This is a genomic window from Streptomyces sp. CA-243310, assembly GCF_050936775.1.
In the GTDB taxonomy this organism is placed as follows: Bacteria; Actinomycetota; Actinomycetes; order Streptomycetales; family Streptomycetaceae; genus Streptomyces.
In genome coordinates, this window is the sequence record NZ_JBNJMF010000003.1 from 228,759 (window position 1) to 690,131 (window position 461,373).

Consider the following 461,373-nt stretch of genomic DNA (forward strand, 5'->3'; position numbering starts at 1 on the left):
TGGCCAGGGCCTGGAGGATGACCCGCTCCTGGGAGGGGCCGTTCGGCGCGGTCAGGCCGTTGGACGCGCCGTCCTGGTTGACGGCGGTGCCGCGGATCACCGCGAGCACGGTGTGCCCGTTGCGCCGCGCGTCGGAGAGCCGCTCCACGAGCAGCAGGCCCACGCCCTCGGCCCAGCCGGTGCCGTCAGCGTGCTCCGAGAAGGACTTGCAACGGCCGTCGGCGGACAGACCGCGCAGCCGGGAGAACTCGATGAAGGCGGTGGGCGTCGACATCACGGCCGCGCCGCCGGCGAGCGCGAGGTCGCACTCGCCGGAGCGCAGCGCGTTCGCCGCCATGTGCATGGCCACCAGGGAGGAGGAGCAGGCCGTGTCGACGGTGACCGTCGGTCCCTCCAACCCGAAGGTGTAGGCCAGCCGGCCCGAGGCGATGCTGCCCGCGCTCCCGCTGAACAGGTACCCCTCGTTGCCCTCGGCGGGCAGCCCGGCGCGGGAGCCGTAGTCGTTGTACATCAGGCCCGTGAACACGCCCGTACGGCTGCCCCGCAGCGAGGCCGGATCGATCCCGGCCCGCTCGAAGGCCTCCCAGGTGGTCTCCAGCAGCAGCCGCTGCTGGGGGTCCACGGCGAGCGCCTCGCGCGGGGACATCCCGAAGAACTCGGGGTCGAACCGGTCGGCCTCGTGCAGGAACCCGCCCTCGGCGGTGTACGAGGTGCCCGCCGCGTCGGGGTCGGTGTCGTACAACCCCTCCAGGTCCCAGCCGCGGTTGACGGGGAACCCGCCCACCGCGTCGACCCCGTCGGTGACCAGCTTCCAGAGGTCATCGGGGGTGGCGACCCCGCCGGGGTACCGGCACGCCATCCCGACGATCGCGATGGGCTCCTGCGCCTTGTCCTCCACCTCGCGCAGACGCTTCTTCGCGTCCCGGGCATCGGCGATGGCCCGCTTGAGGTAGTCCCGGAGTTCTTGCTCGTTCGCCACGTGATCTCAGCTCCCCGACGTGATGTGGCTGGGTGATGAAGTTCGGGCCCGCACGGTGTTCCGACGCGTGCCGACCGGTCGTCTGCCGCTCCGTGTCGCTCAGTCCATGTCGTCGAGGAGCGCGAAGAGTTCCTCGTCGCTCGCCCCGTCCAGGTCCTGGTGATCGGCCTCGTCCGGCTTGCCGCCGCCCGCCGAGTCGGCGATGTCCAGCAGCTCCCGCAGCCGGCCGGTGATCTGGTCGAACGCCTCCCGGTCCGAGGACGCGGCGTGGATGGCGGACTTCAACCGGTCGAGGTCCGACAGCACCGGAGTGGCCGCCGACACCTCCTCGACGGTGATCTGCCGGCGGAGGTACGCGGCCAGGGCCGCCGGGTTCGGGTAGTCGAAGACGAGGGTGCTGGGCAGGCGCAGACCCGTCGCCGTGTTGAGCTGGTTGCGCAGTTCCACCGCGGTCAGCGAGTCGAAGCCCAGTTCCTGGAAGGCGCGGTCGGCGTCGATGCCGGTGTGGTCGGTGTGCCCGAGCACCCCGGCGACCTGACCGCGCACGAGATCCGTCAGCGTCGCGAGCCGCTCCTCCTCCGGCAGGGCGCCCAGGCGCTCCGCCAGCGACGGACCGTCGGTACCCGCCCCGGACCCGGAACCCGCGACCGCGCGGCGCGGTCCGGCCGGAGCCAGGTCCCGCAGCAGCGGCAGCAGGCGGTCGCCCTGCTTGCGCAGGGCCTCCACCGCGAGCCGGGTGACGGCCAGGACCGCCTCGCCGGTGCCGGGGGCCGCGTCGAAGAGGTCCATGGCGTCCGCCGAGGACAGCGGCAACAGGCCGAGCCGGGCGAGGCGACGCAGGTCGGCCTCTTCGAGGGAGCCGCTGAGGGTGGAGGCCTGGGCCCACAGGCCCCAGGCCAGTGAGGTGGCCGGGAGGCCGTTGGCCTGCCGGTACTGGGCGAGGGCGTCGAGGAAGGTGTTGCCGGCGGCGTAGTTGGCCTGGCCGGCGTTGCCGATCAGACCGGCGACGGAGGAGTAGAGGACGAAGGCCGACAGGTCCAGGTCCTTGGTGAGGTCGTGGAGGTTCCAGGCCGCGTCGACCTTCGGCGCGAGGACCTTCTCCAGCCGCTCCGGCGTCAGGTCCGACAGGACGGTGTCGTCCAGCACACCGGCCGTGTGGATCACCCCGGTGAGCGGCTGCTCGGCGGGGATCGCCGCCAACACCCCGGCCAGCGAATCCCGATCGGTGACGTCACAGGCGGCCACGGTGACCTCGGCCCCCAGCCCGGTCAGCTCCGTACGCAGCTCCTCGGCGCCGGGGGCGTCGATGCCGCGTCGGCTGAGGAGCAGCAGGTGTCGCGCGCCGTGTTCGGTGACCAGGTGCCGGGCCAGTACGCCGCCCAGCGCGCCCGTCGCGCCGGTGATCAGGGTCGTTCCCCGGTCCCAACGCGGCGTCACCGCCCGCGCGTCCTGGCTCGTACGGGCCAGACGCGGCACGAACAGCCGCTCGCCGCGCACCGCGATCTGCGGCTCGCCCGAGGCCAGGGCCGAGGCGGGCAGGGTGTCGCCGTCCAGGTCCACCAGGACGATCCGCCCCGGGTTCTCCGTCTGCGCCACGCGCAGCAGACCCCACACGCCCGCGTGCGTCAGATCGGTGACGGGCTCGCCCGCCGTGGCGACGGCGCCCCGGGTGACCACCACCAGCGTGGAACTCTCGAACCGCTCGTCGCCCAGCCAGAACTGTGCCGAGGACAGCGTCTCGCGCAACGCGGCCCGCGCGGCCTCGGCCGGCTCGCCCTCGACGGCGCCCGGAACGAGCACCACCGTGGCGGGCACCGGTCCGGCCGCCGCCACCGCCTCCAGATCGGCGTACGGGAGACCACCGGGCACGGCGAGGTCACCGACCACGGCCCAGCCCGCCGAGGTGCCCGCGACCGGATCGGAGACCGGCAGGGCGTTCCACGCGACGCGGAACAATCCGTCCCGGGCCGTCGACGCGGCCTCGCGCAGCGCCTCCTTCGACACCGGCCGCAGCAGCAGCGATTCGACGGTCGCCACCGGGGCGCCCGTCCCGTCGGCCACCGCCAGCGAGGCGGCCAGCGTGTCGCTGTCGCGCCCGGACAGCGTCAGGCGTACCCGCAGCACCGACGCTCCCACGGCGTGGACGCTCACCCCGGACCAGGAGAACGGCAGCCGTGCCTGCCCCGATGCGAAGGCGACTCCGGGCAGCAGCGGGTGCAGCGCCGCGTCCAGCAGCGCCGGGTGCAGCAGGAACCGTCCCGCGTCCGCCCGACCGGCGTCCGGCAGCCGCACCTCGGCGTACACCTCGTCGCCCGCGGTCCACAGCCGCGTCAACCCCTGGAAGGCGGGGCCGTACGCGTACCCCAGCGCGTCGAGCCGCTCGTACACACCGTCGAGGGGGACCTCGGTCGCGCCGGCCGGCGGCCAGGCCGTCAGCGGCTCACCGGCGGGGGCGCCGGCCGACGGGGCCAGCACCCCGTTCGCGTTGAGCGTCCACGGCCGGTCGGCGGCCAGGTCGCCGTCGTCGGTCCGGGAGAAGACCTCCACGGTGCGGCGGCCCGTCCCGTCGGCCTCGCCGACCACGACCTGGACCTGCGTACCGCCCTGCTCGGGCAGCACCAGCGGCGCCGACAGCATCAGCTCCTCGACCCGGTCGACCCCGAGCTGCTCGCCCGCCCGGGCCGCCAGTTCCACCAGCCCGGTACCGGGGACCAGCACCGTCCCGTACACCGCGTGCTCGGTCAGCCAGGCGTGGGTGCGGCGCGAGAGTCGCCCGGTGAACAGGTACTCGTCGCGGTGCGCCGACCCGACGGCCGCGCCCAGCAGCGGGTGACCGGTGGCCGCAAGCCCCAGCCCGGCCGCGTCGGCCGGGGTCTCGGGGGCGTCCAGCCAGTACCGCTCGTGCTGGAAGGCGTACGTCGGCAGGGCGACGGTCCGCGCGCCCGGGAACAGCCTCGACCAGTCCGGCTTCGCCCCCCGCATCCGCAACAGGGCCATCGCCGCGACGACGGTCTCCGTCTCGGGCCGGTCCCGGCGCAGCGCCGGGGCCAATGCCCCGGCCTCCTGCTCCAGGGAACCCTGCGCGAGCGCCGTCAGCACCCCGTCGGGGCCCAACTCCAGGAAGTCGGTGACGCCCTGGGCCTCCAGGTACCGGATGCCGTCGGCGAACCGCACGGCCTCCCGGATGTGGGTGGACCAGTACTCCGGGGAGGTCAGTTGTTCGGCCGTGGCGAGGGTGCCGGTGACGTTGGAGACGACCGGGATGCGCGGCGCGTGGAACGTCAGCCCGCCGGCGACCTCGCGGAACTCCTCCAGCACCTCGTCCATGTGCGGGGAGTGGAAGGCGTGCGAGACCGGCAGCCGCTTGGTGCGGGCGCCCTTCGCCCGCCAGGCGTCGCAGATCTCGTCGACGACCGTCGAGTCACCGGAGATCACCATCGAGTCGGGGCCGTTGACCCCGGCGATGGCGACCGCGTTGCCGTACGGGGCGATCGAGGCGCGCACCGCCTCCTCGCCGGCCTGGATCGCGGCCATCGCACCGCCCTCACGGGCGGCCTGCATCAGCCGGCCGCGCTCGGCGACCAGGCAGCAGGCGTCGCCCAGTTCGAGGACCCCCGCGAGGTGGGCGGCGGTCACCTCTCCGATGGAGTGGCCGAGCAGGAAGTCGGGGGTGAACCCGTGGTGCTCGAACAGCCGGTACAGGGCCACCTCGATGGCGAACAGCGCGGCCTGGGTGAAGGAGGTCTGGTCGATCAGCGCCGAGTCCGCCGAGTGCTCCGGAGCGAACAGCACGTCCTTGATCGGGCGGGCCAGCTCCGCGTCGAACCGGGCACACACCTCGTCCAGCGCCTTCGCGAAGACCGGGTTCGCGGCGTACAGCTCGCGGCCCATGCCGAGCCGCTGGCTGCCCTGGCCGGTGAGGAGGAACGCGGTCTTGCCGGGCCGGGCCGAGCGGCCCCGCACGACGTTCGACGCGGACTCCCCGTGCGCCAGCGAGGACAGACCCCGGATCAGGGTCTCCCGGTCCGCGCCGACGACGGCCGCGCTGTGCTCCAGCACGGCGCGCCCGGTGGCCAGCGAGAAGCCGATGTCGGCGGGGGACAGCTCCGGGTGGTCGAGGACGAAGCGGTGCAGCCGCGCCGCCTGCGCCGCGACGGCCTTCTCGTCCTTGCCGGACACCAGCCACGGCAGCACACCGGCCGCCTCCGGCTCCGGGGCGGGCCCGCGGCGGGCGGGCGCCGCCGGCGGCTGCTCGATGATGACGTGCGCGTTGGTGCCGCTGATGCCGAAGGAGGACACGCCCGCGCGGCGCGGGCGGCCCGCCTCGGGCCAGGGGGTCTCCTCGGTCAGCAGCGCCAGCGAGCCCGCCTCCCAGTCCACGTGCGGGGACGGCTCGTCGACGTGCAGGGTCCGGGGCAGCACCCCGTGCCGCATCGCCTCGATCATCTTGATGACACCGCCGACGCCGGCCGCGGCCTGGCTGTGCCCGATGTTCGACTTCAACGAGCCGAGGTACAGCGGCCGGTCCTCCGGCCGGTCCTGGCCGTACGTCGCCAGCAGGGCCTGCGCCTCGATCGGGTCGCCCAGGGTGGTGCCGGTGCCGTGCGCCTCCACGGCGTCCACGTCGGCCGAGGCCAGACCCGCGTTGGCCAGGGCCCGGCGGATGACCCGCTCCTGCGCCGGACCGTTGGGGGCGGTCAGGCCGTTGGACGCGCCGTCCTGGTTGACGGCGGTGCCGCGGATCACCGCGAGCACGGTGTGCCCGTTGCGCCGCGCGTCGGAGAGCCGCTCCACGAGCAGCAGACCGACGCCCTCGCTCCAGCCGGTGCCGTCGGCGCCCGCCGCGAAGGACTTGCAGCGCCCGTCGGGCGACAGGCCCCGCTGGCGGGAGAACTCCACGAACGTGTTCGGGCCGTTCATCACGGTCACGCCGCCCGCCAGCGCCAGATCGCATTCACCGGAGCGCAGCGCGTTCGCCGCGAGGTGCATGGCCACCAGCGAGGAGGAGCAGGCCGTGTCCACGGTGACCGCCGGACCCTCCAGCCCGTACGTGTAGGACAGCCGGCCGGAGATGACGCTGGAGAGGTTGCCCGCGAGCAGGAAGCCCTCGAACTCCTCCGGCACCGACGGCAGCCGCGAGGCGTAGTCGTCGTACATGGCGCCGGTGAAGACACCGGTGTGGGAACCGCGCAGCAGCGCCGGGTCGATGCCCGCGCTCTCGAAGGTCTCCCACGCCGTCTCCAGCAGCAGCCGCTGCTGGGGGTCGGTCGCGGTCGCCTCGCGCGGGGAGATCCCGAAGAACTCCCGGTCGAAGAGGTCCGCCTCGTGCAGGAAGCCGCCCTCACGGACGTACGAGGTGCCCGTCCGCTCGGGGTCCGGGTCGTACAGGCCCTCCAGGTCCCAGCCGCGGTTCACCGGGAACGGGCTGACCGCGTCCACCCCGTCGGCGACGAGCCGCCACAGGTCCTGCGGGGAGCGCACCCCGCCCGGGAAGCGGCACGCCATCCCGACGACGGCGATCGGCTCGTCCGAGGCGCCCCTGGCGCGGGCCCTGACGGTCTTCGCCGGCGCGTCGTCCGCCGAGACCTTCGACAGCAGGTACGCGGCCAGCGCGCCCGGCGTCGGATGGTCGAACACCGCCGTCGCCGGGAGACGCAGGCCGGTGGCCGACCCGAGCCGGTTGCGCAGGTCCACGCCGGCCATCGAGTCGAAGCCGATCTCGCTGAAGGCCCGCTCGGGGTCGATGGAGGCGGCGCCCGCGTGCCCGAGGACCGAGGCGACCGTGGACCGTACGAGATCCCGTACCGCCTCCGCCCGCTTGTCCTCGGGAAGGCCGGCGATCTGCCCGGCCCAGCCCGACGCGACGTCCGTGCCCGCGCCGGCCTGTCCGGCGCGCCGGGTCCGGGTGCGCACCAGCCCCCGGTACAGGGCGGGCGGCGTCTCGGAACCGGTGCGCAGCCGGGCCGGGTTCAGCGCGACGGGCACCAGCAGCGGTGCGGTGGAGTTCAGCGCCGTGTCGAACAGGGCCAGACCCTGCGCGGGGGTGAGCGGGGTCATGCCCGCCCGGTCCCAGCGGGCCAGGTCTGCGTCGGTGAGCCCGGCGCCCATGCCATGACTGGAGTCCCACAGGCCCCAGGCCAGCGAGGTCGCGGCCAGACCGGCGGAGCGGCGGTGCGCGGCGAGGGCGTCCAGCCAGGTGTTGGCCGCCGCGTAGTTGCCCTGACCGGCGGTGCCGGTGACACCCGACACCGAGGAGAACAGGACGAACGCCGCCAGGTCCAGGTCCTTCGTCAACTCGTGCAGGTTCCAGGCCGCGTCCACCTTGGGCCGCAGCACCGAGGACACCTGCTCCGGGGTGAGGGACTCGATCGTCGCGTCGTCCAGCACACCGGCCGTGTGCACCACGGCCGACAGCGGGTGCTCCGGATCCACGGCCGTGAGCAGCGCGGCCACCGAGGCGCGGTCGGCGGCGTCCGCCGCGACCACCTTCACCTCGGCGCCGAGCGCGCCCAGTTCGGCCGCCAGCTCCCGCGCGCCCGGGGTGGCCGGGCCGCGCCGGCTGCTGAGCAGCAGGTGCCGGACCCCGTGCCCGGTGACGAGGTGACGGGCGAAGAGCGCGCCGAGGCCGCCGGTGCCGCCGGTGACCAGGACGGTTCCCCCGGCCCCCAGGACGGGCACCTCGGGGGTGGTGATCGCCGCCGCGCGGGCCAGCCGGGGGGCGAACGACTCACCCGAGCGGAGAGCGAGTTGGGGTTCCCCGGTGGCGAGGGCCGCGGCGAGCGTCGCGTCGTCCGTCGCGCCGTCGGTGTCGACGAGCACGAGGCGGTCCGGGTGCTCGGACTGCGCGGAGCGGATCAGCCCCCACAGCGGGGCGGCGTCCAGGTCGGTGACGTCCTCGCCGGGCAGCGCGGCGACCGCGCCGCTGGTGACGAACACCAGCCGGGAGTCGGCGAACCGCTCGTCGGCCAGCCACTCCTTGACCAGCGCCAGCGCCCGCAGGGTGGCCAGGTGCGCGCCCTCGGCGCCCTCGGCGCCGGAGCCCGTGTGCCGGACCAGCACGGTCGTCGCACCCGCGGCCGGCGCCAGGTCGCCGCCCACCTCGGTCCAGTCGACCGACGCCCGGGCGGCGGTCACCGGCTGCCAGTGCACCTCGTACAACGAGTCGTTCGCGCCGCCCGCGACCGAGGTCAGGGCGTCCTTGGCGACGGGGCGCAACGTCAGCGCGTCCACCTCCGCGACGGGCGCGCCCGCCCCGTCCGCCAGCGTCAGACGGTACGTGTCGGTGCCGGCGGGGGAGATCCGCACCCGCAGTTCGGCGGCGCCCGCCGCGTGCGGGGAGATCCCCGACCAGGCGAACGGCAGCCGGATCCGGTCGCTCTCGCCCTCCACGGCAGCGTCCAGCACCAGCGGGTGCAGCACCGAGTCGAACAGCGCCGGGTGCACGCCGAACCGGCCGGCGCTCTCCCGGTGCTCCCCGGGCAGCCGCACCTCGGCGTACAGGTCCTCGCCGGCGCGCCAGAGCGCCGTCAGGCCCTGGAAGGCGGGGCCGTACGCGTACCCCAGCGCGGCGAGCCGCTCGTACACGCCGTCCAGCGGCTCGGCGCTCGCGCCGGCCGGCGGCCACGCGGACAGGTCCGCGTCCTCGGCCGGTGCGACGGCCTCCGCGAGGGCGCCCGTCGCGTGCCGGGTCCACGGCCGGGCCGCGCCCTCGCCGCCGTCGGGGCGGGCGTGGACGGAGAAGGGCCGCACCCCGGACGCGTCCGGGGCGCCCACCGCGACCTGTACCCGCACGGCCTCGCGTCCGACGAGCGGCAGCGGGGCCTCCAGGGTCAGTTCCTCGACGCGGGTGACGCCGAGGTGGTCGCCGGCCGCGACGGCCAGCTCCAGGAACGCCGTCGCGGGCACCAGCACGGTCGTGCCGATCGCGTGGTCCGCGAGCCACGGGTGGGAGCCCACCGAGAGCCGCCCGGTGAACAGGGCGTCCTCGCGGTCCGCGAACTCCACGCTCGTGGAGAGCAACGGGTGCTCCGAGGCGTCCAGCCCCAGGCTGCGCGCGTCGGTGGAGGCGGTCGGCGCGAGCCAGTACCGCTCGCGCTGGAAGGCGTACGTCGGCAGCGGGGCCGGCGTCGCGCCCGGGAAGAAGGTCCCCGCGGCGAAGGTGCCACCGGCGGTCCACACCCGGGCCAGGCCGGCCGTGAGCGTGTCGGCCTCGGGGCGGCCCGCGCGCAGCAGCGGCACGGCCACGGCCCCGGTGCCCTCCAGCGCGCCCTGCGCCAGGGCGGTCAGCACGGCGTCCGGGCCGACCTCGACGAACAGGGTCGTGCCCTGCGCGGCCAGCTCGCGGACGGCGTCCAGGAACCGGACGGCGGCGCGGATCTGTCCGGCCCAGTAGTCGGGGGAGGTCAGTTCGGCCTCGGTGGCGACCGCGCCGGTGACGGTGGACACGATCGGGATGGTCGGCGCCGCGAGGGCGACGTCGGCCGCGACCGCGCGGAACTCCTCCAGGACCGCGTCCATGTGCGGGGAGTGGAAGGCGTGCGAGACGGTCAGGCGCTTCGTCTTGCGGCCCTGCTCCCGCCACCGCGCGGCGACGTCCTCGGCGACGTCCTCGTCACCGGAGATCACCACGGAGGACGGGCCGTTGACGGCGGCGACGGACACCGCGTCCTCGTGGCCCGCGAGGGAGGCGACGATCTCCGCCTCCGTGCCCTGGACGGCGATCATGGCGCCGCCGGGACGGGCCGACTGCATCAACCGGCCGCGGGCGGCCACCAGCCTCGCGGCGTCCGCCAGGGTCAGCACCCCGGCGGCGTGCGCGGCGGACAGCTCGCCGATCGAGTGCCCGGCCAGCAGCGCGGGCACCACCCCGTGGTGCTCCAGCAGCCGGAACAGGGCCGTCTCCACCGCGAACAGGGCGGGCTGGGTGTAGGTGGTCTCGTCCAGCAGCGCGGCGTCGGAACCGCCCTCCGCCGCGAAGAGCACCTCGCGCAACGGCCGCTCCAGCAGCCCCTCGAAGGCGGCGAACACCGCGTCGAGGGCGCGGGCGAAGACGGGGTGGCGGGCGTACAGGTCACGGCCCATGCCGAGCCGCTGGGCGCCCTGGCCGGTGAAGAGGAAGGCGGTCCGGCCGGCGCTCGGGGCAGAGCCGGTGACGACGGCGGGCGCGTCGGAGCCCGCGATCAGCGCGTCGAGGCCGGCGAGCAGGGCGTCGCGGTCCTCGGCGAGGACGACGGCGCGCTGCTCGAAGGCGGTACGGCCGGCCGCGAGCGCCAGCCCGACGTCCGCGAGGTCCGTGTCGGGAGCGGCGGCGTGGGCGCGCAGCCGCTCGGCCTGGGCGCGCAGCGCCTTCGGGTCGCGGGCCGACAGCAGCCAGGGCGCGGGCAGTTCCGGCGCCGCCGGGGCCTCGACGGAGGCCGCGGGCGCGGTCTCGGGGGCCTGCTCGATGACGACGTGGGCATTGGTCCCGCTGATCCCGAAGGAGGAGACGGCCGCGCGGCGCGGCCGACCGGTCTCGGGCCACGCCCGTTCCCCGGTGAGCAGCTCCACGGCGCCCGCCGACCAGTCCACGTGCGGGGACGGCGCGTCCACGTGCAGGGTCCTGGGCAGCACGCCGTGGCGGATCGCCTGGACCATCTTGATGACGCCGCCGACGCCGGCCGCCGCCTGCGCGTGGCCGATGTTCGACTTCAGCGAGCCGAGGAACACCGGGGCCAGGCCCTCGCGGTCGCTGCCGTAGGTGGCCATGACGGCCTCGGCCTCGATCGGGTCGCCGAGCCTGGTGCCGGTGCCGTGCGCCTCCACGGCGTCCACGTCCGAGCCGGTGAGACCCGAGTCGGCCAGGGCCTGGCGGATGACCCGCTGCTGCGCGAGACCGCTGGGGGCGGTCAGGCCGTTGGAGGCGCCGTCCTGGTTGATGGCGGAGCCGCGCAGCACCGCGAGGACGGTGTGTCCGTTGCGTTCGGCGTCGGAGAGCCGCTCGACGAGCAGCAGACCCACGCCCTCGGACCAGCCGGTGCCGTCGGCGCCGGCGGCGAAGGACTTGCAGCGGCCGTCGGGTGCGAGCCCGCGCTGACGGGAGAACTCCACGAACATGCCGGGGGACGACATGACCGTCGCGCCGCCCGCCAGGGCCAGGTTGGTCTCGCCCGACCGCAGCGAACGGATCGCGAGGTGCAGGGCGACCAGCGAGGAGGAGCAGGCGGTGTCGGTGGTCACCGCCGGGCCGAGCAGCCCCAACTGGTAGGCGATCCGGCCCGACATCACGCTGGTGGTGCTGCCGGTCAGCACCGAACCCCGGACGCTCTCGGGAGCCTCGTACATCCGGGGGCCGTACTCCAGCGCCGTCGCGCCGACGAACACACCGGTGCGCGAGCCGTGCAGGGACTCCGGGCGGATCCCGGAGCGCTCGACGGCCTCCCAGGCGGTCTCCAGCAGCAGCCGCTGCTGCGGGTCCATCGCGAGCGCCTCGCGCGGCGAGATGCCGAAGAAGCCCGCGTCGAACTCGGCAGCGTCGTGCAGGAAGCCGCCGCGCCGCACCGCGCTCTTGCCCGGGCGGTCGGGGTCGGCGTCGTACAGGTCCTCGTCCCAGCCCCGGTCGACGGGGAACCCGGAGACGGCGTCGCCGCCCTCCGCGACCAGCTTCCACAGCTCGTCGGGGGAGGAGATCCCGCCCGGGAACCGGCAGGCCATGCCGACGATCGCGATGGGCTCGTCGGCGTCGGCGGGACGGGTGAACTCCTCCGCCGACACCGCCGCGCCGGCCAGCTCGGCCCCGATGAACGCGGTGAGCGCCAACGGCGTCGGGTGGTCGAACAGTAGCCCGCCGGGCAGCCGCAGGCCGGTGGCCTCGGCCAGCGCCTTGCGCAGCTCCGTGGTCATCATCGAGCTGAAGCCGAGCTTCTGGAACGGGGTCCGCGACTCCAGCACCTCGTCCGGCCCGTACTCCAGGATCGCGGTGACGTGCGAGGTGACCAGCTCGGAGACGGCGCGGTCCCGCTCCGCCTCGGACAACCGGGCGAGCCGAGCACCCAGCTCGCCGCGCGGGCCGGCGGCCCGCTCCTCGGCGGTGTCGGCCCCCGGGAGGGGCAGCGGGGCCGTCGTGCGGGCGGTGGCGTCGAACCAGTGCCGGCGGCGCTGGAACGCGTACGTGGGCAGGGAGACCCGGCGGGCGCCGGTCCCCGCGTACAGCACGCCCCAATCGACGTCGGCGCCGTGCGTGAACGCGGTCGCGACGGCCGTCAGCAGCGTCTGCACCTCGGGACGCCCCGCACGGAGTGCCGGGGTGCCCTCGGCGAGGGCGCTGAGGACGGCGTCGGGGCCGATTTCCAGGAAGGAGTCGGCGCCCAGCGACCGCAGAGCGGCGACCGCGTCCGCGAACCGGACGGCGCCGCGGACCTGGTCGGTCCAGTAGCAGGGGGTGCGCAGGTCGTCCCCGGAGGCGAGTTCGCCGGTGAGGGTGGAGACGACGGGGATCCGCGGCTCGTTGTAGGTGAGGCCCTTCGCCACCTTGTGGAAGGGCTTGAGCATCGCGTCCATGTGGGGCGAGTGGAAGGCGTGCGAGACCGTCAGGCGCTTGGTCTTGCGGCCCAGTTCGGCGAGTTCCCCCGCGACCTTGAGGGCGGCCTCCTCGTCGCCGGAGACGACGACGGAGGTCGGGCCGTTGACGGCGGCGATGGACAGCCGGTCCGCCAGGCCGTCGAGGAGCGGCAGCACCTCCGCCTCCGTGGCCTGCACGGCGATCATGGCGCCGCCCGCGGGCAGCGCCTGCATGAGCGTCGCCCGGGCGGCGACGAGCTTCGCCGCGTCCGGCAGGGACAGGATCCCCGCCACGTGCGCGGCGGCCAGTTCCCCGACGGAGTGGCCCGCGACATGGGACGGGGTCAGACCCCAGGACTCCACGAGCCGGTAGAGGGCCACCTCCACCGCGAACAGCGCGGGCTGGGTGTTGCCCGTCTCGTCGAGCGCCTCACCGGAGGCGATGACCTCGCGGATCGAACGCTTCAGCAGCGGGTCCAGCGCCCCGGCGACCGCGTCGAAGGCCTCCGCGAACACCGGGAAGGCCGCGTACAGTTCCTCGCCCATCCCCGGACGCTGCGCGCCCTGGCCGGTGAAGAGGAACGCCGTCGTGCCCGCGGCCGGCGCGCCCCGGACCACCCCGGCGCCCGGCTGTCCCCCTGCCAGCGCCCGCAGCCCCTCCACCAGCGCCGACCGGTCGGTGCCGACCACGACCGCGCGCTCCTCGAACGCCGTGCGGGTGGTCGCCAGCGAGAAGGCGGTGTCCACCAGGTCGGGGGCGCCGTCGGCGGCGGCGAACGCGGCCAGCCGGCCGGCCTGCGCGCGCAGCGCCTCGTCCGACCGGGCCGACAGCACCCACGGCAGCGCCTCGGTGGCCGCCTCGGTCGGTTCCTGCGGCGCGGGAACGGCGGGCCCCTCGGTGACCACGACGTGTGCGTTCGTGCCGCCCATGCCGAAGGAGCTGACGCCCGCCGCCAACGGGCGTTCCGGGTGCGGCCAGGCGGAGTGCTCGCGCTGCACCGCCAGCCCCAGCGCGTCCAGCGGGATCCCCGGGTTCGGGCTCGCGAAGTTCAGGCTGGCGGGCAGCTCGCGGTGGGTGATGCTCAGCAGCGTCTTGATCAGGCCCGCGATGCCCGCGGCGCCCTCCAGGTGCCCGATGTTGGTCTTGACGGAACCGACGTGCAGCGGGTCCCCGGGCTCCCGGTCCGCGCCGAGCGCGGCGCCGAGCGCGGCGGCCTCGATCGGGTCGCCGACGGGCGTGCCGGTGCCGTGCAGTTCGACGTACTGGACCTGCTCGCCGGCGCCGAGCGCGGCCCGCTCGTGCGCCAGGCGCACCACCTGCTCCTGCGCGTCCGCGCTCGGCACGGTCAGACCGCCGGGCGTGGCGCCGTCGTTGTTGACGGCGCTCGCGCGGATCACGCCGTGGACGTGGTCGCCGTCCGCGAGGGCGAGCGAGAGCGGCTTGAGGACCAGGACCCCGCCGCCCTCGCCGGGCACGAAGCCGTTCGCGCGGGAGTCGAAGGTGTACGTGACCCCGTCGGGCGAGAGCGCGCCGAATCGTTCCTCCGTGGTGGCGTTCTCCGTCAGCAGGTTCAGGTTCACACCCGCCGCGAGCGCGAGCACCGACTCCCCGGCCCGCAGGCTCTCGCAGGCGAGGTGCACCGCGACGAGCGAGGAGGACTGCGCGGAGTCCACGGTGAGGCTGGGACCCCGGAGACCCAGGTGGTAGGAGACCCGGTTCGCGATGACACCGCGGTTCACCCCGGTCATCGTGTGCGGGGTGATCGCCTCGGTGCCGTACTGGTACAGCAGGTTCGTGTAGTCGTCGCGCAGGGTGCCGACGAACACCGAGGTACGGCTGCCGCGCAGCGCCTCGGGCACGATGCCCGCGTCCTCCAACGCCTCCCAGGCCAACTCCAGCACCAGCCGCTGCTGCGGGTCCATCGCCGCGGCCTCGCGCGGCGAGATCCCGAAGAAGCGGGCGTCGAACCGGTCGACCCCGTCCAGGAACGCGCCGCGCTGCCGACCGTCACCGGGAGCCGCGTCCTCGGGTACCCCCCAACGGCCCGGCGGCACCTCGTCGACGGCACCTCGTCCGCTCCGCAGGAGCTCCCAGAACGCGGCCGGGCCGTCGGCTCCGGGGAGCCGGCAGGACAGCCCCACGACAGCGATCTGCTCCACCTGCTCGGTGTGCGCCCCGGCTGCTACAGGATTCCGCTCACTGGTCACCACGCTCGGCTGCCCCTTCTTGGATTCAACGCGCCCGGAGGAAATACGCCCGGAGGAAATGCGCCCGGATCGAATGCGCCCGGATTCACGTGCCGGATCAACGCCCCGGCCTCACACGCCCCCGGCTCCACATGCCCGGATTCGATGCGCCGGAATTTCGACGTTCCCCGATTCGACGTGCCCGGAGAAATACGCCCCGGTTCGATGCGCCTGGGTTCACAGGCTAGTGAAAGCGACCTCGTGGACAGTCATGGCCTGGTAACCAGGGCCGCCGGAACGGCTGGTGACCTGGCCATTGCCACACAGTGAGCGGCCGGTGGAACGCACCTGGCTACCGTGAATGCGGGCTCACGCGCTTCATTCGGACGCATTCGATCCGGTGAGCTCCAGCTGCGCTGTAGTGACGTGCGAATTCAAGGAGAGCTGATCGCTGTGAGTGCTGCATCTTCCCAAGGGGCCAACCCCGGATCCGCCGAAAACGCACGCGGAGGTCGCGCGGTCGTCCTCGGCGGGAGCATGGCGGGACTCTTCTCCGCCCGCGCCCTCTCCGAGAACTTCGCGGAGGTGCTCGTCGTGGACCGCGACGAGCTGACGGGACCGAACGAACTCCGCCGGGGCCTGCCGCAGGGCCACCACCTGCACGGTCTGCTCGCGCGCGGCCAGCAGATCGTCGAGGAGTACTTCCCCGGCATCACCGAGGACATGAAGGCTGCCGGCGCGCAGCTCGGCGACGTGGCCGACGACGTCCGCTGGATCATCAACGGCAAGCGCCTGCGGCAGGTCCACTCCGGCCTGTTCGCCCTCACCTCCAGCCGTCCCTTCCTGGAGCGCCACATACGCGAACGCGTGCTCGCGCTCCCCGAGGTGACCTTCCTGGAGCAGGCCGACATCCTCCGCCTGGTCACCGGCGAGGACCGCCGCGAGGTCACCGGGGTCGTCGTGCGCCGCGACGGCGTCGAGGAGGTGGTGGAGGCCGACCTGGTCGTGGACGCCACGGGTCGCGGTTCGCGCACCTCCGTCTGGCTCCAGGAGTTCGGCTTCGACGCCGTCGAGGAGGAGAAGCACAAGATCGGCCTCGGCTACACCACCCGCTACTACCGGGTCCCGGACGAGGCGTTCGAGGGCAACATCTCCATCAACACCGTCGCCTCCGCCGGCGTCCCGCGCGGCGCGATCTGCCAGAAGATCGACGGCGGCCGTTCCATCGTCACCGCCTACGGCATCCTCGGCGACCACCCGGCCACCACCCCCGAGGGCTTCCACGCCTTCATCGAGTCGCTGGCCGCGCCCGACATCCACGAGGTGCTCAAGGTCTCCGAGCCGCTGGACGAGCCCGTCGCGTACAAGTTCCCGACCAACCTGCGCCGCCACTACCAGCGCCTGACCGACTTCCCGGCCGGCCTGCTGGTCATCGGCGACGCCGTCTGCAGCTTCAACCCCAGCTACGCGCAGGGCATGACCGTCTCCGCGCTCGGCTCGCTCGTGCTGCGCCGGCACACCGCCGAGTCCCGGCGACCCGACCCGATCGCGTACTTCAAGGACCTCGCCGCCGACGCCGTCGACGGCTGCTGGGAGATGGCCGTCGGCGCCGACCTCAGCTTCCCCGAGGTCGAGGGCGAGCGGACCGAGGAGGTCCAGCTGGCGCACGCCTTCATCGCCCAGGTCCAGGAGGCCGCGTCCCGCGACGACGCCGTGGCCCGCGCGTACTCCCGGGTCATCGGCCTCGTCGACTCCCCGGCCGTCCTGCACGACCCGGAGATCGAAGCCGCCATCGCCGCGGTCCAGGAGCAGCCGTGAGGATCACCCTGAACGACCTGACCTTCGACGTGGCCGTCGACGGCCCCGCCGACGGCGAACCCGTCCTGCTGCTCCACGGCTTCCCCCACAACAAGGAGTCCTGGACCGAGACCGCACCCCTGCTGCACGCCGCCGGGCTGCGCACCATCGCTCCCGACCAGCGGGGCTACTCCGACGGCGCGCGCCCGACCGGCATCGACGCGTACCGCCTCGAACACCTCGCCGCCGACGCCCTCGGCATCCTCGACGCGCTCGGCGTCGCCGACGCCCACGTCGTCGGTCACGACTGGGGCGCGGCCGTGGCCTGGTACCTGGCGGCGCGCCGGCCCGACCGGGTGCGCACGCTCACCGCGCTCGCCATCCCGCACCTCGACGCGTACCAGCACGCCTACCGGGTGGACGAGGAGCAGCAACACAGCTCCCAGTACGTGGAGTTCCTCGTCTCCGCCGGCGCCGCCGACCACTTCCTGGCCAACGACGCCGTCGAACTGCACGGCTGGTTCAACCAGGTCGGCGAGGGCGTCCTGACCGACGCCCAGATCGCCCGGTACGTCACCACCCACACCGCTCCCGGCGTACTCGACGCGGCCCTGAACTGGTACCGCGCCAACAACCTGCTCGGCGAGGACCTCGCCTTCGGCCCGGTCGCCGTCCCGACGACCTTCGTCTACAGCCGCACCGACACGGCCGTCAGCGAACTCGCCGTCGAGCGGACCGCGGAGCACGTCACCGGCCCCTACCGGCTGGTGACGCTGGAGAAGACCTCGCACTGGCAGCCGCAACAGGACCCCGACACGGTCGCCGCCGAGATCATCCGGCGGGTCCGCACGGTCCCCCCGGCAACACCGACTGAAAACTGATGAAGGGACAACCATGACTTCGAACACCGCCGCCCCCGCGGTGGAGTTGCGGGCCGGGCCGCGGGAGTGGCTCGGACTGCTGGTCCTGCTGCTGCCGGTGACACTGATGACGGCCGACCTGGGCGTGCTCTGGCTGGCCACCCCCTACGTGACGGCCGACCTGCGGCCCACCAGCTCGCAACTGCTGTGGACCACGGATATCTACGGGTTCCTGACCTGCGGATTCCTTGTCGTCATGGGAACCCTCGGTGACCGGATCGGTCGCCGCAAGCTCCTGATCCTGGGCTCGCTCGGCGTGATCGTCTCCTCGCTGCTCGCGGCGTACGCGACCAGCCCGGAGATGCTGATCGTGGCGCGCGCGCTGCTCGGCGTGGCCGGCGCCGCCGTGCTCCCGTCGACGCTCTCGCTGATCATCCACATGTTCAAGGACGACCGGCAGCGGGCCACCGCCATCGCCACCTGGGTCACCGCGCTCTCCGTCGGCATCGCCGTCGGCCCCGTCATCGGCGGCGTCCTGCTCGACTCCTGGTGGTGGGGGTCCGTCTTCCTGATGGGCGTCCCCGTCATGCTCGTTCCCCTGCTGCTCGCGCCGGCGCTGCTGCCCGAGTACAAGGACCCGAACGCCGGCCGGATCGACCTCGCCAGCGTGGTGCTGTTCCTGGCGGCGATCCTGCCGATCGTCTACGCCGTCAAGAAGTTCGCCGAGATCGGCTGGAGCCTGGCCAACCTGGCCGCCCTGCTCATCGGCGCCGTCTTCACCGTGCTCTTCGTCCGCCGGCAGAACGCGCTGGAGGCCCCGCTGCTGGACATGCGGCTGTTCCGGACCCGCGCCTTCACCGGGGCGCTGCTCACCCTGCTGTTCGGCATGATGGCGCTCAACGGCGTCGAGTACCTCGTCCCGCAGTACCTGCTGGTCGCCGGTGAACTCAGCCCGCTGGCCGCCGGCGTCTGGCTGCTCCCCGGAGCCGCCGGCCTGATCCTGGGCTCGCAGCTCACCCCGGTGTTCGCCAAGCGGATCCGGCCCGCCTTCGTCATCACCGCGGGCCTGGTCGTCACCCTGGTCGGCTTCTGGCTGACCGGGATCGCGGGCCCCGACAAGGACGGCATCGTGCCCGCCGCCCTCGGCCTCGCCGTGATCATGTTCGGTGTCGCCCCGATCAGCGTCCTCGGCACCTCCCTGGCCGCCGGCGCGGCCCCGCCGGAGAAGGCCGGTTCGGCCGCCGCCACCGGGCAGACCGCGTACGACCTCGGGCTCGCCCTGGGCATCGCGGTGACCGGGTCCATCGCCGTGGCCGTCTACCGCGGCGCGGTCGACGACAACACCCCGGCCGGGATCCCGGCCGAGGCCGCCGAGGCCGCCCGGGACACCGTCGGCGGCGCCACCGACGCCGCCGCCTCCCTCCCCGCCGACCTCGGCGCCCAGTTGGTGGCCGCCGCGCGCGACGCGTTCACCTCCGGATTCCAGGCCACCGCCTGGGTCAGTGCCGCACTGGCCGTCGTCACGGGCGTCATCGTCCTCGCCCTGCTGCGCCACATCCCCGCGATCGGCGCGCCCACCGCCGAGGCCCCGGCCGAGCCGGAGCGGGCCGGGACCGCGGAGCCGGAGCCCGGTGCGCAGCCGGCCGCCGCGGTCCGCGAAGAGTCCACCACCCGTGCCTGAAGGGGATGACATGACCGCCGAACCCACCACGGCCACGACCGAGTACGCGGAACCCTTCCTGCTGGGGGTGCTCGCCTCCGGAGGCCTGGACGCCGAGTACGTGCGCGGCGAGGGCAACACCCTCCACCTGCGCGACGAGGACGGCCGGGAGATCCCCGTCCTGGACTACGTCGGCGGCTACGGCTCGCTGATGCTGGGGCACAACCACCCCGGGATCAACGCGTACGCCAAGGAACTGCTGGACGCGCAGACGCCCGTCCACGCGCAGTTCTCCCGGCACCCGTACGCCAACGACGTCGCCGAGGTCCTCAACCGGATCATCCAGCGCGAACGCGGTGACGACGAGCAGTACTACGCCATCTTCGCCAACAGCGGGGCGGAGGCCGTCGAGGCCGCCATCAAGCACGCGGAACTCGACCGGGGCCTGCGTCTGACGGCGCTCTCCGACGAGATCGCCGCCCACCTGGCCGACGTGCGCGGACAGGTCGAGGCCGGCGCCGCGAGCGTCCCGGGCGCCGTCGCCGAGTCCTTCGAGGACCTGGTCGCCGACGTCCTCGCCCGCAACGAGGCGCAGCGCGGGCGCAGCCCGCTCTTCCTCGTCCCCGAGGGCGGCTTCCACGGCAAGCTCGCCGGCAGCGTGCAGCTCACCCACAACGAGGGCTACCGGCTGCCGTTCAAGGCGCTGGCCGCGCAGTCCCGATTCGTGCCGCGCGACCGGCCCGGCACGATCCGCAAGATCATCGACGAGGAGCGCGCCCACCTGCTCGACCTCGTCGTCGAGGGCGGTCAGGTCCAGGTCGTGGAGCGGGCCTTCCCGCTCTTCGTGGCCTTCGTCCTGGAGCCCGTCCTGGGCGAGGGCGGCATCCACGAGCTGAGTCGGGAGTTCGCCGACGAGATCCAGGAGGTCTGCGCGGAGACCGGGATCCCGATCGTCATCGACGAGGTGCAGACCGGCATGGGTCGCACGGGCAGCTTCCTCGCGGCCACCCACCTCGGGCTGCGGGGAGACTACTACACCCTCGCCAAGAGCCTGGGCGGCGGCATCGCCAAGGCCGCCGTCATGCTCGTGCGCAAGCCGCTCTACCGCGGCCAGTTCGAGCTGGCGCACAGCTCCACGTTCGCCAAGGACAGCTTCTCCTGTCTGATCGCCCTCAAGGTGCTCGAACTGATGGAGGCCGACGACGGCGAGGTCTACCGGCGCGCGGCCGAGCGCGGCGAGCGGCTGCTCGCCATGCTCCGCTCCGTCCGGGACGACTTCCCCGAGACGGTCAAGGACGTGCGCGGTCGCGGCCTCATGCTGGGGCTGGAGTTCCACGACCAGTCGGGTTCCGCGGCCGAGCCGCTCAAGGCGGTCGCCCAGAGCGGGTTCTTCGGGTACTTCGTCGCCGGGCACATGCTCCGCGCGCACCGGATCCGGACGTTCCCCACCTCCAGCGCCGTGAACACCCTGCGGTTCGAGCCGTCGGTGTACCTGACGGACGAGGAGATCGGCCGGCTGGAAGCGGCGCTCCGCGACGTGTGCGTGATCATCCGGGACACGGATGGCGCGAGCCTCGCACCGATCGCCTGATCAATATCAGACCGCTCGTGCTGTTTAGGGGTCGAGATTCAGTCGCGAACCCCTTGAGTGGCCGATGAGCAATCCTCCCGTGTGGCGACCGACCCCCCGTGGTCGCCACACCGCCAGAGGGCCCGGGATCCCCCCTCCCGGGCCCTCTGGCCTTTTGTTTTACCGAAGTTGACGGCTCTCGATCGGGCGTCGGAATCACCCTTCTCGACCTTCCGATGTGCTCATCTAACCTTTTGACAAACCGGCGTGTTGGTTTGTAATCTTCCGGTCGAGTGAGCATGAGCTATCAGCCGCAGGACCGGGGGAGATATGCGCTTTCGGATGTTGGGTCCGCTGGAAGTGATGTCCGCTGACCAGCCGGTACCGCTCGGTGGCACCAAGCCGCGCGCCACACTGGGATACCTGCTGTTGCAGGCCAATCAGGTCGTTCCCACCAGCCAACTGCTGGCCGCGCTCTGGAGCACCGACAATGCTCCGGTCACGGCGCGGAAGATCCTTCAGAACGCCGTGTGGGGACTGCGCGGCATGTTGAACCAGTGCGACCCCGGCTTCGACGGGGCGCCCGCCGAGCTCGTCACCCGGGCGCCCGGCTACATGATCCGCGTCGATCCCGACCACGTGGACCTCCACCTCTTCCGCCGGCGCGTGCGCCAGGGCCGCGCCCTGCTGTCCGGCGGCTCCCCGCACGAGGCCGCCAACCGGTTCTGCGAGGCACTGGAGTTGTGGCGCGGCCCGGTCCTGTCGGACCTGGTCGAGACCGGCACCATGTGGCCGGAACTCACGGCCGTGCAGAACACCCGCCTCGACGTCCTGGAGGACTACTTCGAGGCCAAGCTGCGCTGCGGCCAGCACTACACCGTCCTCGGCGAGTTGGAGACCACCGTCGAGGCGGAACCGCTGCGCGAGCGCGCCTCCGGACAGCTGATGCTGGCGCTCTACCGCTGCGGGCGGCAGGCCGACGCGCTCGGCGTCTACAACCGCATCCGGGTCACGCTCGTGGAGGACCTCGGCCTCGAACCGGGCCACGAACTGCGCCGCCTCCAGCAGGCGATCCTGGCCCACGACCCGACGTTGAACCTCGCCCCCGCGGCGGTCGTCCTCGGCGGCTCGGCCCCGGTCGGCGTCCCCGGGGGACAGGTGCGCCGGCGCGAGGACATCCGGGAGACCCGCCCGGCCGGCCGCGGGACGGCCCCCGGGGAGGAGCGCCACGAGCAGCGGCACGAGGACCGGGAGCACCGCGAGGACCGCCGTGACGACCGGTCCCGGAGCCCGCGCGAGGACCGGCACGAGGATCTCCGCGAGGACCGCGACGACGACCTGCGCGAGGACCGCCGCGTCGACCATCGTGACGACCTGCGCGAGGAGTCGTACGAGGAGCGGTACGAGCAGCGGTACGCGGACCCGCGCGAGGACCGGCGGCGGACGCTGGCCGCCGTGCCCACCCACCCCCGCGGCCTGCTGCTGGCCGAGCGACCGGGTTCGCCGCGCGCCGGGTCGGTCAGACGGTCGCAGCCCGCCCCCCAGCCCCTGTCCCGGTCCGTGGTCACCGAGCGCCGGCGCATCAGCGTGCTTCTCGTGCAGACCCGGATCACCGCGGAACGACCCGGCGCCGCACCCGAGTTCATGGACGAGGTGTTCGAGAGCGTCAACGCCGTCGCCCGCCGCCGCATCGAGCGTTTCGGCGGCGACGCCGTCACCTCGATCGGCGCCGTCTCCCTCGGCCTCTTCCGCGCGGGCGGCGACGAGGACAGCGCCCTGCGGGCGGTCCGCGCGGCGGCGGCCATCCGCGACCGGCTCACCGATCCGGCCACCGACGGCGCCCTGAACCCCTCGCCCTGGTACGGGTTGACCCTGCACGCCGCCGTCGCGACCGGCAACGCGCTGGTCCGCTTCCGTCCCGACGACCCCTCCGCCGCGCCTTCCGTCAACGGCGCGCTGCTGGACACCTGCCAGTGCCTGCTGGAACTCTCGCCCGCCGGCGAGATCCAGCTCTGCGAGGCCACCCGCGAGGCACTGGAGGTCCCGCTCGGCGGGTCGCTCGGGGTCCTGCGCGAACGCGGGCCGGCCCCCACCGGGGTCTGGGCGGTCTGACGCCGTCCGACCCCGGATCCGGGGCGCGGGATTCCCGCATTTTCGATGCCCTTACCAATTGAATCGGACCTCCACAAGCGGAATTGGCCACGGATTACTTCACGATGGAATCTGGCCGATAATCTGCGTTTCAAAGGGATTGACGGCCATTGACTCCACCCCGCCTCCAGCCGGTGTGCGGCGTGATGTCGAGTTCCGTGACTCCAGAACCATTTCTTCGTGGAGGTACACGCTGATGACCGGAGTTTCCCGCCGGGTGTTCATGAGACACACTGCGGCCGCCGGCGGCGCAGCCCTGGCTCTGCCCGCACTGGGTGGCTGGGCGGGTGAGGCGTTCGCCGCCGAGCCGACGGCCGCCGCCGGCATCGCCACGACCTCCCTGGTCACGGTGGCGCCGTCCGACCCGCGCTACGCGAGCCTGGTCGCGGGGGCCAACGGCCGCTGGGTCGGCACCCCCGACTACGTGCTGGTCGCGAGCACGGCGGACCAGGTGGTCCAGGCGGTGCAGGAGACCCTCGACCGCGGGGTCCGGTTCGCCGTCCGCAGCGGCGGCCACTGCTACGAGGACTTCACGAGCAACGCCAACATCCGCGTCCTCATCGACATCTCGGCGATGACCGGCGTGGCCCACGACGCGAGCCGTCGCGCCGTCGCGGTCGAGGCGGGCGCCCAGCTCGGCAGCGTGTACGAGACCCTCTACAACACCTGGGGCGTCACCATCCCCGGGGGCACCTGCCCGACGGTCTCCGTCGGCGGTCACATACCGGGCGGCGGGTACGGTCCGCTGGCGCGCTCCCACGGAGTCACCGTCGACCACCTGTACGCCGTCGAGGTCGTGCACGTGGACAGCGCGGGCGTCGCCCGCAAGGTCGTCGCCACCCGTGACGCGAACGACCCGAACCGCGAACTGTGGTGGGCGCATACCGGCGCGGGCGGCGGCAACTACGGCATCGTCACCCGCTACTGGTTCCGCAGCCCCAACACCACCTCCACCGACCCGGCCCTGTTCCTGCCCAAGGCGCCGCGCGAGCTGATCATCTCCGAGGTCGCCTTCTCCTGGACCGGCATGACCGAGGTCGCGTTCACCCGGCTGCTGCACAACTTCACGAAGTGGCACGAGGACAACTCCTCGGCCACCTCCCCGTACGCCAAGCTCTTCAGCGCGATCAAGCCGCGGCACAAGCTGGCCGGCGAGTTCCTGATGAGCTCGCAGATCGACTCGGCCCTGCCCAACGCCGACCAGCTCCTCGACGACTACCTCGCCGCGATCGTCGCCGGCACGGGCCTGACGTACCGGGTGGACACCCGCCGGCGCGTCGACTGGCTGTACAACGTCCTGCACTGGCCGGGTCTCGGCGGCTCCGGCTTCGAGGGCAAGGGCCGCTTCAAGGCCAAGTCCTCCTACCTGCGCAAGACCATGCCGGCCGCGCAGATCAAGGCGTTCTACAAGCACCTCACGCGCAACGACTACACCAACTCCGCGGCGCTCGTGGAGATCGCCGGCTACGGCGCCGCGGCCAACGTGCCGGCCGGCTCGGCGACGGCCACCGCACAGCGCGACTCGATCATCAAGATGCTGTTCGTCAACCTCTGGGCCACCCCGGCCGAGGACGCCGCGAATCTCGCCTGGATCCGGGAGTTCTACCGCGACGTCCACGCCGCGACCGGCGGCGTCCCCCGCCCGGGCGTGGTCAACGACGGGGCGTTCATCAACTACGCCGACGCCGACCTGGCCGACTCGACCCTCAACACCTCGGGGATCGCCTGGCACCACCTGTACTTCAAGGACGGCTACTGCCGCCTCCAGGCGGCGAAGAACCAGTGGGACCCGCGGAACGTGTTCCGCCACACCCTGTCGATCAGACTGCCCTGATCCGCGGGCAGACCTGCCCCGACCCACGGGGCCGGCGCACCGACCGGGCCCCCGGTCCGAGGGAGAACCCCTCGGGCCGGGGGCCTTCGACGCGTGACCGAGACCGCGTGACCGAGTCCGCGACCGCGCGACCGCGACCGCGCCGGCGGAACCGGAGCGCACGACGGACGCCGCCGCCCCCCTGTGCGGTGGAGGCGGCGGCGTCCGGGTTTCCGTGTGCGGACGGAGGACCGATCGGCGTGGGGGCCGAAACACGACGTCGAACACGCGACGTCGGGTGTGGGGTGGCTCAGATGCCGAGGCCGGATCCGCCGCTGACGTCGATGTTCTGGCCGGTGATCCAGCGGGCGTCGTCGGTGGCGAGGAAGGAGACGACGTCGGCGACGTCGTCGGGTTGTCCGACGCGGTTGAAGACGGAGAAGGCGGCGGCCTGTGCCTTGGCTTCGGGGATGGCCATCCAGGGGTGGATGTCGGTTTCGATGGTGCCGGGGGAGACGGCGTTGACGGTGATCTGGCGGCTGCCGAGGGTCTGGGCGAGGGTGAGGGTGAGGACCTCGATGGCGCCCTTGCTGGCGGCGTAGGAGGTCATGCCGGGGAAGGCGACCTTGGTGACGCCGGAGGAGATGTTGATGATGCGGCCGCCGTCGCGGAGGCGCTCCAGGCCCTTTTGGATGATGAAGAAGGGGGCTTTGGCGTTGATGGCGAAGACCTGGTCGTAGTCGGCCTCGGAGACCTCGTGGATCAGACCCGGGCCCGCGATCCCCGCGTTGTTCACCAGAATGTCCAGGCCCGCGGTGTCGGAGTGCGCGCCGATCTGCTCGTCGAAGGCGGCCCACAGGGCGTCGGCGTCACCGGGGACACCGAGGGCGGAGCGGAAGGCGAAGGCACGGCCGCCCGCGGCCTCGATCGAGTTCACCGTCTCCTTCGCGGCGGCCTCGTCGCTCGAGTAGGTGAGCGCGACGAGCGCACCCTCCTTGCCCAGGCGCTGGGCGATGGCGCGGCCGATGCCCCGGCTGCCACCGGTGACCAGAGCAGTCTTGTTCGTGAGGGCAGTCATTCGGATACTCCCAATTCTTTTGTCCAGGCGCGGCCGCTGCAGATGAGGTCGCAAGTGTGATGCTGCCCGGACCCACTCATCGGGCGTTCACCGGCGGGTCATCGTCCGGTGTCGGAAACGAATCCACGAATTACCATCGGCCCATGACTCAGAATTCGGTTCAGAATCCCGTACCCGATCCCGTACTCGTCATCGGCGGCACCGGAAAGACCGGCCGTCGGGTGGTGCGCCGACTCACGGAAAGCGGAGTCCCGGTCAGGTCGGCCTCGCGCTCCGGCGAAACCCGCTTCGACTGGCTCGACGAGACCACCTGGGGCCCGGCCCTCGACGGTGTGTCTGGCGTCTACATCGTCCAGAACGACAGCGAACCGCGCACCCGGGAGCTCGCCCGGCGCGCCGCCGACGCCGGCGTCCGCCGCCTCGTACTGCTCTCCGCCCGCGGGGTCGACACCCCCGGCTACTACGGCGAGGACCCCTCCACCAGCGACGCGTTCCTCGCCGGCGAGGCGGCCGTCCGTGAATCCGGCCTCGCCTGGACGGTGCTGCGCCCGGGCTGGTTCGCCCAGAACTTCGACGAGGGATTCTTCAACGAGGGTGTCCTGTCAGGCGAGTTGCGGCTGCCGGCCGGCGACGGCGCCGCGACCTGGATCGACGTCGAGGACATCGCCGCCGTGGCCGTCGCCGCCCTGACCGAGGACGGCCACGACGGCCAGACGTACGAACTCTCGGGCCCCCGCGCGGTGTCCCTGCCCGAGGTGCTCGACCTGATCGGGGCGGCGACCGGCCGCAAGGCCACGTACACGCCGCTCTCCACCCCGGACTTCGTCGCGGAGCTCGGCGCACAGGGCGTCCCGGCCGCCGACGCCGCGATCTGGGCCGCGGCCCTGTACCCGGTCCAGCAGGGCTTCGAGGCGAAGGTCTCCGACGGGGTGCGGCGCGCCCTGGGCCGCGAGCCGCGCGACTTCGCCGACTACGTCGCGGCGGCCGCCGAGTCCGGCGCTTGGCGCGCTTGAGTGGTTGTGTAGTCGCATTGGCCAGTCTGTAGGGGTCTACCACGTTTTGTCAGGAACGACGAGACGCCTATCGGATCTGGAAAGGATCAAGCATGAGCATCGTCGAGGAAGCGCCGACCGGCCCTCCGCCGGCCGCGACCATGGGGTCGAGGGTGGCGGAGCTGGCCGAACTCCGCGAGTCGGTCATCGCCGGCCCCAGCGAGAAGGCGACCGAGGCGCAGCGGAGGAAGGGCAAGCTGACCGTCCGCGACCGCCTGGAACTCCTCTTCGACAAGGGCACGTTCACCGAGGTGGAAGCCTTTCGGCGGCACCGTGCGACCGGGTTCGGCCTGGAGGACAGGAAGCCGCACAGCGACGGCGTCGTCACGGGCTACGGCCAGGTGAACGGCCGGCCCGTGTTCGCGTACGCCCACGACTTCCGCATCTTCGGCGGCGCCCTCGGCGAGGCACACGCCCAGAAGATCCACAAACTGATGGACCTCGCCGAGAAGGCCGGTGCACCCATCATCGGCCTGTGCGACGGCGCGGGCGCCCGCATCCAGGAGGGCGTCACCGCCCTCGCCGGGTACGGCGGCATCTTCCAGCGCAACGTCCGCAACTCCGGCGTGATCCCGCAGATCAGCGTGATCATGGGCCCGTGCGCGGGAGGTGCCGCGTACTCGCCGGCCCTCACCGACTTCGTCTTCATGGTGCGCGGCACCTCGCAGATGTTCATCACCGGCCCCGACGTGGTCGCCGCGGTCACCGGTGAGCAGATCACCCAGGACGCCCTGGGCGGCGCCGACGTGCACTCCTCCGTCTCGGGCGTGGCGCACTTCGCGTACGACGACGAGGAGCACTGCCTGGAGGACGTCCGGCACCTGCTCTCCTACCTGCCCTCCAACAACCGGGAACTGCCCCCGGCGGAAGTCGCCGACGACCCGGCCGACCGCCGCACGGAGGCCCTGCTGGACCTGGTGCCGGCCGACCCCAACCGGGCGTACGACATGCACAAGGTCATCGAGGAGATAGCCGACCACGGCGAGTTCTTCGAGGTCCACGAGCGGTGGGCGCCGAACATCATCTGCGCGCTGACCCGCCTCGGCGGCCAGGTCGTCGGCATCGTCGCCAACCAGCCGCAGAACATGGCCGGCGTCCTCGACATCCAGTCGTCCGAGAAGGCCGCCCGGTTCGTCCAACTCTGCGACGCCTTCAACATCCCGCTGGTCAGCCTGGTCGACGTACCCGGCTTCCTGCCGGGCGTCGACCAGGAACACAACGGCGTCATCCGACACGGCGCGAAGCTGCTGTACGCGTACTGCAACGCGACCGTCCCGCGGATCTCGCTCGTCCTGCGCAAGGCCTACGGCGGCGCGTACATCGTCATGGACTCCCGCTCGATCGGCACCGACATCGCGCTCGCCTGGCCGATCAACGAGATCGCCGTGATGGGCGCCGAAGGCGCGGCCAACGTGGTGTTCCGCCGCGAGATCGCCGCCTCCGACGACCCCGAGGCCACCCGCTCGGCGCGCATCGACGAGTACCGCGAGGAACTGATGCACCCGTACTACGCCGCCGAGCGCGGCCTGGTCGACGACGTCATCGACCCGGCCGACACCCGGGCCGCGCTGATCGGCGCCCTCGGGGTACTGCGCGGCAAGCACGCCCCCCTGCCCAGCCGCAAGCACGGCAACCAGCCCCAGTAGAGGGAGAGACCCGATGGCGGTACGAGCGGTCCCCACCGAGCCGGACATGTCGAAGTTCCTCTCCGCCCAGGCCTGGCGCATCACCAACGGCTCACCGGCCGCCGAGGAGGTCGCCGCGCTCGCGGTGGCCCTGTCGGCGGTCATGCGGGCCCGGGCGGCCGAGGCGATCCGGCTGGCCGAGGAGGAACAGGAGCAGGCAGCGGCCCGCTGGACGCCCTCCGCGGCCCGCCGCCGCGCGGCCACGTCCTGGGCCGCGGGCGCCCAGCCCACCTGGGCCAACACGGCCTGAGCGGCGCATGATCGACCCCCGCACGGCCCGAGGCCCCGCCCCACCACACGGTGGGACGGGGCCTCGGGCCTGTCCGGCCGGCGGCCGGGACCGCACGGGCCGTACCCCGCGGTCAGGCGCGCGCCGAGTCCGGCAGGCGCTCCGCCGGAGCCTCGACGCGTGCCTCCTTCGACTCCCTCGCCTCCCGGTCCTCCGGCACCGCGCCGGACGACTCGCGAGCGGACCGCAGTGCGCTGCGCCGCGCCCACGCCAGGGCCGGCACGGTCACCCCGATCAGCACCAGTGCCACGTACGACATGGCGTCCACCGGCGAGGCGGGCGGGTTGACCCACCCGTTGAGGTACACCCAGGCCATCGCCGCCGCCCCGAGCACCGCCGTCAGGTACGACAGCGGCCTCACCGCCCGCTCGCGCACCAGCAGCACCACGTGGGCCGCGCAGATCAGCACGTACGGGAACACCCACAGGTAGACGATCAGCGTGGCCAACGCCGAGTACACCGACAGCAACGAGTCCGGGTAGGCGAGCACCGCGACCGCCAGCACCGCGAAACCGATCACCGCCAGGACGGTCACCGCGACGGTCGGGGACCCGTGCTCGGGGTGCGCGCGCCCCACCCGGCGCGGCAACAGGCCGTCGTCCGAGAGCGTCGCCACGAACCGCGACCCGAAGTTCACGAACCCGATGAGACCCGCGAACGTCGCCACCGCCAGCACCAGGTCGGTGGCGCTCGCGAAGGTCTCGCCCAGTCCCGCGTTCAACGCCAACGCCGCCGCGGGCGACATGCCCGCCGCCAGGTCGTCCGCCGCCGCGAACAGCCCCGGGACCTGGAGCACCGTCGCCACCAGGTACACGACACCGAGCAGCACCGGAATGCCCAGCACCGCGAACGGCACGTCCCGCTTGGGGTCCTTCGTCTCCCGCGCCAACGCGGCGCAGCTCTCGAAGCCCATCAGGAACGTCGCCCCGGCCGCCATGCCCTGGAAGACCCCGCTGAAGGAGAACCCGCCCTCGAAGGACAACTGCTCCGCGAGGTGCAGCCCGGTCGTGGCCGCGCCGGCCACCACGACCACGCCGACCACCGGGATCGCCACGGCCATCAACACCACCGCCGCCTTCACCGACAGGTCGACGCCGCGCCGCGCGAACAACACCGCGATCAGCAGCGCCACCGCGTACACGGCGAGCTGCGCCGGCACCTCCAGGCCGGCGGCGAACCCCCGGGACAGCAGGAAGCTGCCGACGTACACCCCGATCACCATCGTGATGCCCGCGATCATCGCCGCGTAGCCCAGCAGCAGCGCGGCGGCCGCCACCAGTCGGGCCCACGGGCCGAAGACGAGCGAAAGGTAGGAGTACAGCGAGCCGTTGGCGACGTGCCGGCGCGCGAAGGTGACGACCGACAGGCCGACGAACGTGGTCACCGCGGCCGACAGCAGGGCGGACAGCCAACTGCCGTTCCCGGCCGAGACGAACATCAGGGCCGGCACCGCGGCCAGACCCACCGCGGGAATCATGCTGGCGACGGCCAGACCGACGATCTGGCCCCGGGACAGTTGCCGGGGTTCCGTTTCCGTGCTGGACATGGGGCGCGCCTCCAAGGCGGGAGCGGGGGAGAGGAGAGCGGAAAGGGAACCGCTCAGGGCTCGGGGGGAGTTCGGTGGGGAGTGGCGAGAAACGGATCGAAGTCTCGCCACGCCGTCTCACGGCGCGGTAACCCACGGCCCACCGCCCGCTCGGGCACGACGTTCGCCCAGGCTGTGGGGGTGCCTGTAGTGCCCGTCCAAGGCCTCTCGACCGGCGGTCCACCGCCTCGACCGACCCTGGAAGTCGACTCGACAGGATGTTGAAGGAGAGAAGACATGGCCAATGACTGGTTCCGGCGGTTCGGCCCCGCGTCCGACAGCGACACGCGCCTGTTCTGCTTTCCGCACGCCGGCGGCGCGGCCAGCGCCTACCTCGCACTGTCACAGGAGCTGACCCCCGAGTTCGACGTCCTGTCCGTGCAGTACCCCGGCCGTCAGGACCGCCGGATGGAACCCGCCGTAGACGACATCGGCCGGCTCGTCACCGCGCTCGCCGACGAACTCGCCGCCACCTCTACCCTCGGGCCCGGCCGCCGGGGCGACGATCGCCCGTACGCTTTCTTCGGGCACAGCATGGGCGCCGTGCTCGCGTACGAGCTGACCCGCGAACTCGACCGGCGCGGACTGCCCGCCCCCGAGCGGCTGTTCCTGTCCGGCCGGTTCGCCCCGACCCCGTTCGGCAGCGCCAGCGACCGGCTGGACACCGACGAGAAGGTGATCGCCATGATCCGCACGCTCGGCGGGACGGTCGGGAAGGTCTTCGACGACCCCGACCTGCTGGAGATGGTCATGCCGCCCCTGCGCGCCGACTACAAGGCCATCGGGTCCTACGCCTGGCAGCCCGGCCGCCCCCTCGACGTGCCCTTCACCGTGCTCGTCGGCGACCGCGACCCCGTCGTCCCCGTCGAGGACGCAGCCGCCTGGCGGGTGCACACCAACGCGGGCAGCGACGTGCGGATCCTGCCCGGCGGGCACTTCTACCTCGACCACAGCGTTCCGCAGGTGGCCGCGGTCATCCGCGCCGCACTCCGCCGACGCGGCGCGAGCGCGTTGGGGGCCGCCTGATGCCGACCGGCCCCGGCAGGCTGCTGGCCATCAGCGACCTGCACGTCCGCCACGACGAGAACAAGAAGGTCGTCGACGGCCTGCGACCGGAGACGGAACACGACTGGCTGTTGCTCGCCGGGGACGTCAGCGAGTCCACCGTCGACTTCGAGGAGACCCTCCGGCTGCTGAGTGACCGCTTCGCCAAGGTGATCTGGGCGCCGGGCAACCACGAACTGTGGACCACCGCCGCCGACCCGGTCCAACTGCGCGGCCAGGCCCGCTACGACCACCTCGTCGAGATCTGTCGCCGCCTGGGCGTCGTCACCCCCGAGGACCCGTACCCCGTGTGGGAGGGCGCCGGCGGCCCCGTCGCCGTCGCCCCGCTCTTCCTGCTGTACGACTACACGTTCCGGCCCGCCGGAGCCCGTACCCGGCAGGAGGCCATGGACATCGCCGAGCGGGCCGGAGTCGTCTGCACGGACGAGTTCTACCTGCACCCCGACCCCTACCCCAGCCGCCAGGCGTGGTCCCGGGCACGCGTCGCGCACACCGCCGCGCGGCTCGCCGAGATCCCGGACCACCTGCCGACCGTGCTGGTCAACCACTATCCGCTGGTCCGCGAACCCACCCGCGTCCTGCGGTTCCCCGAGTTCGCCCTGTGGTGCGGAACAGAGGCCACCGAGGACTGGCCCGTCCGCTTCCGGGCGGCGGCCGTGGTGTACGGACACCTGCACATCCCGCGCCTGATCCACCAGGACGGGATCCCCCACCACGAGGTCTCCCTGGGCTACCCCAGGGAGTGGAAGCAACGCGCCACCGCCCCGGCGGGCGCCGTACGGATCCTCGCGGAGCGCACATGATCGAGGAACTGCTGGTCCCGGGCACGGCCGCCGTGGAGTCCTTCGCGGACGACCCCGGAGCCCTGGCCGACCTCCACCCCGAGGAGGAACTCCTCGTCGCGGGCGCCGAGGACGGACGCCGACGGGAGTTCGCGACCGTACGGCGCTGCGCGCGCGAGGCCCTCGGCAAGCTCGGCGTCGCCCCCGCGCCGATCCTGCGCGACCCGAAGGGAGCGCCCCGGTGGCCCGCCGGATTCGTCGGCGCGATGACCCACTGCCAGGGCTACCGGGCAGCCGTCGTGGCGCCCGCCGGGAGGGTGGCCGCGCTGGGCATCGACGCCGAACCCAACCTGCCGCTGCGCAGCCGGGGCGTCGCGAACCTGGTGACCGTCGCCGGGGAACGCGCCTGGCTGCCCGAACTCGCCGCCCGCCGACCCGAGGTGGAGTGGGAGCGGCTGCTCTTCAGCGCCAAGGAGAGCGTGTACAAGGCCTGGTACCCGCTGACCGGACGCTGGCTGGACTTCCAGGACGCGGAGATCACCGTCGACCCGGCCTGGTCCACCTTCCACGCGAGGCTGTTGGTGCCCGGCCCCGAGATCGACGGGGTCCGACTCGACTCCTTCGACGGGGGCTGGCTGGTCCGGGACGGCCTCATCGTCACCGCGATCACGGTGCCCCGGGCCGGAGCCCCCGGAGCGTGAGGCTCCGCGCCCGCCCGACCCTCCTCGAAGCCTCGGGGACCTACTCCTCGACGAAGGCGGCCTCCACGCGACCCGGCCGGTCGGTCCACCAGTGCAGCAACGCCTCGTTCGCGGTGAACAGCCCGTCGCAGGAGAAGTCACCGCGGTCGTAGTGGAACTCCAGTTGCCAGAAGTCCGTCATCCGCTTCCACCACAGCCGACGCACGGCGTCCACCAGGGCGGCTGCCTCCAGCGGGAGCACGGACCGGTAGCCGCGCACGAACGCCGACACCCGCGCCAGGTCGAACACCCCGTCCACGCCGAACTGCACCTGGGCGGTCCGTACGACCTCCTCGGCGTACGGGCGGACACCGACGCGGTCCCAGTCGAGAACGGCGGTCAACTCGCCGTCCTCCCACAGCAGGTTCCGGTACTGGACGTCACCGTGCGTCCATCCGTGGCCGCCCACCGGGACCGCGTCCCGTGGCCGGCCGTCGGCGTGCCTGCCGATCAGCACCCGCCGTCGCTCCAGGGCGGCCAGGGCCGCCTGGTCGAAGGCACTGCCGGTGCCCTTGTCCTCCGCCGCACGCGACAGCCGCTCCGACGTCCCCACCGCCCGCTCCGGCGTCGTCACGTCGGCGGTCACCCTCTCGGGCACCGCGGGGAGCAGTCCCGCACGGCAGGCGCGCCCCAGACTCTCGTGGAGCCGTCCCAGGTGCGCCCCCAGAGAGCGGGCCCGGGCGAGGCTGAGGTCGACACCGCGGACGTGGGCGCCGGCCGCCCACGGGAACAGGCACCAGACACCTCCTCCGACCTCGGCCACCAGTGCACCGGAGCCGGTCGCCACGGGAGCGCCTACCGGAACGCCGTCGGCGGCCAGGGACGCCAACACCCCGAGGTTGCGGACCAGCCGGTCGAGCGACACGTCGGTGACCCGCTTGAGCGCGAACACCCCGGCCGAGGTGTCCACCTTCCAGTTCGTGTTCATCAGCCCGTCGGCGAGGTATCGCTGCCCTCGCACCGCTCCGAGGCCGAACGCGCCGGTCAGCTCGGCGAGGACGCCACCGGGGATCTCAGTCCTGTCCGTCACGGTCGCCTCATTCACACGACGGACATTACGCGGACGGGGTGCCGCTCGGCACGAGGTTCGCGGCACGCCTGACCGGGACGGGCCGAGCCGTCGCCGCGGGCACGCATGCCGGACACGGCATGTCGGATCAGCGGATGATCACACTTGGTGAACTCGGTGACGTGTTGTCAGTGGCAAGTGCTTTCATGGGCCGGTCGCGCCGGGAGGCGCATCACGACCACCGAGGGGATGCGGCTGTGCCCTGGATCAACGCGTATGTGAAGTCGGACGGCACCAGAGTCAGTGGCCACCTCCGGCTGCCACCGGGGGCCCGCCGGGAGACCGCCCTGTTGGGCCTGATCGTGGCCGGGGTGTTCATCCTGGGCAACAGCCCGACCACGGTCGGGGCGGACGCGGAGCCACGGCAGGGGTTACCCGGCCCACAACCGCAATCGCAACCCCGATCGCAATCGACGTCCGTCCGGCCGGTCTATCCGATCAAGTGGCCGGCGTGGGAGAACCGGCCGGCACCTCGGCCGGAGCCGTCGGTCTCGTATCCGATCGTCTTCCCCGACACGGCGAGCGGTCGGTGACCCGTCGCCCGCCCGCGAGGCGGCGCAGGCGCGGTGGCGGCGCACGGCGTCGCAAGGCCGGCCGCGCGGAGGAGCTGTGGCTGCTCGGCCTGGCGGCGGTGGTGGCCTTCAGCCTGGTCATGGCACTCCTGTCCTGGCTGGCCGCCCACCCGTGGGTCCTGATCCTGATCCTGGTGACAACGCTCTGCGCGGGATGGCTCTGGCTGCGACGGCGCCAGGAGGCGGCGCGATGGGAACAAGCCCGGGTCCGGGGGCTGCGCCACGCCGTCGAGCATCTCGACGGCCTCCACTACAACGACTTCGAGTTCGCCGTACGGGACCTCATGCACCGCGACGGCTGCGCCGACGCGCAGAAGGTCGGCGGACGGGGCGACAACGGCGCGGACGTGAAGGCCACCGACCCCTACGGCCGCCGCTGGGTGATCCAGTGCAAGCACCGCAAGGCCGGCTGGTCCGGCTCCGCGGTCGGCACCCCGGACCTCCAGGTCCTCAACGGCACCGGCCGTCAGGTCCACGGCGGGGACGTCCTGGTCATGCTCACCAACGGTCGCTTCTCCGGACCCGCCCTCGCCTTCGCCAAGTCCCAGCACCTCCACCTCGTCGACCGCCACCTGCTCGCCCGATGGGCCGGCGGCTCCCGCCCCCTGTGGGAACTCCTGGGATCCGTCCCACCACCCAGGAAGCCCAGCGCGCTCTCCTGACGGGGTGGCCCGACCCGCGGTCATCGGCATGTTCTGGACCGTCAAAAAGCGTGGATATCAAGGGAGTCGAGTGCCAGGATCTGCTTCCATGACACTGAATCCGGCCGGCGCGACACGTGCGTCCACGGCTCTTCTCGCGCTCTCGACCGTGCTCGTGGGCCTGATGGCCGGCTTGTTCCTCGCCTTCGACGTTTCCGTGATGCCCGGCCTCGCGGCCGGCGACGACCGTACGTACGTGAGCGCCATGCGCTCCTTCAACACGGCGATCGACGGCAGCGGCCTCTTCGTCACCGTGTTCCTGCTCGCCCTGGTGGCCGCCGTGGCCTCCGCGATCGTCGAGTTCCGCGCCGGCCGGCGCGGCACCGCCCTGTGGGTCGCCTCGGCAGCCGTCGCCTATCTCGTCGTCCTGGTCATCACCTTCGCGGTGAACATCCCGCTGAACAACGATCTGGCCGCCGGCGGCGACGTGGCCCAACTGACCGACTTCTCGATCGTGGACGAGTTCAAGGGCACCTGGGTCACCACGAACATCATCCGCACCCTGCTGTGCACGGCCGCGCTCACCGCGCTCACCCGCGCGCTGATCCTCTACGGCCGGGCCACCACGACCCGCTGAACCGGCGGCCGGTGACCGGCGCCCCTTCGCGCCGGGCGCCCGGACGTCAGGCGCTCGACGATCGCTCGTCAGGCGCCGGCGCCCGGCCGTCAGGCGCCCTGGACGAGCAGCGCCCAGGCCAGGAACCCGGCGCTCGCCGTGCAGAGCAGCGTGCGCCACACGTTGGCCCGTACCCACGGGCCCTCGAACGCGCGGCGAACGGCGGCCGGGTCGGCGATCCGGTCGACCGGGCCGGCCTTCTCCAACGCGTTGTTCAGCGGAATGTTCACCACACCCGTCACGACCATCGCCAGGACGTAGCAGACGAACGCCGCGATCAGCGGCACCAGCGCGCCATCGGGGCCGTCCACCACGTGCAGGCCCAGCGCGAGCCCGGTGAAGACCAGGGCGCCGAGGTAACCCAGCAGGAACCAGCCGTTGAGGATGGCGACGTTGACGCGTTGCATGACCTCGACGACGATCCGATCGTCGCTGCGCCCGAGGGCCGGCATGACGGACACGGAGAACCCGTAGAACAGGCCGCTCATCAGCCCCACCGTGATCGTCGCCGCAATCAGTGACGCGTACCGTACCGCTTCCACGCAGGCCCCCGGTCGTGTGGCTCGTCCGATGTGCGGCCGATCATACGGTCCGGTCACACGGTGCCCCAGGGAGTTCCCGCGATCCCGAGGACTTGTCCGATCAGCTCAAGCCCCGCCTGACCTCGTCCGGACGCGGGGTACGCTCCGGCTCCCGGCCCCGCACGGCCACCTGCGACTCCCGAGAGGATCACTTTCGTGAAGGACCACAAGGACAGGCTGGACGCGCTCCGGGCCGACATCGAGCGCCGCAACCCGGCCCAGCCCGAGTTCCACCAGGCCGTACGCGAAGTACTGGACACCCTGGCCCCGGTGTTCGCCGCCCGGCCCGAGTACGCCGACCCGGCGGTGGCTCTGGTCGAGCGGCTGACCGAGCCCGAGCGGCAGATCCTCTTCCGCGTGCCGTGGCAGGACGACCGGGGCCGCGTCCACGTCAACCGCGGCTTCCGGGTGGAGTTCAACAGCGCGCTGGGCCCGTACAAGGGCGGCCTGCGCTTCCACCCGTCGGTGGACATCGGCGTGGTGAAGTTCCTCGGCTTCGAGCAGGTCTTCAAGAACGCCCTGACCGGTCTCGGCATCGGCGGCGGCAAGGGCGGCAGCGACTTCGACCCGCACGGCAAGTCCGACGCCGAGGTCATGCGCTTCTGCCAGTCCTTCATGACCGAACTGCACCGCCACATCGGCGAGCACACCGACGTCCCCGCGGGTGACATCGGCGTCGGCGGCCGCGAGATCGGCTTCCTGTTCGGCCAGTACCGGCGCATCACCAACCGCTGGGAAGCCGGCGTGCTCACCGGCAAGGGCAAGGGCTGGGGCGGCTCCCTGATCCGCCCCGAGGCCACCGGATACGGCAGCGTGCTGTTCGCCGCCGAGATGCTCGCCGTGAAGGGCGCCTCCCTGGACGGCCTGACCGCCGTGGTCTCCGGCTCCGGCAACGTCGCCCTGTACACGATCGAGAAGCTCCGGCAGCTCGGCGCCAACCCCGTCACCGCCTCCGACTCGCAGGGCTACGTCGTCGACGAGAAGGGCATCGACCTGGAGCTGCTGCGCCGGATCAAGGAGGTCGAACGCGGCCGGGTCAGCGAGTACGCCCAGCGACGCGGCGCCTCGGCCCGCTTCGTACCCGGCGGCCGGGTCTGGGAGGTCCCGGCGGACGTCGCCTTCCCGTCGGCCACCCAGAACGAACTGACGGAAGCGGACGCGCTGACCCTGGTGCGCGGCGGCGTCCAGGCGGTCTCCGAGGGCGCCAACATGCCCACCACCCCGGAGGGCGTGCGCGTCCTCCAGCAGGCGGGCGTGGCCTTCGGTCCCGGCAAGGCGGCGAACGCGGGCGGAGTCGCGGTGAGCGCCCTGGAGATGGCGCAGAACGCCGGCCGGGTGTCCTGGAGCGCGGAGCGCGTCGAGAACGAACTGGCGGGCATCATGCGGTCGATCCACGCCGTCGCCCACGAGACGGCCGAGCGGTACGGCGCCCCCGGTGACTACGTGACGGGTGCGAACATTGCCGGCTTCGAGCGCGTCGCCGACGCGATGCTGGCCCAGGGCGTGATCTGAGCCCACCCGCGGCGTGCCGCACCGCGCCGTCGCGGCTCCCTCGGGGCCGCGACGGCGCGGTCCGCCCACGCACGCAACCCCTCGCCACCGAACGGCGATCGGACCCGTAGCCTGACCCTGCCACCATCCATCGGATCACCAGGGAGCTGCCGCGTGCTCACCGCACTGGACGGCGTGTACGGAGACCGTCCCGACGCCCTCACCGTCGCCGGCCGCGCCACCTCCTACGAGGAACTGCTCGGCGCGGCCTCCGCCGTGGCCCGCGACATCCGCGCCGGCGGCGCACCGGCCGTCGCCGTGACGGCCACCGCCTCCCTGGAGACCGTCGCCGCCACCGTGGGCGCGCTGCTCGCCGGGGTGCCCCTCGTACCGCTGCCCCCCGACGCCGGCCCCGCCGAACGCGAGCACATCCTCGGGGACTCCGGCGCCGCGCTCCTCGACGTGGACTACACCCGCCGCGCCGACGCCCCCGCCACGCCCGCGGCCGGGCCGACCGACCCCGCCCTGATCCTCTACACGTCCGGGACCACCGGTCCCCCCAAGGGCGTGGTCCTCACGGCCGCCGCCATCGCCGCCGACCTCGACGCCCTCGCCGAGGCCTGGCAGTGGACCGCCGAGGACACCCTCGTGCACGGCCTGCCCCTCTTCCACGTACACGGACTCGTCCTCGGGGTCCTGGGCGCCCTGCGCACCGGCAGCCGGCTCGTGCACACCGGCCGCCCCACCCCCGAGGCCTACGCGCAGGCCGCCGGCAGCCTGTACTTCGGTGTCCCCACCGTCTGGTCCCGGATCGCCGGCTCCCCGGCCGAGGCCGCCGCGCTCTCCCGTGCCCGGCTCCTCGTCTCCGGCAGCGCCGCCCTGCCCGCACCGGTCTTCCGCGACCTGGAGGCCTTGACCGGCCTGCGCCCGGTGGAGCGCTACGGAATGACCGAGACCCTGATCACCGTCAGCGGCCGGGCCGGCGGAGACGTCCGACCCGGCACGGTCGGCACCCCGCTGCGCGGCGTCCTCACCCGCATCGCCGCCGAACCGGGTGCCGAGATCGGGGAACTCCAGCTCACCGGGCCGACGCTGTTCTCCGGCTACCTGGGCCGCCCCGAGGCGACGGCCGCCGCGTACACCGAGGACGGGTGGTTCCGCACCGGCGACATCGCCGCCGTCGACGAGACCGACGGGGTCCACCGCATCGTGGGCCGGGCCTCCGTCGACCTGATCAAATCCGGCGGGTACCGCATCGGCGCGGGCGAGATCGAGAACGCCCTCCTCGACCATCCCCGGGTCAGCGAGGCGGCCGTCGTCGGGCTGCCGGACGCGGACCTCGGTCAACGGATCGTGGCCTTCGTCGTCGCGCAGGGCGTCACCGGCACGGAACTCACCGACTTCGTCGCCGCGCACCTGTCGGTGCACAAACGCCCCCGCGAGGTCCGGTTCGTGACCGCCATCCCGCGCAACGCCATGGGCAAACCGCAGAAGAAGCTGCTGCTGACGAACGACGCGGAGGACCGGCGATGACGACTCCGACTCCCCCGCACACTTCCGTTCCCGCGTCTGGTCCTTTTCCCCTGTCCGGCCCTGTTCCCGCGGCCGGTCCTGTATCCGCGTCTGGCCCTGTTTCCTTGTCGGGTCCTGTTCCCCTGTCGGGTCCCGTTCCCGAGCCTGGTCCCGTCCCCGCGCTCGCTCCGGATGTGGTCGTCGCTCCCGTCTTCGACCGCAGGACCGGTTCGCCGTGGCTGCGCCGTTTCCACCCCGAGCCGTCTTCCGGTTCCGCGCCGACCCTCGTGTTCCTTCCGCACGCGGGCGGCGGCGCGGCCTACTACCACCCGTTCTCCGCGGCCCTGGCCCCGTGTGCCGAGGTGCTCGTCGCCCAGTACCCCGGGCGCCAGGAGCGCATCGGCGAGCCGGTCACGGGCAGCATCGACGCGATGGTCGACGGGCTGCTGGAGGCCCTGAAGCCGTGGTGGGACCGGCCGTTGGTGCTGTTCGGACACAGCATGGGCGCCCTCGTCGCCTACGAGTTGACGCGCCGCCTGGAGCAGGCGGGCACGGCCCCCCGCGGTGTGATCCTGTCCGGACGCCGCTCGCCGCTGATCGAGCGCTCCGAGGGGGTCGACCCGCGGGACGACGACGCGCTGATCGCCCTGGTGAGCGAACTCGCGGGCACCGACGCCAGACTCCTGGCCAATCCGGACTTCCGCGAGCTGATCCTGCCGGCACTGCGCGGCGACTACCACGCCGTGGAGACCCATCGACACGTGCCGGGACCGGTGTTGCGCACCCCGATGAGCGTGTTGACCGGTGAGTCCGATCCCCGGGTGGGCGTGCCCGAGGCCATGGCCTGGCGGGAGTTGACCACGGGGGCCTTCACCTTCCGCGGCTTCCCCGGCGGGCACTTCTACCTGAACGAGCAGCGGGACGCGGTGTCCCGGGCCGTCGCCGAGGACCTGGCGGCGTTCGCGGCCCTGGCGGGGCGGTCCGGCCCGGCAGGGTGAGGTGAGGTCGACGGGGTGAGGTGCGCGGCGAGGTCGACGGGGTGAGGTGCGCCGGCGCGGGGGCGTGAGGCACCGCCGGTCGCATCCTCAGGGGCGTACCAGATGGCGGGCCAGTACCTCCAGGGCCTCGGTGACCGTCGGCAGCCGTTCCGCCTCCGCCTCGCCGAGCGCCCGGGCGAGGGCTTCCTCGACCTTGGAGGCGCCGACGGCCCGCACGGCGGCCACGCGCGCGGAGACCTCGGGGGACTGGCGTACGAGCGTGCGCCGACGGTCGGCCGGATCGGGCGCGGTCTCCACCGATCCCACCTCGCGCAACCGGGCCACGGCACCCGACACCTGGCTCTGCGGCAGGCCCGTGCGCAGCGCGGTCTCGCCGACGGTGGTGTCCGGATGCGCGGCGATGTCCCCTGCCACGATCACCACCGAGCGGGTGTTGCCGGCGTACTGACCGGATCCGCCCGGGGGCTCGGGCAGGGCCTCCTCGCCGAGCTTCATCAAGGCCCGGCCCAGCAGGAACAGTTCGATTCCATCCACCGGTCCACGGTACATCACGGTCGATGCATCGAGAAGGATGCATCTCTCTTGATGTATCTGTTTCGATGAATTAGGCTGATCGCAGAGCAGCGGACGAACGGTCCGTGTCGATCAATCGATGCAGAGGAGTCACCATGTCCACCCTGAACGCCACCCTCGCAGTACCCGGCTGCACCCTTCACTACCAACTCCGCGGCTCCGGACCGCTGTTGTTGATCTCCCAGAGCGGTGAGGGGGACGCCGACCGCACCGTGGACCTGGTGTCGCACCTCGATGACGCCTTCACCGTCCTGACCTACGACCGCCGGGGCCTCTCCCGCAGCCGACTCGACGAACCCGGCCGCACGACGACCCTGGCCGAGCACGCCGAGGACGTACACCGGCTGCTGTCCGCCGTCAGCGACGAACCCGCCCTGATGCTGGGGTGCAGCCTCGGTGCGACCATCGGCCTCCACCTGGCCGCCCGACACCCGGGCCGCGTGGGCACCCTCATCGCCCACGAGCCGGTCGCCCCGCGTCTGCTGCCGGCCGCCGACCGGGCCGATCACGAGGCGGAGTTGGCAGGGTTACAGGAGGTCTACCGCTCATCCGGACTCGGCGTCGCGCTCCCCGAGATCGCCCGGGTCCTGGGCATCGACCCGACCCGCCAGGAAGTCGAACCGGATGTGACCCCCGAGCCTCTGGACGACCGCCGCCGCGCCAACTTCGACTACTTCGTCGAGCACGACTTCTCGGCGATCATCGAGGACACCCTCGACCTCGCCGCGCTCGCCCGCACCACGACCCGGATCGTCCCGGCCATCGGCGCGACCACCTCGGCATCGGTCTTCGACCACCGGTGCGCGACGGCCCTCGCGGACCTTCTCGACACCGCGATATGCACCTTCCCCGGAGGCCACAACGGCAACACGGCCCGCCCCCGTGCCTACGCGGCCCGCCTGCGGAGCCTGCTCACCGCCCCCGCCCACCGTTCCTGAGGGGGAGCGGGCGGAGCCCCCGCCGCAAGCCCCGGAAATGGCCTGGGCAGTGTCCCCGACCCGTCGGTAGTTTGCTCGCATGGACCACACGGCCGGGGATACCGGACCAGATCATCGAGCTCTCGTCGCGGCAGGAATCACCGTCGTGCTCTGGGCGTCCGCATTCGTCTCCATCCGCGCGTCAGCCGAGCACTTCGGACCCGGGGCACTGGCCCTCGGGCGGCTTCTCACCGCCTCGATCGCGCTCGGCCTCGTACTGATCGTCAAACGGGTGCCGGCACCGCCGAGCCAGGCCTGGCCCGGGATCGTGGGATCCGGAGTGCTGTGGTTCGGGCTGTACATGGTCGCGCTGAACTGGGGCGAACAGGGCGTCGACGCCGGCACCGCCGCGATGATCGTGAACATCGGCCCGATCGTGATCGCCCTGCTCAGCGGTTGGATGCTGAAGGAAGGGTTCCCCCCGATGCTGTTGGCGGGCATGGCCGTCTCCTTCGTGGGCGCGGTCGTGGTGGGAGTGTCCACCTCCCACGGCGGCTCCTCCTCCCTCACCGGCGTACTGCTCTGCCTGCTCGCCGCCCTCACCTACGGGGCCGGAGTGGTCCTGCAGAAGCCCGCCCTGGCCCACGCGACCCCGCTCCAGGTGACGACGTACGGCTGCTTCATCGGTACCGCCGTGACCCTGCCGTTCATCCGACAGCTCGTCGACCAACTGCCCGACGCCCCGCTCACCGCCACCCTCAACATGGTCTACCTGGGGCTCTTCCCGACCGCGCTGGCCTTCACCACGTGGACGTACGCCCTGTCGCGGACCACCGCCGGGAAGATGGGCGCGACCACCTACGCGGTGCCGGCCGTCGTGGTGTTCATCGCCTGGATCGCCCTGGACGAGGTCCCCGGTTGGCTGACCCTGCTGGGCGGCGCGATCTGCCTGGCCGGCGTGGCCGTGTCCCGCAGGCGGCGCGTCGACCGGCTCCCCGGGGGCGCGCCCTCGACGAAGTGAGAACTTGTCTCGCGAGACCTGTCACACCGGCGGCACGCGGCGGGTCAAGGGGGTGAGGTCGCCGCAGGGGCGACCACCTGAGAAGGAGCTTCCCGATGAACACCGCCGCCACCATCGTCGCCGTCCTCGCCGCCGCCATGTCGGGCTTCTCGGGCTATTCGCTGCTCTCGCGGGCCAAGTGGGTCGTCGAAGCCATGAACGAGTACCACGTGTCCCAGGCCTGGTGGACGCCCCTCGGCGCGGCCAAGGCCCTGGGCGCGATCGGCCTCGTCGTCGGCATCTTCCTCCCCGTGGTCGGCATCGCGGCCGGCGTCGGCCTGGTGCTGTACTACCTCGGCGCCGTCATCACCGTGATCAAGGCCCGTTCGTACGCGCACATCCCCTTCCCGGTCCTCTACATGGCCCCGGTCGTCGGCGCCTTCGCCCTCGGCTTCGCGCTCTGAGCGACGCGCGGGAGCGATCCGCAGAACAACTCATCGGCGAGGTGGGTACGTTGGACGGATCCGACCACCGGACGACGGACACCCAGTGAGGACTCATGAACCGCACCACCGCAGCCGCCCGACACGCGCGCGCCGTCGCCTTCCGGGATCTGCACGCCGCCGACCGGCCGTTCGTCGTCCCCAATCCCTGGGACGCGGGCAGCGCACGCATCCTGGCGGGCCTCGGCTTCGCGGCACTCGCCACCACCGGCGCCGGCCTGGCCCACAGCCTCGGCCGCCCCGACGGCACGAACCAGGTCAGCCGCACCGAACTCCTCGCCAACGCGGACCTGATCGTCGAAGCCAGTGGCCTGCCGGTCACCGCCGACCTGGAGAGCGGCTTCGGGGAGCGGCCCGAGGACGTCGCCGAGACCATCCGCCTCGCCGCGGCCGCCGGGCTCGTCGGCGGCTCCATCGAGGACTCCACGGGCCGCGACGAGGACCCCGTGCGACCCCTCGACGAGGCGGTGGAACGGGTGGCGGCCGCCGTGGAGGCGGCAAGGGAACTGGACTTCCCCTTCACCGTCACCGCCCGCGCCGAGAACTTCTTCCAGGGGCGCCCCGACCTCGACGACACGATCCGTCGCCTCCGGGCGTACGAGGCCGCCGGCGCCCACGTCCTCTACGCCCCGGCCCTGCCCGACGCCGAAGCGATCCGTGCCGTCTGCTCCGCCGTGGACCGGCCCGTGAACGTCCTCATGGGTGGCGCCCTCAGGCTGTCCGTCGCCGAACTCGGCGCCCTCGGAGTCCGCCGGATCAGCACCGGTTCCGCCCTGTCCCGAGCGGCCCTCGGCGCGTTCACCCGGGCCGCCCGGGAGATCGCCGAGTCCGGCACCTTCGACTTCGGAGCGGACGCCATCCCGTACGCCGAGGCCAACGCACTCCTGACCCCGGCCGCCACACCCGCGCCCCCCGGCGCCCCGTCTCCCGCCGCCCCGACGTCTCCTGTCACGCCCGGCCGGGGGGCGTGAGGTGAACGCCACCACGCAGATCGACGGGGTCCGACTGCCGGACCCCTACCCGTACTGAAAGCGGTGGTGGCCGACGCGCCGGCCCGGGCCGACACCGCGTACGCGGTCCGACTGGCCGCCCGGTTCACCCGGGAGGCACTGGAAGTCGGCGGCGAAGTTCCCTGGGGCGTACTGTTGTTCAAGGTCCCGGCCCGGGTCGTGGGCCGCGCCGGCCGGCCTGAACGAACGGCGCGGACCGGGAGGCGGCCCGCTCGATCGCCGACTTCGTCCAGTGCATACCGGATTCCGCGACCCCCGCACAACAGCGGGCCGCCGCCGCGGCGGCCGATCGGGTCCGCGAACTACTGCGGCCCGGCCTTTGTCGGCGAGAACGACGGGCTCCTCGGGGAACTGGTTCGCGCCGCCGACCGGGCGTCCTGGCCGCACCTGGCGCCCCTGCTGTCCGACGCCGTCGGATTCCTGTCCCAGACCTACGACGCCACCGCCGGACTGGTGGGCAACACCATGGTGGCGCTGGCCCGGGGAGCGGACGGCTCCGACATCGGGGCCCTGGTGCGGGAGGTGGCCCGGTACGACGCGCCGATCCAGAACACCCGCCGTTTCGCCGCCGCGCCCTTCGTCCACGACGGCCGTGCGGTGGAGAGCGGGCAGCAGATCCTGGTCCTCCTCGCCGCCGCGAACCGTGACCCGGCCGTCAACCCGAATCCACACGCGCTATCACCCGGACGAGTGAATTCGATGATCTTCACCTTCGGTGCGTCGTCCCACCGCTGCCCGGGAGAAGCCCTGGCCTCGGCCCTCGCCGCCGCCATCGTGACGGAACTCCGCACGGCAGGCTTGTCGTCCACGGACACCCCGACCTACCGCCCCCTGGCCAATGCCCGCATCCCGCACCTCTGACCCGCTCACGGGGCCCGCCCCGGATCCCGCACCTCGAACACCGAATCGGCCGGGGCCGACTCGCCGGCGGGGACGGATCCGACCGGGTGGCGCGTCACGGGCACCGCAGGCCGGGCCGGGACGGGGGGCAGCCGGGCACCGGAGACACCAGTGACAGCGGTGACGCCGGCGCCACCGGTGGGGACCGTACCGCCCGACACGCACCACCGCCGGGCGTCTGCCAACCACACGCCCCCAGACAGGAATGACCCCTCATGTCGAAGACCCCGCACCTCTGGATGCGGCACGAGTCCCGCCCCACCGAGCGCCGCGCCCCCCTCACCCCCTCCGACGCCGGGCAACTCGTCCGGGCCGGCCTCCGGATCACCGTCGAGGCCTCGGACCAGCGCGTGTTCCCCCTCGCCGACTACGCCGCGGCCGGTTGCGACACCGCACCCACCGACTCCTGGCTCACGGCCCCCGACGACGCCCACGTCCTCGGCCTGAAGGAACTCCCCGCCGGCCCCGGCGCCCCCGTCCTGCGCCACCGGCACATCTACTTCGGCCACGCCTACAAGGGCCAGGCCGGCGCGGCCGAGTTGCTCGCCCGCTTCACCGCCGGCGGCGGCGCCCTGCTCGACATGGAGTACCTCGTCGACGAGGCCGGCCGCCGTGTCGCGGCGTTCGGCTACTGGGCCGGATACGTCGGAGCGGCCCTCGCCGTCCTGCACCGCCGCGGGCAGCTCACCGCACCCCTGCGACCGACCGACCGCCCCGCCCTCGACGCGCTGCTGGCCTCCGGCGCGGGAGCCGCCGGTACCGGCGCGGACGGCACCGCACTCGTGATCGGTGCGCTCGGCCGCAGCGGACGCGGCGCCTGCGACGCGTTGACCACCGCCGGCATCGAGCCGACCCGCTGGGACCTCGCCGAGACCCGCGAGATCGACCGTGCCGCGCTCCTCGGCCACGACCTGATGGTCAACACCGTCCTCACCACCACTCCCGTCCCGCCGTTCCTCACCAAGGGCGACCTGGACGACCCGGGCCGTCGCCTCTCCCTCGTCTCCGACGTCACCTGCGACGTCACCTCCGACTGCAACGTGCTGCCGGTGTACGACGAGACCACCACCTGGGAGGAGCCGGTACGCGCCCTCACCGCGGGCGGCGCCCCCCTCGACCTGATCGCCATCGACAACCTGCCCTCGCTCCTGCCCCGCGAGGCCACCATCGCCTTCTCCGCCGAACTCGCTCCGCAACTGGCGCGCCTGGCGGATTGGGACGGGGTCTGGGCCCGCGCCCTGACCACCTTCGAGACGGCGGTCGGCACCCAGGACGCCCTTCTCGCCCGCTGACGTGTCCCGCCGGCGTGCCCCGAGGCCGGGGCACGCCGGCGGGTCATCCACCTCGGCCCGGGACCGGCCGCCCCACCGCCACCGCGTGCCATGGCCGGAACACGACCGCAACACCACCCGAACCGAACCCGAAGCGCCGCGTCGCACAGTGCTCGCATGACGTCCACCACGCGGCTCCCCCAGGATTCCGAGTCCCTCCCGAAGAAGGCGGGCCCACGCCAATGGCTGGGCCTGGCGGTCCTGCTCCTCCCCGTCACCCTGATGACGGCCGACCTCGGCGTGCTGTGGCTGGCCACCCCCTACCTGACCGCCGACCTGCACCCTTCCAGCAGCCAACTGCTCTGGACCACCGACATGTACGGCTTCATGACCGCCGGCTTCCTGGTGATCATGGGCACCCTGGGTGACAGCATCGGCCGCCGCAAGCTTCTCCTCGCCGGATCGGTCGGGGTGATCGCCGCCTCGCTGCTCGCCGCGTACGCCGGCGGCCCGCAGACGCTGATCATCGCCAGGGCCCTGCTGGGCGTCGCCGGCGCCGCCGTGCTCCCGTCCACCCTCGCGCTGATCACCCACATGTTCACCGATGCCCGTCAGCGGGCCACCGCCATCGCCATGTGGGTCTCCGCCCTCTCCGTCGGCATCGCGATCGGACCGGTGATCGGCGGTGTACTGCTCGACAGCTTCTGGTGGGGTTCGGTGTTCCTGCTCGGCGTGCCGGTCATGATTCCGGTCGTACTCCTGGCACCCCTGCTGCTCCCCGAGTACCGCGACCCGTCCGCCGGCCGCATCGACCTGCTCAGCGCCGCGCTGTTCCTCCTGGCCGTCCTTCCCGCGGTGTACGGGGTCAAGAAGCTCGCGGAGTTCGGCCCCCAGCTCGGCCACCTCACCGCGATCACGATCGGCGCCGGCTTCGCCCTCCTCTTCGTCCACCGCCAGCGCCGCCTCGACAACCCCCTCCTCGACCTCCGGCTCTTCTCCCACCGAGCCTTCACCGGCGCCCTGTTGACCCTGCTGCTCGGCATGATGGCGCTGAACGGCATCGAGTACCTGGTCCCGCAGTACCTGCTGGCCATCGGCGGACTCTCCCCGCTCGTGGCGGGCCTGTGGCTGCTGCCCGGAGCCGCCGGGCTGGTCATCGGCTCCCAACTGACCCCCGTCCTGGCCCGTCGGGCACGCCCCGCCACCGTCATCCTGGCGGGCCTCGCGGTCACCCTCGTCGGCTTCCGGCTGGCCACGTGGGACGGCGTACCGATCGTCTCCGCGGCCCTGGCCCTGGTGATGTTCGGCATCGCCCCGATCAGCGTGCTCGGTACGGCGCTCGCGGTCGGCTCGGCCCCGGCCGAGAAGGCCGGTTCGGCCGCGGCCACCGGGCAGACCGCGTACGACCTCGGACTCGCCCTCGGCATCGCGGGCACCGGCAGCGTCGCCGTCGCCGTCTACCGAAACGACGTGGCCTCGGCCGCGCCGGCCGGCCTGCCCGACGACGCCCTGACGGCCGCCCGGGACACCCTCGGCGGAGCCACCGACGCCGCCGCCCATCTGCCCGAAGCCCTGGCCGCCGACCTGCTGACCGCCGCCCGGGACGCCTTCACCGCGGGATTCCACACGGCCGCCCTGGTCAGCGGGCTCCTGGCGCTCGCCACGGCCGTCACCGTCATCACCCTCCTGCGCCACGTACGGCCGATCGGCAGCGACACGTAACGACTCGGTCCGCGATTGAGGTTGGGGCGTGCCGGCCACTCGGGCCGGCTGGTGGGTGACCAGCAGCCGGTCGGTGAAGACCAGGTCATGCTTGGGCCCGGCACCGGCCTCGCGCTGCCGCTCGACACCACGCCGCTCGCGCCCACTTCTTGGTCACACCCGAAGAACCCGTGCGGCCACCGTCATGTCACGGTCGCTGTGACTGAGCGGCGCAGCCGGTCAGATGAGCGCCCTTGTCCACGAGGGCGGGCTCAGCCCCTGCGGTCCTCGACCGTCCAGTCGTCGCCCAGTTCGCGGCGCAGTGCCTCCAGCGCCATGTCGGCCCCGCTTTTGAACGATTCCTGCTGGTCCCGGGTCCAGGGCGAGGGGCCGGCCGGGTGATCCCAGTCGAGGGAGGACTGGTACAGGTCGGCAAGTCTCGTGAGTTCGTTCCGGGTGGCCGGGGTGATGGGTAGCTCTTCCGGGGCGCAGGGGTATCCGTAGGGGCTGTCGAGGTCGGGATCGCCAGAAGACCCTGGCCACAACGGGGTGTCGACGCCGTACTCGAAGAAGAACCGCAAGCGACAGGACATGCCCCAGCCTTTCACACACCGAGCACACGAGCGGCCGGCTGAAACGCGCAGCGGCCAACTCGACGCCCAGCCACAAGCGCTCGCCGGTCAACAATGGCGGACGGCGTCGTAAGCCCGCGGGAACGCGGCGAGGAACATCCGTGGGGGAGGTCGGCGAGGAAGGTCGGCGAAAGGAATCCCGGCGGACCGGTCACATCCGTCCGGCGCGACCCGTCAGAGCAGTGACGGCAGCGTGAAGGACCCGAAAGGAACCCGCCCATGGAAGTGGCCCACCGAGGAAGGGGAACAAGCCCGCGTCAATCTCGCGCGCCACGCGCATCGTTGCCCTCGTGGAGGGTGGCGCGGATCGCCGGGCCTGGTGTCCGACCGCCTGGGTTCGCCGGGGCGGCGGTCGTAGCGGTTGGAGGTGCGGTGACATCCGATCCGACCGCCGGAGGCGCGGTGGCCGAGCCCGTCTGGCCGTGGCGCTGGTCGGCCCGGTGCGCCCGGCCTCGATGTGAACGTGACTCAGGTGGCGTTCTCCGATGACGGTTCGGGCTTCGTGTGGAGGACCGCGCGGGCCTGGTCCGCGGCGCGGGCGATGCTCTCGGAGATGAAGTCGACGAAGCGGGCGATGTTCTCGAGGCGGGCCGCGGCCGGGGTGCCGGGGCCGAGGACGCCGACGCCCTGCCGGGCGACATCGCCGAGATGGGCGGTGGCGCGGGCGCTGGCCATCGTCGACTGGTAGAGGACGTCGTCGTCGACGACGTAGCGCTCGCGGCGCCGCTCGTCGCGTTCCCGGCGGATGAGGCCCTGGCTGTCGAGGAACGCGATGGCCTTGGAGACGGTCGCCGGGCTGACCTGGAGGCGCCCGGCGAGTTCGGAGGCGCCGAGGCTGCCGGCGTCGGTGGTGTAGAGGGCGGCCAGCACCCGGGCCGTCATCTTGGGCAGGCCCGATTGCATGAAGACGGTGCCGAACACCTCCTCGTACTCGCGGACGGCCTCGGTATCGCGGCCGTGCGCCTGCGGTGACGTGCCGGGGTCCCGGGGTGTGGCGCGCTTGCGTCGGTGGGCGCGCTGTTCGGTGGCGCGGTGGGCCAGGTCGGCGCGGTAGGCGGCGGGGCCGCCGTTGCGCATCACCTCACGCGTGATCGTCGAGGTCGGACGATCGAGGCTTCTGGCGATCTCCGCGTAGGCGAGCCCATCGGCCACCCCCTGGGCGATCTGCCGACGTTCCTGCTGGGTGAGTCTGCCTCCCGGCATCGCGGTCTCCTTCGTGGCGTGTGATGCCCCATCATAGCGTTCGATCTCATTCCATTGCAACGAGAAGAGGAGATTGTGTTGCATTGATTTTCGCATCAATGCAACGAAATACTGGCTTCTAGCTGCGGTGATGCGCATCGTGCGCAACGAAGTGATTGCCTGATCCTCGAACGCAACGTAGCTTTTCCCTCATCGGAAACAACGAAGCGAAGGAACACATCATGTTGAAGTTCGACACCCCCGCCCCGGTCTCCGCCGTCCTCGACATCCCCGCCGGTCGCATCCGGTTCATCGCCGCCGACCGGGCCGACACCGCGGTCGAGGTCCTTCCCGCAGACGCCTCGAAGGGTCGCGACGTGAAGGCGGCGGAGCAGATCACGGTCGACTACCGCGACGGCGTGCTGCGCATCGAGGCCGCACCGGCGAACCGCCGGATCATCGGCAGCTCCTCCGGATCCGTCGAGGTCACGGTCCAGTTGCCCACCGGTTCCCACGTCGAGGCGAAGATCGCCGCGGGTGAGTTCCGGGGCGTCGGTCGGCTCGGTGACGTGACCTTCGAGGGCGCGCAGGGCACGGTGAAGCTCGACGAGACCGCGAGTGCCCGCCTCACCCTCCTCGCCGGCGACATCTCGGTCGGCCGTCTCGGTGGCCCGGCGGAGATCAGCACCCAGAAGGGCGACCTCCGCATCGTCGAGGCGGTACGCGGCACGGTCGCGCTGCGCACCGAGGCCGGCGACATCTCGGTCGGCGCCGCCCGTGGGGTGTCCGCCTCCCTGGACGCCGGCACCGGCCACGGCCGCATCCACAACGCGCTCCGGAACGCCGAAGGTGCCACTGCCGGCCTGAGCATCCACGCGACCACCACCTACGGGGACATCACCGCCCGCAGTGTCTGAGCGGACCACCCCGCCCCACTCCGCGATCCCGCCCTCCCTTCCGTAATCCAGACGGTCCACAAGGAGCACACCACCATGTCCCTCACCCCCGCCGACCAGGACCACCGCGATCACCTCGACCACCAAGTCCCGCCGGAACGAACCGAGTTGCGCCGGATCATGGAGGAGATGGTCGAGTCCGGATTCACCGGCGTGACGATGCGCGTGCACGATGAGCGGGGCGGGTGGGTCGGCAGCGCCGGGGTGGGCAGGCGCGGCGAGAGCGCGAAGCCGCCGACGGACGGGCACGTCCGGATCGGCAGCAACACCAAGACCTTCACCGCGACCCTGGTGCTGCAACTGGTGGCCGAGGGCAGGATCGACCTGGACACCCCGGCGGACGAGTACCTGCCCGAGTTCGGACTGGACCGACGGATCACGGTGCGGATGCTGCTGCAACACACCAGCGGGGTCTTCAACTTCACCGGCGAGTACCACGACGACGGGACGTTCGTACCAGGGATCCCCGCCACGCCGGCGGGCCGGGTGTGGGTGGACAACCGGTTCAAGACCTACCGTCCGGAAGAGCTGGTACGGCTGGCCCTGTCAAAACCGGCGCGCTTCGAGCCGGGCACGGACTGGAGCTACGCCAACACCAACTACGTGCTGGCCAGGCTGCTGATCGAGAAGGTCACCGGCCGCTCGCTCGCCGAGGAGATGCGCCGCCTGATCCTGGAGCCGCTCGGACTGTCGGGGACCGTGGTGCCGGACACCGACCCGGAGATCCCCGAGCCGCACCCCCACGCCTACTACCGCTACGAGGACGCCGGTCGGGAGGAGACGGTCGACGTCACCCGCCAGAACCCGTCCTGGATCTCCACCGGCGGAGACATGATCTCGACCACCCGGGACCTGCACACCTTCATCTCCGCACTCGTGGGGGGCAAGCTCCTGCCGGCCCCACTGCTGGCCGAGATGTGCGCGCCGCATCCCAAGGTCGGCTACGGCCTGGGGGTGTTCGTCCAGGAGACGGGCGAAGGCGGCGGCACGGTCATCACCCACAACGGCGGCATGGCGGGCCACGCGGCGCTGATGTACAGCACGCCCGACGGCAGCAGGACCCTGACCGCCGCGCTGAACTACGTCGACGACGCCGCACTGTCCATGGCGACACCGTTCCACCAGGCGACGCAAAGGCTGATCGCGGAGGTCTTCGGCGCCGGCCGGGCGAAGCAACCGTAGGACGTGATCCCCCTGGGCGGCTTCGAGCGTCGGTGACTCGAACCCCGTCTCATCGCCCGGCCGGATGAGGCCCGCCGCGTGAAGCCCCGTCGCGTCGAGCCCCGCCGCAGCCCCTCAGGCGGGTACCGCCGCCTCGGCTTCCACGCCGAAGGCGGTCAGTACCCTGTCCGCCTCCGCGAAGACCTCCCGGGCGCGGGCGTCGCGCAGCTCCTCCGGGATGCCCGAGAACTCCGTGCCGTAGAGGAGCCGCACGGCCGCTTCCCCGATGCCGCAGAACTCCGACACCCCGAGCCCCAGCTGCAGCTCGAGCGCCTCTCCGAGCCGGGTCCGCTCGTAGTACTCGGCCGAGTGCCCGGCCAGCGCCAGCCACAGCATGCGCTTCCCCGCCAGGCGGGGCTTGCTGCGGCCGTAGGCGAACCCGTAGTTCCACACCCGGTCGATCCAGCCCTTCACGATGGCCGGCGGCGCGAACCACCACACCGGGAAGACCACCAGCACCGTGTCGGCGGCCTCGATGCGCCGCATGTGCTCGTGCACCTCGGGGGAGTACCGCTTCTCCCGATCCTGCCAGTCGGGTTCGTCGACCGGCGTCAGCCGCGGGTCGAAGCCCTCCGCGTACAGGTCCAGGAGGTCCACGGAGCCGCCGGCAGCCTCCAACCGGCGGCGGGTGCGCGCGGCGACCTGGGCGGACAGGGAATCGCCTCGGGGATGGGCCAGAACGAGCAGGGTCCGGGACACGGGACGGCCTCCAATGCGCGGAACGGGTGACGAACGAACGGCTGACAGGGCGGAAAGCGGGGCGGGAGGAAGGCGGAGGGGGCGAGGGCCCGGGGCCCGGTCGGGGCGCGGGGGTCGCGCCGACCGGGCCCGTGGCTCAGATGCCGAGGCCGGATCCGCCGCTGACGTCGATGTTCTGGCCGGTGATCCAGCGGGCGTCGTCGGTGGCGAGGAAGGAGACGACGTCGGCGACGTCGTCGGGTTGTCCGACGCGGTTGAAGACGGAGAAGGCGGCGGCCTGTGCCTTGGCTTCGGGGATGGCCATCCAGGGGTGGATGTCGGTTTCGATGGTGCCGGGGGAGACGGCGTTGACGGTGATCTGGCGGCTGCCGAGGGTCTGGGCGAGGGTGAGGGTGAGGACCTCGATGGCGCCCTTGCTGGCGGCGTAGGAGGTCATGCCGGGGAAGGCGACCTTGGTGACGCCGGAGGAGATGTTGATGATGCGGCCGCCGTCGCGGAGGCGCTCCAGGCCCTTTTGGATGATGAAGAAGGGGGCTTTGGCGTTGATGGCGAAGACCTGGTCGTAGTCGGCCTCGGAGACCTCGTGGATCAGACCCGGGCCCGCGATCCCCGCGTTGTTCACCAGAATGTCCACGCCATCGGCGTGCTCGTCGAAGGCCGCCCACAGGGCATCGGCGTCACCCGGCAGACCCAGCTCCGCGCGGATCGCGAACGCCTGCCCGCCCGACGCCTCGATCGAGTTCACCGTCTCCTTCGCGGCGGCCTCGTTCCCCGCGTAGTGCACGGCGACCCTGGCCCCCTCCGCGGCCAGCGCCAGGGCGATGCTCCGGCCGATACCGCGGCTCGAACCGGTCACCAGTGCAGTCTTTCCGTCAAGCTTTCCCATGGCGGGCTCCCTCGTCGTAGTCATCGCAACGTCATGGCGTCGTCATCGCATCGTTCATCGCGTTCGCACACCGTCGTCCTCGCCGCCCTCGCGGCTTCGACGTGATTCAGGATGTGTTCGAGCGACTCGGGTTTGGCTCGGGTTCTGTTATGGCCCCGTTCGGACCGGGGGTTACGGTGACGCCATGCGATTCGGGGTACTGGGGCAGCTGGGCGTGTGGACGGCCGACGGAACTCCCGTCCGGGTTCCCGAACTGAAGGTGCGGACCCTCCTCGCGTCCCTCCTCGTCGACGCCGGCCGGCCCGTGGCCACCCACCGCCTGATCGACGACCTGTGGGGCGACGAACCGCCCGGCAACCCCACCCGTGCCCTCCAGGCGAAGGTCTCCCAACTGCGGCGCGCCCTCGACGAGGCCCAGCCCGGCGCCCGTGACCTCGTGCGCTCCCAGGCGCCCGGCTACGTACTGACACCCCCCGAGGCCGGTCTGGACACCGCCGCGTTCGCCACCCTCGCCGGCCGGGCCCGCGCGAGTACCGAACCCGCCGTACGCGCCTCCCTGTTCGCGGACGCCCTCGCCGTCTGGCGCGGCCCCGCCTTCGCGGACTTCGAACAGGAACCCTTCACCCGGGCCGCCGCCCACCGCCTGGAGGAGGAACGCCTCGTCGTCCTGGAGGAACAGGCCGAAGCCCGCCTCGACGTCGGCGAACACGCGCTCCTCGTAGGGGAACTCGCCGAACTCGTCGCGCGACACCCGTTGCGCGAGCGCCTGCGCGCCGTCCAACTGCGCGCCCTCTACCGGTCCGGCCGGCAGAGCGAGGCCCTCGCCGGCTACGAGGAGTTGCGCGCCCGCCTCGCGGACGACCTCGGCCTCGACCCCAGCCCCACCCTCGTCGCCCTCCAGCGGGCGATCCTGAACCAGGATCCCGCCCTGGCGGCGGCACCCCCGCCGGCCGCGACCACCACCGCCGTCCCGGCCGCCCGTATCCCCGGCGCCCGTGTCCCGGGCGCCACCGCGACCGGCCCGGACGCGCCGCCGCCCCGGGGCTCCGCCGGCCCGCACACCAACCTCCCCGCCTCCCTCTCCCCGCTCGTCGGCCGCGACCGGGCCGTCGCGGCCGTCCGCGAACTCGCCGCCACCCGCCGCCTGGTCACGCTCACCGGCCCCGGGGGCGTCGGCAAGACCCGCCTCGCCATCGAGACCGCCGGCGGGCTCGGCCACGCCTTCCGCGACGGCGTCTGGCTCGTCGAACTGGCGGGCGTGCGGCAGGGCGAGGCCGCCGACACCATCGCCGACACGGTCGCTGCCGCCCTCGGCATCCGCGACGACGTGGTGTGGGGCGTGCCGCCCACCGCGCAACAGGCCCTCACGCCCGGCCGCCGCCTCGCCGCGACCCTGCGCGACCGCGAGCTGCTCCTCGTACTCGACAACTGCGAACACGTCGTCGACGAGGTGGCCGCCCTCGTCGAGCTCCTGCTGCGCGGCGCGCCCGGCCTGCGCATCCTGACGACCAGCCAGGAACCCCTCGCCCTCGCAGGCGAGACCCTGTGGACGGTGCCGACCCTCGAACTCCATGCGGCCATCGAGCTGTTCACGGCACGCGCCGCCGCGACCGCCCCCGGGTTCGTCCTCGACGCCGACAGCGCCGGGGCGGTCGAGGCCGTCTGCCGTCGTCTCGACGGCATCCCGCTGGCCCTCGAACTCGCCGCGACCCGCGTCCGCGCCCTCGGCGTCCGCCGGCTCCTGGAGCGCCTCGACGACCGCTTCCGGCTCCTCAGCTCCGGCCGCCGCGGCGCACCCGCCCGCCAGCAGACCCTGCGCGCCGTCATCGACTGGAGCTGGGAACTGCTCACCGACCCCGAAAGGGCCGTCCTGCGCCGCCTCGCCGTCCACGCCGAGGGCTGCACCCTGGAAGCCGCCGAGGAGGTCTGCGCGGACGGGGACCTCGACCCCTCCGACGTACTGGACCTCCTCGCACGCCTCGTCGACCGCTCCCTGGTCGCCCTCGCCCCCGGCCCCGCGGGACCCCGCTACCGGCTGCTGGAGTCAGTGGCCGCGTACTGCGTCGAACGCCTGGAGGAGGCGGCCGAGACGGGTCCCGCACGCGCCCGTCACCTCGCCCACCACCTGGCCCTCGCCGAACAGGCCGACCCCCACCTGCGGGCCGCCGCCCAGCGGACCTGGATGGAACGCCTCGACACGGAGACCGCCAACCTGCGCGCCGCGCTCGCCCACGCCCTCGCCGCCGGGTCCGCCGACGACGCGCTGCGGCTGGTCACCGCCCTGTCCTGGTACTGGATCCTGCGCGGCCGTCTCGGCGAGGGACGCCGTTCCCTGGAGGCGGCGCTCGCCGCCCCGGGCGAGGCGGCGCCCGAACGGCGCGCCCACGTCGGGGTCCTGCGCACCGGGTTCGCCGTCATGGCGGGGGAGGGGGCGTCCCGTACCCGCCGCATCCGCGAGGCCCTGGACACGTACACCGAGACCCGCCCCGGACCGTACGAGGAGTCCCGGGCCCGCTGGTTCCTCGCCCACGCCCTCTGCGGAACCGGTGACCTGACCGGCGGGCAGGAACTCACCGAAGCGGCCCTCACCGGGTTCACCGGCCTCGATGACACCTGGGGGACGGCGGCCGCCATGGCCGACCGCGCCTCCCAACTGCTCCTCAAGGGCGACCTCGAAGGAACGGCCCGCGACGCCACCCGCAGCGCGGCACTCTTCCAGGAACTCGGCGACGGAGCCGCCCGCCTCTGGACGGTCTACCCCCTGGCCTCCCTCGCCGAGATCCACGGCGACTACCCCGAGGCCACCCGGTTGCGCCGCGAGGGGCTGGAGACCGCCGAAGCCCTCGGCCTCACCACCCAGGCCGCCGACCTGCTTTCCGGACTCGGCCGCAGCGCCCTGCTGACCGGCGACCCGGAAACCGCCCGGGACCTCCACGAACGCTCCCGGCGACTCGCCGCCGAACAGGGCTTCCAGGCCGGCGAGATCAACGCGGTCCTGGGGCTGGGCCTCGGCGCCCGCCGCACCGGCGACCTTGCCGAGGCCGAGCGGTGCATGCGCCGTGTCCTGGACTGGCACACCTCCGTGGGCCTCGACGGCGCCAACGCGCTCGTCCTGGCCGAGTTGGGCCACATCGCCGGACTGCGCGGGGACGCCCCGGCCGCGCTCGCCCTCCAGCGGGAGGGCCTCGCCATGGCCCGCACCACCGGAGACCCGCGCGCCCTCGCCCTGGCCTACGAGGGCCTCGCCGCGGCCCGGGCCGGCGCGGACCCCGCCGCCTCGGCCGCCCTGCTCGGCGCCGCCGACGCCGCCCGCCGCTCCGCCGGGGCGCCGCTGCCGCCCGCCGAACGCGCCGACGTCGACCGGACCACCGCCGCGACCCGCTCCGCCCTGGGCCCGGCCGCCTTCGAGGCGGCCTTCGCCCGCGGCGCGGCGCTCCCGCCGGGGGACGTGGCCCGGGAGTTCTGACCTGGCCCGGCGTGTCGGTGCCAGGGGCTTCGCGGCGGCGGGGGCGCAGGGGTGTCGCGCTGTCCGGCCGCCGGGGTCACAGCGTGACGCGCGCGGCGACGGGCAGGTGGTCGCTGCCGGTCCGGGGCAGCGACCAGACCCGGGTGACGGTCGCCGACCGGGCCAGGACCTGGTCGATCCGGGCCAGCGGGAAGCGCTCGGGCCAACTGAACGCGAAACCCGAACCCGGCGCCGTCAGCCGGGAGGTGAGCGGGGCCAGCCCCCGGTCGTCGACCGTGCCGTTCAGGTCCCCGAGCAGGAGCACCCGCCGCGACGGCTCGGCCGCGACCGCCGCGCCGAGTCGCACCGCGCTCTCGTCCCGCCGCGCCGAACCGAAGCCGTGCGCGCCGATCCGCAGGGACGGCAGGTGGGCCACGTACACGGCGACGTCCCCCTGCGGGGTCCTGGCCGTCGCCCGCAGTCCGCGGTTCCAGTCCGGCCCCACCCCCGCGGGCCTGATGTCCACGGGCCGCGCGTCCACCAGCGGGTACCTCGACCAGAGGCCGACCGTGCCGCGGACGGTGTGGTGCGGATACCCGGAGGCCAGGACGGCCCGGTAGGAGGGCAGCGCGGCCGGTGTCAGCTCCTCCATGGCGATCAGGTCCGCGCCCGCCGCGGCCAGCGTTCTCGCCGTGCCCGCCGGATCCGGGTTGTCGTCGGCGACGTTGTGCTGCACGACCACGAGGGCACGACCGTCACCCGCACCGGGCGCGGCGCCCTTGCCGTCCGTGCCGGGCAGCGGCAGAGCGCCGAACAGCGCGAGCCAGGCCGCGACCGGCAGCAGCGCCGCGAACGAGGCGACGGCCGACCGGCGCAGCACCGCAGCCCCCACCAGCAGCGGGACCGACACCCCGAGCCACGGCAGGAACGTCTCCAGCAGACTCCCCGGCCGCCCCGGCAGGTCGGGCACGAGGCCGTGCAGCGTCAACAGGGCGGCGAGCAGCACCGCCGACCCGGTGAGCACCGGTGACGTGCCGATCAGACGCGAAGCCTCGATGCGCGCGCGGTCCACCGTCCGCCGCCCCTCAGATCCGCAGTTCGGCGGGGAAGCCCGTCCACCGTGCCGGCGCCGGCAGGTGCCCCGTGTCGTTGTAGAGCAGCACGGACGCCGGGCGGTCCGGCGCGTACCGGATCACCGTCAGCCCGGCATGGGCGGGGCTCAGGCCCATCCACCGCCACTTCGGCGCGTCCAGGGCGGCCCGTACGAGCCAGCCGATGAGGAAGGCGTGGGTGACGACCAGCTCGTGACGGGGCTCGTCACCCGCCACCGGACGGGCGAACCGCGCGAGCGCCGCCCGGGCACGCTCCGGGCCCCCCTCCCGCTCCTCGGCGGGGAAGGCCGCCGACCGCTCCCACATCGCGTCGGCCGAGTCCGCCGGCAGTTCCTCGCGCCGCGGCAGGTACGGGACGTAGTCCCCGGCGAGGTCCGACTCCCGTACCGGAACCCCGTCGAGCCGCTCGCCGATCAGGGCCGCGGTCCGCGCCGCCCTCGGCAGCGGGCCGTGATGGACGACGGAGAGCGGGGCGCCCGCCAGCCGTTCACCCAGCAACGCGGCCTGCATGCGGCCGGTGTCCGTCAACTCGCTCTCGTCCGGCGACGCCTCACCGTGCCGGGCGAGGTAGAGGTAGCGGGCGGCGGCTGTCGCGGTCATGGGCGAGGTCCTCATGTTCATGATCTTCCGGGCGTGTGGAGGACGCCCCGCCCCACCCTCGCGGTTCCACCCCGCGCTCGGGGATCGGGCCGGGATCCCGGACCGGCCCGGAGCGGGGATGACGGCTGAATCACGCCGGAAGATGCCGGATCCGTCCCTCCCGCCCCACGGGCCGGTGCCCCTAGGGTCGAGCGATGACCTCGCACGAGACGACCGCCCCCGCCCCGGCCCCTTCCCGTACCCACGACGGGCAACCGGGCCCCGAGGCCTCCGAACCGCACGGCCTGAGCGGCCTCGACATGCTCCGCGCCTCCCTCAAGGGAACCCTCCCGGACGCCTCGATCATGAGCACGATGAGCTTTCGGCTGACCGACGTCGCCGAGGGTTTCGTCGCCTTCGAGGGGGACCCGGGCGACCACCTGCTCAACTACATGGGCACCGTGCACGGCGGCTTCCTCGCCACCCTCCTGGACTCGGCCCTCGGCTCGTCCGTGATGACCCGGCTGCCCGCGGGCACCACCTACGCCACCGTCCAACTGGGCGTCCACCTGATCCGCCCCGTCCTCGCCGACACCCCGACCCTGCGCTGCGAGGGCACCGCCCTGCACGTGGGCCGCACCACCGCCACCGCCGAGGCCCGCGTCATCGGCACCCACGACGGCAAGCTCTACGCCCACGGCACCACCACCTGCGCCATCCTGCGCCCCTGAGCTTCCGGACGGGGCGGTGTGTGCCGGGCGATGCGGGGCACACGGTCGGCACGGTTGTTCGAGAGGGAGGTCCCCATGCTGGCCATCGCTGCGGCAGTACTGTTCTTCATTGCGTTCGTCATCAACGCGGCGGGTATCGACACGAATGACGTCCTGTCATCCGTCAACATCATGCTGCTGGGACTGGCGGTACTGGCCCTGCACTTCGGGGGCGTCGGTTCGAGCGCCCGCACGGGCGGCGGCACCGGTCGCCGGTCGGGATGGGGGCGCAGACGCTGACGCGCCCCGCGCACGAACGCCTCGGCGGTGCACCTCACGACGGACGTGAGGTGCACCGCCGAGGCGTTCACGGTGTCCGGGCACGGGCCCCACACCGGCCCCGCAGGCGACCCCGCTCCAACCCGCCGGGGCGTCGGAGGCCCCGCGCGGGGTAGGCGCGGCGCATGACTGAGAAGAAGACGTCTTGCCGGTTGTCGGAGTTGAGCCGCCGCGTGGCACCGTCGTTGCCCCCGTTCCAGAGGGCGGTACTCGCATCGGTCCTGCGGAGCCGCGAGACCCGGTCCGGCCCGGCGCCCACGTCCCGCGCGTCCTGAGGCTGCGGGCCGGGAGCCGTGGACCGTGGTTTCCTCCGGTCCCGGAAACAGCAATGGCAAGGAGTCGAAACTCCTTGCCATGTTCAAGATATAGCGCACAGGGGGCCTTGCGGCAAGGCCCCGGTCGTGCCGCAGAATCTGCGACCGAAGCCGGAATCCGCAGCCACCGCAGCCACCACGGACACCACGGATGTGCGCGTCCGCGCGCCCCGTCGCCGTGTGGGTCCCGCGGAGGGCACACCCCGCCGCCGGAACGTGCGGGGCGACCGGCCGACATCGAATCGTTGAACGGGCGGCGTGGTGATGATGGACGTGGACGTGGACGTGGACGTGGACGTGGACGTGATCGTGGTCGGCGGCGGACCGACCGGCTTGACGCTGGCCTGCGAGCTGCGCTTGGCCGGCGTACGGGCGGTCGTGTTGGAGAGGCTGACCGAGCCGACCGGGCAGTCCCGGGGCCGTGGCCTGCACGCGCGCAGCGTCGAGCTGATGGACCAGCGCGGCCTGCTGGACCGGTTCCTCGCGGTCAGCGAGAAGTTCCAGGTGGGCGGGCTCTTCGGCGGAGTCGTCAAGCCGTGGCCGGACCGGTTGGACACCGCCCACCCCTACGGCCTCGCCACCCCGCAGCCCGTCACCGAACGACTGCTCGACGAGCGCGCCCTCGAACTCGGTACCGAGATCCGGCGCGGCTGCGAACTGGTGGGGCTGAGCCAGGACGAGACCGGGGTGACCGTTGAACTGGCGGACGGCACGCACCTGCGCTCGCGCTACGTCGTCGGCTGCGACGGTGGCCGCAGTACGGTGCGCAAGCTGCTCGGCGTCGGCTTCCCCGGAGAGCCCACCACGGTCGAGACGCTGTTGGGGGACATGGAGCTGACCGAGGATCCGGCGACCATCGCCGCCGTGGTCGAGAAGGTCCGCAGGACGCAACTGCGGTTCGGCGCACTCGCGGACGTGGACGGGAACCGGGGGGTGTACCGCGTCCTGGTGCCCTCCGAGGGGGTTGCCGAGGACCGGGCCACCGCGCCCACCCTCGACGAGTTCAAGGAGCGGATGCTTGCCTGCGCGGGCACCGACTTCGGGGCGCACTCGCCGCGTTGGCTCTCCCGCTTCGGCGATGCCACCCGGCAGGCCGAGCGTTACCGGGTGGGCCGGGTGCTGCTCGCCGGCGACGCGGCGCACATCCACCCGCCGACCGGCGGTCAGGGGCTCAACCTCGGCGTGCAGGACGCGTTCAACCTGGGCTGGAAGCTGGCCGCCGCGGTCAACGGATGGGCTCCGGAAGGCCTGTTGGACAGTTATCACACCGAACGGCACCCGGTGGGTGCCGAGGTACTGGACAACACCCGCGCGCAGATGACCCTGCTGGGGGCCGATCCGGGAGCGACCGCGCTGCGGAGGCTGTTCTCGAAGCTGATGGACTTCGAGGAGGTGAACCGGTACGTGACCGGGATGATCACCGCGGTCGACGTCCGCTACGACCTCGGCGAGGGGCACGAGCTGCTCGGCCGGCGGATGCGGGACGTCGCCCTGAAGCGCGGTCGCCTCTACGAGCTGATGCGCGACGGCCGAGGACTCCTGCTCGACCGCACCGGCCGGCTCTCCGTCGAGGGCTGGGCGGACCGGGTCGACCACGTCGTCGACGCCTGCGAGGAACTCGACGCGCCCGCCGTGCTCCTCCGTCCCGACGGCCACGTGGCATGGGTCGGAGACGAGCAGCGTGACCTGCTTGCCACCCTGCCCGGATGGTTCGGCGCCGCGACCGGCTGAGCGGCAGGGCGGCCGCCTGGAACGCGACCGGGCGGCCGATGGCGAGCCGTCAGAGAACCTTGTACGTCAGCTCGTAGAGGGACAAGGACAGTGCGCCGATCGCCTGATTTCGTTCTCCGAGGCCCACCTCGCTGGGCAGAATCTTGGCCCCACCAATAAAGCTGACCTGGTCGGTTGCCTCATTCACTTCGTGCAGAATGATGTCGATCGGCGCTTGGTTGGTGAAGGGCACGAACCGCTCGTCGAACTCGAACACGTCCCCTTCGCGCATTCGTACCTTCTCGAAGTTGCCGCCGTCACCTCTGCCGACGAGGATCTCGTCCGCACCATCCGGGTCCTGAACTCTTTTCGCCTCGAGAAACAACAGCTTGGCGAAAGCCGCACTTGCCATGGTGATCCTCCCGTGTTCACGTGCTCTCGTGTCGCGCAGCATATTGCCGAGGCATGTCACACCTGCCGAGGCGCGCATGCCGTGAGGTTGCCTGCCGCTGTGTGGGAGTGACCGACCCGCTGGTCAGGGCGGGTTGGCGTGGCTTCGGATTCACCGATTCGGCCGCTGACTGGTCGGCTTAGCGAGCCTTGCCAGGAGTCGCCCGAACGGTGTTGCCAGAGGCCCGTTGGCCCATCCGTGTCGTGAGCCCGCACCCCGGCAGGGAGACCCCGCAGGAGAAGGCTCGGCACGGTCTGAGGTGTCATGAGGAGGACGGATTCGAAGACCAATGGGCAGCGGGTGATCTCACCCCGCGTCTCGATGGTCGGCTGCCGGACTCGCGGATCCGGACCGCGACCGCGACGACCTTGCGCACATCGCAAAGGAGCCGACGGCCGCCCGGCGGCGGGAGGTGATTCCCGGGCTGATTCGGTAGGTGGAGGGGCATCTCGCGGAATCCGTGGAAGCGGGCGACTGGTGCGGTGAAGGCACGGGCGCTGGGGTGCGATGTGACCAGGTGCAGCCAACGTGTCACGCCTCATGCGGGAGGTCGGGCGGAATGTACGGCGCGCCCACCATCGCGCCTCGGCCACACCGGGCACGTGGTGTGCGGCACGCGGGGTGCGGCACACGGTGTGGCGTGCACGGTTCGCGCTGGAAATCGAACACATGATTGAATTAGGGGATGGCACGCACTCCCTTTCCCGACGACCTGGTGGAACTCCAGGTCCAATGGCTCCGCACCTACCGGGAGCTGGCACGGCAGCCCGCCGGGGCCGGTACGGCCGTGCTGCGACGTCGTCTGATCGTCCTGTCCTGCCGGATCGAGGCGCACGCCCACTGGGCTGAGCCGAACCGGTCTCGGGCGGGCAGGGTGGAACTCCGCCGGCTGGCGCGAGCGCGCGGATGGGTGACGGCGGCATGAGGGACTCCTGTCAGGGCCACGATCGGTCGGATGATCCGGGCGAGCCGTTCGGCGAGGACGGTTCGGCCGCGCCCCGCCTGGTCGTGCACCCGCCGGATCGCCGCGGCTGGCGCCGGGTGCACTGCGACGGGCGGAGCCTGGGCACCGCCTACCGGTACGAGGACATCGCGATCTTCCTGGCCGCCGCGGGCATGGAGGACGCGCAGGACGCCGACCTCTGCGACCCGGGGTTCGTGGAATGGCGCGGCGGGGGACCGGAGGCCTGGTCGGCGTCGCCGATGGAGTGAGGCGGGTCCGCCCCGGGCCGTCCGCAGTGCCCCTCGCGCCGCGGATACGGGGTCTCCCCGGCTTCTCGCGCCGCGGAGGCTCGGTTCTCCGGCCCTCCGCGGGCTCCCTCGCGCCGGATCCGCCGGGATCCGGGCCTACAGCCAGCCCCGCTTCGTGGCGTTGACGCCGGCCTGGAAGCGGCTGGCCGCCTCCAGGCGCTCCATGAGGTGGGCCATCATGCGGCGGACCGTGCGCAGGGAGATGCCGAGCTTGCGGGCGGCCGCCTCGTCGGTGTCGCCGCCGGCGATCATTCCCAGCAGGGTGCGCTCCATCGGGGTGCACCCGTTGTCGTCGGCGGGCGTCTGCTCGCCGACGGGGGAGCCGGCCTCCCAGGTCTGCTCGAACAGCGCGCACAGGGCGGCCACGACACCGGGACTGTGCACCTCCAACGCGCCCGCGCGCGGCTCGGCCGGCTCCAGGGGGAGGATCGCGACCCTGCGGTCAACGATGATCATCTGGATGGGCACGGTGGGTACGGTGCGCATCTGCCCGCCGTGCTCGATCAACCAGCGGGCGTACGCGAGGGTGTCGGGGTCGTTGCGGAAGCTGTCCCGGCACACCGCCCGGATGACGACGCCGCGTTCCAGCGCCTGTTCGTTGAGGGGGGTGGCGGCGTTCCGGGCATCGGGCCGGTGCGCGCCGCCCGGGTTGAGGGACAGGCATTCGAACTCGGTGATCCGCTGTAACTCCTCCAGTCGGACCCGGACCGCGTCCAGCCCTTCGAGCCGGGTGGCGCCGTCGAACGCGCGGGCCCCGCGGTGTTCGGCGGCGATGGCGGCGATCTCCGCGCGCGTGGTCTCGACCCGGGCCTGGTGGGACGCCAACTCGGCCTGGGCCGAGGCCAGGAGTGCGGCGAGCCCCACTTCGGGGCTGACGGGGCGCAGCCGGCCGTTGAACTGGTCGGACGGTTTGAGGAGGGTCAGCGCCGCCAGTTCGTCCAGGGCGGCCCGTACCTCGCGCTCGGACAGGCCGGTGTCCTCCAGCAGGGCGGCCACCCCGTGATCGGGGTGCCGGAGCGTCGCCCGGTAGACGGCCTCCGCGTGTGGTGACAGCCCGAGCAGTTGCAGCATGGCGGTCTCCCCTGGTCGCGACCTCCGGCGGGTCGCCCCAGGCTTCCGTATGGCCGGGAACTCCTCAAGCCCCGGGGGAGACGACCGGCCGGCACCCGGCCCCGGGGTGCGGGGTGGGCGCCCCGCCCGGAAGGCGGACCGGGCGGAGCGCCGGGGGCGGCGGCCGAAGTGGCCTCAAGGTGCCAGGCACCTTGAGGCCCGCCTCGGCCTGGTGACATCGGGCCCTCCGGCGGACAGTCTTGAGCCATCGAACGCAACACCCCGCAAAACAGGGTGAAAGCGAAGGAACAGCAGCGAACCAAATGACTCGAAGGGTGGAGTTCGTCATGTCCCGGATCGTCGCCTCGGTGCTCACCTCCGTCGTCCTGCTCGCTGTCGCGGGGACCACCACCGCCGCCACCGCAGCCGCCGAACCAGCGCCGGTCCGGCACGTGACGGCCGGCGACGGCTACGGATGGGGCACCCCCCTCGACGACGGCGGCACGTCTCTCGACGGCGGCACCTCCTTCGGCGGCGGCACCACCCCCGTCGACGTCAACACCCCCGCCACCGGTGGCGGCACCACCCGGCACGCCGGCTGACGCTCCTCGGCGGGGGGAGCACGGGGCCGACACGGTCCCTCCACGGTTCCACGGCGCGGGTGCACGACCGGAGGCCACATGCACATGATCACGATGCGGCTGGTCGGTCCCGGAACGCACACCGCCCCGGCCACCCTCAACGAACTGCTCATGGCCCGCTTCACCCCGGCGGACCGGGTCGAGCACCTCTGGACACGCGCCGGTCCCGGCCGGATCGACCTGGTGATGTTCCTCCTCGCCGACTGCGAGGCCGAGGCCCTGCTCACCGCTCGCGCGGCCTGCCTGCGGGCCATCGAACACACCCCGCGCCTCACCACCTGGCGCCTCTCGGACGACCCGCACACCACCGGGGCCGGCGACGAGGACCGGCGCGAGCCCGCATAGGAGCACGGCCCCCGGCCCACCGCCATCACCCGCCGGCCCTCACGACCGACCGAGGCACAGAGAGGAATCGACCATGCTCGAAACCGCCGACGCGGGGTCCCCCGCGGCGCTCGACCGCACCACCGGGCGCCGTCACATCGGAACCTTCCCGGTCCCGGACGAGGTCAACGACCGGGACTTCCCGCTCCCCGGGGTGCAGCTCCGGCGGAACAACGTCAGTACCGGCGACGGCACCACCGCGGTGGTGAGCGTGACCCGCATCTCCAACGGGCCGGGCATCACCGACTACGTCACGCACGAGCAGGACTTCACCTACTCCACCTTCGGCATCCACGTCGGCCAGGACGACCGGCTCACCTTCTTCGGCGAGCGCCGCCGCATCAGCGTGCACCTGATCGACTGCCGCGAGGACTCGCCGCAGCTCGGGGACGAGATCACCATCGAGCTGGACGTCTCACCGCACCGCGTCCTGATCATCCCGAAGGGTGTCGCCCACACCCTCGACGGCCTCGGCGGCGTCGTCACCCGCGACGAACCCGTCTGGTACGCCGACCGGAACCCCGACTGGGAACCCGACAACGACCTGGTGTCGTTCCTGCGCACGGCCGACCGGGCCCCCGTGGTGCGCACCAACCGCCACCTGCTGCCGGTCTCCGCCCACATGCTGCTGTCCCGCATGTCGCAGAAGACCAACTCCCAGATCCAGGAGGCGTACGCCGCGAGGTTCCGGGTGTCCATCGGCGGCGAGACGACCTACGCCACGATCAGGCCCGACTGGCGGGCGGCCGAGGCCGCCCCCGCGGACGCCCACCCCCTGGTCAGCCGCAACAACTTCGTCCTGACCGGACCCGAGTCCTTCACCGTCGTCCCCTCGACGGACAGTTGCACCTCTGACGTCCTCGAAGTGGAACTCGACGGCCAGGAAGGCCGGTTCGTCCGGCACCGGTTCTCCCGCCGGCGCCTCACCTGGCTGGCGGGCAGCACGGACGCGCGGATCGAGGTGGTCGACACGGACGGCGAACGTTCCGTCATCCGTCTCGGCGACCCCACGATCGGCGTCCGCGTTCCCCCCGGTACCTGGTACCGGCTGACCGGCAGCGGCCGCATCTGGCTGCGCGCCGAGACGGAGCTGCTGGACCTCAGTCCCTGGGGCCCCCGGCACCGGCTCGGCCGCGACGCCACCACGGCGGACCCGTCCGAGACCGGTCCCAGCACCCCCGAGCGGGACGACGCCCCGTACCTGCCCGGGCCCGCACTGCACGCACTCGCCCGCATGGAGGCGAAGGCGATCTCCCTCACCCACCGGAAGGAAGTACCCCATGTCCATCACCAGCGCTGAGACCACCGCCTGGAAGAACGACCTCGACGCCATGCTCGACGACGTCACGGACCCGGAGGCGCGTGCGGCCCTCGGCAACCTCCGCTCGGCCCTGGAGCCGTACTTCGAGACCCCGGAGTACTTCCGCAGCATCCTCGGCAAGATCGCTTCGTCGGTCCTGGACCCCGAGACGGAGGAGCGGATCACCTCCCGTGCCTTCGGTGACGTGGAGGAGTTCAAGGCCGCCCTGCCGGAGGGCGTCTCGGTCACCACCATCCAGTAGTCCCGCAGGCCGCACGGAGCGGGCGCACCCACGCGTGCGCCCGCTCCGCAGGCGTTCAGAAAGGAAGCCGGCCATGCCCGTCGCCCTCCCGAAACCGCACCTGATCATGACCAGGACCCGCACGACGGGCCACGCATCCGGCCTGCCGGGTGCGCGGCACGTGAGGTCCTCGCGCAACGACCGGCCGTACCACTACATGGTCCACAGCCCGCACTTCGCCTACGAGGAGTACGCCCTGCACCTCGGGCAGTACGACCGGTTGTCCTTCTACGGCGAGGCCGACGCCCCACCCGTCACCGTGCACATGTACGACTGCCGCGAGGACTCGCCCGAGTACGACCGCAAACTGGAGATCGACGTCCCGGCGGACGGATCCTGCGTCCTGGCCATTCCGCCCGGCTACGCCCACTGGTTCGAGGGGCTCGGCAGCGTCACCACCCGCAACGACTACTCGGTGCTCGCCCCCGAGGACTCCTCCTCGCCGTGGAACCCCCTGGAGGACAACGCGACGTACTCCGTCGAGGCCATGCGGGCCGGCCGACCCAGGACCGTCGCCAACACGGTCGAGCTCCCCGTGCCAGCCCAGTTCCTGATCTCCAAGGCGGTCTCGCGCAGTTGGCGGGGCGGCGCCACGGAACAAGGGGTGGTCGCCACCGCGGAGATCGACGGCGAGCTGCGCCGCTACTACCTCGACCAGGACCTCACCGGCGACCGGCCCGAACCGCCGGGGTCGCAGCTGGCCACCGTGAGCGCCGGCGTCGGCTCCTACCAGTCCATCCGCGACGACTCGTACGGGATCGGCGCCAACGTCGGCAACGGCCTCGCCGACACCATGGTCTGCGACCTTCCCGGCCAATGGCCGCGACATTTCAGCGCCCATCCCCATCTGACCCTCAAGCTGTCGCCGCTCCTGTACGACAATCCCGAGATGGAACTGCAACTCGTCGACCGCCGGGCCGACTCCCCGACCTTCGGCGCCACCCAGGTCATCCCCTTCCCCCGCGACCCGCGCGTCGTGCTGACGATCGAGCCGGGCGTGCTGATGCGCGCTCGCGGCAGCGGGACGCTGCACTACCGCGTCGAGTTCGAGGTCCACGACGCGACCGTGCGGATGCCCCGGCTGTTCGTCCCCGTCCCCGACGACGCCTTACCCCCGACCTTCGATCCGCCCGGTGCCGCCCTCGCGGAGACCGTCGTCAGGGAGTTGGCGTACCGGTGACCACCACGAACCAGAAATCCGCCGCGAACGGGCAGTCCGCCACGGAACGGGAGACGGTGGCGAAGGAGCGTGCCGGTCTCCCCGCCCCCTCACCCCGGCTGACCCTGCTGCTCGTGGTCTTCGCCGCGCTGGTCCTGGCCCGCTCGATGAGCGAGGGCATCTACGACATCGCGTTCGCCAACCTGGCGCTGGACCTGTCCGGACTGGTGAGCACCGTCGGCCTGGTGTACTTCGTCGGGTACGGCGTGGAGGTCGTCGCCTCCGTGGCCGCCGGCCCCCTGCTGGACCGGGGCGACCCGAAGACCGTCCTGGTCGTGTCCTACCTCGTCAAGATCGGTGTCTTCGTCCTCATCGGACTCGGCTCGACGTTCCTCTCCTCCCACCTGTGGGCGATCGTCGTCGCGGCGGCGACGGTGGACCTCGTCCACCACGTCGGGGAGATGGCCCTCTTCGTCCTCCTGCCGAGGATCCTCGACGCGCGCGCCCTCGTCCGGGTCCAGGCCCTCGGCGGCACCGTCCGGTCGGCCTCCGAACTGCTCTCCCCGGTCGTGGCCGGCCTCGTCATCGCCCTCATGCCGGGCTCGCGCGCCCTGCTCGTCGCCGCGGGCCTCCAGGTCCTCGCGCTGGGCTTGTTCGCCGCCTTCGTCGCCGTCGTCATCCGGGCGCGGGGTCCCGTGCGGTCGACCGCGCCGGCCGATGCGGCGGAGCCGGACGCCGGCGAGCGCGCCGAGCCCGCCGAGCGCGCCCCGCTGCCCTCCCGCCGCGAGGTGGCTCGGACCCTGACGGCAAGCCGGGCGTGGCGGAGGTTCACCACCTTCCACGGACTGACCGTCCTCGCGCTGTCCACGGTGATCCTCTCCGTGCTCTCCCTGATGCGCGAGACGCTGCACATGACCGCGGCGGGCGCCGGATCCTTCCTGGCCTTCTCGACCATCGGCGCGATCGTCGGCGGCCTCGCCGTCGCCAAGGCCGGACCGGACGGGATCTACACCAGCCTCCGCTGGGCGCCCGCCCTCGCCGGCGCGGGCGCCCTGACGGCCGCGTTCCTCGGCCAGACGCGGTGGCTGCTGGCGGCCGGCCTGATCCTGTTCGGGCTCGGCTTCACCGTCTACCTCCGGTCCGCCGGGCTGCTGATCCAGCTGCGCGCGCCCTCCGCGGTGCTCGGCACCTGGAACGGGCTCCTCGACGCGGTCATCCGGATCGTCAGCGCCGCGGCGATCCTGGTGACGGGCTTCCTCTTCGACCGTTTCGGCGGACAGGCGATCTACCTCGCCTTCGGACTCCTCCTCGTCCTGACCGCCGCGCTCTGGTCCACCTTCGGGACGCAGGACCGCGAGGCCCTGGGCGCGACCCCGCTGCACCCCGCGCCGGCGGCGCGGGACGAGGCGGGGGAGGTCAGGCGATCCTGAGACCGGAACCCAGCCGGACGGCCTGGAGGGCGACGTACAGCTCCGCGGACGACTCGGCGTCCGTGGTGCGCCGTCCGGTCAGTTCGGCGATCCGGTTGAGGCGGTACAGGACCGTGTTGCGATGGCAGTGCAGACGCTCGGCCGCCGTCGCCGTGGAACCGCCGCTGGCGAACCAGGTGTGCAGGGTCTCCAGAAGCGTGGTCTGCTCCACCTCGGGCAACGCGCGCAGCGGACCCAGTACGGCCTGGGCCACCTCCGCCGCGGTGTCCGGGGAGGCGGCCGCGAGGATCGCGATCGGGGAACTTCCGTACAGGTGGACCCCGTTGGCATCGGGCGGCAGGCACTGCACCGCCAGTTGGGCCTCGCGCCACGCCGCGGGAGCGTTGATCGGGGCGCTGAAGGGGCGGCTGACCCCGAGCCGACAGCGGGCGCTGTCCGTGAGCCGGTCGACGGCCGTCTCGACCATGTGCGCGTTCGGGAGCGTCATCAGACCCGCCACGGCGCCGATCTGGGTGACCCACTCGGAGCCGATGCCGACGGCCCGGAGTCGGTCCCCCATGCCGGGCAGGGAGTCCTCGCCGTCGTGGGTCTCGGCGCACACCACGAGGAACAGTCCCTTGCGGTCCAGTTTCAGGACCCGGGCGATCTCCCACGCGCCGGCGCCGGTGCCGGCCCGGCCGTCGAGCAGGGTCGCCAGCATCACCCGGCGCGCCGCGGTGTCGCGTCGGACCCGGACCTCGACCGTGGTCCGGTAGGCCTCGGCGGCCGCGCTGGAGTACTCGTCGATCGCCATCCAGATGTCGGACACCTTGGGCAGCAGTTCGCTCGCGCACTCCTCTTCCGAGGTCAGCACGAGCAGCCGCTCCCAGATGAACCGTCCGGCCATCCGGTAGGCGTGCAGCAGCGCGGCCAGCGGGATGCCCTGCTCGGCCTTGAGCCGGCCGGCCGCGCGCGGGGCCTCCAGGGTGCTCGGCCCGCCCCGCAACGTCGTCAGCAGTGTCAGGAGGTTGTCGCGGACCACGGTGCGCAACCGGTCCCGGTCCAGCACCGTGCTCTCGGCATAGGAGTCCTCGCCGTCCACGATCTCGACGGTCAGCTCGTCGGCGAGCGAATCCACATCGATCAGCAACCGGCCGACCAGTGACGCGACACGCTCGTCGGATCCCAACTCTGCTGTCACGCGCCGAGTCTAGGTGCCGCCGCGTGTGCGTGGGCACAAGGGAACGGGGCTTTTTCCGGCCTCCTGCCCATGGCCGGATCCGCCGTGGAGAGGTGAAATCGCGGACAGCGTGTGTCGCACCTCCGTTCCTCGAAGGCGGCGGTCGCACAACCGTGGCGGAACAAAGGAGAGCGGATGAACACCTACGACTACGTCATCGTCGGAGCCGGGTCGGCGGGGTGCGTGCTGGCGGCGCGCCTCTCCGAGAACCCGGACGTCCGCGTGGCGTTGATCGAGGCGGGCGGCCCGGACACCGCCCAGGAGATCCACGTACCCGCCGCCTTCGGCACGCTGTTCAAGAGTGGGGTCGACTGGGACCTCGACACCGAACCCGAACCGGGACTGGACGGCCGCCGCGCCTATCTGCCCCGGGGCCGGGTCTTCGGGGGGTCCAGCTCGATGAACGCGATGATCTACATGCGCGGCAACCCGGCCGACTACGACGGCTGGGCGGCGACCGGGGCCACCGGCTGGTCCTACGACGAGGTGCTGCCGTACTTCCGGCGCTCCGAGGACAACGAGCGCGGGGAGGACGCCTTCCACGGGGTGGGAGGACCCCTGCGGGTCAGCGAGGGCCGGTCCCGGCACCCGCTGGCCGCCGCGTTCGTCGAATCCGCCGTACGGGTCGGACACAAGCGCAACGACGACTTCAACGGCGAGACCCAACTGGGCGTCGGCACATACCAGTTGACCCAGCGCGACGGGATGCGTTGCAGTACGGCCGTCGCCTGGCTCCACCCCGCGCTGTCCCGGGCCAACCTCACGGTGCTGCCGGCGACCCGGGCCCACCGGGTGGTGGTCGAGAGCGGCCGGGCCACGGCTGTCGAGGTGGAGCGCGACGGCGCCGTCGAGCTGGTCCGCGCCGAGCGGGAGGTGATCCTCTCCGCGGGCGTCTACGAGTCCCCGAAGCTGCTGATGCTGTCCGGCGTCGGCCCGGCCGCCGCACTGGCGCCCTTCGGCATCGACGTCGTCGCGGACCTCCCCGTCGGCCGCGGGCTTCAGGACCACTACATGGCGCTGCTGAACTTCCGCACCCACGTCGAGTCGCTGCTGACCGCGGCGACGCCGGAGAACGCCGCCCTGCTCCAGGGCGAGGGTCGCGGCCCGCTGACCTCCAACATCGGCGAGGCCGGCGGCTTCTTCCGCAGCCGCGAGGACGTCCTGCTCCCCGATGCGCAACTCCACATGGCGCCGGTGCTGTTCCACCAGGAGGGCCTGGGCGCCGTCGCCGAACACGGGTTCGCACTCGGCCCCTGTGTGCTCGCCCCGACCAGCCGCGGCCAGGTGACGCTGCGCTCCCCGCGACCGGATGCCGCACCGCGGATCCTGCACAACTACCTGACGACGGCCGAGGACCGTGACTGCATCGTCGACGGGGTCCGGATCGCCCTCGACATCACGGCGCAGGCCCCGCTGGCCGACATGATCACCGGGCAGTTCGACGTCCCCGAGTCGGACTCCGCGCCCGATGTGCTCGCCTGGGCGCGCAGGTCCGGCATGACGCTCTTCCACCCGACCTCGACCTGCGCCATCGGGTCCGTGGTCGATCCCGAGCTGCGCGTCCTGGGGGTGGAGGGGCTGCGGGTCGTCGACGCGTCGGTGTTCCCGACGGTCCCCCGGGGCAACACCAACGCCCCCACGATCATGGCCGCGGAGAAGGCGGCCGACCTCATCAAGGAGACCGTGCGATGACCACGTCGGCGCCGACCGCGGAACAGGAGGCGCGGGTCGACCGGGCCCTGGCCGAACTCGTCCGGGGCGAGGCCGCCTGGGCGGCGTGCGACCTCCCGCGGCGCGGGCGGCTGCTGGACCGGGTGCGGGCCGCCACCGCCGCGCAGGCCGGGGCCTGGGTGCGCGCGGCCGCCGCCTACAAGCGCCTGCCCGACGGCAGTCCGCTGCTCGGCGAGGAGTGGATGTCCGGCCCGTACCCGGTGCTGACCGGCACGGCCGCGCTCGGCGAGAGCGTGCGCGCGCTGGCGCGGGGACGCAGCCCGGTCGACGGGTTCTCGCTCGCGACGGCGCCGGGCGGGCGGGTCGCCGTACGGGTGCTGCCGCACGGGATGTACGACCGGCTGCTGCTGAGCGGGTTCAGCGCCGAGGTGTGGATGCCCCCGGGGGTGACCGCGGCCCGGGTGCGCGAGGGGGCCGGGCTCGGCCTGCGCCGGCCCGAGCGGACGGCGGGGGTCGGCGTGGTCCTCGGCGCCGGCAACATCACCTCCATCCCGGTGCTGGACGTGCTGTACGAGCTGTACGCCCACAACCGGGTGGTCGCCCTCAAGCTCAACCCGATCACCGACGGCCTGTACGACGTGTTCAGCGCGGTGCTGGCCCCGCTGATCGAGGTGGGTGCGGTACGGATCCTGACGGGCGGCGCCGACGTCGGGACCCGGCTCGTCCACCACCCGTCCGTCGCGCACGTGCACATGACCGGCAGCGCCGCCACGCACGACGCGATCGTCTTCGGCGCCGGCGCCGAGGGCGCCGACCGCAAGAGGAACGGGACGCCACTGCTGACCAAGCCCGTCACCAGCGAACTCGGAGGCGTCTCGCCGACCCTCGTGCTCCCCGGCACCTGGTCCGAGGCGGACCTGCGCTTCCAGGCCGAGCACGTGGCCACTCAGCGGCTCCACAACGGCGGGTACAACTGCGTGGCGTCCCAGGTCGTGGTCATCGGCTCCGACTGGGCCCAGAAGGACCGCTTCCTCACCCACCTGCGCGCGGCACTGGCCCAGGCCCCGACGCGCCCCGCCTACTACCCGGGCAGCGACGATCGGGTGAAGCAGGCCCTGGACGCCTACCCGGACGCCCGGATCCTCGACGAACGGGTCCTCGTCGAAGGCGTCGACCCGAGCGCCCCGGGACCGCTGCTGACCACCGAGTACTTCGCCCCCGTACTCGGCGTCGTCGAACTGCCAGGCAACGCAAGGGAGTTCCTGGACACCGCCGTCCGCACCGCCAACGAGGACTTCGCCGGCACACTCGGTGTGAACCTCATCGCGCACCCGGACACCCTCGCCGAACTCGGCCCCGCGCTGGACGAGGCGCTCGCCGAACTGCGCTACGGCACGGTCGCGGTGAACGCCTGGACCGGTGTCGGCTACCTGACGGCGAACGCCTCGTGGGGCGCCTTCCCCGGGCACACCGTGGCCGACGTGCAGAGCGGCATCGGGGTCGTGCACAACGCGATCCTGCTCGACGGCCCCGAACGGACCGTCGTGCGCGGCCCGTTCCGTCCGGCCCCCCGCTCCCTGCTGCACGGGGAGCCCTCCCTGTCCCCGAAGCCCCCGTGGTTCGTCGGCAACCGGACCGCCGCGCGCACCGGCCGGCTGCTCGCCGACTTCGCCGCCGCGCCCCGCTGGTCGGCGCTGCCCGGAATCTTCGCCTCCGCGCTGCGCGGCTGAGCCGGGGCGCCCCGCGTCCCGGAAGCGAACGCCAGGCCCGATCGAGGCCCGGACCACGAAGCCGTGGTCCGGGCCGATTTCGTTCGGCGATCGTGTCGTGCGCGTCACCGCCGCGAGGCCGCCCCGGACGCGGCGGGCCGCCTCCGATCGCGCCCCGCCACCGGCGTTCACCCGCGTTCACCCGCGAGGAACGGCAGAAAACCGAAGGAATCAGGCCAATCTCTTACAACCGAAATGAACGGGACCACGAGCACCAAGTCGGGCTCGAAAATTGGCCATTCTCATTCGTAGAGAATTCGTATGAGGATCCGGGTGACTTGTGGGTAGGTCTAGCAATTGAACACCCGCGCGATTTAGGGTTGCCCGGGCAATGCGGCAATGGGTCGATGTTTCGACAGGAGGAACGGATCGTGTGATAAAGGGGCCGGTCCGACCTTGAAGCTCAACCGGGGGGAACGATGGACGGGCCGCAGGGCGGCGCGGAGCGGAAGGTACGGAATTCATCGAATTCAGAATCCGCCGCCCCGACATCCATGAGCGATATTCTTTACCTTATCAATTCCTATTGCTCCGGATCATTGCCCATCGATATCCTCCGGACGCTCGACGACGCACGGATCGCATTCGTTCGGGGTGACATCGGCGACGCGCTGGCCGCCGTCGACCGGACACTCGACGAGTTGGACGGGTCGATGCCCGGGTACCGGGACGTGATCGCGCTCCGGCTGTTCATGGGGTCCGTGATCGGCGCGGACTCGAAGCGATGGTTGGCCGAGGCGGCCGATGAGAGCGTCTCCGGGTCGGACGCGCTCACCGTGGCCGCCCTGTGCGTCGAATCGGACGAGCACTGGCATTCCGGGAGCCTGCTCCAGGGGCTGTCCCTGAACCGGGCCGCGGTCGAACATTCCCACGACGTGGCCCCGGTGTGGCGCGTCTACGCCTGCCTGCTCTTCGCCAAGAAGCTCAGCGACATCCACATCTCCCTCCAGGCGCACCGTGTCGTGCGCGACCTGGACAACCTCATCGACACCACCGGACTCCACGTGCTCGGGTCCCTGCCCGAGGCCCTGCGCTCGGTCCTGCACCTCCAGGCCGGACGGTTCGAGCAGGCGATCGAGTCGGCCTCGTCCGCCGTGCGCGTCAGCGACGAACACCACTCGGCCGTCGGCGTGAAGCTCGCCCTCTCCGTCGCGGCGACCGCCCACCTGGCACGCGGCGACTGGGACCGGGCCGTGACTTCCCTGAAGTCGTTCCACGCGAAGGTCGACCACTACGCCCTGCCCGACTCCGTCGCACGCGCCGCGTTCGCGGAAACGGCCCTGATCGCCGCACAGGAGGGGCCACACGCGGCCGCCGAGCAGATACGTGCCAAGTGGCACCTGCTCAACACCGGTTCGGCGAGCCTCATCGAGGACCCGGCGCGACCGGCGTGGCTGATCGCCGTCGCACGGCGGGCCGGGGACACCGCCCTCGCCGAACGCTGCCTGCGGGCCATCGAAAGGCTGGCGAACGACAACCGCGGGTTCACCCTCCTGGAGAGCGCCGCGCAGAGCGCCCGCGCCGCGGCGGCGGGCGAGAAGCCCGAACTGACCTCGCTCCTGGACTTCGGCGCGGACCGGCCTCCCGTCGTCGCGGCCCACCACCACCCCTCCCCGCAGCCGGCCCCCGACCCGGAGTCGCTCGCAGCGTCCCCGGCACGTACCCGGCGACGGGCCCACCCCGCACCGGCCGCCCGCCCGACCGCCGGCCGCGACGGCCAACCCCGTACCGCCGAAGCGGTGGCGCGGGCCGGAGCCGCCGACCCCGCGCCCCCCGAGCCGAGGCCGATCGCCTCGCTGAGCCTGCGGGAGAGCGAGATCGCCCGGTTCGTCGGCCGCGGCATGACGAACCAGCAGGTCGCGAAGCAGCTCGACCTCTCCCCGCACACCGTGAACTTCCACCTGCGCAACATCTTCCGCAAGCTCTCGATCTCGACACGCGTCAAACTCGGCCCGATCGTCGCGCAGTTCGACCGACCACCGGACTCCTGACCGATGGACACCCGAACGACCCGGGTGCCCGACCACAGGACCCGCGACCCCCGGACTCCCGGCCCCGGCGTCCCCCGATCGCCGGGGCCGCCGTCAGTTCGGCTCGACACCCACCGAGACGCCCACCGCCCGGTTCAGGGCCCGCGCCGTCCCGGCCGGATCGAGCAGGTCGACGTCCTCCAGCTCGCGCAGCACGTCGTCCGGGCCGCCGACGGCCCGGAACTTCTCGCGGACGAGGGACCGGTGGTCCCGGCGCGTCGCCGGGCCCGCCGAACCGATGAACGCCTCGCACTCCTCGGTCACGACGGTGCCGTCGACCAGCTCGACGGCGACCCTGGCGCCGATGGCCATCGTCGCGTTCTCCAGCGTCTCCTCCGGAGCGCCCAGCCCGGCCAGGATGCGCGGGACGTCCGCACCGCCCCACGTGTGCAGTTCGGGCCAGTCCAGCGCGCGGTCGCCCGCCTGCCGCAGGGCCTCGCCGAGCGGCGACGTCGCCCGCACCATCCGCTCCGACAACACCATGTCGTGCTCGACCGTCACCTTGTCCGCCAGGGACCAGCGGGCCGCCTCGCCGATCGCCGCGGGGGTCAGGTCCGCCACCCCGAAGGTCCCGGTCGAGAGCAGCGTGGCGACGCCGTACCCGATGGACAGGGTCGCGGCGGACACGCTGGTGTCGGGGCCGTGCAGGTCCCGGGCGACCTTGCGTTCCATTTGCCAGGTGAGCAGCGAGCCGTGGACGAGGACGCGCCGCACGCGGGACGCGTCGACCGCGCCGAGCCGCCGGTGGAGGCGTTCGGCGCAGTCGAAGGCGGCGTGCAGGTAGGCGCTGCCCGGGAAACGCTTGTACGTCAGGGTGTCCGTGTGCCAGCGCCGCCCCAGCCCCTCGATCACCGCGTCCGGCAGGGGCACGGCCGACAGGTGCGCCAACAGCCCCTCGGGGTGTTCGAGGATCGTGTCCGGTCCGGCCAGCCCGTGGGCCGCCGCGTCGCACGCGTCGAGCGCCAGGCGGATCGGCGCCGCCGCGCCGAGCGCCTTGACGTCGCTGGTGACGACCCCGTGGTGGAGGGGAACGGCCAGGATCCCGAACGCCATGCCCAGCCCCGCCGTCCACTCCCGCTCCGACGCGCGCCGGGCGTGGAGCCGGGCCGCCGCCGCGCTCGCCAGGTGGCAGTGCGTGTTCGTCTGGCCGCGGAAGAAGGGGCTGAGAATCGTGGCGGCCGAGACGCGCGCCGCGCACTCGTTCGCGACGACGATGGTGGTCAGCAGCGACCTCCCGTCGAGGCCGCCCCGTACCGCCTCCGCGATGGCGACGTTCACCGCGCCGGCGGACACGTGCCCCGAGTAGGCCACCTCGTCGAAGTCGAGTGCCGTCGCCAGGGCCGCCAGGACGTAGGCCGACCGTCCTGCGTCGGGCTGGAGCGGGGCACCGAACGCGTCGACGATCCTCCCGCCGACCGGGTGCCCCAACGAACCGCGCACGGCCGCGAGGTTCGAGACGAGCTGACTGCGCGCCGCCGCCAGGGTGCGCTCCGGGATGTCCTCGTATCCCACCGTCCGGGCCCAGGCGGCCAGTCTGGTGGTCAGGCTCGTCCCCGGATCCTCGTCGGGCGCGGCCGGCTCGGCCGTGACGGGCGTGGTCGACGTCATGTGCGGGTACCCCCGTCGTGCGGCGGCACGGGCGGCGCGCCCCCCGTGCCGCTCGTGGATCCGGCCCGTTCCTCCAGCGCGCGGTAGGCGCGCTCGTGCCACAACAGCGGTCGTCCGTCGCCGACGCGCACGGCGGTCAGCCGTCCGTACACGACGACGTGGTCGCCGACCTCGTCGAGGGAGTACACGTCGCACCAGCCGATCGTCAGCGTCCCCGCGATCGACGGGGCGCCGCGGATCAGCCGCACCTCGTGGCCCAGGTCCTCGAATCGCGAGCTGTCGCTCGGCGGCCGGCTGAACCGGTCCGCCAGGTACGGCTGGTCCTCGGACAGCAGATGGACGGCGAACCGGCCGGCGTGCCGGATCGCGGCCACCGTGCGCGAACCCCCGGAGACGCAGCACAGCACGATGGGCGGCTCCATCGACACGCTCGTCAGGGTGCTCACGGTCGTCCCCGACCAGCCGGAGTCGCCGCACGCGGTCACGACGGCGACGCCGGCCGTCAGCTTGCGGAAGTACGCGCGGCACGACGCGTCGCTCGGCGCCGCCTCCGCCGTTCGCAGGGAACCGACACCCACCACCGGTCAGCCCTCCTTGAACCACGGCGGTGCGTCCGCCGCCGTCAGCACGGTCAGCGCCGCGGGCACGACGTGGATGTCGTAGGAGGGCGTGTTCCGCGGCATGACCTCGCCGTCGTGTTCGAACAGCACCGCCCGTCCGTCGGTGTCCGCGACGGTGATCCGCTCCCCGCGGCCCCACAGGATGCCGGGGACCTCGTACACGTCGCCGAGGACGGCGGCCTGCGCGAAGGCCGCCATGTCCACCGCCGAGGTCACCACCGTGACATCGAGCAGCCCGTCGTCGACGATCGACGCCGGGACCAGGTTCAACAGCCCCCCGCGGTAACGGAATCCGCCGACGATCGTCTCGACGACGCCGCCCTCGTGGAGCACCTCCCCGTCCACGGTCACCCGCCCCGGGTACGGCTCGTTGTCCTCCATCGCGGCCAGCGCGGCGGCCATCAACAGGTCCCGGCCCTTCTCCGGCCGGTTCCGCGCCGCCAGCAACGTCGCGGCGAACAGCCCGCTGCCGGAGCCGAGGACCACGACGTGGTCGTTCTGCTCGATCCGGGCCAGGTCGATCGTCCGGACGGCCGCCCCGCCGCGCAGCGCGAGCGCGGCCACCTTCTCCCACGGTTCGTCGTTCCACAGCCCGCGGTAGACCGAGTTCCCGGTGCCGCCCGGCGCGACCAGCAGCGGCGGGACCGCGCCGGCGCCCGCCTCACCGGCACGGAAGAGCCCGGTGGCCACCTCGCAGACCGTGCCGTCGCCCCCCACGCTGACGATCAGGTCGGGCGGCTCCGCCGCGCCCGCCAGCTTGTACGCGATGTCGCGGGCGTCGCCCGGGGCGGTCGTCCGTACCGTGTGCACCTCGGCGGCCCCGACCGCCTCCAGGGCGGCCACCATCCCGGCCCCGTCGCCACCTGCCGCCGGATTGACCACCACGGCGACCCGCAGACCTCGTGTCATGCTCCCACCTCTCCTGATGCTGCTTCTCGACACGCCGTTCCCGACCGGTGACGGCGCTACGGACGGAGCCTGCGCACGACGCTGACCCGCGCCCCCCGCTTGGGGATCATGGTGATGTGATTCATGGCGCTGCCCTCGTCCCCGGGATCCACGGCCCGCAGCTCCACGGCCCGCAGCATCCCCGCCATCACCGTCTCGACCTCCACCTGGGCGAACATGGCGCCGATGCACCGGCGCACACCGCCCCCGAACGGGATCCAGGCGTTCTGCGGCGGCGAGCCCTCCAGCCACCGCTCCGGACGGAACCGCCTCGCGTCGGCGCCCCACAACCGGGGATCGCACTGCACGGCCCCGACCGACGGCAGCACCGCGACGCCCGCCGGAAGGCGGTAACCGCCCAGCTCGATCGGCTCGGTGAGCCGCCGGGCCACGTTGTGGATCACCGGCCGGACCCGCAGGGCCTCCTTGAAGACCGCGGTCCGGTACGCGTCCTTGGGATCGTCGAGCCCGTCACGGACCCGCGCCAGGACGTCGGGGTGGCGCAGCAGCCGCTCGAAGAGCCAGGCGAGCGCGACCGCCGTCGTCTCGTGCCCCGCCACGAGCAGCGTCATCACCTCGTCGCGCACGACCTCGTCGTCGGGCTCGCTCTCCACCAGCATCGACAGGACGTCCGTGCGCCCCGGCCGCTCGGGATCGCGCCGCCGCCGGGCGATCTCCGCGTAGATCAGCGCGTCGGCGCGTTCGAGGTTGCGCACGACGTTGCGCCACGGCCAGACCTTGCCGAGCTCGGGGCGGATCCACACCAGGATGTCCGACAGGCCGATGTCCGACACCCGGCGCAGGGCCGCGCTCAGCTCCGCCGCGCGCCGCAGGTCGTCGACGCCGAACACCACCCGGACCATGATCTCCAGGGTGAGCGCGTAGGCCCGGTCCAGGAACCGGACCGGCTCCCCGATCGGCCAACTGCGCGCCTCCTGCTCGGCCATCTCCCGCATCGTCGTCGTCAGCGCGGCGATGCGGTCGTGGTGGAACGGGGGCATCATCCGCTTGCGCGCCGGCTTGTGATCGGGGGCGTCCAGCGTCAACAGCGAGTGACGGCCGACGATCGGCACGAGGAGCGAGTTCCCCTCGCCCGCGTGGAAGACCTCCGGCGCGCCCCTGAACACCTCCTTGATGTGCTCGGGGTTCCGCAGGATGACGAACGGCCCGCCCGGCACCACCCGCAGGGTCACGATGTCCCCGTACCGGTCGTGCATGAGCGGCAGGTAGTGCTGGCGCCCCCGCCGGAACCGGATCGTCTGCCGCAGCACCGACTCCGACGGCCCCGGAGGCATCCGGTCCATCGACTCGGTGATCGACACGTTGCTGATCGACGCCGACGTCATCAACCGCTCGTTGGCGCTCGCGTTGTCGCGCCCGGCCCTGCTCATGTGCTCTCCGTCCGTCGTGCGTGGCTGCTCCGCCCGGCCGGCGCGGCGCTCGGGCCGGGACCCGGCGCCGACGACCGTCCGGCCTCGGCGCCCAGATGGGCCAGGTAGCGGTCGAGTACCCGGTTCGCGAGGCGCCCCCGGGGTACCCACGGGCCCTTCGACCGCACCCACGGCAGTGCGAACGGCAGGTCGTCCCCGGCGTCCTCGACGATCCGGCGCGCCAACTGGGCGCCGTTGTACGCCGAGACCGCGAGCCCGTGCCCGTTGCACCCCCCGGCGTGGAGCAGGCCCGGATCGGCGCGGTGCCGGCCCACGATCGGGAGCCCGTCGCGCGTCATGGCGATCGGACCCGCCCAGGAGGACTCGATCTCCACGTCGGCGAGCGTCGGGGACAGGGACCGTACGGCCGCCCGCAGCCGGCCCGGCGCGGGCGCCACGGAACCGAAGGGCCCCCGCCGCACCGCACCGCCGCCGACCACCAGCCGCCCGTCGAGCGTCAGGCGGAAGTACGGCGACAGCTCCCCGTGCTCGATCAGGGGCTCGGTGTGCAACCCGTCCAACGCGGAGAGGGCCTCCGGCGGGAGCTTGCGCGTCACCCCGGCCTGCACCCGCAGCCCCACCACCCCCGCCGGCGCGCCGGGCGCCGCGCCGAACGCGTTGACCGCCATCACGACGTGATCGGCGACGATCTCGCCGTCGTCGGTGGCGAGCGTGGTCAGCAGCCCCCGCCGCACGGCGCGGACCGGACTGCGTTCGAAGACGGTCAGGCCGCGCTGCTCACCGACCCTGGCGAGCTGCCCCGTCAGCGCGGCCGGATCCAGTGTCGCGGCCTCGCCGTAGCGCAGTCCGCCGAGATGGCGGGCCGCGAAGGCGGGCAGCCCGTCCCGCTCGACCAGCGCGACGGGCAGCCCCAGCGCCCCGGCGGCATCGGCCTCCCGCCACTGCTCCTCGGCGGCCTTCTCGTCGCGGGCGACGACGAGTTGGCTCCCCGGGGTCAGGTCACACACGATCTCGTGGCGCCGCACCAGGTCCAGGACGTGCCGGACCGCCGCGATCGACCACAGGTGCGCGGCGCGCGCCACGTCGTCGCCGTACCGCCGGCGGGCCACCCTCAGCGGCGGCCCCACCCGGGGGCCGAGCAGCCCGGTGCCCCGCCCGCTCGCCCCGGCCGCCACGTGATCGGCCTCCACCACCACGACCCGCAGGTCGGGGTCGAGTTCGAGCAGTTCGACCGCGGTGGACAGCCCGGTCAGCCCCGCGCCGACGACGGCGACGTCGCAGCGCCGGCGCCCGTGCAGGCGGGGCCGCGGGGCCGCGTCCTCGCCGCTCGCCCAGGGGGTCCCGGAGCCGTTCACCGGAGCCTCCCGCGCACGCCGGCGAGGGAGAACCGGCGGCCACCGGTGACGGCGCGGGCGATGGCCCGGGCGTCGACCGCCATGTCGGGCAGCTGGCCGGGCGGCAGCCGGTAGCCCTGGAAGTACATTCCGGGGGCGTGCGGCGCGGTCCGGCCGCCGTGCACGACGGGACGTCCGCCCGGCTGCGCCAGGACGTTGAGGTGCCCCAGGAAGCGTTCCATGTCGGGCCGTTGCCCCGTCGAGGCGATGATGACGTCCGGCTTGATGCTCGCGCCGCCTTCGAGGAGCACGGCCTTCTTGTCGAACCCGGTGACCCCGGTGACGACCTCGATCGACCCGTCCCGTACGGCGGGTATCAACCCGCGGTCGATGGCCCCGTACGAGTGCCCGATCCGGGCCACGCCCGCCATCGTGCCCTCCTTGGGGGCGGCCAGACCGTACTCCGACAGGTCGCCCCACTGCATCTTGTGCATCAGCAGACTGGCCCGGTTGACCAGCGCGTGCGGCAGCGGGCCGTGCTTGATGGCCTGGCACAGCAACGAGGTGGTCGGGCTGAGTTTGAACAGCACCGGCATGTTGCGGATCGACATCCGCACACGGGACGCGCCGGCGTTCGCCACGGCCACGGCGATGTCGATCCCCGTCGGACCGCAGCCGACCACCAGGACGTCCTTGCCGACGAAGGAATCGGGCACCGTGTACGACCGGGCGTGCAGGAACTCGCCCTCGAACTCGTCCAGTCCGGGCCAGTCCGGCACGAAGGGCTTGCGGTGCAGACCCGTCGCGACGACCACGTTGCGCGTGTGCAGGTCCCCGCCCGACGTGCGGACCACCCAGCGGCCCGCCTCCCGATCGACGCGGTGCACCTCCGTCTCGTAGCGCACGTCGGGGTCGAGGACCTCGATGTACTTCTTCATGTAGGTGAGGAAGTCGTTGCGCATCGGCCACGGGCCGAACTCCGCGGAGAGCCGCATGCCGGGCAGCGAACTCAGCCGGCGCCACGAGTTCATCCGCAGCGACGGGTAGTAGGCGTGCCAACTGGAGCAGGCGATCTTCTCCCGGTCGATGAGCAGGGGATCGAGACCGGCCTCCTTCAGCGTCCAGGCCACCGCGAGGCCGCCCGGCCCCGCGCCGATGATGATCGGGCGTTCACTGCTCACGGACATGTGTTCCTCACCTCAGACCCGTTCGGGCGTCGAATGGTGCGCGGTGTGCTGCGCGACGATGCGCTCCTCGAACTCCACGAACGCGGGGACCGCCACCGGCTCGAACCGCACGTGGAAGGACTTCAGGAAGTTGCCGAAGAGCGCGCGGTCGCCGCACAGGTGGATCGGCACGGCGAGGAAGGCCCACTCGAAGCCCGCGATCGCCGCCCAGACGCCGAGGACGACGGCGTGCGTGACGAAGCTGTGCATCGTGTTGTAGAGGACGTAGTACACCTTCGGGATCCGACCGTTCTCGGCGCGCCGGAACGCCATCGCCCCCGGGATGTAGCCGATCAGGTCGATGTAGACGAACAGCAGCACCGCGACCCACCAGCGCACTTCCGACAGGTGCAACAGGAAGAGCACCGCGCTCACGACGAGCGCGACGGCGTACTCCGCCCGCAGCAGTCGGAAGGTCACCCGGCTCTCGAACCGGTTCACGTGATCCATCGCCGGCCTCCGGACTACGCCGACAGCGCGGTGTCGGGCTCGCGCCGGGCGCCCAGCCGCGCGGTCACCGCCATGGCCGTCGCCGGATCACCGACGACGTGCGCCTCCCCGAGCAGCCGGTGCACGATGGTGGCGATGGCCTCCTTGAGCACCTTCGTCGCGATGGGCTCCAGCACGCCGGCCAGGCTGGGGATGCCGAAGTCGAAGGTGGCCTCGAACGTCACCTCGCAGCCACCCGCGATGGGTTCCACCCGCCAGGACCCGCGGAAGACGTCGAAGTCCCCGGCGGTCTGCTCGAAGACGATCCGACGCAGGTCGGGCTGGAGGTAGTCCACCTCGGACCAGCGCAGCGGACCGTTGCGGAAGAGGATGTCCCACTCGCTGACGAGCGGCTCGTCGCCCTTGTTCCCGTGGACGACGACGGAGCGCACCTCGTCCACGAAGTCCGGGTACTTCTCGAAGTCGGTGATGCGGCGGTACGCGAGGTCCGCGTCCGCGGTGAACGACTGCAACTTCAATTCCAGGCTACGCATGTGCCGGCACCTCGTACTCGGGGTTCCGCTCGGCGACCGACCTGGCCGCCCGCTCGAACCGGTCGAAAAGAAAGGCCACGTCGGAATCGGTCATCGTCGCGGGCGGCGTGAGCCGCACGACGTGATCCGAGTTGAGCGAGAGGTTCGCGATGACGTCGTGCGTGACGAGCGCCATGAACAGGTCCGCCGCCATGGCCGGGTCCGCGAACTCGATCCCGATCAGCAGGCCCGCGCCGCGCACCTCGTACGGGTGGTGCGGCAGGTACGTGGCGATGATCCGCTCCAGCTCCGGTGTGAGCAGGGCGCCGAGCGCCGCGGCCCGCTCCACCAGCCCGTCCTCCCGGATCGCCAGGATCGCGCCGCACACGGCGGCCATCGCGATCGGCGCCGCCGAGAACGTCGAGGTGTGCAGGATCGGGTCGCGGTCCAGGACGGAGAAGGTCTCCTGCGTCGCGATGGTCGCCGCGACCGGGATCACCGCACCGCCCAGCGCCTTCCCCGAGAGCAGGATGTCGGGGCTGACGCCCTCGGCGTCGCACCCCCACCACGCGCCGAGCCGGCCGAGACCCGACTGCACCTCGTCGACGACGAGCAGCGCGCCGTACCGGGTGCACACCTCGCGCACGGCCCGGAGGTAGCCCGGTGCCGGGATGACCACCCCGGCCTCGCCCTGCACCGGTTCGACGATCACGCAGGTCTCGCCCGGATGTCGGCTCAGCGTCCGCGTCAGCGCCTCGACGTCGCCGAACGGTACGTGTTCGACGTCCGGCAGCAGCGGCCGGAACGGCTTCTGGAACGTCTCCCGCGCGGTCACCGAGAGGGCGCCCATCGTCTTGCCGTGGTAGCCGCCCGTCATCGACACCAGCCGCCGGCGGCCGTTGAGCCGGGCGAGCTTGATGGCCGCCTCGACGGCCTCCGTCCCGGATCCCGAGAAGTGCACGCGGTCCAGGCCCGGTGGGGTCACCGACGTCAGGAGGTCGGCCGCCCGCGCGGCCGCCGGGTCGAGGAAGATCCGCGTGCCGATCGGATGCGTCCGCAGCTGGCGCTCGACCTCGCGCACCACGGTGGGGTGGCGGGCACCGGTGATGAAGACCCCGTACCCCCCGACGTTCAGGATCCGCTGCCCCCGGCTCGTGGTGATCCACGCGCCGGACGACTCCACCTCCACCTGGCCGCCCAGCACGTCGGCCAGGCGGGCGCGGCCCGAGCTCATCGTGCGCCGGTACGCCGACGCCACCCACGCGTCGTCCGTGACCGGCCCGTTGTCCGTCACCCGTGCGTTGTCCGTACCTGCTCTGTCGGGCATCTGGTACCTCACTCGAACCTGAGTACGTCGCCGGCGAAACTCGCGGCCAGCGCCCGGCTGGTGCCGGCCTTGGACGGCGGATGGAAGCTCACGCAGTGACAGGCCGCGGCGAAGTACGCCACGTCGGGCGAGGAGATGAACGCCATGCCGCCCAGGGCCTCGACCGCCCGCTTCGCGGTGTCGACGATCGCCTCCTGGGCGCCGTACCGGGCGATCATCGCCTTGGTGAGGGCGGCGTTGTCGCCCTCCTTCGCGACCAACTGCCGGGCGATCCCCTCCAGCAGTTGCGCCGCGCTCTCGACGCGCACGCCCAGGTCCGTCACCTGCTCCGCGCTCAGCTTCCGGCTCGCGAACGCCCGCTCGACCAGGGCGCTGGCCATGCCCAGGTAGCAGGAGGTGATCAGCATCTCGAACCACATGAACCCGACGGTCTGCAACTCGTCGAGCTCGCCCTGCTCACCGATGTCGGTGGGCACGAGCAGCCGGTCGTCGACGAACACGTCCGTCAGCCGGACCTCGTCGCTCTCCGCCCCCGCCAGCACGTTGCTGCCCCAGAACGGATGGACGGACACACCGGGCGTGTCCGCCGGCACGAGCATCAGCACCGTCTCGGATCCGCCGTCCTCCGCCGGCACCGAGACGCTGGCCGACAGCAGGTCCATGGAACGCGAGATGCTGCAGGGACGCTTCGACCCGTTGACGACGATGCCGCCGTCCTTGCGCACCCCGCCGACCGTGGGCGACAGGATCCCCTGACCGGGGTTGCCCTCGGCGAACCCCGAGGACACCAGCAGGTTCTGCGTGGCGATGCCCTCCAGCAGCGCCCACTCCACACCGCTGGACCGCAGGCTCTCGGCGAGCGTGAAGATGGTCGCCACCGAGAAGTGGTGCATCGTCGAGGCCACGGCCAGCGACGGCGCGGCCGCCCCGATCGCGCGGGTGACCTGGATCGCCTCCAGCGGTGTGGCGCCCGAACCCGAGTAGCTCTTCGGGATCACCAGCGCCGGACCGCCGCTCGCCCGGAACAGCTCCAGGCCGCGGTTGCCGGGCTTCTCCAGCTCGGGAAGGGGGATCTCCGACAGCTTGCCCAGGAGACCCGGCAGGTACTTCTCACAGACCTCGCGGGCCTCGTCAAGCGTGCGCATCGCGCTCCTTCTCCTCGGACGGTCGCGCGGAATCGTTCGCGACGATGGACACCCCTTGAAGGTGCGTGGTCCGCAACACGGGGTAGTTGGCCTCGCCGAAGGCCCCGCCCGTCAGCCCGGTGCCGCCGTGCGAGGGCAGCGGGGCGGTGAAGGCGATGTGCGAGTCGTTGACCTTGAGCAGACCGCCCTTGACCGTCTCGGACACGAACCGGTCGATCACCGACTCGTCCCGCGCCCACAGCGAGTTCCGCAGCCCGTACAGGTTCGTGTTCACGAACTCGACGAAGCCGTCGAACAGGGTGTCGTCGTCGGCGTGTTCGGGCACGACGATCGGCAGCAGCGGGAAGAACGTCTCGTGCTTGACCACGTTCGCCTCGCGTGCGCCGCGCAGACCGTCGACGCGGAGCACCGTCGGTTCGAGGAAGAACCCGGAACTGTCCCGGGTCCCGTCGATCTGCATGCCGTGGCCGCCGGTGACGACGGTCGCGCCGTGTTCGACGGCGTCGGCCAGGAACTGGTTGAACTTGTCGTGGCGCAGCACGGGGGAGAGCAGCACGCCCTCCTCGTCCGGATAGCCGGGACGCAGCGCCTTCGCCCGCTCCACGACGCGGGCGATCAGGTCGTCCGCCACGTCCGGGTGGACGACCGCCTGGTTGGGGATCATGCAGAGCTGGCCGGAACCGTAGAAGCTCTCGACGAGCGCGTCGGCGGCCCGGTCGAGGTCCGCGTCCTTCCAGACCAGGACCACGTCGTTGCCGGCCAGTTCGAGGATCGGCTTCTTGCCGGCCTCGATGCACCGGCCCTCCAGCTTGAGGCCGCTGGGGACGTCACCGAAGTACATGATGTCGTCCACGTGCGGGCTGTTGATCCAGGCGTCCAGCATCGGCCCGGGGTGCCCGCACACGATGTTGAGGAGCCCCGGCGGGGCGCCGATCTCGTCCAGGATCGGCGCGATCAGGTGCCGCAGCGCGTAGGTCACGCCGAACGGCGCGGTGCGCGGGGCGCGTACGACGGCCGCGTTGCCCCCGGGAATGCACATGGTGCCCAGGAGCGCGCTGACCAGCGGCGCGTTGGCGGGCGGCGTGATGCACACGACGCCGTCGGCCTGCCGGCGGACGATGTTGCGACGCCCGTCCACGGCGAACTCCTGCCACAGTTGCCCGCGCAGGTACTCCGTCGTCTCCTTCCGGGTCAGCTCGCGCATCCCGGAGATCTCCCACTTGGCGAGCTCCAGCGGATGACCCTCCAGGGTCAGCAGCCGGACCAGCTCGTCGCCGTGTTCGTCGATGGTGGCGCGCAGCAGCTCCATCCAGCCGTCGAACCGCGTCGTGAGCGGTACCGAACGCCAGATCCGGGTCGCCTCGGCCGCGGCGGCCAGCGCGTCCAGGGACGTCTCCTTGTCGGCGACCGCGACCCGGCCGGCGATCACGCCCTCCGGTACTTCGTCGGGCGAGATCCTGCCCGACTCGAGTTTTCGCTTCAGGCTCAGGCTCGCGAACGAATCGTCCAGGACGGCGCGTGTGGAGAGCACGTACACCCACTGGCCGCTCTCCACGTCCTTTCCGCGTACGTAACTGCTCAGAGAAGGTATGGGTCGGGAATCGACGTTCGCTGTCAAAGTGACCTCTGCAATCTGGATTCCGATGACAACTCGGTGGCGGTGGGCCGCCTGCGTCAGTGGTGCGTCATCGCAGTATCGACGGCCGCTCTGAAACGCCCCTGACGTCTCGCGGGACGTGACGTCGGACGGGCGTCAGAGGGGGTCGCTAACGTCTGTTCCAACGCATCGCCGATCGTGGGGACAGCGCATGAAGGTGCCCGATTCGCTCCAACCGCAGGACCACGCCCCGATGGTTTCCGCCCTTGAGCGGTACGCCGACAATCCGAGCGCGTTCCTCGCCCTCAACCGCGGCAACGAGTACTTCACCTTCACCGGAATCGAGGGATTCATCTGCTACCGGCCGCACGGCCGGCGGTGGATCCAGTTCGGGGGACCCTTCACCGGGGAGCCGGACCGGAGGGAATTGCAGTCCCGATTCCTGGAACACGCGCACCGCAACGGCCGCAGGGTCGTCGGTGTGCAACTCCAGCGCGAGGACGCCGACCTGTTCGCGGAACTGGGACTCACCGTGAACCAGGTCGGGGCGTCCTATGCCGTGGAACTCACGGATTTCAGCCTGCGCGGCAAACGCTTCGTACGACTGCGGAACAAGATCTCCCGCGCCCAGCGCGCGGGGCTGGAGGTTTCCGCCGTCGACGCCGAGGCCGACGCGGTCGCCGGCGAGATCGCGGACATCGACGCGAGGTGGCTGCGGGAGAAGGGGAAGCACACCAAGGAACTGACGTTCCTGATCGGCGAGATCGGCGGACCCTGGCAGCCCCTGCGGAAGCTGTTCGTCGGCAGGATCGACGGCGCCGCGATCGGCTACGTCTCCTACGCCCCCGTGTACGGATCACGTCCCGGCTGGCTGCACGACCTGAGCCGCCGGCTGCCCGACTGCCCACCGGGTGTGATGGAGGCGATCAACTCCCACGCCATCGACCACGTCCGGGCCCTGGGGGCGCCCTGGCTGCACTTCGGGTTCACGCCGTTCACCGGCCTGGACGAAGCCCACCGACTGCCGACCGCGAGCCGCGCCGCCACCCGGATGATCCGTCTGATCGCCGAACACGGTGACCGCGTCTATCCCGCCAAGAGCCAACTCGAATACAAGTCGAAGTGGTATCCGAACGCGGTGCTGCCCGAATACTTCGCCTTCGACGGAGGGATATCGCCGCGATCCCTGTGGAGCGTGGTGCGGGCGACGAACATCCTGTGAGAGAACGACCCTGGAAGGGTACTCGAAGCGGCCGAACGAGGTCCGGGGAAACCCGGTCGGGCTCACGCCCACGCAGGTTCGAATCCTGCTCCTTCCGCTCCGCCCCACCGAGCACAGAACGGATCCCGCTGTGACCGAAGTCCGTTTCGTCGCGACCTGCAATGCCCCGCTCGACGTCACCTTCGCCTATCTGGACGACTACCGGAACGTGACCGAATACTGGCACGGGATGACGAGCTACAAGCCGGTCGGCGCCCTCGACCACGGCCCCGGGTCGATCTACGAGGCGATATCGAGGATGGGCCCGTCCACCCTGAAATCGACCATCGAGACCGTCGAATGGGAGAAGGACGTCCGGATCGCCTACACGTCGGTGTCCGGCATGGACTCGAACACGACCTTCGATTTCGCCGCCGTCGACGCGACCCACAGCACGGTGGAATTCCGCATCGAGTTCCGGCTGCCCGGCGGAATCGCCGGCAGGGCGATCGAGAAGACGCTGGAGCCCTTCGTGTCCACCGCCGCCCGGAACACCGCGGCGAACATCTCCAAGCGGGTCGCCGAGTACTACGAGGTGGTGCGCGCCGACACCGGACGCGGGGCCGCCGACCTCCCGAAGTAGTGGCGACGGCCGCACGGCCCCGCCCCGGCCCGAGGCCGGAGGGAAGGGAGCGTCACGTGGTCGAACCCGCCCCGCCCCCCGGGAGCCGGGCACCGCGCCGCCCGGTGACGCAGCCGCCACCCCACGCGCCCGACGTGCTCGCCCGGGCCTGGCGGCTCGACCACGCGCTGGACACCGACGCGTTGGAGCGGGCCCTCGGCGCGCTCACCCCCCGGGCGGCGGAGGAGGCGTCCGAGCCCCCGACCGTCGTCGACGTACCGGACCTGTCCGCGCTCCGCGACCTGTTGGCCGCGCGCGCGGCCACCCGCCCGGACCCGTCGGCCGCACGCGCGGCCACCGGGGCCGATCCGTCGGCCCCGCCGCGCCCGCGCGTCGAACTGTTCCGGCTCGGGACGCGGGACCACGTCCTCGTCGTCTGCGCCGGCCGCGGCCCCTGGGACGGTTGGGCCGAAGGCGTGTTCCGCCGCGAACTGGGCGCGCTGTACGCGCGCGAGGCGCACGCGGCGCCCCCGTCCGCTCCGGCGCGGCTGCGCGGCGGTGCGGGCCGGCGCCGCGTGACTCCGGAGGTACCACCCCTCCCGCGTCCCGCGGCGGATCGTTTCACCGCCGCCGTGGTGCGCCACCGGTGGGACCCGACGGTGCTCGCGGGCGTCGAGGCCCTCGCGCGCCGGTGCCGGGTGCCCCGGTTCGTCGTCCTGCTCGCCGGACTGGAGGTGCTGCTCGCCCGCTGGTCCGGGGCTCCGGAGGTCACCGTCCTCATGGCGCACCACGGCGCCGTCGATCCGACGCCGGCCGAGCGCGCGGGCGGCCGCCCGGCCGACCCGGTCGCGTTGCTGCGCCGCGCCTACCGTCCGGACGAGCCCTTCGACGTGCTCGTCGTCCGCGAGGCCGCCCGGTCGGGCCTCGACCCGGACGGCGCGCCGGCGTCCCCGACCCGATTCTCCTTCCGGGTGGTCGGTGAACCGGCGCCCCTGACCCTGCCGGGCGTCGGTGTCACCGAGGTCACCCCGCTGCTCGCGCACGGCGGACCGAGGCCCGCCCCGTGCGACATGTCCCTCGACGTGACCGCGACGGACCTCGTCCTGCGCTACGCCGAGGAACTCTTCGACGAGGCCACGGTGCGGTTGCTCGCCCGCCACTACGGCGACCTGCTCGCCGCGGCCGTCGCCGACCCGTCCGCCGCGGTCGGCTCGATCCCCTTCGCCCCGCCGGCGCGTGCGGTGCGCGCGCCCGGCGCGCTCGCCGCACTGCTGGGGACGCTGCCCGACGTCCCGGGCGGCGCCGCGACCGGAGCCCGGATCATCGACGACACGGACGGGACGCGGCTGCCGGTCGGCCTGCGGGGCCGGCTGCAACTGGAGGTCCGCGGCGCCGCCGGCGCCCGCCGATGGGTGGACACCGCCGCGTTCGGCTGGTGCACCCCGCGCGGCGGCATCCTGCTCGACCGGATCCCGTCGCCCCCCGAACCGGCGCCCGCGCCGCCCGCGCGCCGAACCTTCCGCGGCGACGCCGCGGCGGGCATGGCCTCGCAACTCGCCGTGCTGTGGGCGCAGAAGCTCGGCCTGGCACCGGCGGGACCCTGAAACGCGGGTGGGCCCCGCCCGTCGGCCGGATGACGGCCGACGGGCGGGGCCCACCCGCGTTTCAGGAGGAGCGCACCGCATCGCGACCGCCGGACTCGGCCCGCCCTCGCGACCAGTTCGCCGTCAGGAAGTCGCCGATGTCGCGCAGCGACGCGGCCGCCTCCGCGACCAGCCCCGCCTGCGCCTGCGCCGCGTGCCACAGGACGGCGCTCTCCGCGTAGCGCAGCCGCACGCCCGCGCGCCGCAGGGCCACGGCGAGGTCGAGGCACTGGGAGTACAGGAGTTCGCGGGTGTTGGTGTGGAGGTAGGTCGGCGGCAGCCCCGCCATCGGACCGAGCAGAGGGGCGTACCGGGGGTCCGCCGGGTCGCCGGCACCCAGGTAGGCCGCGGCGCAGGCGAGCGCCCACCGGCGGTTGATCACCAGATCGCGGCTCCGGTCGGCCACCAGGTTCGGGTCCGCCCAGGGGGAGACCAGGACGAGGGCCGCCGGCCGGCGCCCCGGGGCGGAGGCGAGCAGTTGGGCCGCCGCCAGGGCCACGGCCCCGCCCGCCGAGTCGCCGGCCAGGACGATCGTGTCGGGGGCGTGGCCCTCCAGAGTCGTCAGCGCGTCGAACGCGGCGAGCGCGTCCTGCGTGGACGCCGGGCAGGGGTGCTCGGGCGCCAGGCGGTAGTCCGGCAGGTAGACGGGCCGACGGATCTCGCGGGCCAGGTGCGCGGCCAGCGAGCGGTGGGTGGCGGGCGAGCCCACCGTGTGTCCGCCGCCGTGCAGGTAGAGCACGGCCCCGGTCCCGGACGTCGGCCCGACGGTGACCCGTTCGGCGGGCCGCCCGCCCAGCTGGAGGGCCTGTACGGAGGTGTCCGGCGGCAGCGGTTGCATCCGCGCGAAGCCGTTGAGCAGCGCGCGCTGCGCCGCGTACGGCAGCCGGTGGTGGAAGGCGAGCCGGAAGCCGGGGTGCAGCAGTACCCGCGCGAGCGGCAGCGGCAGGGTCGGCAGCGACCTCACGACGTGCTCCCGGGTCGCGGGGCGATCCTGATGAGGCGGGACATCCAGGTCCCGAACCGTTGGGAGCCCGTCGGGCTGACGCGGCCCAGCAGGTCGAGGGCCTTGGCCTCGGCGCCCACCAGGACGCGCGCCCGCCCCCGCGCGACGCCCTCGACGATGGTGTCGGCGGCCATCTCCGGGCTGTGCAAGGCCAGCCGCCGGTCGAAGGCGCGCGCGATGCCGGCCGCGTCCAGTCCCGCCGCGGCCGTGGCGTTGCGCGCGACGGCGGTCTTGATGCCACCGGGGTGCACACAGGTCACCCGGACCGGATGCCGGGCCAGCAGCATTTCCTGGCGCAGGCACTCGGTGAACCCGCGCACCGCGAACTTGGAGGCGTTGTAGGCGCTCTGCCCGGGATAGGTGATCAGCCCGAAGAGGCTGGAGACGTTGACGACGTGGCCGTCGCCGGACTCGATCAGGTGGGGCAGGAAGGCCTTGGTCATGTTCACCACGCCCCAGAAGTTCACGTCCAGAACGCGTTCGATGTCCTTGAACGACTCCCGCGCCACCTCGCCGTAGAAGGCGATGCCCGCGTTGTTGTACATCTGGTTGACCCGGCCGAAGTGCGCGCGGACCTCGTCCGCATACGCCAGGACGGCCTCCCTCTGGGTCACGTCGAGCCGGTCGACCTTGACTCCGACGCCCTTGGCCTCGCACCGCACCGCGGTCGCCTCGGCGCCGTCGACGTCGATGTCGCAGAGCGCGAGATCGGCGCCGAGGTCGGCGAGGCGCAGCGCGAGCGCGCGACCGATCCCGGATCCCGCACCGGTGATGACGACGACTTTCCCTGCGAAGCCGGCGGCTTCCGCTTTCCTGGTCATTGTGGTCCTCGGGTCGTGACGTGGTAGGCGTCGACGTCGAACTTCCGCGTGATCCGCCGGAATTCGTACGAGAAGCCGGGCCACATCGTGGTGTTGTCGCCGTGCTTGTCCAGGTACCAACTGGCGCAACCGCCGATGTTCCAGACGGTCCGGGACAGTCGGTGGCGCAGCATCCGGGAAAATTCCTCCTGCGCCTCGACGCGGACCTCCAGCGAGCGGACGCGCTGTCGCCGCATGGTCGCGAGGGCATCGACCAGGTAGTTCACCTGGGACTCGATCATGAAGATCATCGAGTTGTGGCCCAGGCCGGTGTTGGGGCCGACCAGCAGGAACATGTTGGGGAAGTTCGCGATGGCCGTGCCCTTGTAGCACTGTCGGCCCACGGTGTCGAAGACCTCGCCGAGGCTGCGGCCGTCCTTGCCGCGGATCCTGCGGTAGGTGGGGGAGTCGGTCACCCGGAACCCGGTGGCCAGGACCAGGGCGTCCACCTCGCGGACCGTTCCGTCCGCGGTGACCACGGACTTCTCCCGGATCTCCGCGATGCCCTCGGTGACGAGCGAGACGTGGTCCTGTCGGAAGGTCGGGTAGTAGGTGTTGGAGAGCAGGATGCGCTTGCACCCGGCGCGGTAGTCGGGCGTGAGCCGGCGCCGCAGGGCCGGGTCCGGCACCTCGCGCCGCAACCTGGCCCGGGCGAACGCCCCGACGGGCCGCATCAGCGCGGGCCGCTTCGCCAGGGCGACGGCCTGCGCCTCGTGCGCCCAGTAGATCCCGGCGCGCACGAGCCGCTGGTAGAAGGGCACGTACCGGCACGCGAGGCGTTCGAGCGCGGAGTACGGGCGGTCCAAGCGGGGCAGCACCCAGGGGGCGGTGCGCTGGTACACCTGGAGTTCGGCGACCCGGGGGGCGATGGCGGGGACGATCTGGACGGCCGACGCGCCCGTTCCGACGACCGCGACCTTCAGGCCCTCCAAGTCGCCGGAGTGGTCCCACCGCGCCGAGTGGAAGATCTTCCCGGCGAAGGTGTCGATCCCCGGTATGTCCGGCAGCGACGGCTCGCACAGTGCGCCGAACGCGCCCACCAGGACGTCCGCGACGAACAGCCCCCGGGAGGTCTCGACCTCCCACCGGGCGGAGTCCTCCACCCAGCGCGCGGCGAGCACCTCGCACCCGAAGACGTGCCGGTCCCGGACGCGGTACCGCCTGGACACCCGGGTGATGTACTCCTGGATCTCCGGCTGGGTGGAGAACGACCGGCTCCAGCCGGGGTTCAGGGCGAAGGAGTACGAGTAGAGGTGCGACGGCACGTCGCACGCCGCACCGGGGTAGGTGTTGTCACGCCACGTGCCGCCGACGTCGTCGCCCCGTTCGAGGACCAGGAAGTCGTGCCGACCCTCGCGACGGAACCGGATCGCGGCGGCGAGCCCCGCGAGCCCCCCGCCGATCACGAGGATCTGCGTGCGCCGGCCCGGTGCGACCGGGGGACCGGCCCGCCCGGACGCCGTGGGCGCGGCATCTGTCGTCTTGTTCTGGTTTGTAGGACTCAAGGGGGGATCAGATCTCCCGTCACACCCGTCCCGAACGATGGACCCGGATGGTCCCAGATGGCATCTGACGGCCCTCTGAACCGGCCCCGTGCGCAGGGCAGAACGGTGTCAGAGCCGTTCCGGAGGATGAATCGTCCGCTCTTGGCAATCGAGCAGGTAAGGAGACGCCTGATGGCTTCCACACCGGCGACATCAGAGGCAGTCGAAACGCCGGACGTGCTGATCGTGGGAACCGGGTTCGCCGGCCTCGGCATGGCGATGAAACTGCTCGCGGCCGGGCACTCCGACTTCGTGGTGCTGGAGAAGGCCGACGACGTGGGCGGCACGTGGCGGGAGAACACCTACCCCGGCTGCGCCTGCGACGTCGCGAGCGTCATGTACTCGTACTCCTTCGCCCCCAACCGCGCGTGGAGCCGGATGTACGCCTCGCAGCCGGAGATCCTCGACTACATCAAGCGCGTCGTCAAAGACCACGCCCTCGAATCGCACATCAGGTTCAACACGGAGGCGGTGTCCTACGAGTTCGACGAGGCGAGCGACCGGTGGTCCGTACGGACCCGATCGGGCCGCGAGTACCGGCCGCGCGTCGTCGTCCTGGCCCACGGATCCCTGCACCAGCCCAACATCCCCGACCTGCCCGGCATGGGCCGGTTCAAGGGCACGCTGTTCCACTCGGCGCAGTGGGACCACTCGGTGGACCTGTCGGGCAAGCGCGTCGCGGTCGTCGGCACCGGGTCGAGCGCCGCCCAGTTCATCCCGGAGATCGCCGGCACCGCCGCGCACGTCGACGTCTTCCAGCGCAGCGCGCACTGGGTACTGCCGAAGGCCGACCGACCGCTGAAGGCCCTGGAACACAGGCTGTTCACGTCGCTGCCGTTCGTGCAGCAGTTGTACCGGCTCACGGCCTACTGGACGCACGAGCTCCCCGTACTCGCGTTCCTGAACCCGAAGTTCCTCAAGGTGCTGGAGGCGGCGTCGCTGCGCATGCTGAGGAAGCAGGTGCCGGACCCGGAACTGCGGGCGAAGCTGACGCCCGACTACACCATCGGGTGCAAGCGCATCCTGCTCACGAACGACTACTACCCGGCCCTGCAACGTCCCGACGTCGACCTGGTCACCTCTGCGATCGAGGAGTTCACCGAGACCGGGATCCGGACGGCGGACGGGGAACTGCACGAGGCCGACGTGGTGATCCTGGGCACGGGATTCGCCACGGACAACCGTTGCGCCACGGAGCACATCGTCGGCCGCGACGGCGTCACCATCCAGGAGGCGTGGCGGGACGGAATGACCGCGCACCTGGGCACGACGGTGTCGGGGTTCCCCAACATGTTCATGCTGATGGGCCCCAACTCGGGCGGCGGCGCCCAGTCGATCCTGTTCGTCATCGAGGCACAGCTGCACTACGTCGTTGAGTGCCTGCGCCTGATGAGGACGCGGCGCGCCACCCGGATGGAGGTGCGCGCGGACGTCCAGCGCGCGTTCAACGCCCGGCTGCACGGCAAGCTCGCCGGTTCCGTGTGGAACACGGGCGGCTGCCACAGCTGGTTCCTGGACCACACGGGGCTCAACCGGCAGTCCTGGCCCGGGACCGGCACCTCGTACTGGCGCGCCACCCGACGGCCGGATCCCCGGGCGTTCACGCTGACGGGCCGCCCCGCCGGGCGCCGGCTCGCCTCCGTACCGAGCCCCCCCGACGCAGGATGATCGGCGGTACCGATTGAAGTAAGCATACGGTCGTGCGTACACTCAACTCACAGGTATCGGCACGGGCGGTCTCGACCGCGTCCCGCCGGGCCGTCATGTCCAGCGCGGAATGGAAAGACGAGAAGGGGATGCATTCGTGACGAATGCCAAGACAGAAGCCGTCGCGGTGGAGCCGGAGGCCGTTCCGGCGGTGCCGTGGCCCGCCGTGTCCGTCGTCATGGTCGGCATGTTCATGGCGATCCTCGACTCGTTCATCGTCGTGGTGGCGGGCCCCGCGATCCAGGCCGATCTGGGCGCCTCCGTCGGCCAGTTGCAGTGGATCCTCGCGGGCTACCAGCTCAGCTACGCGGTACTGATGATCACGGGCGGCCGGCTCGCCGACCTCTACGGACGCAAGCGGATCTTCATCACGGGCACCGCGGTCTTCACGCTGGCGTCGCTGGCCTGCGCCATGGCGCAGGACCCCGGCACGCTCATCGGGGCCCGCATCGTCCAGGGCCTCGGCGCGGCGCTGATGGTGCCCCAGGTCTTCGCGGTCATCACGCTCGTCGTCGCGGAGAAGGCGCGGCACCGGGTCTTCGGCACCCTGGGCATCGTGATCGGTCTGGCGACCATGAGCGGGCAGCTCGTCGGCGGTCTGCTGATCGGAGCCGACCTGTTCGGGACCGGCTGGCGGTCGGTGTTCTGGGTCAACGTGCCGATCGGCATCGTCACGATCCTCTGCGCGGTGAAGTACGTGCCGGAGTCCCGCGCGGCGGGTACCCGCAAGCTGGACATCCCCGGCGTCCTCGCGCTGAGCGCCGCCCTGCTGCTGCTCACGTTCCCGCTCATCCAGGGACGTGAGGCGGGTTGGCCGTGGTGGACCTGGGCCTGCTTCGTCGCCAGTGTCGTGGCCTTCGGCCTGTTCGTCACGCTGGAACGCGCCGTCGACAAGCGCGGCGGGGATCCGCTGATGAGGCTGAGCCTTTTCTCGCAGCGCTCGTTCTCGCTCGGAATCGTCCTGGTCATGGCCGTGTACGCGCTGCTGACCTCCTACTACCTCGCGCTGTCCATCGCGATGCAGGAAGGGCTCGGCATGTCCGCGCTCGGTGCGGGGCTGGTCTACACCCCGGCCGCGGTGACCTTCTTCGTCTTCAGCAAGATCGCCGGCCGACTCGTGCCGAAGTACGGCCGGCGCGTCCTGGAGATCGGGGCGGTCGTCCTCGCGTCCGGGTACCTGGCGACCGCGATCGTCCTGCTCTCCGGGCCGAGGCTGACCCCGGGGCTGATCATCCCCACCCTGATGCTGCAGAGCGTCGGCGGCGGACTGCTGATCACGCCCCTGCTGAACACGGTCCTGAGCAGGATCGCCCCGGAGACCGTGGGCATGGCGTCCGGCGTCCTGTCGACCGCCCAGCAGATCGGTGGTGCGCTGGGCGTCGCCGTGATCGGGGCGATCTTCTTCAACTCGTTCCGTCCCGAGACCGACGGGCGCACGGAGGCCGCAGGGCACGCGTTCGCCATGTCCTCCCTGACCACGTTCGCCATCGCGGTCCTGGCGGCCGTCCTGGTCTTCCTGCTGCCGAACAAGAAGGCGCAGGCCGGCGGCTGACACATCGTCCGTCGGAGGGGAACGCGACGACGCCGATGCGGCGGACCGATCGGTCCGCCGCATCGACGTGTGTCGTGAGGGAGGCGTGCGACCCGAGGGGCGCGGAGGGAAGGTGTCAGCGCGGAGGGACGAGCAGACCCTCGATGATGCGGCGGGCCTTGCCCACCGCCTCCGCGTCACCGGTCTGGAACGCGGTGTTCGCCGCACACAGCAGGGCGTCGACCTGGAAGACGGCGAGTTCGATGTCGAGTTCCGCGATCTCACCGGATTCCACCGCGTGGCGCAATTCGACCGCGATGACTTCGCGCCATTCCCGCTGATCGTGGAAGAGCGCGTCTCGGACCGGCCCGGGGCGGCTGTCGAACTCCGCGAGGTTCGCGGCCCGGAAGCATCCGCCGGCGAAAAGCGGGGTCTCCGCGTAGACGATCCAATGATCGAGCAGGGCGCGCAGTCGGGCGACACCGTGGGGCGCCGTTTTCGCCGGCCGGATGACGGCGTCGATGAAAAGCCCGCGCGCGAACTCCACGGCGGAGAGCTGCAGGATTTCCTTTGTCTTGAACAGGGTCTGGATGCCGGCCTTGCTCAGCCCCGTGTCGAGCGCGAGACGGCCGAAACTGACACTCCCGAGACCCTCCAGCGAGGCGACGTCCACAGCCTGGCGGAGCACGATCTTGCGTGTACGGGCGCCCCGCAGGAGGCGCTTGTCCGTGACCTCGGTCTGCTCCTGGGGCAGGAGCGCAGACGGCCCGGGACCACTCGAAGGCGAGGTGACCGGCTCTGTAGCACTACCCATACGGTCGATCGTACAGCATTTGCCGGCCGATGTGCCGGTTCGTGCGTCGTGCGCCGGTCGAGCGGGTCGGGTCGATCGGGGCGCGGGTGAGTAGGGCCCCTACTCGAACGAGGGGGCGCACGCCGAGTAGGCCCCTGCTCGAACGTGCGGCTGCATATGCAACTTGAGCACCAATAGGATCTCCCTCGGTCGTCTTCTTGACGATTCCGGACAAAAAGCGTCAAGCATTCGGGCGGCCTCGACGGTGCCCGCGTGTGTCTCTGATCTCTTACAACAGGGGGAGAAGAACAGTGACCGTCGCTGGAATACATATTCTGGGGCCGCAGCGGATCGAGCTCAAGAACACTGAAATCATGTTGAGTGGCGCGAAGTTGAGAAGCATTCTCGCCGTTCTCGCGCTCCGCGCCGAGAACGAGGTCCGCCGTGACGAACTGATCGAGGAATTGGACCTGATCCGGACGGCGGGCGACGCCGTCAACGCGGTGCACGCACATGTCGCCCGGCTGCGCCGCTGGCTGCAACGACACGGCGGGAACGCCGACCTGCTGGAGACGGTCAACTCCGGCTACCGACTCAACATCGACCGCGACGCGGTGGACGCCCACCGGTTCGTGCGACTGGTGGAGCGCGCACTGAACCTCGCGCCGGGCACTCCCTCGGTCGTGGCGACCATCCTGGAGGATGCCCTCTCGTTGTGGCAGGGAGACGCCCTGATCGACGCCCTCGAAGGGCCGCTGGTCGCCACGGCGGCCGACGAGCTCCACCGCTGGCGGGCGGCGGCACGGGAAACGCTCATCGACGCCTGGCTGACCCTCGACCACAACCAGAAGGTGGTGCTGAACGCCAGGAAGTTCATCTCCGAGGACCCGCTGAACGAGTCCATGCGCGCCCGACACATCATCGCGCTCCAGCGGATGGGACGCCACGCCGAGGCGACCGAGGCCTACAACAACGCGGAGACCGTGCTGAGTCGGGAGCTGGGCATCAGGCCCGGCACCGAACTCCGGGCCACCTCCGATCCCGCCACGCGCTTCACGCCGATCTCGGGCGGACGGCAGCGTCAACGGGAACGGATCATGATCGGCGCGCCGTCATAGCGGATCAGGCACCCCGGGCCCGGCGCGGCCGTCGCGACGACGACCGCCCGGCCGTCGCCTCCGACCGGGCGGCCGCCCCCGCCGAGTACCGCGCGGAGGAACTGGCCGGAAAAGCGGGGATCACCGTGCGCACCCTGCGCTTCTACCGCGAGCGCAAGCTGCTCCCGCCGCCCCGGCGCGAGGGGCGGATCGCCTGGTACGACGATCACCACCTGGCCCGGCTGCGCACCGTGATCGGGCTCCTGGAGCGGGGCCACACCTTGAACACCATCGTCGATCTGACCGAGGCCTTCGAGTCGGGGCGGGACGTCGGCGAACTCCTCGGGCTGGACCGGCCGGCCGAGGAGGATCCGGTCCGTCTCGCGCCGGAGGAACTGGCCGACCACTTCGAGGGGCAGGTCACCCCGGCGAACCTCGCCGCCGCCCTCGACCTCGGCTACATCCGCACCGACGGTGACGTCCTCGTGCACGTCAGTCGCCGGCTGCTCGACGTCTCGGTCTCCCTGGTCCGCGAGGGGGTTCCGCTGGCGGCGGTCCTGGAGTCCGCGACCCGGGTCCGCCGCCATGCGGAGGCGATGGCCGACATCTTCGCGACGACCGTCCGGGCGCACGTCACGGACGGGGACGCGGAGCGCCTGCGCCCGCTGGCCGAGCGCGTGGTCGAGGCCGAGTTCTCCATGGCCCTGGACCGCCGGCTCCGCACGGCCGGCGGGGAGGGCGCCGACCGGGCAGAGAACTGACCTTGCTTCTACATACGATCGTCCGTATTCTTTTCTCATGACTTCGACGCGCCTCACTGAGGAGTCCGACCCCTTCTGCCTGCAGCCGCTGGACGCCGCGGCGCTGCTCTTCGACGCCCCGTGGCACCGGTTCGCGGTGATCGGGGACAGCCTGTCGGCGGGCACCGGCGACGCCAGCCCCGGCTATGTGGACAAGGGCTGGTCCGACCGGCTCGCCGACGTCCTGCGCCGGGTGCGCCCGGACCTGGCGTACCTGAACACCGCCGAGGACGGAGCGACGACGTCGCAGACCCTCGAAAAGCAGATCGAGCACGCGATCGAGTTCGCACCCGACCTGCTGCACCTGCCCTGCGGTGCGAACGACCTCGTGCGACGCACCCCGGACTTCGCCGAGATCGAGCGGAAGCTGCGCCGCATGTACGAGCTGGCGTCGGGGACCGGTGCCCAGCTGACGACGTTCACGCTGGGCAGGGCGTACGTGGTCCCGGTCTTCCCGGACTGGAGCGAGCGGGTCACCAGGATCAACGACATCACCCGCGGCCTGGCCGCCGAGTACGAGGCCGTCGTCGTCGACATGTGGCCCCACCCCGTCAACGACCGGGACGACCTGCTGAGCGAGGACCGCATCCACTTCTCGACCTCGGGACAGGCGGTGATGGCGACGGAGATGGTCAAGGGCCTGAGTCACGTCCTCAGCCGGACCACGCGCGCCTGAGGCGACGACCGCCCCGGGGGATTCCCCCGGGGGACGCGGCGCCGAGGTCCCGCCGAGGCGCCCACCCGCGGCCCGCGCCCCGATGACGGGCGCCTCGACCTGACCGGAGACTCGACCCGGTCGGCGGCCGGCGCGCGGACCGGCCGACCCCCGCGGCCGGTCTCGCGCGCCCTCGCGCCCTCCCGGGTCACGTCCGGCGGGTCACGTCCGGTGGTCCGGGCGGACCCGGGGGAGTGCCGCGAACGAGCCTGCCTCGCGACGCGCGGCACCGGACACCGAGGGCCGTGCGGACCCCGACGGCAGGTGTCAGCTGCGCGGAGCCAGCGGCAGGTGGATCTCCACGAGCGTGCCTCCCTGTTCACCCGCGGAGATCCGCAGCCGGCCGCCCAGCTCCTCCACGCGCTCGGTCATCGAGCACAGTCCGTACGTCGGACCGGGCGCGGTCGCCATCTCGGCTCCCGGATCGGGGCCGGGGCCGGGGCCGAAGTCCTCCACCTTCGCGTACAGCCAGCGGCGCGTGGTGCGCACGCCCACCTCCACACGATCGGCGGCGGCATGCGCGAAGGCATTGCGCAGCGCCTCGCGCAGGACCAGGAACAGCTCCTGTCGGAACCGCTCGGGGAGCAGCGTCTCGTCGCCCGTCACCCGCACGCTCACGCTCGCCGCGGGCCGGGCGCCCGTGAGGAAGGAGTCGAGGGCCTCGCGGAGCGAAGGCAGCCGCGCGCGTTTGCGCAACCCGTCGACCAGAGCCCGGTTCTCCTGCCCGGCCTCGTCCAACGCCCTCCCCGCGGCGGCCAGATGGGAGGAGGCGGCCTCCGGCTCGCGCGCGGCCAGGGTGACGCTGCGGCGGGCCGCGGCGAGGGCGCCGCCCAACTCGTCGTGCAACTGGCGGGCCAGCCGGCGGCTGTCGCTCCAGCCTCCGTCGCCCTGCCAGAAGTTCGTGCCCGCGCCGGACATGGCCTCGCCGAGACTCCGTACGACGGCCACCGCGCGCAGGGTTCCGGTGCCGGTGTGGGCCGCTCCGTGTTCCATGACGTGCAGCAAGGCGCATTCCAGGAGCAGCGAGGCGGCTCCGACCAGTCGGTGTGCGGTGGCCGCCGGCGGGACGGCCTCCTCGGCGTTCTCCGGGAGGTCCGGATTCCCCGCGCGCGACAGGACGGTCCGGGCGAACGACTGCAAGGTGGAGCGCAGTTCGGGCAGATCCGCCTCGGCGGGCGTCAGTACGGAGGGCAGCCGGGACGCGAACCGCTCCAGAACGGCCTCGGTCTCCCAGCTCGCCAGCACCGGGGCGACGGCCCCGGCCGGGTGCTGCGACCCGGGCGCGACCGGGTCACGCCGTAAGCCCGCGACCGCAGGGGCGGTGCGCGGTCGGTACAGACGCGGGGCGGCGCGCAGCAGTCCTTCGTTCAGGGCCTCGCTGAAGCCGCTTCCCGCGAGGGTGGCGGTCGAGCTGTGCATCGGAACTCCTCGACGTTCGGGGCCGCTGACGACGGCCCGAACATAACAAACAGACCTGTCTGATTGTCAAGGCCTCACGGAATGCAAGTCATGGCGGGGAAATCCGTCAAGTCAGGTTCTGTGCTCCAAAACTGACGGATTCTTGGTGGAGTGGGTGGGGTGATTCGCCTAGGGGGTGTCAGTGGAAACAGGCAGGGTTGTATTGTTCCGCTTGGGTGGTGACGCCGGTCCCGTGCGCTCTGCCCCTCTGAATGGTCATGTCGAGGAAGAGGCAGGCACAGCGCGATGCAGAAGCGGTCAGAGCTGACCCGCCAGGCCCTCGTCCGGGCGGCCACGGAGCTCATCGCGAACGGCCGGCTCGCCGACGCCGGACTGGTGAACATCTGTCGCATCGCGGGGGTGAGCCGGGGCGCGCTGTACCACCACTTCTCCTCCACCGCGGAGTTGGTGGCCGAGGTGTACGCACAGGCGCACGCGCGGACGGCCACCTTGGCGGAGGACTGTTTCCAGGGTTCCGCGGCCGGCGCCCCGGCCCGGTTCAGTGCGGCCCTCGGCGAGGCGATGGGCGAGGATCGGTTGGTGCGCGCGGGCATGCGGTTGAGCGCCGAAGGCTCCGAGGAACCGCCGTGGCTGCGCGACGAGTTGCTGGATCGGGTGCACGCGAAGGTCGTCGAGGGGGCTCGTCACGACGGGGCGAGCGGTACGCGCGAATCGTCCGACACGCGCCCGGACGACCTGGCGGACCTCGCCGTCGTGGTGACCGCAGGTCTGGAATCGCTGGGTTACACCGACGTCCGGTGGTGGGATCCGCGGACGGCGCGGCGGATCTGGGCCATGGTGCTCCCCCTGTTCGAGGAGGCGGCCGGGGCGGAGACGACCGACACCGCGGAGGTGGACACCCCCCGTTCCGCTTCCGCCCGCGCGGACGGCGCCGGCGGCACGGGCGGCCAGGATCAGGACTGAGCGGGGACCCGCGGGCTCGCCGGATCGGATCCGGCGGCCGGCGGCGGAGTCACGCGCAGCAGCCCGATCATGCCCGCGCCGGCGATGCCGGGCAGCAGGAACCGCCACAGCGTGCTGACGCGTTCGATGAGGTCACGTCGGTCGGTGTACACCTGCGACATCACCTGCATGCCGGTGAACGTTCCGACGATGATGTCCGTCGCCTCCGGCAGGTTCAGCCCCGGCAGCGTCTCGCCCTGGGCCCGAGCCTGTTCGAGCAGGCCGAGGATGGCCGCGCTCGACTGCTCGTAGGGGGTGATGGGAGGGCGGGGGAAGGAGGTCTGCTCCACCGCCAGCCGAACGCTCGCGCGCAGTACGGGGTCGCGCTGCAACCGGCAGGCGAACTCCAGCGTCAGGTCGATGATGGCCTGTAGTTTCACCGGTTGCTCCGGCACCACCAGGGCCTCGCTGTGCGCGGCCATCAGGGCGACGGCGATGGCCTCCTTCGAGGGGAAGTGGTGATAGAGCGCCCCTCTGGTCAGCCCGGTGCTCGCCAGGATCTCGTTGGTGCTCGCGGCGTCGAATCCGCGTATGTCGAAGACCCGCGCCGCAGCCTCGAGAATCGAGCGCCGCGACCGCGTTCCGCGTTCCTGCTGTCCCATCCCGGACCCTCGCACTCGCCTGGATATCGAACCGACTTGTCTGCATCCTATTGCCAGATGGGCGAGGAGACGGCAACGGGCACCCTTGAACCGGAACGGCTCTCCCGGTCGAGGCGCCGCTCGGGAGCCCCGGCCGGGGCCGCCGGGAGGCTTCAGGGATGCCCGAGGCGGAAGCCGACTCCGCGGACGGTGATGATCCAGTTGCTCGAACCGAGCTTGCCGCGAAGGCTGCTGACGTGCGTGTCGATGGTGCGGCCCCGGTGCGACCAGGCGTCCTCCCAGACCTGGGTCATCAACTGGCGTCGGGAGAGGACGGCGCCGGGCTGTGAGGCCAGGGCGTGCAGCAGGTCGAACTCCTTGAGGGTGAGGTCCACCGGGCGCCCGTGCAGGGTGGTCTCGCGGGTCGTCGCGTCGATGTGCAGGGGACCGTGGTCGATGGCCCGGGCGGCGGTCTGACGGGGCCGGGCCCGGCGCATCACGGCCTCGATGCGGGCCAGGAGTTCGCGGAATCCGTACGGCTTGACCATGTAGTCGTCGGAGCCGGCCTGGAGGCCCAGTACCCGGTCCAGCTCGCTGCCGCGGGCGGTGACGGCGATGATCGGGGTGTCGCTGACGGCCCGGATTCCCCGACAGACCTCCAGTCCGTCCAGGTCCGGCAGGTCGAGGTCGAGCAGGACCAGGTCGACCCGCGGGTGCGACTGCAGTGCCTCCCCGCCGGTGGCCACGCTCTCGGCCAGGTACCCCTGCCTGAGCAGGCCCTGGACGAGCGTGTCGGCGGCGCGCGTCTCGTTCTCGACGACCAGGAGGCGCAGCGGGGCGCGCTCGGCGGTGGCCGGGGCGGCCGGCGGAACGGTTGTGGGGCGGTGCGGCTGGTGGATCACGGGGTGATGCCGCTCTGTGCGGGGTTCGAGTAGCTCTAAGGCCTGCCGGTTCATCTGTTCCTCCTGAGGCACGGCGTCGCACCACGGCCTGCTGAATGCTCGCGTTTGTCGAAGATACCAAACAGACTTGTCTGATTGTCAACGAGTCTCACGCGTGTGGGTGTCGCCTCTGACATGCAGTCAAGTGGTCACTGGTGGGCGGGTATTGACTGATATCGGCAGGTGTTTCGAGGTCTGAAGGGTCAAGGGGAGGCTTCGGTACACCTCTCCGTAACCCCGGTGAAATCGAGCAGCATTGTATGTTTAACGAGGCTGAGCAGCCCGTGCTTTTCGGCCGGATGGCTGACCGTGGGGTGGCCGAAACGCGCACGTCAGGACGTATCCACCTCCGTCCGGAATGCTCTGCGAGAGTCTGGGGGTGAGAGGGTGAAGAAGGTGTGCACTGCACGGGTTCTGGGCGGTTTGCAGACCAAGCCTTTACTTGACCTACCGAACCGACCTGTCTGTATCTTGAGGCCGCAACAGAGCGTCAGCCACGGGGGGTGGCTGCTGGTGTTTGGCTCGCCGACCCCTGCCCAGCATCAGATCAGGAGTGCTACGCATGCCGTCTCTTGCGTCCACGACCCGCGAGCCCATTCGGAACACGCCCTTAGTTCCGCAGCCTCGCACCGCAGTTCCGCAGCCTCGCACCACCACCAGGCACGCCGGTCTCACCACGACCGTTCCGCGCGAGTACGTTCACCGTGCCGCCGTCTCCGAGGTCCTGCTCACCGGCTGGGAGCCGGCCGCCGACGCCTCGCCCGCCCACCGCTCGGGCCCCCGCCCCGGCATCGAAAGCGTTCCCGAGGGGCCTGACGCCTTCGTCGTCCGGTCCCAATGGCCCCGGGGACACTCGCTGTTCTCCCAGACCGGCGGCTACCAGGACCCGATGCTGCTGATCGAGTCCGTACGGCAGATCGGCGCCCTGCTCTCGCACGCCGAGTTCGACGTCCCCTTCGGTCATCAGTTCCTGATGTGGGACATGTCGTTCGCCACCACCAAGGACCTCCTCGTGGCCGGCCCCGCCCCCGCCGAGGTGGAACTGCGCACCGTGTGCCACGACGTGGTCCGTCGGGGCAGGGTCCTCTCCGGGATGCGGTACGACGTCACCGCCCTGGTCGACGGCGTGCCGTTGGCCACCGCGGGCGCGGCGTTCAGCTGCACCAGCCCGGCCGTGCACCGAAGACTGCGAGGTGACCGGCCCACCAGCACGGACCGCGTCCCCGGCCGCCCGATCGACCCGGCCCTCGTCGGCCGCACCGTCCCGACGCACGTGGTCCTCACCGAGGACCCGACGGCCGAGCGGGACCACCAGTGGGAGTTGCGCGTCGACAGCACGCACCCCATCTTCTTCGACCACCCGGTCGACCACGTCCCGGGCATGGTGCTCCTGGAGGCGGCCCGGCAGGCCGCGCACGCCTCCACCGGCCTGCCCGACGCCCTCGTCATCAGCCTCGACAGCACCTTCGCCCGCTACGCCGAACTCGACAGGCCCTGCCGCATAGAGGCCCACCCCGGCTTGGTCGACGCCGCCGGCCACATCCTCGTACAGGTCTGCGGTTTCCAGGACGACCAGACCGTCTTCGCCGCCGACCTGGTGCTCAGTCCCCGCAACGGTTGATCCCATCCTGACGGGAGTCCGCGTGCTCACGATCATGATCACTGGTGCGGCCGGCTTCGTCGGAAGCCATGTCACACGTGAAGCCGCCCGTCATGGCGCGGCGCTGACGGTGATGACCCACCACCGCCCGCCCTCGGAATCCGCCTCCGCCCCCTCCTCCGCCGGCCCCGTCCGTGTCGTACGGGCCGACCTCGCCGACCCGCGCTCGCTGCGGGGAGCGTGCGAGGGGATCGACGTACTGCTGCACTGCGCCTCCCGCATCGGCGGGACGGCCGAGGACAACGAGGCCGTCAACACCCGGGGCACCGCCGCCCTGGTCGCCGAGGCCCGACGTGCGGGAGTGTCCCGCATCGTGTACCTCGGCACCGCGTCCGTCTACGGGCGGGGCACCTACCACCGTGCCCGTCCGGAGCGGCTCACCCGCCGCCCGTCCTCGCCCACCTCCCGAACCCGGGCGGCGGCGGAGGACACGGTGCTGGACGCCGGCGGGATCGTACTGCGCCCCCACCTCGTGTACGGCCGGGGAGACCGCTGGGTCGTGCCGGGCCTGGTCCGGCTCCTGAACGCGCTGCCGGCAGGCGTGCCGGACTGGAACGCGCGCATGTCCGTGGTCTCCGCGGCCGAACTGGCCACCCTGCTGGTGGGAGTCGCACGCGCGCCGGCCACGAACCTGACCGAGTCCGTCTACCACGCCGCCCACCCCCGCCCCGTCACCGCGGCGGCGCTGCTGGCCGCGGTGGCCCGCTGCGTCGGGCTGCCCCCCGCCAGGGGCGGCCCGACGGTCGACGAAGCACGCGCCCTCGTGGCAGGGGACGCGTACGCGACGAAGGCGATCGACATGCTGGCCACCAGCCACTGGTTCGACAGCGCACCCTTGTGGACCGATCTCCGCATGGTGCCCGGCCCGGGATTCGAGGAGGAATTCCCCGCGACGGGGGAGTGGTACCGGGAACTGGTCCGGGCGGCCTGACCGGATATCGCCCCGCGGGTGCGGCAGCCTCCTGCTGCCGCACCCGCACACGATGGACGCGTTCGCGTCCTCGTCCGACCGGTTTGACGGACACCTGGCCGTTTCTTTCCCAAATTCCGACACAGTCGCATCACGGATGTATACGCCTTGGCGATTCTGACGCAGTCCTGTAAACCGGCTCATTGAACAAATGGCCGAACACCGCACAGTCTGGTGACTCCGAATGAGTCAGGAGACGTTCATCGTGCGCAAGGTGCTCATCGCCAACCGTGGTGAAATCGCTGTCCGCGTTGCTCGGGCTTGCCGGGATGCGGGGATCGGGAGTGTGGCTGTTTACGCGGATCCGGATCGGGACGCTCTGCATGTGCGTGTGGCGGATGAGGCTTTCGCGTTGGGTGGTGACACCCCGGCCGCCAGCTACCTCGACATCGCGAAGGTCTTGCGGGCGGCGGCGGACTCCGGCGCGGACGCGATCCATCCCGGATACGGCTTCCTGTCGGAGAACGCCGAGTTCGCGCAGGCCGTCCTCGACGCCGGTCTGACGTGGATCGGGCCGCCGCCGCAGGCCATCCGTGACCTGGGCGACAAGGTCGCCGCCCGGCACATCGCCCAACGCGCCGGCGCCCCGCTGGTCGCCGGCACCCCCGACCCGGTCTCCGGATCCGACGAGGTCGTGGCGTTCGCGAAGGAACACGGCCTGCCCATCGCGATCAAGGCCGCGTTCGGTGGCGGCGGTCGCGGCCTGAAGGTCGCCCGGACCCTCGAAGAGGTCCCCGAGCTGTACGACTCCGCCGTCCGCGAGGCCGTCGCCGCGTTCGGACGCGGCGAGTGCTTCGTCGAGCGTTACCTCGACAAGCCCCGCCACGTGGAGACGCAGTGCCTGGCCGACACCCACGGCAACGTCGTGGTCGTCTCCACCCGCGACTGCTCGCTCCAGCGCCGCCACCAGAAGCTGGTCGAGGAGGCCCCGGCCCCGTTCCTGACGGACGCCCAGAACGCCGAGCTGTACGCCGCGTCCAAGGCCATCCTGAAGGAAGCCGGCTACGTCGGCGCGGGCACGGTGGAGTTCCTGGTCTCCGCGGACGGTCTGATCTCCTTCCTGGAGGTCAACACCCGCCTCCAGGTCGAACACCCCGTCACCGAGGAGGTCACCGGCCTCGACCTGGTCCGGGAGATGTTCCGCATCGCCGACGGCGAGGAACTGGGTTACGGGGATCCGGTACTGCGCGGACACTCCTTCGAGTTCCGCATCAACGGCGAGGACCCGGGCCGGGGCTTCCTGCCCGCCCCCGGCACCGTCACCCGCTTCGCTCCCCCCTCCGGCCCCGGCGTCCGCCTCGACGCGGGCGTGGAGTCCGGCTCCGTCATCGGCCCGGCCTGGGACTCCCTCCTGGCCAAGCTGATCGTCACCGGCGCCACCCGCGAACAGGCCCTCCAACGCGCCGCCCGCGCACTCGCCGAGTTCGAGATCGAGGGCATGGCCACCGCCCTCCCCTTCCACCGCGCCGTCGTCACCGACCCCGCCTTCGCCCCCGCGGAAGGACCCTTCACGGTCCACACCCGCTGGATCGAAACCGAGTTCGTCAACGACATCAAGGCGTTCGTGGCCCCCGCCGCCGAGGACACCGAGGACGAGCCCGGCCGCGAGACCGTCGTCGTCGAGGTCGGCGGCAAGCGACTGGAGGTCTCCCTCCCGTCCTCGCTGGGCATGACCCTGGCCCGCACCGCCGCCGCCGGCGGCGCCAAGCCCAAGCGCCGCGCCGCCAAGAAGTCCGGCCCGGCCGCCTCCGGCGACACCCTCGCCTCCCCGATGCAGGGAACCATCGTCAAGATCGCCGTCGAGGAAGGCCAGCAGGTCAACGAGGGCGACCTGATCGTCGTCCTCGAGGCCATGAAGATGGAACAACCCCTCAACGCACACCGCTCCGGCACCATCGTCGGCCTCAAGGCCGAAGTCGGCGCCTCCCTCAGCTCCGGCGCCGACATCTGCGAGATCAAGGACTGATACATGGCATTCCGCTGAATTCGTCTGCGGAATTCTTGCGAGTCCTGACAATTCCCTGACGTAATCGTCGTTGAAAACGTCATTAGGGCCTCGCATACTTAATTCCAATTCATGGGTCGTGAGGAGAGGGAACGAATGCACAGCACTCTGATCGTGGCGCGGATGGATCCCGGTTCCAGCATTGACGTCGCCAAGCTCTTCGGTGAGTTCGACGCCACCGAGATGCCCCACCGCATGGGTACGCGTCGCCGGCAGCTTTTCGAATACCGGGGGCTGTACTTCCATCTGCAGGACTTCGACACCGACAACGGTGGCGAGCTGATCGAGGCCGCCAAGGGTGACCCGCGCTTCGTGGGCATCAGCGAGGACCTCAAGCCGTTCATCGGGGCGTACGACCCCGCCACCTGGCGTTCCCCCGCCGACGCGATGGCGAAGCGCTTCTACGACTGGGAGGCGTCCGCGTGACCGGGCGACGTGTGGTCATCACCGGCATCGAGGTGCTCGCGCCCGGCGGTGTCGGGACCAAGAGCTTCTGGAACCTGCTGAGCGAGGGTCGCACCGCGACCCGCGGCATCACCTTCTTCGACCCCAGCCCCTTCCGCTCGCGGGTCGCCGCCGAGATCGACTTCGATCCGCAGGAACACGGCCTGACCCCGCAGGAGATCCGGCGCATGGACCGGGCCGCGCAGTTCGCGGTGGTCGCCGCCCGCGGCGCCGTCGCCGACAGCGGCATCGACCTGGAGACGTACGACCCGTACCGCGTGGGCGTCACCATCGGCAGCGCCGTCGGCGCCACGATGGGCCTCGACGAGGAGTACAACGTCGTCAGCGACGGCGGCCGACTCCACCTCGTCGACCACGAGTACGCGGTCCCGCACCTCTACAACTACCTGGTGCCGAGCTCCTTCACCGCCGAGGTCGCCTGGGCGGTCGGCGCGCAGGGACCCAGCACCGTGGTATCCACCGGCTGCACCTCCGGCATCGACTCCGTCGGTCACGCCGTGGACCTGCTCCGCGAGGGTTCGGTCGACGTGATGATCGCCGGTTCCTCGGACGCGCCGATCTCGCCGATCACCATGGCCTGCTTCGACGCGATCAAGGCGACCACCCCCCGCCACGACGACCCCGGTCACGCCTCCCGCCCCTTCGACGGAACCCGCAACGGCTTCGTTCTGGGCGAGGGCGCGGCGGTGTTCGTCCTGGAGGAGCTGGAGCACGCCAGGAAGCGCGGCGCGCACATCTACGCCGAGATAGCCGGCTACGCCACCCGCTCCAACGCCTACCACATGACCGGTCTGCGGCCTGACGGCAAGGAGATGGCGGAGGCCATCCGCGTCGCGCTGTGCGAGGCCAAGATGAACCCGACCGAGATCGACTACATCAACGCGCACGGCTCGGGCACCAAGCAGAACGACCGCCACGAGACCGCCGCGTTCAAGCGGAGCCTGGGCGACCACGCCTACCGGACCCCGGTCAGCTCGATCAAGTCGATGGTCGGGCACTCGCTCGGCGCCATCGGCTCCATCGAGATCGCCGCGTCCGCGCTGGCGATGGAGAACAACGTCGTCCCGCCGACGGCGAACCTCCACACCCCGGACCCGGAGTGCGACCTCGACTACGTCCCCCTGGTCGCCCGGGAGCAGCTGACCGACGCGGTCCTGACCGTCGGAAGCGGCTTCGGCGGATTCCAGAGCGCCATGGTGCTGGCGCGTCCCGAGAGGAGCGTGGCATGACCACCTCGGTTGTGGTGACGGGTCTGGGCATCACGGCGCCCAACGGCCTGGGCACGGAGGACTACTGGGCGGCGACCCGGACGGGCAAGAACGGCATCGGCCGGGTCACCCGGTTCGACCCCGCCGGCTACCCGTCCACGCTCGCGGGCGAGATACCCGGCTTCTCCGACGAGGAGCTGCTGCCGAGCCGGCTGCTCCCGCAGACCGACCGGATGACGCGCCTCGCGCTCGTCGCGGCCGAATGGGCGCTGGCCGACGCGGGCGTCGATCCGCAGAGCCTGCCCGAGTACGACATGGGCGTGGTCACCGCCAGTTCGTCGGGCGGCTTCGAGTTCGGGCAGAACGAGCTCCGGAAGCTGTGGAGCCAGGGCGCGCAGTACGTCAGCGCGTACCAGTCCTTCGCCTGGTTCTACGCCGTCAACAGCGGCCAGATCTCCATCCGCAGCGGGCTCAAGGGCCCCAGCGGGGTGATCGTCAGCGACGAGGCCGGCGGTCTCGACGCGCTGGCGCAGGGCCGCCGGCTGATCCGCAAGGGCACCCCGATGATCGTGTCGGGCGGAGTCGACGCCTCGATCTGCCCGTGGGGTTGGGTCGCGCAGCTCGCCGCCAAGCGGCTGAGCACCAGCGACGAGCCGACCCGCGCGTTCCTGCCGTTCGACGCGGACGCCTCGGGCTACGTGCCCGGTGAGGGCGGCGCCATCCTGATCATGGAGTCGGCGGAGTCGGCCCGTGCGCGCGGCGCGAAGATCTACGGCGAGATCGCCGGTTACGGCGCCACCTTCGACGCGGCGCCCGGCAGCGACCGGGAGCCCGCGCTGCGCAAGGCCATCGAGTTCGCCCTCGACGACGCGGGTGTCCGGCCCGAGGACGTGGACGTGGTCTTCGCGGACGCCGCGGGCGTCCCGGAACTGGACCGTGTCGAGGCCGAGGCCATCGGCGCCGTGTTCGGCGAGCGGGGCGTCCCGGTCACCGCACCCAAGACGATGACGGGCCGGCTGTACTCGGGCGCGGCGCCGCTGGACGTCGCGACGGCCCTGCTGGCGATCGAGGAGGGGATCATCCCCCCGACCGTCAACGTGCACCCGGCCGAGGAGTACGCGCTCGACCTGGTCGTGGACCGGCCGCGCACCGCGCAGGTCCGTACCGCCCTGGTCGTGGCCCGCGGTTACGGCGGCTTCAACTCGGCCGTCGTCGTCCGCGCCGCGGACTAGGCCCTCTCGTCGAAGTCTCGCCCGGCCCGCTACCGGCGCCACTTCGACGACGGAGCCCGGGCCCCGTACGACGGCCGGCCCCGAACCCGGTGTCCTCCGCCGCCGCCACCCCCCGACCGGCGGCGGAGGGCGCCTTCCCCCACCGCCTCACATCCCACGGACCCCCCACACGCACCACCCCCCCACGCACCATCCCCACACCACCGATCCACGAGCCATGAAGGGCCACACGTGTCCACTCAGACCTTCACCCTTGACGACCTGCGGCGGATCCTCCTCGAAGGCGCCGGCGCCGACGAGGGCGTCGACCTCGACGGCGACATCCTCGACGTCCAGTTCGAGGCGCTCGGCTACGAGTCCCTCGCCCTGCTGGAGACCGGCAGCCGCATCGAGCGCGAGTACAAGATCGTCCTCGACGAGGACCTGCTGACCGACGCCGACACCCCCCGCGCGCTGATCGCGGCCGTCAACGGCCACCTCACCGCGGTGCCCAGCGCCGCCTGAGCGGCCCGGCGCACCCAGTTCGTTCCCCGGGCCGGGCGGACGCGATCCGCCCGGCCCCGCCGAATCACCCCCGGACACTTACGGAGTAGACGAATCATGTCGACGCAGGAGAAGCGGATCGCCCTGATCACGGGCGCCACCAGCGGCATCGGCCTGGCCGCAGCCCGCGCACTGGGTGCCCAGGGGCACGCGGTCTTCATCGGCGCGCGCAACGCCGACAATGTCGCCGCCACGGTCAAGGAGCTCCAGGCGGAGGGCCTCGAAGCCGACGGAACGGTCCTCGACGTCCGCGACTCCGCCTCCGCCGCCGCGTTCGTCCAGGCCGCGGTCGACCGCTTCGGCAGCGTCGACGTCCTGGTCAACAACGCCGGCCGGTCCGGTGGCGGCGTCACCGCGGACATAGACGAGGAGCTGTGGGCCGATGTCATCGACACCAACCTCACCAGCGTCTTCCGGCTGACCAAGGAAGTCCTCAACACCGGCGGGATGCGCCACAAGAACCGCGGCCGCATCATCAACATCGCCTCCACCGCCGGCAAGCAGGGCGTCGTCCTGGGCGCCCCGTACTCGGCCTCCAAGCACGGCGTGGTCGGCTTCACCAAGGCCCTCGGCAACGAACTCGCGCCCACCGGGATCACGGTCAACGCCGTCTGCCCCGGCTACGTCGAGACGCCCATGGCCCAGCGCGTCCGCGCCGGGTACGCCGCCGCGTACGACACCTCCGAGGACGCCATCCTCGACAAGTTCCAGTCGAAGATCCCCCTCGGCCGGTACTCCACCCCCGAAGAGGTGGCCGGCATGGTCGCCTACCTCGCCTCCGACACCGCCGCGTCCGTCACGGCGCAGGCGATCAACGTCTGCGGCGGGCTCGGCAACTTCTGATCCGCACCCCTTGCCACCAGGGTGCCGACGCGCCCGAGTTCTCGAAGAGGAAGCCGTCATGACAACCCGCGAGGTTGAGCACGAGATCACCATCGCCGCGCCGGCATCGGACGTGTACCGGCTGCTGGCCGACGTCGTCAACTGGCCGCGCATCTTCCCGCCCACCATCCACGTGGACCGGGTCGACTTCAACGGCACGCACGAGCGCATCCGGATCTGGGCCACCGCCAACGGCCAACCGAAGAACTGGACCTCGCGCCGCGAGCTCGACCCGCAGGGCCTGCGGATCACCTTCCGCCAGGAGGTCACCACCAGCCCGGTCGCCTCGATGGGCGGCGCGTGGATCATCGAGCCGCTCGACGAGAACTCCTCGCGGGTCCGGCTGCTCCACGACTACCGGGCGATCGACGACGACGCGCACGACCTGCTCTGGATCGACGAGGCCGTCGACAAGAACAGCCGTTCGGAGTTGGCGGCGTTGAAGCGGAACGTGGAGTTCGCCCACGGCGCCGAGGACGTCACCTTCTCCTTCGAGGACACCGTCACCATCGACGGCTCCGCCAAGGACGCCTACGACTTCATCAACGAAGCCCACCTGTGGTCCGAACGCCTCCCCCACGTCGCCACCGTCCGCCTCACCGAGGACACCCCCGGCGTCCAGACCCTCGAAATGGACACCCGAGCCAAGGACGGCTCCGTCCACACCACCAAGTCCCACCGCGTCACCTTCCCCCACCACAAGATCGCCTACAAACAGGTCACCCTCCCCGCCCTGATGACCCTCCACACCGGCCACTGGACCTTCCGCGACACCGACCACGGCGTCACCGCCACCTCCCAACACACCGTCACCCTCAACACCGACAACATCACCCGCATCCTCGGACCCGACGCCACCGTCGCCGACGCCCGCACCTACGTCCACACCGCCCTCTCCACCAACAGCCTCGCCACCCTCAACCACGCCAAGACCCACACCGAGAACAAGAACTGACATGGCATCGGACCACCCGGACATCGCGCGGGGACCCCTGGACACCGACGTCCTGGTGGTCGGAGCCGGCCCCGCCGGACTGATGCTCGCCTGCGAGCTCGGACTCGGCGGGGTCGGGGTGCTCGTCCTCGACCAGCGCCCCGGCCCGACCACCGAATCCCGGGCGACCACGCTGCACGCCCGCACCATGGAGATCTTCGACAGTCGGGGCCTGCTGGCCGAGTTGGGCACCCCGCCGTGCGAGCCGCGCGGCCACTTCGGCGGCATCGGACTGGACCTCACCCTGCCCGGTTCCCACCCCGGCCAGTGGAAGGTGCCGCAACAGCGTACGGAGGAACTCCTCCAGGACCGTGCCGTCGCGCTCGGCGCGGGCCTGCTCCGCCGCCACCAACTGGTCGCCCTGGCCGTCGGACCGGACGGGGTGACGGCCGACGGCATCGGCCCGGACGGCCCGATCCGCATCAACGCCAGGTACCTGGTCGGCTGCGACGGAGAGGACAGCACCGTACGGCGACTCATCGGCGCCGACTTCCCCGGCCGCGACGCCGAACGCGAACTGCTGCGCGCCGACGTCGGCGGAGTCGAGACGCCCGACCGGCGCTTCCTGCGGCTGCCCGACGGCCTGGCCATCTCCGCCACCCGCGACGGCGTCACCCGCGTGATGGTGCACGAGTTCGGCAGACCGGCCGCCCCGCGCTCCGGCGCCCCCGCGTTCGACGAGGTCGTCGACGCCTGGCAGCGGGTGACCGGCGAGGACATCGCCCACGGCAGCCCCCTGTGGGTCAACGCCTTCGGCGACGCCAACCGGCAGCTCGCCCGGTACCGGCACGGCCGGATCCTGTTCGCGGGCGACGCCGCGCACCAGCAGATGCCCAGCGGCGGACAAGCCCTCAACCTCGGGGTGCAGGACGCCTTCAACCTCGGCTGGAAGCTCGCCGCCGAAGTGCGCGGCGACGCCCCCGACGGGCTCCTGGACAGCTACCACACCGAACGCCACGCCGTCGGCGCCGCGGTCCTGGCCAACATCCGGGCCCAGACCCTGCTGCTGCTCGGCGGACCCGAGGTCGAGCCGGCCCGCACCCTGCTCACCGAACTCGTCGCGCTCGACGGGGTACGCACCGAACTGGCCGGCGCCGTCAGCGGCCTCGGCATCCGCTACCCCGTCACGGACGACGCCGACACCGGGCGGCCGGGCACGGACCACCCGCTCCTCGGCCGCCGACTGCCCCCCTCCGCGCTGGACGGACCGGCTGGCGACACCACCGCCGCACTGCTGCGCACCGGCCGCGGACTGCTGCTCGACCTCGGCACGGGCGCGGGCCCGGCCACCGTCGGCCCCTGGGCGGACCGGGTCGACCACGTCACCGCCCGCCCGGCGACCGGCAGCCCGCTGACCCCCGGCGAGGCCCTCCTCGTACGGCCCGACGGACACGTCGTCTGGGCCGGCGACCCCGGCACCGACCCGCGGGGCACGCACACCGCGCTGCGCCGCTGGTTCGGCGCACCGGCCACCGCGCCCACCGGCACGGACGGCGCGCACCCCACCCACCGACACGCCGCGACCGCCGCCGCCCGCTGAGGCGGCGGCCGGCGCCGGCAACCAGGAAGGCACACTCATGGCCAAGGACGTCGACACCTTCGACGCGGACGTCATCATCGTCGGCGCCGGCCCGGCGGGCCTGATGCTCGCCGGCGAGCTGCGCCTGGGCGGCGCGGACGTCATCGTCACCGAACGCCTGGAGCGGCCCACCGGCCAGTCCCGCGGCCTGGGCTTCACCGCCCGCGCCCTGGAGTCCTTCGACCAGCGGGGCCTCGTACCCCGCTTCGGCGGGCTGGAGACCAGCCCGCTGGGCCACTTCGGCGGGGTGCAGTTCGACTTCACCGCGCTGGAGGACGCGCACTTCGGGGCCCGCGGCATCCCGCAGTCGCGCACCGAGACCGTCCTGGAGGACTGGGCCCGCGAGCTGGGGACCGACATCCGGCGCGGGTGGGAGTTCCTCGACCTGGAGCAGGACCCCGACGGGGTCACCGCCACCGTCGCCGGCCCCGACGGCGAACAGCGGCTGCGCGCCCGCTGGCTGGTCGGCGCCGACGGCGGACACAGCCTGGTCCGCAAGATCGCCGGGTTCGCCTTCCCCGGCACCGACGCCACCCGGGGCATGTACCTCGCCGACGTGGTCGGCTGCTCGATCCCGCCCCGCTTCCTCGGCGAGCGCGTCCCCGCCGGCATGGTGATGGCCGCGCCGCTCGCCGAGGGCGTGGACCGCATCATCGTGTGCGAGCACGGCGCACCGCCCGCCGACCGCAGCCAGAGCCCCGACTTCGCGGAGGTCGCCGCGGCCTGGCAGCGGCTGACCGGCGAGGACATCTCCGGCGGCGGCGCCGACTGGGTCAGCTCCTTCACCGACGCCACCCGGCAGGCGAGCGAGTACCGGCGCGGGCGCGTCCTGCTCGTCGGCGACGCGGCCCACATCCACCTGCCCGCCGGCGGGCAGGGCCTGAGCACCGGCGTCCAGGACGCCGTGAACCTCGGCTGGAAGCTCGCCGCGACCCTCGCCGGCTGGGCCCCCGCATCGCTGCTCGACACCTACCACGACGAGCGCCACGCCGTCGGGGCGCGACTGCTGACCAACACCCTCGCCCAGGGCACCGTGTTCCTCGGCGGCGTCGAATCGGAGCCGCTGCGGGCCCTGTTCACCGAACTGATCGCGCTGGACCCGGTCAAGCGCCACCTCGCCGGGATGGTCAGTCACCTCGACGTCCGCTACGACGTCGGCGCGGCCCCGGCCGCCGGCGAGGATCCCACCGCGCCCGGGGACCGCCACCCGCTCCTCGGCCGCAGGCTCCCCCCGCGCGATCTGATCACGCCCGACGGCCCCGTGGGCACCGCCGCACTGCTGCACCCCGCCCGCGGCGTCCTCCTCGACCTGGCCGACGACCCTGACGTGCGCGAGGCCGCGGCCGGTTGGAAGGACCGGGTCACCACGACCACCGGCGTTCCCCGGGACCCGTCCGTCTTCGCCGGTGCCACGGCCGTCCTGGTCCGCCCCGACGGCTACGTCGCCTGGGCGGGCACCGATCCCGCCGAACTGGCCCCGGCCCTCCGGCAGTGGTTCGGCAACCCCGCCTGACCGCGCCCGGCCCCCGGGGAGCCGGACCGGCCGGGCACCCCGGCCGTGCCCGGCTCCCGGGGCCGCCCCGCCCACCGTTCCAGGAAGAGACCATGAGTCGAAGAACCCACCGGCCCGCCCACGTCCGGGGGGCCCAGTGAACGCCCCCGTCCTCCTGCCCGTCGGGGCGGACGAGACCGCGCCCGGCATGTCGCCGGGCGTCCGGCCCATCACCCTGGAGGCAGGCGCCTTCACCCTGTCCGCGCTGATCGCCCAGCCCGTCGGCCCGCCCCGCGCGACCATCGTCGCGGTGCACGGCGGCGGCATGAGCGCCGGCTACTTCGACGGACAGGCCCACCCGGACGTCTCCCTCCTCACCCTCGGCGCCCGACTCGGCTACACCGTCGTCGCCGTGGACCGGCCCGGCTACGGCCTGTCCGCCGCACACCTGCCGCGCGGCCAGAACCTGTCCGAACAGTCCGCCGCGCTGGGAACCGCGATCACCCACCTCGCCGACCGGTACCCGTCCGGCGCCGGGGTGTTCCTCGTCGCGCACTCCTTCGGCGGCAAGCTCGCCCTCACCTACGCCGCCGAACAGGCCGGTCCCGGAACCGCCGGGCCCGCCCTGCTGGGCCTGGACGTCTCCGGCTGCGGGCGCGACTACGCGGTCGACCCCGGGGACCTCCGCGACCCGCACCGGCACGGTCACTGGAAGCGGAACTGGGGCGCCCTGCGCTTCTACCCGCCGAACACCTTCCGGGACGCCGCCGCGCTCGTCGCCCCCATGCCGCTGCGCGAGCGCGCGGAGGCGGCGCGTTGGCCCGAGAGCTTCACCGCTGCCGCCGCCCGGGTGCCCGTACCGGTCCGCCTCACCTTCGCCGAGCACGAACTGTGGTGGCGTAACGACGAGGAGGACCTCAACGAGATCGCCGAACTGTTCACCGCGGCCCCGTTCGTCACCATCGACCGGCAGCCCGACGCGGGACACAACCTCAGCCTCGGCTGGGTCGCCCGCTCCTACCACCTGCGCGCCCTGGCCTTCCTGGAGGAGTGCCTGGCCCGGGCCTGAGGCACGCACACAGGACGCGGACACAGGACGCGGACACAGGACACGGCTCGGCACAGGCAGACCACGAGAGGCGAGGCGTACCACCCCCCATGGACAAGACACGTTCCAAGCCCTTCCGCTCGCTCGCCGTACGCAACTTCCGGCTGTTCGCGGCCGGGCAGGTGGTGTCCGTGGCGGGGACCTGGATGATGGTCGTGTCCCAGGACTGGCTGGTCCTGGACCTGACCGGGGACTCCGCCACCGCCCTGGGCACCCTGACCGCGCTGCAGTTCACACCGATGCTGCTGCTCACCCTGTACGGCGGCCGGCTCGCCGACCGCCACGACAAGCGACTGCTGCTCTCCCTCGCCAACCTGGCCTCCGGCGCCCTGGCCCTCGCCCTGGCCGTGCTGGTCCTGGCGGGCGACGTGCGGTTGTGGCACCTGTACCTGTTCGCGATCGGGCTGGGCACCGTCAACTCCTTCGAGGTGCCCGCCCGGATGGCGTTCGTCGCCGAGCTGGTCGGCCCCGACCTGCTGCCCAACGCCTCGGCGTTGAGCGCCGCCTACTTCAACACCGCGCGGGTGGTCGGCCCGGCCCTGGCCGGTCTGCTCATCGCGGCCGTCGGCACCGGGCCGGTGATGCTCCTCAACGCGGTCAGCTACCTCGCCACCGTGGCGGCCCTGCGGCTGATGCGGCCCGCGGAACTGCTGCGCTCCGAACCCTCGGGCCGCGGATCGGGCGTGACGGACGGGCTGCGGTACGTCCGCGCCCGGCCCGACCTGCTGGTCCCGTTGGCCCTGCTGGCGGTCGTCGGCCTGTTCGGCTTCAACTTCCAGCTCACCCTGCCGCTGCTCGCCAAGACCGTCTTCCACGCCGACGCGACCGCGTTCGGCCTGCTCACCACCGCCTTCGCGGCCGGCTCGCTGCTCGCCGCGTTCGCCACCACCGCCCGCAGCGGGCGCCCGGCGGCCCGCACCGTCACCGGCTCGGCCCTGGCGTTCGGCGTGAGCGAGACGGCCGCCGGATGGGCCCCCGACTACGTCTCGGCGGCCGTCCTGCTCGCCCTGACCGGTTTCGCCACGATCTACTTCGCGCAGGCGGCCAACCACCGCATCCAGCTCGGCAGCGACCCCCGCTACCGGGGGCGGGTGATGGCCCTCTACACGCTGATCCTGCAGGGACTCACCCCGCTGGGAGCCCTTCTCGTCGGCTGGCTGACCAGCCGATACGGGGCGCGCTCGGGCCTGTGGGTCGGCGGATCCGTGTCGCTGGTCGCCGCCCTGGCGGCGCTGCCCGCGAGCCGGACCCGGCGCGGCTCCCGGACCTCCTCGGACACCGGGTCGCAGTCCTGCGGACCCGCTCCCCTTCCCCCAACCCGGTCCGCCGGCCGCCCCTGACAGACGGCGTACCCCGGCGCGCACCCGACGAAAGGCACCGACATGACCGACGATTCCGCGCACGGCTCGATCGGGCACCTCCCGGACCTGTCCGAACTGCGCGCCATGAGCCCGGACGTCCTCACCGCCACCCTCGCCCACTGCCTGCGCCTGCACCTGGACCAGCTGCTCCAGGTCCCGCCGGGCCACCGGACCAGCCCGCACCAACCCCTGCGCACCCAGGGGCTGGACCTGCTCAACGCCCTGCACCTGGCCCGGGGGATCCGCCGGGACCTGGGCGCGGAGGTGGCCGCCCAGACGCTGTTGGACGGCACCCTCACCGAACTCGCCGAGCTGCTGGCCCCGCGGCTGGCGATCACCGGGGCGCCGTCCGTCGACCGGCCCGAGACCGCCACCGTCTGAGACACGGGCCGGCCCCACCGCCACGGCGGCCATCTCCGGCCGCACCGCCACCCGTGCCACCACCATCCGCACCGCCCCGCACGCCGACACCGGACAGGAGACCCACCATGCCGCCCGCGATACCCGAGGCCCTCACCGCACGGCTCGATGAACTGGAGGCCCACAAGGAGGAGGCACGCAACGGCCCGGACCCCAAGGCCACCGAACGCCAGTACGCGAAGGGCAAGTTGACCGCGCACGAGCGGATCGCCCTGCTGCTCGACAAGGGCAGTTTCAGCGAGGTGGAGCCGCTGCGCAGACACCGGGCCACGGGCTTCGGCCTGGAGGCGAGGAAACCGTACGGCGACGGTGTGATCACGGGTTGGGGCACGGTCGAGGGCCGTACGGTCTTCGTCTACGCGCACGACTTCCGGATCTTCGGTGGTGCGCTGGGCGAGGCCCACGCGACGAAGATCCACAAGATCATGGACATGGCCATCGCGGCCGGTGCCCCGCTGGTGTCCCTCAACGACGGCGCGGGCGCCCGCATCCAGGAGGGCGTCTCGGCGCTGGCCGGCTACGGCGGCATCTTCCAGCGCAACACCAAGGCCTCGGGCGTCATCCCGCAGATCTCGGTCATGCTCGGCCCCTGCGCCGGCGGCGCCGCCTACTCCCCGGCCCTCACCGACTTCATCTTCATGGTCCGCGACATCTCGCAGATGTTCATCACCGGCCCGGACGTGGTCCGCGCGGTGACCGGCGAGGAGATCACCCAGAACGGCCTCGGCGGCGCCGACGTCCACGCCGGCACCTCGGGCGTCGCGCACTTCGTCCACGACGACGAGGAGACCTGCCTGGCAGAGGTCCGCTACCTGATCTCCCTGCTGCCCCCCAACAACCGCGAGCTGCCGCCCCGGGTGCTCAGCGGGGACCCCGCCGACCGCCTCGGCGATCGGCTGCTGGAACTGGTGCCGGCCGACGGGAACCGCTCGTACGACATCCGCGGCGTCATCGAGGAACTCGTCGACGACAGCGAGTTCATGGAGGTCCACGCGGCCTGGGCGCAGAACATCGTGTGCGGACTCGCCCGCATCGACGGCCACACCGTCGGCGTCGTCGCCAACCAGCCCGCCTCGACCGCCGGCGTCCTCGACATCAAGGCGAGCGAGAAGGGCGCGCGGTTCGTGCAGTTCTGCGACGCCTTCAACATCCCGCTGGTCACCCTCGTCGACGTCCCCGGCTTCCTGCCCGGAGTGGACCAGGAACACGAGGGCATCATCCGGCGCGGCGCCAAGCTGCTCTACGCGTACTGCAACGCCACCGTCCCGCGCGTCTCCGTGGTGCTGCGCAAGGCCTACGGCGGCGCGTACATCGTCATGGACTCCCGTTCCATCGGCGCGGACATCGCCCTGGCGTGGCCCACCAACGAGATCGCGGTGATGGGCGCCGAGGGCGCCGCGAACGTGGTCTTCCGACGGGAGATCGCGGCGGCCGACGACCCGGAGGCGATGCGCCGCGAGAAGATCGCGCAGTACAAGGAGGAACTCGTCCACCCGTACTACGCCGCCGAGCGCGGCCTCGTGGACGACGTCATCGACCCGCGCGACACCCGTTCCGTGCTGGCCCGCTCGCTGGCGATGCTCGCCGCCAAGCACGCCGAGCTGCCGCGGCGCAAGCACGGCAACCCGCCCCAGTGACCGCGCCGACCAGAGGAGAAGCCGCCGTGAACGGACCGGCCGACGAACACCTGATGCGCATCGTCAGGGGCAATCCCTCCCCGGAGGAACTGGCAGCCCTGACCGCGATCCTGCTCGCCCGCGCCGCGGGTGCGGGCGTCGAACCCGACGACGTGGCCCGCCGTCAGCAGGTCGTGGCCCTCTGGCGGCGCCCGGACCGGGTCGCCGGCTTCGACGGGCCGCGCACCTGGCGCTCGCCGGCGCGGCCCGCGCCCCGCGCCGCCTGAGGCACCGGGACGCGCGCCGGACCGCTCACGACGGCACGGCACGTCGGATCACCACGGCACGGCACATCAGGTCACCACGGAACAGCACGTCAGGTCACCACGGAACAGCACGGAGGGGCCGGGGAACTTTCTCCCCGGCCCCTCCGTGCTGTCGTCGTCCGTTCCTCGGGTCCTCGTGCCGTCCTCCCGCCGAGTCCCGGCTCAGGCCGCCCGGGCCGCCGGCGAGGAGCGGGCGCGGTGGTCCCGCAGGACCGTGCGCAGCCCCGGCTCCACGCCGGCGAGGCGCTCGGCCGCCTCCTGTGCGTACAGCAGGGTGTCCGGTACCGCCCGCATCACGATGCGGTGGTCCCCGTCGCCCAGGATCGCCACCGCGGCCACGTGGCCGTCGCACAGCGGCAGGTTGCCGACCACCCAGCCCTCGGGCCGGTCCCGCGCCCGCTGTTCGCCCAGGTAGTCGAGGTGGGCGCCGCGGGCCAGCCCGGTGCCGATCCCCTTGAGGTAGGCCTCCTTGCGGGTCCACAGCCGCCCGAAGGCCGCCGTGCGGCGGTCCTCGGACAGTGGTTCCAGCTCTTCCCGTTCCACCGGGTGCAGTGCCGGCAGACAGGCCTCCGCGGTCCCGACCGACGGAATGCGCTGGACGTCGGCCCCCACCCGGGTCTCCGCCACCGCGACCAGGGCCAGGCCGTGGCTGTGCGAGAGGGAGAACTGGGGGGCGCCCGGAACGCCGAGCACCCGGGGCCGGCCGTTGCGGCCGCCCGACCCGTCGTACCGTTCGCCGGCGATGGCGAGGTTGCGGGGCGCGATGCCGGTGTACACGGCCAGGACCCGGCGCAGACCCACGTGGGCGGCCGCGTACATGCGCCGGTCGTCGGAGCGGCGGTACGCCTCCACGCGCCGCAGCTCCCGGTCGTCCAGGTCGCCCATGGGGACGTCACGCGCCGACTCGGGAGGTGGCAGCAGCCACACGTCCAACTGCCGTTCGTCGAGGGACAGTACGTTCGCCACCGCCATCAGCGCTTGTTCCCGGAAAGGGTCTCCGCGCGGGTTTCGGTGTGGCTCTCGGATCGGTTCTCGGATCGGTTCTCGGTGTGGGTCTTGGCGTGGTTGAGGGTGGCGAGGCTGTTGGTGGAGAGGGCGGTGTGGACGTAGGTGCGGGCGTCGGCGACGGTGGCGTCGGGTCCGAGGATGCGGGTGATGTTGTCGGTGTTGAGGGTGACGGTGTGTTGGGAGGTGGCGGTGACGCCGTGGTCGGTGTCGCGGAAGGTCCAGTGGCCGGTGTGGAGGGTCATCAGGGCGGGGAGGGTGACCTGTTTGTAGGCGATCTTGTGGTGGGGGAAGGTGACGCGGTGGGACTTGGTGGTGTGGACGGAGCCGTCCTTGGCTCGGGTGTCCATTTCGAGGGTCTGGACGCCGGGGGTGTCCTCGGTGAGGCGGACGGTGGCGACGTGGGGGAGGCGTTCGGACCACAGGTGGGCTTCGTTGATGAAGTCGTAGGCGTCCTTGGCGGAGCCGTCGATGGTGACGGTGTCCTCGAAGGAGAAGGTGACGTCCTCGGCGCCGTGGGCGAACTCCACGTTCCGCTTCAACGCCGCCAACTCGGCCTCGGCCTCCCGGGCCACCCGCTCGCCGATGCGGTCCAGCGTGGCCGGGTCCTCGCCCTCGGCCCGGAACTCGTGGAACAGCCGGACCCGTGAGGAGTTCTCGTCGAGCGGCTCGACGAGCCACGCGCCGCCCATCGAGGCGACGGGCGCCTCGGTGGCCAGCAGTTCGAAGTTGACCCGCAGGTCGGCGTCCTGGACGATGCGGCGCAGTCGCCAGGTGCGCAGCGCCCCGCCGGCGCCCGCGGTGTCCCATACGCGCAGCCGCTGCTCGCCCTCCGGGGCCTCCTCGTGGGAGACGTGGACGGTGGCGGGGAAGGTGCTGGGCCAGTTGTCGACATCGGCGATCAACCGGTGGACCGTGGCCGCCGGGGCCGCCACGGTGATCTCGTGCGCCGTCTGGCGCACGCCCGCTTGCTTCATGTTCGGACTCCTCGTCCTTGAAGGGCGCGGGGAGTTGCGGGTGCCGGGTTCGCCGCATGTGGCCGTGGGGATGCACTGACGGGTGAACACGACGTCCCGCTTCGCCCGCGAGGTGAAACTTGTGGGTGCTGTCCGCGGACGGGACGGGTGGGGGAGCGGGGCGTACCCCGGGGGAGCGCAGAAGTGCCGCTGTCGGGCGGGGGTCCCGGCAGCGGCACTTCTGTCAGTGGGCCACCGCGTCGCTGTGACGGAGGCGGCCTGGTTCGGGGCCCGCGTGCCCGGGTCCGTACGCGGTCCCGGTGGGGGCTCCGGCCGCCGCACAGCCGGTCGGAACCCCCACCGGGGCGCGGATCACTCGCCGGCGGCGCGGGTGTGCACGACGCGGTAGGTGTTCTCGTCCTGCCAGGTCTGCAGGGCGCTCACCCGGGCGTCGACCTTGCGACGCTCGGGGGTGCGGTCGGCCTCGGCCTGGGCACGGAAGGCGTCGTACGCCTCCTTGCCGTCCCACTGCGAGTACGAGACGACGAACTTGCCCTCGATGCCGCGGGCGCGCAGGCCGCGCAGCACGGTGTGGGTGCGGTAGCCGGGCACGTCGAGCAGGTACTCCTGCGAGGCGCCGAGCGCGTCGACGAGGTCCTCCTGCTCCTCCTCGGCCACGCCGAAGAGCTCGATCGCGGTGTAGTCGTCGCGCTGCGGGGAGATCTCGACGCCGTCGAGCTCCGGCTTCGCCTGGACGAAGGCGATCTCGTTCTGGAGCAGCCGGATCGAGGTGGTGATCTCACCGAAGAGCGGCAGCGTACGGTGCTTGAACTCCTCGCCCGAGTAACGCACTTCGAGGTCCTCGGTGCTGCGCCACTGAATGAAGTTGGCGGTTCCCGGCTTGTCCTCGCCGGCGTGGACGGTGCTGGACATCCAGCCGTCGTAGGCAGCGGAGTCCACGATCTCCCGCATGGCGGCGAGCAGCTTGACCTGCTTCTCGGGAGCGTCGGTCGAGAACAGGTTGAGAACAGTCAGGTGCTGACCGTCGGCTGCAATCTTCGGCATTCTCTTCTCTTCCATTCGAGGAAAATGATGTGTGAACGGCCATCACTGCCGGCCGGTGTTCCCAGTGCATCCTGCTCAATGGAAGGGCCATGGGGAAAGGCTTGTTGCGTCAGAATTCGGATCCGCTCTGTCAAGCTCCGGAAAGCCTTTCAAGGACTTCTCACGGCTTTGTCAGAAGTCTGAAAAAAGTCGTGGTTCGCCAAGGGGCGGGCGCCATGCTCGCCTCATGCATCCAGGACAGGCAACCGCCGACACACGTACTCTGCTGGACCGCTATCTCATCGGTCTCGACGACGACGAACTGGACGACGCCTGGGCGGCGCGCCTGTTCACGCGTGACGCCCGGGTCGAGTTCCCCATGAGCGGCCACAGGGGCCTCGAAGGCCTCGCCGCCTACCACCGGGACGCCCTGGCGGCCTTCGCCGCCACCCAGCACCTGGGATCGCCCGCGGTCGTGGACCTCGTCGACGAGAGCCGGGCCGTGCTGCGCGCCAACCTCGTCTCCTCGCACGTCCACCACCCCGGGACCCCGGGCCCGCCGCTGTTCACCGTCGGCACGCTGGCGACGGGCGAGGCCGAACTGACCGACGAGGGATGGAAGCTGTCAGCGCTCACCTTCCGCGTCCTGTGGACCGAGGGGAACCCGCCCGTGCCCGAAGGATCCCGATGACGACCTTGGCCGTCGGGCTCAAGGAGTCGACCCTGGCGATGATGCTGCTCGACATCGGCGTGGTCCTGCTGGCCGGCGCGGCACTCGGCCGTCTCGCACAGCGGCTCCGCCAGCCCGCCGTGGTCGGCGAGATCGCCGCGGGCATCCTGCTCGGACCGAGCGTCCTGGGCCTGCTGCCCGGACACCTGACCGAGCGTCTCTTCCCGGCCGAGGTGCGCCCGCTGCTGTCGGCGGTCTCCCAGGTCGGGCTGATCCTCTTCATGTTCGTGGTCGGCTGGGAGTTCGAGAAGCGCCTCATCAAGCCGCACGCCAAGCTTGCGGCCGGGGTATCGCTGTCGTCCATCGCCACGGCCTTCGGCCTGGGCGTGGCGCTCGCGCCGTTCCTCTACCCCGAACACATGGTCGTGGCGGGCAAGGAGATCTCCTTCATCGCCTTCGCCACCTTCCTCGGCACGGCCATGTCGGTCACCGCCTTCCCGGTGCTGGCCCGCATCCTCACCGAGAACCGGCTGATGGAGACCAAGGTCGGCTCGCTGTCCCTGGCCAGCGCCGCCATCGACGACCTGCTGGCCTGGTGCCTGCTCGCGTACGTGTCGGCCCTGGTCGCCTCGGACGGCGACTATTCGAGCCTGGCCCGGATCGGCGCGCTCAGCGTCGGCTTCGTCGCCCTGATGTTCCTGGTCGTCAAGCCGCTCGTGGCACGCCTGGTGTGGCGCTGGGCCGCCGCCGAACGCTGGCCGGCGCTGCTGTCCGTGCTGTGCGCGGGCGCGCTCGGCTCGGCGTACCTGACCAGCTGGATCGGCATCCACGCGATCTTCGGGGCGTTCCTGTTCGGTTTCGTGATGCCGCGCGAACCCTCCCGGGTCCTGGCGGAGCACCTGCGCAAGCCGATGGACCACGTCAGCGTCGTGCTGCTCCCGGTGTTCTTCATCGTCACCGGTCTCGGGGTGGACCTCGGCGCGCTCACCGGAGCGGACTGCGTCGCGCTCGTCCTGATCATCCTGGTGGCCTGCGCCGGCAAGCTCGTGGGCGCCATCCTCCCGGCCCGGCTGGCGGGCTTCACCTGGCGGGAGTCCAGGGACCTGGGTCTGCTCATGAACACCAGGGGCCTGACCGAACTGATCATCCTGAACGCCGCCGTCAGTCTCGGCGTTCTCGACGGACGCATGTTCACCATGCTGGTGATCATGGCGCTGGTCACGACGGCCATGGCGGGCCCCCTGCTCTCGCGCCGCCGTCCCGCGCCCGCCGTCCAACCGCTCGCCGGTGCGCAGCAGTCGGACGCGGACGAGGTCCTCTCGCCGACCGCACCCGCGCCGGCCCCGGACTTCATCGCACCCCGTACCTGAGAGCCGAAGGCCGAAACCGAGAGAGAGGCATGTCGTGATTCCCGTTCAGTCAGCAACCACCGAGAACCGGGCTCCCGTCGACGGACGCGCGCTGCGCGACGTGTGCGGGCACTTCGCCACCGGTGTCACGGTCATCACCTCGGGCGGCGGCCAGGACGCCGCCGGGACCACGGTGAACTCCTTCACCTCGGTCTCGCTGGATCCGCCGCTGGTGCTCATATGCCTGCACCAGAACTCCCGCCTGCTGCCGGTGGTCCAGGAGAGCGGCGGCTTCGTCGTCAACTTCCTGACCCAGCAGCAGCAGTCCATAGCCTGGGCGTTCGCCGGGCGGCAGTCCGCCCGCTTCGAGGACGTGCCGCACCACCGCTCGGAGGCCGGACTGCCGGTCCTCAGCGAGGCCCTGGCCTTCCTGGACTGCCGGCTCATCGCCGAGTACGACGGCGGAGACCACACCATCCTGCTCGGCGAGGTCGTCGAACTCGACGCGCCCGGCGCCGAGGAGGACCCGCTGATCTTCTTCCAGGGGAACATGCGCGAGCTGGACCGCGAACCCGCGGACCTGCCCGCACACTGACCCCGGCCGGGCCGCCCGCGTCGGTCAGCGGGCGCTCCCGTCCGCCGCGTCGAACTCCTGCCGCGCGCGCTCCACTCGGGGCAGGTTGTCCGCCGACCAGTCCGCGAGGTGGGAGAAGAGCGGCGCCAGGCTGCGTCCGAGCTCGCTGATCTCGTACTCCACCCTCGGCGGCACCTCGGGGTGGTAGGTGCGCACCACGAGCCCGTCGCGCTCCAACTGCCGCAGACGCTGCGTCAGCACCTTCGGCGTGATCGTGCCGATGTTGCGGTGCAGTTGCACGAAACGCTGGACCCCGAACTCGTTCAGCGTCCACAGGATCGGCGTCGTCCACCGGCTGAAGACGATGTCGAGCACCGGGGCGATGGGGCAGGCCTGCTCCGACGTCACCCGGGCGGCGTGTGCCGCCGCTTCGCCCGACAAGGCGGTGCTGCTGTTCATGCGAACCCTCCAGGAAGTCACTTTCCTCTAGGTACCTACTTTACTGGGGATGCTAGCTTCCCGAAAGCCACCAGAGAGCGCCGGTGTTGCAGGCCGACGCCCCTCCCGCAGTCCCCGTTTTCCCTCCCCCGTTCTCATCCCGCTTCGAGGAGTGGCATGTCGATCCAAGAGTCCCTGCGAACCCCCACAACGCCGGAGGCCGGGCCCGCCCGGCGTCCCGGCCTCATCCTGGCGTTCCTCTGCCTGGCCGGCTTCATGACCTTCCTCGACGTGTCGATCGTGAACGTCGCGCTGCCGACCATCGAGGACGAACTCGGCATCTCCCAGACGGCGCTTCAGTACGTCGTCACCACCTACGGCATGGTCCTCGGCGGCTTCCTGCTGCTGACCGGCCGCCTCGCCGACACCCTCGGCCGCCGCCGGATGCTCCAGACCGGCCTGCTCCTGTTCGCCGCCTCCTCGCTGCTCGCGGGCCTGGCCCAGAACTCCTCCATGCTGATCGGCGCCCGCGGCGCCCAGGGCCTGGGTGCGGCCTTCATCGCCACCGCCGCACTCAGCCTGCTGACCAACAACTTCGAGGAAGGCCCGGCGCGCAACAAGGCGCTCGGCGCCTGGGGCGCCCTCAGCGGCGTCGCCGCCGTCGCCGGCGTCACCCTCGGCGGTCTGCTCACCGACGGCCCCGGCTGGCGCTGGATCTTCTTCCTCAACGTGCCCATCGGCATCGTCGGCGCCCTGATCGCCCCGCTCGTCGTCGGCGAGAGCCGCTCCGCCGAGCGCACCCGCAGCTTCGACTTCGCGGGCGCCGTCGTCCTCACGGCCGGTCTGATCCTGCTCATCTTCACCCTCGGCCAGACCATCGACGACTCCGACGTCCCGGCCGGCCGCATCTACGGCGGCTTCGCACTGGCCGCCGTCCTGCTGATCGCCTTCCTCTTCATCGAACGCCGCGCCAAGGCCCCGCTGATGCCGCTCGGCATCTTCCGCCGCCCCTCGCTGCGCGCCGCCAACGTCATCGCCATCCTGCTGCTGGGCACCTGCGTCAGCCTCTTCTTCTTCGCCAGCCTCTTCATGCAGCAGGTGCTGGAGTGGTCCGCCATCAGGACCGGTCTCGCCTACGTGCCCCTCGCGCTGACCACCGCGGTCGGCGCCGGCATCGCCTCCCAGATCGTCACCAAGGTCGCCGCCAAGCCCGTCCTGATGGTCGGCCTGACGCTGGTCAGCGGCGGCATGCTGCTCCTGTGGAACGCCCCCTCCGACGCCGCCTACCTCACCGACCTGCTCCCCGCGTTCATCATCTGCGGCCTGGGTCTGGGCGCCTCCTTCGTCCCGCTCCAGATCTCCGCCTTCGCCGGCTCCGAGGAGCAGGAGGCGGGCCTGGCCGCCGGACTCATCAACACCGCGCAGGAGATCGGCGGAGCCCTCGGCCTCGCCGTCGCCGCCACCTTCGCCTTCCGCCGGATCCCCGAGCTGACCGCCAAGGCGCACGGAGTCCCGGAACTGGTCCGCGAGGCACGCACCACCGTCTTCCACGACGCCTTCCTCATCAGCGCCGGATTTGCCGCGCTCGCCTTCCTGGTGACCCTGGTGCTGCTGCCCCTGACCAAGGCCAAGGACCAGCCGGCCGGCACGCCGGTCCACTGAGAACGGAACCCCTCCATGGCACCCACACGCACACCGGCACTGCGGCTCTCCGCGGAGGCCGAGGCCTTCCTCGCCGAGAACCACCTGTGCACCTTCACCACGCTGCGGCCCGACGGCAGCCCCCACACCGCGCCGGTGCGCTTCACCTGGGACGGTGACGCGGGCCTCGCCAGGGTCATGACCACGGCGACCCGGCGCAAGGCCAGGAACCTGCTGGCCAACCCGGGCGGCCGGGTGTCGGTCTGCCAGATGGCGGGCTGGCAGTGGCTCACCCTGGAGGGGACGGCCACCGTCTCCACCGACCCCTCCCGGGTCGCGGAGGGAGTACGCCGCTACACCGAGCGGTACTGGTCGGCGCCGCCGCAACCGCCGGGCCTGGCCGTCGTCGAGATCCGGGTCGACCGGGTGCTCGGCGGCTGAGAGGACACCGCGGACAGCGGTACGCGTGACGAGGGTGCCGGAAGCAGTGCTTCCGGCACCCTCGCGCGTCCGCCCGCACCCCCTCTCACCTCCCCGGAGCGGTCCCCTGACACTGCTGCCGGGGATCTGACGAACTTTTCAGAGCCCTGTATCGGAGACCGTTCAGCTTCCCGCGGCCCCTCGGAATACTGGAGAAAACGCCAGCGGGAGAGGGAAGATGGAAAGCTTGAACGCCGATGTCATCGTTGCCGGAGCGGGCCCTGCGGGACTCATGCTCGCAGGAGAACTGCGCCTTTCTGGTCTCTCCGTGATCGTCCTCGACCGTCTCACCGAACCGATGCGCCAATCCCGCGCACTCGGATTCTCGGCCCGCACCATCGAGGAATTCGGACAGCGCGGCCTCCTCGCGGAATTCGGGGAACTCGACACCATTCCGGGAGGCCACTTCGGCGGCCTCCCCATCGACTACCGCATCATCGAAGGCGGGAACTTCGGCGTCCGCGGGGTCCCCCAGTCCCGCACCGAGGCGATCCTGCACGACTGGGCCGTGGGCCTGGGCGCCGAGATCCGCCGCGGCCACGAGGTCGTCGGCCTCACCGACGGCGAGGACGCCGTCGAGGTCGAGATCGCCGGCCCCGAGGGCGTCGAGCGGCTGCGCGCCGCCTACCTGGTGGGCTGCGACGGCGCCCGCAGCACCGTCCGCCGCCTCTCCGGCATCGACTTCCCCGGCACCAGCGCCACCATCGAGATGAAGATGGCCGACGTGACCGGCGTCCCGCTGCGGATCCGCCCCACCGGCGAGGTCGGCGAGCAGGGCATGGTCGTCGTCCTCCCGCTCGGCCCGCACGCCACCCGCGTCGTCGTCTTCGAGCGCGGCGCCGGCGTCCGCCCCACCCAGGAACCGCCCACCTTCCAGGAGGTGGCCGAGTCCTTCCAGCGGGTGACCGGCGAGGACATCAGCGGCGCCACCCCGCTGTGGACCAGCTACTTCACCGACGCGAGCCGGCACGCCGCCGAGTACCGCAAGGGCCGTGTCTTCCTCGCCGGCGACGCCGCCCACATCCACCTTCCCATCGGCGCGCAGGGCATCAGCGCCGCCGTCGGCGACGTGGTCAACCTCGGCTGGAAGCTCGCCGCGGCCGTCAAGGGCACCGCCCCCGAGGGGCTGCTCGACACGTACCACACCGAGCGCCACCCGGTCGGCGCCCGCATCGTCGCCAACACCCTGGTCCAGCGCACCCTCTACCTCGGCGGCCCCGAGGCCGACCCGCTGCGCGAGCTGTTCGCCGAGCTGGTCCGCATCGAGGAGGTGCGCACCCACCTCGTCGGACTGGTCACCGGCCTCGACACCACCTACGGCGCCGCCCCCGGCGACCACCCGCTGCTCGGCCGCCGGCTGCCCGACCAGGAGCTCCTGGTCGACGACGCGAAGACCAGCACGTACGAGCTGCTGCACAAGGGCCGCCCGGTCCTGCTCGACCTGCACGACAACGCCGAACTGCGCGCCGCCGCAGCCGGTTGGACGGACCGCGTCGACGTGGTGACCGCCACCCGCAACGACGCCGACGCCCCGGCCGCGAGCCTGCTGGTGCGCCCCGACGGCTACGTCGCCTGGGTCGCCGCCGACGGCTCCGCCGAAGGGCTGACCCAGGCCCTGACCGACTGGTTCGGCGCGCCGCGCCACACCGCCTGACCCGATGACCGGCCGGCGTCCACGCAAGCGCCGAGTGAAATCGACAAAGAGGAGTACGGTCTTGCCCACCAAGGCTGAGGCAACGAAAGAGGCCCCCAAGGCCGAAGAGTGGAACGAGTGCGACGTCCTGATCCTGGGATCGGGTCTCGCCGGTTCGATCACCGGCGCGATCCTGGCCCGCCAGGGCGCCAACGTCGTCCTCATAGACGCCGGCCAGCACCCGCGCTTCGCCGTCGGCGAGTCGCAGAACCCGCAGCTCGTCGAGTGGCTGCACATCCTCGCCACGCGCTACGACGTCCCCGAGATCAAGCACATGCTCGACGTCAAGGCGATCACCGAGCACATGGGCCCGCACCACGGCCGCAAGCAGAGCTTCGGCTTCGTCTCGCACGACAAGAACCGCGAGCCGAACCCGGCCGAGGCCACGATGTTCGTGATCCCCAAGATGCTGACGGAGGCCGTCCACCTCTACCGGCAGGACACCGACTCGTACTACCTGACCGTGGCGGCCAAGTACGGCTGCACGGTCCGGCAGAACTGGCGCGCCACCGACCTCGACTTCGACGAGGACGGCGTCACCGTCACGGGCCACACCGGTGAGGTGTTCCGCGCGAAGTTCCTGATCGACGCGAGCGGGTTCCGTTCCCCGCTCGCCGAGAAGTTCGACCTGCGCGACAACCCGCCGCGCCACAAGCACCACTCGCGCTCGCTGTTCACGCACTACGTCGGCATCAAGCCGTACGACGACGTGTGCAACTACCCGGAGGCGCTGCGCCCGCCCGCCGAATCGCCCTTCCACGGCGGCACGCTCCACCACCTGATCGAGCGCGGCTGGTTCTGGATCATCCCGTTCGACAACTACAAGGACTCCAAGAACCCCCTCTGCAGCGTCGGCCTGACCTTCGACGAGCGGCTGTACCCCAAGCCGAAGGACATGACCCCCGACGAGGAGTTCAACCACTACCTCGACATGTACCCGGCGGTGAAGCGCCAGTTCGACGGGGCCAAGCGGGTCCGCGAGTGGGTCTCCACCGACCGGATCCAGTACTCCTCCAAGCAGACCATCGGCCACCGCTGGTGCCTGATGTCGCACGCCGCGGGCTTCATCGACCCGCTGTACTCGCGCGGGCTGTCCAACACCTTCGAGGTCGTCGACGCCCTCGCCTACCGGGTGCTGGACGCGCTGCGCGAGGACGACTTCTCGGTCGAGCGCTTCGAGTACGTGGAGCGCCTGGAGCAGGGCCTGCTGGAGTACAACGACAAGATCGTCAACGCCTCCTACATCGCCTTCAACCACTTCCGCCTCTGGAACGCCGTCTTCCGGGTGTGGGCCTGCTTCACCACCCCGGCCACGATGCGCCAGATCATGGCGCGCCAGAACTTCACCCTGGACGGCGACGACCGCCACTTCCGGGAGATGGAGAAGGCCCCCTACACGGGCCTGTGGTGGCCGGACAGCCACGCCTTCAAGCAGCTCTTCGACATCACCGCCGAGACCTGCGAACGGTTCGAGGCCGGCGAGATCGACGGTGACAAGGCCGCTGACATCGTCTTCCAGGCGATCCGCGACTGCGAGTCGGTCAACACGCCGTTCGGCTGGAAGGACCCCGAGGACCACCGGTTCTTCCGGGCGACCACCCCCACGATGATGAAGTTCATGTGGTGGGCGAGCACCTCCGGCCCCAAGGAGATGCGCGACCTCGGCCGTTCCATGCTCAAGGGCGTCGTCCGGCAGGGCGTGCGCGGCCGCAAGGTCTCCTGACCCCCGGCCCCTCCCGGGTCCACCGGCCCCGCCGTCCCCTCCCGGCGGCCGGGCCGGTGGACCCGCCGCCGCCAAGCCCCCCACATCGCTCGTCACACCGCCTCGTCACACCCCCGTCGCCTCGACCCATGGGACAACCCGTGATCACTCGTAGAGCACTCATCGGCGCCGGCACGGCCGCGGTCGGCCTGACCGTCCTGCCCGCCGCGAACGTCACCGCCGCGGCCGAGGCCGGCCGCGCCCCCTGGAACCAGCTCGCCCGCAACCTCCAAGGCCGGCTCGTCCTGCCCACCGACGCCGCGTACGGCGTGGCCAAGCAGCTCGAACTCGCCCAGTTCGACGCCGCCAACCCCAAGGCCGTCGCCTACTGCGTCAGCTCCGCCGACGTCTCCGTCGCGCTGCGCTTCGCCCAGGACAACTGCCTGCCCGCCGCCGTCCGCAGCGGCGGCCACAGCTTCGGCGGCTACTCGACCACCCCCGGCCTGATCATCGACGTGTCCGGGCTGAACGCGGTCGCGATGGCCGCCGGCAACGGCTCGGTGAACGTGGGCCCCGGCGCCAAGAACGTCGAGATCCTCAACGCACTCGCCCCGCACGGCCTCGTCGTCAGCGAGGGCGGCTGTCCGACCGTCGCGGCCGGCGGCTTCCTCCAGGGCGGCGGCTACGGGTTCCTGACCCGCCCCATGGGCATGGCCTGCGACGCCGTCACCTCGGCCGAGGTGGTCCTGGCCGACGGCCGCGTGGTCACCGCCTCGCCGACCCGCAACAGCGACCTGTTCTGGGCGATCCGCGGCGGTGGCGGCGGGAACTTCGGCGTGGTCACCCGCTTCACGGTCACCCCGCACGTCGGCGACCAGATGGCCATCACCAACCTGATCTTCCCGTACGACCGCGCCGCGGACGTCCTGGACGCCGCCACGACGTGGCTGGTGGACGCGCCCCGCACCATCGGCGGCGGCGGGTACGTCGTCCAGCCGGACGCGGCACCCGGCTCCGTCCCCAACGTCAACATCATGCTGGCCTCCCGGGGGACCCCGGCGGAACGGGACGCCGAGGCGGCCCGACTGATCGCCCTGACGGGCGCGCCGTTGGCCCGCCAGGACGCCGTCATGACGTACCAGCAGCTCATGATGATGATCTTCGGCTGTGGCACGCTCAGCCAGGACCAGTGCCAACGGACGGGCAAGTCCCCGTCCGGCGTGCTGACCCGACCCGAGTTCGGCCTGGAGCGCACCCGCCTGGCCGGCCGCCCGCTGGGACACACCGGCTGGACGGACGTGATGACGGCCTTCGACGCCGAGCGCAGGGCCGGCCAGGCCCGCTACCTCGACCTGCACTTCTTCGGGGGCGCGGCCAACGACCCGGGGCGCACGGACACGGCGTACGTCCACCGGGACTCGCTGTTCTCGGTCAACTACCGGGCTCTGATCAACGATCCGCAGCAGAACACCGCCGACGCACGGGCGGTCGCCACCCACTGGGTCGACAACGGCTTCCGGACCCTCGACCCGCTGTCCAACGGGGAGACGTACCAGAACTGGATGGACCCGGCCCTCACGGACTGGAAGCGGTCCTACTACGGCGAGAACTACGCCCGCCTGGCCAGGATCAAGACCAAGTACGACCCCGCGCGGTTCTTCTCCTTCGCGCAGGGCATCGGGTCCGCCGGCTGATCCGGACCCGGGACACGGGAAGGGGTCGCCGTCCCAGAACGGCGACCCCGGTACCCGGGCGGCCGTCAGGGACGGCGGCCGTACCAGCCGACGAGCCTGTCGATCGCGGGAGCATCCTCGTGCACCTCCACCACCGGACCGAACGGAACCTGGCCGCCACGCGGCTCGGCCGGCACGGCGCGGTGCATGTTCGCCAGCGGAGCGGCGAGCATCTCCGGGTCCCACGTCGGGTTCTGGCCGGTGGCCTTGGCGAGGTCCCAGACGTGCAGGACGAACTCGTTGGTGTAGATCACCGAGGCGACCACACCGGGCACCGGGCCCCAGGGCAGGCCGATCTGACGACCCAGCACGGCCGGGTCGGACCAGACCGCGTCGAACTCCTTGACGGAGACCGCCCAGGCCTCGGCCCAGTCACCGTCGGCGATGTCCTCCGCGAAGTGCGGAACGCTCATGAAGGAACCACCCGCACCGAGCACGGCGACCCGGCGCAGCACCGACACCAGGTGGTTGGCCATGTCCCGGACCGAGTAGTCCGGACAGGGCGTGACCTCGTCGTACTGGTCCGGGCGGATGCCGGCGAGAACCTCGTGGGCCAGTGCGACGACCTTGAAGAGGCCGCCGCGGGGGTCGGTGGACGGACGGGTGGCAGGGGCGCCGGAAACATTCACAGTCTCTGTCATGACTCCATCTTCCCCACCAAACAGGTCATCTCATGGCCTATTAAAAAGAACGTGGGCAAAATGAAGGCTGATCGTCTGGTCGCCACGCTGCTCTTCCTCCAGGCGCGCGGACGCGTCACGGTCAAGGAGGTCGCGGGCGAACTCGAAGTCTCCGAACGCACCGCCCGCCGCGACCTGGAGGCGCTGACCCTGGCGGGCGTGCCCGTCTACTCACAGCGCGGACGCGGCGGCGGCTGGAGCCTGGTGGGCGGCTCCCGTACCGACCTCACCGGCTTCACCCAGCGCGAGATCGGGGCGTTGTTCCTCGCCGCGGGTCCGCTCTCGGCCTCACCCGAACTCCGCGCCGCCCTGCGCAAACTGGTGCAGGCGCTGCCCGCCCCCATGCGCCCGCACGCCGAGGCCGCCTCCAAGGCGCTCGTCGTGGACGGCCTCGACTGGTCCCGGGCCGCCGTCCGCACCGCCGGCGGGCCGCACCACGACGCGCTGGAACAGGCGGTCCTGGACCGGGTCCGGATCACCCTCGGGTACACGGACCCCGACACCCCGCCCGGACGGTGGACCGTCGATCCGCTCGGCCTGGTCTGCAAGGCCGGCCAATGGCACCTGGTCGCCGCCACCGAGGACGGGCTGCGGTCCTTCCGGCACACCGGGGTCACCTCCGTCACCGCCACCGGCGAACCCGCCCGCCGTCCACAGGACTTCGACCTGGCCACGGCATGGCAGGCGCTCACCGACGGCGTGGAACGGGGCCTGCGCACCACCACGGTGCGCGCGGCGGTGCACACCGACGTGCTGCCCGCCCTGCGCGACCTGTTCGGCGACCGGCTGCGCGGGCCGCGGCCGCGCGCCGACGGCCGCCACGACATCGAGGCCGACGGGCCGTCACTCGACGTGCTCACGGCCCGACTCGCCGGCTTCGGCGCCCGCGTCGAAGTACTCGGACCACCCGAGGCGCGTGCCCACCTGGCGCGCCTCGGCCGCGAACTCGCCTCCGTACACGGGCAGTCCGCACCGGGGGCCGCCGTCCCGACCGGGGACAGCACCTCCCGGAGGGATAGTCACTTTCCCCTAGGTACTTACTATGTCGAGGATGCTAGCGTCCCCGGTATCACGGCGAAGGACACCGTCCGGCCACCGCGGCGCCGCCCCCGACAGCGGCTTTCTCCCACCATGACCCTTGATGAAGGAGCATTCTCATGATCGTTGTCACCGGAGCCACCGGAAACGTCGGCCGCCCGCTGATCGCCGCCCTCACCGCGGCCGGCGCCGATGTCACCGCCGTCTCCCGCAACCCGCTGCCCGCCGAACTCGCCCAGGACGTACGCCACGTACAGGCCGACCTCGGTCGCGCGGAGAGCCTGCGCGAGACCCTCAAGGACGCCGACGCCCTGTTCATCCTGCTCGCCGGCGAACTGCTCGGCGGCGGCGAGAGCGCCGAGACCCTGCTGACCGTGGCCAGGGAATCCGGCGTGCGCAAGGTCGTCCTGCTCTCCTCGCAGATCACCGCCACCCGTCCGGACGCGCAGTCCCACAACCGGCTGCGCGAGTTCGAGGACGCCGTTCGCGGTTCCGGCCTGGAGTGGACCGTCCTGCGCGCCGGCGGCTTCGCCTCCAACGCCTACGCCTGGGTCGAGTCGGTCCGCGCGGACCGCACCGTCCTCGCGCCGTTCGCCGACGTCGCGCTCCCGGTCGTCGACCCGGCGGACATCGCGGCCGTCGCCGCCGTCGCCCTGCGCGAGGACGGTCACGCCGGCCAGACCTACGAGCTGACCGGCCCGGCCGCGGTCACCCCGCGCGAGCAGGCCGCAGCGCTCGGCGAAGTCCTCGGTGAGGAGATCACCTTCATCGAGCTGAGCCGCGAGGCCGCCTACGCCCACATGTCGCAGTTCATGCCGGAGGGCGTCGTCCAGGGCACCCTCGACATCCTGGGACAGCCCCTCCCGGCCGAGCAGCGCGTCAGCCCCGACGTCGAGAAGGTCCTCGGCCGCCCGGCCTCCCCCTTCGCCGCCTGGGTCGAGCGCAGCCTGCCGGCCTTCAAGTAGGCCTGTCGGCCGACTGAACCCGCGGGCCTCCCCACCGACCGTCCGTCCCCCGCACGGGTCGGCGGGGAGGCCCGCGTTCCCGTTGTCCGGGGCGCGGGCCGCCCGGCGCACGGGGCCCGCGTCCCGACGCACGGGCCGCGCGTGACGCGGCGGGCACCCTTTCAGGCGAACGAAAACGGGTTCGCGAGTCACCGGTCTCCCGCTCACTCGTTCCCTTCACGTGATCCGTACTGGTGAAGGGACGCGAAGCCTGTGAGCAAACGTCAAAAGGGCCGAAGGCACCGCACCGTGAACATGACGCCCCGGCCGGTCGGACCGGCCCGGGGCCGTCCGGTGCGCGTGCCGGCCACCGTGTCCGTACCCGCCCCGGGGCCCGACCCCGTGTGGTCCCCGCAGAGCGACCCCGTGTCGTCCGCGGAGACCCACCCCGTGCCGCCCTCCGGGGCCGACCCCGTGGCCCCCGCGGCGGACCCGAGTGGGCCGGAGCCGCACCACGACCTCTTCCACACCTCCGTCCGCAACGGCGGCCTCGGCCTGCCCGCGGCGCGCACCTGGGACGGACTGAGGGCCACCGCCCCGGCCGGGGCCACCCTGGAGGAGCTGTCCGCCGCCGTCGGGTTCACCCCGCCGACGATCGCCAAGCACCTCAAGGCACTGGCCGCCTTCCGGCTGGCGGAACAGCGCGGCCCCCGCTGGCACCCGACCGACACGCACCCCACACCGTCGGGAACGGCCGCCGCCCCCTGACGTCGGACACGAAGGTGCCCCGCCCCGGCCCGATACGGCCCGGAGCGGGGCACCTTCACGTCCGGCTCGGGCGTCGGGCACGTCCGGCTCGGGCATCGGGTCGCTCGCGGGTGGGTGGACGCGGCCCGAGGGCATGGCCGATCATGGCCCGATGTCGCTCCGTACGCACGAGGTCGATCTGTTCGAGCAGTCGAGGGGCCGCCTGGAGGCCGTCGCGTACCGACTGCTCGGGTCGGCCGGAGACGCCGAGGACGCGGTACAGGACGTGTTCCTGCGGTGGCTCGCGGCGGACCGGGAGCGAATCGAGACGCCCGAGGCGTGGCTGACGAAGGTGGTCACCAACCTCTGCCTCAACCAGCTCACCTCCGCGCGCGCCAGGCGGGAAACCTACGTAGGACAGTGGCTCCCGGAGCCCGTCCTGGCCGGCGACCGGATGCTCGGTCCGGCCGACACCGCCGAGCAGCGCGAGTCGGTCTCCGTCGCGATGCTCACCCTGATGGAGCGACTGACGCCCAACGAGCGCGCGGTGTACGTGCTGCGCGAGGCGTTCGGCCACGCGCACCGTGAGATCGCGGAGATCCTCGACCTCACCGAGTCCAACTGCCAGCAGATCCACCGGCGCGCCAGACAACACCTCGCCACGCACCGGGCCCGCACCGAGGTCGACGCGGCCGCCGCGCGGAAGGTCGTCGAGGAGTTCCTCGCCGCGGCCCTCAGCGGCGACACCGACCCGCTGATCCGGCTGCTCACCGACGACGCGGTCAGCGTGGCCGACGGCGGTGCGGACGTCCAGGCCCGCAGGACCCCGGTCATCGGCGCGCTCCGCATCGCGCGCTACCTGCGCTCGCTCTTCCGGCCGACCCCCGCCAAGCGTGCGCGCGTCGGCGGCAGCGCCGCCCTGCACGCCGCCGTCGTCAACGGCGGTCCCGCCGTGCTGATCGTGTCCGGCGAGCAGATCCTCGGCGTGATCTGCCTCGGAGCGACTCCCGAGGGCGTCGGGGCGATCCACATCCAGGTCAACCCCGACAAGTTGGACCGCATCACGCGCCGGTGGGTGGCCGCGGGCCCGCACCCGCCTCTCGCCGAGGTGTGGTGACCCACGTCACACGCGCTACCTGTCAGGGATCGACGGGCTGTCCGGTTCAGGAGGTGAGTCCCACCGGATAGGAGCGAACCATGAAGCACCGCATTGTCGTCCTGGGAGCCGGATACGCCGGAGCCGTCACCGCGGGTCGCCTCGCGAGGCGCCTGCACCGCGACGACGTCGAGATCACCCTGGTCAACGGCGACCCCGAGTTCGTCGAGCGCGTACGACTGCACCAGCTCGCCACCGGCCAGGACCTGCGGCCCCGCCCCCTGCGCGCGGTCTACGCGGGCACCGGTGTGCGGCTGCGCACGGCATGGGTCGCCTCGGTCGACACGGACCGCAAGACCGTCGCCCTGACCGGCGAACAGGGCCCCGACACCCTCGGCTACGACACCCTCGTGTACGCCCTGGGGAGCACCACCACCGACCACGGCGTTCCCGGCGTCGCCGAGTACGCCCACGACGTCGCGGGGAAGCAGGGCGCGCTGCGGCTGCGGGCGCGCCTGGCGGAACTGGAGCCCGGCGCGACCGTGCTGGTCGTGGGCGGCGGCCTGACCGGTATCGAGGCGGCCACCGAGATCGCCGAGGCGCGCCCGGACCTCGAGGTCTCCCTCGCCGCCCGCAGCGGTGTCGGCGACTGGCTCGGCGACAAGGCCCGGCGCCACCTGCACCTCGTTCTCGACCGGCTCGGGGTCGCGGTCCACGAGCGGGCCGACGTCACGCGCGTCGAGGCGGACGCCGTGGTCACCGCCGAGGCCGGACGGATTCCCGCCAGGGTGACCGTGTGGACCGCGGGCTTCGCCGTCCACCCGATCGCCGCCGCCACCACTTTGACCGTCTCCGACGCCGGGCAGATCGTCGTCGACGCAACGATGCGCTCGGTCTCGCACCCCGACGTGTACGCCGTCGGCGACGCCGCGCGGGCCGAAGGCGCGGGCGGCAAGCCGCTGCGGATGGCCTGCGCCACGGCGACCCCGATGGCGTGGCAGGCCGCCGACGCCCTCGCCGCGCGCCTGACCGGGCGCAAGGTCCCGCAGAGCGCGATCGGCTACACCGCCCAGTGCATCAGCCTCGGACGCCGCGACGGGATCCTCCAGCGCGTGACCCACGAGGACGAGGTCACGTCCACCGCCATCGCCGGCCGCGGTGGTGCCCGCCTCAAGGAGCTGATCTGCTCGGCCGCGGCCTGGAGCGTCTCGCACCCGACCATGCTGATGCCCGCTCGCCGCCGTCGCCTCGCGGCGACCCGTGAGGCGCGGACCGGACTCGTCACCACGTGACGCGGCCGGCGCGTCCGCACGCCCGGGCCCGGCCCGCCCCGTCCCGCCCCGGCCCGCTCCTCACGCCCGGGAGCCGCCGCGACCGGGGCGCCGGTCCCGAGCCCACGTCGGCGTCCAGGTCTCGGCGGGGGAGCGGGCGGGTCGTGTGGAGCGGAGGTGGTCGCGGAGCATGGCGAGCGCGGGATGCGGGTTGTCGCCGAGCCAGACCAGCGAGTGCGGGTAGACCGGCGTCGGGTCGCGCACCTCGATGCGCCGCAGGTCGTGGTGGGCGGGCCCCACGAGCGGGTCCTCCTCACCGACGAAGGTCGCCAGGGTCGAGGAGCCGGCGATTGCCTCCAGGAGGGCGTCGGAGCCGAAGTTGGGGCCGATCGTGTCGATGGTCAACCCGAACTCGGACGACAGCTCGTCGTAGTAGGCGGCCCATTCGGTGCCGGGGACGACACCCGGCATCCAGATCTTGTGCCGGGCGAGTTCGCCGGGCGTGACCGCGCCGACGCCCGCGAGCGGGTGGGCCGGCCCGGTGAGGAGTTGCAGGCGGTCGTCGAGGACGCGGGCGCTCTCGATGCCCTCGGGGAGTTCCCGGGTCGGCATGGTGAGGGAGCGGAAGGTGGCGTCGATGCTGCCCGACAGGACGGCGGCGATGGCCGAGTCGGCGTCGAGGAGGTTGGTCACGACGTCGAGTTCGCTCTCCGGATGCGCGCCGTGGAACGCGCGCAACAGCCGTGCGGGCGCGATCCGCCGGTTGATCACGTCGACGCGCAGGGCACGGCGGCCCGGACGCACGGAATCCGCCGCCCGTTCCTCGGCGCGCAGGAGAGCGCGCGCGTGCGGCAGGAAGGCCTGCCCGTCGACGGTGAGCCGGACCCCGTGCGGGGTGCGGATGAAGAGCCGCACCCCGAGATCCCTCTCCAGGGCGGTGACGCGCTTGGACACGGCCTGCTGGGTGATCGACAGGTCGTCGGCGGCCCGCTGGAAGCGGCCGGCGTCCGCAATGGCCACGAAGGTGCGTACGGCATCGAGGTTCACGCCGACCCACCCTAGGCCCTGACCGGTCGCACAACGTGCGGTTGTGACCGCCGGTCGACGGGTTGTTTGACCCGCCGGGATGCCACTCGCTTTGATTCCTCCCGTCAACACGAGGGTGTTCCGCGAGCGGGCGAGAGGTGCGTCGATCATGGTGGCTGGACGGTCGCTGGGCCGGCCGTTCGGGTGGCTCTGGACGGCGTACGCGATCAGCACCCTCGGCACGTGGCTCGCGTTCGACGCGTTCCCCCTGATCGCGATCCTCGTCCTGCACGCCGGACCGACCGAGGTCTCGCTGCTGGCGGCCGCCGGACTGGCGGCCGGCGCGGCGCTGGCGCTGCCGCTCGGCCCGTGGCTGGAGTCCCGCAGCAAGCGGTCCGTGATGGTCGCGATGGACCTGGTCCGCTTCGCCGCGCTGATGAGCGTGCCCGCGGCGTTCGCGCTCGGTCGGCTCGGCTTCCCCCAGCTCCTGGTCGTGGCGATCGTGGTCGGCGCGGCCGACATCGTCTTCACGGCGGCCACCGGCGCGTGCGTGAAGGCGCTCGTGCCGCCGCAGGACCTGCTCCTCGCGAACGGCCGCTTCGAGTCCACGACCTGGACCGCCACCATGCTCGGACCCCCACTCGGCGGGGCCGCGCTCGCCGCGTTCGGCCCGGTGGTGACCGTGGTGGCCGACGCGGCCGGCCACCTGCTCTCGGCGGCGGGAATCCGCGCGATGGGCAGGCCGGATCCGCGCCCCGAACCCGGCCCGGCACCATCCCGGTCGCGCGTCGGCGACCTGTTCGAAGGGTGGCGGTACATCCTGACCGACTCCGCGCTGCGCCCGCTGTTCCTCAACACGGTCCTCGTCAGCGGCCTGATCATGGCGACCTCGCCGCTGCTCGCCGTCCTCATGGTGGGCCAACTCGGCTTCGCGCCCTGGCAGTACGCCCTCGCCTTCGCCGTGCCCTGCGTCGGCGGCCTGATCGGCTCACGGCTGGCCCCCCGACTCGTCGCCCGGTTCGGCCGGCACAGGGTCATGCGTACCGCCGGGACACTGCGGGCGTGCTGGTCGCTCGGGACCGCCTTCGTCGGCCCCGGCGCCGCCGGACTCGTGTTCCTCATGTGCGTCGAGTTCGGGCTGATCACCTGCATGGGGGTGTTCAACCCGGTGTTCGCCACCTACCGGCTCGAAAGGACCCCGACGGACCGGGTCGTCCGGACCCTGGCCGCCTGGTCGGTCGCCGGCAAGACCGTCATCGCCCTGCTGACCGCCCTGTGGGGCCTGCTGGCCGCCGTCACCGGCCCGCGCACGGCCATCGTGATCGCCGGCCTCCTCATGTCGGCGACCCCGCTGCTGCTTCCCCGACACGACCGCACGCCACGGCCCGGGCGGGAACCGGCCCGCGACCACACGTGACGCGGGCGGGGCGGTGAGGGACCCGCCGGGAGGGGGAACTACCGTGGCGCGTATGGGAATCACCCTTCCGCGAAGCCGGAGAGCGCTCGTCTGCGCCGTCGCCGCCGCGTCCCTCTGCGTCGCCGTCGCCGTGTGGGCCCGCCCCGACTACAGCGTGCCGGCGGGGCCCTTCGCCCGGACCGCACCGTGTTCGGACGTGGTCGCGCGCCTTCCCGAGAACCTCATGGGACACGGACGCGACGCGGTCGACGGCGAGGGAACCGCCGGGTGGGGCGCCAGGGCCGTCGTGCTGCGCTGCGGTGTGGAACCCCTCGCCCCGACCATCGACACCTGTGTCAACGTCAACGGCTTCGACTGGGTCCTCGACGACGCGAGGGTCAAGCGGGACGGAGCGTGGGTGTTCACCACGTACGGGCGCGAACCCGCGGTCGAGGTCGCGTTCGCGCGCGGCTCCCAACCCGCGGGGGACGCCCTGGTCACGATCAACGACGCTTTGGGCAGCCTCGTGCAGAGGGCCAAGTGCCTCGCGCTGAGCGATACCTGACGATCGGTGTCCCCGGCCGTGGCCGGTGGCCGCCGCCCCGAACGGGCGGGGGCGGCGGCCACCGGAGGTCAGGGCAGCAGGACGGCCTTGCCCCGGTTGAGGTGGGCTTCCAGGTCCGCGTGCGCCCGCGCGGCCTCCGCGAGGGGGTAGGTGCGCCAGACCGGGACGGTGAGTCGAGCGTCGGCGGCCAGGGCGACCAGCTCCGCCAGGGATTCCCCGGCGCTTTCGCCACCGCCCGCGCTGAAGCGGACGCCGTGCCGCGCGGCGGCCATGTCGGCGATGGTGACCACGCGCGCGCTGTCGCCGGTCAGGGCGACGGATTCGGCGAGCACGCCGGCGCCCGAGGCGTCGAACACGGAGTCGACTCCCTGCGGAGCCGCGGCCGTCACCCGCTCCACCCAGCCGTCGCCGTAGCGGACGGCGCCCGCTCCGAGCGCGGTCAGCCGTTCGACGTCCTGTTCGCCGACCGTTCCGACGACGGTGACACCCCGGGCGACGGCGAGTTGGGCCGCGATGATGCCCACGCTGCCCGCGGCGCCGTGGATGAGCAGGGTCTGACCGGCCCGCACGTCCAGTTCAGCCAGGACGCGGGCGGCGGTCAGACCGACCGTGACGAGCGAGGAGGCGACGTCCCACGGGAGGGCGTCGGGCTTGCCGACCGGCCGGTCGAGCAGGGCGTACTCGCCGTAACTGCCGCCGGTGGTCGAACCGAGCACCGCGTCGCCCACGGACGCCCCGGCTCCCTCGCCGACGGCGTCGACGACACCGGCCGCGTCCAGGCCGGGGACGACGGGGAAGTGGGCCGGTGCGTTGCCGGCCATCAGACCGGACCGGATCTTCACGTCGAGGGGGTTCACGGACGCGGCCCGCACACGAATGCGGACCTGGCCGGGACCGGGCTCCGGAGGGGTGACCTCCGACAGTTGCAGCACATCGGCCGTGCCGTACTCGGAGAAGGTGATCGCTTTGGACATCAGGGACTCCCGGGTGGTCGGGTAGGGGCCTCGTCGACGACTGGCGTGGGCGTCAGCCGTTGAGGGCGGGGTAGTCGGTGTAGCCGCGGTGGTCGCCGCCGTAGAAGGTGGACTGGTCCGCGGTGTTGAACGGGCCGCCCGCGGCGAGGCGGCGCGGCAGGTCGGGGTTGGCCAGGAACAGGGCTCCGTAGGCCACCATGTCCGCGCTCCCGTCCTCGATCAGCTTCAGCGCGTCGGGACCGGTGACATCCGGGTGGGTGAACGGATTGAGGACGAACGTGCCGGGCCACACGGTGCGCAGCCGCGGCCCGAGCTCGGGGTCGGGGCCCTCCATCAGGTGCAGATAGGCCAGACCCGGTCCGGCGAGCCGCGCCAGGAGCGCCTCGTAGACCTCGCCGGGGCTGGTCTCGGACATGTCGTTGTACTGGTTTCCGGGCGAGATCCGCAGACCGACGCGCTGTGCGCCGATCGCTTCCACCACGGCGGCGACGACCTCGACGGCGAAACGGATCCGGCCCTCGATGTCACCGCCCCAGGCGTCGGTGCGCCGGTTGGTGCGGTCGGAGAGGAACTGGTGGATCAGATAGCCGTTGGCGCCGTGGAGCTCCACGCCGTCGAAACCCGCCTCGATCGCGTGGCGCGCCGCGGCGGCGAAGTCGGCGATGGTCTGCCGGATCTCCGCGTCGGTCAACTCCTTCGGCGTCACGAACTCCTTGGGCCCCTCGTGGGTGAAGACCCGGCCCTGGGCGGCCACCGCCGAGGGCGCCACCGGCACCAGACCGTCGGGCAGCAGGCTCGGGTGGCCGATCCGCCCCGTGTGCATGAGCTGGGCGAAGATCACGCCGCCCTCGTCGTGCACGGCGTCGGTCACCTTCCGCCACGCCCGCACCTGGCCGGTGGTGTGCAGGCCGGGGGTGTCGGGGTAGCCCTGGCCGACCGGCGAGGGCTGGATGCCCTCGGTGACGATCAGTCCGGCCGAGGCGCGCTGCGCGTAGTACGTCGCCATCAGCTCCGTCGGTTCCGCGTCGGCCCCGTGGGCGCGGCTGCGGGTCATCGGAGCCATCACGACGCGATTGGCCAGGCGCTTCCCGCCCAGGTCGATCGGATGGAACGCGGAGGTCGCGGTGGTCATGTCGAGTCTCCTCGGGTGGTGGTGGTGCTACACGGCACGGGCACGGCAGGGTGCCCGCTTCCACGCAGTTGCCTGTCTGAACAAGTAAATCACCTGTTCGAACAAGTAACCAACCCGAATTTGTTCCTCGAGGGCTGAGGATGACGTGACGGATGGAGAGGTGGGAGTGCGCGAAATGCGGCCTGACCTGGTGATATGTGAGGTGACATCAGAGCGGCGTCGCCGACTTCAGGTGGCGGTAGGGTTACCTTGACCAGGCAGTAAAGCCCACGCGAGCGGTAAGGGAAGGAAGACGATGACGCAGCTCACGCCGGACGCCGGAGGCGAGCCCGTGGTGACCGGGCCCGTGGTGACGCAGCAGGAGGCCACCGTGCCGGTGCCGGCGGCGGCGGGCGGCGGCCCTGTCAGCCACGCGATCTTCCGCCTGGCCCGTCTGCACCGGATGTTCGCCGGTCAGCTGCTGCGCCGGATCGGCCTGCACCCGGGCCAGGAGCTGGTCATGATGCACCTGTGGGAACGCGGTCCCCAACGGCAGATCGACCTGGTGCGGCTGCTGGACTCCGACGCGGCGACCATGACCCGCACCGTCCGACGCCTGGAGCAGTCCGGCTTCGTCCGACGTCGGCCCTCGCCCACCGACAAGCGCGCGTCTCTCATCGAACCCACGGCGGCGAGCCACGCCCTGCGCCGTCAGGTCGAAGAGGTCTGGACCCAGCTGGAGGACATCTCGACGGCCGGGCTCACGGACGACGAGCGCGCGGCTGCCCTGCACACCCTCGAACGCCTGGAGAAGAACCTCGTGCAGGCGGCCGGCGACGCCGCCTGCCCGGTCGACGTGGACCACTGAGGACCACCCCGGCCCGCACGCTGACCGCGGGGAGCCGAGGCCCGCACACTGACCGCGGGGAGCCGAGGCCCGCACGCGCGCGACGGGCGGTGTGGTGGCCGGGTTCCACGAGCAGTACCGCGGCAAGGGCCGCCCGCGCGCCACGGGTGGTGCCCCGGTGGTGCCCCGGACGGGGCCGGTGGCAGGGGCTCCCGGCCCGGTTGCCCGCCCGGGGCGTCACCTCGGCCCGGTGCCCCCGAGGCGGTCGCGCTGAATGCGGTGGGCGAGGGCACGGCGTACGGAGGGTGGACCGGCGGGTCCCTCGGCGGCGCCGGAGGCTTTGGGCGGGACGTCGAGGCCCCGGCTGATCTCGTCGTAGGCCGCCCGGTGGTCGTCGGGGAGTTCCGCCCGGCGCAGCCGCAGGTCCTCTTCCACGAGGCGCCGCAGTTCGTCGACCGTCCCGGGCGTGAAGCGCTTGCGGCCCCGGGCGATGGCGTGGACGAGGCGCGCGCAGCGGGCGCCGTCGGCGACGGTCTCGGCGAGGGCCTCGGCCAGGCCCCACAGGCGCCCTTCCAGCCAGGGCGCGTCGTGCTGGTCGAGAGCGAGGTCCATCGGGGGCGCCGGTTCGCCCGCCCTGTGCTTCGCCACCTGCTTGGACACGGCCGGCTGGCTCATGTCGCTCAGGCGGGCGATCTTCTCCTGGGTCCAGCCGTGGTCGACGAGCATCCTGATCATCTCGGCCCGCAGCCTCCGCGCCTCCTCGCCCGCGCGGATGACGTCGTTGAGGTCGGTGAGCATCCGCTCGGCCTGCTCGTCGGTCAACGACGCGGAGCCGCGACGCGTGGACTCTTCGCTTGCCATGGCTCTGTTGTACACCCCGAAACCGCTCTTTCATAACCAGGTTGTACAACCTGGTTATGGCCGGCAGGGTTCACGCCATGCCCACCTTTCACGCCGCTGACGGAACCCGGCTCGCCTACCGTGTCACCGGAGGCCGACCCCCGGCCGCCGACCCGGCCGCCGACCACCCGGTCGCCGCCACGTCCATCGACCGGTCCGCCGCCGGCCCGATCGTCTGCGTCCCGGGAGGCCCCGCAGACTGCCGCTACCTCGGTGATCTCGGCGGGCTGTCCGCGCACCGCCCGCTGATCGTGCCGGACCTGCGCGGTACCGGCGGCTCCGCGGTTCCCGAGGACCGCTCGTCCTACCGTTGCGACCGCCTCGTCGACGACGTCGAGGCGCTGCGCGTCCACCTCGGCCTGCCCCGGATGACACTGCTCGGCCACTCCGCCGGCGCGAACATCGCGACTCAGTACGCCGCCCGGTACCCGGACCGGCTCGACCGGCTCGTCCTGGTCGGCCCCGGTACTCGCGCCGTCGGCCTGACGATCGACGCGCGGACACGCCGCGCACTGGCACTGCTCCGGCGCGACGAACCGTGGTTCCCGACGGCGTTCGCCGCCCTGGAAGCGATCATGGAGGGCGCCGGCGGCGACCCGGAGGCCATCGCCCCCTTCTTCCACGGCCGCTGGGACGACCAGGCCCGCCGACACCACGAGGCCGGCCGGCCGGACAACGAGGAGGCCGTCGCCCTCTTCGGCGCCGAGGGCGCCTTCACCCCGGAGGCCACGCGGGCCGCGCTCGCGGGGTTCGAGGCTCCGGTGCTGCTGCTCGTCGGGGAGTTCGACCTGAACAGCCCCCCGGCGTCGGTCGCCGAACTCGCGGAGTTCTTCCCCGACGCCGCGCTCGTGGTCCAGCCGGGAGCGGGCCACCACCCCTGGATCGACGACGCCGACCGGTTCGTGGCGACCCTCGCCGCCTTCACGGGGTGAGCGATGCCCGCCTTCACGGGTGGGGGGCGGCCGTCTCCACGGGGTGGGGCCGTCTCCACAGAGTGGGGGGCGTGGCCGGGCGGGGGCGTGGCTCGGGCCTGCGTGCGGCGGGCCGGTCCGGTCTGGACCGGCCAGAGGCGGGGCTCGGCTCGGGGCTCGGCCCGAGGCGGGCTCGGCCCGGTCGTGCGGCGGGCCGCTCAGTCGTCGGTGAGTCGGCCTTCGAGGTCGATGACCCACCGCCGCGCCCACTCGCGCAGGTCGGCGATGGCGTGCGCGTCGAGACCGTACTCGGCGAACTCCTCGTCGTCGTACCACTCGGAGCCGGCCAGCCGGTCCCGGAGATCGTCGAGGCGGAACTCGTCGCGCCCGTGCCGCGCGCCCAGCCGCTCCAGTTCGCCCAGGTCGCGGTGGCGCAGGCGGTGGGCCGCCTGGACGTCGATGAGATCGCGCGGGGCGCCCCGGTCGGCCAGGGCACGGACCTTGGTGCCGATCACGTCGTCGAGGGCGAGGACCGGTCCGTACTCGGTGTCCTCGGGCGCGGACCAGAGGTTCTCCTTGAGCACGTCCACCTCGCACCGCGCACCGTCGGCGGGGTCGGTGACCATGAGGCGGGCCGCGAGCGGGTCCACGGCGACCACCTCCACCGCCCAGCCGCGCTTGGTCAGCTCGTGGACCAGGTCGGCCGAGATGTCCTCCATCGGAGCCGGGTTCTCGGTGGCGACGTCGAGGTCCTGGCTGAGCCGGTCGACGAGCCCGTGGGCCTGCACCGCGTAACCACCGGTGAGGACCAGCGGGTACGGGGAACCGATGGCGATCACGTCGGCGAGGAGCCGGCGGTGCAGCCCGCTGAGGTTCACGCGAGCGTGGTGGTCCGGGTCGGGAGCTGGGGGAAGCGGTCCTCCCAGACCTGCCGGACGTGCCGGCTGACCAGGGTGCGCAGGACGGGCCACTGCGCGACCAGCAGGTCCCGGTCCAGGAAGGCGACCAGGTCCTCGCGCCGGCCCTCGGCGAGGACCGTCCGGTACAGGCTCATCCGCTGGCGCGGGCGGTCCAGGTCGTACGTCCGCAGCCCGGACCACGCGACGTGCGGCGGCAGCGCCACCGGCCCGCGGACGGGCCCCGTCAGCTCGGCCAGGGAGCCGGGCAGGCGGCCGGCGTACCGCGAGCGGAGCACCTCGCCGACCGGTGCCGGCGGGACGGGAGAGGACAGCTGGACCATGGGGCCAGTATCGCCTGTCCCACCCGTCCCCGGCACGACGGGTGGGGGATTCCCCCGATGGTGTGCGCCGGCCCAAGACATCCTCCTCCTGGGGGCACCACAACTGGCCCGGGGTCACGCGTCCCGGCGGCGCACCGCCAGCCACCCGGCGGCGAGGGCCACCAGCGCCCACAGCCCCGCGACGGCGAGCCCGCTCCACGGCCCGAGGGAGCCGGTGGCCTCCGTCCGCATCACCATCTGCCCGGCCCGGTCCGGCATGAACTGACCGGCCCCTGCGGCGACCTGGCCGACGACGAACGGCACGATCAGGAGCAGCGGTATGAGCAGGCTCATGACCAGCGTGCCGCTGCGCACCAGGGCGGTCAGTCCGGCGGCCAGCAGGGCAATCAGCATCAGGTAGACGCCGCAGCCGAAGACGGCCCGCACGGTTCCGGGATCTCCGAGGGACAGGGCGTACTGCCCCATCGAGGCCTGGCCCGCGAGGAAGGTGACGAGGCCGGTGATCTGACCGACCACGAAGGCGAGTCCGGCCACGGCGGCCACCTTGGACAGGTACAGCCGGGTGCGCCGGGGTACGGCGGTGAGGGACACCCGCAGGGCTCCGCCCTGGAACTCGCGGGCGAAGGCGGTCGCTCCGAAGGCGATGGCCGCTATCTGGCCGAAGTTGACGCCGAAGAAAGCTCCGAGCAGCGCATCGTCCCCCATCGCCCCCGGCTCGGAGGTGCCGATCGCCATCGTGGTGAGCACGGTGATGCCCACCGTGACCGCGAAGACGGCCATGAGCGAGCCCACGACCGAACGGGCCGACCGTATCTTGATCCATTCCGAGTGCAGGACCGGCGTGCGGGACAGGACGGTGAAAGCCATGGCAGTGGTTCCCATCGGTTTCAGGCTGCGGAGGCGGAGAAGGGGGTGCGACCGGCGGTGAGCGCCAGATAGGCCTCTTCGAGCGAGGCCCGTTCGTCGGACAGTGCGAGGACAGGGATGCCCTCACGGGCGGCCAGGGCTCCGACGGAAGGGCCTGTGCGCCCTCGACGGTCCAGCACCCGTTCGCGGAGGCCCCCATCCGCAGGCCCTCGCGGCCCAGGGCGGCCTCCAGCAAGGTCGGCTTCGAGGTACGCAGTCTCACTCTGGGCGTACTGCGGGCGTCGATGAACTCCGCGGTGGAAGTATCGGCGAGAAGCTTGCCCTGCCCCAGGACGACGAGGTGGTCGACGAACGAGGCCGACTCGGCCATGAGGTGACTGGAGACGAAGACCGTGCGACCTTCGGCGGCCAGCCCTCGCATCAGTTCCCGGATCCAGATGATGCCCTCCGGGTCGAGGCCGTTGGTCGGCTCGTCCAGCAGCAGCACTCCGGGGTCTCCCAGCAGTGCGGCGGCTATCCCCAGCCGCTGGCGCATGCCGAGCGAGTAGGTCTTGACCCTGTGGCGGCCGACCTCCGCGAGGCCGGCCCGCTCCAGGACCGCGTCCACCCGGGAGCCGGGGATGCCGTTGCTGACGGCGAGCGCGAGGAGGTGGTCACGGGCCCTGCATCCACCGTGCGCCGCCTGGGGGTCGAGCAGGGCGCCCACCTCGCGCAGCGGGTTGCGCAGGCTCGTGGGACTGCTGCCCCCGATGGTGGCGGTGCCGGCGGTAGCCCGGGCCAGGCCCAGGATCAGGCGCATGGTGGTGGACGGGAACCGCCATGAGAAACGATGTCTAGGCCTCGGCCCCGGGCCGCCGGCCGAGCGGGAGCAGGTACTGGAGCGGTTGTTCGAGGTCGTCCAGACCGAGGAGTTCGTGGGCCAGGTCGTCGTGGAAGCCGCCGAGGGGGGTGCCGGCGAGGCCCAGGGCCGTCGCGGTGAGCAGCAGCGTCTGCGTCAGGTGGCCCGTCTCCAGCAGGGCCAGGCGCAGGGCGCGCAGGCCGTAGCGGCGCCGCAGCACGCCGAGGTCCGCGTACACGGCCAGGACCACCGGCGCGCCGTCGATGCCGATCCAGTCCGGGTCCGTCGCGGGACGGGACAGGTACGTGGACAGGGCCTTGATCGCCTCCACCGGCGGAACCGGCCCGACGCGGCGCAGCGTTCGCGACCGCGGCACGCACTCCCAGGTGCCCGCGGGAACACCGGCCGTGTCGAGGACGAGGAGCCGTACCCGGGCCGTGTAGAGGGCGCCGGCGCTCGGGTGGGGACGGTGGACGAGGGCACGGGTCGAGCCGTCCGCGAGGAGCTGCTCGGAATGGGAGCTCTCGGCCAGGGAGTGCCACAGCAACGCGCCCAGCGTGTCCGCGTCGAGCGGCCCGGTGAGCGCGCCGCGCAGCGAGGACCGGCCCGCGAGGACCTCGCGCAGCGACACCTCGGGCAGCGGCCCCGTCGGCAGTGCGATCTCCGGCCCGGCCGTTCCCCACCCCGCCCGGCCGGTCGCCGACGCGGGGGAGAGCGGCGCCGACGGGCGCAGGGCCGTGTCCTCGCCGCGCCCGATCTGGAACTTGCTGCGCTCCAGGTAGCGGTAGTCGGGGGCGGTGTGCGAGGTCGGGAAGTAGTCGGAGGGCTCGCCCGTGGTCCCCGAGCCCGTGGTCCCCGAGCCCGTGGTCCCCGAGCCCGTGGTCCCCGACTCCGTCGTCCCCGAGCCCGTGGTTCCCGTCGTCCCCGGCTCCGTCGTTTCCAGCAGGGTTCGGGCGACCAGTCGGCACACGGCCCGCTCCTCGTCGGGGGTGACGCCGAGCCGGTTGAACAGCATGTGGAGCTGCGAGGCCCACACCCAGGCATACGAGGCCTCCGGCTCGCCGCCGGCCCGCAGCGTCGCATCGGCCTCCCGGATCCGGTCCGTCCACCGGCGCAGCCAGGGCGCCGCCGTGCCGTCCGCGAGCCGCCGCCGCAGGTCCGCCGCGCGCCGACCCAGCGTCGAACGCTGCGCCGCGTACACGGAGTTGACCCGGGCGTGTACCGAGGCGCCCGGCAGCAGCGGCACCTCGGTGACCCACCGCCAGCCGGCCGCGTGCCCGCGCAGCCAGCGCGCCGCGGCGAGTTCGTCCATCCCGAGCGCGTACGCCGTCGCGTGCGCCAGGTCCGCCGCGACCGTCAGCCGCGTCGCGCCGCCCCCGTCCCGTACCTCCCGCAGGGCTTCGACGACCACCCCGGTGGAGGCGGCGAAGACGTCCTCGGCGACCGGCAGCGCGAGCGGACCGCCGTACCGGTCCGTCTCGGGCACGTACGGCACGACCCGCACCTCGCCGTGGGCGGACGGCCACGGGCCCGGCACCGAGGGCAGCTCCTTCGCGGCCCGCGCCCACTCCTCCGGCAGCCGCGCCGCCGCGGCCGGGTCCGCGCCGTGTACCCGGATCCGCAGGTGGGGGCCGTCCTCCCCGTAGCGGATGAAGAACCACCGGTCGGCCTTCCCGGCCGCCACCAGGTCGTCCAGCAGCGGGGCCACGTCCCGCAGCAGGAACGCGTCGGCGTCCTCGGCGGTGGAGTGCAGGAACAGGTGGTGGCTCTGCCAGGTGTCGATCGTCGTCATCAGCGGTCCTCGAGGTCCTCGTCGTGGGTCCGTGCCCGCGGTGGGCCCGTGACCGTCGTGGGGTCAGGGGAAGGGGTGCGGGTGGAGCGTGAGGTCTTCCGGGCGCAACGGTCTTTCCGTGCGGCCCAGTCGGTACGGCACCTCCAGCAGTCGGGGGAGCCCCCGGGTGCGGTGGTTGACGTGCCCGAAGGTCATCGGCAGGGCGCCGGGAACGACGACCTTCACCGCGTGCAGTCCGAGCCGCCGGCGCAGCCCCCGCTCGGACTGGTCGACGGTGATCACCTCCAGGCCGGCCCGGGACAGCCGCTCCACGCTCGCCCCGAGCAGGTCGGCGAGGTCACCCACCGGTTCCGGTGCCCCCGGCCAGGCCTCCTCGACCGACAGTCGGGGCGTGTCCGCGAACAGGAACTCCAGGCGCGGGCCCGCCTCGGGCAGGGTGTTCACGCCGACGTGATCGTCCAGGGACACCACCAGGTCCGGCCGGTCCAGCATCGGCCGGAGCCGCCGCGGATCGCGCGGGCCGCCCTCGGCCAGGGAACGGTGCCCCGCGTCCAGCACGTTGGTGACGACCTCGGCCACCGCGGAGCGGATCGCGGCGCGCGGGTCGTGGTGCGCGCCGGCCGCCAGGAACATCCGGGGCGCGTCCGGGTGGGAGCCCTCGTACCGGCAGACCGCCACGACCGCCGGGACGCCGAAGTCGTTCGTCGAGTCGAGGAGGAAGAGCCGGTAGCCGGCCAGCGCCGCACGGTCCGCGAGCAGCGCCGTGTCCGGGTCGTCCGGTGGTGGCAGCACCCGGCGCAGGGGCGTCGCCGCGTACCACGCCATCAGGAACGCGTCGCGCTCCGCGACCTCGAACAGCCCGTAGAGCGCGGCCTCTTCGGGGCTGTTGCCGAGACCGCAGCCGTTCGAGGACTCGTACACCACACGGGGTCGGTCGGCGCCGGGGACGTCCCAGTACGCCACGTGCTCGGGGACGGCCGTGGTCCGCCGCCGGGTGAGAGACCAGCCGTGCACCCAGTCCATGACCAGGTCCGGGGTGTAGGGCACGGTCGGCGACGACGGGTGGCCGTGGTGGGCGGGGTCGGGCAGGCCGAGCCGCTCCGGGTCCACGGCCCGGTCGGGCCCCAACTCCGCGAAGGAGGCGCGCAGTCCCGTGCGCCGGCCGGTCGGCCGCATGCCCGTGTACCGCTCCACGCTCTCGAACAGCGCGATCCGCTCGCTGTCCCCGAAGTCCCGGGACCGGCCGTACCCACCGTCGTCGACGAGACGGCCGTCGGTCACGAACGCGCTGGTCAGGCAGAACGCGGAGTCCTCGGACCGGAACAGTGCGCGCACCGGGCCGAACCGCTCGTCGTACAGGGCCTCGCGCAGCCGCTCCGGCGCGGTCAGCGGGTTGGGCGCGCGGAGCACGTACGGATCGGGGAGCGGCCGGGGGGCCGACGGCAGCGCGGCGACGTCGGACGCCGAGTCCGAGGGCAGCGGGTGGCACACCGCGCAGCCGCCGACGGGGCGGACCCGGTGCGTGGACCAGGTGCCGCGCCCGAGGTGCACGACGTACACGACGGCCGACTCCGCATCCGGTTCCGCACCGGGTTCCGCATCCGGTTCCGCACCGGGTTCCGCATCCGGTTCCGCACCGGGTTCGGGCTCCTCGGGGGCGGCCGGCTCCAGCAGCTCCAGCGCGAGGGCGCCCAGCGACTCCGACAGGGCCGGCGAGGGCACGCCGGCCAGCTCCAGGGTCGGGCTCCGCCACGGCACGCGGCCACCCGCCGTGGCCAGCCGCTGGTACTCGGCGCAGCACAGGCAGGCCGCCGCGCCCGGCCTGAGCACCGGCCCGACCACCGCCAACGCCCCGTCGAAGCGCACCGGTACGAACTCCACGGGGTGGCCGAGTGCGTGCCGGCTCAGCTCCTCGGCGAGGTCGAGCGTCCACCGCGGCAACAGGACCACGGCCGGGCCGGACACGACCGCCGTCGCGGAACCGGCGTCGAGCACGGGCACCGGCCATGCCCCCGGCGCACCGGACGGGGCCGCGGTCGAGGTCGGGGCCGGCGTCGGCGTCGGGGTCGCGGACGGGGCCGTGGTCGCCGAGGTCATCGAGTCTCCCGGGGGGGTGTGCAGGACGGTGAATCCGAACGCCCGCAGCAGCGGCCCGGGTTCGCCGGCGGAACCGGCGACGGGCGGGGCCGGGGCCGGTTCCGCGCCCGTCACCCGGCGCAGCGCGTCCTGGAACGCCTCCTCGCGCCCGGCCAGATCCGCCAACCAGCGGCCGGTCCACCCCGAGTCCTCCCAGACGGCCGTCCGTGCCCCGGCGGTGGCCAGCGGTGCGACCGCGCCCCCGAGCCCGAGGCGAACCCGGGGCCGGGGCCGGGGCCGGGGCCGAGGTCGGGGTCGCCGACGCCGACGACGGCGGGATCGGAGGCCGCGACGCGGGCGACGGCCGCGAGCGCGGCGAAGGCGGCCGCGTCGCCGGGGGTCGCCTCCACGGCGTCACCGAGCGGGGCCCGTCCACACGACGGGCCGAACGAGGCCGCGCAGTGCCCGGTCGCGCGGACGACGGCGCGGTACGCGTCCTCGTCCGGAGCGAGCCGGAACACCTCCAGGCGCGCGGGCACGGCGAGCCGGTCGGTCAGCGTGGTCCACCAGTGGCGCACCTGCGGGTGCCCTGACCACCGGTCGGCGGGTACGGCCGCCGGCCCGCCCGCCGTCTCCGGCAGGGCGGCGGCGACCGCGCGCAGGGCCCGGCCCCGGGCGTGCCCGGGGTTCGCCCCGACGGTGAAGCCGTCACCGCCGAGGAGGAGTTCGGCGGCCCGGCAGAACAGGTCCAGGCGCGCCAGGTCCAGCCGGGGCGCGCCGCCGACCAGGACGCCGTCCGGGCGGCCCGCCCGGCGCGGTACGCAGCGGGCGAGCGGCACGGGTAACTGGCGCAGGTTCCCCGGGAGCGGCTCGGGCAGCATCCCGCACCGTTCGTCGGTGAGGGCCGCCAACCGCCGCAGTGCCTCGCCGAGGCCGGCGGCGGGAGGCAGGAGCCCCCGGCGGTCGGCGTCGACGCGGTCGGGCCCGAGCCAGCTGCGGTAGTCGGCCCGTGGCGGCCGGGCGTTCGCGAGCAGTACCGCCGGCAGGCCGGGCAGCAGCCGGTCGTCCTCCCCTTCGTCCGCCGGGTCCGCCAGCCCGGCGGCCCCGCACAGCAGCCGGTGCGCCGCGGCGCCCCCGAGCAGCGGGAAGAACGCGGCGGGCACGCCCGGCGGTCCGGGCGGTCCCGGCAGTTCGGTGCGGTCCAGCCGGGCCTCCAGGGCCTCGGCCTCGGACCGGATCTGGGCGGGGCTGCCGAGCGCGGTGGCGTATCCGCTCCCGCCGCGCCGGCCGACCGCCACGCCCCGGACGGGTCCCGACCCCCGGGCGTACAGGAGGACCCGGTCCCCGGGCAGATCCGGATCGACGGTGTACGCGACGGGCAGCCCGCCCGCCGCCAACGCCCGCCCGGCAGCCCTGGCCAGCGGGCCGTCGGGAGCGCCGGCCACCACTTCGGCCCGGGTTTCGAGGAGCGCCGCCCGCGCGGTGTCGGGCCGCTCGGCCGTCACACCGAGCCACTCCCCGACCGGGTCGGCCGCGCTGGTCCGCACGGTGGTCGGGGGCGGCGTCGGGCCCGACACGAGCAGCTCGTGCGCCGCCAGTTGCCCCACGAGCGTGTCCACCGCCCCGCGCAGCGACGAGCCCGGCTCCAGGCCGTCCAGGAACTCCTCGAACCCCCCGTCGCGCAGGGGTTCCTCGACCATGCGCCACAGGGTGGGCAGCGCCTTGCTGCCCTCCAGGGTGACGCTCCCGCGCCGCCCCCGCAGGTGCAGGCCCTCGCGCAACGGCGTCACGGCCACCCCGGGGCGCAACCGCCGCACGGCCCGGGAGCCGGTGCGCGTGCCCGCGTCCGAGCCGGTGCGCGTGCCCGCGTCCGAGCCCGTGTGCGCGCCCGCGTCCGAGCCAGGACGGGCGTCAGCGCCCGCGCCCGGGTCGGTGTCCGGGTCGGTGTCCGGCACGGCGGGCTTGTCCGGCACGGCGGGGTGTTCGGTGTTCACGAGGCGCCCTCCACCGCGTCGACGGCCGCGCCGAGCTCCGTGCGCCAGTCGCAGCCGGTCAGGGCGGGCACCGTACGGATCACCAGGTGCGCCGCCAGGTAGCGCTCCGGCGGGCGGACGTCGCAGATGGCCAGGAGCCGGTACAGGGCGTTCGTCGACGCGCGGTGGATCAGGTAGTCGGGGCGGCTCCACATCCTCCCCTCGGGGTCGGAGCGGCTCAGCAGTTCGTGGAAGGCGCTGTAGCCGGTGCGTTCCTCGTGGTTCCAGCGCCTCGCCGTCCCCGGGTCCCCGGTGGCCGCGGCCCGCGCCCGGTACGCGTCCGGGGAACCATGCAGGTCGGCGCCCCCCTCGTACCGGCTCCGGACCAGCTCCCAGGCGCCCGCCGAGTACGCGGACCAGGCCCGCTCCCACCCTTGCGCGCCACCGCCGCAGATCCGCCCGACGAGTGCGGTCACCGCGTCGTCCACGCGCTCCGCGTGACGCTCGAACCGGTCCCGAAGCCGTCCGTCCGGATCCTCGTGGAAGAGGAAGTCCTCCAGGTGGGACACGTACGAGTAGTGACCGCCCGCCAGCCCGCCGGGGTGGGCGCCGGTGTGCGCGGCCAGCGCGACCACCGCGAGCTGGACCCGGGCCTGCGCGCGGTCGCCGTGCTCGCCGAGGAAGCCGGCGCCGGCGCGCAGGGCGTCCAGGCCGGCGCGCAGCAGCTCGTCGCGCAGGTCCGCGCCGTCGTTGCCGAGGAGGCCGCGCAGCGCGGTGCGGTCGACGGTCTCGACCCGGACGGTGTTGTCCGCGACGATCGGCCCGTAGGGACCGGCGACGAGTTCGGCGCGGCCGGCTTCCGCGGCCCGTTCCAACAGCTCGGCCTCGGTGAGGTCGCCGTGCGAGGGGTGGACCCGCAGCCACGCGCGGACTTCGGTGGCGGCGGCCTCGGCGGCGGCGTCGACCCGTTCGCGCGGACCCACCAGGCGCAGCCTCAGGTGCGGGCCGTGCAGCCAGTGCCGCTCCACGTGGGCGGCGCAGCCGTCCGACGCGAGGGCCTCGGCGAGCGGCAGCACCACCTCGCGCAACAGGGGTGCCTTGACGGGATGGTGGTGGTAGACGACCACGTCCCGTGCCTCCCGCGCCTCCGGCGCCTCCCGGGTGGATCCGGCCTTCGGGGCGTCGCTCTCTGCGCCTCGCACGCCTCGCACGCTTTCCTCCGGCTCTCGTGGTTCTCGTTGTTCTCGGCGTTCTCGCGCCGTCGTCGTGTCCCGGTTCATCGCCGCCGCCCGGGCCGGTTGACCTCGAGCACCAGCTCGACCGCGTGCGTCGGGGTGTCCAGGCCACCGGGTGCGGGGAGCGCCTCCTCCAGGACCGCGCCGCCTTCGGTGTGCCGGGACAGCCACTTGGCCAGGCACCGCAGGTGCAGCGCGTTGCCGAGGTCCACCAGGTGCGGCTTGGGCCGGTTCAGCCGGTTGAGGAAGTCGGCGGTGGCCTGTCCGGTGACGGGGCCGCCGACCGGGTGCAGGAAGAGCTGCTCGGGCAGGTCCAGCAGGGCGCGCCAGCGGACCGCGGCCGTGGCCGGCACGGGATCGGAGCCGAGGTCGGCGCGCAGGGCGCGGACGACGTCGGGCGGCAGCAGCCAGCGCCGCCGGCGCAGCACCACGTGGCGGTGGAGCAGTCGGGGGGTGCGCGTCACGAGCCCGCCCGGCGCGGTGACGGCGCGGCGGGGCACGAGCGCCCCGAAGTCGACGGCGCCCTCGGGGTGGTCGGCCAGGTGGGCCCCGATGCGGCGCGGCAACAGCACGGGCGCGAGGAACCCCGGGTACAGCACGTCGAGGTGTTCCCCGGTGCTCCGCAGGCGCAGACGCACCTGGTCGGTCGCCTCGTCGTGGACGAGGTCCAGGTCGCCCTCGCCGATCGAGGCCCGGCCGCGGTCGGCGCCGATCTCGTCGGGGACGAGCAGCGGGTGCAGGTTGGCGTTGAAGCCGCCGACGGGTCGGATCTGCGCGGCGCGCGCGCCGGGGCCCAGCCCTCGGTGGATCTGCCGGGACACCTCGGCGCCGGCGCGCGGATCGAGGGCGTCGAGGAACCGGCTGGTGAACCGGCCCCACCCGCCGTACACGTGGTTCACGCACAGCGGGCCCGGGTCGGTCGCCCGCGGGCCCGGCTCCCGCTGGAGGAAGTACGCGTAGCCGAGCGGGCGTTCGACGGCCCAGTCGGGCAGCCGCCCGCCGAGACCGGCGACGAGGTCCCGGGGCAGTACGACCGGGTCGTCGTCGGCGGGGGCGCCCTGCGGGGGGTCCGTCACCGCCCGGACGACCTCCGCGCGAAGGTCGGCGAGCGCGCCGGCCCCGGTGGGGAAGGCGGCCCGGTCGCCGGGGGCGAGCGCCGAGAGCCGCCCGGCCTCCTCCCAGGCGTCGGCCACGTCGGCCCCGAACTCCCACGGGTGGCGGCAGGTGCCGCCGGATCCGTACCGCGCGACGAAGCGGTCGCGGACGATCCGGCGGAGCAGGTGCCCGAGGTCGAACAACTCGGCGAGCGCGGTGACCTCGCCGAGCGCCTCGTGGTCGGCGTCGTCGAGGAAGCCGTCGACGGGCAGCGGGTGGGGGGCGACGACGTCCTCGGACAGCACGTTCAGGGGCGCGGACACCGGCGGTACCGGACGTCCCGCGTCGGCCAGGGTCGCCTTCCAGTCCCGGGAGAGGTCGGCGAGCAGGGCGGGTCGTTCGGCGGCGGGCGCCGCCGCGAAGGCGGCCGTGAGCCGGGCGAGTTCGTCGAGGAGGTCGGCCCGGGCCGCGTCCTCGGGGTGGGTCGCGCCGAGCGCGCGGAGCCACGCCGAGAGGCGCTCCAGCGGGTCGCCGTCCTGCGGCGCCACCGGGTCGCCCGGCACCAGCAGCCCGGCCTGCCCCAGGCGGTCGAGGAAGGCCGAGGCGGCGGCGGGGCCGCCGTCGCCCGCCCCCTTCAGGGCGCCGGCCAGCCGCTGCGCCAACCCGGCCAGGGGCACCGGGGTCTCGGCGTGCTCGGTGACCAGGTCCAGGGGGCCGCCGTAGGGCAGTTCGACCTCGTCCTCCTCGGCCACCAGGTAACGCCCGCCGGCGAAGGCGGTCCGGTCGCGGGAGAACGCGGCCCGGCCGTCCTTGACCCGGGCGCTGCTGGTGATCCGGTGGGGGAGGGCCGCCCGGCGGTGTGGCGCGCTCAGGAGTGCGAGGGTCAGGGCCGTCGTCAGGGTGCGGTTGACCTTCACGACCGGGTGCAGGGGGTCCGTGAAGAGCGGCGCGGCTCCCCACGCGGCACCGGGCCGATCCGGTGCGGAGCCCGACGAGACGCCCCAGCCGACGGCGGTGAACCAGGACAGCGGGCTCGTCTTGGTACTGGCCCGCAGGGCGTACCGCAGCACGGTGGGCTCCTCCTTGCGCGCCCTGCGGTCGAGTACGCCGGTGCCGGCCCGTTCCACGGCCCGGAGCAGATCGGCGCTGGTGAGGGCGACGGCTTTGCCGAGGGCCGGTTCGCGACACAGGGCGGCCAGGGCCGTGCGCTCCCCGGCCAACGCCTGATCGGCGGCGTCGCCCAACTCGTCGAGGACCGCTGCCCGGCGGGCGCGCAGCGCGAGCCAGGACGCGAGCGGGGGGACCCGCTCCGGCAGGTCGCCGAGGCGTTCCAGGAGGGCGGGCCGGGGCTCGCGACCGTTGTGCAGGGCCCGGCGCAGGGGGAGCACGACGGCGTGGTGGAACTCCGCCGGATGACCGTTCCGGCTGTCGTACAGGGCGTCGCAGAGCGGCGCGGTGATCCGCAGCAACCGCGTGTCGAGCCGGTGCAGGTGGGCGAGCAGGGCACGGAACCGGGCTGCGGGCGGCTGCTGGGCCGGGTGGGTGAGCACGGTGGCGCGGACCAGCGCGTAGGGCGCGGAGCGCACCCGGTAGCCGCCGGCGCCGGTGTCCGTGTCGGCGGCCGGCCGGCGCGGCTGCGACATGACGGTTCCCCTCCTGTCGGTGATGACGCGCGGGCCTCCCCCCGTACGCGGTGTGCGCGGCGTACGGCGGGAGGCGTCACGACGTGTGCGGGTGTTCGTGCCCGACGGCTACAGCGTCGGGACCTCGGGTCGCTCCGGCTGGGCGCAGGAGGACGAGCCCTGGCAGGAGCAGGATCCCCAGGAGGCTCCGCCCTCGGGCAGTGCCACCGTGTCCCGCATGGAGGTCACGGTGAGGTCGCCGAGGTCGAGGTCGAGGTCGTCGAGTACGAAGCCGGGGCCGGGAGTGGCTCGGTCCATGGAGGTCTCCTCCGATCGGAAGGGCGACGGTCGACGGGCGAGGCCGTCGGGTGCGACGGGTCGACGGTCGACGGTCGGGGCGTGCGGCGGTCGGGTGTCCGCCGCGGGTGGCGCGCACCGGTGTCGGTGCGCGCCGCTCGTGAGGTGTGCGTGGTGTGTCGTGCGAAGGCCCGTGATGCCAGGGCCTGTGGTGCGAAGGCCCGTGAGGTGAAGGCCCGTGAGGTGAAGGCCGTGGTGCGAAGGCGTGCGGAGGTCAGCCCGCGAGTTCGCCCGCGTCCAGCGTCGGCTGGGCGCAGGAGGAGGAGCCCTGGCAGGAACAGGAACCCCAGGACGCCCCGCCCTCGGGCAGCGCGACGGTGTCGCGCATCGAGGTGACGGTGAGGTCGCCCAGGTCGAGGTCGAGGTCCTGGAGGGCGAATTCGGGGGTGCGTGCGATGTCGGACATGCGTGTCTCCCGGAAGGTGGAAGTGATAGCCGGATGTGCCGTGACCGAACGCCCGGTCCACGGAGCGGTGTCACCCGGCTCCGAGGGCTCCGGTACGGACCGGTCGGGCCCGCGGGCGAGCGATCCGTCGTCCCCTGGCCGAGGACTGCGGTTCGATCTCCTGGATCCGGGCTCCGTCCGGCCGTCGACCGGCCAGGCATCCACGATCATGCACGGTGCTTCAGGACCGCTGGAGGGGAGATGCAGCCAATATCCCGGCCAACGGAAGCCGGTGCTCCGTCCGGTATCGGGCCCTGGTCCGGGGGGAGTCGAGGGCGTCGCCCAGGTCCTGTCGTCGAAGTGGCCCGGGTCAGGCGAGACTTCGACGACAGGGCCTGGCAGGCCGCGCACCGGGCCGTCGGCCCCCGCCGGCGCTACGCGTCCCGTACGTACGCCCCCGCGCGCGCGGCCACCGTCGCGGCCGTCGCGGCACGGTCGGCCGCCGCCTCGTCCAGGGGCAGCGTCGTGGTCAGGAGGCGGTAGTAGAGGGGGGCCGACGCCGCGCGGACGACCTCGTGTGCGTCGGTGCCGTCCGGCACCTCGCCCCGGGCCGCGGCCCGCACGACGCACGGCGCCCACTCCTCGACGCGGACGGCGTAGAAGCCGTGCAGCGCCTCCGCGGCCTTCGTGTCGCACGTCGCCGCCGCGATCACCGCCTTGAACAGGGCGCCCTGCCTCGGATCGGCCAGCGTCCGCGCCACCAGCCGGGTGTTCGCCGTCAGGTCCCCGAGGAGCGAGCCCGTCTCCGTGCGGGGCACGGACTGCTGCGCCATGTCCGACAGGAGGTCGGTCACGAGGCCGGTGACGGTGCCCCAGCGGCGGTAGACGGTCGTCTTCCCCACCCCGGCGCGGCGTGCCACGTCGGTGAGGTCCAGGTGGGCGAAACCGCGCTCGGCCAGGACGTCCCCGGCGGCCCGGAGCACCGCCGCCCGTACCCGCGCGGTGCGACCGCCCGGCCGGGTGGTTCCCGGTTCGACCTCGGCGCCGGCCTCGCTCCCGGCACCGTTCCCCGCTTCGGTCTCACCCTCGGGCTCGCCCTTCGCGAACTCCATAACGGGACTCCTGTTCCATTAATGGGCATGGCTTGTTACGCTGGCCCCATCTTAACGGAACTGCGGACCCATTAGTTGGGGTGCGTGGGGGAGAAGGGGATGCGTCATGGAGTACAGGCGATTGGGTGCGTCCGGGCTTCAGGTGCCGGCGCTGAGTTTCGGGGCGGGCACCTTCGGCGGACAGGGGCCGCTCTTCGGCGCCTGGGGCAACACGGGCGTCGAGGAGGCGCGCCGCCTCGTCGACATCTGCGTCGACGCCGGCATCACGATGTTCGACACGGCCGACGTCTATTCCGCGGGCGCCTCGGAGGAGGTCCTCGGAGCCGCCCTCAAGGGCCGCCGGGACCAGGTGATCATCTCCACCAAGGCCGGCCTGTCCACGGGCGACGGCCCGGGTGACGCGGGCACCTCCCGTTCCCGCCTGATCACCTCCGTCGACGAAGCCCTGCGCCGCCTCGGCACCGACTACATCGACCTCTTCCAGCTGCACGCCTTCGACGCCGGCACCCCCGTCGAAGAGGTGCTGTCCACCCTGGACGACCTGGTCCGGGCCGGGAAGATCCGCTACACCGGGGTCTCCAACTTCTCCGGCTGGCAGACGATGAAGTCCCTCGCCACCGCCGACCGGCACGGCCGCGCGCGGTACGTGGCCCACCAGGTCTACTACTCCCTCATCGGCCGCGACTACGAGTGGGAGCTGATGCCGCTCGGCCTCGACCAGGGACTGGGTGCGATCGTCTGGAGCCCGCTCGGCTGGGGCCGGCTCACCGGCAAGATCCGCCGGGGCCGGCCGCTGCCCGCCGGCAGCAGGCTGCACGACACCGCCGACTACGGTCCGCCGGTCGACGACGAGCACCTGTACCGGGTGGTCGACGCCCTGGACGAGATCGCGGAGGAGACCGGCAGGGCCGTTCCGCAGATCGCCCTGAGGTGGCTGCTCCAGCGGCCGACCGTGTCCTCCGTCATCATCGGCGCCCGCAACGAGGAACAGCTGCGTCAGAACCTCGGCGCCGTGGGGTGGACCCTCACCCCCGACCAGATGGCGAGGCTCGACGCGGCGAGCGAGCGCCCGGCCCCCTATCCCCACTTCCCGTACCGGCGGCAGGAGGGCTTCGCCCGCCTCAACCCGCCGGCGGTCTGACGGCCCCCCGGGGCCGGCCTCACGCCCGCCGCACGCCGGGTGTGTGGTTCGTCGTAACGCCCGCGCGGCCCCGCCCGTCACGCGCGCGCAACACGCGTTTCCTACGGTGAGGGCCGCGGGACGGACCCGCGCACCCCGGTGGCGTCCGGAGCTCCCGGCGCCACCCGGTGTTCCCGACGGGGGGCTCCTGTGGCCGATGCGGATGCGGCGACCAGCCGGGTACGGACGGTCTGCTCCTACTGCGGTGTCGGCTGCGGGATCGTGTTGGACCTCGCCCGCGGCCCCGACGGACGCCGGCGGCCGGTGAAGGTCACCGGCGACCGGCAGCACCCCGCGAACTCCGGACGCCTGTGCACCAAGGGCGCCACCCACGTCGACATGACGGCCGCGCCCGGCCGGCTGGAGACCGCGCTGATCCGCCGGGACCGCGGCTGCGAGCCCGTCCCCGCCGACGTGGACGCGGCCGTCACCGAGACGGCCCGCCGGCTCAGGGAGATCCTCGACGCGCACGGCCCCGACGCACTCGCGCTCTACGTCTCCGGCCAGATGTCCCTGGAGGCCCAGTACCTGGCGAACAAGCTGGCCAAGGGCTTCCTGCGCACCAGCCGGATCGAGTCCAACTCCCGGCTGTGCATGGCGAGCGCCGGCAGCGGCTACAAGTCCTCGCTGGGCGCCGACGGGCCGCCGGGCTCGTACGAGGACTTCGAGCACGCCGACGCGTTCCTCGTCATCGGCGCCAACATGGCCGACTGCCACCCCATCCTCTTCCTGCGGATGATGGACCGCGTCAAGGCCGCCGGCGCCCGACTCATCGTCGTCGACCCCCGGCGCAACGCCACCGCCGACAAGGCCGACCTGTTCCTCCAGATCAGGCCGGGCACCGATCTGGCCCTCCTCAACGGTCTGCTGCACCTGCTCGTCGAGAACGGCCGGACCGACCCCGAGTTCATCGCCGCCCACACCGAGGGCTGGGAGGCCATGCCCGCCTTCCTGGCGGACTACCCGCCCGACAGGGTCTCCGAGATCACCGGCATACCCGAGGCGGACATCCGCCTCGCCGCCCGCTGGATCGGCGAGGCGGGGGAGTGGACGAGCTGCTGGACCATGGGCCTGAACCAGTCCACCCACGGCACGTGGAACACCAACGCCCTGGTCAACCTGCACCTGGCCACCGGCGCGATCTGCCGACCCGGCAGCGGCCCCTTCTCCCTCACCGGCCAGCCCAACGCCATGGGCGGCCGGGAGATGGGCTACATGGGACCGGGCCTGCCCGGGCAACGCTCCGTACTGGTCGACGAGGAGCGGGAGTTCACCGAGGACCTGTGGGGCGTGCCGCGCGGCACCCTGCGCACCGACGTCGGGCGCGGCACCGTGGAGATGTTCGAGGAGATGGCAGCCGGCGCGATCAAGGCGTGCTGGATCATCTGCACCAACCCGGTCGCCTCGGTCGCCAACCGCGGCACGGTCATCAAAGCCCTGGAGACCGCCGAACTCGTCATCACCCAGGACGTCTTCGCGGAGACCGAGACGAACGCCTACGCCGACATCGCGCTCCCCGCCACCCTGTGGTCCGAGTCGGACGGGGTGATGATCAATTCGGAGCGCAACCTCACCCTGGTCCCGGGCGCCGCCGACCCGCCCGGCCAGGCCGTCCCCGACTGGCGGTTGATCGCCCGGGTCGCCTGCGAGATGGGATTCGCCGACGCGTTCACGTACACCTGCGCCGAGGAGGTGTTCGAGGAGCTGCGGCAGGCCTGGAACCCCCGGACCGGCTGGGACCTGCGCGGCGTCACCTACGAACGGCTGCGCTCCACCCCCGTGCAGTGGCCGGCCGCGCCCGGCGGTCCCGACCGCAACCCGATCCGCTACCTCAACGACGGCGTCAGCCAGACCCTGGTCGAGCGCCCGGACGGCACGCGCCCCCGCCTGGTGTTCCCGACCGACACCGGGCGGGCCGTCTTCCACGCCCGCCCGCACCTGCCCGCCGCCGAACTGCCCGACGACGACTACCCGTTCGTCCTCAACACCGGGCGGCTCCAGCACCAGTGGCACACCCTCACCAAGACGGGCCGGGTCGCCAAGCTGAACAAGCTCAACCCCGGGCCGTTCGTCGAGATCCACCCGCAGGACGCGGCCTCCCTCGGCATCACCGCCGGCGACGGCGTGGAGGTGGCCTCCCGGCGGGGCCGGGCGGTGCTGCCGGCCGTCGTCACCGACCGGGTCAGGCCGGGGAACTGCTTCGCCCCCTTCCACTGGAACGACCTGTTCGGCGAATACCTCGGCGTGAACGCCGTCACGAACGACGCCGTCGACCCGATCTCCTTCCAACCCGAGTTCAAGGCCTGCGCGGTGACGCTGACGAAGACCCGCGCCCCGCTGCCCGCCACGCCCCCGGCACCATCCGGGGCCGCCGAGACGACCATCCCGCAGGCCGCCCCCGTTCCCGTCGCCGCCCTGGTGGCGCTGTGCGGTCCCGGCGACCTCGCGCCACCGGTCCTCGCCGACCACGAGCGCCGCTACCTGTCCGGCTTCCTCACCGGACTCGCCGCCGCACCGTCCTTCGCGGGAGTGCCCGCGCTCCCCCCGGACGCCCCGTTCGAGGCCGCGCACGCGCTCTGGATCGACGGCGTCCTCGCCGGGACGTACTCCCGCAGGCCGGTGTCGCCGCCCGAGCCGTCCGCGGGACCGCCCGCGCCCCCGCAGACCGCACCGGGCGGGGCGCCGGACCCCTCCGCCCCGGACGCCCCGGCGCGTCGGATCCTCGTCCTGTGGGCCTCCCAGACGGGCAACGCCGAGGACCTCGCCACCACCATCGGCGACCGGCTGGCCGCGGACGGGCACCCGGCGGCCGTGCACGACATGGCGGACCGCACGCCGCTCTCCCTGACCCCCGGCACCGACCTGCTCGTCGTCACCAGCACGTTCGGCGACGGGGACGCCCCCGACAACGGGGCCGGGTTCTGGGAGGCGCTCGGCGACCCCGCCGCCCCCGCGTTCCAGGACGTCCGGTACGCCGTACTGGCCCTCGGCGACTCCCAGTACGACGCCTTCTGCGGCCACGGCCGCCGGCTCGACCGGCGCCTCGACGAACTCGGGGCCGTACGCCTCCTGCCCCGGGTGGACTGCGAGCCCGACTACGAGGAACCGGCCCGGCAGTGGCTGGAGCGGGTCCGCGCCGCCCTGACCGGCGCCCCGCACCCGGCGTCCGGCCCCGAGCCCGCCCCGACCCCCGTGTCCCCGGCCGCTTCGGGCCCCGCGCACAAGGACGTCCCGCACCTCGCCCGGCTGTCCGGCAACCGGCTGCTGAGCCTGCCCGGCGCCGCCAAGGAGATCCGCCGGTTCACCTTCGACCTGGGCGAGGACGGCCCCGCGTACGAGGCCGGCGACGCCCTCGGGGTCCAGCCCGTCAACTGCCCCGACCTGGTGACGGAATGGCTGGCCGCCACCGGCCTGTCCCCGGACGCCGAGGTCGCCGTCCACGGCCGGGACCCGATGCCGTTCGCCGAGGCCCTCCACCGGCACCTGGACATCACCCGCGTCACCACCGACCTGCTGCGCCTCATCACCGAACACACCGGCGACCGCACCCTGAAGCACCTGACGCGCCCCGACAACAAGGACGGTCTCGCCCGCTGGACCTGGGGGCGACAGCCCGTCGACGTCCTGACCGAGTTCCCGGTCCGACTCGGCGCCCAGGAATGGGTCGACCGCCTCAAACCGCTCCGACCCCGCCTCTACTCGATCTCCTCCAGCCCCCTCGTCGACCCGCGCGAGGTCAGCCTGACCGTCTCGGTCCTGCGCTACGAGGGACCGCGCGGCCACCGGCGCAAGGGCGTCGCCTCCGGCTTCCTCGCGGACGCCGAACCGGGCACGCCCGTACCGCTGTTCGTCCGGCGCTCGGCGAACTTCCGGCCGCCCGCGAACCCGGACACCCCGGCCGTCATGGTCGGCCCCGGCACCGGCATCGCCCCGTTCATGGGCTTCCTCGAACACCGCCGCGCCCTCGGCCACCCCGGCGCCAACTGGCTGTTCTTCGGCGAACAGCGCCGCGCCACCGACTTCTCGTACCGCTCCGAACTGGAGGAACTCCACCGGCACGGCACCCTCAGCCGGCTCGACCTGGCCTTCTCCCGCGACCAGCGGACCAAGGTCTACGTCCAGGACCGCATGCGCGAGCACGGCGCCCAACTGTGGTCCTGGCTCCAGGACGGCGCCCACTTCTACGTGTGCGGCGACGCGAGCCGCATGGCCAAGGACGTGGACCGGGCCCTGCGCGACGTGGCCGTGACCCACGGCGGCCTGAGCGCCGACGAGGCCACCGCGTACCTGAAGCAACTCGCCGCGGACCGGCGCTACGCCCGCGACGTCTACTGATCCGGCCACGGAGCCGGCCGGCGGCTCGGGGGGCACCCGACTGACCCACCACACCCTCCGGCCGGGAGGCCGGGCCGGAGGGTGTGGTGTGAGCGGCCGTCACCACCGACGCAATCGCCGCCTCGGTGCGACTCAGGGCCTGCGGAAGGACTCCGCGTAGATGTGCCGGATGAGGTCGGTGTCGATGTCCGGGGTGGGATCGTTGTCGAGGTTCCCGCTGATGCCCTCGACGAACGTGTCGATGTCGCGTGCGGTGAACCCCCAGTCCTCCAGCCCGGTCGCCAGCCCCGTCGTGTCCAGCACGCCGGACACGGCCCGGTGGATGTCGTGGTGGCCCAGGGCCTCGGCGACGTCGGCGAGAGCGTCCTCGGCGTGCGGCCGGACGGTGCGCAGCCAGGCCGGGTAGAGCAGGGCCAGGCCCCTGCCGTGCGGTACGTCGATCCGCCGGACCGCGCCCATCGCCTGCTGGAGGCGGTGCGGCAGGCAGGTGCTCGCGCAGGCGACGTTGACGCCGCCGAGCAGTGCGGCGTGGGCCATCGCCTCCCGGGTACGCGGGCCGGCGTTCCCGGCGGCGACCAGGGGCAGGTGGTCGCGGATCAGCGCGATGGCGTGCCGCGCGTGGGACCGGCTCTCGTCGGTCGCGCGGGCCGCCACGTGGCCCTCGATCGCGTGGGCGAGCGCGTCGAAGGCGGTCTCGACGGCGACCGACACCGGGAGGGGCGCGGTGAGGTCCGGGTCCACGATGGCGACCTTGGGGAAGACGTCGTCGCCGCGGATGCCGGACTTGAAGCCCCGGACGACGTCGGTGACGATGGCCCCCTTGGTCACCTCGGACCCGCTGCCGGCCGTCGTCGGCACCGCGATGACGGGGAGCGCCGACGGTGAGGCGGCGAGCGTCTCGCCGATGATGTCGCGCACGGTGTCGTACGGGCCGGCCACGGACACGGCCTTGGCCGCGTCGATGGCGCTGCCGCCGCCGAGGCCGATCACGACGTCGCAGGACCGTGACCTCGCCAGCGCGACGGCCTCGTCGATCTCGTCGGACCGGGGGTTGGCGCTGATCTTGTCGAAGACGGTCACCGACAGGCCCGCCCGGCGCAGCGAATCCGCCGCCCGGTCCAGGAAGCCGTGTCGGCGCATCGCGGTGCGCCCGCACACGATCAGCGCGTGCCCGCCCCACTGGGCCGAGAGCGCGCCGACCCGGTCCAGGGTGCCGCTCCCGAAGACCACGTGGGTGGGTACGGGGAACTCAAGCCGCATGGTCACCGACTCCCTTCTTCCGGTTGTCCTCCAGTGCCTCGATGACGGCGCAGGTGCCGTCGGCGAGGTAGTGCAGTGCGGAGCCGCCGCCGGTGGACCGGGGACCGGTCCAGGGAAGCTCCGTGACGGTGTCGCCGCCGAGCAGCAGGGTGTGCGGCTCGCCGGGTTCACGGGCACCCAGCACCGCTGCCGCGGCACGGTGGTTTCCCTCGGAGTGTCTGCCGGGGGTCCCGGCCACCAGGACCCGGCCGGCTTCCCGTACCGCGTCCACCGCCCACCCCTCCAGGTCGAAGTCGACGATGGCCCAGCCGTCCGGGACACCCGCCTCGACGCCCACGGTCCGGGTCGCGCCGTCGGGGCCGGCGATCAGGACCGTACGAGGCAGGTGGATGCGGGCCCGGCGCCGGCCGCCGAGCACGGTGCGTGCCACGGTGGCACAGCGCTCGGCGTCGGTGCCCAGCTCGGAGGCGCCGATGGCGTACCCGCTGACCGCCAGCAGGGTGTTGAGCACCACCCCGCCGGGGATCACCACGTCGTACGTGCGCGTCAGGCTCTCCAGCCCCACCACCGTCTTCTCCGGTTTGACGCCGCCCAGCACGGCCACCGAACCGGATGTCCCGCCACCGGCCGCCCACGGTCGCAGCAGCTCGGTCTCGCGCAGGAGACTGGAGGCCGCGTAGCCCGGGAGGAAGTCGAGGATGCCGACGTTGGAGGCGTGGCGGCGGTGTGCCTTGGAGAATCCGCCGACGGCCACCCGCTCGCCCAGGCGGGCGAGCGCGGCGGCCAGTTCGCGGTCGCCGCGTTCCTCGCCCGCATCCAGCCGGACGTTGCCGAACAGTGCGATCTCGCCGTCGCGCAGCTCCGCGGCCCAGCGCCGGGCCTGCCGCGAGGAGCACTCCGGCAGATAGCGAACGTCCCGCCCCAGGCGCCGGCCGAGGTACTCGGCCAGATGGTCCAGGTGCCGGGCCGTGCCGTCCTTCGCGCTGCCCTGATGGCTGAGGAGCGCGACCCGGGCGCCCGCCGCGGCCAGGCCGCGCAGGTCGTCCAGTTCGGTGTCGATCCGGCCGGTGTCGGCCAGTGCGGGGCCGACGTTGAACCCGGCGGAGTAGACCCAGCGCTCCCCGGGCGCGACCGGATGATCGCGCAGCAGCCGCATGGTGCTCACAGCCCGTAGTGGGACAGGCCGGTCCGCTCGTCGAGACCGAACATCACGTTCATGTTCTGGATCGCGGATCCGGCCGCTCCCTTGACGAGGTTGTCGGTCACGGCGATCACCTTGACGAACCCCCGGGCGGCGTCGTAGTCCACGCCGATGTGGCAGAAGTTGGAGCCGGTGACGGCCTTCAGGCTCGGATAGACGCCGTACTCCTTGGCGTTGAGACCGGCCCTCTTCGGTGCGCTGTTGACGCGGACGAAGAACTCGTCGGCGTAGTGGCGCTCGTAGAGGTCCAGCAGCGAGGCCCGGTCGATCCGCGCGCGCTCCTGCGGACGGACGGCCAGGCTCGCCTGGATGTAGATGCCCCGGGCGAAGTTTCCGTGTGCCGTGGTCATGTCGACGCACAACTCCCGGCCGGCCAGGGGCGCGAGATGGTTCTCCAGCTCCGGGGCGTGGCGATGCCCTTCGAGGCTGTACGGGAGCATGGAGCCGAACACCTCGGCGTGCATGATCTCGGTGAGCGGCTTGTTCCCGGCCCCGGTGGTGCCGTTGACGGCGGCGAGGTGGACGGGGACGTCCAGGTCGGCGAGGCCGCTGCGCAACAGGGGGGCCAGTCCGAGCACGGTCGTGATGGCGTAGCAGCCGGGGTTGGCCACCAGTCGGGCGCCGGCGACCTGTTCGCGGTGGAGTTCGGTCACTCCGTAGACGGCCTCGTCGAGCAGGTGGGGGGCGGCGTGGGGCGCGCCGTACACCTCGGCGTACCGCTGCGGGTCGCGGAAGCGGAAGTCGGCGCTGACGTCGACGACCTTCACCCCGCGGTCCAGGAAGTGGGCCGCCGAGCGCATCGCCTCGCCCGACGGGGTGCAGAAGAACACCACGTCGAGGTCGTCCGCGCGGCGCCGGAGCTCATCCACGTCGACGAAGCTCAGCCCGCAGCCGAGCAGATTGGGATGGACCCGGTCGAACTCCTCGTCGCCCCGGGCCGTGGGCGTGATGGAGCCGACTCCGGGGTGGTTGAGCAGCAGCCGGGCGAGTTCGCCGCCTGCGTGGCCGGTGCCTCCCACGATGCCGATGTGGAGCGTCATGCGTCACCTCGCGGAGTAAGGATGATCTTGCCGGTGGTGGCCCTGCCCTCGGCCATCAGGCTCATGGCCTCGGCGGTGTCGGCCAGCGCGAATCGGTGCGTGACCATGGGGCGGGGGTCGATCTCCCCGGCGGCCAGCCAGGAGATCACGGTGCGGAAGTCCGCGGCCGTCGACAACGAGGAGCCGACGACCGTCACCTCCCGGCCGACGAGGGCGTTGGCCGCCAGCGCCACCGGGCCGTCGAAGAAGCTGACCACGATCACGGTGCCGCCGGCCCGCACGTGGCCGACCGCCTCGTCGAGCGCTCCGGGGTGGCCGGCGGCGACCACGACGACGTCCGCCTCGGCGGGCGGCCCGGCCGGGGCGAGGACGTCGGCGTACGCGTCCGCACCGAGAGCCAGGGCGCGGTCGCCCTTCTCCTGGCCGACGTCGGTGCACGTGATCCGGGTGAAGCCGAGCCGGCGTGCCGCGATCAGGCAGGACAGGCCGATGTTGCCGGATCCGATGACGCGCATCGTGCGCCCCGCTGCCGGGCCGGCGAGCCGGATGGCGTGCAGGCCGATGGAGAGCGGTTCGACGAGCGCGCCGAGCTCCGGGTCGAGCCCCGGGGGCAGGGCGAAGGTCATGTTCGGCCGGAGCGTCACATACTCCGCGAAGGAGCCCTCCCACCCCAGGTGGCACAGATTCCGCTTGTCTCGGCAGAGGTTGGTGAGCCTCTGAGCGCACCGGTCGCAGCTCGCGCAGTGCGCGTAGGCCGCCGAGCAGACCAGGTCGCCGACGGCGAAGCCGCCCGCCGCCCGCTCCACGACGCCGCACAGCTCGTGGCCGAGGACGACCGGTGCGGTCTTGTAGGGGTGAGTGCCCCGGTACGTGGCGAGGTCCGACCCGCACACGCCGGTGGCGAGCACCCGGACCAGCAGTTCCTCCCCGTCGGTGACGGCGGGCAGCGGCCCGCTCCGGTACTCGATCCGCCCGTACTCCGTGAGCACGGCGCTGTTCATCGGCACGAGGTGGCCACCTTCCGTCCGGCGAGCACCTCGTGCAGTGAGTCGAGGAGGATCCGACCGATGCGTTCCTGGGAGTCCGCCGACATCGCGCCGATGTGCGGCGTGATCACGACGTTGTCCAGCTCGGCGAGGCGGCCCGGGTTGCCCTCCTCGGCCACCACGTCGAGTGCGGCGCCCGCGATCTCGCCGTCGGTGAGCGCCCGGTACAGGGCCTCCTCGTCGACCACGGGGCCCCGCGAGATGTTGACCAGCAACGCCGAACGCTTCATGGCCCGCAGTGAACGGTCGTCGATCAAGTGGTGCGTACGGTCGGTGAGCGGCACGGCCAGGCACACCACGTCGGCGGTGGCCAACAGCTCGTCCAGGGGCACCGTTTCGATTCCCTGCCCGCGCAGTTGCGCCCGGCGCTCGGGCGTGTCCCGGTCGACGGTGGCGACCACGCGCATGCCCATGCCCCGCGCCAACTCGGCGAGGCGCGAGCCGATCTGGCCCAGCCCCACCAGGCCCAGGGTCTTCCCGCCGAGTTCGATGCCCGCGAGGGCGGCCTTGTTCCATACTCCGGCCCGCACCTGGCGGTCGGCCAGGACGATGTGGCGGGCGGCCGACAGCATGAGCCCCAGGGCCAGTTCGGCGACGGCCGGTGCGGACACGCCGGGAACGTTGAACACGGCCACCCCGGCGGCTTCGGCGGCGTCGAGGTCGATGTTGTCGACCCCGGAGCCCGCCCGCGCCACGACCTTCAGCCGGGGCGCCGCCCGTATGACGTCCGCGTCGATGCGCACACCACTGCGCACCACGATGACCTCGACGTCCTCGACCAGCCGCACCAGGCGGTCGGCCGGGGGTCGCAGCTCGACGTGGACGTCGTGGGTGAGCCGCAGTTCCGCCAGGGCGCTCTCGTGGATGGGGTCCACCACCAGCACCCGGGCGCGCGCGGCGGCGGGCACGGGCGGCGGGGCGCCGCCGGCCTGGGCGAGTTCCTGGACCGCGCGCCGGTCCAGCTTGCCGGACGGGGTCAGCGGCAGCGTGTCCACCCGCAGGAAGCGGTTGGGCACCAGGTAGGCGGGCACGGTGGCGCGGGCGTGGCGGCGCAGCGCGGCGACGCTGAAGGCGCCGTCGCCCGCCGGGACCACCAGCGTCACCAGCACGGCGGTGCCGTCGGCGTCGTACGTCACCGCGGCGGCCGCGTCGTGGACGGCCGCGTCGGCCCGCAGCGCCTCCTCCACCTCGGCCGGCTCCACCCGGTGGCCGCGGATCTTGACCTGCTGGTCGTTGCGGCCCAGGTACTCCAGGGCGCCGTCCGGCAGCCGGCGGGCGAGGTCGCCGGTGCGGTACCAGCGCGTCCCGTCGAACGTGCGGAAGCGGTCGGCGGTCAGCTCGGGCCGGTGCAGGTAGCCCGCCGTCACACCGGTACCGGCCACCCACATCTCGCCGGCCTCGCCGTCGGGCACCGGTGCGAGCTCCCCGTCGAGGAGCCGGACCGACAGATGGGGCAGCGGTACCCCGATGGGCGAGCGCACGGCGCCGGCGAGGTCCTCGGGAGTGAGCGTCCTGACCGTGGTGAACACGGTGGTCTCGGTGACGCCGTACATGTTGACGAACTCCGGTGCCCGGTCCCCGGCGGCGTCCGTGTACGCCTTGACGACGTCCAGGTCGACGTTCTCGCCGCCGAAGATCACATAGCGCAGGGCGAGGTCGGGCGCGCCGGAGTCGGCGTACTCGCGGGCCAGGAACCGGAAGACGGAGGGCACCTGGTTGAGCACCGTGACACCCTCGTCGGCCAGCAGCCGCAGGAAGTCCTCGGTGGCGCGGGCCGCCGCCGCGGGAATCACCACGGCGGTGCCGCCGGTGGCCAGCGGCCCCCACAGCTCCCAGACCGAGAAGTCGAAGCTGAAGGAGTGGAAGAGCGACCAGCGGTCCCGCGGTCCGAGGTCGAACAGGGGCAGCGTGGCCTCGAGGAGCGCCAGCACGTTGGCGTGCGTCACGACGCAGCCCTTGGGCTGTCCGGTGGACCCCGAGGTGTAGATCACGTACGCCGGGTCCTGCGGGTCCGGCGTGGCGGTGGGCCTGGCCGGGGGCGTGACGCCGGGCGCGGACGAGCGGGGGTCGATGACGTCGACGCCGTCCAGCCCGCAGGCGGCCGCCTGCTCCGGGTCTCCGACCAGGATCTTCACCTGGGCGTCGGCGACCATGTAGTGCAGCCGCTCGCGGGGATAGGTCGGGTCGAGCGGTACGTAGGCCGCCCCCGCCTTGAGGATGCCGAGGATCCAGCCGGGCACCCGGTGGGAGCGCTCCAGGAGCACGCCCACCAGGTCGCCGCGGCCCACCCCGGCGTCGGCGAGCAGCGCGGCGACGGCGTCCGACGCCTCGTCGAGCTCCGCATACGTGATGTCCCGGCCGCTCTCGGAGAGGGCGGCGGCCTCGCCCCGCAGCCTGACCGACCCGGCGAACAGGTCGGTCAGGCTGCGGGCGCCGACCAGTGGGTCAGCGCTGTTCACAGGTACCTCCGACAGCCATGACGTCACCCTGGTCGACCGGCTTGTAGTAGTCGGTGGGGTGCGCGTCGCCGCCGAAGTCGCCGAACATGCGGCGGAGTCGGGGCGACATGCGGTCCAGGATCTCCCGGGGCTGGCTGAAGTAGTCGTGCGGACGGTGCCACAGCTGGCCGTAGCGGAGGATGAACGTCTTCCGCTCACGGTGGGTGTTGGGCGCCACGGCGTGCCAGAGCGAGTACGGGAAGAGGAGCACGTCGCCCGGCGCGGCCTTGACCTCGATGGCGTCGTCCGGCAGCACGCCGCGGCGCAACGGCTCGTCCAGCTCCTCCATGTAACACAGGGCGTTGTTGCTGGTGGGCAGCTTGCGGTGGCTGCCGGGGATCAGCAGGAAGTTGCCGCTGTTGGACTCGGTGACGTCCGTGAAGAAGATCTGCGCCTTGACCTGGAGGCCGGGGCTGCCCGGGGTCAGCTGGATCCGCTGCAGGTACTCCCCGCCGTCGGTGTGCCAGTACTCCAGGGCCTCCTCCTGCAGGGACCGGACGAAGATCTCGGTCCCCAGGATCTGGACGCTGCCGTTCAACAGCGACATCAGCGGCCCGACCAGCTTGGGGTGGTCGAGGAACTGGTCCATCCCCGCGGTGCGGCTGACCGCGTCGCGGACCCGGACGGTGTGGCTGCGGTCGGTGAAGCTCGCATGGTTCTCGATCGTCTGGGCGCCCTCGGCGACCACGTCGTCGATGAGTTCGAGGCCCCGGGCCACCTCGTCCTGGTTGAAGACGCCCTTGAGGTGGATGTAGCCGTCACGCTCGTAGCTTTCGAGCTGCTCCTCCGTCAGCGGTGTCCAGTCGCGCTCTCGTTGCGTCACCAACGTGGAGTCGCGCATGGTCGAAACGTGCATCATGATGGATCCTCTCTTGACAACAGGGAACGTGCCGTCAGCGACGCTGGGCGGCCCAGGTGCGCAACAGGGCGTCCACGCCGTCCCACAGGGCCTCGACGTCCCCGCGCGCATACCAGTCGGTCTTGAAGTTGACGGTCGCCGTCACGCCGTCCTCGTCCTCGACCCAGAAAGTCGCGATCGAGGCGTCGTGCCAACCCACCGCGATGGGCAGCGGCCGGGTCCGCACCCCGGGCATCTCGACGGTGCCGACCGTCTTGCGCATGCCGAGGGGGCGGGCGTTGAAGGTGACGTACGGGACGCGGGACTGCCGTCCCACGGCCTGCGGGTCCATCCGGTCGATCAGGGCGGGCCAGGGCACATGGCCGTCGTCCAGGGTGGCGAACATCCGCCCGCGGAAGTGCCGCAGATAGTCCTCGGTGTCGGGCCGGCTCCCCGGTTCGCTGGTCAGGACGGCCTTGCTGGCCAGCCAGCCCGTGGTCTGGTGCAGCTCGGGCAGCTCCCGGTTGGCGGTCGAGAGCGTGGTGGCCACCGACTCGCTGCCGGAAAGGGTGGACAGCGAGCGGTGCAGCGCGGCGTGCATGAGGTTCAGGGCGGTCATCCGCAGCGGCCTGGCCACCGCGCCCAGGCTCTGGCACACGTCGAGCGACAGCCGGCGGCTGAAGCCGTCCTTCGCCTCGTAGCGGACGGGCGAGCGCCCGCTGAAACCGGAGATCGGCATCGTCGGGATCGCGCCGACCCCGCTCAGCCCCACTGCCAGCCGTTCCAGGGCCTGCTTCCCCTCGGGGGAGTCCATCATCCGGTTCTGCCGCCGGACGAAGTCGGGGTAGGTCATCTGCACGGGCGGCAGTTCGAGCCCCGAGCCGTCGCGCTCGGCGGCGTAGAGCGCGGACAGGTCGCGCGCCAGGACGTTGAGCGACCAGCCGTCGCTGACCAAATGCTCGGCGACGAGGGCGAAGTACGTCTCCTCGTCGGGGCGGGTCATCACCAGAAGCCGGGCCATCGGGCCCCGCTCCAGGTCGAAGGGGGCCGCGCAGGCCGATCGCAGAGCCGCCACATCGGCGTCTTCGGTCCCGGCGGTGGCCATCTGCCGCAGGTCCACCGGATCGGCCAGCCCGATGTGCCACACCATGGCGTCCAGGTCGAAGCCGCTCAGCAGCACCGGGTGGCGCCGCTGCAGGGCGTGCCAGGCACGGTTCATGGCGGCCAGGTCGACGGGCCCGGTGAACGCCAGCGGGAGGGTGGCGTGGTGGGGGTTGAAGACCCCGCTCTCGGCGTCCTCCAGGGTCTGGCCCAGGCGGTGCCGCTGGTTCCAGGAGACGGGCATCGACTCACGCATGATTGAGCTCCTTCACCGGTCGCACGAGGGAGGCGCCGTCATGCGCCCGTACGCCGCCGTCGGCTCGGAGCGGGCGCAGCAGCAGCTGGTTCGGGTCGCACATCACCTCGACCAGCTCGGGTCCCGGGTGCGCCAACAGCCCGGCGAGGTCGGCGTCGAGCGAGGCGGCGCGCTCCAGCCTGCGGTACGGCAGGCCGAACGCCTTCGCCACGTCGCGGAAGTTCAGTGCTTCCGGCTCGTCCAGGGCGGGGCCGTCACACAGGGCTTCCTGTGATTCCCGGATCGAGGCGTACCCGCCGTTGTTCAGCACGAACACCTTGATGTCCAGGGCGTACTGGCTGATGGTCGCCAGCTCCTGGATGTTCAGCTCGATGGCGCCGTCGCCCACGAGCACCAGCACCTGGCACTCGGGCCTGCTGAACGCCGCGCCCACCGCCATGGGGACCGCGGCGCCCATGTTGAGGAATGCCGCGGAGGTGATCTCCCGCTGCGACGCGGAGAACGCCAGGGTCTGGCCCGTCACGTAGTAGGCGCTTCCGGTGTCGACCACGAAGACGTGGTCGGGGCCCGTGTGCGCGTCCAGCCGCTCGACGAAGCGGTACGAGTTGAGGGGTTCCCGCAGCTCGCCGCCGGCGATCGTGGGGTGCGCCTCCTTCAGCTCGGCGCAGGTGGTCAGCCAGTGTTCGCTCGCGGCCGGCTCGGTCGACTCCGCCGACTCGAGGAGCAGCGCGTCCAGCAGGTCACGGACGTCCATGCACACCGGGAAGTCGATGCGCACACCCTTCTTCTTCAACTGGGACGGGTCGATGTCCACCGCGACGACCGTCGCTTCGGGATCGAAGCCGTCGGCGTCCTCGCCGACGAAACCGATCGACAGACTGGACCCCAGGGAGAGGACCAGATCCGCCTGAGCCATGATCAGGTTCGGGTAGAGCCGGCCGCGGATGCCGCCCTGGCCGAACCACAGCGGCGAGTCGTACGGCAGCAGGTCGTTGCCCAGCCGCGAGGCGACCACCGGCAGCCGCAGGCGCTCGATCAGCGTCCGGAACTGCTCCTCGGCCGCGCCCTGACGGATTCCCTGGCCCGCGACGACCAGGGGCCGTTCGGCGCCGCGCAGCATGGCCATGATCTGCCGGGCGGCCTGCCGGGCACCCGCACCCCTCGGCTCGCCCTCGGCGGACGGCTCCCCGCGCAGGGTCGCCGGGTCGATCTCGGCCGCCTGCACGTCGAGCGGGATGTCCAGCCACACCGGGCCCGGCCGGCCCGAGAGCGCCTCGCGGACCGCCCGGTCCAGATGTGCCCGGATGTCGGACGGCTGCTCCACCACGGCTGCGTACTTGGTCATGCTCCGGGCGCTCTTCACGACGGCGAAGCCCTGGACGCCGAACGAACGGGCGTCCTCGTCGATGTGCCGGGTCTCGACCTGGCCGGAGATGACCAGCACGGGTACGCCGTCGGCGTAGGCGTCGACCAGCCCGGCGAGCGCGTTCACCGCGCCGGGGCCGCTGGTGACCAGAGCGACCCCCAGGGTGCCGGTCAGTTTGGCGGCACCCGTGGCCATCAGCGCGGCCGCGGTCTCGTGCCGAGCACAGACGCTGAGCAGGTCGGGCTGCCGGGAGAAGGCATGGTCGAGGTGGATGGAACCGGTACCGGACAGGCCGTAGCAGGTGCGGACACCCAGCGCATGCAAGTAGGAGGCCACATAGTCGGCCACACGCACCGTCATCCCAACCACTGCCGTACCCGCTGCGCCAGCCCTTGTGCCGTCAGCCCGAAGTGCTCGTAGAGGAACTCGGCGGGGCCGATGGGTGCGAACACCTGCGGTATGCCGATCTGCAGGACGGGCACGGGGGTCGTGCGCACGACGACCTCGGCGACGGCGCCGCCGAGGCCGCCGTTGACCACGTGGTCCTCGGCGACCACGAGCCGGCCCGTCTCGCGAGCCGCCCTGGCGATGGCCTCGGCGTCGATCGGTTCGACGGAGCCCAGGTGCAGCACGCGGGCGTCCACGCCGTCCTCGGCGAGGAGGCGGGCGGCCTCCACGAGCCGGGTGGTGAGCAGACCGCTGCCGATCAGGGTGACGTCGGCACCGTCGCGCAGCTGGGCCGATCCGCCGTAGCTGAAGGTGTGGTCGGCCGGGAACAGCTCGGGGGTGTCGAGCTTGCTGACGATCCGGATGTAGACCGGGCCGTCGTGGGCAAGGGCCTCGTGGAGCGCGGCGACGGTGTCGCGGGGCGTCGCCGGTGCGAGCACCTTCATGCGCGGGATGGCGCGCATCCATGCCAGGTCCTCGACCGCGTGGTGGGTGCCGCCGAGCGCGCCGTAGGCCAGTCCGCTGACGAAGCCACAGAAGATGACGTCGGAGTTGGTGTAGGCGGCGTTCTTGATCTGCTCCAGGGCCCGTGAGGCCATGAAGCAGGAGGCGGAGTAGACGAACGGGCGCAGGCCGCTGTTGGCCAGGCCGATCGAGACGCCCACCAGGTTCTGCTCGGCGATGCCGACGTCGACGAAGCGGTCGGGGAACTCGGACTGGAAGCCGAGCGCGGAGTGCGTCTCGGCGGAGTCGTTGTTGACGATGCAGATCCGCTCGTCCTTGCGTGCCAGCTCGAGCAGAGCGGCGGAGAACGCGGTGGCGCAGTCAGTCATTGGAGACCTCCTCAAGCTCCTGGAGCGCCTGCTGCAGAAGTTCCGGCGTGATCTGGCGGCTGTGCCATTCGAGGTTGCGCTCCATGAAGGAGACGCCCTTGCCCTTGACGGTGGAGGCGATGACACAGGTCGGCTTGCCGGCGGTGAGCGGCGCCGAACGGAACACGTCGAGCAGCGCGTCGATGTCGTGCCCGTCGACGGTGCGCACCTCCCAGCCGAAGGAGCGCCACTTGTCGTCGAGCGGCTCCAGGGCGTTGATGTCCTCGGTGCTGGCGCCCTTCTGGGCGAGGTTGCGGTCGACGATCGCGACGAGGCTGTCGAGGTTGCGGGAGGCTGCGAGCATCGCGGCCTCCCAGTTGCTGCCCTCCTGGAGCTCGCCGTCGCCGGTCAGCACGAAGGTGCGCCGCGCGGAGCCCTGGATGCGGGCGCCGAGTGCGGAGCCGACGCCGAGGGAGAGGCCGTGGCCGAGCGAGCCGGTGTTGAACTCGATGCCCGGCACCCGGGTCGACACCACGGTGCTCAGCCGCGAGTCCGCGCCGCCGAAGGTCGCCAGCTCCTCTTCCGGGAGCAAGCCCTTCAGCGCCAGCACGCTGTACATGGCCGCGGACGCATGCGCCTTGCTGAGGATGAACCGGTCCCGGTCCGCCTCGTCGGCCTCGCCGCGCAGCACGCCGAAGTGGAGGGCGCACAGGATGTCCATGGCGGACAGATCCGCGCCGATGTGGCCGGTCTTGGCGGTGCTGACCGTGGTCAGCGCGAGCGCCCGGGCGCGCGCCGCCTGGCGGCGCACCGTGGCCGCGTCTTGCAACGACACTATGTTCCTTCCTGGTTCATGCCTGATGGAACGTCAGGCAACGGGGGAAATACGGCTGTCAGACGCCCAGCTGCTGCCACTCGTCGAGCTGCTGGAGGTCGAAGACGTCCTTGACCCCGGAGATGCTGTCCTCCAGGTGAGAGGTGTGGCCGGTCTCGTAGATCGACCGGTAGGTGGAGCGCAGCGACGTGATCGTGGCGCGCAGTCCCTGGTTCGCGTAGATGACGGCCGAGACACCCGCGGCCCGGGCGTCGTCCGCGTGCCAGTCGGGGTAGGTGGTGGGCACCACGACGACGGGCAGCCGGTCGTCCCAGTGGGCGAGGAACTCGAGGACCTGGTCCTTGGTCTTCTGCTTCGAGTGGACGAGCACCGCGTCCGCGCCGGCATCGGCGTAGGCGGTGCACCGCTTGAGGGCCTCGTCGACACCGAGCCCGCTGATCATGGCCTCGGTGCGGGCGATGACGAAGAAGTCGTCGGTCCGCTGGGCGTTCTTCGCCGTCTCGATCTTGTGGGCGAAGGCGCTCACGTCCAGCAGGGTGTGATCGGAGGCCGCGAAGCTGTTCATCTTCGGGAAGATCTTGTCTTCGATGCTCACGGCGGTGATGCCGGCGCTCTCGTACTCGGACACCATGTAGGCGACGTTCATGCTGTTGCCGAACCCGGTGTCGCAGTCGGCGACGACCGGCACGGAGAGCGCCTTCTGGATGTGGGTGGCCGCTTCCAGATAGTCCGTCATGCTCAGGAGGCTGGCGTCGGGGAGGCAGCGCGCCGCGGAGATCTCGAAGCTCGACGCCCACACGGCCTGGAAGCCGCTCTGCTCGGCGATGCGGCCGCCCAGGGAGGAGTGCGCACCGGCGATCTTGGTGAGGGGGTTGTCGGCGAGTACCTGCCGGAACGACGGATAGCTGTTGCGGATCATGGGGTTAACTCCTTTGGTGCGGCGGCATCGGTGGACACCGCCGGGTCCGATGGGGTCTTTCGGGTGAAGGCTCGCCCGGCGGCAAGGCCGGTGACGAGGAACAGCGCGGCCAGGATCAGCCAGCCGGTGGCGCCGAGACTCATCGTGAGCACGGTGACGAGAGCGGGGCCCAGGAACTGTTGGAAGCCCCGCGCGAGAGCGAAGACGCCTTGGTACTCGCCCATGCGGTCGGGGGGCGGCAGCGCGAAGGCCAGTCCCCAACTGCCCGAAGCCTGGGCCAGCTCGCCCAGGGTGAGCGCGATCAGCGAGGTCACCAGGAACACCGTGGCCCAGACGGCTCCTCGGCCATCGGACAGCGCGAACAGCACACAGGCCACCGCCAGCAACACTCCTGCCCGTACGAGCAGGCGACCTGAGCCGTGGACGGTTTCCGAGCCCCTGCTCGCGACGCGCTGGAAGAGCACCACCATGATGGTGTTCAGCGCGAACAGAACGGCCGTCAGAGCTCCGGGGGCGCCGGTCCTGTGGACGATCCACAACGGCATGCCCACCGTCAGGACCGGCAGATAGAACTCCAGCATCCCGCTGAGCCCGGTCGCGAGGAGAAAGCGCCGGTCCTTGATCGCGACCCAGGACCGTTTGGCGGGCGCCGCCGGAACGGGCTCCGTACCGGCCGGCGGGCGCAACCGGAAGGCGATGACGGAGCAGCTCAGCTGTAGTACCGCGTTCGCCGTGGTGACCGCGATGAAGGCGGATCGGCTGCCATCGGCCAGCGCGAGGCCCGCCACGGCCGCCCCGCCGGTGAAGCCGAGGTTGAAGAGGCTGCGCATCTGGGCGCGCACCCCCGAAGCCTTGGCCTTGCCGAACAGGGCGTGGATCAGGGCGCCGCGCAGCGGGCCGCCGGCCCCTGTTTCACAGACCCCGATGAGGGCCGCGACCACGGCGAACTCGACCACGTTGTCAACGAAGGGGTAGACGAAGAACAGGGGGCCCAGCAACGCGTAGCTGACGGCCAGCGGAACGCGTGCCCCGAACCGATCGGCGATCCGCCCGGCCGGCATCGAGCAGAGGAAGCCGCAGACACCCGCGATCGACATGGCGATGGCCAGTTGGTCGGCGGAGAATCCCGCGGTCCGGGTGAAGAAGATCACGCTGGAGGTGAGGAAGAGACCGGTGCCGAGCGACTGCGCGAACGTCAGGGCGGCCATGGGGCGGGCCGCGCCGGGCTCGGGGACCAGGTCGCGCAGGAGGTCGAGGGGTCTGGTGAGTGCGGTGGGCAGAGGGCTCTTGGGCAAGGGGGATCCCCGTTAGCAGCGGGAGGGTTGCGGACGGCTGCCCGCTGTGACTTCACCGGCGGACGGTGGCTCCGGGAAGGACCGACGGACGAGGGGGCCGACATCGGCCAACGCTCCGCTTCCGCGACGTGATGGATGCCGTGAAGGGGGCAATGCGCGGTGCGTCGGGTCGTGTCGAGTCGCAGCCGGATCCGGTCCGGACGCATCTGCTTCCGGCCGGACCGCCGGGGGAAGGCAATCTCGCCCGCAGACCTCACCCGCAGGCGCGGTGAGGCCCAAGTCGGTTGTCCGGTGGGTGAGTTCCGCCTGGTGGCCGCCAGGCCGTCCGTTGAACTCGATGATGCGGGGGAACGTGTGGACGGTGTGGCGGGTCACCCTGTCGCGGCGGACGGAATGCGCCACCGACACGTGGTCCCGGTGGTGGTGCGAGCGCACCCCGGAGCGGCAACTCCTCGATTCAGACCTGGTCGAAGAGTTCCGGCTCTTCCACCGCTTCCGCGAGCTGCCTGATGGTGCTCCGGCGAAGAACTCCGGAACGCGGCATGGGAAGGCCCGCGTCGATTGCGCGGGTCGCGATGGTCAATGCCATGAGCGAATCACCGCCGAGGTCGAAGAAATCGGCGTCGATATCGGTGACGGGCTCGCCGAGAGCTTCTTCCCAGAGGTGGGAAAGCTTCTCCACAATAGTCGCGTTCAATATGTCGATCCTCTCGAATCTGCCGCCAAGGCAAAAGCGCGCCCAGGTCGAGCACGTGCTTTCGGCTTGAACTGCCGGTGGGGTTTGACCATGTGGGCAGCACGGAATGGGAGATGCCCGACAGCGGCTCAGGGAGCGCGAGTCGCACCGAGTCTTTCACGGGAGTCGGAGAAACTTTTTGACTCCCCTTTAACAACCTCCAGCGAGCTGTCGCAGTCGGTCGTCCATCAATTCCACTTGCATGGTCGACCGATCGCGTACAGCCGACTTACCAGTCGGTAATGCGAATGACATGATCCAATCACATGGCAGCCGCCGAAGCAATCTGACCCGGGTTATGGAATGGCAATATGGCGGCCTGTGACGACGGTTTATCTCAACGTGCCGGGACCTCCCAGGAGGTCGGTGCCCGCCAGTCGCGCCACTCCTCCCACCAGCCCGCACCCCGCTCCACAAGGGAGACCACCTCGGCGGCCGCCGCACGTACGGACGCCTCCTCGTGCGCGGTGAAGCCGCCGGAGCGCACCCGCTCCTCGAACTCGTCGACGTCCTTCCACCGGTAGGGCGAACCATCGCCGGGGATCCACAGGTCCAACTCCTGGTCCAGCGTGTCGAAACCGTCCGGTGTGCGGCGCATCGGCTCCTGGAAGTTGACGTACCAGCCCTGGAACCGAGAGCCCTCCCGGCGGGCCCAGACCGAGTAGCCCTCCCCGGGCCGCTGCAACTGCAGTACGCCGTCCGACTGCCAGACGTGCTCGAAGGCGGACCAGGGGTGCGGGCCCCACCGGAACTCGTGGGTCCCGAATGTGAGTGGCGTGTTCTTGGCCAGAAAGACGGCCAGGGTGTGGCCGTCGTCGGCGGCCACCCGCACCGGATAGCGAATCCATTCGCAATCGTCCAGGATTTCGCGCCGGACAATCACTTCGCCGACAGAGAAGGTTGTTTGCATGGCGGTGACTCTATCGACGCGCCGCTGTCCCCCCGGGAACGGGATCCGCTCGGAAAAGCCCCTGGCGCTCGGCGGAGCGAGCGGGTCCGAGGTGGCGGCGCAGCGGGAGACGCGGGCACGGATTGCGGGCCGGAATCGTTTTCGCCGCGCACGGTGGCGCGGTCAGGGTCGAAAGGGCCGTGGTCGCGGCGCGGAAGGCGGTGGTGCGTTGGTGGAACATGTGCGTGGGCAGTCCCTTGGAGCTGTTGGTGCGAGCAGACGCCTGCTCCCCTGATGAGCTGCGAGTGGCCTGCGGGCAAAGCCTGAGGCCCATTGCTCACGTTTGGCAGTCATGGCGCTTACGTTCCCCCAACGTCGCACACTCCGGGTTGTGGAGGACGTTTCCATTGGCGTCGGTGCACTGTCAAGTTCGCCACGCCCAGAGGGCTTTCGTGGTCGATGGCCCGAGCCGCCCGGGGGAGTGATTGGCGTCACCCCTTCATGGCGTGTCCGCAGGAGTGGTAACGAATCTCCTCGATCCGAACTGCCCGAAGGACGTGATGTCCGGCACATGCGGGGTCGGTTGCCGGCCGGGGCTTCTCGAAGTCCGCCCGCTCGACGGCCGGTTGGCTGGTGGGCCACCGCGAACGGATCCGACGCAACCTTTTCGGCCAAGGGGGCCGGAAGTTCACTTTGCGGCGCGCTCGTACACGCCATCGATTTGGCGGTGGGTTCCCCGTGTTCCATGATGTGAGACGGGATCAGGTGTGGCTCGCACCTTCGAACTACAGGGCACACGTGCATTGTTGACCAGTCAACAGATGGGGTCGGGGGACCGTCACGCCGCAGCAGCCGCCTGTTTCCTTTCCCTTTCAACTTCGTCTTCAGGTAAAGGCAGCATGCCCGTCCAGCGGTTTTCCGACCTCGTGCGTTTCGCCCGAGACTGCTCCCCTTTCTACGCCGACCTCTACGCAGACCTGCCGCACGAGGTGAACAGGCTCACCGACCTGCCGGTGGTGGATCAGAACGAGTTCTGGGCCGCCAACACCCTGCACGACAACCGGGTCCTCACCGCCCCTCTGGCGGAGGCCGTCGTGTACAAGACGGGCGGCACCACCGGCACCCCGCGCTTCTCCTGCTACACGCGGGAGGAGTGGCGCGAGTTCGTCACGGCGTTCGGCGCCGGTCTCGTCGACGCGGGTCTGCGACCCGGTCACCGGGTGGCCGACCTGTTCTACGCGGGCGAGCTCTACGCGAGCTTCCTGTTCGTCCTGGACTCGCTCGCCCACGCCCCCGTGTCCAACGTGCGCCTGCCCATCGGCGGCGGAGCGCCCCTGGAGTCGACGGTCTCCGCCCTCCAGGACTTCGGCGCCCACGTCGTCGCCGGCACACCGACCACCCTGTGCCGGCTCGCCGAGCACCTGACGTCGACGGGCCGCCGACTTCCGCAGGTGGAGCTCCTGTTCTTCGGGGGCGAGGCGCTCTTCTCCGACCAGCGACGCCTCCTCGCAGGCGCCTTCCCCAACGCCGAACCCCGCTCGCTCGGTTACGCCAGCGTCGACGGCGGCCTCCTCGGCAGGCCCGTCGCCGGCCCGGACACGCGCACGCACCGGCCCTTCACCCCGCACACCGTCGTGGAGATCCTCGACGAGACGACCGGCGAACCGATCCGCGAGGCGGGCCGGCCCGGCCGCGTCGTCGTCACGCAGCTCTTCCGCAGCCTCATGCCCGTCATCCGCTACCCCGCCGGCGACCGCGCCGAGTGGACCGGCGGCGAAGGCGGGGAGTTCCGCATCCTGGGCCGCGCCGAGGAAGGCGTACGCGTCGGACCCGTCTCCCTGTACTGGGACGACGCCACGAACGCCGTCGCCGAAGCCGACGCCGACGGCCTCGTCACGGGCACACAACTCGTCGTCCGCCGCTGGGAGGGGCGCGATGGTCTGATCCTGCGCCTGGCCACCGCGCCCGAACACGACCCGGGCACACGGGAGGCCCTGGCCAAGGCGGTCGTCGAGGGACTGAACACCGCCCGACCGCTCTACCCCGACAGCGTCGCCGCGGGATTCGTCCACCCCCTCGGTGTCGAGTGGACCCGTCACCGCGACCTCGTCGTCAACTCCCGCTCCGGCAAGCTCGTCCGCGTCCTCGACGAGAGGCCCACCGCATGAGCACCCCGACGGTTGCCCCGGGCCGCCGGCCCCCGCTCGTCCTGCGCAACCGCGCCTTCGGCACCGTATGGCTGGGCCAGGTGTTCACCCAGGCCGGGACGCGCATGTTCCAGGTCGGCACCTCCTGGTGGCTCATCGGCCACGTCGCCTCCGGTGACGGCGGTTTCGCCGCCGGCATGCTCATGGCCCTCAGCACCCTGCCCGCCGTGGCCCTGGCCCCGCTCGTGGCCCGCGCCATCGCCCGCCGCTCCCACCGCTCGCTGTTGCGCGGCGCGGCGGCCGGCGCGGGCACGGTGGCCGCGGTACTCGCCGGCTGGGCCGCCGCGAGCGACCTGCCGGTCGTCGCGATCTACGCGGCGGCCCTGGCCCTGGCGACCTGTCAGGCCTTCTTCGACCCGTGTCTGACCACGTCCGTGCCCGAACTCGTCGACGACGAGGACATCGAGGCGGCGACCGGCTTCGAACTGTCCACCCAGTCGCTCGCGAGCCTGGGCGGAGCCCTGCTCGGCGCACTCGTCGTCGACGCGGCCGGCGTGGCCGGCCTCGCGGCGGGCTGCGCCGTCGCCTACGGCACGGCCGCGGTGCTCATCACGACCGTCCGCTTCCGCGCCCCGGCTCCCGCCGAAGGGCCCTCCGTCGGCTCCGACGCAGACACCGCCCCCGAAAGCCCCGCCGACACCGCCCCCGCCCCGCGGCGGACGCTGCGGCGCATCCTGGGCCGATTGCCGTACGTCCGCGCCATCCTGCTCTGCTTCACCGCGGCGAACCTCTTCACGACCGCCGTCTTCGTCGTCATGCCGCTGTACACCGCCAAGGTCCTGCACGGCGACGGCGCCACCGTGTCGCTCCTGGAGGCGTCCCTCGGCCTGGGCACGCTCATCGGCTCCTTCACCGGCGCCCGGGTGCCCGGCCGTCCCACCGCGGTCGGCTCCGCCTGCCTGGGTGCGATGGCCGTAGCCCTCGCCGTCCCCGGCCTGATCGCGGCGTGGCCCGTGATCGCCGGCGCCCTCCTGGTGACGGGCTGGTGCGTCGGGGTGATCGGCGTCCGCTTCGTGGCGCTGTTCCAGCGCCTGGTCCCGGCCGCCGACAAACCGGCCTTCTTCGCCGTCATGCAGGCGGTGCTCGGAGCGACCTTCCCGGTCGCCTCGCTGCTGTTCGGGCTGCTGGGCGACCACCTCTCCGCGCGGACACTGTGCCTGATCCAGGCGGCCGGTCTGGTGCCCGCCGCCCTCGCCCTGCTCCTGCTGCCCCGGCGATACCGCACGGCGGACGCAGCCGCCGCCCGGCCCGCCGACGCGCCCGAGGCGGCGCCGGCTTCCGCGACCCCTGCCGGAGGCACCCGATGAGCGCCGTCATCGAGCAGGCCGCGCCGACGGACATCGCCGATCTGCGCCAGCTCTACTACGCCGTCTACGGACCGCACTACCCGACGGCGTTGGGCACCGACCCCGCCGAGATGTCCCGGCTCATCCGCGACCCGCACACCCTCTGGCTCGTCGCCCGCTGCCCCCGTACCGGCGCCCTCGCCGGATCGGCCGCGATCCACGGCGAGGCCGGCACCCGCATCGGCCGCCTCGAAGGGCTCGCCGTCCACCCGGACCAGCGCGGCTCGGGGCTCGCGGGGCGGCTGACCGAGGCCCTGTGCTCCGCCACCCTCGACGCCGGGACCCTCGACTCGGTGTACGCCACCGTACGCACCGTCAGCGCCGGACCCCAACGGGTCGTCGCCCGACACGGTTTCCGCCCGCTCGGCATCCTGCCCAACGCGGTCGACCTGGGCAGCCGGGAAAGCCTCGCACTCTACGCGCGTCACTCGCCGGGAGTGCTGGACCGCCGGGTGCCCGTCGCCGAGGTGCCCGCCCTCCTGGCGCCGCTCCTGCGCACCGCCGGCGCGAGCCTCGGCATCAGCTACGCCGACGCCCGGCCCGCGCCGGCGGCGCCGCTGCCCGCCGGGCCCGCCGCCGCGCCCCTGGAAGTGATCGAGGCACCGGCGTTCGTCCGCCGCCGCTTCCACGCCCACTTCCCCGACGGCGGCCGCTGGTTCTACCCGCTGCACACCCCGAACATCCTGCTCACCCCCGCCGACGGCGACTTCGAGGTGTACGCCTACCTCAACCGCACCGGGGGCTACTGCGCGCTGGTCGCCGCCCACCCCGACCCGACCGCCGCCGCGGGGTGGCTGGAGCCGGTCACCCGTACCCTCACCCGCGCGGGCGCCGGCTACGTCGAGGCGCTCGTCCCCCTCGAACACCACGCCGCGCTGTCCGCCTTCGCCGCCCAGGGCTTCATCGCCGGGGCCGTGTACCCGGCCATGCGCCGGGACGGGGACGGCTTCCACGACTACGTGGTGATGTCCCGCACCACCGAGCACATCGACTTCCGCGGCGTGGTCGTCGACCCGCCGCTCCAACCCTTCCTCGATTCCTATGTGTCGGCCTGGGCGTCGGCGCATCTGCCCTCCCGTGAGGTCGCCCCATGACTGGCCCGAAGCCCCATCTCGCCCCCGTCGACGTCCCCGACGGCGCCGCCCTGGCCCGGTTGCAGGAACTCTGCGACCTGACCGATCCGTACGCCGGCGGTCCGGCCGAGGAGGAACTGTTCACCGCGGCCATGGCGGAGATCAACGCCTGGCACCGGGACCGGTCCCCGTTCTTCCGCGACCTCCAGGACGCGGACGCGCACGACACCCCGTACGCGGCACCCCTGGTGCACGCGAACTTCTTCAAGCGCCACGAAGTCCTCTCCATCCCCCGCGAGGACGTCCACCTGCACCTGACCTCCTCCGGGACCACCGGACAGAAGTCGCAGATGTTCTTCGACGAGTGGACGATCCGCTCCGCCCAGCGCATGGTCGCCCGCATCTTCGACCACAACGGCTGGATCACCCCCGACCAGCCGGTCAACTACCTCCTCTACAGCTACGAGCCCGCCCGCGACCTCAACCTGGGCACCTCGTTCACCGACAACTACCTGTGCGACTTCGCGCCGGCCCGACAGGTCGAGTACGCCCTGCGCGACACCGGCAACGGGCACGAGTTCGACCCCTTCGGCTGCGTCGCCGCGCTGCGCCGCTTCGCCGAGGACGACGTCCCGGTCCGCATCCTCGGCTTCCCCGCGTTCCTCTGGTTCACCCTGGAACGGATGCGCGCCATGGGGCTGGCACCGCTGCGCCTGCCCGAGGGCTCCCTGATCATCCTCGGCGGCGGCTGGAAGGGCCACGCCGACCGCCGGATCGGCAAGGACGAGCTGTACGCCCGTGTCACCGAGCAGTTGGGCGTGCCGTCCGAGCGGATCCGCGACACCTTCGGCTCCGTAGAGCACTGCGTCCCGTACATCGAGTGCGCGCGGCACAACCTCCACGCACCCGTCTGGTCCCGCGTCTTCATCCGTTCCACCCGCACCCTCGAACCCCTCCCGTACGGCGAGCGCGGCTACCTCCACCTGGTGTCCCCGTACATCACCTCCGTACCGGCACAGAGCGTCGTCATGGGCGACCTCGCCTCGCTGCACCCGGGCGAGGAGTGCGGCTGCGAGCTGACCACCCCGTGGTTCACCATCCACGGTCGCGCCGGAGTCAGCCGCAACCGCAGCTGTGCCGTGGCCGCCGCCGAACTGATGAAGGGAATGTCATGACCGACACCATCAACCACCACTACTGGCAGGGCGCCTTCATCGGCGACGACGAGGCCGCCGAGCGACTGGCCGCGCTGCCCGCCGCCGTGGAGGCCGCGCTCGCCGAGCCCCTCGACACCGAGACCGTCCTGGCGGCCTGCGACGCCCTCGCGGCGGCCCTGCGCGATCCCGGCCACCCCGTACGGGACCGGCTGGCCCCGCACCTGCCCGCGGGCGACGCCGAGGACGCCGACGCGCTGTACGCCGAACTCGCGGCCTTCCTCGACCGGGGCGCCCTCACCCGCAAGCTCCGCCGCGAACTGGGCGGCGCCGCCCCGCAGCGACTGAACCGCCCCGACGCCAAGGAGACGGTGTACGAGGCCTGGGCGCCCGTCGGCCTGGTCGCCCACATCGCCCCCGGCAACGCCGCCACCGTCGCCCCGCTCAGCCTGGTCGAGGGACTCCTCGCGGGCAACGTGAACGTCCTGAAGACCAGCAGTACCGACACCCTGCTCGCCCCTCACCTCCTCGCCGAACTCGTCGCGCAGGACCCGACCGGCGCCCTCGCCGAACGCGTCATCGTGCTGCGCTTCCCCTCCTCCCGCCAGGACTGGCTGCGCCTGATGTGCGCGCCCGCCGACGCCGTCGCGGTCTGGGGCGGCGAATCCGCCGTGGAGGGTGTCGCCGCCCACGTCCCGGCCGGCTGCCGGCTCGTGGAATGGGGACACAAGATCTCCTTCGCCTACCTCACGCGCGACGCCTGGTCCGACGAGGCGACCCTGGAGGCCCTGGCCGAGGACGTCTGCCTCTTCGAGCAGCAGGCCTGCTCCAGCCCCCAGGTCGTCTACCTCGACACCGAGGACACCGGAGAACTCCACGCGTTCTGCGACCGGCTCGCCGCGGCCCTCGCCGCCCGGCCCGCACCCGCCGACGAGGAACTCGACCCGGCCGAGTACGCGGAGCTGACCACCACCGAGCACCTCGCCCGCCTGGAGGAGCACCTCGGCTTCACCCGCGTCCTCGCCGCCCCCGACCGCACCTGGCGCGTCATGGCCGACATCCGCCCGGCCCTCACCGCCTCCCCGCTGCACCGCAGCGTCTGGGTCAAGCCGCTGCCCCGCAAACACCTCATGGCGACGCTGCGCCCCATGCGCCGCTACCTCCAGACGGTGGGCCTCGCCGGCAGCCGCACCGACATCGCGGAACTCTCCACCCTGGTCCTGGCCGCCGGAGCCACCCGGGTCACTCCGGTCGGCGCCATGACCGCCGGCTACTCCGGGGAACCGCACGACGGCGTCTACGCCCTCCAGCGCTACAGCCGCCGCGTCTCGGTCCAGGCCGACGAACGCTTCGCCGCCACCGCCTGCCTCGACGACCTCGCCCGCCCGGTCGACTTCCCCCGCCCCGCCGGGCCGCTGCTGGACAAGAACGACGTCCGGGACCTCAACCGCGGCGTCGACCGGGCCGACGCCGAGCTGTACTTCCGCAGCGGGGGCAGCACCGGCGCGCCCGCCCTGTCCCTCTTCACGTACGAGGACTACGACACGCAGATGCGGGCCGCCGCCCGCGGCCTGCTCGCCGCCGGCTACGACCCGGCACGCGACCGCACCGCCAACCTCTTCTACTGCGGCGGCATGTACGGCGGCTTCATCAGCTTCTTCTCCATCCTGGAACGCCTGGGCGGCGTCCAGATGCCGATGGCCGCGGGCCCCGACCACCGGGCCACCGCGGAGATGATCGTCGCGTACGAGGTCGACACCCTCTTCGGGATGCCCTCCTACCTCTGGCAGCTCCTGCACGAGGAAGCCGACCTCCTGCGCGCCTACGGCGGCCTCCGCAAGATCTACTACGGTGGCGAGCACTTCACCGACGAACAGCGCCGCGTCCTCACCGAGACGTTCGGCATCGAGGTCGTCCACTCCATCACCTACGGCAGCACCGACCTCGGCCCCCTCGGCTACCAGTGCACGCACGGCACCGGCGGCGTCCACCACCTCCACGCCGACCTGCACACCCTGGAGATCGTCGAGGTCGACACGGACCGCCCGGTGGCACCGGGGGAGACCGGCCGGCTCGTCTTCACCACCCGTGCCCGCCGCGGCCAGCACCTCGACCGGTACGTCATCGGGGACCTCGGCCGGGAGCTTCCCGGGCGCTGCCCCTGCGGCAGTCACGCCCCGCGCTTCGAGCTGCTCGGCCGGCTGGGCGAGGTGATGCGCGTGGCGACGTACTTCCTGAACCACCGCCGTTTCGTCTCCATCGCGGCGGAGCACCTGGGCCACGCCGGCGAGATGCAGACCGTCCTGACGAGCGGGTCCACCCGCGAGGGGATCACCCTGCGGATGGAGCGGTCCCACGCGCTCGACCCGGACACGGCCCGCGCCGCCTTCCTCGCCGCCTACCCGGAGGTGCGCTCGGCGGTCGAGGAGAAGCTGCTCGACTTCACGGTCGAGGCGGTCGACGGGGCCGCGCTGTTCCGTACGCCGACGAGCGGCAAACTGCCGGCGGTCGTGGACCGCAGGCGCGGACAGCAGTCCCCGGACGGGCTCGCCTGAGCCGTCGCCCCGCCCGAGCCCCCTCACCGCCGTCGCCGGGCGGGTCGTGCCGTGACGAATGCCTCCCGGTTCGGCCCGCCCGGCCCGCGGTCGGACGCGGCGACGTCCCGCCCGCGCGGGGCCTTCGCGGGGCGCCGCCCCGGCGCGCCGACGGCGCACCGGCACCCGAAGGCCGTCATGCGTGGGTGGCCCCTGCGAGGGCTGATCTATATTGGTCGGGCTGTCCGCCCGTTCCGCTGCGATGAACAGACAGCCGGAGTCGCTCCGAGGGGGGACGATGCGTCACACCGCGGGGTAGACCCGGCACCGTCATGAAGATCGGAACGGTCGGCGTGGTCCGAGGGCCATTCCCCGAGCCGTCTCCGCGGCGGACGCACGCAGTGGCTTCGGATCCGTCACCCGCGCGGTCGCCGTGCATCTCCCGGTGGAACGGGACAACTCGACGAATGGCTTGCACGTGCAGAACGACAGACTCAGGCCTCGTGGTGCGACCATCACGGGTCAACCCGTCGACCAGGGACCGGGGTCCGTCGGCCTGTCCGTGGTCATTCCGGCCTACCTGGAGGAGGAGCGGCTCGCTCCGACCCTGGAGGTGGTCCGGGCCTACCTCGACGCACACGTCGGCAGCGGCCCGGAGGACTGGGAGGTCATCGTCGTCGACGACGGTTCCCCGGACCGGACCACCGCCATCGCGCTGAAGGCCGGTGTTCAGGAGCACCGGATCCGGCTCGTCCGGTCCGAGGAGAACAAGGGCAAGGGCAGCGCGCTGCGCCTCGGAGTGGGCACCTCGCTGGGCCGGCGGGTCCTGGTGATGGACGCGGACCTGTCGACCCCGATGGAGGAATTGGCCGGGTTGCAGAAGACGCTGGCCGACGACCCGCGGCTCGCCGCCGCCATCGGCTCGCGCGCCCACCGCGATTCCACCGTGGAGCGGCAGCAGAGCGCGCTGCGCGAGGTGCTCGGCTGGACCGGCAACCGGGTCATCCGGCTGGTGGCCGTTCGCGGCATCCGCGACACCCAGTGCGGATTCAAGCTGTTCGACGGGGACCAGGCCCGCGCCGCCTTCGGCGCGTCCCGGCTCGACGGCTGGGCCATCGACGTGGAGATCCTCCAGTACTTCCGCCGCAAGGGGTGGCCGGTGGCCGAGGTACCCGTCCGCTGGGCACACCAGGACGGCTCCAAGGTCCGCTTCCCGGACTACGTGCGCACCCTCGGTGAACTGGTCCGCCTCAATGCCCGCGGCATCCTCGTGGCCGCGCTGTACCTGTTCGCCGCGTTCTTCCTCTACAAGGGGTTGTGGGCGGATCCGGACGGGGCGATCCTCGCCCATTCCCTCCAGGACCAGAACCAGTGGGAATGGTTCTTCGGCGTCACCGCGGACAATGTCGCGCACCTGCGGAACCCACTGTTCACCGACTTCCAGAACATGCCCGACGGCGTGAACCTGATGGGCAACACGGTGATGCTGGGCCTGTCCGTGCCGCTCACCCCCGTCACGCTGCTCTTCGGGCCCACCATCACCCTCGCCCTGGTGTTCACCCTCGGCATCGCCGGGACGGCCTGGGCCTGGTACTGGCTGATCCACCGGCGGCTGACCGAGAAACGCTGGGCGGCGGCCGTCGGCGGGGCCCTGGCGGCCTTCGCGCCGCCGATGGTCTCGCACGCGAACGCGCATCCGAACTTCGTCGTCCTCTTCATGATCCCGGTCATCATCGACCGGGCCCTGCGGCTCTGCGAGGGCAGGAACGTCGTCCGCGACGGCATCCTGCTGGGACTGTTCTCCGCCTACCAGGTATTCCTGGGCGAGGAGCCGTTCCTGCTGGCGGCGATGGGCATGCTGATCTTCGCCCTCGTCTTCGCGCTGTACGACCGCGAGAGCGCCCGCACGGCCGTCCGGCCGCTGGGCGAGGGACTGCTCATCGCCGCGATCGTCTCCGTGCCGCTGGTCGCCTTCCCCCTGGCCTGGCAGTTCTTCGGGCCGCAGAGCTACCACTCCGTGCTGCACGGCGAGGGCGGCGCGGGCAACCCGCTGGGCGCCCTGGCCGAGTACTCGGCCCGCTCGCTGTTCGGCGACGCCGAGACGGCCGGCAGGCTCTCGCTGAACACCACCGAGCAGAACGCCTTCTACGGCTGGCCGCTGATCGCCCTGGCCGCCGGGATCACCCTGTGGCTGTGGCGCCGGCCCGTCGTCCGCGCCCTCGGCCTCACCGCCCTCGCCGCGGCCGTGCTCTCCCTCGGCCCCCAGGTCCGGATCGACAAGTTCGATGTCACCCTGCCCGCCCCCTGGGCGCTGCTGCGGCACCTGCCCCTGCTCGAATCGGTCATCGAGGGCCGGGTGGCCATGGTGTGCGCGCCGGTCCTCGGCATGCTGATCGCCCTGGCCCTCGACCGGATCCGGGACCTGCGGGCCCGCGAACACCGCGTCGTCGGATACCTGGCCGTGGCGGCGGCGCTCGTGCCGATCCTGCCGCTCCCGCTCGTCACCGCGGACCGCGAGCCCGTACCGGCGTTCATCGCCGAGGGCCACTACAAGGAGTACCTGGAGGACGGCCGCTCCCTCGTCCCGGTGCCGCTCCCCGACCCCGGCTCCGCGGCCGCGCTGCGCTGGCAGAGCGGCACCGGCTTCGGCTTCAAGCTGGCCGGTGGCTACTTCAACGGCCCGGACGGCCCCGACCGCGTCGGGATCTACGGCGCGAAGCCGCGCATGCTGTCCGACCTGCTGCGCGACGTCCGCTGGGGCGCGGCCGGCCCCTCGGAGATCCCCCCGCCGATGCGGGACCAGGCCCGCGCGGACCTCGCCCACTGGAAGGCGGGCCTGATCGTCCTTCCCGTGACCCAGGAGCGCGCCCCCGAGCTGCGCGGCACGCTCACCGCCCTGCTCGACCAGGAACCGCGCAAGGTCGCCGACTGCTTCATCTGGCAGGTCGCCTCCTCCTGACCCGTCGGGCCCGTCGCCCGCCCGGACCACCGTCACACCGCACACGACGGCGGGGCCCACCCCACCCGGGGGCGGGCCCCGCCGTCGTGTGCGCGGACGGGCCGCCCGCGCACACGACGACACGTGTGGCAGGCTCGTCCCGGCCGTGCAGAAGACCGAGGGGTGTCGAAGTGGAACGCGACTGGCTGTCCCGCCGCAACGTGGAGGCGGAGCGCGCCGCACCGGGCGGCTTCGACCTGGAGCAGTGCGTACGCGAGCCGATCCACCTCCTCGGCGGCGTCCAGTCCTACGGCGCCCTGCTCGCCGTGGACCCGGCCGACGGCCGGATCGAGGTCGCGTCGGACAACCTCGCCGCCCTGCTGGGCCTGCCGCCCGAACCGCTCGTCGGCACCCCGGTCACCGGGATCGTGTCGCGGGAGGACTTCCGGGAAGCCCTGGAGAGCACCGAGGGACCGGACGGACCGGCCGGCATCCTGCCCGTGGTCATCGCGGTCGACGGCCGGGACCGGGACTTCGACCTGTCGGCGCACCGCCGCGACGGCCTGCTCGTCCTCGAACTGGAGCCCCGCGACGCCACCGAACGCTTCGACTTCACGGTCTTCTACCAGGGAGTGCGCCGCGCGCTCGCCCGCCTGCGGTCGGCCGGCTCGGTGACGGAGTGCTGTGACATCGCGGTGCGCGAGGTGCGACGCCTCACCGGCTTCGACCGGGTGGTCGCGTACCGGTTCGACGGTGACGACGGCCCCGGAGAGGTGGTCGCGGAGGCCCTGGCGCCCGGCTGGGAACCCTGGCTCGGACTCTGGTTCCCCGCCACCGACATCCCGCCGCAGGCCCGCCGGCTCTACCTGGAGAACTGGATCAGGGTCATCTGCGACGTCGAGGACGACTCCGCGCACCTGGTCCCCGAGGCACGGGCGGCCACGGGACGGCCGCTGGACCTCTCCGGATCCGCGCTGCGCACCGTGTCCGGCTTCCACCTGGAGTACCTGCGCAACATCGGGGTGCGGTCCTCCATGTCCGTGTCGGTCGTCCGCGACGGCCGACTGTGGGGCCTGATCGCCTGCCACGGCGGGACGCCCGCGGTCCTGGGCCCGGAACTGCGCTCCGCCTGCGAGCTGTTCGGGTCGGCGTTCTCGCTCCGCCTCGACGTCATCGAGGAACGCGAGCAGGCCCGCTCCCTGGAGTCCGCCCGCCGGGAACTGACCCGGGCCGCGCACTTCCTCGACCCGGCGCCGGCAGACGAACTGCCCGCGCACCGCGCCGCCCTGGAAGGTCTGCTGGCCGCCGACGGACTCCTCGTGTCGCGCGGTGGGAAGACCACGGGGACCGCCCCGCACCCGGACGTCGCGGACCACCTCGCGCGCCGGGCCTGCGAACTCACCCCGGGCACCGTCTGGGCCACCGATCGCCTCCCCGAGGAACTGGGGTCCGAGGAACGCGACCCGGCCGACGGCGCCACCCCGGCGGGCGTGCTGATGATCCCGCTCGGGGGCGGCGACTTCATCGCGTGGACCCGCCACGAACGGCCCCTGCCGCGCCAGTGGGCCGCCGACCCCGCCACCCCGGTCCGCACCGGCCCGCGCGGCGAACGCCTCACCCCCCGCGGCTCCGGTGCCGTGTTCAGGGCGACCGTACGCGGACGCAGCCTGCCCTGGACCCCGGTCGACCTCGGCGTCGCCCGCGAGCTGAGACAACTCCTGACCGGCCTGGTCCTGCGGCACGCCACCGCGCTCGGCCGGCTCAACGAAGAGCTGCGCATGACCAACATCGACCTGGACTCCTTCGCGCACGTCGCCGCGCACGACCTGAAGGAGCCCCTGCGGGGCATCTCGAACGCCGCCACCTTCATCCTGGAGGACGCCGGACCGAACCTCGACGAGCAGACCGTGCGCCGGCTCCACACCATGCACCGGCTCACCGGCCGCATGGACGAACTCCTGAACTCGCTCATGCACTACGCGCGGCTCGGCCGCTCGGGCCTGCGCCGCACCCGCACCGACCTCGACGTCCTCCTGGACGCCGCCCTGGAGATCGCCGGACCCCGCCTGGCGGAACAGGACGTCCGGCTCGTACGGGCCGCCTCCCTCCCCACCCTGGACGCCGACCCCGACCGGGTCGTCGACATCCTCGTCAACCTCCTGGTCAACGCCGCGAAGTACGCGGACCCGAACCGGCGGGAACGCCGCGTCGAGGTCTGCGTCGTCGACGCCACGCCCCCCGGATCCGACCGTGCCGAACAGGCGATCACCGTCGCGGACAACGGCATCGGCATCCCGCCCGACCGTCACGACGAGGTGTTCGACCTGTTCCGCCGCCTGCACGGGCCGTCGGAGCACGGCGGCGGCACCGGAGTCGGCCTCGCCGTCGTCAAACGCGTCGTCGAACGGCACGGCGGACGGCTGTGGCTGGAGAGCGCCCCCGGCGAGGGGACGACCTTCTTCTTCACCCTCGGCGCGGCCGACGCCGATGTCACTCCGGGTCGGCCGGGGTGACCGGTCGGTCCTGCCAGTAGTCGACCGCGCCCTTGAGGACCGTACGGAACAGCTCGAAGTTGACCGGCTTGTAGATGTAGCTGTCCGCGCCGGCCGCGTAACTGGCGTCCACCTCGGTGGGCGCCGTCGACGAGGTGAACACGACCACGGGCACCCGGCCCAGCGACGGCTGCGCGCGGATCGCGCCCAACACCGCATGGCCGCTCAGTCCCGGCATGTTGAGGTCCAGCAGGATCAGACCGGGCAGCCGGTCGGCACCCAACAACTCCTCCACGACCCCGTCCCCGCGGTCCCTGAAGTCCAGTGTCAGATCGGGGTGGGAACGCCCCAGGGCCCGCTCGATGGCCTCCGCGTCCTCCTGCGAGTCCTCGATCACCAGGACCAGCGCACGGTCGATGGGCCGGACTGCGTCGTCTGCCTGGTTCATGCGCCTTCTTCCACATGCGCCGTCAACACCGCGGTGTCGTCGGCGCCGCTCGTGCGAAACAGTTTGGCCTCGGCCGTCAACCGCGCGGCCGACGCTCCCGGGTCACCCTCCCCGGACCGTGCCACCGCGTCCGGCAGGAAGCCCTCGAAGAACGTCCCCTCGGCGTTCCGGGCCTCCGTCAGACCGTCGGTGAACAGTACAAGGCCGTCCCCGGGGCCCAACGCCACGTCCACCGCCGCATAAGGCACCGAGGGCAGCACCCCGAGGAGCATTCCCGAGACGCGCACCTCCTCCACGGTCCCGTCGGACCGCCGTACCAGGGGCGACGGGTGCCCGGCGCCGGCCACCGAGGCCACGTACCCGCAGGGAGCGCGCCGCAGCACCGCCACGGCCGCGGTCACGAACCGGGACGTCCCCTCCCTGACCAGGGACCGGTTCAGCCGCGACAGGGCGCTCCCCGGATCCGTGCCGTCCTCCAGCAACGTCCTGAGGGTGTGTCGTGCGAGACCGGTGAGCGCCGCGGCCTCCGCGCCCCGGCCGCACACGTCGCCGATGATCAGGGCCACTCCGTCGGCCGTGACCACCGCGTCGTAGAAGTCGCCCCCCACGTCGAGCATGCCGTCCGACACCTCGTACGAGGCGCTCAATCGCAGCCCCTCCACCTCGGGGAGGGCCTGCGGCAGCAGGTGCCGCTGCAACGACTGCACGTGGCTGCGGCGCTGTTCGTACAGCGTGCTGGTGTCGATGGCCAGCGCGGCCCGATCGGCCAGGTCGTCCAACAGCCGTACGTCGACCGTCCCGTCGTCACGCCGGTAGAGGAAGGTCATCGTGCCGAGCACACGACCGCGGGCCCGCAGCGGGCTGACGCTCACCGCTCCCACGGAGCGGCCCGCCCCCCGGGCTCCGACGCCGAAGGGTCCGCCCGCCAACTCCGGGCCGCCGAGCACCACGCCGTCACGTCGGCGCCGGACGAGCCCCAGGAGGTCGGCGAGCCAGGGGTCGTGCCGCGCGGTGTCGGCGATCCAGGCCTGCTCCACCGCGGCGACGTGCGCGGACGCGCTGGGCACCAGCCGGTCGCCCGGTCCCGACAGGTGGATCATGCAGCCCTCGGCGAGCGCCGGGACGGCCAGTCGGGCCACCCGCCCGAGGGTCTCCTGCACATCGAGATTGCTGTCCATCTGGAGGGACGCCTCGGCGAGGAAGGCGTCGCTGACCTGCCGCCGCTCGTGGCGGTGCTCCTCCAGGATCCGCCGGTTGCTGGCCACGAGGATCTCGCACACCTGGACCAGCCTGGCCCGCAGCGTCGCGTCGGCGTCCACGCCGGGGGCGAGCCCGACCGTCAGCGTGGCCCGGTCACCCGTGTCCAGGGCGAACGCGCACTCCAACGCCGAGGCGGCGCCGGCCGGCCGCAGCACGCCGAGCGTCCGCGGGCCCGCCGTCGTGTCCCTCTCCGGGTCGTACGTGCGAAGGGTCGGCCTCCCGTTCGGGAATCCGCCGGCGCCGGCGTCGGGGCCCGGGTCGGTGAACTCCCCGTCGGTCGGCTCCGCGATGGACGGCGCGGCGTCGCCCGCGGACAGGTACCGCACATACCGGATCCGGTCGCCGCTCCAGCGCGCGCCGACGACCGTCACGACTCCGGGCTGGTCGCGCAGCACGCGGTACAGCCGGTCGGCCAGAACGGTGACGTCCGGGACCTCGACGGCGGCGCACCACAGGGCGTGGAGGTCCGCCGCCCAGTCGTCCGACTTCGCCGCCCCGCTCGTTCCGGGGGCGCCGTGCCCCTGCTCGCCCGCCCGCACCGTGTGATCCCACTCCTGAATCCGCCGGGCACCGCCGCCGGAAACCCCTCGGGCACAGTACGCCAACAGGTCCGCCCGGGGCGTGATCGCCCGCCCGACGGCGACGCGAGCGGACCCGGCCGGCCGCCGACGGGGCGGCCGGCCGGGCCGGTCACGCGGGTGGTGGCGCCGTGGGTCAGCCGGTGGCGGCCGGCGCGGCGGGGACGGGGTCGCTGTTCCACTCGCCCTTGGTGGCCTGCCACGCCTCCTCGTCCGCGCCCCTGCGCCAGTAGCCGGACACCGACAGCGAAGAGGGCGCGAGGCCGCGGTCGACCCGCAGGTGGCGGCGGAGCTCCCGGACGAAGTGCGCCTCGCCGTGCACGAAGACCTGCGGCGATCCGGCGGGGAACTCCAGCCCGGTCACCGCCTCGACCAGAGCGTCGCCGACGGGCCGCGCCCCGCGGTGCAGCCAGGTCGTCTCCACCCGGGCCGGCGAGGCGAGCGGCTGCTCGTCCGCCGGGCCGTCCACCTCGACGAACGCACGCACCACGGCGTCCGCGGGCATGGCCTCCAGGGCCGCCGCGATGGCGGGCAGGGCGCTCTCGTCCCCGGCGAGCAGGTGCCAGTCGGCCCCGGCGTCCGGGGCGTAGCCGCCACCCGGGCCCGAGAAGACCACCTCGTCGCCCGGTCGGGCCGCCGCCGCCCAGGGGCCCGCCACGCCGGAGGTGCCGTGGACCACGAAGTCGATGGTCAGCTGCCCGGTCCCGGCGTCCCACTCGCGCACGCTGTACGTCCTGGTCCGCGGCCATTCCTCCCTCGGGTGGTCGCGGCGGATCGCGGGGATGTCGGTGGGGTCCGCGTACTCCACGCCCGGCGGCGGGAAGTGCATCTTGACGTAGTGGTCGGTGAACCGCCCGGCGCTGAACTCGCCGAGTCCTTCGCCGTGCAGGACGATCCGGACCATCGCGGGTGCGATCCGCTCGGTCCGCAGGACCCGCCCGCGGTGGACGACCCTCTTCCTCGGTTGTGCTTCAGGCATTGCCGTTCCTTTTCGATGGTTCAGCCGGCGACGGGCGCGGAGTCCGACGCGGCGGCCTGTTCGATGGCGATGTGCCGGCGGTTGATCATGGGGCCGAGGGCTCCGACCGTGAGTGAGGCGCCCACACCCGCCACGGCGGCGATCCACCAGAGGACGGAGGGACCTGCGTGGGCGTAGACCGCGGTGCCGGCGGTCAGCGCGGTGAACCGGGCGATGCCGCAGGCCCACTGGAAGGCTCCCTGGTAGCGGGCCCGCGCGTCCTCCGGTGCGATGCTCTGGATGATCGACGAGTGCAGGCCCCCGAGGGACGCCTCGCCGAGGGACCACAGGGCCACCGTACCGGCGTACGCCCAGGGGCTGTCGGCGACACCGGTCAGCGCGACGCCGAGGGCGACCAGGACGCTGGCCGAGACGTAGACCGGCAGCGGCTTCACGTCGGCGAGCACGGCCGTCGCGATCGGCTGCAATATGACGACCAGCGCGGCGTTGAGCGCGAACATCATGCCGAGGACGGTGGGGGAGAGGCCGTCGTCGCGGATGGCGAGCGGCAGGCTCGCCTCGATCAGGCAGTAGATCGCGACGGAGACGGCGAACAGCGGCAGCAGGCCCCGCATCAGACGGTCCCGGTAGACCACGCCGTAACCGGCCCCGCCGGCGCCGGCCTTGGGACCGGCCGCCTTCGGGCCGGTTCCCCGGGGCAGCATCGTGGCGGCGATCACCGCGTAGACGAGCGAGGTCGCCGCGTCCACCGTGAACAGCAGCCAGTACCCCTTGGTGGCCAGGAACCCGCCGAGCATGCCGGCGCCCGCGGTACCGATGTTGACCGCCCAGTGGACCAGCGAGAACGCGGCCCGGCGCCGGTCCTTGTCCACCGCGTCCGCGACCAGCGCGGAGGCGGCCGGACCGACCAGGCTGCCGGTGACGCTCAGGAGCGCGGCCGTCAGCATGAGGCTCAGCAGGTTCGGGGCGACGAACAACAGGCCGTGCGAGGCGGCGACGCCCACCAGCCCGATGACCATCGTCGCGCGCCGGCCGCTGCGGTCGGCCAGGAAACCGCCGAGGAGCGGGCCGACCAGGTTGCCGGCCCCCAGGGCCCCCAGCACGTAGGGGACGTCGGAGGTGCTGATCCCGCGCGATCCCAGGTAGTAGACCAGGAAGGGGGTGACCATGAAACCGAGTCGGTTGACGATCGTGCCCGCGAAGACGATCCAGGCTGTGCGGGGCAGCCCACTGAAGGTGGAGAGCATGTGCCGGATCCTCCCGCCGCTGTACGCTGAAGGCCATTGATTAAGAAATGCTTGAATCCATGGGGTGGTTGTCGTGGCGGAGCTGACGTTCTCGGCAAGTGACCTGGCGCAGATGCGGTTCGCCGTCTCCCCGATGTGGGAGGTCGTGACCAGCTTCCGGTTGCTGCGCTCCGGCCTCGCCCACCCCGTCCACGGGCCCTGGGTCGAACAGGTGCGGCCACGCGTCGAGGCGGCGGGCCTGGATCGGGGCTGGCTCGCCGAGCTGATCCCGCCCGCGCGCTACCTCCCCGACTTCCTCACCCCCGCGCCCCCCGGCGCGGCGCCCACCCTCGCGGAGGAACTGGTGGCGATCCGGGAGGAGCCGGACGAGCTGGTCCGCCAGGACCTCGACCACCTGGAGAAGCACCTGAGCTCGCGCGGGCCCCGGTTGCGGGCCCTGTACGCCGAGCCGCGGCCCCAGTTGGCGCGCGTCTGCGAGGAGATCGAGGCGTACTGGGAACTGGCGCTCGCCCCCTACTGGGCCCGCATCCGGACCGTGCTCGAAGCGGACGTCTTCCACCGCGCCCGGCAGGTCGCCGAGCACGGCGCCGGCCGCCTCTTCAACGAGCTGCACGTATCGCTGAGTTGGGTGGACAACGGGCTGCGGATGGTCCGCCGGCAGCGGACCCTGTCCCGCAAGACGGCGGGAGCGGGTCTGCTGCTGGTCCCCTCGGCCTTCGCCGGACCGCGCGTCCTGACCCGCGTGAGACTGCCCGACCCACCCCAACTCGCCTACCCCGCCCGGGGGATCGGCCCGCTGTGGGAGTCCCGGCCCGTCGCCCGGACCGATGCCATCGCCGCCGTGCTCGGCCGCTCGCGGACCCTGTTGCTGACCGAACTCGACGCCCCGGCGTCCACCACCGAACTGGCCCACCGCACCGGCATATCCACGGCCGGGGTGTCCCAGTACCTCACGGCGCTGCGCGACGCGGGACTGGTCAGCGCCCACCGGGCCGGCCGCTCGGTGCTCTACGCCCGCACCACCGTCGCGGAATCCATCCTCGCCGGCGCCCCCACCTGATCGACAAGCCCCCAGGACCGAGAGGACCGACCGACCACCCATGGAACCCGACCCCCTCGCCACCCACCTCTCGGCCGTGGTCGGGGACGCCCACGTGCTGACCGACCCGTCGCTGCGCACCTCCTACGAGAGCGACTTCACCGGCCGCTGGGTCGGCCGGTCCCGGCTGGTGGTGCGCCCCGCCGACACCGCCCAGGTCGCCGAGGTGATGCGGCGGTGCCACGCGGCAGGCGTCCCGATCGTCCCGCAGGGCGGCAACACCGGCCTGGTCGGCGGCTCGGTCCCCGACCCCTCCGGAACCGAGGTCGTCCTCTCGTCGCGCCGCCTCACCGCACTCGGCCCGATCGACGTGGCCGCGCGCCGGGTCACGGTCGGCGCGGGCGTCCCGCTCGCCGCGCTGCGGCGGCACGTCGCCTCGCGGGAGCTGGAGTTCGGGGTCGACCTGGCCTCCCGTGACTCGGCCACCCTGGGCGGCATGATCGCCACCAACGCGGGCGGCGAACGCGTCGTCCGGTACGGCACCACGCGCGCCAACGTCGTCGGACTGGAGGCGGTCCTCGCCGACGGCGGCGTCCTGGACCGGCTGGCCGGTCTGCCCAAGGACAACACCGGCTACGACCTCACCGGCCTGCTGGTCGGCAGCGAGGGCACCCTGGCCGTCATCACCCGGGCCCGACTCGCGCTGGTCCCGCACCTGCCCCGACGGGTCACCGCCCTGCTCGCCCTCGACTCGCTCGACGCGGCCGTCACCCTCCTGACGGACCTGCGCCGCCTCGAATCCCTCGAACTGGTCGAGTTCTTCACCGCCGACGGCCTGGCCCTCGTCCTGGACAAGAGCGGACTGGCGGCCCCCTTCCGAACCGGCCATCCCGTCTACCTGCTGGTCGAGTGCGCGGGCCGGCGCGACCCCGCCGAGGAACTCGCCGACGTACTGGAGAAGGCGCCCGCACGGGAGGTGGCCGTCGCCCGGACGGCCTCCGACAGCCGCCGGCTCGCCGCCTACCGCGAACGACACACCGAGTCCCTGAACGCCGCCGGGATCCCGCTGAAACTGGACGTCACCGTCCCCCTCGCCGATCTCCCCGCGTTCGCCGCCGAGCTGCCCGCCCTGCTCGCCGGCCGGGCCAGGCCGTACCTCTTCGGACACCTGGCCGAGGGCAACGTGCACGTCAACCTCCTCGACGTCGCGCCGGACGACGAGGAGGCGGTCACCGGGGCCGTGCTCGGCCGCGTGGCCGCAGCCGGCGGCAGCATCAGCGCCGAACACGGGATCGGCCGGGCCAAGTCCCGCCACCTGCACCTCACCCGGTCCGCCGCGGACATCGCGGTCATGCGTTCCGTGAAGGCGGCCCTGGATCCCGGCCACCTGCTCAGCCCGCACACCCTCTTCCCCGACCGCGACTGACGCCCCGAGGGCGGGGCCCGACCGAACGGCGCCACCGCATGCGAAGGCCCCCGACCCCGTGTCACCACGGAGTCGGGGGCCGACGGGCCCGCAGGCAGGGTCAGGCGCCGGACCCTGCCGTCTGGTGGAGCACCCCGCCCACGTGCGCCCCGTTCACCACGTTCACCACGACGTCCCCGGCGGCTTCCGGGATGGCCCGGACACTGGCGCCGGTGAAGCCGTTGACCCCCGTGACCACGCCCCACACCGGCCGGAACCGACCCAGGGTGCCGTCCTCGTCCACGGGCACCGACTCCAGGACGGAGCGGATCCTGCGCTGGATGACGTACGGGCTCTCCAGCGCCAAGGCGACCTGCTCCCGCCACTGCTCGGGCGTCAGGTCGTCGGACCAGCCGAGCACGACCCCCTTGCCGCCGGACAGCGAGGTCGGCTTCAGCACCAGGTCCGTCTGGTGCTCCACGGCGTAGGAGACGAGGTCGACGCGCTCGCCGTTCTCCAGGGTCACCAGACCCGGCCGGACCATCCGCGTCCAGGGCAGGATGCGGTCCAGACTGGCCAGCTCCTCGGCGCTGAACAGCCCGCGGTTCTCCTCGTCCGACAGCATCGCGAGGGCGCCCTTGCTGGCGTACGCCGTGGTGTCCAGCGGGGTGAAGATCTTGACCTCGCCCCGGTTCGCCGCGTCGAACACCGGCGCGGTGAGCTCCTCCGCCCCGGGAGTCAGCAGGTCCCGGATCAGGAACGTGCGCACGATGATGTCCACCGGCTTCCCGCCGAGCCACACCCGACCGTCGCGCACCTCCAACTGCCCCAGGTGACAGGGGGAGGCGTCCAGGCCCAGTTCGCCCCAGCGCTCGCACAGCTGCGTCATGTACGGGATCTCGTCCTCGAAGACGCTCGGCCACTCCGTCAGGGCGACCACCGGTCGGTCCCCCGGGGCGAACCCGCTCTCCACCAGGATGTTGTTGACCTGCTCGCGCAGCGAGTCCATGAAGGTGAGCCCGTGCCGTTCGGCGAACTCCGCGAGCACCGGGTGCGCGAGCAGCTCACGGCACACGTCCACGTTGTCCATGCCGCCGACCGCGCTGCCGATGTTCAACTCCAGCAGCTTGAAGCCTGCCTCGTCGCAGATCAGGTCCGCCCGGGTCTGGCGGGTCATCCGCGTGCCGCGGTTGCGCATGACGGCGGCGACCTGCACCTCGTTCAGGCCGCCCGCGCTCGCGAACGCCGCGAAGTCCCCGCCGAAGAGGCGGTCGGGGAGACTCGACAGGGCGTTCAGCAGGTTGTCCAGGTCACCCGCGAGCCGGGTGTGCTCGTCGCGGCCGAGGAACAGGGGCCGCGAGAGCCACTGGCCCATGCCGTTGGGCTTGTCGCTGTTGAGGATCTTGTTCTGCGGCAGTCCTCCCAACAGCTCGCTCGTCTTCAGGTTGCCGCCGGCCAGCTCGGCCAGGTACTCCTCGGTCAAGGCGACGCGATCCATGCGAACCTCTTTCTGACTTCTGTGCGATGTGGGTCGATTGGTTGTCAGGTGACGACCGGCGTGCGCCGATCGGCCGTGCCGGCTCCGGGGCCGCCGCGGCGTTCAGCGGCTCGCCGTGGCCGCCTTGCTCTCGACGGGCGGCGCGGGAAAGGCGACGACGTCCGGACGCAGGGAGCGCTCGACGCGCAGGAGCAATCCGGCGCCCAGCAGGGTCGTGGACGCGACCAGCACCCAGGGCAGCCGGCCGTCGAGGGTGATCAGGGCCGTGAACAGGGTCGGCGCGAGGGCGTACGCCAGGGACCAGGACAACTGGTACCCGGCGAGGTACCGCCCGCGCAGTGCCTCCGGCGCCGCGGCCTGGGCCAGCGCGCCCGAGAAGGTGCTGTGCACCATCTCGCCCACCGTCATGACGATCACGGCCGCCAGCAGCCCGGCCAACAGCACCTGCACGTTCTCCGGGCGCAGCGTGCCGAGCACGATCTGCCCGATGAAACCGGTCCCGAACAGCGCCGCCCCGGCCGCCGCCGCCCGGGTACGGGTCGTGAACCGGCGCCGGGCGAAGGCGGCGACCGGTACGGAAACGGTGGCACAGAGCGCGGTGTTGACGACGAACGCGACACCGGTGAGCCCCTGGGGCAGGTGCAGCCAGTCGACGGCGTAGACGGGCAACAGCACGCTGAGCGAGGTGTATCCGAACGCCACCAGCAGGTTCGCGAGGGTCAGCGTCAGGAACGGGCGGTCCTTGGCCACCAGCCGGTACCCGCCGCTCTTGTCGGCCCGGGACCGGGCGGCCGGCACGGTGATCGGCGTACGCGCGGCCAACACCGCCGCGACGAGGAAGCTCGCCGCGTTCAGGAAAGCGGCGGCGATGTAACCGGAGTCCCCCGACGTGGCGATGAGCAGCGACGCGATCAGGGTGCCGATGCCCAGCCCGGCGTTGCCGAGGCTGCGGCTGAGCGCCTGCATCCGGTCCCGGTTCTCGCCGTCGACGAGTTCCCCGATCCTGGCCTGCAGGGCGGCGGGGAAGGCCCGGGTGCCGATCGCGGCCACCATCGCCACCGCGGCGAAGGCGGGCAGCGAGTGGGCGAGCGGGAAGCACGCGAAACTGAGCCCGCGCAGGACGTACAGGAAGAGTTGCACCCTCCGCGCGCCGAAGCGGTCGACGGCGATGCCCGCCACCGGCAGCGCGGCGATGCCGATCAGCCCGGTGACGGTGAGCACCAGGCCGATCAGCGCCAGCGGCAGTCCGGTGACGTGGAGGAAGAACACCAGGCTGAACGGGACGTACATCCCGTTGCCGGTCGCGTCGATCGCGATCCCGGCGGCCAGGGCGCGCTCACCGGGAAACCGAGGGCGCAGGAAGGACATGGATCTCCAAACGTGGGGTGCTGTGGCGGGAGGGGACCGCCGGCCGAGACGTCTCAGGTGATGTCGTAGAAGCCGTCCCCGTCCATGTACCGAGCGGTCAGCGCGTCACGGGCCACGGTGCTCGCGGTCTCGTGCAGCAGGTACACCCGCAGCGGGAACGTCCAGTCGTCGACGGACCGGAAGACGGGATTGCCGGGGGTGACGCGGAACAGCACGTCGTGGAAGCTCTCCAGCGCCCGCAGTTCTGCCATTCGGGGATAGCCGACGAGCTCCCCCTCGGCCGGCGAGACCATGTTGACGACCCGGGCGTGCCGGTTCACCTCGTAGCCGCTCTCCCACCGCCGCGCGAACCGCTCGGGATCGACGCAGGCGTCGACGGTCCAGTCCAACTGGCTCTCGCCGATGGCCGCCTCGACCGGTACGTGCACGTCGGCTCCGCAGACGCGGGTGCCCGTCTCGACCAGCCGCGGGCCCCGGGGCGTCAGCTTCAGCTCGGTGTGCGCCGGGCCGTTGCGGATGCCCAGGGCGTCGAGCACCAGCAGGGTGTGCTCCACCAGCTGTTCCTGCTCGACCCCGTGACGTGTCATCAGCTCGGCGCCGGCCGGCAGGTCGCGCACGCCGTTCGCGCTGAGGTGGTGCATCTTCCAGATGTCGCTGACGTAGTGCCGGCCGTCCAGGCTCACCGTGTTCACGATGTACTCGCTGCCGACGAGGTACTCCTGCGCCAGCACCGCGTGATTGTCCTGGTCCAGCGCGCTCGTGCTGCCGAGCAGCGCGTCGAACGCGGCCCGCACCTCCTCGACGGTGTCGCAGAAGTGGACGCCGTCGCTGCCCGCGCTGCTCACCGGCTTGAGCACCACACGGGCGTCGGCCTTCTCGTACCACCGCAACAGGGTGTCCAGGTCGGCGGCCAGCACCTGGTCGGTGCCGGGGACTCCGGCCTCCCTGACCGTCTCGATCATGCGGTACTTGTCGCGGCGGGCCGCGCTCAGCGCGGTCCCGTTGCCCGGCAGGCCGAGCTCCTCGCTCAGCCGGTCGGCGAGGACGACCGCCCGCTCCACGCCGGGCACCAGCGCCTTGGGGGCGTGCGCGGCGATGGCCGCGGCCGTCCGGGAGACGTTCCCGTCGTGGACGATGTTGACGACGAAGTCCTCCGGCCGGAAGCTCCGTTCGTACGCGGGCGGGATCGTGGGGGTGCTCTGCACGTGGACGCAGGCGTAGCCCCGGGCCCGGAACAGCGGCGCCAGGCAGCGTGCGCTCGCGTACGCGTCGACGATCACGACCGTACGGGGAACGGTGTCACCACTCATTACTTACCTCAGCTGTGGATGTGGACGTGTGACGGAGCCGCGTCAGCCGACCGGCCTGGTCCTGATCTCGATGGCGGCGACCGTCTTCTCGCAGCGGGCGACGGCCTCGGCGGCATCGGCGCCGACGGCGATCACATGGCCGCAGACCCGGTCCACGGACCAGGTGAGCGGGGGCACCACGGTCCCGGGCACGGCCTGGACGGCGAGGGTGACGCCCTCCTCCACCTCGGTCGGCGCCTCGACGTCGGTCACGACGCCCGGCTCGGCGAGCAGGAAGCGGATCGCCGCGCCCGCGGTGGCCTCGGGGACCTCGGGCTCCCACGCCTCCAGGCCGAGCGGCACCGCCACCGCGGCCCGGACCAGGTCCACGCCGTAGGCCAGGCGCACCAGTTCGGGGATGTTGTCGCCGCCCGCCCGGTTGTGCGACTCGATGATCCGCAGACCCGCGTCGGTGATCATGATCTCGGTGTGCGAGGGCCCTTCGACCAGGCCGACCGCGTCGAGCAGTCGTCCCGTCAGGTCCACGATCCCCTGCCGGGTCGCCTCGTCCACCCGGGCCGGGACGGAGTGACCCGCCTCGATGAAGCCGGATCCGCCCTCGCCGAGCAGCTTGTCCGTCACCGCGACGACCGTGTGGACACCGTCCTGCGAGAAGCCCTCGACGCTGACCTCGTGACCGGACAGGAACTCCTCGGCCAGCATGCGACCGCGCCCGACCGCCTCGACCCTCCGCCAGATCTCCGGAACCCGGGCGGGCCCGTCGACCCGGTGGACGTCGCGGCTGCCGCCGTAGTCCAGCGGCTTGATCATCACCGGGCCCGCGAGTTCGGTGACGAACTCCAGCAGCTCCGCCTCGCTCTCCACGACACGGAAGCGGACGGGGGAGAGACCCACCTCGGCCAGCCGCTCGCGCATCGCGGCCTTGTCCTTGAGCAGCCGGACGGTCCTCACCGAGTTGCCGCCGAGGCCGAACTCCTCGTTCAACCGGGCGGCGGCGACCAGACCCAGCTCGGCGGGCGAGAAGAACCGCACCACCGGCTGCTCGGCGAACACCTTGCGACCGGCGGCGACCGCCGCCTCCTGGTCGACGAGCGGAGTGTCGACGACCTGTACGCAGAACGCGGCGGCGGCCTCCGGGTCGTACACGCCCGGGGTCTGGATCAGCACCACCTCGCAACCGAGGTCGGACGCGGACTTCAACACACTCGGTCGGCCGCCCAGCAGGGCGATGCGCGGAGCCATCTCGGAACCTTCCAGGGGGAGCGGTGTCGTGGGAGCCATGCGTCAGCCCCCGATGAGGGTGACCGTGTCGCCGAACCGCATCAGGTCGCGGTACGACTCCGCGCGGCCGTGCCGCATCGTGCGCAGCACGGCGATGGCGCTCTCGGAGTCCTCGCCCTGCACGATCGAGCGGTCGTCGCCGACGAGCTTGGCGGTGATGATGACGTGCTTCTCGATGTCCTGGAGGTCGGCCTCCAGCAGGGCGTCGCGCGCGGCGGCCAGTTCCGGATCGGCCGCGGCCAGCTTCGCGAACGGCTCCGCGGACACCTTGATCAGGTTCCGCATGGCCTTGCGGAAGGCCTTGTGTTCGGGCTGCGTACGGCCGGTGAGCGCGACCGGGCAGGCGGGCGCGGCCATCGTGGGCCGGACCACGGCGCCGTAGCAGGCCGCCGACATGTCCCCGGAGTGCAGCATCGCCGCGGTGAAACCGCGCACGAGCACGATGGCCTCCTCCACGGCGGCGAGCGCCGTGTCGCGGTCCAGCGCCTTCAGGGCGGTGATCGCCCGCGAGACGGCGTCCGCCGCCGCGAGGTTCAGGACGAAGTAGAAGTGGTGGGTGATGACCCACCGGGTCAGCTCGTCCGAGCCCACGGCGTACGGGGCGCCGACCTCCGCCGCGTCCTCGCCGGTCGCGGACGGCGCGGCGGGGGCGCCGTCGGCCGCGAGCAGACCGCGCAGGATCCGGACCATCGACAGGACCACGGCGGCCTGGTCGTTGAGGTCGAGCCGGGCCACGCGCAGGTCGGTGAGCGCCCGGGCGACGATCGTCGTCACCTCGGAGACGAGTCGGGCGTCGTCGATCGGCGCCGTCCTGACCCCGAAGTACTCGTGGTTGGGGACGATCGGCGTCAGCGCCGCGGCGTCCATGGGCGCGACGCGGGCCTCGGCGGCGAGCCGGTGGACCCTCTCCACCGCCGCGTCCATGGCCGCCTTCGCGGCCGGGCTCGCCCCCTGCGGGTCGAGCAGCGCGGCGTGCAGGTGCGTCAGCTGCTCGATCGCGGCGGTCAGGGCCGTCTCGACCCGCTCGGCGGGTCGGGCGGCGGCCCGCACCAGGTTGTTCGCGGGAAGCACCACGATGGGGATGTCAGGGCAGGCAGCAAACATGTCGGTCACCTCAGAACGTTCGGAATTGCCGTGGGGAAGGCCGGGCGCCGGGCCCGCGGGTGTCAGGACGGCGCGGCGAAACCGCGGGCCTCTTTGAGGAACTGCCCCAGATACCCGTCGTGCGGCAGGAACGGGTCCTTCCACCAGCCGGGGACCCTGCCGTGCAGCACGGTGCGGACACCGGGGGACTCCAGGGCCTCGGCGACGAGCGCGGAGTCGTCGGTGAGCAGAGTCAGGGCCAGCGAATCGTCCAGCGGGCCCACCCCCTCCGAGCGCCGCCAGGGGGCCACCCACACGCAGGGGAAGGGGAGTTCGGTCGCCAGCCCCGGATGGTCGGAGCGGTCCACGCACATCACGGCGGGACGCAGCGCCACCGCGTCCGCGGCGACGAGCGGCAGCGGACCGTCCTCGTGGTGGCGGGCGACCAGGTCCGGCGCGCCCGCCGCGGCCAGGTCGAGGGCCGCCCGCAGGCCTTCGCCCTCCCGCCGCGGGCGTACGGGCAGGACCGCCCGGTCGTCGGTGACGGGGTGGGCCGGGAGCGCGGCAAGCCGCTCCGCGAGGGCCTCGGCCAGTGCCCGGTGATCACCCGACGTGAGGACGGCGGTGGTGTTCGTGCAGCGCACGCCGCCGTCCGCCGAGATCTCGGCCACGAGGTGGTCCAGGGTCGCCTCGTCGAGCGGACCGTCCACGAGGATCTTGCTGCGGCCGGGGCCGCGCACCAGTACCCGGTCGTTGCCGCGCAGCCGGGCCACGGTGGACTCGCTGCCGTAGACCAACGAAAGGTCGGCGGTCTCCACCAGGGTGTCGGCGGCGGCGTGGGGGCCGGGCAGCAGGCTGATCCAACCCGGCTCCAGACCGGCCTCCAACAGCGCCCGCACCAGCCGCAGCGGGGTGAACGGGTCGCGTGCCCCGGGGCGCACCAGGACCTTGTAGCCCATGGCGAGCGCCTGGAGCCACGCGCCGTGCGTGGCCGGGTGGTTGCTGGGGGCCACGACGCCGAAGACGGAGCCGCGGCGTACCCACCGGGCGGTGCGACCGGCCCCGACCGGCGCCTGCCGGTCGACGACCTCGCCGAGCCGCGCGCAGTCGTCGCCGATGCGGCCGAGCGTCCGCCGGGCCACGTCGACGGGGACACCGGAGGCCAGTGCCTGGACCCGGCAGTACTCCTCGGGCGCCACTCCGCCCAGCGTGGCCGAGCCGAAGAGGGCACCGGCCTTGGCGAGCACCGCCAGGCGTTCGTCCGGTGCCATGCGCGGAGCCCGGCGCATGGCCTTCACGGTCAACCTCGTCACCAGGGCGGGCGCCTCGTGGACCGTGGCGAGCGGGACGCCGTCGACGCCGTTCAGGACGCGGGTGTCCCGGGAGGTCCGCTCCCGTCCGTCCCGGAGCACGGGTATGGCGAGCGTCATGTCAGACCAACTCCTCGGGTACGGGCCGGGCGAGACCGGCCGTCCGGATCGCCCGGGGGGCAGCCCACGGCCCCGGCCCCGGTGGGGGCGGTGGCCGTGGACCCGCCGGTCATGCGAACTCCCTGCGCGTACGGGCTGTTTCGGGGCTTCGGGAGCCTCAGAACTGCCATCCGTCGAAGACCACGGCACGCGACGGGGCGGCCTCCACACCGGCGACCTTGATCGGAAGCGCCATCAACTGGACGATCGGGTTGGTGATCTGGTCGAGGCTCTGGATGTTCTCCAGGATCGGGATGCCCGCGGCCAGCAGACGGCGGTGCACCTGACCGCTGCGGTCGTCGGGACGCTCGGTGATGCAGTCCATGCCGACGAGGGTCGCGCCGTTGTCGACCATCCAGTCGGCCGACGACAGGGTGAGGTACGGGGGCTTGTCCCAGTAGTCCTCGCGGCCCAGGTAGCGGTTCGGGTGGTCGGTGCGGATGAGCAGCCGGTCGCCGGGCTGCCACACGTCGCGCAGCGCCTCCTCCAGGTCCTCGCCGGTGACCGGATCCAGATCCCGCTTGTGCGACAGATCGGCCACGCACGCGCGGCCGACGAAGGTCTCCAGGGGGACCTCGTCGATCTTCTCGCGGTCCTCGAAGAAGTGGTAGCCCGACTCCACGTGTGTCCCGTTGTGCGGGAAAATCTGCAGATCCGAGAATGTCCGCCCGCCCTTGGCCGGGTCCGTCTCCGGGGTCATGGCCCGACGGATCCCGAATTTCGGGTACCAGGGGGCGTCGTAGGAGGGCATGCCCTCGTGCCAGCCCTGGCTAATGTCAATCATCTTCACGATCTACTCCATTGATCAAGCGGCGTACATCTCGGCTCCCGCTCTCGCGGGAACATTGCGGAAGCTAGCACAGCGGTCGGCGAGGCAATGGCGGTGAGCCATGTCGCTTAAGTGACCAAAGGGGAAAGTCCCGGATGTGCTGTCGCCTTCACCGCGGCATGACTTTCTACCACAGCGGAAGGGGCCGGACTACAGCCTGCCAGGCACTTCTTTATGGATTTGACGCTTCCATTTGTGTGGGCCCCAACCCCGTTGTCTACGAACGTTTCCGGCCATGAACGCCCGCTGTCCTGAAACAAGTTACGGAGGAGCGGGCTCCATTTTTAGCGGGTTGCTCGTCCAAATATCTGTGCGCTAGCCTCGCCGCAATCTGAAGTGCGAAATCCCGGCGATTGATCCCATGGAAGGCGTCATCGTGATTGTGGTATTGCGTCCGCACGCAACGCGTGAAGAGATCGAATCCGTGAAGGAAATACTTCACGCCCATGGATTGTCCGCCATGGAGAGTTCGGTAATGGAATCCTCCATGCTCATCAGTGAGGGAACCGGAACTTCCGAATTGATTTCAATTGTCGAAAACTTGCCGGCCGTGGAGCGCGTCGTCGTGGTCCCGGGCGTGCAGCGACTGACCAGCAGGGTCTTCCGGCCGGAAAATAGCCACGTACGGGTGGGCGCCCTCACGAGTGCCGTCTTCGGAGGGCCGGAATTCGTCGTCATCGCCGGCCCGTGCGCGGTCGAAAACGTGACGCAGATGAATGCGGCCGTCGACACCGTCGTCGGAAGCGGCGCGGTCATGCTCCGCGGCGGCGCGTTCAAACCGCGTACTTCCCCCTACAGCTTCCAGGGGCTGGGACTCGCGGGACTGACCCTCCTCGCGGAGCAGCGCAAGCGCACCGGCCTCCCCGTCGTCACCGAGGTGGTCACGCCGAAGGACGTCGAGTTCGTCGCCGAGGAGAGCGACATGCTCCAGATCGGCACCCGCAACATGCAGAACTTCGAGCTGCTCCGCGAGGCCGGCGCCTCCGGGCGGCCCGTCCTCCTCAAGCGCGGCATGTCCGCCACCATCGAGGAGTGGCTGCTCGCGGCCGAGTACCTGCTGCACGTGGGCAACGGCGACGTCGTCCTGTGCGAGCGCGGCATCCGCAGCTACGACCGCAGCACCCGGTTCACCCTGGACCTCAGCGCCGTGGCCGAGGCGAAGCGGCTCACCCACCTGCCGGTGATCGTCGACCCCAGCCACAGCACCGGAAAGCCCCACCTGGTCGCGCCGATGTCCCTGGCCGCGGCGGCCTGCGGCGCCGACGGCCTGATCATCGACGTGCACACGGACGCGCGCAACGCGATGTGCGACGGAGCCCAGGCGCTCAGTGGTGAACAGTTCGCCGACGTCATGACCCGGCTCACGCCCGTCGTGGAAGCCGTCGGCCGGACGATGGCGCCCACGCGGGCGCACTCCCTCGCCTCGGTCTGACCCGCCCCCTCCTGGAGACAAGAACATGTTGGACGACACCGTCGAGCCCTTCACCGCCGATCTCGCGCCGGACGAGTTCATCCGCGCCGCCATGCAATGGCACTTCTCTCCCGCGACCGGCTCCCCGTACTGGGTGAAGCGCGCCGCGGCGCTGGACTTCGACCCGCTGACGGACATCAGGACCTGGGAGGACCTCGCCCTCTTCCCCGACGTCAGCGAGGAATGGCGGGACATACCCGTCGACGCGCTCGTCCCGGCCGGAATCGGCCGACAGGGCTGGGACTTCCAGGTGTTCGACAGCGGCGGCACCACCGGCCGCCCCAAGCGCATCGTCGAGTCCCGGTCCCGCCGCAACGGCGTCCTGTGGGTCAGCGAGGTCCTCGCCGACCACGGCATGCCCGGCGAGGGCGACGGCCACTGGCTCCACATCGGCCCCACCGGACCGCACATCGTCGGACGCTCCGTCGGCCTGCTGGCCCAACAGCGCGGCACCTTCTGCCACTACATCGACTTCGACCCGCGCTGGGTCAAGAGCAGCGTGAAGCAGGGGCGCGCCGAGGAGGCGGGCCGCTACGTCAAGCACATCCTGGCGCAGGCCCACGACATCCTGGCCACCCAGCCCGTCTCCGTGCTCTTCGCCACCCCGCCGGTACTGGAGGCCATCGCCGCCGACGAGAAACTGCTCGACCTCGTCCAGGACAAGGTGCGCGGCATCATCTGGGCCGGCACCAGCGTCAGCCCCGAGACCCTCAGCGTCTTCGAGGAGGAACTCTTCCCGCAGGCCACCGTCGTCGGGCTGTACGGCAACACCATGATGGGCATCGCCCCGCAGCGGCCCCGCACCGGCGAACCCGACGAGGAACGCTGCGTCTTCGTGCCGTTCCACCCGTTCAGCCGCGTGACGGTCGTCGACCCCGAGAACACCGACACCCAGGTCGGCTACGGCGAACGCGGCCAGGCCCGGATCAGCCTCGTCTCCCGCGACCTGCTGCTGCCGTGGACCCTGGAGCGCGACTCCGTGCTCCGCGTCACCCCGACGTCGAAGTACCCCCAGGACGGCCTGGCCGACGTCCAGCCGCTCACCGTCGAAGGCGGCCCGACCGCCATCGAAGGGGTGTACTGAGCATGGCGACACCCTCCCTGACCGCGCCGCAGTCCCTCACCGTGCCGGACAGCCTCACCGACCCGGCTGCCACGCCGGCGCTCGCCCCGCCGGTCGAAGCCGCGCCGTACGAGCGCGCCCTCGACCACCGCGACCTGGACAGCCTGCTCGCCACGTTACGGCTCGCCTCCGACCGCGCCCGCCACACCGGGCGCCTCACGCTCGCCAGTTGGGCCAAGCCCCTGTCCCTCGGCTCCGCCGTCGACACGTGGCAGCGGGCCCGCCTCCTCACGACGCGCTCGCTGCTGTGGCAGTCCGCCTGGGACGGCGGCTCCGTCGTCGCCTTCGGCAGCGCCCACGACCTCGACGGACACGGCGCCGACCGGGTGGCGGCCGTCCGCGCCGGCTGGACGGAACTCGTCCGCGACCCGGTCTGCGGCGGCGCCGCCGACCGCTCCACGGCATCGGGCGAAGGCCCGCTCGCCATCGGCGGCTTCGCCTTCGCCGCCGCCGGCCCGCGGGGCAGCCGTCTCCCGGACGCCCTGGTGTGGGTGCCCGCGCTACAGATCCGCAGCCTGGCGCCCGCCCGCGGCGCCGCCGACGGCCCCACCCGCGCCGAACTGCGGCTCAACGCGGCCCTGTCGCCCGACGACGACCCCGAGCAGCGGGCCAAGGAACTCGCCGCCCTCGCCGACACCTGCCTGCTGTGGGAACCCGAGCCCGCCCGGGACCTGCCCACCGCCCCGGCCGGCCGTGCCCACACCGCCGTCGAGCTGCCGGCCGCCGAGGACTGGAAGGAACTCGTCCGCCGCGCGACCGGCCGCATCCGTGCCGGCGGGTTCGAGAAGGTGGTCCTGGCACGCGAGTTGCGCGTCACCGCGTCCACGGCCTTCGACGTACCGGACGCCGTGCGCAGGCTGCGCGCGGCCAACCCCGGCACCACCGTCTTCGCCGTCGACCACGACGGATGCACCTTCCTCGGCGCCACCCCCGAATACCTCGTACGGGTCGAGGACCGCACCGTGCACGCGCTCGGCCTGGCCGGCACCACCCCGCGCGGCGCCACGCCCGAACAGGACGAGGTCCACGAACGCGAACTCGTCGACAGCCCCAAGATCCAGCACGAGCACGACGTGGTCGTCCAGATGCTCCGCGACGCGCTCGGCGACTCCTGCGCCGACGTCGACGCCGAGACCCCGCCCCGCGTGGTCAAACTCGCCAACGTCCAACACCTGTCCACCAAGGTCCACGGCCGGCTCGCCGAGGACTCCCCGGCCGGCATCCTCGACTTCGTCGAACGCCTCCACCCCACCCCGGCCCTCGGCGGTCACCCCCGAGAGGCGGCCCTGACCTGGCTCGACGACAACGAGGGACTCGACCGCAGCTGGTACGCGGGAGCCGTCGGCTGGGCCGACCGCACCGGCCAGGGCCAGTTCGCGGTCGCCATCCGCTCCGCCCTGCTCGACGGCCCCACCGCCTCCCTGTACGCGGGCTGCGGACTGGTCGCCGACTCCGACCCCGAGGCCGAGTACGCGGAGACCTGCGCCAAGCTGCGCCCCATGCGGCACGCCCTCGACATCGAGTGAACCCGACACCCCGCCCCACGTCCCGGCCGGGCATCCGGCCGGGACCCCCGACGACCGCCCTCGCGGCCGCCGGCACCACCGCCCGAGAACCGAAGGTCCGACCATGCGCCATGTGATCGTCGTCGGCGGCGGCCTCGCCGGCCTGCGCACCGCCGAAGCGCTGCGCGCCCGGGGCTACGAGGGTGACCTCACCCTCGTCGGCGCCGAGACCCACGCCCCCTACGACCGGCCCCCGCTGTCGAAGGCCGTCCTGGCGGGGGAGACCGACGACACGGCCTTCCCCACCGACTGGGACAAGCTCCGCTGCACCCTGCTCCTCGGCCGCCGCGCCGAGGCCCTGCGACCGCACGCCGACCGACCCGGCGGGATCCTGGAGACCACCGGCGGCCCGCTGGAGTTCGACGCCCTGGTCCTCGCGACGGGCGCGAGCCCCGTCCGGCTGCCGGGCGACGGCCCCCAGCACGTCGTACGGACCCGGGACGACGCCCTGGCACTGCGCACCGAACTCGTCGAAGGCGCGCGCGTGGCCGTCGTCGGCGCCGGTTGGATCGGCGCCGAGGTCGCGACCGCCGCCGCCGCGAAGGGCTGCCGGGTCACGGTCCTCGAGGCAGCCGCCGCGCCGCTGTCCGAGGCCCTCGGGCCGGAACTCGGCGCGCTGACCGCCGATTGGTACGCCGAGGCCGGCATCGACCTGCGGTGCGGCGTGCGCGTCGCCTCCGTCGACCACGGCGGACTGACCCTCGACCACGGCGAGTTCCTGGCCGCCGACGTGGTCGTCACCGGCATCGGCGTACGCCCCGACGTCGACTGGCTCCACGGCTCCGGCATCCAGGTCGGGCGCGGTGTCCTCGTCGACGCCGCACTGCGGACCTCCCGGCCCGAGGTCGTCGCGGTCGGCGACTGCGCCGCCTGGTGGTCGGGGCGCTACGACCGCCGGCTGCTCGTCGAGCACTGGGACGCCGCCCTCAACGCCCCCGAGACCGCCGCCGCGACGCTCCTGGGCCACGACGCCGCCCACGACACCGTGCCCTATTTCTGGTCGGAGCAGTTCGGACGCATGGTCCAGTACGCGGGCCACCACCCGGCGGCGGAACGGATGCTCTTCCGCGGCTCGCCCGACAGCCCCGCCTGGACGGTGCTGTGGCTGACCGGGAACCGGCTGGAGGCCATCCTGACCGTCGACCGCCCCCGCGACCTGGTGCAGGGCCGCCGCCTCATCACCGACGCCGGCCACCTGGACCTCGACCTAGCCGCCGACCCGGACGTACCGCTCCGCAAGGCCGTACGTGGCTGACGGCACGCGCCGAGCGGCCGGCGACCACCACAAGGAGAGAACACACATGCCCGAACCCACCTTCCGCCCGGTGCTCGACCGACTCGTGAACTTCAAGCCGGGTCCGCCGGTGCGCTCCCCCGAGGGCCGCACGTACCCGCTCGCCGCGAACGAGTCGCCGTACGGGCCGCTCCCCGCCGTGGTCAAGGCCATCGAGGAGGCGGCCCTCGGCGTCAACCGCTACCCCGACAACAACTGCGTCGAGACGACCGCCGAGATATCGGCGCGCTTCGGGGTCGCCGAGGACGAGATCGCCGTCGGCTGCGGCTCGGTCGGCGTCTCCCAGATGCTCCTGGAAGCCGTCGCCGAACCCGGCGCCGAAGTCATGTACGCCTGGCGTTCCTTCGAGGCCTACCCGATCCTGACCCGGCTCTCGGGCGCCACCCCCGTCGAGGTCCCCCTGCGCGACGGGGCCCACGACCTCGACGCGATGGCCGCCGCGATCACCGACCGGACCCGCCTGATCTTCGTCTGCAACCCGAACAACCCGACCGGGTCCGTGGTGCACGCGGCCGAACTCGAAGCCTTCCTCGACCGGGTACCCGCCGACTGCCTGGTGGTCATCGACGAGGCCTACCACGAGTACGTCCGCGACCGGGAGGTCCCCGACGGCCTCGCGCTCCGCACCGGCCGGCCCAACGTGGTGGTCCTGCGCACCTTCTCCAAGGCGTACGGCCTCGCGGGCCTGCGCATCGGCTACGTGGTGGGGCACCGCGAGACGATCGAGGCGATCCGCAAGGCGTTCCTCCCCTTCAGCGTCAACGGCATCGCGCAGGCAGCCGCCGTCGCCGCGCTCCGCTCCGAGGCCGAACTGATGGCCCGGGTGGAGACCACCACCCGGGAACGCGAACGGGTGCGCGAGGCCCTGCGGGCCCTGGGCCTGCCCGTCCCCCCGAGCGAGGCCAACTTCGTGTGGCTCCCCCTCGGCGAACGGACCCTGGACTTCGGGCGCCACTGCGCGGAGGCGGGCGTGGCGATCCGCGCCTTCGCGGGCGAAGGCGCCCGCGTCTCCATCGGCTCCCCCGAGGAGAACGACGCCTTCCTCACGGCCGCCGCCGGATTCGGGAACCCGCCGACATCCGAGAACCCGCCGACCGCGCGGGCCTGAGCCGCGCCGGGCGGTGCGCCGCCGGCGGGCTCGGACAGCCTCGGTTTCGGCGCCCGTCTCACCGACGGGTGAGCATCGGCCACGGCAGGGCGTCCAGGAGCAACACCACCGCCCACGCGAGATGCAGGACGACGGCCGCGACCCGGGCCGCCCGCACGGGCACCGCGCCGAACCTGAGGACCCCGTACAGGAACGGGAGGCCGAACAGGGTGGCGAGGACCACTCCGGACCAGCCGCGCTCGCTCTCCACCCCCTCGGCCGCCCCGTACATGATGACGACGACCCCCAGGCACAGGAGAGCGGCGATGACGTGGAGACGCGCCTTCACCAGGGGTTGACCCAGCGCCCCGCCGATCGTGCGGAGCGCCCGGTACGGCAAGGCCGGACGTATCGGACGCGAGCCGCCGCCATCGACACCCGCCCTGTCCAACGGGACATTGGACACGGGCGGGACAGCGGCTCCGACGACCGCGACCTCGGACTCGAAGCGGATGTCGGCCTCGATCACCGCCTCGTCCTCCAAGCCCTCGGCGACGATGTGCTCCAGCCGGACGTCGAAGGTCGTCTCGTCCGCTTCATCGTCGCCCTCCGTGGCATCGGCACCGCTCGGCGACCGCCCGTCCGCGTCGGACGGACCCACCGGAACGACGAGGCTGCGCGCCTCACGCTCCAGACGGTTGATCTCCTCCTGCGCGGTCAACGCCTCCGTCGTCCAGAACTGCTGCTGCTCCTCCGCCGTCAGCCTGCGGTTCCTCGCACGCTCCTGCTGGACCCGCACCCGGCCCAGCCGCTCCTTCGCCTGAACGAGCTGGTGTTCGACCCGTACTCGCTCCCGATCGCCCACCACCTTCAAGCGCATCCGTGCGTTCTCCAGCCGGCTCTGCGTGTACGCGAGCATCGGCCGCAGCTCCGCCAGGTGCTTCTCCGCGTTCGCCGCCAGACCCTGATACTTCACGACCTGCCACAACGCCTCGTCACGGCGCACGGTGGGCAGCGGATGAACGGCGGCCGGCCCGGCGCGACGTTCCCGATCCGCCGCGCTCCACAGCTCGCTCGCCCGGACCGCCTTCACGTTCCGCGCCGACCCCGGCGGCGTGTACGCCTCGACGAGCCTGCCCAGCAACGGTCTCGGAATCAGTTGGGACCCGTTGAGGTAGTTCCCCCACGTCGAACTGCTCCGGCCGAACCGCTCCGCCAGCGCGCGCACCGTCGCACCCCGCGTCAACCCGACGAGGAACACGGCCAGATCACCCGCCGGCGTCCCCTCCGGGATCTCCCTTCGCGGCGACATCGCACCCCCCTCCCTTGACCACCCTGTCCAGCCATGACCACCCGCAGTCCAGCCCGGGCCCCCCTCCCACCAGGTGTGACGTCCCCCGCCCGGCCGGCAGCCTCCCGTTCACGGCGAATCTCTCCCTCGTCACCGCACCAGCCGAACCACCGGGGGAGACCACCATGACCCTGTCCACGCTCTACGCGTTCCTGGGCCACGACGTACTCGGCAACACCCTCGCCGCCCTCCTCGTGGCGGGGCTCGGGTACACAGCCAAGAAGGTCCGGGCCTCGGTCCGCAACCGGAACCGCGATACCGCCCCCACCGATCCCACCGACCGGTCCGACCGGACTCCCTCCTGATCCCGCCCCCCGCCCGCATCCGCCGAGGTGGGGGCCGCGGTCGGGGTCGCGGTCGGGGTCGCGGGAGCGGGGCGGTCGTACGTCCGTACGCCGAAGCCGCGCCCCGCCGCTCGACTCCCGCCGCGCCGGTCACGACAGCCGACCCGCGCCGACGCCCGGCCGCCCGGCCTCCCGACGCCCCGGCCGCCCGACGGGACGGTGCCCGGACCGGACGCTCCGACCGCACGACGGCTCAGGAGCGGTGGCGGCGGCGGTGGCCGGCCGGGACGGCGCGCGTGCGCGGCGACCGGGTGCGCCCCCTCCTGCCGCCGCGGCGGCCCTCGGCGACGGGGCCCCCGTGGTGGTGCTCGATGCGGATGCCCTGGAACACGAGCACGGTGAGGCTGAGGACGATGAGGGCCTCGGCCCAGTAGAAGGCGAGGTAGTCGAGCAGGCAGCCGTTGGGGGGTGACCCGGGGGCGGCGTTGCGCAGGCCGACGAGGGCGAAGAGGCTGGCGGCCATCCAGCCGAGTGCGGGCCAGAGCAGGCCGCGACGCTGGCCGACGACGAGCCAGCAGGCGGTGACGATCGCGAGGGCGACGGCCCACATGGCGGCGATCATGAACCAGGCGAGGATGAACGTGCTGCGCGAGCGCTTCACCTCGCTGAGCAGGTGGACCGACTGGCCCCGGTACGAGCCCGCGCCCGGCTTGTAGGTGAAGTACGGGTCGCTGTCGTGCAACCACAGCACGAGCGGTACCCGCTCGGCCGAGTCGCCGATCGTCGCGGCGAAGGCGAACTCGGCGGCGTAGCGGTCGAAGGGATAGTCCGACGAGGTGCCGCCCTCCAGGGGGAGGTCGATGTCGCGCATCCACAGCCCGCTGTCCGGGGCGAAGGTGAGGGCCTGTTGCCCGGTGGTGTTCGTGTGGAGGGTGAGGGGCCGGGTCGGGTAGCCGTCGGGGCCCTCGTAGCGGCCGACGGGGGTGACGGTGAGCCGCAGGGTGATCTGGTGCAGCGTGGGATCGGTGAACTGGATGTCGGCGTCGACGTCGAAGCGGTCCGGGGCCTGCTCGGGGCCGATGACGACCGTCTGCTGTCGGGTGTTGCGCTCGTCGAAGTACAGGCTGATCCCGATCCCGCAGACCACCGCGAGGACGACGAGCGCGGCCACGAGGGTCCGCCAGGGCAGTTCGGCACTGCGCCGGCTCACGTCCTGGACGACGTCCACGCCCCGGCGCAGGTGCCGGGCCGCGGTCTCCCGTCCCGCCGGCCCCGCCCACTTGCCACTGTCGGCCATGGTCCGATGCTGCGGGCGGCCCGGCACGGGCGCCAGGCGGAGGGGGCCGGTCAGGCGTCCGGCTGCCGGGAGGTGACCGCCCCGTACCCGGCGACGCACAGCCTCATCGCGCACGCGTCCTCGGCCTCGACGAACCCCTCCCGGCCCCAGTGGGCGCCGAGGCGCCGTGCGGGCGCCCGGCGCTCCTCGTCGTCGGTCGTTCACAGGGTCGTTCACGGGTGTTCGGGGCCGGATCGGCGAGGGTCTCGCCGGGGCTCAGGCAGGGGTGAAGACGGCAGCGTCCGCTTCGTCGAGGATGAATCCGTTGTCGAAGCGGACGCGCACCGTCACCCGGGGGCCCCGTTCCTGGAAGGCGACCCACTCGGGCTCCAGGGAACCGACCTTCTCCTCGAGCTGCTTCCTGCTCTCCGGGGGCATCTGGCCGCCGAAGGAGTCGAGCAGTGACCTGAGCCGCTCGTACTCGCGGACGCCCTCGCTCTCCTCCCGGTGCTCGACCACCCGTTCGACGGTCCCCTCGGTGTCCGCCGCCAGGGACAGGAACCCGACGACGAGCCCCGACACCTCGATGGAATCCGTCAGCCTGGTGTCCGCGGTCAGCTTCACGCGCCGGCCCTCCGTGAGCGTCATCGACTCTTCCTCGCTTCTCGCATCGTCGTCAGTGGAACCCGGAACCCGGAACCCGGAACCCGGAACCCGGAACCCGGAACCCGGAACCCGGAACCCGGAACCCGGAACCCGGCCCGGACCCGTACCCGGGCATCGGCCCCGGGCCGCCGTGCCGTCGACCGGCCTCACCGCGCGGTGTCGCCACGCCGGAGCCGGCCGAACACCTCGGGGGTCGCCCACCCGCGCAGCGCCGCCCGCACCGTCGACGCGAAGGCGCTCTCGGCCGTGGCGGCATCGAGGGCTCCGGCGAGTTCGAGCGTGACGAGGCCGTGCAGGGTCACCCACAGCGAGACGGCGATCAGGGGCGCCTCGCCGTCGAGGACGGAGTCCGCCACCGCGCGGTCGATCGCGGCGACCAGCGGCCGTACGGGGTCTCGGGTGCCGATCGCCCCCGACGGGTCGAAGGACTGCGCGCCGCCGAACAAGACCGTGTAGAGGTGACGGTGTTCGGCGCCCCAGCGCCGGTACGCGGCGGCCAGGGCGTAGAGGTCGGCGAGGACGTCGTCGGAGGTCGGTACCGCCGACAGGTCCCGGAACAGGCCGGCGACCGCCCGGTCGCGCACCTCGCCGACCAGCGCGTCCTTGCCGTCGAACAGCGTGTACACCGCTGCCGTCGACGTCCCGGCGGCGGCGGCCAGGGCGCGCACCGTCACCGACTCGCGCGGACGGGTGGCGAACATCTCGGTCGCGCACGCCACAAGCCGCTCTTTGACCGCGGCGTCATTCGTTCTCGGCCTACCCACGGGGTCAGCCTACCGGCGCTGATAACATCGTTTTGAAACAGCGTTCTGAAACTGTTTCGAAGCCCTTGCGAACCTCCTGGGGGACACCCGTGCCATCGCCCGCCCCGCACCCCGTACCTCGGCCCGCCCCACGCCCCGCCGCGTTACGCACGGCCGTCCGCGTCACCCGTCGCGTGCTCGCGGCAGCGACCGCCGTCGTGGCACTGGTGGTCGTCTTCCTGGCGCTGATCGTCCTCACGGACGGGGCGGGATCGGGGCTCGTCGCCTGGTCGGCCACCCTGACCGTCGCGGTCGCCGCCGCCCTGTGGCGCGGTCGCCGTCGCGGCACCTGGCGGGCACGGTGCGTACCGTTCCTGCCCGTGGTCGTCGCCGCCGTGCTGACGGCTTCCGTCTGCGTCCCGACCGTGCCGACGGCGCGACGCGTACCGGCGGCCCTTCCGTTCGTGACCGCGCAGCACTGGACGCTGAGCACGGGCAGCCGGGTCGCGGTCTACCACCACCCGCCCGCGAACTCCGCCGCCCCGCACCCCGTGCCGCTCGTGTACCTCCACGGCGGACCCGTACGCGGCATCTCCACGCTCGACCACCGGTTCCTGCGACTACTGGCCCGCCAGGGCTACGACGTGTACGCCTACGAGCAGGCAGGCGGCGGACGCAGCGACCTGCTCCCCATGGACCAGTACACGATCTCCAGGTCGGTCCGCGACTTCGACGCCTTCATCGGCCGGCTGGGCAAGGGTGGCGTCGACGTCCTGGGATTCTCCTCGGGCGCGGTCGTACTCACCCGCGCCCTGGCCGACCCGAACGTCGCCCCGCGCGTCCACCGGGCCGTCATCGCCGAGCCCGGCCCGATGGACGGCCCCACCGCCCGACTCGCCGGGCACCGGGGCCGGCCGTCCGCGCGCGACACCGCACCAACCGTGGCCGGACCACGCTCGACGCGCGTTCCGCGCTACGCAACCGCTTTCGCACTGATGCGGTTCGGACTCCTCGACCCCGACAGCGCCCTGGTGGGTCAGGCCGAGGGCGTCAACGCGTTCACCGCCGCCGACCTCGGCAGCGACACCGCCTCCGCCTACTGCGCCCGCGACGCCCACCGCATCCCCGAGGAGGACACCGCGCGCACCTTCTCCTTCAGCCCCGCCGCGAGCCTCCGCGTCCAGCAGACGATCAAGGATTCGCCCTCCATCGCCCCGCAGCTGAGGGGCTCCCGGACGCCCGCGATGCTGATGATCGCCGCATGCTCCTCGCAGCTCCGCGAATGGGCGACCGCGATCCTCGCCGACACCCCCGGCATCCGGCGCACCCAGTACATGCCCGGCGTCGGCCACCACATGTGGAACGGTCTCGACGACAACGACCAACGGGCCGCCGCCGTCATCGACGCCTTCCTCCAGGACGAACCGGCGCCCCTGCCGAACCACCCGAAACGTGACGACATCCCCGACTTTCTCCGCGACTTCGCGGGACACCGATGAGTTTGCGCGGCGCCGGCGGTCTTCTTCCTCGACGACCCCGCACGGCAGGAGACGGACATGACCGACCTTGAGACCAGGACCCTCGACGCGACCGGCGCCACCCTCGGCTTCGACATCCGACGGCCCACCACCGCGAACGACACCGCGAACGACACCGCGAACGACACCGCGAACGACACCGCGAACGACAGCGGGAACGGGAGCGGGAACACGGGCGCGGGCGGGGAGCCGCGCGCGCTGCTGCTGGTGGGTCCCCGATGGGCGCCGACGGATTCCGGACCCTGGCCTCGCACTTCACCGACCGGACCGTGGTCACCTACGACCCCCGGGGCGTGGGCCGCAGCGCGCGCACGGACGGGGTCGCGCAAACGCGGCCCGAGGAGCACGCCGACGACCTGCGCAGGGTGATCGAGGCCCTCGGCGTCGGGGCGGTGGACGTGTTCGCGAGCAGTGGCGGAGCGGTCAACGCGCTGACCCTGGTCGAACGGCACGGCGACCTCGTACGCACCCTCGTCGCGCACGAGCCCCCGATGGCCCGGGTGCTCCCGGACCACGAGGCGGCGCTCGCCGCATGCGTGGACATCCACGGGACCTACCTGCGCGAGGGATCGGGCCCCGCGATGGCGAAGTTCTTCGTACTGGTCTCCCACCAGGGCCCCTTCCCCGACGACTGGACCGACCGGCCGGCGCCCTCCCCGGCCGACTTCGGGTTGCCGACCGAGGACGACGGCCTGCGCGAGGACCCCCTGCTGGGTCAGAACATGCGCGGTTGCACCGCCCATCGCCCCGACTTCACCGCGCTGCGCGCCGCTCCCACGCGCATCGTGGTGGCGGCGGGCAAGGAGTCGGGGCAACAGTTCCCCGCCCGCGCCGCGGCGGCGACCGCCGCCGGCCTGGGAACCCTCCTCGCGCTGTTCCCCGGCGACCACGGCGGATTCCTGGGCGGCGAGTACGGTCAGCACGGCGCCCCGGAGGAGTTCGCCCGGACCCTTCGGGAGGTACTCGACACCGACGGCTGACAGGGAGACGTTCGGCGGGCGACGCCGATCGACGGATGGACAGGGACGTCCGCGGCGCGGTGTCCTGATCGCGGTCGCCGCGCACGGAACGGGCCGTTCATCGGAGCAGCCCCGGTTGCCCGAACGCCCTTGTGGGACTGGCGGGTTCGCCGCTGAGCGACCGGGACCGCCCGACGCGCGCCGCGATCACCGCGGTCGGGGCCCGTTCGGCGCGTTCGACACCGCGGCCATGACCGACCTGCGGAACGCGGCGCTCGACGCAGTCCGCCGTGGAACCGTCCTCGGGTGTGGTTCCACGGCGACTCACACACCGGGAACCCGCTGACGCTCGACGGCCGCCTCGCCACGGTCGCCGACCTCGGCGAACCCGGCGAACGCGGCATCGGCGGTCCCGCCCGCGACCTCGTGATCGCCTTCACCCTGATGTCGGCACGGAGCCGAGCCGTGTTCCGTACGGCGCTCGACGTCGACGACGCCACCTGGCCACGGGGCCGCGGCCGGGCACCCGCCACCGGCCTGAACGCCCACACCGCCCATGGTGGAGCGGGGCCTGGCAGGGGTTCACTTGCCGGTGATGCCCCACGTGCCGTCGCCGGCTGCGGCGGCGTTGTGGAGGGCGGTCCACGCGGTGTCGTCGAGCTTGAAGGCGTCGTGGAGGTAGGCGGAGATCGCGTCGGCGACGAGGGCGACGCGGGCGGGGTCCTCGTCGGTGGTCTCGGCGACCCTCTCGCCGGCCAGGCCGCCCAGGGTGTGCTCTCCCTCGTCGATGGTGAGCAGGCTCTTCGGGGCCGGGCTGAGGTGATAGGCGTCGGTGAACCACTCAGGCCCCCGGGTGGAGAGCTGAGACTGGTCCCTGCCACCCGCGACGACCAGGACCGGAGCGGTCATGGTGGAGTGGTCCGGCCTCATGAACGGAAGGTGTTCGACGGCGAACGGGGTGAGGGTGTCGCCCGTTCCGGTCGCGGCGATCAGCGCACCGGCCGAGACCGCGGAGTGAGAGAAGTCCTCTCCGGGATTCCCGTCGGCGTCGAGCACGCGCGTACCGAGGAGCGCGCCGGCGGTCTGGGCGCCCCACGAGTGGCCGACGACCGCGATGCGGTCCCGGTCGGCGCGGGTCTCCAGATCGCCCGCCTGGAGGAGGATGTCGCCGAGGCCGTCGAGAATCGCGTGGAGGTCGGCGATCCGGACGCGCCAGATGGTGGCGAAGCGCGGGTCGTCCCACGTGATGCCGTTGCGGCGGGAGTCCAGGTGGGTGGGTTGCACGACGATGAATCCGGCGGCTGCCCACCGGTCGACGAGGGGTTCGTATCCGTCCATGGACCATGCGTTGCCGTGGGAGAACACGATGACGGGAAGGTTCCGGCCCGACGCGGGGGCGGTGACCTTCACCTGGAGGTCGACGCTGCGGCCGGGCGTGGGAACGGTGATCGGCTTGACCGCGACGATCCGCCGGTCGAGGTGACTGGAAGACATGGGGGACCTGTGCTTTCTCCATGGGGGTGCCCTGCCATACTTTGGCGGAGCGGCGTTCCGTCAAACTAGCGGAACATTGTTCCGCGAGTAAAGGGGTGGTCTCGTGTCCGAACCGGTCGGAGTGCGCCAGGCACAGGCACAACGCACCCGCGGCGCCGTACTGGCGGCCGCGGCGGCGGTCTTCGTGCACCAGGGCGTCCAGGCCCCCATCCGCGACATCGCCGAACGTGCCGGTGTCGGCGTCGGCACGATCTACCGGAACTTTCCGACCCGGGCGGACCTCGTCACCGCCGTCTACCGGCACCAGATCGACACCTGCGCCGCACTCGCGCCGCAGCTCCTGAAGGAATCGGCCTCCCCGTTCACCGCCCTCACCCGCTGGGCGGACGCGTTCGTGGAGTTCCTGGTGACCAAGCACGGCCTCGGTGCCGCCCTGGGGTCCGGTGATCCAGGGCTGGAGAACCTCCACGCCCTCATGCTCGACACCCTGGTCCCGGCCTGCGCGACGCTGCTCGACGCCTGCGCCGCCGCCGACGACCTCGATCCCGGCATCACCGCCTACAAGCTCATGCGCGCCATCGGAAACCTCTCCATCACCGGGCCCGACTACGACCAGGCCGACGCCAGGCACATGGTCGCGACCCTCCTCGCCGGATGCCGTCGCACGGCATAGGACGGACGCGCGGCCGGCCCGGCCCGGCCCTGCCCTCCGGCGGTGTACTCGTCACGGTCGGAGGTCCGGTCCGGTCCGGTCCGTCGACGTCGACGACAGGCATGGGCCTCGGCGGGTCAGGATCTCGATCATCTCCGCGAACGTGCCGCCCTCATCGGCCCGTTGCATCGGGGGGTTGGGCCGGGATGACGTGGGAATTTCGCCCGCGACCCCGGGGTTGCCCGCATGACGTCGGCCCTCCACTCCCGACGAACACGCGCACGACGCAGCACGAAGGAACAGACATGACGACGACGTACCTCCTTCAGGTCGACTTCCCGAGCGACGGCCCCTTCGGGGAGCAGATGGCGACCGAGTACAGGCAACTGGCGGAGAGCATCAACCACGAACCGGGGATGATCTGGAAGATCTGGACCGAGAACAGCGAGGACCGCGAAGCGGGCGGCGTCTACCTCTTCGATTCCGAGGTGGCTGCGCAGAAGTACCTGACCAAACACACCGAACGGCTCCGGTCCTGGGGCATCGCCGACATCCGTGGCCGGATCTTCGCCGTGAACGGTCCGCTCTCGGCGATCAACAGGGCTCCGCTCCCTCCCACCGCCGCCTGATCGCCGACGCGGCACCCCGAGCCACACACGGCGACGAGGCGTGCGTCGCCGACGCGGCACGGACCTCGACGGCACGGACCGCCGACAACCGGCTTTCCGACGGCGGTACTTGAGACCGGGCAGCCGGCCCGACCGCGAGTGTGCGCGGGGGTGCCCCGACGGAGGCGGACGAGGGTCGGTCCGCCGAGGGGCCGTGAGTTTCGGCGGCGGCGGCGCGGCGTCCACGGGCTGCCGCGCGGACCTCCGTGTGCAACGCTGGAAGGGCCACCCGGGCCGGTTCTGCCCCGTGCGGCCCGCTGAACCACGGATGTAGCCATGCCCCTGTACCCAGCCTTCCGCGCCGCGCCGGCGGTGCTCGCCAGCGCCGCCCTCGCGGTGCTGATGAGCGCGCCGGCCGCGCCGGCCGCCCTCTCCGGACCGGCGGCACCACCCGGCCACGCCGTCACCGGCGTCCAGGCGGCCACCCTGTCCATCCCCGCCATCGGCGTGTCCGGGCTCACGGTCGTCCCGTACCAGGGGACCCCCGATGACGCGCCGGGCACCCGGATCCAGGACCAGGGCGCGGCGGCGAGCCCCCACGGTCCCGGCGGTGGGGTCGGCCCCGGCGACGTGGGGAACTACATCGTCACGGGTCACCGCATCGTCGCGGGCGGGCCCCTGCGGGCGTTGCCGTCAGTGCCGAACGGCGCGGCGGTCCACGTCACCTCCGGCGGCGTCACGTACGAGTACACGATCACCGCGACGCGGACGACCTCGTTCCGGTCGCCTGCCTCCATGGACGCCCAACGGGCCGCGGTCCCCGGCTCCCCGGGCGCCGTGCCGAGCCGAGCGATGATCACCGTGACCACCTGCCTGACGCCCGAGGACGAGGCGGCGGGCAATCACTGGCGGGACGCGCAGGACAACCCGGAACACCGCATCGACAAGATCGGTGTACTCACGGGCACCACGCCCTGAGAGAGTCCCCAAGCACGCCTCACGCCTCACGCCTCACGCGTCGCCCGACGCTGCCAAGCCCAACGACAGCTCCGCCGTCGCGAGCATGCGGGCGATGTCGATCGGCAGGTCGGAGAACTCCCTCCTGACCACATCGATCGGATCGATGCCGCGGATCCGGCCGTCACGCCCCGTCGCCTCGATGACGAAGCGGTGGCCGCGGGGGACCCGGGCGTCCTGCGCGACGGTCCACCGTGCCCCATGCCTGCGCGTCAGGTAGTCGGCCACGTAGGACATCAGATCACTGTGCAGGGTGATCCAGTCCGACGGTTCGAATGCGCCGAGCGGAGCACGTGAGACGTACTCCTGGAGGGCGGGGATGAGACTCAGGGGGTCCCGCGCGTAGACCTCGGGCGGTACGCCGAGCATGTCCGCCACGTCCTCCACGTTGCGGCGGCCTTCCTCCACCCATCCTTGGAGATCCGGTCCTTGGAGATCCGGTTCGTTGACCTCGGTCACCTTTCGTACCCTTCCTTGCCTTCCGCCGGCTCCCGGGGCCGGCGCCCGTGCGCGACGCCCCGCTCGTGCGTCCGCCGCCTCCGGCAAGGGAAGCACGCGCACCGCCGCAATCCGACCCGGACCGCCGGGCGGAATGCCTGACCAGCGACAATGGCTCCCAAACCCCCGGGCGGAGAACCACGGGAACAGGCAGCACGGGAACAGGCAGCACGGGCACAGGCAGCACGGGCACAGGCAACACGGAACAGGGGCACCACGTGCGGGGGCGGAACGCTGAACGGGACCGGATCGAGCAGTTGCTCGGCGACGCGCGTCAGGGCAAGAGCGGCGCCCTGCTGGTGCACGGCGAGGCCGGGATCGGCAAGACCGCGCTGCTCGACCACGCCGCCGGTCGGGCGGACGGGGCGCGCGTACTGCGCGTCGAGGGCATCGAGTCGGAGATGGAACTGGCCTTCGGCGGTCTCCACCAGCTGTTCCTGCCCGTACTGGACCTCGTCGACGGCCTGCCACAACCGCAGGCCGCAGCCCTGCGGGCCGTCTTCGGGCTGACCGCCGACGACGTCCGCGACCGCTTCACCGTGGGCCTGGCGGTGCTCACGATGCTGTCGGAGGCCGCGGCCGGGCGCCCGCTGCTGTGCCTGATCGACGACGCGCAATGGCTCGACCAGCCCTCGGTGGACATGTTGACGTTCGCCGCGCGCCGACTGCGGGCGGAGGGAGTCGTGATGCTGTTCGCGGTCCGCGACGGGGCGCCCGGCGCCGCCGTGAAGGGACTCCCGCGGTTGCACGTCGAAGGCCTCGAACGCGCGGTCGCCGCCGAGTTGTTGCCGGGGCTGCCGCCGTACGTCGCGGACCGGGTCATCGAGGAGGCCCGCGGCAACCCGCTCGCCCTCATCGAGCTGTCGGCCGCACTCACCCCGGCCCAGCGCGCCGGGCGGCTGGGCCCCTTGGCGCTTCCCGAGGAGGGCGCCGGACTGCCGAGCCGGATCCAGGACGGCTTCCTGGAGCAGATCCGCAGGCTTCCCGAAGCCGCCCAGGCGGTCCTGCTGGTGGCCGCCGCCGACGACTCCGGGGACCTCGCCGTGGTGCTGAGGGCCGCGCGAGCGCTCGACGCGACGGTCGAGGACCTCGAACCCGCCGAACGTGCCGGATTCGTGCGCGTGGCCGGGACGGTGGTGCGCTTCCGTCATCCGCTGGTGCGGTACGCCGCCTACCAGGGCGCCCCGCTCGCCCGGCGCATCGCCGCTCACCGGGCGTTGGCGCGGGCCCTGGGCGACGCCGGCCAGGCGCACCGGCGTGCCTGGCACCTGGCCGCCGCGTCGACGGGCCCCGACGAGCGGGTCGCCGAGGAACTGGAACGGGTCGCCGAGTGGGCCGGGAGCCGGCAGGCGATGGCATCCGCGTCCGCGGCCTACGAGCGGGCCGCCCAGCTCACCGCGGATCCCGGATCCCGTGCGCGCCGCCTGGTCCGGGCGGCCTGGCGGGCCGCCGACGCCGGACAGGACGAGCGCTGCGGCGCGCTCGCCGACCAGGTGCCGCTGCCCCTGGAGGACCCCGGCGTGGCGGCGGACTTCGCGCGCGCCCGGGCGGTCGTCGAACTCGGCTTCCGCAGACCGGAGACGGCCGCCCGGATCCTGCTCGCCTGCGCGGATCCGACCGGGACCGCCCGCCCGGACACCGTCGCCTCGTTGCTGACTGACGCGGTGCACGCCGCCTTCTCCGCGGGTGACGCCACGCTGATCGAGGAGATCGCGTCCCGCGCCCCGGACCTGCCGGTACTGGCCGTGCCCGCCCGACTGTTCGGTGGTGACGTACCCGGCGCGCTCGACGCGCTGCGCACGCTCGTCCAAGACGGCCGGGACCCGGACACGGGCGTCATGGAGCGGCTGATGACCGGGATCCACTGTCAGCTGACCGGCGATCACGCGACCGCGCGGGAGGTCGCCGCCGGAGCCGTCGCCCACTGTCGGGAGCAGGGCATCGGCGGATGGCTGCCCACCACGCTCCACCTGCTGGCGCGGACGGAACTGGCGCTCGGTCGCCACGACGAGGCGTCCGCGCACGCGGCGGAGGGGCTCCGGCTCGCCGAGTACCACGACCTGGCCCACCGGGCCGCCCACCTGCGGGCCGCACTCGCGATGACGGCGGCCGTACGGGGGGAGGAGGAACAGAGCCGCGCCCTGGCCGCCGAGGCCCTGGCGTACACGCGACCACGCGGGGTGGGGCGGGGTACGGCGGACGCCCTGTGGGCGCTGGGCGTGCTCGAACTCGGCCTGGGACGGGCGCAGGCGGCGCTGGAACCCCTGGAATCGGCGCTGCGACCCCTGGAGTGCGCCCCGGAATCCCCGGAGCCCGAGTCGCAACCCCCGGGTTCGGCGCCGGAACCCCCGGAGCGCGCGCCGCGACCCCTCGATTGGGCGCCGCGCGGGGCGGCCGGTCCGCCGCTCTGCCTGCCCCTGCTGGCGGACCTCGTGGAGGCGGCCGGACGTGCCGGGCGCCCGGAGCGCGCGGCGGAACCGGCACGGCTGCTCGGGGACTGGGCCACCGCCCTGGGGCAGCCGGTCCTGTCCGCCCTGGCCCGCCGCTGCCAGGCGCTGACCGGCCCCGACAGTACGGCCGAGGAACACTTCACCGCGGCGTTGGCCCTCCACGAGAACGGCAGCGACTACGACCGCGCCCGCACCGCGCTGCTCTACGGGGAATGGCTGCGCCGTCTGCGGCGCCACATCGACGCCCGGCACCAACTGCGCGCCGCGCTGGAGGCCTTCGAGCGGCTCGGGGCCCACCCGTGGGCCGGCCGCGCCCGCGCGGAGCTGGGAGCCGCGGGCGGGGAGACCGGGCTGACCGCCCGCGAGGACGGCCCGATCAGCCTGCTGAGCCCGCAGGAACGCGAGGTCGTCCGACTGGCGGCGGCCGGTGAGAGCAACCGGGAGATCGCCGCGCGACTGTTCCTGAGCCCCCGCACGGTCGGGCACCACCTCTACCGCGCGTTTCCCAAACTCGGCGTCGCCTCCCGCACCGAACTGGCCGCGCTGCTCGCCCCGGTACACGCCTCATGAGGCCGCGGCCGGCGCCGCTGTCGCCTCCTCCGAGGCCTCCGGCACCGAGTAGATCATCCGGGTCTGGGCGATCCGGTAGCCGGCCCGGGCGAACGCGGCGGCCATCGGCGCGTTGTCGGTGTCCGTGGTGGCCGTGATCAGCTCGGCGCCCGCCTCCACCTGTACCCGGGTGATCTCGGCGAGTACGTCGTCGACGTACCCGTGCCCGCGCAGTTCGGGGACGACGCCCAGGTAGCCGACGTTGCGGTGGTACGGCGTCGCCGAGGGGAGCGCCAGCCCGGCGACCTGCCCGTCGGGAGTGCGCGCCAGCCGCCACCACGAGCGCTCGCCCGGACACCCGAGGTAGAAGTCCACCTCCTCGCGGGCGGTGGCCTCGGCTCCCATGGACGCGAGGTTGCGACGCGTCTCGCCGTCCAGGCTGCCCACCGCGATCCGCCGGAAGACGTCGAGGAACTCCTCGTCCGAGCCCTCGCTGAAGGTGAGACGCCCGCTGGAGACCGGGAGCCCCGCGTCGGGGGTCCACTCCAGGCGCAGCCGCTCCACCTGGTCGGTGAGCCCGGCCGCCCGCGCGGCCTCGTGCCGCCAGTCCAGGGCGGCGACGACGGCCGGGTCCTGACGCCACCCGGTCGGCAGCGTCAGGTTGTACAGCGGGGGCTTGGTCGCGCCCTGTTCGGCGAAGGCCCGCAGCCCCGCCGTGATCAGTCCGGCCCCGACCGCCGCGCGGTCGGGAACCGAGGGATCGACGTACAGGCAGTCCAGGGCGATCGGGTGCTGACCGTCCGCGTGACCCCACCACAGGGCGCGGGCCACGACCCGGTCGCCGTCCTCGGCGATCCAGGTCCACTCGGGCCGGTACATGCCCTCCTTCAGTTCTTCGAGGTAGCGGTCGGCGGGGATCCAGCCGACTGGTTCGTCGACGGTCACGGCGGTGACGCGGTCGAGATCGGTGTGGCTGTCGGTCGTGGGACGGAACAACATGTGTGTGCTCACTTCTGCGGTGTCGAGGAGGTCGAGTAGGTGGTGATGGTCGCGCCGGTGTTGAAGACGCGGGAGTCGGTGAGCGTGAAGCTCGCCGGGAGGAACGGAGCGCGGAACAGCGGGATCCCGGATCCGATGACGACCGGGTAGCGCTTGATGATCAGTTCGTCGATCTCCTCCAGCAGCTGCCCGGCCAGGTCCGCTCCGCCGCACAGCCAGATGCCCGCCCCGTCCTGCCGCTTGAGTTCGCGGACGAACGCCACCGGATCCGCGGACACGATCTCCACGGCGGGGTCGAGTCGGGACAGGGTGCGGGAGAAGACGTACTGCGTGAGGTGCGGGTAGGGGCTGGTGACGCCGACAGCGAGCCCGGGTTCATAGGTGCCCCGGCCCATCAGGACGGTGTCGAAGCGCCGGTTGGGGGCTCCTGCGATGCCCAACGGCCCACGACCCTGGACCGGGATGGTCTCGGGGTACTCGGCCAGCAGCGCGGCGGCCAGGTCCCCCTCGAAGGGGAAGAAGTCGAACCGCCCGTCCGGACCGGCGATGAAGCCGTCGAGACTGGTGCCGACGTAGTAGGTGAGTCGACGCACGCGGACCTGCTTTCGAGACGATCGGGTGACGTCACTGACGTTAGGTCGGCCGCCCCCCGACCGGCATCGGTCACCCCGACGTAATGTGACCGTCCACCGTCCACCGTCCACCGTCCACCGACCCGCGGGCACGGGTCGCCGCCGGTGGGGTGGCGGGGAAACGCCGCCGCCCCGTGTCCCGCCGACGCGCTACCGCTCGTCGTGGCGACGGGCGAGGTGGACGGTGAGGTCGGCGGTGATCCCGACCCGTTCCGGAAGGACCCGCGCGATCCGGTCGAACGCCTGCCTGCGCGCCGCGGCCGGCAGGACGAGATAGGCGGAGACCGTCGAGAGGTGACCGACGTAGTCGCGCGCGCCGATCGTCAAGTGCCGTTCGATCAGCGCTTGTCGGACATCGGTGAACCACTCGGACCGTTGGAGTTCCGTACCCGGCCACTGCATGGTGTGCTCCGGCGGTGTCCCGTCCGGTGAGGGGATCTCGTCGCTCTCCAGGAACGGCGCCCGCGCCGCGCGAACGGCCTCCTCCACCGCCGGGTCGGCCAGTCGGAACGGCCCCCCGAACGAGGCGAACACGCCGCCCGGCTCCAACAGCCCGGCCACGCGCGACCACCGGCCCTGCGGGTCGGTCCAGTGCAGCGCCGCCGCCGCGTAGACCAGCCCGTACCTCTCGCCCTCCCGCACGTCCTCGAACGCGGCCCGCACCGTTGCGACGTGCGCCGGCACGTGCTTGCGCAGCTCGGCGAGCATGGCCTCGTCGGGCTCGGTCGCGGTGACCGCGACCCCCCGTCGGGCGAAGAGCCGGGTCGCCTTGCCCGTCCCGGCGCCGATTTCCAGCGCGGTACGCAGCGGACGACCCGCGTACGACGCGACCATGTCGAAGAGCCGGTCGGGATACCCCGGCCGGAAACGTTCGTACGCGTACGCCATTGCTCCGAAACTCAGTGCGCGACCGGACATGCCGAGCATCCTGACACGCGCCGCGCCACGAGCGCCCGGCCATTCGGCCCGGGGCCGCGGCGGAGCCCCGCCACCCGTCGATCCGGTGACAGGGCCCCGGAGGACGGTCACGACGACGGATGCCGGTGGCGGGCGGGCCGTCTTCGGCAGGACGTGCCGCGCCCGGTACGCGTACCCCCGGCGGCCCCGCGCGCGCCGGGGCTCAGAAGGTCCACCGGGTGTGGGTGTACAGACCGTCGTTCCGACCGAAGCCGTACGCGGTGCCCGGGGCCACCGCGAACACCACCGCGTCGCCGGCCCGGAAGGCGTCCCCGATGCCGTGGAAGGTGCCCTCGGGCGAGGTGATGTGTGCCCCGTACTTCGCCTCGTACGCCGCGATCACCTCCTCCAGCACCGCCGGATCGGCCACCTGCTTCGCCGTGCCCTCGACCACGAGGTCGAGCCCTTCGGTGAGCGAGTTCCCCCCGGTGGTCAGGGCGCAGTGGCCGTCCTGGGCGAGGTTCCTCGCCTTCTGCTCGCCCGGGCCGGTCGAGAAGTACAACACCCCGTCGTGCCAGGCGGCGATCACGGGAGTGACGTGGAGTCGCCCGTCGGGTCGCACCGTGGACACCCAGAAGATCTCGGCGGTCTCCAACTGCCTCTGGGCATCCGCCCATTCGGTTGCGGTGACGTCCTCGGCGCCCGGGCGGGGATTGAGCGCTGAGCTGTAGCGCCCGTCGAGCTCGGTCGTGGGCGCGGGTCGGTCCGCGGGTTCCTGAGTGGGCATGGCACCTCTCCTTCGTTTCCCCGCACAACGACCGGACGCCCGTGCGGAAATCACCGCCACACCACTCTGTACCCGTCCGTACGCCCGATGGCGGTCGAGCGGCCGGCGGACAGGCCTCCCGGGTTCCGGTCGGGCGGCGCTGTCAGTGGTCTCACCTAGCGTCTCGGACATGACGCGAACCGCACACACCTTCGCCTACGCCCGTCCCTCCTCCCTCACCTCCGCCGCGGCGGGGCAGGCCCTCAACCTGGAGACGGCCGGTGGTCTGACGCCGACCGGGGCCGACGCACATCCGCAGTTCTTCTCCGGGTTCCTGAGCGCCCCCCAGGCGGCGGCGAGGGCGTTGCTCGCCGTGGCGGACGTGGCCTCGGCCCGCTACTACCAGCGCACCCTGCGCGCGTCCCTCGACCCGGTGGTCACGGGCAACGGCGACCGGTTGCGGTTCGAGTCCTTCTCCGGGTGCTGTGGCGTGTACGCCCGGCTTGACGTGCTGCCCGAGGGCCTGCGCGGCGCCGACACCGGCCACGGCACCACCAACGTGGACGTCAACAACCCGCTGCGGGAGGCGTTGTCCCGCCTCGCCGGGGACGATCCGCTGCACCTGCGGGTCGGGCCCGACGAACTGGCGGTCACCACCCTCGACGGCCCGGTCGTCGAGAAGAAGGTCCCCCTGCCGGACCGTTGGCTGCGCGGCTTCGCCGAGGCCCAGGCCGTCACCACCGGCTTCGACCTCCGCGCCGAACTGACCGCCACCGAGACGGCTCGCTTCCTGCGTTCCCTGCCGCGCACCACGTCCGGCGGCGGAGCCGCGAGCGCCGCCCTGTGGGTGGTTCCCGCCGGCCGTACGCTGCGCCCCACCACCCGCCCGGTGCCCGGAGCAGTGTGCCTGCCCGGTCCCGAACGCCTCGCCGCCTTCCAGCGCGTACTGCGGTACGCCACCGCCCTGCGCGTGTACGGCCCCGCGGCGGACGGCGCCAACCCCACCACGTCCGCGTGGGAAGTGGGCCTGCCCGGCATGCGGCTCACCCTCACCCTCTCCCCGCAGGCCGACCGCGGGTTCTCCGGCGAGGGCGGTGTCCTGGAGGCCCTCGCCACCGACGCCGCGGCCGAGGACGCCGAGCTGATCTCCGTACTGCTCGCGTGGGAACCGCGCATCGACCCGGCCGACCTCGCCGAGCAGTCGGGCCTTCCCGTGGCACGGGTCCGGGCGGCCCTCACCCGCCTCGGTACCGCCGGCCGGGTCGGATACGACATCGCCGAAGCGGCCTACTTCCACCGGGAACTGCCCTACGACGCCCGGCGCGCCGAGCGCCACAACCCCCGCCTGGTCGCGGCCCGCGCCCTGCTGGAGGAGGGCGCGGTCACCCTGGAACGCGCCGGTATCGCCGTCGTGGCCTCCGGCGAACGCCGCTACCAGGTACGCGAGTCGGGCGGCGCCCTCAGCTGCACTTGCCAGTGGTGGGCCGACTACCGGGGCCGCCGCGGCCCCTGCAAGCACGCCCTCGCCACCCGCATGGCCCTGCGCGCCGCCTCCGCCACCACCCCGACCTCCACCTCCGTCCCCTCCGGAGCCGCACGATGAGCGCCACCGACGACGTCCTCGAAGCAGTACGGACGGGCCGCACCACCGCCGTGCCCGGACTCCTCAAGCCGCTCGACGCCGGGCAGCGACGCGCCCTGCTCGCCGACCTGAAGGAACTGCGCGCCGAACTGCGCGCCTCGGGCTGGGACCGCTGGCAGGAACGCGACCTGATGAGCCCGGCGCTGGTCGTCGCCGGAGCCGGCTGCCACACCGGCGCCGCGGCCGCCGCCGGCTGGATCGGCGCCCGCGACCTGCGCCGTTGGCGACAGCACCCCACCACCATCCTCCTCGACGTCCTCGCCGGCCGGGAACCGCGATGGCTCGGCGACCTCGCCCACCGGCTCGCCGCCCGGGCCGGCACCGCCGCCCAGGACTACCCGCTGATCAGCGAACTCGTCCGACTCGCCGGCTGCCCGATGCCCACCACCGACGGTTGCGTCGAGGGCTGGGCGCAGGCCGTCGGCGCGTCCGGGAACCGGCTCGCGCGGGCCCTGCGCGAGGACCCCCACCTCACCGCGTTCGCACCGCGCCTCTTCGAGACCGCCGAACCGGTCGGCTCCTTCGCCTGGCGCTGCGACCCGGACGACCCCCACCACTGGCCCGCCGCGTTGGTCTGCCTCGCCGGCGAGGGACGCCTGGAGCGCGCCGTCCTCCTGAACGGCTGCGTCGCCCGGTTGCTGCGCGGCGGCAAGCCCGCCGAACTGAAGCCCTACCAGGCCGTCCTGCGGGCCTTGCGGCCGACCGAGGAAGAGGAGGGGCGGCGCGCCGCCGACTGGATCGCGCTGACCGCCGACGCACCGTCCTCCGTCGCCGGCGACGCCCAGCGGACACTGGCCCGGCTCGCGGCCGCCGACCGGCTCACCCCCCGCATGCTCGCCGAGATGTCGAGCGCCGCCCTGTTCCGCCCCGAGAAGAAGCTGGTGCGCGCCCAGCTCGTACTGATCCGGCAGCAACTCGGCCGCGACCCGGCCGCCGCACCGGAACTGCTGCCCGCACTCGGCGAGGCCTTCGGGCACCCGGACACCGACATCCAGGAACGGGCCCTCAACCTCGCCGCGGCGCACCTCACCGACGATCCCGACCTGCGCGCCGAACTCGCCGACCGGGCACACCTGCTGAGCCCCACCCACCGGGCCCGGGCGGTGGACCTCCTCGGACCGGCCGCCGCGCCCGCCGAGGACACCGACCCCTACCGGGAGACCCTGCCGCCGCCCCCCGTCCCGTCCCCGCTCGCCCCCGCCCCGGAGACCGTCCAGGAGACCGCGGAGCTCGTCGCGGCGGTCGTCAACTCCCGCACCGCGACCGTCGAGGAGTTCGAGCGCGCCCTGGACGGGCTGGTGCGGCACGCCCACCGCGACCGTGCGGCCCTCGCCGAGGCGCTGCGCCCCGCACTGGCGGGCCGCTGGTGGCTCGATCCCGAACAGTCCCGCCACTACACGAGTGAACTGCCCGGCCTGGAACACGTCGCCGCCGCCGTCCTGGACGAGCTGCCGAGCGGCACACCGCCCGTGGCACTCCTGTCCTGGCGCTCCGACTGCCACCACACAGGGCTCCGCGCCGTCGTCGGCGCCCGCCTGGACGAGGCCGCGCGGCGCGTCACGACCCGACCGCTGCCGTTCCTCCTCGCCACACCCACCGTCGAGTCGGGCTCCCTGGACCCGCACGTGCTGATCGCGCGGCTCGCCGAGTACCGCCGGCTCGGCGAGGACCCCGCCCCGGTGGACTTCGCCCAGGCCCTGCTGAGGGTCCGCCGTGACGCCGGGGCCATCGTCGGGGCCATCACCGGGGCCACCGCCCTCGGCACCCCCGAAGGACACCGACTGGCATCCTGGCTGGGCGCCGCCGGACAGCCCGCGCCCGTCACCCGCCGCACCGCGTCCGCCGTGCGGTACGCGTACGGGGCGACCCCCGCCCGTCTCGTCCTGGACACCGGCGAACGCCCCACCGTGCTCGCCGAGTTCCCTGCTCCGTTCCACGAGTCGGCCGGGGCGCGCAAGACCTCCGAGCGCTGCTGGGACGGAGGCGACGACGCCCTGCTGATCGCGGTCCTGCCCGAGGACCGGGAGACCCTGGCCGCCTGGTGGCTTCCGGCCGTCATCGCCTGCGCCGTCCACGAAGGGCGCGACGGGACCGAAGCACTGCCCTCGATCACCGCCGCCGGCGGACCCGCCGGCCCGGCCCTGCACCTCGCGGTCGCCACCGCGCTCGGCGCCCGCCACCCCGAGGACCGGCTGCGGGCCGTCGACGCGCTCCTCACCCTCGCCGGCCGCGACGAGCTGGACGCCGCCCGCCTCGGCGAGGACCTGGCCGAACTCCTGACACTGGGCACCGTCAAGCCCAACCGGCTCGCCGACTCACTGCGCACCGCCGCCGCGACCGGCGCCCACGCCACCACCTGGGCCGTACTGGCGGCGGCCCTGCCCGGGCTGCTCACCGGTACCGGCGATCCGCGCGGCGCCGGTGAACTCCTCGCGACGGCCGCCGACTGCGTGGAGCAGTCCGGAGCGGCCTCGCCGGACCCCGCCGGCCTCGCGGAGGCGGCGGACCGCGGCGGCCGGTCCCGACTGGTCACCCAGTCCGTCCGACTGCGCGACGCCCTGCGCCGCAACCGGCCCGTGTCGACCGGGCGCGGATGAGGGTCCGGCCCGCGTCTGCACCCGAGGGCCCGCGCACACGCGGGGGAGCGGCACCGGACCGGGGCGCCGTCGCTTCGATCAGCCCGCGCCACCCCCGGGAGCCACCTCGGGGAACGGGAGCCCGCGGGTGTAGGCCCCCAGCCCGGCGAACAGGTCCGGAGCCAGCCAGTCCTGGCCCGTGTCGTCGACACGGCAGCCCGCCGACCGGAGCCGATCCGCGATCTTGCGTCGGCACGCGGGCCCGCCGTCGAGTTGTACGAAGTTCCGGCCGCCCAGGTCCGTGACCTCGCGCTGCGCACCCGCCTTCACGATGACCGTGCGGTCCGGGTACGAGGCCAGCGTCATCCCCAGCTCCAGCAGCACGTTGGGTCGGGCCTGCAAACCGCCCGCGGCCCCGACCTCGTGTTCCGTCCGCAGGCCGGGGTGCAGGGAAACCACGTCGTCGGGGGTCATCAGGACCAGGGCGGCCCGGGCCCGGCGCACGGCGTGGCCGATGACGTCGCCCAGGTACGGTGAGGCGCTTCCGGTACCGGCGACCAGCGTCTCCCACTCCAACGGGCGCAGGTCCAGAGCCCGCAGGAACGCGAACACGGCGTCGCGTGCCTGCTCGTCCCGGCCGTGGACGACGAAGACGTTGCGGGTGATGTCCTGCGCGGGCGTCTCCCGGGCGGGCGTCTGCCGTCGGACGACGGGGCGCGGTCGCCGGTCCGCCGGACCCGCGGGCGCCGGCAGGAGGAGGAGGGCCTGTTCCGCGCGAGAAGCGGCGAGTTCGAGATAGCCGGCCTCGTCGTCGACGCGGGCGAGGAACCAGTCCGTGACCTGCCGGTCGTCGGCGAACGGTCCGTCCGCGACGAGGGCGGCCGGATCGCAGCCGCGCAGGGACGCCTTCATGTTCCCGGACGCGATGTCCGCGGTGCGGTGCAGCTCGCGCAACGAGACCGCGAGCATGCCGGCCTGCGCACGATGCCGAGCCAGGACTCCGGCCGCGTGGTCGACGGCGTCGGCCGACCCGTCGGCCGCCCCCGCGACCGCGCTCGCCCTCGTGCGTGCCCGGCGTCACAGCTTCCCGGCGATGAGGTCCAGGTCCCCGCGGGTGAAGCCCGGACCGTCGGCGCCGTCCGGCGCGAACGACTCGATGACGGCCTGGACGACGGGAGCGGAGTCCTCGCCGTCGACCTCGGTGATCTGCACGTTGTAGAAGACCAGCCGGCCGTCTATGTCCTCGCTGGAGATCTCCAGGACCTCGCCGAGCCAGTCGGTGGCCTCGGCCACGGTGCCCAGCGTGCGCTTCAGTTCGCGCAGACAACTGCGGGCGATCCCCGGCAGCAGCGCCTCGGCGAGGTCCGTGGCGTCGGCGAAGGTGCGCACGTCGGGCCAGAACGTGTTGACGGGCCGGGGTCGCGACGTCTCCGTGAAATCGAAGAACGTGAGCGTGTGGCGCACGCACACGTGGTGCACGTTCCGCTCGGCCGCGGTCAGCGTGAGGCTGACCCGACGTTCTCCGACGGCGGCGTCCGCAGCGGCCGTCGCGGCGTCGGCGTCGGAGTCGGCGTACGCGGCGATCGACGGCGCGTTCCGCCGCGCCTCGACGAAGAGGCGCAGACCCTCCCCGGGCTCCGGGAACGGGGTCAGCCCCTTGCGCAGGTTCTGCCTGGTCGTGGCGTCGTACACCCACTGCTCGCGCAGGGGCGGGTACAACACCCGTTCCTCCCGTTCGACCCGCTGCGCGGCGGTGTGCGCGCTCTGCAGGTGTCGGTGCAGGGTCGTCCACAGGGCGGCGTCGTACACGCCCTGCCCGCCGCCGGCGCGGGCTGCCTTCAGCCAGGTGTTCTCCAGGTCCTTCAGCGCCAGCGACACGTCGTCCATCCGGCGGACGCCGGCTCCGTCAGGGACGGGCTCGGTGTCGGGGTCGAAGTTCATGCCGGGATCGTTGGCCGGGCTGTGCGGGCCGAGCGACACCATCAGCGGCAGGTTCCACAACAGGCGGTGCGGGTTGGGGCTGCCCCCGTGACCCGCCATCGCCACGGCCTGTCCGACACTGTCGCCGGCCACCGCCCAGCACAGGGACCAGAACGTCCTCGCGGCGCTCTGGAGTTGTGGGTTCTCCGAGTTCCAGGCGGGGGTGAGTTGTTCGGCGATCCAGCTGAGGTGTTCCTTGGAGATCTTGTGGTGCAGCGCGCCGCCCTTCCACTCGGCGGGCAGCGCGTAGTCGTGCTTGCCGTCGTTCAACGGCCTGACGGCCCATTTGACCTTGTCGGGGACCTCGCGTGCACTGCTCGGGGGCGGAACCCGCCTGCCGGCCACCGGAGACGTCGTCATGGGACTCCCTTCGCGGGCCGCCGAGCGCGGACCGGGCCCATCTTCGAATCCCGGAAGCGAGGGCGTCCACCCGTTCCCGGGGATTGGGGTGGGTGGGGCGTACGGGCACCCAACCGGCCACCTCTCAGGCCCCGTCAGCCCCTCGCGCCCCGCGTGTCTTTCTCTCCCCGCCCTACACGACTGCGACATGTCGTGACGTGACGTGACGTGACGTGACGTGACGTCCCGGACGCGGGCGTGGCCGCCCGGCGCGGGCACCGGTCGCGCGACGGGTGGGCCGCGTCGTCTTGCCATGAGGGCATACTCTCTTGCCCATGACGCAAGACGACGGAGAGCTGGACAGCCTGGTCCGCAAACGCGTCCGCGCGCTGCGCGTGGCACAGGGCTGGTCGCTGGAAGAACTCGCGGCCCGCGCCCACATCAGCCAGTCGACGCTCAGTCGCATCGAGAACGGGCAGCGACGCCTCGCCCTGGACCAGTTGGTCACCCTCGCCCGCGCCCTGGACACCACCCTGGACCAACTGGTCGAGACCGCCGCGGACGACGTGATCTCCAGCCCGGTGATCGACGGAGCCCACGGATCGATGCGCTGGCCCGTCAAGGCAGACCCGGGCATGACCGTGGTCCGCCAGCGCATCACGGAACCGCCCCCTGAGAGCCCGGCGCGCCTGCGCGCCCATCCCGGCCGCGAATGGCTCGTCGTCCTCTCCGGCACCGCGATCCTGCTCCTGGGCAACCGGCGCTACCGGATCGAGACCAACCAGGCCGCGGAGTTCCCCACCATGCTTCCGCACGCGATCGGCACCGCGGGCGGACCGTGCGAAATCATGGGCATCTTCGACCGCGACGCCCGGCGCGGCCATCAGCGCGCCGGCGAACGCCTCCCCCCAGGCCCGGAGGCCGGGGGGTAGGGGTCCGGAGATCGGGGGTCCGCAGGCCGGTCCGCTCACCGGCGTCGGCCGTTGCGGGTTCGGCCGGCGGCGCGGGCAATGTCTTGCGCATCCGGCAAGGAGTCATGCCGGATGCGCATGGGCCGGCTAGGTTGGGCCGCATGACGTCCCATCCTCACCCCCACGGCCGGACCGACCAGGCAGCCGACCCCCACCCCGGCCCCGGCCCCGGCCAAGGTCACGACCACGACCACGAGCACCATCAGGACCACGACCACGACCACGACCACGACCAGGCGGAGATCCTCGACCTCGACGCGAACGTCCTCACCGAGCACCTCGCGTCCATCACCGCGTGGCTACCGGTCACGGCCCCTCCCCGACACATCGTGGACCTGGGATGCGGGACCGGTGCGGGCACACTCGCCCTGCTGGAGCGCTTCCCCGGGGCGCGGGTGACGGCGGTCGACGCCTCGGACGGCCACCTGCGGCGCCTGCGGGAGAAGGCCCGCGCCGGCGGAGTCGAAGGCCGCGTGCACACCGTTCTGGCCGACCTCGACACGCACTGGCCCGACCTGGGCAGCCCCGACCCGTCCCGTACCGGCCCGGACCTGCCCGACCTGGTGTGGGCGTCCGCGTCCCTTCACCACATGGCCGACCCCCGACGCACCCTGCGGCAGGTCCACGACGGTCTGGCGCCCGGCGGCCTCTTCGCCGTCGTCGAACTGGCGGGCTTCCCCCGGTTCCTGCCCGCGGACGCCCCCGAAGAGCGACCCGGATTGGAAGAGCGCCTCCACACGGTGAGTGACCGCCGCCACGGCAACCGGCTCCCGCATCGCGGCGCCGACTGGGGCCCCCTGCTCGCCGCCGCCGGATTCGACGTCGAGGCCGAGCGGACGATCACGGTGAAAGTCGACGCCTCCCCTTCCAACGAGGTCGGCCAGTACGCCCTGAGCGGCCTGCGGCGCGTACGCGCCGCCGTCATCGACGACCTGTCACCCGAGGACATCGCCGCCCTCGACCGGCTCCTGGACACCACGGGTACGCACGGCATCCTCCACCGGACCGACCTGGCCGTCCGTACCCGGCGCACGGTCTGGGCCGCCCGCCGCACCTGAGCGAACTCGGCAGCGCCACACCCGCCGGCACGTTCACCGGCGCTCCGACGTCACGGCTCGGGCCGTGCCCCGCGCGTGACGCCGCTCGCCCCCGCGGTTCGCGCGGCAGGTCCTTGGTGACGCCGGGTCGTTGTGGGATCGTGCCGGGCTGAAGCCCCTTCGTGCCTTTCGGGAGGGAATGGTCCGGTGTTCTCGTCCCGGTCGGGGCACCGGCCGGGCGCCGTGCCCGCCCGGGCGCCCGGCACGCGCCGCGATCGACCACCGTGAGACACGACCCTGGAGGAGGCCGGATGCCCGGCTCTGCTGACGGTCCCGCCCGCTCCGGCGCCCGCACGCGCCGCCCGCGCGGCGCGCCCTACAGGCGGCCGGCGAACGCCCTGCGCCGCGACCTGGCCCAACTGTTCTGCGCCGTCGTCGGGCTGCTGCTGGGACTGCTCGCCCCCCTCGTCACGCTGGGGCCCCAGGTCGCCGCGGGGCGGGTGGTCAGCGTGCTGTTCACCATCGGGTTCGGTGTCGTCAGCCTGGTGAGCATCATCTACTCGATGCTCTTCCTGGTCGTGCAGTTCTCCTCGACCATGTTCACGCCGCGCCTCGGCCTGTTCCGGGACGAGCCGATCGTCTGGCGTGCCTTCGCCTTCACCGTCGGCGTGTTCGTCTTCTGCATCACCTCGGGCCTGGCCATCGGCAGCCATGACAGCGTGTCCGTCTTCGTCCCCTGCGTCGCCATGGTCCTCACGCTGATCGCCCTCGGCCTGATGAGGTCGCTCCAGATGAGGGCGTTCAACTCCATCCAACTCGGTCACTCGCTGACCGCCATCGCCACCCGCGCGCACGACCTGTACGACGGCCTGTACCCGCGCCCCTACGACCCGGACGCAATCCCCGTCCCCCCGGACCGGGCCCCCGTACCGCAGCCGTCGGACACCGGCGCGGGCCGCACCGTGGTCCGCTGGACGGGGCCGCCGGCCGTGCTCCAGCGGATCGACATGCGCACCCTCGTCGGTCTGGCACGGGAACACGACTCCGAGATCGCCTTCCGGGTGGCCCCGGGCGCGACCCTGACGGCCGGTACGGTGCTCGCCGAGGTCACGGCGGACGGTCCGACGGCGGCGGCCCTGCGCGCGGCCCTGACGGCCGGGGTGGAGCGGAGCTTCGTCCAGGACCCCGAACTGCCGTTCCGGCTCCTCGCCGACATCGCGCTGCGCGCCCTGTCCCCGGCGGTGAACGATCCGGCCACGGCGGTGGAGGCCCTGGACCGGCTCGAAGACCTGCTGACCCGTCTCGCCGACCGGGACCTGGAGATCGGCGGGTTCGACGACTCCACCGGCCGGCCGAGGGTGAGCGTCCCGGTTCCCGACTGGGACCGCTACGTCCGCACCGCCGTCGACGACGTGCTCTTCGCCACCGCCGGATCCCCGATGGCCCTGCGCAGGATGCGCGACCTGCTGTGCGGGCTTTCGGAGCGGGTCCCCGAGCGCCGGCGCACCGTGCTGCGCGACCGGCTCCGGTGGGTCGAACGAACCGGCCGCGAGGCCTACCCGCTCGTCTGGACCCCCGCCGAAGCCTTCTGAACGGTCTCGTCTCCACCTGAACCGTCTCGTCTCCACGGCCGAGGGACTCCTCCGGGGCGTGGAAGTGCACCCCGAACGTGTCGGTCGGTTCGGGGTGGTCCGGCTCGACACGGCGCACGGCCCGGTCGTCGTCGGCGCGGCCGCCCCTCCGAGAGCGGGCGAGCACCGCGACCCGCGGCCGGACGACGGTCGTACTCCTTCGCCCCGGCGTGGCAAACGGACGGCCCGACCGACGCCCGGTCAGCAAGGGATGCCGGCCGGGCCGTCCCGGTTCGGCCGCCCGGACGTCGGGGTCATCGCCGAGGTGCCGTCGTCAGCACTTGAGGCGGGTGGTCGCCGCGCTCGTGGCCTCGTCCAGCTGCTGGATCTGCGGCTGGAGCTGGGTCATCGCGTTCTGGCCCGTGGTGTCGCCCGGCAGGGACTCGTAGGACTTCTTCAGGTTCTCGGCGGCGCTCTTGACGGCAGAGGCCTCGGCTTCCTTGAGCTGCTTCGTGTTCTCCTTGACGTTGTTCCAGCCGTCCTGGACGGCCTGGACGGCGTCCTTGATCTGGTCCTTCGTCGCGGACGACGGGTTGAGCGCTTTGAGTTTGGCGTTGTCGGCCTTGAGCCCGGTGAGATCGCTGCACAGCTCACTCGCGGCCTTGGTGGCCTCCTCCGCGGGGGAGCTGCTGTCGTCGGAGCAGGCGGTGAGACCGAAGACCGCGGTCGCGCAGAGCACGCCGATCACGGGAAGACGCTTCATGGGAACTCCTCAAGCGAGATGGCGCCGGTACGGATCCACACGGAACCCATCACCACATACACACGCGAGAACACCTTCCGCACCCGGACACTCGCCCATTCGGCTCCGGCACGGACCCCATGTGGTCCGGCCGGGCGGGGCGCGACCCGGGGCGGGAGCGGAGGGGGCCCTCGGGATCCGCACGGGGCTCCGATGGTGACGCCCCGATCGTCCCCGGTCTGCGGCATGATGACCGCCGTGAACACCGAGATGCCGAGGGACGGTCGAACCGCCACACGAGGCGGCGGGTGACGGTCGGCGCGGGGAGCGCGTCGCCCGTGACGCCCTGCGTGCGGCCATGGCAAGCCCGAACGTGACGGCGGACGATCCGTGCCGATCACGCGGGTCCGCCATCCGGGTCGGGCCGCGGGGGAGCACAACCCGGGCGTCGGACGTTGGACCGTCGAAGGGAACGATCTCGTTGGACACACCGCACCACCCGAACGATGAGGAGGACCCGATGAGCACGGCCGACGAGGGACGGCAGTGGCCGGACGAGGTCAGTGTCGACAACGCGAGGACGACGCTGCTGCAGCTCCTCGCGCGGGCGGGGGTCCCTTCCGGCGACGCACGGGAACTGATCGGGCTCCTGGAGGCGGGCGCGCTGGCCCTCGCACACGAGGAGTTGAGCGGCACCGGCCGCAGCGCGCCGGGCGACAAGGGCGAGGTGTACGAGTCGGGCTGGCTCGACGGGGCCCGGGACCTCCTGGAGGAACTCGGCGACGTGGCCGAGCGGACCCTGCTCCGGGTCGTGGGGCCCGACGGGCTGCCGGCCCAGGCGGAGGAACGTCCACGGCCCGGACGCATGGAAGTGGAGCGGGCGCGAGTGGCGCTCACCCCGCTGTACCTCTCGTACACCGCGGTGTCCGAGCTGGACCCGGAGGTGACCGACGAGGTGCTGGCCGCCGTGCTCTCCACGATGACCCCCCGCCAGCGGGCCGCGTACGCCGGACGGCTGACGGCGTTCGTCGCGGCCCACCGGGCCCGGCTGGAGAGACTGTTCGCGGCGTTCGGACCGGGCAGCGCCATCACGGTGCACGGCCGCTACTCGCTCGTCCACTCCGTCACCAGCATCGCCGTACTAGAGCGGCTCGTCGTCGCCCCGCAGGCGCTGCGGGAGGAGTGGGACGCCGCGGAGCTGCCGCCCGCGTGGTTGGACGGCCTGACGACCGCCTGGAACGCGCCTGCCTGAACGGCGCCCCCGGGCGCGGCCACCGACGCCCCACCTGACCGGCGCCGTCACCGACGCCCCGGCCGAGGTTCCCTCACGCGAACGCGCGCCCCGACCCGGCCGCTCGTTCGGCGCACGTTCGGCGCACGTTCGGGCGCGTCGCGAGGGCCGGGCCAGGGCGGACGTGTTCTCGGTGGTCAGGCGCGGCAGCGCAGCATCTCCAGCGGCGGATTGGCGTGGAAGTCCGCCCAGAACTCCGCACCGAACTCGCGCACCCCGGCCTCCGACACCGTCACCGGGACCCACGTCACCTCGCTGAATCCGGCCGCCCGCAGACACTTCTCGTAGACGTCCCGGCGCGGGAGGTTGGCGACGAAGGAGACCGGCGGGTCGAGCAGCGCCGTGGTTCGCACCTGCCGGCCGGTCTCGACCTCCTTCCCGGTCAGCTCGCTGTGGAAGCCGTACCTGTCCGGCGGCGGCCCGTCGAAGCGGAAGTCGGGCGACTGGTTGAGGCCGAAGAACTCGCCCCCGGGCCTCAGGCTCCGGTACGCGTTGCGGCACATCCGCTCCGTGGTGGCGATGTCCGGTGCGTAGTTGAGCAGTTGGACGGCGAGGATGATGTCGAAGCCCGCGTCGAAGGTCCGCAGTTCGGCCACGTCACCGACCTCGTAGCGCACACCCAGCGGGTCGCTCTCCTCCAACTGCTGTGCCACGGAAACCATTTCACCGGAGATGTCGATCCCGAGCACCTCCGAGGCGCCACGCCGCCTGAACTCCCTGCTGTAGAAGCCCGTGCCGGAAGCCAGGTCGAGGACCGACTTGCCGCGCACGTCCCCGACCAGGGCCAGGAAACCGGGCACCACCGCGTACTGCTCCAACGGCAGGGCCTTGAAGCCCTCGTACGCCTCGCCGATCTCGTCGTACTGTTGCGTGCTCACCGTGACGTCATCCCCCCACACCTCGTCATGCGCCCGTTCGCGGGCCCACCCCTTACCGGGCGCCACCCGGCGGCTCTGGCGGGAAGTCTCGCGCACCCCGACAGGGCGTCCGTACTGGCAGAAACCACAAGATGCGGGTGGTGTCCCGGTCTTACGAACGGACGGACGCCGGCCGGCGACCCCGGCCGGTGCCGCCCCTCCCCCCACCGGCGCACTACTTCTCGCAGGTGAAGGTCACTTGTCCACTCCGTGCGCTCATCTTCTGGTCCGGGAGGTGAAGGGTGACGAAGGTACTCACCGTCGAGGCGTTCGCCTGGCCCGGCACCTGCACCACGTGCAGCAGGGCGTGGCTCGTGGTGCCGGGGGTGAAGTCGACGGAACCCGGCGAGACCGGGGTCGAGCTGGAGGCGAACGTCCAGTAGTAGCGGACCTTCCCCGGTCCGGTGGCCGTGATCTTCCCGTCGAACTCGGCAGTGGTCCCCTTGGCGCAGTCGATGACGGACCCCGCCGGTGTCAGGACGAGCACCTCGACCTTGGTGACCTTCACGTCCTGCTTGCCGCCGCCCGGCTTCTGCGGGGGTGTGGTGCAGGTGACGCGTTTGACCTGTTGGGATCCACCGGCCTGGTAGCTGACGCTGTACGTCCCGTGGCGCAGGCCCGGCCGATCCAGACCACCCTTGCCGTTCACCGTTGCCCGGAAGGTCGTCTTCGGCCCGTCCACGCGCACCGACTGCTTCGCGGGAAACCCGCCGAGACGCAGTGTGTAGCGTGCGTCCCCGCCTCCCTTGCCGCCCGCGCCGGGCATCAGCGCACAGGAGGGCGTCGAGGGCGCGGCTCCCGGCTCCGCGGTGCGGCCCTGGGAAGCGAAGGCGGGGGTGAGGGCGGGAGCGAGGGCGACCGAGGAGGCGAGGAGCGGGGTCGCGAGAAGCATGAGAAGCCGAGGCCGGTTCGTCTGCCGGTTCGTCTGCCGATTCATCGTGCCGCCCTTCATGAGGGGAGCCCCGAGGCAGGTCCCAGGATATCGACCGGTACGGCCACCGGGCAGCCCGAGCGCGGTCGGGCCCCTGCACCCGACCCGGCGCTGCGTCGCCCCCGCGGGTGGAATCGACAGGTGGGCGACCTGGGGGCGCAGGACACGATGCGCCGGTGCTCCGCCGAGGTGATACTGGGGCGAGTGGCCGCGCCGCGCTCTCCACCGACGCGCCGAGGCCGGTTACAGCCGCGTGGCGACGCGGACCAGGTCGGCGACCGCGCGGAGTCGACTCTGCGGCGGCCAGGCGATCAGCGTGGTCACGGGTGGGGCATCCAGGACCGGCACGGCGGCGAGATCGTGGCGCAGGTCGGTGGCGGCGGACTCGGGCACGATCACGGTGGTACGGCCGAGCGCGATCAGCTGGAACACCTGTGTGAGGTTCCGTACCTCCGCCCCCGGGCCCTCCGGATAGCTGCCGCCAGGTCCGGGCCAGCGGGCCATCGGGAGGTCCGGCAACCCGGAGACCTCGGCCACCCGAACCCGGGATCGACCGGCAAGGGGGTGGGAGGAGGGCAGGATCGCCACCTGCCCCTCCGTGTGCAGGACCTCGGTGTCGAGCCCTACCGTCGAATCGAAGGGCAAGTGCAGCAGCGCCACGTCGGCACGCCCGCCGTGAAGCAACTCCTGCTGCTGATGCGCCTCACAGAGCAACAGGTCGACGCCGGCCGCGCCGGGCTCCGCGCGGTACGCGTCGAGCAGCTCGGCCAACAACCCGCCGGCGGTGCCGGACTTCACGGCGAGGACGAGAACGGGGCTCGTCCGCGCGGCCTGCCGCGTACGTCGTTCGGCCGCGGCCACCGCGCCGAGGATCGCCCGCCCCTCGGCGAGCAGCACGGCCCCGGCCTCGGTGAGCGTGACCGTGCGGCTGGTGCGCTCCAGCAGCGTGACCCCGAGCCGCCCTTCGAGCCGGGCGAGCGCGCGGGACAGGGGCGGCTGGGCCATGTCCAGACGCTGGGCAGCCCTGCCGAAGTGCAGTTCCTCGGCGAGGGCGACGAAGTACCGCAGCTCGCGTATCTCCATGCGCTCACGGTAACTCCATGCGTTCAACGGAAACTGCATGCGCTCACGATGACTCCGGGCGGGAGCCGGGGTGGACGGCGCGGGGCTCGGGCGGGCGGCCGATCGATGCCTCCCGGGTATCGCCGGATGATCGCGAGGGTGTTGGAGCCCGGTCGAGGCGCAGCCATGCTCACTGCCATGAGCAAGAAGACGATCGCGCTGGTCACCGGCGCGAACAAGGGCATCGGATACGAGATAGCGGCCGGGCTGGGCGCATTGGGCTGGAGCGTCGGTGTCGGCGCCCGAGACGAGCGGCGAGGGAAGGACGCCGTGGCGAGACTGCGCGCGGCGGGTGCCGACGCCTTCGGCGTGCCCTTGGACGTGACCGACGACGAGAGCGTGAGCACCGCGGCGCGACTGATCGAGGAGCGGGCGGGACGCCTCGACGTACTCGTCAACAACGCCGGCGCTGCGGCCGGTTGGCCGGAGGCGCCGTCGACCATCGACCTGGAGACCGTACGGCGGCTGGTGGAGACCAACGTCATCGGCGTCATCCGCGTCACCAACGCCATGCTGCCGCTGCTGCGCAGCTCGGCGCACCCGCGGATCGTCAACCAGTCCAGCCATGTCGGCTCCCTGGCCCTGCAGACCACGCCCGGTGTCGACCTCGGCGGGGTCAGCGGGGCGTACGCGCCCACGAAGACGTACCTCAACGCCGTCACCGTCCAGTACGCCAAGGAGCTGAGTGACACCGACATCCTCATCAACAACGCCTGCCCCGGCTACGTTGCCACCGACCTCAACGGGTTCAGCGGCACCCGGACCCCCGAGCAGGGCGCGATGATCGCCATCCGGTTGGCGACCCTGCCCGATGACGGCCCCACCGGGCTGCTGTTCGACGACAACGGAGTCGTGCCGTGGTGATGCGGACCTGACGGCCGACTGCATACCGATACGCGGTCCGCAGCATCCGACCCCGCCCGCCTCGGCCAGTGCGGCACTACATTCACCGACATGGATGTGCGGGGACGGAACTACGCCTCCGTGGGCCCGGATGATCTGCGGGCGTTGGTTCGACCGGGGGGCGAAGGGCGCCCCGTTTGCTCGGCGGCGGACTTCCACGGCTGGGCATCGGCTCGGACGACCGAGGAACTGGCCGAGCCCTTCACGTTCGTCGTCGATGCCACGGGTGTGCTGCGTCTGGCGCCGCGCAGGAGCGAGCACGTGGTGTGTGCCGGCGGAGAAACAGTCCTGGCCCCCGGGGAGATGAGCTTCCACCAGGGGTCCGGGTCATGGGAGGTCGGTGAGGTCACCAACCAGTCCACGCGGATCCCGCCGCAGGAGTGGGACGTGGGCGTCGACGTGGACGTGGCTGAGGAAACCCGTCCGTGACCCGCGCCGAACGCGCCGTCCCTCATGTGCCCGCCCCGGTCGCTGAGCGGGCATCCACGACAGGAGTGAACACGAGAAGGGAAGGGGTGTGAGACCTGGAATCACGGGCAGTAGGCGCTTCGGAGGTTGATAATCATGGTTCCCCTGCTTCTTGTTCTTCTGCTCGCTTTGATTCTTTTCGGTGCCGGTTTCGCGGTGAAGATCCTTTGGTGGGTCGCGATTGCGGTGCTGGTGCTGTGGCTGGTCGGTTTCGTTGCCCGTCCCAAGGGGGGCAGCGGTCGCTGGTACCGCTGGTAGTTGGCTGGTACCTCACAGCGGTGTGGCGGTGGCCCGTCCCGATATCGGGACGGGCCACCGCCATGCCGGGGAGTGCCCCGGGAAATTGGTTTCCCCATGTCGGATGAAGTCGGATATCAAGGGCATGAGAACCCATGCCGGGGCGGTTGTTGCGATGCAGCAAGGAACCCGCCTCCAGGGAAGCAGCAGCCGTCCCGGCTCGGCCCGGACCTGCGCACACCTGCATCCTCTGGCATCTACTGCATCTACTGCGTTCCGTGGTCCCGGCTGACTTCGACACGGACGTCGCGGACTTCGTCCCACTCGACGCACCACGGGCGAACGTGCGGGAGGGGCGGCCCTTTTCGGGGGCCGCCCCTCCCGCACGTTCGCCCTGAGGTCAGTCCTTGAGGACGTCCTTGACCTTTTCCTTGGCCTGGCGCGCATCACCCTCGGCCTGTTCGGCGCGACCTTCAGCGGTGAGGCGTTCGTTGCCGACGAGACGGCCGGCGGCTTCCTTGACCTTGCCCTTGGCCTGTTCGGTCTTGGCCTGGGTCTTCTCTTCACCGGACATGGTCATCACTTCCAAGCGGTAGAGAACGCTTACGCAGGAACGTCTGCCCACTTCTGGCGAGACAAACGTGCCGAAGGGTGGTCGCAGGGGAATCCGGCGGCGATGGAAGGGGTGTACGGGTGCCCGCCTGGGCGGATAAGAAACGCCTAAATAAGAATGCATGCGCGGGGATTGCCAGGGCAGTAGACGCTTCGGAGGTTGATAATCATGGTTCCCCTGCTTCTTGTTCTTCTGCTCGCTTTGATTCTTTTCGGTGCCGGTTTCGCGGTGAAGATCCTTTGGTGGGTCGCGATTGCGGTGCTGGTGCTGTGGCTCGTCGGTTTCGTTGCCCGTCCCAAGGGGGGCAGCGGTCGCTGGTACCGCTGGTAGCTGCGGTTCCGACGTACTGACCTCGGCGTACTGACGCAAGACCTGCGGGGCCCACCCCTTCACCGGGGGCGGGCCCCGCCGTCATGCCCGGACCGGGCACGGCTCTGGCCGGGGGTCGCGCCGCGCCGTTGCTGCCGGCGTCGCATCATGCCGCCGGCGTCACCAGGTGAACCACCTGTCGCAGGAATCCGGTTCAGGCGAGGCGTAGTTCGGCGTTGATGGTCTTGCCGTTGAGATGGGTGCGAATGTCGACTCGCTGGGTGAGGCGTTTGACGAGCGGCCATCCGTAGCCGCCGGGGCGGTCGGGGGTGCCCGTGCGGGGCTGCGGGGTGTGGGGGTTGGCGTCGGCGACGGACAGGAGGAGGGTGTCGTCGGCGATTTCGGTGTGGAACGCGGTGAGACCGCCGCCGTGGCGGATCGCGTTGGTGACGAGTTCGGAGGTCACGAGGAGGGTGTCCGCGGCGGTGACGCTGTCCAGGCTGATGCCCGCACGGCGCAGAAGGTCGCAGACCCTGGCACGGGCGGCGGCGGCCGTGGCCGGTACGCGAGTGGGGTCGGCCGTCGGTGGTGTCGGCGAGTGGGGGGCCGGTGTCGCGACGGTCAGGTGACCGCGGTCCTCCCGGTGCCCGGAGCCGCGGCTGTCATCGGCTTCCGTGGGCGCGTTCACTGCGTCATCGCCTGCCCATCGTCGGGCGTGTCATGAGGTGACACGCCGGTTCGTACAGGGGCTGCGCACCACGTCGGCTCAGCATGTCATCGCGGTCTCCAGGGAGTCCGTCATACGGAACGCAGCTCCGGATCCGGTCACTTCGAAAAGTCGGCGGATCGTCACCTGTAGCGGGCCCGCGAGAACGAGGACCACTCCCGCCGCCATGTGGGCCCTCCGTGCGTCGAACAGCGCGTGGAGGACGGAGGAGTCCGCGAATTCCGCTTGGGACAGGTCGACCACCGTGCGGGAAACGCCGCGCGCCGCTGCCTCGACGAGAGCCCGAGCCAGATCCGGCGCGCTCTCCCCGTCGAGATCGCCGCGCAGGCGGACGACCGTCGTACCTTCGTGCGTGGTCGTGGTGACCACCGCTTCGTCTCCGTTCACCAGGCCATGGTCCTACATGGCGAACGGCCGGACCGGCCCGGGTCCCCATGGGCACCGATCACGTTCGGAGAGCGCCCCGTGATGCCCCGCGCGGACATCGGAGCGCCACGCGGGCGGCCCTCCGACGCGCTGCCCGATCCGGAGGGGTGTCGATCCGGAGGGATGTCGATCCGGAGGGGGCCCGAGCCGATCCGAGCGCGGGCGAGGGCCGGAGTGCGTTCCGCGGCACGCCCTCTCCCGGGTCTGGATCAGCCGGTCACGCGTCCGCCTCGCCCGCACCCTGCACGATCTGCTCCTGCGTGATGACCTGGATCTCGTTGGTGAGCTCGTTGCGAATCCGGTACACCGCATGCGGTCCCGGATCGCGGACCTCCTCGACACGGCCGTGGTGTCGGCCCTCTCGGCCGTCGCGGTAGCCCACCCGGTCGTTCTTTTCGAGCGCCATGTTCTCCTCCTGGAGCGCCCGTCCCGCCCGCCGAACGCTCTGGCGGCGCAAACGGGGGTACGGGTTCCGCTACGGCTGCGTCTTCCCTCCCGGCGAGCCCCCATGCCGACCGACGGTCTCCGGATGGTCGCGGCAGGCACGGCGCCAACGGCGTCCAACGGCGTTAACGGCGTTAACGCCGACCACGGCTGATGCGGAGCGGCGGTCACGGCGCCACGGGTGCACGTCGGTCACGGCCGTCACGGCGGTCACGGCCGTCACGGCGGTCACGACACAGGCAGAACCCACCCGGGAGGCTGACGTCGCAGGGCCTTGTGGGCGCACCCGCCCGCCCGCCGTCGGGGTGTCGCACGAGGGCGGGTAGGTGCTGCGTATGGACACACACACCTCCGACCTTCCCGTCCCTCCCGGCCGCTCCGTCCTGGGGACGGCGTCGACGTGGTGGCTGACGGCATTGGACCGCATCGAGCACTCGACACAGGCGGACCCGGCCGTGCGGGCCCTACAGAAGGCGATCCGCTCGCTGCCCCTGGGCGGGGCACGTGACCTTCTGCGCGGTCGCGCGCTGGGCCACCCGGTCCATCCCGTTCTGGTGCAGGTGCCCATCGGCTGCTGGCTGTCGGCCGCCGTCCTGGACTTCGTACCGGGGGCTCAGTGCGGGGGAACCGTCCTCACGGCGGTGGGCTTGGCCGGCGTGGCCCCGGCGGCCGTGGCGGGCTGGGTCGACTGGGCCGACCTCCCACCCGAGCAGGCCAGGGTGGGACTCGCCCACGCGGCCTCCAACGCCGTCGCGGTCACCTGCTACGCCATCGCCCTCACGAACCGGCTGAGTGGCCGGCGGGCGAAGGGCCGACTGTGGTCGGTCGCAGGGCTGACGGCCGTCGCCGTCACCGGCGCGCTCGGCGGCCACGTGGCCTACCGCCAGGCGGTCGGAGCGTACCCGGCGGGCTAGGTGTATTGCCAGGTGACGTTGGGGACGCAGTCGGCAGGCACGGACGATGCCGCAGAGCCGGCCGGTGGGCGTTCGGCTCAGGGTGGGTTGCCGCGTGCCCGGTGTGGGCAACCGGTTCCCGTGACTCGGAAACCCCCTCCGGACACCACCCCGGACGGTCATCACGTCGTCATCGGTGGACGTCGCTGGCGCGCCACCGACCCGGCCGTACCCGATGACGTCAGCGCCCGCCTGCGCGTCCACCTGATGGCTGCCCGGCGAGCCGTCGGCGTCGCGCTTCGCGCCCACGACGCCCGGGCCGAGCGTGCGGCCCTGGACAGGGTGCAGTTGGCGAAGGTGGCTCTGGGGGAGCGCGGCACCCCGTGGTGGGAGCAGAGCCCCGAGGAGCGGCGCACGCGCTGGCAGGACGGCTTGGCCGCGTTGGACGCCTAGGCCGATTCGTTCGGATCATCTGATCGTTGGTATGAGTGTGCCGTTAAGCGACGCACAGTGGGCGCGGATCGAGCCGTTGTTGCCGGATCGGACACCAAGGCGGGGCGGGCGGTGGAGGGACCACCGGGAGATGATCGACGCGATCGTCTGGAAGTTCCAGACCGGATCGCAGCGGGTCCACTTGCCTGGGAAGTACGGCAACTGGCGGGGGGTCTACAACCGGCTGCGGATGCGGGCCGTCGACGGCACCTGGGAACGAGTCTTCACCGCACCGATGGCGCAGGCCGACGCCGATGAGGATCGGCACTGGGCTGTGTCGGTCGACTCGACGATCGTGCGCGCTCATCAGCACGCGGCCGGGGCCCGTAAAAAGGGGCCCCGGCCGGCGAGCCGCATGACCATGCCATCGGCCGGTCCCGCGGAGGACTGACCACCAAGGTTCATCTCGCCGCTGACGACCGGTGCCGGCCGCTAGCCTTCGTGCTCACCGCGGGACAGGCCGGGGCCGCCTCCGTTGTGTTGCCGGGGGCGGCCCCGGGCTGCGGGGTGTGGGTCAGGCCGGGCTGATGATGTTCAGGATCGCCTGTGTGACGTGGTCGGCGGCGTTGCGGTGACCCTTGGCGTTGGGGTGGACGAGGGTCGGCTTGTAGTCATTGTCGAGGATGCCCTCAATCCACTTGTCGGTGTCGCAGGCGCTGTGGTTGCGGGAGGAGTCGTAGAGGTCGACGAACGTTGCGGAGTCCTGTGTGGCGACGGACTTCTCGATGGCCGTGTTGAGGGGTTCCAGGACGTCGCTGCGCAGCCAGTCCAGGTCGCCCAGGGTGATTGAGCCGAACTGCTGCGGGTTGTTGTACTGGCACTTGGAGGTGTCGTCGGGGACGACCGTGGGGTAGCCGACAGCCAGGATCTTGGCGGTCGGCGCCTTCTCGTGGAGCGTTTCGAGCATCTGGTTGTACTGCGTGCTCACCGTGGCCAGCCGGCCGGGGATCCTCGCGGCCAAGTCGTCCTTGCACGGTGTGCCCGCGCCCTCGCTGCTATGGCCCAGTTCCAGGCACTTGACGAGGATGTCGCCGAAGCCGAGGGTGTTGCCGCCCACGCCGACGGTGATCACATCGGTGTTGGAGGTGACCGCCTCGGACTGGGCCGGGACCGGCGGGAACGGGTAGTCAGGGTCGGGGTTGCCCGGCGCGTTGCGGCCGATCGGCTCTTGGGCCGTGGAGGTGACGTTCTCGATCGTGGCCGCGCCGCAGCTGACGTTGGTCAGATCGATCAGCGAGCCGAAGTCCCGGTCGATGACCTGCGGGTAGGACCGGTCGGTGCGCTCGCAGCCGTCGCGGGGGGATTCGAAGATGTCGCCGGCGGCCGGGATGACCCCGGCGGTGTAGGAGTCGCCCAAGGCGACCCACTCGTAGCCCGCCGCAGCGACGACAGGGGCCGCGCCTGCAAGCTGAACGGGAGTCAGGGCGCCCGATGCGAGAGCAACCGCTGAACCCAGAAGTACCAGGCGACTGCGCGTACGTGTCACGAATCCTCCAGACATGCGGTGTTGATAGCGCTATGACCGTACACAGAGAGTAACTATGAGTGATCACTCACGGACGGAACATCACTCGAATGTGCGGGGCGCTGCCACGGTCGGCACGGCCCGCCCCCGCCGACCGGCGCAGCACGGCATGCGCGAGATCGTTGCGTGTCACTCAACAGCAGCGATCAGATGATCCGAACGAAACGGCCTGGACCCTGTCGTCGAAGTCTCGCCTGGCCCGTTTCGACGACAGGACCCAGGGCGGGTTCTGGAAGGTGTCGGTGTGCCGGATGGGCCGTCCGGGAAGGTCCAGGAAGCGACGTGCAGGCCGTGGCGTGTGACGGCCGGCGGGTCGTGGTGTCGAACCTGTCTCCCGGGAGGACTTCCGATGCGCAGCGTGACCTACTCGATGGGCGTCTCCCTTGACGGCTACATCGTCGGGCCGGACGGCGGCTTCGACTGGACGGCGCCCGACGAGGAGGTCTTCCGCTTCGCCATCGACGAGATCCGAGAGGTCGGCGTCCACCTACTGGGGCGACGGCTGTACGAGACGATGCTGTACTGGGAGACCGCCGAGCAGGATCCATCGCTCGACGACTCGATGCTCGAGTGGGCCGCGCTCTGGAATCCGCTGCCCAAGGTGGTGTTCTCCACCAGGCTGTCGACGGTGCAGGGCAATGCCCGCCTGGTCTCCGGCGGCCTGGCGGAGGAGATCGAGCGGTTGCGGGCCGAGCCGGGGGAGGGGAACATCGCGATCGGCGGCGCGCGTCTCGCGGCCGAGGCGGCCGCGTCGGGTCTCATCGACGAGTACCGCGCCAGGGTTCACCCGGTGCTGGTCGGCGGTGGCATTCCGTTCTTTCCCCGGCATGAGCGCCGGGTGGATCTCGAACTCGTCGAGACCCGCACCTTCAGGTCGAAGGTCGTCTACCTCCGCTACCGCGTGGCGCGTCAGCCCTCGCTGTAGAAGGTGCGGATGACCGATCGTCGTGCTCATGCGACGGGAGCGGCGGGTGTGCGTTCCGGTGGAGCCGTGGCGGAGCACCTGTTCTGCCCGAGCGAGTCTGCGGATCCCCTGGCCCCACGCAGCTCGTAGCCTCGTACGGCTCGTAGCCTCATACAGCTCATACAGCCCGTACGGCTCGTCGACCTCGATCGCATCGCGACAAGTACTCGGAAGGAGCGGCCATGAGTCCGCACAACTCGCGCCGCCACATAAGTGAGTTGCAGTCCAACGCGTCCGGTGGGAGGCCCACGCTGCTGGACCGCCCCTGTGTGCCGGCCGTCGAGCACGGACGGGGGTGGGGCGCGTGAAGGCGGCACAGGACCTTCGCACCCCCGCCCGGGTGCTCGTCGTGGACCCGGCGCCGGGTGGGACGGCGCTCACGGAACTGACCGCTCTGGCCGGCCTCGGCCTCCGCCCGACCGTCAACCTTCGGCGTGTCCCGGACGCCGGTCTCCGGGCACGCATCGAGGCCGAGTGGGAGACGGTCGACTTCGACGGTTTCTCCGAAGAGCAACTTGCCAAGCGGATCGAGGCAGATGGGGAAGGGTACGAGGCCCTGAAGTGCCGGGCCGGAATCCCCCTCACCCGGGCCCTGCTGGAGCGGGCCACGGCAGACGGCCTCCGACGCCGCCTCTCTCTCGTCGGTAGGGCCGCGGCCGGATCCGACACCTTCGACCACGAGGCGGCGCGACGGCTGGGGGTCGCCATCCGGACGACGCCGGGGGCGAACGCGCACGCGGTCGCCGAACTCACCGTGGCGCTCATGCTCGACGCGCTGCGCGATGTCTCCCGGCGCACGCACGCCCTGCGTGCAGGCTCCTGGAGCGCGGCGATCGAGGGCCTGCCCACGGGCAGCCTCGCCGACGCGCGGGTCGGGCTGGTGGGATCGGGGGCGATTGCCCGAAGGGTGGCCGAGCTGGTCGGCGCGTTCGGCGCCGAAGTACGGGTGTTCGGGTCGCCGCGGTTCACCGCCGGGCGGGCGACGGGTTGGCCCGGCCGTCGTGTGGAGACCCTCGCCGACTTGCTGACCGGCTGTGACGTGGTCTCGGTCCACGTGCCGGCCACACCCGAGACGGCCGGCCTCATCGGGGTCGACGAGCTGCGGATGATGCGCCCCGGATCCGTGCTGATCAACACCGCCCGAGCGAGCGTCGTACCCGAGGCGGCGCTCGACCGTGCGCTGCGGGACCCGGAGTCCGGACCCTGGCGGGCCGCGGTCGACGTCTTCGACGTGGAGGGCCCCGGCTTCTCCTCGCCCCTTGCGGACAACCCCCATTGCGTCCTGTCCCCCCACGTGGCGGGCATGACCCGGTCCGCGATGCAGGCGGCGTCACGACGGCTCCTGGAGGAGTTCGAGCGGTTCCTGCGGCAACCCGGCCCGCCGAACCCCTCAGAGGTGGGGTCCCGCTGAGGTCGGGTGGGGTGGGGTGCTTGCCCCAGGTGTGTCTCGTCGCCGGCGGGCCGGTCAGACCGGGACGCCCGTCAGCTCCGTCAGGCCCGTCAGCTCCGTCAGGGTGACGTCGGAGAGGGCGTCAGCGCCGTCGAAGGCGAAGGCGAAGGTATGAGCGCGGTCGCGGGAGGCGAGGTGGCGGCGGACGGGGTGCTGTCACCGCCCACGCAGGTCAGCGACATGACGATCAGCGGCTGAATGCCTTGGGCCACCTCCCCTCCGGGGAGGCCTGCCGTGACCGTCCAGTTGTTCTTCGTCAGCGTGAGCGTCCGGCTGCCCATGTCAGGACCGTCCTGCCAGCCGTGTTCGGAACGGGCCCGCACGAAGGCCGCCTTGAGGGCGGTGTCCGCCGTTTCCGCCGCATGCCGTCCCAAGAGCTGTTCGTGACAGATGCCCTTGTAGGTCGAGGGTTCCCGCTCCACCGTGATGCCCTCCGCCGCGAGTGCGGACGTCATCTCCGCGACCGCAGTGTCCGCGGGCAGCGGCGGACCGGAGAACCGCGGGGGCAGCGGGCCGAGATCCTGCAGCGGATAGGCGCAGGCCGTGGCCGTCGCTGTCACCAGTGCCGCCATGACCAGGGACACCACGGCTGGCCGCCTCCGTCGTCGTCGCACGATGATCTCCACCCTGTCCACCCTGTCCACCCTGTCCGCTCTCCGCATCTTCCGTCAGCCGTCTGCCGTCCGGCATCAGCCGCCTGCCAACAGCGGTCCGGCATCAGCCATGTGCCATGTGCATGGCCGGCAAGTCTCCCATCCCGCCGATCCCGACGGGGCACCGGTTCCGCCGCCGGTTCCGCGCCGCCCTGACCGAACCGGTTGCCCGAGCCCTCGCCCCACCCGCGAAAGACCTCTCCACCGGTGAGCGCGCACCTCGCGAGGCGGCGTCCGGGCTGCCGGACCTGTCGCTCGACGCGGTGACGAGTAAATTGAACCTCTTTGGGTTATTTGTTGCCTATGACTGATCTCGACTACGCCGACAGATCCGACTTCGAGGACGCCGAGCGGGGCTTCGTCGCCGCCCTCACGCCGGCGATCGTCCGGGCGGACGACGGCCGCGTCATCTGGGACGGTGACGCGTACGCGTTCCTGGACGGGGACTGTCCCGACAGCGCGCACCCCAGCCTGTGGCGGCAGAGCCGGCTGTGCGACAAGCAGGGCCTGTTCGAGGTGACCGAAGGGATCTACCAGGTCCGGAACCTGGACCTGTCGAACATGACCTTCGTCGAGGGTGGCACCGGTGTCATCGTCATCGACCCGCTGATCTCCGCCGAGACCGCGGCAGCCGGGCTCGCGCTGTACCGGGAGCACCGCGGCGACCGCCCGGTCACCGGGATGATCTACACGCACTCGCACGGCGACCACTTCGGCGGCTCGCGCGGGGTCCTGCCGCACGGGCACCCGCCGGTGCCGGTGCTCGCCCCGGCCGGGTTCCTGGAGCACGCGGTGGCGGAGAACGTGTACGCGGGTGGTGCGATGACCCGCCGCGCGGTGTACATGTACGGAGCCGAACTGGCCAAGGGGCCTGCCGGGCAGATCGGCGCGGGGCTGGGCATGACGACGTCGAAGGGCACGATCACCCTCGTACCGCCGACACTGGACATCACCCACACCGGCCAGGAGGAGACCCTCGACGGGGTGCGGATCGTCTTCCAGATGACGCCGGGCACCGAGGCGCCCGCGGAGATGAACTTCCACTTCCCCGACCGGCGCGCGCTGTGCATGGCGGAGAACGCGATGCACACCATGCACAACATCCTGACCCTGCGCGGCGCGTTGGTTCGCGACCCACGAGTCTGGGCGCACTATCTGAGCGAGACGATCGCCCTGTTCGGTGATCGGGCCGAGGTCGCGTTCGCCTCGCACCACTGGCCCACCTGGGGCCGGGACCGCATCGTCGCGCACCTGGCCGGCCAGCGGGACATGTGGGCCTACCTGCACGACCAGACCCTTCGCATGATCAATCAGGGCCTGACCGGTCCGGAGATCGCCGAGTTGATCGAACTGCCGCCTGCCGTCGCGCGCCGGTGGGCCAACCGCGGCTACTACGGTTCCGTCAGCCACAACGTGAAAGCCATCTACCAGCGCTACATGGGCTGGTTCGACGGCAACCCCGCACACCTGTGGGAGCACCCGCCGGTCGAGCAGGCCCACCGCTTCGCCGCCGACTACGGCGGCGTTCCCGCGCTGGTCGCCAAGGGCCAGGAGTACGCCGCCTCCGGGGACCTGCGCTTCGCCGCGACGCTGCTCGGGCACGCGGTCTTCGCCGCCCCCGATGACACGGCCGCCAAGCAGGCACTGGCCTCGGTGTACGAGAAGCTCGGCCACGGTTCTGAGAACGGCACCTGGCGGAACTTCTATCTGATGGGAGCCCAGGAACTGCGCGGTACCATCGCGCACACCGCACTGGACTCGACCAACCCCGAGATGGCGATGGCACTCACCGTCGACATGCTCGTCGACTCCCTCGCCATCCGCGTCGACGGACCGCGCGCGTGGGACGAGAAGCTCACGATGAACTGGAACGTCACCGACGAGGGCCGCACCTGGCACCTGCTGCTGTCCAACGGCGCCCTCACCTACCGCAGCACCGACACCGCCGCGGAGGCCGACGGCCTGTCCCCGGCCGCCGACCTCACCTTGACCCTCACCAAGCCACAACTGCTCGCCGTCCTGGACGGCAAGGGCCTGGACGGCGTACAAGTCCAGGGCGACCCGGGGGCCTTCGCGACCCTCGTGAGCCTGCTCGACACCCCCGACCCCGCCTTCGCCATCGTCACGCCGTGACCACACCGCTCGCCAACGTGGCTTGACCGCGCTGTCGCACCGTCCGGGCGCGCCGCCTCCGTCCCGGATGCCGATGCCCACACTCGGCAGGCCGGGCGGCGGGCACAGTCGGAACCGCCGTACCCCGTCGGACCGGTAGACCACCGCGTCGTCCGACGGGGTGACGGGCGCGCCGTGGAGCGATGCCACCACGACTGTCGGCGTCTCGCCGTGCTCCCGCCACGCCGTGACGTCCCGGGGCGGATGCTCGTACGTCTCTTCCGTCTTGCGTCTCTTGCGTCTCTTCGACGCTTCCCGGGGACCGCGGCATCTCGGCCATAGCGTTCACTCTCAGTCGGTTGCAACGCACGATAATGCCGCTGTTGCATTAGGCGTCATTCCGTTGCAACGATATAGGGCATCTGAGCTGCTGTGATGGCTACTTCGTGCAATAAGTATGTTGCCAGTCTCTCGAACGCAACGTAGCGTTTCTGTCATCGGAAACAACGAAGCGAAGGAAGACACCATGCTGAAGTTCGACACCACCGCCCCGATCTCCACCGTTCTCGACATCCCCGCCGGCCGCATCCGGTTCATCGCCGCCGACCGCGCCGACACCGCCGTCGAAGTCCTGCCCGAAGACGCCTCGAAGGGCCGCGACGTGAAGGCGGCCGAGCAGATCACCGTCGACCACCGCGACGGAGTCCTGCGGATCGAGGCCGCACCGACGAAGAACCGGATCCTGGGCACCTCCTCCGGATCCGTCGAGATCACGGTCCAGTTGCCCGCCGGTTCCCACGTCGAGGCGAAGATCGCCGCGGGTGAGTTCCGGGGCGTCGGTCGGCTCGGTGACGTGACCTTCGAGGGCGCGCAGGGCACGGTCAAGCTCGACGAGACCGCGAGCGCCCGCCTCACCCTCCTCGCCGGCGACATCTCGATCGGCCGCCTGTCCGGGCCCGCACACATCACCACTCAGAAGGGCGACCTCGACATCGCCGAGGCCGTGAGCGGCAGCGTGGAGCTGCGCACCGAGGCCGGCGACATCTCGGTCGGCGCCGCTCGCGGGGTCTCCGCCTCCCTGGACGCCGGCACCGGCCACGGCCGCATCCACAACGCACTCCAGAACACCGAAGGTTCCACCGCCGGCCTGAGCATCCACGCGACCACCGCCTACGGCGACATCACCGCCCGCAGCCTCTGAATCGCAGCCTCTGGCCCGCAGCCCTTGGCCCGCAGCCCTTGGTTCGCAGCCTCTGACCCGCAGCCCGACGAGAACCACTCATGACCGAGATCGAAACCGACAGGGGACACAGAATGAGCACCACTCAGGACTACCAGGCCGCAGAGCAACTCTTCCGCCGCCCCGTTCGCCCCGGCGAACTCGTCATCGGCGACAAGGTCAGACCGCAGTGGATCGACGGCGGTGCCCGCTTCTGGTACGCCGTCAGTACGGGTGCCGGCCGCCGGTTCGTCCTGGTCGATCCGGCAGCCGGTACCCGCGAGCCGGCCTTCGACCACACGCGGCTCGCCGATGCCCTGGCCACCGCCTCCGGGCAGCCGGTCGACCCCGAGGCCCTGCCGTTCACGGCCATCGAACTGGCAGGTGACACCGTGGAGTTCGCCGCGCTCGGTGCGTACTGGCGCTGCCGCCTGGACGGCTACGCCTGCGAGCCTGCCGAGTTCACACCGCCCGGCAACCCCCTGGAAGTGCCCTCACCCGACGGGAAGTTCGCAGTGTCCCGGCGAGGGCACGACCTGTGGGCACGCTCGCTGTCCGACGGCCGCGAGTGGGCATTGACCACCGACGGCGCGCCCGACCACCAGTACGGCCCCGGCCCGCAGTGCACGGCCAACGGCACCCTGCTGCGCAAGATCGGCCTGCCCTACCTGCCACCCGCGGTCGCCTGGTCGCCCGACTCGACGAAGGTGTTGGCGCACCGGACCGACGAGCGCGAGGTCCGCCGGACGCACCTGGTGGAGGCCAGGCCCGCCGACGGAGGCGCACCCCTCCTGCACACCCAGCGGTACGCCTACGCGGGGGACGAGCACCTGCCACTGGCCGAACTGGTCGTGCTGGACGTCGTCGAGGGCACGGTGGTCCGCGCGCACGCCGAGCCGCTGCTCATGCCGCAGTTGTCGCCGATCACGGCCAAGTGGGCGTGGTGGGCCCCGGACGGCTCGGCGGTGTACTACCTCGACCGGCCGCGCGACCTGCGCACACTCACCCTGTACCGGATGGACCCGACCACCGGCGAGGTCACCGCGGTGCTCGGCGAGACCGGATCCACTCGGGTGGAGCCCAACCAGTGGATGTACGAACCGCCGATCGTACGGATACTCGCCGACGAGGTGCTGTGGTACTCGCAGCGGGACGGCTGGGGACACCTGTACCGCCACGACCTGCGCACCGGCGAACTGCTCGGGCGGGTCACCTCCGGCGCGTGGGCGGTGCGGCAGATCCTGCGCGTCGACGAGGCCGAGCGGGTGGTGTACTTCACCGCCTCCGGGCTGGTCGACGAGGATCCGTACCGGCGCACGGTGTGCCGGGTCGCCCTCGACGGCTCCGGCTTCGCCAGGCTCACGGACGACGCGCTGGACCACGTCGTCACCATGCCCGACCACCAGGAGTACTTCATCGACTCCGCGTCCACCGTCGACACCCCGCCCGTGACCCGCGTCCGGGACTGGACCGGGGGCGTGCTCGTCGAGCTGGAGCACGCCGACATCGGCAAGCTCACCGCCACCGGCTGGACGGCGCCGGAACGGTTCCGCGTCAAGGCGGCCGACGGGGTGACGGACATATACGGGGTGCTGTACCGACCCCGCGGGTTCGATCCCGCCCGACGCTACCCGGTGGTGGACAACGTCTACCCCGGACCGCAGCTCGACCGGGTCGCCCCTTCCTTCGATCCCGGCGGGATGGGACTCGACGCGGAACCCCTCGCGGCCCTGGGCTTCGTGGTGGTGGCACTGGACGGGCGGGGCACCCCGGGGCGGAGCAAGTCCTTCCACGACGCCTCGTACGGCCGGTTGGCCGACGCCGGCTGCCTCGCCGACCATGTCGCGGCGCTGCGGCAGCTGGCCCAGACCCGCCCGTGGATGGACCTGGACCGGCTCGGCGTGATGGGCCATTCGGGAGGCGGGTTCGCCGCGGCGCGAGCCATGCTGGACTTCCCCGAGGTGTTCAAGGTCGGGGTCGCGCTCTCCGGTTCCCACGACGCCCCCCACTTCAACCCGGGCTTCGTCGAGACCTACGACGGCGCGGACAACCCCGAGGCCTGGGCCCGTACCTCCAACGTGGACATCGCGGACCGGCTCGCCGGCAAACTCCTCCTCGTCCACGGCGAATTGGACGACCAGGTCCACCCGCACCACACGCTCCGCCTGGCCGACCGACTCATCGCCGCCGACAAGGACTTCGAGCTGCTCATCGTGCCGGGCGCCGAGCACACGTTCATCGACTGCCTGACGTACGTCCGCAAGCGCTCCTGGGACTTCCTCGTGCGCGAGCTGATGGGTACGCAGCCGCCGGCCCACCGCCCTGCCCCGATCCCCCTCGGCCCCGAACTGCTCGGCGAACTGTTCGCCTGAGTGGACAAGCGGGTCCCCCTGACGCTCGCCCGCTGCCGCGCTGCCGGCAGCGGGCGCCGAGCGTTCCGACACGGGTGGTCTCGCGCAGAGCGCGCGTCACGAGCCCGCGTGACCGCTGACGTGGAACGCTTCGAGGTGTTCGTTCGATGATGCCTCAAGAGGCGCGGCGCCCGCGCCGGCCTCTGAACCGATCACCGCTGTCGCGATCACAGGAGGAACACGTGGCTCAGCTGCTGAGAGTCCAGAACTTCAACGTCTCGATCGACGGAATCGGCGCCGGCGAGGACCAGACCCTGGAGCGGCCCTTCGGTCATGTCGAGCCCGAGAAACTGTTCGCCTGGGCCGGCGCCACGGCGAGCTGGCCCATGCGTACCGCACCCGGGGGAAGCCGGGGCCTGGACGACTACCTCACCCGGGACTACCCCCGAAACATCGGTGCCGAGATCATGGGCCGCAACAAGTTCGGGCCCCAGCGGGGGCCCTGGCAGGACCACGACTGGCAGGGCTGGTGGGGCGAGGAGCCCCCCTTCCGTACCCCCGTGTTCGTCATGACCCACCACAAGCGTCCTTCGTTCAGCCTCTCCGACACCACCTTCCACTTCGTCGACGACGACCCGGCCACGGTCCTCCAACGGGCCCGGGAGGCGGCGCAAGGCAAGGACGTCCGGCTCGGTGGGGGAGCGACCACCATCCGGGAGTTCCTCGACGCCGACCTCGTCGACACCCTCCACGTGGCGGTCTCGCCGGTGAAGCTCGGTTCCGGGGTGCGACTGTGGGAGTCGCCCGATGAGCTGCTCGACCGGTTCCACCTGGACGTCGTTCCCAGCCCGAGCGGGGTGACGCACCACCTGTTCTGGCGGAAGTGACCGGTTCCGGTACGGGCCCTACCCGGTTCCGGTGGTTCCTGACAGCATCACGGGACCGAACAAGGGGGACCCATGCGCATCCGCGTCCGCTTAATCACCACCACAGCCGCCGTCGTCACCGCGATGCTGCTGACCGGGTGCAGCTCGACCCCGGCCGAGGAGCTGGAGGACTGGTGGTCCTCCGGCGGCGAGAGCGGCGTCAAAGCGCTCTCCGACACCTCGGGCCAGGTCAACGCGGTGAGCATGCGTCCGATGGACGTCTGGGGCACCACCTGCCAGGAACTGCTGACAGAGGTGAAGAAGGCCAAGAAGCTCGACACCATCCCCAGCGAGAACGCCCGCGGGTTCTGGACGGAGGCCCTGACCACCTTCGAACACGGGGGCAATGAGTGCGTCGCCGGGGCCGGCGCGAAGGACGAACCCCGGGCATCCGCCGGCATCCGCGAGGTTCAGAAGGGAATCGGCCGACTGGCATCCGCCGTGTCCTTGATCCGCGGTGACCTGGAGGCCGAGTAGACCCGGTGCCTGACCGACTGCACCAGCGTCGGTCAGGTACCGGACACAGGCGCGGATGGCGTGATCACGAACCGTCGGGGATCCGGCCGAGACGGGTCCAGCCGGTGGGGGAGGGGTCACCGCCGTTGAAGGCGTGGACGGTGATCTGGCCGTCGGGTTCCTGGACGAGGTAGTCGGCGTGGGTGTCGGCGGTGACGTCGGCGAGTTGGACACGCTCGTGGGCGGTGGTCACGCCCGATGTGATCTGGCCGGCCCCGTGCCAGCCGCCGTGGCGGTCGCCTCCGCGGTTGAGGTAGGTCGTCAGGCTGCCGTCCGGGTTGACGGTGGAGTAGTCGGTGCGACCGTCTCCGTCGAGGTCGGCCAACCGTACGCGCGCCCGGTCGGTGGTCGTTCCGGTGGCGACCTGCCCCAGGTCGACCCAGCCGCCCGCCCCCGTGGTGTCGCCCCCGCGGTTGAGGTGGACGTTGACGGCTCCGCTGTCGGCGATCCTCCAGTAGTCGGCGCGTCCGTCGCCGTCGAAGTCGGCGAAACGCACCTGCTGGTGCGTGGGCGTCGTGCCCCGGGCGATCCGGCCGATGCCCTCCCAACCGTTCGGGCCGCCGATGTCGCCCCCGCGATTGAGGTAGGCGGTGACGGAACCGTCCGGGGCGACGTACAGGTAGTCGGCGCGCCCGTCGCCGTCGTGATCGGCGAAACGTACGCGGGTGCGGTCCGTGGTGACGCCGGTGGCGATGCGGCCGATGTCCTGCCAGGTACCGGCTCCCGACCCGCCCCGGTTGAGGCGGGCCCGGACCTCTCCCGAGTCGGCGAGGGTCAGCTCGTCGGTCCGTCCGTCGCCGTCGAAGTCGGCCCAGCGGACGCGTCCGGTGCCGCCCGACTCGGTGCCGGCCCGCGGGGCCGGGGTGGACCGGGTCCAGCCGTCGGTGACGGCCTGCTCCAGGCCCTGCCGGTAGGCGGCGGCCATCTTGCGGTAGCCGGCGTCGTTGGGGTGGAGGCCGTCGGGCAGCTCGGTCGCCACGTCCAGGCGCGGCGGCTCGACGTAGGTCAGGTGCCGGCCGGTGGCGGAGCGGGCGGCGACCGCGGCCCGCAGGACGGCGTTGAAGGCGTTCGTACGCTCGTACTGGCCACGCGTGTCGGGGAGCAGTCCCTGGACGATGACGGTGACCCCGGGCTTGTTCGCGTGGACGCGATCGATGAGCGAGACCAGCTCGGCCGCGGCGCCCTCGGGGTCGGCGTTGTGGGAGTTGAGGTCGTTGATGCCCAGGTGGAGCAGGACGACATCGGGGGCGGCGGCCGCCTGCCACCGGTCGATGTTGTCCCGGATCCCGCCTGTGGTCCAGCCGCTGTGCCCTTCGTTGTCCGGGTCGGCAGTGTTGCCGAAGGAGCCGGAGCCGACGTAGTCGGCGGTGTAGCGGGACTGGCCGGCCATCAACTCCCACAGCCGGGAACGGTATCCGGCCTCGTCGGAACTGCCCGCGCCGGCGGTGATCGAGTCGCCCAGCGGCATGATCCTCACGAGCGGTGGGGCCGGCTGCGGAGCCGCGGCGGCCGGTGTGACACTCGGGCCGAGGGCGGCTGCGGCACCCGCGGTCAGGGCCAGGGCCAGGGAGGTACTGCGTCGCATCGTCGTGATGTCCTTCGGAGGTGAGGGCGGCCCACGACACGAGACGAGGGCCGCGCCGGAAGGGGCAGGAGGAGCCGGGCACAACGGACGCCGCCTCCGGTCCTCCCCGCGGGGAGGACCGGAGGCGGTCGGTCACGTCGAGCCGTACGGGGCGTCGTACGGGGCGTCCACCCGCTCGGGGTGGGTGCCGGAGGTCAGGAGCCGCTGGCGACCTTGCCGAGGTCGGTCCAACCGTTGCCCTTGTCGCCGCCGTTCCACGCGAAGACGGACGCGCTGTTGCCGGGGCCGGCCAGTACGTAGTCGGCGTGGGTGTCGGCGTTGAAGTCCACGAACTGCACCTTGGTGTGATCGGTGGTCAGACCGGCCGCGATCTGACCGACGACCTGCCAGCCGGTGTTCGGTACGACGTCACCGCCCCGGTTGAGGTAGAGGTCGACCTTCCCGTCGGGCTTGACGGTGAAGTAGTCGGCCTTGCCGTCACCGTCGCTGTCGGCGAACCGGACCCGGTTGCGGTCACTGGTGGCGCCCGTGGTGATCTGGCCGAGGACCTGCCAGCCGTTGTCCGGGATCACGTCGCCGCCCCGGTTGAGGTAGGCGGTGACGGCGCCGGCGTCGTTGAAGACGAGGTAGTCGGTGCGTCCGTCGCCGTCCCAGTCCGCGAAACGGACCTTGCTCGCGTCGTTGGTGACGCCCCGGGCGATCTTGCCGGTACCGCTCCAGCCGCCGCGTCCGTCGCCGCCCCGGTTGAGGTGGGCCTCCACGGATCCATCGGTGTTGATGACGATGTAGTCGGACTTGCCGTCACCGTCCCAGTCCGCGAAACGGACCCGGTTGCGGTCGGAGGTCACGCCTTCGGCGACCTTGCCCAGCCCCTGCCAGCCGCCGCGTCCGTCGCCGCCCCGGTTGAGGTAGACCTCGACGCTGCCGCTGTCGGCGACGTTGATGTAGTCCGGCTTGCCGTCACCGTCCCAGTCCGCCCACCGGATCGGGCCACTGCCACCCGCTTCGTTGACCGCCGCCGACCGGCGGGGTGCGATGGTCTGGGAGATCCACTGCGCCAGGTCGTCGACGCGGGCGGAGACGGCTCCGGTACGGGTCTCGGTGGGGGCGGTACCGAGGCATCCACCCTGCCAGGAGCGGCTGTTGACGGCGACGAGCTCGCCGGCGGCGTTCAGGAGCGGGCCGCCGGTGTCGCCCTTGCAGAGCGAGTCGGTGCCCTTGCCGGTGATGGCCAGCGTGGTGGCGTCGTTGCCGCTCAGGGTGAACGCGCCGGTGTGCGGCTTGCCGGGAACCCACTCCGTCTTCGTACGACCGAACCCGGCCGCGGTGAGGTCGGTGCCGGCCCCCGGTGCCTTGGCCGCGACCTTGGCGGTGACCGCGCCCCGCGCGGGCAGTACCAGCCGGGCCAGGACCAGGTCGCGCTCCGGGCGCGGTACGAGCTCCGTGACCTCACGGGTGTCGCCATCGGCCAGGGTGACGGTGGCCCTCGGCGCGGGCTTGCCGGCGGGAACCGGCAACCCCGCCGTGCCGGCGAAGCAACTGGCGGCGGTGGCGATCCACCACTCGTCGATCAGGGTCGCGGTGCAGGCGCGGCTGTCGGCCTCGTCGCCGATGCTCAGCCTGAGCACGGAGGGGTGCTGTCCGGCGGGTGCCTCGGCGCCGGTGAGGGCCTGGGCGGGCCCGGCCGAGACCAGGCCCGCGACGACTGCGGTCGCGGTGATCAGGAGACCGGTCATGCGTACAGGTCGAGGACGGAAGACAGACATGGGGAACATCCTTCTGAGCCGGGATCGGTGCGCGGGCGCACTGAGTGGAGTGGAGACGGGGAGCTGCCGGCCGGGGGTACGGAGAGACGAGAGGAAGCGGGCGTCCGCGCGGCTGCCCGCCAACACCTGCCGGATCGTTGTCTCGCGGCCGGACTCCCGCGCGGTCATTGCTCGGACTGCATGTCCTTCGGCCGGGAGATCCGGCCGCAGACGCGGGGGCCTGGTGGGTCAGGCCCCCGCGCGGGGTGGTTCGGTTCAGACCCTTCGGCCACTCGGGCCGCCGGCCCCAGGGCCGGAAGGGGGCAGACGCGCTTCCATCCGGGGATCAGAAGCAGTTCCACCTGTAGGTCAGACGCGGTTCCACTTGGCGTTGGCGTTGGCGCCGTTGCCGCAGGCCCACAGGCCGACGGCGGAGCCATCGGCGGTCGCCTCGCTGAAGACAACGGGCGGCGTGGATGGCGGATCGGCTTCGCCTCACGGCCGCGGTGGCCTGCGACCTGGCTGGTGTTGCCGGAGCACGGAACCCGAGTGACACCGGGAACGAGTCGACCGGAACCCTGGCGCGGATGGCGTGGCCCGGCGGGCGAGCCACAGTTGAGCCACAGGGCTCCGGCAGGGCGCCTGACTATCGGGACGTGACGATCTTGACGAGGACGTGCTCACGGTTGGCGGGATCGATCGTCTCGCCGACACCCTTCCACGAGTTCTTCGGCACGGTGTAGGACGTGGTTTCCCCGTCGACAGTCATGTCGATCAGGGCTGCCTGGTCCTTGCTCTTCACACCGGTGACAGCGGGTACTTCCAGGGAAAGGTAGCCCGACTTGCCCGTGACGCGGAAGCAGAAGTCCTCCCTGTCACGGCCGATGAAGGTCAGCAGATCCGGGGCGCTACCGCATTCGGCGAGCGTGATGTTTCCGTCGCCTCGCTTGAGTACGAGGTTCTTCTCGCGCAGGATCCGGTCGGCATCCGGATATGCGAAATCCTCGACCGCCGAGGGAATGTCCGAAGAATTCGAGGCAGCGCTGTTCTGGGCCGAGGTGAGGCCGGCCGGAGCGGCCGCGTAGGCGACGCCGGAGGCCAAGAGGGCGGAAGCTGTCAGGCTCAGGGCCATCAGGCGTGAGGGCAGCCTCATTGAAGACTCGCATTCGTTCAGGAAGAAAGGTCGCCGAGTGGCCATCCTGAAGTCGACACATCTGCGAACCCCCTGCGGATACGCGAGTGACGCATCGTCACGGATGCCCACAGGGCGGCTGGCAGGAAGGACATTACATGAGAATCAGCTTAAGATGATCATTGGTGTGACCCATGCCATAGTTGACCAACAGGCCTTAATAGAGTTGCCCTTGAGGCAACGTCATGTTATTTATCCCGGCGCATGTCGGGGCTGGTCAGAGCCCATCCCGCATTGCTGCCCCCTCACTCGATTCTCGGAATGCCCGCAGCGTCGGGAGCGTCGGCTCGTGTGATCATCTAGATGCCGTTCTCGATCTCACGCGCTCTACGGGTGCGCTATAGACAGGTCAACATCTGACATGAAACCGTCAATAATTTCGGGCCGGACGACTATCGAACGCCGGGGGAGACTCGGCGCTCTGGCGACGCTCACCGTTGCCGCCTCCATATTCGGAACCACCGCCGCCGCCGCTCTTCCGGCGCAGCCCGGCAGCGTGGCCTTGCCGGCCAACGCCCGTCAGTACGCGCTGGATGCGTGGCTGATTGGCGGGATTGGCGTCCAGAGATCGGCTGAAAAGGCCCTCACGGGCTCGCCTGCCGAGCTGGAATCGTTCCTCCGGACGGGACTTCACCGTGCCACGGTGGACGATACGCGCGTCGCGGTACTGAGAATGCTGCCGAACGCCGACAAGGGTGTGTCCGACGCCGCCCAGAAGGCCCTCTCCGGCACGGATGCAGAACTGCTGGAGTTCGTCAAGTCCGGTTATGAGAAACCCCTCCAGGACGACCGGCGGGTGGCCGTACTGCGGTTGATGCACGACGGCGGAAAGGCCATGAACCGTGAGGGCCAGCGGGCCCTCGACAACGGGACGCCCAAGGCCCTGGACGCATTTCTTCAAGAAGGCCGGCACAAGGCCTCCTTCGAGGACAACCGGGTGCGGGTCATGAGCCTCATGAACTCAGGCGGCCCCGCCATGCAGCAAGCCGGATCACGGGCCTTGGACGGTGGCGCGCAGGAGATCCTCACCTTCCTGGAGTCCGGTCAGGACCTGGCCCGTGCACGCGACATGGAGAGCATGACCGTAGCCCAGCTGGGCCAGGCCGCCACCGAGGCCGGGAAGCAGGCCAAGGTCGAGGCCGAGGGGGCCAAACTGGCCGCGGAACGGGCGGACACCGCGGCCCGTCTCGCCAAGGAGGCCGCCGTGAAGGCGGCTGCGGAGACGGCCGCCGCTCAGGGTGACGCGGACAAGGCCGGACGAGCCGCCTACCGCGCCGCGGAAGCCGCGAAGGGCGCGGCCGACGCGGCTCGTACAGCGGTATCCGCGTCGAACACCGCTGTCGCGGCAGCCCGCGCGGCCGCAGGCGCAGCCTCCAACGCCGCCTCCGCCGCGGCAGCCGCAGGCAATGCCGCAGCGCGCGCCTACCGGGCCGCCAACGCTGCCATCGGTGACGCGGGGCAGGCCGCCAACGCCCGCAAGCTCGCCGTGGAGGCGCGGAACGCCGCCGCAGGCGCCCGTAGTGCCGCCTCCGCGGCCGATGCCGCAGGCATCGCCAGCCGACAGGCCGGCGCCTCCGGACAGGCAGCAGCCCGCGCGGGCCAGAACGCCGCCGCCGCGGCTGCCGCCTCCGCCGAGGCCGGCGCCCAGTCAGGAGTGGCTGGCGCCGAGGCGCAACGGGCCAAGCGGGCAGCCGCCGACGCCAAGGCCGCCGCGGACCAGGCAACGCATGCAGCAGACCGCGCTGTGCGACTGGCCAACCAGGCCGCTGCCGCGGCCACGGAATCGCACCGCTACGCGAACTCCGCCGCCGATCACGCGGAGGCGGCCGCCAAGGCCGCCGACGAGGCCGCAGCTCACGCGGGTGAAGCGGACGCGGAGGCCAAGAAGGCGGCTGCCCATGCGCTGGCCGCCCTTCAAGCCGCGGAGAACGCGCAGGAGGCCGTCAAGCAGGCGGGCAGTGTGGACGCCCTCGCCCGGGAGGCGGAGCAGGTCCGTCTGGACGAGATGCAGGCCGAGGCCGTCAAGGCCGCCCAGGATCTGAAGGCCTACGAGGAGGAGGCGGGCAGCTTCGGCCAGATGGCCCAGACGCAGGCCGAACTCGTCGATGCCGACGCCAAGAAGCTACTGGCCGAGGCGAACGCGCAGTTGGGGAACAACGACGTCGAAGCAGTGTCCCTGGCCCGTAGGGCCGCCGTCCGGATGCTGAAGAGCACGGGCGCCTGGACCAGAAAGGCGGTCCACACCACTCTCACCGGATCCGATGCCGCGGTGCTCGACTGGCTGCGCACCCAACGCGTCGAGGCCGGGTTCCAGGACGACCGCGAGACGGCCTTGGCCGTCGCCAAGATGGGCACGGCCAAGACTGCCGCAGCCGCACAGACGGCGATGGCAAAGGGGCCCGCCGAGGTGAGCACCTTCCTCAAGTCCGGCATGTTCGAGGGCCAGTACGACGAGTACCGGGTCCGTACCCTGCGCGTGATGGAAGGCGCGGGCAAGGCGGTAAAGGCCGCAGGTACGAAGGCGCTCGACAACGGCTCGACAACGGCGCTCCAGCAGTTCCTGACCGTCCAGTACCCCAAGGCTCTCGCCGAGGACGATCGCGTCGAAACCCTGCGACTTCTGGAGCAGGGCGGTCCGAACGTGAAGTCCGCCGCGCGCGCGGCGCTGGAGGGTCCTTCCTGGGTGATCCGGGTGTTCGTTTCCCAGGTGCAGTTCACCGCGGCGCAGGCCGACCAGGACACCGTCGCGCACGTGGCGGCGATCCGTACGCAGATCAGCATCGCGGCGCAAACCGCGGCCGAGGCCTACGACCACGCGGCCACCGCCGCCGCGGCGGCCGCACGCGCCCAGGGCAGGGCGGACGACGCCAACAAGTACGCGGAGCAGGCACGCAGGTCGTCCAATGACGCACTGGGCTTCGCCAATACCGCTCGCGCGCACGCGAAGAGCGCGGACAAGTCCGCCACGGAAGCCGCCGCGTCGGCGCAGACCGCCAAGAACGCCGCGCAGACGGCGAAGGTCGCCGGCCGTCAGGCGAACTACAGCGCCAACCAGGCGACGGCGTCCGCCGTCACCGCAAGCAACTACGCGGCCGGTGCCGCCGAATCCGCCGGCCGCGCAAGGGCGGCCGCGCTGGCAGCCGGCAAGGATGCCGCTGCAGCCGATCAGGCCGCCAAGGAAGCGTGGCAGTTCGAAGCCACCAAGCGGCACGAGGAACAGCAGGCCGAGGCCGCGGCAGCCCGCAAGACGGCCGAGGACAACGCAACGGCCGGGTACCGGCCGCAGGACGACCCGAAGAACGACCTGCCGAACCCCATCCACAGCAACGCGGGTGTTCCGGACTACGTTCGCGACATCGTGGGCTTCTTCAGTCTGCGAGGAGCGATCGACGGAGTGGGTCTCGCTCTGGGGGGTCGCTTCGAGGAGTCCGGAGAGTCCTTCAAGGGATTCATCGGTCCCTTCTTCACCGGCCAGGTGGGAGGCTGGGCCAGCTCAGTCGGTCAGATTGGTCCGGTCACGGGAGTGATTGGTAGGTTCGGTGTGCGTCTCTTCGGTTGGCCCGTGGCCATCGGAGCAACCCTCATCGACTATGCCATTCCGAAGGGCGGCTTGGTGTGGGACCGGCACCTCGGTCCTCTGGGGCAGCCGCTCCCTGAAGCCCCGATCATGTGACGGTGAAAATGAACGCGATCAGCAGGTGGCTCGAGTCCTTGCAGGGAGGGGGATTCGTCAAGGGTTCCTCCGCAGGACTGCGCGAGATGTTTCTCGGCTGGCGCTCGTTGTTCCTCGGGTGCTGTGGCATGGTGCTGGGCTTCGGCGGGGCGATAACGAACGACGGGATCGGGGTCAGGTTGATCCTGCTCGGCATAGGAATCGTCTCCGTACCCCTGGCTGTCGCGTCGTGGAAGCAGATGAAGAGGCCAAGGTGACGGGCCAGTGACCATGATCGCCATCTGACGTTTTGGCCGGACGGCGGGTACCGCCCCCTTGAGGGGAGGCGGTACCCGCCGTTCCCGGCTTGATCGTCACCCCAGGTTCGTGGCCCGTTGAGCGTGTCATCGCCTGCGGTGATCTCTGGCGTCGCGGTGCATCATGGCCATGACATGCACGTTCGTCGGGCCCTCCCCGCGCCCACCCCCGCCCCCGGCCGGCAGGCCTGCATCCGGCGGCGTTCATAATCTCTGCATGCCCCAAGAACGTCTCCCCGACATATCGGTGATCATCGCTGCCTACAACGCGATGCCCTACCTGACCGAGTGCCTCGACTCGGTCGCGGGCCAGACGCTGGGCATGGCCCGGCTGGAGATCATCGCGGTCGACGACGGGTCCACGGACGGGACCGGCGCCGAGCTGGACCGTTTCGCCGCCCTCCACCCACAGGTGCGGGTGGTGCACCAGGCGAACTCCGGCGGCCCGGGCGGCCCCCGCAACAGAGCCCTCGACCTGGCCCGGGGCCGGTTCGTGTTCGCCCTCGACGCCGACGACTACCTCGGCCCGGAGGCGTTGGAACGGCTCCTGACGATGGCCGACGCGCAGGGCAGCGACATCGTGCTCGGCCGCCACGTGGGCCTCGGCCGCACCGTCTCCGAGAAGGCCTACCGCCACGCCGAGGTCGCGGACCTGTACACCTCCGAGGTCTACCGGTCCCTGCACGTCGCCAAGCTCATCCGTCGCCAGATCATCGAGGCCGACCGCATCCGCTTCCCGGTCGACCTCTGGTACGGCGAGGACCAGGTCTTCGTCACCGCCGCCTACCTGGCCGCCGGCACGATCTCCGTCGTGGGCGACTACGACTGCTACTACCTGCGCCTGCGCGAAGACGGACAGAACATCACCTCGCGCAGCCGGACCGCCGACGAGACGGTGCGCCACATCGAGCGCGTCATGGCCCTGGTGGCCGAGCGGGTACAGGACCCCGTGGGCCGCCGGCGCATGCTGGGCCGCCACTTCCGCAGCCTGATCCGTACGGCACTGCTCCCGGCCGTCAACGCCCGACACCGCAACCCGGGGTTCACCGCCGAGGTGTACGCCCGGGGGCGGGCGCTCGTCCAGGCGTACTGGACGCCCGACATGGGCGACGAGCTGTCCCGGATTGACTGGATTCGCCTGTACGCCTTCGTCAGCTGCGCGCCGAGTGCCTTCGAGCGGCTCATGGAGTACGACCCCGCGGTGGAGCCGGCCGAGGACCTGGCGGAGAACGGCCGGGTGTACCGGCTCTACCCGCTGTTCCGGGATCCGACCGCCGGCCTCCCGGACGTCCTGTTCGACGTCACGTCGAAGCTGCGCGCCCAGCACTTCCTCGCGTCGATGGCCTGGAAGGGCGGCAAGGTCAGCTTGACCGGTCACGCGTACGTGGAGTCGCTGAGCACCGCCCGGCTGGGCGGCGACCTGGTACTTCGGGAACGCGACAGCGGCCGGGAACACACCGCCGAGGTCGTCGTGGTCGCCTCCCCGGACCTGGGGGAGGGCCTGGACACCGCCGGCTTCCGGGTCGAGGCGAACCTGGCCGTGGTGGACGGCGGCGCCCCCATCGGACCGGGCGTGTGGGACGCGTTCCTGGACGTACGGGCCGACGGGGTGACCCGCCGGGTGCGGCTGGGCCGCAAGCACGCGCCGGACCTGGACCGCACCGCGCGCCGCCCCCGCGTCGTGGCCCGCGACACGGCGAGCGGCACGGAACTCGCCGCCTGCCCGTTCTTCACCATCCACGACAACCTCAGCATCGAGGTGGTCCGCCGCTTCTCCCTGACGGCGGGCTGAGTGGCACTGTCCTCACCCCCATGGGTCGAGGCCGGGCGATGTGATTCGCCCGGCCTCGAGATGTGTGTACCTGATGGGTGCCGTGGAGAGCGGTACCCGCTACCTCGCCCGGCTCAGGAGACGCCCCACGCGCCGACTTCCGTGGGGCTGATCGGTGTGCCGATCTGCCGGGTGTGGGTTGGACGTGCATGGGCCGTCCGGCACCGGCTTCACGCATGGTGGCCATTCGCGCCGGGCGCCTGCGTAGGTGATGACGCAGGCTTCTCTCACCGGAACCGGCGCGAACGCGTGCTGTCGCGCCGGCTCCATGGACAGCACTATCCGAAGGTGCCGGTGGCCCAGAGGGAGCCGCCCTTGCCCTGACCGCCGTCCTTCTTGTAGAGGACGAGGTTGCCGTCGCTCTGGAAGTGCAGGTAGGCGCCGGGGTTGCCGAACGTGGCGGTGGACCAGAAGGAGTTCCCGATGCCGTCGCCGCCGCCCTTGCGGTAGGCGACGAGGTTGCCGTCGCGACCCATGTGGAGGAAGGAGCCGTCGCCGCCGGCGACATCCGAGCTCCACACCTGCTTGGCCTGGTTCTTGTCCCAGATGTACAGACGGCCGTCACGAGCCATGACGAGGATCTTGCTGGGGCTGTCGGACCAGAAGCCTGCAGGGTAACGTCCGTCACTGTTCAGCACGTTGGGACGCAGGTACGTCTCCGTGGCCCACAGGTGATTGCCGATGCCTTCGCCGCCGCCGTTCTTGTAGACGACGAGGTTTCCGTCGTTCTGGAAGGCGAGGTAGGCCCCGGCGTTGCCGAAGGTGGCAGTGGACCACAGGTGGCCGCCCTTGCCGTCTCCGCCGGTCTTCGTGTAGATCACGAAGTTGCCGTCGGTCTGCATGACGGCGTAGGCGCCGGGGTTGCCGTAGGTGTTGCTGGACCACAGGGCGGCGCCCTTACCCTCGCCACCACTGTTGTGGTAGATCACCATGTTGCCGTCGGCCTGCATGCTGAGCTTGAGGTGCTTGCCGACGAGAGTGGTGCCGGACGCGATGACCTGGCCGGACTTGATCACGAACCCGGGCGTGGACTGGATCCACTCACGGAGGTCGTCGACGCGGGCGGAGACGGCGCCGGTGCGCGTCTCGGTGGGGCTGGTGCCGAGGCATCCACCCTGCCAGGAGCGGCTGTTGACGGCGATGAGTTCGCCGGCGGCGTTGAGGAGCGGGCCGCCGGTGTCGCCCTTGCAGAGGGCGTCGGTGCCCTTGCCGGTGATGGCCAGGGTGGTGGCGTCCGAGGCGGTGACGGTGAAGGCGCCGGTGTGGGGTTTGTCGGGAACCCACTCGGTCTTCGTCCGCCCGAACCCGGCCGCGGTCGTCTCCGCACCGGCGGCGGGAGCGGTGGCGGCCACCTTGACGGCGTTTATGCCAGTGGCAGCAGCGGTCAGGCGCGCCAGAACCACGTCACGGTCGGCGCGCGGGAGGACCTCGGAGACCTCGACGGTCTTCCCGTCGCTGAGGGTCGCGATGGTCTTCAGGGCGGGCTTGCCGGCGGGGACCGTCTGACCGGGAGTGGTGGCGAAGCAGCTCGCCGCGGTCAGGACCCAGGAGGAGTCGACGAGGGTGCCGGTGCAGGCACGGCTGTTGGTGTCGTCGCCGATGTTCAGCTTGACGATGGCCGTGTGCCCGCCGGCCGTCGCCTCGGGGCCGGTGACCGCTTGGGCAGGGCCGGCCGAGACCAGGCCCGCGGCGACCGCGGTCGCTGTCATGAGCAGGCTGGTCACCCGCGCCGGGCGCGGAAGAATCGTGGTCATGCGGAGCTTCCTTGGGGGAGTCGAGTGGGGACGCGATGACCCGCGAGACGTGCCGTGTGAATGCGGGCCCGCCACCGAAGGCAGTGAGTCCGGGGGCGCGTGACACAAGGCCCCGCTCGCTCCGGGACGCGAATCCTGGTGCGAGCGGGGCCGACTGGCCGATCGATCCGGGCTGTGGGTCAGTTGTTCCAGGTGGGGGTGGTGGCGAGGTTGCCGGGCGCCGCGGGAAGGCCCTGGAGCGGCACCTGCGCGGGAGAGTCCCAGGTGCGGTCGGTGTGGCGGATGGTGTGCAGGACCTTGCCGTCGGCGGTGGTCACGGAAACCTGGACCTCGCCGTTGACGGCGGCCGCGGAGACCGACTTCGCGGTCACGGTGCCCAGGACGTCCTTCAGCTCACCGAAGGGGGCCCAGGTGCCGTTGAAGTTGCGGATGGTGTGGTACTGGTGGGCGCCGTTGTCGGTCGCGATGACGAAGTGGGCCTCGTCGCCGCTGCCGGCGGCGCTGATCGCGCCGATGGGACCGGTGTTGCCGGCGGCCTGGGCGACGTTGCCCCAGCCCAGCCAGTTGCCGTTGGTCTGGCGGATGGAGTGGTAGGCCTTGCCGCCGGAGACGAGGGCGACCTGGAGCTCGCCGCGGACGCTCGCGGTGGCCGAGGCCGTCACGTTGCCGACGGAACCGCTGGAGATGTCCTTGAATCGCGACCACTGGCCGGCCGCGTTGCGGACGGTGTGGAAGGCCTTGCCGTCGGCGACGGCGATGACGTGGAGGTCCCAGCCGGTGTTCGTGGCGGAGACCTGAGTGAGGTTGCCGAGGGTGGCTGCCTGGGAGAAGACGTCACCGAAGGTGCCCCAGGTGCCGTCCTGCTTGCGGACGGTGTGGAAGAGCCCGCCGCTGTTGCTGATGGCGAGGACGTGGGTGTCGCCGTTCATGCCCACGGCCGCGGAGGACCTGATTCCGCCCAGGCTGCCGGCCTTGGTCTGGACGTCGGTGAAGTCGGTCCAGGAACCGTCGGGCATACGGACACCCTGGTAGAGGCTGCTGCCCGACTGCACCAGGGCCTGGGTCTTCCACCCCAGGGCGCGGGCACGGTACCCGTCGATCCACTCACGCAGGTCGTCGACGCGGGCGGAGACGGCGCCGGTGCGCGTCTCGGTGGGGCTGGTGCCGAGGCAACCACCCTGCCAGGAACGGCTGTTGACGGCGACGAGCTCGCCGGCGGCGTTCAGGAGCGGGCCGCCGGTGTCGCCCTTGCAGAGGGCGTCGGTGCCCTTGCCGGTGATGGCCAGGGTGGTGGCGTCCGAGGCGGTGACGGTGAAGGCCCCGGTGTGGGGCTTGGCGGGAACCCATTCGGTCTTGGTCCGCCCGAACCCGGCCGCGGTCGTGTCCGTACCGGCGGCGGGAGCGGCGGTGGCGCGCTTGACGCCGGTGAGGCCGGTGGCCGGGGTGGCCAGGCGGGCGAGGACCACATCGCGATCCGTGCGCGGCGCGATCTCGGCGACCTCGACGGTCTTGTCATCGCTGAGGGTCGCGATGGTCTTCAGGGCGGGCTTGCCGGCGGGGACCGTCTGCCCAGGCGTGGTGGCGAAACAGCTCGCGGCGGTCAGGACCCAGGAGGCATCGACGAGGGTGCCGGTGCAGGCGCGGCTGTTGGTGTCGTCGCCGATGTTGAGCTTGACGACGGAGAGGTGCCGGCCGGACGTCGCTTCCGGGCCGGTCACTGCTTGGGCGGTACCGGCGTTGACCAGACCGGCGGTGAGTGCCGTCGTGGTCACGAGAAGACCGGTCATCCGTGCCGGGCGCGGACGGAGAACAGACATGTGGAGCATCCTTTGATCCGGGATTCGGTGCGCGGGCGCGCTTGAACGGAGCGAATGCGGGGCGGCCGTGAGCCGGTGACGCGCGGTGCGGTCAAGGTGGAGCGGATGGGCGATGTCGTCGCCACACCGCCCCGAGCCCCGGCCGGGACCGGTGTCACGGGGCGCGGCCCCAAAACGCGGGGGCCTGGTCGGTCAGGCCCCGCGCAGGGGTGGTGCGTTCAGACCCGTCGGCCTCGCGGGCCGGGGAGGGGTCGGACACACTTCCATCTGCAGGTCAGACGCGGTTCCACTTGGCGTTGGCGCCGTTGCCGCAGGCCCACAGGCCGACGGCGGAGCCATCGGCGGTCGCCTCGCTGAAGACGTTCACACACTGGTCGGGCTTCACTGCGCTGGCGATCGTGGCTCCGTCGTAGTTCCACTTCTGCTCGGCGCGACCGTCGCAGGTCAGGGCCTTGAGCTGTGAGGTCTGCGGGGCACCGGTCTCGGCGGTCAGGCACAGGTTGCCGGCGAGGCGCATCTCCTTGGCGGGGGTGTAGTCCCACTGCTGGTTCGAGCCGCCCCAGCAGCCGTAGATGGTGGCGTTGGTCCCGTTGAAGTCCAGGCAGCGGTTCGACTGGGCGCCGATCAGGCTGCTGCTGCCCCAGCGCGGACCGCCTTCCTTCCAACGCACGGTCAGGCTGCCGTTGTTGTCCAGCGTGGCGTACGAACCGTTGCCGCCGTGGGTGCCGGTGGCCCACAGGGCGGTGTTGGTGCCCTTCTTGTAGAGGACGAGGTTGCCGTCGGCCTGCATGGACAGGTACGAACCCCAGTCCCAGGTGTACTTGCCCCACACCTCGCGGCTGGTGGCCACGTCGCGGACGAGGACGTTGCCCTGGATGTCCATCATCAGGACGTTCTTGCCGTTGGTGAGCCAGTGACCGGGCATGAGCTGCGCGCCGGAGGTGAGCTTGTCACCGCGGGGGTAGGTGTCGGAGTGCCACAGGTGGCCGCCGATGCCGTGGCCGCCGTCCTTGGTGTAGACGACGAGGTTGGCGTCGCCCTGCAGTTCAAGGCGGGCGCCCGTGTTGCCGCCGGTGCCGGACGCCCACAGGGCGCCCGCGGCATCGTCGCCGGTGGTGCCCTTCTTGTACACGACGAGGTTGCCGTCGGCCTGCATCCTGGCGAACGCGCCCGTGTTGCCGCCGGTGCCGGACGCCCACAGGGCGCCGCCCTTGCTCTGTCCGCCGGTGCGGTGGTAGAGGACCAGGTTGCCGTCGTCCTGCATGATCAGCTGGGCGTTCTCGGAGGCCAGGGTCTCGCCCGACTTCAGGGTCTGTCCGCCCTTGACCACGACGGGGCGCTGCCGCGCCGAGTCGAGCCAGCCGGCCAGGCCGTCGGTACGGGCCGCGACCGCGTTGGTACGGGTCTCCGTCGGGGCGGTGCCGAGGCAGCCGCCCTGCCAGGACCTGCTGCCCACGCCGACGAGTTCACCGGCCGTGTTGAGCAGCGGAGCGCCGGTGTCGCCCTTGCACAGGGCGTCCGCGGCGGTCTTGCCGACGACGTCGAACGCACCGGCGCTCGCGGCGGTCACGCTGAAGTTGGCCTGGTGGAGCCGGTCGGGCACCCACTCGGTCTTCGTGCGTCCGTAGCCGGCGCCGATGAGCTGGGCGCCCTGGACCGGGGCGGCCGTGGCGAAGTTCGCCGGGGTGATGTCGGTGACCGAGCGCTCCAGCCGGGCCAGGACCAGGTCCCGGTCGTCGCGGGGCACGAGATCGATGACCTTGAGGGTCTGACCGTTGCTCAAGGTGGCGGTGGCGGGCTGCTGCGGCTGCCCTGCCGGGACGGCCTGTCCCGGGGTGCCGGCGAAGCAACTGGCGGCGGCGGCCAGCCACTGGTCGTCGACCAGAGCGGCGGTGCACGCCCGGGCAGTGGCCTCGGAACCGATGTTCAGCCGGGCGGCGAACGTGTACTTCCCGGCGGTGGCAGGGGTCCCCACCACGGCTTCGGCGGTGCCGGCGGACAGCAGCGAAGCGGCGATGCCTGCCGTCATGCAGGCAGCCAACCACTTCGGTCTCGGACGGACGAAGGACATGCTTCCTCTTCATGTAGGACTCTTCACGCGGTCAACCGGCACAGCCGGAGGGTGAAGAGCCAGGGTGGTTCAAGAGCGCGCGAACACGGACGTGCGAGCTCCGCCTCATGGTGGTGCGATGTGCGGTGCGCGAGCGGGGTGCGAGCGGGGTGCGGGTTTCGCCTCGGTCGCCGATGTGGCGGCCTGCCGGCCTGAGGGGCCTGAGGTCTGGGCAGTGGTCCGCCCCCGCCGTCGGCGTCCGGCGGTCGACCTCCCGCGCCGTTCCCGCCGACCGAACGACGAGTCTGGCCTCTCCCATGCACCCGCGCTTCGGATCCCCCCGTACGCGGCTGCTCGATCACGCGGCTGTTCCATTACGCGGCTGTTCGATGCGGTACCACGAGAGGTCCCGGCCGGCCGTGAGGGCGGCTACGTCGTGCCGCGTGGAACGGGCTGCCTACTTCGAGGCGGTGAGCGCGACGAGCGCGTGGTCGCGCTTCTCCTTGTCGGCGGTCTTGCCGACGCCGACCCACTCGTTCTTCGGCACCTCGAAGGAGACCTGGGTGTTCTCCACCGTCATGTCGACGTGCACCTTGTAGTCGTTGGAGCGCACGGCGTAGACACGCGGCAGTTCGAGGACCAGCGAGCCGCCGTTGCCGGTGACCCGGAAGCAGAAGGGCTTGTTCGGCTCGTTGTGGCTGTAGACCTCGATGCGGTTGGGGTCGACATCCGTCCCGCAGGCGGTGTAGACGATGTGCCCATCGCCGCTCTTGAGCTTGATGCCGCGGGCCGCGAGAGCCGCGGCGGCCTCCGCCTGCGGGTACTGGAAGTCCTCCACCGCGATCGGGGGGACATCGGCGCCGGTGGCCTGGACTCCGGCGCCGCCGGCGCGTCCGTCCACGGCGACCGCGACGCCCGCCATCGCGATCACTCCGGCGACGGCACTGGCGAGAAGTACGGCAGGAGAGAGCTTCATCAGCTTCCACTTTCGAGGATCATGCGACGGGGGGCAGACGGGTGCCTGCGGGTCGGCCGTCTGACAGCCAACCAGGTCCCCCGTGCTTCCCCCTGGTTGTCCTGCAAGCCACGCCTGTCGCACTGCTGTGGTCCGGGACGGCAACGGCATTCCTATCATTTGTCTTTGCAATGACCCAAGTTGACGAGCTGTGAGCTAATTAACACACGTTCCTGTGAGTCGTTCCGGGAGCTTCCAGCAGGTCATTCTTTCGCAATAACTTCCCTTCAAGCATGGGTGGTTGTGGGGTTGGAGCGCATGATTCCGCATTCTTGCCGCTGCCCGGATTACCCTCTTCCGCTTTCCGTGGGCGGGCGTTCCTGCTGCGACCATGACGGCGACCAATTGAAATGTCAGGCCGGAAGCCCCGTGCTTCCGGCCTTGTTTGATGAAGTGGGGGATGGCGAAGTGTCGGAGAAAGACACGCGTTTCCGGGTGAGACCGGCGTGGGGTGGGGTGTTCAGTCGATCCTCGGTCGTGGGGGCACTGTCCCTCGCGATGGGGGCCGGACTGCTGGGCGGAGTGTCCGCGTCCGCGGCGGAGCCGGCCAAGCCGTTGCCGCCGAACGAGCGTGCCCAGTTGCTCGCGTTGTGGCGCAGCGGTGGCGACGAGACCAAGGCCGGCGCGGAGAAGGTGCTCGCGGCTCCCGATGCCGCCGTTCACGACTTCCTCGTGAACCAGGCGCCCGAACTTGTCCTGGTGGACAACCGGGTCAGGGCGCTGCAGCTGATCAACGAGAGCGGACCCTCGGTCCGCAAGGGCCTCAACCAGGCTCTGAGCGGGACCCCCGAGCAGCTCTCCGCCTACCTCGCCTCCGGCTGGGGGCAGTCGCTGATCGAGGATCAGCGCATGGCCGTGCTCCAGGTGATGAACGGTGCGGGTGACTCGGTTCGCGAGGCCGGCACCAAGGCGATCGACAAGGGCACCGTCGACGCGATGACGGGATTCCTCACCGAGGGCCAACCGGTGGCCCAGGAGGAGGACGAGCGGATGGAGATCCTGCAGATCTCCGCCTCCGCGGGACCGCTGCTCAAGAAGGCCGCGCAGGCGGCACTGAGCGGCACCCCCGCCGAGATGCACGAGTTCCTGACGAACGGGCAGCACCTCGCGCGTGCCCGCGACCAGGAGACCCTCACGGTCACTCAGCTCGCCGACCTGGCGAACAAGGCGAGCGACACGGCCAAGGCCGAGACCGAGGCTGCCAAGGAGGCCGGCGCCAAGGCGGAACTGGCCGCCACGCTGGCGAAGGCCGCGGCGGAGAAGGCCAAGAAGGAGACGGCCGCCGCCAAGGAGTCCTCGCAGGAGGCCGCTCTGAAGGCGCGCGAAGCGGCCAAGGCCGCCAGTGGCGCGGCCGACGCGGCGCGCACCGCCATCCGCGCGTCCAACACCGCCATCTCCGCGGCGCGCACCGCGGCCAGCGCCGCCTCGTCGGCGGCAGCCGCTGCCTCCGCCGCAGGCAACGCCGCCGCCCGGGCATACGATGCCGCGTCCGCCGCGTCCAGGGACGCCGGCCAGACGAAGGCCGCCCGTGAGGCGGCCGACCAGGCGCGCATCGCCGCGGACGGGGCACAGCTCGCCGTCACCTCCGTGTTCCGGGCCATCGAGGCCCTGTCGGGTGCCACCAGCGCCGCACGCTCGGCGGCCAGCGCGGGCAACAACGCGGCGGCAGCCGCCACGGCAGCCGCCGACGCCAGCGCGCAGAAGGGTCTCGCGGCCGAGGACTCGCGCCGTGCGTCCGAAGCGGCGGCCAGGGCCCGTTACGCCGCGGCGACCGCGAACAACGCGGCCGACGCGGCCGAACGACTCGCCGCCAAGGCCACCACCGCGGCCCGCGGGGCGCACAAGGCGGCCTCCGACGCGGTCACCCACGCCCGAGCGGCCGCGAAGGCCGCCGACGAGGCGGTGGCCCAGGCCGGCAAGTCCGTCGACTACGCCAACAAGTCCGCGGAGCACGCCCTGGCGGCAGTCGCCGCGGCGAAGACGGCCTCAGACGCCGTGGCCCAGGCCGACAAGGTCTACGAAGCGGCCCGCGCCACCGAGGACGCCCAGCTGGAGGCGCAGAAGGAAGAGTTCGCCCGCGTGGCGGCAGAGGTCAAGAAGCAGGAGCAGGAACAGGCGACCAAGGCCGCCGACAACCGTGCCGAGGCCGCCCGCCGCGACGCGCAGACCACCAAGCTCCTCGCGGACGCGGTGGCCCCGGGCGTGACCCCGGCCAACGCGGTGACCAAGGGCCGCACGGCCGCACTGCGCCTGGTCACCACCGGTGGCCCGTGGACGCGCCAGGCCGCGGAGGACGCGCTGACGGGTACCGACGGCGAAGTCCAGGCATGGCTGAACGCCTCGCGGAAGCAGTCCGAGGAACAGGACGACTGGGCGCGCGTCAGCCACATGGCCGACAGCGGCTCGACGCCCCTGCGGCAAGCAGCGAAGACCACCATGCAGGGCTCCTACACCAACGTCACCACCTTCCTGAAGACCGGGCAGTTCGACGCGCAGCAGGAAGAGATGCGCGAGCGGGTGCTGGAGATCTCCGGCGCCGGTGGTGCGCAGGTCAAGAAGGCCGCCACGGCCGCCATCGACGCACGCACCACCGACGCCCTGCGCACCTTCCTGGACACCGGTTGGTTCGCGGCGCGCGAGGAGGACGACCGCGCGACGGCGCTCCAGCTCAAGGCGAGCGGTGGCGCGCAGGTCAAGGCGGCGGCCTTCGTCTCCCTTGAGGGCTCGGCGCGCATGCTGCACGACTTCGTGACGGTCGGCCGTTACCGGGCGGCCCAGCTCGACCAGGACGCGGCGTCCCACGCCGCGAACATCAAGGGCCTGATCGCCGGCGCGGCCAATGCGGCGGCGACCGCCAACCAGAACGCCCAGCAGGCCGTGGAGGCCGCGGCCAAGGCCAAGAACGCGTCCGATGAGGCGATCAAGGCCGCCAATGAGGCCCTGAAGGCCAAGAACCAGGCCGCCGTCTACGCCGCGGACGCGAAGAAGTCCGCCGAGTCGGCCGATGCCTCGGCCAAGCAGGCCACCGCCTCCGCCAAGCAGGCCCGCAGCGCGGCCCAGCAGGCCCAGAGCGCGGCCAGGCAGGCCGACGCCTCCGCGGCTTCCGCCCGTTACTCCGCCTCCAAGGCCGCCTCGTACGCCGCGGACGCCCAGCAGTCCGCCCTGTCGGCCCGCGCATCGGCTTACGCCGCGGGCCAGGACGCCAACGCCGCCGCGAAGGCGGCCGTGGACGCCTGGGACATCGCCGTACGGAAGGTCCTCGAGGCGTACAAGACCTGGACGGCACCGAGCACCGGGGCGATCGACGCCACGGGTACCGGCGGCCAGCAGCCCGGGGACGGTCAGGCGGGTCACCCCGAGTACGACTCCGCGTCGGTATGGGAGCACATGCTCGCGGGCGTGGCTCCGAGCGGCGTGCTCTTGAGCGGACATCTCGCCACATGCGTCAAGGGCCCGCTGGCATGCGAGCTCTACGGCTACTGGACCACGCGGCCGGGCAGCCCCTACAACCTCTCCCCGGGCCAGATGGACAGGTTCCTCGCCGACAAGGCTTGGGCGAAGAGCAGCCGGGAAGACATCAACACGGCCTTGGGCCGGATGACGTCGACCTGCCAAGGGCAAGTGGGCACCACCTGCCGCGTCAACCTGGACACCCGCTGGAACAGCGGTGAAGTCGACCCGAACGACGATGACCTCACTTACGCTCTTCGTGGGTACAACTACCGCCAGAGTGGCACCGTCACGATGACGGTCCTCGACGGCGGCAAGGTGCGGGTCACCGGCGACACCCGCGTCGACTTCTTCAAGAACTACAACTTCGACTACGGTGACAAGCTCCTCGGAGGGCTCGTCGATTTGGGCATGTACGCCGAACTCCACAGATACGGCTACGCCCGCGACTATGAGGTCCACGGAAGCAAGACCAAGCCGATCGACATGACGTTTCCCTAGTTCAGGCTGGTCTGCGACGTAGTCGAATGTCTCATGGAGGGGTACATGCGGAAGTCGGGAAACTTGAGGAGCGCCGTTGACAGGCGCTCCAGGACAGCCATGTTCGCAGTCGCTTCCTGCGTTCTTTCCATAGCCTTTGTGGGGGGCTGTGGAGCGGAGGACAGAGATGACGTCCTCAAGGGATTCGAACTGGAACTTCCAACCTGTCCGACCGAGAATCTGACGTTCTCCGGGCAGACGTCTGCGCCGGGCATCCAGCTGGCGATGAGTTTCACGGCTTCCACGAGCTGTGTGGAGACGTACCTCAAGGGTCATGGTGTCGACCTCTCCCGTCCGCTCTACTGGCCCGCTTCCGGATGGGACGTCATCGGGGACCACACGTTCCCACCCACGGAACCGCCCTTCGAACCGGAACACATGAAGCAGTTCAAGCTCGATCTCGACGCGAGCAAGAAGTACAAGATGTACATCGGATTCCGCACGCCGAAGGACGCTGAATTCAGAGTGCTGCTGGATCCTGAGGGGGGCAATACCTCCCTCTACATGGAATCAAGGTCGGCGGGCCGAGTGAGAATGGGTGGCTGACTTCGCACTTCACGCCGGCTCGAAACTGCGGATGACCGCCGGCGAGAGCCGGGTGGCGTGGCTTTGGTGTCGCGAACCCCGAAAGACCCGGCCGGACGGATCACATCCAGTCCCGGACTGATCGCATGAAGCATCGGGCCCACCCTGAACCAGGGTGGGCCCGATCTGCGTGTGCCGTGCCGTACCCGATCGCGCTCGCCCGGTCGCTCGCCGCCGATCGTGCGGCCGACCGGGATCGGCGAGACGTGACCTCACCGCCGGTCGAGCACCGGCCCCGACCCGGCGTGGGCTTCAGCCGGGGCCCCGCACCCCACCCGGGGCCCCCTCACCCGAGGCGCTGGGCATGGCCCGGCTGGAGATCATCGCGGTCGACGACGGGTCCACGGACGGGACCGGCGCCGAGCTGGACCGTTTCGCCGCCCTCCACCCACAGGTGCGGGTGGTGCACCAGGCGAACTCCGGCGGCCCGGGCGGCCCCCGCAACAGAGCCCTCGACCTGGCCCGGGGCCGGTTCGTGGTCCGCCGCTTCTCCCTGACAGCGGGCTGAGTGGCACTGTCCCGTCCGGGAGGTGTCCGGGCGGCCCCTGGTCAGCAGCGGTATCCGTCAGGGACTTCAAGCAGCGCCACGAACACCCACACCATCACTGCGGAGCCGACCACACCCCCGAGGAGCGCCAAAGGAAGGCTCCACCTGCCGACGTGTCGGATGAGCACCCACCACCATGCTCCTGCCACGACCGGGAGCAGGACGCCGTGGAAGACCAGCGCGAGCACCTTCGCCGCGCCGTTCACTCCCACATCGCACGCCTGACCTCGTACGTGGATCCCGAGTTCCGACCAACCCGTGAACTGGTCGCCGAGCTGGCGGACTTCCCGAATCCACTGCCCAACGGGGAGGCACGGCAGACCTGTTCGGGTGCGGTGTGCACGGCAGGACTCAGGGAGTAGGACTCGGGCGCGCTCCCGGACCTTCCGCCCATGCCACGCGGGTCGGGCTGGGAACGGACCTGCCCACGGCTTCGGACGCGGCCACCCGGACCTGGTGTCGGACGCCGGATCGAAGCCGCACCGCCACGAGGTGTACCTGTCCTGGATGACCGCCTCCGCCGCGCAGCTCCCCGCCGCGCAGCTCGCCTCCTCCGGAATCGGGTGGCCCGAGGCGAATCCGGACCTTCTCGAACTCGCCCTGCTCGACGGCGTCCGGGACCCGGCAACGATCCTCCGATGAAGGGTTCACCGGGCTGATGTCGAAAGCGGCGGCACGGAGCAGCGCCCGCGGTTGCCGTCGTTCTCGACCCGCGCGCGGTCCGGTACCTGCATGTTCACCGCAGCAGGGCACAGAAGCACCCGCCTCGGACACAAACTTCCACCTCAGTGGCCCTTGCTCTCTGGTGACGGGCAGCTCCGGCGTGTAACTTCTGCTTCAGCTGTCGTGGTTCGCAGTACCTGCCCGCGCCCCTGGCGTGGGTGTTTCGCTGTGCAGTGCCGGACCAGGGCGATCACCTCCGGGTCCGCGTGGTGCGGATCCGACCTTGACTGGAAGGCATGATCATGGCCAGCGGAACCGTGAAGTGGTTCAACGCCGAAAAGGGCTTCGGCTTCATCGCGCAGGACGGCGGCGGACCGGACGTCTTCGCGCACTACTCCAACATCAACTCGACCGGCTACCGCGAGCTCCAGGAAGGCCAGGCCGTGACCTTCGACATCACGCAGGGCCAGAAGGGCCCGCAGGCGGAGAACATCACCGCCGCCTGACCCGCACGTCGACGGCGCCGCCCCGGACACGAACTCCGGGGCGGCGCCGGACCGGTACTCCGGGTGGTCGCTCCGCAACCGGCCGCCGACCTCGGGACGAGGCCGCCGACACGGCTTCAGCCTCCGCCGTCGAGCGCCTGCTAGGGAACTGCTCGGGAACTGCCGAGCCGCCTCGACCGCTTCCCGGCCGAGTTCCTCGAAGGAGGCCCTCCCGGCTCTCCTCCCGTGCGTCCACGCTGATCGCTGATCGCTGATCGCGCAGTGGACGAGGGTTCGCAACTCCGCGGGACGGCCGAGCTCGTGGGCGATGTCTGCCTGGATCATGAACGCGCCGGTGGCGCGGTGTGCAGGGATCCCTCGACGATCTGCTCGGCGCCCCCGTACGCCCGCCCCCACTTCACGGCCCGGCGACCGACGGGCGGGTGGAACACCACACAGGTCCCGAAGTCATCCGCCATCGACTGGAGTGGCGACGGGTCCGCCCCGAGCGCACTGCTTTCCGGGCTGCCATTTTTGGTGCGCCATACAACCATCGGTTCGGCCGGCGAGTCTCACGCCCTCGTAGGAACATTTCCAGGGGGTTCTCGTGAAGTTGTCTCGGATCGCAGCAGCGGTCACCACTGCCGCTCTTGCTCCGGTGGCCCTCATCTCGTCGCCGGCGTTCGCCGCCGGCCCGGACGCCTCGATTGTCGGCAACCCGCCGGCCCCGACCGTTCCCGACCGTGTCGTGCCCGACCAGGCCGCACCCGGTCAGGCCGACGAGGATCGCAAGACCATTCTTGCGATCATTGCCGACCCGATGGCCGGCGGGCGCATGAAGGAAGCCGGCCACAAAGCCATGGCCGCCGGACCAGCGGCCATGCGCACGTTCATCGAGACCGAGCAGCACGAGATCCGTCTCGTTGACTATCGCATCCACGTCATCCGCCTGCTGAACGGCGCCGGCCCCGGCCTCAAGGAAGGCATCACCAAGCTTCTCGACGGCAACGCGACCCTGGCACAGCTGCGCCACTTCTACGAGGTCACGCAGCACGAGCTGCGCGACGACGACAACGAGGTCGACATCTCCCGGCTGCTCGGCACTGCCGGCCCCGGTGTGAAGGAGGCGGCCAAGAAGGCGCTCAAGGGCACCCCCGCCGACCGCATCGCCTTCCTGAAGACGGGGCGGTACCTCGCGCAGGCCTCGGACGACCGGGTCGAGCTGGCCCGTATCGACGAGGCGTGGGACGGCCCCATCCTGAGCGAGGCGATCGGCAAGCTCCTCAGTGGTACCGCGACCCCGGCCCAGTTGCGCGAGTTCCTCGAAGTGACCCAGCACGAGCTGCGCGACCAGGACAACCGCGTGACCATCGCGAAGATCGTCGACGGCGGTGGCCCGGAACTGGTCAAGGCGGGCCGCGCCGCGCTGGCGGGCACCGCCGCCGACCGCGTCGCGTTCCTGGCGACCGGCCGGCACGAGGCCAGTGCCAGGGACAAGAAGGCGCAGCAGGAGGACGACAAGAACCAGAACGGTCAGAACCACAACGGGAACCAGAACCAGAACCAGAACGACTCCGGCAACGGCTCCCACCCCGGTACCGGCACCAAGCCCGGCACCGGCAAGCCCGATGCCGGCACGAACGCGGGCAACACCGCCGTCAACGCCCAAGGCGGCAGCGGCTCCCCGCTCGCCCGCACCGGCGCGGGTGACGCGGTCCTGATCGCGGGCGGCGCGGGCACCGCACTCGTCTCCGGCGCCGGCCTCCTGCTGGCCGCCCGGATGCGCCGCGTCGGCTCCGCGGGCTGACCCGGTACGGGCCCGGGCACCGACCCGGTACGCGATGGTGGTCGGGGCCGGCCGCTGTCGGCCCCGCTTCAGGTGCGGCGCCGCGCGGCCGGAACGTCGCCGTGCGCCATGACGGACCACAACAGCCCCGGGCCGTCGAGGTCGAGGTCACTTTCCGCGCGCGGAATGATCAAGAACTCGGCACGTTTGGAAACCTCGAGTCGGTACAGACGCTCGTTAACACCGGCTTTATCAATCGAGGTAGGAGAAGCGTCATGGGCATCATCGCCTGGATTCTGATCGGACTGCTCGCGGGCTTCATCGCCAAGGCCCTGATGCCGGGCAAGGACCCGGGCGGCGTCATCATCACCATGCTGATCGGCATCGCGGGCGGTCTGCTCGGCGGCTGGCTCGGCAAGGTCATATTCGGCGTCGACTCCATCGACGGCTTCTTCGACCTCTCCACCTGGATCGCCGCCATCATCGGCTCCGTGATCCTCCTCGCCGTCTACCGACTGGTCACCGGCAACAACCGTCACCACCGCCACGCCTGACACGATCCGGTCCCTCCCGGATGGAAACGGCTCCCCCTCCTCGCGAGGGCGGAGCCGTTCCGCTCGTACGGGATCCTGACAGGGGATCTTGTTACGGGGTCCTTGTACGGGATCAACAGCACCGCGCTCGGGCGAGGAACCAAGAGGCCCTTCAGCGGCGGAAGGACCACGCCCGCAGGCCGAACGCGAGGACCGCACCGACGCCCGCGGCCACGACCGCCGCCGCCTGTGGCGCGGACTCCGGCGGCAGGAACAGGAGCGGCAGTACGCGTGGCGGCGCAGGCCAGGGAGGCGATCAGAGCGGGCCGGACGCTTGAGCCACCCACGCCCACTTCGGACCGTGACCCCATCTCAGGGCAGGGTCAAGCCGGCGCTCAGACCTGGTAAGGCCAGACGGAGACGCAATCCTGTGGCACACGGACCTCAACCCACAGCCATCGACGCCTTCCGGCAGCGCAGCGCCGGAAGGATCGAACAGGACCAGCGAGTCACCCACTTTCAAGACAGCTCCTCCGTCCTCAGTGCTGCTCAGCTGCCCACGGAGGACGATCCGTTCACCGTCCTCCTCCCGTACACCCTGCCATCATGCCCATGCCCATGCCCATGCACGGGAGACGGAGCGGGGTCGCCGTCCCCAGACATGGGCAGCGCCCCGTCCCGTCGAGGCGTGCTGCTACAGCAGGTTGTATATCTGGAACCCGTTGCCGATCTTGACCGGCTTCTGGAAGGCGGCGCCGGCGTCGCCCGTGCCCGAGTAGCGGTACAGGTCACCGTTGGGCTTGCGCGCGATCAGGTCCGCCCTGTCGTCGGCGTCGAGGTCGCCGACCGAAAGCAGACGGTCGTAGGTGTTCCAGCCGCCGCCGATCTGCGTACGCGCCGCGAACGGGGCCTTGTGGTCGCCGGTGCCCCTGTAGAGCCACAGGACGCCGGCCTTGTCCCGGGCGACGATGTCGGCCTTGCCGTCGCCGGTCAGATCACCCTGACCTGCGAGTTGGGTGTACTGGCCCCAGCCGCCGCCGATGCGCGTGCGCTCGCCGAGCGTGCCGTCCGGGTTGCCTAGGTAGCCCCACAGGTCACCGGCCTTGTCGAGGCCGATGAGGTCGGCCTCTTGGGCTCCACCGAGATTGCCGGGGGACAGGACCGTCGTGTAGATGTTCCAGGCCGTGCCGACGTTCTTGCTGTGGTACTCGAGCCGGTCGTCGATCCAGCCGTAGCTCAGGACCCCGCTCTTGTAGAGGCTCCAGGTTCCGTCGCTGTCCCCGTCCTTGTCGTTGTCGACGTTGATCGAGTCGGCGAAGGCGTCGAAGCTGACCTCCACGTTGTACCGGTCGTCGAAGGCGCCCCGGCGGTTCGGGAAGTAGAGGTAAAGCTCGGTGGACTGCTTGTCCACAGCGTTCATCGCGAAGGTCGGCGTCTCCACGGAACCGGCCGCGCGGGCGAGCCGCCCCGCCCCCTGGACCGGCTTGGTTCGCTGCTCGGCCCGCTGCTGGGCTCGTTGTGCAGCCCCGGCCGGGTCGCCGGAGGCGAAGGCCGTGCCGGCCGCGGCGGCCATCGCCGCAGTGACGGCCGTGGCGGCCAGCACGCCCCGGAGCGCACGACGACGTCGGTCTGTGAACATGAAGATCCCCCCTGGAACATGGGTGTCGGCACAGGTCGGATGCCGCCGATGATCAGAAGCCTCGCACGAGGCACTGACACGGCCCCTCGAGAGAGCGCGGATGTCGGTGCATGACGCCGGTGCCCGCGTTCCCCCGCCATTCAATTGACTGGCACGCTGTGCGCGGGCCTGCCTAATGTGACGGCGCGACCGCGTCCCCCGATGCGCTCGGCTGCGGCTACTTCCTTCCGAAACCAAGTGACGCCGCGGCCACTTCTGATCTCGGGGCGGCGCGGGCGCCTGTGCCCCGCCCGTTCTGCCGCCTCGTCGGACGCCTCGGGTGGGGCTCCCCATTGCCCTTGGATCCGGGGGGATTCCCTGCCTCGCCACACCCCGCGCACGTCGAAGATCTGGTCCGAGATGCTCGTGGCCCCGCACATCTCCGCCGCGGCGGCCCGCACCGCGCCCGATCCCTGGTCCCACCATCACCCCACGCGGGCGGACCAGCTCACTTATGAAGGCGGCCCCGGCTTCGTCCGGGAGCCGCGCGAGGAGCTCTTCCTCCTGGCCGTGGGGAACTTCGTCTCCCAGCAGACTTTCTACGAAGGCGGTCCGGAACGCGACGAGCGGTACACCCGCCTCGTGGGTGAACTCGCCCTCCAGGACCCCACATGGACAGCCGGCCTGCTGCGTTGGCTTCGAGGCGAGGGAAACATGCGTACGGCCTCCCTGATCGGCGCGGCCGCGTACGTCAGGGCACGGCTCTGCGCCGGGTCCTGCGTGGGGCCGTCCAACCGGTCCGTCGTCGACTCCGTGCTCCAACGTGCCGACGAACCTGGGGAGTTGCTCGCCCACTGGACCTCGGCCTACGGGCGGAGCGTCCCACAGCCCGTGAAGCGGGGCATCGCCGACGCCGTGCGGCGCCTGTACTCCTCCCGCTCCCTGCTGAAGTACGACACCGCGTCCAAGGCCTTCCGCTTCGGCGACGTCCTCAACCTCGTCCACGCCACACCCGACCCGGCCAAGCCCTGGCAGGGCGGGCTGTTCCGATATGCCCTGGACCGCCGGCACCACCCGGAGGACGCGGCGCCGCCGCCCGGCGACCGGCTGCTCACCGCGCACCGGACCCTGATGGAACTGCCGGCGGACGAGCGGCGGGCCGTGGTCACCGGGCCGGGCGGCGCCGAGCGGCTGGCCGCGGCGGGCATGACCTGGGAGGCCCTGGCGGGCTGGCTCCAGGGACCGATGGACGCCGCCGTCTGGGAAGCCGTGATCCCCTCGATGGGACCGATGGCGCTGCTGCGCAACCTGCGCAACTTCGACGGGGCCGGGATCTCGGACGAGGCGGCCGCCGGAGTCGCCGCACGGATCTCGGACGCCGAGGAGGTCGCCCGGTCCCGGCAGTTCCCCTTCCGCTACCTGGCCGCCCACCGCCACGCACCCTCGGCGCGGTGGTCGACGCGGCTGGAGGTGGCGCTGGGCCACTCGCTGGCCAACGTACCGGCCCTGATCGGCCGGACCCTGATCCTGGTGGACCGGTCGGGCTCCATGTTCTACGACACCGTCTCGGAGCGGTCCACCCTGACCCGGGCGGACGCCGCGGCCGTTTTCGGCACGGCGCTGGCGATGCGCGCTCAGGAGGCGGACCTGGTGGAGTTCGGATCATCGAGCGCGCAGGTGCCGTTCCGTGCCGGGGAGCCGGTGCTCGACGTACTCAAACGGTTCAACGACCTCGGGGGCACCGACACCGCCAAGGCGGTACGCGCGCACTACCGGGGCCACGAGAGGATCCTGATCGTCACCGATGAGCAGACGGGTCCGCACCTGGGGCGTCGCGGTCCGGCGGAACCGGTCCCGGACGACGTCCCGGTCTACACCTGGAACCTGGCGGGGTACCAGCCCGCCCACGGCCCCGGCGGCCCCAACCGGCACACCTTCGGTGGCCTGACGGACGCCGGGTTCCGGATGATAGGCCTCGTCGAGGCCGGCCGAGAGGCCCGATGGCCATGGACGTCACAGGACCAGGCGGCCGTTTCCATCGGATCATCGGATCGTGGACGGGGGCCGGCTGCGGAACGGTGAGAGTCGGACTCCATCAACGACTCAGATCGAGACGTCGTCGGCCGGCGAAGGCGGGGCGTACGGACGGAGGACCATCAGCGAGCCTTCCAAGGTCGCCACCATGGCGAAAGGGAACCGGTCGACCTCAAGACAGAGTTCGATGTCATCAGGATGGACTCCTTCACGCACCCCCTCCGCCAGTTCGCCGGCTGCGCGCGACGCGGCAGCGCGGCGGACGTACCCGGTGGCGTCCGTCTCCGCCTCGGTGGCTCTCCGAGCGATGTACTCGGCGCAGGCCAGGTCCTCATCGGCCTGCCCGTTCTCGCCCGTGACCACGAACGTGACACCGTCACCCGCGCGCGTCCGCAACACCCGAGCCGTTGCCTCAGCGACCACGAAACCGGCGCACAGCACCAGCGACGCCCCCTTGACCGCGAGGGCGCCGACCGTGCCTGCCGTGGTCTTCTGCACGACGGTCCGTCCGCCGAGGTCGACGGACCGCAGCAGACCCGGCGAGTTGACCATGTCGAACCCGGGCGCGGGCGGACCGTCCTTGAGCGCCGCCCAATCCGGATGGGAAGCCTTGAGCGCCAGGGCTTCGTCCGGCGACTCGGCGAGAACGATCTTCTCCGCACCCCGGGCAAAGGCCCAGGCCGCCACGGTGTAGGCCCGCATGACGTCGACCACGACCGCCACGGGCGGGACTTCGTGCAGTTCGGCGATGCCAAGAAAGCGAGTGTCCATTCCGATCATGGTCGCGCATGCCCGCCCCGAAGTCCCCGGAGAGTGGCGCGCGTCATACCGCCCGGAAGGTCGGCGACCGCGTCCGGGTCGGTGCCGGCTGGAACGCCTACAACAAGCTCGCCACCGTGTCCGACGCGTCCGGCAACGGCACCACCGACCTGATCGCGATCGACGCTTCGGGTCAGGGATACCGGTACGACGGACAGGGCGCGTACGGCGGCAAGTTCAAGCCGCGCGCCTCGCTCGGCGGTGGCTGGAACATCTACAACGAGCTGTTCTGACGGTGACTCGTACCCGCCGTCGGCCGCGGGCCGCCGGGCTGCCGGAGCGGAACCGATCCGCTTTGCCGGACACCGACTCCGTTCGTGACCTTTCGCAGCCGGAGCGACAACTCATTCGCCTGTTCCGTCGTGCTCCGCAACTCGCCCAGAGGCCGCGCCGTGCACCCAGCCCTCCGACTTGTCCGGCAGACGACCCGGCGTTGTCACCGATGCCCCGCCCGTGACCCGTACCGCGTCGTCGTGCCCGGCCGGACGATCTGCCCCGGAGCAGCCTGGGTCTTCAGTCGATCGTCGAACCTGGAGAGTCCATGTCGAACTTCGCCCGGCCGCCGCGCCGTTCGTGCCCGTACGCCGTCACCGCCGTTCTCGTCCTCGCCCTGAACCAGGGGTGGGCGGCCCGGGACGTTCAGCGGCTCGCCACCATCCTGCTCGTACTCGTCTCCTTGATCTGCGTGCTCGGGGAAGGCGGTGACCGGCGACCGGTGACCTGTGACAGCCGTCAGCCGTCAGTGATCGTCGGTCAGGATCGCCGTGCGTCCGGCGTCCAGGGTGACGCCCCGATAGGCGCTGCCCGCGTCGAGGTCCTCGAACGCCTGGATCCGGGAGGCGTCGATGCCCGCCCCGCCCCGCCGGCGCGCCGAGAACTCCGTGGCGATGCGGGGTGTCGCGGGGAATCCCGCATCTCCTGCCACGGCAACCTGGTCGCGGTGGACGGCACCTCTGGCGGCCGGTCGCGTTCCCCTTCGGGGCGGTTGGTCACGTCCTCTGCCTGCATGTGGAGGGCCCTTCGCGACGCCCTGACCGAGCCCACCACCTTGCCGTACGGTCGCCCGTTCCGCCATACAACCCTCCCTCGTGATCATGAGTCTGACCAGGTGTGGCGCAGGGTGCGCCCGGTCTCTCTGGGGGAGGACCCATCGTGTTCCACGACCGAGCCGTCACTCGTCGCCGCTTCACCGAAGCCAACGCCAACGCCAACGTCAACGTCAACGCCGAAGCCGAAGCCGAGGTCGCCGTCGACCCTGCGGACACTGCCCGCACCGCCGTCACCCGCGCCCCGCGCGGCCGACTCGTCGCCGCCGTGACCGCCGTCCTCGCCGTGACCGCCGGCACCGCGCTGACGGCGGCCCCCGCGACCGCCGCACCGACGCCCCACGCGCCCGCGGTACCGGCCGCGGTCCAGGCAGCTTCCGCCGCCCCCGCCAGGGCGCGGGACGGTGTCATCTCCATCCCCCGGACCTCGCGGATCGTCGGAGCCGGGCAGAGCGGGTTCCTGTCCTCCGACCTCCTTACGGGACAGCAGAAGACGGTCTTCCGTTGGACGAACACCGCGACCGGAGTGACCACGGATCTCCCGGATCGGTACAACGGCTACCGCGTCGGCGGTTCCGACACCGTCGCGACCCGTGAGGACGCCACGAGCCGCTACGTCCTCCACGACATGTCGTCGCCCGGCAGCTCCCCGAAGTTCATCGAGCAGACGGACAGCCGTCTCCTGTGGAGGGGGATCGTCGGCAGGACGCTCGCCTTCTCCTCGTGGGACGAGGCGACCCAGAAGGGTCAGCTGCGCCTCATCGGCGAGGGCAACCAGGTCGGCTCGGACCGGCAGGTGACGGGTCTCCCGGCGGACTTCCGGTTCCAGACCATGGAGCCCGTCTCCACCACCCAGATGCTCGTCCGCTACTTCGTCGGCGGTCCTGGCACCAAGAGTTCCCACCTCGCGGTCGTGGACCTCGCCACCGCCTCCGTCGTCGAGCACCGCGAGCTGGGCAAGGCCCCGTCCGACGTGGACGCGACCGCCTCCGGCAACCGATTGGCCTGGGTGGTGGGCACTCCGGCGGGCGGCTACGAGCTGAAGTACGCCGACCGCGGCGGGAACGGGAGCACCCCGGCCGTGACCCTGGCCGACCTGGGGAATGCCGGCGACGCCCACGTCAGCCTCCTGGGCGACTGGGTGGCGTACGCCCCGCTGCCCTACGCGCAGAACTACACCTACCCGTCCGAGCGGTTCGCGTTCAACGCCGTCAACGTCGTCGACAGGACGACCGTGAAGCTGCTCGACCACGCCACGTCCGCCGTCCCCACCCCCGACGGCGCGCTCCTGGTACGCGGTGGCACGCTCGCCCACGGCGAGGGGATCTACCGGATCGCGCTCGGGACGAACGGCGCGCCCTCCGCCACGCTCGTCGCGAGCACCGGCGAGTCCACCGCGCTCACGCTGGTCGGGAAGGAAGTCCCCCAGGTCGCCGAACTCGACAAGAACGGCGGCGCGGCGACGCTCAGTTGGACCCTTTCCCGGTACAACGCCAAGGGGTCCGTCACCCTGCGCCATGTCCGTACGGGGCAGAGCAAGCAGTTCACGTTCGACCTCAACACGCCCCACGGCACCGGCGCCGTCACCTTCCGCTGGGACGGGCTCCTCCCCAACGCCCAGGGTTACGGCGCGCTCGCCCCCGGCGGCGACTACACGTGGGAGCTGGATGCCACGCCGCTCAACGGCATCGGCCCGAGCCTGAAGGAGTCCGGCACCTTCAAGGTAGTCCGCGCGACCAACATGCACGACTACACCGACAACGGCAGTCCTGACCTGCTGGCCCGGGACGCCTCGGGTGTGCTGTGGCGCGACGACACCGTCAAGACGCCGTCCTCGCCGGACACGTACTCCGCCGAACGGGTGCGGATGGGTGGCGGCTGGCAGATCTTCAACCAGTTGGAGGCCGTCGGCGACATCGCCGGAGGCGTCGCCGCCGACCTGGTCGCCCGCGACGCCGACGGTGTCCTGTGGCTGTACGAGGGCAAGGGCGACGGCAACTTCGCCGCCCGCACGAAGATCGGCGGCGGCTGGGGCGGCTACAGCCGGATCACCGGCGGCAGCGACCTCGACGGCGACGGCAGGTCCGATCTGCTCGCCACCGACACGGCAGGCACCCTGTGGTTCCACAAGAGCACGGGGAACGCGAGCGCGCCGTTCGCGGGACGCGTGAAACTCGGCGGCGGCTGGGGCATCTACAACCAGCTCACGGCCGTGGGCAACATCACGGCGAGCGCCGCCGGAGACCTCATCGCGCGCGACACCTCCGGTGTCCTGTGGCTGTACGAGGGCAGGGGCGACGGCACCTTCGGACCTCGCGCGAAGCTCGGCGGAGGCTGGGGCGCGTTCACCCACCTCGTCGGCGTCGGTGACGCGGACCGCGACGGACGCGGCGACCTCTACGCGGTCGGACCGGGGGGTTCGAAGCTCTACGCGGGCACCGGCGACGCGACGGCCCCGTTCAAGCCCCCCGTCACCTCGTCCGTGTACACGGACTTGGATGCGGCCGGCTTCAACACGGTCTTCTAGCAGACGACCTTCCAGCAGACGACCTTCTGGCAGACGGCCTTCTGGCGGACGACACGAAGGAGGCGCGGGCGAGCGCGAAACCCGCCCCTGCCTCCGGCACGTCCGACTGCTGAGGGCTCAACGGCTCCCGAACAGGGCGATGGTGTCCGCATCGGGAAACCGTAGGGCCACCGCTTCGGCGGGTGCGGGCTCAGCGCAGGGTGAAGAGGAGGTTGACCGAGTTGTAGTAGTTGGGCAGGTGCGCCATTTCCGAGCCCGGACGCGGCGGGTCGGCCTTCGGCCAGTTCCGCGGACCCAGCAGGTGGTCGGAGTAGTCGCTGTGCGCGACCCTCGGCACGAACCAGACGCGGTACGCGCCGGATCGCTCCTCCGGTTCGAACCGCCAGAGCTGGGTCGCGCGGTCCGCGCCGGACCGGCAGGGGCGAAGGGTGACCTCGACGACGTTTCCGCCGCCGGTGGTTCCGTCGAGGCAGGTGCCGGTGTCGGCGTTCCGGAGTTGGTGGGTGTTCTTCCAGGCGGGCAGCCGCTGCCATCCCTGGGAGGGTGTGCCGGTGCACTTCTCCAGCTGCACCGGGCCGTCGGAACGGCCGCCGCCCACTCCGACGCACAACCCCGAACCGACGTTGACCAGGGCGTCGCCGGCGGGACCCGTCGAGGGCGATGCCGAGGTCGGTGTGGTGGTGGCCGAGGAGGAAGGGGAGGTCGAGGCGGAGGGGCCGGGTGTCGCGGAGGCGGAGGCGGAGGCGGCCGACGCCGACGCGGGCGTGCCGATGGCCATGACGGCTGTCACCACCGGGAGCGGGTCTCCGGGGGCCGCGGCCGTTCTGGCGGGTACGACGGCCCGGTCGGACCGGTTGTCCTCGGCCTCGGCCGGCAGCAGGGCGACCACGGTGACCGTCGTTCCCGCCACGGCCACCGCCGCGGCCCACTTCACGGTACTGACCTTGGCCCCGGCGAGCTGGGTCCCGTTCAGGGTTCCCGCTCCCGCGGCGAGGTGGGCGCCGTTCTGGCCCAGGGTCGCCAGGAACGAGGCGGGTTTCCACAGCAGGATGCCGCCCAGCAACAGCACGCCCAGACGGCCGTTGACGTCGCGCAGGTCGCGCTCGGCCCGCGCGCAGTCGGCGCACCCCTGGAGGTGGCGGCCCAGGTCCCGGGTGCGGCGTTTGCCCGGTCGGCGGAGCATGGCGGCGATCTGCCCGCCGTAGTGCCGGCACTCGTCGCTCGCACTCTGGTCCAGGTGCGCGCGCAAGTACGCCTCCCGCAAGCCTTCCCGTGCGCGCGCGACCAGCGAGCCGACGCCTCCCGCCGATATCCCGAGGCGTCCGGCGGTCTCCGCCGCCGGCTCGTGCTCGACGACGGCGTGCCACAGCACGGCCTGCCAGCGTTCCGGCAGCGACCGGTAGGCCCGCAGGACCAACGATCCCTCTTCCGCCGAGAAGACGCTCTCCTCGGCGTCCTGGTCGTCCGCCAACTGCGCGGCCCATTCCTCGAAGTCGTCGGACAGCCGCGTGCGGGCGCCCTCCCGCGCCCTTGCGGCCGCCAGGCGGCGCACGCAGACCAGCAGGTACGGCCGCCAGGCGTATTCGGGTCCGGCGCCCCAGGCGACGGCACGGTAGGTACGGGCGAAGGCTTCGGCGGCGAGGTCCTGGGCGGTGGACAGGTCCCTGCAGCAGCTACGCGCGTAGGCGAGCACCGAAGGATGGTGCCGTGTGAACACCTCGGCCATCACGTCGCTGACCTCGGCGTCGGACTCCGAGGTGTGGCCACGCAGCAGGGCGCACAGCTCCCCGTCGGTGAGGCTTCGCAGATGCTGCTGACGGGCAGTACCCGGTGTACTCAACACGTGCTCCTGTTCGGCTTGCTGATGACCCGCAGGGTGGCTTCCGGGGACATCCATCGTGAGGAGGGGTGCGGCGCTGCGCCCGTACCGGAATTTCGCGCAAGTGTGCACGCTCGCAGGGCCGCAAGCAAACGAGTGCGCGGCGACTCCCCGCGCGCACGGTGGCGGCCTGCGTGGACGGACCGCTGGAGGAAGGTGGTCGGACGAACCAGATCCCCGCGCGAACTATCCGGCAGCTCCAGTCAAGTGCCCTTGCCAGCAAGGTTGTTGCTGTCATCAAGCGGTGTCCGCGGGTGTGGCGTGAACGATCGTGATCAAGGTGTCCGCCCCTCGTGCGCGGCGGGAAGGCTCCATGGCACGGGCCACCGTTCTCGGAGGTTCTCCCTCCGCCGCCTCGGAGTCCATCCGGAGGATCACGCGAACCGGAATGCCCGACTTGCCGCGGGGGCGCCGCCGACCCGGAGCAACAGCACCGTCGTCCAGACGTACGGCCCCACGGACCGGACCTGGCCCCGGACAGTGCATCCGTCGGGGAGGAGTCCCGGTGCGGGCGTGAGGCGCAGCCCGTTGCCGGTGCCGAATTCGCTCCCGGGGTCGCCCGCGTCGCGCTTCGCGCGGCCGGGGTACGGGACGACCTCCAGGTCGTGGAAGACCGGCTCACGGGGGAGGTTCAGGGCGCCGGCCGCCTTGTAGAAGGCCTCCTTCGCCGAGAACATCACCGTGAGGAGTCGTTCGCCCGCATGGTCGTCGGTCAGCAGAGCACGCTCCGGCGGTGTGCAGACCAGGGCGGCGGTCTCCGGTGAGAGCCGGCCGACGCGTTCGACGTCCACACCCACGGCCGACACGTCCGGCCGGGTGGTGGCCAGGCAGGTGGCGGCCGCGCCCCGACAGTGGCTGATGGACCCCCGTACCCCGACCGGGAAGCGGGGGCGTCGGGCTTCGCGCAGGACCGGCCCGGAGCGGCCGAGCAGTCGCAGGGCGTCGGCTGCCGCGGCGCGCCCGGCGGCGAACTCACGGCGCCGGGCCGGTGAACTTCCCCGCACCAGCTCCCGCTCCGCCGGATGCATGTCGTACCCGTACCCATCGTCCGTGTGCGCCTCCGTGTCCCCGCCGACGCCTGCCGGCCGCAGGACGGCGAGCACGTCCCGCGCGGGGCGCACGGCCAAGACCCGTATCCCCGCCGTTCCGGAGGAGGAGTCTGCCCTTCCGCCGCGGAGGTGGACTTCGCCCATCTCTCGCTCCCCTCGCTTTTATCGGGCTTTCATGGCGGCGCCCCACCATCTGGAGACCGGACGGACGAATTCGGGTGGCGGCGGCGGAGCGAGGAGGAAGTCCATGTCCACAGGGCGCACGGGTGCCCCGTCACGCGGGCACGCTCCACGACGGCCCGTCGGCGGGTTCGAGACCCAGTTCGTCCCGGAGCATGGTCCTGAGGGCCTGGAAGGCGCTGAGCGCCTCACCACGTCGGCCCGACTCCCGCAGGGACTCGATCAAGGAGTGGTGGAACCACTCGTTGAAGGGGTGCGAGGCGACCAGGTCACGGAGTTCGGGCACGAGGTGGGTGTGGCGGCCACGCCGCATCTCCGCCTCGACACGCACCTGATGGGCCCGGATGCGCAGTTCCTCCAGATACTGGACGTGACCGCTGAGCACCCGCCCCGGGTCCACCGTGGACAGCGCCCGGCCCCGCCACAGTGCCAGTCCCTCACGGCAGGCGGCGACGGCTTCGTCCGGCCGGTCCCGGGCGAGCAGCCGCTCGCTGTCCCGGAAGAGCCGCGTGAACCGGGTGGCGTCCAACTGCTCCGGGTCGATGTCCAGCAGATAGCCGGACCGGCGGGTGTGCAACAGCTGTTGGGCGGGGAGGTCCAACACCTCGTCGAGCTGGCGGCGCAGGTGGTAGACGTGCGTGCGCAGGGTGCTGAGCGCCCACCGAGGGGGCCGCTCGTCCCACAGCTCGTCGACGAGGGCGTCGACCTCCACCACCTGTCCGGCCCTCAGCAGGAGCAGGGCCATCACCTTGTTCACCATCGGGCCGCGCAGGGTGTGGGTGGTGGTGCCCGTGGAGACGCCGAGGGCTCCGAGCACCGAGAAACAGATCTGGCCGGCCACTGCTGCCAGCACCTCCGTCAGTACGCCGGCGACACCGTGCGCATCGCCGTTCACCGGCTGGAATACAAGCACGCGCGCGGCCCGTGTCCGGCGGCTCTGCCCCGCAAGAAGCGCACGGCTGCGCCTAAAGAGACATCCGCACAGAAGGTGGAATCATGACCGAATCGTCGCAGGTGCTCATCGTCGGAGCGGGCCCGGTGGGGCTCGTCACGGGGATCGAACTCCTCAGGCGCGGTGTGCCGGTGCGCGTCATCGACCGCTCCGAACGTCCCAACCCCCACTCCAAGGCGATTGCCCTGTGGCCGCGGGGCATCGAGGCCCTGGCGCGATTCGGCGCAGCGGACGAACTGCACCGGCGCGGCGTGGTGTTGCGCGCCCAGAACTACCACTCACAGGGGGAGCGCGTCGCCCGCCTGGCGTTCGGCGGAATGCGCCGCACGCGCTACCCGTACGCTCTGTCGATTCCTCAGCAGGAGACGGAGGCGGTCCTGCGGGAGACCTTCCGCGGGCTGGGCGGGACGATCGAGTTCGGGACGTCCCTGACCTCCTTCACCCAGGACGGCGTCGGGGTGAGCGCCGAGCTGGAGACGGTGCGCGGCCGGGCGACGGCACGCTTCGGCTGGGTCGTCGGTTGCGACGGCTCGCACAGCAGGGTGCGCGAGGTGCTGGGAGTGCCCTTCCGGGGCAGTTCGTACCCGCAGCGGTTCCTGCTCGCCGACGGCCGGGTGCGTACCTCGCTGGCCCATGACGAGGTCCACTACTTCATGTCGGCCGCCGGAGTGTTGGTGGTCGTGGGTCTGCCGGGTGGCATGTACCGGACGTTCGTGAGCGCGGCCCCCGACCTGGCGGTGGACGACCCCCGTGACGCCGTGCAACGCGCGGCCTCGGAGCGCTGCCCGGTACCGATCGAGCTGATCGGCGAGCAGCGCACCGGTGTGTTCCGGGTGCACGCCAAGGTGGTCGACCGGCTGCGGGTCGGTCGGGTGCTGCTGGCCGGTGACGCCGCGCACATCCACAGCCCGGCGGGCGGCCAGGGGCTGAACACCGGCATCGAGGACGCGGCCTCGCTGGCCTGGAGGCTCGCCGGCGTGTGCGAGGGCCGGTGGGGCGACGAGGCGCTGGCCCGGTGGGAGGAGGAGCGGCTCAGGGTTGCCCGCGCCGTGGTCTCCGACACCGACCTTCAGACGCGGTTGTGGATGATGAGCGGCTGGCGGGCGCGGGCGCGGGACGCGGCGCTGGGGATCGCGGGACGCAGCGGCGTGCTGAACCGCGTCGTCGTACCGCGCCAGGCACAGCTGTCGTTCGCCCATCCGGGGCCGCGGCAGCAGGCCGGCCACCTGCGGACCGGGATGCGTCTGCCGGACGTACCGCTCGACGGGGAACACGGGCGCTGGCTGCGGGAGGAGCTGGCCTCCCCGACCCCGCTGTTGCTGCTGTTCCCCGGAACGGGAAGGCGCCGCAGGAACGTCGAGGGCGTGGCCGACATCTTCAGGAGGTCATACGAGGGCATCCGGGTCACGGTGATTTCCGATCCGAACCATCTCGGCCATTCCTTGCTGGGACTGAACCGTCCGTGTGCCGTTCTCGTCCGACCCGACGGAACGATCGACGCGCTGAGCGACCCGTTTCGTGACGAACTCCACTTGACGGTAAGGGATTTGATCGGGCAATCCGTCCCGGCGCGCTAGTTAGGATGACACGGTGCTTCTTTCAGAATTCTCGCAATTGCCGCTCCCCGCTGTTCTGTTCGCCGACGGAGTATTCGCCCATCCCGAGGGGAAGACCGTCCAGGGGGTGATCCGGCACAGTACGGTGCTGCGCCCCGTGGCGGTCGTCGACCGCTCCCACCCCCACCCGACCTCGGCATTCGTTCTGCCCGGGACCGACATCCCGGTCGTCGGTTCCGTCGCCGAGGCCATGAGGTACGGCCCCGAGGCGTTCGTGGTGGCACTGACCGAGTCCGACTTCGGCGAGTCGCTGGACGGCAAGTTCCTGCATACGCCGAGAGACCCCGGCGACCTGCCGGATCTGTGGTGGGAGGAGATACGCGCCGCCGTTCGCGGCGGCCTTCACGTGATTTCCTGCCTGCATCTGCGACTGCTCGACACGGAACTTGCCGGGATGCTGTCGGAGGGTCAACGCATTGTCGACGTGAGGCGTCCGCACGATGTGCTGCCCAAGTATTCCGGCAGGGTCCCCAGGAAACGTGCCAAGCTGATTCACGTCGCCGGCAGCGACTGTGTCGTCGGAAAGCGCACCACCGCTCTGCAGATACACCGTGAGGCCCTTTCCCGCAGGATCGACGCCGGGTACGTGGGAACCGGCCAGACCTGTCTGCTCGCCGGATGCACGGAGGGAGCGATCATCGACCGGACACCGGTGTTCCAGGCGGCCGGTCTCGTCGAGCATCTGATCCAACAGGCCGACGCCCGCCACGACCTGCTGATCATCAAGGGGCAGGCCTCCGTCATGCACCCGGCGTTCGGCGGTCTGGCCAGTGCGATTCTTCAGGGGTCGCAGCCCGACGCCGTCGTCTTCGCGCACGACGCCGAGCGCGTCTCCCGCTACCACTGGGACCATCTGCCACTCGCCGACCTGGAAACGGAGATCCGCATGGTCGAAGCCCTCGGTGGCGCCCCCGTCGCCGCCATCGCCACCCGCGGACGGGACAACGTGCGCCGCCTGCGCCACCTGGGACTCCCCGTCGCCGACGTCCTGGACGGCGACGGCGCGGCGGTACTGCTGGACGCGGCCCGTGCCGTGTGGTCCGAGGCGGACGACGCCGAACGTGCAGGGGTCGCACGTGCAGGGGTCGCGCGGTGAACGTGGAGGTGCCGCTGCGCGCGGTGGCCGCCTTCGCCGAGTGCCCGACCTGGGACCCGGTCGACCGCACACTGCTGTGGGTCGACATGAACCGCAGCGAGGTGCACCGGCTGTGCCCCGGCGACGGCACCGACACGGTCCTGCGCTTCGAACAGCCCGTCGCCGCCGCCAAACCCCGGGTCGGCGGCGGGCTGGTGCTGAGCATGCGCGACGGTGTGGCGGTGTGCGAGCCGGACGGATCGCTGCGCCCGCTGGCCGACTGGTCGGCCGAAGGGGTACGGGGCAACGACGCGGGCATCGACGGGCTCGGCCGTCTGTGGGTCGGCACCATGGCCGGCCCGTCCGCCCCGGGCTGGCTGGGACGCGTCGACACCCGGGGCGTGACGCACCGCGCGGTCTCGGACACCCGACTGAGCAACGGCATCGCCTGGAGCCCGGACGGCCGGCGGATGTACTTCGTCGACACCCCCACACGCCGAATCGACGTACTCGACTACGACCTGTCCACCGGCGAGGCCTCCGGCCGGCGTCCGTTCGTCGAACCGACCGACACGGCGGGCGTGCCCGACGGCCTGTGCGTCGACGCCGACGGCGGCGTGTGGGTGGCCCTCTTCCGGGGCGGCGCGGTCCGCCGGTACACGCCCCGGGGGATCCTCGACCGGGAGATCCGCTTCCCCGTCGCACTGACCACGGCGTGCGGCTTCGGCGGGGAGGACCTGACCGACCTCTACGTCACCACGGCGCGGCGTGCACCCGAACACGACGAACCGCTGGCGGGCAGCGTCTTCGTCGTGCCCGGTGCGGGCCAGGGCCTCATGCCCACGGCGTTCGCCGGCTGAGGAGGCTCACGGGGCCGTCGCGCGGTCGGGCTCGGGCCGCGCGGCGGGGGCTGAGGCGAAAGCCCGGGACACCCGGACCAGCCACCGCACATCGGCGGAGAAGTCCAGGTCGCCCGCGTTCATCACCGACACCGGCAAGGCGTCGTCCACCCGGTCCGCCGTCCCGTCCCTCGCGTCCTGTCCGGGGCGCACCGCGAGGGCCGCCGTTATCCGCGCCGCCTCCCACCGCGCCCGCTCCTCGACGCTCCCCTCCGGACCCGGGGCGGGGAGCCCGGGCGAGACCTGCCCGCCCAGGGCGAGACAGCCGTCCCTGATCTCGATCACCCGTCGGTGCAGGCGGAACCGCAGGTCCCACAGGGCGAAGAGGTCACTGCGGGGAACGGGTTGCAGGGACATCTCGGGGTGGGCCCGGTACAGGGCGTACCAGAGAGGGCGCAGCCGTCGGAAGCGGCGATAGTCGGCCCACCACGCCCGTACCGCCTGTACCCGCGGGCCCCACAACGGCGCCGTCCAGCCGATGGTGTTCAGGGTCAACCCCACCGTCAGACAGGTCCGTGTGACGGTCGCCCAGTCGGACGGATCCCAACCCCGGTGCACGAGGAACACGTCCGCGAACCGTCCCAGGGAATAGACGAGGTCGAGGCACGCGCCGACCGCCGCGGTCCGCAGCCCGCGCCGTACCCAGACGTCCTCGGTCAGCCGGGCGTAGAACCAGCAGGCCTTCGCCACCACGGCCTTCCCGAGGGCGAAGGCCGTGAGGTAGACGACCTGATAGGCCACGAAGTACGGCTGTTCCCGCGGGTGCGTGAACGAGTTCCGCGGGTGTCCGTGCAGGACGGCGAACTCGAAGAGGACGGCCATCGCCACCGGCACACAGGCCAGCAGGGCCAGCCTGCGGCGAGCGCGGACGCGGGCCTCCTCCGGCGCGTGCAACCAGTGGATGAGCAACGCCTGCTGACAGGCGATCGCCGCGATGATCCACATCTGGACGGAGACGTTGTACCAGGTGACCGTGCCGAACAGCTTCCCGGTCAGGTGGGTGGGGGTGGACATGGCGAGGTACATGCCCTGGCATCCGAAGGAAGCGCACAGGGCGACGAGCGCCGGCCGCGGTCCGCGCCGAAGGACCGGCCGGAGGGTCAGGGCGAACGCCAGCCAGCAGACCAGCGCGCCCAGCGGGTAGCGGACACTGTTCACGGCCGGTCCCGGCGGCGCCAGTCGAGCGAGCCCTGGATGCGGCCGAGCACCCCGTCCGTCTCGGCGGCGGCCGTGCCGGGCTGCGAGCGCAGGCCCTCACCGAGGAGGAACGCCATCACCTCCGCCTCCCGCTCCTGGGAGTCGGAGTAGTTGTCCCGGCACAGCAGGTCCTGTACCAGCGACGGATCGAGGTCGGGGAAGAGCGTGGCCACGGCCCGGGAGTCGGCGCTCCCACTGCGGTGGTCGCACAGCATGTGCGCCAACTCGTGCGCGATGATGTGTTCTTGGTGGTGCCGGCTGGTGTGCTGCTCGTAGACGACGTAGTCCGCATCCGAGAAGGCCAGCCACAGGCCGCACGGACCGGACGCGTCCAGGGGCATGGGCAGCAGATGGATGGGCCGGCCCCGGGAGCCGCTGAGGTGATCGCACAGGGTCATGAGGTCGTAGGACTCGGGCAGCCCGAAGGAGGCCAGCCGCTGCCGGCTCTCCCGGCGTACCGCCTGGAGGTCGGACCGGCGTCGATGTCGCTGGAGGAATCGCATCGGCGGTCTACTCCCCGCCACCCGCCGCGCCGCCGGTGTCTCTGCCCTCCAGGTCGTCGCTCGTCCCGTTGCCGCGTCCCGACCGCCCGCGGGACGAGGCCGCCGAGTGCAACAGACTGACCTCGTGGATGATGCGCGCCAGATGCTTGCGACCGGAGTCGTCCATGCTCATGGCCCGCAGGGCGATGTCGCGGACCTCGGCGTTGCCCATCGCCGAGGCGATGGCGAGCTGCGCGTCGACCCGCTCGGCGGTGTCGTCGTCGAAGAAGTACGCGGCGGGCACGCGGAAGAACGCCGCCAGCGCCTCCAAGTGCCGCTTGGTGGGGTTGTCGCGCTGTCCGGTGCGCAGTTGCCAGACGTACGTCTTGGAGAACGTGCCGCCGCTCAGTCGGCTGCAGCCGCGGGCGACCTCGTCGTAGGTGTACTCCCGGCCGTTGGTGCGGATGGTCCTGAAGAGCTTGTCGACCTTGTCGGCCAAGGGGGGCATCAACACTCCTTCTGTCCGCCAGCGTGAACCAGCAGGGCGATGGCGACCAATCCTAGTTGACAGTCCCTCACCTCGCACCTACGGTCGGATCGTTAGCTGAGATGAACAAGCGGGTGTACGCCGATGGCCGTCGACAGCGGTCGGTCGGTACGGGGGCCCGATTCGGGAGGCTTGTGTGGGGACCATCTCTGTATCGGAGAACGCCGTCGCGCATCGTACGGTCGACAGCGCGCACCCCGCGCCGGACGGGCCGGGCCCACGACTGAGGCAGGCCGCCACCGACGTGCTCGCCCGCTACGCGAACGCCCTGCGGGCCGAGGGGCACCCGCTCGTGGAACTCCCGGACCTGTGGCGGGACACCCGCGTCCACGCCGCACTGGTCCTCGCGGAGTGCGCCCGCGCCCTCGACGCACCCGGCCGGGCCCAGACGCGCAGCCACCTGGACGCCGTACGGCCCGCCGAGGTGTCCTTCCACACGCTCGGCGCCCGGTGCGCCGCAGCCGAACTCGGGCTCGCCGACTGCCTGTCGGCCATGGACCGGCTCACGGACGCGCTCCTCGCGGCGCTGGACACCTCGGGCCGCGAGACGGGCGCCGCCGCGGCGGACGTCGTGCGCCGCGTGCGCGCCCGCCACACCCGCGCCGCGGCCCACGGCTACGAGACGCACCTTCGGGCGCGAGGAACCGCCCCGGGCGACGACTGCTGTGCCCGCCTGGCCCGCGATGCCCACGACCACCTGGGGGGCAGCCTCGCCCTGGCCTTCCGTCACCTGGAGCTCCACCGCCTCAAGTCCCGGACCGCGGGCGCGGACACCCCGAGCGCGGACACCCCGAGCGCGGACACGCCGGGAACGGACGCCCCGGGAACGGACCGGCACCTCAGCGCGATCCACGACGCGCTCCAGGAGGCGACCGCCCTCACACGCGGCCTGGTGACCGGACTGCGCGACGCCCGCCGCGCCACCGTTGAAGGCCTGGAGGAATCGCTGCGCCGCCACGCGGACCGGCTCAACCCGACCGGACTTCCCGTGCGGCTGACACTGGAGGGTGACGCGTCGCGGGTACCACCCGCCCACCGCCGGGAGATCGTCCTCGTCGTCGGGGAGTTCCTGCGCAACTCCTTCGCCCACGCCGATCCGCGGAACGTCACGATCGGTGTACGGATCTCACCCCACCGCGTCGAGGTTCAGGCCGTCGACGACGGGCGGGGCTTCTCCCACGACACCCCGCGCGAACACGGCGGCGGGCTGACGGCCATGCGCGAGCGGGTGACGCGGATGGGCGGGCGCTGCCTGCTGTTCAGCGCCCCGCAGGAGGGCACCCGGCTGCTGCTGTGGGTGCCGTTGACCGGCGGCCACGCGCCGCACCCGGGGGAGACATGGAACTCATTCGCATCCTGATAGCCGACGATCACACCCTGCTGCGCGACGCCCTGGCCGAACTCCTCCACGCCGAGCAGGACTTCGACGTGGTGGCCGTCGCCGGCGACGCCGCCGAGACCGTGCGGCTGGCCGCCGAACTGCGCCCCCACGTCGTGCTCCTGGACATCGAGATGCCCGGCAACGAGGACCCGGCCGCCACCGTCCGGCACCTGCTCCGGACCGCGCCGGAGGCCCGGATCATGGTGCTGACCATGCACGACGACCCCGTGCTGGTCCAGACGCTGCTGCCGCTCGGCATCCGGGGGTTCCTGCACAAGACCGTGAGCCACCAGTCGCTGGCCGGCACGGTGCGCGACGTGTGCGCCGGCGGCAGCCGGGTCACCATCTCGCTCTCCGCCCGGAGCCTGGCCCCTCCCGCACCCTCGGACACCGGACTGCTCTCGGTCCGCGAGACGCAGGTCATGGAACTCGCCGCCGGTGGACTGAGCAACTACCGCATCGCGCGCCGACTCGACATCGCCGAGGGGACCGTGAAACGCCACATGCGCAACATCTTCGACAAACTGGACGCGGGTTCCCGGGTGGAGGCGGCCAACAAGGCGGTGCAGCGCGGTCTGATCGCCCCTCCCGTGACCGCCCCTCGGGGGATACGCCATGCCCGTGCCCTGCCGGACGCCGTCGTCGGGTAGGGCCGGGCGGCGTACACCGGGCGGCGTCCTCGCGTAGCCGCACGCCGGGCCTCGGGCGCCGCACCCGGTCGCCCGGGCAACGGAGCCCGTGCGCCACGGACGGTGTCAGATGCCCATGCCGATGCCGCCACCCACGGGCAGCACCACGCCCGTCACGTACCCGGCCTGCTCCGATGCCAGGAAACGGACCGCCGCGGCGACCTCCTCGGCCGTGCCGGGCCGACCGAGCGGAGTCATGCCCATGACCTGCTTCATGCGCCGGTCGGTCAGCCCGCTCGTCATGTCCGTGTCGATGATGCCAGGGGCGACCAGGTTCACGGTGATGCCCCGGGAGCCCAGTTCCCAGGCGAGCGAGCGGGCGAAGCCCAGCAACGCGGTCTTCGCCGCCGCGTAGTTGGTCTGCCCCGGGGAGCCCAGGAACCCCAGTGCGGACGAGACCAGCACGATCCGACCCCGGCGGGCCGCCAGCATGCCGCTCGCGGCGGCCCGCACGGTACGGAACACGCCCTTCAGGTTCGTCTCCAGCACCTCGTCGAACGTCGCGTCGTCCATGCGCAACAGCAGGGTGTCCCGGGTGATGCCGGCGTTGGCCACCAACACCTCCACGGGCCCCTGCTCCTGCGCGACGGCGGCGAAGGCGGCCCTGACCGATGCGTCGTCCGTGACGTCGCAACGCACCCCCCACAGCCCTTCCGGGGGCGTACCGGTCCGGTGGCCGACCGCCACCCGATCGCCGTCGGCGGCCAGGGCCCGGGCCACGGCCAGCCCGATCCCCCTGTTGCCGCCGGTGATGAAGACGGAACGTGACATGTGTTTCTCTCCTTACGGGGACACCGGGCGCTCGCCCGATGTCGTGAACGGCGCGAAGGTCATCGCGCCGGGGACTCCACCAGCAGGCACGACCAGGTGAAGCCGGCCCCCGCGCTGAACACGAGGGCGCTGGACCCGGGCGCGGGCAGGCCACGCGCCACCAACTCGGCGAGACCCGCGAGCGCGTCGCCCGCGCCCAGATGCCCGGTCTCCCGACCGAGGTCGAGCAGGTGCGCCCCGCCCACCTGCTCCGCCAGCACCGGGATCCACGCCTCGGCCAGCGTCTTGGCACCGAACCGGGGCAGCACGACATGGGTCAGGCGCGGGTCGCGCCCGTCCATGCCCCCGTCGGCCAGCGCCTGCGAGACGATCGTGCGGATGGCCCGGCGGTTGGAGGAGGTGAACGGCAGCACTCCGTGGGTGCGCAGGTAGGCCCGTTTGGTGGCGCGCATGTCGACCCGGTCGCGATGCCCTCGGGCCACCTGGGAGAAGGGGTCCGCGCCGCGGTGCATCTCCTCCAGCAGCGGGTCCGCGACCATCGCGATCGACCGCAGCAACAGCACGTCGTCGTCGGCGGCCGGACGGCGCAGCAGCACGGCCGTACCGGCGTCCCCGTACGCCACTCCGAAGTCGCTCGCCCAGCGGTCGAAACCGGGCTCGGCGAAGCGGTCTCCCGTGGTCACCAGGCCCAGCCGCGGCCGTGCCGAGGCGTCCGGGGCCGACGAGGCGAGCCACGCCATCACCAGCCCCATGGCGGCGGCGCCGCCGTTGCACACCTGCTGGATGCCGATCGGCAGGGCCCGCAGGGCATCGAGACGGCGGGCCACGTAGTGGGCGGGCGACCACAGGTCGTGCCCCTGGTGGTACATCCACGCATGCGCCAGTACATCCAGTCCGTCACCCGTCAGGCCCGCCGCGTCCATCACCCCGCGAGCCGCGAGGACCGCCGCGTCCGGCGGGGCCACCGCCCCCGCGTCCGGGACGCTCTCGTGCCCCAGGGCCCTCGCGTCGCTGCGGCGCAACCGCCCCGAGGCGACCGCCTCCGAGGCGAGCGAGCGCCCCTCGGGCAACCACAGCCCGGCCGTCACAATGCCCACCGGTTCGGTCGGTCTCATCGCCCCCACCACCTGTCCGCACATCGGATCGTCTTCATCGTCGGAAGGCTCGGGCGCCCCGATGAAAGCGCGGGCAAAAGGCGACCGAGACCGCCGCCCCCGGTGCGGATCACCCCCAAGCAGGCACGGCACGGGCCCCGGCGGAGGCACCACCCATGTCACTTTCGGAGTGCTTGCCGCTGCCCCCGGACCTGGGATTGGCTGGTTCAGGCCGGATCGGGAACACATGGACGTTCCCGATCAGGCCTCCCACGACCCATGAATCGAAGGGCCATCAGATGAGTGACATCGCGATATCCGCGGACCGGCGCGCCCAGGTACGGGCCATCGTCGCGGACGTCCTCGAAGTGGACGCGGACGCCCTGACCGACGAGAGCAGCTTCGCCGAGGACTTCGACGCGGACTCGCTGCTGATCATCGAGATCTTCTCGCGCTTCGAACGCGACCTCGGCATCCGGATCCCGCAGGAGGACCTCACCGAGCTCGACGAACTGCCCAGCGCCTACCGCCTGGTCGAGAAGCACGGCACTCCGGAGGCGCTGGGTGTCTGACGAGGCCTCCGGCACCGGGCGCCGCGTCGTGGTCACCGGGCTCGGCGCGGTGAGCAGCCTCGGACTCGGCGCCCGCGCGGTCACCGCCGCGATCCGGGCCGGGCGCAGCGGCATCGGCCCGATCGGACAGTTCGACGGCACGGGCTTCGAACGGACCCTCGCCGGCGAAGTGCGCGGCTTCCACGCGGAGATGCACCTGCGGGGTACCGATCCCGCGCGGTGGGGGCGCAGCGGTCGCTTCGCCGCCGCGGCGGCGCGGATGGCGGTCGCGGACGCCGGGGTGCATCCGGCGGCGCTGTCCGCGGGACGCACCGCGAGCTGCTTCGGAACGACCAACGGCGAGTCACAGGTGATGGAGGGCCTGACCCGTCAGTGGGTGGACGACGGCCTCGCCGCGCTCGATCCGATGCTCGCCGGTCGGGCTGACGGGGGCCGGATCGCCGCCGCCGTCAGCGCCGAGCTCGACCTGAGCGGCGAATCCGTCACCTTCGGGACCGCCTGCGCCGCCGGCAACTACGCCATCGGATACGGCTTCGACCTGATCCGCACCGGAGAGGCGGACGCCGTACTGTGCGGCGGATCCGACGCCTCCAACCGGGCCACCCACGCCGGATTCCATCGTCTCGGGGCTCTGGCCGCCGACGTCCCGCGTCCCTTCGACGAGCACCGCGACGGCATCGTCACCGCGGAGGGCGCGGCGGCCCTGCTCCTGGAGCCCCTCGACACGGCGCTGGCGCGCGGCGCCCGGATCTACGCCGAGGTCCTCGGCTACGGCATGACCTGCGACGCCCGCCACATGACCAACCCGGACGCCGCGTCGATCGCCGAGTGCGTCCGGCGCGCCCACCACCACGCCGGCATCAAGCCCGGCGACGTGGACTACATCTGCGCACACGGCACCGGCACCAAGGCCAACGACTCCACGGAGACGGCCGCCGTGCGCGAGGTGTTCACCGACGGTCCGCCGCCGATCAGCTCGATCAAGTCCATGCTCGGGCACACGATGGGAGCGGCAGCCGCCTTCGGCGCCCTGGTGTGCTGTGCCGCCCTGTCCGAGGGGTTCCTCCCGCCGAGCGCCACGCTCCGCCGGGTGGATCCGGCGCTCGGACCCGACCTCGACTGCGTCCAGGGGCGGGCCCGGGCCGCCCGGCCGCGCATCGTGCAGAACCACGGTTTCGCCTTCGGCGGGAACAACGCCGTCACCATCCTCGGAGAGTTCACCGCATGAGCATCGTGGACGACCAACAGCGTCCGGCCGTCACCTCGCGGACGGTGGTTCCCATGGCACTGGACACCGCCGGGGTGATCAGCGCCGCCGGCGTGGGACTGCGACCGCTCGCCGACGCCCTGCGGCGGGGCGGCGCGGACGGCGGTGAACCGCCCGCCGCCGGCGAGGCGGAGAGCTATCCGCCCCTCACCCTGCGTCCGGCGGACTTCGAGGCAGCCGACCTCCTCGGGGCCAAGGGACTGAACCGGCTGACACGGGCCGAACACCTGGGCATGGCCGCCTGCGCCGTGGCCCTCGAACCCGTCCCCGACCGGTCCGGGACCGGCGTGGTCCTCGGCAGCGCCGTCGGCAGCAGCGCCGGCGTCGGCCGCTTCACCCGGGACAGCTTCGTCCAGGAACGCCCGTACATGGTGAACCCGTCGGCCTTCCCGGGCACCCTCATGAATTCGGTGGCAGGCCGCACGGCCATCCGCCACGGCCTCACCGACGCGAACACCACCGTCTCCGGGGGACCGATGGCCTCGCTGCACGCACTGCGGTTCGCCCGGAACACCCTGTTGGCCGGCCACGCACGCCGGCTGCTGGCCGGTGGAGTGGAGGAACTGTCGCCCCAGAGCGCCTGGGCCTGGCACCGGGCCGCAGCGCTCGCACCGGGCACCGCACTCGGCGAGGGCGCCGCGGTGTTCGCCCTGCGGACCGACCCGGACGGTGCCACCGGCGAGGGCCCCCTCGCCCTCGTCATGGCCGTCGAGACCGGCTTCGCCGCGGCCGGGCCCCTCGCCGTGAGCCGCCGCCTCGCCATATGCGTACGGAACGCACTCGCCCGCAGCGGGGTCGGCGCCGCCGAAGTCGCCGTGGTGGCACCCGGTGCGGCCGGCCGGCGAGGCTGGGCGGCCGTCGAGGAACGCGCCCTGCGTGCGGCGCTCGACGGCCCTGACGGCCTCGCCCGCCGGCACCTCCTGCGGGTGCAGGAGGTGCTCGGCGAGACCCACGCGGCGAGCGCCGCCCTCCAGGTCGCCGCCGTGGTCGCCCGCTGGCACGACCCCCACCTCGACACCCGCAGCGAACGGGCCGCCCTCGTCACCTCCGTCGGAGCGGACGGCTCGGTCGGCTGCGCCGTCCTGCTGCACCCGCACGCGGGCACCTGAGGCTCCCCGCTCCCGACCCACCACCCGCGAACCACCACACGTAAGGACATCCCCTCCCCATGCGTTACCGCTATCTCGGCCGCACCGGCCTCCAGGTCTCCGAGCTCTCCTTCGGGGCGGCCACCCTCGGCAACCCCGGTGCGTTCGGCGGACTGCCCGGCGCGAACTGGTCCCAGTTCGGCGTCAACGCGGGCGACGACGCCGTCCGCCTCGTCCACGCCTGCCACGACGCGGGCGTCAACTTCTTCGACACCGCCGATGTCTACCGGGACGGCGAGTGCGAGGAACTGCTCGGCCTGGCCCTGAAGGACCGCCGCGACAAAGCCGTCATCGCCACCAAGGCCCGCTTCCGCACCGACCCCGACGACATCAACGCCGCCGGCTCCTCCCGCCACCACCTGGTGCGCGCCGTCGAGGCGAGCCTGCGCCGTCTCGGCACCGACTACATCGACGTGCTCTACCTCCACGGCACCGACCCGCGAACCTCCCTGGAGGAGACCCTCGGGGCCCTCGACGACCTGGTGCGCGCCGGGAAGCTGCGCTACATCGGCTGCTCGAACTTCCCCGGCTGGCAGCTGATGAAGGCACTCGACATCTCCGACCGGCGCAACCTCACCCGCTTCTCCGCCTACCAGGGCTACTACAACCTGGGAGCACGCGAACTGGAGCACGAGATCGTGCCCGCCGCCGCCGACCAGGGCGTGGGCATCACCGTGTGGAGCCCGCTCGCGGGCGGATTCTTCAGCGGGAAGTACCGGCGCGGCCAGGACGTCTCCGCAGACTTCCGTCTGGCACACGAGGGCCCCGCGTCCATCGCCCCGCTCACCGACCGCGAGCAGGCCTACGACGTGGTCGAGGTGCTCGACGGCATCGCCCGCGAACGCGGTGTCTCCATCGCCCAGGTCGCCCTCAACTGGGTGCTCGCCAAGCCCGCCGTGACGTCCGTGGTCTTCGGCGCCAGCCGCCCGGGCCAGCTCCGGGACAACCTCGGCACCGTCGAGTGGGAACTCACCACCGAGGAACGGGAGCGCCTCGACGCGGCGAGCGACCGGCCCGCCCCCTACCCGTACTGGCACATGCGCGCGATTGCCGGCGACCGGGACCTGCCCGGAGACATCCGGCCCTGACCGCGGCCGCGCCCGCCCTCCCACAGTTCCGCCGAAGTCCACCCCCCAGGAGCACACCCGTGCCCATTGCCGTCATCGCCCTGTCCCTCAGCGGTTTCGCCATCGGAGTCGCCGAGTTCATCATCGCGGGGATCCTCCCCGACATCGGAGCGGACCTCGCCGTCTCCATCCCCACCGCGGGACTCCTGGTGTCCGGGTACGCGCTCGGCGTCGTCATCGGTGCCCCCGGCCTCACCGTCCTGTGCGCCCGCACCGAACGCAGGACCCTGCTGATCCGGCTCATGCTGGTCTTCCTCGCCGGAACGATCCTGTCCGCCCTCGCCCCCACCTACGGGCTCCTCATGGCGGGCCGGGTGCTCTCGGCCCTCGCCCACGGCGCGTTCTTCGGTGTCGCCATGGTGGTCGCCTCCGACCTCGTCCCCGTGGACCGCAAGGGCCGCGCCGTGTCGATGGTCGCCGCGGGCCTCACCCTCTCCACCATCCTCGGCGTCCCGGCGGGCACCTTCATCGGCCAGCACTTCGGCTGGCGCTGGGCCTTCTGGATGGTCGCCCTCTTCGCCGCCGTGGGCCTGGCGGGCATCGCCTCCCTCGTGCCCCGGACCCCGGCGCCCGAGGGCACCGGGCTGCGCTCCGAACTCAAGGTGCTTCGCCGCCCGCAGGTGCTGCTCGTCCTGCTCACCACCGTGCTCGGCTTCGGCGGCGTCATGACCTCGTACACCTACATCGCCGAAATGGTCACCGGGGTCACCGGCTTCACCGACGACGCCGTCACCCTGATCATGGTGCTGTTCGGAGTCGGCATGTTCGTCGGCAACCTGATCAGCGGCCGGCTCGCGGACCGCGCCCCCAGGGCCGCCATGTGCGGCGCGCTGGCGCTGCTCACCCTCGTGCTCGGAGCGTTCACCTTCACGGTGCACGACAAGGCGGCCACCTGCGTGACCGTGTTCCTCTTCGGCGCGGCCACCTTCGCCACCATCTCCCCGCTCCAGATGCGGATCATGGCCAAGGCCGACGGCGCCCCCACGCTCGCCTCGGCGTCCAACATCGCCGCCTTCAACCTCGCCAACGCCGCCGGCCCGCTGCTCGGCGGCAGGATCATCGACGCCGGCTTCGGCTACCCGGCCCTCAACTGGGCCGGTGCCCTCGTCACCCTCGTCGGACTTCTCCTCGCCGGGCTGGGCGTGGTCGCGGAGCGCAAGGAGCACGCCACCACGGCCACCACGCCTGCCGCCGGCTCACCGAGCGGCAGCGCCGCCGCGCACTGAACGCCCCCAACAAGAAAGGAAGCCACCGTGGAAGCCCCCCTCCTCGACGCACCCGTCAGCTCCACCACACCCGTCGTCCCCGCCTACGACCGCACCGTGTCCCGCGCGCTCGTCCACCGCTGGGCCCTGTCCGAGGTGTTCCTCACCGACTCCATCGCCACAGGCGAGGGCACCTTCACCGCCGCCGCACAACTGCCCCTCTCCCACGGATACTTCCGCGACCACGTACCGGGCCGTGACTTCCACGACCCGCTGCTCGTCCTGGAGAGCTGCCGCCAGGCGGTCACCTACGGGTCGCACCTCCACGAGGAGGTGCCCCGCGACACGACGTTCATGGTCACGTCCTGGACGCTCGACATCACCGAACCCGAAGCCCTCCGATGCGGTGAACGCCCCGGGGAACTGCGCATGGAGGCACAGGTCACCCACCGCGGACGGCGCGGCGGACGGCTGCGCCGGCTGGCCTTCGCCATGGACCTCACGCTCGACGGCCGCACCCTGGGCCGCCTCACCATGGACACCAACTGCACCCCCACCGACCAGTACCACGCCCTGCGCCGCATGCAGCGCGGCACCACCGTCCCCACGGCGTTCACCCTGCCCGCCGATCCGGACGGAGCCCCGGTCACCCCGACCCGGGTACGCCGACTCGACCCCTCGAACAGCGTCCTCGACGCCGTACACCAGGAACCGGGCACCCTCACCGCCCGCCTGAGCCCCCGTACGTACCGCAACCGCAGCATGTACGACCACCCCTACGACCATGTCCCGGCGATGGTCTTCAGCGAGGCGGCACGCCAGTGCGCCCTGCTGCTCGCCGCGGAGGACACCTCCACCACCGAGGACAGCTCCCCCTCCACGCCGGAGGCGGAATCCGGACGCGTACTGCGACTCCACGGTCGTTTCCTGAAGTTCGCCGAACTGGACGAGCCCGTGCGTCTCACCGCCGCAGGCGAGGAAGACGGCAGCCGACAGGCCTTCCGGTTGAGCGCGGTCCAGCAGGACGAGACGGTCGCCGAGGTACGCGTGGCGCTGGGCTGAGCCCTCCGCCCCGGCCACCGCCACCCGTCTCCCTCTCCGCCTTCCCCACCTCACTCCCTCCCTTCCTTCCTGCTCTTCTCGCCCACTCGCCCACTCGCCCACTTGCCCCCGGAGTCTTCCGTGACCACGGCACTGCCGACGACCACGCACGCCGTCGCGTTCTTCGACGTCGACGAGACGCTCACCACCGTCAAGACCATGTTCGACTTCTACGACTTCTTCCTGAATGCCGTCGGGCACACACCGCAGGAACAGCAACGCCTCCGCCAGGACGCTCGCGACCTGCTGCGCCCCGGCCTGCCCCGGGAAGAGGGCAACCGGCTCTTCTACCGACGATTCGCCGGCTACCGCGCCGAGCGGACGCAGGCGGCAGGACGGGCGTGGTTCGCACAACATCTGCGCCACGGAGGCTTCTTCCACCGGGACGTCCTCGAAGCGCTCACGACCCATCGGGAGCGCGGGCTGGCCACGGTCCTGGTCTCCGGCTCCTTCGCCGCCGCCCTGGACCCCGTGGCCGCCCACGTCGGCGCCGACGTGGTGCTGTGCACGCGCCCGGAGATCCAGGACGGGACCTACACCGGGGAAGTACTGACGACGATGATCGGCGACGCGAAGACCCGGGCCGCCCGGGAACTGCTGGCCGAGCGGGCGATAGCCCCCGAGAACTGTCACGCCTACGGCGACCACGTCTCCGACCTGGGACTCCTCCGGCTCGTCGGCCACCCGGTCGTCGTCGGCGACCACCCGGACCTGCTGGAAGAGGCCGGCCGAAGCGGCTGGCACCACCTGACCGGCATCCCGGCCTGACGCCCACCCACCACCCCGCGCCACCACCCCGCGCCACGACCCCGATCGGCTCGCGCTGTGGTCGGAGACAACACCCGCGCACAGCGGCACGGGCGGTGGCGCCCGTGCCGGCCGTCCTTGTACCAAGCTGCGGCTGACCGGGGGCAGGCTCTTGACGGAGAGCTTCCTGTGGGGGGCCGGGGACCTCGGCGCCGGTTGGGACGCCTACACCTCCATCACCGCTGCCGGGCGGACGTTGTTGCGAAGGCTGGAGGAGCTGGGCGACCAGGCCAACGAGGCCCTGCTTGCCCCGCTGACCCCGGCCGAACGAGAGCAACTGGGCGCGCTGCTCACCCGCCTGATCGCGGAAGAGGCGGAGGGGGTGCGATAGGCGGACCGGGCGGACGAGGCCGGGAGGGGATGGCGCGAGTCCGGCCGGTGCTTAGCGTCTCCGGCTGGTGCTCAGAGCCTCCGGCCGGTGCTCAGCGGCTCCGGCCGGTCGTCGCGAGATCCAGCACGCGTGTCAGCCGGAAGGCGAAGTACGCCGCCGATGCCGCCGCGACGATGTTCAGTGCCGCTGCCGCCATCCCCAGGTTCACCGCGTCGAGGAGCGAGTCGAGGTCCTCGGCACGCCGGTAGCCCGTGTTCGCGTACCAGCCGAGCAGGACCGAGCCCGTGAAGGAGCCCCACCAGAGGTTCACCGGCCAGAAGGAGACGTCGGCCTGGCTCGCGGACGGTGTCGCCCGGGTGCCGGCGCTCCACATGTCCACGGCGATGCGGTACGGCATCCAGAGGCCGGCCACGGGTACGAACCAGGATCCGATCGCCCAGCCCGGTCCCCTCCCGAACCGGTCAGGGGCCAGTGCGCCGGCGTTGCGGCGCATCCGGTGGAACCAGGTGATGAAGACGGCCGCACACGCCGCGAGCCCGACCACGTGGATCTGGTCGTAGACCAGGAACAAGTGGTCGGCCTGGTCCAGCCGGTCCTCGGAGACGAAGGAGAAGCCCCCGTCCGTCTCCACATCGGCGTGCAGTCGCGCCCCGACGTAGAGGGAGAAGAGGTCCCCGACGGCAACGGCCGCCAGCACGACGCACAAGCCCGCGAGCAGCCCCCGCGAAGTGCCGGGCGTTCGCCCGGGAATGGGCGGGCGGGGGCGCAGGGCGCCGGAAGAGGACATGACGGTGGAACCCCCACGGGCAGGAGTGGAAATGGCCCGCAGATGTGCGTGCAGAGGGAAAGTACGCCAGAGCGGTCCCGTCCGTCCATGAGGAATCCCCCGGTCCGGTCCCCCGGGGGCGGAGGAACCTGACTCCGAACTGCCGAACTGCCGGACAGCCTCAACGGGCCGTGTACGGCCCGTGCACGGGTCTTCGGCGCCTCACCCCGCCGTGCCCCGGCAGCCGACCGCGCTTGCACCCGACCACTCCGGCGCCCGGGTCCGGGCACTCGCCGACCCGGCGCCTCCCACGGCACGGCCGGCGCGCCGTATGGACCGGATCGGGCGGACCCGTGCCGGCGCGCGAGGCCGACTGCTCAGGCGGTCTTGAGTACGCCTACTCATGATCCGCGCGCCGGTCGCTCCCTATCGTGACCCTCATGGACACGGACCGGACACCCCCGAGTACCACCCCTGCCTTGGACAGGCCGCGGGGACTCAACGGCTGCGCCGTCGCCGTCGTCATCCTCACCGGCCTCGTCCTTCTGGCTGCCTGGGCACTGGCCGAGTTCGAGAAAGGCCTCGACGGATACGGCCAGTTGGAGCAGAGCGGCCCTTCCGGACACGTGGCGGACCCGCTCGGCCCCGGCGCGACCGCGCGGTACGAGGACGGCCTGAAGGTGACCGTCAGCCGACCGCGCCCGGAGCCCGACGGCTCCTACCGCCTCACGGTGACCTACGAGAACGACACCGACGAGGAGCTGCGCCCCGGCGGGGAGACGTCGGACGACGGCGCGTCCGAATACGGCCCCGCGCCCCTGGTGGTCCGCGCGGGCAAGTCGCTCGACGACCACGCCTCCGGATACGGCGTGACCTGGTTGAACCGGCGGGAGGCCGCCGCCGCCCTCATGCCGCCGTTGGGCACGGAGAAGAAGCGAACCGTTCCGGTCCGCGTCAAGCCGAGCGTGAAGGGGATCCCGGTCACGGTGGAAGTCGACCCGCCGACCGCCGACTTCCGGGAGACGGCCCACTTCCAGCTCACCCTGGACTGATCGACGGATACCGAGGCGGCGGCCCACGCATGTGGCTTCGCCGGGGTCGAGGCAACCGGCGAGAGCACGCACGACCCGCGGGCCGTGGGCGCCGACCCGCAGGCCGCGTACCCGCTACACCGCCGGCCGGGACGCCGCCCTGATCATGCGCCTGGGCCCGATGCTGTCCGACCGCGCGCTCGACCGCATCCTCGCCGCCAACCTCCGCCGCCGCCAACCTCCGCCGCCACCAACCCAAGTGAGCCGCCGGCGGCAACCGGGTCGAGTCTCCGCGGCGGGGGTGCGAGGCCCGCCGCCGTGCCCGCGGTGTCGACGTCATACGGCGTTGAGCGACGGCGCGTGACGTTCATAGCGGACGGAATAGGTGATTCCGGAGGGGCGTGATCACAGATGTGCGTTTTCGGTCAGGATTGGACCGGTGACTCTGCGTGAGGCGGGTCGTTCGGGTGTTCCTCGCGCCCCCTGTCCTCCCTTGCCCCACCTGTCCCGCGTTCGAGCCCGACCGGCAGGAATTCACGCGGCCGTACCCCGGGTAGGGCGAAAGATTTCCCGAGTTGCCCCCACAGTGACGCAAAAGAAGTCCGAAACTGACAGGGTTGCTTTGACTCCTGATCGGTGGGTCGGTGAATGTCGGTCACATGTCCGAAACATCCCGAGCCGCCGCCGGTGGCCCCATGCGTGTGCGCGACTTCCGGCTGCTGCTCGCGGGAGCCGCCACCGGGCAGCTCGGTGCCCAGGTGACGCTCGTGGCACTGCCCCTCGTGGCCGTCCTCGAACTCGACGCCCCCGCCTTCCAGGTGGGCCTCCTGACCGCCGCGGAGACCGCTGCCTTCCTGCTCGTCGGGCTGCCCGCCGGGGCGCTCGTCGACCGCATGCGCAAACGGTCCCTGATGATCCGCGCGGACCTGGTCCGCGCCGTGGCCATGGCGAGCATCCCCGCCGCCGCGCTCGCCGACGCCCTGACCATGGCCCAGCTCTACGTCGTCGCGCTCGTGATCGGCGTGGCGACCGTGTTCTTCGATGTCGCCCATCAGAGCTACCTGCCGCAGATCCTGCCCCGCGACCAACTCGTGGCCGGCAACGGCGCGCTGGAGACGGTCCGTTCCACCGCCCAGGTGACCGGACCTGGCCTCGGCGGCGGACTGGTCCAGCTCGTCGGAGCGCACCTCGCCGTCGTCGCCGACGCCATCGGCTACCTGCTCTCCGCCCTGTTCCTCCTGCGCGTCAAGCAGCCCGAGGAAACACCCGAGCCCGTCGCCGGGGCCTCCCTGCGCAAGGAGATCGCCGAAGGCGTCCGCTTCGTCTTCGGTCATCCGCTGCTCCGGGTCATCGCCCTCACCACCGGCCTCGCCAACCTCTGCACCGCCGTCCTCATGGCGACACAGACCGTGCACCTCGTCCGCGTGGTCGGACTGGAGCCCGGCGGGCTCGGTCTGGTGCTGTCCGCCTCCGCCGTCGGAGGGCTGCTGGGCGCCCTGTGCGCCGGACGCCTCGCCGCCCGGCTGGGGCAGGCCCGGGTCATCCTCCTGTCCGTCCTGGTGACCGGCCCGTTCGCCCTGCTGTGGCCGCTGTCCGGGCACGGTGCCTCCGGGGCGGCCCTCTTCGCCGCCGGATCGGCGGTCGTCTTCTTCGGTGCCGTCGTCTACAACATCGCCCAGGTCAGCTTCCGCCAGGGGCTGTGCCCACCACGCCTGCTCGGCCGCATGAACGCCACCCTGCGCTTCCTCATGTGGGGCACCCTGCCGCTCGGCGCGCTCATCGGCGGCGCCCTCGCCCAGTCCTACGGGTCACGCACGGCACTCGCCTGGTGTGCCGTCGGCATCCTTGCCGTACCGCTGCCCCTGCTGTTCTCCCCGCTGCGCCGGATGCGGGACCTCCCCGGCCCGCAGGACGACGCCCCGCAGGACGACGCCCCGCAGACCCCCGGTCCGCAGGACGACGCCCAGCAGGACGACGCCCGCGCCGGTGCCGCGGACGGGGCGACGCGGGAGAACACCGCCGCCGACCGCGACGAACGCCCGGCCCCCGCACCCACCGGCTGACCACCCGTACCGCGCGCGGGGACCACCCGCGCCGCCACACCCTTCCGCGCGCCCCCGCCCGCGGCCCCGACAGAGAGAACCACGTGCTCAGCATCACGAGTCAGTACCTGGCCCGATACCGGCGTCTCACCGCCGCCGGCGACCGGTCCGACGTCCTGCTGCCCGTCACCGGAGCACAGCGCCGCTTCCTCCTGGTGCGTTCGCTGGACCCGTCGGGCCGTCCCGACCTGGTGCCGATGTTCTTCGCCTTCCCGTACGGAACCATCGACCTCGAACGCCTGCGGGCAGCGGCCCACCGGCTCGCCGCACGGCACACCGCCCTGCGCTCGCGGCCCGCCGTCGTGCGCGGCACTCCCGTCCTGCGCGTCGCCGACCCGGACGTCGACGTGACCCGGCCGGCCCCGATGCCGGGGGAGCGGCCCGCCGACACGCTCCGGCGCGCGCTGGCCTCCTGGGACGCGCAGGGTTCCCCCCTGCGGCTCTTCCTCGTACGCGACGAGGAGCGCGAGGAGGACGTCCTCGCCATCGTCTTGGACCACGCCGTCTGCGACGGCCGTTCGCTGGCGCGGATCGTCGACGAACTCGGCGCCGCGTACGGCGAGGAGACCACCGCGTCCCTGGTCGCACCGGGGGATACGGATGCCGAGCTCGCCGCCTACCGGGACACGGTCCTGCGGCAACTCGCCGCCGAGGAAAGGGCGGAGACGCCCGAGGCGGCCGCGTACTGGGCGGACCGGCTGCGTTCGCTCCAGGCCCACGCCCCGTCACCCCGTCCGGCACGCGTACCAGACGGCGCGCCGTCCAGCGGTGTCGCGCAGATCCGGCTGCCCGCACACGACGGCGGCGTACCGTTCCCCGGACTGCTCGACGCCTGCCGCGCCGCGGCCCGCGAGCTGTACGGCCCGGACCTCCTCATCCCGCTCGGCTACCCGTGGGGCGGCCGTCCCCCGGGGGCGGAGCCGGTCATCGGCTGCTTCCTCAACACCGTCGTCTTCCCCGCCGACACCGGACACGCACCCGACCCGGAGGCGACGGCCGACGCGTGGTGGGACGACCTCGACCGGGCCGACGTACCCTTCGACGCGGTCGTGACCGCCGTGCGGGCCGCCGGCTCGGGCTGGACCGGCGGCCTCGACGGACTGCTCACCGTGGACGACGACAGCCGTCGCCCGCCCCTCGAACTCGCCGGTGTCGAGGGACGGGAGGTCCACGTCGACGGCAGACCCGTCCGCGGTCCCTTCGCCGTCTCCGTCACCCAGGGAGCGGAGATCCGCCTGCGGATGGTGTGGGACCGCGCGGTGCTCGACGACGACACCGCACGCCGGGCGTTCGACGCGCTCACCCACGCGCTGCGCCCCGCCCCGCACACCGCGGTCTGACCCCGGCCGCCACCCCGGCCCCCGCAGCCCGCACCGCCCCGCAGCCCGCACCGCCCCGGAGCCCGCACCGCCCGCATCACCGCGCGTCCCGCTCCGCCGCGCGCCCCGAGTTTCCCCCCATGGCATCCCCCCACGCCCGAAACGGCACCGCGCGACCCGCGAAGCCGCCCGCACGACCACCGGACACAACCGTGACCGGCACCGGAAACCGACCCGACAACCTCAGGGATCGCCCATGCTTCCCCTCTCCTCCTCGCAGGAGATCGTCTGGCTGCACGAACAGATGCAGCCCGGCAGTCGCGCCTACAACTTCACCGCCGCGCTGGACCTGTGGGGCCCGCTCGACGCCGAGGCGCTGCGGCGGGGACTCGCCGCCACCCTGGCACGCCACCCCGGCCTGCGCCTCGAACTCGTCGCCTCCGCCGGGTCCGTCCCGGGGCAGCGGGTCGCGCCGACGTGTTCGCCGAGGCTGCGCACCATCGACCTCGGTACGGAGAAGGACCCCGAGGCGGCGTTCGCCGATCTCCTGCGCGCCGAGGCCGAGACACCGCTCGACACCTTCGAGGCACCGCTGATCCGCTGGACGCTCGTACGGCTGGCCGAGCGCCACCACCGGCTGGTCCACGTCGAGCACCACCTGATCCACGACGGCCACTCCTTCGCGATCCTGCTCGACGACGTCTTCCGCGTCTACCGCGCGCACGTCCTCGGCGAGACCCTGGAACTCCCGCCCGCCTCGTCGTACGCGGACCACGTCCGGGCCCGCGCCGAAGCCGCGTACGCCCCCGAATCGCTGGACTTCTGGCGGACCGAACTCGCCGACCAGCCCCACGACCTGCCGCTGCCCGGTCTCGCCCGCCCCGGTGCCCGTCGCCGCCACAACGGCGGCCAACTGCGCCAGACGATCGGCGCCGATCTCGCCGAACGCCTGCGCGGCCACACCCGCTCGCGCGGTCTCACCCCGTTCGCCACGCTGCTGGGGCTGTTCGCCGAACTCCTGCGCCGGCACAGCGGCCGGTCCCGGATGGTCATCGGCACCGCCGTCGGCAACCGGCCCCTCGGTTACGAGGACGCCGTGGGCATGTTCGTCAACACCATCCCGCTGCCGCTCGCCCTGGACGGAGCCGTCTGCGCCCAGGAGACCATGTACGACGTCACCGACACCCTCATCCGGGCCCTGCCGCACCAGGACGTGCCGGTCCAGGAGCTGACCCGGGCGCTCGGCATGCACACCTCCGGCGCCGACAACCCGCTGTTCTCCGTCATGTTCAGCGCCCACGACGCACCGCTGCCCGAGATCGAGGTACCCGGTCTCGACATCACCCTCTTCGAGGGGTTCAACACGGGCACCACCCGCTTCGACCTCGACGTGGTGCTGCTCCCCGACGACCGGCGCGGCGTCACCCCGCGCCACGGCGCGCCCGGCATGACCCTGGTCTGGGACTACGACGCCGACCTCTTCGGCGAGGACGTCGCCCGCCTGATCTCCGGCCGCTTCCTGGACCTGCTGCGCGCCTATCTCGACAGCCCCGAGATCCCGCTGGCCGACCTGGCGCCGACCGCCGTGGAACCGGCCGCCGAGCCCGTGCCCGTGCCGACCGACCGCGACCCGCTGGACCCCGTGGCCGCGCACCACCCGTCGCTGCCCGCCCTGCTGTGCGGCGCGCGCCGGCTCACCTACGGCGAACTCGACGACCGCGTCGGCTCGCTCGCCGAGCGGCTCCGCGCCGCCGGCGTGACGCCCGGCCGGCCGGTGGCCGCGGTCCTGCCCAGGGGCACCGACTCGGTCGTCGCCCTCCTCGCGTGCCTGCGGACCGGCGCCGTCTACTGCCCGCTGTCCCCCTCCGACCCGCCGGCCCGCCTCGGACTGCTGCTGGAGCGCCTCGCCCCGGCCCTGGTCCTCACCGGTGACAGCGCCCCGGCCCTGCCGCAAGGACTGCCGATCGCCCGGATCGACGCCCCGGTCCTGCCCCCCGCGCGCGAGGCCGCCGTACTTCCCGACACCGCGTACGTCATCCACACCTCCGGCTCCACCGGCACGCCCAAGCCCGTCGCCGTCGGCCACGCGGCGCTGACGCACCACATGACGGCGGCCGCCGACCGGTTCGGCCTCGTCACCTCGGACCGGGTCCTGATGTTCGCCCAGCCGTCGTTCGACGTCGCCCTGGAGGAGGTGCTCCCGACCCTGCACGCCGGGGCGTGCCTGGTCCTGCCCGAGCACGAGGTGCCCACGGGCGCGGAACTCGCCGGACTGCTCGCGTCCGCCCGGGTCACCGTCGCCAACCTGCCCACCAGCTACTTCCTCGCCACCCGCGAGGACCTGCGTCCCGCGCTGCGCGACGAGAGCTGGACGCCGAGGCTCCTGGTCCTCGGCGGCGAACGCCTTCCCGCGGAGGCCCTGCGCGGAGTCCTCGCCGACACCGACGCCACCGTGCTCAACGTGTACGGCGTCACGGAGGCGGCCATCAGCTCCACCGTCCACGAGATCTCCCGCGACGCCCTCGCCGAGGGCGCCGAGATCCCCCTGGGCACCGAGCTCCCGGGCGAGCGGGTCCTCGTCCTGGACGCCCACCACCGTCCGCTGCCGGCCGGCGCCGTCGGTGAACTCGCCGTCGCCGGACCCGGTCTCGCCGAGGGATACCCGGGCAACGCCGAGGTGACGGCCGCCCGGTTCGTCACCGTCGACGCACTCGACGGGGAGCGCGTCTACCTCACCGGCGACCTCGGCTACCGCGGTCTCGACGGGCTGCTGTACTTCCTCGGGCGACGTGACAACCAGATCAAGCTGCGCGGTCACCGCATCGAGCTGGAGGAGATCGAGGCCGCGGCGTCCGCGGTGCTCGGCGGCCGGTCCTGCGCCGTCGTACTGGACCGGGAGACCGCGGGCGGGCCCAGGCTCGTCGGCTTCCTCGAAGACGGCGCCGACGGTACGGACTTCGACGGGAAGGCGCTGCACGCCGAGCTGAGCCTGCGCCTGCCCGGCCCGCTCGTACCCGCCCGGTGGGCACGGCTGGAAACCATGCCGACCCTCCCCGGTGGCAAGCCCGACCGTACGGCGCTGTCCCGCCGCGCGGCGGCGCTCGACCCCGAGGACACCGTGACGTCCGAGCCCGAGGCCGGTTCCGAAGCCGGTTCCGAGCCCGGTTCCGGGACCGCCGCCGTGTCCGACGACCCGATGACGGCGTTGCTCGCGGAAGGCTGGCGCGAGGTCCTCGGCCACAGCCGTTTCGACGCCCGCTCCCACTTCTTCCACAGCGGGGGCCACTCCCTGCTCGCCGCCGAACTGGCCGCCTGGCTGGAGCCCCGGTTGGGCACGCGCCCGCCGCTGAAGGTGCTCTTCCGCAACCCCGTGCTCGCCGACCAGGCCGAGGCCCTCGCCACCACCACCCTTTCCACGGAGTCGTGATGACCCAGTCCCCGACCCTTCCGGTCGCCCCCGCCACGCCCGTCGACACCGACCCCGCCACCGCGCACGGCGCCGGTACCGCGCCGAGCGTCGCCCACGGCCCCGCCGCCGAACCGACCGGCGTGCTCGCCCGCTTCGAGGACCGGGCCCGGCGGGACCCGCAGGCCCCGGCCGTGATCGACGGAGCGCGGATCCGGACGTACCAGGACCTCGACGCGGCGGCCGCGCGGGTCGTCGCCGCCCTGGGCGACCGGGTACGCCCCGGTGACCTGGTCGGCGTCTGCCTCGACCGCTCGACCGCCCTGGTGGTCACCGCCGTCGCGCTCGCCCGGCTCGGCGCCGTCTACCTGCCGCTCGGCCCCCGCCCCGGCGAACGCCGCACCCGGGCCGTCACCGAGGACCTCGACGTCGCCTGCCTCATCGGCGACCCCGCCGTCCTGCCCGAGGAACACCGGAGCGGGGAGCACGCCCCCCTGCCGCTGCCCACCGACGGCGTCAACGCCCCCGCCGCCGCGGTGGCCGCCTTCACCGGCTCCGGCCGCGGCACCCGGCGCGCACCCGAAGGCGCCCTGTACGCCGTCCTCACCTCCGGTTCCACCGGCCGCCCCAAGGCGGTCGCCGTGGCCGAGACCTCGCTGTCCGTCGCCCTGGACTGGTACCGGGCCGAGACCGGCCTGGCACCGGGCGACCGGCAGTCCCTGCTCATCGGCGTCGCGTTCGACCCGCACCTGCTGGAACTGTGGGCCGGCCTCACCTCGGGCGCCGCCCTCGTCCCGGCCCCGGACGACACCCGCTGGGACTCGCACGTGCTCACCGACTGGTGGCGCGACACCGGCCTCACCCACGCCGTGGCGGCCACCCCCACCATCGAACCGCTCCTGGACCGGCCGTGGCCGCAGGACCTGAAGCTGCGTCACCTCGTCGTCGGCGGCGACCGCATGCGCCGCCGCCCCGGCGCCGACGTCACCGCCACCGTCCACAACGCCTACGGTCCCGCGGAAGCCACCGTCGTCACCACCACCCACGCCATGCGCGGCACCGACCCGGAGGCCGGCGACCTGACCCCGCCGCCCATCGGCACCGCCCTGCCGGGCGTCACCCTCGTCGTCACCGACGACGAGGGCCGCCCCGTCGCCCGCGGGCAGGACGGTGAACTGCGCGTCGGCGGCCACTGCCTGGCGCTCGGCTACCTCGACCCCGGACTCACCGCCGAGCGGTTCGTCGAGCACCCCGCCGCCGGCCGGCTCTACCGCACCGGCGACCGGGTGCGGATGAACGCCGACGGCAGCCTGGACTTCCTCGGCCGCCTCGACGACCAGGTGAAGATCAGCGGGGTGCGGATCGAACCCGCCGAGGTGGAAGCCGCCTTCGAGCAGGACCACCGGGTGCGCAGCGCCGTCGTCACCGTGCTGCGCGACACCTCCGGCCACAGTCGCCTCGTCGCCCACGTACGGCCCGCCGAAGGCGCCGAACCCGCGACCGGGGACCTCCTCGCCGCGGTTCGTGCCTGGCTCCCCGAGCAGGCCGTCCCCGCCGCCGTGCGGATCGTCGACGGCTACCCGCTCGACGCCAACGGCAAGGTGGACCGGGCCGCCCTGGCGGCCCAGGCCCCGGACCCCGTGCCGTCCCGGACCGCCGGCACGGACGACCTCGCCGACGCCACCGCCACCGAGCGGCTCGTGCTGACGACCGTGCGCGACCTCCTCGGCCGCCCCGGCACCCGCCTCGGCGACCACTTCACCGACGCCGGCGGCACCTCCGTCGTCGCCGCACGGCTGCTGGCGATCGTCGAACGCGAGACCGGAGTACGCCCGCGCGCCCACGAGCTGCTCCTCAGCACCGACCTGAGGGCCTTCGCCGCCCTCCTCGACCAGCGCCGGACCCCGCGCCCGGAAGGAGCCTGACATGACACCCACCACCCTGCGGCCCGTCGACCCCGCGAACGGCACGCCCGTACCGCAGCCCGCCGCCGCCCGCACCACCACGCCCGTACCGCCGTCGGCACGGGCGGCCACCCTGCCGGCGCTCGTCGCGCGGCACGCCGAACTCACCCCGAACGCCCTCGCCGTCGTGGACGGTGACAGCACCCTCACCTACGGCCGGCTCCTCCGGGCCGGCCGGGCCCTCGCGGAACGCCTGCGCGACCACGGGGTGGCACGCGGCGACCGGGTGGCGCTCCTGACGACGCGGTCCTCCCGCACGGTCGTGGCCCAGCTCGGCCTGTGGCTCGCCGGAGCGGTCTGCGTACCGCTCGACCCCGCCCAGCCCAGGCCGCGCACCGAGGCGATGATCACGGACGCCGGGGTGACGCTGACCGTCGGCGACACCAAACTGTTGGAGGCGGCCAGGCTCCCGGTCCCCGTCCTCGCGCTGCCCGAGGAGCCGCTCACGAGCGGCCGGCCGGTCGACGAGTCCGATCCGGACAGCGCGGCGTTCGTCATGTTCACCTCCGGCTCCACCGGCCGCCCCAAGGGCGTCGCCGTGCCGCACGGTGCCATCGCCGAGCTGGTCAGCGCACCCGACTACGTCACCCTCACCGGCCGCGACCGCGTCCTGTTCCACTCGCCCATGACCTTCGACGCCTCGACGTTCGAAGTCTGGGTCGCGCTCGCCAACGGCGCCGCGGTCGTCGTCTGCACCGAGCAGCGTCCCTCCCTGGAGGACCTGGCCCGGCACGTCGAGCGACACGGTGTGACGGTGGCGTTCTTCACCACGGCCCTCTTCCACCAGCTCGCCGCACGCCGCTCCCGCGTCTTCGCCCAGCTCCGCTCAGTCGTCGTGGGCGGCGAGGCGATGGCCACCACACAGGCCCGCGAGGTGCTCACCGCCTTCCCCTGGCTGGAGCTCGTCAACGGCTACGGGCCGACCGAGACCACCACCTTCGCCACCGCCCACCGGGTCACCGAGCAGGACTGCGAGGCTCCGATACCGATCGGCGGGCCCATCGCCGGGGCCACGGCGCACGTCCTGGACGACGACGGCCGGCCGGTGGCCGACGGCGACCGGGGCGAACTGTGGATCGGCGGCAGCAGGCTCGCCCACGGGTACACGGGCCTGCCCGAACTCACCGCCGAACGGTTCGTCGAGCACCCCGCCGCCGGCCGGCTCTACCGCACCGGTGACATCGTCTCCCTGCGCACCGACGGCATCCTGCTGTTCCACGGCCGCAACGACGACCAGGTGAAGGTCCGCGGCTTCCGCATCGAACCCGCCGAGGTCGAACACGCCCTCCGCGAGCAGCCGGACGTGGACGACGCCGCCGTCACCGTCGACGGCGCCGGCACCCCCGAGGCGTCCCTCGTCGCGTTCGTCGTCGCCGCGCCCGGCCCCGTGCCGTCCGGCGGAGCGCTGCGCGAGCGGCTCACCGCGGTCCTGCCCGCCCACCTGGTGCCCGACGCGGTCACCGTCCTGGAACGGCTCCCCCTCACTCCGGCCGGCAAGGTCGACCGACGGGCACTCACCGCCCGGGCGCACACGGCCGACAACCGGCCCGCCGAGGCGCCGGCGCAGCCGATGACCCTGTTGGAACAGGCCGTAGCCGACGTGTGGAGCCGGGAACTGGGCAGCGAGGTCACCCGCGCCGACGCCGAGTTCCTCGCCCTCGGCGGCCACTCCCTGCTCGCCCTCGCCGTCACCGACGACCTGCGCGAGGAACTCGGCGTGGAACTCTCCCTCGCCGACTTCTTCGCCGCCCCGACCGTCGCCGCGCAGGCAGCACTCGTCGAACGCGCCCTCCTGGCCGCACACGGCGACCTCCACCCCGAGACCCCGGAGCACAGCGATGTCCACTGACGCCGACTCCGCGGCGCGCGAGCGCCAACAGCACCTCCAGCGGGAACTGCTGCGCCGGGCCCGTGCCGGAAACGCCCGGCGCGTGACGGCCGATCCCACCGCCGGCGCGACCGACCCCGTGCCGGGGGACACCATGACGGGGGACACCGGCCGCGCCTCCGGTACCGCCCCGCAGGACACAAGCGGCCCCCTCTCCCGCGCCCAGCGCCGGATGTGGCTGATGGAGCGGCTCGGCGGCGCGGGCGACTCGTACCACGTACCGTTCGCGACCCGGGTGCGCGGCCCGTTCGACGTGGCCGCGTTCACCGACGCCCTCACCTCGCTGGTGGCCCGGCACGGCATCCTCCGCACCCGCTACACGGAGCGCGCGGGCGAGCCCTGCCAGGAGGTGCTGCCCGCGCCGCGGACGCTCCCCGTACCCGTCGTCGACATCGACGCGACACACGCCCCCGGGCTGCTGCGGCGCGAGTCGGCCCGGCCGTTCGACCTCGCGGCCGGCGAGGCCGTACGGGCCCTCGTCCTGCGCCACGGCCCGCAGGACCACACCCTGCTGGTGACGTTCCACCACATCGCGGTGGACGGCGGATCGCTGGAGACGGTGGCCGGCGAACTCGCCGTCCTCTACACGGCGGCCACCGACGGGACGAGCCCGCGCACCCTCGCCGCACCGCCGCAGTACGCCGACCACGCACGCCGCGAGCACGACGCCCTACCCGGCTTCGGGGCGGAACTGGACCGCTGGAGCAGCCTGCTGGCCGACGCCGCCCCACCGCGCCTGCCCCGATCGGAGGCAGCCGTGGTGGACACCGCGGTCCGGCCCGCGGCGGTGCGCACCGTACCCCTCGCGCCGGCCGTGCCCGACGCCCTGCGGGCGCTGGGCGCGCAGCGCAACGCCACCCTCTTCGCGGTGTCGCTCACCGCGGCCTTCGCCGCACTGCACCGTCTCACCGGCGACGACGACCTGGTCATCGGAGTGGCGGGCACCCACCGCAGCGGATCCGCCATGCGGGGCCTGGTCGGCCTGTGCGTCAACACCCTGCCCGTACGCGTCGACGTCTCCGGCGACCCGACCTTCGTCCACCTGCTGGACCGGGTGCGCGCCGCACTCCTCGAAGCCCAGAGCCACCGGCACATTCCCTTCGACCTGGTCCTCGAACGCCTCGGCGCCGGGGCACGCGGCGCCGACGGCACCGCGCTGATCCGCGTCACCTCCGACGTCCTCGGCGAACCGACGGTCCTGCGCCTGCCGGGCACGTCGGCCGAGTACGTCGACGTACCCACCGACGGCGCGAAGTTCACCCTGTCCTACGGCCTGGGGCTGGGCGACACCGCACGGCCGGTGGCGCTCGTCCAGTACGACGGGAACACGCTGGACGACGCCGTGGCGGAGGCGGCCGTACGGGACTACGCGGCCCTGCTCCACGCGGTGGCGGCCGACCCGGAACTCGCCCTGGGCCGACTGCCCCTGCCCGAGCCGAACCACGACGCCGTTGCGAATCAGGACGCCGACCCGGACCACGACGCCGACCCGGAGGGCGCGGAAGCAGACGGCGACGGGCATCCGGCCGCGCGGGCCTTGCGCGCCCACCCGCAGGTCTCCGACGCCACGGTGGTCCGGCCCGCCCAGGGGCCGCCCGTCGCCTACGCCGTCCTGCACGACAGCGTCGGCCCGTCCGGTCACGAACTGCTCGGCCTGCTGCGCCGGTCGCTCGCCGCCGAGTCCGTGCCCGCCACGGTCACCCTGCTCGACGCGCTTCCGCGCGCGGCCGCCGGTCCCCTCGACCAGGGCCGGCTGCCCGGGTCGTCCACGCCGAGCGCCCCGTCCGGCCCCCGGGCCGAAGCGGTCACGGAGACCTTCACCGCCGTGCTCGGTGTCCTCCCCGCACCCGACGACGACTTCTTCGCCCTCGGAGGCCACTCCCTGAAGGCCGTACAGCTGGCCGAACGGCTCCGCACGGACCTCGGCCTGCCCCTCACGGGCCTCGACGTCCTCCAGGCCCGTACGCCCCGGGCGCTGACCGCGCTCCTTGACGAACGGGCGGCACGACAGAGCGCCGCGAAGGCCGCGAGCAGGCCGGCCCCCCGCTCCCGGGACATTCGGCCGGGCACCGTCCTGGTCACCGGCGCGACGGGCGGCGTCGGCGCGTTCGTCGTACGCGAACTGGCCGCACAGGGCCGCCCCGTGCTCGCACTGGCCCGGCCCGAGTCCGCCCACCTCATCGCCGGCGAGGGCGTCGACGTCATCGAGGGCGACCTCACCGACCTGGCCGGGCTGCGGGACGCCGTCGCGCATGCCGACGCCATCGTCCACTCCGCCTGTACCTTCACACGGCACGACGTGGACCTGGCGGCCATGGAGACGATGGTCGACGCCTGGCGGCGCGGACCGTTCGTCTTCGTCAGCAGCGTCGACGCCTACGGGCACCCCGACACGGACCGGGTCGCGGAGGAAGCGCCGCCCCACGAGCCCGTCAGCCCGTACGGCAGGGCCAAACTCGACTGCGAGGCCCTGCTGCTGCGCGCCGCGGGAACCGAGGGACGCGGCGGCGCGAGCGCCGTACGGTCACCGATCGTGTGGGGAGCGCACGACCGGCTGCGCGAACAGTTGCGCTGGGGCGCCATCGGCACGCTCTACCAGTCCGCCCGCGAGGGCCGGCCGATCGAACTCCCCCGACCCGGTACCGGCGGACACCCCTGGTACGGAGTGGCGTGGGTGCACGCGGCAGCCCTGGCCCGCGCGGTGACCGAGAGCCTGGACCGTCCCGTGCACGGGGTCGCCAACGCGGCCGGCGGGCACGTGTCCTGGCATGACCTGGCCCTCGACCTCACGGAACTCCTCGGCACCCGCGCCGACCTCCGCGAGAGCGACGAGGTCACCCGGGACCTCGATCACCGCTGGCACTACGACGGCGCCCGCCTGGCCCGCCCCCTGCGGGCACGGCCGGGAGAGGACCGGCGAACCGTGCTGGCCGAGATGATCGACGGGATGGCACCCCACACCGGCTGACCCGCCGGCCGCGCCCGGAGCCCCCGCGAAGGAGGCTCCGGGCGCGCCCCCGGACTCGTCAGCGGTTGGCGTTCGACGGGCCGAAGAACTCGATCTCCGTGATGGCGACCTGCTTGTCGGCGGAGACCGCGTGCGACGTCTCGATGGTGAACCGGACCTTCGTGACCTCGCCGACGCGGAACTCGCGCCGCTGACCGCCCGCCCCCTGATCCAGGGTCAGCCGGCGCGTGGTGACCTTGCCGTCCTTCCCGGTGATCGTCGCCGTGACGCGATGCGGCAGGGCCGACTCGCCGATCTTGTCGGCCTTCGCGGAGACGCCCGGGGTGATGATCACATCCAGCAGCCGGGTCGGCTCGCTGAAGCCGACCTCGATCCACTCTCCCTGGCCGGACTGCGAGACGCCGGGGCCCCACCAGGTGTTGCTGCGCTTGTCGAAGGCGAGCTCCGGCTTGTGCTCGGGGTACGAGCGGGACGCCGCGATCCGGTCGGGGGCCACGGGCGCGCGCTTGGCGAAGTGGTCCCGGGTGGCCTGGACACCGTCGGGCAGGTACACGAGGCCGAGGATCGCCAGGGTGACGACGACGGCGAGGGTGATCCAGGTGCCGATACGGTCGAACACGCGGCGCAGCCGGGGACGGTCGCCCGCCCACGGAACCTCGCGGCGCCGCCCGCCGAAGAGCCGCCGCCACCAGGGGGCCCGTCCGGTCACGGTGGCATCGGCGGTCTCGGCCAACGGCATCGCGCAGCGCACGCAGTAATGGCGGTCGGGACGGTTGGGCGTCGCGCACCACCGGCACGGCGGCCCGCCCGCGATGCCGGGCTGCGGCCCCGGAGCGCGTACGGAGGGCCGTTCGGCGTCCGGCCGGCCGGGCAGGACGGGCACGACGGCCGCCGGAGCGTCGTGCGGCGCCTCCGGGTCCGCCACGGGCACCAGGAGGGAGCGCGCCCGGTCGGACATGGTGTCGCTCAGCGCGTGCGGGGTCGGGATGGTGGCCGCCGTGTCCTGCGGCGACGGAGTGCCGGGCCGCGCCGGCCGCGCCGACCCCGGCTCGGCGGGACGCCCACCGCCGGCGGCCGGACCGGACGGCTCCGCGTCCCCGGACGCGCCCGGTCGAGCCGTCGGCCCGGACCGGTCCGAATCCCCGGCACGCGGCACCGGCGCGGCGCGTCCGGGCGCGTCGCCGCCGTCCGGATCAGGTCCCTCCGACGCTGCGGACGCCGCCGCCGTGCCGGGTGCTCCCGTGGCCCCGGACGGCCCCGTACCGCCGGCGGCTCCCGGCGGCCCCGTGACGTCAGGGCTCCCGGCGGGCACACGGCTGTCGCGCTCCACCGGATCCGACACGGGCCCCCGCGCACCGCCGGCGGCGGACGCCGTGGCGGGCCCGGTGCCCCGGCCGGCGGCCCGCGCCGCCCGCTCCGCACGGGCGGCGCCCATGGTGCCGGTGGCCGTACGGGCATGCTCGGGCGTGCCGGCGTGCTCGGGCGTACCGCCGTCCGAGCCGCCCGCCGTCCGGGAGGCCTCGTGCGGGGTCCGCGCCGCGTCCGCGCCGGGTCCGCGCGCGTGTGACGACGGGCCGGCGGGCCGTGCGGCGCGGGAGCCCTGGTCCCAACTCAGCACGGCGCCGCACGCGTCGCAGAACGACTGGCCCGGTTCTGCGCGCGTTCCGCACTCGGCGCAGTTCTGCGTGGTCATTTCTCCGGGGTCCTTTCGGTGGCGGTCACCTCGACCGCGTAGGGCATGTGGGCGGGGCGGGCGGCTGCGACGAGGGAGTCCAGGCGGTGGAAGTCGCCCGGAGTCGGGTCGGGCAGCCGGATGGTGACGTGCAGACGCGGGCGCGGGTCACCGGGGAAGGGGCCGAGGGGGCGGGCGTTCCAGTCGGCGCCGCCGCTCTCGGTGATCTCGGGTACCACGCCGAACGCCAGCCGTACCGCCTCCGCGAGGCCGCGGCGGGTGCCGCGGATCCGGTGCAGCGCGACGGCCGCCGCGACGGCGGCCCGCAGCCGGGGCTCGGGCTCGCCGCCGTCCGTCTCGGCGCCCACCCAGGTGCCGAGCCACAGGGCGAAGTCGACCGGGGTCAACGCCGGGTCGAAGTAGGTGTCCAGGCAGTCCAGGACGTTCAGGACGGGTGCGAGGACGTCGTCGAGTCCGCCGACGAACCGCTGGGCCAGGTCGTCGTCGGCGAAGACGGCGGGCAGCATCGTGCCCAGCGGGAGCGAGGAACCGAGGCCGTCGACGGAGCCCCGGTAGGGAGTGGCCGTCACCCGCCGTCCCCGATCACCCGGACGCGGTGGTCGAAGGAGAAGACCAGAGAGGGCCGCTCCAGGTCGATGCGGTCGGTCGCGTTGCCGCGCTTGCCGGTGAGGGGATCGGCGGGGTGCAGGACGACCTCGTCGACGAGTTCCACGCCGGGGACCCGCTGGAGGACCGCGAACAGCTCACCGGTCTGCACGGGTCGGCCGAACGGCCAACCCTGGCCGTCCGCGCCGCCGGTCAGCGGATCGAGATGGCGGTAGAGCGCGTCGTGCGCCTGCCGGCGCACCCGGTCGGTGTCGACGCCCCGGAAGGCGTGCACGGTGGCGACGACCGTGACGCCCTGGTAGTACGGCGGGCCGACGGCCAGCCGGGTACCGATGAGACGGCGCTCGTCGAGGTGACGCGTGATCCGACCCAACAAGGCGTCACCGGGAACCAGTTGCTCGAACCGCAGCCGCCCGCCCGGATCGGGCACCGCCTGCGGGACCACGAGAACGCGCACCGCGTACGCGCCGTGCGTGCCCTCCTCGCCCTCCAGACAGGTGATGCGCGCCGTCTCGGGAGCGGCGCGGCGCGCCAACTCCTCGTAGTCCCGCAGGGTGACGGCACGGTCCTGGGCGCGGAGCGTGATCGGCGCCCGCAGCTTCGCCTCCTCGACGGTCTCGCCGTCGACGCCGCCGCGCGCCGCCTCCCGGTTGACGACCTCGGCGACGTACGGGATGGACGTACGCAGCACCTGGACGGCGCCGCGCGCCACGTTGCCGCCGCGCCCGCCGCCGGTGCGGTAGCGATGCGCGCGCACGACGGCGCCCTTGGGGGCGACGGCCCCGTACTGGCGCAGCGACCCGTCCGGTTCACGGACGGCCGGACCGAAGGCGATCTCGCCGGTCGCGGCCTCCAGGGTGACGTGGTGGTCGTCGGACGTCGAGGCGGCGAAGTGCGGGACCACCTGCCAGTCCTGCCAGCCGTCGTCGTCGGCCGTCTGCAACAGCAGCGGCGGATCGTCGGCGACGACCGGGGCGTGGGTGAGCCGCAGGCGCTGCCCGGGCAGCCCGGTGGCCTCGCCGAGGGCCTCGTCGTGGACGGTCTCGGCGTGCACGGCGCGGGTGGTGCCACCGATGGTGTAGGCCTCGACGGAGCGGATGCTCGGCGAGGTGGTGTAGAAGGGCTGCCCCGGCAGCGGATCGGTGACCCGGCAGCGGACCCAGCCCGCCTCGTGCCCGCCGTTGCGGGAGAGCACGTGACCGGCCGGCAGGTGCAGGACGACGTCGCCGGGTCGGTTGAGACCGCCGGTGCCGTCCCGGTCCACCTCGCAGGGCTGCCAGCCGTCCTCGGTCCAGGCCTCCCACACCAGCGGCGGCTGACGGGGATCGACACCGACGCCGTCGACACGGCTGTCGAGTTCCAGGGCGAGCGCGCAGTGCGGAGCCGCCGCGCTCAGGCCGATCAACATGCAGTCGCCCGGATGCGGGGCCTCGGCGAAGCACAGCACGTCCTTGCCCTCGACGAGGTCCGTGGTCCGGTCCACGACGGGCTGCCCCTGGTGCTGCACCACCAGGTGCGACAGCGAGCACGGGACGACGGCCAGGTCGCGCTCGGTGGCGAAGACGACGGCGTCCTCCCGCTCGGTGCGCAGCGTGGCGACCTCGGCACCTGCCTGGACCAGGATCACGTCCTCCTGGGGCGCGGACAGCCAGAACGTGACGTCGGTGCGCGCCGCGGACGGCGGGAACAGCGTGATGCCCACCAGGTCGAGGAAGGCGAGGTGGTTCTTCTCCGGGACGCGGTTGAGCCGGTACACGATCTGGTCCGCCATGTGCGCGACCGTCTCGACGAGCGTGACGCCGGGGTCGGAGACGTTGTGGTCGGTCCACTCCGGGGCGCGCTGCTGGATGTAGCGCTTGGCGTCGTCGACGAACTGCTGGAAGCGCCGGTCGTCGAGGTTGGGGGAGGGCAGGGACATCAGAGGTCGCTTTCCAAGGAGCCCGGCGCGCCCGGCTCGTCGTGGGAGGGGATGACGTAGAAGGGGAAGACGAGGCTGCGCGGATTGTTGGTCCCGCGCACGGAGTACCGGACGTCGATGAACAGGACGCTCTGGTCACCCCCGGCCGAGACCTCCACGTCGTGGACCTCGATCCTGGGTTCCCAGCGGTCCAGGCTCACGTACACCTCGTGCTGGATGCGCCCCGCGGTCTGCTCGTTCACCGGGGCGAAGACGAGGTCGTGGATGGCGCAGCCGAACTCCGGGCGCATCGGCCGCTCGCCCGGGGCGGTGGCCAGGACGAGCCGGATGGCCTCCTCGACCTCGCGCTCACCACTGACCAGCGCGATGCCCCCGGTGGGTCCGATGCGCATCGGGAACGCCCAGCCGGAGCCGATGAACTGTTCGGCCATCAGGGGGCCACCTGCCTCTTCCTTCTGCCGACGACACGGGCGCGCCGGTGCGGTCGTCCGGTCATGCGGGGAGGGGGTACTTCACGGTATTGACGAAGACGAGGCCCTGGAGGTCGAGCCGGACGGCGCGGATGCCGACGTTGGCGATGGAGTTGACCTGGACCGTGCCGCCGGAGGAGATCATGGCGGCGCCCAGGGACTTGAGGTTGAGCGCGCCCATCGCGTCGATGGTCACCGCGCCCGCGAGCGACCTGAGGTTGACGATGCCGCGGCCCTGGATGTCGAGGATGCCGCCGCTCTTGATGGAGAGCCGGCGCCGGGCACTGAGCGTCAGGTCGGTGCCCGCCTCGACGGACACCGAACGGCCGCCCTTGATCGTCACCGACCCCTGGCTGTCGACGGTGATCTCCGTCTTGGTGCGGTCGAGGTTGATGGTCAACCGGTCGTCACCGCTGGCGATGCGGACACCCTGCCTGCGCCGGCCGGTCCGCTGGCTGAGCAGGTCGATACGGTTGGCCTGCCGGTCGGACAGGGTGTGCCGGGCGGCCTTGCGCTTCAGGCCGTCGTGCAGCGGCACGTCGTCGACCTTCGACGGCAGGTCGCGGCCGTTGTAGAGACCGCCGATCACGAACGGGTGGTCCAGGGCGCCCCGGTCGAAGCCGACCAGCACCTCGTCGCCGACGTCCATGGGGAAGATGCCGCCGCCGCCCACACCGCCCGACTGCACGCTGCGGGCCCAATCGCTCACGTACGTGTTGTCCAGCCACGGGAACTGGAGTTTCACCCGCCCCTGCTTCAACGGGTCCTGCACATCGGTGACGATCGCGTTCGCGACACCGGGCAGCCGGGCCGCGCTCGCGGCGTCCGCGCCGCCCCCGCCCGACGCCAGCCCGTACAGGGAGCGCCACTGCCGTCCGCTCACCGTGATCCACGACTCGTAGTGCCGGCCGTCGCCGAAGACGTGCCGCGCGGAGGTGACGGTGTACTTGCCCTCGAAGGGCTTGCCCACGTCCCCGAGGGCCACGGCCACGCCCGGCCGCAACCGGGGATTGCCGTACACGGCGACCTCCAGCTCCGCGAACGACGAGGTGACGTCGGCGGCGAGGGCCTTGGCGGCGTTCTGCACCTCGTCCTGCCGGTCGTACGGCGTGGCGGTCTCCACGAGCCGCGCCGACGCGAACTTCCCGGCCGCCTGGCCCGGAGTGAGGCCGATGGAGATGCCCGGATCGGTGGTGACCGGCGCCGTCTCGACGATCTTCTTCTTGGTGGTGACGTTCCAGCCGCGCGACTCGACCGTGCCGACCTGGTCGGCGGCGGTGACCGCCGCCCGCAGCCGGAGGATGTCGTGGCCGGCCTGGAGCACGAAGGGGCTCTTGTCACCGTCGGTCTGCGGGGACGGCCCGCCCGCCGACGGGGTCGGCGTGACGAACCGGAACTTCCCCTTGGCGTCCAGGGACATCACCATGTTGTTCTCGTCGGCGAGCCGGGCCAGGAAGTCCCAGTCGGTGACGTTGGACTGGGAGATGAAGCCGTACATGCCCTTCGTCGGCTGGATCCGGCCGATCGGCACACCGTCCAGGGCCGCGAGCTTGCGGGCGATGTCGGAGGCCTTCTGATTGCGGTAGGCGACGACACGACGTTGGCGCATCATCCGGTGCCCGAGGTCGTAGCCGCGGATCACGGTGAAGCTCCCGGTGCCGTCGTAGTCCGCCTCCAACGCGGTGACCTCACCCGTCAGGAGGGGCTTGCCACCGCCCTGGCCGTCGGCGATCGGCGTCAGGACCACCTTCGTGCCGAAGGTGACGCCGAGCTTGCCGAGCACCAGACGGTACGGGTCGCGGAACGTCAACCGGAACGCGGCGGGCACGCCGACGCCCTGGTCGACCCACCCCTCCACGAGCAGCGGGGCGATGTCGTCGGGAAGCTTCGCGGAGCCGATCCGCACCTGCATGATGCTGGAGAACGCGGGCTGCACCATCAGCGCGACACCTCCTCGGGCGCGGGCAGCACCAGCTCGGTGCCCGTCCGCAACCGGGACGGGTCGTCGATGCCGTTGATCTCGGCAATCGCCCGCCACACGGTGGCCGTGCCGTACTCCCGCCACGCCAGCGACTGCAACGAGTCGCCGGCCACGACCCGGTGCACGCGCTGCGCGGTGAGCGCGCCGGACGTCGGGTTCTGGCCCTTGGTCTTCCCCGGGATCTCCACCAGGTGCACCTGACAGGTGGCCCGGATGGGCACGCCCGTGGTGCCGAAGAGGCTGTACGACGCCTCGACGGAACTCACGTACGCGACGAACCGGGCCGTGGAGAACGACCCCCACTCGAACACCACCCACGGTGGCGACGGCTGGTCGGCGGCGATGCTCTTCGCCGTCACCTCGCAACAGCCCAACAGCGACTCGACCTTCTTCAGCACCGTGTTGCGCGTCGGCGCGGTGGAGGAGTCCAGGAAGATCTCCAGCGTCATCTCGCGCGGCTCGGCGCCCATGAACTCCGGCTTGGAACCGTCGCGCACGGCCATCGTCGGCGTCGCCTTCCACTGCGCGCGCTGACTCAGCGACAACTGCGCCGGATTGAACTCGAAGCCGAACCTCCTCATCAGCGCCCCGGGCGTCGTGCTCGTCCCGACCGGAGGCTCGTGGATCGCCAGCGTCGCGCGCACCAGACTCTTGCCGGCGCCCTTGCTGCTCCTGGCCATGGGTGTGCTCCTTTCCGCTCTGCCGCGCCGTCAGTCCGTGAACCCGTGGTGGGCGATCTCCAGGACCTCCGTGGCCACGGCGGGGCTCGCGGGGTCGAGGGTGGGGCCCTGCCAGCTCACCGGCAGGACGTCGATGAGCCCCCAGCGGGCCACCAGCGAGCCGTCGGCCCGCAACGCCGCGATCTGGGCGGTGGGCCGCTTGATCCCCGTCTGGACCGACGAGATCCACTTGGCGACCTTCGCGGTGTCCGGCGTGAGCGGCCGGGTCAGTCGGATGGTGGAGAACGTGACCCGGGTGGGCAGTTGCCACACGAAGCCGTTGTTGCCGCCCTCCTGACGGTGCTCGATCTCCACCTGGGACGACAGACCTTGGCACCCGTTGAAGTACCCGAGGCTCTCGCCGTCGATGGTGAGGGTGAACCAGATGGTGGACCCGGGGTCCTGGCGGGGCATCCGAGATGGGCCTTTCTGTCGTTCTGCGGTGGTGGCGGGCGGTGGACCGACCACCGGCGGCCGGCGAGGGACCGGGCCGGTCCGCGGGCGGGTCCGCCGGCCGGGTGCGCGGAGCGCGGTTCGGGGAACCGCGGGCCCGTCAGGCGCGCGGATCGCGGAGCCTGCCGATCCGCTCGCGGTCCATCCGCAGTTCCGTGCGGACGAGCCGGGTGACCCGGTCGATGATCCGATGCACCAACTCGTCCAACTGGAACTCGGTCAACTCCCGCGGATCGAACGAGCCGGCGGGCACCGCGGTGTACTCGGGCGGCGGGTTGCCCTGGGACGCCGCCCCGTGGGCCGGAGGACCGCCCGGCGGGAGCCCGCCGTGCGCCCCGTGCGGCTCGTACGGCGGAGGCGGGTCGGCCGGCCGCGCCTGCTGCGACGACGGCCGGTGATGCCCCAGCGTCGACGCCACGGTGGCCGCCGCGGCGGACGCGAGCGCACCGATGGAGCTGCCGGAACCGGAACGCGAGCCGGAATCGGAGCGCGAGCCGAAGCCCAGGGAGGGAAAGCGCTGGACCGTGGGCCCGGACGCCGCCGAACCCCCGGAAGGCGCACCGGCCGCCCGGGCCGCGCCCAGCACCACGGGCGCGGCCGGGGGCGGCGGAGTCAGCGGGGCCACGGGGAGCGGACCGCGCGCCGCAGGTCCCGAGCCGGTCTCGGAGGACCGGCGCAGGGGAACGCCCCGCACGGGCAGGGCCCGTTGGACGGGGAGCGCGTCGGCGGCACGGGGGAGGGCCGGAACGGCCCGCGCGGACGACGGGAGCGCGGGGGAGGGGAGCGCGGGGGGCGGCTGCGTCACCGGGGGCGGGGCGATCGGGGGAAACCCCGCGACCGGTGTGATCGGTGCGACCGGCGGGGTCGGTGCAGTCGGTGAGACGGGTGCGGTCGGTGTGGCCGAGGCCCGCTGGACCGGCAAGGAGGTCGACGCCCCGGCGCGGGAACCGGGGGGCTGCTGCGCGGCGACCGGCGCCGTCCGTACGGGCGCGGCCGTGAGGGGAGCGCCGAGGGGGGAACGTCGCCCGGCGGCCGGCAGGGAGGCGGAGGCGCGCGGGGCGTCGGCGCGCGGGGCTTCGGAGTGCGGGGGGACGGGTGTGCGGCCGGGCGCCGGGTTCCGTGCCGCGAGGTGCGCGGTCCTCGGCTCCGGGGCCGCCGGTGTCGTGGCCTCGGGCGTGGGGTGTGCAGGGGACGGAAGGGGCGCACCGAGCCCCGCACGCGCAGGCGCGACATGGCGCTGCACCGGCCCCACGGGCGTGGAGCCGGTGGACGTACGAGTGCGCGGGGCGGTGGTCGGGTCCCCTGTCGGGGTCGGGAACCCCGGTCCGGGGCTCGGGGCAACGGACCCGCGCTGCGACCCCGTACGGCCGGGAGCCGACGGGGGTGCGACGACGGATGCGCGGCGAACGACGGGTGCCGGTGCGCCGGTGGACGCGGGCGGGAGGTTCGTGGAGCGTTGCACGACCGGCGCCGCCGTGCCCGGACGGCGATCCGGGGAAGCGTCGGCGGGCAACGGGGCGGCACCGGAAGTCCGGACGGGCGGAAGCCGGTCCGGGCGCGCCGCCCCGGGCGGGAGGACGGAGTCGGCGGACCGGTCGGCGCGCGCAGACGCGGGAACGGGCTCGGCGGGTGACGCCGCCACCGGGGTCCCCGGGGCCGCGGCGCGCTGTACGGCCGGAGTGCCGGGAACGTGCGTGGGGCCGGGTGCGCCGGACGGGGGCGTGGTGTGCGGAGCCGGTCGGGGGGTCCCCGAGGCGCCTGCCCCCGCAGAGGCGGGCGGAGGGGTCGTGGACCGTACCCGCGGGGGAGCGGCGTGCGTCGCCGGTGCGTCGGGGCCGGCCGTCGGGCCACCACTTCGGGTAGGCGTGGGCGAGGGCGCGTGGGGTCGGACGTTCCGCTGGACCGTGGGCCCGACGGCCGGGCCGTCGGGCACCGTGGGGGAGCGACGAGCGCCGGCAGGATCGGGCGGTGTCGCTCCGGGCGCGGGCACTGCCCGCTGAACGGCCCCATCGGGCCCGTGCGTCGGCGTCCTCCCGGCCGAGGCGGGCGGCGGTGGTGCCGGGGCCGCGACCGCCCCGGACTTCGGCGCGGGGGAGGGCGGGGAGACCTCCCGCGCGGAGCCGGAGGAACCGGTCGCGGGCGACCTCTCCCCCGTGCCGGGCGGGTCCGTGCGCGGCACCTTCACGGCGGGCGGCGCGTCCTGCGGGGACACCTCACGCGGCCCGGTGGACGCCGCCCCGAGTACCGACGACCCCGGCGTTCCCGGGATGCCCGATCCACCCGCAACGCCCGAGGTGCCGGACCCGCCCGACCTGCCGGGTACGTCGGTTCGCGGCACGGAACTCTGGTTTCCGGACACCGCGTTGCGCTGCACGGGCGCGCCGAGGCCCGCCCGCCCGGCAGCCGGACCCGTGCGGTCCGCCGATGGGGTGCGCGGAGGGGTGTCGCGTACCGGACCGCCCTGTACCGGACGATCCCGCAGGGGACGGGTGACCTGCGGCTCGCCCACCGGCGAGGCCGGAACGGCGGAGTCGCCAAGGGACGACGGACGAACCGGGGACGACGGGGGCGTAGGGGATGAGGCACGGTCAGGGGACGCCGTACCCGCTGAGGATGACGAACTTTCGGGGGACGACGCACGCTCAGGGGACGCCGAACGCCCCGGGAACCAGGAAGGGGCCGGGGACGAGGAAGGCGCCGGGGACGCTGCCGGGGGTGCAGCGTCCCCGGCAGCGGAAGGACCGCCCGGGCGGGGAGCGGCAGCCCGCTGCACGGCGGGCACGACGCTCGGGGCAGGGGCAGGGGCAGGGGCAGGGGCGGAAGAGGCGGCAGACGGGCCGAGGTCACCCCGGTCGCCATCGGCAGCCGGCGCCGCCGTGCCCTGCGCGGTCGGCGCCGGCGCACGGCTGGTCCCGCGCGTCGCGGGCAGGGTCCGTCGGCCGGCCGCGGGCGGGGGCGGCGCCTTGGACAGGAGCCGAGACGTCCGGGGCGGAGCCGGCTGTACGGGCGTCACCTGGACACCACGATGCGCCGTCCGGGCCGGGGCGGACGCCGACTCCCGCGCAGGCGTCGGCACCTGAGCCCGTGCCGGGGCGGGCCGGTCGGCGTGCGAGCGCTGTACCGGAGGCACCGGGACCGCGGCCACCGCCGGCACGGACCCGACGGGCCGCGCCGCCCCGGACACCGAAGCCGAAACAGAGGCCGATGATCGTGCCGAAGCCGAAGCCGAAGCCGAAGCCGAAGCCGAAGCCGAAGCCGAAGCCGAAGCCGAAGCCGAAGCCGAAGCCGAAGCCGAAGCCGAAGCCGAAGCCGCCGGGGCCCCGGTCGCCGTCGGGGACACCGTGCGCTGCGGGATCGCCCGCAGCGGCGCCACCGGCAGGCTTCGTACGGCGGGATCGCCGGCGGGACGGCCCGACGGCAGGTCCGGGGCGGGCCGTCCGAGGCCCATCACCGGACGGGCGGACTCGGCCGGCGTGCCCGAAAGCATGCTGCCGCCCGCCGCGGGGTCCAACACCGCGGGGGAGGAGCCCCGGGTGAACGAGGGGTTCTGCCAGGTCGGCAGTCGGCCGCCGAAACCGGCGTCCGCGACACCCGTCGGTGCGACGCCCGTCGTCCGCCGCATCGGCGGCAGGCCGGCCCAGGAGGCGACGGCCACCGGGGCGGCGGAGGTCGCGGGGTCCGCCGCGACCCCCGCGCCGGATGGGCGTTCGGTGTCCGGGCTCGGGGAGGCGCCGGGCGCCGCCGTGCCGCCGTCGCTCCGCCGCCCCCGCAGCCGGTCCAGGAATGCCACGTGCTCAAGCCTCCGGCGCGCCGCGCGTCACGAGGGACGCGATCTGCTCGGTGTACCGGCGGCGGTCCTGGTGTTCCAGGTCCAGGATCGCGTCCGGGCCCCAGTGGAAGTGGTAGGCGACGTACGCGATCTCCTCGTGCAGCCGGTCGGTCGCGTACGTCACGATTCCCCCAGGCGGCTCCCGCCGAGCTCCACCTCGAAGGGCTCCGAGCAGTGCGGGCACTGCACGGCCGCGCGGGTGTGGCCCTCCGCGTTGATCTGGCGGTAGAAGTCCTGGAGGAACGCCAGGTCGGACGCGAACATGTTCTCCACGATCCCGTCGTGCACCATCGACAGCGTGCCCAGCCGGACGATGACCCGGCCGAGCAGCACCACCGAGAGGTACGCCGGGTTCTCCTGCACGCGCACGTCCCGCAGCGGGACCAGCTCGTCGCGCGCCGTGGACAGCCGCATGACACCGTCACGGTGCACGGTGCCCGCGTCGTCGACGTACCCGCGCGGCAACTCGAAGGGGAACTCGGTACGCAATGACTGCCTCGGGGCCTGGTCGGTCGGCGGGCCGGCGGGTCCGCGGTCCGGTGCGGCGGCGGGAGCCGAGCGGGGGAACTCCGCCCCCGCCGCCGCGGTCTGGGGCGCCATCGAGGCCGGAGCCTTGGCAGCAGAACGCCGCATTACTCGATGACCAGTTCTTCGAACACGATGGTGACGGTCTCGGTCAGCGCCGCCGCCTCGCCGGCCTTCACCGTGCTCGCGTCGATCTTGCTGCACCAGGCGTTGCGCAGGTTGTAGCGCTTCACCGGGTTGTTCTGGAAGTCCATCATGATGATGGAGGCGTTCTTGCGGGCCGTGCTCATCTGGCCGCGGATCGAGTCGTTGATCCACTGCGTGAACGAGGCCGACTGGGTCATGCCGCGCACGACCGTGCACTGGCCGTTCTTCTGCACGCCCGGCAGCAGCGACACCTCGGCCCGACCCTGCGCGCTGTTCTGCTGGTAGGTGATGACGTCCTGTTCGAGGGTGAGACCGCTGACCTCGGCGAGATACTCGACCATCACCCCGTCGATCTGGAGACCGAAGTTGTGTGAGGTGAGGGCGTCACCCGGCTGGAGACTCATGCGTTCGTTGTCCTTCTGAGGAGGGGAGGGGCTCGGGGAGGCGACGGGGGCGGAGGCGGGCTCCGCGCCCGGTTACTCCTCCAGCTCCCCGTTGCCGCCGGAGAACTGCGCCAGCCGGAAGATCACGAACTCGGCGGGCTTGACCGGCGCGATGCCGATCTCGCAGATGACCCGGCCGAGGTCGACCGACTCCGGCGGGTTCGTCTCCTCGTCACACTTGACGTAGTACGCCTGCTCGGGGCTCTGCCCGAACAGGGCGCCGCCGCGCCACTCGTTGACCAGGAACGCGGAGACGTTGCGGCGGATGCGCGCCCAGAGGTTGTGGTCGTTCGGCTCGAACACCACCCACTGGGTGCCGATCAGGATCGACTCCTCCAGGTAGTTGAAGTACCGGCGGATGTTCAGGTAGCGCCAGGCCGGGTCGGAGGAGAGGGTGCGGGCGCCCCAGATGCGGATGCCGCGGCCCGGGAAGGCCCGGATGCAGTTCACGCCGATCGGGTTGAGCAGGTCCTGCTCGCCGCGGGTGATCTGGAGTTCGAGGTCGACGGCGCCGCGGACGACCTCGTTGGCGGGGGCCTTGTGGACACCGCGCTCGGAGTCGTTGCGGGCCCAGATGCCGGCGACGTGGCCGCTCGGCGGGACCAGGCGCGACTGTCCGGTCGCCGGGTCGAAGGACTTGATCCAGGGGTAGTACAGGGCCGCGTACTTGGAGTCGTAGTTGGCCGTCTCCTGCCGCCAGACCCGGATGTCACGGGCGTTCAGGCCGGGCGGCGGGTCGATGATCGCGACCCGGTCGCCCATCAGCTCGCAGTGCGCGATCATGCCGAGCTGGACCGCCTTGACGGCCTCCAGGTCGATCGCACCGCGCTGGTAGGCGGCCATCAGGTCGGGCACGGCGACCATGGAGATCTCGTCGACGGCCTCCAGGCCACCGAAGCCCGTGCGGTCCGCGGAGTCGCCGAGGTACTGCGCCGGGCCGGGGTGGGAAACCTCGGCGCGACCGGCCGGCGCGGCCGGCTCGACGGGCGCGGGCGGCGCCGCCGGCAGGGCCACGGTCTGGTTCTCGGGACGGACCAACTGCGCGGCCGGTGCGGCCTCGGTCACGACGATGAGCTTGGAACGTTCCTTGACCTGCGTGACGACGTAGGAACGGTTGCCCTTCTTCGCGCTCACGTCGAAGGTCTCGACCGGCTTGTCGCCGTCCTTGACGATCAGCTTGAAACGCTCGGCGGGCCCCTCGCCCTCGGCGTCGGCGACCTCGACGGACAGCGGCCCGCCGCCGCTCTCCGCGGTGGCCGCCACGGCGAACGTACCGAGCGGACGGGACTCCGCGGCCGGCAGCGAGGCCCGGGGGGCCGCACCGGTGACCGCGGCGGGCGCGGACGCCTGCCCCTGGCCGGCGGCCTCATCCGCCGAGCCGCCGACGCGCACGACGTACGCCGCCGAACCGCCGTTGTTGAAGAACCCGTAGAGGGAGTGCGCGAGGTAATAGCCGTCGGTGAAGTCGCCGAAGGCCGCGACGTACTGAGTCCAGTTGGTCACCAGCGTGGGCTCGTTCAGCGGGCCGGTCGGCGCCAGACCGACGAACGCGGCCACCGAGGTGCCCACTCCCTCGATCGGGCGGGAACCGCTGGCCACCTCCTCGACGTAGACGCCGGGCGACAGATAGGACGGCATGCTCTGCTCTCCTCGGGTACGAGACAGGACACTCCACCTTGACCCGCGGGTCGCCCCCGCCGAAACGTCCCCCGGTACCCGAGCGGGGGCACGGTCGTTGCCCCTGCCGTTGCCCCTCCAGGCAGCGGTGGGGGCAAGGGCGCCGAACCCGGGCGTCGGGGGCCGCCCCGACTGCCCCCGGGTCTGCCCCCGCGGACCTGTGGGGTCGGCGGGGGATCGGATAGGGCTGGATGGCCAGCCGTCCGGACAGTCGAGAGAGAGCGTCATGCGCGCGCACGGTCAACGCAATTCGGTGTCGGACGAACGGGACGCCCCCCGCAGGGCGGTACCGCCGAGCACGCCCGTGCAGAGACTGCTGAGCCTCAACCAGGCGGCGGGGAACGCGGCGGTGGCCCGCGCCGTCGAGACACAGCGACACCGGCACGGCCCCGGCTGCGGGCACGCGGAGCCGACCGTCCAGCGCCGGGAGGCCGCGCGGCACGACCACGAGCACGACCACGAGGGGGAGCATGACGCCCGACCCGCGTCGCAGCTCGGTCTCCTCGGGGCCGCGCTGGCCACGCCGAGCAGCCCCCTCCCCGGCCCCTTCCTGAGCAAGGCGAAGGCCTTCTACCGCAACGAGCACCTGGGCGCCGGGCAGGTCCACGACAACCCGGCGGCCCAGCGCGCCACCGCCGCCCTCGGCGCCCATGCCGTGACCGTCGGCAGTCACATCCTGCTCGGCCCCAAGGCCGTCGGCAACACCGAGATCCTCGCCCACGAGACGAGCCACCTCGACAAGAACCTCCGGGGCGTCCGCGAGACAGGCCACGACAACGGCGCCGGCATGGCCGTGACCGACCCCGGGCAGGGCTCCGAACGCGCGGCCACGGCCGACGGCGCCGCCTTCGCGGCAGGACACGGCACCGCCCCGTCCGTCGCCCAGCGGGCGGCCACCGAGGAGAAGGAGGGCGACGGGACCGCCCTGAACGCCGCGGGCCCCGGCACTCCGGCCGTCCAGCGCACCCTCTGGGAGTTCGAACCCGGCGGCACCTACACGGACGCCGTCGACACGCGGGAGACGCGTTGGCGCAACAAGGACGACGACCAGGACATCCGCACCTCCTCCCGACTGGGCGTCCCCCCGGGGACCACGCCGCGGCACAGGGACGTCTACGACGACCAGACGGGCCAGGTCTACAGCAGCGGGAACGTGGCCTTCTCCAAGAAGGGCACCATCCCGGAACGCGAGTACCCCGAACGCGAGTCGAAGGCCCGCCGCGAACTGGTCACGGCCAAGCGGTACATCGCCTCGACCCTCGCCCTCCTGAAGTCCGCGGGAGACAACCCGAGCGGCGCGCTCCTGAGCGGGCTGCACTCCGGGTTCCCGGCGCTGCGGGCCATGACGCCCCGGCAGATCGCGGCGTTCCTGCCCCGCGTCGCCGAGGTCGTGCTGCGCATCCAGGCGGGCCTGGACGCGCAGGGCGCGCAGATCGCCCTGGTCGGCACGGGTACCGGAGTCCCCTCCGAGGTCATGGGGTGGGTCGATCCCACCCTGGGCGAGCGGATCTCCCGCGCGACCAATCCGGACCTGCAGAAGAGCGAGAACCTGCCGACGATGGACACGGGTCGCTCCGGCCCCATCCACCTGACCAAGGGCGGCCAGATCGCCTGGTACGTCATCCACGAGGCCACCCACCGGTTCGCCGGCACCCTGGACTACCAGTACAGCCCGCGCGACGCGGAGCTGACCCAGGACACGATCGCCGACAGCCTGGCCCGGGACTTCCCCGAGGCCTCCGAGGCGCAGGAGAGGAACAACCTCGGCAAGCGCGCCCTGAGGGATCCGGGGGAGTACACCGGGGAGAACGACGACTCGGACCGGCAGCCCAACTGGTACGCCATGGGACAGCGCGCCCTGATGAACGCGGACTCCTACGCCCAGTTCATCATGATCGTCAACGGTGAGCGGGCGCCCAGGACCTGATGCCGCGCGTGAGGGTACGCCGGGGCAACCAGGTCTGCCCTTGAGGCTCCTGACCGGCGGCGCGGGCGCGGTTAGCGTCCCGGGGGTGAGCCTCTGGACTTCGCTGGAACCCGCCTCCGTCACCGTCGACCCCGGCAGCAGCACGCGCGTGCGCCTGCGCGTGCGCAACACCGGTGACGTGGTCGACGAGTATCGCTTCGAGCCCGTCGGTGACGTGGCGCCATGGATGACGGCGGAGCCGGCGACCTTGCGGTTGTTCCCGGGCACCACCGGGACGGTGGAGTTGACGTTCGCGCCGCCCCGGACCCCCGACGCCACCGCCGGCCCCAACCCGTACGCGGTGCGGATCACGCCGACCGAGCATCCCGAGGCCGTGACGGTCCCCGAGGGGAACCTGACGATCACCCCGTTCACCGAGGTGCGCGCGGAACTCGTGCCGCCGATCGTGAAGGGCCGCTTCCGCGGACGCCCCAGGCTGGCGGTCGACAACCTCGGCAACACCAAGGTGACCGCCTCGGTCGCGGGCAGCGACACCGGCGACCACCTCGCGTACGAACTGCGCCCCGGGAACGTCCAGATCGAGCCCGGCAGGGCCGTGTTCGTCGAGACGACCCTGCGGCCCCGACAGGTCATCTGGTTCGGCTCCAAGGAGGAACGGCCCTACACCCTGGCGCTGCGCCGTTCCGGGGTCGAACCGCTGGACGTCGACGGAACCTACGTCCAGCGCGGTTTCCTCCCCCGCTGGCTGGCCACCTTCTTCGGGCTCTTCCTGGCCCTGTGCGTCGCCTTCGTGATGATCTGGATCGCCTACAAGCCGCAGGTCCGCTCCGCGGCCACCGAGGCCACCGAACAGGTGGGCGCCGTCCTGCCCCCCACCCCGGCGCTCTCCCCGCCGCCCCCGCCGCCGTCACCCAGCGCCGAACCGGAACCGCCGAAGGCCGAGAAGCCCAAGGGCGACGACGGCGGTGGCGGGGGAGGGGAGCCCCCGAAGCCCTCGAAGCCCGCGGGACCGCCGCCCGTGGTCCCCGCCGAGAAGGTCCTGCTGCGCAACGCCGCCACCCGTAAGTGCGCCGATCTGCCGGGCCGCGAGAAGGGCGCGATCAACACGGCCGTCCAGCAGGCCAACTGCGACGGCACCGCCGGGGACAACCAGCTCTGGAACCTCGAGGTGAAGTACCCGAAGCTCGGCCCCGGCGGAAAGCCGCTCTTCCAGATCCGCAACACCACGGACCAGTTCTGCATGGACCTCGGCGAGTACGGCGGCCGACCCGTGGGCACCGGCATCGGCGAGTTCCACTGCGCCGGCACCACCGCCGACAACCAGCTGTGGTGGATCGAGAAGCAGGAGAGCGGCGACTACTGGATCCGCAACTACGCCAGCAACAACAAGTGCCTGAACGTGAACGGCGGGGCCAACACCGGGGACCGGCTGGACATCTCCGACTGCAGCAACACCGGCAACCAGGAGTGGAAGATCGTCCACCCCAAGACCGACTGACCGAGCACGCGGCGGCCCTCCCCGATCACCTGGCCCGGTGATCGGGGACGGTGATCGTGGGAGGGTGATCGGGGACGGCCGCCGGACCTGTTGACCGGGGCGTACGCCGGATCACCAGCCGCCCTCGCCCGGCACCAGCCGCCCCGCCTTGCGGTACTCCCGCCGGGCGCCCTCCAGGAGGTCGTCCGCGGTCACCTCGCCGCCGCGCCCGGCGGCGAGGTAGGCGGCGGTGACCACCGCGCTGCGGATGGAACCGCCTGCCAGCTCGAAGTCCCGGGCCAGCGGGACCATGTCGATGTCGTCGACGGCCGGCACGTGCGCCAGCCCGTACCGCCACAACGCGAGGCGCTGCCCGGGGTCCGGGAACGGGAAGTCGACCACCAGGTCCAGCCGCCGGGTGAACGCCTCGTCGATGTTCGCGCGCAGGTTGGTGGTGAGCAGCGCGATGCCGTCGAACGACTCCAGCCGCTGGAGCAGGTAGGAGCTCTCCATGTTGGCGTAGCGGTCGTGCGCGTCCTTGACCTCGGAGCGCTTGCCGAAGACGGCGTCCGCCTCGTCGAAGAGGAGCACCGCGTCGGTGCGGTCCGCCTCCGTGAAGATCCGCTCCAGGTTCTTCTGGGTCTCGCCGACGTACTTGTTCACGACCGACGACAACTGGACCACGTACAGGTCGAGACCGAGGTCGGCCGCGACCACCTCCGCGGACAACGTCTTGCCCGTACCGGACTCCCCGGCGAACAGCCCGAGGACGCCCCGGCCCCGCCCACCACCCGCGCTGAGCCGCCAGTCGCCGAGCACACGGCTGCGGTGGCGGGCCCGCAGGGCCAGTTCGCGCAACTGTTCCAGGGGCCTTTCGGGCAGCACCAGGTCGGTCCAGTCCACGGCCGGCCGGATGCGGCGGGTGTGGCTCTCCAGCCCGGAGGCCGACTGGCGGCGCGCGGCGCGCCGCACGTGGGCGGCGGTGACCGCACCACCGTCGAAGGCGGCCAGCGCGTGCGCGGCCCGTGCGGCCCGCCGTACCCGGTCCCCGCCGAGGCGGTACGGGGCGACCGTCGCGGCCAGGTCGAAACCGTCGGCGTCCGCGCCCAGCGCGGCCCGCCAGGCGGCCGTCCCACCGTCCCGGCGACCCGGCGCCTCCAGGACCAGGGGATCCTCGGGGCACCAGTGGGGGTCGTACGGGCGGGGGTCGGCCAGCAACACGGTCACGTCCGGCGCCGCGACGAGCGCCCGCACCAGCGGGCCGGGCAGTTCGGGCAGTGCCGGCACGACGACGGCCCGGCCGCCGAGGCGGGCCTCGCGCAGCAACTCGGCGACGTGCTCACCGGGTGCCGTGCAGCACAGGCCGTCCAAGCCCGCGGCGCGCAGGGCGGCGGCGTACGCGGCCAGGCCCTCGCCCTCGCGCTGTTCGCGCAGATAGACGGTGGTGGGGCCGGACTTCAGGAGGGCCGCGAGCCGCTGCGCGAACTGCTCGGTCGCCGTGTCGCAGGGCAGCGGCTCCGGCATCGGGTGCAGCAGGTCACCCAGCGCCGCGTCCGGCGTGTCGTCGCCGAGGAGATGGCCGATCAGCCGGTCGGGCACGCGCAGCGAACGCGTCAGGAAGGGACGCTCGGGCTCGTCGACCTCCAGCAGGCCCAGGGTCACGAGGGGCGCGCGGGCGTGCAGCCGGGCACGCGCCGCCGCGGAGTGCGCGGGCACCCCGCACAGGTCGAGGGCGAGGCCGACGGTGGCCCGGCGCCTGCTCACGTCGTCGTTGAGGTAGCCGTAGAGCGGTTCGAAGGTCCGGTCGACGTCGGGTGCGAGGGCGACGAGCACGACGGCGACGTCGAGCGCGGTCAGACCCGCCCGCCCGGCCAGCGCGGCCAGCCGGTCGCCCGGATCCGACGCCTCCGACCCGCCCGTGGCCCGATCGGCGCCGGCGTCGGAACCCGCCCCACCGTCCGTCACCGCGGGCCAGGCGCCGAGGAGATGGCGGACCGCCTCCTCCGACAGGTACAGGCCGCGCAGGGGATCGTCGGCCGTGGGATCGCCGGCCGTCCGCCGTTCCACCAGCGCCGACACCCGCCCGCGCAGCCCGTCGAGACGGGCGAGCAACGCGCGGGCGGGATCGTCGACGGCATCGGACGGCGGCGCTCCGCTCCCGGCCGACGCCGTGTCCGGCGCCGCGTCCGACGCCGAGACGGCGTACGAAGCGCTCACCGCGCGTCCGAGCCGCGGGAGGTCTCCCCGCGGGCGGTCTCCCGGCGGGTCGTCGCGCCCTTGCCGGCGGTCCGCGCCGCCCGGGCGGCCGCCACCTGGTGGGGACGGTGCGAACGGCCCTCGGACACCGCCGGGTCGCCGTCCAGCCCACCCACCCGCAGTGTCGCGCCCTCGGTGACCGGCGGCCCCGCGTCGTACTCGGGGTAGGCCGGGAAGGGAACGGTCACCACCAGGTCGAGGGACGGCTTCAGTTCACCGCCGAGCGCGGACCAGATCTCGGCCAGCGACCGCGACTCCGTCTGGATGCCGGCCACGGACAGCGGCACGGAGAGCCCCAGCGCACCCAGGGAACCCGGCAGTTCGTCCGGCGGCACCACCTCACGGGGCAGCAGCGTCGCGAGTACGGCGGACAGCAGCCGGTGCTCGTCCAGCGGGGTCTTCGTCCACGCCGTCACCAGGTACGACAGCCTGAACCAGCGCGGCGGCCGGCTCCGCCGCACCACCACGTCACGCTCGTCCCGCACCCCGATGTGGCCGCGCTGACGCCGGGCCACGTCCTCCCGGATGTCGTACAGATAGCTGTTGACCACGGGCGCGTTGCGCCGGGCGGCCCAGTCCCGCGTCGGTGCCTCGAAGGCCACCTCTATGCCCGAACCCGTCAACGCCCCACCGCCGAGGAGGTCCTTGAGCATCTCGTCCACCTCGTGGATCACGCCTGCACTCCCGCCTCGCCCGCACGACCGATTCCGCTCGGCCCGTCGTCCACCGTCGATCGTCCCCCGGGCAGCCGTCCGGCCCGCAGGGGCACGAGGGACGATCGACGGGCAGTTCGGCCTGCCCCGGCGGACACTCCCGGCCGCGTTCGATTGCCCGGACGGTCAGATGTAGCCTTCCCGAAGGGCAAAAGCCACGGCGTGCGCCCGATTGCGCAGGTGAAGCCTTGTGGTGAGTCCGTGCATGACGTTCTTGACGGTCCGTTCGGAGTAGGACAACTTGCCCGCGATCTCACCGGTGTCGAAACCCTCGGAGACCAACCGCAGGACGTCCACCTCACGGGACGTCAGCCCGAGGGCCGGCGCACCGGCCCGGCCCGCGCCCCGGTGCAGCGTGCCCACCTGGTGGATGAGCCGGCCCAGCAGGTCGGCGGGCAGATCGCCGTCACCGCGGGACGCGGCCAGCACCGCCTGCACCAGCCGCTCGCCGGTGGCCTCGTGGCGCCAGACGATCGTGCCGACACCGCACTCCACCACGTCCATCAGCTCGTTCTCCCGCATCGCGCCCACCACGAGCACGGCGCGCGCCCCCTCGCTGCGCACGATCCGACGCAGCCGGGTCAACGCCGCCTCGTCGAGGGCGTCCTCCACGAGCAGGGCCACCGTGCCCGGACCGGATTCCTCGCGAAGCTCGATCTCCGGGTGTCTGCGCAACAGGTCGACCGCTCCCGCGAGGCCGATCGGGTCCGCGGCGGACACCGCCACGGGGACGCGCCGGTCCCCGGGGCCCGCGTCGTGGCCCGTGGCGGGAGCGGACGTGGTCGTGGTGCGGGGTGAGTTGAGCAACCGTTTCCCCTGTTCAGTGGCCCGCCGCGCAACGCGGGCCGTTAGCGGATGAGCACCCTCCACCCTTCTCGGGTCACCACGAGGACCGCAATCGTGGAGCACCACGGGCCACACCACGAGACCGCGCCGGCGAGCACCACGAGGCGGGCGCCCTCGACGGTCATCACCGCAGGTCACAGCGGGTATCGTCAGCATTCGGGCAGGTCGGGGGATCGGCAGTGAGGTACGCCACTTCATGCCACCGCGCCACGGAATCCGCCGTCTCACCCGGCGGCGAGGCACTTCCTTCACCACAGGAGGCACGGATGACCAGGCCGCTCCGTGAACGCGACCACGCCCGGGCGCTGATAGCGGCCGAGACGGAGCGGGCCCTCTCCGGTTCCGGCGGCCTGGTGCTTCTCCAGGGAGCCACCGGAACCGGCCGTACCGCCGTGCTGGAAAACGCCGTTCGGGACGCCGCAGCCCGGGGCCTGCGGGTGCTGCGGGCACGGTGCTCCCCGGAGGACACCGGGATTCCCTTCGCCACGGTCCTCCAACTCCTGGGACCCGTGGCGGACTTCGCCGACCTCTCACTCGACCACGACGACCGGGGGAGCGCCGCCCGCCTGTGGCGGCTGTTGCGCACGTACGCGGACGAAGGCCCCCTCCTGATGGCCGTCGACGACGTCCACCTGGCCGACGCCCCCTCACGCCGCTGGCTGCGGGAAGCGGTACGCCACATCGACCGTTTACCGGTCCTGCTCCTCGCCGGCGAGCGCAGCCAGTACGACATCGACCCCCGGCGTGCCGGACTCGCCCGATCCCTGTCCCCGTCCCTCGTCCGCACGCACACCATCGACCCGCTCGGCGACACGGCCGCCGCGGAACTCGTCCACGCCGCCCTGCCGGCGGCCACACCCGACTGGACGGCGGAGTGCGTACGGGCGGGCGCGGGCAGCCCCCTGCTGCTCCACGCCCTGCTCGACGACCTCGGCGGCCCCCGTCCGGCAGGCCCCTCGCCGGACGCGGTCCCGCACCTGCCGGACACCTGCGCCGCGCTGTACCCCGGAAGCTATCCGGCGGCCGTCTCGTGGTGGCTGGACAGCGCGGGCACGGCGACGGCCGAGGTCGCCCGCTGCCTGGCGGCACTGGAGGAGGCCTGGCCGCGGCCCGAGGACCAACAGCCCGGGGGCGACCCGGGCGACCCCGTGGCTCCGGACGTGGCCGGGGTGCTGGCCGAGGCGGCCGGCGCCGACCCCGCACGGGTCACGGGATGGCTCACCGCCATGACCCGCATCGGACTCCTGCGCCCGGACCCCGCCGGCCTGCCCCGCTACGCCCACCGACTGCTGCGGGACGCCGTGTTGACCGGCTGGCCGACGGTACGACGGGAGGCCGCGCACCTGGTCGCCGCGAGGACCATGCTGCGGCGCGGCGAACGCGTCGAGGCGGTCGCCGCACACCTGCTGCGCACGCCGGGCGTCGGCCTGCCCTGGGCGCTGCGCGTACTCCAGGACGCGGCGACGGTCGCGGTGAACGACGCCCGCCCCGGCGACGCCGCCGGCTACCTGCGCCGCGCCCTCGACGAACCGCTCTCCGACGACCGGCGCCAACGCCTACTGACCGAACTGGGCTCGCTGGAGTACGCCTCCGCCGACGGCGCCGTGGCCATCGCACGCCTGGCGGAGGCACAGCACCTGCCGGCCGCGCCCCGCGACCGGGTGCGCACGGCCGTCGCCCTCGGCACGGCCCTGGTCGGCCGGGGCGAGGTCACCACGGCCCTGGAGATGCTGCGGCGCACGGAGGGCAGTCTGGACGGACATCCGGGACTCACCCGCACCGTGCAGACCGCCACCGCCCTGCTGTCCGACGCCGACCTCGTCACCCGCCAGGAGACCTACCGCCGGCTCTCCGAGAGCGGCGAGTTCACGCCGGAACTCGTCGGCACCGCCAGCCGCGCCCTGCTGGTGCGGTACGAGGCGACGGCCGGGCTGATCTCGGCCGGCGAGGCCATGACCCGCGTACGGGCCCTGCTCGCGCAACCCTCCGACCCGCTGGCCGAGCCGTTCCTCCTGGGCACGGCGGCGGCCGTCGCCGAATGGGCCGACGAACTCGACGAGGCGGAGCGGCTCGTGGACCGCGGCCTGGCCGGCCAGCACCCCGCCCTGCTCCACCCCATGGAGCACGCCCTGCTCAACACCCGCGCGGACATCGCGGCGGCCCGCGGCGACATCGCCCGGCTGATCGCCGTGCGCGGCGACGGAGCGGCCGTCGCCGCACGCGCCCACAGCGGCCCCTCCAACCGGGACGCCCACGTGCTGATGGCACTCGTCCACACGGGGCGCTCCGAGGAGGCCCGACAGCTCGCCGACGCCTTCGACCTGAGCCGGGCCCCCGAATCGTGGGAGCTGAACCGCTTCCTCTACGCGCGGGGAGTACAGCGCCTCGCCGCCGGCGACCCGGCGGGCGCCCTCCACGACTTCCTGGAGTGCGGCCGCCGCCAGAGCGCCCGTGAGGTGCTCAGCCCGGTTGTCACCCCCTGGCGGACGGCGGTTGCCCAATGCCGCCTCGCACTCGGCGGCAGTCAGGAGGCCCTGGCCCTGGCCACCGAGGAACTGCGGCTGGCCAAGGTCTGGAACACCCCCCGAACGGTGGGCCGCGCCCTGCGGGTCCTCGGCACCGCGACCGGTGGCCGCCGAGGGCTGGGCCTCGCCGAGGAGGCGGTCGAGACCCTCAGGGACGCGCCCGCCGACGCCGGCATGGAACTCGTCGAGGCCCTCCTCGCCCAGGGCCGCCAGCTTCTCGCCGCCGGCGAACGCGGACGCGCCCGCGACCCGCTGCGCGAAGCGGCTGACCTGGCCGAACGCAAGGGCGGGCTACGTCTCCTGGCCCTCGCCGAGCAGGCCCTGCGCGAGGGCGGAGCCCGGGTCCCGACCGCGGCGCGGACCGGCTCGGGGGCCCTGACCGACAGCGAGCGCCGCATCGCGGACCTGGCCGCCACCGGACGGACGAACACCGAGATCGCCGACTTGCTGCACCTGGCCCGCCGCACCGTGGAGACCCACCTGACGAGCACCTACCGGAAGCTGGGCATACGTCGCAGGGCGGAACTGCCCGCCACCCTGGGCGCCCCCCGCCCACCCGCCGGCGACCCCCCGGAACCGCCCTGACACCATCCCGTGCACCCACCTGCGGCCAGGGCCCCGGCGGGGTCGGTGTCCCTCCTCTCCCACTCCCAGGGCGGATTGCCCATGGACAATGCCCCGGGTTCACCCGCCGCGGTGACGGGATGAGTACGACGGCTCGCGCCAAGGATGACTACGACGGCTCGCGCGCCGGAGGGTGCCTCGGCGCCGACCGGCGGCTCCCTGTGAAGATCTCCGTCGCGTGTCGAGCGGGCCCCTTCTCCGCTGGGGGTCGACGGGCGCCGGGAGCCGACAGGCGCCGTGGGCCGACAGACGCCGCCGGTCGGGTCAAGCCGCCCGGGAGGCCGCTGCGAGGGGGGTGAGCGGCGGCAATGCCGAGTTGTACTCCCTGGCACACGCCCTGAAGATCTCCCACGAGGACACCGGGGACGTCCTCGGCGAGAGTGACCACGACCACCGCCACGATCACGACGGGAAAGCATCCTGTCGCGCGACGGACGCTGGATCAATCACCCGGCCAACCACCCGAGACGAGCCACTAGCCGGTGACGACCCCCGTGTTCTGGCAGGCGGTCAGCAGCCACCGGCCGTCGGCCTGCTTCGAGACCACGTACAGCGGGGCGCCCTCGCTCTCCTCGCCCGGGGACACGTAACGCTGACGGACCTTGACGGCCGCGACGTCGGGGCGGATGAAGAGCACGTGGACCACCTCGTAGGTGACCTCGCCGTCCCAGCTCGCCGAGGGGAGAACCTTGCGGGTGAACTCCGAGATCGCGTCGAGGCCGATGAGGACCTTGCCGTGTGCCGTGGTCCAGATCGCGTCCGGGTGGAAGAGGCCGAGGAACTCTTCGGGGTCCTTGTTTCGCTGGGAGTGTTCGACGGTGGCGACGAGCCGGCCGATCGCTTCGATGTGCGCCGCGCGGGACGTGGATTCCGTGGTCATGTGAATCATCGTCACACCTCAAGCATGATTGAGGTCAAGCACGATTGAGGTCGAGGTTGATTCAGGTCGAGGGTGATCGAGGGCAAGCGCATGGCCACATGCCGATGTGAGGATGACCGGACATCCGGCACGGTTCCGACACACTGGGCGCCGGCGCGTTGTCCCGGGAATTCGAGCCCAGGACAACGAGCCGTCTTCGTGATCGGTCCCGGATCACGGGTGAATGATCACTGATCGCCCGTATTTGTCAGGGACTTTAGGGACTGAGTTTTCACATTGCCGTGTCAGATCGATGTCAGGCTGATGTCCAGGTCCGGCGAGGCCGATCGCGCGTGTGCGGACTCGCGCTGGGCATATGTCCCCGGACGACAGGAGGCCGACATGACCACATTCCGTACGCGCCGTCACCAGAGCGGTGTCAGCGTCCTCTTCGCCGCTGCGGCGCTCGCCGCGACACTGGCCGGGTGCTCGATGGAGGACGCCATCTGTCGGGGCGGGGAGTACCCCGTCATGACGGTCGGAGCCACCGGCTCCGCCTGCGTCCCGGACGGGAAACCGCCGCCCGAGGGCTACACGCGCTATCCCGAGGGCAAGGTGCCCCGGCACGTCGACGACACCTGGGACGTGTACTGGCGCACCCACACCCTCGACGACAGGGGCAACATCATCGATGCCCCGGCCCCGTAGTACCGGCGACGGAACGGGAGCCCGCCGGCTCCGGAGCCGGCGCTCCGCCCCCCGCGCCAGACCTCCGGCCCCATCCATGCGAGGGGAGGCCACGGGGTACACGGCCGGTCGGGTCTGCGCGGTTGCCGGGGTCACCGTTTGCAGGCTGCACCACCACGACCAGGCAAGGGGACCAGGTCGGCGATCAGGCGGGCGATCAGGCGGGCGATCAGGAGCGGCGTCCCCTCGTCAGGCCGTCGGTCTTGCGGGCAGCCGTCGCACATCTCGCACGAGCGTGTACACGGCGCTGAGGAAGAGCACGGCCCCACCCGCGATCCAGAGGGCCGATGCCCCGGAGCGATACTCCCGAGCGGCACCGAAGAGCAGCAACGTGCTGACCAGAACGCCGAAGGCCGAGATCAGAGTGTCGATGCGGTTGGTCACGCGGACATCATCACCCCCCGATCCCGGCCAGCGGAAGTGATCCGCACGGGAGGGCACGGTCCTTCACGTCCTTGACCGATCCCCTTCATCTCGCGTTCGGGCACAAGTCCGCAGAACACGGCCGGATGCCCGCCGTCATCCGCTGTCTGGGCGGCGTGCCCCCTCGCTCGGACCGGCAAGGTCCACGGGAAGTCCCCGCCGCTTGGCGGCGGCACGGGCGTCGAGGCACACGCGGGTGGCGATGCGGTAGACCCAGGATCGGCGCGAGAGGCGCACGCGCTTCGGGGACGAGCTGCCCCACACGCTCCCACCCCGCCCGCGCCCCGACGCCGTCGCCGTACTCGAACAGCGCGCACCGGGCCGGTCCGTTCCGGTCGGCAGATCGCTACGCCGGTCAATGCGCCGGTCAATGGGTCGGTCAATGCGCGGGTCGATGGGCGGCGGCATGGCCATGTCCACTGCCACGGCTCCCGCGAGGTGAACCGATGGGCGATCATCAGGTCATCAGGTCATCAGGTCATCAGGTCATGAGGTCATCAGGCCAGGGCTTGGGACGATCGCCCTACCCCGTTCAGTGGATGTCGCGAGACAAGGAACCGGCAGAATGAATCTTTCGCGCGCTCGGCTCTTACCCGTTGCGGTGACCCTCGGAGCGGGCCTGGTGATGGGCGCAGTCGGGGCGCTCGCGGCCAAACTTGACGGCCCGATCCTCCAGGCCGTGAGCATCGTGTTCTCCGGGGGTTGGTCGTGGGCGTGTTTCGCCTTCCTGGTCGGCTACTTCCGCCAATCGAAAGTCGAGGCGGCGCTGTTGGCCTCTTCGGCATTGGCCGTCGGCGTGGTCGTCTACTACCTGTCGAAGGCTTTGAGTCCCGTGGCGCCCATCGGCATGGACGTCGCCGGCGAGTCGAGCGCGGGGGATGCCGTATCAGGGATTCTGTTCTGGGGAATAGCCGCCTTCCTTTTCGGCGCCCCGGTGGGATTCTTCGGAAACCTGGCGCGCATACCAGGCATTGCCGGCCTCGCGTTCCGTCTGCTCATTCCGTTGATCGCCTTCTATGAGACATCGGTGCGGTTGGACGTGGAGGCGGCCACTGCGGGGCCGGTTCCCGCAGCGACCTGGAGCGCGATTCGCCTGCTCGCCGCCCTCGCCGCCGCGGCTCTTGTGGGGCACACGCTGTGGAGGTGGCGTACCCGGCGCGACAGTCTGGAAGTCGGGGCCGATTCACACTGAGGTGACCATCGCGGCGCGTGCCCACCATCTCACCGACACCGACACCGACACCGACACCGACACCGACACCGACACCGACACCGACACCGACACCGACACCGACACCGACACCGACACCGACACCGACACCGACACCGACACCGACACCGACACGGACACCGACACCGACACCGACACGGACACCGAGCCCGTCCCTCAGGCCGGCCGCGGCGTGACCGCGCTGCCGAGCAGACGGCTCACGAGGAGTTCCGGGTAGCCGGAGGCCGGCGGGTCGATGCCGAAGATCGCCCGCAGGTAGAGCGGCGCGACGAGTTGGTCGAGGATCTCGTCGAGCGGTGGGGGGGCCTCGCCGCGGGCGGCGGCGCGGTCGCGGATGCGCTCGATCGCGCCGATGCGGCGTTCGAACTGCTCCGCGCGTTCCCCCTGCGCCGTGGCATTGCCCGGCATCGACAGGGCGACGGCCCGAATGAGCAGTCTTCCTTCGGGCGTGCGGATGCTCGCGACGCCCGCTTCCACCCAGGCCGTCAGGTCGCCGCGCAGGCTGCCGGTGTCGGCGAGCGGCCAGTCCCGTTCGAGACGGGTGACGACCACGTCGGCCAGGAGCGCCTCCCGGCTGCCCCAACGCCGGTAGACGCTGGTGTGGTTCACCCCGGCACGCTGCGCGACCGCGGGGATGGTGAGGTCCGCCCCCTGGGGGTCCGACAGCAGGTCGATGACGGCCTGGTGGACGGCTGATCGGACCTGCTCGGGGCTCTTGCGGAGGCGAGGGGCCGGTTGTTTCGAAGTCACCCACCCATCGTAGGCGCTAAGCACAACTATTTGCTTGCTGGCGCCCGAGGGGGCTACAGTCCTGCCGTACGCACAGATCTGTGCTTAAGGAGAGTGTGATGAAGCCGCTACTGTTTCCCGGCAACCCCCAGTTCTGGTACGAGACCCTGCGCTCGATGAGCCACATCGCCTACGGCGGCGCCGACTTCGGCGAGGTCGTCTCCACCGGCGAGCGCATCACGGAAGGCGACTACGACAGCTGGCACGAGCAGTGGCTGGCGACCGCGGACCGGGTGGCCGGCGAGGCACGGCGGGCCCTGGACGCGGGACACACCGTCAGCGCCCGAGACGGATTCCTGCGTGCCTCCAACTACTACCGGTCCGCGGAGTTCTTCCAGCACGGCTCCCCGTGCGACCCCCGCCACGACCACGCCTACGACCGCAGCGTGGCCTGCTTCCAGGCCGCTGCCGCGCTCTACACCCCCCGCATCGAACCCGTCCGCATCCCCTACGAGGGCACCACCCTGCCCGGCTACCTCTACCGGGTCGACGACAGCGGCACACCCCGCCCGACCCTGATCATGCACAGCGGGTTCGACGGCACCGCCGAGGAGCTCCACTTCAGCGGCGCGCTGGCCGCCGTGGAACGCGGGTACACCGTTCTGACCTTCGACGGTCCCGGGCAGCCCGGCCCCCGCCACCACCAGGGCATGGTCTTCCGCCCGGACTGGGAGAACGTCATCACCCCGGTCGTCGACTTCGCCGAGGCGCTGCCGGAGGTCGACAACCACCGCATCGCGCTTCTCGGGAGCAGCATGGGCGGCCTGCTCGCCCCCAGGGCAGCCGCCTTCGAGCACCGCCTCGCCGCCGTGATCGCCGTCGACGGCGTCTACGACCTCGGCCTGATATCCCGCCGCAACATCCCGGGCGACCGGGAGCAGGCCGAACGGCTCCTGCGCGCCGAGTCCGCCCCCGAACTCGACGCGGCCTTCGAGGAGATCATGGACCAGGACGCCACCGCCCGATGGGCGATCAACCACGGGATGTACGTGATGGGCGTCGACACCCCTCGCGCCTTCAACGCCTCCTACCTGGACTACACCCTCGACGGCGGCATCGCCGAGCTGATCCAGTGCCCCACCCTCGTGTGCGACGCCGACGAGGACGAGTTCTTCAAGGGGCAGCCCGAGCAGCTCTACGAGCACCTCACCTGCCCCAAGACCCTGATGTTGTTCACCGCCGAGGAGGGTGCCGGCGCCCACTGCCACCCCGGTGCCATGCGCCTGGCCCTCGCCCGCATCCTCGACTGGCTCGACACCACCCTCGCGAACGTCGCCTGAAAGCCCGGCCGGCACTCGGCACATCGCCGTCGTCGGCCCCGGCCCTCCCCTGCCACCTCACACGACTGCCACCTCACACGACAAGGAAGACGCGATGAACCGCACCGGAATCGAAGCCGCCCTGAACGACCTGCTCTTCAACCGCGACATCACCCTGGAGGAGGCCGCCGAGCGCCACATCACCCCCGGGTACCGCCAGCGCACCGACGGCGAGTGGGCCGACCGCGCGGAGTTCCTCGACCACATAGGCCACCTGCGCGGCATCGTTGCCGGAGGCGAGGTCGAGGTCCACGACGAGTTGTACGACGGCACCAAGTACGCCGACCGGCACACCTGCCACATCACCAAGACGGACGGCGGCACCGTCACCATGGAGGTCTACGTCTTCGCCGACCTCGCCCCCGACGGCCGCTTCCACCGCATCGAGGAAACCACCATGATGCTGAGCGGCTCCGACACCGACCGCAACCTTGGCAGCGCCCGCTGACGTCGCGCACCACACCGACCGACCGCCGCACCGCCCACCACACCGACCGCCGCACCGCCCACCGCACGGCGAGAGGGGAGGCGGCTCCCGCACGCACGTGACAGTGTCGTCGGGGCCATCCCTCAAGGGGTCCGCGTTCGACCGCTCCCCACCGAAGCCGTGGTGCCCATGGAATCCTCGACCAACCCCAACCCCAACCCCAACCCCAACCCCAACCCCAACCCCTACCCCTACCCCGACGTGCGTCTGGCGCGCCTCGCGGGCGCGGCCGGCCTCTCGGCCACGTGGCCCCCGACCGATGAATTCCTCGACGTCCTCGCGGAGCGGACCGGGCTGCGCACACACGACCTCCTGCTCGTCGCGGACCTCCCCGTACCGGAGACGGCGTTGCTCTTCGACGAGACGGCCGGCGCTTCCAGTTCCCTGGTGTCGTGCTCCCTCGCCCTTCCCGAGACGGGCCGGCGGCTGCTGTGCGTCCGCGCCCGCTCCATGACCGCGCCGGCGGGCACCCTCACTCCGCGGGAGTCCCGCCCGCACGAGCAGTACCCGCCCGGATTCGGCTCGCTCCTCCTGCGGATGCTCGCGCTCCGTAACCTGAACTGGTCGGGGGCGGCCAAGGCGATGTGCCTGATGTCCGGTGTCTGCAAGGCGGCTTCGACCATCGGTGCGGTGGGGCGGGGCGCCAAGCCGCTCGATGCGGAGATGCTCGACGGCTTCGCCGCGACGCTCGGCGTTCCCGTCGCGGTGTTGGCCGAGCTGACCGGCATCCACCGTTCCGTGGCCGGCCCCGAACTCGCACTCGAGGCGGTCGACACCGCCACGCTGCTGTGGGAGATCCGGCACCTGACCCGGGACCAGCAGATCCGGCTCACCGAGTACGCGGAGGCGTTGGGCCGGCGGTGACGTACCCCAGGGGTGGGTGCGGCGCCGATGGTTGGGACCGCCGCTCCCGCTCCCATGGCGCGGGACGCAGGTGGCGCCTGGCTTCGCCTTCGCGATGCCCGGACGGGCCGCCTGCCCGGGGCTCTGACCTGGTGCGCGCCGTCCGTCCACCGTCAGGCCGGACCGATGTCGGCAGCTCGGCCGACGCAGGTCGGGCCGTCTTCACCGTCGCTTCGGGATGTGAACAGGGATGCCAAGATGCTCAAACGTTTCAACTGAGGACCAGAGGTCTGAATTGGGACAACATGGTGTCATTTCCGGCCGTGCGCAACGGAGTTGATTGCAGAGGGCACAGACCACAGGGGAATCTCGATGTGCAACCGCGAAGGTCGTTGGTCGGCCTGTCGCGGTGTGGGTGGCCGACGTGCCGGTGTGCGCGGGGCGCCCTTTTTCGCTCGATTCCCGTGAAGGAGAGATCGCGCTCATGAATACGAAGAGGTTCGTCCGATCGGCCGCCGTGGTGTTCGCAGCGGCGGCATCGCTGACCCTGACCATCCCCGGCAACGCGTTCGCCATCGATCACATCGAGTGCCGGGGCGGCGAGAACTTCCTGAAGATCTGGTCCCACGAGGGTGGCCGTCAGAGCGTGGACTGCTATGCGAACAAGGGCCGGACCGGGTTCGGAGGCTGGTGGGTCGACAAGATCTCCACCGGCAACAACGACCTGATCTACTACGACGCCAACGGAGACTCCGTGAGGATCAACCGCTGGACCGAGATCACGTTCCCGAACCACCCGCCCAAGGTCAACTCCATCGAGATCCTGTGACGTTCTGAACGCGCCTCCCGCAGGGCCGTGCCTGGGGCGCGGCCCTGCGGGGGCACGGGAGCGGCGACGATCGGACCACCCGAGTACGTCCGGTACGAGCGGTGGCCCTCCACCTTGCGATGCACCGCGCCGGACGCCGCGCCCCGGCAAACCCCTCCGGCGACAGCGCTAGTCACCGTTGCCCGAGTTCCCGCTCCGGTTTCGGCGCCGCCTCTTCCCGGAGCGACGTACCAACTCGCTCGCGGTGAGCGTCACGGTCGCCACACCGCGGACCCAACGGGGCCCGCCGCGTGCCGCCCACACCACACATGCGCACCCGCCGATGGCGAGCACCAGAACGCCGAGCAGTACCAGATTGATCATGGTCTCCACCCCTCTGTTCATCGGTCCCTTCCTGTTGATTGTCTCAGGCCGGGGGAAGGGCCAGGCCGGGGGAAGAGCCCCATCGATGATGTGGCGGGAAGACGGAGCCGGCCTCCTGACCGGCGCCCGCCGGTGACCGCCCGCCGATGACCGCCCGTCAATGGCTGTCCGCCGGTGGCCGCGCGCGGCACGGTGGCCTGGGGAATGCGCCGGCCTCGCTCCTGTCCGGTGAGCTATGTTGCAGCCATGAATACCGGGACGGCCTTGCGCCATACACGGATTGGCGACCCGGCGCTGCTCTGAGCGCCGTACGGGCCGTCGCCGGCCCGCCGTGGGATCGGGGCTCCGGCCTTGCCGCGCGGGCTCCGCCTCCTGTCGTGTCGACCACAGCTCGATACGTCAACCACGACAGGAGTAGCCATGCGCACCAAGATGCTGCACATACCCACCGCCGCCGGCCAGGCCGACGCCTTCGCCGCATGCCCCGACCGCGGCGAGCGGTTCCCGGGGGTGCTGATGTACGCGGACGGCTTCGGTATCCGGCCCGTGCTGCGGGAGATGGCCCGCGAACTGGCCGGGCACGGGTACTACGTGCTCGTCCCCAACGTGTTCCACCGGCACGGCCCGGCACCGGTGATCGAACTCCCCGAGTACATCGACGAAGAGGCCCGGCCCGCCGTCTTCGCCCAGCTCATGCCCTTGATCGAGGCGCACACCGCGGAACGGGCCCTGAGCGATGCCGATGCCTACCTCGGGTTCCTCACCGCTCAACCGGAGGTGGCCGCAGGTCCGGTCGCGGTGACCGGCTACTGCATAGGCGGCCTTCTGGCGACGCGTACCGCCGCGGCCCACCCCGGCCGGGTGGCCGCCCTCGCGGCATTCCACGGTCCCGTGGGAGCGGCCGGGCCCGGCGCCTTCGCCGAGATCACCGCCCAGGTCCACTTCGGCCACGCCGAAAGCGACCTGACGCCCGAAGCCCTGGAAACACTCAACCAGGACCTGCACGCCGCCGGGGTCGCCTACACCTCCGAGATCTACCCCGGCACCGTCCACGGGTTCACCATGTCCGACACCGACGCCTTCGACCCCGCCGCACTGCGACACCACTGGGACCAGCTGCTCCCCCTCCTGGGCCGCACACTGGCCGACGGCTGAGGCTCCGGCTCGGAACCGGAACGTTCCGCAGGCGTGTCGACGCCCGTGGTGCGGGCGCACAGCCCGCCCGCACCACGGGCCGAGGACCGGGAGCCGGCCGGAGGCGGCAGTTCACGAGCTGCGCAGTCCGTCTCGACGGATGGACATGAGCCGTAAAGCCGTCAGTACCCCGGTCCCATGATGACCCGACAAATAATCACTAGGGGTTAATCTCCCGCAAGGCCCCTATGTGACTGGGGCATGATGCGCTGTCATATTCCTGCCAGATCGCCCCGTTCATCTCGTTGTACCCATCAGGGGAAGGCAGGAAAATGGGCAGGTTCAGGTACGGAACCACGGCGGCGGCCATCGCACTCGCCGCCTTGGGATCGCTCGCGGCCACGGGAGGCACGGCTCACGCGGAAGCGGGCCAGGACAACATCAGCATGCTGAAGCAGGAGAAGAGCCAATGGTGTTGGGTCGCCTCCGGGCTGACCATCGCCAAGTTCCACGGCTTCGGATCCACGCAGACGGACTTCTGCAACCGGGCCCAGCCCTACTACGGCTGCAACAACCAGCCCGCCACGCTCGACGACATGGCCAAGGGCTGGAGCAGCCTCGGCATGGCCCACACCGGATCGGGCCTGAACAGCGCGGCCACGTTCAATCAGGTGTACACCGACGTCAAGGCGGCCCGGCCGATCGGTGCCCGCATCGGGTGGACGTCCGGTGGCGGCCACATGAACGTGGTCTACGGCTTCGACACCGCGAACAGCACGATCGCCGTGGCCGACCCGTGGCCGGACACCACCACGTACACGTGGTGGAACTACAACGACTACGTGAGCAACAGCTCGTCCAAGTGGACCCACTCCCGCATCGGTATCTCCCGCTAAGGCAGGCGACATGCGCGACACCAGCGGTGCCGGCGGCACCCGAACGTCCAGCCGGCGGGCCAACCCCCGCTTCTCCCGACTGTCCATCGTCGTCGCACTGAGTGCGTCCGCACTGCTGTCCGTCGTCGGCCCGACGCACGCGGCCCCGGCCAAGGACCCCCTCCCGGCCGACATCCCCGACTACCAGGCTGCCCTCAACGCGGTGAAGTCCACCGACGTGCGCAACACCGTCTGCCGCTTCCTGCGCACGCCGGTACCCACCGACGCCGCCGGCGGGCCGGTGCAGACCCTCCCCGACATCGCCGAGCCGTGTCAGGACCTGCCGGTCTTCACGATCAAGGACCCGGTGGCATTGAACGAGATCACGCCCGGTTTCGCCGCGGGCACCGCCCAGCCCCTGCCCGCCAAGGCGGTCAAGCTGGCGGGGCTGGTCTCCTCGCTGAGCACCAACGTCAACGGACGCAATGCCACCGTCATGCTCGCCCCCACCCAGGGCGGCGGCTGGCACCTGGCGGCCGTGCGCGACGGCGACGGCGACGCCGCGTACGCAGGGAAGGCCACCGTGGGCACGCTGGTCTTCACCGAGCCGCAGATCCGCGGCTGGTACCAACTCAAACTGTTCACCGTCGAGGCCCTCAACGACCAGGCCCGGCAGGGGCTGGGCGGGCGGGCGTCGATGTCGCTCGGCGACTACCAGAAGCTGGTGAAGGCCCGCTACGCCGACAAGCTGCCCGGCTCGGAGTACGAGACCAAGGGCTATTCCAGCGGCTACAGCCTCCAGAGCACGGAGGACGACACCCCGTCCTCCACCCTGCTCCTCGCCGGCGGTTCCGGCACGGCACTCGCCCTCGCGGGCGGAGCCGCCCTGCTCCTCCGGCGCCGACGGGCCAGCACCGGCTGAGCCCCACCCGCACACCCCTCTCGCTCCGTCCCGGCAGCCGGCCGGACGGAGCGAAGGCCCAACCGCGCGCTCGCCCCGGTCCACGGCGCGCAGCGCGCCCTCCCCGCCGGCCGCGGTGCGCTCGCGTCCGACACCGATGTGGTCATCGGTTTCCCCGTCCTCGACACGGGACCGCTCGACTCCACGAGGCGGCGGTCCACAGGCGCCGCACGGCGGTGGCTACTCGGCGACCACGTCGATGCCGCCGGCGTTCACGCCCTCGTGGACGACCACCTCCTCATCCACTTCGACACCGCCCCCGCAGACGGCCGATGGAAGGCGCCGGACAGCCGTCTGGCAGGGTTCGTGACGAGGGTTGAGGGACGGGTTCGGGCCGTGGACGGGGGAGAGTCGTGACGGATGGACTTCAATGGTTGGTCGACCTGGAGGGCCGGGCTTTCGGCGTGGTGTTCGCTCGCGGGATCTCGGCGGCGGAACTGGCGAGGTACAAGCGCACCCTCGCAGTCATCGAGGGCAGGTTCGGCCTCTCGCTGCCCCGCGCCTGCCTCGTCGACGGCCGCCTACCGGCCCATGCGGTCCGCGGTACCCCCGACCTGACGATCGGACGTGATCCGGACTACCACGAGGTCACGACATGGGCCGTCGCCAACGGCTTGGTGTACACGGACAACGGCAAGCAGGTTCCGCCCTCGATACGCGAAGCCTTCCTGGGCCACGGCCGGCCATGACACCCGAGTTGAGGGTGGTTCGGATGTTCCGGAGGGTTTCGTCGGCGCTGCCTGGCACTGCCCGGCACGCCCTGGCGCTGACCGGCTGACCGGCCCTGCCCGGCACCCTGGCGAACGACCATCGCATCGACGCGTCGGATCGACCATCGCTCGATCCGACCGCGCGGTGACCCAACGACCCGAGGCGTGAACAGCGGGGTCAGCGGGCTCAGCTGGATCAGCTGGATCAGCTCTCGGGTCGGGGAGGCCGCCGAGCCAGTGCGTCGGCGGCCTGGTCGAGGGTGATCTTCTCTTGCAGCAGGGCGGAGATCACGTCGGTGATCGGCATCTCCACGCCAGACCGGAGAGCCCCGCAAGGGTGGCCGGGTGGGCGCCCATGGCCGCGGCCAGCCGTGTGGTCTCGGCCAGTCCGCGGGTGATGAGCGTCGCTGCGGCGTTGTCGCCGAGCCCCATCCCCGAGGCGATGCCCACCGCGAGGGCGATGACGTTCTTGACCGCTCCGCCCAGCTCGCAGCCGATCACATCGGTGCTGGTGTAGGGCCGGAAGTACGCTGTGTGGCAAGCCCGTTGGACGCGGTGTGCAGCGCCTTCGTCAGGGCAGGCGATGGTGGCGGCGGCGGGTCGGTCGGCCATGATCTCGCGCGCCAGATTCGGTCCGGACAGCACCGCGACGCGTTCGGCGCTCACGCCGGTCACCTCGGTGATGACCTGGCTCGCCCGTAGCCCGCTGCCCAGTTCGACGCCCTTCATCAGTGACAGGATCAGCGTGTCGGGCCCGATGTGCGGGGCCCACGCGGCGAGGCCGGCCCGCAAGGACTGCGCGGGGATGGACAGCACCAGGAGGTCCGCGCCGTCCAGTGCGGCCGCCGGATCGGTCGTCGCCGTCAGGTTGGCGGGCAACTCGATGTCCGGGAAGTAGTCGGGGTTGCAATGGCGGGTGTTGATCGCATCGACGATCTCCTCGCGCCGGGCGTGCACGATGACGCGGTTGCCCGCATCGGCCATGATCCTGGCGACGGCAGTGCCCCAGGAACCGGCCGAGAACACTGCCGCCGCGAGCGGCGCCCGCTCGACGTCCCCCAGCAGGCGGAATCCCGTCGCGTCGGCGAACTGCTGCTGCTGCCGCTCCTCGCGGCTGGTGTAGCGCACGATGCCTCTCCTCGACGGGTGCGGTGTGATGTGGTGTTCGCGTGCGGCGTGGTGAGCGGCCGCGTTGGGTGGCCCCCGGTGCCGGGTCGCACGTAGACGGATCAGCGGACGGCGCCTTCTCCGGAGGGCCGGCACCCGGGCGGTACCGATCGGGCCCCGCCCCGCCCCGCCCCGCCGCCATTCGCCCACCCCCGCCGCCAGCCCCGGCGGACGCAGGCCATGGCCTGGCGGACGAGGCCGCGGACGAACGCGGCATCACCGGGCGCCAGATGAGGCCGGGCCGCCGCCAGGTGCCGTTCGGCCTTGGTGACAGCCGGGCCGCTGCCGGCCCGACGCCGGACCGGCCACGTCCACGTCCGGGACGAGGCGGAGCCGGTCGGCGGAGGGGTCGTAGGCGATGGTGTCGCCGGGTTGTTGGAAGTGCACCGCGAGCCGGGCCCCGGCCGCGTACGCGTCCAGGCCGGCACGGCAGTACGCCACCATCGCGGCGGGCAGAGCGTCCAGGCCCGCCCAGCCCATCGCGTCACACAGGTCCGGCTCCGCGATCCGGGGCTCGCCCGTCCACCGCCGGACCTCGAAGAAGAATCCGGTGCGCGAGGAGCCGCCCGGGCCGCGGTGGTGCACGATGACGGCGGCCCGCACATCGGCCGGGTCGACGTCGACGCCGGTCTCCTCCCGGGCCTCGCGCACCAAGGCGGTGACGACGTCCTCGTGCGGGCCGTCCAGATGCCCCGACGGGAGATGCCACAACCCGGCCGCGTACACCTGGCCGGCCCGCCTCGACAGCAGAACCTCCGGCACCTCCCCGGTCTCCCTGCGCAGGATCAGGTGGACGTCCACCGGCTCGGCGTGCCGCCGCCCGCTCACCGCGCACCGCCAGGTCGGGGAGCGAACGGCAAGGACGTGCCCGGCCGCGGAGGCGTCACGACGATCACCAGCCCATCTCGGAGTACCGGCGCCCGCCGAGAATGCCGTCGATCGCCAGCCTCGTGTAGGGGACGATCGGCTCGGGAAGCCGGGACGGGTCGAACCACCCCCATTCCAGGCACTTGTCCGGCTCCCGGACCTCCGGGGTCCCCGACCAGGTCCGTGCCCGGAAGATGAGCCCGAGCCGGGGCCGGCCGTCGCCGTTCCCGTTCTCGTTCTCGTCGAGCGTGTGCACGGTGTGCACCAGCTCGACGTCCTCGGGCTTGATCGTCAGTCCGGCTTCCTCCTCGGCTTCCCGGATCAGGCAGGCCAGCGCCCCTTCCGTCTCGCAGTGGCCTGCCAGAAGGTGCCAGGTCCGGCCGGCGAAGGCCACGTCGGGGTGGCGCAGCCCGAGGAGGATCCTGCCGTCCTCGCGCTGGAGGTAGAGGTGGACGCCCAGCACGTTCAGGCGAGCCCGGCTCCCCCCGACACGCGGGGGATCCGCCGCGGGGCGCGGCGCGGGGACGGGCGCCGTGGTCCGGTGCAAGGCGATGACCTCGGCCGTCCACGGGCACATGGTCAGCCAGGCCGTGGTCTCGGCGTCGAACCAGCGGAACATGATCCCCTCGGGGCACGGCAGCGCGTCGGCGTCACCTTCCCAGGCGCCGACGTAGACCTGAATCCGGCTCTGACCGCCGCCGGGGCCGTGCGTGTCGACGACGGTCAGCGGCTCCAGCGGCACGCGCAGACCGGTCTCTTCGTACAGTTCCCGCTCGACGGCCTGACGGCAGGATTCCGTGCCTTCCCGGTCCCCGCCCGGGATCGACCAGGTACCCGGGTCACAGATCCACGGTTTGTTGGCGTCGCGCAGGTGAAGGAGGTACTCGCCGCGGGAGTTGACGAGCAGCGCGGCGGTTCCGGGCGGTTCGGTGGACAGGGCGGTCATGCGGGGACTCCTTGAGATCGGGTACGGATGTCGGCGGGACAGCGAGAACGGCGCGACGGCCGGACGGCGAGGACGGTGGGACGGCCGGCGGCGCGGCGGCGCGACGGCGCGAATGCCGCGGTCGGGGCCTCTCCGCCCGGGGGCGCGTCCGCGGCGTGGCGCTCACGTCTTGCCCTTCGCCCTGGCGTCCGCGCCGCCGTCGCGCGGAGCGGGCAGGCTGTCGGCGAAGGCCGCCGCCTGCACGAGGTAGGCGCTGCGGAACTCCCCGCAGCCGGTGGTCTCGTCCATCAGGTCGGGGAAGGTGCCGGACTCGGCGACCCGCCCGTCTTTCAGGACGTGGATGACGTCGGCGTGCCGTACGGAGTGGAGCCGGTGTGTGATCAGGACGATGGTCTGGCCGGTGGCGGCGAGGGCCCGGATCTGGTCGAAGACCTTCTGCTCGGCGACCGCGTCGAGCGCGCTGGTGGGCTCGTCGACCACGAGGATCTGGGCGTCCTTGTACTTCGCCCTACTGATGCCGATCTTCTGCCACTGGCCGCCGGAGATCTGGTGCCCGCCCCGGTAGCCGCGGGCCAACAGCGTGCCGAGTCCGCGGGGCAGGCCGGCGAGGACGGTGTCGGCGCCCGAGTAGACGGCAGCGGTCTCGACCGCCTGATCGTCGATGGGGCGGGTCGGCCGGCCGATGCCGATGTTGACCCGGAACGTGAACGGCCAATGGAAGAACGACTGCGACATCAGCCCGACCCTGGAGAAGATCTGCCCGCGGTCGGCCTTGGCGGCGTCGACCTCGTCCCACCAGATCGTGCCGCCACCCTCATCGGGGAGGTACAGGCCGGCCAGGAGTTTGATCAGCGTGGACTTGCCGGAGCCGTTCTCCCCGACCAGGGCGATGACCTTGCCCATCGGGAAGGACAGGGACACCTCGCGCAGGGTCGGTTCCGGGTGCTCGCCGGTGCTCCCCGGGTAGGTGAAGGTGACCTTCTCGAAACGGATCTCCCGCAGTCGTTCCGGCAGTGGCTCGCCGGTGGTGGGGATGGCGCGGGCCTCGGCCTCGGTGCACAGGCGCTCGTAGTCGGCGACGAAGAGGGACTCCTGGTGCAGGTCGGTGATCTGCAACACCAGCGCGTCGAGGCTGGACGCGCCGGTGCGGATCGCCAGGACCGCCGTTCCGGCGACCGCGAGTTCCATCGCCCCGCTCCACAGCAGCAGTCCCAGCGCCCCGTACGTGAGCACCGTCGCGAGGCCGCCGGCTCCGTCGGCGATCAGGCCGACCCGCGCGGCCTTGCGGGCCAGCCGGGTCTGCTCGCGCTCACTGGTCTCGGCCATGTTCCGGAAGTGCTCCAGCAGGAACGGACCGACCTCGTGGACGCGGACTTCGGCGGCGGCTTCCTGCTGTGTCAGGAGTTGCCCGAGCAGGAGCCCTGCGCGGGCGTGCTGGACGAACGTGTGGAAGGAGATGTAGCGCTGCTTGGAGATCGTCAGAGAACTCCAGGCGCTCGGCAGGGTCATCAGGGCCAGGAGCGGCAGCAGCGCCGGGTGAAGCACCGTGAGGACGCCGGCCGCGGCGATCAGTGAGATCGCCGAGTTCAAGGTGTCGGTGCAGTAACGGATCATCCGGCGGGCGGAGTCGGCGCCGTAGCGGGCGGCGTCCAGCAACCGGTGGAACTCGTCGTCCTCGATCGCCGCCAGTTCCACGCGGTGCACCAGCCCCAGGTACCGCTCGGTCGCGACCCGCTGAACCTTCGGCTCCAGGGTGCCCGTCGCCGCCGTGGACGCGGACCGCAGCAGCGAGCCCAGTAACGCCGTCACCGCGATCACCACGAGGGCGGGTACGGCGTGGGCGAGGCGTTCGTTCGTGGAGCCGGCGCCCAGGAGATGGCCCAGAACGCCGTTGACGGCGACCAGCCCGACCGCCTGGGTGACACCGCGGCCGAGTTCGGCGCCCAGGACCACGCGCAGGGCGCGGGCGTCGGCGAGATGGGCGAGCCGCACTCCCATGCCGACCATCCGCGGCAGGCCCTTGGCCATGCCCCACAGCCGAAGCTTCAACCACGCGCCCTCATGCCGGTCCCATCCGATGTCGTACGCCAACTCCCCGCCGAAGAGAAGCCTCTCCGAGTCCGACACCGAAGGAACCACTTCGTCCTCGCCCCGCCGCTCCTCGTTCTTCTCCCGCCGCCCGGTCACGGCCTCCACCCCGAACCGGTTCGCGATGACCGGCGGGGCCGGCCGCCGGTCCCGTCAACCCTGTGTCTCGGTCGCGGCCGGGCACGGTGCAGCGCCCTGTGGTGTTCGAATGCGGCCAGGGTGTACCGGGGGCAGGGCGCGGGATGCACGGTGTCCTCCAGATGGGTGCGACAGGGGCACTGGTGCTCCAAGAACGGCGCCAAGGACGCCTCGTCACGGCCGAATCGGGGGCAGATCGTGAACACATGTTCCATGAGATGCGCCCGGCCAACCGCGGCTTGACGAATCGCATGCGGATCGCGTTCGACTCGGCGTATCACCCTTGTGAGGGCTTGCGGCCCCTCTGGCGTCGGTGAGCGTGCCCTCGGTTCATCGCGGCGTCGGGCAGGAGAGCGGGGCAGCGGGCGGGGGCGGCCACCCGGGGGACGGTGACCTGGGCGATGAGTCCGCCCCCGGGGCGAGCCCCGACCTGTGCCGGTAGCTGCCCTGTCGCCTACGCTGCCCGCCTACGCTGCTCGGATGCGCTACCTGGCACAGGTGCTCGCCCTCGGGGTGCTTCGACGGGGCGATGCAGTGGAGCAGTTCCTCGGTCCCACCTTCCGTGGAGAGAGCGGGCGTTCACTGGGTCGAGAGGGTTCCTGCTCGAACTGGATACAAGGCCGTTCTCCACATCGTTGAGGACGTTGGCCACGAGACCTTCCTCGACCTTGTCGAATGCCCGCCACTCGACCCGGACGGCGAGGCCGAGCAGTGCGGACGCCTTCTCGGCTCGATCGACGAACCGCTGGACGCGGTGGCGTTGGCCGAGACGCGCTCAGGTGCTGTTCGGACACGATGGGTCAACCAGGGCATCGCCCAAGCCGAATACTGCGACTTCCCGGCCGACACCGTCCCGCTCTGCGGCATCCGTGTTGTCTCCGGTCCCCGGCGCGGGGGCCACCACTGCCCGGTTCCGTCCGGACGGTTTCCTGGTACCGCTGTATCAAGTTCATGGTACGGTCGTATCACGAATATCGGATCTTCTCCGGAGGTGCCCCGTGCCCGACAACACGACCCGTGCGCGCCGCGATGTCGGCCGCTACGTCAACGATGTCCTGCGCGACCGGTACTTCGCCGCCGGCGACGTGCTCTACGCGATGGGCGCGCCCATCCGCTCCGAGACGGACGTGGAGACGAGCTTCGGCACCACGCACGTCTACCGACACGGGCCCACCGACCCGGCCGCCGAGTCCCGCACGCCGATCGTCCTGATCCACGGTGCGGGCTACAGCTCGGCCATGTGGTACCCCAACACCCCCGGGCTCAGCCTCGATCGCCCCGTGTACGCCCTCGACACCCCCGGCGACGCCGGCCGCAGCGTCCAGCGCGAACCGATGTGGCAGCCCGAGCGCGCCGCCCAATGGATGGACGAGGCCCTCGACGCACTCGGCCTCGACAAGGTCCACCTGGTCGGCTCCTCCTACGGCGGCTGGCTCGTCATCAACCAGGCCCACCGGCGATCCGAACGCCTCGCTTCCGTCACGGCCCTCGATCCGGGCGGCCTGGAGAAGGTGGGCCTGCGCTTCTTCGCCTGGGTGTTCGTCAGTCTCTTCGCCAGTTTCGCGCCCAAGGTGCTGCGCCCCCGCCTCGCCGCCTGGCTGGAGCAGCCCGTCATCGCCGTTCCCGAGCTGCGTAAATGGGTTCAGATCGGCGCCCGGGCCTTCCGTGTCCGCCGACCCGCCCCGCTGCCGCTGTCCGACCGGGAACTGGGCTCCATACGGACGCCGTTCTACCTGATCATGGGCAAGCGCAGCCTGCTCGTACACCCCGATCGGCAGCTGGAGCGCGTGCCGCGCCTGATAGCGGGGGCCCGCGCCGAGATCATCTCCGCGACCGGCCACGGCCCGCAGATCGACCACCCGGACATGGTCAACGCCCGGATGCTGAGTTTCATGGATGACGTCGACTCCCTCGCCCCGGCCGCCACGGACGTGTAGCCGCGACGCAGCCACAGCCACAGCCACAGCCGCAATCGCATCGAGCCCGTCGCCGCAGTGCTTGAACCTGCGGCGTCGGGACGGTGCGTCCGGTCCGGGAAGGACGGCCGTACCGGGGCCCGCGCCGACCACGGTCCCGGAGACCGGCGGTGGCGACCACCATGCAGCCGTTCCCACAGGCGCGACGGTGGTCTCCGGTCTCCGGTGGCCGGGTGAAGGGCTTCCGGGTGAAGGGCTGCGGGGTCAAGGGCCGCCGGGTCAAAGGCGGCCGATCGTCACGACTCTCGGGTGAAGGCGACGTCGGCGCGGGCTGCCCCCGGGACCTCGTACCGCTGCGCGGCGATGACCTCGGCGCGGACGGGTACGGGCCGGGCGGCCTGATCACCCCTGCCACGTCACTACTCCATCGGCAGCGCGATGCACACGCACGCGGCCTTCTCCACGCCAGGCAGATTACTCGGGACACCTACTCCCCGGTCATCCCGTCACTTCCGCAGCGACGCCCGGCTGCTGCCGGGTCCGCATGCCCCACCGGGCAAGGGAGGGGCCGGCAGCACCCAGCGCCGCGAAGAACAACGCCAGCAGCAGCCAGCCCGCCGTGCCGAGGCCGAGCACTACCGTGGTGAGGATCGCGGGGGCAAGAGCCTGGCCCGCGCTGAAACCGACGCCGAGGACACCCTGGTACTGACCCTGCGCATGGTCGGGGGCAAGACCGAAACCCAGGGCGAAGCCCGCCGAGGACTCCCACACCTCTCCCAGACTGTGGACGAAGATCGCTGCCAGGACCAGCCCCGCCGCTGCCCAGACCGGGGCGTACGCCGCCAGCGCCATCATCGGGCAGCTGACGAGAAACAGCAGCCCCGCGATACGGAACGCCCTGCCGCCGTCCTGCAGGGATTCGATACGGGAGCCGATCCTGGTCTGCATCAGTACACAGAAGGCGGCATTGACGGCGAACAGGGCAGCCACCGTCCAGCGCGGCGCTTCGGTGTGTTCGGAGATCCAGATCGGCAAGAGCAGGGAGACCACCGGGTATTGCAGGCCCATGGCCCCGTAGAGGGCGGTGAACGTCAGGAACGGGCGGTCCGTGAAAGCGAGCCTGCGACGCTCCTGTGGAGGTGCTGCCGTCACCGGATAGCGGGGCAGCAGGAGCAGAAGCACCGCGCACAGGGCGAAGCTCGCCGCGTTGCCGAGGATCAGCGTGACATAGGCGCCACGGGTGTCCGCGGCCAACGCCAGCCCGGCACCCACCGTTCCGAGGATGACGCCCAGGTTGACGAAGGTCCGCAACTTCGCCCGGAACAGGGCGGGGCGTGCACCTCCGACCCGGACCACCAGAGCGCCCCAGGCCGCCCCACCGGCCGCCGCGGCCATCTGGTCGACCGTCGCGATGATCGTGAGCGCGGCCCAGCTCTCGACGAGGACGAGGGCCGCCATCGACATCGCCTGGACCGCGAGGGCCGACATCATGATCGTGCGCGCCCCGCGCCGGTCGGCGAGGTGCCCTCCGGGTATCCCCGCACACAAGCCGACCACTCCGGCGATGGTGAGCGCGGTGCCGACCTGCACCGCGGGCAGGCCCACGACCAACGTGAAGTAGAGCGCCGACGCCGCGTTGAACAGACCGTTGCCGACCCGGTTGACGAAACTGGCGGCGACCAGCACGCGCTCCGGCCCGCTGTCCCCCGCCATGCGGCCTATTCGGCCTGTTAGGCCGCCCTTGATCATGGACGGCAGGCTAGCAGCGGTCGCGGAACCCGCCGCAGTTGTACCGAGATCGCGTGCCCTGACTGCGACGTGGGCCCGACGGCGAGTAGTGCTCCATCCTCGAAGGCCGTGTCGGCAAACGATGGCGAGCTCAAGCGGTCAGCGCATCCACGACGCCGCGTTCTCCGTGATGGACCTCATCGCGCGCTACCCGTGATCGCGCGCTACCCGTGCCCCTAAGAGCTGCTGTCCGGCGCGGTGTCCGTGCCCATCCCGGGCGGCGACGTGGCCGCCGGCCCGAGCCCCGCCCGGCAAGTGAATTCACCGGACATCGCGGACAACTGACGGCCCGCACCGGCAGCATGTGGGGCTGACGGGCAGTCAAGACCACACCAGGGACCGGTGAGCGGTGGACCGAGAAGCGATGGACCGAGAAGCGATGGATCGTGACACCTACACGGCGAGGGCTCGAACCGGCCCCTGCTTCGTCTGCGCCTACGTGAACGGAAACCCGGACTACCGGCACGAGGCGGTCTACGAAGACGAGGCCCATGTGGCCTTCCTCGATCGGTGGCCCACCGTGCCCGGCAAGGTGCTGGTGGCGCCGAAGGCCCACATCGAGCACGTGGTCGGGGACTTGGACGAAGCCGCGTTCAGCAGTCTCATGCGCGTCGTGCGCACGGTGGCGTTGGCCGTCGAGGCCGTCCTCGCCCCGGAGCGAACGTACCTGCTGTCGCTGGGGAGCCAACAGGGCAACGCTCATGTGCACTGGCACATCGCCGCACTGCCTCCGGGAGTCCCCTACGAGCAGCAGCAGTTCCATGCGCTGATGACCGAGAACGGCGTACTGGCGCCGACCCCGGGGCAGAGCGCGGACTTGGCGGGAAGGCTGCGCGCGGCGATGCCCGCCGACCATCGCCCGGATCGCAGCCGATCGTGACGCGACAGGGCCGCACTCGCGGTCCCACGCTGCCCGGCGCCACCGAACACCGGTGAGGCCGGACAGCGGTGAGGCCGGACAGCGGTGAGGCCGAGCAACGGTGAGGCCGGGTAGTCGTGGGGTCTGGCAGTCGTGGGGTCTGCTCACACTCCGAGCAGGTCCACCACGAAGATGAGCGTCGAGTCCGGCGGGATCAGCGGAGAGGGCGACTGGCTGCCGTAGGCGAGGTGCGGGGGGATGGTGAGCTCGCGCCGCCCTCCGACCTTCATGCCCGTGACTCCCTGGTCCCAGCCCTTGATGACCCTGCCTGCGCCCAGCGGGAACCTGAACGACTGTCCCCGGTTCCAGGAGGCGTCGAACTCCTCCCCGGACGCAAAGGTGACCCCCGCGTAGTGGACTTCGACCATGCTGCCGGGCTTCGCCTCGGCGCCGTCCCCCACGACGATGTCCCTGATCTGCAGGTCGGCGGGCGGGGCGCCTTCGGGGAAGTCGATCTCGGGCTTCGACAGGCTCATTGCAACCTCATTCCTCCCCACCGGAACTCCGGAGGGGCCGACGACGCGCATGGTCACTCCATGCGTCCATGTGATCACGGTACCGAACGCTCGATCCTTCCCGAACCTCCTCCTCGACCGAGTGACGAACAGGCGTTCCGATCGAGGCGCGCGGGTGGGGTCAGGCCTCGGCCGGTCGGCCGAACCAGTCCATACACAGGACGAGGGCGTCGTCGTCGGGGTCGGCGTCGCGGTACGCGGCCAGTTCCTGGAGGATCGCGCGGGGCACGGCCGCGGCGTGCAGCAGGCTGGTGGCGTGGATCGCCCGGGCCAGGGCGCGTTCGCTGTACGGTTCCCCGCCTTCGCGGGAGGCCGCGTACACACCGTCGCTGGCGAAGATCAGACGGTCTCCGGGCAGGGCCTGGAAGTCCTGGGTGACGTAGTCGGATTCCTCGATCATTCCGAGGGGGAGCTGCGCGTCGAACTCGATGCGTTCGACGGATCTGTCTCTGTAGCGCCACAGCTGTGGAGAGCCGGCGTCCACGACCTTGCCCCGACCGGTGGACAGCTCGAAGGACAGCAGGAGCGTCGACACGTACTGGTTCCCGCGGTACTGCCCGTAGACCGCCTGGTCGGCGAGCGCCGCCTGATCGGCGATGTCCACGCCCGCCCGCCTGGCGTTGCGCAACGCGTTGATCGCGAGGTTGGTCAGGAGAGAGGCCTGGATTCCCTCGCCCATCCCGTTGGTGACGGTCAGGGTGAGGGTGTCGGCGGTGGTGGACCAGTCGAAGTTGTCGCCGTGGATGTCGTAGGCGGGCTCCAGTTGGGCCCCGATGGCGTACTCCGGGCGGGCGCACGCCCGCGCGGGCAGCAATTGCCACTGCATCTCGGCCGCCAGGGTGAGACGGCTGGCCCGTCGTGCCCGGAGGTAGAGGTCGGTGTCGCGCTCGGCCACGACGATCTCGTGCCCCAGGAGTTCCGCCAGGTCGGTCAGTTCACCGACGGTCTCCGCAGTGCACGCCTCCTCGGGCATCCGCACGGTGAGGATCCCCAGCCGGTCGCCGCGGACGGTCACCGGGAGGTGCAGGGCCACGGCCCCGTCCTGGGCCGTGGACTGCTCGTAGGGTTCCTGGCTGCCGAATGCCCGGCCCTCCGGGCTGGACTGCACGGGCAGGGGATCCGTGGTGTGGGGCAGTGCGGTCACCGGCTGGAGCACGGTGAGGCTGTAATCGGCCAGGAGGAGGTCGACCTCGATCGCGTGGTAGTGCTCGGTCAGGGCGGCGCGGATCGACCGGAGGAGGTCGTGGGGCGCGGCCGTGCGCAGGGCGCGCTCCACAGCGAGGAAGTTCGTCATGGTCGGGATCATTTCTTCGAGAGAGGACCGGTGGGGGAGGCGACACACCGGGGGCGTGCCCGGCACGCGTCGCGCGAGGACGCGCGGCCTGCTGCCGCGGGTCAGGTGTTGCGCTGGTCGTGACTGTCCTGCCGGAGTCGGCCGGTGTGCCGGGTCATGGCGTCGATGCGGTCGGCGAGGTCGGAGTCCTCGGGGCGCAGATGGGCCCGGGCGTCGGCCAGGGGTTGGACGAGGTGGGCGGCGTCGTTCTCGGCGAGGGCCTGGTTCAGGTCCCCCACGGCGATCCCGGCGGCGGCCGGGAGGCCGGTGAGGGCGCTGATCTGACCTGCGAGACGGCGCAGGTCGGCGGCGTTGTCGCGGGCCCAGGAGGTCACGGTCCGATCGGCGGCGCGTGAGTCGCGGGTGGCCTGGACACGCTGCTCTCCCGTGCTGCCGGCGGCGCCCGGGCGAAGGCGCAGGTAGCGGCGTTCGGCTGCCTGGCGGCTCGCGACCCCGAGCGGCCCGGCGAGATCGGCCCAGCTCGCACCCTGATCACGGGCGGTTTCGATCAGGCCGCTCTCCCAGCCGGCGAGTTGCTCTCGGATCTCGCGCAGCATCAGCAACGCGGCCAGAGCCGGGCGGGGATCCGGATCCGACGAGGGATCCGGTTCGGACGAGGGTGCCGGGTCCGGCGAGGGTGCCGCGTCCGACAAGGGTGCCGGGCCTGCCGCCCGCGCTTCCGTCGTTTGCCGCCGCGTGCCTCGCAGGGTCTGGTCGATGGCTTCCAACGCCGTGGTCGCGGCGACGAAGGGGATCGGTTCGGTCGAGTGGGCGGGCTCGGTCATGGCACTCCTCACGTTCGTCATCCAATGGATGACGTCGCACTTGTCATCGTGTCGATGACATGTTACAACGGAGGCACGTTGAAGCGCATTGGCAGTTCCTGCCTGAGCCAAGTGGAAGCCAAGTGGAGGTGTTTCGCGATGTTGATGCGCACTGACCCGTTCCGCGAGATGGACCGGATCGTCCAGCAGTTGTCGGGTACGTCGGGGACCTGGTCGAAGCCGTCTGTCATGCCGATGGATGCCTACCGTGAGGGCGACGAGTACGTGATCGCCTTCGACCTCCCGGGCGTGAATCCGGAGGCGGTCGACATCGACGTCGAGCGGAACATGCTGCGGGTGAAGGCCGAGCGCCGCCCGGTCGCGAAGACGGACACCGTGCAGATGGAGCTCTCCGAGCGGCCCCTCGGTGTCTTCTCCCGCCAGATCGTGCTGGCCGACACCCTCGACACCGAGCGGATCCAGGCCGACTACGACGCGGGTGTCCTGACCCTGCGGATCCCGATCGCCGAACGCGCCAAGCCGAGGAAGATCAGCATCGGCGGCACCGACGACCGGAAGCAGATCTCAGGCTGATCCGGACCGTGCCCGGCGGCGGAGGACGGGGAAACCGATCCCCCTCCGGCACCCGTCCTCCGCACCCGCACTCCACCCCCGCACCCCGGCTCCCCGAGACCCATGCACTGATCCTCCTCAACCCCCTCCAGGCCGCCGAACCGCTCTCACCCGAGCGCTTCGTCCGCGCGGCCGCCGCCTGCCCGACGGCTACGCCCTCCTCTTCGGCCGGGCGCAACTGCGACAGACACCCCCTCCCGGCTCGCCGCCTGAACCGGCCGTCCTTCGAGCGGACATGCGTGGGGGCCGGCTCTGAGGATGTCCGCAGCGCCGGTTCCCATGCTGAAGCTGAGCGCTCGTCGCTTGAAGGCGTTCTTGACCCCTTCCTTCACCTGACGGGCGTCGCCCCTGGTCTGTTTCCGATGCGCCGAAGGGTTGTCACAGGGGAATCGGGGAGACGACGGAAGGGCTGTACGGGTGCCCGCCTGGGCAGATAAGAAACGCCTAAATAAGAATGCATGCGCGGGGATTGCCAGGGCATTAGACGCTTCGGAGGTTGATAATCATGGTTCCCCTGCTTCTTGTTCTTCTGCTCGCTTTGATCCTTTTCGGTGCCGGTTTCGCGGTGAAGATCCTTTGGTGGGTCGCGATTGCGGTGTTGGTGCTGTGGCTGGTCGGTTTCGTTGCCCGTCCCAAGGGGGGCAGCGGTCGCTGGTACCGCTGGTAGCGGCTACCGCGTACCGACCGCGGCGTATTGACTTCGCCGTGCTGACGCGAGGCATGCGGGGCTCATCCCTTCACCAGGGGTGGGCCCCGCCGTCATGCCCGGTCGGGGCCTGGACCGGAGGTCGGCCTCACGGCGTTGTCACCGGCGGGTGTCCATGGGCGCCGGCGGGGCCGTCCCGTCGGGGCGGTCGGGGTGCCTGTACAGGTCCGGGGGCGGCTCGATGACCGAGGTCACCGTTGGTGCTGCAAAGCGTCGGCGCCCGCGGCGATGACTTCGGCGAGTCGGTTGGCGAAGGCCGCGTTGCATCCTCCGAGCCGTACGAAGCCTTGACCGGCCACCGGCCCATGGTTGCTCAGGGAGGGAAGGGTCATGTCTGCGAGCGCGAGAGCCGCCTGGAGGCTGGTGACGGCGTCTTCGCCTGCCTGATGGGCGGCGTCCTGACCCCGCTTGTACCGGATTCGTTCGGCGTGGGTCATCTCGTACACCATGGTGCTGACCTCTCGTGGTAGGCGCGGGTATGGGGGAGCCGGAGCGTGTTGGGCATTCGGTCCGGCGAGTTCTGCAACGCCCGCCGTGACCGCCGCGGCCGACGCGCCCGTCCGGACGCCGCCACGGGTGCGGGATGCGAACGCGGGATGCGCATGCGAGTGCGGCGGTGGTCCGGGCCGGATCGATGGCCGGCGGTTCCATGACCGCCCGCGACGAAGGGGAGACCGCGGGGCTCGGTCTGCACACGGCCCGTGACCATCGGTTTCGATCTTCGTTTCAAGGATGCAGGCGAGCAGCGAGCATCCCTTCGACGTGCGGGAAGGACCTGGTTGGCCAAGGAGTCAATGGCATGCCCGCGAACCCGCCGGACGCCACCGACGGCAGGCACCGGGGTCCAGCCCTCCGTCCGGACCTCACTGACGCTTGCCGGGCAAGGAATCGGAGAACGCGAGGGTGGCCGCCCTCGCCCCACCGGCCTGACACCGATCGTCGTTCCGACGCATCCGACTCCGTTGCATCCGATGCATCCGATGCAACGGTGCTCCACCGCCGTTCCGTGTGCGACCCCCCTGCGTCCTACCCGAATCCGTGATTGCGGGGAGGCAGGTGGACGGCCCTGTCGTCTGCCGTGTGGTAGTCGGGAGTCACTCTGCCCGAGCTGCGGCCGGCGGTCGTGGTCGTCTGCTTGGGTTGGGCGGGTACGGAGGCGGAGGGGTTTCGGTGTCGTGGGGTGGCCTGGCGGGGTGGTCGTGTGAGGGTGATCTGACGGACCAGTTGTTGGAAGCAGGCCAGCGCGGCGACGGCGGGGAGGGCGGATGCCGCTCCGGCGGCGATGGTTCTGGGTGCCTGGGCGACGCACAGGAGTGTGGCCAGGGTGGAGAACAGCAGGACGATGGACCAGGAGTGGAGTGCGCGGCGCTGGTGGAGTGCGGATCTGAGGATGGACAGGGAGGCGACCATCCAGGGGCCGTAGATCAACAGGGGCCACCAGTGAACGACTTCACGGGCTGTCTGGGGTGCGGCGCTGTGACGCAGGGCGTCACAGATGGCCAGTCCACTGAGGATGCTCACCACGGTGGCGATGGCGGCGACCAGCACGGCGGTGAACAGACTCCCCGTCTGCAACAGGGTCATCACCGGCGACTTCGAGTGGTTTCGGCGGTGCCCGCCGGCCGGGGGTGTGGAGGGACGCTCGGCCGGTGTGTGCTGCGGCCCTGCGACGTACCTGACGGCGCCGACCGTGTCGCCGTTGTCACCGATGTCACCGAAAGCGATGCGGGTGAAGGGATCCGACTGTCCCAGTGCGGCGCTCTCTTGGAGAAGGTGGGCGAGTTCCGTCGTCGGATCCCACGCCGGTTGAGTCTCTCCTGGCGCGTCGAGCGGTTGTCCGGGGGAGGGGTGCTGCTGGTGCTCCGGCCGGCCCCAGAACGCGGAGGTTTCCGGGTGGGAGGGGAATCCTTGGAGGTCCGGGTATCCGTAGGGCTCATACACGGAAGCTGCCACCCGAGCATTCGACGATCGCGGTCGCGGCTGGTGCCGTCGCACCCGATCGCCTGCCGAACTCGGCCTGGATCACGCTCATCGTATGGAGGAAGTCCTCGAAGATCGAGGAGGAATAGCGAAGATCGATTTCCAGACCGCCGATTCCCAGCGTCGCGTTCCGGGTCTCGCCGCAGTCGGTTGAGGGCGGAGTGAACATCCACTTCCCGAACCGGGCGGCCCCGGACCGAGAGCTGCCTCCCTGTCCGTCTCCCTCCGCAGCCGTACGGAGGGAGACGGCTAGCTTTGCTGTTGTCATATTCAATAAACGCTCTCGATGTTGGTCTGGGTGCGTGCCATCCGGGTGACACCGGTCGGCATATAAGCGTCGACATCGTTTGTCGGTTCTGCGGACCGGTCGGAATCGCGAGGATTCCGCGAGGCCATGTGCGTGTCTTGGCGGTGCTCGCCGGCCGTGCTGACGCAGAGGTCGTCTCCGCCGCGGATCGAGCTCGTACGCGGTGAGGTCGACGCGTCCGGGGACGACGCGTCCGGGGTCGACGCGTCCGGGGTCGGTCGTGGAACGTGACGATGACGCGGCGGGTTCCGCCGGTCCCCGGAACGCCTGCCTCGGTCGACAATGCGACGTCCGTTTCCTGCCGGCGATCACGCCTGCGTCGAGCCAGCCTGAGCACATGACCAAGTACACCGTGCTCCCCGTTGACGCGGCAGTTCTGGAGCAACTGCGGGTTGCCGACGACGCGGTCCGCCCCTGCGCCCCGTACCTCGCAACCCACGAAGACGCGGGCTCCCCCCTGCGTTGCTGTCTGCGCCCCATCACCCTCGGCGAGCGGATCGCTCTGGTCTCGTACGCTCCGTTGCGTCGCTGGGCCGCCGCCGGCGGGGCGGACCCGGGCGCGTACGACGAACAGGGGCCCGTCTTCATCCACGCCGACGACTGCGGAGGGTTCACCCCCGGCGAGACCTACCCCTTCGACCGGCCGGGCGCCCTGCGTACCGTGCGCCGCTACGACTCCCGCGGTCACATCGCGGGAGGCCGCCTGCTGGAGATCCCGGTCGATGCCACGACCGGATTCGATACGGCCTTCGATGACGCCTTCCACGATCCGGACGTCGTGCTCGTACACGTCAGGGCACTGGAGTACGGGTGCTTCCACTTCGAGGTGCGACGGCCACCCGCCGAGAGGCGGTAACGCCGCCTCGATGACCGGGAGGTGTCGGGCGCCTCCCGGATACGGGCGCCGGGCGCCGAGGGACCTCGGCGCCCGGCGCACCCTTCGTGGCGGACCCACGTGGCCTCCGCCGTGGCCGTTGAAGCTCCTCAGATGCGTTGCGCGGTCAGCCTTTTCCCGTCTGCCTCAAGGACCAGAACGTTCCTGGCGGTACCGGCCACGCCATGATCGCCGTCCCACCACTCGACGAAACGCCGGGCGAGCGATTCAGCCGCGGGCTTTCCGGAAGACCCTGCCGAGTAGTCCGTGCTCAACTCGATGTCATAGTCCCGTTCGGTCAGTTGAGCCGTGACCAGCGTGCGGACGTGGTCCACTTCCTGCGCCTCGCCCTTGGTGCGAGCCCAAGCGCGGAACCGCTCCAGCATCTCCCCGTTCGTGGTCCGCTTCGTCACGGGGCCGGTGGGTAACTGCTCGGGGGAGTTCGCGACGCCGTTGAGGCAGCCGCGCACCCAGGAACCACGATCCGCCTCGGCAGCGCTTCCGGCCTCCAGGGCCCGGCGGGTACAGCCGCCCCACACCGTCTCGCGCACGGCCGCCCCTTTGCCCGAGGAGTCGTAGACGGCCTTGCCCACGCCGTATCCGGCACGATAGGCGGCAACGTGCTCGGGTACGGCGGACGAGCGGGACTCGACCGCGGGGCCGTCGAGCGGCTCACCGCCTCCACAACCGGCCAAGCCGACCAACACGGCGACGGTCATGCCGAGCACATGGCCTGAGCGATGATTCATCATTCCCCCTGGGTACGGACTGTCACCCGATGAGACGGCATCCCGCGCTCATCGGTCGCACCGCCCGAGCACGGTTTCACCCACTCCGAGGACCGGCGGACGCCATCGACCGGGCGGCGTGAACGGTCGTCCGGCGCGGCAGCGGTCGTACCACTGGACGCGGGGGTCTGGGCCCGCCTGGCCCGTCTACCACGAGCACCAGCGAGGCGGCCCGGGGCACGCTGCGCGCCCTGGGCGATGCGTCGGAGCCCCGGCAAGAACCGGCCTGCGCGGCGCCCACACCTCGCTGAAGGTAAAATCCAGGCAATGTCGCGGGATGGTGAGCGATCGGCGTTCTCCTGAAGGGAGTACGAGGCACTCGGCTCCCCATGCGGGGGCAGGGCCTGCGCCTTGGGAACGAGGTAACAATGTGTGAACTTCTGAACCGCATCTGGTCCCGACCGCGCCGGGAATGGACCCGGGTCCTGCGAAAGGAACTACCCGCGCTGGCCGCGGGGATCGTGGAAGAGCTGCGGGACGGCGTCCCCGGTCTCTCCGGTCGCATCGAGGGCATCGGCGACGAAGTCGTGAGGCAGCGCGTGGAGTCGGCGCTTCTCGCCGCCCTCGGCTACCCCGAGACCTCGACCGCGCCACAGGACGAGGAAGTGGCGCGGCGACAGGACGCTCATGCCGGCGGCTCGTTGCCCACCCTCAAGGCCGTTCCTTCGCAAGGATCCGGTCCAGGGGTCGAACGTACGGGGCCCGAACGTACGGGGCCCGAACGTGCTCGGCGAGAGCTCTTCGCCGTTCTCACGTCTGACATGCCCATGTCCGAAATAGCCCTGGCCGAACTGGCCGGCGCCGCCCGCTGGCCCCTCCCCTCCTCCGTCCGGGCCATCGCCCTGGTCTCCCCCGGCGAAACCCAGCAACTCGCGGCCGTCCTCGACGACGCCCTGGCCGGACTCGTCAACGGCCAACCCTGCCTCCTGGTCCCCGCCCCCGACCCGGACGCCCGCACCACACTGGAAAGCTCCCTGCGCGGCCGATTCGCCGCCGTCGGACACCCCGTCCCACCCCGCGACACCGCCTCCTCCCTCCGCTGGGCCGTACGCCTGCTCAACCTCACCCCCACCCGCTCCGGCCCCGAAGCACGCGCCGTCTTCGTCGACGACCACCTCTCCACCCTCATGCTCCTCCAGGACGAACCCCTGGCCCACGCACTCGCCGCCCGCTGGCTGCGCCCCCTCGCCGACCTCACACCCCGCCAGAGCGAACGACTCGAAGTCACACTCCTCGCCTGGCTGGAAGGAGGCGGCGCCCCCGAAGCCGCGAAAGCCCTCAGCGTGCACCCCCAGACCGTCCGCTACCGCATGCGCCAACTCGAGAAGCTCTTCGGCCCCGGCCTCCGCGACCCCCGCACCCGCTTCGAACTCGAAATGGCCCTGCGCAGCCGGCGCCTCATGGCCCAGGTCAGGCGCCAACACTCCCGAGTGACCCGCAGAGCCCGCGTCGTCACCGCCGACTTCCGCCCCCCACTGGGCGCCGGCCGCATGGCCCGAGTCAACGGCCTCTGACACCACGAACAACACCCTCCCCGCGACACCAACACGACCGGCCTCCCCCCTCATTCGCAGGAGGGAGGTCGGTCGCGTTCGTGTCCGCGACAGCGGCTGAGCCCGAGGTCTTGTCGGAAGATCACAAGTTCTGCTGCGGCCGGTCGGCTCCGGGTTACGCTCCCGCTCCGGGTCCCTCGGTATCTGCACCACCACCTGGGCAAGCACGCTGAACACCCGGGCCCGCCGCGAGATCGCCGTGCGTCTGCGGACGCTCTCGTCACACGTCAGCCACCGGATCCAAGACCTCGCACAGATCGGCGGGCAACCGGAGGAAGCACCCCCCCTCGCTCCTGCCACCACACCCCACACCACCACACCCCACACCACCACACCCCACCGCACCCCCACACTGCACCACCACACCACAGCCCGCACCCGACCCCTCTCTGCCCGTGCCCCGCCCAACAGGGCTCGGTACCAAGCCGGTTGTCGGGAGTCTGCGGCCACCACCGCGTCCTCGTACCGCAGACAGTGCCCCGTCCGGCTCCACCTCCCGCCTCGCACGCCCTCTGACGGAAAGCCCGACCCTGTTGACCCTGGCCGATCACCCGCCCGCCGCCCTGCGGCCCGCCACGTACGGCGCCGTGTTGGGCAGCCGCCACGTTGTCCGCCTGCTCGGCGGCACCCTGACCGGGCGCCTGCCCAACAGCATGGTTCCCGTGGGACTCGTTCTGTGGATCACCGGTGGCGAAGGGTCACTTGCCTTCGCCGGACTGCTCGCCGCCCTGTACGGGTTGGCGTCCGGGCTGTCCCAGCCGGTCAAGGGCAAGCTGATGGACCGTTACGGCCAGACCCGCGTATCGGCGCCGGCGGTGCTGCTGAACGCCGGCTGCCTGGCCGCGCTCCCCTTGCTCGGGGTGGACGGGAACCCGGTGTTGGTCACCGCGGTGGTGGGGTTCGCGGGTCTGGTCACACCACCCCTGGAGGCGGGACTGCGGGCACTTTGGCCGACGGTCCTGCCCGACCCCGGGCGGCGCCGTGTCGTCCAAGCCCTCGACACCGGCTCGCAGGGGCTCCTCCACATTGCCGGCCCTCTGCTCGCCTCGTGGCTCGCCACCGCGCACGGGCCCGACACCGCCCTGATGGCGACCGCCGCCCTCGGACTCGCAGGCACGGCGGTCGTCTTGACCGCCGCGCCGTCGCAGAGTTGGCGTCCCGCCGCCGACGGGGCGGCCGGAAGCGGGCGGCTGATGAGCACCGGCCTGATCCTGCTGTTCACCGCACTGGCGGGAACGGGGTTCGCGTTCGGAGCGATGAACGTGTGGGCCGCGGGCCTGGCCGCGACCCACGGGCCGGCCATGCTCTCCGGAGTGATCCCCGCCGCGTTCTCCACCGGCAGTCTGCTGGGCAGCCTGATCTACGCCCGCCGGGCGCAGACCGGCACGACCACCACCCAACTCGTCATCACCAGCACCCTGTTCCTTCTCGGGTGGTTGCCCCTGCTGGCCCAGCCAGGCCCCCGCACAGCCATCGCCCTCACGGCGATCCCCGGGCTGTTCTTCACCCTGATCATCACCAACGGCTTCCACACCGTGGACTCCCTCGCCCCGGCCTCCCGCACCACCGAGGCGTACGCCTGGCTGATCCTGTCGGTCGGCACCGGCCAGGCCGCCGGAACCGCGTTCGCCGCAGCCCTCGCCGCACGGGTCCACGTGCTCGCCGCGCTCCCCGTCGCCGGCGCCGCCACCACACTCACCATCCTCGTACTCGCCCGCCGCCGGCTCGGGCCCGCCCGTCGCCGCGGGCGCCACCGGCGTCGTCCCCGACACCACCGGAAGTACCACGCCGACTCCCCTCTGAACGAAGGAGGCAGCCGCATGGCCGTCGTGGGCGGGCCCGGTCATCAGATGTCGCGGAACGGCTTTCCGGAGAGTGCGTCAGCCGCCGGGCACGAGGGACGGCTCGCCGCGCGGGAAGGGCTCCTCGCCACGCCGGGGGAAGGGCCCCTCGCCACGCTGCGGGACGGGCCCCTCGCCACGCTGTGGGCCGAGGAGCAGTACGCCGCGCCGGCCAGCGGGGAGCAGTGGGGGGTGCCGTCGCCGGCGAGCGCCCCCAGCGGGCTCTGGCGTGGGGTGGGCGTTCCCGATCCCGGCCGGCGCGTACCTCTTTGAGGGGTTGGCCGGGCCGCGAGCGGCGGAACGTCGTCGAACGGCGCACCAACCCCCTCAAGTGGAGTGCGGCCCCGCCTGCCGAGCGGGCCGGCTCGCCATCACCGGGGAGGCCGCACTCCGCCGTACCGGAATGCTCATCTGGAGCCGACGCCGGCCAACGAGACGGAGCCCGACCGGCTGACAGACCTGGTGGGGGAGAGCGCGAGGAGTCGGGCGCGTTGGTGGGGGCCGAGTCCCTGGATGCGGCGGGTTTCGGAGATGTCGAGTGTGGCGAGGAGTCGTTCGGCGCGCACGGAGCCTATGCCGGGCAGTGATTCGACGAGGCGGCGCAGCCGGATCCTGCCGACCACGGCATCGTCGCGCTCCAGCAAGGCGGCCAGGGGCAGGCTTCCGGTTTTCAGCGCGGCCATCAGTTCGCCGCGTTCCTTGCGGACGGCAGCGGCTTTTCTGCGGGCTTCGGCCCTCTGGGCCGGGGTCAGGACGGGCATTGCCATGGCGTGATCCTTTCGTCGTAGGGATGTACTTAACATCGTGACCCGCCCGTCCGGGCGATTTGCGGCCGGTTTTGTCATCGACGGCTATACGGGCGTGCTGAAACGACGGTTGTTGATGCGCTCGGTGTCGTGAAGGAACAAGGCGGCGGTGGCGGGGCGCCCGATCCCGTCGAGGGTGCCGATGCGCAGTGGGATGCGGTGGGGCCCCGCCGTCGCGCCGGCGCCCGCCGATCACACGTGCCGACGAGTGCGCCCGGAGCGGTGGCGAGGGGCGGACCGTTCGCGTCCTCACCTCCGGGACTCGGCTTGGCCGAGGACGACGGCAAGCCCCGGAGGGGCCGGACCGATTCACGGTCCGGCCCCTCCGGGGAGCACGCGGAGCCCATTCGCCGAGCATCCGCAGGGCCCGCCGGGCTTCTTTCAGCGGGCGCTGCCGTGCGTGAGGAGCGCGCCGATTGCGGGTGTTCCCCCGCCCACTCCGAACTGAATCTCGCGAATGTTGTGGTAAGTGCGGCCGTCGATGTTGATCGGACGCATGACTCCCCGCCCGTCCTGCTGCCTGCGGACGAGTTCGGAGAGGTCCTCCCAGTTGTTTTCCAGTTCGGCACCGAACGGGCCGAGGTGATCAAGTAGACGACCGTCTTCCACCTGCCCGTTCTGGCCGATCCCCAGGCCGATCCTGTTCTCGATCCAGCCGAATCGGGCAGCTTCGGCCGTTGCGCCGATGATCGTGGCGAGTGCCTGCCGGCGGTTGTTCCAGTTCTGCGGGGTGAATCCTTGGAGGGCTATGATCTGAGCGCCCAGGGACCTTCCGTTGTAGTGCTGGTTTCCGCGGTCCTCGGCGTTGGCGAGGGCGCCGTACGTCGACCTGTACGGCATCCGCTGGAACAGGTGATTGACGCCGGGGTAGTGATTGGAGAAGCGTGTCGTAAGGACCGCCGGAGCGTCCTGGAAAAGATAGTTGTGCCCCACGATGGTGAAGCCGTCGAGATAGAGATTGTCCAGGCGCAGGTACAGGGATATGCGGTGGTTGTTCTCCCGGTCGTTGAAGTCGACGACCTGAACCTCGATGTATCGTTCGGTTTGTTCCGTCGTTCGCATCAGCCCATTGGCGCCGATCGCGCTGCCGGAAAGTTCCCTTACCTGACGTATCATCGACCGGTAATTTCGTTCGGCGTTCCTGTCCATTCCGTCGCCGAGACCGGTGATGTCCCATCTCACCACGGACCAGTAGTCGCTGGTGGCCGCTCGGGCAGGCGCGGAGAACTTCACCTGCGTGAATGAAATTGCGGCCACGAGGCAGAGAATGGCAGTCATGATGCGCTTCGCGTGACTGCCGGTGCGACTTCGGGTGCGGAAGGCTGGAATCATGAAATCTGATCTCCCATGTCGTTCTCTCGGATCCTGCCTGACGCCCGCCGGCGGGACCTGAGCGCCTCGGGGCAAGGTCTCGCTCAAGGTCTCGCGGCTCAAGGTTCCGCAGCCCAGGGTTCTGCGGGCGAGGGTTCAGCGGGCGAGGTGCCCAGCCAACCCGGCGAACAGGGAGTGGGCCAGGAAGTCATACCGGCAGAAGTAGCGACTTGGCATACTTCTGCCGGAGGTCCCGTCGGCTCGGGGCGCCATGGCGACCAAGGGATTCGACTGTGAGCAACGGAGGGTTCGCCGCGCGCCTGTATGCCCTGCGGACGGGCGCGAGGCTCAGCCAGGAGGAACTGGCACACGCCGCGGGCGTGAGCGTACGGGCCCTGTCGGACATGGAACGCGGACGCTCCCGGGGCCCACAGCGCCGCACCGTGCAGGCCCTGGCCGCCGCCCTGGGACTGGACGCCACCGAGGTTCGGGAACTGGAACGCGCAGCGGAATCAGGCCGATCCCGCCCCGCGGTCAGGTCCGTCAACCGGCCGGTGAGCCCGCCGGTGACGCGGCCCGCCCCGCAGCACAACCTTGGACTGCCGCGCGATCTCGGCGACTTCACCGCTCGCGGCGCCGCCCTGCACCGGCTCCGGGCCCTGGCCGAAGACCTCGACCCCGGCCACCCACCCGTCGCCGTCGTCTGCGGACAGCCAGGCCTGGGCAAGACCGCCTTCGCCATCCACGCCGCCCACTGCCTCGCCCCCCGCTTTCCGCACGGCCAGTACGCCATCGACCTGCGCGGCATGGACGTGCAACCCACCCCACCGCGCGACGCACTTGCCCGCCTGCTGCGCGCCCTCGGCGTCGCCGAGGGCGCCCTCCCCACCACCACCGACGACCGCAGCGGGCTGCTGCGCTCCGTACTGCGCGACCGCCGCGTACTGCTCCTCCTGGACAACGCCGCCGACGAGGCCCAGGTACGCCCCCTGCTGCCGGGCCACAGCCCCTCGCTCACACTCATCACCAGCCGCAACACCCTGGCCGGCCTCGAATCGGTCCACCGCCCCGAACTCGCCCTGCTGCGACGCGAGGAAGCGGTCGAACTCCTCACCCGCGTCATCGGCCCCGAGCGCATCCAGCGGGAGAGTCAGGCCGCCCGCGACCTCGCCGACCTGTGCGGGCGCCTGCCCCTGGCCGTCCGCATCGCCGCACAACGCCTGGCCTCCCGACCCCGCGAACACCTCGGCAAACTCGTCACCCAACTCGCCGAAGACACCACGCGCCTGGACACCCTGCAAGCCGGCTCACTGCAGGTCCGGGCTGCCTTCTCCCTGTCCTACCGGCAACTCTCCCCACCCGCCCGCACCCTCTTCCGCCGCACCTCACTCGCCGCCGGCCCCGACTTCAGCTGCCGGAGCGCCGCCCTCCTCGCCGACTTACCCCTGCGCCAGGCCACCGGATGCGCTGAGGACCTCGCCGACGCCGGACTGCTCCAGCCGCACCCCACCGCCGACCGCTACCGCTTCCACGACCTCCTACGACTCTTCGCCGCCGAACGACTGGCCGAAGAGGACGGGCCCGCGCACATCACCGCCGCCGAGAACCGGGTCGACCTGTGGACTCTGCACCGGGCGACCGCCGCCGCGCGGCTCTTCGACACCGAACCCCACCCCGACACCACCCCCGCCTGCGACCCGGACCCCGCCACCGCGCCCGCCGACCAAGAGCAGGCCCGGATCTGGCTGGAGGCCGAGCGCGCCCAGTGGCTCACGGCCCTGGACCACGCCCAAGCCCGCGGCCTGCACCGGCAGGTCATCGACACCGCCGAAGCGATGCACTGGTTCTCCGACCGCACCCCGCACTGGGAACTGTGGGCCCAGGTCTTCCAATGGGCCGTCAACTCCGCGCGCTGCCTGGGCAGTAGACGCGACGAGGCAGTCCACCTCAACTACCTGGCCTGGGCCTACAACATGTGCCTGTACGACCACACCTCCGCCCTGACCACCGCGCAGGACGCGCTGGCCGCGGCGCGAGAGAGCGGTGACCAGCTCCAGGTCGGCTGGGCCCTGGGTTACGCGGCCGGAGCACTCCACCGGCTCGGACGGACCGAAGAGTCCATCACCCGACTCCAGGAAGCCGCGCACCACCTCAACAAACAGACCGGCGCACCAAGCCGCCTTGCCGAACTGACGGTCCTCAACACCCTCGGCCAACACATGCGGCAGGTCGGTCGAGCGCGGGAGGCCTTGACCATTCACCGACGCAGCGAAGCCATATGCCGCGCCGGCATCCCCGGAAAGCCACCGGAACTGATCGGCCTCTACCTGGCAGTGACCCGCCAACACATCGGCAACGACCTTGCGTCCCTGCACCGATGGAACGAAGCGGAAGACCCCCTGCGCTACGCGCTCACCCACTTCGAGGCGGCCCGGATGCCCGCCTGGAGCGAACCGGCACGCCTCGACCTCGGCATCGTCCTGCACCGCCTCACCCGCCACCACGAAGCCCACATGACCCTCACCACCGCCCACGACGCCCTCGTTCGGCTGAACAACCCCCGCCAGACCGAGGCCGCCGACGAACTCCACGCACTCGACGAGGTGTTCGACGTCGCCGGCCATGCGATCGACTTCGACGGCTCGGTCACGCCTCCGCCGAACCGGCCTCGCCTCAGGTGATCCGGCCCCACGCGGTTCGACTGAGGTCGTCGCTCACACGGCGTCGCGAGTCATGCGCACATGCGGCAGTCTTCCCCGCCGGATCTCGTTCGGGTCGTTGAACTGTTCGGTCTGGCGGATCGCGTCCCCGGCCCGCCGCCCGAGGCAGTCGTCAGCAGGCTCGTGACGGTGGTCATCGCCCCAGGTGGATCGGGTTGCTCCAGGCCCGGCCTCCGTCGGCGTCCTCGACGGTGATCCGGCAGTACCCCTGGTCGAACATCGCGACGGGCAGGGAGCCTTCGGTGAGCCCTTCGCCCTCCATCACCTGTAGGCCAGGGGCGCCCCCGGTGAGGAGGATCTTGCGGGCGGGCGAGCAGCGCACCGTGATCCGGTCGTCGTCGAGTCGGACGTCGTGCAGGGCGGGGCCGGTGCTGGAGTAGTAGTGACCGGCCTTGAGGGCGGCGAGGAGCGCGTCGGGGTCGAGGGATTCGGCGCGTACCTGGACCCAGGCCACGCACCCGGGCGGATCCTGCGGCTGGAAGTGCGCGTCATCGGCGGCGTAGGCGTTCAGCCGGTGCCCGCGGTTGAGGAGCACGTCCGTCAGATGCCAACTGTCGCCGCGGTGCTCGCGATCGGCGAGCGCGTTGTAGACCTCGACCGCGTGCGCCGCGTCCAGGGACTCGGCATCGTCGATCGTGAGCAGCGAGGCCGCCGGGTGTGCCATGCCGACGAACGCACCCGCCGCCCGCGCCCGTCGCGCCAACTCCGGCCCGCTCTCCTCCGGCCCCGGAGGCGCGAAACCGAGGGGCAGCCCCACGGCGACGATGTGCCACTTCGGCCCCGCCTCCGTACGCGGGGCATGCAACTCCGCACCCAACAGCGTGGTGAACCCGGGCGTACGCAGCGCCCGGGTGTCCGTCAGCGGGAACCCGTACTCGGCCCGGAAATGATCGGTGACGGCCAGAAAGTCATAACCGGCATCCTGATAGCGACGCGCGACCTCCGCCGGCGACAACGCCCCGTCGGACTCGTCCGAATGCGTGTGCAGATTGCCGCGCCAGAACCGCCCGGCCCGATCGAACGGCAGCCCCGTCACAAGCATCCCCCGCACACGATGACAACAAGTAGCGCTGATTCTAGAAGGCTTGGGCCACACGTATGACTGGTCCACTCGGCGTGGCGCTCTCTTGAGCGCGCCGGAACCGCGACGGGCCTGTCGCGGTCCGACCAGCGTGTCCGGTGCTCGGCGAGTTCGTCGTCAGCCGCAGGTGGCCTGGTAGAGGGTGGTCCAGAAGTCGTGGATGAGCCGAGCCGAGTCCGGGGTGGACATTCCGACCTGGGTGAGCAGGATTCCGGTGAGTCGGTGGTGCGGGTCGGCGTAGGCGGTGGTGCCGGTGCCGCCGTCCCAGTCGAACTGGCCGAGGGGCGCGTAGTCGCCACGGTGGGTGCGTACCGCCATCCCGAAGCCCCAGCCCTCGTGCTGTCCCTGACCGGCCGCCATGTGGACGATCTTCCTGTACATGGTGTCCCGGGCGACCTCGTATCGTCGCTGAACGCGGCGGTCACCCCGGCGGTCACCCCGGCGCACCTGATCCGGGACATCTCCGAGATCGGCCATCCGCGGCCCGCCCGACAGTCGGCAGCCTTCGCTTCACACTGAGGCCACCCGGTGTGAGATCCATGGGCTGCCGGATTCCGCGGGCTCACAGACGGGGAGGGCGAGACGGCCACCGTCCCCTGCCACGGCAACGCCGACCAGGATCCCGCTCCCCTCGTCGAAGCACAGGGTGAAGACGGGATCGGCCTGCATCAAGCCGTCGAAGACCTCCTGATGGTCCGCCGAATGGGGGCCGTCGAGGTCGCTTCGCACGGCCGGCCACCGTCGGTGGCGCGGGCCGTGACCCGTACGTCGAACCTTCCCCGGCTCGTCGAGCGATTGGTTTACCTTTTAAGTCTCGTACGGCCCTCGTAGGTATCCATCCTCCGAGTATCGCGGGGAGTCGGACGCTCAGATGAAGTGGCCCCTGTACCCGTATCGGCAAGATCGTGGCACGAGTTCCCTGTGTGGTCTGCCCTGTTGACGGCCGACAATTCCCATGCGGTGGTGGTGGCGGATCTCCTACGGTGTCGAGATGTTGACTGTACGAGCCATGGGTGAAGCCGATGTCCCGGCCGTATCGGCGATACGAGTGACGGGCTGGAAAGCCGCGTATGCCGGGATCGTTCCCCGATCCCACCTCGATGGGATGACGGTCGAAGCGGATACGCGGCGGCGTCGGCAGCACTTCAAGGAGCCGGAGGCGGACACGATCGACCTGGTGGCGGTCGACACCCTTGGACGGGTCGTGGGTTGGGCTTGCCTCGGGTCCTTTCGCGGCGCCGGAACATCTGCGGCCACGGGTGAGCTCTACGCTCTGTACGTTCAGCCCTCACTCATCGGGTCCGGAATCGGCCGCACACTGCTCGAAGCCGTGCATGCCCACGCACTTGCCCGCGGTTTCGACCGGATGCGGTTGTGGGTCATCGAAGAGAACACCCGAGCACGTCGTTTCTACGAGCGAGCCGGCTATGTCGCCGATGGTGTGGTCCAGGCGGACGACTATGACGGAGTATCAGTGTCCGAAGCGCGCTACCAGCGCACCGTGCAGGAACAGTTCCTGTAGCCGGCGCAACGTCTCTGCCACGACGCTGCACTGTCGCCCGCACCCAGATCGGCACTGGTTCCGCGACCGGCCCTGATTCCTCGACCGGCACTGGTTCCGCGACCGCTGGACTACGTGTTCGCCTGGCTCGCTCGGCCGGCTTCCGTTTGCAGCTTGCGAGCTCGTTCGGCCGGGTGGTAGTCCGGCCCGACACCTTCGATCAGCAGGAGGTCGCCTTCGATGTGGTCGGTACGCAAGTGCAGGATGGCCCGATAGGCGGGAGAGTCGTACCAGGCACGGGCATCGGCCAGGCTGGGGAACTCGATCAGCACCATGCTGCCGGGCCACGTCCCCTCCACGACTTCGGCCGGCGGACCGTGGATGACGAAGCGGCCGGTGTAGGGGTCGAGGGTGTCCTGGATGCGCTCCAGGTACTCGATGACGTCCGAGTGATTGCGGCGGCTGCGGAGATGAGCGAAGCCGTAAGCGGACACCACGGTTTCCTTTCGTGCGGGGGGTGTGAGCGACGACCGCGAACGTAGCCGAGAGCGGTCGGGCGGTGCGATTACCCCCGAGGTAATTGCCATCGAGTCGAGGAAGCACCCCACGGCCCCCACACGCCCCACCGGTCGCGCCTCCCACGGGACTGTGTCCCAGCACGCCCCACGACCGGTTCACGTGACGCGAGCGATCCATTGCGCTTCGGTTGTCGGTGGCGCAGTACATCTGAGAGAGCCCGCCGTCGCAGCAGGCGACGCTGCTCTTGACCCTCACGTGGCGTCAGGCTGCATGATCGGTGACGTGGAAGATCACTGGACCGTGGGACGTGTGGCCGAGCTGGCCGGCGTGAGCGTCCGCACGCTGCACCACTACGACGGCATCGGGCTCGTGTGTCCGTCGGCACGGACCCTGGCCGGGTACCGGGCCTATTCGGCGGACGACGTGGAACGGTTGCGGGAGGTGCTGGCCTACCGGCGGTTGGGCTTCGGGCTGCGGGAAGTCGCGGAACTGGTGGGCGACTCGTCCATCGACGCGGTCGCGCACCTGCGCCGACTCCGCGGCCTGCTGCTGGAGCGGCGTGATCGCGCCGACGCCATGGTGGCGGCCATCGACAGGGAACTCGGGGCACGGGCGAAGGGACTGACGGTGACACCGGAGGAGCAACTGAAGATGCTGGGGGCACGGCTGTACGACGCGATCGGCGGCGCTTACACCGCGACACGGCGCACCGAGCCGCGGATCGCCGCGCAGATCTGGGATGCGCTCGGGGACGCGCAGACGGTGCTGAACGTCGGGGCCGGCACCGGCTCCTACGAGCCTGCTGATCGTGACGTGACCGCGGTGGAGCCATCGGCGGTCATGCTGGCGCAGCGGCCTGCCGGCTCGGCGCCGTGCGTGGCCGCCGCAGCGGAGAGCCTGCCTTTCGAGGACCAGTCCTTCGACGTCGCGATGGCCGTTTCCACCGTTCACCACTGGGGTGACCCGATGGCGGGGTTGCGCGAGATGCGGCGGGTGGCCCGCCGCGTCGTGGTGCTCACCTTCGACACCGACGAGCCCGGATGGCAGGACCGGTTCTGGCTTACCCGCGACTACCTGCCCGAGTTCGGCGCCCTCCTCGCGGAGTTTCCCTCGCTTGCCGGGATGGCCGACGCGATCGGCGCCCGCGCTGAGCCGGTGCCCGTTCCGTGGGACTGCGTCGACGGCCTGTTCGAGGCGTACTGGCGCCGACCGGGGGCGTATTTGGAGGATCATGTGCGCCGTGCGATGTCGGTGTGGACGAGGGTTGGCCCGGAGGCCGAGCAGCGGGCGGTACGAAGCCTCAGCGATGACCTCGACTCCGGCCGGTGGGCCGAGCGCAACAGCGACCTCGCCGACCTCGATGCGGCAGATCTCGGCCTCCGCCTGCTCGTGGTGTGAACCACGTGCGCGTCTCTTCAGTAGTCGGGGGACGATCCGCTCCCGGAAGAGCCGCCGCCGACTCTCCCCTCCGATATCGGTGCGCGTCGTGCTGAGGTGCGACGGCGGTCCCTGGGGACGGGGCAGGCGGTCTTGGCAGGCGGTCTTGGGCGGTGGCATGAGGAGGGCGACGTCGGCCCCGGGTCTTCCCTGCTCGGCTTGCCGGACTTCAGGTGGTGCGGGCCCCTGCCGGGAGTTCGGCAGGGGCCCGTGGTGGGGAGAGCCGCTGAGGGCCGGGACCTGTCCTCGACGAGCGGTATGCCGGCCGACATCAGCTACCTTCTGCTGCCGGTCTGACGGCCCGGCCTCACTTCAGATGTCGGGTGAAGAACAGGGTCGCGGCGTCCCCCGCGAACTGCGGGACGCCGGTGTGCCCGCCGAGGTTGGCGTGCAGGGACTTCTCCGTGGAGCCGAAGGCGTCGAACAGGTCCAGGGCCGCCTGCCGGTCGTTCCCTTCGTCGTCCCACTGCAACAGGACGTGGAGGGGAATGGTGACCTGCCGGGCTTCTTCGAACATGGAGCGAGGCACAAGGCTCCCGGCGAACAGAACAGCGGCAGAGATGCGAGGCTCGACCACAGCCAGCCGGATGCCGATGGACATCAATCCCCCCGAGTAGCCGACCGGGCCGCCGATCTCGGGCAGCGAAAAGCAGGCGTCCAGAGCCGCCTGCCATTCCGGGACCGCTTCGTCGACCAGTGGGAGGACGAGGGCGTCGACGATCTCGGGGCTGACGGGCTCGCCGGCCTCGATCGCCCGGCGCATGTCGGCACGGGCTCGCTCGGTGGCGGGCCGGCGGGGCCGGTCGCCGCTTCCGGGGAGTTCGATGGTGGCCGTGGCGAAGCCCTCCGCCGCGGAGTGCCGGGCCCGCGCCACCAGTCGGGGGTACATCTTCCGCAGCCCGAGGGGAGGGTGGCCGAGCAGGATCAGCGGCGTCGGTGCGGATGCGGATGCCGATGCGGGTGTCCACAGGATGCCGGGGATCTCGCCGAGGCTGAATTCGCGTTCGAGGACGCCGTCGTCGAGGCGTTGCTCGGAAATGACATGCATGGTCGTGCCTTTCGGGAGTGCACTGGAACGGCGCTCCCGGACGACCTATCGCCCGACCGTGGCCTCGGAGGAGAGCACCCATGTCGATACTGCGTTCACGGGTACCACCTCCTCGTTCTCTCGCACGGCCTCCGGGAACGTAGCAGTGGTCGCGGTGGTCCGCCAAACGACTTTCTCTCGCGGAGGCTCCGTGTCCGTGTGGGATGCCACGGGCACGGAGCCTCTCCGCGGAGTTGCTCGGGGTGTGGTCGCCACCTCCCGACTGGCGGCTCTGCGAACGCGGTTGCTTGTCCACCAGGGCGAGCGGACGGAATGGATCTTCGACGAGAGGGGTCCGCGCCTCCTGGGCGAGCGCACCGTGCCCCTCGACGACAGCGCTTGGGTAGGGCGGGAACGCCGGTGACCTCGGTTGTCCATCGTCGCCCGAGGGGTCACGGACCGGGCGCCGGTCAACCTCCGAACCTTGATGCGTGAACACCGGTGTTCGGCACCGACTCAGCGCCGACGCGCCACCGGATGATGTGCGGAGCCGGATGACGAGGGCGGCTGCGCCGGGGGTGTGGAGGAAGTCGGGGGTGTCTGGGAAGTCGTGGCCTCGCTTGCCATCACACAGTCCGCCACGGCTTGTGCCGCCTGGGTGAGGAACGCTGCCGGCAGTTCATTCGACGTCCACGGTGACCAGCCGTCCCACTCCTGCTCGGCGATCTGCTCCACCCGGTCGGCAGCCTGTGACGGCCTCACCCCGGGGAGCCGCAGGGCTGCCGTCGTCCAGCCGATCAGCTCGTTCACCTCGATGTACTGGTACCACTCGGCGTCATCCCAGCCGAGTCTGTCGGCGCGCCGGGCCCACGCCCACCGCAGGGCCCCCTCAGTGGCCTCGGCGGCCCGCTGTCGTGCTGTTCCCGTCGTCGTTCGGGCAGCGTGCTCGGCGTACCTCACCAGGTCCAACGTGGACTCGAACTCGAATCTGGCGAAGAAGTCGAGGTTCTCGGCGATGGTGTTTCGGAAGGCCCTGCCCCTGCCCCTGCCCCTGTCCCTGCCGTGGCTGCTCGATGAGTTCAGCCATGTGCCCAGCGGGGACGGCCACCCCCGGTCGTCGGGGGAACTGCGGTGAGCAGGGCGGATCACTGCGTCGAACCACCCCTGGGTGTAGGCGTCACGGGCGCCGACGATCGCATGAACGTCGGCGTCGGTCGCCGGTCTCCCCGGGTCCAGGTGGCCCCACATCACCACAAGCGAACGTTCCACGGCAACCCTCACCGCACGGTGAAGACTCTGCGGGGAAGCCTCCGCCCACGGCAGAAGGGCGAGATGGCAGGCGGCAAAAGGATCCTGATGGTTGGACACGGGTAGAGCCTATGACGTGTCCGGGAGACCGTGTGCGGAGCCGGATGACGAGGGCTGCGGCGGTGGTGGTGGTAGTGGTGTGGTGGTGGGCGAGGCAGAGGAAAGCATGGCCGGGTGGTCGTGGCCGCGTGAGTGCTTGCGCAGGCCGGCGCTTGGCCTGCGGTCGTCTCCGGGATGGCGTGCCGGATGTCCTGGAGCCGTGGACACTCGCGGCAGGGGCCGTCCACCGGCTGACCGGCGTCGAGGGGCATCAGGGGCACGAGCGAGGGACCTCCTCGTCGCATCAGGTCGGGCCGAGGAGGCCCTTGCCGTCCTTGCACACCACGCCCCTGCCAACCGCGACGCTCTCGCAATCCACCTGATCGACCTCGGCCGCGTCAAGGACGCGGTCGCGCTCCTTCAGCACCGAGAACCCGAGCCGGCCACGCACGTCTGGGCAGGTACCTTCTCCACCGAACCCCGACCCTGACGCACCGCACCCTCCGGGGCGTGTCCGTCGGCGGGGAACGGGGGAGAGGCCGGCCCCTGCGTGTGAGGGGGCCGGCTTTCTGAGCTGGGACGATATCGTTCGGTACGTCGCTACGACTGTTCTTGCCGATCAGCGCAGCGGACTGCCGGGTGCCGGGTGCCTGGTGTGGGTGCTGGGTGTCGCGGCAGTCGCGGGTAGCCCCGTGACCTCCGCGCGACCGTCATGTCGGTCGTCCGCCGAACTGCCAGTTGTGTACCTCGATCGCGGCATACCGGTCCGGGGTCAGGATGGCGCGTGCCGTCTCCGGGTCCGGCGCCCGGAGCAAGGCCGCCGTGCCCAGCCATGTGGTGCCGTTGTCGGACAACAGGGGCCCGTAGGCGATCAGTTCGTTTCGGTCGGCCGGCACGGCGAGGTCGGCGGGCCGGCCCGTTCCGAGGCCGAGTACCAGGTACCGGTTGCCGCCGGATCGGCCGCCGGGGAAGTCCCACATGGTGCGCCCCAGCAGGTTGCGCCACCGCCGCAGCAGTACGTCGCGGTAGACGCCGGCCTGGTGGCCGGGCTCGTCGAAGGCGAATGCGCGGGCGGTGGCGGGGTCCGGCAGGTCGACCATGTGCACGCTGCCGGTGGGCGTGCCGCCGTCCCGGGACAGGGTGGGGCCACGGGCGATCATCTCCCGCGCGTACGAGTCCATGTAGGACCAGTGCTCCTCCAACAGCTCCTTCCGCAATCCCTCGGAACCGGGCCGGTCTCGGTGGTAGACGAAGAACTCCATGCGCGAAGGATCTCGTCAAAAAGGCGGTCCGGTCGAGAGGCTTTCACGCACCGGCCGCCCGACGGCCCCTCCAACCGGCATGCGCAGACCCTCTGTGGTGCCCGGCCGGCCCGGCATGCTTCAACTCGCGCAAGGATCTGGCTCACCGCAGCCTGACGCTGCGCCGCAGCAGACGCTCGAACCGGGACCCGTCCACCTTGCCAAGCGAACAACACGGAACGGGGCGAAGAGTCTCTGAAGCGGCACCAGCTTGGTTCCGGTTCTACCTCCGGTCCTGCCTCCGGCTCGGCAACTGGTCGGTGGTCTCGGCCGCTTCGGGTTTCTTGGTGAAGGGCCGGACGACCGGCTGCTGCCTCGCGCCCGGAGTGCTGCGGCTCGGTAGCCGCCGCAGGCGTCGCCGGCGCCGCGCCGCGCCGCGTGGCGCGGCGTCCCGGACGGTACGGCTGCGGCGGCGAGAGGGGAGCGTGCATCCGACGCTTCGGTGAGTTGCGCGGTCAGGTGGGCGTTCCCCTGCCCACGACGCGACAGACCGCACGCCGCATGTCCGCGACACCTTGACCTGCGTGCGGGCCTACCCGTCCCGCAGCCGGTGTTCTCGCGTTGTCGGTGGCAGGGGAGAGGATGCCTGCATGACACTGCTGCCGATCACCGCGCCCGCCTCCTTGTCGGACGTCCACCACCTCGACCCCGAGGCCGACGGATGGGGAGTCAGGGTCGACCACGCGGTGGCGACGGCGGCCGGGGACACCTACGTGCTGGCCGGCCTGCGCCGCTACCGCGGACGTGCGGCCGGCCCGGCCGACCCCGCCGAGCAGGATTTCGGGTACCAGCTGATCACCCGCCACGGCTCCGACGGAGAGCCCACCGCCACGGCCGTCTTCGGACAGGCGGTGCCGGGCGGCGGCCCTTCGGTCATACAGGAGGGCGAGGCGGCGACCCTGGCCGTCCTCCCGGACGGCGCGATAGCCGTCAGTTCCAAGCCCGGCAGCACTCACGTCCTCTCCCCGGACCTGGACGAGGTCCTCGCCTCCTGGCCGATGACCTGGGGCTGGCAGAAGCAGCATGACGCCGGGGACGACCCGTTCGCCGCGTCGATCGCCGTCACCCCCGCGGGCCGGCTGCTGTGCATGACCTCCGAGTACGGGCTCTACAACTGGGCCGGCGCCCACCCCAACATCGTCGCCGTTTCCGAACCCGGTACCACCCTCGGCCCGGGCCGCAAGCCCGTGCTGCGCGCCATCGCGACGCTGGACGCGCGTACCCACAGCCAGAGCGACGCCGACTCGTACGCGCACGTGCGGTACGGCGACGAGCCGGTGGGGGGCGGCAACCGGCCCTCGCCCTCGTTGACCGAGGCCCCTGTCGGAGCTGACCGGGACCAGCGGCAACCTCTACGGCTACCTCGACTCCAAGATGACCCGTCCGGCAGCGCTCGGCGACGACCTCTTCGTCGTCCCGGTCTTCGGGAAGATCTACCGTTCGACCAACCGGGGGCAGGAGTTCAGCTTCGCCCTCGTCGACGACCAAGGCGCGTTGCGGGGCCGGCTCGGAGGCTTGCACCTGCGCGAGGACAGCCCCTTCACCCGCTTCGACTTCACCGTCGTCGCCGACCCGCACCGCGCCCGTGCCTTCCACCTCAACCGCTACGGCCTGTACGCGTGGAGCGCCGACGGGGTGCTGCGCGCCCGGATGTCCACTGCGGAGAAGCCGTTCAAGCCCCTCGTCCACTTCGCCCTGCTGGAGTGCACACCCGCAGGGGAGCTGCTCCTCGCCCACCGCAAGCAGCACCTGCTGCTGAGGGTGCAGGTGCCGCAGGACCTGGACGACCTGGCGGTGGCGGTGGAGGACGCGCTCAAGGCCTACGGGCGCGAGCGCACCGCGCTGAAGAGGCAGTACGCACCTGTGAACTGGCTCTGGTCGGACAGCACGGCCACCGTGAACCATCTCTGACGATCCGTCATCGCGATTGCCTTGCCGGCGCCGCTGCCGATGCCGATGCCTCCGGGGAGGACCGCGCCGACAGCACCGATGCCCGATGGGTCCGGCTCGCCGTCGGATGGCGGCCCCCTCGGGGGGCGTCTCTGCTTCCAGGCGGGGCTGCCGCATCCGTGCGACGCGGTGGCGGTCGAGCGTGTGGGCGTGGGCGTCCGGGCGTGGGCGGTCGAGCGTCCGGGCGTAAAAGAGGAGGACCGTTGTCGGTGCCGGGTGCGAGGATCGCCGGTGGTCGGAGAACCGACCTCGGCGGGGGGACGGACATGAACATCGAGAGCACGCACGTATGGCCGCGCGGGGCGACGCCGGCCGACATGTTCCGGTTGGAGGCGTGGCTCGCCGGGCACGGCTGGGAGGTCGACCCCACGGTCTACATGGCCGGCGCGGGAGGCGCGGCCGTGCAGGTGCGGCGTATCGACGCGGCTTGGGCCGACGGAGAGGTGGGGCTGCTGATCCTGCCCGCGGAGACCGTGGTGTGGGACGGGAAGCGGATGCGGATCGCACCCCGAGCCGCCGTTCCTGCTCGCTGCGCCGCCTCGTAGCCACTGGCGGGTCCTGCATGCGACAGTCGAATGCGCACCGTCGAATGCGCGCCGTCGAATGCGCACAGCCGAATGTGAGCAGTCGAATACGAACAGCCCCCTCGACCTGGTGGTCGAGGGGGCTGTCGTGTTGGTAGCGGGGACAGGATTTGAACCTGCGACCTCTGGGTTATGAGCCCAGCGAGCTACCGAGCTGCTCCACCCCGCGTCGGTAGGACCAACCCTACGCCACCGGCGGAGTGCTTCCGACCGAATTTTGATGCCGTCCCGCCTGGAGTGAGCCAAGGGGATGGGGCCGGCGGCGCCGCAGACCGGCAGGTCCGGGGCCTGCGATTCCTGACCGGCGTCGACAAGTCCCCTGTCCGGCACGGCTGATCAGTGCGGTACCGGGGGTGTGCTGCGGGGCGGCCTCGGGGGCCCACGAGTGCGGTGATGAGTTCGCGGGGCGCGGTCTTGGCCGGCCGCCCCGGTGGAGTCTGCTTCGTCTCCCGCGCATCACCCGTTCCCCACCGCCACGAGACGAAGGGACCCACGGATGTGGTGCGGCGTAGGCTCGCCGGATGAGCGGACAGGGGTGGGGAAGGCAAGTCGGCGCGTTGGTGGGGGTTTTGGCCCTGGTGGGGGCGTTGGCGGGGTGCGACGCTCTGGCCGAGGAGCTCGGGGAGGCGTATCCGTCGGCGAAGCCGGTGCCCTGTCCCGAGAGCGGCGTGCGCCTGCTGGAGGGCGAGGTGAACGCGGCGATGGGGCTGCGGGTGGCCGACGTACAGCTCCTGAACTGTGGTGCGAAGGTCTACGAACTGGAAGGCCACCCGCAGGTCCGCCTGCTGGACCGCGAGCGGCGGCCGTTGGAGGTGTCCGTGGCACCGGGGAACAACGGGGTGACGGGGGCGGGGGCGGGGCCGGTGACGGGGACGAGTGAGGACGCCGGGGACGGTGTTCCGCCGCAGAAGGTGGTGTTGCAGCCGGGACAGGCGGCTTCGACGGGGCTGGTGTGGCGCAACCTGGTGACGGACGGGACCACGCGGGCGACCGAGGGGTGGGTGCTGGAGGTCGTACCGAAGCCGGGGGCGCCCCGGCTGACGCTGGAGCTGAAGTACCCGGTGGACCTCGGGAACACCGGCCGCGTCGGCGTGAGTCCGTGGCGCACACTTTCCGGCTGAGTGCGCGAGCGCCGGCTCAGCGGCCGCCTTGAGCCGCGGGCGACGGGAGTCTCCCCGCCGCCCGGGGCGATGGTCAGGGACGGACGCCGCCCTCCAGCAGGGCCAGCACGGCCCCGCGCAGGCAGGCGTCGGTGCCCGCCGTGCGACGGCCGGCGATGCCGGAGCGGAACAGGGCTGACCCCTCCATGAGCATGACGAACACCTCGGCCCTGTGGTGCGCTTCGTCCACGCTCAAGCCCGGTGTCCGGTCCCGGAGGAACTCGGCCACGTGCGTGACGTACTGGTCGTAGAACGCGCGGACCGCCGCTGCCGCCTCGTCGTCGTGCGCGGCCAGCGCCCACACCTCGGTGAACAGCCGGACCAGGCGCGGGTCGTCGTGGTCGGACAGCAGGCTGTCGAGCAGCGCTTCGTACCCGTTGCCGTGCGCGGGGGCGACGGTGAGGGCGCTGACCCGTTCCAGGGACGAGGAGAGGACGCCTTCGAGGAGCGCCGACAGGAGGGCGGCGCGGGTGGGGAAGTAGTACTGGAGGTGGCCCAGGCGGACGCCGGCCTCCTCGGCGACGGCCCGCAGGGTCAGTTCGGACCCTCCGGACGAGGTGAGGACGCGCTCGGCCGCGTCGAGGAGAGCCGTACGCCGCTGGCGGCCCTTGGGCGTGGGTCCGGATCCCTTGGGCGTGGGCCCGGGTGCGGCGCTCACGCGGCGGCTCGCGTTTCGGTCCCGCCGCGGCCCGTACCGAAGGAGTCGTCCTCGTCGAAGACGATGCCGACACCGTGCCCGACGAGCAGCTCGACCGCACGGGCCGGATCCGGATGCTGCTCGGGGAAGACCAAACCCAGGGGCGCGGGGGAGCCGTCGGAGCCGAGGACGCGGCGCAGGCCCACGACCGCCCCGACCGCCGTCAGGTGGTGCTGGCCGAGCGGGTCGGTGACGGTCACGGTACGTGTCCGCCCGCGGTGGGTGACGTCCACGCGCAGCCGGGCCGTACCGCCCTCGCCCGGGGAGTGGAGCAGGGCCCGGCGTGCCGGAGCCCAGCGTTCTCCGCCGGCCCAGCGGAAGAATCCCGTGCCGCGCAGAGCGAGGATCGCGCGGGTCGCGGCCGGGGAACTGAACCCGATGCGGGTGGCCGCGGTGGTGGTACCGAGCGTCAGCGGCAGGGTGAACTGTTCCGGGGTGTCGATGCGCGCCACACGCAAGGGCGTTCCAGCGATGCGCACCGTGCGGGACTCGGTCATCGGAGAGGCGAGCCGGCGCCGCCCGCCGTCCACGACCTCGTACGCCACGCCCAGTCGGTCCATGAACTCGACGGAATCGGCTCCGGCCCGGTCGGCCATGTCCCACCGGACGGCGATCTCGACCTGCTCGGCGCCGCCCAGCTCCTCGGCAAGGGCTGCTGCGACCAGGCTGCTGACCCCGCCCATCCAGGCGGACGACAGCAACACCGGCGCCGTCGGCCGGAGCAGGGCGGCGACGGTGACCGCCCGCTGCACACGGCCGGTCCACCGGGTGATGTCGACGTAGGGCACGCCGGCGGACGCGGCGGCATGAAGCACCCGATCCTCCGGATCGTTGACCGAGCTGATGACGGCGCGAACGCCCGCCCGGAAGGGCGTGGGGTCCGCCAGGTCCCAGGCGCGCACTTCGGCCCCGACCTCGGCGGCCAGCGCCCTGCCGCGGTCGGGGTTGCGGCCGGTGAGCAGGGTGGGGGTGTCCGTGGCCAGGATGCGGGCGATCTCGGCGCCCACGGTGCCGTATCCGCCGGTGATCAGGACGGGGCCGGAGGGGTCGGCGTGCAGTTCGTCGAACTGGTCGGTGCTCATGGGTCACACTCTAGGTCGGATGACCTAAAAATGCGATTCCCCTCGTCGGCGTTCAGGTGTTCAGGTGTTCAGGTGTCCAGGCGTCCCGGTGTTCCGGTGTTCCGGTGGCCAGGTGTCACGACGTCCCGACGTCCCGGTGTCCCGACGTCGCCCAGAGGCCGCGCGCCGTCGGTCGCGCCGCTGTGGCCACGGCCGTGGACCGGTCGGTGGATGGGGTGCGCGGCGGCTGCGGAACGCGATCCTGTCCACCCGGCGCCATCCCGGCCGGCGTCAACTCCAGGACCGCCACGTGGATCGGACCAGCCGTTCGCGCGTGCTCGACGTCCTCGTCGCCCGGCTGTCCACGCCCGCCCACGCCCGTCCACGCAGTCGATGCCGTGAGCCCGTACCTGCCGGCCACCCGCTCCTCAAAGGAACTCCTCAGTGCCCCGACGGCCATGCGCTGTCCGGAAGTAGCCTAGATCGGGACGCACTTCGAGCTGTGAGGTCTGCTCGGGACCCGCTCCCTCCACCTGGAGGGCGAGTCCGACCGGCAGAACGAATGGCAGAAGTGGGGATCCTCGGTACCGCTCCCACTCGCAGTTGACTTCCGGGAGCATGCCGCTCGCCGTCTCCGGCGGGAGTGAGTCCAGCTCACTCGCGGTCAGCCGGCCGATGACCTCGGTGCTGTGCGGCCAGTCCGGGCGGTGCCCGGAGCGGGTGCCAAGGGACGTCTGCCCGGGAGGTGGGGGCGCGCTCACGTGGACGGCGGATGGGTGCCCCGCGCGCCCCGCGGTCGGCACGCCCGGCAGTCGGCGCGGCGCGCAGGACCGGTCCGATCAGCCCCCGTGGACGGTGCCCGGGGGCCGCGGGGTCACTTCACCCAGCCCGTGTAGCTCTGGCCGCCGTGTGGGGCGCGCGGTTCGGGGCGGCGGCCCGGCTCCTCGTGGCCGAGCATCGCCGAAGCCGCCCGGACGAGCCAGGCGTTGACCGACAGGCCCTCCCGGCCGGCCGCTTCCTCGATCCTGGACTTCAGCTGCTCGGGCGGACGGAAGTTGATCCGGGAAGTGGCGCCGTCCTTCACGGAGGTGCCGACCGCCAGTGGCGGCGGCGCGACGTCGAGCGGCTGTGCGGCGGGGCCCCCGGCCGGGTTGTCGGACGGCGGAAGGGTGACGACGAAACGCGGGTCCAGGCCTCGCAGCCGGACCTCGACGGAGCCCGGGGCGAGCTCCCGGGTGATCTCGTCCGCGGCCGTGGACAGGGCGTCGAGCAGGACCAGCCGGACGGCGGAGTTCAGGGGCGCGACCAGCCGTTCGGCGACTTCGCGCGTCTGCGCGTCGCCCGCCTCCGCGGCGGTCACCAGTTCCTGCCGCAGATCGTCGACAAAGCGCATGAGGTCCATGGCGTCATCCTCACGTCGGCGTGGGGCGACGTGCAAGTCGCCCGGCTCGGCCCGAGCCGGGCGCCCGGGCTACGCCGGCGCCCGGGCCAGGCGGTGTCGTGGGTGCCGGCGGCCAGTTCCTCGACGAACGTGACGAACAGGGCCGCGGTGGAATGAGCGTAGAAGTCGCTGACCGTCACGCGGGACAGACCTCGCTCCCGCAGGGCGCCGAGCGCGTGCACGACCAGGAGCGAGTTGCCGCCGAGCTCGAAGAAGTCGTTCGACCTACGGCACCACCCCGCCACACCACCTCCCATGCCGGGGTGGCCCGCGCCGGCGCACCGGCCGGGGGGATGGAGGGCAGCACGGTGAGCGTCGAGGGGGCCATGTAGTCGAGGGGGCCATGTGCTCGGGAAGGAGCTCGGCGTACTCGGGAAGGACTCGGTGGGCTTCGTCCGGATCTCGTCCAGCTCGATCCGGTGCCCATGGACGTTGACCCGATTCCGTTGGCGCCATCGTGGCGCCAACGGAGATGTGCCGGCGCCAACGGGATGGATTCAGCCCGGCCACCCCTTTGGCTGGTGCGATCGAACCTCGATGAAGAATGGCGTTTTGACGGGGTTGTGTATGGCGCCATAGTTCTGCCATTGTGGCGCCATGAAGTCGACGCCCTTCGTCGAGAACGTCCGCGACGAGTTCCTTCTCGCCGCGGAGGCAGCAGGGGAGGAGGCCCTCGCCGTCGCGGAACGCCTCGCTTCCGCGCTGGAGGCCTCCGTACGACTGACCCTCCTCGGTGCTCTGTCCGCGGCGGCGGACGAGGTCTCCCGCGACCTCGCCCCGCAGGCCGTCGAGGTCCGGCTGCGCGGGCTTGACCCCGCTGTCGTGGTGAGCCCACCGGCCGGCCCTCGCACCGCGAAGGCGCCACAACCGCAACCGGACCAGCAGCCGCAACCGGACCAGCAACCGGAGCCGTACCCGCCCGCCACCGAAGAGGACGGGGCTCCGGCACGCGTCAACTTCCGCCCGCCGGAACACCTCAAGGCGCGCGCATCGAGGAAGCGGCCGCCGGCCGGGAGGGCCTCTCGGCGAACACCTGGCTGGTCCGGGCTGTCACCGCGCCCCTGGGCGGGACGTCCCGCCCCGAGGACCCGCCGGTGCAGGAAGGGCAGTACGACGTGGGCTGGGTGCGCTAGCGCACCCGCCCGCACCGACGGTCCGCCGGCGCACAGCCCGCACGGCCCGCACCGACGGCTCACCAGGGAAGGCCGGCAAGCATGACAACGTTCAAGACCCCGGGACCGATCTCGGCTCGCATCGAGATCCCCCACGGCAACCTGTCCATCAGGGCGGGAGACCGCGACGACACCGTCGTCGAGGTGCGTCCGACCGACCCCACCGACCCCGCCGACGTCAAGGCCGCCGAACAGGCCCGCGTCGACTGCACACAGGACCGGCTCTCGGTCCGCGTCGCCGGACAGGGAATCCACTGGCCGGGCGCCGGCCGCCGGGTCGGTTCCGTGGACCTGGAAGTCGAACTGCCCGCCGGATCCCAGGTCCGCGGCCGCGGCACCGAGGTCACCCTGCGGGCCGAGGGCCGGCTCGGCGAGTGCCGGTTCGAGGCCGCGCACGGCGACTTCCGCTTCGACGAGGCGGGGTCGCTGCGGCTCAGCACGTCGCGGGGCGAGATCGCCGTCGGCCACGCCGTCGGCAGCGTCAGGATCGGCAACGGCTCGGGCGGCGTCCGCGTCGACAGGATCGACGGCTCCGCCCACATCGGCAACGACCACGGCGAGACCCGGATCGGGGAGGTCACCGGCGAGCTGCGACTGAGCGGCATGAACGGCGACTTCCACGTGGAGAGGGCCCACGGAGACGTCGAGGCGAAGACCGCCCACGGCCGGATCCGGCTCGCCGAGATCATCCGCGGCACCGTCGTGCTCACCGCCTCCTCCGCCGAGATCGAGATCGGCATCCGGGAGGGCACGGCCGCCCGGCTCGACGTGAGCACCCTGACCGGAAGCGTGCACAACGGGCTGAAGGCCGTCGGCGGTCCCACGACGGGAGACGAGATCGCCGAGGTGCGCGTGCGCACCTACAGCGGCGACATCACCGTCCACCGATCCTGATCACTGACACCGATCCTGATCACCGCTCACCGCTCACCGCTCACCGCTCACCGCTCACCGTTCCTGAACGCATCCCGCCCACCCCGGAGACGGGCCCCGGCACACCTGCGAACGCGGACAGTCGAGGCCGGGTGGGCCCGGGGGTCCTTCGTCCCCCCGTGGCTCCTGGGCCGCCGCCCGATCGTTCCCCCACCGGAGAGACGTGCACCCATGAGGGAAGAGTCATGACAACAGTCGATCGGGTCGTGATCGACGTCGAAGGCCTGCGCATGAGTTACGGCACCGCCGAGGTCCTGCGGGATGTCACCTTCCGCGTCCGGCACGGGGAGGTGGTCTGCCTGCTCGGGCCGAACGGAGCGGGCAAGACGACCACGCTGGAGATCCTCGAGGGCTTCCGCACCCGCTCCGCCGGCCGGGTCGAGGTCCTGGACACCGACCCGGCGCACGCCGACGAGCCCTGGCGGGCTCGGGTCGGCGTCGTCCTCCAGTCCTGGCGCGACCACGGTCGCTGGCGGGTCCGCGAGCTGCTGGCGCACCTCGGCCTCTACTACGCCCGGTACTCCACCGAGTACGTCCGGCGCCCCTGGGACACCGACGAGCTCGTCGCCGCGGTCGGCCTGACCGCGCAGGCGGACAAGAAGGTACGGATGCTCTCCGGCGGCCAGCGCCGCCGCCTCGACGTCGCCGTGGGGATCGTGGGCCGCCCCGAACTGCTCTTTCTGGACGAGCCGACCGCCGGACTGGACCCGGTCGCCCGGCGCGAGTTCCACGACCTCGTGGCCCGCCTCGCCCGCGAACAGGACACCAGCATCGTCCTGACCACCCACGACCTGCACGAGGCGCAGAAACTCGCCGACCGCATCATGATCCTCAGGGGCGGCCGGATCATCGCCGACGGCACCGCCTCGGAACTGGCGAAACGCATCGTCGGCGAGGACGAGGTCCGCTGGTCGCGCGACGGCTCGCAGTACCACCGGACGACCTCGGACTCCACCAGGTTCGCCTTCGACCTCTTCCGACAGTACGGGGAGTCGATCACCGATCTGGAGATCCGCAAGGCGACGCTGGAGGACACCTACCTCTCCCTGGTGCGGCAGCAGGCCGACGCCGGCGGAGCCGAGACCCGGGCGGCCGCCCCGGCGCGAGAGTTGGGGGAACCGGCCCGATGAACAGGACCGCACTGCGCGCGGGATGGGACCGCGGCGGCATCGAACTGCGCCAGTCGTTCACCAACGGCGGCGATCTGTTCAACCACTTCCTCTGGCCGGTGCTGATGCTGGTCGTGCTCTACTTCCTCAGGGACGTGTCCTTCGGGGACAACGGATTCGAACTCGGCACCCTGGTCCTGCCCGGCATCCTCGGCATGAACGCCGCCATGGCCATGGTCTCGATGAGTCAGCTGCTGACGGCGGAACGCGAGGACGGAACGCTGCTCAGGGCCAAGGCGACCCCGCACGGCATGCCCGCCTACCTCATCGGAAAGATCATTTCCGTGGCGGGCGGCGTGATCGTCGACCTCGCCATCTTCCTCGTTCCGGCCCTGTTCCTCATCCCCGGCCTCACCGTCGGGGATCTGGGTTCCTGGCTGACGCTGGGCTGGGTCCTGCTCCTCGGCCTGGTCGCCACCCTGCCGATCGGCGCGGTCCTGGGATCGGTCTTCAGCAGCGCCCGCAGCCAGGGCCTGCTCACCCTGCCCATCCTCGCCATGATCGGCACCTCCGGGATCTTCTACCCCATCACCTCGATGCCCGAATGGGTGCAGTGGGTCGCCCAGGTCTTCCCGATCTACTGGCTCGGCCTCGGCATGCGCTCGGCCCTGCTGCCCGACGACGCCGTCACCGTCGAACTCGGCGAGTCCTGGCGCCACCTGGAGACCGTCGGAGTGCTCACCGCCTGGGCGGTGGTCGGCTTGGTCCTCGCCCCGATCGTGCTGCGCCGCATGGCCCGACGGGAGTCCGGCTCGACCGTCGCCGCCCGCCGCGAGAAGGCCATGCAGCGCGTCGGCTGAGAAACCGGAGCCGCGGCTGCCACGTACCGTCGTACATCCCTCCGCGCCGCTCCTGCCGCCCCCGCGTGCCATCGCGGGGGCCGCACCGGCCATCCCGTCACCGGGACAACGCCCGTCGTACGAAACCTCCTTGACCCCGCGGACCGCCCGCAGAGGACGAGAAGCCCACCTGCCCCGCACGCTGGTACGGGTGCGCGGCGCGGGGGCGTGCGGTGGCCGGGGGTCACCAGGTCACGGTGACGAGTACCGTCCCTTCGGTGGTGCGGACCGACACCCTGCCCGTGTCGCCGTAGACCTCGCGCCGCCAATCGGCGAAATGCCGGGCGAGGCGGAGTGCGGCGTCGCGGCTGAGGGCGTCGTCGGTGAAGTGGGAGGCGAAGGTGATGCTCGCCTCCCCGGCAGCGCTCACCTTCCGGACGCGGGTCTCCCGCACGGACTCTTGGGAGACGGTGCCGTCGTCGGCCTTGGTGAGGTGGGGTCCGAGGTAGGCCTGGAAGTCCCGGGTCATGTCGAACCAGTCCGCGGGCCCGCAGGGGCCGCCCCCGTTGCCGATCTCCCCGTCGGTCGGCGGCCCGGCATCCCCGCCGGCGGTCTCCTGGTCGGTGGGTGGGCCCGCGTACCCGCCGGTCTCCTGGTCGGTGGGGGGTCCGGCGTTGCCTCCGGTCTCTTCGTCCGTCGGTGGGCCCGCGTACCCGCCGGTCTCCTGGTCGGTGGGTGGGCCCGCGTACCCGCCGCTTTCCTCGTCCGTCGGCGGCCCCGCGTACCCGCCGCTCGGGGCGTCGGTCGTCGTGTCGAGGCCGCAGTCGGCGGTCGGCGAGAGGGAGGGCGCGGGCGCGGGGCCTGCCGCCCCGCCCGATGCCGTGCCGCCGCACCCCGCCACCAGGGCGCACAGGAGCCCCGCCACCACCACGCGCCCGGCCGCCGCAACTGTTTTCCCCGCCATGTACTTCCCCCTCGGTCCCTCCTGAAGAGGGCATCCCACCGGGGCCGGTTCCCCCATCCCGGGACCACCGTCAGAACGACGCGCCGCACGCCTTCAAGTGCCGGAACGAACGGTCAGCCCCGCGTGGGCCGCTGCGTCGAGAAGGGTTCGCCGCAGCTCCTCCACTACCTCGGCGGGCAACGGATCGCGGTCGGAGATTTCCCGTACCGACCTTCCGACCGGTCCCGGAGAGCGTCCGATACGAGAAGAGCCGGGGCGGCGCATGGCCCGACGCACGGCTCGACGCGCGGCCCGGCGCATGGCTCGACCATGCTCACCACGCGAGATCACGTCGACGGCGGGCCCTGGTGGCCGTCGCGGGGAGCGTCCCAGCGCATCAGGTTCTGGAACAGCTCGGCCTGCTCGATCGCGTCGTCCAGGGCGTTGTGCGTGTGGGGGCGCGAGGACAGCAGGTGACCCGGCATCGACCGCTTCGTCGCCTCCGTGATCCGCACGTCGGCCTTGGCCGCGTACAACGACTTCAGGTCCAGGCAGCGGGAATGGCCGAACGGCGAACCACCGTCCGCGAACCGCATGAAGTACCAGTACATCCACATCCAGTCGTAACCCAGCGGGTACGCGACGAACACCGGCCCGGCGCCCAGCTCGTCGGACACGGCGGCCAGCCACTCGGCCGCGCCGTTCATCGCCTCGACCGGATCCAGCCCTTCCCGCGCCAGCCGCCCGCGGTCCAGTCCGCCGACCGCCAGGGCCTGCGGGTCGAAGGCGTCACTGATCGGCTTCAGCTCGGCGTAGAAGGTGCGCTCGGCGGGGTCGACCACCTGGAACCCGTCGCCGTCGCGGAACCCCGCGACCGCCAGACCGAAGCTCGACATCGAGAACGGACCGGGTACCGGCCCGTCGGCCTCCACGTCGGCCGACACGTAGAACTCTGCTTTCGCCATGCTCTCGCCCCTTCCGAGATCCCGTCGATTCTGCCGGCTTCGTCGATTCCGCCAATTCCGCCGATTCATTCGGCATTGGCGGCTTGCGCGGCTTGCGCGGCTTGCGCGCGAGGCAGGCGAGCACGCGGGCGAACCGCTCGGACCAGTCGTCCGACGGGTCGGCACAACCGACGGCCTCCTCCAGCACGGACGGCGTGTGGCGCCCGTGGTGGTACTGGCGCGTCTTCGTCCCCTTGCGCGCCTTTTGCGCGCCTTCCACCGCGGCTCGGCGACCGGACAGGGGCCGCAACCGTCGAGTTGGGCCCGCATCATCGCCGCGACGTGTCCGGCCAGGGCAGTCGGCGAGACCGGGGCGCCCACCCGGCTGTGCACCGCGCGGTCGACGGCCTGGCCGATGGCGCACTCCACCAGACGTCGATCCGAGGCCGGGTACGGAGCCAGATCGCGGCGCATGACCTCGCCCGGCAGGGGCGTGATCCAGCCCAACAGATGGGCGGCTAACGCCATTTCCGGCTCGTCCAGGTCGTTCCGGCCCTGGCGCTACCGGCCGGCGTGACCGACCACACGCCGAACCACTGCTCGGCGTCGAACTCCTCGAACCGCTCCACCTCGGTGAACCCGAGCTTCGCCGCGAGGCGCATCGAACGGATGTTGGCCGTCTGGGTGCAGAGCACCACCGGCTCGCCGGGAAACGCGCCGGCAAACCAGTCGAGTGCCGCCGCGCACGCCTCGGCGGCGTACCCTCGTCCCCAACTCTCCGGCAGGAACGTGTAGCTGAGCTCGGCCTCCTCGCCATCCTGACGGATGTGCCCCGGGCGGTCCGCGTTGCGCCGATCGAGCGTGACCGCGCCGATCATGGCTCCCCCGAGATCGATCACGAAGAGGCCGGGACGCCGTCCGGGCACCCCAGGCACCGTCCGCTCCAGCTCGCCCCGCGGACGGGGGCCACCCAGGAAGGTGCGTACCTCCGACGAGGCGAACAGCTCGATGAACGCCGCACGGTCCCGGGCCTCGGACTCCCGCAGCACGAGCCGTTCGGTGCTGATCGGGGCAGGCGGCCATGCCGTGGGGTCGAGCTCGAGTGCGGTCACGGCGGGCAACCTATCGTGTCGGTAGTCCGACGGAGAGGGCCTCACACCGCCGGAGGTGCGGGGAACGTGACGCTCTGGTAGCCGTTCCGGGGGTCACGGACGCAGTCGAGGCAGGGCGCGAGGTCCTCCAGGTCGACGTCGTCGGCGACGACGAGAGTCCGGTGCCGCGGATCGGCCGGCCCGCCTCGCGGCCCGGGACGTGGGGGCCGCCTCCGTCGGGATCCGGCCGAGCTTCTTCACGTCGACGTGGACGAGCGCGCCGGGCCCCTCGCGTTCGCAGGGGCTCCGGATCACGGTGCCGGCGGGGCGGTCGATCAGGCGAGCCGGAGCAGGCCGTGTCGGGTCAGGATCCGGTGGACGGTCGAGGCGGGCAGGCCCGGGAGCGGGCCGCCGCCCCTGGCCGCATCGAGGGGCGCCCGGCTGTTCAGGGAGCGCCGGATCGGGCACACGGTGTCTGCCATGCTCGCCCCACTCCTTCAGCCCGGGAGCCCCCATGACCCTCACCCAAGATTCCGCCGAGTCGGGCCCGCAGCCCACTCCGCCGCTGAGCGTGCCGACCGTCGACGCCCGGGTGGCCAGGTTGCGGCGGCGCTTGGAGCGTCTGATAGGGATCGCGGCGACCGAGGGCAATGCCGTCACCCCTCTGCGCAACGGAGACGAGATCTTCGCCGCGATGCTGGCCGGTATTCGGGGTGCTCGGCACACCGTGGACATGATGACGTTCGTGTACTGGAAGGGTGACATCGCCCGTGACTTCGCCCAGGCACTTGCGGAGCGGGCTCATGCGGGAGTGCGGGTACGGCTGTTGCTCGACGGCTTCGGGAGCCGTCTGATCGAGAGGGAGCTGCTGGACTCCATGGAGGAGGCCGGGGTGAAGGTGGCCTGGTTCCGCAAGCCGCTCTACCTTTCCCCGCTCAAGCAGAACCACCGCTGCCACCGCAAGGTCCTCGTCGTCGACGAGGAGACCGCGTTCACCGGCGGGGTCGGGATCGCCGAGGAATGGTGCGGCAACGCGCGCAACGCACAAGAATGGCGCGACACGCATGTCGAGGTCCGAGGACCCGCTGTCGACGGGATCGCCGCCGCGTTCGCCCAGAACTGGGCCGAGTGCCACGAAGAGCTCTTCGACGACCATGATCGATTCGTCGACCACCGGCCGCAGGGCGACGCCATCGTGCAGGTGGTGCGCGGCTCGGCGAGTTTCGGCTGGCAGGACATGCAGACGTTGGTACGGGTCATGCTGGAGTCCGCCGAGGAACGCTTCCGCCTGGCCACCGCCTACTTCTCACCGGATGCGTACTTCATCGAACTGCTGTGCGCGACGGCCAGGCGGGGGGTCGAGGTGGAGATCCTGCTCCCGGGTCCCCACACCGACAAGCGGGTCTGCCAGCTCGCGGGCCAGCACCACTATGAGGACCTCGTCTCCTGCGGGGTGAAGATCTACCAGTACCAGCCGACGATGATGCACGCCAAGGTCATCACCGTCGATCGTGTCGCCGCTCTGGTCGGATCCACCAACTTCAACCGCCGCTCCCTCGATCATGACGAGGAAGTCATGCTCGCCGTACTGGACGAACGATTCACCGGGGTGCTCGACGGACACTTCGACGAAGACGTCGCGGCGAGCGAGCTGATCCGCGAGGGCCGCTGGAAGAGGCGCCCAGCCCTTCAGCGGGCTCGAGAACTGGCCGTGCAACCCATCCGTCGATTCCTGTGACCAGGCCGGCGCCCGTGCCGTTCTCCTGCGGCGCGGAGCTCCGGAACCCCAACAGTCCGGCCAGAACGCCGCGGGCCGGCTCCCCTGGGCGCGCGACCGGTCGCACGGCGCGCCGGCCGGAGGCGGATCCCGGGCTCCGCGCCCGAGGGCGGCGGCCGCGCGCCGGTGAGAGGCGACGCCGGTAGGGAGGGTGCTCGGCATGCCCCTCGTGATGCCGGTACTCGCCACTGCGATCATCCCGAGAACCCCCGGTTCAGGTGACGGACAACCGGGCTTTCGAGGACCGTGCGGCGGCACCTCGGGGGGCGGCCGCGGAGTAGGACGTGGGCGGCAGATGAGCCTGGCGCAACGAGAAGCCGGTGTCCGACGCCATCACCGCGGTGGCGTACGGACCCAAGGGCTACGTCAGGGCTGCCGGAGGACACGACAAGGTGATCCGAACCCGGACCAGCCCCGAGTCCGGCCGAAGGCGTTCGAGGGACACACCGATTCGAGGGACACACCGAATCGATCACCGTGTTGGCCCTCGGCCCCGACGGGGCGTACCTCGCCGGCGTCAGCGGCAGGGTGGTCCCCTCCTCCGGCCGTCGTCGCCGCGAGCGGGCCGCCCCCGCCGGCTCCGCTGCCCTCGCGCCCTCGTACAGTGCGGCCACCACGCACGGGGACACGAGGGGGGCCGCATGAAGGACGAACTGCCGAGGCCGTGGCTCTGGGTGAACACCGCCTCGAAGGCCATGATCGCCCTGGCGGTGGCCGGGTTCTTCGCGGCCTCGGTGGCCCTGCAGTTCAACTACGGCTACCCGCTCCTCGTCGAGGCGGACGGCCGCTCCATGGCCCGCCTCTACCCCAAGGGCGATCTGGTCGCCGGCGAGTCCGTGGACACGGCGGACATCCGACGGGGCGACGTGGTCCTCTTCTCCGAGACCGTGCAGCGTGACTACGCGCCGTCCGTGTACCGGGTGGTGGCCCTGGGAGGGGACGTCCTCGCGCATCGGCCCGGCGAAGCGCACCTGACGCTCAACGGCGAGCCACTCGAAGAGCCGCACCTGCCCCACGGGCTGACGCCACAGGAAGCCGGCGGCGCGTACGAGGTGACCGTCCAGGCCGGCCGCTTCGCCGCGCTCGACGACGGGAACACCAGGATCGCGTTCACCCGCGACCTCACCGAGGGCGGGACCCTGGCGCTGCCGCTCTCACTGGTCCGGGGCCGGGTCGTCGGCCACACCTCCGACCCGACACCGCGCATGGCCGTGGTGGACGGCGCGTTGACGGGCCCGGGCCCGTACCTGCTCCCGGCCGGTGTCCTCGGGTTGATCACCGTGCGGATCGTCCTGCGCCGCCGGCGCGCCAGGGTGGTCCACCCCTGGAGCGACTCGCCGGGGGCGCGCGGCTGAGACGATCGCCGGCCAAGTCTTCGGGAGTCAACGGTCCGCGCGGATCCCGAGGTGGGAGGTCCTCGAAGTCCTGGAAGTCCTGGAAGTTCCGGAAGTCCTGGATGGTCGTGCACACCATCGCGATCATCACGACCGTGCTCGCGGTCCTGGAAACCAAGCACATCGATGACGCGATCAGCGCTCTCACCTCGTGATCCGTCACGGAACGCCATGGCCTGCAAGTGGCACTCGGATTATGAGTTGCGGTCCGTCACGTGCGGACCGGGCGGTCGGGCGCTGGTGCGATCCGGGTGCGGAACGCTGATCCGGCACCGGTTGCCGGCGACGTTGGACGGCCAGACATGATCAAGGCATGGACATGGTGAACCGGCTCGTACGAGCTGCGGAAGACGGCGATGTGGCTGTGGTGGCGCAGCTGCTCGATGCCGGTGTCGAGGTGGATGCCCCGAGCGTGGGTGGTCGTACCGCACTGGATCTCGCGGTGCATGCGGGCCACGACGAGACGGTTCGTGTGCTCCTTGCCGCAGGAGCGGATCCGCGGCAGAAGGCGGGAGGGTACGGCGAGTTGACGCCGCTGTGTCTGGCGGCGATGTACGGGCACACGGCCGTGGTGGGGGTTCTCCTCGACGCCGGTGCCCCCACCGGCGCCCAGGGCAGGTTGCGCTACGTCCCCTTGGTGCTGGCGGCGACGACCGGGGAGCACGGGCATCCAGACACCGTGGACCTGCTCCTGCGCCATGGAGCGGACATCAACGGGGCGATGAAGGACAAGACACCCCTTGAGTGGGCGGCCACCTTCGGGCAGGTGCAGATGGTGCACCAACTGCTCGCCCGAGGTGCGACACCAACGGCGAGGGCGCTCGGCGAGGCCCGTGTCCGTGCCCGCGCCCGTGCCAAGTGGTCTCCCGCGGACATGGAGGGGAAGTACGCGCTCACCGTCGAGGCCCTGCGCGCCGCGGGTATCGAGGACTGAACCTTCTGCCGACGGCGCCCTGCCGGACGGCACCCGGTACGCGATACCTGGTACGCGGCGCCCAGCATGCGGCGCCCCGCACCCGGTACGCGGCATCCGGCCGCCCTGCGGCGGTGAGCGTCGCGCTGCCGCTGCCGCTGCCGCTGCCGCTGCCGCTGCCGCTCCCGATCCCGGTCCCGTTCCCGTTCCCGCCCGCCGGTCGACACCCGGGCGTGTCCGATCTTGCTCTCGGTGTACACCGGCGGCTCGGCGACGGGCGCGTTTGCATCCCGTGCTGACTCCTGAGTGTTCGTCATGCCCCGTAGTGCGTAAGCAGCTTCCCGGATCGGCAGCGGGTGGGGGAGGGGCTTCGGCGGAGGGGCCTTGCGCGCCAGAAAGCTGATTCCGGAGGGCCGTGCGAATCCTCTTGCGCAATGGTCAAGGATCGTTGACCATTACTCGTATGCCTACCGACGACGATCTTCCCGAGACGTTTCACGTCACCACGGACGAGCAGCTGCGCGCCGTCTCCAATCTCACGCGTCACCGCATCATGGCCGTGCTCCGCTTCGAGCCCGCGACGATCACGCAGGTCGCCGAGCGGGTGGGCCTGGCGAAGGGGAGTTCCAGCTACCACATACGACTCCTCGAACGGGCCGGCCTGGTCAAGGTGGTGCGGACGCGGAAGGTGCGGGGGGTCACCGAGCGGTACTACGCCATGGCCGCACGTTCGATCGAGCTGCCGGATCCGGGTGAGGGAGGGCCGGATGTGCTGATGCGGCACGCGGTGGCGGACCTGGAAGCGTCCCCGGTGGATGGCGAGCGGCACGTACGGATGGCGCATCTGCGGCTCACCGACGAGCAGTTCGCGGAGCTGGGGGCGCGACTGGAGGCACTCGCGGACGAGTACCGGGAGCTGTCCGATCCGTCACTGCCGGACACGTCACTCGTCTTCGCACTGTTCCAGCCGACATCGCGCAAGCAGGCCGAAGGAGACGCCAAGTGAACTCGGACACAAGAAAGTTGCCGACCGGGTTCGGACGGCTGTGGACCGCGCAGACGATCTCCTCGCTCGGTGACGGGGTGTCGCACGCCGCGCTGCCGCTCATCGCGTTGACGCTGACGCGGGATCCGATGGCGCTCGCCGTCGTCACGGCCGCCGGAACGCTGCCGTGGCTGCTCTTCGGGGTGCTCGGCGGTGCGCTGGTGGACCGCTGGGACCGTCGGCGCACGATGTGGGTCGCGGACGCGGCACGTGCGGTGCTCCTCGCGATACCGGCGGCGGCGGCCGCGCTCGACATGCTGAGCATTTCGCTGCTCGCGGCCGTCGCCTTCCTGCTCGGCCTCGGCGGACTCTTCTTCGACACGGCCGCCACGGCCTATCTACCGGACCTGCTCGGCCGCGACCCCGCGCTCCTCGAGCGCGCCAACTCCCGTCTGCGCGGCGCCCAGACCGCCGCGTCCGGCTTCGCCGGGCCGCCCGCGGGCAGTGCCCTGCTCGCGCTGGGGCGGGCGGTTCCGCTGCTCGCCGACGCGGTGTCGTTCGCCGTCTCCGCATTGCTCGTACGGTCGCTGCCCGCCACACCCCGGCCCGCACCACAGGCTCGTGAGTCGCTGCTGCGGCAGGCTCGGGCAGGCGCCTCGTACGTCTTCCGGGATCGGTTGCTGCTCGGGCTCGCGCTGCGCCCGGCGGTCGGGAACGTTGCCTTCCTCGCGGTGGAGACCGTCCTCGCCCTCTTCGCGCACGACCGCCTGGGCATCGACACCTATGGCTTCGGTCTGCTCCTCACGGCGGAGGCCACCGGTGGTCTGCTCGGCGCGGGCATCGCCTCCCACCTTGGTCGACGACTCGGCACCGGCACCGCACTGACCTGCACAGCCGCCGTCGAAGGACTTGCCATCCTGGGCCTGGCCGCTGCCCCCAATCCGTACGTGGCCGGGCTGGCGCTCGCCGTCTGCGGGGCCGGCATGGGCGCCACGATGGTGCTCGCTCCCTCCCTCCGACAGTCGATCGTCCCCGCCCACCTGATGGGCCGGGTCGCCTCCACCTCCCGCATGCTCGCCATGTGCGCGGCTCCCCTCGGAGCCTTCCTCGGCGGCTGGCTGGCCGCCACCTACGACATCCGCACCCCGCTCTACGCCGCTGCGGGCCTCCTCCTGGCGATGACGGCCGTGACGGCATCCATGACCAGCAACCGCCGGGTCGAAGCGGCGCTGCGTGCCGCCGCCCCGGCCGATGACGCAGACCACCCGAAGTCCCGGGAGTCCGCCGCGGAGAGTGCACCCGAGCTGGTGTGACGCGTGCGGGGAAGGCGTCACGACACGTCGGGTGCCAGGCCCTCGCGGGGCGTGACGAGTGGCCGGGGTGGTCGGGGGTACCGACCGTCAGCCCTCCTCGTTCTCGGCGGCGTCCGGATCCCGTAGGGAGCGCGCGCCCCACGGCATACAAGCCGTCGCCCGCAGGCATTCGGGCAACCCCGCCACCGGAACCCCGACCAACGGGTCGAGGGTCAGCCCCACCAGGTCCCGGAGCGTGGCCGGGTCCCGCCGCATCCGTCCGGCGCGACGGCGCCGCACCGATACCGACATCGGCAGCGATACAGGCAGCGATACCGACAGCGACAGCGATTCCGAGCGTCCGAGCCCCTCGCCGGCAGGCATCAGCCATCAAGCATCAGTCATCAAGCATCAGTCATCAGGCATCAACGGGCTTCAGTCCGTGATGGCCGGCCCGACACCTGTCTCGGGAGACGTCGCTGCCGCAGGCCCACCGGTGGCAGAGGGCGCCACACTCACCGATCGGACTGACGTCTCCGCTTTCGAAGCACGCGGGCTCATTGTCGTACTGGCCGCTCCTGCGGGGCCTGCCTCGGGGTGTGCGGGGCGTGGTCGTGTGCGCAGAGAGCCACCGGTTCCGAAAAGTCCCCCAGGGCTGTGTCGGCCTCGGGACCTGGTCGCGACCGGGGACGAGGGCCGGCGGGTGGTGTTCACGGTCCGTCCGGGACACCGAGCGGCGCGGTGAACCGCGACTGCCACCCTTCCTCGGTCAGTTCCACCAACTGGACTGCTGCCGCACGGGCGCGCAGCGGCAGCAGGCTGCCGATCGCAGTGCTTACGCGGGCGGCGGTCGTCGGGTCGTCCGTACCCATGGCGACCGTGACATGGGCTGCGGGCCGCGCCCCGAAGCGGCCCCCGTACGGGCGCAACCCGGGCCACTGGGCGCGGAACGCATCGACGACCGGTTGGAGTTCCGGAACGGTGACGGCGACGAAGCCGGGCGCCGTTACGACCTCCGCCAACAGCAGATCAGTTGCCGGAAAGTCCGCCGCCAGGGAACGCACGCGCTTCTCGTCCCGACCTGTCAGCGCCGATTGCGGCACGAACGGGTAGAGGAGCGAGACGTGCGCCGGCATCCCACGACGCACCAGGGCCGAGTCGATGCGCCACGCCGCATCGAGGAGCGGGGCGGCATCGGGCAAGACGATGACGACGGCAGTGGTCCCTGGATCCGGCACTCCGTCATCATCGCAGGGCCGTGTGGGTTCCCGTGCCTCCTGCCCTCGGACGGGGCTCGCCCGAGGGCGCCGTGGCACGCCGAGCCGGAACCGTGTCACGGCGGTCTTCCACGCCGCGGCTCGGTGGGAGCCTCCCTGACCCGCGCCCGTGTCCTTGCCCGCCGGCCGGCCGAGCGCCGCAGGGTTGTCGGCCGGTCCGGAGACGTTGCCGGCGGGACCTTGGTACGCGGAGTGGCGGGCGGGCAGGTAGTTTGCTCGGGTGAGTCTCCTTGATGATGTGGCAGAGCGTGACGGCTGGCAGTGCTGGGTCTGTGACGAACCGGTCGACCCCGACGAGTCGGTGAACGACCCGCGGGGGCCCAGTGTCGACAGCCGGACCGCCGACCGGAAGGCCAAGGTCGCCGAGCGACTCGCGCACCGCGGGTGCAACACCCGCAAGGGCGCGGTCAAGGTGGTCATCGCCTGGCCGGAGCGTCTGTACGTGGTCGAGCCCGCGCCGCTGATCGCCGTCGCCGAGAGGCTGGAGCGCAAGGGCGGCCGCGAGATGGTGGGCCGATGCCCGACCAGGAAGGACGCCCAAGAGACGGCGGATTGGCTGGTGGACCGCTTCTCCCGACTGGTACCGGGGATGCCGGTGACCGCGGACATCCAGGCGGGCGGCGGCCAGTTCCTCGTCATCCTGTCCACCGGCCGCCGCTGACCGCCCCCGGCCTGCGGGGGGTGGCGGGAGTCCGCTGGACGGGCTCGTACCACTGGACGTCACCGGCGGGGACGAGCGCTCGCCCCATGGGCGGCCGACTTCGACTCGTCGGAGTACGGCAGGATCCCCACGACCAGCACGACCAGCACGACCAGCACGACCAGCACGACCAGCACGACCAGCACGACCAGCACGACCAGCACGACCTCACCTGAACGGCGTCGGCCCGCCGCCAGGGGCGGACCGAACCGGCCCGCGCCGCACTCATACGCATCCTCGACGACACGGGCCCGCGTGATCGGGCCCTGCCCGGTGCCCTCGTCCGCGTGCCGGGTCGCCCTCGGTGTTCGAGGGTTCGGTGGGGGCGTTGCTGTGGCCCGCCGATGAGCCGTGGCCGCACTGCGATGGCTCGCATCAGGGCGGCGGCATGCCCGTGGGCGTTGCGGAAACAAGGCTGGAGCATCGCAGGCCGGCTCGACTGGACCGAGATCCCCAGGGCCCTGAGTACACGCCCGAGGAAACGGCGGCCAAGGAGCGCAACCACGCCATGTGGAGGGAGATCGACGACGCCGAGATCGACGACGCCGAGATCGCCGGCACCGATCATCCGTGGACTGAGGGGAGCCCGGTCCCCATGCTGCCCGTGGCCCAGTTGCATCTGCGCGACATACCCCTGTTGCGGCCGCCCGGGCGGGCCGATCTGCTCCAGGTTCTCGCACCGACGACATGCAGCTCTACGTCTGCCGGCATCCCCGGAGCATCCGCACACCGATCTGATCCAGTGAGCTGTCGCTGCGAGTCAAACGGCCGGACTGGCTGCCGTGCCGAAATCGTCGCAGGGTGTTCCGGCAGTCGGTGCGATGCAGGGAAAGTGCCGTTGTGCCGGACGCCCTTGTGAGAGACTCTGCGGCACTGTATGTCATGGACCGGACAATCGCGTATCCGTGCGGTACACCAGGAGAAGGGCTACGACACCATGAACAGATCCGCCTCCACGAGGTGGGGCCGGGCGAGCCTCGCGCTCGGTGCGGCCCTGGCATCGACCATGCTCTGTACCACGGTGAGTGCGGCGGCCCCCGGGGGCCTGGGCGGGGTCGGGCGTACTGACTCCGTCGCGCGTGCGGTGGGCGAGCGCCGCTGCCCCGTCGTGTACTTCGATCTGGGCGAGACCCTCGTGCACACCGCCGACGACGGCAGCATCACCTATCGGTCCGGAGCGGCCTCGTATCTGCGCGCCCTGCGCGAGCGCCACATCAGCATCGGCCTGATCACCAACGTTCCGCCCTCCTGGGGCACGACTGACGCCGAGCGTGCCGCCAGGCTGAAGACGGAAGTCGACGCTGCGTGGAAGGGCTCTGAGCCCTTCGCCTGGAAGGACTTCGGCGGCCGGATCCTCACCCCCCGCACCGAGGCGGAGCGCAAACCGGCTCCCGTGCTCTGGCAGCGAGCCAGGACGGAGTCAGGGCCCTGCCGGCTCGTCTTCCAGGCGGAGACGGCCGAAGAGGTCAAGGTCGCCGCCTCGCAGGGCTTTGTGCCCTACCAGGTCGGACAGCCCCACTGGCCGGCGTTCCTCCCGGCCGGGCTGGTCCAACTCCTCGGCTAGTGCGGTGACCGGAGAGGTTCGCCGGCCGGCGTCGGGACGGCGACCGTGAAGTGCCGACCGCGATCGGCTTCGTCGCCGCCTCGGTTGCGGATCGCGTCCCGGACCCGGTGAGAGCTGGTGCACGCCGGCCAGGCGACCTCGCCCCGCTCCTACGCTGAGTGGACCGCCTGCTTCACGAGTGCGGCGATCCGCGCCTCCACCTCGGCCGTCACCTCGGTCAGGGCGAAGACGGCCGCCCACATCGGGCCGTCGTCCAGCCGCGCCTGGTCGCTGAAGCCGAGCGTCGCGTAGCGCGCCTTGAACTTCTCCGCGCTCTGGAAGTAGCAGACGACCTTGCCGTCCAGTGCGTAGGAGGGCATCCCGTACCAGAGTTTCGGCGCGAGGACCGGGGCCGTGGTGGTGACGACGGCGTGGACCCGCTCGGCCATGGTCCGGTCCGCGTCCTGCATCCCGGCGATCTTCGCGAGCACGTCCTGTTCCGCCTCGGCCGCCTTGTCCGCCTTCGAGCCGCGGCGCCCCGCCTTCTTGAGTTCCTGTGCGTGGTCCTTCATCGCGGCACGTTCCTCGGCCGTGAATCCCTCGTGTACGCGGTTGGCGGTGCTGCTCATGGTGGATCTCCTTCTTGAGGCTCTGGACGGGTGGATCTTGAGAAGAGGCCTTGCCGGCCCATGCCCGGGCCGCGCAACCGGCCCGGGCGGGCTTGGTACCTGCCTGGCCGTACGGCGGGATCAGGCCGTGCGGCGGGATCGGGCCTGACGTCAGACGGTGCCTGTCAGACGGGGCCTGTCAGAGGGGGCCAGACGTCAGACCGGGCCAGACGTCAAAGGGGGCCAGTCGTCAGACCAGCCAGCGGCCGTCGCGCATCAGTTCACGGCCGGACAGCTCGTTCTCCTCCCGCCAGGCCCGGATGCGGTTCGGAGTGATGCGGAACCAGCGGTACGGGGTGGTCAGGGAGCGCGGGTCGAAGCCGGTGCGTGCGGCGAACCGGTCACCCACGTGCGGCGGCAGTGCGTCGATGGCGAGGACCTCGACGTCGCCCTCGATCATGGCGACGTCGCGGGTGTGGCCGAGGGCGAGCCGAGCCTGCCGGGTGGCTGCCAGGTTCCGCCCGGTGGGGCTGTCCGTCGGGGTGGCCGCCAAGAGCGCCTCGCCGTCCCAGTGGAACGACAGCGGTACCAGGTGTGGGGTGCCGTCCGCCGAGGCGCTGGCCACCCAGACGTCGACGTCGTGGCCGAGCCGGTGCTCGGTGTCGCGACGGCGCTGGGCGCGGGAGCGCGGTGGGGTGCTCGTCATTCCTGCAGCAGTCCGATGAGGTTGCCGTCGGGGTCGATGACGGTGGCCACCAGGCGGCCGCCGCCGACGTCGTGCGCGGGTTCCTTGACGGTGGCGCCCGCGGCGGTCAGTTCGGCGAGCTTCGCCTCGATGTCCGCCACGTGCCAGTAGGCCAGCGACGTGGTCAGGCCCTGCGGTCCGCCGCCCGGGAGGAGGCCGACGTGCTGGCCGGCGGCCTCGAAGCCGACGTAGTGGGGCCCGTCGGTCTGCGGGGCGACACCGAGCAGCGCGGCGTACACCGCCTTCGCCTGGGCGAGGTCGGACACGGGATGCAGCACGGTCTTCATCCCCTGGGTGGAAGAGCTGGTCACGGTCACTCCTGTCGTCGCGGAACCGGTCGGCCGGTGTGGTCCGCCGGGCTTGTTCCTTGTGCTCACAGCTTCCCCCGGCGGGGTTGCGGGCGCCTCCGTGCTGACCACGGAGAGCACCACGGAGAGCACCACGGAGAGCACCATCACGGAAGGCGCCACGGAAGGCACCACGGAAAGCGCCGAGGAAAGCACCGAGGAATGCACCACGGAAAGCGCCGAGGAATGCACCAGGGAAGGCGCCGAGGAATGCACCACGGAACGCACCACGGATAATGGCCCGATGTCCACTCCAGTGATCTCGGCTCGGGAAGCCGATGTGCTCGCGCTGCTCGGGGAACACCTGAGCAACGCGGAGATGGCCGCACGGCTGTTCATCTCCGTGCGGACGGTCGAGTCTCATGTCTCCTCGCTGCTCAGGAAGTTGGAGGTGCCGGACCGACGGGCGCTGTCCCGGCACGCGAGCGAACCGACGCGGGCCGAACAGGCGCGCAGCATGACGTCGCGAGGGCGCCCGGCACCCGCGCTTCCGGCCCCGCTGACGGCGTTCGTCGGCCGGACACGGGAACGCGGCGAGCTGGCGTCGGCAGTGACGGAGCGTCGGCTGGTGACCGCCGTCGGTCTGGGCGGGGTGGGCAAAACACGGCTCGCGCTGGCGGTGGCGGCCGACGTGACGGGCGATTTCGCCGACGGGGTGTGCTTCGTGGACCTGGTCCCGGTCACCGATCCCGGGCGGGTGGGCGCGGCGGTCGCGGCGGCCATGGGCGTGGGCGAGCAGCCCGGGCGCGGCCTCGACGACGCTCTGGTGGCCGCGTTGGCAGACCGTCAGGTGCTGCTGGTACTGGACAACTGCGAGCAGGTGCGTGACGGGGTGGCTCCGTTCCTGGAACGGCTGCTCGTGGCCTGCCCGGGGATACGGGTGCTCGCGACCAGCCGGGCCCGGCTGATGGTGCCGTTCGAGTGGGTCTTCCCGGTTCCGCCGCTGTCGCGCGTGGGAGGCGGCGCGTCGGAGGCGGCGGCCCTGTTCCTGGAGCGGGCGGCGGCGGTCGGCAGGGCCCCGGCCCCGGCGGAGCGCGACCGGATCGCGGAGCTGTGCGAACGCCTCGACGGGATGGCGCTGGCCATCGAACTGGCGGCGGCGCGGTGGTCCACGCTCGGTTTGGACGGCCTGGCGGCCGGCCTCGGCGACCAGCTCCGGATCCTCGCCGGCGGCCCCCGTGCCGACGGCAGGCACCGGTCGGTGCGGGCCGTCCTCGACTGGAGCCACGACCTGCTCGAACCGCAGGACCGGGCACTGCTGCGTCGGGTGTCGGCGTTCGTCGCTCCGTTCACCGCCGAGGCGGCCGTCGAGGTGGCCGGGTTCGCCCCCCTGGAGAGGGCCGCCGTCGCCGACGGGCTCGGCAGGCTCGCCGAGCAGAGCCTGCTCGCCGTGACACCGTCCGATACCGGCACCCGCTACCAGGCGCTGGAGACCCTCCGTCAGTACGGCACGGAGCGGCTCACCGAAGCCGGAGAGCTCGACGATGTCCGATCGCGCCACCTGGCATGGTGCCTGGCCGGTGCGGCCGGCCTCCAGGAAGGCGGTGGCTCGGACTGGCGAGCCCGGTTCGACGCGGTCGCGGAGGACCTGCGGGCCGCCTTGACCTGGTCCGCGGGCCGACCGGAGCAGCACGCGGACGCGTGCCGTCTCGCCCTGTCACTGGCCGAGCTGGCCTTCACCCGGAACCTGCTGGGCGAGGCCCAACAGCGGCACGAACAGGCGGCCTCGCTCACCGCCGGCGCCGGCGCCGCCGCCGCGTTGCGGCAGGCCGCGGGGGTGGCCGGGTGCCGCAGGCTCGGCGACGACATGTACCGCCTGTACCGGGCCGCCGCCGAAGCCGCACGCCACGCCGGGGACGCGGCCGGCGCGGCTCGCGACCTGGCGGCCGCCGCCACCGCCGCCTACCGCTTCTCCAGCACGTTCACCGGCCGGGTTCCGCCCGTGGACGAGGTGACCGGCCTGCTCGCGGAGGCCCGCGAGCTGACCGGTGACGATGACCCGGCCACCGAGGCGGCTCTCGCGCTGGCCGAGGCCGCGGTGGTCGCGGACGCGTTCGGCGCGGTCCAGGGCGCCCCGGACAACACCGCGCCGGACACCGTCGCGTGCGCGGAACGAGCCGTCGAACTCGCCCGCCGCGCCGGTGACCCGGTGGCACGGTCCGCCGCCCTCGACGCGCTCTCCGGAGCCCAGAGCTGGGCCGGTGAGAGCTTCGCCGCGGCGGCCGCCGCCCGCGCCCGGATCGACATCCTGACCTCGGCACCGAGCGCCCCTGCCCGGACGCACGAGCTGATCGACGCCCTCGCCATGGCCGCCGCGACCGCCGTCGGCACGGGCGAGCTGCCGGCGGCCCGCCGGTGGGGCCGCCGGCTCGCGGGCCATCCGCAGCTGGCCGAGGTGGGCGACCACGCCACGTCCTGGCTGCTGGTCGCGGACGCGTTCGTGGGCGATGCCGACGCGGTGCTCACCAGCAGCGTGCGCTTCCTCGACGCGTGGGAGCAGTCCGGCCGGCAACGGTCGTTCTCGCTCGGTCCGGCCGCCGCGTCCGTCGCGATGATCCACGGCTTGCGAGGCGACCACGAGGCGCGGGCGACCTGGCTCGCGATCACCGACCGGACAGGCAGCGAAGAGGATCACCGCCACGGTCACGGCGCCGTCTTCGACACCATGGTCCTGCTCCACCACGGGGACGCCCACGCGGCCCTGGAGCGCGTCGCGCCCGAACCGGAGCAGGTGTGGAAGTGGGTCTGCTGGGTCTGGCTGCACTGGTACACGGCGCTCCGGGCCGAGGCAGCGGTCCTCGCCGGGCACCCGGACGCCCGGGGCCGGATCGCCGCCGCCCGGGCCGTGGTCGCCGGGAACCCGGTCGCCACCGCCTTGGTGGACCGGGCGGAGGCACTGCTCGGCGGCGATCTGCCGCAGTTGCTCGCCACCGCGTCGGCGTTCGAGGCGGCCGACTGCCGCTACCAGTGGTCGCGTACGCTCCTGCTCGCCGGAGGCGCGCACGCCGCGACCGGCGCGTCCGCGCTGGCCGACCTCGGACTCGCACCCATGGCCGCTCGGTCACCGCACCACTGGCGCCCCTGAACAACACGTCGCCCTCTCGGACTCGCCGCGACACCCGGTGGGCAGCCGCCGCGTCACCCGGCGACCGGGCGCGGGTGCGGGTGGTGTCGTCGGGGTCGAGGTGGGCCCGCCGCGGCAGACCGAGGACGTCCTCCGAGCCGAAGGCGCGGCCCCGGGCCCTCGCCGGGGCGAGGAGGGCCGGGGGGTGAGCGCTCAGGCGGACCGGACGGAGCCCGCCCACACCGTCGGCGTCCGGTCGGCCCAAGGGGCTGCCTGCTCCAACTGCCCGGCGAGACGGAACAGGACGTCCTCCCGCCCGTGACCGGCGGCGAACTGGATGCCTATGGGCATGCCGGTGGCCGGGTCGGACGCGAGGGGCATCGACATGGCGGGTGTGCCGGCGACGTTGAAGGCCGCCGTGAACGGCGACCTGTAGAACAAGTGCTCCAGCCAGCCCAGCCCGTCAGCCCCCTCCGCACCCTGGTGATAGGTGCCCACCTGGACCGGCAGTTCGGGAAGGGTGGGCGTCAGCAGCACTTCGTGACGGCTGAAGTGGGCGCCGAGCGACCGGGCGACCCGGTTGCGCACATCGAGGGCGTGCACGAATTCCGAGCCGCTGACCCGGCGCCCCCACGCGTAGCTCGCCAGCATCTCGGGTTCGACGGTGCTCTCGTCCACGGGACGACCGAACGTCCTGGCGAAGCCGTCGATCCAGGTCACCAGGTTCGCCGACCACAGGCGTGCGTTGGCGAGGACGAACTCCTCCCAGCTCACACCGAGGTCCACGGAGGTGACGTCGACCTGGTGGCCGAGCGACTCGAGCAGGCGAGCGGTTGACAAGACGGCGTCGTGTATCGCCGGCTCCACGGCGCGCCCGTTCCAGGGGGTGGTCACGAGGCCGATGCGCAGCCTTCCGGGGGAGCGGGTGACTTCTTCGGCGTACGGGCGGGTCGGGCGCTCCGCGACATAGGGGTCGCCCGACTCGGGGCCCTGGATCAGGTCCAGCAGTGTCGCGCTGTCGCGCACGGTCCGGCTGAGCGCGCCGTGGACCGCCAAGCCGTTGAAGACCTCGTCGGCGTCCGGCCCCATGGAGACCCGGCCTCGGGTGGGCTTGAGCCCGAACAGCCCCGTGCCGGCGGCGGGCACGCGGATCGAGCCGGCCGCGTCGGTCGCGTGGGCGATGGGGGTGATGCCGGCCGCGACGGCTGCGGCCGACCCGCCACTGGAACCGCCGGCCGTTCGGGCGAGGTCCCAGGGGTTGCGGGTCGCTCCGTGGAGGACCGGCTCCGTGGTGGTGCTGTAGGCGAACTCCGGTGAGGCCGTGCGCCCCAGTGTCACGAGGCCGGCGCTCCGGAACCGCCGCATGAGGAAGGAGTCCGCCGCTGCCACATTGCCCACGGCGAGGCGGCTGCCCAGCTCGACCCGCTTGCCCTTCATGGACACGGCCAGGTCCTTGATGAGGAAGGGCACGCCCGCGAGCGGTGTGCTGCCGGGGGTGGGGGCGTCCTCGGCGGGCCAACTCTCCACGACGGCGTTGATGTCAGGGTTCACGGCAGCCATCGCATCCTGGGCGGCGGCCGTGACCTCTGCGACGGTCACTTCTCCTCGTGCGAGAAGTCCGGCCAGTCCCACGGCGTCGTACCGGGTGTATTCGTGCAGCTTCACAGTGCCTTGCCTTGCCTCGCGCCGGACGATTGAGCCCCGACGATACCGATCGGTATCGGCTGGGGGTGATCGGTAACGTAGCATGAGGTCAAGCGAGGCCGGCCAACACGAGTGGAGCGAGACGGAACATGACGAGCAGCCCCTCACGGCCCGGCCGGGACAGCAGCCCCTCACGGCCCGGCCGGGACACGCGGGTGCCCCGTCTGCCGCCGCGTGAGCGCATCCTCGACGCGGCAGAGGAGCTCTTCCTGCGAGACGGCGTGAAAGCCGTCGGCGTCCAGGCCATCGCCGATCAGGCCAAGACCACGAAGATGGCCCTGTACCGGCACTTCGCCACCAAGGACGCGCTGATCGAGGAGTGGCTGAGGATCGTCGCGGCAGGGTACGCGTCCGCCTTCGACACGGTGGAAGCGGAGCACCCGGACGACGGCCGCGCGCAAGTTCTCGGCGTCACCCGATTCATCGCCGAGGGACTGCCGGACATCGCGCGGCGAGGCTGCCCCTTCGTCAACTCCGTCGCAGGGCTGCCCGACCCCGAGCACCCGGCCCGTCGGCTGATCGAGAGGCACAAAGCCACTCAGCGCCGTCGCCTCACGGCCATGTGCGACAAGGCCGGCGCGACAGTGCCCGGTGACACCTCCGCGGAGATCACCTTCCTCCTGGAAGGTGCGCAGATCAGCATGCAGAACGGCAGCGTCGACCGGGTGGGCGACCGCCTTCAGGCCGCAGTCACGGCAACACTGGACCGAGCCACCGGCGCACCGGACCACTGACCCGGTGTCACCGGAGCGGGCGCCCTCCTGAGGAGCGGGGGAATCGGGCGACTTCGCCCGCGTCCCGCGTACCCGCGAGCCGAGCGGCCAGGGCGGCCGAGTGCCCCGCTCCCAGGCCCCGGGCGGATCGCCTCCGGCGCACTTCGCCCCGACCGGAACGAGCGCGGCCTTCCGCGTGGCTGCACCGTCGGCCGCCACACCGTCGGCCGCCACTTCGCGCCGCCGCGCCCCAACCGGCCCACCAGCACCGGGAGCCTGTTCGCCGACAACGACAACGACAACGACAACGACATCGTGCCGTACGACCGGGCACGGGTCCCCGGCGAGTCGCGCCACCTCGCGGCCGACCCGGCCAACAGCGATCCGGTCACCCGCTCCGACACGCTCCTGGGGGACCTCATCGACTCGGAGATCGGACCGCGGCGAGTCGGCTGCCGCGGCAGGCTGGGGTGGGCCCCGGGTCGGTCACTTGGGCATGAGCACGGTGTCGACGATGTAGACGTTGGCGTTGGCGGTCTTGACGTTGCCGCAGACCACGTTGGAGACGTCGTTGACCATGTAGGACTCGCCGGAACCCATGGTGTTCACCTTGCCCTTCTGCAGGGTGTCGAAGGAGCCGCTCTCCAACTGCTTGGGCGCGAGCTTCTGGCCCACGACGTGGTAGGTGAGGATCTTGGTGAGCATGGCCTTGTCGGCGAGGACCTTGTCCAGGTCGGCCTTCGGGATCTTCGCGAAGGCGTCGTTGGTGGGCGCGAAGACGGTGATGTCCTTCGCGTTGTTGAGGGTGTCGACCAGTTCGGCCTGCTTGACGGCCGCGACCAGCGTGGACAGGGCGGGGTTGTTGGAGGCGGCGGTGGCGACCGGGTCCTTGGCCATCCCGTCGAAGGAGCCGGCGCCGTCGGCCGGGACGCCCGCACAGGCCGGTCCGAACGGCTTGTCCATGGCCACCGACGATTCGCCCGAGGCGTCCTGGGACTGCTTCGGCTTCCCGTTGTCGGCGCTCGTCCCCGTGTCGGTGTTCTTGCCACTGTCCGAGCAGGCGGCGAGCGCGAAGGGCAGGACGGCCGCAGCGGCCACGGCGACGGCGGTGCGACGGAAACGGAGGGCATGCATTGAAGGCTCCATGCGAAGGGTCGGGGCTATCGGACGGTGTGGGGCTCCGCGCCCCCTTGGTTGCCCCGGGTGGCGAGGTGCTCACACCACGCCATTCGGAGCGGCCCGTCCGACGGATGGCAGCCTCACCCGATCCAGTGAACAACCCGGTCTCGGACACCGCCGCCCCGCGACGTGACCGGCGCAAGGACGAGAGGCGTGCTCTCCGGACGGGACGGGACGGGACGGGACGGGACGGGACGGGGCAGGAAGGGACGGGACGGGGTAGGGCTGGGCGGCCGCTGCATCGGCCGGCAGCATGGCCGGCCACCACGTGGTGGGACCAAGATCGAGGACGAGGGCCGGGACGAGGGCCGGGACGAGGAACCGACGGACCAGGGGGGAAGACGGTGGGCATGAGCGTGCGACCCGAGGCTGATGTCGGTCGATCTCCGGGCTGAGGCGAACCCTGACGAGTTACGGATCAGGGCGGATGGCCCGGCCGGGGTGGGACGCAAGGATGGGGCGACCCCATCAACGGGGCCCCCAACCCTCAGGAGTGCCTGATGACTTCAATGCCCCGCCCCAGGAAGATGGTCCTCCCTGCCCTGCTCGCCGCCCTCGCCGTCGGCTTACCTCTGAGTGCCGCCCCCGTCGCCTCCGCCGAGCAGCGTGCGGACAAGACCGCGTACGCGAGCGTCACCGGGAGCGCGACGTTCATGCTTCCCTACTACCCGGACGACGACGTCCGCTCCTTCAGCTTCGACGCGCACGCGGTTCCGTACAGCCGCCCGTTGCCCGAGATCCCCACGGGACTTCCGACCGATGCCCGGGGCACGGTCACGATCTCCCACCACTCCGCCGAGCGGAACATCACCTACACCTCCGAGGGCCGCGTGGACTGCCTGGTCACCGGCCCCCACACGGCGACGCTGACAGCGATCATCACCAGAGTGAGCCCGTCCGGCCCGGACGGCCCGGACAACGTCGGCGAGCGAGTCGGGCTCAGCGTCTACGACGGCGGCAAGGACAAAGGACGCTCCGACGACCGTGTGGGATTCTCCTGGAACGGCGTGAACCTGCTGCCGAGCGGCGACGCCGCTCCCGCGGAGGCGCCGGTCGGCACCTGCATGGCTCCCGCCGCGTACGCCCCGGTGACCAAGGGCGGCTACACGGTCAGGCACGCCGAACTGCCTCCCCGGCCGAAGCGCTGACCGACGCACAGCCTCGGATCACCTGGCTGACCGGATGAAAGGTTCCGGCACCCCTCTCGGGGGAGCCGTCGCCGAGTGTCGCCCCGGTGATCGATTGCGGGGGATCGGGGCGTGCGGCGGTGCGCGCCTGCCGTCTCCGACAGTCGTGCCTGCACGCTCCAGGAGGCGCCGGTCAGTGTGCGGCCGGCCGCGTAAGGTCGGCATGGGCCGCGGGCGCCATGCTCCTGGTGGTGACTTGTTGGAGGAACACGTGGAAGAGGCCGAACTCCAGCGACGGTCGCATGCCGGTGCGCGAGGCCCGGGTGCGGGCATGGACGGTCTGCGCGAGCGCGGATTCGCCCGCTACGGCGCCGAGCAACTCGGCATCACCCCGGCCGGATCCGCCGCGAGGGACCTGGCGGGGATCCGGGAGGTCTTCGCGGAGCTGCCACCCGACCCGTACGCTCCGGGGACGAATCGGTTCCGCCGGTACTCAGTTGCCGTGTACCTGCCGTGGAAGGACGAACTGTCCTGGATTCCCGGAACCCCCGACCCCGTGCACGGCATGGTGACCGACTTCTCCCAGGGCGAAGCGGATCCCGAGTACCCGCGGAAGCGGCGCGTGCTGCCCGAGATTCCCGAGGCACTGCGCGGCAACGCTCTGCTGCTGAGACTCCTGCGCCGGGACGTGGAAGAGGTCGTGTCCCTGAAGGATCTGGGGGGACGGCCGTTGTGGGCCGGTGTCCACCTGATCAAGCTCGGCGTCGAACACCCCGGCCAGGACGCCGTTTCTTCCCCGAACTGCCTGCACCAGGACGGAGGCTCGTCCAGCACGTTCACCTTCGCCCACCTGATCAGCCGTACCAACGTCAGCGGAGGGCAGAACGTCATCGCCACACCGGACAGCGCGGGCCTCCAGCCCGACGACCCGTGGGCGGACCTCCATGCCCGCTTCACCCTCACCGACCCACTCGACGGGTACGCCGTCCACGACCACAGAGTCAGCCACTACGTCGGGCCGGTCCGCGTCGGCCCCGCGCCGGGACCGGGCGAACGATCCGTCATCATCGTCGGCATCGCCCCGTACGTCCCCCAGCTGTGACACGGACACGGACACGGACACGAACGCGGACACGAAGACCGGTACCGCCCCTAGGCCGTGTTTTTGAAAATGGCGCACGATGGGGTCGACCGCGTTCCGATCGAAAGAAGCGTCGTGGTTGACCCCGTGCTGAAGCACTCCTTGCGCCATCTCCGCTCTGTGAAGTCGCATCCGCCGCCCACGGCGGACTCCGTCGAGTTTGCTGACTGGAGGGAGGAAGTCGCCGGCGCCTTGGAAGCGTTGGCCTGCGTGCTGGTCTTCGAGGCTGATCGCGCCAGGGCCAGAGCGGAGGCAGCCGCTGCGCGGGGGCAATCCGCAGAGATTCGACGCCGGTGCGGGTTCGGGGCTACTCGGGTGTGAGTAGTTGGCGTACAAGAAATCCCGGTGAGAACGATCATGGTCCGGTCGCCGGCTCAGGGAGCCGACTCCCACGCTTCGCGTAGCTGCGGCAGCGGGGTCAGGCCTGCGTCTGCCGGGCGGGAAGGGCATGCGACAAGAGGAACTCGGTCGCCCCGGCGATGGCCTCGGCGGAGGAGGCGTGGACGGCCTCGGATTCCTTCTCCTGCTGGTCCGCCGCGGTGGCGGTGAACCACCAGGCGTCGGCATCCGAGTCATGGTGGATGACGGCGGCGCCGCCCGCGTACTGAAGCGAGACGGACTCGCCAGCAGCCTTCTTAGCCACTGCGTGCGGCCACTTGAGGCGGGCCGACTGGCGCTTGATGCCGCCCCAGGCCGCGCCCAGCTGCGCGTAGTTGGCTCCGCTGCGGCCGGCGACGGTGGCGGCGCTCTCGGCCAGTCGGTCGACGGACAGTTTGGCTTCGTACAGCGCCCTCAGCATGGCCAGCTGCACATCGGGAGCGGCCATGAGCGCGGTATCGAAGGGCTTGTCGGCGGCGCGATAGGCGAGAGCACGGGTCGAGATCCCCTCGGCCAGCACCCGGACCGCTTCCAGCACCTTGTCATCCATGGCGAACGAGTCGCCCTCGGTGGGCTCGCACCAGGCGGGCTCCACCAGAGTCATCACGGTGGTCCAGAAGTTGTCGTCGTTCCTGTCAGGGGTCGGGATCACATCATTCATGCGACAAGGATACCTGTCGCTATCTTGAGTGACAAGGAAAACTGTCGATGGTGGTTGCGGAGCGCTCGGGTGGGATGCCCTGGCGACCGGCCGGCCCGCCCCGGCACGAACCTCAGCGAGCCCACAGAGCGGCGCGCTAGCCGGCCATGATCGTTCTCGCCGGGATTTCCTGCACGCGAACTACATGCCGGGCCTTGTAGTCCTCGCGGTCGAAGGCCGGAGGCCGCCCACCGGCCTTCCCGCGTCGCTTGAGGTTCCTGACCTGGTCGGCCGGCTCTGGGATCGTGCACCGGATCCCGCGCTCTCGCAGAGAGGCCCGGTCGGCGCGAGACGAGTACGCCTTGTCGCCCCTCACCCGCAGTGGACGGACACGGGGACGCCCTGCCCGACGCGAGGGACCCGGATGCCTTCCAGGACGGACGTGAACTGCGGGCTGTCGCCGCGCTGCCCGGCGGTGACCACAAGGGGAAGCGGCCGATGTCCCTGCTCGCAGGCCAGATGGATCTTGGTCGTGAAGCCTCCCCGGGACCGACCCAGGCCGTGGTCGTCGGGCTCGATGCCCGTCCCGCCCGGCGGTTCCTTCTGGTCCTGGCCGTTACGGCGGGCGCCCGCGGCATGTTGATGAGCCCGGCAGACCGTGGAGTGTGGAGTCGACGTTCGCTTCCCATGTGATGAGCCCGGCCACGTCCGCCCGGGTCTGCAGCCTGGTCAGAAGCACCGGCCAGATGCCGTCCCGCTGCCGGCGACGGAAGAGTCCGTAGGCCGTCTGCCTGGGCCCGTACTCCCGCGGGAGATCCCGCCACGGAGCACTGGTCCGCACTCGCCACCGGATCCCGTCGATCAGTTTGCGCCGACCCAACGACGGCCTGCCCCGCATCGCCACCGGCAGCAACGGCTCCAGCACGGCCCACTGCTCATCGGAAAGATCCCCTCGCCCCACTCATAGATCATCACGATGCGAGACGAGGAGCGGAACCCACTTCCAAAACACGGCCTAACCCGCCGACACCCGCGAGAGAACGGCGTGCCGCGAGCCACCGCAACGCGGAGACCTTTCACGGAACTCCTCGAACACAGGTTGAACTTCTCGCGGGAGGGCAGCCGTATGCGGCGGGCCTGAATCGGATGATCGGAACACGGTGCGCGGGGTTCGCCCCGCAGAGTCCGTGACAGGTTCGCGCAGGTTCCGTGACGCTCGACTGCGAAGGAGTGTGGCTGTGTCCGACAAAAGCGTGGCGACGCTGGCTCTGCACTACCGCGACGAGGCACCCGTGCTCGTGGCGTTGGGCGGGACCTCGATTCCGGCCCGGCTCAACGTCGTCGATCCCTCGGGGCGGGTCGTGGCCGTGTACGAAGTCGGTGCGCCCACCGAATCCGGCACCACGTCCCCCGACACGGAAGGCGCTTTCGGCGCCGACGACGTGATCGAGGTGTCCGGAGGTGCCGACATCGACTTCATCGCGCTGGAGCGTGATGCCGACGGAGGCTACTTCGTCAGAGCCTCGGTCGGCGGTCGCGAGCAGGTGTTCGCGGCCACGGTGAACACCGCCACCGGAAAGGTCCTCTACGACGCCGGCGGAACACCGGCGGTCCGGGCCACACCGGCGAGCGGGGTGGTCACCATCCTGTGAGGCCGTGGTCGTACGATCCCCCCCCGGGCGGATACGGGGTCACTCACCGGTGAGACAACGGTAGGGGCGTCCCGGCGGTGGGTGTCCGGACAGGACGCCAACGCCGGGACGCCGTCGCGCGGGAAGCGGGGGTCCACCGGCGACGGCCATCCTGTAACGCGAGCCCGCCCCTCGGGTCACGAACCCGGGCATGCCCTGTGGGCGAGTACCGCAGCGGGCGCGGACCCGTGCGTCGCCCGGGCCGGGAAGAGCGCCGATCAGAGACGGCTCCGGGAATCCCCGGCGTCGTGGAGCAGGTCGCCTGCCCTGCGTTCCAGCAGGACCGGCAGATAGGTACGCACCCGCGCGTACCGGAACTCGTCGTAGGCCGTCTGCACGGCATCGCGGACGTCTCCGGCGTCGAGATCGATCCGAGCCTTCAGAATGCGCTCGGCGACGTGCTGGATGATGAGGGCGTCCTCGGTTTCCATCATGCGCACCTTCTATCCCGGATCCCTGCCTCCGACAGCCCACTGGTGCAGAATGGCTTGTTCGTCGGACCCCCGCCCAGTGCGTCCAGGCGGACGACGAGGTCCGTGCTCAAGCAGGTCCTACTTCATTCGCCTCCGCCCTCGCCTGGCGTCGTACGGATTCCTCATCCAACTCGGCGAACCGGTCCACGACTCCGACGCGAGGCAACCGGGCCGTCCTGCCACCTGATGGACCACCGCCACGGGAACGTGAGCCGACTGTTCGGCCTCACGGGAGAGGAACGCGTTCCCGGAGAAGCGCGAACCCGGCTCGACCGAACATCCGTGGCCGAGGCGGCAGGCCGCCCGTATGTCACCGGGCGTGCTCGTAGTAGTCCGGCAGCTCCTTCAGGTAGGCCGGGAGGTTGGGGTTGGCCAGAAGCCGGGTCATCCAGCCCGGGTCCTCGGAGGTGGTCAGGGGGCTGAGGGGGGTTTCCTCGAAGGGCAGGCCCAGGCGGCAGTGCAGAACGCGCTCGATGTCCGCCGTCGTCAGCTCGCCCGGAGGGGTGCCACCCGGGCAGTGGGCCAGCTCGGACCGGATACGCCGTACGGAGTCCGGTTTCGGCCGTACGCGCTCCAGCAGGAACCCCGGATCCATCGCCAGGGCGCGCCGCAGCCGGTCCTCGGTCGTGGCCAGGGGCATCGGCGGCAGGTCGGTACCCGGGCAGTCGACGGCACTCACCTTGACGCGGCCGCCGGGGAAGCGGGCAGTCGTTTCGGTGTCCCGCGAGGGCCGGGCCCGCGCCATGAGCGGCTCGTCCCCGTAGCGCATGTCGCCGTCCACGGAGACCAGCCGGACGTTCTCCTCGGTGGCCTCGATCAGGTTGCGGTACGGATCGGCGTTCCGGTGGTCCAGTACCACGAGGTCGGGTACGTAGCCCGGCGCGAGCCGGCCCGCACGACGGTCCCAGCCCAGCGCCCGGGCCGGGTTGCGGGTCACCATCTCCGCCAGCTCCCGGTCCGTGAACAGCCCCTTCAGCCGGCGCTTGTTGACCAGGTCCGCGACCTTCAGCTCGCCAAGGACCGACTTGCTGCCCGAAGGCGCCCAGTCGGAGCCCAGACTGATGCCGAGTCCGGCGGCCTTCGCGGTGGCGACATCGGCGGTGCTGCCGTAGAGGAGGAGGTTCGACAGCGGCGACCAGACCAGTTGCGCGTCGCGTGCCGCCATGTCCTTCAGCTGGTCCGCGGCGAGCCCGACGCCGTGCACCGCGATCAGCCGCGGCCCCACCAGACCGCTGCGCTCGACGGCCCCGTACTCGTCCGCCATGCGCTGCCCGACCCCCTCCGCCAGGTGCAGGACCAGCACGCCGTCATGCTCCGCCCGCGACAGGTCCGCCCATTCGCGGGCGTCGCGCCCCAGATCCACCCGGCTCGCGACGCCGTGCGGGCCGACGTCCGCCGTCTCGACGTTGCGGACCAGACACCCGCGCGCGCTGCTCGGCAGCCCCTCGTCCGCACCCTGCAGCGACGTCGTGCCCCCGGCCAACGCCTTGTACTCGCCGTACCGGCCCAACTCCGTCCCCAGGTCGTAGTAGTCGGGGCTGGAGACGACGAACCCGGTGTAGGTGATGCGCCGGTTGTACTCGTCGTCGTAGAAGCGCCACTCGTAGCGGTCCTTGTACGCCTTGCGCACCGGCATGAGGGGGTACGCGGCGTGCTCGGGGTGGTTGTGCAGGTCGATCATCCCGGGGTAGATGACCCCGCCGCTCTCCACGACCCGCGCCGACCGCGCGCCCGGCGGCAGTCGTCCGCCCGCCCTGACGACGGCTTCGATGCGGCCGGACCTGATCCAGAGCGCGGCGTCCGGCCAGACGTCCCCCGCGTCGTTCATCGTGACCACCGTACCCCTGAGCAGCACACCTGGATCCGCAGCGGTAGGCGGGGACGAGGCGGGGCCGAGTGCGAGCACGGCACTCACGGCCAGTGCGGCGAGCAGGGGCACCGCATTGCTCGTACGCCTCACGTCGTCTCCGCGTCCGTCGGGGGATGGTACGGATCATGGGCCACCTGCACCCGGCATCGGGTCTGCCGACCCCGCCCACTGAGCAATCCCCCACGGGCGGTTGTCGCATGCCTTCTCCTGCCACCGGTCTTGGCTGGCTGCCCGACGCGCCGGGCGACCGGACGCGGTGGGCAGCCCGACGCGGTGGGCGGATGCCCCGGCGTCGTCGTAGGTGCCGCCGAGGAGCGTGACCGCGGTGACGCGTTGACGCTTCAGCGCATGGGGACGGTGATCTCGGGGAGCGGTACGTCGGACAGGTTGAGCTGCAGCCCGGTCATGGTCAGGTCGGTCTGCGAGTCGCCCGGCGTGGTGGACGATGCCGGGGTCCTCCCGCGCGTGTGCACCAGCAGGTACCAGCCCCCGCGCTTGTAGCTGCGGGCGTCGGCGCTTTCGTCGTTCCGGTTCAGCACCCAGCCCTGGCGCTCCAAGTCCCCACAGATGGCTCCCACTTTGGACTGTACGGAGGCCTTCTCCAGGACGCCCGTCCAGCCCGTCCTGTTCAGACCGGATCCGGCCGGGGCCGCGTCGCCCTCCTCCGGGTCCAAGCCCGCCGAGCGAACCGCCGTACGGATCACTTCGTCCACCTCGTCGCGGGTGAGGGTGGGCGACGTGAATTCAGGCTCCGGCGCGGGCGCCGACGCGGATCCGGACGGCTTGGACGCGGGCGCGCCCAGGTGCACGTGCCCGTCGTCGTCGATCTGTACCTGGTCCGGCAGGACCACCGCGGCCAGACTCACGATCAGAGCCGCGGCCATTGCGATCCACACCCTCTTCAAGAACGCGTTCAACGTGAAACTCCCCCCGAGTGATCATTCGGGGGGAGTCTCACACATCCCGTTCGATGCCTGCCTGCCTGCCGGCCAAGTGTCGACGTCGAAGGGGCGCTGCGCAATCGCGGCCCGGCTCGCCGCCGCCTTCGACGGTGAAGCCGAGTCTCTCGGCGACGGCGCGCGAGCCGGTGTTCCCGGTCATGGCCCACCACTCGATGCGGTGGACGCCGAGGATGGCCCAGCCCCAGTCACACAGGCTCCGAGCGGCCTCCACCGAGTACCCGCGTCCGCGCTGTTCCTTGACCGCCCAGTAACCGAGCTCCCGGACGCCGAGGCTGACGAGGGTCAGGCAGTACGAGCCGACCAGGGCGCCGGTGTCCTTGCGGAACGCGCCGAAGGTGTAGTCCCTGTCCTCGGCCCACCGGGCGGGCAGCCTCCGGAGCGGGTCGGCCGTATCCCGTCGACTTCAAGATCATCTTTGGGCACGTCGAGATCTATGATCTGTCCATGATCGAAGGAAAGTTGGTCAGGCTTCGCGCACTGCGCGCAGAGGATGCGGTGCACCACGTTCGGTGGCGCAACGATCCGGAGGTGGTCCACTGGGCCGCCGGCGGCAACCCGTGCTTCGGTCCCGTCACGGCGGAGGCCGTTCGGTCCGGCTTCGAGACGATGCTGCGGCTGAACCCGAACGAGTCGGCCGTCTTCACCGTGGAGGATCTGGCCGACGACACGGTGATCGGCATGGTGGACTACCGCGATCTGGACCCCCTCGCCGGGTCGGCCACGGTCGGGATCACCATCGGCGAGCGGGACCGCTGGGGCCGCGGCCACGGCTCCGACGCGCTGCGGCTGCTGGTCGACCACCTGTTCGGGGCCTTCCGGCTGCACAGGATCGAGCTCGACACCTGGAGCGGAAACGAGCGGGCCGTCCGCACCTTCATCAAGGCGGGCTTCCGCGAGGAGGGCCGGCGCCGGTCCGCGGTGATGGTCGCGGGCAAGCGCCACGACACCGTCCTGTTCGGAATGCTGCGCGAGGAATGGTCGGACACCACGCGCTGAACTGGCGATCCGCCCCGCGCGGTCGAACACCCGCGAAGCGCCGACCGGTTGTCGGGCGTGGTGATCACGACCGGCTCGGCTTCGCTCCGGATGTGCACGGGCCGCCACATCAGTGTCATGGGGGACCCGCTGAACTGACGGCGTCAGGTGCCGACCGGGCGCACGGATCAGCTTGTGGGCCGCCGCCTTGGTCGGCCGCTTCGCAGCCGTGACGGACTGCCCCCCTGCGGCCCCGAGGCCACCACGGCGTGGCCGTGGCCGTTGGCGGTGCACGCCCCGGGGCGTACGGGGTGGCGCATCGTCACGTCCTACTCACTCGGGTCCCAGGAGCTGAGCTGCTCGAAGATACGCCGGTCGCCGTCGAGCTTCAGGGACTCGATCGGGATGCGGTCGTACAGGATGAAGACCAGCTCGCCGGCCGTGCCCCGAGCGGAGAGGAAGGCGGTGGTCGCGTCCGGGTCCTGGCCGGCAGCGCCGGCCGGATCGGTGCCCGGATCGGGGAGGCGGGCGCTCCGTGCGCCGTCGGCGGAGAGCGAGAGGCGCCAGGAGCGGCCCTCGGAGGCGTGGAAGTCGATGACAGCGGGCTCGTGCGGCCAGGCACTTGTCGTGGTGACGCAGGTGGACAGGAACTCGTCGACACCGTCGAGCGCCACCTCGACCGGCAGCGGCTGCGGGGCACCCACGGTGATCTGGGCGTCGTACGTGTGCACCGCCAACTGCTGGAGCTGGTGCCGAGCCACGGCACCGGAGGTGTGCGGCGACTGCAACGTCTCCCACCACGCCCAGCAACCGCGATCCGGGCCGGCCTCCCGCAATGCGTCCAGCAGTTGCTCCGTGGACTCCGCCAACCAGGCCAGCAGGGCCTCGCGCTCCCGAGGCGCAGCCGGCGCGCCCTCCGCTACGGACTTGGCCGACGCAGGCCCTGCGGCGACGGTGGCGGCCCAGTCGCGGCGCCCCTCACCGATGTGCTGCGCCAGATCGAACAGCGTCCACTCGGGACAGGTCGGCACCTGTACGTCGAGGCTGGGAGCGGAGGCGACCGCGGCGCGGAAGGCAGTGGACCGTTCGTCGATCAGTCGCAGCAGAACGGGAAACTCAAGTGTCGTTGTCACCCCGCATCTCTATCACCGTGTTCCGACAATCGGGCAGTGATTTTTTCTGTACAGCCGCCCTCACGGGCGGACCGTCACCACCGCGGAGAAGGGATGGAGGACCTCTCCTCCGCCGACCGTGCGTCAGACGCGGTCATTCTCATGACGGTTCATCCGTGAGTGCTCTGCGACAGGCCTCGGAGCGACCGCGTTGCCGCATCGCCGTCCGTCGCCACACTCGCTGTCGACCCGGGCGGCGCCCGGCGGACACCCTCGGCCCTACGGTTCGTGTCGGGTGGTGACGTCGGCGCCCCGAGCGTCGTCGGACCCTTCAGGTTGTCCGGGGCGCAGGGTCGTGTGGCGGAAGGCGTTGAGGCCGGCGGTGTCGGTCGTGGTGTCCGAGGTCGGGTGTCCGGCGGCGAGGGCGTAGAGGGTGCTCTGGGTGGTGCTGTCGAGCCCGAAGCGTTCTTCGACGGCGGTGTCGTCGAAGGCGGCGGTCTGGAAGGGGCCCAGCCCCAGGGCGGTGGCGGCCAGGCTGAAGGTCTGCCCTAGGTCGTGTCTTCAAAAGATCTTGAGTGGTGGATCATGGTTGGGTGATACGTCGCCATGAACTGTCTGATGAGGAGTGGGAGTTCGTCCGGCCGCTGCTGCCTGAGTCCTTGCTCGGGCGGAAGCGGTTGGACGACCGGACCGTGCTGAACGGGATCGTGTGGAAGTTCCGGACGGGCACGGCCTGGCGGGATGTGCCTGAGCGGTATGGCCCGTGGGCCACGCTGCATACCCGGTTTCGCCGGTGGGCTCTGGACGGCACCTTCGAGCGGATGCTCCGGGCCGCGCAGGCCCGGGCGGATGCGGCCGGCGACATCGACTGGCTGGTGTCGGTCGACTCGACCGTCGTGCGAGCCCACCAGCATGCCGCCGGGGCCCGAAAAGGGGGCTCCGCAGTCCCGGCCTCGGACGCTCCCGAGGTGGTCTGACCAGCAAGATTCACCTGGCCTGCGATGCCTACGGTCGTCCGCTCGCCTCCGTGGTCACGGGCGGCAACATCAACGACTGCACCCAGTTCACCACCGTGATGGAGGCGATCCGGGTGCCCCGCATCGGCCCGGGCCGCCCCCGAGTGCGGCCCGTCCACGTGCTGGGCGACAAGGGCTACAGCTCCCGGGCCATCCGCACCTGGCTGCGGCGCCGCGGCATCGGCCACACGATTCCCGAGCGAGCCGACCAGGTCCGCAACCGGCTCCGGCGCGGCAGCCGGGGCGGGCGCCCGCCGACGTTCGACAAACAGCTCTACAAGCGGCGCAACGTCGTAGAACGGTGCTTCAACCGCCTCAAGCAGTGGCGCGGCATCGCGACCCGCTACGACAAGACCGCCGAGTCCTACCAGGCAGCCGTCACCCTCGCCTCGCTCCTGATGTGGGCGTGACATTTGAAGACAACTCCTAGGTCGTGTCTTCAAAAGATCTTGAGTGGTGGATCATGGTTGGGTGATACGTCGCCATGAACTGTCTGATGAGGAGTGGGAGTTCGTCCGGCCGCTGCTGCCTGAGTCCTTGCTCGGGCGGAAGCGGTTGGACGACCGGACCGTGCTGAACGGGATCGTGTGGAAGTTCCGGACGGGCACGGCCTGGCGGGATGTGCCTGAGCGGTATGGCCCGTGGGCCACGCTGCATACCCGGTTTCGCCGGTGGGCTCTGGACGGCACCTTCGAGCGGATGCTCCGGGCCGCGCAGGCCCGGGCGGATGCGGCCGGCGACATCGACTGGCTGGTGTCGGTCGACTCGACCGTCGTGCGAGCCCACCAGCATGCCGCCGGGGCCCGAAAAGGGGGCTCCGCAGTCCCGGCCTCGGACGCTCCCGAGGTGGTCTGACCAGCAAGATTCACCTGGCCTGCGATGCCTACGGTCGTCCGCTCGCCTCCGTGGTCACGGGCGGCAACATCAACGACTGCACCCAGTTCACCACCGTGATGGAGGCGATCCGGGTGCCCCGCATCGGCCCGGGCCGCCCCCGAGTGCGGCCCGTCCACGTGCTGGGCGACAAGGGCTACAGCTCCCGGGCCATCCGCACCTGGCTGCGGCGCCGCGGCATCGGCCACACGATTCCCGAGCGAGCCGACCAGGTCCGCAACCGGCTCCGGCGCGGCAGCCGGGGCGGGCGCCCGCCGACGTTCGACAAACAGCTCTACAAGCGGCGCAACGTCGTAGAACGGTGCTTCAACCGCCTCAAGCAGTGGCGCGGCATCGCGACCCGCTACGACAAGACCGCCGAGTCCTACCAGGCAGCCGTCACCCTCGCCTCGCTCCTGATGTGGGCGTGACATTTGAAGACAACTCCTAGGTGTCCGGCGTTCAGGTGGCTGACCCGGTAGGCGCGCGGGTGACGGTACTTCGCGCGCAAACGTTCCCATGCGGCGACGACGAAGACGATGAAGGCCGCCTGGTCGATGCCCTCCTGGTGCACGCACAGGACCCCGGCTTCGCTGTGGGTGAAGCCTTCGCGCAGCAGCTCCAGGCTGTGTTCTCGGGCGTTGTAGTGGTACAGACCGGCGGGGATGCCGGTGACGTTGGGGACGGCGAGATAGGCGTCGAGTTCTTGCCGGGCGCCGGCGGAGGGGCTGGTGCGCCGGATGAGGGCCCCGTACTCGAAACCGTCGATGAACTCGGCGGGGCCGAAGACGGTACGGAGCAGCACCGAGAGATCGTGCAGGCTCACCGGCCGGGCGCTGAAGGAGCGGTGCGTCCGCCTGCGATAGAGGGTCTGCTCCAGCGGTGCGGACAGGCGAGGGTCCGGTGTGCGGGGCAGCAGGACGCGGTCGGCCTCGGGGTGTTCGGTGAACAGCGCCGGGCGCCCGTCGCGGGCGAGGTGCTGACGCAGCTCGGGAGTGGCCGTCTCGAAGGGGACATCGCGCGTGGCGTAGTGGAAGAAGGATGCTTCCGGCGCCCAGGGTCCCCAGGCGTCCGCCAAGCGCTCGTCCTCTTGGGCTTCGGGGCTGCCCTCCTCGGCCAGCAGACCGTGTTCGAGCAGTGTTCCGGCCGCCTTCACCACCGTCTCGGGATGCAGGTGGTCCAGGAGTTCGGCCGCTCGGGCGGGGGTCGTCCAGGTGTCGAAGGCGCTGAGGATCTCGGCGGTCGAGGGGTGCAGAGCGACCGGCGAGTGATCCCGGTAGGCATGGACGACGAAGTCCCCTCGGTGCCAGTAGCACGTCAAGCCTTTCACCCGTCGCAGCCGCACATCCACTCCCTCGTACGCACAGGACCGACCCCTGATCGGCCCAGGGGTGGGGGCGGAGGCAGGGGCCGGCATCGGCGGATGCCGCGCCGGCCCCTGCCCATGGCCTACTTGTAGATGAAGTTGCCGGTGCGGCGTTCTTCCCGCTTGACGGGCACAGGCTTGATATCGATCTTGCGCATGATGGATACCTCCTTCGATCTCCTGTTCGTACACAGCTTAAGCGCGCGGATCATCTCCCGGGAAACGAGGAAGTGCCCCAACAGCCCTCGTACGCAGCGCCCTTGTCCGAAAGCCGCCGCCCACAGGGGAATCCGGAGATCGTGGATGAGCGGCTCCGGCGGAGACGCGCTGACGCCTGCCGGCCTCGCGTGACCAGTTCAGGCTCGTGAGGAGATCACTCGGGATCGGCGGGCCCTGCCGCCCGCGCCGTCGGCATCGGTTGTGCTGCCCGTGCCGCCTTGCGCCGGCGCCGAAGCACCATCGCCCCGGCGGCGGACAGGAGCGCCAGGCATCCCAAGAGGAACCACGGCACTGTCAGGAAGCTGTCGGATCCGGCGCCTCGCGAGCCGTCCGCGGTCGCTGTCACGGTCACATCGCCCCGGCCGGCGAGGGGTGCGCCGGGCCAGGATGCGGAGAGCCTCACCTTCTGTCCCGGGAGCAGTTCGGCGGGCACGTTCGTCAATCGTCGTTCGGCGGGCCCTCCCAGGTAGACCCCGTCCACGTGGGCGCAAACCCGGAGGGCGAGGCTCACGTTGCCCGTGTTGCGCAGGGTGTAGGAGACGGTGGACTCGGCGGCGCCGGTCCACGGAATCGAGGGGCTCCGGGCGGAGAACCGTACGTTCTCGACGATGACGCCGGGCCGTCGCGGTCCTTCGACGCGCAGGTAGATTCTGGCTCCGACGCCGCGTTGGACGCCGAGGTGGGAGCCGGCTCCGGGGCGCACGCGGTCATCCACGGCCACCAGGGCTCCGACGTGGTCGCCGGGTGAGGCGTCGGGTGGAACGCGCAACGTGATGCCGACCGTCGCCGTCGAACGCGCCGGGACCGTGATGACGTCCCGTTCGGGCTTCCCCCAGGCGCCGACGTCCCGTTGGGTCTCCTCGATGCCGCGCACGGCCAGCCCGCCGTCGCGTTCCGTGTTGTGGGCGTCGGCGACGTACAGGCGGAACGTCAGGGCCGTGTCGGTGGTGTTGCTGACGACGGCACGGTCGGAGAGCGTCATGCCG

At 71.9% G+C, this 461,373-nt stretch carries 385 protein-coding genes, 2 tRNA genes and 14 pseudogenes (2 of these 401 running past the window's edge); 210 read left to right on the forward strand and 191 right to left on the reverse strand.

The annotated features are described in order from the left end of the window. A pseudogene (locus ACQEVM_RS34330) lies at positions 1-961 on the reverse strand (SDR family NAD(P)-dependent oxidoreductase) (its annotated part extends 9,654 nt beyond the left edge of the window); the annotation flags it as partial. Between the two features lie 117 nt (positions 962-1,078). Further along, positions 1,079-14,674 carry an SDR family NAD(P)-dependent oxidoreductase gene (locus ACQEVM_RS34335; protein ID WP_433085903.1) on the reverse strand — a complete coding sequence of 4,532 codons (13,596 nt, stop codon included), beginning with the start codon at positions 14,672-14,674 and terminating at the stop codon, positions 1,079-1,081. 480 nt (positions 14,675-15,154) lie between these two features. On the opposite strand from ACQEVM_RS34335, the gene ACQEVM_RS34340 reads away from it, so the two are divergent. The 6 genes from ACQEVM_RS34340 to ACQEVM_RS34365 all read left to right on the forward strand — a co-directional run bounded on the left by ACQEVM_RS34340 (position 15,155) and on the right by ACQEVM_RS34365 (position 24,573). Further along, positions 15,155-16,519 (forward strand): FAD-dependent oxidoreductase, encoded by a 1,365-nt coding sequence (locus ACQEVM_RS34340; protein WP_433085905.1) that lies wholly within the window; start codon positions 15,155-15,157, stop codon positions 16,517-16,519. Continuing rightward, positions 16,516-17,379 carry an alpha/beta fold hydrolase gene (locus ACQEVM_RS34345; protein ID WP_433085907.1) on the forward strand — a complete coding sequence of 288 codons (864 nt, stop codon included), beginning with the start codon at positions 16,516-16,518 and terminating at the stop codon, positions 17,377-17,379. The genes ACQEVM_RS34340 and ACQEVM_RS34345 overlap by 4 nt, the downstream gene beginning before the upstream one ends. A 13-nt stretch (positions 17,380-17,392) precedes the next feature. Continuing rightward, a complete protein-coding gene (locus ACQEVM_RS34350) occupies positions 17,393-19,039 on the forward strand; it encodes an MFS transporter (RefSeq protein WP_433085909.1) in 1,647 nt (548 codons plus the stop codon). A 10-nt stretch (positions 19,040-19,049) separates the two neighbouring features. Next, positions 19,050-20,609 (forward strand): aspartate aminotransferase family protein, encoded by a 1,560-nt coding sequence (locus ACQEVM_RS34355; protein WP_433085911.1) that lies wholly within the window; start codon positions 19,050-19,052, stop codon positions 20,607-20,609. Positions 20,610-20,951: 342 nt separating this feature from the next. Next, a complete protein-coding gene (locus ACQEVM_RS34360; protein ID WP_433085913.1) occupies positions 20,952-22,700 on the forward strand; it encodes an AfsR/SARP family transcriptional regulator in 1,749 nt (582 codons plus the stop codon). A 235-nt stretch (positions 22,701-22,935) separates the two neighbouring features. Further along, the gene (locus tag ACQEVM_RS34365) at positions 22,936-24,573 is read left to right on the forward strand and encodes an FAD-dependent oxidoreductase (RefSeq protein WP_433085915.1); all 1,638 of its coding nucleotides are present in this window, start codon (positions 22,936-22,938) and stop codon (positions 24,571-24,573) included. Positions 24,574-24,862: 289 nt separating this feature from the next. On the opposite strand, the gene ACQEVM_RS34370 is transcribed toward ACQEVM_RS34365, so the two are convergent. Further along, positions 24,863-25,630, reverse strand: a complete 768-nt coding sequence (locus ACQEVM_RS34370) for an SDR family oxidoreductase (protein ID WP_433085917.1) — start codon at positions 25,628-25,630, stop codon at positions 24,863-24,865. 143 nt (positions 25,631-25,773) lie between these two features. Here ACQEVM_RS34370 and ACQEVM_RS34375 point away from each other — a divergent pair, with 143 nt between their 5' ends. From ACQEVM_RS34375 to ACQEVM_RS34385, 3 genes are all read left to right on the forward strand, one after another. Next, on the forward strand, positions 25,774-26,643 hold the full coding sequence (locus ACQEVM_RS34375; protein WP_433085919.1) for an NAD(P)H-binding protein: 870 nt from the start codon (positions 25,774-25,776) through the stop codon (positions 26,641-26,643). A gap of 92 nt (positions 26,644-26,735) precedes the next feature. Next, on the forward strand, positions 26,736-28,328 hold the full coding sequence (locus ACQEVM_RS34380) for an acyl-CoA carboxylase subunit beta (RefSeq protein ID WP_433085921.1): 1,593 nt from the start codon (positions 26,736-26,738) through the stop codon (positions 28,326-28,328). Positions 28,329-28,341: 13 nt separating this feature from the next. Further along, positions 28,342-28,617, forward strand: coding sequence for a hypothetical protein (locus ACQEVM_RS34385; protein ID WP_433085923.1), 276 nt, complete (start codon positions 28,342-28,344; stop codon positions 28,615-28,617). A gap of 112 nt (positions 28,618-28,729) precedes the next feature. On the opposite strand, the gene ACQEVM_RS34390 is transcribed toward ACQEVM_RS34385, so the two are convergent. Then, a complete protein-coding gene (locus tag ACQEVM_RS34390; protein ID WP_433085925.1) occupies positions 28,730-30,202 on the reverse strand; it encodes an APC family permease in 1,473 nt (490 codons plus the stop codon). A 276-nt stretch (positions 30,203-30,478) separates the two neighbouring features. On the opposite strand from ACQEVM_RS34390, the gene ACQEVM_RS34395 reads away from it, so the two are divergent. From ACQEVM_RS34395 to ACQEVM_RS34405, 3 genes are read left to right on the forward strand one after another with little or no spacing between them, the layout of a single operon-like run. Further along, the gene (locus ACQEVM_RS34395) at positions 30,479-31,267 is read left to right on the forward strand and encodes a thioesterase II family protein (protein ID WP_433085927.1); all 789 of its coding nucleotides are present in this window, start codon (positions 30,479-30,481) and stop codon (positions 31,265-31,267) included. Continuing rightward, positions 31,267-32,109 (forward strand): metallophosphoesterase family protein, encoded by an 843-nt coding sequence (locus ACQEVM_RS34400; RefSeq protein WP_433085929.1) that lies wholly within the window; start codon positions 31,267-31,269, stop codon positions 32,107-32,109. Before ACQEVM_RS34395 ends, ACQEVM_RS34400 begins: the two co-directional genes overlap by 1 nt. Then, positions 32,106-32,789: a 4'-phosphopantetheinyl transferase family protein gene (locus ACQEVM_RS34405; RefSeq protein ID WP_433085931.1), complete on the forward strand. Its 684-nt coding sequence runs from the start codon at positions 32,106-32,108 to the stop codon at positions 32,787-32,789. Before ACQEVM_RS34400 ends, ACQEVM_RS34405 begins: the two co-directional genes overlap by 4 nt. 40 nt (positions 32,790-32,829) lie before the next feature. On the opposite strand, the gene ACQEVM_RS34410 is transcribed toward ACQEVM_RS34405, so the two are convergent. After that, on the reverse strand, positions 32,830-33,858 hold the full coding sequence (locus tag ACQEVM_RS34410) for a phosphotransferase (RefSeq protein WP_433085933.1): 1,029 nt from the start codon (positions 33,856-33,858) through the stop codon (positions 32,830-32,832). A gap of 38 nt (positions 33,859-33,896) precedes the next feature. Between ACQEVM_RS34410 and ACQEVM_RS34415 the strand changes: the two genes are divergently transcribed. The 3 genes from ACQEVM_RS34415 to ACQEVM_RS34425 all read left to right on the forward strand — a co-directional run bounded on the left by ACQEVM_RS34415 (position 33,897) and on the right by ACQEVM_RS34425 (position 35,747). Next, a complete protein-coding gene (locus ACQEVM_RS34415) occupies positions 33,897-34,430 on the forward strand; it encodes a hypothetical protein (protein ID WP_433085935.1) in 534 nt (177 codons plus the stop codon). Next, a complete protein-coding gene (locus tag ACQEVM_RS34420; RefSeq protein WP_433085937.1) occupies positions 34,427-35,131 on the forward strand; it encodes a restriction endonuclease in 705 nt (234 codons plus the stop codon). The genes ACQEVM_RS34415 and ACQEVM_RS34420 overlap by 4 nt, the downstream gene beginning before the upstream one ends. Positions 35,132-35,219: 88 nt before the next feature. After that, positions 35,220-35,747 carry a DUF1772 domain-containing protein gene (locus ACQEVM_RS34425; protein WP_433085939.1) on the forward strand — a complete coding sequence of 176 codons (528 nt, stop codon included), beginning with the start codon at positions 35,220-35,222 and terminating at the stop codon, positions 35,745-35,747. 89 nt (positions 35,748-35,836) lie between these two features. Here the strand turns inward: ACQEVM_RS34425 and ACQEVM_RS34430 are convergent, their stop codons facing one another. Then, positions 35,837-36,274, reverse strand: a complete 438-nt coding sequence (locus tag ACQEVM_RS34430) for a DUF1772 domain-containing protein (RefSeq protein WP_433085941.1) — start codon at positions 36,272-36,274, stop codon at positions 35,837-35,839. Positions 36,275-36,523: 249 nt separating this feature from the next. Between ACQEVM_RS34430 and gdhA the strand changes: the two genes are divergently transcribed. From gdhA to ACQEVM_RS34445, 3 genes are all read left to right on the forward strand, one after another. Next, a complete protein-coding gene (gdhA, locus tag ACQEVM_RS34435) occupies positions 36,524-37,879 on the forward strand; it encodes an NADP-specific glutamate dehydrogenase (protein ID WP_433085943.1) in 1,356 nt (451 codons plus the stop codon). Between the two features lie 153 nt (positions 37,880-38,032). After that, positions 38,033-39,391: an AMP-binding protein gene (locus tag ACQEVM_RS34440; RefSeq protein ID WP_433085945.1), complete on the forward strand. Its 1,359-nt coding sequence runs from the start codon at positions 38,033-38,035 to the stop codon at positions 39,389-39,391. A 173-nt stretch (positions 39,392-39,564) separates the two neighbouring features. Beyond that, entirely contained in the window at positions 39,565-40,368 is an 804-nt protein-coding gene (locus ACQEVM_RS34445) for a thioesterase II family protein (RefSeq protein WP_433085947.1), read from the forward strand. Positions 40,369-40,455: 87 nt separating this feature from the next. Here ACQEVM_RS34445 and ACQEVM_RS34450 read toward each other — a convergent pair whose 3' ends face one another. Then, positions 40,456-40,863, reverse strand: a complete 408-nt coding sequence (locus tag ACQEVM_RS34450) for a MarR family transcriptional regulator (RefSeq protein ID WP_433086940.1) — start codon at positions 40,861-40,863, stop codon at positions 40,456-40,458. 173 nt (positions 40,864-41,036) lie between these two features. Between ACQEVM_RS34450 and ACQEVM_RS34455 the strand changes: the two genes are divergently transcribed. The 7 genes from ACQEVM_RS34455 (at position 41,037) to ACQEVM_RS34485 (ending at position 48,264) form a co-directional block, all read left to right on the forward strand. After that, complete coding sequence (locus ACQEVM_RS34455) at positions 41,037-41,879, forward strand: alpha/beta fold hydrolase (protein ID WP_433085949.1); 843 nt, start codon at positions 41,037-41,039, stop codon at positions 41,877-41,879. Between the two features lie 79 nt (positions 41,880-41,958). Continuing rightward, entirely contained in the window at positions 41,959-42,879 is a 921-nt protein-coding gene (locus ACQEVM_RS34460; protein ID WP_433085951.1) for a DMT family transporter, read from the forward strand. Between the two features lie 95 nt (positions 42,880-42,974). After that, positions 42,975-43,322, forward strand: coding sequence for a DoxX family protein (locus ACQEVM_RS34465; protein WP_433085953.1), 348 nt, complete (start codon positions 42,975-42,977; stop codon positions 43,320-43,322). 95 nt (positions 43,323-43,417) lie between these two features. Next, on the forward strand, positions 43,418-44,332 hold the full coding sequence (locus tag ACQEVM_RS34470; RefSeq protein ID WP_433085955.1) for an isocitrate lyase/PEP mutase family protein: 915 nt from the start codon (positions 43,418-43,420) through the stop codon (positions 44,330-44,332). Between the two features lie 66 nt (positions 44,333-44,398). Beyond that, a complete protein-coding gene (locus tag ACQEVM_RS34475; protein WP_433085958.1) occupies positions 44,399-45,232 on the forward strand; it encodes a cytochrome P450 in 834 nt (277 codons plus the stop codon). A 254-nt stretch (positions 45,233-45,486) separates the two neighbouring features. Then, complete coding sequence (locus tag ACQEVM_RS34480) at positions 45,487-46,563, forward strand: saccharopine dehydrogenase (protein WP_433085960.1); 1,077 nt, start codon at positions 45,487-45,489, stop codon at positions 46,561-46,563. 156 nt (positions 46,564-46,719) lie between these two features. Further along, a complete protein-coding gene (locus tag ACQEVM_RS34485; RefSeq protein ID WP_433085962.1) occupies positions 46,720-48,264 on the forward strand; it encodes an MFS transporter in 1,545 nt (514 codons plus the stop codon). 251 nt (positions 48,265-48,515) lie between these two features. Here ACQEVM_RS34485 and ACQEVM_RS34490 read toward each other — a convergent pair whose 3' ends face one another. Together ACQEVM_RS34490 and ACQEVM_RS34495 are read right to left on the reverse strand one after the other, a co-directional pair. After that, positions 48,516-48,836, reverse strand: a complete 321-nt coding sequence (locus ACQEVM_RS34490) for a hypothetical protein (RefSeq protein ID WP_433085964.1) — start codon at positions 48,834-48,836, stop codon at positions 48,516-48,518. 507 nt (positions 48,837-49,343) lie between these two features. Further along, the gene (locus ACQEVM_RS34495; RefSeq protein ID WP_433085966.1) at positions 49,344-50,078 is read right to left on the reverse strand and encodes a helix-turn-helix domain-containing protein; all 735 of its coding nucleotides are present in this window, start codon (positions 50,076-50,078) and stop codon (positions 49,344-49,346) included. A 221-nt stretch (positions 50,079-50,299) separates the two neighbouring features. Here ACQEVM_RS34495 and ACQEVM_RS34500 point away from each other — a divergent pair, with 221 nt between their 5' ends. After that, positions 50,300-50,974 carry a DUF4097 family beta strand repeat-containing protein gene (locus tag ACQEVM_RS34500; protein ID WP_433085968.1) on the forward strand — a complete coding sequence of 225 codons (675 nt, stop codon included), beginning with the start codon at positions 50,300-50,302 and terminating at the stop codon, positions 50,972-50,974. Positions 50,975-51,049: 75 nt separating this feature from the next. Next, a complete protein-coding gene (locus tag ACQEVM_RS34505) occupies positions 51,050-52,195 on the forward strand; it encodes a serine hydrolase domain-containing protein (protein WP_433085970.1) in 1,146 nt (381 codons plus the stop codon). A 114-nt stretch (positions 52,196-52,309) separates the two neighbouring features. Here ACQEVM_RS34505 and ACQEVM_RS34510 read toward each other — a convergent pair whose 3' ends face one another. Together ACQEVM_RS34510 and ACQEVM_RS34515 are read right to left on the reverse strand one after the other, a co-directional pair. Beyond that, positions 52,310-52,933 (reverse strand): NAD(P)H oxidoreductase, encoded by a 624-nt coding sequence (locus ACQEVM_RS34510; RefSeq protein ID WP_433085972.1) that lies wholly within the window; start codon positions 52,931-52,933, stop codon positions 52,310-52,312. A gap of 136 nt (positions 52,934-53,069) precedes the next feature. Then, positions 53,070-53,819: an SDR family oxidoreductase gene (locus ACQEVM_RS34515; protein ID WP_433085974.1), complete on the reverse strand. Its 750-nt coding sequence runs from the start codon at positions 53,817-53,819 to the stop codon at positions 53,070-53,072. Positions 53,820-54,003: 184 nt separating this feature from the next. On the opposite strand from ACQEVM_RS34515, the gene ACQEVM_RS34520 reads away from it, so the two are divergent. Further along, positions 54,004-57,285, forward strand: a complete 3,282-nt coding sequence (locus tag ACQEVM_RS34520; protein WP_433085976.1) for an AfsR/SARP family transcriptional regulator — start codon at positions 54,004-54,006, stop codon at positions 57,283-57,285. A gap of 76 nt (positions 57,286-57,361) precedes the next feature. Here the strand turns inward: ACQEVM_RS34520 and ACQEVM_RS34525 are convergent, their stop codons facing one another. Both ACQEVM_RS34525 and ACQEVM_RS34530 read right to left on the reverse strand, forming a co-directional pair. Beyond that, positions 57,362-58,336, reverse strand: a complete 975-nt coding sequence (locus ACQEVM_RS34525) for an endonuclease/exonuclease/phosphatase family protein (protein WP_433085978.1) — start codon at positions 58,334-58,336, stop codon at positions 57,362-57,364. A 13-nt stretch (positions 58,337-58,349) separates the two neighbouring features. Next, positions 58,350-58,976 carry a histidine phosphatase family protein gene (locus ACQEVM_RS34530; protein ID WP_433085980.1) on the reverse strand — a complete coding sequence of 209 codons (627 nt, stop codon included), beginning with the start codon at positions 58,974-58,976 and terminating at the stop codon, positions 58,350-58,352. A gap of 194 nt (positions 58,977-59,170) precedes the next feature. Between ACQEVM_RS34530 and ACQEVM_RS34535 the strand changes: the two genes are divergently transcribed. From ACQEVM_RS34535 to rox, 3 genes are all read left to right on the forward strand, one after another. Then, positions 59,171-59,686 carry a PaaI family thioesterase gene (locus tag ACQEVM_RS34535; RefSeq protein WP_433085982.1) on the forward strand — a complete coding sequence of 172 codons (516 nt, stop codon included), beginning with the start codon at positions 59,171-59,173 and terminating at the stop codon, positions 59,684-59,686. Between the two features lie 75 nt (positions 59,687-59,761). Beyond that, positions 59,762-59,965, forward strand: coding sequence for a hypothetical protein (locus ACQEVM_RS34540; RefSeq protein ID WP_053677375.1), 204 nt, complete (start codon positions 59,762-59,764; stop codon positions 59,963-59,965). Positions 59,966-60,582: 617 nt separating this feature from the next. Then, entirely contained in the window at positions 60,583-62,049 is a 1,467-nt protein-coding gene (rox, locus tag ACQEVM_RS34545; protein ID WP_433086942.1) for a rifampin monooxygenase, read from the forward strand. Positions 62,050-62,098: 49 nt separating this feature from the next. Here rox and ACQEVM_RS34550 read toward each other — a convergent pair whose 3' ends face one another. Then, a complete protein-coding gene (locus ACQEVM_RS34550; protein ID WP_433085984.1) occupies positions 62,099-62,518 on the reverse strand; it encodes a hypothetical protein in 420 nt (139 codons plus the stop codon). Positions 62,519-63,164: 646 nt separating this feature from the next. Between ACQEVM_RS34550 and ACQEVM_RS34555 the strand changes: the two genes are divergently transcribed. Then, positions 63,165-63,404 carry a hypothetical protein gene (locus ACQEVM_RS34555; protein ID WP_433085986.1) on the forward strand — a complete coding sequence of 80 codons (240 nt, stop codon included), beginning with the start codon at positions 63,165-63,167 and terminating at the stop codon, positions 63,402-63,404. Then, complete coding sequence (locus ACQEVM_RS34560) at positions 63,401-63,691, forward strand: hypothetical protein (RefSeq protein WP_433085988.1); 291 nt, start codon at positions 63,401-63,403, stop codon at positions 63,689-63,691. Before ACQEVM_RS34555 ends, ACQEVM_RS34560 begins: the two co-directional genes overlap by 4 nt. 135 nt (positions 63,692-63,826) lie before the next feature. On the opposite strand, the gene ACQEVM_RS34565 is transcribed toward ACQEVM_RS34560, so the two are convergent. Then, positions 63,827-64,801: a LuxR C-terminal-related transcriptional regulator gene (locus ACQEVM_RS34565; RefSeq protein WP_433085990.1), complete on the reverse strand. Its 975-nt coding sequence runs from the start codon at positions 64,799-64,801 to the stop codon at positions 63,827-63,829. Between the two features lie 302 nt (positions 64,802-65,103). On the opposite strand from ACQEVM_RS34565, the gene ACQEVM_RS34570 reads away from it, so the two are divergent. The 6 genes from ACQEVM_RS34570 (at position 65,104) to ACQEVM_RS34595 (ending at position 69,995) form a co-directional block, all read left to right on the forward strand. Further along, on the forward strand, positions 65,104-65,382 hold the full coding sequence (locus ACQEVM_RS34570; RefSeq protein ID WP_433085992.1) for a hypothetical protein: 279 nt from the start codon (positions 65,104-65,106) through the stop codon (positions 65,380-65,382). Between the two features lie 78 nt (positions 65,383-65,460). Beyond that, a complete protein-coding gene (locus ACQEVM_RS34575) occupies positions 65,461-65,766 on the forward strand; it encodes a hypothetical protein (protein ID WP_433085994.1) in 306 nt (101 codons plus the stop codon). Between the two features lie 73 nt (positions 65,767-65,839). Next, positions 65,840-67,105 (forward strand): hypothetical protein, encoded by a 1,266-nt coding sequence (locus ACQEVM_RS34580; protein WP_433085996.1) that lies wholly within the window; start codon positions 65,840-65,842, stop codon positions 67,103-67,105. Further along, positions 67,086-67,367 (forward strand): hypothetical protein, encoded by a 282-nt coding sequence (locus ACQEVM_RS34585; protein ID WP_267797705.1) that lies wholly within the window; start codon positions 67,086-67,088, stop codon positions 67,365-67,367. Before ACQEVM_RS34580 ends, ACQEVM_RS34585 begins: the two co-directional genes overlap by 20 nt. Before the next feature lie 73 nt (positions 67,368-67,440). Next, positions 67,441-68,586 carry a hypothetical protein gene (locus ACQEVM_RS34590; RefSeq protein ID WP_433085998.1) on the forward strand — a complete coding sequence of 382 codons (1,146 nt, stop codon included), beginning with the start codon at positions 67,441-67,443 and terminating at the stop codon, positions 68,584-68,586. Next, the gene (locus ACQEVM_RS34595; RefSeq protein WP_433086000.1) at positions 68,583-69,995 is read left to right on the forward strand and encodes an MFS transporter; all 1,413 of its coding nucleotides are present in this window, start codon (positions 68,583-68,585) and stop codon (positions 69,993-69,995) included. The genes ACQEVM_RS34590 and ACQEVM_RS34595 overlap by 4 nt, the downstream gene beginning before the upstream one ends. Here ACQEVM_RS34595 and ACQEVM_RS34600 read toward each other — a convergent pair. Further along, positions 69,982-71,175, reverse strand: a complete 1,194-nt coding sequence (locus tag ACQEVM_RS34600; RefSeq protein WP_433086002.1) for a PucR family transcriptional regulator — start codon at positions 71,173-71,175, stop codon at positions 69,982-69,984. The genes ACQEVM_RS34595 and ACQEVM_RS34600 overlap by 14 nt on opposite strands. A 174-nt stretch (positions 71,176-71,349) precedes the next feature. On the opposite strand from ACQEVM_RS34600, the gene ACQEVM_RS34605 reads away from it, so the two are divergent. The 3 genes from ACQEVM_RS34605 (at position 71,350) to ACQEVM_RS34615 (ending at position 76,645) form a co-directional block, all read left to right on the forward strand. Continuing rightward, a complete protein-coding gene (locus ACQEVM_RS34605; protein ID WP_433086004.1) occupies positions 71,350-72,906 on the forward strand; it encodes a GMC family oxidoreductase in 1,557 nt (518 codons plus the stop codon). Next, complete coding sequence (locus ACQEVM_RS34610) at positions 72,903-74,615, forward strand: aldehyde dehydrogenase family protein (RefSeq protein WP_433086006.1); 1,713 nt, start codon at positions 72,903-72,905, stop codon at positions 74,613-74,615. Before ACQEVM_RS34605 ends, ACQEVM_RS34610 begins: the two co-directional genes overlap by 4 nt. A gap of 578 nt (positions 74,616-75,193) precedes the next feature. Continuing rightward, positions 75,194-76,645 (forward strand): helix-turn-helix transcriptional regulator, encoded by a 1,452-nt coding sequence (locus ACQEVM_RS34615; RefSeq protein WP_433086008.1) that lies wholly within the window; start codon positions 75,194-75,196, stop codon positions 76,643-76,645. 93 nt (positions 76,646-76,738) lie between these two features. On the opposite strand, the gene ACQEVM_RS34620 is transcribed toward ACQEVM_RS34615, so the two are convergent. Genes ACQEVM_RS34620 through ACQEVM_RS34670 form a run of 11 tightly spaced genes read right to left on the reverse strand, consistent with a single transcriptional unit; the run spans position 76,739 to position 88,800 of the window. Next, positions 76,739-78,292 carry an MmgE/PrpD family protein gene (locus ACQEVM_RS34620; protein WP_433086010.1) on the reverse strand — a complete coding sequence of 518 codons (1,554 nt, stop codon included), beginning with the start codon at positions 78,290-78,292 and terminating at the stop codon, positions 76,739-76,741. Beyond that, positions 78,289-78,873 carry a flavin reductase family protein gene (locus ACQEVM_RS34625; RefSeq protein WP_433086012.1) on the reverse strand — a complete coding sequence of 195 codons (585 nt, stop codon included), beginning with the start codon at positions 78,871-78,873 and terminating at the stop codon, positions 78,289-78,291. Before ACQEVM_RS34625 ends, ACQEVM_RS34620 begins: the two co-directional genes overlap by 4 nt. 3 nt (positions 78,874-78,876) lie before the next feature. Next, positions 78,877-79,821, reverse strand: coding sequence for a diacylglycerol/lipid kinase family protein (locus ACQEVM_RS34630; protein WP_433086014.1), 945 nt, complete (start codon positions 79,819-79,821; stop codon positions 78,877-78,879). 56 nt (positions 79,822-79,877) lie between these two features. After that, a complete protein-coding gene (locus ACQEVM_RS34635) occupies positions 79,878-81,251 on the reverse strand; it encodes a cytochrome P450 (protein ID WP_433086016.1) in 1,374 nt (457 codons plus the stop codon). Continuing rightward, positions 81,248-82,606, reverse strand: coding sequence for an NAD(P)/FAD-dependent oxidoreductase (locus tag ACQEVM_RS34640; protein WP_433086018.1), 1,359 nt, complete (start codon positions 82,604-82,606; stop codon positions 81,248-81,250). The genes ACQEVM_RS34635 and ACQEVM_RS34640 overlap by 4 nt, the downstream gene beginning before the upstream one ends. Beyond that, entirely contained in the window at positions 82,603-83,766 is a 1,164-nt protein-coding gene (locus tag ACQEVM_RS34645) for a flavin-containing monooxygenase (protein ID WP_433086020.1), read from the reverse strand. The genes ACQEVM_RS34640 and ACQEVM_RS34645 overlap by 4 nt, the downstream gene beginning before the upstream one ends. Before the next feature lie 18 nt (positions 83,767-83,784). Further along, positions 83,785-84,261: a hypothetical protein gene (locus ACQEVM_RS34650; RefSeq protein ID WP_433086022.1), complete on the reverse strand. Its 477-nt coding sequence runs from the start codon at positions 84,259-84,261 to the stop codon at positions 83,785-83,787. Between the two features lie 14 nt (positions 84,262-84,275). Next, a complete protein-coding gene (locus tag ACQEVM_RS34655) occupies positions 84,276-84,794 on the reverse strand; it encodes a type II toxin-antitoxin system RatA family toxin (RefSeq protein ID WP_433086024.1) in 519 nt (172 codons plus the stop codon). Then, positions 84,787-86,100 carry an aspartate aminotransferase family protein gene (locus ACQEVM_RS34660; RefSeq protein ID WP_433086026.1) on the reverse strand — a complete coding sequence of 438 codons (1,314 nt, stop codon included), beginning with the start codon at positions 86,098-86,100 and terminating at the stop codon, positions 84,787-84,789. Before ACQEVM_RS34660 ends, ACQEVM_RS34655 begins: the two co-directional genes overlap by 8 nt. 8 nt (positions 86,101-86,108) lie before the next feature. Further along, on the reverse strand, positions 86,109-87,245 hold the full coding sequence (locus ACQEVM_RS34665) for an acyl-CoA dehydrogenase (RefSeq protein ID WP_433086028.1): 1,137 nt from the start codon (positions 87,243-87,245) through the stop codon (positions 86,109-86,111). After that, on the reverse strand, positions 87,232-88,800 hold the full coding sequence (locus tag ACQEVM_RS34670; RefSeq protein ID WP_433086030.1) for an aldehyde dehydrogenase family protein: 1,569 nt from the start codon (positions 88,798-88,800) through the stop codon (positions 87,232-87,234). The genes ACQEVM_RS34665 and ACQEVM_RS34670 overlap by 14 nt, the downstream gene beginning before the upstream one ends. Positions 88,801-89,053: 253 nt before the next feature. Between ACQEVM_RS34670 and ACQEVM_RS34675 the strand changes: the two genes are divergently transcribed. The 4 genes from ACQEVM_RS34675 (at position 89,054) to ACQEVM_RS34690 (ending at position 92,269) form a co-directional block, all read left to right on the forward strand. Beyond that, the gene (locus ACQEVM_RS34675; protein ID WP_433086032.1) at positions 89,054-90,064 is read left to right on the forward strand and encodes a bifunctional lysylphosphatidylglycerol flippase/synthetase MprF; all 1,011 of its coding nucleotides are present in this window, start codon (positions 89,054-89,056) and stop codon (positions 90,062-90,064) included. Positions 90,065-90,076: 12 nt separating this feature from the next. After that, positions 90,077-90,161: transfer RNA gene (locus ACQEVM_RS34680), tRNA-Phe, on the forward strand. Between the two features lie 33 nt (positions 90,162-90,194). Beyond that, positions 90,195-90,686 carry an SRPBCC family protein gene (locus ACQEVM_RS34685; protein ID WP_433086034.1) on the forward strand — a complete coding sequence of 164 codons (492 nt, stop codon included), beginning with the start codon at positions 90,195-90,197 and terminating at the stop codon, positions 90,684-90,686. Between the two features lie 56 nt (positions 90,687-90,742). After that, the gene (locus tag ACQEVM_RS34690) at positions 90,743-92,269 is read left to right on the forward strand and encodes a hypothetical protein (protein ID WP_433086036.1); all 1,527 of its coding nucleotides are present in this window, start codon (positions 90,743-90,745) and stop codon (positions 92,267-92,269) included. Positions 92,270-92,330: 61 nt separating this feature from the next. Here ACQEVM_RS34690 and ACQEVM_RS34695 read toward each other — a convergent pair whose 3' ends face one another. Genes ACQEVM_RS34695 through ACQEVM_RS34705 form a run of 3 tightly spaced genes read right to left on the reverse strand, consistent with a single transcriptional unit; the run spans position 92,331 to position 95,676 of the window. After that, the gene (locus tag ACQEVM_RS34695; protein WP_433086038.1) at positions 92,331-93,272 is read right to left on the reverse strand and encodes an alpha/beta hydrolase fold domain-containing protein; all 942 of its coding nucleotides are present in this window, start codon (positions 93,270-93,272) and stop codon (positions 92,331-92,333) included. Further along, positions 93,269-94,132 (reverse strand): SDR family NAD(P)-dependent oxidoreductase, encoded by an 864-nt coding sequence (locus tag ACQEVM_RS34700; RefSeq protein WP_433086040.1) that lies wholly within the window; start codon positions 94,130-94,132, stop codon positions 93,269-93,271. Before ACQEVM_RS34700 ends, ACQEVM_RS34695 begins: the two co-directional genes overlap by 4 nt. After that, positions 94,129-95,676 carry a flavin-containing monooxygenase gene (locus ACQEVM_RS34705; protein ID WP_433086042.1) on the reverse strand — a complete coding sequence of 516 codons (1,548 nt, stop codon included), beginning with the start codon at positions 95,674-95,676 and terminating at the stop codon, positions 94,129-94,131. The genes ACQEVM_RS34700 and ACQEVM_RS34705 overlap by 4 nt, the downstream gene beginning before the upstream one ends. Positions 95,677-95,847: 171 nt before the next feature. Here ACQEVM_RS34705 and ACQEVM_RS34710 point away from each other — a divergent pair, with 171 nt between their 5' ends. Together ACQEVM_RS34710 and ACQEVM_RS34715 are read left to right on the forward strand one after the other, a co-directional pair. Further along, entirely contained in the window at positions 95,848-97,383 is a 1,536-nt protein-coding gene (locus ACQEVM_RS34710; RefSeq protein ID WP_433086044.1) for a flavin-containing monooxygenase, read from the forward strand. Between the two features lie 136 nt (positions 97,384-97,519). Further along, positions 97,520-98,974: an MFS transporter gene (locus ACQEVM_RS34715; protein ID WP_433086046.1), complete on the forward strand. Its 1,455-nt coding sequence runs from the start codon at positions 97,520-97,522 to the stop codon at positions 98,972-98,974. 115 nt (positions 98,975-99,089) lie between these two features. Here ACQEVM_RS34715 and ACQEVM_RS34720 read toward each other — a convergent pair whose 3' ends face one another. Then, complete coding sequence (locus tag ACQEVM_RS34720; RefSeq protein ID WP_433086048.1) at positions 99,090-99,767, reverse strand: TetR/AcrR family transcriptional regulator; 678 nt, start codon at positions 99,765-99,767, stop codon at positions 99,090-99,092. A 371-nt stretch (positions 99,768-100,138) separates the two neighbouring features. Here ACQEVM_RS34720 and ACQEVM_RS34725 point away from each other — a divergent pair, with 371 nt between their 5' ends. Genes ACQEVM_RS34725 through ACQEVM_RS34735 form a run of 3 tightly spaced genes read left to right on the forward strand, consistent with a single transcriptional unit; the run spans position 100,139 to position 102,319 of the window. Continuing rightward, a complete protein-coding gene (locus ACQEVM_RS34725; protein WP_329448614.1) occupies positions 100,139-100,864 on the forward strand; it encodes an AfsR/SARP family transcriptional regulator in 726 nt (241 codons plus the stop codon). Further along, a complete protein-coding gene (locus ACQEVM_RS34730; protein WP_433086944.1) occupies positions 100,861-101,604 on the forward strand; it encodes a MerR family transcriptional regulator in 744 nt (247 codons plus the stop codon). Before ACQEVM_RS34725 ends, ACQEVM_RS34730 begins: the two co-directional genes overlap by 4 nt. A 37-nt stretch (positions 101,605-101,641) precedes the next feature. Further along, positions 101,642-102,319: an SGNH/GDSL hydrolase family protein gene (locus tag ACQEVM_RS34735; RefSeq protein ID WP_433086050.1), complete on the forward strand. Its 678-nt coding sequence runs from the start codon at positions 101,642-101,644 to the stop codon at positions 102,317-102,319. A gap of 306 nt (positions 102,320-102,625) precedes the next feature. Here the strand turns inward: ACQEVM_RS34735 and ACQEVM_RS34740 are convergent, their stop codons facing one another. Next, entirely contained in the window at positions 102,626-103,777 is a 1,152-nt protein-coding gene (locus ACQEVM_RS34740; RefSeq protein WP_433086052.1) for a sensor histidine kinase, read from the reverse strand. 285 nt (positions 103,778-104,062) lie between these two features. Here ACQEVM_RS34740 and ACQEVM_RS34745 point away from each other — a divergent pair, with 285 nt between their 5' ends. Next, positions 104,063-104,740 carry a TetR family transcriptional regulator gene (locus ACQEVM_RS34745; protein ID WP_433086054.1) on the forward strand — a complete coding sequence of 226 codons (678 nt, stop codon included), beginning with the start codon at positions 104,063-104,065 and terminating at the stop codon, positions 104,738-104,740. On the opposite strand, the gene ACQEVM_RS34750 is transcribed toward ACQEVM_RS34745, so the two are convergent. Both ACQEVM_RS34750 and ACQEVM_RS34755 read right to left on the reverse strand, forming a co-directional pair. After that, a complete protein-coding gene (locus tag ACQEVM_RS34750; RefSeq protein ID WP_433086056.1) occupies positions 104,731-105,381 on the reverse strand; it encodes a ScbR family autoregulator-binding transcription factor in 651 nt (216 codons plus the stop codon). The two genes, ACQEVM_RS34745 and ACQEVM_RS34750, sit on opposite strands and share 10 nt — an antisense overlap. A gap of 152 nt (positions 105,382-105,533) precedes the next feature. Beyond that, positions 105,534-106,316: a winged helix-turn-helix domain-containing protein gene (locus tag ACQEVM_RS34755; RefSeq protein ID WP_433086058.1), complete on the reverse strand. Its 783-nt coding sequence runs from the start codon at positions 106,314-106,316 to the stop codon at positions 105,534-105,536. 547 nt (positions 106,317-106,863) lie between these two features. Here ACQEVM_RS34755 and ACQEVM_RS34760 point away from each other — a divergent pair. The 16 genes from ACQEVM_RS34760 (at position 106,864) to ACQEVM_RS34835 (ending at position 124,123) form a co-directional block, all read left to right on the forward strand. Then, positions 106,864-107,922, forward strand: a complete 1,059-nt coding sequence (locus tag ACQEVM_RS34760; RefSeq protein WP_433086060.1) for a ScbA/BarX family gamma-butyrolactone biosynthesis protein — start codon at positions 106,864-106,866, stop codon at positions 107,920-107,922. Positions 107,923-107,944: 22 nt separating this feature from the next. Continuing rightward, complete coding sequence (locus tag ACQEVM_RS34765) at positions 107,945-108,892, forward strand: NAD-dependent epimerase/dehydratase family protein (RefSeq protein WP_433086062.1); 948 nt, start codon at positions 107,945-107,947, stop codon at positions 108,890-108,892. A 244-nt stretch (positions 108,893-109,136) separates the two neighbouring features. Continuing rightward, positions 109,137-110,897 carry an acetyl/propionyl/methylcrotonyl-CoA carboxylase subunit alpha gene (locus tag ACQEVM_RS34770; RefSeq protein ID WP_433086946.1) on the forward strand — a complete coding sequence of 587 codons (1,761 nt, stop codon included), beginning with the start codon at positions 109,137-109,139 and terminating at the stop codon, positions 110,895-110,897. 135 nt (positions 110,898-111,032) lie between these two features. Next, complete coding sequence (locus ACQEVM_RS34775) at positions 111,033-111,362, forward strand: TcmI family type II polyketide cyclase (RefSeq protein WP_053677108.1); 330 nt, start codon at positions 111,033-111,035, stop codon at positions 111,360-111,362. Continuing rightward, positions 111,359-112,630, forward strand: a complete 1,272-nt coding sequence (locus ACQEVM_RS34780; protein WP_433086065.1) for a beta-ketoacyl-[acyl-carrier-protein] synthase family protein — start codon at positions 111,359-111,361, stop codon at positions 112,628-112,630. The genes ACQEVM_RS34775 and ACQEVM_RS34780 overlap by 4 nt, the downstream gene beginning before the upstream one ends. After that, on the forward strand, positions 112,627-113,841 hold the full coding sequence (locus ACQEVM_RS34785; RefSeq protein ID WP_433086067.1) for a ketosynthase chain-length factor: 1,215 nt from the start codon (positions 112,627-112,629) through the stop codon (positions 113,839-113,841). The genes ACQEVM_RS34780 and ACQEVM_RS34785 overlap by 4 nt, the downstream gene beginning before the upstream one ends. A gap of 231 nt (positions 113,842-114,072) precedes the next feature. After that, positions 114,073-114,345: an acyl carrier protein gene (locus ACQEVM_RS34790; RefSeq protein ID WP_053677111.1), complete on the forward strand. Its 273-nt coding sequence runs from the start codon at positions 114,073-114,075 to the stop codon at positions 114,343-114,345. Between the two features lie 96 nt (positions 114,346-114,441). Then, the gene (gene fabG, locus ACQEVM_RS34795) at positions 114,442-115,227 is read left to right on the forward strand and encodes a 3-oxoacyl-ACP reductase FabG (RefSeq protein WP_267803151.1); all 786 of its coding nucleotides are present in this window, start codon (positions 114,442-114,444) and stop codon (positions 115,225-115,227) included. Positions 115,228-115,285: 58 nt separating this feature from the next. Then, positions 115,286-116,221 (forward strand): aromatase/cyclase, encoded by a 936-nt coding sequence (locus ACQEVM_RS34800; RefSeq protein ID WP_433086070.1) that lies wholly within the window; start codon positions 115,286-115,288, stop codon positions 116,219-116,221. 1 nt (position 116,222) lies between these two features. Continuing rightward, positions 116,223-117,800, forward strand: coding sequence for an FAD-dependent monooxygenase (locus tag ACQEVM_RS34805; protein WP_433086072.1), 1,578 nt, complete (start codon positions 116,223-116,225; stop codon positions 117,798-117,800). A 37-nt stretch (positions 117,801-117,837) separates the two neighbouring features. After that, a complete protein-coding gene (locus ACQEVM_RS34810) occupies positions 117,838-119,352 on the forward strand; it encodes an FAD-dependent monooxygenase (protein WP_433086074.1) in 1,515 nt (504 codons plus the stop codon). Positions 119,353-119,539: 187 nt separating this feature from the next. Next, complete coding sequence (locus tag ACQEVM_RS34815; protein WP_433086948.1) at positions 119,540-120,400, forward strand: alpha/beta hydrolase; 861 nt, start codon at positions 119,540-119,542, stop codon at positions 120,398-120,400. An 89-nt stretch (positions 120,401-120,489) separates the two neighbouring features. Continuing rightward, the gene (locus tag ACQEVM_RS34820; protein ID WP_433086076.1) at positions 120,490-121,779 is read left to right on the forward strand and encodes an MFS transporter; all 1,290 of its coding nucleotides are present in this window, start codon (positions 120,490-120,492) and stop codon (positions 121,777-121,779) included. Between the two features lie 42 nt (positions 121,780-121,821). Further along, on the forward strand, positions 121,822-122,181 hold the full coding sequence (locus tag ACQEVM_RS34825) for a phosphopantetheine-binding protein (protein WP_433086078.1): 360 nt from the start codon (positions 121,822-121,824) through the stop codon (positions 122,179-122,181). 107 nt (positions 122,182-122,288) lie between these two features. Continuing rightward, positions 122,289-123,857: an acyl-CoA carboxylase subunit beta gene (locus ACQEVM_RS34830; RefSeq protein ID WP_433086080.1), complete on the forward strand. Its 1,569-nt coding sequence runs from the start codon at positions 122,289-122,291 to the stop codon at positions 123,855-123,857. 26 nt (positions 123,858-123,883) lie between these two features. Further along, positions 123,884-124,123: an acyl-CoA carboxylase epsilon subunit gene (locus ACQEVM_RS34835; RefSeq protein WP_433086082.1), complete on the forward strand. Its 240-nt coding sequence runs from the start codon at positions 123,884-123,886 to the stop codon at positions 124,121-124,123. A 201-nt stretch (positions 124,124-124,324) separates the two neighbouring features. Here the strand turns inward: ACQEVM_RS34835 and ACQEVM_RS34840 are convergent, their stop codons facing one another. The 3 genes from ACQEVM_RS34840 to ACQEVM_RS34850 form a co-directional block, all read right to left on the reverse strand. Beyond that, entirely contained in the window at positions 124,325-125,134 is an 810-nt protein-coding gene (locus ACQEVM_RS34840) for a 4'-phosphopantetheinyl transferase family protein (protein ID WP_433086084.1), read from the reverse strand. Further along, positions 125,134-126,144, reverse strand: a complete 1,011-nt coding sequence (locus ACQEVM_RS34845) for an aromatase/cyclase (protein WP_433086086.1) — start codon at positions 126,142-126,144, stop codon at positions 125,134-125,136. Before ACQEVM_RS34845 ends, ACQEVM_RS34840 begins: the two co-directional genes overlap by 1 nt. A 351-nt stretch (positions 126,145-126,495) precedes the next feature. Next, a complete protein-coding gene (locus ACQEVM_RS34850; protein ID WP_433086088.1) occupies positions 126,496-127,188 on the reverse strand; it encodes an antibiotic biosynthesis monooxygenase family protein in 693 nt (230 codons plus the stop codon). A gap of 226 nt (positions 127,189-127,414) precedes the next feature. Here ACQEVM_RS34850 and ACQEVM_RS34855 point away from each other — a divergent pair, with 226 nt between their 5' ends. Genes ACQEVM_RS34855 through ACQEVM_RS34865 form a run of 3 tightly spaced genes read left to right on the forward strand, consistent with a single transcriptional unit; the run spans position 127,415 to position 129,781 of the window. Next, positions 127,415-127,858, forward strand: a complete 444-nt coding sequence (locus ACQEVM_RS34855) for a nuclear transport factor 2 family protein (protein WP_433086090.1) — start codon at positions 127,415-127,417, stop codon at positions 127,856-127,858. After that, complete coding sequence (locus ACQEVM_RS34860) at positions 127,855-129,207, forward strand: cation:proton antiporter (protein ID WP_433086092.1); 1,353 nt, start codon at positions 127,855-127,857, stop codon at positions 129,205-129,207. Before ACQEVM_RS34855 ends, ACQEVM_RS34860 begins: the two co-directional genes overlap by 4 nt. A 34-nt stretch (positions 129,208-129,241) precedes the next feature. Beyond that, positions 129,242-129,781, forward strand: a complete 540-nt coding sequence (locus ACQEVM_RS34865) for a flavin reductase family protein (protein WP_433086094.1) — start codon at positions 129,242-129,244, stop codon at positions 129,779-129,781. Between the two features lie 24 nt (positions 129,782-129,805). Here ACQEVM_RS34865 and ACQEVM_RS34870 read toward each other — a convergent pair whose 3' ends face one another. After that, positions 129,806-130,219, reverse strand: coding sequence for a winged helix-turn-helix transcriptional regulator (locus tag ACQEVM_RS34870; RefSeq protein WP_267803129.1), 414 nt, complete (start codon positions 130,217-130,219; stop codon positions 129,806-129,808). A gap of 156 nt (positions 130,220-130,375) precedes the next feature. Between ACQEVM_RS34870 and ACQEVM_RS34875 the strand changes: the two genes are divergently transcribed. From ACQEVM_RS34875 to ACQEVM_RS34895, 5 genes are all read left to right on the forward strand, one after another. After that, entirely contained in the window at positions 130,376-131,860 is a 1,485-nt protein-coding gene (locus tag ACQEVM_RS34875; protein WP_433086097.1) for an MFS transporter, read from the forward strand. A 15-nt stretch (positions 131,861-131,875) separates the two neighbouring features. After that, the gene (locus ACQEVM_RS34880; RefSeq protein ID WP_267825785.1) at positions 131,876-132,280 is read left to right on the forward strand and encodes a pyridoxamine 5'-phosphate oxidase family protein; all 405 of its coding nucleotides are present in this window, start codon (positions 131,876-131,878) and stop codon (positions 132,278-132,280) included. Between the two features lie 217 nt (positions 132,281-132,497). After that, entirely contained in the window at positions 132,498-133,973 is a 1,476-nt protein-coding gene (locus tag ACQEVM_RS34885) for an FAD-dependent monooxygenase (RefSeq protein ID WP_351382451.1), read from the forward strand. Positions 133,974-134,034: 61 nt separating this feature from the next. After that, a complete protein-coding gene (locus ACQEVM_RS34890; protein WP_433086100.1) occupies positions 134,035-135,735 on the forward strand; it encodes an NAD(P)/FAD-dependent oxidoreductase in 1,701 nt (566 codons plus the stop codon). Positions 135,736-135,875: 140 nt separating this feature from the next. Beyond that, on the forward strand, positions 135,876-137,408 hold the full coding sequence (locus ACQEVM_RS34895; protein WP_433086102.1) for an FAD-binding oxidoreductase: 1,533 nt from the start codon (positions 135,876-135,878) through the stop codon (positions 137,406-137,408). A gap of 65 nt (positions 137,409-137,473) precedes the next feature. On the opposite strand, the gene ACQEVM_RS34900 is transcribed toward ACQEVM_RS34895, so the two are convergent. Next, a complete protein-coding gene (locus ACQEVM_RS34900; RefSeq protein ID WP_433086104.1) occupies positions 137,474-138,088 on the reverse strand; it encodes a TIGR03086 family metal-binding protein in 615 nt (204 codons plus the stop codon). 60 nt (positions 138,089-138,148) lie between these two features. Here ACQEVM_RS34900 and ACQEVM_RS34905 point away from each other — a divergent pair, with 60 nt between their 5' ends. From ACQEVM_RS34905 to ACQEVM_RS34925, 5 genes are all read left to right on the forward strand, one after another. Beyond that, positions 138,149-139,288 (forward strand): helix-turn-helix transcriptional regulator, encoded by a 1,140-nt coding sequence (locus ACQEVM_RS34905; RefSeq protein ID WP_433086106.1) that lies wholly within the window; start codon positions 138,149-138,151, stop codon positions 139,286-139,288. Beyond that, complete coding sequence (locus ACQEVM_RS34910; RefSeq protein ID WP_433086108.1) at positions 139,285-140,130, forward strand: SDR family oxidoreductase; 846 nt, start codon at positions 139,285-139,287, stop codon at positions 140,128-140,130. The genes ACQEVM_RS34905 and ACQEVM_RS34910 overlap by 4 nt, the downstream gene beginning before the upstream one ends. Positions 140,131-140,418: 288 nt before the next feature. Continuing rightward, positions 140,419-140,877 carry a hypothetical protein gene (locus tag ACQEVM_RS34915; protein WP_433086110.1) on the forward strand — a complete coding sequence of 153 codons (459 nt, stop codon included), beginning with the start codon at positions 140,419-140,421 and terminating at the stop codon, positions 140,875-140,877. A 151-nt stretch (positions 140,878-141,028) separates the two neighbouring features. Further along, entirely contained in the window at positions 141,029-141,973 is a 945-nt protein-coding gene (locus ACQEVM_RS34920) for an RNA polymerase sigma-70 factor (protein ID WP_433086112.1), read from the forward strand. A gap of 80 nt (positions 141,974-142,053) precedes the next feature. Next, a complete protein-coding gene (locus ACQEVM_RS34925; protein ID WP_433086114.1) occupies positions 142,054-143,244 on the forward strand; it encodes an NAD(P)/FAD-dependent oxidoreductase in 1,191 nt (396 codons plus the stop codon). A gap of 60 nt (positions 143,245-143,304) precedes the next feature. Here the strand turns inward: ACQEVM_RS34925 and ACQEVM_RS34930 are convergent, their stop codons facing one another. Next, entirely contained in the window at positions 143,305-144,270 is a 966-nt protein-coding gene (locus ACQEVM_RS34930; protein WP_433086116.1) for a LysR family transcriptional regulator, read from the reverse strand. A 148-nt stretch (positions 144,271-144,418) separates the two neighbouring features. On the opposite strand from ACQEVM_RS34930, the gene ACQEVM_RS34935 reads away from it, so the two are divergent. Then, positions 144,419-145,666: an MFS transporter gene (locus ACQEVM_RS34935; protein WP_433086118.1), complete on the forward strand. Its 1,248-nt coding sequence runs from the start codon at positions 144,419-144,421 to the stop codon at positions 145,664-145,666. A gap of 52 nt (positions 145,667-145,718) precedes the next feature. Beyond that, entirely contained in the window at positions 145,719-146,210 is a 492-nt protein-coding gene (locus tag ACQEVM_RS34940) for a DUF3515 family protein (protein WP_433086120.1), read from the forward strand. A gap of 68 nt (positions 146,211-146,278) precedes the next feature. Here the strand turns inward: ACQEVM_RS34940 and ACQEVM_RS34945 are convergent, their stop codons facing one another. Further along, positions 146,279-147,184, reverse strand: a complete 906-nt coding sequence (locus ACQEVM_RS34945) for an NADP-dependent oxidoreductase (RefSeq protein ID WP_433086122.1) — start codon at positions 147,182-147,184, stop codon at positions 146,279-146,281. 52 nt (positions 147,185-147,236) lie between these two features. Next, on the reverse strand, positions 147,237-148,316 hold the full coding sequence (locus ACQEVM_RS34950) for an alkene reductase (protein WP_433086124.1): 1,080 nt from the start codon (positions 148,314-148,316) through the stop codon (positions 147,237-147,239). 295 nt (positions 148,317-148,611) lie between these two features. Here ACQEVM_RS34950 and ACQEVM_RS34955 point away from each other — a divergent pair, with 295 nt between their 5' ends. Beyond that, the gene (locus ACQEVM_RS34955) at positions 148,612-149,163 is read left to right on the forward strand and encodes a MarR family winged helix-turn-helix transcriptional regulator (protein ID WP_433086126.1); all 552 of its coding nucleotides are present in this window, start codon (positions 148,612-148,614) and stop codon (positions 149,161-149,163) included. A gap of 216 nt (positions 149,164-149,379) precedes the next feature. Here the strand turns inward: ACQEVM_RS34955 and ACQEVM_RS34960 are convergent, their stop codons facing one another. Beyond that, a complete protein-coding gene (locus ACQEVM_RS34960) occupies positions 149,380-150,003 on the reverse strand; it encodes a sigma-70 family RNA polymerase sigma factor (protein ID WP_433086128.1) in 624 nt (207 codons plus the stop codon). 77 nt (positions 150,004-150,080) lie between these two features. Between ACQEVM_RS34960 and ACQEVM_RS34965 the strand changes: the two genes are divergently transcribed. Then, entirely contained in the window at positions 150,081-150,974 is an 894-nt protein-coding gene (locus ACQEVM_RS34965) for an alpha/beta fold hydrolase (RefSeq protein ID WP_433086130.1), read from the forward strand. A 197-nt stretch (positions 150,975-151,171) separates the two neighbouring features. On the opposite strand, the gene ACQEVM_RS34970 is transcribed toward ACQEVM_RS34965, so the two are convergent. From ACQEVM_RS34970 to ACQEVM_RS35025, 12 genes and pseudogenes are all read right to left on the reverse strand, one after another. Continuing rightward, positions 151,172-151,831 carry a nucleotidyl transferase AbiEii/AbiGii toxin family protein gene (locus ACQEVM_RS34970; RefSeq protein WP_433086132.1) on the reverse strand — a complete coding sequence of 220 codons (660 nt, stop codon included), beginning with the start codon at positions 151,829-151,831 and terminating at the stop codon, positions 151,172-151,174. Further along, the gene (locus ACQEVM_RS34975) at positions 151,828-152,193 is read right to left on the reverse strand and encodes a hypothetical protein (RefSeq protein WP_433086134.1); all 366 of its coding nucleotides are present in this window, start codon (positions 152,191-152,193) and stop codon (positions 151,828-151,830) included. The genes ACQEVM_RS34970 and ACQEVM_RS34975 overlap by 4 nt, the downstream gene beginning before the upstream one ends. 114 nt (positions 152,194-152,307) lie before the next feature. Next, positions 152,308-153,075 (reverse strand): ABC transporter permease, encoded by a 768-nt coding sequence (locus tag ACQEVM_RS34980; protein WP_433086136.1) that lies wholly within the window; start codon positions 153,073-153,075, stop codon positions 152,308-152,310. Between the two features lie 5 nt (positions 153,076-153,080). After that, a pseudogene (locus tag ACQEVM_RS34985) lies at positions 153,081-153,868 on the reverse strand (ATP-binding cassette domain-containing protein); the annotation flags it as partial. A 25-nt stretch (positions 153,869-153,893) separates the two neighbouring features. Next, complete coding sequence (locus ACQEVM_RS34990; RefSeq protein ID WP_433086138.1) at positions 153,894-155,690, reverse strand: thiopeptide-type bacteriocin biosynthesis protein; 1,797 nt, start codon at positions 155,688-155,690, stop codon at positions 153,894-153,896. Between the two features lie 63 nt (positions 155,691-155,753). Further along, positions 155,754-157,952: a TOMM precursor leader peptide-binding protein gene (locus ACQEVM_RS34995; RefSeq protein ID WP_433086140.1), complete on the reverse strand. Its 2,199-nt coding sequence runs from the start codon at positions 157,950-157,952 to the stop codon at positions 155,754-155,756. Next, a complete protein-coding gene (locus tag ACQEVM_RS35000) occupies positions 157,898-159,760 on the reverse strand; it encodes a hypothetical protein (protein ID WP_433086142.1) in 1,863 nt (620 codons plus the stop codon). Before ACQEVM_RS35000 ends, ACQEVM_RS34995 begins: the two co-directional genes overlap by 55 nt. Then, complete coding sequence (locus tag ACQEVM_RS35005; protein WP_433086144.1) at positions 159,757-160,941, reverse strand: lantibiotic dehydratase C-terminal domain-containing protein; 1,185 nt, start codon at positions 160,939-160,941, stop codon at positions 159,757-159,759. Before ACQEVM_RS35005 ends, ACQEVM_RS35000 begins: the two co-directional genes overlap by 4 nt. Positions 160,942-161,015: 74 nt before the next feature. Then, the gene (locus ACQEVM_RS35010) at positions 161,016-163,712 is read right to left on the reverse strand and encodes a lantibiotic dehydratase (protein WP_433086146.1); all 2,697 of its coding nucleotides are present in this window, start codon (positions 163,710-163,712) and stop codon (positions 161,016-161,018) included. Positions 163,713-163,820: 108 nt separating this feature from the next. Next, a complete protein-coding gene (locus ACQEVM_RS35015; protein ID WP_433086148.1) occupies positions 163,821-164,009 on the reverse strand; it encodes a thiazolylpeptide-type bacteriocin in 189 nt (62 codons plus the stop codon). A 253-nt stretch (positions 164,010-164,262) separates the two neighbouring features. After that, a complete protein-coding gene (locus ACQEVM_RS35020; protein ID WP_053684594.1) occupies positions 164,263-164,454 on the reverse strand; it encodes a thiazolylpeptide-type bacteriocin in 192 nt (63 codons plus the stop codon). 413 nt (positions 164,455-164,867) lie between these two features. After that, on the reverse strand, positions 164,868-165,545 hold the full coding sequence (locus tag ACQEVM_RS35025) for a TetR/AcrR family transcriptional regulator (protein ID WP_433086150.1): 678 nt from the start codon (positions 165,543-165,545) through the stop codon (positions 164,868-164,870). A gap of 106 nt (positions 165,546-165,651) precedes the next feature. Here ACQEVM_RS35025 and ACQEVM_RS35030 point away from each other — a divergent pair, with 106 nt between their 5' ends. Next, positions 165,652-166,686: an aldo/keto reductase gene (locus ACQEVM_RS35030; RefSeq protein ID WP_433086152.1), complete on the forward strand. Its 1,035-nt coding sequence runs from the start codon at positions 165,652-165,654 to the stop codon at positions 166,684-166,686. Between the two features lie 189 nt (positions 166,687-166,875). Then, positions 166,876-171,060: a molybdopterin-dependent oxidoreductase gene (locus ACQEVM_RS35035; RefSeq protein ID WP_433086154.1), complete on the forward strand. Its 4,185-nt coding sequence runs from the start codon at positions 166,876-166,878 to the stop codon at positions 171,058-171,060. Between the two features lie 132 nt (positions 171,061-171,192). On the opposite strand, the gene ACQEVM_RS35040 is transcribed toward ACQEVM_RS35035, so the two are convergent. The 14 genes from ACQEVM_RS35040 to ACQEVM_RS35105 all read right to left on the reverse strand — a co-directional run bounded on the left by ACQEVM_RS35040 (position 171,193) and on the right by ACQEVM_RS35105 (position 187,536). Next, entirely contained in the window at positions 171,193-172,320 is a 1,128-nt protein-coding gene (locus ACQEVM_RS35040; protein ID WP_433086950.1) for an iron-containing alcohol dehydrogenase, read from the reverse strand. Beyond that, complete coding sequence (pgk, locus tag ACQEVM_RS35045) at positions 172,310-173,476, reverse strand: phosphoglycerate kinase (RefSeq protein WP_433086952.1); 1,167 nt, start codon at positions 173,474-173,476, stop codon at positions 172,310-172,312. The genes ACQEVM_RS35040 and pgk overlap by 11 nt, the downstream gene beginning before the upstream one ends. 5 nt (positions 173,477-173,481) lie before the next feature. After that, complete coding sequence (gene argC, locus ACQEVM_RS35050; RefSeq protein WP_433086156.1) at positions 173,482-174,561, reverse strand: N-acetyl-gamma-glutamyl-phosphate reductase; 1,080 nt, start codon at positions 174,559-174,561, stop codon at positions 173,482-173,484. Then, on the reverse strand, positions 174,558-175,562 hold the full coding sequence (locus ACQEVM_RS35055; RefSeq protein ID WP_433086954.1) for a zinc-dependent alcohol dehydrogenase: 1,005 nt from the start codon (positions 175,560-175,562) through the stop codon (positions 174,558-174,560). The genes argC and ACQEVM_RS35055 overlap by 4 nt, the downstream gene beginning before the upstream one ends. Next, complete coding sequence (locus tag ACQEVM_RS35060) at positions 175,559-178,066, reverse strand: amino acid adenylation domain-containing protein (RefSeq protein WP_433086158.1); 2,508 nt, start codon at positions 178,064-178,066, stop codon at positions 175,559-175,561. The genes ACQEVM_RS35055 and ACQEVM_RS35060 overlap by 4 nt, the downstream gene beginning before the upstream one ends. Then, the gene (locus ACQEVM_RS35065; protein WP_433086160.1) at positions 178,053-178,964 is read right to left on the reverse strand and encodes a phytanoyl-CoA dioxygenase family protein; all 912 of its coding nucleotides are present in this window, start codon (positions 178,962-178,964) and stop codon (positions 178,053-178,055) included. Before ACQEVM_RS35065 ends, ACQEVM_RS35060 begins: the two co-directional genes overlap by 14 nt. A gap of 34 nt (positions 178,965-178,998) precedes the next feature. Further along, complete coding sequence (locus ACQEVM_RS35070) at positions 178,999-180,300, reverse strand: condensation domain-containing protein (protein ID WP_433086162.1); 1,302 nt, start codon at positions 180,298-180,300, stop codon at positions 178,999-179,001. Then, on the reverse strand, positions 180,293-182,026 hold the full coding sequence (locus tag ACQEVM_RS35075) for a thiamine pyrophosphate-binding protein (RefSeq protein WP_433086163.1): 1,734 nt from the start codon (positions 182,024-182,026) through the stop codon (positions 180,293-180,295). Before ACQEVM_RS35075 ends, ACQEVM_RS35070 begins: the two co-directional genes overlap by 8 nt. Further along, a complete protein-coding gene (locus ACQEVM_RS35080) occupies positions 182,023-182,946 on the reverse strand; it encodes a transketolase family protein (protein ID WP_433086165.1) in 924 nt (307 codons plus the stop codon). The genes ACQEVM_RS35075 and ACQEVM_RS35080 overlap by 4 nt, the downstream gene beginning before the upstream one ends. Next, entirely contained in the window at positions 182,939-183,760 is an 822-nt protein-coding gene (locus tag ACQEVM_RS35085; protein WP_433086167.1) for a transketolase, read from the reverse strand. The genes ACQEVM_RS35080 and ACQEVM_RS35085 overlap by 8 nt, the downstream gene beginning before the upstream one ends. A gap of 58 nt (positions 183,761-183,818) precedes the next feature. Next, positions 183,819-184,679, reverse strand: a complete 861-nt coding sequence (locus ACQEVM_RS35090; protein WP_433086169.1) for an isocitrate lyase/phosphoenolpyruvate mutase family protein — start codon at positions 184,677-184,679, stop codon at positions 183,819-183,821. After that, entirely contained in the window at positions 184,676-185,974 is a 1,299-nt protein-coding gene (locus ACQEVM_RS35095) for an MFS transporter (RefSeq protein ID WP_433086171.1), read from the reverse strand. The genes ACQEVM_RS35090 and ACQEVM_RS35095 overlap by 4 nt, the downstream gene beginning before the upstream one ends. Positions 185,975-186,431: 457 nt before the next feature. Further along, a complete protein-coding gene (locus ACQEVM_RS35100; RefSeq protein ID WP_433086173.1) occupies positions 186,432-186,656 on the reverse strand; it encodes a phosphopantetheine-binding protein in 225 nt (74 codons plus the stop codon). 391 nt (positions 186,657-187,047) lie between these two features. Continuing rightward, positions 187,048-187,536, reverse strand: a complete 489-nt coding sequence (locus tag ACQEVM_RS35105; RefSeq protein ID WP_433086175.1) for a DUF402 domain-containing protein — start codon at positions 187,534-187,536, stop codon at positions 187,048-187,050. Positions 187,537-188,498: 962 nt separating this feature from the next. On the opposite strand from ACQEVM_RS35105, the gene ACQEVM_RS35110 reads away from it, so the two are divergent. The 7 genes from ACQEVM_RS35110 to ACQEVM_RS35140 all read left to right on the forward strand — a co-directional run bounded on the left by ACQEVM_RS35110 (position 188,499) and on the right by ACQEVM_RS35140 (position 201,364). Further along, entirely contained in the window at positions 188,499-189,767 is a 1,269-nt protein-coding gene (locus ACQEVM_RS35110; RefSeq protein ID WP_433086177.1) for a phenylacetate--CoA ligase family protein, read from the forward strand. After that, positions 189,764-191,113: an MFS transporter gene (locus ACQEVM_RS35115; protein ID WP_433086179.1), complete on the forward strand. Its 1,350-nt coding sequence runs from the start codon at positions 189,764-189,766 to the stop codon at positions 191,111-191,113. The genes ACQEVM_RS35110 and ACQEVM_RS35115 overlap by 4 nt, the downstream gene beginning before the upstream one ends. Further along, positions 191,110-192,246: a GNAT family N-acetyltransferase gene (locus ACQEVM_RS35120; protein WP_433086181.1), complete on the forward strand. Its 1,137-nt coding sequence runs from the start codon at positions 191,110-191,112 to the stop codon at positions 192,244-192,246. The genes ACQEVM_RS35115 and ACQEVM_RS35120 overlap by 4 nt, the downstream gene beginning before the upstream one ends. Continuing rightward, on the forward strand, positions 192,243-193,400 hold the full coding sequence (locus tag ACQEVM_RS35125; RefSeq protein WP_433086183.1) for an acyl-protein synthase: 1,158 nt from the start codon (positions 192,243-192,245) through the stop codon (positions 193,398-193,400). The genes ACQEVM_RS35120 and ACQEVM_RS35125 overlap by 4 nt, the downstream gene beginning before the upstream one ends. Continuing rightward, a complete protein-coding gene (locus ACQEVM_RS35130) occupies positions 193,397-195,934 on the forward strand; it encodes an aldehyde dehydrogenase family protein (protein ID WP_433086185.1) in 2,538 nt (845 codons plus the stop codon). The genes ACQEVM_RS35125 and ACQEVM_RS35130 overlap by 4 nt, the downstream gene beginning before the upstream one ends. Before the next feature lie 457 nt (positions 195,935-196,391). Next, entirely contained in the window at positions 196,392-198,872 is a 2,481-nt protein-coding gene (locus ACQEVM_RS35135; RefSeq protein WP_433086187.1) for a dolichyl-phosphate beta-glucosyltransferase, read from the forward strand. Positions 198,873-199,042: 170 nt separating this feature from the next. Beyond that, positions 199,043-201,364: an ATP-binding protein gene (locus tag ACQEVM_RS35140; RefSeq protein ID WP_433086189.1), complete on the forward strand. Its 2,322-nt coding sequence runs from the start codon at positions 199,043-199,045 to the stop codon at positions 201,362-201,364. Here ACQEVM_RS35140 and ACQEVM_RS35145 read toward each other — a convergent pair. The 4 genes from ACQEVM_RS35145 to ACQEVM_RS35160 form a co-directional block, all read right to left on the reverse strand. Next, positions 201,342-201,791, reverse strand: coding sequence for a response regulator (locus ACQEVM_RS35145; protein ID WP_433086191.1), 450 nt, complete (start codon positions 201,789-201,791; stop codon positions 201,342-201,344). The two genes, ACQEVM_RS35140 and ACQEVM_RS35145, sit on opposite strands and share 23 nt — an antisense overlap. Continuing rightward, the gene (locus tag ACQEVM_RS35150; RefSeq protein WP_433086193.1) at positions 201,788-203,590 is read right to left on the reverse strand and encodes a PP2C family protein-serine/threonine phosphatase; all 1,803 of its coding nucleotides are present in this window, start codon (positions 203,588-203,590) and stop codon (positions 201,788-201,790) included. The genes ACQEVM_RS35145 and ACQEVM_RS35150 overlap by 4 nt, the downstream gene beginning before the upstream one ends. 175 nt (positions 203,591-203,765) lie before the next feature. Then, a complete protein-coding gene (locus tag ACQEVM_RS35155) occupies positions 203,766-204,608 on the reverse strand; it encodes a siderophore-interacting protein (RefSeq protein ID WP_433086195.1) in 843 nt (280 codons plus the stop codon). Between the two features lie 20 nt (positions 204,609-204,628). Then, on the reverse strand, positions 204,629-205,855 hold the full coding sequence (locus ACQEVM_RS35160) for an MFS transporter (RefSeq protein ID WP_433086197.1): 1,227 nt from the start codon (positions 205,853-205,855) through the stop codon (positions 204,629-204,631). An 82-nt stretch (positions 205,856-205,937) separates the two neighbouring features. Between ACQEVM_RS35160 and ACQEVM_RS35165 the strand changes: the two genes are divergently transcribed. Then, positions 205,938-206,915 carry an ArsR family transcriptional regulator gene (locus ACQEVM_RS35165; RefSeq protein WP_433086956.1) on the forward strand — a complete coding sequence of 326 codons (978 nt, stop codon included), beginning with the start codon at positions 205,938-205,940 and terminating at the stop codon, positions 206,913-206,915. 40 nt (positions 206,916-206,955) lie between these two features. Next, a complete protein-coding gene (locus tag ACQEVM_RS35170; protein ID WP_433086199.1) occupies positions 206,956-208,320 on the forward strand; it encodes an FAD-binding oxidoreductase in 1,365 nt (454 codons plus the stop codon). 100 nt (positions 208,321-208,420) lie between these two features. Here the strand turns inward: ACQEVM_RS35170 and ACQEVM_RS35175 are convergent, their stop codons facing one another. From ACQEVM_RS35175 to ACQEVM_RS35205, 7 genes are all read right to left on the reverse strand, one after another. Then, positions 208,421-209,797, reverse strand: coding sequence for a hypothetical protein (locus ACQEVM_RS35175; protein ID WP_433086201.1), 1,377 nt, complete (start codon positions 209,795-209,797; stop codon positions 208,421-208,423). A 102-nt stretch (positions 209,798-209,899) separates the two neighbouring features. Further along, positions 209,900-211,165 (reverse strand): MFS transporter, encoded by a 1,266-nt coding sequence (locus ACQEVM_RS35180; protein WP_433086203.1) that lies wholly within the window; start codon positions 211,163-211,165, stop codon positions 209,900-209,902. Between the two features lie 53 nt (positions 211,166-211,218). Further along, on the reverse strand, positions 211,219-212,475 hold the full coding sequence (locus tag ACQEVM_RS35185; RefSeq protein ID WP_433086205.1) for an ATP-grasp domain-containing protein: 1,257 nt from the start codon (positions 212,473-212,475) through the stop codon (positions 211,219-211,221). A gap of 42 nt (positions 212,476-212,517) precedes the next feature. Continuing rightward, complete coding sequence (locus ACQEVM_RS35190) at positions 212,518-213,717, reverse strand: ATP-grasp domain-containing protein (RefSeq protein ID WP_433086207.1); 1,200 nt, start codon at positions 213,715-213,717, stop codon at positions 212,518-212,520. A gap of 42 nt (positions 213,718-213,759) precedes the next feature. Then, positions 213,760-214,860 (reverse strand): hypothetical protein, encoded by a 1,101-nt coding sequence (locus tag ACQEVM_RS35195; RefSeq protein ID WP_433086958.1) that lies wholly within the window; start codon positions 214,858-214,860, stop codon positions 213,760-213,762. 62 nt (positions 214,861-214,922) lie between these two features. Then, a complete protein-coding gene (locus tag ACQEVM_RS35200) occupies positions 214,923-216,269 on the reverse strand; it encodes an aldehyde dehydrogenase family protein (RefSeq protein ID WP_433086209.1) in 1,347 nt (448 codons plus the stop codon). A gap of 157 nt (positions 216,270-216,426) precedes the next feature. Next, entirely contained in the window at positions 216,427-217,092 is a 666-nt protein-coding gene (locus tag ACQEVM_RS35205) for a cyclase family protein (protein WP_234350249.1), read from the reverse strand. A gap of 406 nt (positions 217,093-217,498) precedes the next feature. Between ACQEVM_RS35205 and aroF the strand changes: the two genes are divergently transcribed. The 5 genes from aroF (at position 217,499) to hisC (ending at position 223,698) form a co-directional block, all read left to right on the forward strand. Then, positions 217,499-218,569, forward strand: coding sequence for a 3-deoxy-7-phosphoheptulonate synthase (gene aroF / locus ACQEVM_RS35210; RefSeq protein ID WP_433086211.1), 1,071 nt, complete (start codon positions 217,499-217,501; stop codon positions 218,567-218,569). Positions 218,570-218,594: 25 nt separating this feature from the next. Next, entirely contained in the window at positions 218,595-219,692 is a 1,098-nt protein-coding gene (locus ACQEVM_RS35215) for a phenazine biosynthesis protein (protein WP_433086213.1), read from the forward strand. Between the two features lie 2 nt (positions 219,693-219,694). Further along, the gene (locus ACQEVM_RS35220; RefSeq protein WP_433086215.1) at positions 219,695-221,257 is read left to right on the forward strand and encodes an isochorismate synthase; all 1,563 of its coding nucleotides are present in this window, start codon (positions 219,695-219,697) and stop codon (positions 221,255-221,257) included. A gap of 103 nt (positions 221,258-221,360) precedes the next feature. Further along, positions 221,361-222,551 (forward strand): NAD(P)/FAD-dependent oxidoreductase, encoded by a 1,191-nt coding sequence (locus ACQEVM_RS35225; protein ID WP_433086217.1) that lies wholly within the window; start codon positions 221,361-221,363, stop codon positions 222,549-222,551. Between the two features lie 46 nt (positions 222,552-222,597). Further along, complete coding sequence (hisC, locus tag ACQEVM_RS35230; protein WP_433086219.1) at positions 222,598-223,698, forward strand: histidinol-phosphate transaminase; 1,101 nt, start codon at positions 222,598-222,600, stop codon at positions 223,696-223,698. 58 nt (positions 223,699-223,756) lie between these two features. Here the strand turns inward: hisC and ACQEVM_RS35235 are convergent, their stop codons facing one another. Then, complete coding sequence (locus ACQEVM_RS35235) at positions 223,757-224,989, reverse strand: helix-turn-helix domain-containing protein (RefSeq protein ID WP_433086221.1); 1,233 nt, start codon at positions 224,987-224,989, stop codon at positions 223,757-223,759. A gap of 164 nt (positions 224,990-225,153) precedes the next feature. On the opposite strand from ACQEVM_RS35235, the gene ACQEVM_RS35240 reads away from it, so the two are divergent. Beyond that, on the forward strand, positions 225,154-225,333 hold the full coding sequence (locus ACQEVM_RS35240) for a hypothetical protein (protein ID WP_433086223.1): 180 nt from the start codon (positions 225,154-225,156) through the stop codon (positions 225,331-225,333). A 232-nt stretch (positions 225,334-225,565) separates the two neighbouring features. Here the strand turns inward: ACQEVM_RS35240 and ACQEVM_RS35245 are convergent, their stop codons facing one another. From ACQEVM_RS35245 to ACQEVM_RS35255, 3 genes are all read right to left on the reverse strand, one after another. Further along, complete coding sequence (locus ACQEVM_RS35245; RefSeq protein ID WP_433086225.1) at positions 225,566-226,609, reverse strand: DUF4436 family protein; 1,044 nt, start codon at positions 226,607-226,609, stop codon at positions 225,566-225,568. Between the two features lie 255 nt (positions 226,610-226,864). Continuing rightward, positions 226,865-227,236 carry a hypothetical protein gene (locus ACQEVM_RS35250; RefSeq protein WP_433086227.1) on the reverse strand — a complete coding sequence of 124 codons (372 nt, stop codon included), beginning with the start codon at positions 227,234-227,236 and terminating at the stop codon, positions 226,865-226,867. A gap of 164 nt (positions 227,237-227,400) precedes the next feature. After that, on the reverse strand, positions 227,401-228,018 hold the full coding sequence (locus tag ACQEVM_RS35255; protein WP_433086229.1) for a TetR/AcrR family transcriptional regulator: 618 nt from the start codon (positions 228,016-228,018) through the stop codon (positions 227,401-227,403). A 173-nt stretch (positions 228,019-228,191) separates the two neighbouring features. On the opposite strand from ACQEVM_RS35255, the gene ACQEVM_RS35260 reads away from it, so the two are divergent. The 3 genes and pseudogenes from ACQEVM_RS35260 to ACQEVM_RS35270 all read left to right on the forward strand — a co-directional run. Continuing rightward, a complete protein-coding gene (locus tag ACQEVM_RS35260) occupies positions 228,192-229,496 on the forward strand; it encodes an alpha/beta hydrolase (RefSeq protein ID WP_433086231.1) in 1,305 nt (434 codons plus the stop codon). Positions 229,497-229,553: 57 nt separating this feature from the next. Then, a pseudogene (locus ACQEVM_RS35265) lies at positions 229,554-230,515 on the forward strand (alpha/beta fold hydrolase). Between the two features lie 137 nt (positions 230,516-230,652). After that, positions 230,653-231,067: pseudogene (locus ACQEVM_RS35270) on the forward strand (phosphotransferase); the annotation flags it as partial. 9 nt (positions 231,068-231,076) lie between these two features. On the opposite strand, the gene ACQEVM_RS35275 reads toward ACQEVM_RS35270, so the two are convergent. Further along, the gene (locus tag ACQEVM_RS35275; RefSeq protein WP_433086233.1) at positions 231,077-231,988 is read right to left on the reverse strand and encodes an alpha/beta hydrolase family protein; all 912 of its coding nucleotides are present in this window, start codon (positions 231,986-231,988) and stop codon (positions 231,077-231,079) included. 103 nt (positions 231,989-232,091) lie between these two features. Between ACQEVM_RS35275 and ACQEVM_RS35280 the strand changes: the two genes are divergently transcribed. The 3 genes from ACQEVM_RS35280 to ACQEVM_RS35290 all read left to right on the forward strand — a co-directional run bounded on the left by ACQEVM_RS35280 (position 232,092) and on the right by ACQEVM_RS35290 (position 234,226). Continuing rightward, entirely contained in the window at positions 232,092-232,661 is a 570-nt protein-coding gene (locus tag ACQEVM_RS35280) for a TetR/AcrR family transcriptional regulator (RefSeq protein ID WP_433086235.1), read from the forward strand. Positions 232,662-232,945: 284 nt separating this feature from the next. Then, positions 232,946-233,269 carry a monooxygenase gene (locus ACQEVM_RS35285; RefSeq protein WP_433086237.1) on the forward strand — a complete coding sequence of 108 codons (324 nt, stop codon included), beginning with the start codon at positions 232,946-232,948 and terminating at the stop codon, positions 233,267-233,269. 315 nt (positions 233,270-233,584) lie between these two features. Continuing rightward, positions 233,585-234,226 carry a sortase domain-containing protein gene (locus ACQEVM_RS35290; protein ID WP_433086239.1) on the forward strand — a complete coding sequence of 214 codons (642 nt, stop codon included), beginning with the start codon at positions 233,585-233,587 and terminating at the stop codon, positions 234,224-234,226. Positions 234,227-234,259: 33 nt separating this feature from the next. On the opposite strand, the gene ACQEVM_RS35295 is transcribed toward ACQEVM_RS35290, so the two are convergent. Next, positions 234,260-234,724 (reverse strand): hypothetical protein, encoded by a 465-nt coding sequence (locus ACQEVM_RS35295; RefSeq protein ID WP_433086241.1) that lies wholly within the window; start codon positions 234,722-234,724, stop codon positions 234,260-234,262. Positions 234,725-234,981: 257 nt separating this feature from the next. Between ACQEVM_RS35295 and ACQEVM_RS35300 the strand changes: the two genes are divergently transcribed. Beyond that, positions 234,982-237,783, forward strand: a complete 2,802-nt coding sequence (locus ACQEVM_RS35300) for a helix-turn-helix transcriptional regulator (protein WP_433086243.1) — start codon at positions 234,982-234,984, stop codon at positions 237,781-237,783. Here ACQEVM_RS35300 and ACQEVM_RS35305 read toward each other — a convergent pair. The 4 genes from ACQEVM_RS35305 to ACQEVM_RS35320 form a co-directional block, all read right to left on the reverse strand. After that, positions 237,778-238,773: a GNAT family N-acetyltransferase gene (locus ACQEVM_RS35305; RefSeq protein WP_433086245.1), complete on the reverse strand. Its 996-nt coding sequence runs from the start codon at positions 238,771-238,773 to the stop codon at positions 237,778-237,780. The genes ACQEVM_RS35300 and ACQEVM_RS35305 overlap by 6 nt on opposite strands. Further along, positions 238,770-239,354, reverse strand: a complete 585-nt coding sequence (locus ACQEVM_RS35310; protein ID WP_433086247.1) for a dihydrofolate reductase family protein — start codon at positions 239,352-239,354, stop codon at positions 238,770-238,772. The genes ACQEVM_RS35305 and ACQEVM_RS35310 overlap by 4 nt, the downstream gene beginning before the upstream one ends. Positions 239,355-239,543: 189 nt before the next feature. Continuing rightward, a complete protein-coding gene (locus tag ACQEVM_RS35315) occupies positions 239,544-240,311 on the reverse strand; it encodes a class I SAM-dependent methyltransferase (protein ID WP_433086249.1) in 768 nt (255 codons plus the stop codon). Positions 240,312-240,513: 202 nt separating this feature from the next. Further along, positions 240,514-241,077 carry a pyridoxamine 5'-phosphate oxidase family protein gene (locus tag ACQEVM_RS35320; RefSeq protein WP_433086251.1) on the reverse strand — a complete coding sequence of 188 codons (564 nt, stop codon included), beginning with the start codon at positions 241,075-241,077 and terminating at the stop codon, positions 240,514-240,516. A 169-nt stretch (positions 241,078-241,246) separates the two neighbouring features. Here ACQEVM_RS35320 and ACQEVM_RS35325 point away from each other — a divergent pair, with 169 nt between their 5' ends. After that, the gene (locus ACQEVM_RS35325) at positions 241,247-242,659 is read left to right on the forward strand and encodes an SWIM zinc finger family protein (protein WP_433086253.1); all 1,413 of its coding nucleotides are present in this window, start codon (positions 241,247-241,249) and stop codon (positions 242,657-242,659) included. Further along, on the forward strand, positions 242,656-245,295 hold the full coding sequence (locus ACQEVM_RS35330; RefSeq protein WP_433086255.1) for a DUF6493 family protein: 2,640 nt from the start codon (positions 242,656-242,658) through the stop codon (positions 245,293-245,295). Before ACQEVM_RS35325 ends, ACQEVM_RS35330 begins: the two co-directional genes overlap by 4 nt. Positions 245,296-245,373: 78 nt before the next feature. On the opposite strand, the gene ACQEVM_RS35335 is transcribed toward ACQEVM_RS35330, so the two are convergent. The 3 genes and pseudogenes from ACQEVM_RS35335 to ACQEVM_RS35345 form a co-directional block, all read right to left on the reverse strand. Beyond that, entirely contained in the window at positions 245,374-246,027 is a 654-nt protein-coding gene (locus ACQEVM_RS35335) for a TIR domain-containing protein (protein ID WP_433086960.1), read from the reverse strand. 30 nt (positions 246,028-246,057) lie between these two features. Next, positions 246,058-246,303, reverse strand: a pseudogene (locus ACQEVM_RS35340) (CATRA conflict system CASPASE/TPR repeat-associated protein); the annotation flags it as partial. Positions 246,304-246,351: 48 nt separating this feature from the next. Then, positions 246,352-247,614: a hypothetical protein gene (locus ACQEVM_RS35345; protein ID WP_433086257.1), complete on the reverse strand. Its 1,263-nt coding sequence runs from the start codon at positions 247,612-247,614 to the stop codon at positions 246,352-246,354. A 314-nt stretch (positions 247,615-247,928) separates the two neighbouring features. On the opposite strand from ACQEVM_RS35345, the gene ACQEVM_RS35350 reads away from it, so the two are divergent. From ACQEVM_RS35350 to ACQEVM_RS35360, 3 genes are all read left to right on the forward strand, one after another. Continuing rightward, positions 247,929-248,525 carry a helix-turn-helix domain-containing protein gene (locus tag ACQEVM_RS35350; RefSeq protein ID WP_433086259.1) on the forward strand — a complete coding sequence of 199 codons (597 nt, stop codon included), beginning with the start codon at positions 247,929-247,931 and terminating at the stop codon, positions 248,523-248,525. 140 nt (positions 248,526-248,665) lie between these two features. Continuing rightward, positions 248,666-249,622, forward strand: a complete 957-nt coding sequence (locus ACQEVM_RS35355; RefSeq protein ID WP_433086261.1) for a class I SAM-dependent methyltransferase — start codon at positions 248,666-248,668, stop codon at positions 249,620-249,622. 290 nt (positions 249,623-249,912) lie between these two features. Then, a complete protein-coding gene (locus tag ACQEVM_RS35360) occupies positions 249,913-251,193 on the forward strand; it encodes a DUF2254 family protein (protein WP_433086263.1) in 1,281 nt (426 codons plus the stop codon). 313 nt (positions 251,194-251,506) lie between these two features. Here the strand turns inward: ACQEVM_RS35360 and ACQEVM_RS35365 are convergent, their stop codons facing one another. Further along, on the reverse strand, positions 251,507-251,935 hold the full coding sequence (locus ACQEVM_RS35365; RefSeq protein WP_433086265.1) for a hypothetical protein: 429 nt from the start codon (positions 251,933-251,935) through the stop codon (positions 251,507-251,509). 499 nt (positions 251,936-252,434) lie between these two features. Between ACQEVM_RS35365 and ACQEVM_RS35370 the strand changes: the two genes are divergently transcribed. Beyond that, positions 252,435-253,166 carry a hypothetical protein gene (locus tag ACQEVM_RS35370; RefSeq protein ID WP_433086267.1) on the forward strand — a complete coding sequence of 244 codons (732 nt, stop codon included), beginning with the start codon at positions 252,435-252,437 and terminating at the stop codon, positions 253,164-253,166. Between the two features lie 176 nt (positions 253,167-253,342). Here the strand turns inward: ACQEVM_RS35370 and ACQEVM_RS35375 are convergent, their stop codons facing one another. The 3 genes from ACQEVM_RS35375 to ACQEVM_RS35385 all read right to left on the reverse strand — a co-directional run bounded on the left by ACQEVM_RS35375 (position 253,343) and on the right by ACQEVM_RS35385 (position 256,136). After that, entirely contained in the window at positions 253,343-254,083 is a 741-nt protein-coding gene (locus tag ACQEVM_RS35375; protein WP_433086269.1) for a class I SAM-dependent methyltransferase, read from the reverse strand. A 214-nt stretch (positions 254,084-254,297) separates the two neighbouring features. After that, on the reverse strand, positions 254,298-255,014 hold the full coding sequence (locus ACQEVM_RS35380; protein ID WP_433086271.1) for a hypothetical protein: 717 nt from the start codon (positions 255,012-255,014) through the stop codon (positions 254,298-254,300). A 282-nt stretch (positions 255,015-255,296) separates the two neighbouring features. Next, a complete protein-coding gene (locus ACQEVM_RS35385; RefSeq protein ID WP_433086273.1) occupies positions 255,297-256,136 on the reverse strand; it encodes a LysR family transcriptional regulator in 840 nt (279 codons plus the stop codon). A 165-nt stretch (positions 256,137-256,301) separates the two neighbouring features. Between ACQEVM_RS35385 and ACQEVM_RS35390 the strand changes: the two genes are divergently transcribed. The 3 genes from ACQEVM_RS35390 to ACQEVM_RS35400 all read left to right on the forward strand — a co-directional run bounded on the left by ACQEVM_RS35390 (position 256,302) and on the right by ACQEVM_RS35400 (position 257,804). Beyond that, a complete protein-coding gene (locus ACQEVM_RS35390) occupies positions 256,302-257,039 on the forward strand; it encodes an SDR family oxidoreductase (RefSeq protein WP_433086275.1) in 738 nt (245 codons plus the stop codon). Positions 257,040-257,129: 90 nt separating this feature from the next. Then, positions 257,130-257,507 carry a hypothetical protein gene (locus tag ACQEVM_RS35395; RefSeq protein ID WP_433086277.1) on the forward strand — a complete coding sequence of 126 codons (378 nt, stop codon included), beginning with the start codon at positions 257,130-257,132 and terminating at the stop codon, positions 257,505-257,507. Positions 257,508-257,642: 135 nt separating this feature from the next. After that, the gene (locus ACQEVM_RS35400; RefSeq protein WP_053676175.1) at positions 257,643-257,804 is read left to right on the forward strand and encodes a hypothetical protein; all 162 of its coding nucleotides are present in this window, start codon (positions 257,643-257,645) and stop codon (positions 257,802-257,804) included. Positions 257,805-258,183: 379 nt separating this feature from the next. On the opposite strand, the gene ACQEVM_RS35405 is transcribed toward ACQEVM_RS35400, so the two are convergent. Continuing rightward, positions 258,184-258,357 carry a CsbD family protein gene (locus ACQEVM_RS35405; RefSeq protein ID WP_433086279.1) on the reverse strand — a complete coding sequence of 58 codons (174 nt, stop codon included), beginning with the start codon at positions 258,355-258,357 and terminating at the stop codon, positions 258,184-258,186. Positions 258,358-258,564: 207 nt separating this feature from the next. On the opposite strand from ACQEVM_RS35405, the gene ACQEVM_RS35410 reads away from it, so the two are divergent. Further along, complete coding sequence (locus tag ACQEVM_RS35410; RefSeq protein WP_053676175.1) at positions 258,565-258,726, forward strand: hypothetical protein; 162 nt, start codon at positions 258,565-258,567, stop codon at positions 258,724-258,726. A gap of 193 nt (positions 258,727-258,919) precedes the next feature. On the opposite strand, the gene ACQEVM_RS35415 is transcribed toward ACQEVM_RS35410, so the two are convergent. The 3 genes from ACQEVM_RS35415 to ACQEVM_RS35425 form a co-directional block, all read right to left on the reverse strand. Next, on the reverse strand, positions 258,920-259,393 hold the full coding sequence (locus ACQEVM_RS35415) for an ATP-binding protein (protein ID WP_433086281.1): 474 nt from the start codon (positions 259,391-259,393) through the stop codon (positions 258,920-258,922). A 78-nt stretch (positions 259,394-259,471) separates the two neighbouring features. Beyond that, positions 259,472-259,819 (reverse strand): STAS domain-containing protein, encoded by a 348-nt coding sequence (locus tag ACQEVM_RS35420; RefSeq protein ID WP_433086283.1) that lies wholly within the window; start codon positions 259,817-259,819, stop codon positions 259,472-259,474. A 256-nt stretch (positions 259,820-260,075) separates the two neighbouring features. After that, on the reverse strand, positions 260,076-260,264 hold the full coding sequence (locus tag ACQEVM_RS35425; RefSeq protein ID WP_351756419.1) for a hypothetical protein: 189 nt from the start codon (positions 260,262-260,264) through the stop codon (positions 260,076-260,078). Positions 260,265-260,637: 373 nt separating this feature from the next. Here ACQEVM_RS35425 and ACQEVM_RS35430 point away from each other — a divergent pair, with 373 nt between their 5' ends. From ACQEVM_RS35430 to ACQEVM_RS35440, 3 genes and pseudogenes are all read left to right on the forward strand, one after another. Further along, positions 260,638-261,216, forward strand: a complete 579-nt coding sequence (locus ACQEVM_RS35430; RefSeq protein ID WP_433086285.1) for a DUF2231 domain-containing protein — start codon at positions 260,638-260,640, stop codon at positions 261,214-261,216. Between the two features lie 120 nt (positions 261,217-261,336). Beyond that, positions 261,337-261,648 (forward strand): hypothetical protein, encoded by a 312-nt coding sequence (locus tag ACQEVM_RS35435; RefSeq protein WP_433086287.1) that lies wholly within the window; start codon positions 261,337-261,339, stop codon positions 261,646-261,648. Positions 261,649-261,679: 31 nt separating this feature from the next. Continuing rightward, a pseudogene (locus tag ACQEVM_RS35440) lies at positions 261,680-262,158 on the forward strand (IS5 family transposase); the annotation flags it as partial. Between the two features lie 43 nt (positions 262,159-262,201). Here the strand turns inward: ACQEVM_RS35440 and ACQEVM_RS35445 are convergent. Beyond that, positions 262,202-263,044 (reverse strand): SGNH/GDSL hydrolase family protein, encoded by an 843-nt coding sequence (locus ACQEVM_RS35445; RefSeq protein WP_433086289.1) that lies wholly within the window; start codon positions 263,042-263,044, stop codon positions 262,202-262,204. A 517-nt stretch (positions 263,045-263,561) separates the two neighbouring features. Here ACQEVM_RS35445 and ACQEVM_RS35450 point away from each other — a divergent pair. Together ACQEVM_RS35450 and ACQEVM_RS35455 are read left to right on the forward strand one after the other, a co-directional pair. Then, positions 263,562-264,137, forward strand: coding sequence for a dihydrofolate reductase family protein (locus tag ACQEVM_RS35450; RefSeq protein WP_433086291.1), 576 nt, complete (start codon positions 263,562-263,564; stop codon positions 264,135-264,137). A 343-nt stretch (positions 264,138-264,480) separates the two neighbouring features. Then, complete coding sequence (locus ACQEVM_RS35455) at positions 264,481-265,587, forward strand: NAD(P)-dependent oxidoreductase (RefSeq protein ID WP_433086293.1); 1,107 nt, start codon at positions 264,481-264,483, stop codon at positions 265,585-265,587. Positions 265,588-265,685: 98 nt separating this feature from the next. On the opposite strand, the gene ACQEVM_RS35460 is transcribed toward ACQEVM_RS35455, so the two are convergent. Then, the gene (locus ACQEVM_RS35460) at positions 265,686-266,198 is read right to left on the reverse strand and encodes a hypothetical protein (RefSeq protein ID WP_433086295.1); all 513 of its coding nucleotides are present in this window, start codon (positions 266,196-266,198) and stop codon (positions 265,686-265,688) included. Positions 266,199-266,362: 164 nt separating this feature from the next. Between ACQEVM_RS35460 and ACQEVM_RS35465 the strand changes: the two genes are divergently transcribed. The 6 genes from ACQEVM_RS35465 (at position 266,363) to ACQEVM_RS35490 (ending at position 273,364) form a co-directional block, all read left to right on the forward strand. Beyond that, complete coding sequence (locus tag ACQEVM_RS35465; RefSeq protein ID WP_433086297.1) at positions 266,363-266,590, forward strand: hypothetical protein; 228 nt, start codon at positions 266,363-266,365, stop codon at positions 266,588-266,590. Continuing rightward, the gene (locus ACQEVM_RS35470) at positions 266,583-268,412 is read left to right on the forward strand and encodes an alkyl/aryl-sulfatase (protein ID WP_433086299.1); all 1,830 of its coding nucleotides are present in this window, start codon (positions 266,583-266,585) and stop codon (positions 268,410-268,412) included. The genes ACQEVM_RS35465 and ACQEVM_RS35470 overlap by 8 nt, the downstream gene beginning before the upstream one ends. A 505-nt stretch (positions 268,413-268,917) precedes the next feature. Next, entirely contained in the window at positions 268,918-269,592 is a 675-nt protein-coding gene (locus ACQEVM_RS35475; protein ID WP_433086301.1) for a DUF4097 family beta strand repeat-containing protein, read from the forward strand. A 113-nt stretch (positions 269,593-269,705) separates the two neighbouring features. After that, positions 269,706-271,982: a DPP IV N-terminal domain-containing protein gene (locus ACQEVM_RS35480; protein ID WP_433086303.1), complete on the forward strand. Its 2,277-nt coding sequence runs from the start codon at positions 269,706-269,708 to the stop codon at positions 271,980-271,982. Positions 271,983-272,203: 221 nt separating this feature from the next. Beyond that, entirely contained in the window at positions 272,204-272,848 is a 645-nt protein-coding gene (locus ACQEVM_RS35485; RefSeq protein ID WP_433086305.1) for a dihydrofolate reductase family protein, read from the forward strand. A 72-nt stretch (positions 272,849-272,920) separates the two neighbouring features. Further along, positions 272,921-273,364: a hypothetical protein gene (locus tag ACQEVM_RS35490; protein ID WP_433086307.1), complete on the forward strand. Its 444-nt coding sequence runs from the start codon at positions 272,921-272,923 to the stop codon at positions 273,362-273,364. A 64-nt stretch (positions 273,365-273,428) separates the two neighbouring features. On the opposite strand, the gene ACQEVM_RS35495 is transcribed toward ACQEVM_RS35490, so the two are convergent. From ACQEVM_RS35495 to ACQEVM_RS35505, 3 genes are all read right to left on the reverse strand, one after another. Continuing rightward, on the reverse strand, positions 273,429-274,988 hold the full coding sequence (locus ACQEVM_RS35495; protein ID WP_433086309.1) for a GDSL-type esterase/lipase family protein: 1,560 nt from the start codon (positions 274,986-274,988) through the stop codon (positions 273,429-273,431). 194 nt (positions 274,989-275,182) lie between these two features. Further along, on the reverse strand, positions 275,183-276,724 hold the full coding sequence (locus ACQEVM_RS35500) for an FG-GAP-like repeat-containing protein (RefSeq protein ID WP_433086311.1): 1,542 nt from the start codon (positions 276,722-276,724) through the stop codon (positions 275,183-275,185). A gap of 655 nt (positions 276,725-277,379) precedes the next feature. Beyond that, positions 277,380-277,865 carry a hypothetical protein gene (locus ACQEVM_RS35505; protein ID WP_433086313.1) on the reverse strand — a complete coding sequence of 162 codons (486 nt, stop codon included), beginning with the start codon at positions 277,863-277,865 and terminating at the stop codon, positions 277,380-277,382. A gap of 421 nt (positions 277,866-278,286) precedes the next feature. Here ACQEVM_RS35505 and ACQEVM_RS35510 point away from each other — a divergent pair, with 421 nt between their 5' ends. The 3 genes from ACQEVM_RS35510 (at position 278,287) to ACQEVM_RS35520 (ending at position 283,686) form a co-directional block, all read left to right on the forward strand. After that, positions 278,287-281,598, forward strand: a complete 3,312-nt coding sequence (locus tag ACQEVM_RS35510; protein WP_433086315.1) for a hypothetical protein — start codon at positions 278,287-278,289, stop codon at positions 281,596-281,598. Between the two features lie 2 nt (positions 281,599-281,600). Then, on the forward strand, positions 281,601-281,855 hold the full coding sequence (locus ACQEVM_RS35515) for a hypothetical protein (protein ID WP_433086317.1): 255 nt from the start codon (positions 281,601-281,603) through the stop codon (positions 281,853-281,855). Positions 281,856-282,111: 256 nt separating this feature from the next. Continuing rightward, positions 282,112-283,686: a glycosyltransferase gene (locus ACQEVM_RS35520; protein WP_433086319.1), complete on the forward strand. Its 1,575-nt coding sequence runs from the start codon at positions 282,112-282,114 to the stop codon at positions 283,684-283,686. A gap of 317 nt (positions 283,687-284,003) precedes the next feature. On the opposite strand, the gene ACQEVM_RS35525 is transcribed toward ACQEVM_RS35520, so the two are convergent. The 4 genes from ACQEVM_RS35525 to ACQEVM_RS35540 all read right to left on the reverse strand — a co-directional run bounded on the left by ACQEVM_RS35525 (position 284,004) and on the right by ACQEVM_RS35540 (position 290,322). Next, on the reverse strand, positions 284,004-285,479 hold the full coding sequence (locus ACQEVM_RS35525) for a trypsin-like serine protease (protein ID WP_433086321.1): 1,476 nt from the start codon (positions 285,477-285,479) through the stop codon (positions 284,004-284,006). A gap of 179 nt (positions 285,480-285,658) precedes the next feature. Continuing rightward, on the reverse strand, positions 285,659-287,296 hold the full coding sequence (locus ACQEVM_RS35530; protein ID WP_433086323.1) for a trypsin-like serine protease: 1,638 nt from the start codon (positions 287,294-287,296) through the stop codon (positions 285,659-285,661). Between the two features lie 274 nt (positions 287,297-287,570). After that, positions 287,571-289,325, reverse strand: coding sequence for a trypsin-like serine protease (locus tag ACQEVM_RS35535; RefSeq protein ID WP_433086325.1), 1,755 nt, complete (start codon positions 289,323-289,325; stop codon positions 287,571-287,573). A 478-nt stretch (positions 289,326-289,803) separates the two neighbouring features. Then, positions 289,804-290,322 (reverse strand): hypothetical protein, encoded by a 519-nt coding sequence (locus tag ACQEVM_RS35540; RefSeq protein ID WP_433086327.1) that lies wholly within the window; start codon positions 290,320-290,322, stop codon positions 289,804-289,806. Positions 290,323-290,838: 516 nt separating this feature from the next. Between ACQEVM_RS35540 and ACQEVM_RS35545 the strand changes: the two genes are divergently transcribed. The 3 genes and pseudogenes from ACQEVM_RS35545 to ACQEVM_RS35555 all read left to right on the forward strand — a co-directional run. Continuing rightward, positions 290,839-294,312, forward strand: coding sequence for an ALF repeat-containing protein (locus tag ACQEVM_RS35545; protein ID WP_433086329.1), 3,474 nt, complete (start codon positions 290,839-290,841; stop codon positions 294,310-294,312). Between the two features lie 45 nt (positions 294,313-294,357). After that, positions 294,358-294,897 (forward strand): hypothetical protein, encoded by a 540-nt coding sequence (locus tag ACQEVM_RS35550; RefSeq protein WP_433086331.1) that lies wholly within the window; start codon positions 294,358-294,360, stop codon positions 294,895-294,897. Positions 294,898-295,237: 340 nt separating this feature from the next. Continuing rightward, positions 295,238-295,414 (forward strand): annotated as a pseudogene (locus ACQEVM_RS35555) (glycosyltransferase family 2 protein); the annotation flags it as partial. 71 nt (positions 295,415-295,485) lie between these two features. Here the strand turns inward: ACQEVM_RS35555 and ACQEVM_RS35560 are convergent. Next, entirely contained in the window at positions 295,486-295,689 is a 204-nt protein-coding gene (locus ACQEVM_RS35560) for a hypothetical protein (protein WP_433086333.1), read from the reverse strand. 250 nt (positions 295,690-295,939) lie between these two features. Between ACQEVM_RS35560 and ACQEVM_RS35565 the strand changes: the two genes are divergently transcribed. Together ACQEVM_RS35565 and ACQEVM_RS35570 are read left to right on the forward strand one after the other, a co-directional pair. After that, positions 295,940-296,125: a hypothetical protein gene (locus ACQEVM_RS35565; protein ID WP_433086335.1), complete on the forward strand. Its 186-nt coding sequence runs from the start codon at positions 295,940-295,942 to the stop codon at positions 296,123-296,125. 323 nt (positions 296,126-296,448) lie between these two features. Further along, the gene (locus ACQEVM_RS35570) at positions 296,449-296,652 is read left to right on the forward strand and encodes a cold-shock protein (protein ID WP_053683670.1); all 204 of its coding nucleotides are present in this window, start codon (positions 296,449-296,451) and stop codon (positions 296,650-296,652) included. A 320-nt stretch (positions 296,653-296,972) separates the two neighbouring features. On the opposite strand, the gene ACQEVM_RS35575 is transcribed toward ACQEVM_RS35570, so the two are convergent. Then, positions 296,973-297,110 carry a hypothetical protein gene (locus ACQEVM_RS35575; protein WP_433086337.1) on the reverse strand — a complete coding sequence of 46 codons (138 nt, stop codon included), beginning with the start codon at positions 297,108-297,110 and terminating at the stop codon, positions 296,973-296,975. Positions 297,111-297,238: 128 nt separating this feature from the next. Between ACQEVM_RS35575 and ACQEVM_RS35580 the strand changes: the two genes are divergently transcribed. Further along, positions 297,239-298,438, forward strand: a complete 1,200-nt coding sequence (locus ACQEVM_RS35580; protein ID WP_433086339.1) for an ALF repeat-containing protein — start codon at positions 297,239-297,241, stop codon at positions 298,436-298,438. Positions 298,439-298,692: 254 nt separating this feature from the next. Continuing rightward, complete coding sequence (locus ACQEVM_RS35585) at positions 298,693-298,971, forward strand: GlsB/YeaQ/YmgE family stress response membrane protein (RefSeq protein ID WP_053683645.1); 279 nt, start codon at positions 298,693-298,695, stop codon at positions 298,969-298,971. A gap of 673 nt (positions 298,972-299,644) precedes the next feature. Here the strand turns inward: ACQEVM_RS35585 and ACQEVM_RS35590 are convergent. Further along, the gene (locus ACQEVM_RS35590) at positions 299,645-300,589 is read right to left on the reverse strand and encodes an FG-GAP-like repeat-containing protein (RefSeq protein WP_433086341.1); all 945 of its coding nucleotides are present in this window, start codon (positions 300,587-300,589) and stop codon (positions 299,645-299,647) included. A gap of 399 nt (positions 300,590-300,988) precedes the next feature. Between ACQEVM_RS35590 and ACQEVM_RS35595 the strand changes: the two genes are divergently transcribed. Then, positions 300,989-302,650 (forward strand): TROVE domain-containing protein, encoded by a 1,662-nt coding sequence (locus ACQEVM_RS35595; protein WP_433086343.1) that lies wholly within the window; start codon positions 300,989-300,991, stop codon positions 302,648-302,650. 21 nt (positions 302,651-302,671) lie between these two features. Here the strand turns inward: ACQEVM_RS35595 and ACQEVM_RS35600 are convergent, their stop codons facing one another. After that, positions 302,672-303,373, reverse strand: a complete 702-nt coding sequence (locus ACQEVM_RS35600) for a 2-phosphosulfolactate phosphatase (RefSeq protein ID WP_433086962.1) — start codon at positions 303,371-303,373, stop codon at positions 302,672-302,674. A 17-nt stretch (positions 303,374-303,390) separates the two neighbouring features. Between ACQEVM_RS35600 and ACQEVM_RS35605 the strand changes: the two genes are divergently transcribed. After that, entirely contained in the window at positions 303,391-303,654 is a 264-nt protein-coding gene (locus ACQEVM_RS35605; RefSeq protein WP_433086345.1) for a hypothetical protein, read from the forward strand. Between the two features lie 506 nt (positions 303,655-304,160). Here the strand turns inward: ACQEVM_RS35605 and ACQEVM_RS35610 are convergent. Beyond that, positions 304,161-304,346, reverse strand: a complete 186-nt coding sequence (locus ACQEVM_RS35610) for a hypothetical protein (RefSeq protein ID WP_433086347.1) — start codon at positions 304,344-304,346, stop codon at positions 304,161-304,163. A 227-nt stretch (positions 304,347-304,573) separates the two neighbouring features. Between ACQEVM_RS35610 and ACQEVM_RS35615 the strand changes: the two genes are divergently transcribed. Next, positions 304,574-306,994, forward strand: coding sequence for an FG-GAP-like repeat-containing protein (locus ACQEVM_RS35615; RefSeq protein WP_433086349.1), 2,421 nt, complete (start codon positions 304,574-304,576; stop codon positions 306,992-306,994). Between the two features lie 190 nt (positions 306,995-307,184). On the opposite strand, the gene ACQEVM_RS35620 is transcribed toward ACQEVM_RS35615, so the two are convergent. From ACQEVM_RS35620 to ACQEVM_RS35630, 3 genes are all read right to left on the reverse strand, one after another. Then, positions 307,185-308,834, reverse strand: a complete 1,650-nt coding sequence (locus ACQEVM_RS35620) for a sigma-70 family RNA polymerase sigma factor (RefSeq protein WP_433086351.1) — start codon at positions 308,832-308,834, stop codon at positions 307,185-307,187. 413 nt (positions 308,835-309,247) lie between these two features. Further along, a complete protein-coding gene (locus tag ACQEVM_RS35625) occupies positions 309,248-309,994 on the reverse strand; it encodes a 4'-phosphopantetheinyl transferase superfamily protein (RefSeq protein ID WP_433086964.1) in 747 nt (248 codons plus the stop codon). Positions 309,995-310,196: 202 nt separating this feature from the next. Continuing rightward, complete coding sequence (locus ACQEVM_RS35630; protein WP_433086353.1) at positions 310,197-310,997, reverse strand: AfsR/SARP family transcriptional regulator; 801 nt, start codon at positions 310,995-310,997, stop codon at positions 310,197-310,199. A gap of 101 nt (positions 310,998-311,098) precedes the next feature. Between ACQEVM_RS35630 and ACQEVM_RS35635 the strand changes: the two genes are divergently transcribed. Genes ACQEVM_RS35635 through ACQEVM_RS35645 form a run of 3 tightly spaced genes read left to right on the forward strand, consistent with a single transcriptional unit; the run spans position 311,099 to position 314,605 of the window. Continuing rightward, entirely contained in the window at positions 311,099-312,631 is a 1,533-nt protein-coding gene (locus ACQEVM_RS35635) for an FAD-dependent monooxygenase (RefSeq protein ID WP_433086355.1), read from the forward strand. Between the two features lie 13 nt (positions 312,632-312,644). Beyond that, on the forward strand, positions 312,645-313,766 hold the full coding sequence (locus ACQEVM_RS35640; protein ID WP_433086357.1) for a DUF1611 domain-containing protein: 1,122 nt from the start codon (positions 312,645-312,647) through the stop codon (positions 313,764-313,766). Then, entirely contained in the window at positions 313,763-314,605 is an 843-nt protein-coding gene (locus tag ACQEVM_RS35645; protein WP_433086359.1) for an SMP-30/gluconolactonase/LRE family protein, read from the forward strand. The genes ACQEVM_RS35640 and ACQEVM_RS35645 overlap by 4 nt, the downstream gene beginning before the upstream one ends. A 6-nt stretch (positions 314,606-314,611) precedes the next feature. On the opposite strand, the gene ACQEVM_RS35650 is transcribed toward ACQEVM_RS35645, so the two are convergent. Genes ACQEVM_RS35650 through ACQEVM_RS35660 form a run of 3 tightly spaced genes read right to left on the reverse strand, consistent with a single transcriptional unit; the run spans position 314,612 to position 316,831 of the window. Further along, positions 314,612-315,802: an MAB_1171c family putative transporter gene (locus tag ACQEVM_RS35650; protein ID WP_433086361.1), complete on the reverse strand. Its 1,191-nt coding sequence runs from the start codon at positions 315,800-315,802 to the stop codon at positions 314,612-314,614. Beyond that, positions 315,799-316,344, reverse strand: coding sequence for a toxin (locus ACQEVM_RS35655; protein WP_433086363.1), 546 nt, complete (start codon positions 316,342-316,344; stop codon positions 315,799-315,801). The genes ACQEVM_RS35650 and ACQEVM_RS35655 overlap by 4 nt, the downstream gene beginning before the upstream one ends. A gap of 7 nt (positions 316,345-316,351) precedes the next feature. Then, positions 316,352-316,831 carry an XRE family transcriptional regulator gene (locus ACQEVM_RS35660; RefSeq protein WP_433086365.1) on the reverse strand — a complete coding sequence of 160 codons (480 nt, stop codon included), beginning with the start codon at positions 316,829-316,831 and terminating at the stop codon, positions 316,352-316,354. 175 nt (positions 316,832-317,006) lie between these two features. On the opposite strand from ACQEVM_RS35660, the gene ACQEVM_RS35665 reads away from it, so the two are divergent. Beyond that, entirely contained in the window at positions 317,007-318,230 is a 1,224-nt protein-coding gene (locus ACQEVM_RS35665; RefSeq protein WP_433086367.1) for a sensor histidine kinase, read from the forward strand. Further along, the gene (locus ACQEVM_RS35670; protein ID WP_433086369.1) at positions 318,209-318,901 is read left to right on the forward strand and encodes a response regulator; all 693 of its coding nucleotides are present in this window, start codon (positions 318,209-318,211) and stop codon (positions 318,899-318,901) included. The genes ACQEVM_RS35665 and ACQEVM_RS35670 overlap by 22 nt, the downstream gene beginning before the upstream one ends. Positions 318,902-319,006: 105 nt before the next feature. Here the strand turns inward: ACQEVM_RS35670 and ACQEVM_RS35675 are convergent, their stop codons facing one another. Together ACQEVM_RS35675 and ACQEVM_RS35680 are read right to left on the reverse strand one after the other, a co-directional pair. After that, positions 319,007-319,711 carry an SDR family oxidoreductase gene (locus ACQEVM_RS35675; protein ID WP_433086370.1) on the reverse strand — a complete coding sequence of 235 codons (705 nt, stop codon included), beginning with the start codon at positions 319,709-319,711 and terminating at the stop codon, positions 319,007-319,009. Positions 319,712-319,770: 59 nt separating this feature from the next. Further along, the gene (locus tag ACQEVM_RS35680; protein WP_433086372.1) at positions 319,771-320,826 is read right to left on the reverse strand and encodes a ketoacyl-ACP synthase III family protein; all 1,056 of its coding nucleotides are present in this window, start codon (positions 320,824-320,826) and stop codon (positions 319,771-319,773) included. 278 nt (positions 320,827-321,104) lie between these two features. On the opposite strand from ACQEVM_RS35680, the gene ACQEVM_RS35685 reads away from it, so the two are divergent. The 8 genes from ACQEVM_RS35685 to ACQEVM_RS35720 all read left to right on the forward strand — a co-directional run bounded on the left by ACQEVM_RS35685 (position 321,105) and on the right by ACQEVM_RS35720 (position 328,363). Beyond that, positions 321,105-321,377 carry an acyl carrier protein gene (locus tag ACQEVM_RS35685; RefSeq protein ID WP_433086374.1) on the forward strand — a complete coding sequence of 91 codons (273 nt, stop codon included), beginning with the start codon at positions 321,105-321,107 and terminating at the stop codon, positions 321,375-321,377. Continuing rightward, positions 321,370-322,605 (forward strand): beta-ketoacyl-[acyl-carrier-protein] synthase family protein, encoded by a 1,236-nt coding sequence (locus ACQEVM_RS35690; RefSeq protein ID WP_433086376.1) that lies wholly within the window; start codon positions 321,370-321,372, stop codon positions 322,603-322,605. Before ACQEVM_RS35685 ends, ACQEVM_RS35690 begins: the two co-directional genes overlap by 8 nt. Further along, a complete protein-coding gene (locus ACQEVM_RS35695; protein WP_433086378.1) occupies positions 322,602-323,753 on the forward strand; it encodes a beta-ketoacyl synthase N-terminal-like domain-containing protein in 1,152 nt (383 codons plus the stop codon). The genes ACQEVM_RS35690 and ACQEVM_RS35695 overlap by 4 nt, the downstream gene beginning before the upstream one ends. A gap of 59 nt (positions 323,754-323,812) precedes the next feature. Then, complete coding sequence (locus ACQEVM_RS35700) at positions 323,813-324,880, forward strand: aldo/keto reductase (RefSeq protein ID WP_433086380.1); 1,068 nt, start codon at positions 323,813-323,815, stop codon at positions 324,878-324,880. 59 nt (positions 324,881-324,939) lie between these two features. Then, a complete protein-coding gene (locus tag ACQEVM_RS35705) occupies positions 324,940-326,145 on the forward strand; it encodes an MFS transporter (RefSeq protein ID WP_433086382.1) in 1,206 nt (401 codons plus the stop codon). A gap of 27 nt (positions 326,146-326,172) precedes the next feature. Then, complete coding sequence (locus ACQEVM_RS35710; RefSeq protein WP_433086384.1) at positions 326,173-327,186, forward strand: AfsA-related hotdog domain-containing protein; 1,014 nt, start codon at positions 326,173-326,175, stop codon at positions 327,184-327,186. A gap of 120 nt (positions 327,187-327,306) precedes the next feature. Next, complete coding sequence (locus tag ACQEVM_RS35715) at positions 327,307-327,993, forward strand: HAD family hydrolase (RefSeq protein ID WP_433086386.1); 687 nt, start codon at positions 327,307-327,309, stop codon at positions 327,991-327,993. A gap of 151 nt (positions 327,994-328,144) precedes the next feature. Continuing rightward, positions 328,145-328,363 (forward strand): hypothetical protein, encoded by a 219-nt coding sequence (locus tag ACQEVM_RS35720; RefSeq protein ID WP_433086388.1) that lies wholly within the window; start codon positions 328,145-328,147, stop codon positions 328,361-328,363. A gap of 91 nt (positions 328,364-328,454) precedes the next feature. Here ACQEVM_RS35720 and ACQEVM_RS35725 read toward each other — a convergent pair whose 3' ends face one another. Further along, positions 328,455-329,150, reverse strand: a complete 696-nt coding sequence (locus ACQEVM_RS35725) for a DUF4328 domain-containing protein (protein WP_433086390.1) — start codon at positions 329,148-329,150, stop codon at positions 328,455-328,457. A 458-nt stretch (positions 329,151-329,608) separates the two neighbouring features. On the opposite strand from ACQEVM_RS35725, the gene ACQEVM_RS35730 reads away from it, so the two are divergent. The 7 genes from ACQEVM_RS35730 to ACQEVM_RS35760 all read left to right on the forward strand — a co-directional run bounded on the left by ACQEVM_RS35730 (position 329,609) and on the right by ACQEVM_RS35760 (position 343,807). Beyond that, positions 329,609-330,181 (forward strand): hypothetical protein, encoded by a 573-nt coding sequence (locus tag ACQEVM_RS35730; RefSeq protein WP_433086392.1) that lies wholly within the window; start codon positions 329,609-329,611, stop codon positions 330,179-330,181. Between the two features lie 638 nt (positions 330,182-330,819). Continuing rightward, positions 330,820-332,223 carry an MFS transporter gene (locus ACQEVM_RS35735; protein WP_433086394.1) on the forward strand — a complete coding sequence of 468 codons (1,404 nt, stop codon included), beginning with the start codon at positions 330,820-330,822 and terminating at the stop codon, positions 332,221-332,223. A gap of 83 nt (positions 332,224-332,306) precedes the next feature. Further along, positions 332,307-333,602: a condensation domain-containing protein gene (locus ACQEVM_RS35740; protein ID WP_433086396.1), complete on the forward strand. Its 1,296-nt coding sequence runs from the start codon at positions 332,307-332,309 to the stop codon at positions 333,600-333,602. A 235-nt stretch (positions 333,603-333,837) separates the two neighbouring features. Further along, entirely contained in the window at positions 333,838-337,008 is a 3,171-nt protein-coding gene (locus ACQEVM_RS35745) for a non-ribosomal peptide synthetase (RefSeq protein WP_433086398.1), read from the forward strand. Further along, the gene (locus ACQEVM_RS35750; RefSeq protein ID WP_433086400.1) at positions 337,008-338,912 is read left to right on the forward strand and encodes a non-ribosomal peptide synthetase; all 1,905 of its coding nucleotides are present in this window, start codon (positions 337,008-337,010) and stop codon (positions 338,910-338,912) included. The genes ACQEVM_RS35745 and ACQEVM_RS35750 overlap by 1 nt, the downstream gene beginning before the upstream one ends. A 1-nt stretch (position 338,913) precedes the next feature. Further along, on the forward strand, positions 338,914-340,800 hold the full coding sequence (locus tag ACQEVM_RS35755) for an amino acid adenylation domain-containing protein (RefSeq protein WP_433086402.1): 1,887 nt from the start codon (positions 338,914-338,916) through the stop codon (positions 340,798-340,800). After that, positions 340,790-343,807, forward strand: a complete 3,018-nt coding sequence (locus tag ACQEVM_RS35760) for a condensation domain-containing protein (RefSeq protein ID WP_433086404.1) — start codon at positions 340,790-340,792, stop codon at positions 343,805-343,807. Before ACQEVM_RS35755 ends, ACQEVM_RS35760 begins: the two co-directional genes overlap by 11 nt. Before the next feature lie 58 nt (positions 343,808-343,865). On the opposite strand, the gene ACQEVM_RS35765 is transcribed toward ACQEVM_RS35760, so the two are convergent. The 12 genes from ACQEVM_RS35765 to ACQEVM_RS35820 form a co-directional block, all read right to left on the reverse strand. Next, positions 343,866-345,500, reverse strand: a complete 1,635-nt coding sequence (locus tag ACQEVM_RS35765; RefSeq protein ID WP_433086405.1) for an NADase-type glycan-binding domain-containing protein — start codon at positions 345,498-345,500, stop codon at positions 343,866-343,868. After that, positions 345,497-346,006, reverse strand: a complete 510-nt coding sequence (locus tag ACQEVM_RS35770) for a phage tail protein (RefSeq protein ID WP_433086966.1) — start codon at positions 346,004-346,006, stop codon at positions 345,497-345,499. Before ACQEVM_RS35770 ends, ACQEVM_RS35765 begins: the two co-directional genes overlap by 4 nt. Positions 346,007-346,065: 59 nt before the next feature. Next, positions 346,066-348,024 carry a putative baseplate assembly protein gene (locus tag ACQEVM_RS35775; RefSeq protein WP_433086406.1) on the reverse strand — a complete coding sequence of 653 codons (1,959 nt, stop codon included), beginning with the start codon at positions 348,022-348,024 and terminating at the stop codon, positions 346,066-346,068. After that, on the reverse strand, positions 348,024-348,455 hold the full coding sequence (locus tag ACQEVM_RS35780) for a GPW/gp25 family protein (protein WP_053684967.1): 432 nt from the start codon (positions 348,453-348,455) through the stop codon (positions 348,024-348,026). The genes ACQEVM_RS35775 and ACQEVM_RS35780 overlap by 1 nt, the downstream gene beginning before the upstream one ends. Positions 348,456-348,516: 61 nt before the next feature. Further along, positions 348,517-350,433, reverse strand: a complete 1,917-nt coding sequence (locus ACQEVM_RS35785) for a VgrG-related protein (RefSeq protein ID WP_433086408.1) — start codon at positions 350,431-350,433, stop codon at positions 348,517-348,519. Continuing rightward, positions 350,433-351,155 (reverse strand): LysM peptidoglycan-binding domain-containing protein, encoded by a 723-nt coding sequence (locus tag ACQEVM_RS35790; RefSeq protein WP_433086410.1) that lies wholly within the window; start codon positions 351,153-351,155, stop codon positions 350,433-350,435. Before ACQEVM_RS35790 ends, ACQEVM_RS35785 begins: the two co-directional genes overlap by 1 nt. 30 nt (positions 351,156-351,185) lie before the next feature. Further along, on the reverse strand, positions 351,186-351,608 hold the full coding sequence (locus ACQEVM_RS35795) for a phage tail protein (RefSeq protein WP_433086412.1): 423 nt from the start codon (positions 351,606-351,608) through the stop codon (positions 351,186-351,188). Positions 351,609-351,747: 139 nt separating this feature from the next. Then, entirely contained in the window at positions 351,748-352,452 is a 705-nt protein-coding gene (locus ACQEVM_RS35800) for a hypothetical protein (RefSeq protein WP_433086414.1), read from the reverse strand. Positions 352,453-355,441: 2,989 nt separating this feature from the next. Next, positions 355,442-355,600 carry a DUF6760 family protein gene (locus tag ACQEVM_RS35805; RefSeq protein ID WP_199826461.1) on the reverse strand — a complete coding sequence of 53 codons (159 nt, stop codon included), beginning with the start codon at positions 355,598-355,600 and terminating at the stop codon, positions 355,442-355,444. Then, positions 355,597-356,109 carry a hypothetical protein gene (locus ACQEVM_RS35810; protein ID WP_433086416.1) on the reverse strand — a complete coding sequence of 171 codons (513 nt, stop codon included), beginning with the start codon at positions 356,107-356,109 and terminating at the stop codon, positions 355,597-355,599. Before ACQEVM_RS35810 ends, ACQEVM_RS35805 begins: the two co-directional genes overlap by 4 nt. Next, positions 356,109-356,552, reverse strand: coding sequence for a phage tail protein (locus ACQEVM_RS35815; protein ID WP_053676562.1), 444 nt, complete (start codon positions 356,550-356,552; stop codon positions 356,109-356,111). The genes ACQEVM_RS35810 and ACQEVM_RS35815 overlap by 1 nt, the downstream gene beginning before the upstream one ends. A gap of 72 nt (positions 356,553-356,624) precedes the next feature. Next, positions 356,625-358,229, reverse strand: a complete 1,605-nt coding sequence (locus ACQEVM_RS35820) for a phage tail sheath subtilisin-like domain-containing protein (protein ID WP_433086418.1) — start codon at positions 358,227-358,229, stop codon at positions 356,625-356,627. Between the two features lie 265 nt (positions 358,230-358,494). Between ACQEVM_RS35820 and ACQEVM_RS35825 the strand changes: the two genes are divergently transcribed. After that, positions 358,495-360,195, forward strand: a complete 1,701-nt coding sequence (locus ACQEVM_RS35825) for an eCIS core domain-containing protein (protein ID WP_433086420.1) — start codon at positions 358,495-358,497, stop codon at positions 360,193-360,195. An 85-nt stretch (positions 360,196-360,280) separates the two neighbouring features. Further along, positions 360,281-361,693 (forward strand): RICIN domain-containing protein, encoded by a 1,413-nt coding sequence (locus ACQEVM_RS35830; RefSeq protein WP_433086422.1) that lies wholly within the window; start codon positions 360,281-360,283, stop codon positions 361,691-361,693. A gap of 111 nt (positions 361,694-361,804) precedes the next feature. Here ACQEVM_RS35830 and ACQEVM_RS35835 read toward each other — a convergent pair whose 3' ends face one another. The 3 genes from ACQEVM_RS35835 to ACQEVM_RS35845 all read right to left on the reverse strand — a co-directional run bounded on the left by ACQEVM_RS35835 (position 361,805) and on the right by ACQEVM_RS35845 (position 365,448). Further along, positions 361,805-363,889 carry an ATP-binding protein gene (locus ACQEVM_RS35835; protein ID WP_433086424.1) on the reverse strand — a complete coding sequence of 695 codons (2,085 nt, stop codon included), beginning with the start codon at positions 363,887-363,889 and terminating at the stop codon, positions 361,805-361,807. Further along, positions 363,886-364,602, reverse strand: a complete 717-nt coding sequence (locus ACQEVM_RS35840; protein WP_433086426.1) for a DUF4255 domain-containing protein — start codon at positions 364,600-364,602, stop codon at positions 363,886-363,888. The genes ACQEVM_RS35835 and ACQEVM_RS35840 overlap by 4 nt, the downstream gene beginning before the upstream one ends. 165 nt (positions 364,603-364,767) lie before the next feature. Beyond that, entirely contained in the window at positions 364,768-365,448 is a 681-nt protein-coding gene (locus ACQEVM_RS35845) for a helix-turn-helix transcriptional regulator (protein WP_433086428.1), read from the reverse strand. 305 nt (positions 365,449-365,753) lie between these two features. Between ACQEVM_RS35845 and ACQEVM_RS35850 the strand changes: the two genes are divergently transcribed. Further along, positions 365,754-368,597, forward strand: coding sequence for an AAA family ATPase (locus ACQEVM_RS35850; RefSeq protein WP_433086430.1), 2,844 nt, complete (start codon positions 365,754-365,756; stop codon positions 368,595-368,597). 514 nt (positions 368,598-369,111) lie between these two features. On the opposite strand, the gene ACQEVM_RS35855 is transcribed toward ACQEVM_RS35850, so the two are convergent. Next, positions 369,112-369,525: an SgcJ/EcaC family oxidoreductase gene (locus ACQEVM_RS35855; protein WP_433086968.1), complete on the reverse strand. Its 414-nt coding sequence runs from the start codon at positions 369,523-369,525 to the stop codon at positions 369,112-369,114. Between the two features lie 372 nt (positions 369,526-369,897). Here ACQEVM_RS35855 and ACQEVM_RS35860 point away from each other — a divergent pair, with 372 nt between their 5' ends. Further along, complete coding sequence (locus tag ACQEVM_RS35860) at positions 369,898-370,203, forward strand: SCO0607 family lipoprotein (RefSeq protein WP_433086432.1); 306 nt, start codon at positions 369,898-369,900, stop codon at positions 370,201-370,203. A gap of 228 nt (positions 370,204-370,431) precedes the next feature. On the opposite strand, the gene ACQEVM_RS35865 is transcribed toward ACQEVM_RS35860, so the two are convergent. After that, entirely contained in the window at positions 370,432-370,626 is a 195-nt protein-coding gene (locus ACQEVM_RS35865; protein ID WP_433086434.1) for a hypothetical protein, read from the reverse strand. A gap of 604 nt (positions 370,627-371,230) precedes the next feature. Here ACQEVM_RS35865 and ACQEVM_RS35870 point away from each other — a divergent pair. Continuing rightward, positions 371,231-371,857: a hypothetical protein gene (locus ACQEVM_RS35870; protein WP_433086436.1), complete on the forward strand. Its 627-nt coding sequence runs from the start codon at positions 371,231-371,233 to the stop codon at positions 371,855-371,857. 1 nt (position 371,858) lies between these two features. Beyond that, on the forward strand, positions 371,859-372,113 hold the full coding sequence (locus ACQEVM_RS35875) for a hypothetical protein (protein WP_433086438.1): 255 nt from the start codon (positions 371,859-371,861) through the stop codon (positions 372,111-372,113). Here the strand turns inward: ACQEVM_RS35875 and ACQEVM_RS35880 are convergent. Beyond that, a complete protein-coding gene (locus ACQEVM_RS35880) occupies positions 372,053-372,646 on the reverse strand; it encodes a TetR/AcrR family transcriptional regulator (RefSeq protein ID WP_433086440.1) in 594 nt (197 codons plus the stop codon). The genes ACQEVM_RS35875 and ACQEVM_RS35880 overlap by 61 nt on opposite strands. 98 nt (positions 372,647-372,744) lie before the next feature. Between ACQEVM_RS35880 and ACQEVM_RS35885 the strand changes: the two genes are divergently transcribed. From ACQEVM_RS35885 to ACQEVM_RS35900, 4 genes are all read left to right on the forward strand, one after another. Beyond that, a complete protein-coding gene (locus ACQEVM_RS35885) occupies positions 372,745-373,965 on the forward strand; it encodes an alpha/beta hydrolase family protein (RefSeq protein WP_433086443.1) in 1,221 nt (406 codons plus the stop codon). A gap of 94 nt (positions 373,966-374,059) precedes the next feature. After that, a complete protein-coding gene (locus tag ACQEVM_RS35890; RefSeq protein WP_433086445.1) occupies positions 374,060-374,452 on the forward strand; it encodes a nuclear transport factor 2 family protein in 393 nt (130 codons plus the stop codon). A 168-nt stretch (positions 374,453-374,620) separates the two neighbouring features. Next, on the forward strand, positions 374,621-375,355 hold the full coding sequence (locus tag ACQEVM_RS35895; protein WP_433086447.1) for a hypothetical protein: 735 nt from the start codon (positions 374,621-374,623) through the stop codon (positions 375,353-375,355). Positions 375,356-375,818: 463 nt separating this feature from the next. Further along, positions 375,819-376,163 carry a beta/gamma crystallin domain-containing protein gene (locus ACQEVM_RS35900; protein ID WP_433086449.1) on the forward strand — a complete coding sequence of 115 codons (345 nt, stop codon included), beginning with the start codon at positions 375,819-375,821 and terminating at the stop codon, positions 376,161-376,163. A 168-nt stretch (positions 376,164-376,331) separates the two neighbouring features. Here ACQEVM_RS35900 and ACQEVM_RS35905 read toward each other — a convergent pair whose 3' ends face one another. Further along, positions 376,332-376,526, reverse strand: a complete 195-nt coding sequence (locus ACQEVM_RS35905) for a hypothetical protein (protein WP_433086970.1) — start codon at positions 376,524-376,526, stop codon at positions 376,332-376,334. Between the two features lie 420 nt (positions 376,527-376,946). On the opposite strand from ACQEVM_RS35905, the gene ACQEVM_RS35910 reads away from it, so the two are divergent. The 4 genes from ACQEVM_RS35910 to ACQEVM_RS35925 all read left to right on the forward strand — a co-directional run bounded on the left by ACQEVM_RS35910 (position 376,947) and on the right by ACQEVM_RS35925 (position 380,185). Beyond that, the gene (locus ACQEVM_RS35910) at positions 376,947-377,681 is read left to right on the forward strand and encodes a dienelactone hydrolase family protein (protein WP_433086451.1); all 735 of its coding nucleotides are present in this window, start codon (positions 376,947-376,949) and stop codon (positions 377,679-377,681) included. A 311-nt stretch (positions 377,682-377,992) separates the two neighbouring features. Beyond that, on the forward strand, positions 377,993-378,556 hold the full coding sequence (locus tag ACQEVM_RS35915) for a papain-like cysteine protease family protein (protein ID WP_433086453.1): 564 nt from the start codon (positions 377,993-377,995) through the stop codon (positions 378,554-378,556). A 10-nt stretch (positions 378,557-378,566) separates the two neighbouring features. Continuing rightward, positions 378,567-379,457 (forward strand): hypothetical protein, encoded by an 891-nt coding sequence (locus tag ACQEVM_RS35920; protein WP_433086455.1) that lies wholly within the window; start codon positions 378,567-378,569, stop codon positions 379,455-379,457. 392 nt (positions 379,458-379,849) lie between these two features. After that, positions 379,850-380,185 carry a hypothetical protein gene (locus ACQEVM_RS35925; protein WP_433086457.1) on the forward strand — a complete coding sequence of 112 codons (336 nt, stop codon included), beginning with the start codon at positions 379,850-379,852 and terminating at the stop codon, positions 380,183-380,185. A 226-nt stretch (positions 380,186-380,411) separates the two neighbouring features. Here the strand turns inward: ACQEVM_RS35925 and ACQEVM_RS35930 are convergent. The 4 genes and pseudogenes from ACQEVM_RS35930 to ACQEVM_RS35945 all read right to left on the reverse strand — a co-directional run bounded on the left by ACQEVM_RS35930 (position 380,412) and on the right by ACQEVM_RS35945 (position 385,214). After that, positions 380,412-381,190: pseudogene (locus ACQEVM_RS35930) on the reverse strand (NAD(P)H-dependent glycerol-3-phosphate dehydrogenase). A 399-nt stretch (positions 381,191-381,589) separates the two neighbouring features. Further along, positions 381,590-382,201, reverse strand: coding sequence for an NUDIX hydrolase (locus ACQEVM_RS35935; protein ID WP_433086459.1), 612 nt, complete (start codon positions 382,199-382,201; stop codon positions 381,590-381,592). Between the two features lie 64 nt (positions 382,202-382,265). Beyond that, positions 382,266-383,186 carry an NUDIX hydrolase gene (locus ACQEVM_RS35940; protein ID WP_433086461.1) on the reverse strand — a complete coding sequence of 307 codons (921 nt, stop codon included), beginning with the start codon at positions 383,184-383,186 and terminating at the stop codon, positions 382,266-382,268. A 162-nt stretch (positions 383,187-383,348) separates the two neighbouring features. Then, a complete protein-coding gene (locus ACQEVM_RS35945) occupies positions 383,349-385,214 on the reverse strand; it encodes an ATP-binding cassette domain-containing protein (protein WP_433086972.1) in 1,866 nt (621 codons plus the stop codon). Between the two features lie 1,196 nt (positions 385,215-386,410). Between ACQEVM_RS35945 and ACQEVM_RS35950 the strand changes: the two genes are divergently transcribed. Next, positions 386,411-387,349 carry an alpha/beta fold hydrolase gene (locus tag ACQEVM_RS35950; RefSeq protein ID WP_433086463.1) on the forward strand — a complete coding sequence of 313 codons (939 nt, stop codon included), beginning with the start codon at positions 386,411-386,413 and terminating at the stop codon, positions 387,347-387,349. Between the two features lie 477 nt (positions 387,350-387,826). On the opposite strand, the gene ACQEVM_RS35955 is transcribed toward ACQEVM_RS35950, so the two are convergent. Beyond that, a complete protein-coding gene (locus ACQEVM_RS35955; RefSeq protein ID WP_433086465.1) occupies positions 387,827-389,077 on the reverse strand; it encodes an MFS transporter in 1,251 nt (416 codons plus the stop codon). Positions 389,078-389,495: 418 nt separating this feature from the next. On the opposite strand from ACQEVM_RS35955, the gene ACQEVM_RS35960 reads away from it, so the two are divergent. Beyond that, positions 389,496-389,996, forward strand: coding sequence for an HIT family protein (locus ACQEVM_RS35960; protein WP_433086467.1), 501 nt, complete (start codon positions 389,496-389,498; stop codon positions 389,994-389,996). Positions 389,997-390,139: 143 nt separating this feature from the next. Here the strand turns inward: ACQEVM_RS35960 and ACQEVM_RS35965 are convergent, their stop codons facing one another. The 3 genes from ACQEVM_RS35965 to ACQEVM_RS35975 form a co-directional block, all read right to left on the reverse strand. Next, the gene (locus ACQEVM_RS35965; protein ID WP_433086469.1) at positions 390,140-390,511 is read right to left on the reverse strand and encodes an FKBP-type peptidyl-prolyl cis-trans isomerase; all 372 of its coding nucleotides are present in this window, start codon (positions 390,509-390,511) and stop codon (positions 390,140-390,142) included. Between the two features lie 160 nt (positions 390,512-390,671). Next, positions 390,672-391,844, reverse strand: a complete 1,173-nt coding sequence (locus ACQEVM_RS35970) for a PP2C family protein-serine/threonine phosphatase (protein ID WP_433086471.1) — start codon at positions 391,842-391,844, stop codon at positions 390,672-390,674. A 101-nt stretch (positions 391,845-391,945) separates the two neighbouring features. After that, positions 391,946-392,668, reverse strand: coding sequence for an HSP18 transcriptional regulator (locus ACQEVM_RS35975; protein WP_433086473.1), 723 nt, complete (start codon positions 392,666-392,668; stop codon positions 391,946-391,948). 138 nt (positions 392,669-392,806) lie between these two features. On the opposite strand from ACQEVM_RS35975, the gene ACQEVM_RS35980 reads away from it, so the two are divergent. The 3 genes and pseudogenes from ACQEVM_RS35980 to ACQEVM_RS35990 all read left to right on the forward strand — a co-directional run bounded on the left by ACQEVM_RS35980 (position 392,807) and on the right by ACQEVM_RS35990 (position 393,947). After that, positions 392,807-393,241: an Hsp20/alpha crystallin family protein gene (locus ACQEVM_RS35980; protein ID WP_433086475.1), complete on the forward strand. Its 435-nt coding sequence runs from the start codon at positions 392,807-392,809 to the stop codon at positions 393,239-393,241. 80 nt (positions 393,242-393,321) lie between these two features. Beyond that, positions 393,322-393,420: pseudogene (locus ACQEVM_RS35985) on the forward strand (DUF2267 domain-containing protein); the annotation flags it as partial. Between the two features lie 365 nt (positions 393,421-393,785). Then, positions 393,786-393,947 (forward strand): hypothetical protein, encoded by a 162-nt coding sequence (locus ACQEVM_RS35990; protein WP_053676175.1) that lies wholly within the window; start codon positions 393,786-393,788, stop codon positions 393,945-393,947. 230 nt (positions 393,948-394,177) lie between these two features. Here the strand turns inward: ACQEVM_RS35990 and ACQEVM_RS35995 are convergent, their stop codons facing one another. From ACQEVM_RS35995 to ACQEVM_RS36005, 3 genes are all read right to left on the reverse strand, one after another. Continuing rightward, positions 394,178-394,435, reverse strand: coding sequence for a hypothetical protein (locus tag ACQEVM_RS35995; protein ID WP_053678860.1), 258 nt, complete (start codon positions 394,433-394,435; stop codon positions 394,178-394,180). Positions 394,436-395,012: 577 nt separating this feature from the next. Next, positions 395,013-395,939: a hypothetical protein gene (locus ACQEVM_RS36000; protein WP_433086477.1), complete on the reverse strand. Its 927-nt coding sequence runs from the start codon at positions 395,937-395,939 to the stop codon at positions 395,013-395,015. After that, a complete protein-coding gene (locus ACQEVM_RS36005) occupies positions 395,920-396,135 on the reverse strand; it encodes a hypothetical protein (protein WP_433086479.1) in 216 nt (71 codons plus the stop codon). Before ACQEVM_RS36005 ends, ACQEVM_RS36000 begins: the two co-directional genes overlap by 20 nt. A gap of 475 nt (positions 396,136-396,610) precedes the next feature. On the opposite strand from ACQEVM_RS36005, the gene ACQEVM_RS36010 reads away from it, so the two are divergent. After that, positions 396,611-397,129: a DUF1203 domain-containing protein gene (locus ACQEVM_RS36010; protein ID WP_433086481.1), complete on the forward strand. Its 519-nt coding sequence runs from the start codon at positions 396,611-396,613 to the stop codon at positions 397,127-397,129. 128 nt (positions 397,130-397,257) lie between these two features. Here the strand turns inward: ACQEVM_RS36010 and ACQEVM_RS36015 are convergent, their stop codons facing one another. Together ACQEVM_RS36015 and ACQEVM_RS36020 are read right to left on the reverse strand one after the other, a co-directional pair. After that, positions 397,258-397,866, reverse strand: a complete 609-nt coding sequence (locus ACQEVM_RS36015; RefSeq protein ID WP_433086483.1) for a hypothetical protein — start codon at positions 397,864-397,866, stop codon at positions 397,258-397,260. A 506-nt stretch (positions 397,867-398,372) separates the two neighbouring features. Then, entirely contained in the window at positions 398,373-398,564 is a 192-nt protein-coding gene (locus ACQEVM_RS36020; RefSeq protein ID WP_433086485.1) for a hypothetical protein, read from the reverse strand. A gap of 138 nt (positions 398,565-398,702) precedes the next feature. On the opposite strand from ACQEVM_RS36020, the gene ACQEVM_RS36025 reads away from it, so the two are divergent. Beyond that, entirely contained in the window at positions 398,703-399,449 is a 747-nt protein-coding gene (locus ACQEVM_RS36025; protein ID WP_433086487.1) for a PucR family transcriptional regulator, read from the forward strand. Positions 399,450-400,021: 572 nt separating this feature from the next. Next, complete coding sequence (locus ACQEVM_RS36030) at positions 400,022-401,602, forward strand: MFS transporter (protein WP_433086489.1); 1,581 nt, start codon at positions 400,022-400,024, stop codon at positions 401,600-401,602. Positions 401,603-401,736: 134 nt separating this feature from the next. On the opposite strand, the gene mihF is transcribed toward ACQEVM_RS36030, so the two are convergent. Then, complete coding sequence (gene mihF, locus ACQEVM_RS36035; RefSeq protein WP_433086491.1) at positions 401,737-402,096, reverse strand: integration host factor, actinobacterial type; 360 nt, start codon at positions 402,094-402,096, stop codon at positions 401,737-401,739. A 420-nt stretch (positions 402,097-402,516) separates the two neighbouring features. Continuing rightward, positions 402,517-403,413 (reverse strand): ribosome-inactivating family protein, encoded by an 897-nt coding sequence (locus ACQEVM_RS36040; protein ID WP_433086493.1) that lies wholly within the window; start codon positions 403,411-403,413, stop codon positions 402,517-402,519. A gap of 326 nt (positions 403,414-403,739) precedes the next feature. On the opposite strand from ACQEVM_RS36040, the gene ACQEVM_RS36045 reads away from it, so the two are divergent. Continuing rightward, positions 403,740-406,127: a helix-turn-helix domain-containing protein gene (locus tag ACQEVM_RS36045; protein WP_433086495.1), complete on the forward strand. Its 2,388-nt coding sequence runs from the start codon at positions 403,740-403,742 to the stop codon at positions 406,125-406,127. A 172-nt stretch (positions 406,128-406,299) separates the two neighbouring features. On the opposite strand, the gene ACQEVM_RS36050 is transcribed toward ACQEVM_RS36045, so the two are convergent. Together ACQEVM_RS36050 and ACQEVM_RS36055 are read right to left on the reverse strand one after the other, a co-directional pair. Next, positions 406,300-407,208, reverse strand: coding sequence for a CehA/McbA family metallohydrolase (locus tag ACQEVM_RS36050; RefSeq protein ID WP_433086497.1), 909 nt, complete (start codon positions 407,206-407,208; stop codon positions 406,300-406,302). A gap of 156 nt (positions 407,209-407,364) precedes the next feature. After that, positions 407,365-407,613: pseudogene (locus ACQEVM_RS36055) on the reverse strand (serine hydrolase); the annotation flags it as partial. 643 nt (positions 407,614-408,256) lie between these two features. Here ACQEVM_RS36055 and ACQEVM_RS36060 point away from each other — a divergent pair. Beyond that, complete coding sequence (locus ACQEVM_RS36060) at positions 408,257-408,769, forward strand: N-acetyltransferase family protein (protein ID WP_433086499.1); 513 nt, start codon at positions 408,257-408,259, stop codon at positions 408,767-408,769. Positions 408,770-408,879: 110 nt separating this feature from the next. Here the strand turns inward: ACQEVM_RS36060 and ACQEVM_RS36065 are convergent, their stop codons facing one another. Next, a complete protein-coding gene (locus ACQEVM_RS36065; protein WP_433086501.1) occupies positions 408,880-409,242 on the reverse strand; it encodes a DUF1330 domain-containing protein in 363 nt (120 codons plus the stop codon). A gap of 295 nt (positions 409,243-409,537) precedes the next feature. Between ACQEVM_RS36065 and ACQEVM_RS36070 the strand changes: the two genes are divergently transcribed. Continuing rightward, a complete protein-coding gene (locus ACQEVM_RS36070; RefSeq protein ID WP_433086503.1) occupies positions 409,538-410,665 on the forward strand; it encodes a MerR family transcriptional regulator in 1,128 nt (375 codons plus the stop codon). 346 nt (positions 410,666-411,011) lie between these two features. On the opposite strand, the gene ACQEVM_RS36075 is transcribed toward ACQEVM_RS36070, so the two are convergent. The 4 genes from ACQEVM_RS36075 to ACQEVM_RS36090 all read right to left on the reverse strand — a co-directional run bounded on the left by ACQEVM_RS36075 (position 411,012) and on the right by ACQEVM_RS36090 (position 414,340). Continuing rightward, on the reverse strand, positions 411,012-411,752 hold the full coding sequence (locus tag ACQEVM_RS36075) for a dienelactone hydrolase family protein (protein WP_433086505.1): 741 nt from the start codon (positions 411,750-411,752) through the stop codon (positions 411,012-411,014). A gap of 495 nt (positions 411,753-412,247) precedes the next feature. Continuing rightward, complete coding sequence (locus tag ACQEVM_RS36080) at positions 412,248-413,000, reverse strand: hypothetical protein (protein WP_433086507.1); 753 nt, start codon at positions 412,998-413,000, stop codon at positions 412,248-412,250. Positions 413,001-413,382: 382 nt separating this feature from the next. Beyond that, entirely contained in the window at positions 413,383-413,529 is a 147-nt protein-coding gene (locus ACQEVM_RS36085; RefSeq protein WP_433086509.1) for a hypothetical protein, read from the reverse strand. A 259-nt stretch (positions 413,530-413,788) separates the two neighbouring features. Then, positions 413,789-414,340 (reverse strand): YciI family protein, encoded by a 552-nt coding sequence (locus ACQEVM_RS36090; protein WP_433086511.1) that lies wholly within the window; start codon positions 414,338-414,340, stop codon positions 413,789-413,791. A 1,413-nt stretch (positions 414,341-415,753) separates the two neighbouring features. On the opposite strand from ACQEVM_RS36090, the gene ACQEVM_RS36095 reads away from it, so the two are divergent. Further along, positions 415,754-416,290, forward strand: a complete 537-nt coding sequence (locus ACQEVM_RS36095) for a hypothetical protein (protein ID WP_433086513.1) — start codon at positions 415,754-415,756, stop codon at positions 416,288-416,290. A gap of 305 nt (positions 416,291-416,595) precedes the next feature. After that, positions 416,596-416,874, forward strand: a complete 279-nt coding sequence (locus ACQEVM_RS36100) for a hypothetical protein (RefSeq protein ID WP_433086515.1) — start codon at positions 416,596-416,598, stop codon at positions 416,872-416,874. A gap of 131 nt (positions 416,875-417,005) precedes the next feature. Here the strand turns inward: ACQEVM_RS36100 and ACQEVM_RS36105 are convergent. Next, positions 417,006-417,082, reverse strand: a tRNA-Met gene (locus tag ACQEVM_RS36105). 352 nt (positions 417,083-417,434) lie between these two features. Here ACQEVM_RS36105 and ACQEVM_RS36110 point away from each other — a divergent pair. Beyond that, entirely contained in the window at positions 417,435-418,034 is a 600-nt protein-coding gene (locus ACQEVM_RS36110; RefSeq protein ID WP_433086517.1) for a DUF4232 domain-containing protein, read from the forward strand. A 73-nt stretch (positions 418,035-418,107) separates the two neighbouring features. On the opposite strand, the gene ACQEVM_RS36115 is transcribed toward ACQEVM_RS36110, so the two are convergent. The 4 genes from ACQEVM_RS36115 to ACQEVM_RS36130 form a co-directional block, all read right to left on the reverse strand. Then, positions 418,108-418,731, reverse strand: coding sequence for a TetR/AcrR family transcriptional regulator (locus ACQEVM_RS36115; RefSeq protein WP_433086519.1), 624 nt, complete (start codon positions 418,729-418,731; stop codon positions 418,108-418,110). Beyond that, positions 418,728-419,852 (reverse strand): saccharopine dehydrogenase, encoded by a 1,125-nt coding sequence (locus ACQEVM_RS36120; RefSeq protein WP_433086521.1) that lies wholly within the window; start codon positions 419,850-419,852, stop codon positions 418,728-418,730. The genes ACQEVM_RS36115 and ACQEVM_RS36120 overlap by 4 nt, the downstream gene beginning before the upstream one ends. Positions 419,853-420,705: 853 nt before the next feature. Further along, positions 420,706-421,233: a hypothetical protein gene (locus ACQEVM_RS36125; RefSeq protein ID WP_433086523.1), complete on the reverse strand. Its 528-nt coding sequence runs from the start codon at positions 421,231-421,233 to the stop codon at positions 420,706-420,708. Beyond that, the gene (locus ACQEVM_RS36130; protein WP_433086525.1) at positions 421,188-421,517 is read right to left on the reverse strand and encodes an acyl carrier protein; all 330 of its coding nucleotides are present in this window, start codon (positions 421,515-421,517) and stop codon (positions 421,188-421,190) included. The genes ACQEVM_RS36125 and ACQEVM_RS36130 overlap by 46 nt, the downstream gene beginning before the upstream one ends. Before the next feature lie 352 nt (positions 421,518-421,869). Between ACQEVM_RS36130 and ACQEVM_RS36135 the strand changes: the two genes are divergently transcribed. The 4 genes from ACQEVM_RS36135 to ACQEVM_RS36150 all read left to right on the forward strand — a co-directional run bounded on the left by ACQEVM_RS36135 (position 421,870) and on the right by ACQEVM_RS36150 (position 425,346). Next, positions 421,870-422,490: a hypothetical protein gene (locus ACQEVM_RS36135; protein ID WP_433086527.1), complete on the forward strand. Its 621-nt coding sequence runs from the start codon at positions 421,870-421,872 to the stop codon at positions 422,488-422,490. Beyond that, positions 422,487-423,338: a DUF4097 family beta strand repeat-containing protein gene (locus ACQEVM_RS36140; RefSeq protein ID WP_433086529.1), complete on the forward strand. Its 852-nt coding sequence runs from the start codon at positions 422,487-422,489 to the stop codon at positions 423,336-423,338. The genes ACQEVM_RS36135 and ACQEVM_RS36140 overlap by 4 nt, the downstream gene beginning before the upstream one ends. Positions 423,339-423,562: 224 nt before the next feature. Further along, a complete protein-coding gene (locus ACQEVM_RS36145) occupies positions 423,563-424,507 on the forward strand; it encodes an ABC transporter ATP-binding protein (RefSeq protein WP_433086531.1) in 945 nt (314 codons plus the stop codon). Further along, positions 424,504-425,346: an ABC transporter permease gene (locus ACQEVM_RS36150; RefSeq protein ID WP_433086533.1), complete on the forward strand. Its 843-nt coding sequence runs from the start codon at positions 424,504-424,506 to the stop codon at positions 425,344-425,346. The genes ACQEVM_RS36145 and ACQEVM_RS36150 overlap by 4 nt, the downstream gene beginning before the upstream one ends. A 223-nt stretch (positions 425,347-425,569) precedes the next feature. On the opposite strand, the gene ACQEVM_RS36155 is transcribed toward ACQEVM_RS36150, so the two are convergent. From ACQEVM_RS36155 to ACQEVM_RS36170, 4 genes and pseudogenes are all read right to left on the reverse strand, one after another. Continuing rightward, positions 425,570-426,289, reverse strand: coding sequence for a hypothetical protein (locus tag ACQEVM_RS36155; protein ID WP_433086535.1), 720 nt, complete (start codon positions 426,287-426,289; stop codon positions 425,570-425,572). 326 nt (positions 426,290-426,615) lie between these two features. After that, on the reverse strand, positions 426,616-427,233 hold the full coding sequence (locus ACQEVM_RS36160) for an exonuclease (RefSeq protein WP_433086537.1): 618 nt from the start codon (positions 427,231-427,233) through the stop codon (positions 426,616-426,618). Positions 427,234-427,730: 497 nt separating this feature from the next. Continuing rightward, positions 427,731-428,324 (reverse strand): GNAT family N-acetyltransferase, encoded by a 594-nt coding sequence (locus tag ACQEVM_RS36165; RefSeq protein ID WP_433086539.1) that lies wholly within the window; start codon positions 428,322-428,324, stop codon positions 427,731-427,733. 175 nt (positions 428,325-428,499) lie between these two features. Continuing rightward, a pseudogene (locus ACQEVM_RS36170) lies at positions 428,500-428,707 on the reverse strand (IS481 family transposase); the annotation flags it as partial. 110 nt (positions 428,708-428,817) lie between these two features. Here ACQEVM_RS36170 and ACQEVM_RS36175 point away from each other — a divergent pair. The 5 genes from ACQEVM_RS36175 (at position 428,818) to ACQEVM_RS36195 (ending at position 434,685) form a co-directional block, all read left to right on the forward strand. After that, positions 428,818-430,041, forward strand: a complete 1,224-nt coding sequence (locus tag ACQEVM_RS36175; RefSeq protein WP_433086541.1) for a phospholipase D-like domain-containing protein — start codon at positions 428,818-428,820, stop codon at positions 430,039-430,041. Between the two features lie 680 nt (positions 430,042-430,721). Continuing rightward, on the forward strand, positions 430,722-431,435 hold the full coding sequence (locus tag ACQEVM_RS36180; RefSeq protein WP_433086543.1) for a S26 family signal peptidase: 714 nt from the start codon (positions 430,722-430,724) through the stop codon (positions 431,433-431,435). Positions 431,436-431,787: 352 nt separating this feature from the next. Further along, on the forward strand, positions 431,788-432,408 hold the full coding sequence (locus ACQEVM_RS36185) for an ankyrin repeat domain-containing protein (protein ID WP_433086545.1): 621 nt from the start codon (positions 431,788-431,790) through the stop codon (positions 432,406-432,408). A gap of 442 nt (positions 432,409-432,850) precedes the next feature. Continuing rightward, entirely contained in the window at positions 432,851-433,393 is a 543-nt protein-coding gene (locus ACQEVM_RS36190) for an ArsR/SmtB family transcription factor (protein ID WP_433086547.1), read from the forward strand. Then, a complete protein-coding gene (locus tag ACQEVM_RS36195; RefSeq protein WP_433086549.1) occupies positions 433,390-434,685 on the forward strand; it encodes an MFS transporter in 1,296 nt (431 codons plus the stop codon). The genes ACQEVM_RS36190 and ACQEVM_RS36195 overlap by 4 nt, the downstream gene beginning before the upstream one ends. Before the next feature lie 87 nt (positions 434,686-434,772). Here ACQEVM_RS36195 and ACQEVM_RS36200 read toward each other — a convergent pair whose 3' ends face one another. Both ACQEVM_RS36200 and ACQEVM_RS36205 read right to left on the reverse strand, forming a co-directional pair. Further along, positions 434,773-435,048: a hypothetical protein gene (locus tag ACQEVM_RS36200; RefSeq protein WP_433086551.1), complete on the reverse strand. Its 276-nt coding sequence runs from the start codon at positions 435,046-435,048 to the stop codon at positions 434,773-434,775. Between the two features lie 326 nt (positions 435,049-435,374). Beyond that, a complete protein-coding gene (locus ACQEVM_RS36205) occupies positions 435,375-435,902 on the reverse strand; it encodes a 2'-5' RNA ligase family protein (protein WP_433086553.1) in 528 nt (175 codons plus the stop codon). 259 nt (positions 435,903-436,161) lie between these two features. Between ACQEVM_RS36205 and ACQEVM_RS36210 the strand changes: the two genes are divergently transcribed. Then, a complete protein-coding gene (locus ACQEVM_RS36210; RefSeq protein ID WP_433086555.1) occupies positions 436,162-436,602 on the forward strand; it encodes a hypothetical protein in 441 nt (146 codons plus the stop codon). Between the two features lie 59 nt (positions 436,603-436,661). Here the strand turns inward: ACQEVM_RS36210 and ACQEVM_RS36215 are convergent, their stop codons facing one another. Next, positions 436,662-436,805, reverse strand: coding sequence for a hypothetical protein (locus tag ACQEVM_RS36215; protein ID WP_433086557.1), 144 nt, complete (start codon positions 436,803-436,805; stop codon positions 436,662-436,664). Positions 436,806-437,578: 773 nt separating this feature from the next. On the opposite strand from ACQEVM_RS36215, the gene ACQEVM_RS36220 reads away from it, so the two are divergent. Next, entirely contained in the window at positions 437,579-438,205 is a 627-nt protein-coding gene (locus ACQEVM_RS36220) for a hypothetical protein (protein ID WP_433086559.1), read from the forward strand. 149 nt (positions 438,206-438,354) lie between these two features. Here ACQEVM_RS36220 and ACQEVM_RS36225 read toward each other — a convergent pair whose 3' ends face one another. The 3 genes from ACQEVM_RS36225 to ACQEVM_RS36235 form a co-directional block, all read right to left on the reverse strand. Continuing rightward, complete coding sequence (locus ACQEVM_RS36225; RefSeq protein WP_433086561.1) at positions 438,355-438,813, reverse strand: iron chaperone; 459 nt, start codon at positions 438,811-438,813, stop codon at positions 438,355-438,357. Between the two features lie 229 nt (positions 438,814-439,042). After that, positions 439,043-439,498 carry a pyridoxamine 5'-phosphate oxidase family protein gene (locus tag ACQEVM_RS36230; RefSeq protein ID WP_433086563.1) on the reverse strand — a complete coding sequence of 152 codons (456 nt, stop codon included), beginning with the start codon at positions 439,496-439,498 and terminating at the stop codon, positions 439,043-439,045. After that, positions 439,495-439,848 (reverse strand): VOC family protein, encoded by a 354-nt coding sequence (locus ACQEVM_RS36235; protein ID WP_433086565.1) that lies wholly within the window; start codon positions 439,846-439,848, stop codon positions 439,495-439,497. The genes ACQEVM_RS36230 and ACQEVM_RS36235 overlap by 4 nt, the downstream gene beginning before the upstream one ends. A gap of 280 nt (positions 439,849-440,128) precedes the next feature. Here ACQEVM_RS36235 and ACQEVM_RS36240 point away from each other — a divergent pair, with 280 nt between their 5' ends. Beyond that, complete coding sequence (locus tag ACQEVM_RS36240) at positions 440,129-442,969, forward strand: ATP-binding protein (protein ID WP_433086567.1); 2,841 nt, start codon at positions 440,129-440,131, stop codon at positions 442,967-442,969. 192 nt (positions 442,970-443,161) lie between these two features. On the opposite strand, the gene ACQEVM_RS36245 is transcribed toward ACQEVM_RS36240, so the two are convergent. Next, the gene (locus tag ACQEVM_RS36245; protein WP_433086569.1) at positions 443,162-444,613 is read right to left on the reverse strand and encodes an amidase; all 1,452 of its coding nucleotides are present in this window, start codon (positions 444,611-444,613) and stop codon (positions 443,162-443,164) included. A 128-nt stretch (positions 444,614-444,741) separates the two neighbouring features. Here ACQEVM_RS36245 and ACQEVM_RS36250 point away from each other — a divergent pair, with 128 nt between their 5' ends. Then, on the forward strand, positions 444,742-445,386 hold the full coding sequence (locus ACQEVM_RS36250; protein WP_433086571.1) for a TetR/AcrR family transcriptional regulator: 645 nt from the start codon (positions 444,742-444,744) through the stop codon (positions 445,384-445,386). A 465-nt stretch (positions 445,387-445,851) separates the two neighbouring features. On the opposite strand, the gene ACQEVM_RS36255 is transcribed toward ACQEVM_RS36250, so the two are convergent. After that, complete coding sequence (locus ACQEVM_RS36255; protein WP_433086573.1) at positions 445,852-446,499, reverse strand: fasciclin domain-containing protein; 648 nt, start codon at positions 446,497-446,499, stop codon at positions 445,852-445,854. Between the two features lie 545 nt (positions 446,500-447,044). Between ACQEVM_RS36255 and ACQEVM_RS36260 the strand changes: the two genes are divergently transcribed. Both ACQEVM_RS36260 and ACQEVM_RS36265 read left to right on the forward strand, forming a co-directional pair. Next, complete coding sequence (locus tag ACQEVM_RS36260; RefSeq protein WP_433086575.1) at positions 447,045-447,692, forward strand: hypothetical protein; 648 nt, start codon at positions 447,045-447,047, stop codon at positions 447,690-447,692. A 310-nt stretch (positions 447,693-448,002) separates the two neighbouring features. Then, on the forward strand, positions 448,003-448,773 hold the full coding sequence (locus ACQEVM_RS36265) for a 2OG-Fe dioxygenase family protein (protein ID WP_433086577.1): 771 nt from the start codon (positions 448,003-448,005) through the stop codon (positions 448,771-448,773). Positions 448,774-449,230: 457 nt separating this feature from the next. Here the strand turns inward: ACQEVM_RS36265 and ACQEVM_RS36270 are convergent, their stop codons facing one another. Both ACQEVM_RS36270 and ACQEVM_RS36275 read right to left on the reverse strand, forming a co-directional pair. After that, positions 449,231-449,851 (reverse strand): hypothetical protein, encoded by a 621-nt coding sequence (locus ACQEVM_RS36270; protein WP_433086579.1) that lies wholly within the window; start codon positions 449,849-449,851, stop codon positions 449,231-449,233. A gap of 178 nt (positions 449,852-450,029) precedes the next feature. After that, positions 450,030-450,791, reverse strand: a pseudogene (locus tag ACQEVM_RS36275) (IS5 family transposase); the annotation flags it as partial. A 277-nt stretch (positions 450,792-451,068) separates the two neighbouring features. On the opposite strand from ACQEVM_RS36275, the gene ACQEVM_RS36280 reads away from it, so the two are divergent. After that, the gene (locus tag ACQEVM_RS36280; protein WP_433086581.1) at positions 451,069-451,482 is read left to right on the forward strand and encodes a hypothetical protein; all 414 of its coding nucleotides are present in this window, start codon (positions 451,069-451,071) and stop codon (positions 451,480-451,482) included. Positions 451,483-451,739: 257 nt separating this feature from the next. Here ACQEVM_RS36280 and ACQEVM_RS36285 read toward each other — a convergent pair whose 3' ends face one another. The 4 genes from ACQEVM_RS36285 to ACQEVM_RS36300 all read right to left on the reverse strand — a co-directional run bounded on the left by ACQEVM_RS36285 (position 451,740) and on the right by ACQEVM_RS36300 (position 455,196). Continuing rightward, positions 451,740-451,955 carry a three-helix bundle dimerization domain-containing protein gene (locus ACQEVM_RS36285; protein WP_433086583.1) on the reverse strand — a complete coding sequence of 72 codons (216 nt, stop codon included), beginning with the start codon at positions 451,953-451,955 and terminating at the stop codon, positions 451,740-451,742. A gap of 349 nt (positions 451,956-452,304) precedes the next feature. Beyond that, on the reverse strand, positions 452,305-453,822 hold the full coding sequence (locus tag ACQEVM_RS36290) for an amidohydrolase family protein (RefSeq protein WP_433086585.1): 1,518 nt from the start codon (positions 453,820-453,822) through the stop codon (positions 452,305-452,307). A gap of 383 nt (positions 453,823-454,205) precedes the next feature. Continuing rightward, positions 454,206-454,748, reverse strand: a complete 543-nt coding sequence (locus tag ACQEVM_RS36295) for a hypothetical protein (protein ID WP_433086587.1) — start codon at positions 454,746-454,748, stop codon at positions 454,206-454,208. A 70-nt stretch (positions 454,749-454,818) separates the two neighbouring features. Next, positions 454,819-455,196 carry a GNAT family N-acetyltransferase gene (locus ACQEVM_RS36300; RefSeq protein WP_433086974.1) on the reverse strand — a complete coding sequence of 126 codons (378 nt, stop codon included), beginning with the start codon at positions 455,194-455,196 and terminating at the stop codon, positions 454,819-454,821. A gap of 74 nt (positions 455,197-455,270) precedes the next feature. Here ACQEVM_RS36300 and ACQEVM_RS36305 point away from each other — a divergent pair, with 74 nt between their 5' ends. Further along, positions 455,271-455,822, forward strand: a complete 552-nt coding sequence (locus ACQEVM_RS36305; protein ID WP_433086589.1) for a GNAT family N-acetyltransferase — start codon at positions 455,271-455,273, stop codon at positions 455,820-455,822. Positions 455,823-456,130: 308 nt separating this feature from the next. Here ACQEVM_RS36305 and ACQEVM_RS36310 read toward each other — a convergent pair whose 3' ends face one another. Further along, complete coding sequence (locus ACQEVM_RS36310) at positions 456,131-456,934, reverse strand: maleylpyruvate isomerase N-terminal domain-containing protein (protein ID WP_433086591.1); 804 nt, start codon at positions 456,932-456,934, stop codon at positions 456,131-456,133. 575 nt (positions 456,935-457,509) lie between these two features. Between ACQEVM_RS36310 and ACQEVM_RS36315 the strand changes: the two are divergent. Both ACQEVM_RS36315 and ACQEVM_RS36320 read left to right on the forward strand, forming a co-directional pair. Then, a pseudogene (locus tag ACQEVM_RS36315) lies at positions 457,510-458,339 on the forward strand (IS5 family transposase). 64 nt (positions 458,340-458,403) lie between these two features. Continuing rightward, positions 458,404-459,233, forward strand: a pseudogene (locus tag ACQEVM_RS36320) (IS5 family transposase). Here ACQEVM_RS36320 and ACQEVM_RS36325 read toward each other — a convergent pair. Further along, on the reverse strand, positions 459,188-460,123 hold the full coding sequence (locus tag ACQEVM_RS36325; RefSeq protein ID WP_433086593.1) for a SagB/ThcOx family dehydrogenase: 936 nt from the start codon (positions 460,121-460,123) through the stop codon (positions 459,188-459,190). The pseudogene ACQEVM_RS36320 and the gene ACQEVM_RS36325 overlap by 46 nt on opposite strands. Positions 460,124-460,541: 418 nt before the next feature. After that, a protein-coding gene (locus ACQEVM_RS36330; RefSeq protein WP_433086595.1) for a COG1470 family protein crosses the window boundary here: on the reverse strand, positions 460,542-461,373 show its 3' portion. Its footprint extends 149 nt past the window's final position; only the last 832 of its 981 coding nucleotides appear in the window; its start codon lies beyond the right edge, outside the window — the gene reads right to left on this strand; it ends in the stop codon at positions 460,542-460,544.

Bases quoted from the DNA above. Each gene is read 5' to 3' on its own strand.
- ACQEVM_RS36100 (WP_433086515.1), top strand. From the start codon at position 416,596: ATGAACATCGAGAGCACGCACGTATGGCCGCGCGGGGCGACGCCGGCC.
- ACQEVM_RS36135 (WP_433086527.1), top strand. From the start codon at position 421,870: ATGAAGTCGACGCCCTTCGTCGAGAACGTCCGCGACGAGTTCCTTCTC.
- ACQEVM_RS35330 (WP_433086255.1), top strand. From the start codon at position 242,656: ATGAGCGCCACCGACGACGTCCTCGAAGCAGTACGGACGGGCCGCACC.
- ACQEVM_RS35010 (WP_433086146.1), bottom strand. From the start codon at position 163,712: ATGTCGCAGCCGCGCCGGCCGGCCGCCGACACGGACACCGGCGCCGGC.
- ACQEVM_RS35205 (WP_234350249.1), bottom strand. From the start codon at position 217,092: ATGATTGACATTAGCCAGGGCTGGCACGAGGGCATGCCCTCCTACGAC.
- ACQEVM_RS34760 (WP_433086060.1), top strand. From the start codon at position 106,864: ATGCCGTCTCTTGCGTCCACGACCCGCGAGCCCATTCGGAACACGCCC.
- ACQEVM_RS34455 (WP_433085949.1), top strand. From the start codon at position 41,037: ATGTCCACCCTGAACGCCACCCTCGCAGTACCCGGCTGCACCCTTCAC.
- ACQEVM_RS34520 (WP_433085976.1), top strand. From the start codon at position 54,004: ATGCGATTCGGGGTACTGGGGCAGCTGGGCGTGTGGACGGCCGACGGA.
- ACQEVM_RS35170 (WP_433086199.1), top strand. From the start codon at position 206,956: ATGGAACCCGACCCCCTCGCCACCCACCTCTCGGCCGTGGTCGGGGAC.
- ACQEVM_RS34735 (WP_433086050.1), top strand. From the start codon at position 101,642: ATGACTTCGACGCGCCTCACTGAGGAGTCCGACCCCTTCTGCCTGCAG.
- ACQEVM_RS35910 (WP_433086451.1), top strand. From the start codon at position 376,947: ATGCGCACCAAGATGCTGCACATACCCACCGCCGCCGGCCAGGCCGAC.
- ACQEVM_RS35670 (WP_433086369.1), top strand. From the start codon at position 318,209: ATGGAACTCATTCGCATCCTGATAGCCGACGATCACACCCTGCTGCGC.
- ACQEVM_RS35530 (WP_433086323.1), bottom strand. From the start codon at position 287,296: ATGTCTGTTCTCCGTCCGCGCCCGGCACGGATGACCGGTCTTCTCGTG.
- ACQEVM_RS36060 (WP_433086499.1), top strand. From the start codon at position 408,257: ATGGGTGAAGCCGATGTCCCGGCCGTATCGGCGATACGAGTGACGGGC.
- ACQEVM_RS35770 (WP_433086966.1), bottom strand. From the start codon at position 346,006: ATGCTGCCCGCCGTCTTCGCCGACGACGACCTGGCCCAGCGGTTCGTC.
- mihF (WP_433086491.1), bottom strand. From the start codon at position 402,096: ATGGCAATGCCCGTCCTGACCCCGGCCCAGAGGGCCGAAGCCCGCAGA.
- ACQEVM_RS35990 (WP_053676175.1), top strand. From the start codon at position 393,786: ATGGTTCCCCTGCTTCTTGTTCTTCTGCTCGCTTTGATCCTTTTCGGT.
- ACQEVM_RS35895 (WP_433086447.1), top strand. From the start codon at position 374,621: ATGGAATCCTCGACCAACCCCAACCCCAACCCCAACCCCAACCCCAAC.
- ACQEVM_RS35660 (WP_433086365.1), bottom strand. From the start codon at position 316,831: ATGCCCCCCTTGGCCGACAAGGTCGACAAGCTCTTCAGGACCATCCGC.
- ACQEVM_RS34880 (WP_267825785.1), top strand. From the start codon at position 131,876: ATGGCACCCACACGCACACCGGCACTGCGGCTCTCCGCGGAGGCCGAG.
- ACQEVM_RS34875 (WP_433086097.1), top strand. From the start codon at position 130,376: ATGTCGATCCAAGAGTCCCTGCGAACCCCCACAACGCCGGAGGCCGGG.
- ACQEVM_RS34755 (WP_433086058.1), bottom strand. From the start codon at position 106,316: ATGAACCGGCAGGCCTTAGAGCTACTCGAACCCCGCACAGAGCGGCAT.
- ACQEVM_RS35745 (WP_433086398.1), top strand. From the start codon at position 333,838: ATGCTTCCCCTCTCCTCCTCGCAGGAGATCGTCTGGCTGCACGAACAG.
- ACQEVM_RS35110 (WP_433086177.1), top strand. From the start codon at position 188,499: ATGCCCGTCCAGCGGTTTTCCGACCTCGTGCGTTTCGCCCGAGACTGC.
- ACQEVM_RS34485 (WP_433085962.1), top strand. From the start codon at position 46,720: ATGACGTCCACCACGCGGCTCCCCCAGGATTCCGAGTCCCTCCCGAAG.
- ACQEVM_RS34660 (WP_433086026.1), bottom strand. From the start codon at position 86,100: ATGCCCGACAGAGCAGGTACGGACAACGCACGGGTGACGGACAACGGG.
- ACQEVM_RS34650 (WP_433086022.1), bottom strand. From the start codon at position 84,261: ATGGATCACGTGAACCGGTTCGAGAGCCGGGTGACCTTCCGACTGCTG.
- ACQEVM_RS35055 (WP_433086954.1), bottom strand. From the start codon at position 175,562: ATGAACAGCGCCGTGCTCACGGAGTACGGGCGGATCGAGTACCGGAGC.
- ACQEVM_RS35475 (WP_433086301.1), top strand. From the start codon at position 268,918: ATGCTGAAGTTCGACACCACCGCCCCGATCTCCACCGTTCTCGACATC.
- ACQEVM_RS35965 (WP_433086469.1), bottom strand. From the start codon at position 390,511: ATGAGCCTGTCGAAGCCCGAGATCGACTTCCCCGAAGGCGCCCCGCCC.
- ACQEVM_RS36005 (WP_433086479.1), bottom strand. From the start codon at position 396,135: ATGTTCACTCCGCCCTCAACCGACTGCGGCGAGACCCGGAACGCGACG.
- ACQEVM_RS36110 (WP_433086517.1), top strand. From the start codon at position 417,435: ATGAGCGGACAGGGGTGGGGAAGGCAAGTCGGCGCGTTGGTGGGGGTT.
- ACQEVM_RS34460 (WP_433085951.1), top strand. From the start codon at position 41,959: ATGGACCACACGGCCGGGGATACCGGACCAGATCATCGAGCTCTCGTC.
- ACQEVM_RS34700 (WP_433086040.1), bottom strand. From the start codon at position 94,132: ATGACCAGGAAAGCGGAAGCCGCCGGCTTCGCAGGGAAAGTCGTCGTC.
- ACQEVM_RS34630 (WP_433086014.1), bottom strand. From the start codon at position 79,821: ATGACACGAGGTCTGCGGGTCGCCGTGGTGGTCAATCCGGCGGCAGGT.
- ACQEVM_RS34805 (WP_433086072.1), top strand. From the start codon at position 116,223: ATGGCATCGGACCACCCGGACATCGCGCGGGGACCCCTGGACACCGAC.
- ACQEVM_RS36200 (WP_433086551.1), bottom strand. From the start codon at position 435,048: ATGCCTGCCGGCGAGGGGCTCGGACGCTCGGAATCGCTGTCGCTGTCG.
- ACQEVM_RS35190 (WP_433086207.1), bottom strand. From the start codon at position 213,717: ATGGCTCCGCGCATCGCCCTGCTGGGCGGCCGACCGAGTGTGTTGAAG.
- ACQEVM_RS35810 (WP_433086416.1), bottom strand. From the start codon at position 356,109: ATGCGGCGTTCTGCTGCCAAGGCTCCGGCCTCGATGGCGCCCCAGACC.
- ACQEVM_RS35585 (WP_053683645.1), top strand. From the start codon at position 298,693: ATGGGCATCATCGCCTGGATTCTGATCGGACTGCTCGCGGGCTTCATC.
- ACQEVM_RS35130 (WP_433086185.1), top strand. From the start codon at position 193,397: ATGACCGACACCATCAACCACCACTACTGGCAGGGCGCCTTCATCGGC.
- ACQEVM_RS34385 (WP_433085923.1), top strand. From the start codon at position 28,342: ATGGCGGTACGAGCGGTCCCCACCGAGCCGGACATGTCGAAGTTCCTC.
- ACQEVM_RS35325 (WP_433086253.1), top strand. From the start codon at position 241,247: ATGACGCGAACCGCACACACCTTCGCCTACGCCCGTCCCTCCTCCCTC.
- ACQEVM_RS34980 (WP_433086136.1), bottom strand. From the start codon at position 153,075: ATGGGAACCACTGCCATGGCTTTCACCGTCCTGTCCCGCACGCCGGTC.
- ACQEVM_RS35750 (WP_433086400.1), top strand. From the start codon at position 337,008: ATGACCCAGTCCCCGACCCTTCCGGTCGCCCCCGCCACGCCCGTCGAC.
- ACQEVM_RS34620 (WP_433086010.1), bottom strand. From the start codon at position 78,292: ATGACGTCGACCACGCCCGTCACGGCCGAGCCGGCCGCGCCCGACGAG.
- ACQEVM_RS35980 (WP_433086475.1), top strand. From the start codon at position 392,807: ATGTTGATGCGCACTGACCCGTTCCGCGAGATGGACCGGATCGTCCAG.
- ACQEVM_RS35945 (WP_433086972.1), bottom strand. From the start codon at position 385,214: ATGGCCAAGGGCCTGCCGCGGATGGTCGGCATGGGAGTGCGGCTCGCC.
- ACQEVM_RS34955 (WP_433086126.1), top strand. From the start codon at position 148,612: ATGACGCAGCTCACGCCGGACGCCGGAGGCGAGCCCGTGGTGACCGGG.
- ACQEVM_RS35080 (WP_433086165.1), bottom strand. From the start codon at position 182,946: ATGACTGACTGCGCCACCGCGTTCTCCGCCGCTCTGCTCGAGCTGGCA.
- ACQEVM_RS34920 (WP_433086112.1), top strand. From the start codon at position 141,029: ATGTCGCTCCGTACGCACGAGGTCGATCTGTTCGAGCAGTCGAGGGGC.
- ACQEVM_RS34605 (WP_433086004.1), top strand. From the start codon at position 71,350: ATGAACACCTACGACTACGTCATCGTCGGAGCCGGGTCGGCGGGGTGC.
- ACQEVM_RS35355 (WP_433086261.1), top strand. From the start codon at position 248,666: ATGACGTCCCATCCTCACCCCCACGGCCGGACCGACCAGGCAGCCGAC.
- ACQEVM_RS35040 (WP_433086950.1), bottom strand. From the start codon at position 172,320: ATGCGGCTTGAGTTCCCCGTACCCACCCACGTGGTCTTCGGGAGCGGC.
- ACQEVM_RS35605 (WP_433086345.1), top strand. From the start codon at position 303,391: ATGCCCGCCCCGAAGTCCCCGGAGAGTGGCGCGCGTCATACCGCCCGG.
- ACQEVM_RS35920 (WP_433086455.1), top strand. From the start codon at position 378,567: ATGCGCGACACCAGCGGTGCCGGCGGCACCCGAACGTCCAGCCGGCGG.
- ACQEVM_RS34830 (WP_433086080.1), top strand. From the start codon at position 122,289: ATGCCGCCCGCGATACCCGAGGCCCTCACCGCACGGCTCGATGAACTG.
- ACQEVM_RS36185 (WP_433086545.1), top strand. From the start codon at position 431,788: ATGGACATGGTGAACCGGCTCGTACGAGCTGCGGAAGACGGCGATGTG.
- ACQEVM_RS35675 (WP_433086370.1), bottom strand. From the start codon at position 319,711: ATGTCACGTTCCGTCTTCATCACCGGCGGCAACAGGGGGATCGGGCTG.
- ACQEVM_RS35955 (WP_433086465.1), bottom strand. From the start codon at position 389,077: ATGATCAAGGGCGGCCTAACAGGCCGAATAGGCCGCATGGCGGGGGAC.
- ACQEVM_RS35120 (WP_433086181.1), top strand. From the start codon at position 191,110: ATGAGCGCCGTCATCGAGCAGGCCGCGCCGACGGACATCGCCGATCTG.
- ACQEVM_RS35850 (WP_433086430.1), top strand. From the start codon at position 365,754: ATGACCAGGCCGCTCCGTGAACGCGACCACGCCCGGGCGCTGATAGCG.
- ACQEVM_RS35125 (WP_433086183.1), top strand. From the start codon at position 192,243: ATGACTGGCCCGAAGCCCCATCTCGCCCCCGTCGACGTCCCCGACGGC.
- ACQEVM_RS35410 (WP_053676175.1), top strand. From the start codon at position 258,565: ATGGTTCCCCTGCTTCTTGTTCTTCTGCTCGCTTTGATTCTTTTCGGT.
- ACQEVM_RS35380 (WP_433086271.1), bottom strand. From the start codon at position 255,014: ATGCTTCTCGCGACCCCGCTCCTCGCCTCCTCGGTCGCCCTCGCTCCC.
- ACQEVM_RS36125 (WP_433086523.1), bottom strand. From the start codon at position 421,233: ATGGACCTCATGCGCTTTGTCGACGATCTGCGGCAGGAACTGGTGACC.
- ACQEVM_RS35395 (WP_433086277.1), top strand. From the start codon at position 257,130: ATGGATGTGCGGGGACGGAACTACGCCTCCGTGGGCCCGGATGATCTG.
- ACQEVM_RS36075 (WP_433086505.1), bottom strand. From the start codon at position 411,752: ATGCATGTCATTTCCGAGCAACGCCTCGACGACGGCGTCCTCGAACGC.
- ACQEVM_RS34965 (WP_433086130.1), top strand. From the start codon at position 150,081: ATGCCCACCTTTCACGCCGCTGACGGAACCCGGCTCGCCTACCGTGTC.
- ACQEVM_RS36095 (WP_433086513.1), top strand. From the start codon at position 415,754: ATGACCCGTCCGGCAGCGCTCGGCGACGACCTCTTCGTCGTCCCGGTC.
- ACQEVM_RS35900 (WP_433086449.1), top strand. From the start codon at position 375,819: ATGAATACGAAGAGGTTCGTCCGATCGGCCGCCGTGGTGTTCGCAGCG.
- ACQEVM_RS35215 (WP_433086213.1), top strand. From the start codon at position 218,595: ATGTTGGACGACACCGTCGAGCCCTTCACCGCCGATCTCGCGCCGGAC.
- ACQEVM_RS34750 (WP_433086056.1), bottom strand. From the start codon at position 105,381: ATGGGACAGCAGGAACGCGGAACGCGGTCGCGGCGCTCGATTCTCGAG.
- ACQEVM_RS35115 (WP_433086179.1), top strand. From the start codon at position 189,764: ATGAGCACCCCGACGGTTGCCCCGGGCCGCCGGCCCCCGCTCGTCCTG.
- ACQEVM_RS34465 (WP_433085953.1), top strand. From the start codon at position 42,975: ATGAACACCGCCGCCACCATCGTCGCCGTCCTCGCCGCCGCCATGTCG.
- ACQEVM_RS35885 (WP_433086443.1), top strand. From the start codon at position 372,745: ATGAAGCCGCTACTGTTTCCCGGCAACCCCCAGTTCTGGTACGAGACC.
- ACQEVM_RS34550 (WP_433085984.1), bottom strand. From the start codon at position 62,518: ATGCGCGCCTCGGCAGGTGTGACATGCCTCGGCAATATGCTGCGCGAC.
- ACQEVM_RS35655 (WP_433086363.1), bottom strand. From the start codon at position 316,344: ATGCGATTCCTCCAGCGACATCGACGCCGGTCCGACCTCCAGGCGGTA.
- ACQEVM_RS34400 (WP_433085929.1), top strand. From the start codon at position 31,267: ATGCCGACCGGCCCCGGCAGGCTGCTGGCCATCAGCGACCTGCACGTC.
- ACQEVM_RS36285 (WP_433086583.1), bottom strand. From the start codon at position 451,955: ATGATGGAAACCGAGGACGCCCTCATCATCCAGCACGTCGCCGAGCGC.
- ACQEVM_RS36265 (WP_433086577.1), top strand. From the start codon at position 448,003: ATGGACGGTCTGCGCGAGCGCGGATTCGCCCGCTACGGCGCCGAGCAA.
- ACQEVM_RS35480 (WP_433086303.1), top strand. From the start codon at position 269,706: ATGAGCACCACTCAGGACTACCAGGCCGCAGAGCAACTCTTCCGCCGC.
- ACQEVM_RS35200 (WP_433086209.1), bottom strand. From the start codon at position 216,269: ATGACGCTCGCCATACCCGTGCTCCGGGACGGACGGGAGCGGACCTCC.
- ACQEVM_RS34900 (WP_433086104.1), bottom strand. From the start codon at position 138,088: ATGACAGAGACTGTGAATGTTTCCGGCGCCCCTGCCACCCGTCCGTCC.
- ACQEVM_RS35600 (WP_433086962.1), bottom strand. From the start codon at position 303,373: ATGGACACTCGCTTTCTTGGCATCGCCGAACTGCACGAAGTCCCGCCC.
- ACQEVM_RS34855 (WP_433086090.1), top strand. From the start codon at position 127,415: ATGCATCCAGGACAGGCAACCGCCGACACACGTACTCTGCTGGACCGC.
- ACQEVM_RS34825 (WP_433086078.1), top strand. From the start codon at position 121,822: ATGACCGACGATTCCGCGCACGGCTCGATCGGGCACCTCCCGGACCTG.
- ACQEVM_RS35890 (WP_433086445.1), top strand. From the start codon at position 374,060: ATGAACCGCACCGGAATCGAAGCCGCCCTGAACGACCTGCTCTTCAAC.
- ACQEVM_RS34390 (WP_433085925.1), bottom strand. From the start codon at position 30,202: ATGTCCAGCACGGAAACGGAACCCCGGCAACTGTCCCGGGGCCAGATC.
- ACQEVM_RS34775 (WP_053677108.1), top strand. From the start codon at position 111,033: ATGCACAGCACTCTGATCGTGGCGCGGATGGATCCCGGTTCCAGCATT.
- ACQEVM_RS35075 (WP_433086163.1), bottom strand. From the start codon at position 182,026: ATGACGGTGCGTGTGGCCGACTATGTGGCCTCCTACTTGCATGCGCTG.
- ACQEVM_RS35775 (WP_433086406.1), bottom strand. From the start codon at position 348,024: ATGTCCCTGCCCTCCCCCAACCTCGACGACCGGCGCTTCCAGCAGTTC.
- ACQEVM_RS36145 (WP_433086531.1), top strand. From the start codon at position 423,563: ATGACAACAGTCGATCGGGTCGTGATCGACGTCGAAGGCCTGCGCATG.
- ACQEVM_RS34665 (WP_433086028.1), bottom strand. From the start codon at position 87,245: ATGCGCACGCTTGACGAGGCCCGCGAGGTCTGTGAGAAGTACCTGCCG.
- ACQEVM_RS35780 (WP_053684967.1), bottom strand. From the start codon at position 348,455: ATGGCCGAACAGTTCATCGGCTCCGGCTGGGCGTTCCCGATGCGCATC.
- ACQEVM_RS35235 (WP_433086221.1), bottom strand. From the start codon at position 224,989: ATGTCGCCGCGAAGGGAGATCCCGGAGGGGACGCCGGCGGGTGATCTG.
- ACQEVM_RS36250 (WP_433086571.1), top strand. From the start codon at position 444,742: ATGACGAGCAGCCCCTCACGGCCCGGCCGGGACAGCAGCCCCTCACGG.
- ACQEVM_RS35400 (WP_053676175.1), top strand. From the start codon at position 257,643: ATGGTTCCCCTGCTTCTTGTTCTTCTGCTCGCTTTGATTCTTTTCGGT.
- ACQEVM_RS35065 (WP_433086160.1), bottom strand. From the start codon at position 178,964: ATGATGCACGTTTCGACCATGCGCGACTCCACGTTGGTGACGCAACGA.
- ACQEVM_RS35365 (WP_433086265.1), bottom strand. From the start codon at position 251,935: ATGAAGCGTCTTCCCGTGATCGGCGTGCTCTGCGCGACCGCGGTCTTC.
- ACQEVM_RS36025 (WP_433086487.1), top strand. From the start codon at position 398,703: ATGTCCGAAATAGCCCTGGCCGAACTGGCCGGCGCCGCCCGCTGGCCC.
- ACQEVM_RS34785 (WP_433086067.1), top strand. From the start codon at position 112,627: ATGACCACCTCGGTTGTGGTGACGGGTCTGGGCATCACGGCGCCCAAC.
- ACQEVM_RS36150 (WP_433086533.1), top strand. From the start codon at position 424,504: ATGAACAGGACCGCACTGCGCGCGGGATGGGACCGCGGCGGCATCGAA.
- ACQEVM_RS34540 (WP_053677375.1), top strand. From the start codon at position 59,762: ATGCTGGCCATCGCTGCGGCAGTACTGTTCTTCATTGCGTTCGTCATC.
- ACQEVM_RS34940 (WP_433086120.1), top strand. From the start codon at position 145,719: ATGGGAATCACCCTTCCGCGAAGCCGGAGAGCGCTCGTCTGCGCCGTC.
- ACQEVM_RS35500 (WP_433086311.1), bottom strand. From the start codon at position 276,724: ATGACCGGTCTCCTGATCACCGCGACCGCAGTCGTCGCGGGCCTGGTC.
- ACQEVM_RS35070 (WP_433086162.1), bottom strand. From the start codon at position 180,300: ATGCGTGAGTCGATGCCCGTCTCCTGGAACCAGCGGCACCGCCTGGGC.
- ACQEVM_RS36155 (WP_433086535.1), bottom strand. From the start codon at position 426,289: ATGGCGGGGAAAACAGTTGCGGCGGCCGGGCGCGTGGTGGTGGCGGGG.
- ACQEVM_RS35905 (WP_433086970.1), bottom strand. From the start codon at position 376,526: ATGATCAATCTGGTACTGCTCGGCGTTCTGGTGCTCGCCATCGGCGGG.
- ACQEVM_RS35180 (WP_433086203.1), bottom strand. From the start codon at position 211,165: ATGTCCTTCCTGCGCCCTCGGTTTCCCGGTGAGCGCGCCCTGGCCGCC.
- ACQEVM_RS34910 (WP_433086108.1), top strand. From the start codon at position 139,285: ATGATCGTTGTCACCGGAGCCACCGGAAACGTCGGCCGCCCGCTGATC.
- ACQEVM_RS34375 (WP_433085919.1), top strand. From the start codon at position 25,774: ATGACTCAGAATTCGGTTCAGAATCCCGTACCCGATCCCGTACTCGTC.
- ACQEVM_RS35860 (WP_433086432.1), top strand. From the start codon at position 369,898: ATGACCACATTCCGTACGCGCCGTCACCAGAGCGGTGTCAGCGTCCTC.
- ACQEVM_RS35595 (WP_433086343.1), top strand. From the start codon at position 300,989: ATGCTCGTGGCCCCGCACATCTCCGCCGCGGCGGCCCGCACCGCGCCC.
- ACQEVM_RS34580 (WP_433085996.1), top strand. From the start codon at position 65,840: ATGCTCGAAACCGCCGACGCGGGGTCCCCCGCGGCGCTCGACCGCACC.
- ACQEVM_RS35490 (WP_433086307.1), top strand. From the start codon at position 272,921: ATGCGCATCCGCGTCCGCTTAATCACCACCACAGCCGCCGTCGTCACC.
- ACQEVM_RS35870 (WP_433086436.1), top strand. From the start codon at position 371,231: ATGAATCTTTCGCGCGCTCGGCTCTTACCCGTTGCGGTGACCCTCGGA.
- ACQEVM_RS35315 (WP_433086249.1), bottom strand. From the start codon at position 240,311: ATGTCCGGTCGCGCACTGAGTTTCGGAGCAATGGCGTACGCGTACGAA.
- ACQEVM_RS35290 (WP_433086239.1), top strand. From the start codon at position 233,585: ATGCCCCTGTACCCAGCCTTCCGCGCCGCGCCGGCGGTGCTCGCCAGC.
- ACQEVM_RS35385 (WP_433086273.1), bottom strand. From the start codon at position 256,136: ATGGAGATACGCGAGCTGCGGTACTTCGTCGCCCTCGCCGAGGAACTG.
- ACQEVM_RS34925 (WP_433086114.1), top strand. From the start codon at position 142,054: ATGAAGCACCGCATTGTCGTCCTGGGAGCCGGATACGCCGGAGCCGTC.
- ACQEVM_RS34590 (WP_433085998.1), top strand. From the start codon at position 67,441: ATGCCCGTCGCCCTCCCGAAACCGCACCTGATCATGACCAGGACCCGC.
- ACQEVM_RS35405 (WP_433086279.1), bottom strand. From the start codon at position 258,357: ATGTCCGGTGAAGAGAAGACCCAGGCCAAGACCGAACAGGCCAAGGGC.
- ACQEVM_RS35855 (WP_433086968.1), bottom strand. From the start codon at position 369,525: ATGATTCACATGACCACGGAATCCACGTCCCGCGCGGCGCACATCGAA.
- ACQEVM_RS36120 (WP_433086521.1), bottom strand. From the start codon at position 419,852: ATGAGCACCGACCAGTTCGACGAACTGCACGCCGACCCCTCCGGCCCC.
- ACQEVM_RS35960 (WP_433086467.1), top strand. From the start codon at position 389,496: ATGGATCGTGACACCTACACGGCGAGGGCTCGAACCGGCCCCTGCTTC.
- ACQEVM_RS34365 (WP_433085915.1), top strand. From the start codon at position 22,936: ATGACCGGAGTTTCCCGCCGGGTGTTCATGAGACACACTGCGGCCGCC.
- ACQEVM_RS34490 (WP_433085964.1), bottom strand. From the start codon at position 48,836: ATGTCCTGTCGCTTGCGGTTCTTCTTCGAGTACGGCGTCGACACCCCG.
- ACQEVM_RS35175 (WP_433086201.1), bottom strand. From the start codon at position 209,797: ATGGATCGCGTCGCCTTGACCGAGGAGTACCTGGCCGAGCTGGCCGGC.
- ACQEVM_RS35975 (WP_433086473.1), bottom strand. From the start codon at position 392,668: ATGACCGAGCCCGCCCACTCGACCGAACCGATCCCCTTCGTCGCCGCG.
- ACQEVM_RS35160 (WP_433086197.1), bottom strand. From the start codon at position 205,855: ATGCTCTCCACCTTCAGTGGGCTGCCCCGCACAGCCTGGATCGTCTTC.
- ACQEVM_RS34560 (WP_433085988.1), top strand. From the start codon at position 63,401: ATGAGGGACTCCTGTCAGGGCCACGATCGGTCGGATGATCCGGGCGAG.
- ACQEVM_RS34425 (WP_433085939.1), top strand. From the start codon at position 35,220: ATGACACTGAATCCGGCCGGCGCGACACGTGCGTCCACGGCTCTTCTC.
- ACQEVM_RS36240 (WP_433086567.1), top strand. From the start codon at position 440,129: ATGTCCACTCCAGTGATCTCGGCTCGGGAAGCCGATGTGCTCGCGCTG.
- ACQEVM_RS36010 (WP_433086481.1), top strand. From the start codon at position 396,611: ATGACCAAGTACACCGTGCTCCCCGTTGACGCGGCAGTTCTGGAGCAA.
- ACQEVM_RS36050 (WP_433086497.1), bottom strand. From the start codon at position 407,208: ATGCTTGTGACGGGGCTGCCGTTCGATCGGGCCGGGCGGTTCTGGCGC.
- ACQEVM_RS35345 (WP_433086257.1), bottom strand. From the start codon at position 247,614: ATGACGACGTCTCCGGTGGCCGGCAGGCGGGTTCCGCCCCCGAGCAGT.
- ACQEVM_RS35145 (WP_433086191.1), bottom strand. From the start codon at position 201,791: ATGAACCAGGCAGACGACGCAGTCCGGCCCATCGACCGTGCGCTGGTC.
- ACQEVM_RS36270 (WP_433086579.1), bottom strand. From the start codon at position 449,851: ATGAATGATGTGATCCCGACCCCTGACAGGAACGACGACAACTTCTGG.
- ACQEVM_RS34380 (WP_433085921.1), top strand. From the start codon at position 26,736: ATGAGCATCGTCGAGGAAGCGCCGACCGGCCCTCCGCCGGCCGCGACC.
- ACQEVM_RS35940 (WP_433086461.1), bottom strand. From the start codon at position 383,186: ATGACCGCCCTGTCCACCGAACCGCCCGGAACCGCCGCGCTGCTCGTC.
- ACQEVM_RS35760 (WP_433086404.1), top strand. From the start codon at position 340,790: ATGTCCACTGACGCCGACTCCGCGGCGCGCGAGCGCCAACAGCACCTC.
- ACQEVM_RS34990 (WP_433086138.1), bottom strand. From the start codon at position 155,690: ATGACGACGATCGACACCTGGCAGAGCCACCACCTGTTCCTGCACTCC.
- ACQEVM_RS36260 (WP_433086575.1), top strand. From the start codon at position 447,045: ATGACTTCAATGCCCCGCCCCAGGAAGATGGTCCTCCCTGCCCTGCTC.
- ACQEVM_RS35020 (WP_053684594.1), bottom strand. From the start codon at position 164,454: ATGTCCGACATCGCACGCACCCCCGAATTCGCCCTCCAGGACCTCGAC.
- ACQEVM_RS36225 (WP_433086561.1), bottom strand. From the start codon at position 438,813: ATGAGCAGCACCGCCAACCGCGTACACGAGGGATTCACGGCCGAGGAA.
- aroF (WP_433086211.1), top strand. From the start codon at position 217,499: ATGGAAGGCGTCATCGTGATTGTGGTATTGCGTCCGCACGCAACGCGT.
- ACQEVM_RS35470 (WP_433086299.1), top strand. From the start codon at position 266,583: ATGACTGATCTCGACTACGCCGACAGATCCGACTTCGAGGACGCCGAG.
- ACQEVM_RS35195 (WP_433086958.1), bottom strand. From the start codon at position 214,860: ATGTTTGCTGCCTGCCCTGACATCCCCATCGTGGTGCTTCCCGCGAAC.
- ACQEVM_RS34850 (WP_433086088.1), bottom strand. From the start codon at position 127,188: ATGCCGAAGATTGCAGCCGACGGTCAGCACCTGACTGTTCTCAACCTG.
- ACQEVM_RS34720 (WP_433086048.1), bottom strand. From the start codon at position 99,767: ATGGGTAGTGCTACAGAGCCGGTCACCTCGCCTTCGAGTGGTCCCGGG.
- ACQEVM_RS34960 (WP_433086128.1), bottom strand. From the start codon at position 150,003: ATGGCAAGCGAAGAGTCCACGCGTCGCGGCTCCGCGTCGTTGACCGAC.
- ACQEVM_RS35390 (WP_433086275.1), top strand. From the start codon at position 256,302: ATGCTCACTGCCATGAGCAAGAAGACGATCGCGCTGGTCACCGGCGCG.
- ACQEVM_RS34820 (WP_433086076.1), top strand. From the start codon at position 120,490: ATGGACAAGACACGTTCCAAGCCCTTCCGCTCGCTCGCCGTACGCAAC.
- ACQEVM_RS34845 (WP_433086086.1), bottom strand. From the start codon at position 126,144: ATGAAGCAAGCGGGCGTGCGCCAGACGGCGCACGAGATCACCGTGGCG.
- ACQEVM_RS35370 (WP_433086267.1), top strand. From the start codon at position 252,435: ATGAGCACGGCCGACGAGGGACGGCAGTGGCCGGACGAGGTCAGTGTC.
- ACQEVM_RS34905 (WP_433086106.1), top strand. From the start codon at position 138,149: ATGAAGGCTGATCGTCTGGTCGCCACGCTGCTCTTCCTCCAGGCGCGC.
- ACQEVM_RS35285 (WP_433086237.1), top strand. From the start codon at position 232,946: ATGACGACGACGTACCTCCTTCAGGTCGACTTCCCGAGCGACGGCCCC.
- ACQEVM_RS35790 (WP_433086410.1), bottom strand. From the start codon at position 351,155: ATGGCCAGGAGCAGCAAGGGCGCCGGCAAGAGTCTGGTGCGCGCGACG.
- ACQEVM_RS35795 (WP_433086412.1), bottom strand. From the start codon at position 351,608: ATGCCCCGCCAGGACCCCGGGTCCACCATCTGGTTCACCCTCACCATC.
- ACQEVM_RS34450 (WP_433086940.1), bottom strand. From the start codon at position 40,863: ATGAAGCTCGGCGAGGAGGCCCTGCCCGAGCCCCCGGGCGGATCCGGT.
- ACQEVM_RS34745 (WP_433086054.1), top strand. From the start codon at position 104,063: ATGCAGAAGCGGTCAGAGCTGACCCGCCAGGCCCTCGTCCGGGCGGCC.
- ACQEVM_RS35360 (WP_433086263.1), top strand. From the start codon at position 249,913: ATGCCCGGCTCTGCTGACGGTCCCGCCCGCTCCGGCGCCCGCACGCGC.
- ACQEVM_RS34585 (WP_267797705.1), top strand. From the start codon at position 67,086: ATGTCCATCACCAGCGCTGAGACCACCGCCTGGAAGAACGACCTCGAC.
- ACQEVM_RS36255 (WP_433086573.1), bottom strand. From the start codon at position 446,499: ATGCATGCCCTCCGTTTCCGTCGCACCGCCGTCGCCGTGGCCGCTGCG.
- ACQEVM_RS36220 (WP_433086559.1), top strand. From the start codon at position 437,579: ATGAACAGATCCGCCTCCACGAGGTGGGGCCGGGCGAGCCTCGCGCTC.
- ACQEVM_RS35090 (WP_433086169.1), bottom strand. From the start codon at position 184,679: ATGATCCGCAACAGCTATCCGTCGTTCCGGCAGGTACTCGCCGACAAC.
- ACQEVM_RS34395 (WP_433085927.1), top strand. From the start codon at position 30,479: ATGGCCAATGACTGGTTCCGGCGGTTCGGCCCCGCGTCCGACAGCGAC.
- ACQEVM_RS34505 (WP_433085970.1), top strand. From the start codon at position 51,050: ATGTCCCTCACCCCCGCCGACCAGGACCACCGCGATCACCTCGACCAC.
- ACQEVM_RS35015 (WP_433086148.1), bottom strand. From the start codon at position 164,009: ATGGACCGAGCCACTCCCGGCCCCGGCTTCGTACTCGACGACCTCGAC.
- ACQEVM_RS34515 (WP_433085974.1), bottom strand. From the start codon at position 53,819: ATGGGAAAGCTTGACGGAAAGACTGCACTGGTGACCGGTTCGAGCCGC.
- ACQEVM_RS34860 (WP_433086092.1), top strand. From the start codon at position 127,855: ATGACGACCTTGGCCGTCGGGCTCAAGGAGTCGACCCTGGCGATGATG.
- ACQEVM_RS36040 (WP_433086493.1), bottom strand. From the start codon at position 403,413: ATGACTGCCATTCTCTGCCTCGTGGCCGCAATTTCATTCACGCAGGTG.
- ACQEVM_RS34500 (WP_433085968.1), top strand. From the start codon at position 50,300: ATGTTGAAGTTCGACACCCCCGCCCCGGTCTCCGCCGTCCTCGACATC.
- ACQEVM_RS34740 (WP_433086052.1), bottom strand. From the start codon at position 103,777: ATGCACAGCTCGACCGCCACCCTCGCGGGAAGCGGCTTCAGCGAGGCC.
- argC (WP_433086156.1), bottom strand. From the start codon at position 174,561: ATGACGCTCCACATCGGCATCGTGGGAGGCACCGGCCACGCAGGCGGC.
- ACQEVM_RS36230 (WP_433086563.1), bottom strand. From the start codon at position 439,498: ATGACGAGCACCCCACCGCGCTCCCGCGCCCAGCGCCGTCGCGACACC.
- ACQEVM_RS34950 (WP_433086124.1), bottom strand. From the start codon at position 148,316: ATGACCACCGCGACCTCCGCGTTCCATCCGATCGACCTGGGCGGGAAG.
- ACQEVM_RS35505 (WP_433086313.1), bottom strand. From the start codon at position 277,865: ATGGCCCTGAGCCTGACAGCTTCCGCCCTCTTGGCCTCCGGCGTCGCC.
- ACQEVM_RS34810 (WP_433086074.1), top strand. From the start codon at position 117,838: ATGGCCAAGGACGTCGACACCTTCGACGCGGACGTCATCATCGTCGGC.
- ACQEVM_RS36090 (WP_433086511.1), bottom strand. From the start codon at position 414,340: ATGGAGTTCTTCGTCTACCACCGAGACCGGCCCGGTTCCGAGGGATTG.
- ACQEVM_RS35450 (WP_433086291.1), top strand. From the start codon at position 263,562: ATGCGCAGCGTGACCTACTCGATGGGCGTCTCCCTTGACGGCTACATC.
- ACQEVM_RS34885 (WP_351382451.1), top strand. From the start codon at position 132,498: ATGGAAAGCTTGAACGCCGATGTCATCGTTGCCGGAGCGGGCCCTGCG.
- ACQEVM_RS35575 (WP_433086337.1), bottom strand. From the start codon at position 297,110: ATGGCGGATGACTTCGGGACCTGTGTGGTGTTCCACCCGCCCGTCGGT.
- ACQEVM_RS35185 (WP_433086205.1), bottom strand. From the start codon at position 212,475: ATGAGTGGTGACACCGTTCCCCGTACGGTCGTGATCGTCGACGCGTAC.
- ACQEVM_RS35915 (WP_433086453.1), top strand. From the start codon at position 377,993: ATGGGCAGGTTCAGGTACGGAACCACGGCGGCGGCCATCGCACTCGCC.
- ACQEVM_RS34350 (WP_433085909.1), top strand. From the start codon at position 17,393: ATGACTTCGAACACCGCCGCCCCCGCGGTGGAGTTGCGGGCCGGGCCG.
- ACQEVM_RS35785 (WP_433086408.1), bottom strand. From the start codon at position 350,433: ATGGTGCAGCCCGCGTTCTCCAGCATCATGCAGGTGCGGATCGGCTCC.
- ACQEVM_RS34840 (WP_433086084.1), bottom strand. From the start codon at position 125,134: ATGGCGGTGGCGAACGTACTGTCCCTCGACGAACGGCAGTTGGACGTG.
- ACQEVM_RS35820 (WP_433086418.1), bottom strand. From the start codon at position 358,229: ATGCCGTCCTATCTGTCGCCCGGCGTCTACGTCGAGGAGGTGGCCAGC.
- ACQEVM_RS36305 (WP_433086589.1), top strand. From the start codon at position 455,271: ATGATCGAAGGAAAGTTGGTCAGGCTTCGCGCACTGCGCGCAGAGGAT.
- ACQEVM_RS35220 (WP_433086215.1), top strand. From the start codon at position 219,695: ATGGCGACACCCTCCCTGACCGCGCCGCAGTCCCTCACCGTGCCGGAC.
- ACQEVM_RS35320 (WP_433086251.1), bottom strand. From the start codon at position 241,077: ATGCCCACTCAGGAACCCGCGGACCGACCCGCGCCCACGACCGAGCTC.
- ACQEVM_RS35725 (WP_433086390.1), bottom strand. From the start codon at position 329,150: ATGTCCTCTTCCGGCGCCCTGCGCCCCCGCCCGCCCATTCCCGGGCGA.
- ACQEVM_RS34815 (WP_433086948.1), top strand. From the start codon at position 119,540: ATGTCGCCGGGCGTCCGGCCCATCACCCTGGAGGCAGGCGCCTTCACC.
- ACQEVM_RS35025 (WP_433086150.1), bottom strand. From the start codon at position 165,545: ATGGAGTTCGCGAAGGGCGAGCCCGAGGGTGAGACCGAAGCGGGGAAC.
- ACQEVM_RS34535 (WP_433085982.1), top strand. From the start codon at position 59,171: ATGACCTCGCACGAGACGACCGCCCCCGCCCCGGCCCCTTCCCGTACC.
- ACQEVM_RS35685 (WP_433086374.1), top strand. From the start codon at position 321,105: ATGAGTGACATCGCGATATCCGCGGACCGGCGCGCCCAGGTACGGGCC.
- ACQEVM_RS34530 (WP_433085980.1), bottom strand. From the start codon at position 58,976: ATGACCGCGACAGCCGCCGCCCGCTACCTCTACCTCGCCCGGCACGGT.
- ACQEVM_RS35995 (WP_053678860.1), bottom strand. From the start codon at position 394,435: ATGGTGTACGAGATGACCCACGCCGAACGAATCCGGTACAAGCGGGGT.
- rox (WP_433086942.1), top strand. From the start codon at position 60,583: ATGATGGACGTGGACGTGGACGTGGACGTGGACGTGGACGTGATCGTG.
- ACQEVM_RS35590 (WP_433086341.1), bottom strand. From the start codon at position 300,589: ATGTTCACAGACCGACGTCGTCGTGCGCTCCGGGGCGTGCTGGCCGCC.
- ACQEVM_RS34355 (WP_433085911.1), top strand. From the start codon at position 19,050: ATGACCGCCGAACCCACCACGGCCACGACCGAGTACGCGGAACCCTTC.
- ACQEVM_RS34480 (WP_433085960.1), top strand. From the start codon at position 45,487: ATGTCGAAGACCCCGCACCTCTGGATGCGGCACGAGTCCCGCCCCACC.
- ACQEVM_RS35510 (WP_433086315.1), top strand. From the start codon at position 278,287: ATGAAACCGTCAATAATTTCGGGCCGGACGACTATCGAACGCCGGGGG.
- ACQEVM_RS35250 (WP_433086227.1), bottom strand. From the start codon at position 227,236: ATGACGCTCACGGAGGGCCGGCGCGTGAAGCTGACCGCGGACACCAGG.
- ACQEVM_RS35550 (WP_433086331.1), top strand. From the start codon at position 294,358: ATGCGGAAGTCGGGAAACTTGAGGAGCGCCGTTGACAGGCGCTCCAGG.
- ACQEVM_RS35635 (WP_433086355.1), top strand. From the start codon at position 311,099: ATGACCGAATCGTCGCAGGTGCTCATCGTCGGAGCGGGCCCGGTGGGG.
- ACQEVM_RS35155 (WP_433086195.1), bottom strand. From the start codon at position 204,608: ATGCCTGAAGCACAACCGAGGAAGAGGGTCGTCCACCGCGGGCGGGTC.
- ACQEVM_RS34945 (WP_433086122.1), bottom strand. From the start codon at position 147,184: ATGTCCAAAGCGATCACCTTCTCCGAGTACGGCACGGCCGATGTGCTG.
- ACQEVM_RS35970 (WP_433086471.1), bottom strand. From the start codon at position 391,844: ATGACGAACTTCCTCGCTGTGGAGCGCGCCCTGCGCACGGCCGCGCCC.
- ACQEVM_RS34555 (WP_433085986.1), top strand. From the start codon at position 63,165: ATGGCACGCACTCCCTTTCCCGACGACCTGGTGGAACTCCAGGTCCAA.
- ACQEVM_RS35765 (WP_433086405.1), bottom strand. From the start codon at position 345,500: ATGACCACGCAGAACTGCGCCGAGTGCGGAACGCGCGCAGAACCGGGC.
- ACQEVM_RS36180 (WP_433086543.1), top strand. From the start codon at position 430,722: ATGAAGGACGAACTGCCGAGGCCGTGGCTCTGGGTGAACACCGCCTCG.
- ACQEVM_RS35520 (WP_433086319.1), top strand. From the start codon at position 282,112: ATGCCCCAAGAACGTCTCCCCGACATATCGGTGATCATCGCTGCCTAC.
- ACQEVM_RS36020 (WP_433086485.1), bottom strand. From the start codon at position 398,564: ATGAGCGTCCTGTCGCCGCGCCACTTCCTCGTCCTGTGGCGCGGTCGA.
- ACQEVM_RS34655 (WP_433086024.1), bottom strand. From the start codon at position 84,794: ATGCGTAGCCTGGAATTGAAGTTGCAGTCGTTCACCGCGGACGCGGAC.
- pgk (WP_433086952.1), bottom strand. From the start codon at position 173,476: ATGCGGCTGCTGCGCGATCATCCGGTCGCGCCCGGGGAGCGCTGGGTC.
- ACQEVM_RS34800 (WP_433086070.1), top strand. From the start codon at position 115,286: ATGACAACCCGCGAGGTTGAGCACGAGATCACCATCGCCGCGCCGGCA.
- ACQEVM_RS35755 (WP_433086402.1), top strand. From the start codon at position 338,914: ATGACACCCACCACCCTGCGGCCCGTCGACCCCGCGAACGGCACGCCC.
- ACQEVM_RS34570 (WP_433085992.1), top strand. From the start codon at position 65,104: ATGACTCGAAGGGTGGAGTTCGTCATGTCCCGGATCGTCGCCTCGGTG.
- ACQEVM_RS35735 (WP_433086394.1), top strand. From the start codon at position 330,820: ATGTCCGAAACATCCCGAGCCGCCGCCGGTGGCCCCATGCGTGTGCGC.
- ACQEVM_RS34430 (WP_433085941.1), bottom strand. From the start codon at position 36,274: ATGAGCGGCCTGTTCTACGGGTTCTCCGTGTCCGTCATGCCGGCCCTC.
- ACQEVM_RS36175 (WP_433086541.1), top strand. From the start codon at position 428,818: ATGACCCTCACCCAAGATTCCGCCGAGTCGGGCCCGCAGCCCACTCCG.
- ACQEVM_RS36160 (WP_433086537.1), bottom strand. From the start codon at position 427,233: ATGGCGAAAGCAGAGTTCTACGTGTCGGCCGACGTGGAGGCCGACGGG.
- ACQEVM_RS36070 (WP_433086503.1), top strand. From the start codon at position 409,538: ATGATCGGTGACGTGGAAGATCACTGGACCGTGGGACGTGTGGCCGAG.
- ACQEVM_RS35680 (WP_433086372.1), bottom strand. From the start codon at position 320,826: ATGAGACCGACCGAACCGGTGGGCATTGTGACGGCCGGGCTGTGGTTG.
- ACQEVM_RS35815 (WP_053676562.1), bottom strand. From the start codon at position 356,552: ATGAGTCTCCAGCCGGGTGACGCCCTCACCTCACACAACTTCGGTCTC.
- ACQEVM_RS34360 (WP_433085913.1), top strand. From the start codon at position 20,952: ATGTCCGCTGACCAGCCGGTACCGCTCGGTGGCACCAAGCCGCGCGCC.
- ACQEVM_RS34575 (WP_433085994.1), top strand. From the start codon at position 65,461: ATGCACATGATCACGATGCGGCTGGTCGGTCCCGGAACGCACACCGCC.
- ACQEVM_RS35570 (WP_053683670.1), top strand. From the start codon at position 296,449: ATGGCCAGCGGAACCGTGAAGTGGTTCAACGCCGAAAAGGGCTTCGGC.
- ACQEVM_RS34405 (WP_433085931.1), top strand. From the start codon at position 32,106: ATGATCGAGGAACTGCTGGTCCCGGGCACGGCCGCCGTGGAGTCCTTC.
- ACQEVM_RS36140 (WP_433086529.1), top strand. From the start codon at position 422,487: ATGACAACGTTCAAGACCCCGGGACCGATCTCGGCTCGCATCGAGATC.
- ACQEVM_RS35425 (WP_351756419.1), bottom strand. From the start codon at position 260,264: ATGGCGCTCGAAAAGAACGACCGGGTGGGCTACCGCGACGGCCGAGAG.
- ACQEVM_RS34870 (WP_267803129.1), bottom strand. From the start codon at position 130,219: ATGAACAGCAGCACCGCCTTGTCGGGCGAAGCGGCGGCACACGCCGCC.
- ACQEVM_RS36290 (WP_433086585.1), bottom strand. From the start codon at position 453,822: ATGAACGACGCGGGGGACGTCTGGCCGGACGCCGCGCTCTGGATCAGG.
- ACQEVM_RS35700 (WP_433086380.1), top strand. From the start codon at position 323,813: ATGCGTTACCGCTATCTCGGCCGCACCGGCCTCCAGGTCTCCGAGCTC.
- ACQEVM_RS34975 (WP_433086134.1), bottom strand. From the start codon at position 152,193: ATGGTCCAGCTGTCCTCTCCCGTCCCGCCGGCACCGGTCGGCGAGGTG.
- ACQEVM_RS34565 (WP_433085990.1), bottom strand. From the start codon at position 64,801: ATGCTGCAACTGCTCGGGCTGTCACCACACGCGGAGGCCGTCTACCGG.
- ACQEVM_RS35825 (WP_433086420.1), top strand. From the start codon at position 358,495: ATGCGCGCGCACGGTCAACGCAATTCGGTGTCGGACGAACGGGACGCC.
- ACQEVM_RS35465 (WP_433086297.1), top strand. From the start codon at position 266,363: ATGGCCGGCAAGTCTCCCATCCCGCCGATCCCGACGGGGCACCGGTTC.
- ACQEVM_RS36190 (WP_433086547.1), top strand. From the start codon at position 432,851: ATGCCTACCGACGACGATCTTCCCGAGACGTTTCACGTCACCACGGAC.
- ACQEVM_RS35030 (WP_433086152.1), top strand. From the start codon at position 165,652: ATGGAGTACAGGCGATTGGGTGCGTCCGGGCTTCAGGTGCCGGCGCTG.
- ACQEVM_RS35240 (WP_433086223.1), top strand. From the start codon at position 225,154: ATGACCCTGTCCACGCTCTACGCGTTCCTGGGCCACGACGTACTCGGC.
- ACQEVM_RS34935 (WP_433086118.1), top strand. From the start codon at position 144,419: ATGGTGGCTGGACGGTCGCTGGGCCGGCCGTTCGGGTGGCTCTGGACG.
- ACQEVM_RS36295 (WP_433086587.1), bottom strand. From the start codon at position 454,748: ATGGCCGCGGCTCTGATCGTGAGTCTGGCCGCGGTGGTCCTGCCGGAC.
- ACQEVM_RS34710 (WP_433086044.1), top strand. From the start codon at position 95,848: ATGGCTTCCACACCGGCGACATCAGAGGCAGTCGAAACGCCGGACGTG.
- fabG (WP_267803151.1), top strand. From the start codon at position 114,442: ATGTCGACGCAGGAGAAGCGGATCGCCCTGATCACGGGCGCCACCAGC.
- hisC (WP_433086219.1), top strand. From the start codon at position 222,598: ATGCCCGAACCCACCTTCCGCCCGGTGCTCGACCGACTCGTGAACTTC.
- ACQEVM_RS34370 (WP_433085917.1), bottom strand. From the start codon at position 25,630: ATGACTGCCCTCACGAACAAGACTGCTCTGGTCACCGGTGGCAGCCGG.
- ACQEVM_RS35245 (WP_433086225.1), bottom strand. From the start codon at position 226,609: ATGGCCGACAGTGGCAAGTGGGCGGGGCCGGCGGGACGGGAGACCGCG.
- ACQEVM_RS35430 (WP_433086285.1), top strand. From the start codon at position 260,638: ATGGACACACACACCTCCGACCTTCCCGTCCCTCCCGGCCGCTCCGTC.
- ACQEVM_RS35460 (WP_433086295.1), bottom strand. From the start codon at position 266,198: ATGGCGGCACTGGTGACAGCGACGGCCACGGCCTGCGCCTATCCGCTG.
- ACQEVM_RS34675 (WP_433086032.1), top strand. From the start codon at position 89,054: ATGAAGGTGCCCGATTCGCTCCAACCGCAGGACCACGCCCCGATGGTT.
- ACQEVM_RS35225 (WP_433086217.1), top strand. From the start codon at position 221,361: ATGCGCCATGTGATCGTCGTCGGCGGCGGCCTCGCCGGCCTGCGCACC.
- ACQEVM_RS35350 (WP_433086259.1), top strand. From the start codon at position 247,929: ATGACGCAAGACGACGGAGAGCTGGACAGCCTGGTCCGCAAACGCGTC.
- ACQEVM_RS35695 (WP_433086378.1), top strand. From the start codon at position 322,602: ATGAGCATCGTGGACGACCAACAGCGTCCGGCCGTCACCTCGCGGACG.
- ACQEVM_RS35275 (WP_433086233.1), bottom strand. From the start codon at position 231,988: ATGTCTTCCAGTCACCTCGACCGGCGGATCGTCGCGGTCAAGCCGATC.
- ACQEVM_RS34495 (WP_433085966.1), bottom strand. From the start codon at position 50,078: ATGCCGGGAGGCAGACTCACCCAGCAGGAACGTCGGCAGATCGCCCAG.
- ACQEVM_RS35535 (WP_433086325.1), bottom strand. From the start codon at position 289,325: ATGACGGCAGGCATCGCCGCTTCGCTGCTGTCCGCCGGCACCGCCGAA.
- ACQEVM_RS35525 (WP_433086321.1), bottom strand. From the start codon at position 285,479: ATGACCACGATTCTTCCGCGCCCGGCGCGGGTGACCAGCCTGCTCATG.
- ACQEVM_RS35495 (WP_433086309.1), bottom strand. From the start codon at position 274,988: ATGCGACGCAGTACCTCCCTGGCCCTGGCCCTGACCGCGGGTGCCGCA.
- ACQEVM_RS35540 (WP_433086327.1), bottom strand. From the start codon at position 290,322: ATGAAGCTCTCTCCTGCCGTACTTCTCGCCAGTGCCGTCGCCGGAGTG.
- ACQEVM_RS34610 (WP_433086006.1), top strand. From the start codon at position 72,903: ATGACCACGTCGGCGCCGACCGCGGAACAGGAGGCGCGGGTCGACCGG.
- ACQEVM_RS34470 (WP_433085955.1), top strand. From the start codon at position 43,418: ATGAACCGCACCACCGCAGCCGCCCGACACGCGCGCGCCGTCGCCTTC.
- ACQEVM_RS34635 (WP_433086016.1), bottom strand. From the start codon at position 81,251: ATGAGCAGGGCCGGGCGCGACAACGCGAGCGCCAACGAGCGGTTGATG.
- ACQEVM_RS36015 (WP_433086483.1), bottom strand. From the start codon at position 397,866: ATGACCGTCGCCGTGTTGGTCGGCTTGGCCGGTTGTGGAGGCGGTGAG.